This is a genomic window from Methanobrevibacter arboriphilus, assembly GCF_019669925.1.
Taxonomy (GTDB): domain Archaea; phylum Methanobacteriota; class Methanobacteria; order Methanobacteriales; family Methanobacteriaceae; genus Methanobinarius; species Methanobinarius arboriphilus_A.
Genome location: NZ_AP019779.1, coordinates 57,672 through 519,044, shown reverse-complemented (window position 1 = coordinate 519,044; position 461,373 = coordinate 57,672). Strand labels below are relative to the sequence as shown.

The 461,373-nt window shown below is 24.8% G+C and carries 376 protein-coding genes, 2 tRNA genes and 6 pseudogenes (1 of these 384 cut by a window edge); 245 read left to right on the top strand and 139 right to left on the bottom strand.

Annotated elements, in window-relative coordinates:
- On the top strand, nucleotides 1-587 hold the 3' portion of the coding sequence (locus tag MarbSA_RS02150) for a ZIP family metal transporter (protein ID WP_221061751.1). 379 nt of this gene lie to the left of the window's left edge; 587 of the gene's 966 nt are visible here — the last part of the coding sequence; its start codon lies off the left edge, out of view; its stop codon occupies nucleotides 585-587.
- Nucleotides 588-775: 188 nt separating this feature from the next.
- Here MarbSA_RS02150 and MarbSA_RS02145 read toward each other — a convergent pair whose 3' ends face one another.
- Nucleotides 776-1,759, bottom strand: a complete 984-nt coding sequence (locus MarbSA_RS02145) for a beta-ribofuranosylaminobenzene 5'-phosphate synthase (protein WP_054835755.1) — start codon at nucleotides 1,757-1,759, stop codon at nucleotides 776-778.
- A gap of 651 nt (nucleotides 1,760-2,410) precedes the next feature.
- On the opposite strand from MarbSA_RS02145, the gene gdhA reads away from it, so the two are divergent.
- On the top strand, nucleotides 2,411-3,757 hold the full coding sequence (gene gdhA / locus MarbSA_RS02140) for an NADP-specific glutamate dehydrogenase (RefSeq protein WP_042704721.1): 1,347 nt from the start codon (nucleotides 2,411-2,413) through the stop codon (nucleotides 3,755-3,757).
- Between the two features lie 335 nt (nucleotides 3,758-4,092).
- Here the strand turns inward: gdhA and MarbSA_RS02135 are convergent, their stop codons facing one another.
- Nucleotides 4,093-4,770, bottom strand: coding sequence for a TIGR02253 family HAD-type hydrolase (locus MarbSA_RS02135; protein ID WP_221061750.1), 678 nt, complete (start codon nucleotides 4,768-4,770; stop codon nucleotides 4,093-4,095).
- 36 nt (nucleotides 4,771-4,806) lie between these two features.
- The gene (locus MarbSA_RS02130; RefSeq protein WP_221061749.1) at nucleotides 4,807-5,490 is read right to left on the bottom strand and encodes a DNA polymerase domain-containing protein; all 684 of its coding nucleotides are present in this window, start codon (nucleotides 5,488-5,490) and stop codon (nucleotides 4,807-4,809) included.
- 731 nt (nucleotides 5,491-6,221) lie between these two features.
- Between MarbSA_RS02130 and MarbSA_RS02125 the strand changes: the two genes are divergently transcribed.
- From MarbSA_RS02125 to MarbSA_RS02115, 3 genes are all read left to right on the top strand, one after another.
- Entirely contained in the window at nucleotides 6,222-6,605 is a 384-nt protein-coding gene (locus tag MarbSA_RS02125; RefSeq protein WP_042704240.1) for a 30S ribosomal protein S8e, read from the top strand.
- A 335-nt stretch (nucleotides 6,606-6,940) separates the two neighbouring features.
- The gene (mch, locus tag MarbSA_RS02120; RefSeq protein WP_054835922.1) at nucleotides 6,941-7,903 is read left to right on the top strand and encodes a methenyltetrahydromethanopterin cyclohydrolase; all 963 of its coding nucleotides are present in this window, start codon (nucleotides 6,941-6,943) and stop codon (nucleotides 7,901-7,903) included.
- Between the two features lie 156 nt (nucleotides 7,904-8,059).
- Nucleotides 8,060-8,470, top strand: a complete 411-nt coding sequence (locus MarbSA_RS02115; protein ID WP_054835775.1) for a secondary thiamine-phosphate synthase enzyme YjbQ — start codon at nucleotides 8,060-8,062, stop codon at nucleotides 8,468-8,470.
- Nucleotides 8,471-8,553: 83 nt separating this feature from the next.
- Here the strand turns inward: MarbSA_RS02115 and pheT are convergent, their stop codons facing one another.
- Together pheT and MarbSA_RS02105 are read right to left on the bottom strand one after the other, a co-directional pair.
- Nucleotides 8,554-10,206 carry a phenylalanine--tRNA ligase subunit beta gene (gene pheT / locus MarbSA_RS02110; RefSeq protein WP_054835774.1) on the bottom strand — a complete coding sequence of 551 codons (1,653 nt, stop codon included), beginning with the start codon at nucleotides 10,204-10,206 and terminating at the stop codon, nucleotides 8,554-8,556.
- A 330-nt stretch (nucleotides 10,207-10,536) separates the two neighbouring features.
- Nucleotides 10,537-10,893 (bottom strand): hypothetical protein, encoded by a 357-nt coding sequence (locus tag MarbSA_RS02105; RefSeq protein WP_042704233.1) that lies wholly within the window; start codon nucleotides 10,891-10,893, stop codon nucleotides 10,537-10,539.
- A gap of 553 nt (nucleotides 10,894-11,446) precedes the next feature.
- Between MarbSA_RS02105 and MarbSA_RS02100 the strand changes: the two genes are divergently transcribed.
- From MarbSA_RS02100 to MarbSA_RS02075, 6 genes are all read left to right on the top strand, one after another.
- Nucleotides 11,447-14,170, top strand: coding sequence for a valine--tRNA ligase (locus tag MarbSA_RS02100; protein WP_221061748.1), 2,724 nt, complete (start codon nucleotides 11,447-11,449; stop codon nucleotides 14,168-14,170).
- Between the two features lie 102 nt (nucleotides 14,171-14,272).
- On the top strand, nucleotides 14,273-15,655 hold the full coding sequence (gene aroA, locus MarbSA_RS02095) for a 3-phosphoshikimate 1-carboxyvinyltransferase (RefSeq protein ID WP_221061747.1): 1,383 nt from the start codon (nucleotides 14,273-14,275) through the stop codon (nucleotides 15,653-15,655).
- Nucleotides 15,656-15,741: 86 nt separating this feature from the next.
- Nucleotides 15,742-16,344, top strand: coding sequence for an endonuclease III domain-containing protein (locus MarbSA_RS02090; protein ID WP_221062042.1), 603 nt, complete (start codon nucleotides 15,742-15,744; stop codon nucleotides 16,342-16,344).
- Between the two features lie 790 nt (nucleotides 16,345-17,134).
- Nucleotides 17,135-17,431 (top strand): STAS domain-containing protein, encoded by a 297-nt coding sequence (locus tag MarbSA_RS02085; RefSeq protein WP_054834919.1) that lies wholly within the window; start codon nucleotides 17,135-17,137, stop codon nucleotides 17,429-17,431.
- A gap of 384 nt (nucleotides 17,432-17,815) precedes the next feature.
- Nucleotides 17,816-18,232: an ATP-binding protein gene (locus MarbSA_RS02080; protein WP_221061746.1), complete on the top strand. Its 417-nt coding sequence runs from the start codon at nucleotides 17,816-17,818 to the stop codon at nucleotides 18,230-18,232.
- Between the two features lie 149 nt (nucleotides 18,233-18,381).
- Nucleotides 18,382-20,310 carry a SpoIIE family protein phosphatase gene (locus MarbSA_RS02075; protein WP_221061745.1) on the top strand — a complete coding sequence of 643 codons (1,929 nt, stop codon included), beginning with the start codon at nucleotides 18,382-18,384 and terminating at the stop codon, nucleotides 20,308-20,310.
- A 194-nt stretch (nucleotides 20,311-20,504) separates the two neighbouring features.
- On the opposite strand, the gene MarbSA_RS02070 is transcribed toward MarbSA_RS02075, so the two are convergent.
- Complete coding sequence (locus tag MarbSA_RS02070; RefSeq protein ID WP_221061744.1) at nucleotides 20,505-22,763, bottom strand: DHH family phosphoesterase; 2,259 nt, start codon at nucleotides 22,761-22,763, stop codon at nucleotides 20,505-20,507.
- A 325-nt stretch (nucleotides 22,764-23,088) separates the two neighbouring features.
- Complete coding sequence (locus tag MarbSA_RS02065) at nucleotides 23,089-23,595, bottom strand: hypothetical protein (RefSeq protein ID WP_221061743.1); 507 nt, start codon at nucleotides 23,593-23,595, stop codon at nucleotides 23,089-23,091.
- A 230-nt stretch (nucleotides 23,596-23,825) separates the two neighbouring features.
- Here MarbSA_RS02065 and MarbSA_RS02060 point away from each other — a divergent pair, with 230 nt between their 5' ends.
- From MarbSA_RS02060 to mtaA, 12 genes are all read left to right on the top strand, one after another.
- Nucleotides 23,826-24,200 carry a hypothetical protein gene (locus MarbSA_RS02060; protein ID WP_042704226.1) on the top strand — a complete coding sequence of 125 codons (375 nt, stop codon included), beginning with the start codon at nucleotides 23,826-23,828 and terminating at the stop codon, nucleotides 24,198-24,200.
- Nucleotides 24,201-24,519: 319 nt separating this feature from the next.
- Entirely contained in the window at nucleotides 24,520-24,684 is a 165-nt protein-coding gene (locus MarbSA_RS02055) for a hypothetical protein (RefSeq protein ID WP_155930726.1), read from the top strand.
- Nucleotides 24,685-25,215: 531 nt separating this feature from the next.
- Nucleotides 25,216-25,788 (top strand): rubrerythrin, encoded by a 573-nt coding sequence (gene rbr, locus MarbSA_RS02050; protein WP_054835868.1) that lies wholly within the window; start codon nucleotides 25,216-25,218, stop codon nucleotides 25,786-25,788.
- Between the two features lie 286 nt (nucleotides 25,789-26,074).
- On the top strand, nucleotides 26,075-26,455 hold the full coding sequence (locus tag MarbSA_RS02045) for a desulfoferrodoxin (protein WP_042704718.1): 381 nt from the start codon (nucleotides 26,075-26,077) through the stop codon (nucleotides 26,453-26,455).
- A gap of 521 nt (nucleotides 26,456-26,976) precedes the next feature.
- Complete coding sequence (locus MarbSA_RS02040) at nucleotides 26,977-27,897, top strand: MJ0548 connectase family domain-containing protein (RefSeq protein ID WP_042704220.1); 921 nt, start codon at nucleotides 26,977-26,979, stop codon at nucleotides 27,895-27,897.
- Between the two features lie 523 nt (nucleotides 27,898-28,420).
- Complete coding sequence (locus MarbSA_RS02035) at nucleotides 28,421-29,269, top strand: MBL fold metallo-hydrolase (RefSeq protein WP_221061742.1); 849 nt, start codon at nucleotides 28,421-28,423, stop codon at nucleotides 29,267-29,269.
- Nucleotides 29,270-29,626: 357 nt separating this feature from the next.
- Entirely contained in the window at nucleotides 29,627-30,067 is a 441-nt protein-coding gene (locus MarbSA_RS02030; RefSeq protein WP_054834835.1) for a MarR family winged helix-turn-helix transcriptional regulator, read from the top strand.
- A 287-nt stretch (nucleotides 30,068-30,354) separates the two neighbouring features.
- Nucleotides 30,355-32,013, top strand: a complete 1,659-nt coding sequence (locus tag MarbSA_RS02025) for an MFS transporter (protein WP_081720160.1) — start codon at nucleotides 30,355-30,357, stop codon at nucleotides 32,011-32,013.
- A 372-nt stretch (nucleotides 32,014-32,385) separates the two neighbouring features.
- Nucleotides 32,386-33,771, top strand: coding sequence for a methanol--corrinoid protein co-methyltransferase MtaB (gene mtaB / locus MarbSA_RS02020; protein ID WP_221061741.1), 1,386 nt, complete (start codon nucleotides 32,386-32,388; stop codon nucleotides 33,769-33,771).
- A gap of 21 nt (nucleotides 33,772-33,792) precedes the next feature.
- Entirely contained in the window at nucleotides 33,793-34,617 is an 825-nt protein-coding gene (gene mtaC, locus MarbSA_RS02015; RefSeq protein ID WP_042704212.1) for a methanol--corrinoid protein MtaC, read from the top strand.
- 333 nt (nucleotides 34,618-34,950) lie between these two features.
- The gene (locus tag MarbSA_RS02010) at nucleotides 34,951-36,573 is read left to right on the top strand and encodes a methylamine methyltransferase corrinoid protein reductive activase (RefSeq protein ID WP_221061740.1); all 1,623 of its coding nucleotides are present in this window, start codon (nucleotides 34,951-34,953) and stop codon (nucleotides 36,571-36,573) included.
- 347 nt (nucleotides 36,574-36,920) lie between these two features.
- Nucleotides 36,921-37,979 (top strand): methylcobamide:CoM methyltransferase MtaA, encoded by a 1,059-nt coding sequence (gene mtaA, locus MarbSA_RS02005; RefSeq protein WP_054834836.1) that lies wholly within the window; start codon nucleotides 36,921-36,923, stop codon nucleotides 37,977-37,979.
- 185 nt (nucleotides 37,980-38,164) lie between these two features.
- On the opposite strand, the gene MarbSA_RS02000 is transcribed toward mtaA, so the two are convergent.
- Nucleotides 38,165-38,722 (bottom strand): hypothetical protein, encoded by a 558-nt coding sequence (locus MarbSA_RS02000; RefSeq protein WP_054834837.1) that lies wholly within the window; start codon nucleotides 38,720-38,722, stop codon nucleotides 38,165-38,167.
- A gap of 235 nt (nucleotides 38,723-38,957) precedes the next feature.
- Nucleotides 38,958-40,103 (bottom strand): chorismate synthase, encoded by a 1,146-nt coding sequence (gene aroC, locus MarbSA_RS01995; protein WP_221061739.1) that lies wholly within the window; start codon nucleotides 40,101-40,103, stop codon nucleotides 38,958-38,960.
- Nucleotides 40,104-40,425: 322 nt separating this feature from the next.
- Here aroC and MarbSA_RS01990 point away from each other — a divergent pair, with 322 nt between their 5' ends.
- The gene (locus MarbSA_RS01990; protein WP_221061738.1) at nucleotides 40,426-41,958 is read left to right on the top strand and encodes an MBL fold metallo-hydrolase; all 1,533 of its coding nucleotides are present in this window, start codon (nucleotides 40,426-40,428) and stop codon (nucleotides 41,956-41,958) included.
- Between the two features lie 217 nt (nucleotides 41,959-42,175).
- Here the strand turns inward: MarbSA_RS01990 and MarbSA_RS01985 are convergent, their stop codons facing one another.
- Nucleotides 42,176-42,979: an MBL fold metallo-hydrolase gene (locus MarbSA_RS01985; RefSeq protein ID WP_054835644.1), complete on the bottom strand. Its 804-nt coding sequence runs from the start codon at nucleotides 42,977-42,979 to the stop codon at nucleotides 42,176-42,178.
- 645 nt (nucleotides 42,980-43,624) lie between these two features.
- Between MarbSA_RS01985 and MarbSA_RS01980 the strand changes: the two genes are divergently transcribed.
- The 7 genes from MarbSA_RS01980 (at nucleotide 43,625) to pheS (ending at nucleotide 50,535) form a co-directional block, all read left to right on the top strand.
- Nucleotides 43,625-43,864: an AbrB/MazE/SpoVT family DNA-binding domain-containing protein gene (locus tag MarbSA_RS01980; protein ID WP_221061737.1), complete on the top strand. Its 240-nt coding sequence runs from the start codon at nucleotides 43,625-43,627 to the stop codon at nucleotides 43,862-43,864.
- 47 nt (nucleotides 43,865-43,911) lie between these two features.
- The gene (locus MarbSA_RS01975) at nucleotides 43,912-44,262 is read left to right on the top strand and encodes a type II toxin-antitoxin system VapC family toxin (protein WP_221061736.1); all 351 of its coding nucleotides are present in this window, start codon (nucleotides 43,912-43,914) and stop codon (nucleotides 44,260-44,262) included.
- 277 nt (nucleotides 44,263-44,539) lie between these two features.
- On the top strand, nucleotides 44,540-45,280 hold the full coding sequence (locus MarbSA_RS01970) for an endonuclease III domain-containing protein (RefSeq protein WP_054835952.1): 741 nt from the start codon (nucleotides 44,540-44,542) through the stop codon (nucleotides 45,278-45,280).
- Nucleotides 45,281-45,505: 225 nt separating this feature from the next.
- Nucleotides 45,506-46,540, top strand: a complete 1,035-nt coding sequence (gene hemB / locus MarbSA_RS01965; RefSeq protein WP_221061735.1) for a porphobilinogen synthase — start codon at nucleotides 45,506-45,508, stop codon at nucleotides 46,538-46,540.
- A 131-nt stretch (nucleotides 46,541-46,671) separates the two neighbouring features.
- Nucleotides 46,672-47,580 (top strand): triphosphoribosyl-dephospho-CoA synthase, encoded by a 909-nt coding sequence (locus MarbSA_RS01960; protein WP_221062041.1) that lies wholly within the window; start codon nucleotides 46,672-46,674, stop codon nucleotides 47,578-47,580.
- A 126-nt stretch (nucleotides 47,581-47,706) separates the two neighbouring features.
- Entirely contained in the window at nucleotides 47,707-48,708 is a 1,002-nt protein-coding gene (locus MarbSA_RS01955; RefSeq protein ID WP_054835583.1) for an alpha/beta fold hydrolase, read from the top strand.
- Between the two features lie 273 nt (nucleotides 48,709-48,981).
- Entirely contained in the window at nucleotides 48,982-50,535 is a 1,554-nt protein-coding gene (gene pheS, locus MarbSA_RS01950) for a phenylalanine--tRNA ligase subunit alpha (protein ID WP_221061734.1), read from the top strand.
- 198 nt (nucleotides 50,536-50,733) lie between these two features.
- On the opposite strand, the gene MarbSA_RS01945 is transcribed toward pheS, so the two are convergent.
- Together MarbSA_RS01945 and MarbSA_RS01940 are read right to left on the bottom strand one after the other, a co-directional pair.
- Nucleotides 50,734-51,198, bottom strand: coding sequence for a hypothetical protein (locus tag MarbSA_RS01945; protein WP_042704183.1), 465 nt, complete (start codon nucleotides 51,196-51,198; stop codon nucleotides 50,734-50,736).
- 48 nt (nucleotides 51,199-51,246) lie between these two features.
- Nucleotides 51,247-51,657, bottom strand: coding sequence for a CBS domain-containing protein (locus MarbSA_RS01940; RefSeq protein ID WP_042704181.1), 411 nt, complete (start codon nucleotides 51,655-51,657; stop codon nucleotides 51,247-51,249).
- A 954-nt stretch (nucleotides 51,658-52,611) separates the two neighbouring features.
- On the opposite strand from MarbSA_RS01940, the gene nikR reads away from it, so the two are divergent.
- From nikR to MarbSA_RS01895, 9 genes are all read left to right on the top strand, one after another.
- Complete coding sequence (nikR, locus tag MarbSA_RS01935; RefSeq protein ID WP_394296191.1) at nucleotides 52,612-53,049, top strand: nickel-responsive transcriptional regulator NikR; 438 nt, start codon at nucleotides 52,612-52,614, stop codon at nucleotides 53,047-53,049.
- Nucleotides 53,050-53,304: 255 nt separating this feature from the next.
- Nucleotides 53,305-54,432, top strand: coding sequence for a 50S ribosomal protein L11 methyltransferase (locus tag MarbSA_RS01930; protein ID WP_221061733.1), 1,128 nt, complete (start codon nucleotides 53,305-53,307; stop codon nucleotides 54,430-54,432).
- Nucleotides 54,433-54,667: 235 nt separating this feature from the next.
- Complete coding sequence (hycI, locus tag MarbSA_RS01925; RefSeq protein ID WP_348531746.1) at nucleotides 54,668-55,204, top strand: hydrogenase maturation peptidase HycI; 537 nt, start codon at nucleotides 54,668-54,670, stop codon at nucleotides 55,202-55,204.
- A gap of 76 nt (nucleotides 55,205-55,280) precedes the next feature.
- On the top strand, nucleotides 55,281-56,540 hold the full coding sequence (ddl, locus tag MarbSA_RS01920; RefSeq protein ID WP_221061732.1) for a putative pseudomurein biosynthesis ATP-grasp protein: 1,260 nt from the start codon (nucleotides 55,281-55,283) through the stop codon (nucleotides 56,538-56,540).
- Between the two features lie 232 nt (nucleotides 56,541-56,772).
- Complete coding sequence (mraY, locus tag MarbSA_RS01915; RefSeq protein ID WP_221061731.1) at nucleotides 56,773-57,879, top strand: pseudomurein biosynthesis MraY family phospho-N-acetylmuramoyl-pentapeptide-transferase; 1,107 nt, start codon at nucleotides 56,773-56,775, stop codon at nucleotides 57,877-57,879.
- A gap of 284 nt (nucleotides 57,880-58,163) precedes the next feature.
- Nucleotides 58,164-60,029, top strand: coding sequence for a Mur ligase family protein (locus tag MarbSA_RS01910; protein ID WP_221061730.1), 1,866 nt, complete (start codon nucleotides 58,164-58,166; stop codon nucleotides 60,027-60,029).
- Nucleotides 60,030-60,692: 663 nt separating this feature from the next.
- Nucleotides 60,693-61,142, top strand: a complete 450-nt coding sequence (locus MarbSA_RS01905; protein ID WP_042704173.1) for an Mfer763 family protein — start codon at nucleotides 60,693-60,695, stop codon at nucleotides 61,140-61,142.
- 572 nt (nucleotides 61,143-61,714) lie between these two features.
- Nucleotides 61,715-62,899, top strand: a complete 1,185-nt coding sequence (locus MarbSA_RS01900) for an Mfer764 family protein (protein ID WP_197016930.1) — start codon at nucleotides 61,715-61,717, stop codon at nucleotides 62,897-62,899.
- Nucleotides 62,900-63,247: 348 nt separating this feature from the next.
- Nucleotides 63,248-63,655: a DUF356 domain-containing protein gene (locus MarbSA_RS01895; RefSeq protein WP_042704169.1), complete on the top strand. Its 408-nt coding sequence runs from the start codon at nucleotides 63,248-63,250 to the stop codon at nucleotides 63,653-63,655.
- Between the two features lie 341 nt (nucleotides 63,656-63,996).
- On the opposite strand, the gene MarbSA_RS01890 is transcribed toward MarbSA_RS01895, so the two are convergent.
- Nucleotides 63,997-64,506 carry a multiprotein bridging factor aMBF1 gene (locus tag MarbSA_RS01890; RefSeq protein WP_054835954.1) on the bottom strand — a complete coding sequence of 170 codons (510 nt, stop codon included), beginning with the start codon at nucleotides 64,504-64,506 and terminating at the stop codon, nucleotides 63,997-63,999.
- Between the two features lie 879 nt (nucleotides 64,507-65,385).
- Between MarbSA_RS01890 and MarbSA_RS01885 the strand changes: the two genes are divergently transcribed.
- Nucleotides 65,386-66,615, top strand: a complete 1,230-nt coding sequence (locus MarbSA_RS01885; protein WP_042704167.1) for a proteasome-activating nucleotidase — start codon at nucleotides 65,386-65,388, stop codon at nucleotides 66,613-66,615.
- A 396-nt stretch (nucleotides 66,616-67,011) separates the two neighbouring features.
- Here MarbSA_RS01885 and MarbSA_RS01880 read toward each other — a convergent pair whose 3' ends face one another.
- On the bottom strand, nucleotides 67,012-67,800 hold the full coding sequence (locus MarbSA_RS01880) for a UPF0280 family protein (protein WP_244987884.1): 789 nt from the start codon (nucleotides 67,798-67,800) through the stop codon (nucleotides 67,012-67,014).
- Nucleotides 67,801-67,952: 152 nt separating this feature from the next.
- On the opposite strand from MarbSA_RS01880, the gene MarbSA_RS01875 reads away from it, so the two are divergent.
- The 3 genes from MarbSA_RS01875 to afpA all read left to right on the top strand — a co-directional run bounded on the left by MarbSA_RS01875 (nucleotide 67,953) and on the right by afpA (nucleotide 71,790).
- Nucleotides 67,953-69,890 (top strand): PH domain-containing protein, encoded by a 1,938-nt coding sequence (locus MarbSA_RS01875; protein ID WP_156314642.1) that lies wholly within the window; start codon nucleotides 67,953-67,955, stop codon nucleotides 69,888-69,890.
- Nucleotides 69,891-69,901: 11 nt separating this feature from the next.
- Nucleotides 69,902-71,098, top strand: a complete 1,197-nt coding sequence (locus MarbSA_RS01870; protein ID WP_054835165.1) for a geranylgeranyl reductase family protein — start codon at nucleotides 69,902-69,904, stop codon at nucleotides 71,096-71,098.
- 134 nt (nucleotides 71,099-71,232) lie between these two features.
- The gene (gene afpA / locus MarbSA_RS01865) at nucleotides 71,233-71,790 is read left to right on the top strand and encodes an archaeoflavoprotein AfpA (RefSeq protein ID WP_221061729.1); all 558 of its coding nucleotides are present in this window, start codon (nucleotides 71,233-71,235) and stop codon (nucleotides 71,788-71,790) included.
- Between the two features lie 115 nt (nucleotides 71,791-71,905).
- On the opposite strand, the gene MarbSA_RS01860 is transcribed toward afpA, so the two are convergent.
- A complete protein-coding gene (locus MarbSA_RS01860) occupies nucleotides 71,906-72,259 on the bottom strand; it encodes a hypothetical protein (protein WP_042704159.1) in 354 nt (117 codons plus the stop codon).
- Between the two features lie 454 nt (nucleotides 72,260-72,713).
- On the opposite strand from MarbSA_RS01860, the gene MarbSA_RS01855 reads away from it, so the two are divergent.
- The 15 genes from MarbSA_RS01855 to MarbSA_RS01780 all read left to right on the top strand — a co-directional run bounded on the left by MarbSA_RS01855 (nucleotide 72,714) and on the right by MarbSA_RS01780 (nucleotide 92,305).
- A complete protein-coding gene (locus tag MarbSA_RS01855) occupies nucleotides 72,714-73,268 on the top strand; it encodes a helix-turn-helix domain-containing protein (protein ID WP_042704157.1) in 555 nt (184 codons plus the stop codon).
- Nucleotides 73,269-73,748: 480 nt separating this feature from the next.
- Nucleotides 73,749-75,440 carry an AMP-binding protein gene (locus MarbSA_RS01850; RefSeq protein ID WP_221061728.1) on the top strand — a complete coding sequence of 564 codons (1,692 nt, stop codon included), beginning with the start codon at nucleotides 73,749-73,751 and terminating at the stop codon, nucleotides 75,438-75,440.
- Nucleotides 75,441-75,641: 201 nt separating this feature from the next.
- Nucleotides 75,642-76,202 carry a helix-turn-helix domain-containing protein gene (locus tag MarbSA_RS01845; RefSeq protein WP_197016912.1) on the top strand — a complete coding sequence of 187 codons (561 nt, stop codon included), beginning with the start codon at nucleotides 75,642-75,644 and terminating at the stop codon, nucleotides 76,200-76,202.
- Between the two features lie 205 nt (nucleotides 76,203-76,407).
- Complete coding sequence (locus MarbSA_RS01840; RefSeq protein ID WP_221061727.1) at nucleotides 76,408-78,096, top strand: AMP-binding protein; 1,689 nt, start codon at nucleotides 76,408-76,410, stop codon at nucleotides 78,094-78,096.
- 198 nt (nucleotides 78,097-78,294) lie between these two features.
- Nucleotides 78,295-78,552: a 4Fe-4S dicluster domain-containing protein gene (locus MarbSA_RS01835; RefSeq protein WP_054835162.1), complete on the top strand. Its 258-nt coding sequence runs from the start codon at nucleotides 78,295-78,297 to the stop codon at nucleotides 78,550-78,552.
- 6 nt (nucleotides 78,553-78,558) lie between these two features.
- On the top strand, nucleotides 78,559-79,776 hold the full coding sequence (locus MarbSA_RS01830; protein WP_221061726.1) for a 3-methyl-2-oxobutanoate dehydrogenase subunit VorB: 1,218 nt from the start codon (nucleotides 78,559-78,561) through the stop codon (nucleotides 79,774-79,776).
- Between the two features lie 18 nt (nucleotides 79,777-79,794).
- Entirely contained in the window at nucleotides 79,795-81,438 is a 1,644-nt protein-coding gene (locus MarbSA_RS01825) for a 2-oxoacid:acceptor oxidoreductase family protein (RefSeq protein ID WP_221061725.1), read from the top strand.
- A gap of 92 nt (nucleotides 81,439-81,530) precedes the next feature.
- Nucleotides 81,531-82,844, top strand: coding sequence for a Glu-tRNA(Gln) amidotransferase subunit GatD (gene gatD / locus MarbSA_RS01820; RefSeq protein ID WP_221061724.1), 1,314 nt, complete (start codon nucleotides 81,531-81,533; stop codon nucleotides 82,842-82,844).
- A 225-nt stretch (nucleotides 82,845-83,069) separates the two neighbouring features.
- A complete protein-coding gene (gatE, locus tag MarbSA_RS01815) occupies nucleotides 83,070-84,971 on the top strand; it encodes a Glu-tRNA(Gln) amidotransferase subunit GatE (protein WP_221061723.1) in 1,902 nt (633 codons plus the stop codon).
- Between the two features lie 313 nt (nucleotides 84,972-85,284).
- A complete protein-coding gene (gene trxB / locus MarbSA_RS01810; protein ID WP_221061722.1) occupies nucleotides 85,285-86,214 on the top strand; it encodes a thioredoxin-disulfide reductase in 930 nt (309 codons plus the stop codon).
- 751 nt (nucleotides 86,215-86,965) lie between these two features.
- Nucleotides 86,966-87,538, top strand: a complete 573-nt coding sequence (locus MarbSA_RS01800; RefSeq protein WP_042704141.1) for a GMP synthase subunit A — start codon at nucleotides 86,966-86,968, stop codon at nucleotides 87,536-87,538.
- Between the two features lie 362 nt (nucleotides 87,539-87,900).
- Complete coding sequence (locus MarbSA_RS01795; protein ID WP_221061721.1) at nucleotides 87,901-88,161, top strand: hypothetical protein; 261 nt, start codon at nucleotides 87,901-87,903, stop codon at nucleotides 88,159-88,161.
- A gap of 880 nt (nucleotides 88,162-89,041) precedes the next feature.
- Nucleotides 89,042-89,968 (top strand): glutamine-hydrolyzing GMP synthase, encoded by a 927-nt coding sequence (guaA, locus tag MarbSA_RS01790; RefSeq protein ID WP_221061720.1) that lies wholly within the window; start codon nucleotides 89,042-89,044, stop codon nucleotides 89,966-89,968.
- 397 nt (nucleotides 89,969-90,365) lie between these two features.
- The gene (locus tag MarbSA_RS01785) at nucleotides 90,366-91,136 is read left to right on the top strand and encodes a zinc ribbon domain-containing protein (RefSeq protein WP_054835801.1); all 771 of its coding nucleotides are present in this window, start codon (nucleotides 90,366-90,368) and stop codon (nucleotides 91,134-91,136) included.
- Between the two features lie 71 nt (nucleotides 91,137-91,207).
- Nucleotides 91,208-92,305, top strand: a complete 1,098-nt coding sequence (locus MarbSA_RS01780; RefSeq protein WP_221061719.1) for a TIGR01177 family methyltransferase — start codon at nucleotides 91,208-91,210, stop codon at nucleotides 92,303-92,305.
- 14 nt (nucleotides 92,306-92,319) lie between these two features.
- Here MarbSA_RS01780 and MarbSA_RS01775 read toward each other — a convergent pair whose 3' ends face one another.
- Nucleotides 92,320-92,589 (bottom strand): hypothetical protein, encoded by a 270-nt coding sequence (locus MarbSA_RS01775; protein ID WP_221061718.1) that lies wholly within the window; start codon nucleotides 92,587-92,589, stop codon nucleotides 92,320-92,322.
- A 221-nt stretch (nucleotides 92,590-92,810) separates the two neighbouring features.
- On the opposite strand from MarbSA_RS01775, the gene MarbSA_RS01770 reads away from it, so the two are divergent.
- The 4 genes and pseudogenes from MarbSA_RS01770 to MarbSA_RS01755 all read left to right on the top strand — a co-directional run bounded on the left by MarbSA_RS01770 (nucleotide 92,811) and on the right by MarbSA_RS01755 (nucleotide 96,344).
- The gene (locus MarbSA_RS01770; protein ID WP_221061717.1) at nucleotides 92,811-94,328 is read left to right on the top strand and encodes a (R)-citramalate synthase; all 1,518 of its coding nucleotides are present in this window, start codon (nucleotides 92,811-92,813) and stop codon (nucleotides 94,326-94,328) included.
- Between the two features lie 36 nt (nucleotides 94,329-94,364).
- Nucleotides 94,365-94,937, top strand: a complete 573-nt coding sequence (cgi121, locus tag MarbSA_RS01765) for a KEOPS complex subunit Cgi121 (RefSeq protein WP_244987883.1) — start codon at nucleotides 94,365-94,367, stop codon at nucleotides 94,935-94,937.
- A 189-nt stretch (nucleotides 94,938-95,126) separates the two neighbouring features.
- Nucleotides 95,127-95,282, top strand: a pseudogene (locus MarbSA_RS10470) (ABC transporter); the annotation flags it as partial.
- Nucleotides 95,283-95,333: 51 nt separating this feature from the next.
- Nucleotides 95,334-96,344 carry an ATP-binding cassette domain-containing protein gene (locus tag MarbSA_RS01755; protein WP_348531745.1) on the top strand — a complete coding sequence of 337 codons (1,011 nt, stop codon included), beginning with the start codon at nucleotides 95,334-95,336 and terminating at the stop codon, nucleotides 96,342-96,344.
- On the opposite strand, the gene MarbSA_RS01750 is transcribed toward MarbSA_RS01755, so the two are convergent.
- The 3 genes from MarbSA_RS01750 to MarbSA_RS01740 all read right to left on the bottom strand — a co-directional run bounded on the left by MarbSA_RS01750 (nucleotide 96,341) and on the right by MarbSA_RS01740 (nucleotide 99,485).
- Nucleotides 96,341-96,898 carry a class I SAM-dependent methyltransferase gene (locus MarbSA_RS01750; RefSeq protein WP_221061716.1) on the bottom strand — a complete coding sequence of 186 codons (558 nt, stop codon included), beginning with the start codon at nucleotides 96,896-96,898 and terminating at the stop codon, nucleotides 96,341-96,343. The genes MarbSA_RS01755 and MarbSA_RS01750 overlap by 4 nt on opposite strands.
- 95 nt (nucleotides 96,899-96,993) lie before the next feature.
- Nucleotides 96,994-97,983: a DegT/DnrJ/EryC1/StrS family aminotransferase gene (locus MarbSA_RS01745; protein WP_221061715.1), complete on the bottom strand. Its 990-nt coding sequence runs from the start codon at nucleotides 97,981-97,983 to the stop codon at nucleotides 96,994-96,996.
- A gap of 314 nt (nucleotides 97,984-98,297) precedes the next feature.
- Nucleotides 98,298-99,485: an Nre family DNA repair protein gene (locus tag MarbSA_RS01740; RefSeq protein WP_054835152.1), complete on the bottom strand. Its 1,188-nt coding sequence runs from the start codon at nucleotides 99,483-99,485 to the stop codon at nucleotides 98,298-98,300.
- A 204-nt stretch (nucleotides 99,486-99,689) separates the two neighbouring features.
- On the opposite strand from MarbSA_RS01740, the gene MarbSA_RS01735 reads away from it, so the two are divergent.
- Complete coding sequence (locus MarbSA_RS01735) at nucleotides 99,690-100,313, top strand: TetR/AcrR family transcriptional regulator (RefSeq protein ID WP_221061714.1); 624 nt, start codon at nucleotides 99,690-99,692, stop codon at nucleotides 100,311-100,313.
- 530 nt (nucleotides 100,314-100,843) lie between these two features.
- Complete coding sequence (locus tag MarbSA_RS01730) at nucleotides 100,844-103,297, top strand: thioredoxin domain-containing protein (protein WP_221061713.1); 2,454 nt, start codon at nucleotides 100,844-100,846, stop codon at nucleotides 103,295-103,297.
- A gap of 185 nt (nucleotides 103,298-103,482) precedes the next feature.
- Here the strand turns inward: MarbSA_RS01730 and MarbSA_RS01725 are convergent, their stop codons facing one another.
- The 4 genes from MarbSA_RS01725 to MarbSA_RS01710 form a co-directional block, all read right to left on the bottom strand.
- The gene (locus tag MarbSA_RS01725) at nucleotides 103,483-104,331 is read right to left on the bottom strand and encodes an ABC transporter ATP-binding protein (RefSeq protein WP_221061712.1); all 849 of its coding nucleotides are present in this window, start codon (nucleotides 104,329-104,331) and stop codon (nucleotides 103,483-103,485) included.
- Nucleotides 104,332-104,350: 19 nt separating this feature from the next.
- Nucleotides 104,351-105,481 (bottom strand): ABC transporter permease, encoded by a 1,131-nt coding sequence (locus tag MarbSA_RS01720; RefSeq protein WP_054835282.1) that lies wholly within the window; start codon nucleotides 105,479-105,481, stop codon nucleotides 104,351-104,353.
- Between the two features lie 593 nt (nucleotides 105,482-106,074).
- Entirely contained in the window at nucleotides 106,075-107,502 is a 1,428-nt protein-coding gene (locus tag MarbSA_RS01715) for a flippase (RefSeq protein ID WP_054835281.1), read from the bottom strand.
- A 227-nt stretch (nucleotides 107,503-107,729) separates the two neighbouring features.
- On the bottom strand, nucleotides 107,730-108,674 hold the full coding sequence (locus tag MarbSA_RS01710; RefSeq protein ID WP_042704123.1) for an NAD-dependent epimerase/dehydratase family protein: 945 nt from the start codon (nucleotides 108,672-108,674) through the stop codon (nucleotides 107,730-107,732).
- A 715-nt stretch (nucleotides 108,675-109,389) separates the two neighbouring features.
- Between MarbSA_RS01710 and MarbSA_RS01705 the strand changes: the two genes are divergently transcribed.
- The 53 genes and pseudogenes from MarbSA_RS01705 (at nucleotide 109,390) to MarbSA_RS01450 (ending at nucleotide 160,241) form a co-directional block, all read left to right on the top strand.
- A complete protein-coding gene (locus tag MarbSA_RS01705; RefSeq protein WP_042704121.1) occupies nucleotides 109,390-109,758 on the top strand; it encodes an energy-converting hydrogenase A subunit A EhaA in 369 nt (122 codons plus the stop codon).
- A complete protein-coding gene (ehaB, locus tag MarbSA_RS01700) occupies nucleotides 109,758-110,258 on the top strand; it encodes a [NiFe]-hydrogenase-3-type subunit EhaB (protein WP_054835896.1) in 501 nt (166 codons plus the stop codon). Before MarbSA_RS01705 ends, ehaB begins: the two co-directional genes overlap by 1 nt.
- A 365-nt stretch (nucleotides 110,259-110,623) precedes the next feature.
- The gene (locus tag MarbSA_RS01695) at nucleotides 110,624-110,875 is read left to right on the top strand and encodes an EhaC family protein (RefSeq protein ID WP_081720147.1); all 252 of its coding nucleotides are present in this window, start codon (nucleotides 110,624-110,626) and stop codon (nucleotides 110,873-110,875) included.
- Nucleotides 110,876-110,927: 52 nt separating this feature from the next.
- The gene (locus MarbSA_RS01690; protein WP_155930723.1) at nucleotides 110,928-111,230 is read left to right on the top strand and encodes an EhaD family protein; all 303 of its coding nucleotides are present in this window, start codon (nucleotides 110,928-110,930) and stop codon (nucleotides 111,228-111,230) included.
- The gene (locus tag MarbSA_RS01685; protein WP_042704116.1) at nucleotides 111,223-111,483 is read left to right on the top strand and encodes an EhaE family protein; all 261 of its coding nucleotides are present in this window, start codon (nucleotides 111,223-111,225) and stop codon (nucleotides 111,481-111,483) included. Before MarbSA_RS01690 ends, MarbSA_RS01685 begins: the two co-directional genes overlap by 8 nt.
- Entirely contained in the window at nucleotides 111,480-112,013 is a 534-nt protein-coding gene (locus MarbSA_RS01680; RefSeq protein WP_042704114.1) for an EhaF family protein, read from the top strand. Before MarbSA_RS01685 ends, MarbSA_RS01680 begins: the two co-directional genes overlap by 4 nt.
- A gap of 6 nt (nucleotides 112,014-112,019) precedes the next feature.
- Nucleotides 112,020-112,724, top strand: coding sequence for an EhaG family protein (locus MarbSA_RS01675; protein WP_054835611.1), 705 nt, complete (start codon nucleotides 112,020-112,022; stop codon nucleotides 112,722-112,724).
- Nucleotides 112,725-112,924: 200 nt separating this feature from the next.
- A complete protein-coding gene (locus MarbSA_RS01670; RefSeq protein ID WP_042704110.1) occupies nucleotides 112,925-113,596 on the top strand; it encodes a membrane protein in 672 nt (223 codons plus the stop codon).
- A 198-nt stretch (nucleotides 113,597-113,794) separates the two neighbouring features.
- Nucleotides 113,795-114,010: a hypothetical protein gene (locus MarbSA_RS01665; RefSeq protein WP_042704108.1), complete on the top strand. Its 216-nt coding sequence runs from the start codon at nucleotides 113,795-113,797 to the stop codon at nucleotides 114,008-114,010.
- A gap of 51 nt (nucleotides 114,011-114,061) precedes the next feature.
- Nucleotides 114,062-114,925: a respiratory chain complex I subunit 1 family protein gene (locus tag MarbSA_RS01660; protein ID WP_042704106.1), complete on the top strand. Its 864-nt coding sequence runs from the start codon at nucleotides 114,062-114,064 to the stop codon at nucleotides 114,923-114,925.
- Nucleotides 114,926-115,136: 211 nt separating this feature from the next.
- Nucleotides 115,137-115,394: a hypothetical protein gene (locus MarbSA_RS01655; RefSeq protein ID WP_042704105.1), complete on the top strand. Its 258-nt coding sequence runs from the start codon at nucleotides 115,137-115,139 to the stop codon at nucleotides 115,392-115,394.
- A 39-nt stretch (nucleotides 115,395-115,433) separates the two neighbouring features.
- Nucleotides 115,434-115,769 carry an energy-converting hydrogenase subunit EhaL family protein gene (locus MarbSA_RS01650; protein ID WP_054835124.1) on the top strand — a complete coding sequence of 112 codons (336 nt, stop codon included), beginning with the start codon at nucleotides 115,434-115,436 and terminating at the stop codon, nucleotides 115,767-115,769.
- Nucleotides 115,770-115,898: 129 nt separating this feature from the next.
- Nucleotides 115,899-116,282, top strand: a complete 384-nt coding sequence (locus tag MarbSA_RS01645) for an EhaM family protein (protein ID WP_042704102.1) — start codon at nucleotides 115,899-115,901, stop codon at nucleotides 116,280-116,282.
- A 235-nt stretch (nucleotides 116,283-116,517) separates the two neighbouring features.
- Nucleotides 116,518-117,006, top strand: a complete 489-nt coding sequence (locus tag MarbSA_RS01640) for an NADH-quinone oxidoreductase subunit B family protein (protein ID WP_042704100.1) — start codon at nucleotides 116,518-116,520, stop codon at nucleotides 117,004-117,006.
- Entirely contained in the window at nucleotides 117,006-118,130 is a 1,125-nt protein-coding gene (locus MarbSA_RS01635; protein ID WP_042704099.1) for a hydrogenase large subunit, read from the top strand. Before MarbSA_RS01640 ends, MarbSA_RS01635 begins: the two co-directional genes overlap by 1 nt.
- A 69-nt stretch (nucleotides 118,131-118,199) precedes the next feature.
- Complete coding sequence (locus MarbSA_RS01630; RefSeq protein ID WP_042704098.1) at nucleotides 118,200-119,228, top strand: 4Fe-4S binding protein; 1,029 nt, start codon at nucleotides 118,200-118,202, stop codon at nucleotides 119,226-119,228.
- A 13-nt stretch (nucleotides 119,229-119,241) separates the two neighbouring features.
- Nucleotides 119,242-120,597 carry a 4Fe-4S binding protein gene (locus MarbSA_RS01625; RefSeq protein WP_221061711.1) on the top strand — a complete coding sequence of 452 codons (1,356 nt, stop codon included), beginning with the start codon at nucleotides 119,242-119,244 and terminating at the stop codon, nucleotides 120,595-120,597.
- Nucleotides 120,598-120,889: 292 nt separating this feature from the next.
- Nucleotides 120,890-121,963: a hypothetical protein gene (locus MarbSA_RS01620; RefSeq protein ID WP_054835122.1), complete on the top strand. Its 1,074-nt coding sequence runs from the start codon at nucleotides 120,890-120,892 to the stop codon at nucleotides 121,961-121,963.
- A gap of 276 nt (nucleotides 121,964-122,239) precedes the next feature.
- On the top strand, nucleotides 122,240-123,139 hold the full coding sequence (locus tag MarbSA_RS01615) for a formylmethanofuran--tetrahydromethanopterin N-formyltransferase (protein ID WP_432420127.1): 900 nt from the start codon (nucleotides 122,240-122,242) through the stop codon (nucleotides 123,137-123,139).
- Nucleotides 123,140-123,291: 152 nt separating this feature from the next.
- Entirely contained in the window at nucleotides 123,292-124,302 is a 1,011-nt protein-coding gene (locus tag MarbSA_RS01610) for a carbohydrate kinase family protein (RefSeq protein WP_221061709.1), read from the top strand.
- 532 nt (nucleotides 124,303-124,834) lie between these two features.
- Nucleotides 124,835-125,779: a 4Fe-4S binding protein gene (locus MarbSA_RS01605; RefSeq protein WP_082398010.1), complete on the top strand. Its 945-nt coding sequence runs from the start codon at nucleotides 124,835-124,837 to the stop codon at nucleotides 125,777-125,779.
- A 46-nt stretch (nucleotides 125,780-125,825) separates the two neighbouring features.
- Nucleotides 125,826-126,461, top strand: a complete 636-nt coding sequence (locus MarbSA_RS01600; protein WP_042704090.1) for a CBS domain-containing protein — start codon at nucleotides 125,826-125,828, stop codon at nucleotides 126,459-126,461.
- Between the two features lie 177 nt (nucleotides 126,462-126,638).
- Nucleotides 126,639-127,649 carry an NAD-dependent epimerase/dehydratase family protein gene (locus MarbSA_RS01595; protein ID WP_042704088.1) on the top strand — a complete coding sequence of 337 codons (1,011 nt, stop codon included), beginning with the start codon at nucleotides 126,639-126,641 and terminating at the stop codon, nucleotides 127,647-127,649.
- Nucleotides 127,650-127,760: 111 nt separating this feature from the next.
- Nucleotides 127,761-128,183 carry a pyridoxamine 5'-phosphate oxidase family protein gene (locus tag MarbSA_RS01590; protein WP_221061708.1) on the top strand — a complete coding sequence of 141 codons (423 nt, stop codon included), beginning with the start codon at nucleotides 127,761-127,763 and terminating at the stop codon, nucleotides 128,181-128,183.
- 178 nt (nucleotides 128,184-128,361) lie between these two features.
- The gene (locus tag MarbSA_RS01585) at nucleotides 128,362-129,564 is read left to right on the top strand and encodes a glycosyltransferase (RefSeq protein WP_221061707.1); all 1,203 of its coding nucleotides are present in this window, start codon (nucleotides 128,362-128,364) and stop codon (nucleotides 129,562-129,564) included.
- Between the two features lie 428 nt (nucleotides 129,565-129,992).
- A complete protein-coding gene (locus tag MarbSA_RS01580; RefSeq protein WP_221061706.1) occupies nucleotides 129,993-131,276 on the top strand; it encodes a right-handed parallel beta-helix repeat-containing protein in 1,284 nt (427 codons plus the stop codon).
- Nucleotides 131,277-131,440: 164 nt separating this feature from the next.
- Complete coding sequence (locus MarbSA_RS01575) at nucleotides 131,441-134,050, top strand: Ig-like domain-containing protein (RefSeq protein ID WP_221061705.1); 2,610 nt, start codon at nucleotides 131,441-131,443, stop codon at nucleotides 134,048-134,050.
- A gap of 191 nt (nucleotides 134,051-134,241) precedes the next feature.
- Nucleotides 134,242-134,562, top strand: a complete 321-nt coding sequence (locus MarbSA_RS01570; RefSeq protein ID WP_042704084.1) for a carboxymuconolactone decarboxylase family protein — start codon at nucleotides 134,242-134,244, stop codon at nucleotides 134,560-134,562.
- 734 nt (nucleotides 134,563-135,296) lie between these two features.
- Nucleotides 135,297-138,665 (top strand): Ig-like domain-containing protein, encoded by a 3,369-nt coding sequence (locus MarbSA_RS01565; protein WP_221061704.1) that lies wholly within the window; start codon nucleotides 135,297-135,299, stop codon nucleotides 138,663-138,665.
- A 406-nt stretch (nucleotides 138,666-139,071) separates the two neighbouring features.
- Nucleotides 139,072-139,617, top strand: coding sequence for a 50S ribosomal protein L15e (locus tag MarbSA_RS01560; RefSeq protein WP_054835362.1), 546 nt, complete (start codon nucleotides 139,072-139,074; stop codon nucleotides 139,615-139,617).
- Nucleotides 139,618-140,138: 521 nt separating this feature from the next.
- Nucleotides 140,139-140,567 (top strand): RNA-binding protein, encoded by a 429-nt coding sequence (locus MarbSA_RS01555; RefSeq protein WP_221061703.1) that lies wholly within the window; start codon nucleotides 140,139-140,141, stop codon nucleotides 140,565-140,567.
- 72 nt (nucleotides 140,568-140,639) lie between these two features.
- Nucleotides 140,640-141,404 (top strand): ribonuclease P protein component 3, encoded by a 765-nt coding sequence (rnp3, locus tag MarbSA_RS01550; protein ID WP_054835771.1) that lies wholly within the window; start codon nucleotides 140,640-140,642, stop codon nucleotides 141,402-141,404.
- Between the two features lie 154 nt (nucleotides 141,405-141,558).
- A pseudogene (locus MarbSA_RS10465) lies at nucleotides 141,559-141,744 on the top strand (Rpp14/Pop5 family protein); the annotation flags it as partial.
- Complete coding sequence (locus MarbSA_RS01545; protein WP_348531744.1) at nucleotides 141,727-142,059, top strand: Rpp14/Pop5 family protein; 333 nt, start codon at nucleotides 141,727-141,729, stop codon at nucleotides 142,057-142,059. The pseudogene MarbSA_RS10465 and the gene MarbSA_RS01545, both read left to right, overlap by 18 nt.
- Nucleotides 142,060-142,848: 789 nt before the next feature.
- Nucleotides 142,849-143,622 carry an archaeal proteasome endopeptidase complex subunit alpha gene (gene psmA, locus MarbSA_RS01540; RefSeq protein ID WP_221061701.1) on the top strand — a complete coding sequence of 258 codons (774 nt, stop codon included), beginning with the start codon at nucleotides 142,849-142,851 and terminating at the stop codon, nucleotides 143,620-143,622.
- Nucleotides 143,623-144,295: 673 nt separating this feature from the next.
- Entirely contained in the window at nucleotides 144,296-144,994 is a 699-nt protein-coding gene (locus MarbSA_RS01535; protein WP_221061700.1) for a ribosome assembly factor SBDS, read from the top strand.
- 261 nt (nucleotides 144,995-145,255) lie between these two features.
- Nucleotides 145,256-145,978: pseudogene (gene rrp4 / locus MarbSA_RS10305) on the top strand (exosome complex RNA-binding protein Rrp4); the annotation flags it as partial.
- Nucleotides 145,979-146,553: 575 nt separating this feature from the next.
- Complete coding sequence (rrp41, locus tag MarbSA_RS01525; protein ID WP_082398005.1) at nucleotides 146,554-147,264, top strand: exosome complex exonuclease Rrp41; 711 nt, start codon at nucleotides 146,554-146,556, stop codon at nucleotides 147,262-147,264.
- A 20-nt stretch (nucleotides 147,265-147,284) separates the two neighbouring features.
- Nucleotides 147,285-148,079 carry an exosome complex protein Rrp42 gene (rrp42, locus tag MarbSA_RS01520; RefSeq protein WP_042704067.1) on the top strand — a complete coding sequence of 265 codons (795 nt, stop codon included), beginning with the start codon at nucleotides 147,285-147,287 and terminating at the stop codon, nucleotides 148,077-148,079.
- A gap of 407 nt (nucleotides 148,080-148,486) precedes the next feature.
- On the top strand, nucleotides 148,487-148,756 hold the full coding sequence (rpl37A, locus tag MarbSA_RS01515; protein ID WP_042704065.1) for a 50S ribosomal protein L37Ae: 270 nt from the start codon (nucleotides 148,487-148,489) through the stop codon (nucleotides 148,754-148,756).
- Nucleotides 148,757-148,888, top strand: coding sequence for an Rpo12/RPC10 RNA polymerase subunit family protein (locus MarbSA_RS01510; RefSeq protein WP_042704063.1), 132 nt, complete (start codon nucleotides 148,757-148,759; stop codon nucleotides 148,886-148,888). It abuts the gene before it with no gap.
- A 358-nt stretch (nucleotides 148,889-149,246) separates the two neighbouring features.
- Entirely contained in the window at nucleotides 149,247-149,762 is a 516-nt protein-coding gene (locus MarbSA_RS01505; protein WP_054835070.1) for a Brix domain-containing protein, read from the top strand.
- A 134-nt stretch (nucleotides 149,763-149,896) separates the two neighbouring features.
- Entirely contained in the window at nucleotides 149,897-150,190 is a 294-nt protein-coding gene (locus tag MarbSA_RS01500; RefSeq protein WP_231493755.1) for a KEOPS complex subunit Pcc1, read from the top strand.
- 575 nt (nucleotides 150,191-150,765) lie between these two features.
- Nucleotides 150,766-151,116 (top strand): prefoldin subunit beta, encoded by a 351-nt coding sequence (locus tag MarbSA_RS01495; protein ID WP_042704062.1) that lies wholly within the window; start codon nucleotides 150,766-150,768, stop codon nucleotides 151,114-151,116.
- 242 nt (nucleotides 151,117-151,358) lie between these two features.
- On the top strand, nucleotides 151,359-151,643 hold the full coding sequence (locus MarbSA_RS01490; protein WP_054835880.1) for a DUF3194 domain-containing protein: 285 nt from the start codon (nucleotides 151,359-151,361) through the stop codon (nucleotides 151,641-151,643).
- A gap of 61 nt (nucleotides 151,644-151,704) precedes the next feature.
- A complete protein-coding gene (locus MarbSA_RS01485; protein ID WP_054835879.1) occupies nucleotides 151,705-152,157 on the top strand; it encodes a GNAT family N-acetyltransferase in 453 nt (150 codons plus the stop codon).
- A gap of 675 nt (nucleotides 152,158-152,832) precedes the next feature.
- Entirely contained in the window at nucleotides 152,833-153,555 is a 723-nt protein-coding gene (locus MarbSA_RS01480; RefSeq protein ID WP_042704056.1) for a hypothetical protein, read from the top strand.
- 629 nt (nucleotides 153,556-154,184) lie between these two features.
- Nucleotides 154,185-154,445 carry a FeoA family protein gene (locus MarbSA_RS01475; RefSeq protein WP_042704054.1) on the top strand — a complete coding sequence of 87 codons (261 nt, stop codon included), beginning with the start codon at nucleotides 154,185-154,187 and terminating at the stop codon, nucleotides 154,443-154,445.
- A 207-nt stretch (nucleotides 154,446-154,652) separates the two neighbouring features.
- Nucleotides 154,653-156,668 carry a ferrous iron transport protein B gene (gene feoB / locus MarbSA_RS01470; protein WP_221061698.1) on the top strand — a complete coding sequence of 672 codons (2,016 nt, stop codon included), beginning with the start codon at nucleotides 154,653-154,655 and terminating at the stop codon, nucleotides 156,666-156,668.
- Between the two features lie 267 nt (nucleotides 156,669-156,935).
- On the top strand, nucleotides 156,936-157,130 hold the full coding sequence (locus MarbSA_RS01465) for a hypothetical protein (RefSeq protein WP_054835676.1): 195 nt from the start codon (nucleotides 156,936-156,938) through the stop codon (nucleotides 157,128-157,130).
- A gap of 346 nt (nucleotides 157,131-157,476) precedes the next feature.
- Nucleotides 157,477-158,439, top strand: a complete 963-nt coding sequence (locus tag MarbSA_RS01460) for an arsenic resistance protein (RefSeq protein WP_054835382.1) — start codon at nucleotides 157,477-157,479, stop codon at nucleotides 158,437-158,439.
- 253 nt (nucleotides 158,440-158,692) lie between these two features.
- Nucleotides 158,693-159,511: a potassium channel family protein gene (locus tag MarbSA_RS01455; RefSeq protein ID WP_054835383.1), complete on the top strand. Its 819-nt coding sequence runs from the start codon at nucleotides 158,693-158,695 to the stop codon at nucleotides 159,509-159,511.
- Between the two features lie 46 nt (nucleotides 159,512-159,557).
- Entirely contained in the window at nucleotides 159,558-160,241 is a 684-nt protein-coding gene (locus MarbSA_RS01450) for a HisA/HisF family protein (RefSeq protein ID WP_054835384.1), read from the top strand.
- Nucleotides 160,242-160,273: 32 nt separating this feature from the next.
- On the opposite strand, the gene MarbSA_RS01445 is transcribed toward MarbSA_RS01450, so the two are convergent.
- A complete protein-coding gene (locus tag MarbSA_RS01445) occupies nucleotides 160,274-160,450 on the bottom strand; it encodes a hypothetical protein (RefSeq protein WP_197016911.1) in 177 nt (58 codons plus the stop codon).
- A 408-nt stretch (nucleotides 160,451-160,858) separates the two neighbouring features.
- Here MarbSA_RS01445 and pdxS point away from each other — a divergent pair, with 408 nt between their 5' ends.
- The gene (gene pdxS / locus MarbSA_RS01440; protein WP_080459877.1) at nucleotides 160,859-161,740 is read left to right on the top strand and encodes a pyridoxal 5'-phosphate synthase lyase subunit PdxS; all 882 of its coding nucleotides are present in this window, start codon (nucleotides 160,859-160,861) and stop codon (nucleotides 161,738-161,740) included.
- Between the two features lie 852 nt (nucleotides 161,741-162,592).
- On the top strand, nucleotides 162,593-163,336 hold the full coding sequence (locus tag MarbSA_RS01435) for a hypothetical protein (RefSeq protein WP_054834626.1): 744 nt from the start codon (nucleotides 162,593-162,595) through the stop codon (nucleotides 163,334-163,336).
- A 71-nt stretch (nucleotides 163,337-163,407) separates the two neighbouring features.
- Here MarbSA_RS01435 and MarbSA_RS01430 read toward each other — a convergent pair whose 3' ends face one another.
- A complete protein-coding gene (locus tag MarbSA_RS01430; RefSeq protein ID WP_054834627.1) occupies nucleotides 163,408-163,977 on the bottom strand; it encodes a DUF1523 family protein in 570 nt (189 codons plus the stop codon).
- 696 nt (nucleotides 163,978-164,673) lie between these two features.
- Between MarbSA_RS01430 and MarbSA_RS01425 the strand changes: the two genes are divergently transcribed.
- A complete protein-coding gene (locus MarbSA_RS01425) occupies nucleotides 164,674-166,074 on the top strand; it encodes an Ig-like domain-containing protein (RefSeq protein ID WP_221061697.1) in 1,401 nt (466 codons plus the stop codon).
- Nucleotides 166,075-166,497: 423 nt separating this feature from the next.
- Entirely contained in the window at nucleotides 166,498-166,725 is a 228-nt protein-coding gene (locus tag MarbSA_RS01420; protein WP_221061696.1) for a hypothetical protein, read from the top strand.
- Nucleotides 166,726-167,078: 353 nt separating this feature from the next.
- Here the strand turns inward: MarbSA_RS01420 and MarbSA_RS01415 are convergent, their stop codons facing one another.
- Nucleotides 167,079-169,100 (bottom strand): hypothetical protein, encoded by a 2,022-nt coding sequence (locus MarbSA_RS01415; protein ID WP_221061695.1) that lies wholly within the window; start codon nucleotides 169,098-169,100, stop codon nucleotides 167,079-167,081.
- Between the two features lie 528 nt (nucleotides 169,101-169,628).
- Between MarbSA_RS01415 and MarbSA_RS01410 the strand changes: the two genes are divergently transcribed.
- Nucleotides 169,629-169,964, top strand: coding sequence for a peptidoglycan-binding domain-containing protein (locus MarbSA_RS01410; protein WP_054834633.1), 336 nt, complete (start codon nucleotides 169,629-169,631; stop codon nucleotides 169,962-169,964).
- 358 nt (nucleotides 169,965-170,322) lie between these two features.
- Here MarbSA_RS01410 and MarbSA_RS01405 read toward each other — a convergent pair whose 3' ends face one another.
- The gene (locus tag MarbSA_RS01405) at nucleotides 170,323-170,841 is read right to left on the bottom strand and encodes a type 1 glutamine amidotransferase domain-containing protein (protein ID WP_042704027.1); all 519 of its coding nucleotides are present in this window, start codon (nucleotides 170,839-170,841) and stop codon (nucleotides 170,323-170,325) included.
- 522 nt (nucleotides 170,842-171,363) lie between these two features.
- Here MarbSA_RS01405 and MarbSA_RS01400 point away from each other — a divergent pair.
- Nucleotides 171,364-172,083 carry a DUF4012 domain-containing protein gene (locus MarbSA_RS01400; RefSeq protein WP_042704025.1) on the top strand — a complete coding sequence of 240 codons (720 nt, stop codon included), beginning with the start codon at nucleotides 171,364-171,366 and terminating at the stop codon, nucleotides 172,081-172,083.
- Nucleotides 172,084-172,547: 464 nt separating this feature from the next.
- Here MarbSA_RS01400 and MarbSA_RS01395 read toward each other — a convergent pair whose 3' ends face one another.
- The 6 genes from MarbSA_RS01395 to MarbSA_RS01375 form a co-directional block, all read right to left on the bottom strand.
- Nucleotides 172,548-173,261: a hypothetical protein gene (locus tag MarbSA_RS01395; RefSeq protein ID WP_054834635.1), complete on the bottom strand. Its 714-nt coding sequence runs from the start codon at nucleotides 173,259-173,261 to the stop codon at nucleotides 172,548-172,550.
- A gap of 236 nt (nucleotides 173,262-173,497) precedes the next feature.
- Complete coding sequence (locus MarbSA_RS01390) at nucleotides 173,498-175,159, bottom strand: right-handed parallel beta-helix repeat-containing protein (protein WP_221061694.1); 1,662 nt, start codon at nucleotides 175,157-175,159, stop codon at nucleotides 173,498-173,500.
- Between the two features lie 379 nt (nucleotides 175,160-175,538).
- Nucleotides 175,539-178,247, bottom strand: coding sequence for a DUF5814 domain-containing protein (locus tag MarbSA_RS01385; protein ID WP_221061693.1), 2,709 nt, complete (start codon nucleotides 178,245-178,247; stop codon nucleotides 175,539-175,541).
- 377 nt (nucleotides 178,248-178,624) lie between these two features.
- Nucleotides 178,625-178,759, bottom strand: coding sequence for a hypothetical protein (locus MarbSA_RS10380; RefSeq protein ID WP_280636269.1), 135 nt, complete (start codon nucleotides 178,757-178,759; stop codon nucleotides 178,625-178,627).
- A gap of 120 nt (nucleotides 178,760-178,879) precedes the next feature.
- Nucleotides 178,880-179,218 carry a P-II family nitrogen regulator gene (locus MarbSA_RS01380; protein ID WP_042704021.1) on the bottom strand — a complete coding sequence of 113 codons (339 nt, stop codon included), beginning with the start codon at nucleotides 179,216-179,218 and terminating at the stop codon, nucleotides 178,880-178,882.
- 129 nt (nucleotides 179,219-179,347) lie between these two features.
- Nucleotides 179,348-180,559: an ammonium transporter gene (locus MarbSA_RS01375; RefSeq protein ID WP_221061692.1), complete on the bottom strand. Its 1,212-nt coding sequence runs from the start codon at nucleotides 180,557-180,559 to the stop codon at nucleotides 179,348-179,350.
- Between the two features lie 1,161 nt (nucleotides 180,560-181,720).
- Between MarbSA_RS01375 and MarbSA_RS01370 the strand changes: the two genes are divergently transcribed.
- From MarbSA_RS01370 to MarbSA_RS01350, 5 genes are all read left to right on the top strand, one after another.
- Nucleotides 181,721-182,032 (top strand): hypothetical protein, encoded by a 312-nt coding sequence (locus MarbSA_RS01370; RefSeq protein WP_054835969.1) that lies wholly within the window; start codon nucleotides 181,721-181,723, stop codon nucleotides 182,030-182,032.
- A gap of 298 nt (nucleotides 182,033-182,330) precedes the next feature.
- Nucleotides 182,331-182,906: a helix-turn-helix domain-containing protein gene (locus MarbSA_RS01365; protein WP_054835416.1), complete on the top strand. Its 576-nt coding sequence runs from the start codon at nucleotides 182,331-182,333 to the stop codon at nucleotides 182,904-182,906.
- Between the two features lie 228 nt (nucleotides 182,907-183,134).
- Nucleotides 183,135-183,554: an acyl-CoA thioesterase gene (locus MarbSA_RS01360; RefSeq protein WP_042704016.1), complete on the top strand. Its 420-nt coding sequence runs from the start codon at nucleotides 183,135-183,137 to the stop codon at nucleotides 183,552-183,554.
- A gap of 87 nt (nucleotides 183,555-183,641) precedes the next feature.
- Nucleotides 183,642-185,297 (top strand): AMP-binding protein, encoded by a 1,656-nt coding sequence (locus MarbSA_RS01355; protein ID WP_221061691.1) that lies wholly within the window; start codon nucleotides 183,642-183,644, stop codon nucleotides 185,295-185,297.
- Nucleotides 185,298-185,515: 218 nt separating this feature from the next.
- Complete coding sequence (locus MarbSA_RS01350; protein ID WP_054835415.1) at nucleotides 185,516-185,875, top strand: hypothetical protein; 360 nt, start codon at nucleotides 185,516-185,518, stop codon at nucleotides 185,873-185,875.
- A 157-nt stretch (nucleotides 185,876-186,032) separates the two neighbouring features.
- On the opposite strand, the gene MarbSA_RS01345 is transcribed toward MarbSA_RS01350, so the two are convergent.
- Entirely contained in the window at nucleotides 186,033-186,635 is a 603-nt protein-coding gene (locus MarbSA_RS01345) for a YigZ family protein (RefSeq protein WP_054835414.1), read from the bottom strand.
- 443 nt (nucleotides 186,636-187,078) lie between these two features.
- Between MarbSA_RS01345 and MarbSA_RS01340 the strand changes: the two genes are divergently transcribed.
- Nucleotides 187,079-187,453, top strand: a complete 375-nt coding sequence (locus tag MarbSA_RS01340; RefSeq protein ID WP_052332221.1) for a hypothetical protein — start codon at nucleotides 187,079-187,081, stop codon at nucleotides 187,451-187,453.
- 136 nt (nucleotides 187,454-187,589) lie between these two features.
- Here the strand turns inward: MarbSA_RS01340 and arfB are convergent, their stop codons facing one another.
- Together arfB and MarbSA_RS01330 are read right to left on the bottom strand one after the other, a co-directional pair.
- On the bottom strand, nucleotides 187,590-188,285 hold the full coding sequence (gene arfB, locus MarbSA_RS01335) for a 2-amino-5-formylamino-6-ribosylaminopyrimidin-4(3H)-one 5'-monophosphate deformylase (protein ID WP_042704009.1): 696 nt from the start codon (nucleotides 188,283-188,285) through the stop codon (nucleotides 187,590-187,592).
- A gap of 201 nt (nucleotides 188,286-188,486) precedes the next feature.
- Nucleotides 188,487-188,963 carry a DUF1947 domain-containing protein gene (locus tag MarbSA_RS01330; protein WP_054835531.1) on the bottom strand — a complete coding sequence of 159 codons (477 nt, stop codon included), beginning with the start codon at nucleotides 188,961-188,963 and terminating at the stop codon, nucleotides 188,487-188,489.
- A 484-nt stretch (nucleotides 188,964-189,447) separates the two neighbouring features.
- Here MarbSA_RS01330 and MarbSA_RS01325 point away from each other — a divergent pair, with 484 nt between their 5' ends.
- From MarbSA_RS01325 to cfbC, 33 genes are all read left to right on the top strand, one after another.
- Nucleotides 189,448-190,833 (top strand): cation diffusion facilitator family transporter, encoded by a 1,386-nt coding sequence (locus MarbSA_RS01325; RefSeq protein ID WP_042704007.1) that lies wholly within the window; start codon nucleotides 189,448-189,450, stop codon nucleotides 190,831-190,833.
- A gap of 260 nt (nucleotides 190,834-191,093) precedes the next feature.
- On the top strand, nucleotides 191,094-191,729 hold the full coding sequence (locus MarbSA_RS01320; protein WP_042704006.1) for a TMEM175 family protein: 636 nt from the start codon (nucleotides 191,094-191,096) through the stop codon (nucleotides 191,727-191,729).
- A 285-nt stretch (nucleotides 191,730-192,014) separates the two neighbouring features.
- Nucleotides 192,015-192,251, top strand: a complete 237-nt coding sequence (locus tag MarbSA_RS01315) for an LSm family protein (protein WP_042704005.1) — start codon at nucleotides 192,015-192,017, stop codon at nucleotides 192,249-192,251.
- Between the two features lie 369 nt (nucleotides 192,252-192,620).
- Nucleotides 192,621-192,809, top strand: a complete 189-nt coding sequence (locus MarbSA_RS01310; protein ID WP_225370704.1) for a 50S ribosomal protein L37e — start codon at nucleotides 192,621-192,623, stop codon at nucleotides 192,807-192,809.
- Between the two features lie 361 nt (nucleotides 192,810-193,170).
- Nucleotides 193,171-194,586 (top strand): hypothetical protein, encoded by a 1,416-nt coding sequence (locus MarbSA_RS01305; protein ID WP_221061690.1) that lies wholly within the window; start codon nucleotides 193,171-193,173, stop codon nucleotides 194,584-194,586.
- Nucleotides 194,587-195,164: 578 nt separating this feature from the next.
- A complete protein-coding gene (purF, locus tag MarbSA_RS01300) occupies nucleotides 195,165-196,622 on the top strand; it encodes an amidophosphoribosyltransferase (protein WP_432420126.1) in 1,458 nt (485 codons plus the stop codon).
- Nucleotides 196,623-197,167: 545 nt separating this feature from the next.
- Entirely contained in the window at nucleotides 197,168-198,076 is a 909-nt protein-coding gene (locus MarbSA_RS01295) for a CBS domain-containing protein (protein WP_042704002.1), read from the top strand.
- A gap of 190 nt (nucleotides 198,077-198,266) precedes the next feature.
- Nucleotides 198,267-198,506 (top strand): hypothetical protein, encoded by a 240-nt coding sequence (locus MarbSA_RS01290; protein WP_054835858.1) that lies wholly within the window; start codon nucleotides 198,267-198,269, stop codon nucleotides 198,504-198,506.
- Nucleotides 198,507-198,934: 428 nt separating this feature from the next.
- Complete coding sequence (locus MarbSA_RS01285; protein ID WP_054834916.1) at nucleotides 198,935-199,426, top strand: YfcE family phosphodiesterase; 492 nt, start codon at nucleotides 198,935-198,937, stop codon at nucleotides 199,424-199,426.
- A 667-nt stretch (nucleotides 199,427-200,093) separates the two neighbouring features.
- A complete protein-coding gene (locus tag MarbSA_RS01280; RefSeq protein WP_221061688.1) occupies nucleotides 200,094-200,870 on the top strand; it encodes a 4'-phosphopantetheinyl transferase family protein in 777 nt (258 codons plus the stop codon).
- Nucleotides 200,871-200,874: 4 nt separating this feature from the next.
- Complete coding sequence (locus MarbSA_RS01275; RefSeq protein ID WP_221061687.1) at nucleotides 200,875-209,142, top strand: non-ribosomal peptide synthetase; 8,268 nt, start codon at nucleotides 200,875-200,877, stop codon at nucleotides 209,140-209,142.
- Between the two features lie 84 nt (nucleotides 209,143-209,226).
- Nucleotides 209,227-210,969: an MATE family efflux transporter gene (locus MarbSA_RS01270; protein ID WP_054834908.1), complete on the top strand. Its 1,743-nt coding sequence runs from the start codon at nucleotides 209,227-209,229 to the stop codon at nucleotides 210,967-210,969.
- 252 nt (nucleotides 210,970-211,221) lie between these two features.
- Nucleotides 211,222-211,521, top strand: coding sequence for an STAS domain-containing protein (locus MarbSA_RS01265; RefSeq protein WP_054835604.1), 300 nt, complete (start codon nucleotides 211,222-211,224; stop codon nucleotides 211,519-211,521).
- Nucleotides 211,522-211,799: 278 nt separating this feature from the next.
- Nucleotides 211,800-212,216, top strand: a complete 417-nt coding sequence (locus tag MarbSA_RS01260) for an ATP-binding protein (protein ID WP_054835605.1) — start codon at nucleotides 211,800-211,802, stop codon at nucleotides 212,214-212,216.
- An 82-nt stretch (nucleotides 212,217-212,298) separates the two neighbouring features.
- Nucleotides 212,299-214,188, top strand: coding sequence for a SpoIIE family protein phosphatase (locus tag MarbSA_RS01255; RefSeq protein WP_221061686.1), 1,890 nt, complete (start codon nucleotides 212,299-212,301; stop codon nucleotides 214,186-214,188).
- An 882-nt stretch (nucleotides 214,189-215,070) separates the two neighbouring features.
- Nucleotides 215,071-216,042, top strand: a complete 972-nt coding sequence (locus MarbSA_RS01250) for a deoxyhypusine synthase (protein WP_221061685.1) — start codon at nucleotides 215,071-215,073, stop codon at nucleotides 216,040-216,042.
- A gap of 216 nt (nucleotides 216,043-216,258) precedes the next feature.
- Nucleotides 216,259-216,858, top strand: a complete 600-nt coding sequence (locus tag MarbSA_RS01245) for a hypothetical protein (RefSeq protein WP_221061684.1) — start codon at nucleotides 216,259-216,261, stop codon at nucleotides 216,856-216,858.
- A gap of 337 nt (nucleotides 216,859-217,195) precedes the next feature.
- A complete protein-coding gene (locus MarbSA_RS01240) occupies nucleotides 217,196-223,192 on the top strand; it encodes a right-handed parallel beta-helix repeat-containing protein (RefSeq protein ID WP_221061683.1) in 5,997 nt (1,998 codons plus the stop codon).
- A 444-nt stretch (nucleotides 223,193-223,636) separates the two neighbouring features.
- Nucleotides 223,637-224,383: a phosphoglycerol geranylgeranyltransferase gene (locus tag MarbSA_RS01235; RefSeq protein WP_221061682.1), complete on the top strand. Its 747-nt coding sequence runs from the start codon at nucleotides 223,637-223,639 to the stop codon at nucleotides 224,381-224,383.
- A gap of 64 nt (nucleotides 224,384-224,447) precedes the next feature.
- Nucleotides 224,448-225,737, top strand: coding sequence for a DNA double-strand break repair nuclease NurA (locus tag MarbSA_RS01230; protein WP_221061681.1), 1,290 nt, complete (start codon nucleotides 224,448-224,450; stop codon nucleotides 225,735-225,737).
- A gap of 60 nt (nucleotides 225,738-225,797) precedes the next feature.
- Nucleotides 225,798-226,358, top strand: coding sequence for a GNAT family N-acetyltransferase (locus MarbSA_RS01225; RefSeq protein ID WP_054835262.1), 561 nt, complete (start codon nucleotides 225,798-225,800; stop codon nucleotides 226,356-226,358).
- Between the two features lie 202 nt (nucleotides 226,359-226,560).
- Nucleotides 226,561-228,099: a helicase HerA-like domain-containing protein gene (locus MarbSA_RS01220; protein WP_221061680.1), complete on the top strand. Its 1,539-nt coding sequence runs from the start codon at nucleotides 226,561-226,563 to the stop codon at nucleotides 228,097-228,099.
- A gap of 184 nt (nucleotides 228,100-228,283) precedes the next feature.
- Nucleotides 228,284-228,916: a 2TM domain-containing protein gene (locus MarbSA_RS01215; protein WP_221061679.1), complete on the top strand. Its 633-nt coding sequence runs from the start codon at nucleotides 228,284-228,286 to the stop codon at nucleotides 228,914-228,916.
- 206 nt (nucleotides 228,917-229,122) lie between these two features.
- Entirely contained in the window at nucleotides 229,123-230,481 is a 1,359-nt protein-coding gene (locus tag MarbSA_RS01210; protein WP_221061678.1) for a DNA repair exonuclease, read from the top strand.
- Nucleotides 230,482-230,506: 25 nt separating this feature from the next.
- The gene (locus tag MarbSA_RS01205) at nucleotides 230,507-233,341 is read left to right on the top strand and encodes an AAA family ATPase (RefSeq protein WP_221061677.1); all 2,835 of its coding nucleotides are present in this window, start codon (nucleotides 230,507-230,509) and stop codon (nucleotides 233,339-233,341) included.
- Nucleotides 233,342-233,479: 138 nt separating this feature from the next.
- Entirely contained in the window at nucleotides 233,480-234,403 is a 924-nt protein-coding gene (locus MarbSA_RS01200) for a cation diffusion facilitator family transporter (protein ID WP_054834937.1), read from the top strand.
- Between the two features lie 201 nt (nucleotides 234,404-234,604).
- Complete coding sequence (locus MarbSA_RS01195; protein ID WP_221061676.1) at nucleotides 234,605-235,918, top strand: U32 family peptidase; 1,314 nt, start codon at nucleotides 234,605-234,607, stop codon at nucleotides 235,916-235,918.
- Nucleotides 235,919-236,136: 218 nt separating this feature from the next.
- Nucleotides 236,137-236,316, top strand: a complete 180-nt coding sequence (locus tag MarbSA_RS01190) for a hypothetical protein (protein ID WP_054834936.1) — start codon at nucleotides 236,137-236,139, stop codon at nucleotides 236,314-236,316.
- On the top strand, nucleotides 236,313-236,738 hold the full coding sequence (locus tag MarbSA_RS01185; RefSeq protein WP_042703967.1) for an HVO_A0114 family putative DNA-binding protein: 426 nt from the start codon (nucleotides 236,313-236,315) through the stop codon (nucleotides 236,736-236,738). The genes MarbSA_RS01190 and MarbSA_RS01185 overlap by 4 nt, the downstream gene beginning before the upstream one ends.
- A gap of 249 nt (nucleotides 236,739-236,987) precedes the next feature.
- Nucleotides 236,988-237,665 carry a TetR/AcrR family transcriptional regulator gene (locus tag MarbSA_RS01180; RefSeq protein ID WP_221061675.1) on the top strand — a complete coding sequence of 226 codons (678 nt, stop codon included), beginning with the start codon at nucleotides 236,988-236,990 and terminating at the stop codon, nucleotides 237,663-237,665.
- Nucleotides 237,666-237,668: 3 nt separating this feature from the next.
- Nucleotides 237,669-239,339 carry a DUF116 domain-containing protein gene (locus MarbSA_RS01175; protein WP_221061674.1) on the top strand — a complete coding sequence of 557 codons (1,671 nt, stop codon included), beginning with the start codon at nucleotides 237,669-237,671 and terminating at the stop codon, nucleotides 239,337-239,339.
- A 202-nt stretch (nucleotides 239,340-239,541) separates the two neighbouring features.
- A complete protein-coding gene (locus tag MarbSA_RS01170; RefSeq protein ID WP_221061673.1) occupies nucleotides 239,542-240,021 on the top strand; it encodes a CBS domain-containing protein in 480 nt (159 codons plus the stop codon).
- Between the two features lie 267 nt (nucleotides 240,022-240,288).
- Nucleotides 240,289-241,095: a Ni-sirohydrochlorin a,c-diamide reductive cyclase ATP-dependent reductase subunit gene (gene cfbC, locus MarbSA_RS01165; RefSeq protein ID WP_221061672.1), complete on the top strand. Its 807-nt coding sequence runs from the start codon at nucleotides 240,289-240,291 to the stop codon at nucleotides 241,093-241,095.
- A gap of 62 nt (nucleotides 241,096-241,157) precedes the next feature.
- Here the strand turns inward: cfbC and MarbSA_RS01160 are convergent, their stop codons facing one another.
- Nucleotides 241,158-241,601, bottom strand: coding sequence for a GIY-YIG nuclease family protein (locus tag MarbSA_RS01160; RefSeq protein WP_054835379.1), 444 nt, complete (start codon nucleotides 241,599-241,601; stop codon nucleotides 241,158-241,160).
- Between the two features lie 412 nt (nucleotides 241,602-242,013).
- Here MarbSA_RS01160 and MarbSA_RS01155 point away from each other — a divergent pair, with 412 nt between their 5' ends.
- The 3 genes from MarbSA_RS01155 to MarbSA_RS01145 all read left to right on the top strand — a co-directional run bounded on the left by MarbSA_RS01155 (nucleotide 242,014) and on the right by MarbSA_RS01145 (nucleotide 243,960).
- Nucleotides 242,014-242,862 (top strand): Rpn family recombination-promoting nuclease/putative transposase, encoded by an 849-nt coding sequence (locus MarbSA_RS01155; RefSeq protein WP_280636267.1) that lies wholly within the window; start codon nucleotides 242,014-242,016, stop codon nucleotides 242,860-242,862.
- Nucleotides 242,863-242,914: 52 nt separating this feature from the next.
- Nucleotides 242,915-243,175, top strand: a complete 261-nt coding sequence (locus MarbSA_RS01150; protein WP_221061670.1) for a hypothetical protein — start codon at nucleotides 242,915-242,917, stop codon at nucleotides 243,173-243,175.
- A 374-nt stretch (nucleotides 243,176-243,549) separates the two neighbouring features.
- Nucleotides 243,550-243,960 (top strand): DUF371 domain-containing protein, encoded by a 411-nt coding sequence (locus MarbSA_RS01145; RefSeq protein ID WP_221061669.1) that lies wholly within the window; start codon nucleotides 243,550-243,552, stop codon nucleotides 243,958-243,960.
- Nucleotides 243,961-244,000: 40 nt separating this feature from the next.
- On the opposite strand, the gene MarbSA_RS01140 is transcribed toward MarbSA_RS01145, so the two are convergent.
- Entirely contained in the window at nucleotides 244,001-244,414 is a 414-nt protein-coding gene (locus tag MarbSA_RS01140; RefSeq protein ID WP_221061668.1) for a nuclease, read from the bottom strand.
- Between the two features lie 459 nt (nucleotides 244,415-244,873).
- Between MarbSA_RS01140 and pmurD2 the strand changes: the two genes are divergently transcribed.
- From pmurD2 to pmurB, 12 genes are all read left to right on the top strand, one after another.
- On the top strand, nucleotides 244,874-246,172 hold the full coding sequence (gene pmurD2, locus MarbSA_RS01135) for a pseudomurein biosynthesis peptide ligase pMurD2 (RefSeq protein ID WP_221061667.1): 1,299 nt from the start codon (nucleotides 244,874-244,876) through the stop codon (nucleotides 246,170-246,172).
- 372 nt (nucleotides 246,173-246,544) lie between these two features.
- Entirely contained in the window at nucleotides 246,545-254,185 is a 7,641-nt protein-coding gene (locus tag MarbSA_RS01130; protein ID WP_221061666.1) for a transglutaminase-like domain-containing protein, read from the top strand.
- A gap of 16 nt (nucleotides 254,186-254,201) precedes the next feature.
- Nucleotides 254,202-254,537 (top strand): hypothetical protein, encoded by a 336-nt coding sequence (locus MarbSA_RS01125; protein WP_221061665.1) that lies wholly within the window; start codon nucleotides 254,202-254,204, stop codon nucleotides 254,535-254,537.
- A gap of 274 nt (nucleotides 254,538-254,811) precedes the next feature.
- Nucleotides 254,812-257,511: a right-handed parallel beta-helix repeat-containing protein gene (locus tag MarbSA_RS01120; protein ID WP_221061664.1), complete on the top strand. Its 2,700-nt coding sequence runs from the start codon at nucleotides 254,812-254,814 to the stop codon at nucleotides 257,509-257,511.
- A gap of 5 nt (nucleotides 257,512-257,516) precedes the next feature.
- Nucleotides 257,517-257,750 carry a hypothetical protein gene (locus MarbSA_RS01115; protein WP_221061663.1) on the top strand — a complete coding sequence of 78 codons (234 nt, stop codon included), beginning with the start codon at nucleotides 257,517-257,519 and terminating at the stop codon, nucleotides 257,748-257,750.
- 149 nt (nucleotides 257,751-257,899) lie between these two features.
- The gene (locus MarbSA_RS01110) at nucleotides 257,900-258,124 is read left to right on the top strand and encodes a hypothetical protein (protein WP_054834854.1); all 225 of its coding nucleotides are present in this window, start codon (nucleotides 257,900-257,902) and stop codon (nucleotides 258,122-258,124) included.
- 17 nt (nucleotides 258,125-258,141) lie between these two features.
- Nucleotides 258,142-258,903 carry a hypothetical protein gene (locus tag MarbSA_RS01105; protein ID WP_156314589.1) on the top strand — a complete coding sequence of 254 codons (762 nt, stop codon included), beginning with the start codon at nucleotides 258,142-258,144 and terminating at the stop codon, nucleotides 258,901-258,903.
- 22 nt (nucleotides 258,904-258,925) lie between these two features.
- The gene (locus tag MarbSA_RS01100; protein ID WP_221061662.1) at nucleotides 258,926-259,762 is read left to right on the top strand and encodes a hypothetical protein; all 837 of its coding nucleotides are present in this window, start codon (nucleotides 258,926-258,928) and stop codon (nucleotides 259,760-259,762) included.
- Between the two features lie 104 nt (nucleotides 259,763-259,866).
- Complete coding sequence (locus MarbSA_RS01095) at nucleotides 259,867-260,211, top strand: hypothetical protein (protein WP_054834858.1); 345 nt, start codon at nucleotides 259,867-259,869, stop codon at nucleotides 260,209-260,211.
- 488 nt (nucleotides 260,212-260,699) lie between these two features.
- Nucleotides 260,700-264,164 (top strand): Mur ligase family protein, encoded by a 3,465-nt coding sequence (locus MarbSA_RS01090; RefSeq protein WP_221061661.1) that lies wholly within the window; start codon nucleotides 260,700-260,702, stop codon nucleotides 264,162-264,164.
- A gap of 73 nt (nucleotides 264,165-264,237) precedes the next feature.
- Nucleotides 264,238-265,455 (top strand): Mfer335 family protein PmurA, encoded by a 1,218-nt coding sequence (pmurA, locus tag MarbSA_RS01085; protein WP_054834861.1) that lies wholly within the window; start codon nucleotides 264,238-264,240, stop codon nucleotides 265,453-265,455.
- A gap of 192 nt (nucleotides 265,456-265,647) precedes the next feature.
- Complete coding sequence (gene pmurB / locus MarbSA_RS01080) at nucleotides 265,648-266,319, top strand: pseudomurein biosynthesis protein PmurB (RefSeq protein WP_042703945.1); 672 nt, start codon at nucleotides 265,648-265,650, stop codon at nucleotides 266,317-266,319.
- A 191-nt stretch (nucleotides 266,320-266,510) separates the two neighbouring features.
- Here the strand turns inward: pmurB and MarbSA_RS01075 are convergent, their stop codons facing one another.
- The 3 genes and pseudogenes from MarbSA_RS01075 to MarbSA_RS01065 form a co-directional block, all read right to left on the bottom strand.
- Nucleotides 266,511-267,572 (bottom strand): ribonuclease H-like domain-containing protein, encoded by a 1,062-nt coding sequence (locus tag MarbSA_RS01075; protein WP_221061660.1) that lies wholly within the window; start codon nucleotides 267,570-267,572, stop codon nucleotides 266,511-266,513.
- 15 nt (nucleotides 267,573-267,587) lie between these two features.
- Nucleotides 267,588-267,839 carry a hypothetical protein gene (locus tag MarbSA_RS01070; RefSeq protein ID WP_221061659.1) on the bottom strand — a complete coding sequence of 84 codons (252 nt, stop codon included), beginning with the start codon at nucleotides 267,837-267,839 and terminating at the stop codon, nucleotides 267,588-267,590.
- 1,136 nt (nucleotides 267,840-268,975) lie between these two features.
- A pseudogene (locus tag MarbSA_RS01065) lies at nucleotides 268,976-271,459 on the bottom strand (DEAD/DEAH box helicase); the annotation flags it as partial.
- A gap of 784 nt (nucleotides 271,460-272,243) precedes the next feature.
- Here MarbSA_RS01065 and MarbSA_RS01055 point away from each other — a divergent pair.
- From MarbSA_RS01055 to MarbSA_RS01035, 4 genes are all read left to right on the top strand, one after another.
- Complete coding sequence (locus MarbSA_RS01055) at nucleotides 272,244-273,491, top strand: transglutaminase-like domain-containing protein (RefSeq protein ID WP_054835433.1); 1,248 nt, start codon at nucleotides 272,244-272,246, stop codon at nucleotides 273,489-273,491.
- 358 nt (nucleotides 273,492-273,849) lie between these two features.
- Nucleotides 273,850-276,534 (top strand): UvrD-helicase domain-containing protein, encoded by a 2,685-nt coding sequence (locus MarbSA_RS10300; protein WP_244987904.1) that lies wholly within the window; start codon nucleotides 273,850-273,852, stop codon nucleotides 276,532-276,534.
- Nucleotides 276,535-276,963: 429 nt separating this feature from the next.
- Nucleotides 276,964-278,145, top strand: a complete 1,182-nt coding sequence (locus MarbSA_RS01040) for a PD-(D/E)XK nuclease family protein (RefSeq protein ID WP_042703934.1) — start codon at nucleotides 276,964-276,966, stop codon at nucleotides 278,143-278,145.
- 357 nt (nucleotides 278,146-278,502) lie between these two features.
- Nucleotides 278,503-279,267, top strand: coding sequence for an exodeoxyribonuclease III (locus MarbSA_RS01035; protein ID WP_054835792.1), 765 nt, complete (start codon nucleotides 278,503-278,505; stop codon nucleotides 279,265-279,267).
- Nucleotides 279,268-279,716: 449 nt separating this feature from the next.
- Here MarbSA_RS01035 and csa3 read toward each other — a convergent pair whose 3' ends face one another.
- The gene (gene csa3, locus MarbSA_RS01030) at nucleotides 279,717-280,310 is read right to left on the bottom strand and encodes a CRISPR-associated CARF protein Csa3 (RefSeq protein WP_042703930.1); all 594 of its coding nucleotides are present in this window, start codon (nucleotides 280,308-280,310) and stop codon (nucleotides 279,717-279,719) included.
- Between the two features lie 1,061 nt (nucleotides 280,311-281,371).
- Here csa3 and MarbSA_RS01025 point away from each other — a divergent pair.
- A complete protein-coding gene (locus MarbSA_RS01025; RefSeq protein WP_221061658.1) occupies nucleotides 281,372-282,064 on the top strand; it encodes a DUF169 domain-containing protein in 693 nt (230 codons plus the stop codon).
- A gap of 177 nt (nucleotides 282,065-282,241) precedes the next feature.
- Here MarbSA_RS01025 and uvrC read toward each other — a convergent pair whose 3' ends face one another.
- On the bottom strand, nucleotides 282,242-284,035 hold the full coding sequence (uvrC, locus tag MarbSA_RS01020; RefSeq protein ID WP_221061657.1) for an excinuclease ABC subunit UvrC: 1,794 nt from the start codon (nucleotides 284,033-284,035) through the stop codon (nucleotides 282,242-282,244).
- 609 nt (nucleotides 284,036-284,644) lie between these two features.
- Between uvrC and uvrB the strand changes: the two genes are divergently transcribed.
- The 3 genes from uvrB to MarbSA_RS01005 all read left to right on the top strand — a co-directional run bounded on the left by uvrB (nucleotide 284,645) and on the right by MarbSA_RS01005 (nucleotide 291,513).
- A complete protein-coding gene (gene uvrB / locus MarbSA_RS01015) occupies nucleotides 284,645-286,606 on the top strand; it encodes an excinuclease ABC subunit UvrB (RefSeq protein WP_042703925.1) in 1,962 nt (653 codons plus the stop codon).
- A gap of 687 nt (nucleotides 286,607-287,293) precedes the next feature.
- Nucleotides 287,294-290,212, top strand: a complete 2,919-nt coding sequence (uvrA, locus tag MarbSA_RS01010; protein WP_221061656.1) for an excinuclease ABC subunit UvrA — start codon at nucleotides 287,294-287,296, stop codon at nucleotides 290,210-290,212.
- 482 nt (nucleotides 290,213-290,694) lie between these two features.
- Nucleotides 290,695-291,513: a DUF368 domain-containing protein gene (locus tag MarbSA_RS01005; protein WP_221062036.1), complete on the top strand. Its 819-nt coding sequence runs from the start codon at nucleotides 290,695-290,697 to the stop codon at nucleotides 291,511-291,513.
- A gap of 606 nt (nucleotides 291,514-292,119) precedes the next feature.
- Here MarbSA_RS01005 and MarbSA_RS01000 read toward each other — a convergent pair.
- The gene (locus tag MarbSA_RS01000) at nucleotides 292,120-292,605 is read right to left on the bottom strand and encodes a hypothetical protein (protein WP_054835967.1); all 486 of its coding nucleotides are present in this window, start codon (nucleotides 292,603-292,605) and stop codon (nucleotides 292,120-292,122) included.
- A gap of 1,251 nt (nucleotides 292,606-293,856) precedes the next feature.
- Between MarbSA_RS01000 and MarbSA_RS00995 the strand changes: the two genes are divergently transcribed.
- Entirely contained in the window at nucleotides 293,857-294,465 is a 609-nt protein-coding gene (locus MarbSA_RS00995; protein ID WP_042703919.1) for a TetR/AcrR family transcriptional regulator, read from the top strand.
- Nucleotides 294,466-294,492: 27 nt separating this feature from the next.
- Here MarbSA_RS00995 and MarbSA_RS00990 read toward each other — a convergent pair whose 3' ends face one another.
- Nucleotides 294,493-301,116, bottom strand: a complete 6,624-nt coding sequence (locus tag MarbSA_RS00990) for a DUF3320 domain-containing protein (RefSeq protein ID WP_221061655.1) — start codon at nucleotides 301,114-301,116, stop codon at nucleotides 294,493-294,495.
- Between the two features lie 781 nt (nucleotides 301,117-301,897).
- Between MarbSA_RS00990 and MarbSA_RS00985 the strand changes: the two genes are divergently transcribed.
- Nucleotides 301,898-302,977, top strand: coding sequence for a Coenzyme F420 hydrogenase/dehydrogenase, beta subunit C-terminal domain (locus MarbSA_RS00985; protein ID WP_221061654.1), 1,080 nt, complete (start codon nucleotides 301,898-301,900; stop codon nucleotides 302,975-302,977).
- Nucleotides 302,978-303,356: 379 nt separating this feature from the next.
- Here MarbSA_RS00985 and MarbSA_RS00980 read toward each other — a convergent pair whose 3' ends face one another.
- Nucleotides 303,357-304,382, bottom strand: coding sequence for a M42 family metallopeptidase (locus MarbSA_RS00980; protein WP_221061653.1), 1,026 nt, complete (start codon nucleotides 304,380-304,382; stop codon nucleotides 303,357-303,359).
- Nucleotides 304,383-304,657: 275 nt separating this feature from the next.
- Here MarbSA_RS00980 and MarbSA_RS00975 point away from each other — a divergent pair, with 275 nt between their 5' ends.
- Nucleotides 304,658-305,404: a 4-phosphopantoate--beta-alanine ligase gene (locus MarbSA_RS00975; RefSeq protein WP_221062035.1), complete on the top strand. Its 747-nt coding sequence runs from the start codon at nucleotides 304,658-304,660 to the stop codon at nucleotides 305,402-305,404.
- Between the two features lie 153 nt (nucleotides 305,405-305,557).
- Nucleotides 305,558-306,100 (top strand): AAA family ATPase, encoded by a 543-nt coding sequence (locus MarbSA_RS00970; protein ID WP_042703913.1) that lies wholly within the window; start codon nucleotides 305,558-305,560, stop codon nucleotides 306,098-306,100.
- A gap of 233 nt (nucleotides 306,101-306,333) precedes the next feature.
- Here the strand turns inward: MarbSA_RS00970 and MarbSA_RS00965 are convergent, their stop codons facing one another.
- From MarbSA_RS00965 to MarbSA_RS00900, 14 genes are all read right to left on the bottom strand, one after another.
- A complete protein-coding gene (locus MarbSA_RS00965; RefSeq protein ID WP_054835609.1) occupies nucleotides 306,334-307,752 on the bottom strand; it encodes a radical SAM protein in 1,419 nt (472 codons plus the stop codon).
- Between the two features lie 137 nt (nucleotides 307,753-307,889).
- A complete protein-coding gene (fdhD, locus tag MarbSA_RS00960; RefSeq protein WP_054835608.1) occupies nucleotides 307,890-308,648 on the bottom strand; it encodes a formate dehydrogenase accessory sulfurtransferase FdhD in 759 nt (252 codons plus the stop codon).
- A 263-nt stretch (nucleotides 308,649-308,911) separates the two neighbouring features.
- Nucleotides 308,912-309,187, bottom strand: coding sequence for a hypothetical protein (locus MarbSA_RS00955; protein ID WP_042703912.1), 276 nt, complete (start codon nucleotides 309,185-309,187; stop codon nucleotides 308,912-308,914).
- A 632-nt stretch (nucleotides 309,188-309,819) separates the two neighbouring features.
- Complete coding sequence (locus tag MarbSA_RS00950; protein WP_221061652.1) at nucleotides 309,820-310,026, bottom strand: DMT family transporter; 207 nt, start codon at nucleotides 310,024-310,026, stop codon at nucleotides 309,820-309,822.
- An 86-nt stretch (nucleotides 310,027-310,112) separates the two neighbouring features.
- Nucleotides 310,113-310,943 (bottom strand): hypothetical protein, encoded by an 831-nt coding sequence (locus tag MarbSA_RS00945; RefSeq protein WP_221061651.1) that lies wholly within the window; start codon nucleotides 310,941-310,943, stop codon nucleotides 310,113-310,115.
- 86 nt (nucleotides 310,944-311,029) lie between these two features.
- A complete protein-coding gene (locus MarbSA_RS00940) occupies nucleotides 311,030-311,338 on the bottom strand; it encodes a hypothetical protein (protein WP_221061650.1) in 309 nt (102 codons plus the stop codon).
- Between the two features lie 128 nt (nucleotides 311,339-311,466).
- Entirely contained in the window at nucleotides 311,467-312,291 is an 825-nt protein-coding gene (locus MarbSA_RS00935; RefSeq protein ID WP_221061649.1) for an ABC transporter permease, read from the bottom strand.
- Nucleotides 312,292-312,550: 259 nt separating this feature from the next.
- Nucleotides 312,551-313,612 carry an ABC transporter substrate-binding protein gene (locus tag MarbSA_RS00930; RefSeq protein ID WP_221061648.1) on the bottom strand — a complete coding sequence of 354 codons (1,062 nt, stop codon included), beginning with the start codon at nucleotides 313,610-313,612 and terminating at the stop codon, nucleotides 312,551-312,553.
- A 489-nt stretch (nucleotides 313,613-314,101) separates the two neighbouring features.
- Entirely contained in the window at nucleotides 314,102-314,893 is a 792-nt protein-coding gene (locus tag MarbSA_RS00925; RefSeq protein WP_054835201.1) for an ABC transporter permease, read from the bottom strand.
- Nucleotides 314,894-315,757, bottom strand: a complete 864-nt coding sequence (locus MarbSA_RS00920; RefSeq protein ID WP_244987882.1) for an ABC transporter ATP-binding protein — start codon at nucleotides 315,755-315,757, stop codon at nucleotides 314,894-314,896. It lies immediately after the preceding gene.
- A 335-nt stretch (nucleotides 315,758-316,092) separates the two neighbouring features.
- Nucleotides 316,093-317,436, bottom strand: a complete 1,344-nt coding sequence (locus MarbSA_RS00915; RefSeq protein ID WP_244987881.1) for a nitrogenase component 1 — start codon at nucleotides 317,434-317,436, stop codon at nucleotides 316,093-316,095.
- Between the two features lie 58 nt (nucleotides 317,437-317,494).
- Nucleotides 317,495-319,033 (bottom strand): nitrogenase component 1, encoded by a 1,539-nt coding sequence (locus MarbSA_RS00910; RefSeq protein WP_221061646.1) that lies wholly within the window; start codon nucleotides 319,031-319,033, stop codon nucleotides 317,495-317,497.
- Nucleotides 319,034-319,187: 154 nt separating this feature from the next.
- Complete coding sequence (nifH, locus tag MarbSA_RS00905; protein WP_042703897.1) at nucleotides 319,188-320,057, bottom strand: nitrogenase iron protein; 870 nt, start codon at nucleotides 320,055-320,057, stop codon at nucleotides 319,188-319,190.
- 415 nt (nucleotides 320,058-320,472) lie between these two features.
- Complete coding sequence (locus MarbSA_RS00900; RefSeq protein WP_155930717.1) at nucleotides 320,473-320,631, bottom strand: hypothetical protein; 159 nt, start codon at nucleotides 320,629-320,631, stop codon at nucleotides 320,473-320,475.
- 638 nt (nucleotides 320,632-321,269) lie between these two features.
- On the opposite strand from MarbSA_RS00900, the gene thiI reads away from it, so the two are divergent.
- The 5 genes from thiI (at nucleotide 321,270) to MarbSA_RS00875 (ending at nucleotide 327,277) form a co-directional block, all read left to right on the top strand.
- The gene (gene thiI / locus MarbSA_RS00895) at nucleotides 321,270-322,415 is read left to right on the top strand and encodes a tRNA uracil 4-sulfurtransferase ThiI (RefSeq protein ID WP_221062033.1); all 1,146 of its coding nucleotides are present in this window, start codon (nucleotides 321,270-321,272) and stop codon (nucleotides 322,413-322,415) included.
- A 383-nt stretch (nucleotides 322,416-322,798) separates the two neighbouring features.
- Nucleotides 322,799-324,073, top strand: a complete 1,275-nt coding sequence (locus tag MarbSA_RS00890) for a GMC family oxidoreductase N-terminal domain-containing protein (protein WP_221061645.1) — start codon at nucleotides 322,799-322,801, stop codon at nucleotides 324,071-324,073.
- Between the two features lie 435 nt (nucleotides 324,074-324,508).
- Complete coding sequence (locus MarbSA_RS00885) at nucleotides 324,509-325,450, top strand: ABC transporter substrate-binding protein (RefSeq protein ID WP_054835909.1); 942 nt, start codon at nucleotides 324,509-324,511, stop codon at nucleotides 325,448-325,450.
- 289 nt (nucleotides 325,451-325,739) lie between these two features.
- Nucleotides 325,740-326,477: an ABC transporter permease gene (locus MarbSA_RS00880; RefSeq protein ID WP_221061644.1), complete on the top strand. Its 738-nt coding sequence runs from the start codon at nucleotides 325,740-325,742 to the stop codon at nucleotides 326,475-326,477.
- A 59-nt stretch (nucleotides 326,478-326,536) separates the two neighbouring features.
- Nucleotides 326,537-327,277, top strand: coding sequence for an ABC transporter ATP-binding protein (locus MarbSA_RS00875; RefSeq protein WP_054835853.1), 741 nt, complete (start codon nucleotides 326,537-326,539; stop codon nucleotides 327,275-327,277).
- Between the two features lie 195 nt (nucleotides 327,278-327,472).
- On the opposite strand, the gene MarbSA_RS00870 is transcribed toward MarbSA_RS00875, so the two are convergent.
- A complete protein-coding gene (locus MarbSA_RS00870; RefSeq protein WP_042703893.1) occupies nucleotides 327,473-327,673 on the bottom strand; it encodes a MoaD/ThiS family protein in 201 nt (66 codons plus the stop codon).
- 129 nt (nucleotides 327,674-327,802) lie between these two features.
- Nucleotides 327,803-328,555, bottom strand: a complete 753-nt coding sequence (locus tag MarbSA_RS00865; protein WP_054835914.1) for a HesA/MoeB/ThiF family protein — start codon at nucleotides 328,553-328,555, stop codon at nucleotides 327,803-327,805.
- 542 nt (nucleotides 328,556-329,097) lie between these two features.
- Here MarbSA_RS00865 and hdrC point away from each other — a divergent pair.
- The 5 genes from hdrC (at nucleotide 329,098) to MarbSA_RS00840 (ending at nucleotide 334,446) form a co-directional block, all read left to right on the top strand.
- Nucleotides 329,098-329,688 carry a ferredoxin:CoB-CoM heterodisulfide reductase subunit HdrC gene (gene hdrC / locus MarbSA_RS00860; protein WP_080460699.1) on the top strand — a complete coding sequence of 197 codons (591 nt, stop codon included), beginning with the start codon at nucleotides 329,098-329,100 and terminating at the stop codon, nucleotides 329,686-329,688.
- Between the two features lie 165 nt (nucleotides 329,689-329,853).
- Nucleotides 329,854-330,837, top strand: a complete 984-nt coding sequence (hdrB, locus tag MarbSA_RS00855) for a ferredoxin:CoB-CoM heterodisulfide reductase subunit HdrB (protein WP_221062032.1) — start codon at nucleotides 329,854-329,856, stop codon at nucleotides 330,835-330,837.
- A 386-nt stretch (nucleotides 330,838-331,223) separates the two neighbouring features.
- Complete coding sequence (locus MarbSA_RS00850) at nucleotides 331,224-332,477, top strand: methanogenesis marker 16 metalloprotein (protein ID WP_054835857.1); 1,254 nt, start codon at nucleotides 331,224-331,226, stop codon at nucleotides 332,475-332,477.
- Between the two features lie 465 nt (nucleotides 332,478-332,942).
- Nucleotides 332,943-333,740, top strand: coding sequence for a hypothetical protein (locus tag MarbSA_RS00845; protein WP_221061643.1), 798 nt, complete (start codon nucleotides 332,943-332,945; stop codon nucleotides 333,738-333,740).
- A gap of 25 nt (nucleotides 333,741-333,765) precedes the next feature.
- Entirely contained in the window at nucleotides 333,766-334,446 is a 681-nt protein-coding gene (locus MarbSA_RS00840; protein ID WP_054835528.1) for a diphthine--ammonia ligase, read from the top strand.
- Between the two features lie 14 nt (nucleotides 334,447-334,460).
- On the opposite strand, the gene MarbSA_RS00835 is transcribed toward MarbSA_RS00840, so the two are convergent.
- From MarbSA_RS00835 to MarbSA_RS10480, 8 genes and pseudogenes are all read right to left on the bottom strand, one after another.
- Nucleotides 334,461-335,039 carry a hypothetical protein gene (locus tag MarbSA_RS00835; protein WP_054835527.1) on the bottom strand — a complete coding sequence of 193 codons (579 nt, stop codon included), beginning with the start codon at nucleotides 335,037-335,039 and terminating at the stop codon, nucleotides 334,461-334,463.
- A gap of 160 nt (nucleotides 335,040-335,199) precedes the next feature.
- Nucleotides 335,200-336,441: an A24 family peptidase gene (locus tag MarbSA_RS10500; RefSeq protein WP_221061642.1), complete on the bottom strand. Its 1,242-nt coding sequence runs from the start codon at nucleotides 336,439-336,441 to the stop codon at nucleotides 335,200-335,202.
- 469 nt (nucleotides 336,442-336,910) lie between these two features.
- Nucleotides 336,911-338,524, bottom strand: a complete 1,614-nt coding sequence (gene pyrG / locus MarbSA_RS00825; protein ID WP_280636266.1) for a glutamine hydrolyzing CTP synthase — start codon at nucleotides 338,522-338,524, stop codon at nucleotides 336,911-336,913.
- Between the two features lie 251 nt (nucleotides 338,525-338,775).
- On the bottom strand, nucleotides 338,776-339,990 hold the full coding sequence (locus MarbSA_RS00820) for a cofactor-independent phosphoglycerate mutase (RefSeq protein WP_221061641.1): 1,215 nt from the start codon (nucleotides 339,988-339,990) through the stop codon (nucleotides 338,776-338,778).
- A gap of 127 nt (nucleotides 339,991-340,117) precedes the next feature.
- Nucleotides 340,118-341,137 carry a homoserine dehydrogenase gene (locus tag MarbSA_RS00815; RefSeq protein WP_221061640.1) on the bottom strand — a complete coding sequence of 340 codons (1,020 nt, stop codon included), beginning with the start codon at nucleotides 341,135-341,137 and terminating at the stop codon, nucleotides 340,118-340,120.
- Nucleotides 341,138-341,270: 133 nt separating this feature from the next.
- On the bottom strand, nucleotides 341,271-341,756 hold the full coding sequence (locus MarbSA_RS00810; protein WP_042703873.1) for an amino acid-binding protein: 486 nt from the start codon (nucleotides 341,754-341,756) through the stop codon (nucleotides 341,271-341,273).
- Between the two features lie 589 nt (nucleotides 341,757-342,345).
- The gene (gatC, locus tag MarbSA_RS00805) at nucleotides 342,346-342,561 is read right to left on the bottom strand and encodes an Asp-tRNA(Asn) amidotransferase subunit GatC (RefSeq protein WP_042703870.1); all 216 of its coding nucleotides are present in this window, start codon (nucleotides 342,559-342,561) and stop codon (nucleotides 342,346-342,348) included.
- Between the two features lie 435 nt (nucleotides 342,562-342,996).
- Nucleotides 342,997-343,053: pseudogene (locus MarbSA_RS10480) on the bottom strand (hypothetical protein); the annotation flags it as partial.
- A 185-nt stretch (nucleotides 343,054-343,238) separates the two neighbouring features.
- Between MarbSA_RS10480 and MarbSA_RS00795 the strand changes: the two are divergent.
- Both MarbSA_RS00795 and MarbSA_RS00790 read left to right on the top strand, forming a co-directional pair.
- Nucleotides 343,239-343,487 carry an AbrB/MazE/SpoVT family DNA-binding domain-containing protein gene (locus tag MarbSA_RS00795; RefSeq protein WP_054835578.1) on the top strand — a complete coding sequence of 83 codons (249 nt, stop codon included), beginning with the start codon at nucleotides 343,239-343,241 and terminating at the stop codon, nucleotides 343,485-343,487.
- Entirely contained in the window at nucleotides 343,474-343,863 is a 390-nt protein-coding gene (locus MarbSA_RS00790) for a type II toxin-antitoxin system VapC family toxin (RefSeq protein WP_054835579.1), read from the top strand. The genes MarbSA_RS00795 and MarbSA_RS00790 overlap by 14 nt, the downstream gene beginning before the upstream one ends.
- 306 nt (nucleotides 343,864-344,169) lie before the next feature.
- On the opposite strand, the gene MarbSA_RS00785 is transcribed toward MarbSA_RS00790, so the two are convergent.
- The 8 genes and pseudogenes from MarbSA_RS00785 to MarbSA_RS00750 all read right to left on the bottom strand — a co-directional run bounded on the left by MarbSA_RS00785 (nucleotide 344,170) and on the right by MarbSA_RS00750 (nucleotide 356,853).
- Nucleotides 344,170-344,550 carry a hypothetical protein gene (locus tag MarbSA_RS00785; protein ID WP_221061639.1) on the bottom strand — a complete coding sequence of 127 codons (381 nt, stop codon included), beginning with the start codon at nucleotides 344,548-344,550 and terminating at the stop codon, nucleotides 344,170-344,172.
- Between the two features lie 71 nt (nucleotides 344,551-344,621).
- Nucleotides 344,622-346,442: a DUF7411 family protein gene (locus MarbSA_RS00780; RefSeq protein ID WP_221061638.1), complete on the bottom strand. Its 1,821-nt coding sequence runs from the start codon at nucleotides 346,440-346,442 to the stop codon at nucleotides 344,622-344,624.
- A 348-nt stretch (nucleotides 346,443-346,790) separates the two neighbouring features.
- A pseudogene (locus tag MarbSA_RS00775) lies at nucleotides 346,791-347,153 on the bottom strand (transcriptional regulator); the annotation flags it as partial.
- A 189-nt stretch (nucleotides 347,154-347,342) separates the two neighbouring features.
- Nucleotides 347,343-347,981, bottom strand: coding sequence for a serine O-acetyltransferase (gene cysE, locus MarbSA_RS00770; RefSeq protein ID WP_052332201.1), 639 nt, complete (start codon nucleotides 347,979-347,981; stop codon nucleotides 347,343-347,345).
- Between the two features lie 340 nt (nucleotides 347,982-348,321).
- Nucleotides 348,322-349,791, bottom strand: a complete 1,470-nt coding sequence (metX, locus tag MarbSA_RS00765; protein WP_042704652.1) for a homoserine O-acetyltransferase MetX — start codon at nucleotides 349,789-349,791, stop codon at nucleotides 348,322-348,324.
- A 699-nt stretch (nucleotides 349,792-350,490) separates the two neighbouring features.
- A complete protein-coding gene (locus MarbSA_RS00760; protein ID WP_221061637.1) occupies nucleotides 350,491-351,786 on the bottom strand; it encodes an O-acetylhomoserine aminocarboxypropyltransferase/cysteine synthase family protein in 1,296 nt (431 codons plus the stop codon).
- Between the two features lie 679 nt (nucleotides 351,787-352,465).
- A complete protein-coding gene (locus MarbSA_RS00755; protein WP_221061636.1) occupies nucleotides 352,466-355,813 on the bottom strand; it encodes a beta strand repeat-containing protein in 3,348 nt (1,115 codons plus the stop codon).
- Nucleotides 355,814-356,493: 680 nt separating this feature from the next.
- A complete protein-coding gene (locus MarbSA_RS00750) occupies nucleotides 356,494-356,853 on the bottom strand; it encodes an iron chaperone (protein WP_054835968.1) in 360 nt (119 codons plus the stop codon).
- A gap of 644 nt (nucleotides 356,854-357,497) precedes the next feature.
- Between MarbSA_RS00750 and cysS the strand changes: the two genes are divergently transcribed.
- The 4 genes from cysS to nifU all read left to right on the top strand — a co-directional run bounded on the left by cysS (nucleotide 357,498) and on the right by nifU (nucleotide 362,566).
- Nucleotides 357,498-359,015, top strand: coding sequence for a cysteine--tRNA ligase (cysS, locus tag MarbSA_RS00745; protein ID WP_221061635.1), 1,518 nt, complete (start codon nucleotides 357,498-357,500; stop codon nucleotides 359,013-359,015).
- Nucleotides 359,016-359,148: 133 nt separating this feature from the next.
- Nucleotides 359,149-360,117 (top strand): cysteine synthase A, encoded by a 969-nt coding sequence (gene cysK, locus MarbSA_RS00740; protein WP_221061634.1) that lies wholly within the window; start codon nucleotides 359,149-359,151, stop codon nucleotides 360,115-360,117.
- A gap of 732 nt (nucleotides 360,118-360,849) precedes the next feature.
- Entirely contained in the window at nucleotides 360,850-362,049 is a 1,200-nt protein-coding gene (gene nifS, locus MarbSA_RS00735) for a cysteine desulfurase NifS (protein WP_054835798.1), read from the top strand.
- Between the two features lie 148 nt (nucleotides 362,050-362,197).
- Nucleotides 362,198-362,566, top strand: a complete 369-nt coding sequence (nifU, locus tag MarbSA_RS00730; protein ID WP_042703863.1) for a Fe-S cluster assembly scaffold protein NifU — start codon at nucleotides 362,198-362,200, stop codon at nucleotides 362,564-362,566.
- Between the two features lie 275 nt (nucleotides 362,567-362,841).
- On the opposite strand, the gene rnc is transcribed toward nifU, so the two are convergent.
- A complete protein-coding gene (gene rnc, locus MarbSA_RS00725) occupies nucleotides 362,842-363,504 on the bottom strand; it encodes a ribonuclease III (RefSeq protein WP_221061633.1) in 663 nt (220 codons plus the stop codon).
- A gap of 824 nt (nucleotides 363,505-364,328) precedes the next feature.
- Between rnc and MarbSA_RS00720 the strand changes: the two genes are divergently transcribed.
- Nucleotides 364,329-364,676 carry a hypothetical protein gene (locus MarbSA_RS00720; RefSeq protein WP_042703861.1) on the top strand — a complete coding sequence of 116 codons (348 nt, stop codon included), beginning with the start codon at nucleotides 364,329-364,331 and terminating at the stop codon, nucleotides 364,674-364,676.
- A 75-nt stretch (nucleotides 364,677-364,751) separates the two neighbouring features.
- Here the strand turns inward: MarbSA_RS00720 and MarbSA_RS00715 are convergent, their stop codons facing one another.
- From MarbSA_RS00715 to MarbSA_RS00680, 8 genes are all read right to left on the bottom strand, one after another.
- On the bottom strand, nucleotides 364,752-365,663 hold the full coding sequence (locus tag MarbSA_RS00715; RefSeq protein ID WP_054835691.1) for a glycosyltransferase family 2 protein: 912 nt from the start codon (nucleotides 365,661-365,663) through the stop codon (nucleotides 364,752-364,754).
- A gap of 21 nt (nucleotides 365,664-365,684) precedes the next feature.
- Complete coding sequence (locus tag MarbSA_RS00710) at nucleotides 365,685-366,626, bottom strand: NAD-dependent epimerase/dehydratase family protein (protein WP_221061632.1); 942 nt, start codon at nucleotides 366,624-366,626, stop codon at nucleotides 365,685-365,687.
- A gap of 323 nt (nucleotides 366,627-366,949) precedes the next feature.
- Nucleotides 366,950-367,384: a hypothetical protein gene (locus tag MarbSA_RS00705; RefSeq protein WP_054835966.1), complete on the bottom strand. Its 435-nt coding sequence runs from the start codon at nucleotides 367,382-367,384 to the stop codon at nucleotides 366,950-366,952.
- Nucleotides 367,385-367,742: 358 nt separating this feature from the next.
- Nucleotides 367,743-368,597, bottom strand: coding sequence for a UTP--glucose-1-phosphate uridylyltransferase GalU (gene galU / locus MarbSA_RS00700; RefSeq protein WP_042704649.1), 855 nt, complete (start codon nucleotides 368,595-368,597; stop codon nucleotides 367,743-367,745).
- Nucleotides 368,598-369,061: 464 nt separating this feature from the next.
- Nucleotides 369,062-369,148 (bottom strand) — tRNA-Leu (locus MarbSA_RS00695).
- Between the two features lie 319 nt (nucleotides 369,149-369,467).
- Entirely contained in the window at nucleotides 369,468-370,871 is a 1,404-nt protein-coding gene (locus tag MarbSA_RS00690; RefSeq protein WP_244987879.1) for a TrkH family potassium uptake protein, read from the bottom strand.
- 581 nt (nucleotides 370,872-371,452) lie between these two features.
- Nucleotides 371,453-371,599 (bottom strand): 50S ribosomal protein L40e, encoded by a 147-nt coding sequence (locus MarbSA_RS00685; RefSeq protein WP_042703853.1) that lies wholly within the window; start codon nucleotides 371,597-371,599, stop codon nucleotides 371,453-371,455.
- A gap of 239 nt (nucleotides 371,600-371,838) precedes the next feature.
- On the bottom strand, nucleotides 371,839-372,192 hold the full coding sequence (locus MarbSA_RS00680) for a hypothetical protein (RefSeq protein WP_042703850.1): 354 nt from the start codon (nucleotides 372,190-372,192) through the stop codon (nucleotides 371,839-371,841).
- A 365-nt stretch (nucleotides 372,193-372,557) separates the two neighbouring features.
- Here MarbSA_RS00680 and MarbSA_RS00675 point away from each other — a divergent pair, with 365 nt between their 5' ends.
- Nucleotides 372,558-372,731, top strand: coding sequence for a hypothetical protein (locus MarbSA_RS00675; RefSeq protein ID WP_155930714.1), 174 nt, complete (start codon nucleotides 372,558-372,560; stop codon nucleotides 372,729-372,731).
- A 64-nt stretch (nucleotides 372,732-372,795) separates the two neighbouring features.
- On the opposite strand, the gene MarbSA_RS00670 is transcribed toward MarbSA_RS00675, so the two are convergent.
- The 3 genes from MarbSA_RS00670 to MarbSA_RS00660 all read right to left on the bottom strand — a co-directional run bounded on the left by MarbSA_RS00670 (nucleotide 372,796) and on the right by MarbSA_RS00660 (nucleotide 375,928).
- Nucleotides 372,796-373,323: a DUF367 family protein gene (locus MarbSA_RS00670; RefSeq protein ID WP_042703848.1), complete on the bottom strand. Its 528-nt coding sequence runs from the start codon at nucleotides 373,321-373,323 to the stop codon at nucleotides 372,796-372,798.
- A 205-nt stretch (nucleotides 373,324-373,528) separates the two neighbouring features.
- Nucleotides 373,529-375,127 carry a type I restriction-modification system subunit M gene (locus MarbSA_RS00665; RefSeq protein ID WP_221061631.1) on the bottom strand — a complete coding sequence of 533 codons (1,599 nt, stop codon included), beginning with the start codon at nucleotides 375,125-375,127 and terminating at the stop codon, nucleotides 373,529-373,531.
- Nucleotides 375,128-375,178: 51 nt separating this feature from the next.
- Complete coding sequence (locus MarbSA_RS00660) at nucleotides 375,179-375,928, bottom strand: restriction endonuclease subunit S domain-containing protein (protein WP_221061630.1); 750 nt, start codon at nucleotides 375,926-375,928, stop codon at nucleotides 375,179-375,181.
- A 615-nt stretch (nucleotides 375,929-376,543) separates the two neighbouring features.
- Between MarbSA_RS00660 and MarbSA_RS00655 the strand changes: the two genes are divergently transcribed.
- The gene (locus tag MarbSA_RS00655; RefSeq protein ID WP_221061629.1) at nucleotides 376,544-377,239 is read left to right on the top strand and encodes a hypothetical protein; all 696 of its coding nucleotides are present in this window, start codon (nucleotides 376,544-376,546) and stop codon (nucleotides 377,237-377,239) included.
- Between the two features lie 157 nt (nucleotides 377,240-377,396).
- On the opposite strand, the gene MarbSA_RS00650 is transcribed toward MarbSA_RS00655, so the two are convergent.
- The 4 genes from MarbSA_RS00650 to MarbSA_RS00635 form a co-directional block, all read right to left on the bottom strand.
- On the bottom strand, nucleotides 377,397-379,700 hold the full coding sequence (locus tag MarbSA_RS00650; RefSeq protein ID WP_221061628.1) for a VWA domain-containing protein: 2,304 nt from the start codon (nucleotides 379,698-379,700) through the stop codon (nucleotides 377,397-377,399).
- Between the two features lie 81 nt (nucleotides 379,701-379,781).
- Nucleotides 379,782-380,798, bottom strand: coding sequence for a vWA domain-containing protein (locus tag MarbSA_RS00645; protein ID WP_221061627.1), 1,017 nt, complete (start codon nucleotides 380,796-380,798; stop codon nucleotides 379,782-379,784).
- An 11-nt stretch (nucleotides 380,799-380,809) separates the two neighbouring features.
- Nucleotides 380,810-382,159: a magnesium chelatase ATPase subunit I gene (locus tag MarbSA_RS00640; RefSeq protein WP_221061626.1), complete on the bottom strand. Its 1,350-nt coding sequence runs from the start codon at nucleotides 382,157-382,159 to the stop codon at nucleotides 380,810-380,812.
- Between the two features lie 516 nt (nucleotides 382,160-382,675).
- Entirely contained in the window at nucleotides 382,676-383,932 is a 1,257-nt protein-coding gene (locus MarbSA_RS00635; protein WP_054835847.1) for a cation:proton antiporter domain-containing protein, read from the bottom strand.
- Between the two features lie 709 nt (nucleotides 383,933-384,641).
- On the opposite strand from MarbSA_RS00635, the gene MarbSA_RS00630 reads away from it, so the two are divergent.
- The 3 genes from MarbSA_RS00630 to MarbSA_RS00620 all read left to right on the top strand — a co-directional run bounded on the left by MarbSA_RS00630 (nucleotide 384,642) and on the right by MarbSA_RS00620 (nucleotide 386,347).
- Nucleotides 384,642-384,797: a hypothetical protein gene (locus MarbSA_RS00630; protein WP_169835758.1), complete on the top strand. Its 156-nt coding sequence runs from the start codon at nucleotides 384,642-384,644 to the stop codon at nucleotides 384,795-384,797.
- Nucleotides 384,798-384,858: 61 nt separating this feature from the next.
- Nucleotides 384,859-385,320, top strand: coding sequence for a hypothetical protein (locus tag MarbSA_RS00625; protein WP_231624335.1), 462 nt, complete (start codon nucleotides 384,859-384,861; stop codon nucleotides 385,318-385,320).
- A 304-nt stretch (nucleotides 385,321-385,624) separates the two neighbouring features.
- Nucleotides 385,625-386,347, top strand: a complete 723-nt coding sequence (locus tag MarbSA_RS00620) for a DUF116 domain-containing protein (RefSeq protein ID WP_155930712.1) — start codon at nucleotides 385,625-385,627, stop codon at nucleotides 386,345-386,347.
- Between the two features lie 307 nt (nucleotides 386,348-386,654).
- Here the strand turns inward: MarbSA_RS00620 and MarbSA_RS00615 are convergent, their stop codons facing one another.
- Both MarbSA_RS00615 and MarbSA_RS00610 read right to left on the bottom strand, forming a co-directional pair.
- Entirely contained in the window at nucleotides 386,655-387,014 is a 360-nt protein-coding gene (locus MarbSA_RS00615) for a peroxiredoxin family protein (protein WP_042703835.1), read from the bottom strand.
- A gap of 439 nt (nucleotides 387,015-387,453) precedes the next feature.
- Entirely contained in the window at nucleotides 387,454-387,660 is a 207-nt protein-coding gene (locus MarbSA_RS00610) for a hypothetical protein (protein ID WP_042703834.1), read from the bottom strand.
- 200 nt (nucleotides 387,661-387,860) lie between these two features.
- On the opposite strand from MarbSA_RS00610, the gene MarbSA_RS00605 reads away from it, so the two are divergent.
- Entirely contained in the window at nucleotides 387,861-388,151 is a 291-nt protein-coding gene (locus tag MarbSA_RS00605) for a 2TM domain-containing protein (protein WP_221061625.1), read from the top strand.
- Nucleotides 388,152-388,181: 30 nt separating this feature from the next.
- Here MarbSA_RS00605 and MarbSA_RS00600 read toward each other — a convergent pair whose 3' ends face one another.
- The 5 genes from MarbSA_RS00600 to MarbSA_RS00580 all read right to left on the bottom strand — a co-directional run bounded on the left by MarbSA_RS00600 (nucleotide 388,182) and on the right by MarbSA_RS00580 (nucleotide 392,344).
- On the bottom strand, nucleotides 388,182-388,967 hold the full coding sequence (locus MarbSA_RS00600; RefSeq protein WP_221061624.1) for an EFR1 family ferrodoxin: 786 nt from the start codon (nucleotides 388,965-388,967) through the stop codon (nucleotides 388,182-388,184).
- A 407-nt stretch (nucleotides 388,968-389,374) separates the two neighbouring features.
- Nucleotides 389,375-389,809: a DUF488 domain-containing protein gene (locus MarbSA_RS00595; protein ID WP_221061623.1), complete on the bottom strand. Its 435-nt coding sequence runs from the start codon at nucleotides 389,807-389,809 to the stop codon at nucleotides 389,375-389,377.
- Between the two features lie 83 nt (nucleotides 389,810-389,892).
- A complete protein-coding gene (locus MarbSA_RS00590; RefSeq protein WP_244987878.1) occupies nucleotides 389,893-391,227 on the bottom strand; it encodes an MATE family efflux transporter in 1,335 nt (444 codons plus the stop codon).
- 54 nt (nucleotides 391,228-391,281) lie between these two features.
- Nucleotides 391,282-391,716 (bottom strand): MarR family winged helix-turn-helix transcriptional regulator, encoded by a 435-nt coding sequence (locus MarbSA_RS00585; protein ID WP_221061622.1) that lies wholly within the window; start codon nucleotides 391,714-391,716, stop codon nucleotides 391,282-391,284.
- A 208-nt stretch (nucleotides 391,717-391,924) separates the two neighbouring features.
- Complete coding sequence (locus MarbSA_RS00580; RefSeq protein ID WP_054835481.1) at nucleotides 391,925-392,344, bottom strand: hypothetical protein; 420 nt, start codon at nucleotides 392,342-392,344, stop codon at nucleotides 391,925-391,927.
- Nucleotides 392,345-392,708: 364 nt separating this feature from the next.
- Here MarbSA_RS00580 and MarbSA_RS00575 point away from each other — a divergent pair, with 364 nt between their 5' ends.
- Nucleotides 392,709-393,377 carry a DUF2115 family protein gene (locus tag MarbSA_RS00575; protein ID WP_054835480.1) on the top strand — a complete coding sequence of 223 codons (669 nt, stop codon included), beginning with the start codon at nucleotides 392,709-392,711 and terminating at the stop codon, nucleotides 393,375-393,377.
- Between the two features lie 110 nt (nucleotides 393,378-393,487).
- Here MarbSA_RS00575 and MarbSA_RS00570 read toward each other — a convergent pair whose 3' ends face one another.
- Nucleotides 393,488-394,723, bottom strand: a complete 1,236-nt coding sequence (locus MarbSA_RS00570) for a hypothetical protein (RefSeq protein WP_221061621.1) — start codon at nucleotides 394,721-394,723, stop codon at nucleotides 393,488-393,490.
- Nucleotides 394,724-395,141: 418 nt separating this feature from the next.
- On the opposite strand from MarbSA_RS00570, the gene MarbSA_RS00565 reads away from it, so the two are divergent.
- On the top strand, nucleotides 395,142-395,996 hold the full coding sequence (locus MarbSA_RS00565) for a TatD family hydrolase (protein WP_042703825.1): 855 nt from the start codon (nucleotides 395,142-395,144) through the stop codon (nucleotides 395,994-395,996).
- Between the two features lie 42 nt (nucleotides 395,997-396,038).
- Here MarbSA_RS00565 and MarbSA_RS00560 read toward each other — a convergent pair whose 3' ends face one another.
- A complete protein-coding gene (locus tag MarbSA_RS00560; protein ID WP_221061620.1) occupies nucleotides 396,039-396,530 on the bottom strand; it encodes a S24/S26 family peptidase in 492 nt (163 codons plus the stop codon).
- A gap of 1 nt (nucleotide 396,531) precedes the next feature.
- Between MarbSA_RS00560 and MarbSA_RS00555 the strand changes: the two genes are divergently transcribed.
- Complete coding sequence (locus MarbSA_RS00555) at nucleotides 396,532-396,738, top strand: hypothetical protein (protein WP_054835321.1); 207 nt, start codon at nucleotides 396,532-396,534, stop codon at nucleotides 396,736-396,738.
- A 502-nt stretch (nucleotides 396,739-397,240) separates the two neighbouring features.
- On the opposite strand, the gene aroD is transcribed toward MarbSA_RS00555, so the two are convergent.
- On the bottom strand, nucleotides 397,241-397,951 hold the full coding sequence (gene aroD, locus MarbSA_RS00550; RefSeq protein ID WP_221061619.1) for a type I 3-dehydroquinate dehydratase: 711 nt from the start codon (nucleotides 397,949-397,951) through the stop codon (nucleotides 397,241-397,243).
- A gap of 469 nt (nucleotides 397,952-398,420) precedes the next feature.
- On the opposite strand from aroD, the gene MarbSA_RS00545 reads away from it, so the two are divergent.
- The 4 genes from MarbSA_RS00545 (at nucleotide 398,421) to MarbSA_RS00530 (ending at nucleotide 401,693) form a co-directional block, all read left to right on the top strand.
- Nucleotides 398,421-399,143: a hypothetical protein gene (locus MarbSA_RS00545; protein WP_054835210.1), complete on the top strand. Its 723-nt coding sequence runs from the start codon at nucleotides 398,421-398,423 to the stop codon at nucleotides 399,141-399,143.
- A 124-nt stretch (nucleotides 399,144-399,267) separates the two neighbouring features.
- Entirely contained in the window at nucleotides 399,268-400,125 is an 858-nt protein-coding gene (gene sucD / locus MarbSA_RS00540; protein ID WP_082398020.1) for a succinate--CoA ligase subunit alpha, read from the top strand.
- 19 nt (nucleotides 400,126-400,144) lie between these two features.
- The gene (gene hmgA / locus MarbSA_RS00535) at nucleotides 400,145-401,353 is read left to right on the top strand and encodes a hydroxymethylglutaryl-CoA reductase (NADPH) (protein ID WP_054835208.1); all 1,209 of its coding nucleotides are present in this window, start codon (nucleotides 400,145-400,147) and stop codon (nucleotides 401,351-401,353) included.
- 22 nt (nucleotides 401,354-401,375) lie between these two features.
- On the top strand, nucleotides 401,376-401,693 hold the full coding sequence (locus MarbSA_RS00530; RefSeq protein WP_244987877.1) for a hypothetical protein: 318 nt from the start codon (nucleotides 401,376-401,378) through the stop codon (nucleotides 401,691-401,693).
- A gap of 87 nt (nucleotides 401,694-401,780) precedes the next feature.
- Here the strand turns inward: MarbSA_RS00530 and MarbSA_RS00525 are convergent, their stop codons facing one another.
- Together MarbSA_RS00525 and MarbSA_RS00520 are read right to left on the bottom strand one after the other, a co-directional pair.
- Nucleotides 401,781-403,370: a replication factor C large subunit gene (locus tag MarbSA_RS00525; protein ID WP_221061618.1), complete on the bottom strand. Its 1,590-nt coding sequence runs from the start codon at nucleotides 403,368-403,370 to the stop codon at nucleotides 401,781-401,783.
- Nucleotides 403,371-403,521: 151 nt separating this feature from the next.
- Nucleotides 403,522-404,469, bottom strand: a complete 948-nt coding sequence (locus MarbSA_RS00520) for a replication factor C small subunit (protein ID WP_054835206.1) — start codon at nucleotides 404,467-404,469, stop codon at nucleotides 403,522-403,524.
- Nucleotides 404,470-405,092: 623 nt separating this feature from the next.
- Here MarbSA_RS00520 and MarbSA_RS00515 point away from each other — a divergent pair.
- The 3 genes from MarbSA_RS00515 (at nucleotide 405,093) to MarbSA_RS00505 (ending at nucleotide 408,048) form a co-directional block, all read left to right on the top strand.
- A complete protein-coding gene (locus MarbSA_RS00515) occupies nucleotides 405,093-405,509 on the top strand; it encodes a pentapeptide repeat-containing protein (protein ID WP_052332193.1) in 417 nt (138 codons plus the stop codon).
- A 177-nt stretch (nucleotides 405,510-405,686) separates the two neighbouring features.
- Nucleotides 405,687-406,616 (top strand): hypothetical protein, encoded by a 930-nt coding sequence (locus MarbSA_RS00510; RefSeq protein ID WP_221061617.1) that lies wholly within the window; start codon nucleotides 405,687-405,689, stop codon nucleotides 406,614-406,616.
- A 472-nt stretch (nucleotides 406,617-407,088) separates the two neighbouring features.
- Nucleotides 407,089-408,048 carry a zinc metalloprotease HtpX gene (locus MarbSA_RS00505; protein ID WP_155930753.1) on the top strand — a complete coding sequence of 320 codons (960 nt, stop codon included), beginning with the start codon at nucleotides 407,089-407,091 and terminating at the stop codon, nucleotides 408,046-408,048.
- A gap of 200 nt (nucleotides 408,049-408,248) precedes the next feature.
- Here the strand turns inward: MarbSA_RS00505 and MarbSA_RS00500 are convergent, their stop codons facing one another.
- The 9 genes from MarbSA_RS00500 to MarbSA_RS00460 all read right to left on the bottom strand — a co-directional run bounded on the left by MarbSA_RS00500 (nucleotide 408,249) and on the right by MarbSA_RS00460 (nucleotide 417,404).
- Complete coding sequence (locus MarbSA_RS00500; protein ID WP_082398065.1) at nucleotides 408,249-408,626, bottom strand: zinc-ribbon domain-containing protein; 378 nt, start codon at nucleotides 408,624-408,626, stop codon at nucleotides 408,249-408,251.
- A gap of 168 nt (nucleotides 408,627-408,794) precedes the next feature.
- Nucleotides 408,795-409,226, bottom strand: a complete 432-nt coding sequence (locus MarbSA_RS00495) for an ACT domain-containing protein (protein WP_221061616.1) — start codon at nucleotides 409,224-409,226, stop codon at nucleotides 408,795-408,797.
- Nucleotides 409,227-409,335: 109 nt separating this feature from the next.
- Nucleotides 409,336-410,637, bottom strand: coding sequence for a phenylacetate--CoA ligase family protein (locus MarbSA_RS00490; RefSeq protein WP_221061615.1), 1,302 nt, complete (start codon nucleotides 410,635-410,637; stop codon nucleotides 409,336-409,338).
- A gap of 390 nt (nucleotides 410,638-411,027) precedes the next feature.
- Nucleotides 411,028-411,771 (bottom strand): sugar phosphate isomerase/epimerase family protein, encoded by a 744-nt coding sequence (locus tag MarbSA_RS00485; RefSeq protein ID WP_054835950.1) that lies wholly within the window; start codon nucleotides 411,769-411,771, stop codon nucleotides 411,028-411,030.
- Between the two features lie 408 nt (nucleotides 411,772-412,179).
- Nucleotides 412,180-412,740, bottom strand: coding sequence for an FmdE family protein (locus tag MarbSA_RS00480; RefSeq protein ID WP_054835953.1), 561 nt, complete (start codon nucleotides 412,738-412,740; stop codon nucleotides 412,180-412,182).
- 206 nt (nucleotides 412,741-412,946) lie between these two features.
- Nucleotides 412,947-413,282, bottom strand: coding sequence for a DUF2149 domain-containing protein (locus MarbSA_RS00475; RefSeq protein WP_054835736.1), 336 nt, complete (start codon nucleotides 413,280-413,282; stop codon nucleotides 412,947-412,949).
- 53 nt (nucleotides 413,283-413,335) lie between these two features.
- Nucleotides 413,336-413,992: a MotA/TolQ/ExbB proton channel family protein gene (locus MarbSA_RS00470; RefSeq protein ID WP_042703804.1), complete on the bottom strand. Its 657-nt coding sequence runs from the start codon at nucleotides 413,990-413,992 to the stop codon at nucleotides 413,336-413,338.
- A 235-nt stretch (nucleotides 413,993-414,227) separates the two neighbouring features.
- Nucleotides 414,228-414,938 carry a DUF2162 domain-containing protein gene (locus MarbSA_RS00465; protein WP_221061614.1) on the bottom strand — a complete coding sequence of 237 codons (711 nt, stop codon included), beginning with the start codon at nucleotides 414,936-414,938 and terminating at the stop codon, nucleotides 414,228-414,230.
- 711 nt (nucleotides 414,939-415,649) lie between these two features.
- Nucleotides 415,650-417,404, bottom strand: a complete 1,755-nt coding sequence (locus MarbSA_RS00460; protein WP_197272574.1) for a right-handed parallel beta-helix repeat-containing protein — start codon at nucleotides 417,402-417,404, stop codon at nucleotides 415,650-415,652.
- Between the two features lie 913 nt (nucleotides 417,405-418,317).
- On the opposite strand from MarbSA_RS00460, the gene MarbSA_RS00455 reads away from it, so the two are divergent.
- Nucleotides 418,318-419,922: a right-handed parallel beta-helix repeat-containing protein gene (locus tag MarbSA_RS00455; RefSeq protein WP_221061613.1), complete on the top strand. Its 1,605-nt coding sequence runs from the start codon at nucleotides 418,318-418,320 to the stop codon at nucleotides 419,920-419,922.
- A 186-nt stretch (nucleotides 419,923-420,108) separates the two neighbouring features.
- Here the strand turns inward: MarbSA_RS00455 and MarbSA_RS00450 are convergent, their stop codons facing one another.
- The 3 genes from MarbSA_RS00450 to hisS all read right to left on the bottom strand — a co-directional run bounded on the left by MarbSA_RS00450 (nucleotide 420,109) and on the right by hisS (nucleotide 424,023).
- The gene (locus tag MarbSA_RS00450; RefSeq protein ID WP_221062028.1) at nucleotides 420,109-421,989 is read right to left on the bottom strand and encodes a PINc/VapC family ATPase; all 1,881 of its coding nucleotides are present in this window, start codon (nucleotides 421,987-421,989) and stop codon (nucleotides 420,109-420,111) included.
- Between the two features lie 112 nt (nucleotides 421,990-422,101).
- Nucleotides 422,102-422,530: a phosphoribosyl-AMP cyclohydrolase gene (gene hisI, locus MarbSA_RS00445; protein ID WP_221062027.1), complete on the bottom strand. Its 429-nt coding sequence runs from the start codon at nucleotides 422,528-422,530 to the stop codon at nucleotides 422,102-422,104.
- Between the two features lie 140 nt (nucleotides 422,531-422,670).
- Entirely contained in the window at nucleotides 422,671-424,023 is a 1,353-nt protein-coding gene (gene hisS / locus MarbSA_RS00440; protein ID WP_221061612.1) for a histidine--tRNA ligase, read from the bottom strand.
- A gap of 738 nt (nucleotides 424,024-424,761) precedes the next feature.
- On the opposite strand from hisS, the gene aroE reads away from it, so the two are divergent.
- The 3 genes from aroE to MarbSA_RS00425 all read left to right on the top strand — a co-directional run bounded on the left by aroE (nucleotide 424,762) and on the right by MarbSA_RS00425 (nucleotide 427,371).
- On the top strand, nucleotides 424,762-425,667 hold the full coding sequence (gene aroE, locus MarbSA_RS00435; protein WP_054835904.1) for a shikimate dehydrogenase: 906 nt from the start codon (nucleotides 424,762-424,764) through the stop codon (nucleotides 425,665-425,667).
- Nucleotides 425,668-425,887: 220 nt separating this feature from the next.
- Nucleotides 425,888-426,220, top strand: coding sequence for a NifB/NifX family molybdenum-iron cluster-binding protein (locus tag MarbSA_RS00430; protein WP_221061611.1), 333 nt, complete (start codon nucleotides 425,888-425,890; stop codon nucleotides 426,218-426,220).
- Nucleotides 426,221-426,276: 56 nt separating this feature from the next.
- Nucleotides 426,277-427,371, top strand: coding sequence for a hypothetical protein (locus MarbSA_RS00425; RefSeq protein WP_221061610.1), 1,095 nt, complete (start codon nucleotides 426,277-426,279; stop codon nucleotides 427,369-427,371).
- A 137-nt stretch (nucleotides 427,372-427,508) separates the two neighbouring features.
- Here the strand turns inward: MarbSA_RS00425 and MarbSA_RS00420 are convergent, their stop codons facing one another.
- From MarbSA_RS00420 to MarbSA_RS00400, 5 genes are all read right to left on the bottom strand, one after another.
- On the bottom strand, nucleotides 427,509-428,018 hold the full coding sequence (locus MarbSA_RS00420; protein WP_042703790.1) for a ferritin: 510 nt from the start codon (nucleotides 428,016-428,018) through the stop codon (nucleotides 427,509-427,511).
- 96 nt (nucleotides 428,019-428,114) lie between these two features.
- Nucleotides 428,115-428,276: a rubredoxin gene (rd, locus tag MarbSA_RS00415; protein WP_080461061.1), complete on the bottom strand. Its 162-nt coding sequence runs from the start codon at nucleotides 428,274-428,276 to the stop codon at nucleotides 428,115-428,117.
- A gap of 204 nt (nucleotides 428,277-428,480) precedes the next feature.
- Nucleotides 428,481-428,642: a rubredoxin gene (locus MarbSA_RS00410; RefSeq protein WP_197016906.1), complete on the bottom strand. Its 162-nt coding sequence runs from the start codon at nucleotides 428,640-428,642 to the stop codon at nucleotides 428,481-428,483.
- A gap of 303 nt (nucleotides 428,643-428,945) precedes the next feature.
- Nucleotides 428,946-429,341 (bottom strand): universal stress protein, encoded by a 396-nt coding sequence (locus tag MarbSA_RS00405; protein ID WP_054835595.1) that lies wholly within the window; start codon nucleotides 429,339-429,341, stop codon nucleotides 428,946-428,948.
- Nucleotides 429,342-429,447: 106 nt separating this feature from the next.
- Entirely contained in the window at nucleotides 429,448-431,241 is a 1,794-nt protein-coding gene (locus MarbSA_RS00400) for an ATP-binding cassette domain-containing protein (RefSeq protein ID WP_221061609.1), read from the bottom strand.
- 339 nt (nucleotides 431,242-431,580) lie between these two features.
- Between MarbSA_RS00400 and MarbSA_RS00395 the strand changes: the two genes are divergently transcribed.
- Nucleotides 431,581-432,120 (top strand): nicotinamide-nucleotide adenylyltransferase, encoded by a 540-nt coding sequence (locus MarbSA_RS00395; RefSeq protein ID WP_221061608.1) that lies wholly within the window; start codon nucleotides 431,581-431,583, stop codon nucleotides 432,118-432,120.
- Between the two features lie 329 nt (nucleotides 432,121-432,449).
- The gene (locus MarbSA_RS00390) at nucleotides 432,450-432,902 is read left to right on the top strand and encodes a molybdenum cofactor biosynthesis protein MoaE (protein WP_042703782.1); all 453 of its coding nucleotides are present in this window, start codon (nucleotides 432,450-432,452) and stop codon (nucleotides 432,900-432,902) included.
- A gap of 158 nt (nucleotides 432,903-433,060) precedes the next feature.
- Here the strand turns inward: MarbSA_RS00390 and MarbSA_RS00385 are convergent, their stop codons facing one another.
- A complete protein-coding gene (locus MarbSA_RS00385) occupies nucleotides 433,061-433,270 on the bottom strand; it encodes a TOBE domain-containing protein (protein WP_042703780.1) in 210 nt (69 codons plus the stop codon).
- 357 nt (nucleotides 433,271-433,627) lie between these two features.
- Here MarbSA_RS00385 and tsaA point away from each other — a divergent pair, with 357 nt between their 5' ends.
- Together tsaA and MarbSA_RS00375 are read left to right on the top strand one after the other, a co-directional pair.
- The gene (tsaA, locus tag MarbSA_RS00380; RefSeq protein WP_042703779.1) at nucleotides 433,628-434,119 is read left to right on the top strand and encodes a tRNA (N6-threonylcarbamoyladenosine(37)-N6)-methyltransferase TrmO; all 492 of its coding nucleotides are present in this window, start codon (nucleotides 433,628-433,630) and stop codon (nucleotides 434,117-434,119) included.
- 224 nt (nucleotides 434,120-434,343) lie between these two features.
- Nucleotides 434,344-435,228 (top strand): molybdenum cofactor guanylyltransferase, encoded by an 885-nt coding sequence (locus MarbSA_RS00375; RefSeq protein WP_221061607.1) that lies wholly within the window; start codon nucleotides 434,344-434,346, stop codon nucleotides 435,226-435,228.
- Between the two features lie 299 nt (nucleotides 435,229-435,527).
- Here MarbSA_RS00375 and MarbSA_RS00370 read toward each other — a convergent pair whose 3' ends face one another.
- The gene (locus tag MarbSA_RS00370; RefSeq protein WP_042703778.1) at nucleotides 435,528-435,728 is read right to left on the bottom strand and encodes a pseudomurein-binding repeat-containing protein; all 201 of its coding nucleotides are present in this window, start codon (nucleotides 435,726-435,728) and stop codon (nucleotides 435,528-435,530) included.
- Nucleotides 435,729-436,218: 490 nt separating this feature from the next.
- Nucleotides 436,219-439,266 carry a beta strand repeat-containing protein gene (locus tag MarbSA_RS00365; protein WP_221061606.1) on the bottom strand — a complete coding sequence of 1,016 codons (3,048 nt, stop codon included), beginning with the start codon at nucleotides 439,264-439,266 and terminating at the stop codon, nucleotides 436,219-436,221.
- Between the two features lie 985 nt (nucleotides 439,267-440,251).
- Here MarbSA_RS00365 and MarbSA_RS00360 point away from each other — a divergent pair.
- The 7 genes from MarbSA_RS00360 to MarbSA_RS00330 all read left to right on the top strand — a co-directional run bounded on the left by MarbSA_RS00360 (nucleotide 440,252) and on the right by MarbSA_RS00330 (nucleotide 446,972).
- Nucleotides 440,252-440,707 (top strand): hypothetical protein, encoded by a 456-nt coding sequence (locus MarbSA_RS00360; protein WP_221061605.1) that lies wholly within the window; start codon nucleotides 440,252-440,254, stop codon nucleotides 440,705-440,707.
- 192 nt (nucleotides 440,708-440,899) lie between these two features.
- Nucleotides 440,900-441,091 carry a hypothetical protein gene (locus MarbSA_RS00355; RefSeq protein WP_221061604.1) on the top strand — a complete coding sequence of 64 codons (192 nt, stop codon included), beginning with the start codon at nucleotides 440,900-440,902 and terminating at the stop codon, nucleotides 441,089-441,091.
- Nucleotides 441,092-441,258: 167 nt separating this feature from the next.
- Nucleotides 441,259-442,725: a tyrosine-type recombinase/integrase gene (locus MarbSA_RS00350; RefSeq protein ID WP_221061603.1), complete on the top strand. Its 1,467-nt coding sequence runs from the start codon at nucleotides 441,259-441,261 to the stop codon at nucleotides 442,723-442,725.
- Nucleotides 442,726-443,341: 616 nt separating this feature from the next.
- Nucleotides 443,342-443,572 (top strand): hypothetical protein, encoded by a 231-nt coding sequence (locus MarbSA_RS00345; protein WP_221061602.1) that lies wholly within the window; start codon nucleotides 443,342-443,344, stop codon nucleotides 443,570-443,572.
- 90 nt (nucleotides 443,573-443,662) lie between these two features.
- Nucleotides 443,663-445,951, top strand: a complete 2,289-nt coding sequence (locus MarbSA_RS00340; RefSeq protein WP_221061601.1) for an MTBMA_p00010-related P-loop-containing protein — start codon at nucleotides 443,663-443,665, stop codon at nucleotides 445,949-445,951.
- Nucleotides 445,952-446,092: 141 nt separating this feature from the next.
- A complete protein-coding gene (locus MarbSA_RS00335; protein WP_054835075.1) occupies nucleotides 446,093-446,416 on the top strand; it encodes a DUF8136 domain-containing protein in 324 nt (107 codons plus the stop codon).
- A gap of 13 nt (nucleotides 446,417-446,429) precedes the next feature.
- Nucleotides 446,430-446,972: a hypothetical protein gene (locus MarbSA_RS00330; RefSeq protein WP_156314631.1), complete on the top strand. Its 543-nt coding sequence runs from the start codon at nucleotides 446,430-446,432 to the stop codon at nucleotides 446,970-446,972.
- A 43-nt stretch (nucleotides 446,973-447,015) separates the two neighbouring features.
- Here MarbSA_RS00330 and MarbSA_RS00325 read toward each other — a convergent pair whose 3' ends face one another.
- The 3 genes from MarbSA_RS00325 to MarbSA_RS00315 are packed head-to-tail and all read right to left on the bottom strand — an operon-like array spanning nucleotide 447,016 to nucleotide 448,130.
- Nucleotides 447,016-447,426: a hypothetical protein gene (locus MarbSA_RS00325; protein ID WP_221061600.1), complete on the bottom strand. Its 411-nt coding sequence runs from the start codon at nucleotides 447,424-447,426 to the stop codon at nucleotides 447,016-447,018.
- 1 nt (nucleotide 447,427) lies between these two features.
- On the bottom strand, nucleotides 447,428-447,670 hold the full coding sequence (locus tag MarbSA_RS00320) for a hypothetical protein (protein ID WP_221061599.1): 243 nt from the start codon (nucleotides 447,668-447,670) through the stop codon (nucleotides 447,428-447,430).
- A gap of 10 nt (nucleotides 447,671-447,680) precedes the next feature.
- Nucleotides 447,681-448,130, bottom strand: a complete 450-nt coding sequence (locus MarbSA_RS00315) for a hypothetical protein (protein WP_221061598.1) — start codon at nucleotides 448,128-448,130, stop codon at nucleotides 447,681-447,683.
- 144 nt (nucleotides 448,131-448,274) lie between these two features.
- On the opposite strand from MarbSA_RS00315, the gene MarbSA_RS00310 reads away from it, so the two are divergent.
- The 4 genes from MarbSA_RS00310 (at nucleotide 448,275) to MarbSA_RS00295 (ending at nucleotide 450,900) form a co-directional block, all read left to right on the top strand.
- The gene (locus MarbSA_RS00310; RefSeq protein ID WP_280636265.1) at nucleotides 448,275-448,532 is read left to right on the top strand and encodes a winged helix-turn-helix domain-containing protein; all 258 of its coding nucleotides are present in this window, start codon (nucleotides 448,275-448,277) and stop codon (nucleotides 448,530-448,532) included.
- Nucleotides 448,533-448,748: 216 nt separating this feature from the next.
- The gene (locus MarbSA_RS00305; protein ID WP_221061597.1) at nucleotides 448,749-450,092 is read left to right on the top strand and encodes a hypothetical protein; all 1,344 of its coding nucleotides are present in this window, start codon (nucleotides 448,749-448,751) and stop codon (nucleotides 450,090-450,092) included.
- 62 nt (nucleotides 450,093-450,154) lie between these two features.
- Nucleotides 450,155-450,409 (top strand): hypothetical protein, encoded by a 255-nt coding sequence (locus MarbSA_RS00300; RefSeq protein ID WP_221061596.1) that lies wholly within the window; start codon nucleotides 450,155-450,157, stop codon nucleotides 450,407-450,409.
- 128 nt (nucleotides 450,410-450,537) lie between these two features.
- Nucleotides 450,538-450,900: a hypothetical protein gene (locus tag MarbSA_RS00295; protein WP_156314601.1), complete on the top strand. Its 363-nt coding sequence runs from the start codon at nucleotides 450,538-450,540 to the stop codon at nucleotides 450,898-450,900.
- A gap of 147 nt (nucleotides 450,901-451,047) precedes the next feature.
- On the opposite strand, the gene MarbSA_RS00290 is transcribed toward MarbSA_RS00295, so the two are convergent.
- Nucleotides 451,048-451,121: transfer RNA gene (locus MarbSA_RS00290), tRNA-Arg, on the bottom strand.
- Nucleotides 451,122-451,403: 282 nt separating this feature from the next.
- Between MarbSA_RS00290 and MarbSA_RS00285 the strand changes: the two genes are divergently transcribed.
- Nucleotides 451,404-452,207, top strand: coding sequence for a sulfite exporter TauE/SafE family protein (locus MarbSA_RS00285; protein ID WP_221061595.1), 804 nt, complete (start codon nucleotides 451,404-451,406; stop codon nucleotides 452,205-452,207).
- 12 nt (nucleotides 452,208-452,219) lie between these two features.
- Here MarbSA_RS00285 and MarbSA_RS00280 read toward each other — a convergent pair whose 3' ends face one another.
- The 7 genes from MarbSA_RS00280 to MarbSA_RS00250 form a co-directional block, all read right to left on the bottom strand.
- Complete coding sequence (locus tag MarbSA_RS00280) at nucleotides 452,220-452,885, bottom strand: DUF166 domain-containing protein (protein ID WP_221061594.1); 666 nt, start codon at nucleotides 452,883-452,885, stop codon at nucleotides 452,220-452,222.
- 30 nt (nucleotides 452,886-452,915) lie between these two features.
- Complete coding sequence (locus MarbSA_RS00275) at nucleotides 452,916-453,287, bottom strand: putative zinc-binding protein (protein ID WP_221061593.1); 372 nt, start codon at nucleotides 453,285-453,287, stop codon at nucleotides 452,916-452,918.
- A complete protein-coding gene (locus MarbSA_RS00270) occupies nucleotides 453,284-454,108 on the bottom strand; it encodes a 4Fe-4S dicluster domain-containing protein (RefSeq protein ID WP_221061592.1) in 825 nt (274 codons plus the stop codon). Before MarbSA_RS00270 ends, MarbSA_RS00275 begins: the two co-directional genes overlap by 4 nt.
- A 4-nt stretch (nucleotides 454,109-454,112) precedes the next feature.
- Nucleotides 454,113-454,469: an ArsR/SmtB family transcription factor gene (locus MarbSA_RS00265; RefSeq protein WP_054834896.1), complete on the bottom strand. Its 357-nt coding sequence runs from the start codon at nucleotides 454,467-454,469 to the stop codon at nucleotides 454,113-454,115.
- Between the two features lie 353 nt (nucleotides 454,470-454,822).
- Entirely contained in the window at nucleotides 454,823-455,419 is a 597-nt protein-coding gene (locus MarbSA_RS00260) for a hypothetical protein (protein ID WP_221061591.1), read from the bottom strand.
- 399 nt (nucleotides 455,420-455,818) lie between these two features.
- Nucleotides 455,819-457,489: a toll/interleukin-1 receptor domain-containing protein gene (locus tag MarbSA_RS00255; RefSeq protein ID WP_221061590.1), complete on the bottom strand. Its 1,671-nt coding sequence runs from the start codon at nucleotides 457,487-457,489 to the stop codon at nucleotides 455,819-455,821.
- A gap of 235 nt (nucleotides 457,490-457,724) precedes the next feature.
- A complete protein-coding gene (locus MarbSA_RS00250; protein WP_054834900.1) occupies nucleotides 457,725-457,934 on the bottom strand; it encodes a hypothetical protein in 210 nt (69 codons plus the stop codon).
- A gap of 462 nt (nucleotides 457,935-458,396) precedes the next feature.
- Here MarbSA_RS00250 and MarbSA_RS00245 point away from each other — a divergent pair, with 462 nt between their 5' ends.
- Nucleotides 458,397-458,585 carry a hypothetical protein gene (locus MarbSA_RS00245; protein ID WP_054834901.1) on the top strand — a complete coding sequence of 63 codons (189 nt, stop codon included), beginning with the start codon at nucleotides 458,397-458,399 and terminating at the stop codon, nucleotides 458,583-458,585.
- The gene (locus MarbSA_RS00240; protein WP_221061589.1) at nucleotides 458,525-460,030 is read left to right on the top strand and encodes a hypothetical protein; all 1,506 of its coding nucleotides are present in this window, start codon (nucleotides 458,525-458,527) and stop codon (nucleotides 460,028-460,030) included. Before MarbSA_RS00245 ends, MarbSA_RS00240 begins: the two co-directional genes overlap by 61 nt.
- A 514-nt stretch (nucleotides 460,031-460,544) precedes the next feature.
- Here the strand turns inward: MarbSA_RS00240 and MarbSA_RS00235 are convergent.
- A complete protein-coding gene (locus tag MarbSA_RS00235) occupies nucleotides 460,545-460,856 on the bottom strand; it encodes a DUF8036 family membrane protein (RefSeq protein ID WP_054834905.1) in 312 nt (103 codons plus the stop codon).
- 71 nt (nucleotides 460,857-460,927) lie between these two features.
- Nucleotides 460,928-461,206 (bottom strand): winged helix-turn-helix domain-containing protein, encoded by a 279-nt coding sequence (locus MarbSA_RS00230; protein ID WP_054834906.1) that lies wholly within the window; start codon nucleotides 461,204-461,206, stop codon nucleotides 460,928-460,930.
- Nucleotides 461,207-461,373 lie beyond the last annotated feature (167 nt).

Here is a 461,373-nt window from a genome sequence, read left to right as displayed (position 1 = left end):
ATAAAAGTAATATTCTCAATAATTTTTATATTAAAAATGGAGATAACTCAAATAGATTTTTTTTAGGTAAAGGTGTTTTATTTTCTTTAAAAAATGCATTATTTGAAGTCTATGCTCATAAATCTAAAAAAGAGTATAATAAATATCAAGTTGAAAGTTTCATTATCATGATAGGGGTTATATTAGATGGTATTCCTGAGGCAATAGCTATTGGACTTTTGGTAATTATTGGAGGGCCTATTAGTTTAGCTTTAGTGTTTTCTATCTTGATTGTTAATTTATTTGAAAGTCTTTCTGGATCAACTGATATGAAATTAGGTGGATGGAATAAAAAATCAATACTTTTAATATGGTCATCTGTAACAATATTAGCTACTATATCTGCAACATTAAGTTTCATTATTTTTTCTAACACTGATCATTTTGTTTTATCTATTGCTTTAGGAATAGCTGCTGGAGCTTTAATTTCACTTATAGCTGATGTTATGCTTCCAGAAGCTTTTAAAGAAACTCATGAATTAACTGGACTTTTAATGGGTTTAGGATTTTTAACTTCTTTTATTTTGTCTCACTTAAAATTTCATTGATAAGTATCTATAATCATTGATAATAAGTTGTAATTTTTCATGATTTTGACTTTTACTATAGTTTATTTATATTTCTTTCATATTTTTCATACTTTATTTTTATATTTTTCATATTTTAGTATAGTTTATTTATATTTCTTTTATATTTTGATGTTTTATGTATAGTTTATTTCTTATTCATGGATATTTCATCTTTTTAGCTCAAAACCATGATTTTGAGCTTTTGTTTTGAAAACAATGCCATCTTCTCCAATAAATTCTTTTGTTGCTTTAAATGCATCCCTATTTTTTTTATCCAATATTCCATATATGGATGGTCCAAATGAACTCATACCCACACCATAAGCTCCAAATTCTCTCATTTTTTCCATTGCTGTCTTAATTTTTTCTTTTTGAAGGTCTAATTCCACCTTTTTAAACCCTATTTTCTGAATTTCATTAATAACATTACCAAAAGACTTAATATTTTTTTCTAAGAGAAATGGAATTAAATTCATAAAGATAAGATGGGATAGTTTTTCAACATCTCTTTTTGGAACAGGACAATATTCTTGAAAGATATTTACTTCATTTTTTCCCATTATCGTCCTAGATTCAGGAATGGCTATCAGTATATCCCATTCTTTTGGAAAATCATATCTTCCAATTAAGTTTGGAGGGTTAGCTTTTGAAGCTGAAGATGGTAAAAATTCTGTTTTTTCATTTATATCATGACCTCCATCTATTATAAGTCCTCCTTGATCAAAAGAGTATATTCCGACACCAGATGTTCCTCCTCTACCAAGAATTTTCCCTAATTCTACTCCATTTATTGATATTCCATTGTATTCGCATATTAATTTTGCAGTAGCTAAAGATATTTGAGTTCCAGAACCTAATCCTGAATGTGTTAGAAAGGCTTCATTAACATTAAAATGGAATCCATTATCTATATTAAAGTGTGAAATTATTTTTTCTGCAGAGTCCTTTATTTTCAAAAGGCATTGGTTTTTTATATCATTGTCTTTTATATTCTTGTCAAAATCAATACTTATTCCTTTTTCCAGTATTTCAGCTTCTAGAACAAAGTTTGGTTTAGATATTGTTAATCCAATACCTCCATCACGTCTCCCATAAGATCCATTCAAATCTATTAATGCCATATGTATTCTTGATGGAGTTTTTATAATCATAAATTTGCTCCTTACAGTTAAGGGTTTTTATTTATTAAAACTTTATTTTTGATTAGTTTATCTTTAATTAGCTTTATTTTTAATTATTTTTATTTCTTTTTTATTCTTATTTTCTTTTATATTTTCTATATATTCTATATTTCCTATATTTTTTATATTTTCTATAATATTCTATATTTTTTTATATTTTTTTATATTATCTGTATTTTTTTATGTTTTGTTAAATATTCTTTTATTTTTATTATTTTATTTTCTAACTTCAATTTAATTTTAAAACTATCGTATGGTATTATCCTTAATTTATTATAATAATTTTAATAAATTATCTATTAATCTAAAAATCTAACTAGATTTTTATGATTATTTTATATGTTTGTACAATTAATATAATTTCGATGATTTATATTAAAATTATTAATTATACTATATATATTAGCTGAACAAAATCACAAAGTATAATAATGGAAATAATAATATTTAATTGTGTACAATAAAAATTGTGTAAAGCTCTCACAGCTAATGATTATATTTTACCTTTGAGATAGTATGCTATTTTTATTCTTTTTTTATATATGTTTTGAATCTGTTAAAATAAATACTGTTGCTAATTTTAGTAACAAAATTATAGATTCCAATATGAGGAGTGATCATATGTCATATGTAAGTGATGTTTTAGAAGATTTAAAGAAAAAAAGCGAAAATCAACCTGAATTTATTCAAGCTGCAACAGAGATTCTCGAATCAATAGAACCTGTATTTGAAAAACACCCCGAATATCAAAAAGCAGGACTTTTAGAAAGATACGTTGAACCAGAAAGAATTGTAATATTTAGAGTACCTTGGATTGATGATGAAGGTAAAGTACGTGTAAATAAAGGTTATCGTATACAATTCAATAGTGCTATTGGTCCTTATAAAGGAGGATTACGTTTCCATGAATCTGTGAATTTATCCATTATTAAATTTTTAGGTTTTGAACAAATCCTTAAAAATTCTTTAACTGGAATGAATATTGGTGGTGGAAAAGGAGGTAGTGATTTTAATCCTAAAGGAAAATCTGATAATGAAATTATGAGATTTTGCCAAAGCTTCATGACTGAATTGTATAATTATATTGGTCCAGATACTGATGTTCCTGCTGGAGATATTGGTGTTGGTTCTAGAGAAGTTGGATTTTTATTTGGACAATATAATAGGATTTCAAATGAACACCATTGTGTGTTAACTGGTAGTGGTTTAGAATATGGAGGTTCTCTTGTTAGAACTGAAGCTACAGGTTATGGTCTTGTTTATATTACAGAAGAAGCATTAAAACAGAGAAACGATTCTTTTCAAGGTAAAACTGTTGTTGTTTCTGGTTCTGGAAATGTTGCTATTTATGCTGCTGAAAAAGCTATTATGTTAGGTGCAAAGGTTATAGCTATGTCTGACTCTTCTGGATATATTTATGATGAGAATGGTATTCAAATACCTTTTATAAAAGAAATTAAAGAAATTAATTATGGTAGAATATCTGAATACTTAGATTATTTTGATGATGAAAATTTGACTGCAAAATTTGTTGAAGGTAGTAATAATATTTGGGATCTTAAATGTGATATAGCATTTCCCTGTGCAACTCAAAATGAGTTAGATGGAGATTCTGCTAGAAAACTTGTTTCTAATAATGTTAAATATTTATCTGAAGGAGCTAATATGCCCTGCACTCTTGAAGCAACAGAAATTTTACAAAAAGCAGGCGTTGTTTATCTTCCTGGAAAAGCAGCTAATGCTGGTGGAGTAGCTACAAGTGCATTAGAAATGGCTCAAAGAAGTTCAAAGTTATGTTGGTCTTTTGAAGAAGTTGATTCAAGATTAAAAGCTATTATGGTAAATATATACCATTGTATTGATCAGGCTGCTAAAGAATATGGCTTTGAAGAAAATTATGTTATTGGATCTAACATAGCAGGTTTTATAAAAGTAGCTAATGCTATGATGGCTCAAGGTGTTGTTTAAACCCTTGAATATCATATTTTTTTATAATAATTTATTTTTATTAATTTTTATTACTTAATTTTTATTACTTTTATTATTAACTTTTATTATTACTTTTTAGAATTATTACTATTTTTTAGAATATTAATACAATTTTTTTATTATTAGTTTTTTATTATTTTTTAATATTATTATTATTTTTATTATTAGTTTTTAACATTAGCACTGTTTTTTAGTATTAATTTATAATTTCCAATGTTTTTTGTATATTTTTAATTTTTCTTTTCAGTATAATATAAAATTATATTTAAAATATCTTTCTTCTTCCTTTTGTTAAAATTTAAATAAATCAATCTTTATAGTATTTGATATATTTCTCCTATATTATCGATAATCTCAATATTAGAATTATCCAATGTTTTTTTGGTAATCATATGACTATCATCAGAATTTACTAGTATTGCAGACATACCTGCATTTACAGCTCCAATAATATCAATTTCAGATTTATTACCTACCATAATACTATTTTCTGCCTTACAATTCATTCTATTCAATGCTTCTTCAAATATTTTTTTTTCAGGTTTTTCAGATCCTACTTCTTCTGATGTAATAACTTCTTCAAAAAAATAATGAATATCCAATCTAACTAACTTTTCCCATTGTTTTATTGTTATACCATTAGAAATTACTCCTAATTTATATCCTTTATTTTTTAGATAGATAAGAATGTTCATTGTTTCTGGAAATGGTCTAAGTAGGGCAAACTTAACATTGTGATATGTAACCATTCCTAAAGCAACTAGTAAGTTATTTTCTTCACCACATATTTCTTTTGTAAGAACATTAAAGTGTTTATTATAATTTGAACCTTTTTTTGAGATAATCTCTTTTAGTAAATTATATGTTTCTTCTTTATTTGAAGGTAAGCCGTTTTCAATCATCACATCAATAGCTGCTTTTCTAGCTACTTCTGCAAAGCTTGAAGTATCTAATAATGTTCCATCTATATCGAAAAAAATTGCTTTGTCCATTCTAACACCAAAATCCTTGCTTAAAACATTAAATATTTAAAAAAATGAATCTAATGTTTTTTGTTTTTCTTTTTCTCCAAGTTCTTTTAATTTTTCTTTAGTATATCCAAATGATTCCATTATCCTAGAAACAGCAGGAATTATTTGATTATCAATATAATAATCAGAATCATAGATATATTTTTCTGAATCTTCGAATGGAATTGCTCTTTGACTTATTGGACCTTTACCTTTAACTACCACATATTGGATTATAGTTCCTCTACCAATTTTCATTCCTTTATCTTCTAATCTTTGCGCAGCTACAACATGAGGTCCGATTTGTTTATAATCAGATAGTTTTTTGGTTATTTGTGTGTGAATAATCAGATCTTTCATATCCACATCACCAGATTTTACTTTTTTTAAGATTTTTCTTATGATTTGCACTGCTTTTTCAACATCACCATCTTTTAATATAGCCATCAGTATTCCTTGTTGGGTATCTTTAGCTACTGGGGCCCAATCTCTTCTAACAAGTTCTAATCCTTTAGCTATAATTACTCCATCTTCTATTACTGCATATCTTTTTTTTGTTACAAAGAAACCTCTTCTATAGAATCCTTCATATTCAAGTTCCATGCTTTCAGGTAGTGTTGCATTAAAATCTACAAGAAATTTATGTGCTTGAGATTTTATTTCCTCCTCAAGAGCTATTTGTTTATCAGTTTCAGCCACCATTTTAAAACACTTGATTTTAATAGTTCTATTTATTAAATTTATTATAATAAAAATTTATTATATAAAAATTTATTCATGATATTTACATATTAGTTTAAACTTATTAATAGATTTAGTCATACTTATTAATAGACTTAGTTATATTAATACTAATTTAGTTATATTATTTTTAATCATATTATTAATTGATTTAGTATAATAGATTTAGTATTATAGATTTAGTATCAATAGATTCAGTCATATAAACATAAATAGATTTAATAATAATTATAAAAATAGCTATTTATCTAAAAAACTATTTATAATTAATAAATTAATAGTATTTAGTATATTAAATACTATTATAAACAATAGAAATTCTAAAAATAATAACTTTTTAAAATTGCTCTTATTTTAGAACTTGTTAATAATAGTTAATATATAAATTAATATATAAGTTAATATTAAAGTTTATATATGATAAAAACCAATATTTGGTTATCATATCTAAAAGACTATTTTTTCTTTTAAATTAAATCAAATGTAAGAAAAATATCAATAAAAATATCATAATATTTTAATTATAATTATATTTATTATCAATATTTATGGTTGTTTTAGGTTTTTTTAAGAGTGATTAAGGATTTAAATGGGTCTTTTATATTGAATATTATTAATTTACAAGATTTAATAAAGATTTAATAAATAAAATTATTTATAATAAATAAAATTAACTTTAATTAGGTGAAATAATGGCGATATCACAAGGAAAATCCACAAGAAAATCAACTGGTGGAAGATACATAGCAAATCGTGGGAAAAGAAAATCAGAGCTTGGAAGAGAACCAGCTTATACTAGATTAGACGAAAAAAAATTGAGAAAAATTAGGACTCGTGGTGGAAACGAGAAATTGAGATTAGCTTCTGAAAATAAAATAAATGTTGTTGATCCAGAGTCTAATAAATCTGAAACTGTTGAAATCATTACTGTACTTGAGAATTCTGCTGATCCCAACTATGTAAGAAGGAATATTATTACAAAAGGAGCTATCGTGGAAACTAGTGCAGGTAAAGCAAAGGTAACCTCAAGACCTGGTCAAGATGGTGTCCTTAATGGTGTTTTAGTCACTGAATAAGGATTATTCTTCTGATTCTAATATAATAATAATATTAAAAGATGATTTAGAAGATAATTATATTATTTTTATAATTTATTAATATTTTTATAATCTTTTAATATTTCTATAACTTTTTTTAATATATATTGTATTAAATTTACTTTTTATATATATTAAATCTACTTTTTTTTGATTATTTTATAATATACTAAATTATCTCTGCTTTTATCAATAATTTATTCTATTTTTATAAAAATTATTTATAAAATTTTAAATAGTACAAAAATAATCATTAATATATCATAAATATATTATAAAAATTTTAATTCAATTTTAACTTTGAGGTAAAAATTATGCTTAGTGTTAATTTAGAAGCTAAAAAAACAGTAGATGTAATGATTGAAAAAGCTGATGAGCTTAATATAGCTGTTTCCAAATTAAATAATGGTGCAACTATTATTGATTGTGGTGTAAATGTAGCTGGAAGCTTAAAAGCTGGTGAATATTATACTAAAGTATGTCTTGGAGGATTAGCTGAAGTTGGAATTTCTATTCCTGGAGATTTGTCTGAAAAATTTGCTCTTCCTTCTGTTAAGATTAAAACTGATTTCCCTGCTATTTCCACTCTCGGTGCTCAAAAAGCTGGCTGGTCTGTAAGTGTTGGTGACTTTTTTGCTTTAGGTTCTGGTCCTGCAAGAGCATTAGCTAAAAAACCAGCAGAAACTTATGAAGAGATTGGATATGAGGATGATGGGAATATTGCAATTCTTACTCTTGAATCCGATAATTTACCTGGTGAAGATGTTGCAGAAGCTATAGCTAATGATTGTGGTGTTGATGTTAAAGATGTAACTTTACTTGTAGCTCCTACTTCTTCTCTTGTTGGATCTATTCAAATTGCTGGAAGAGTTGTAGAAAATGGTACTTATAAAATGTTAGAAGCTCTTCATTTTGATGTTACTAAGGTTAAATATGCTGCAGGAATTGCTCCAATAGCTCCAATTGACCCGGATGGTTTAAAAGCTATGGGTAAAACAAATGATGCTGTTCTCTTTGGAGGAAGAACTTATTATTACATCGAATCTGAAGAAGGTGATGACATTAAAGAATTAGCTGAAAAATTACCTTCATCTGCAGCTGATGGTTATGGAAAACCATTCTTTGATGTATTTAAAGAAGCAGAATTTGATTTCTATAAAATAGACAAGGGAATGTTTGCACCTGCTGAAGTTGTTATTAATGATTTAAGAACTGGTGAGTTATTTAAAGCAGGATATGTAAATGTTGACCTTTTAAAGAAATCATTTGGTTTATAGTTTATTTATATAATTAAAACATAGATTGTATAATAACTTCTACTAGATGAGTTATTCATATCTATTTTATTTTTTTTATTTTTTTTTTAATTATCTATATTTTTAATTATCAATATTCTTAATAATTATATATATTATATAATATTTGGGGTTTATATGACAATTTTTATATATGAAATAAGCTTGGACACATCCAAAAGAACTGAAATTATAGATATAACTTTAGATATTCAAGAAATTCTAACTAAAAGTAAATTAAACTTTGGAATTATTAATATATTTTCAAAACATTCAACTTCTTCAATAGTAATCAATGAAAATGAAGAAGGTTTATTATATGATTTCGAGTCTATTTTAAATAAAATTATTCCTAACAATAATAGTTATAATCATGATATTATTGATAATAATGCAGATTCTCATATTAAATCTTTATTTTTAGGTTCAAGTGAAACTATTCCTTTTTCAAATAACGATTTATCTGTTGGTACATGGCAATCAGTTTTTTTTGTAGAATTTGATGGTCCAAGAACAAGGAAAGTTGAATTAACTGTTATTGGAGAATAACTATAAAAAATAAATATTTTTAATATAAGAATTTAATATGATATAAGAATTTATTTTTAATTTAATAATTTTAATGAAATTATCTATAAAAATCCTATTTCAAATGCTATCACTGGATATTCTAGCTCGAAATTACTAATTACTTCAGGAGATATTTCTCCAAAGAAACCAGAAATAGTACTGTTTTTACTAGTTCCTTTAATACTAGCTACTCTTCCTTTAATGAAAGTAGGATTATTTGATGATGAAACTTCCATTTCATATCCTAAATTAGATAAAAGACTTGCTATTGTTGATTTAATTTCAGTAAAATTAGCTGTAGAATGGCAAATAGCTCCTGCTAGTTTTTTCACAGTTTTGACATTTGTTTCTTTTGATTCATCAATATATAATGTGTCTCCTATTTCAAATATTTTTTGTGGGAGATCTTCATGTTTATTATCCTCTAAAAACTCCATGAGACTATTTATTAAACTTTTTCTAATCATTGTTCTATCAATTGTAATTGGCTTAGATACTTGTACATGGTTATCTTCTATTTGTTTCATTTTTTCATAATGATTTTCTTCGCTTGTTAACATTAAACTCATTATTTCTTGGAAACCAAGGCCAATCATAATTTCACGAATGGTTTTTTCACTTTTAAACCAGTTATCTTCATAAGCTATTGTTGAAATATTTGGAAGCTCTGCATTAATTTTATTTATGCAGTATTGGATAGCTACATTTTCAACTATGTCAACTTCATGAAGGATGTCTATTCTGTATGAAGGAATTTCTACTTGAACTTCATTATTATTTGTAATTTTTGTATCCATCCTTGCTTTAAGCAACAAATTAGCTACATCTTCTGCATTAAGATTTACTCCTCCAATAAGTTCATTACACAAATCGACTCTCACTTTTCTAGTTTTTGGGCTTAAATCAGGAGTTGTAATTGTTTTGTCTTGGTAAACAATATCTAAACTTTCTATTTCTCCTCCAACTTCTCCAAATGAACTACAAATAATATTTAATGTCTGTTGAACTGCTTTTTCATCAGTTCCAGTCACATCTACAAGTATATTTTTTGTATCTTCTGTAAGTTTTGTTAATTCTCCATTTATAATTGGTGGCATGGATAATACTTTATCATTTTTATCAAGAATAATAGGATACTTATCGAATCCTGATATTAACTTTGCATATTTCGAACCTTTTTCATGTTCACCTAATATTTCCTTTGGAGTTAATTCATTTAAATGATCTAATGGAACAAAACTATTTTCATTTGGAGAACTTGCAATATATTTATAATCTCCATTAATAACATCTAAATTATGAATACCAATAGCTACTTTTTTTCTGTCTCTTCCAATAACCCAGTGTAAATTTTCTTGAAAGTCCATTATTTGTTTTAGCTTCTCTCCATTAAATTTAATATCTTTAATTAATGCGAAAGCTATATATGGTCGAATATTTTCTATTTCTTTATCTACAAATACTTTTTCTCCAGAAGGTGAGACTTTATATTTAGGAAGGCCTATTTCTTGTGATATGAAACCTTTTAAGCTACGAGAAACTCCTTCTACTGATAACTGATCTGGACGATTTGGAAAAAATTCAACTTTAATTGTCTCATCATCGAAGTCTTCTATATCGCTTCCAAGCATAGGTAAAATATCAATTAGCTTATTATTTTCAATGTTAATTCCAAGCTCTTTTAAATCTTGATATTCAAATGTAATTACTGGCATTAATTATCTCCTGAAATATTTTCTGAAATATTTTAATATATATTTAGTTTAATTATTATAATTGTATTTTAATTTTAATTATTTATTATAAAGTATTTTAAATAAAGTATGCTAATTTTTAATATATGTTGTTTTTTTCATTTTTTGTATTTTTTACTATTTTCTATTATTTTTAGTATTTTTAGCATTTTTTATTTTTTCAGTATTTTTTATTTTTTTGAAAAATGATGTTTAAAACATTCTATAATGAATATTTAATTTTATTATAAAAACGTTTATTATAAAAAATATTTATTATAAATTTATTATAAAAATTATATTGAATTGAATTTAAAATCCAAAGATACATATAAAGAATAGAGACTCAAAAACAAAGTGTAATGATCGATGTTCGAGATGAGTCATATGTTTTATAGTTAAAGAATGAATAACATCAATAACAAAGTGGATTAATCCACCTAAAAAACCGATTTCAACTGAGAAAAAGACTATTGATAATACAAAAAAATGAAATACAGCTTCTAATCCTTCATGAACTAACCATGCTTGGAAATTAGAATAAACCATTTCCTGAACAAGGCCTCCGAATATTATGTAAAAATCGTGAAGGAAATTCCACATGATTATACTGTGCAATTCATCGCTTATAGCTAATACAATAGCTATATAGAACCATAATAATTCCATTCTTTCACCATCAGTTATCTATAATAATATTTGATTATTTATAATTATATTTAATTTACTTAATTTGATTTATACAATTTGAATAAGCTTAATGAAATTATTTATAATTCCATATTATTTTTATATATATTTTTATATTATTAGGAATTAAAATAAAACTATATTAGACTCCTTATCTATATTATTCATAATAATTATAGTTATTCATTTATTAATTAAAATATTTTTCCATAATTATACTATTTATATTATTATGATATTATTTAATATGGTAATTAGTTATAAAGTATAAAATATATTAAATCAAATATTAAAATATAATATTAATATTTTAAAAATATTTAAAAATTACTTAAAAGTTAGTTAAAGTTAGTTAAAAAATAGTTAATATTACTATTCATCGAATTGTAAATTTTATTAAATTATTCTTAAATACTTATCAAATAATACAGTTATAGAAATAATATAATTATAGAAATTAATATAATTATAGAAATTGATACAATTGTAGAAATTGATACATTTATAGAAATACATAATATGGAGAAGATACATGACAATAGACAACATTCCTAAAGATTATGATCATAAAAAAGAAAAAGAATGGCAAAAAAAATGGGATGATGATCAAATTTATAAATTCATTGGTGATGGAACAAAACCAAGGTATATAATTGATACTCCTCCTCCTTACCCAACTGGTTCTATTCATATGGGTCATGTATTAAATTGGGTTTATATTGATATAAATGCAAGATATAAACGTTTAAAAGGTTTTGATGTTTTATTCCCTCAAGGTTGGGATTGTCATGGTCTTCCAACTGAAGTTAAAGTTGAAGAAAACAATAATATTAAGAAAAATGATGTTTCAAGAGCAGAATTTCGTAATATGTGTGTAGATCTTACAAAAGAAAATATAACTCTTATGAAAAATCAGATGAAGTCTATAGGATTTTCTCAAGATTGGTCAAGAGAATATATTACTATGACTCATGAGTATATGAGAAAAACTCAAACTTCTTTTCTTCAAATGTATGAAAAAGGTTTAATATATCAAGGTATTCATCCTGTTAATTGGTGTCCTCGCTGTGAAACAGCTATAGCTTTTGCTGAAGTTGAATATAGTAGTAATGATACTTTTTTAAATTATGTTAATTTTCCTTCTACTAATGAAAAATCTGATTCAAAAAATGATGGAGTTTTAATAGCTACAACTCGCCCTGAACTTATGTCTGCTTGTGTAGCTGTTGTTGTTAGCCCTGATGATGATAGATATGCAGATATTATTGGAAAAGAGGTTGAAGTTCCTATTTCAAGACAAAAAGTTAAAGTTATAGCTGATGATGAAGTTGATCCTGAATTTGGTACTGGTGCTGTTATGGTTTGTACTTTTGGGGATAAAACTGATGTTTCATGGGTAAATAAACATAATCTTGATATTATTGAAGCAATTGATGAAAAAGGGATTATGACTAAATCTGCTGGAAGATATGAAGGAATGACTTTAAAAGAATGTAAGTTAGCTACTGTTGATGATCTTAAAGCAGAAGAGTGTATTATTAAACAAGAACCTGTTGATCAAAATGTTGGTCAATGTTGGAGATGTAAAACTCCTATTGAAATTTTGGTTAAAAAACAATGGTTTGTAGCTGTAAATAAACTAATCGATGATATTAAATCTGCTACTAATTCTATGAATTGGGTTCCAGAGCATATGAAAAGTAGGCTTCTTAATTGGGCTGATTCTATGGAATGGGATTGGTGTGTTTCAAGACAAAGGATATTTGCTACTCCTATCCCTGTTTGGTTCTGTAAAAAATGTGGTAAGGTTCATCTTCCAAATATTGAAGATTTACCTGTAGACCCAACCCAAACACAACCTTCAGTTGAATGTGAGTGTGGGTCTCGTGAATTTAGAGGAGAGGATGATGTGCTTGATACTTGGATGGATAGTTCTATATCTCCATTAAATATTGCTGGATGGCCAGATCCAAGTTTTAAAAATAATTTTCCTGCTGATTTACGTCCTCAAGGGCATGATATTATTCGTACATGGGCTTTTTATACTACTCTTAGAACATTAGCTTTAGTTGATGAAAAACCATTTGATGAGATTGTAATTAATGGTATGGTCTTTGGAGAAGATGGTTATAAAATGAGTAAATCTCGTGGAAATGTTATAGGTCCTGAAGAAGTTATTGAAGAGTATGGTGCAGATGCTCTTAGAACTTGGGCAGCTAATAGTGTTCCAGGGTCTGATGTTCCTTTTGATTGGAAAGATATTAAATATGGTTATAAATTCCTTAGGAAATTTTGGAATGCTTTTAGATTTATTAGTATGCATATTTTTGATGAAAATATGACTAATAAAAATATAGATATTATCAATAATGAATCTAGTAATGCTATTAAAAATAAATTAATGCCTTTAGATAAGTGGATACTTTCAAAGTTAAATAATCTTAATAAAGAGGTTACTGAAGCTTTTGAAACTTATAATTTTGCAACAGCTATTAATTCAATTGAAAAATTTGTTTGGCACGATTTTTGTGATGAATATATTGAATCTGTTAAATATAGGCTTTATAATGATGATGTAACTGAAGATTCTAGGATTGCTGCTAAATATACTTTAAAAAACGTTGTTGAAACTTCTTTAAAACTTCTTTCACCTATTACTCCTCATTTTGCTGATGAAGTATATCAATATTTTGAAAATACTAATAGTATAAATATTATTAAATGGCCAGAATTAGATGAAGATCTTATTGATGATGTTTTTGAAGATAATGGAGAATTAATTATTGAAACTATTGGAGAAATTAGAAGGTTTAAATCTTCTTCTAAGATTCCTCTAAATGTTCCTCTGTCTGAAGTTAATATCTACACTAATGAAGATTTAAAGGCAGTTTATGAGGATTATATTGAAGATATTAAAGGAACTTTAAAGATTCATAAACTTGACTTGTTAGTTGGAAAACCTGATATTCATGAAAAGGTTGTTGAAGTTATTCCTGCTATGGATAAGATTGGCCCTCAATTTAAAGGAGATGCTCCAAAAATTATTAAATATTTAACATCTAATGATCCAGAAGAAATAGCTAAATTATTAGAAGAAACTGAAGAAAAAGAAAATAATGGCAAAATAACAATTGGAGACAATGTTATAACTAATGAACATGTTAATATGGTAAAAGAAGTTGTTGGTAAAAGTGGTAAGAAGGTTGATGTTGTCCAATCAGATAATTTAGATGTTTTATTTGAAATAATTAAATAATTTTATTATATTTTCATTATATTTTCATTATATCTTTATTATATTTTTATATATAATCATAATACATTATAATAGATTGAATCAAAATTTCAGATGATTTAAATGATTTTAAAAGTAAAAAAAGTTTCAGATGTTGGAGGAATTGTTAAAGCACCTCCTTCTAAAAGTTATACTCATAGGGCTATTATTATAGCTTCTTTTGCTGAAGGAACTTCTTGTTTATATGATCCTCTTTCTTCTGAGGATACTCTTGCTTCAGTTAATGCTTGTAGAAATTTTGGTGCAGATATAAATACTTCTAACTTTAATTCTCTTGTTAATAATCCTAATTCAGATAGTTATTGGGAAATTAAAGGAATTGATAATGGAAATATTGAAAATCTTTCAGATAATCCAATTGATTTGAAAAATTCTGGAACTACTCTTAGGATAATGACTTCTTTAGCTGGTTTATCTAAAAATAAAACAATATTTACTGGTGATGAATCTCTTAAAACACGTCCTATGGATATGCTTCTTGAAGCTTTAAAACCATTAGGAGTTGATGCAAAATCCATTTTTAAAAATGGAAAACCTCCTATTGAAGTAAACCCAGGTTTTGTTGGTGGAAAAACATCTATTGATGGTAATGTTAGCTCTCAATTTATTTCTTCTCTTTTAATAGCGGGAACTATCTCTGAAAAAGGTATTGATCTTGAAGTTAAGGGAGATTTTATATCAAAATCATATGTAGCTATGACTTTGGATGTTATGGAGGAGTTTGGGGTTGAAATTGAAACAGACCTTTTTACTAAGCATGAAAATTGTGATTTTATTGATAAAAAATGTTCATCAACCTTCTTTTCTATTAAGCCTCAAAAATTCACTGCTATTGATTATGTTGTTGAAGGAGATTATTCTTCTGCATCATACCTTTTAGGTGCTGTAGCTATTTTAGGTGGGAAGATAACAGTTAAAAACTTATTTAAGAATTCTAAACAGGGAGATAAATTAATTTTAGAAATTTTAGAAAAGATGGGTTCTAAGATTACTATTGATAATGATTCTGTTACATTGATTTCTGATGGAAATCTTAATGGTATTGAAATTGATTTACATAATGCTCCTGATCTTCTTCCAACTGTTTCTGCATTGAGTGCTTTAGCTAATGGTAATACATTAATTACTGGTGTTAAACATGCTCGTTATAAAGAAACAGACAGAATAGCTAAGTGTGCAGAGGAACTCTCTAAATTAGGTTGTAATATTAAAGAAAATGAAGATGGTATGGAAATTATTAGTGGGGTCAATTTAGAAAAATCAATTTCAAATAAGGTTACATCGCATAATGATCATAGATTAGCTATGGCTTTTAGCTTAATAGGACTTAAACATGAAGTATTCATTGAAAAAGGAGAGGTATTTAATGTTTCTTTCCCTAATTACATAGAATCAATGGCTGAAATTGGAATAGAAATAGGTTTATTCGAAAATGGATGTATTTAATTTTAAAATAGTTAAGTAAATAGTTGGGTGATTATATTTCTAAATCTAAAAATAATAATAATTTGTCTTTTAAAGTAGAAAAAATAATGAAAGAGCTTAATAATTTATATACTCTTCGCGTTTTTGAAGATAGGGATCCATATAGGGTTTTAATCAGAACAATCCTTTCTCAAAGAACAAAAGATGCAAATACTGATAAAGCTACAAATCAACTTTTTTCTAAATATAAAGATATTCATGAAGTTGCTGATGCTCCAATAGAAGATATTGAAAAGCTTGTTAAGAGTGCAGGTTTTTTTAGAGTTAAAGCTAATAGAATAAAAGAAGTTTCACATATTATATTAGATTATTATGGTGGAATAGTTCCAAATAATATGAAAGAACTTCTTGAACTTCCAGGAGTTGGTAGAAAAACAGCTAATTGTGTACTTGTTTTTGCATTTCAAGAACCAGCTATTCCTGTAGATACTCATGTTCATAGAATACCTAATAGATGGGGAATTGTTAATACTAAAACTCCTGAAAAGACAGAAGAAGAATTAATGAAAATTGTTCCAAAAAACCTTTGGATTGACATGAATGATTTAATTGTTCAATTTGGTCAGACAATTTGTAGGCCTCTTAATCCATTGTGTGAAGAATGTCCTATTGCTGATTTATGTGATTATTATAATACTAATTTTCTGTAAAAAAGCCATATTGGGTGAATGTTTATAGTATAATATTTTATAATTCTATATAATTCTATAACTTTGTTAACCTATTTTAGCAAATATTCATATAAAATATGATTTATGGATATGAAAAAATTTTAAAGATTTGTTTGAATTTTATATTAACTTTAATAAGCTTAAAACCCTGATTCATGAGCTTGAAAATAGTTTAAAAAAGCTAATTTTAAAAAAGTTATTCAACTACAATTTATTTAATGTTTATATAAAAGATATTCACTTAGAAAAATTTGTTCAATTTAAATATAAACTGACTTATTTACTTATTCTTTTTTTCTAAATCTAACATAAAAATTATGGAAAACTTAAAAAATATGTTAAATAAAACTTTTATTCTAGATATTAAACTTTTAATAAAGGAAATTTTTAAATTATCCTATGAATTAGTGGACAAAAGTTCATTCATAAAAAAGTTATATTCAAGTATATTGCCAAATAATTGGTATTAAACTATAATCTCATAGAAATCTTTATATATTATTATTATCAATAATATTTATTAGTTTATTTACAAAGTGAATGTTCACTGATAAAATTATTCGATATATAATAATATATCATAATCTTATTAATTTCTTATATTTTGTAGGTTTTATATTTTAGATCTTAAATTAAAAACATTTGAGGCTAATATTTAATAAACTATTATACTGTTATAATATTAAAATAAGCTAAACAAAACAAGCTGAATAAAATAAGCTAAACAAAATAAGCTAGAACATTAATAAATTAGATAATTGGTGAAATTATGAACATTGAAAAAAAAATTAAAGATGATAAATTACTGGTTAAAATTGAGGGTAGATTAGATATAAACTCTTCTGCTGAATTAGAAGAAGAGTTAAAGAAAGATATTCCAGGAACTAAAGAATTAATTTTTAATTTTAAAGATTTAATCTATATATCAAGTTCAGGACTTCGTGTTATTCTTTCAACGCAAAAAATCATGGATAAACAAGGTTCTATGGTTATTGAAAATGTTAATGATTTAGTAATGGAAATTTTTGAAGCTACAGGGTTTTCCAAGATTTTAACAATCAAATGACCATAATTGAATTTGATTAAATAGAGATTAAAAGTAATTGGGGTGAAAAAATGGATGTTTCAAAATTAACTCCCACAGGACAAAAAAACTTAAATGATATTTCTGAAGGAAAACCTATTAATAAAAACCTTTTAAAAATGACTAAAAATACAAATAGGAGATAAAAACAATAGCTCTGAAATGCTATGAGTATAACTATGGTAAGAAAAATCGTTAAAAATATGGAATACCTGAATACAACTGGATTAAATAATTTGACTATAACACTATAATTATTAACACTATAATTATAGTTTATTTTTATTTACAAATAATAGTATAGATATTGTATAGTTGGTAATTAATGTAAAAGGTGATAATAAGTGTCAAAAGAGGGTAGTCATTATGGATAAACTTATTGTTCATGCAGAAACCGAGGAATTAGATAAAGTATTGAATTTTATTAGTAATCAGTTGAAAACATATAATTTTTCAAAAAAGTTTGAAATACAATTAGAACTTGCTACAGAGGAAATATTTGTTAATATATCTAATTATGCCTATAAAAAAGACTCTAAAAATAATGAAGTTGCTATATATTCGTTTTTTAATGAAGATAACTCAACATTAACTGTTAAATTTGTTGATAATGGAATTCCTTTCAATCCTCTTGAAGAAAAAATTCCAAATACAACTTTAGATTCTGAAACGCGAGAAATTGGTGGGCTGGGGATATTTCTTGCAAGAAGAAATGTTGATGAGATTAATTATCAATATAAAAAGGGAAATAACGTTTTAACATTTAAAAAACTATTAAAATGAATTAAGAACTAACCTTTTAATTATTATATAAAATTTAGAAAGTAAAGAATCGAATTTCATTTATTAATATGTTATTATTAAAATAAATAAAATATGTTACTATTAATCTACTAATTATTTAATTTAAGGTTTAAAGGGATTGAACTTAAATGAATATAGAATCTAGGCTAAATTATGATAGTTATAGTTCGAAACTAATTATATTGATAGTTTGTTCAATTATTTTCATTATAGTAGCCATTCCTTTTCGTTATTTTTTCCCAGTTTTAAATATATCTCAATTAAGACCTTCAAGTGCTCTACCTCCTGCTTTTGGAATGATGTTTGGATTCTGGGGTGCATTAGGAGCAGCTCTTGGAGATTTAGTTTCTGATATAATTATTGGATATCCTTTAGTTATAGTGATCTTTGGTTTTATTGCTAATTTTTTGTTTGGATATATTTCTTATAAATTATGGTATAGTTTTAATATAGGAGATAAACTTACTAAACCTAGGTTAGATACATTAAATAATCTTTTAAAATTTATTATTGTGATTACAATAACATCTTTAATAATGACTGCATTATTATCTTTTTTATTAGAATCTGTAGGAATTTTAAGTTTTGTTTCTTTACAAACTTTAATATTTTTATTAGCTAACTTTGATTTTTCCATGATTTTGGGGATTCTGATTATTTCAATTGCTAATATCTATGGAATTAAAATGTATTCTCCAAAACAAAAAAAAGCATTTATTAATCCTAAAGTATTCGATTTTTCATTAGGACTAGCTACTTTAATAGGATTATCTTATTTTTTATATTCAATATTTAATGGATCTGGTGTATATGGCATATATATAGGGATTATATTTTATGTTCTTATTTTCATTTACATTTTTAAACCATTTAATAAAAAAATTATCACTGAAAACAAGGAAATAACTTTAACAGAAAAGTTCATATTAGTATTTATACTAACTGGCACGATAATTTCTATTTTAACAGGAATTGAAGGGTTTTATTCTATTCAAATTACTCAAAATCAATTAATAAACTTTTGGAATCATTTTTATATGAATATGAGTTTCATTATTATCATATTTTATATTTCTTTCATTGGATTTTTATACTATATTGAAAAAAACATTACTAATCCTATTGAATCTATTTCTAGTTCTGTTAATGAATATACAAATAGTAAAAATAAGATTGAAGATTCTAATAATATAGTAAAAAAATTAAACAGTCTGCAAAATAAACAAATTGAAATTGAAATTTTGGCAGAATCATTTGAACAAATGATTAAAGATTTAAAATTATATATTTTGGATTTAAAAAATATTACTGCAGAAAAAGAAAGAATTAATACAGAATTGAATATTGCAACTAATATTCAAAAATCCATACTTCCAAAAGAATTTTTAACATCTCAAGGAAATGGAAAATTTGATATTTCTGCAACTTCATATCCTGCAAAAGAAGTTGGAGGAGATTTCTATGATTTTTTCTTCATTGATGATGATCATGTAGCTATTGTTATAGGGGATGTTTCAGGTAAAGGTATTCCTGCAGCACTATTTATGATGTTAGCTAAGACTCTTATAAAGAAAGAAGCATTATATGAATCAAATCCTAAGAATATATTTAAAAATGTTAATAATCAACTTGCAAGAGATAACTCTGAAAACATGTTTGTAACTGCTTGGATGGGTATTTTAGAGATAAAAACTGCTATGCTCACTTATGTAAATGCAGGACATAATCCTCCTTTACTGAAAACTTCTTCAAGATATAAACCACTTAAATCCAAACCAAACTTTGTTTTAGGGCCAATAGATGATATTGATTATATTCAAAATGAAATAAAGCTGGAAAAAGGAGCTAGAATATTTTTATATACTGATGGTATAACAGAAGCTATTAATAGTAAAAAAGAATTTTTTGGAGAAAAAAATTTAATAAATATATTGAATAACTCAGATTTACCTATACGTGATTTATTAGTGAAGATAAAAGAAGAATGTGATGAATTTTCTAAAAATCTTGAGCAATTTGATGATATAACTATGCTGATTTTAGAATATAAAATTTGAATTTAAAATATTATTTAATAAATCAATGTTTTCTTTTTTTGAATTTCTTATCCTTAATTAAAAAATTGATTAAACCAAAGAAATTATCTATTATTGATTCAATTTTTCTAAATGTTTGCTTATTAACATAGAATTTAATATTATATATAAAAACAATAAGAAATAGTTAAAAATAGTTTGTTATGAAAAAATAGTTATATTTCATCCATATTTGCAATTTCTTCTGCAAAACTACCCAATACTTCTTTTAATAAACCTTCTACAAATTTTATAGAACCTGCGACTTCATGTCCACCACCATCTATTCCAGCCTCTGGTATTCTTTCTTGAAGCTTCCATATGATTTCATTTAAGTTAAAACCAAATTTTTTATGTATAACTTCTGTTGCTCTAACCACTCCAAAATCAGGTCCATAACAGAGTGTTATTATTGGTGTTTCCTCTCCAAGATCTTTCACATATTTATCATGAACAAATCCACAAGTTTTTCCTGGAGCAGGAAATGTAAATTTATGAGCATACTTTTCAACATCAAGAACATTGAAATATATTCCATTAGGAAGTTTTTCTTCTTTTACATTTGGAAGTGTAGCTTTTAATTGTGTAGCTATTCTTTTATTATACTCTTTATACAATGCATTAACAAGTTTTTCATGTTTATCAATATTATCAACTGCAAGTATTGTATCCATGATTCCTCTACCATTCATGAATCTTAAAAAATATGCTTCAAAATCAACACAAGCAGCTATCTTATCAAGGTCTTCTCTACTAAAACCTTTTTCTTTAGCTAATTCTATATATTGCTCTGCTTCATCTGATTCTGCATGGTCACCAAGTGCAGCTACTCCTGGAAGGTGACTTATAAGCTCTTTTATTTCAGGATTAATTATATTAGCTACTTCAACAGCTAATGCTCCTGCAGTAATCTGTGAATCTCCTCCAACAAGATATGGGTTAACATGAGTATCTACAAACTCATCTACTTCTACTTTCCCATCCTTTACTTCACCGGGGAAGTGATGATCGATTACAACAATCTCAATATCATATATTTTAGCTTTCATAAGTGCGAGAACATCTTCTTCTGTTGAACCATTATCTAAAAGCACAATAAGGGGTAATTTTTGCCCATGTCTTTCCAAATCTTCAAGAGCAAAAGAAAGGTCTTTTATAACATCTTCAAGCTCATAAAATGGGGCTTTACTTGGTGATCTTCTGAAATAATGCCATTCTGCATCAGTACTTGGGCTTATTTCTCTAAGTAAGGGAATAACTGCTTTTTCCATAGCTACTCCTGCAGATATTCCATCTGCATCTGCATGATGTCTGAGTAAAACAGTTCTACCATCCATTATAGCCTTTCGTATTGTTTTTGCAGCTTCTCTCATTTTTGGTTGTAATTTATCTAATATTGGACTTTTAATTAGTGTTGGTACATTTTCAGGCTCTGCTTTTTCATCGAGTGCTTTTTCAATTATTTGACGGATTTTATCTTCTTTTTCACCTTCTAATTTTTCTATTATTTCAGATTCGATTTGAATTTTACCACTATGTTGATTCACTTCCCCCATTACTTCAACAATGTCTCCAGTTTCAATGTGTGGATAAACTCTAACACCTGCTTCATCAAATGCTGCTGCCCATGTAATAGCTGTTTCATCAGTAATTGTGAAAATTGTTGGTCCTGAAGTTTGTTGTATTTGTATAATTTCTCCTTCTATTCTAACAACTTTTCCTATATCTTTGTTAGTAAGAGATCCTATTTGGCTTCTGGAGATATTCTTTTTAACTTTCTCTATTTCTATATCTCCAATTATATTAGCTGGTCCCATATCTACTTCTCTTTTGTGAGACTTAATTTCAGTTATTTTTACAAATATTTCATCTCCAACTGAATAATTTGGGTTTCCAGTTCTCATCAAACCCCAAACTTGATTGTTTAAGCTAACAAATACTCCATACTTTTCTACTCTTGTAATCTTTCCTTTATAGATTAAGCCTATTTCTAAATCTTCCATCTCACAAAGAGGATCTAATACAAATACTTTTGTTGGCTTTTTTCTAAGTTCTTCTTCTAGCTTCATTTTCTCTAATTCCTCTTTTTCCTTTATTTGTCTCTCTTTTTCTAATTTGATTTTACATTCTGTGCAATAATCAGTGTTTTCTGGAACTATTTTATTACAAGATTTACAAACATTGATTTCTCCTATTCCTTCGCAAGTCTGACATTTTTCATTAATATCAATTACTCCTTTTCCTTTGCAAACTTCACAGGGCACATCTTCTTCTATTTCTAAATCAAATTTGGCTTTAGCATTATTATTTACACCTTTAAAATGGTTTTTAGTTTCAAAACTATCTTGAAAACCTGTTCCATCACAGGAATCACATACTTTTTGATCAACTTTTGAAGATCCTGTTCCTTTACAGTTAGGGCATTTTTTTCTCATTCTTTACCTCTATAATGATAAAATTGTTGATAATTTTTAGCATATCTTTTAATAGATCTATTATTATTTAATATATCCATTATAATTGATTTCTTCATTGAATTATATTATTTTTTATATTATTTTTGTTATTTAATTACTTCTTTTTATTGAATTATATTGTTATTTAATTTTTTAAATTTAAAAGTAAAACTAATTATTCTATTTATCATATTTAAAAAATTAATAAATTATAAAAATAATATAATCAATCAACATTAATAACATAAATTAATTAATATTCAATATTTAATACTTAATAAAATAAGTTTATGATTAAATTTATCTATTGATTAACTTCTTTAAATTTATCAGGGTTATTTTTAACAAGGTTATTTCTTTGATTTTGTATACTTATCCCTTGATTCATAAGTTTATTAGCTGTACTTACATAATTATTTGCAACTACTTTATTTCCTTTTTTAAAATTTTGTATAGCTAATTGGAGATTGGAGGTTGCATTTTCTTTTAAGTTTAATTCTTCTTCAATTAAATTAAGGTATTGTAAATATAGAGTATCATTAATATTTTCATCATATTTATTAATTTCTAACATCTTATTTTTCGCTTCAAGAAAGTTGTTACTTGATGTTTGTACTTTTTCTTCAGCTAAGTCATAATTATGTGAATTAAGGTAGGTTACAGCTTCATTATAATTCGCGTCTCCAATTTCAATATTCTGACTTAAACTTGGGATTATATTATTTATATTATCCATAGGGGTTTTAATACATCCACTAACAGATACAGTAGCTAACAATACTATAATTACAATAATAATCTTTTTATTCATCAATGTCTTTTATGTATATTATAAAATATAAATCTTATTAAATTGAGATAAAATTGATTATAATTTTTATGACCTTTATAATTTTTAATTATTTTTATTTAAAAATTTTTATCTTAATAATATCAATCTTAATATATATCAATATAATTATAAAATTGGATAGAAAAATTAGTATAACTATAGAATTGAATAGAAAATATTATTTAGTATAACTCAACAATATTCTAATCATGACAATTAATGATACAAATTATGATAAAATAAAAGATTATGCAGTTAAATATCGTCAAGCTGTAAATGAACTTTTAGAAAATGATGTTGCAAAGCTTAAAGATAAATCAATTAGTCCAGAATTAAATAAGTTTTGGGATGAATTTGAAGATAAGTTTAACAAGGTAAAATCAGGTAAAAAAGATAATCAAATTTTTAATCTTTATGTAGCATTAAATGATGGTCGATCTGTAGTAATAACTGAAATGGATACTATAGAGCCGTGGTTTGTTAAGATAATTGGTGTTAACTGTGAAAATGGCGAAAATACTTTAGAAATAATTAATTCTAGAAGCAAAGAACCTGAAATAGTTTTAGAATTAATAGATTTATAAGTTGATGAAAATTTTTAAAAAATTTTTTAATTTTATTATATTGATTTAATTTTTTATTTTTTTTCAATCTTTTCATTTACAACTAATGTTTTTATTTTTTAATTTTTTACTTTTTATTTTTTAACTTTTTATTTTTTATTTTTTTAAATTTTTCATATTATTGGAATAAATATTTAATAGAAAAATTTATAAATAAAGTACGAATATAATATAAATTACTATCGATATATAATATTATATTTTCTTTAAAGAATAGGAAAGTAATCGAATAATCTTGTATTAATTGAATAATCTTAATATTAATCAAAAAGGTGGAAAAATGATAGTAGTTGAAGAAAAATTAGGAAAGAATCATGAACGTTATGTTGAAAAAAATGAAAAAACTGTTGCAAAACATTTAGAATTTAGACAAAAAAATTCTCTCAAAAAAATAAACATTAGAGCTAGTAAAAATATGCAAGCTTTAAAAAAAGAAAATATGTAATATTGAATAATAGATTAAAATATAATAAATTTCTTTGAATACTAATGAGTTTTTTTTTTAAATATAATGAGTTTTTTTAAATATTTTTATCAATTATCAAATTAATTTTTATCATTTTTTATTAGATTTTTTTAAATATTTTACATATTTGTTACATCTTTTTCTTTAATTGTGGTTTTTTTGGCTTTTTATAACGATCCACCCTATCGATTATAATATAGTTTCATATTGAATCTTAGTTTAAACTTGTATGAACTAATTTTTATATATTTAATTATTTATTTTTTATTTTTTATTTTTTAAAGAAATTGTAGCTTTGAACATAAAAACGTTTTAATAAATAATATATTAATATATTTTATCGATATCGAACTAAAAGTAATATTTAATAAGGTGTTTTAACATATTATTATTTACATAATAAAATTGAATATTTAAAGAATAATCAATCTGAGTATTATAATTAATTATTAATAATACTCATTGTTTATGTCTTTATTGAGTAAATTACATGAAATCAAAGGTGATATGATGTCAAAAACTCTCGAAAATTTAACAAAAGCATTTATTGGAGAAAGTCAAGCTAGAAATAGATATACTTTTTATGCTAAACAAGCTGTAAAAGATGGTTATGAACAAATATCTGATATATTTCTTCAAACAGCAGAGAATGAAAGAGAACATGCTAAATGGCTTTTTAGATTAATCAATGAAATAAAAAAAGATGATGAAGATATTGTTGTTGAAGCTGAAGCTCCTACAGTTTTGGGTGATACTGTAGCTAATCTTAAAGCAGCTATTGCTGGTGAACATTATGAAAATAGTGAGATGTATCCAGAATTTGCAAAAGTAGCTAAAGAAGAAGGTTATGATGATATTTCTAAAAGATTAACTGCAATTGGAGAAGCAGAAATACATCATGAAACAAGATATAGAATGTTACTTAAGATTGTTGAAGATGGAACTACCCATAAAAAAGACAAACCAGTTACATGGATGTGTCGTAAATGTGGACGTATACATATTGCTGAAGAACCTCCTGAAAAATGTCCTGCATGTGATCATCCAGCTAAATACTTTGAAATAATCTGTGATGAATATTAATCATGGCTATATAAAATTTGATGCTGATGGTTTAATATTATTCATTAGAATAAATTCATTAATATAATTAATATTTAATTATTGGATATTATTCATTGTTAAAGGCTTAAATATTATTTTATATTTTTTATAATATTTTATATATTAATTGTATTAATAATATTTAGTATTGTATTAATAATATTTAATCCATATTTAATGATTTCAAATATTTGATGATTTTGTGTATTTAATGGTCTTAGATATTAATGATTTTAATGTAATATTAATAAAATCAGGTGATAAAATGACAAAACTTAATGAAATATACAGATGTAATGTCTGTGAAAACATAGTTGAAATAGTTAATGAGGGTATTGGTCAGTTAGTCTGCTGTGGAGAAGATATGGAATTATTAGAGGAAAGACAACTTGATGTTGGTCCTGAAAAACATATTCCTATAATCGAGAAAGATGGCGATAACATTATTGTAAAAATAGGTGAAGTTCCTCATCCAATGATTGAAGAGCATCATATATGCTTTGTTGAGTTGTTTGTTGGAGATAAAGTTTATCGTAAATTTTTAAATGCAGGAGATAAACCAGAAGCTATTTTTGAAGTTTGTGCAGACATTGATGATTTAAGAGCACGTGAATATTGTAATGTTCATGGATTATGGCATTCTTAATTTATTAGTTTTTAATTAATTTTTATCAATTTTTTAATTTTTTAATTTTAATAATGGCTTATAATTATTTTTAAATTTAACATAATTTTAATAGTATTTTTAACTATATTGTTTATTATTTTTTATTTTTACTATATTGTTGTTTATAATTTTTTTATTTATTTTAAAATTTATTATTTTAAAGTTTAATAATATAATAATTAAATAAATTAATATAATAATTATCATTATAATTATCATTATATAGCTTTATGAAATATCATTATAATAATTAGATAATTATTACTCATATAATTATTACCCATATAATTATTAGTCTTATAATTATTATTCCTATAAAAAGTAATAATGATAATAAAAAGAAAAAAGTTATAAGCAATATATTAAAGATATTATATAAATTAAAGATATTAATATAAAAACAATGAAATGCTAGTTTTTATTACTAAATATTTTCTAATTAAAGATTTTTACAATCAATTATCAATGTTTAAATGTATTAATGTTTAAAGGTGTATTTAATGAGTCTAATTATTGCTTATGTTGGGAAAAAAGGATGTGTGATGGCGAGTGATAAAAGAAGAATTGCATATTTTGGAGATAAGGAAAATCGTGAAAAACTAGAGGAAGAAATTTATTCTGGAGCTATTAAAAACGATGAAGATTTAAAAAAAAGATCTGATGAGTTAGATATTACTTTAAAAATTTCTGATGATGCAAATAAGATACGTTATATAGAAAATGTTATTGTAGGTGAGGTAAGCTCTAGAACAACTTTTGAAACTAGGCGTAAACGTATTTATGGAACTACTTATGGGTATCAAATCATTGAAATGTTAGGTTCAGATATAACTCACTCTGAAAAAGGGGAAAACGCAATAATATTGTTTGGAAATAAAATATCTAAGGCTATGGCTAATGATTTAATCAGTAAAAAGTGGAAATCAAGTTTTAGTCTGAAGTATATGGGTGAAATTTTTGAGAGTGTTTTAGAGGAGGTAGCTTCTAAAACTCCTTCTTTAGGTAAAAAATGTGATGTTATGATTGTTCACCCTGAACTTGATAAAAAAAGTTCTCAAAAATATCTAGATGAAACAATTAAAAGGGATGTTCAGTTATTAGGCAAATGGAGAGAAAAATTAAAAAATGATCTTCTTGAGCAAAATGAAACAGTTCAATTAGCTGCTAAAATTATAAATGAGGGAGATATTGGGCTTGTTTCAAATACTGATGGTCCTATTTTACAAGTAACTTTGAATAAAGATGTTAAAGCTTATGATACTAATTGGAAACAGCTTGCAAAACCTGGTGAAGTTGTTGTAATGATTTCTAATCAGGGAGATGTTGAAATAGGTGATGAAGTCGTTATTGAGAATGAAATTCTTTGTATTAAAAGAAATAAATCTAGTTTAAAGTGTGATATAATTCTCTGTGATATCTGATATTCTTTTATTTTTTTATACTGCATTCTTTTATTTTTTGTATTTTAGTTTTTCATATTATTCTATATTTTTTGTTTCTTTTATGTTGTTTTTATTTTTATTTTGTATTGATTTTATATGTCTTGAATAAATCTTAACAGTTTCTGATTAAGTATTTTCGCATTATATAATTTTTATTCTTTATTTATTTTTTATTATTGTCTTGATATTATTCTAAAATAATCATAGTAATATTTATACTTATGAAAGATAAATATTATAATGGATTATGATTTTGTTTTTTAATTAAATATAATCTATTCAATTAATAAGATATAATCTATAGTGATGTAATATAATAAAGATATAATCTATAGCTATATATCTAATAAATAATCTAATAAGGATATAATTAATAGAGATATAGTTTAATAAAGATATAATCTAAAATACGAGTATAAATATAATTTAATAGATTTTCATGGATTTGGTTTATGTAATTAATTATATAAGAAAGTCCTTTAATATAAATATTAGGTGGAATATGAAAATAACATTTTTAGGAACTGGTGGAGGTCGTTTTGCAACTATTACTCAGAAAAGAATGACTGGAGGTTTCAGAATCGATGATATTAATGGTAAAAATATCCATGTTGATCCTGGTCCTGGAGCATTAGTTAGGTCATTCCAATTTGGACTATCCCCGGCTACTTTAGATGGAATTTTTATATCACATGCACATACTGACCATTATACTGATGCTGAAGTCCTTATTGAAGCAATGACTAGGGGTATGACCAAACAAAAGGGAATTATAATGGGAAGTCGTAGTGTTTTTGAAGGATATAAACAGTGGGGTCCTTCAATATCCAAATATCATACTGGAAAGTCAGAAAAATTAGTTTTGGGTCCCAATAAATCGAAAAACTTTTGGAATTTAAAGGTAAAAGGAACTAAAACAATTCATGGAGACCCAACATGTGTGGGATTTCAGATTAAGTCAGAGAATTTCAATATATCTTATACATCAGATACTAAATATTTTGAAAAACTTCATCAATATCATAAAGATGCAGATATTTTAATAGCTAGTGTTATCAGGCCAGGTAATCAATCTATTAAAGGACATATGTGTACAAGAAATTTTAAAGATTTAATAAATGAGGTTAATCCAAAATTAGCTATAATGACTCATTTTGGCTTTAAAATGTTAAATGAAAACCCTGAAAAAGAAGCTGAATTTTTAACAAGTGAAACTGGTGTTAAAACTTTAGCTGCATTTGATGGTTTAGTCTTAAATTTTGAAAAAAATAATTTAAAAAACTTTAAAATAGAACAAGCTAATGATAATTGTAAGATAGATAATGCTGATATGTCTTTAGACTTCTTTTAATTTGAACATTATTCATTTTTATCATTTTCATAGTTTTATAATTTTCATCATTTTCATTTTCTTTTGAAATTATCATCAATGTGAGTTTCCTTTTTTTGTAATGATAATTTTTTGCATGAATAATTCAATATATTAATGAATTATTATCTGTATTATTGATTTATAAAGCCTAAATTAAAATATTTTTCAGAAAGTTTTATATAATAAAAACAATATACTTGATATATCAATTATTTATATATCAACTATCTATAATGATATTATTTATTATATCTTTTCTATCGTCTATTAAATAATAAAAGTTTTATTTTTAGATATATAAAATAAAAATTTTATAAATAATAAATAGTGGTTTAAATGACCGATAAAAATCAATCTATTAATTATGAATCATCTGTAGTGTGGTTAATTCTTAAAGTAAATCATATTATTCGAAGAGAAGTGCAGATTAAGCTTAGTGAACATGATTTATTATGGGAACAATATATAACTTTAAGTAGAATTTATAGGTTTGAGGGACTAAATCAAAAAAAATTAGCTGATGAGTCTCTTAGAAATGGAGCTGCTATTACTAGAACATTAAATGTTCTTGAAAAGAAAGATTTGGTTAAACGAGAAAAATCTTCAAAAGATAAGAGAGAATTTTTAATTTATTTAACTGACAATGGTCGTAAATTATACAAAGAAACTGAAAAAATATATCTAGACAATACTAAAAAATTTGATAGTATTTTTTCTCAGGAAGAACTTGATCAATTAAGAAATTTGCTTAATAGATTTATATTGGAATTTTTTTAGTATTTAATTTTTATTTTATATTTTATCTTAACTTTTAAATAGTAGCTTAGCTTCTAAATTTTATTTTAGCTTTTAGATAGTAGCTTAGCTTTTAAATAGTATATTAACAATAGCTTAGCTTTTCAATATTTTGATTTTGATATTTAAATTTTATTTTTAGCATTTACAAATTAAAATTTCAATAGGAGGTTAAAAAAATTTCATCCAATTCTAATATTAGTTTTAAAGATAATTTTAAACAACCAAAAGTTGTTTGGGCTGTATTTTTTGCAGCTATAACTTCTTTCATGGGTTTAGGACTTGTAGATCCAATTTTACCAGTAATTTCACAACAATTAGGGGCTTCACAAACTGAAGTTGCTATGCTTTTTACAACTTATAGTGCTATAATGGCAGTTGCCATGTTAGTAACTGATGTTGTTTCTTCTAAATTAGGTATTAAAAGAACATTGATTATAGGTGTTCTGTTAATAGCTATATTTTCAGTTTTATCAGGACTTTCTAATAATGTATGGACTATAATATTTTTAAGAATGGGATGGGGACTTGGTAATGCTCTTTTTGTAGCTGTAGCATTAACAGCAATAATAAAGTTTTCAGGTAATGATACTCATAGCTCTATTATATTATATGAAACAGCTATTGGGCTAGGTTTTTCAACTGGACCTCTCCTTGGTGGACTTTTAGGAGGTATATCTTGGAGATATCCATTTTTTGGTGTAGGTTTATTAATGTTAGCTGGTTTTATTTTATTATTAGTACTACTTCCAAAATCGGATAAAATAGAAAATAGTTATGAAAAAGAAAAATTCAAATTAAATGATAATTTCAAAGAAAATGAAAATGATAAAAATTTAAAAGAGAAGTTTCCTAATAAAAATAAATCTCTTCTCGATCCTTTTCGTTTAATGAGGAAAAGAAATATTAGTGTTCTTGGTATTTTTGGATTTTTGTATAATTTCGGATTTTTTACTTTGTTTGCTTATTCCCCATTCGTTCTTGGATTAAGTGCACAAGGTATTGGTTTTGTCTTTTTAGGATGGGGTATATTAGTGGCTACTTCATCAATATTCATGGCACCTAAACTTAGAGATCGATATGGGACTTATAATTCTATTTATTATGTTTTATCATTATTAGTGGCTGTTCTTTTGATAATGGGAATTTTTACTTCAAATCAAATCGTTCTTATAGTTTCTATAATATTTTCAGGTATTTTAATTGGAAATAATAATACATTACTTACAACTGCTATGATGGATATTGGAAGTAAAGATCGATCAACAACATCTGCAGCATATAATTTTATAAGATTTATAGGTTCAGCCATAGCTCCACTTCTTGCCACTGCTTTAGGTGAGAATATCGCTCCTAATTTACCATTCGTCCTAGGGGGGATATTTGTGTTAGTAGCTATTATATTTTTATTCTTAAATAGAAAATATTTACCTGATGTTGATGGTGTTGAAGATAGAGGTGGAAATTCATTAATAGTGAAAGATTTTATGATTCAAAATGTTATTAAAATAGGTCCTGAAACTAAAATTATTGATATATTGAAATTATTAGGTGCAAATAATGTTAGTGGACTTCCGGTTGTTGATAATAATGATAAAATTATTGATATTATAACAAGTGGAGATATTATAAGATATTTGGTTCCAAAAGAAGAGGCTCATGATCTTTTTTACAGTATTTATGTGGAAGAGGAAACACAGAAAGATGTTTTAAACAAGAGAGTCAATGATACTGTTATGGATGTATTAAAACCTAAGAAACTGTATACTTTATCAAAGGAGGATACTTTTGAAAAAGCTATGTTTATATTATCAAAACATCATTTTAAAGTTATTCCTGTAATAGATAATAAAAATAAAGTTGTAGGCATTGTAAGTCGAAGTGATATTAATAATAACTTAATCAAAATGAGTCTTGGGGATAGTTAAATATTTCTTTTTTATTCTTTTTATTTCTTATTTTTTTATTTTTATTCTTTTATTTTTATTCTTTTATTTTTTATTATTATATTATTTCATTTATTTATTCATTTAATCCTTTAATCTTTTCATTAATTTATTCTTTTATCTTTTAATCTTTTTATTTCTTTATTCTTTTATCTTTTATTCTTTTATCTTCTTTTTTTATTTTTTTGAATTCTCTTATTTTCTATTTTTTATTTTTTTATTTTTTGAGTTATAATTTAAGCTATATCATAGCTTTAATATAATTTAAATCTTGAAATACTTAAAAAATTAAATTTTAAATAATAGTAAAAACAAATATATAGGTATCTGTTCATAAGATTAGGAGGAATTTATATGAAAAGATTTACTCAGATGGAATATAAAGATCCTGATGAAATGTTGTTTGGACATGCGAAATTTCCAGTAAAAATTCGAGAAAATATGGAAATAGGTAATGGCTATGTGATTCCTGAGATAAATGTGGCTCCTGGTGAGGGTACTGAAGAATCTAAAGAAAAAATGGTTTCTGAATCTAGGAACATTGCTCATAGTGCTTCTGAAAGAGCAGTTAATATTGGTTTACCTGCATTTATTTTAGAACAAGAACACATATCTCAGCAAACTAATAATCCTGATTGGACTGCCGAGTGTACAAAAGTTCAAATAGAAATGCTTGAAAAATACTATGATGAATATGGTATTAAGACAGCTCTAAGAGCAACACCTGCAGATATTAGGGATGAAGAGAAAGACTCTGGTTTTTGGGATTCTGAACTTTTTAATAAGGTTATTGAATCTATTGAAGCTTGTGCTTCTAATGGTGCTTCAATTGTTTCTATAGAAACAACTGGTGGTAAATCAGTATCTGATTATGGTATTGCAAGAGGTGATCCTAAGGCTATTCTATTTGGAATTGGTGTTCTTGGTAGTATGGATATGGAATATATGTGGAATAAAATTGTTCCAATATGTAAAAAATATGATTGTATTCCTGGTGGAGATACAGATTGTTCTCAAGCTAATACTGCAATGTTTCTTGCAGGAGGATTGTTAGATAAAGATTGTTCTCATACACTAGCAGCTCTTGCAAGAGCTATGGGGGCTGCAAGAAGTTTAGTAGCTGTTGAATGTGGGGCAATGGGGCCATTGAAAGATTGTGGTTATGAAAACCCTATTGTTAAAGCTATTACTGGTGTTCCAATTTCTGCTGAAGGTAAAAATGCAGTTTGTGCTCATTCTGATTTAATGGGTAATTTAATGGCTGCTGTTACTGATGTATGGAGTAATGAATCAGTTTATCATCGGGAAGAAATGGGTGGTACAACTCCTGAAGTTTGGTTACAAGCAACAGGTTATGAAGCAGCATTAATGAATACTGCTATTGAAACTGATAATGGAAAAATTTTAAGAGATCTTTATACTCTTACAGATAAATATAGGGATCCTCAGGCATTAGTTCTTGCTTATGATAATGCTTATCGTATTGGTCAAGCTATAGTTGAGTATGGGAATGATCCTTATCTTAGATCTAGAGCTGCTGCTCTTGAAGCTGGTGCAATTATCAATGAAGCAGTCGATGCTAAAAAAATGTATTTAACTAGATTTGAGAGAGATTCTTTAGATAGTGCTCTTAAAACACTTGAAAAATTACCTACTGAATCAGATAAATTTATCAAAGATTGTATTAGAAGGTATTCAAGAAAGGTAGCTGATTTTGATCCTAAAAATTATGAGTTATAATGGAGCTAAGGAGGTTATAATATGAGCTATGAAGATTTAGAAAATAGAATTAATCAAAGGAATGTTTTTCTAAGATACAATGTGGAGTTAGAAGGACCTGCAATAAAGCCTGAAGAAGATGAGGATGTTGTAGATATTCTTCCAAATGATGAACCTTTCAAATCAATTGCTTTAACTATTCTTCATGAAAATAGGGATGATGCAATTAATATCGTTAAAAGATCATTGGATGAAGGAGTATCTCCTATTGATATCATTAATGAGGGCTTGATGAAAGGTATGGATGCTGTTAGCGTTCTTTATACAAAAGGAATCTATTTCTTGCCAGACCTTATGTTAGCTGGTGATGCAATGATGGAAAGTGTAAAAGAATGTGAGGCTGTTTTAGGACATAAAAGTGAAACTAAAGCTACTGTTGTTTCTTTTGTAGCTGAAGGGGATCCTCATGACATTGGTAAAAATCTTATATTGATGTTTTTAAGAGCTGGAGGCTATGAAGCTATTGATTTAGGTAGAGATGTTCCTTCGGCTGATATTGTAGAAGCTGTAAAAGAATATAATCCAATCTTCATCACTGGAACTGCTCTTATGACTACTACTATGACAGCATTTCCTAAAGTTGTTGAAGCTCTTCAAAAAGCTGGATTAGAAGTTCCAGCTATTGGATGTGGTGGTGGAGCAGTTAGAAAGGATTTTGTTGAGTCTTTCCCTATGAGTGTTTATGGTGTTGAAGCATATCACACTCCTAAACTAGCTGATGCTATTTTAAAGGATAAAAAAGATTGGAAAGATCTTAGAAAAGAATATGTGGATATTGTTGATGAATTTGTTCCTGAGTACTCTTAAATAGAGTACTATTATTATTTTTAAATTTTTTAATTATTAATTTATATTATTTTAGCTGTTAAATTGGTATTTATTAGTTACTGATCTAACTATTGATTATTTATTAAGTTAGATATTAGTTTAATATTACTTTAGCTAATACTTTAGATATTAGTTTAAATATTAATTTACTTATTTAATTATTAATTTAATTAGTATTTTAGTTATTAATTTAAATATTACTTTAATTAGTACTTTAGATATCAATTTAACTACTAAATTTGACTTTTAATTTTTTATAAATATACCTAGCTATTTTCTAAGCTTGGTTTTAAAGTAGGACAGTGTTTTAAAATGAATGATAGATATGCAATTGCTATAGACATTGGTACAAGTGGTATTAGAGCTCAAGTATTAGACATAGCCTCTTTAAAAGTAATTTCCACTGCAATTACTCTTAGACATCCTTTACCTGGTGCCAATGTTGTTGATCACCTTCATTTTGCTTTAAAGGTAGGAATAGAAACTGCCAATAATCTTCTTATTGAAGCTATAAATAAGGTAATAGCTGGTTTAAATATTGATACTCAGAATATTGAAAGAGTAGCTGTTTGTGGTAATCCAATACAACTCTCTTTATTTCATAATATTGAAATTAGGGATTTAGCTTATTGGGGAGAAAATGCTCTTGAAAGGCTGGATGTTAAGATTCCTTCAAGAAATGCCACTATAACCTCTCCAAAAGAAATTGGGCTAATTGTATCTGATGATGCATCTATATTCATACCTCCTGCCATAAGGCATGAAATTGGTGCTGATGCTCTTGCAATGCTTTATAAAACAGAAGTTTTAGATAAAGAAGGAATTTATTTAGTTTCTGATTTTGGAACTAATGCTGAAATAGCTTTGGTGATTGATGGTGAAGTTTTTGCTTGTTCTGCTGCTGCAGGACCTGCTATTGAGGGACAAATGATAAATAAAGGTCGACTTGCATCTCCAGGAGCTATTTGTGATTTGGAAGATATTGATTATAATTGGAAAAGTATTATTTTAGACAATGATCTTTTGATTAGTGATGGTGATGTTATTGATCCTTCTGATGGAAAAATTTCATCAAAATCTACTAATGATATTAAAGCTACAGGTATTACAGGAACTGGTGTTATAGCTGCTTTTAGTTTAGGTATTTCTAATGATTTAATTGTAGATTCTAAAATAAAAACTAAAGATCATAAGATTCATTTACAAGACGATATTTATTTAAATGAAGATGATATTATTAATATTGGTAAAGCATTAGGTGCATTTAGAGCAGCTCATTTGACTTTAGCTGAGAAAGCAGATATACTTTTAGAGGATATTGATGCTGTTTATATGGCTGGAGCTTCTGGATTTTATGTAGACCCATTAAAATCCTTAAATATAGGTCAGATACCTCCATCTTCCAGAGAAATTTTTCAAGTTGGAAACACTTCTCTTGATTTAGCTAAAGATATTGCTTTAAATCCTTCTCTTCTCGATGATTTACAAGAAATTGCAGATAAAATGCGTAGTAATCATATAATGCTTGCAACATCTAAAACTTTTGAGAAAATTTATTCTTTAGAACTTTCATTTTATGAAGAAGGTATGCCTTTTTGGATGTATAATCAATGGCTTGAAAAATATGGATTTCAAAGTATTCCTTCAAAAGAGCCTAATCCTATTGTTCATAAGATTTTTGAAAGAGATATTCCAGAATTAGGGGTTAATGGTCTGAATGTTATTAAAATTGGTTTAACTTTAGAAGCTCAGTTTGATGGATGTACAAGTTGCTTAACTTGTATTAAGAATTGTCCTGAAGATGCAATATCTTTAACTGGTGATGGTAAAATTTTATTGAGAACAGATAAATGTGCAGGTTTAGGATGTCAAAAATGTGTTTTAGGATGTCCTGAAAAAGTTTTTGATTATGGTAAATTTTTAAATATTTCTTGATTTTTAAATATTTATTAAAAATCTTTTTGCATTATTTTATTGATAGTATAAAGTGTTTTTACTTGTAGTATAATTATTTGTAGTATAGATTATAATATTGATTTTAATAATAACTTGTAATAATAACTTGTAATATTTAATTGTAATATCGTAATATTTGATTGTATTATCAGCATAATTAGCATTATGATTGTATAAATTATTAATATAATTAACAATAAAATATTATAATAATTATAATTTATTTAAAAATAATTTATTTAAAAACAATTCATTATAATGACCATAATTCATTATAATAATTATATTAAAAATTAGAACATTATAAAGGATTCAAGGTGAACTTCATGAATTTAAAAGAAAATCTTTTATCAGTACTTTCAGGAGAAAATGTTGATGTTGCACCAGTTATTAGTGTTACACAATTGGGAATTGTAGAAGCTATGGAAAAAACAGGAGCTATGTGGCCTGAAGCCCATAAAGACTCTGAAAAAATGGCTAAACTAGGAAGTTCTCTTTATGAACTTGCTGGACTTGAATGTGCAAGAATACCTTTTTGTCTTACTGTTGAAGCTGAGGCTATGGGTGCACAAGTAGATTTAGGTGGAAAAGATAAACCTCCTCAAGTTTTAAATACACCATTTTCTAATGCTGATGATATAGATATTCCAGATAATTTTTTAGAAAGTGGAAGAATTCCAACTGTATTAAAAGCAGTTGAAATTTTAAAAGAAAAATATGATGATCTTCCAATTGTTGTTGGAATTACTGGACCTTTTACATTAACAGGACATTTATTAGGCGTTGAAAATCTTGTTAGATATTTAAAAACTGATATTGACGAGGTTGAAGATGCAATTGAAAATTCCCTTGATGCTTGTATGGACTATGCAGAGGCTCTTTCTGATGTAGAAGTGGATGTTGTATGTGTAGCTGAACCAACTGCTTCTCCAGAGCTTATTGACCCTTTACAATTTAAATCTATTGTTAAACCAAGATTAGAAGATCTTGCAGGTTTTATAGATGAGAAAAAGGTTTTACATATTTGTGGATCTACTCAAGAAATAATTCATGATATGGCTTCTATTGGTTATGATGGAATTAGTGTTGAAGAGAAAGTTGATATTGTTAAAGCAAAAGAAGATATTGAATGTGGTATATCTTCTTTAAAATCTGGTGGAAAATGTTTACCTAATACTATTAATACTCCTTCAAAGATTATTGGAAACGTTTCTACAAGTCAAACATTGTTTACAGGTTCAATTGAGGATGTTAAAACAGAAACTAAAAAAGCTTTAGATGATGGAATAGCTATTTTAGCACCTAGCTGTGGATTAGCTCCTTTATCTCCAATAGCTAATATTAAGGCAATGGTTGAAGCAAGAAATGAATATTATGGTTTATAACCTATTAATATTTTTGTTTTAATTCAAATTCAACTATATTTTTATTTTTTTCAATTCTTATCAATTCTTTACTTAATATAATTCTTACTTATTATTATAATTCTTTAGTTATTTTATTAATTCTCTACTTTTTTGATTTTTGTTAGGTTTTGTAGTTAATTTTATTAAAATTATTTTTAAGAAAATTATTTTTTTAAAGAAAAGCTAACAATTATTGATGCAATTTTAGGATCTTCAGGTAAATTATACTTCTTTTTAAGATAAAAATCACTTTGTGCAGATGGACTTGAGGATATAACATTATCAATCATTTCAATGTTGTCTAATTCAGAAAATTCTACTGGAGGTAAAATGAAATATTGTTTTTTTGGATTAAAATCTTTACTTTCAAGATTTTCTTTATATATTACAAAATCATCACTTAAAAAATAAGCATCTTTATTATTTTTAAGTTCTTCCTTTTCTTTCTTTGAAAATATATCATGACCTAATATTCTACCATCTTCGGTTGTAAGAATTAATGTTGGATTTGTTGGGTTTCTAAAATGGCTATTTTTAAAAAGAACTAGAGAAAAATCTCTTCTAAAACACTCTTTTACTCCTTCATTAATAACAGGTATTAGTTCATTATCATGATTAGATTCAATATCTATTATTTCTTTTATATCTTCGTTCGATAATCTTTCTATTTTTAAAACTCCATCCATCAGTTCCATATTTTTTTTTATTTTTTCAATTACCATTCTTATTCCTTTGATTTTTTAAATCTATTTAACTTATTTTAAGTTTATTTAACTTATCTTAAGCTTAATTCATATTAAGCTTATTTAATTTATCTTAAGCTTATCTAATTTATTTTAATCTTATTTAATTTATTCTAATATAATGATTTCTTTTAATATATATCGTTTTCTTATTATTTTTTATTTTTATTTTTAGTATTATTTTTTATATCTTTTATCTTTTTTATTTTTACTATCATTTTTTCTGTTTATCTATATTTTGACTTAAATTAGAAGGATTTATAAAACCAGACCTTATCATTTGATCAGCTAAAACAATAGCTACAGCTGATTCACTAACAACTGTTACTCTTGGACATATACAAGGATCATGTCTTCCTTTGATCTCAATTTTTGTTTCTTCACAACTTTTTAAATCAACTGTATTTTGTAACATGGATATTGAGGGAGTTGGTTTAACAGCTACCCTTGTAATAATTGGCATTCCATTACTTATTCCGCCTAATATTCCTCCAGAAGTGTTGGTAGTAGTTCCAATATTGACATTATTAATATTATTATCACTATTATTATTTTCTTTTATATAATATTCATCATTTATTTGTGAAGCTGTAGAATTAGCTACATCGAATCCAAAACCAATTTCAACTCCTTTAACAGACCCAATTTCCATAAGTGCTTTAGCTAATTCTCCATCTAATTTTCCAAAGATAGGCTCTCCAAGACCTGCTGGAACATCAATAGCTATTGTTTCAACAATTCCTCCAATTGAATCTCCTTTATTTTTATATTCTAATATTAATTCTTCCATCTCTTTAGCTGCATTTGGATCGGCACAATGAACAGGGTTTTCATTTGCCTTTTCTTCAATTAAATTCATATTAACTGTTTTAGCTTTTATATCTCCAACTTGAATAACATGAGATATGACTTTAATTCCAAATTGTCTTAATAGTTTTTTAGCTATAGCCCCTCCTATTACATGTCCAATTGTGACTCTGCCACTTCCACGGCCTCCACCATTATAATCATAGTTTCCATATTTTTCAATCCAAGTGTAATCCCCATGACCTGGCCTAGGAGTATTTTTAATATAATTATAATCTCTTGAACGTTTATCTTCATTAAATACAACCCCTGTTATTGGTGTTCCATCAGTTTTTCCTTCAAATATTCCTGATAATATTTGAACTCTATCTTTTTCTTTTCTTGGACTTGTAATAGAACTTGTTCCAGGTCTTCTTCTATCAAGTTCTTTTTGTATGTCTTTTTCATTTAGTTCTAGATTAGCTGGACATCCATCAATAACTGCTCCAATTGCTTTTCCATGACTAGATCCAAAGCTTGTTATAGAAAATATCTTTCCAGTAGTGTTTGTCATAAAATTCCTCTATTTTGATATTTATATATTATAATATATTTAATAATATAACTACAATAGTTAATTCTAATATTAAATTTAGATAATATTAATCTTAGATAATGTTAATCGAATTATATATAATTTATTATAGATTTATTTTTATAGCTAATTAATTTAATTGTTGTAATTGTCTTTTTATTTGTCATGGCTATATTATTATATTATTTATACTATAACTAACTAATATTTAATTAATATTTAGCTTAATAATGTTTTTATAACTATATTTTATTATATAAAACTTAATATATATTTTTAATAATTAATATGTGGTGTTTATATGTCATTAAATTTTTATGGTGGAGTAAATGAAATTGGAGGGAATAAAATCCTTGTTGATAATAAAGATTCTTCCAATTCAGATGATAAAAATATTTCTTCGCTATTTTTAGACTTTGGTATGAGTTTTTCAAAAGCTGGAGATTATTTTTCAGAATTTTTACAACCAAGAAAACTTAATGGAATTATGGATTTTGTTGAATTGGGCCTGCTTCCTAAAATTAAGGGAATTTATAGAGAAGACTATTTAAAACATTGTGGCTTAGAATGTTCTAAAGAACCCTCTGTGGATGGTGTTTTATTATCTCATGCACACATGGATCATTGTGCTTATATCCATCATCTCCGTGAGGATATTCCGATTTTTATGAGAAAAGAATCTGAAATTATTCTATCAGTTTTAGAAGAAACTGGTAAATCTTCATTTGGAGAAATTATGAGTCTTAAAAAGAGTTTTCATTATGTTCCTAAAAAGAGAGGTGAAGGCTATAAAAAACTGACTGGTAAGGAAGCAAAGGTTGAAAGAAATATAGTAAGTATTGATCCTTACTCTCCTTTTGATATTAATGGTTTTAAGGTAACTTCTATTCCTGTTGATCATTCTCTTCCTGGTTCTTCTGCTTATTTTTTAGAGAGTGATGATGAAGCTATTGTTTATAGTGGAGATATTCGTTTTCATGGTAGAAATAAAAGTTTTAGTGATAAATTTGTTTCTAAATCTTATAAATTCAATCCGACTATAATGATTTGTGAAGGAACAAGAATTAACGAGAATAGTAAAGGTAATGAGGAAGATATTGAAACAAAAGCTGTTAATTTAATTAAAGATTATAATGGGTTAGTATTTGTTAATTATCCTATTAGAGATTTAGATAGACTTATCACTTTTTATAATGTTGCAAAAGATACTGATAGGATTTTAGCTATTAATTCTAAACAAGCTTATATGCTGAAGCTATTGGAAGATGAAAAGGGTATTGAAAACGATAAATATCCTAAATTAAGTGATTCTAACATTGTTGTTTATTTTCCTCGTAAAAAGCAAGGCTTAATCTCTGGTGAACATTATGTTTGTTATGATGGTGATTGGAAAACTTTAGATTCTTGTGATTTGGAGCTTAAAAGTGATTATGATATTTGGGAAAGAGAGTTTTTAGAAGGAGATAATGTAATTAATTATACAGATTTACAAGAAGAGCCTCAAAAATATATTTTTAGATGTGATTTCTTTGAACTTAATCAATTAATTGATATTAATCCAGAAAATGGTTTGTATATTCATTCAGCTACTGAACCTTTTAATGAAGAGATGGAAATTGATTTTAAGCGAGTTGAAAATTGGTTAAATCATTTTAATCTTCTTCCTATTCATCACATGCATGTTTCTGGTCATGGAAGCGGGAATGAGATATTAGCTATGATTCGTGAAATAAATCCTGAAAAACTATATCCTATTCATACTGAGAATATAGAATCTTTTGATATCTTAAAAGATGAGGGTATAGAGGTTATACATCCTAATCTTAGTTTTTAGGTTATTTTAGCTATTAGCTAATTTAACCAACTTAACCAACTTAACTAACTTAACTAACTTAAGTAACTTAAGTAAATTAAGTAGCTTAACTAGCTTACATAGATTAATCTAACTTACCTAATTTTACTAACTAATTTTAATAACTTAAATAATTTAACTAAGCTTAACAAATTTACTAATATCTATTTTACTAATATCTATATTATTCAAATAATTATTAAACATTGATAAAATCAGTAGGATCATCCTTTTGGGTGAAAGCTATAATATTGAGAGAATTTGAAAAAAAACTACAATTTTCAGATAAAATCTTCTTAACAGATTTAAGTGCAATTGATTTATTGTTGTGATCATTACTAAGATGGCATAATATAATACTATGTGTATTTTCATCTATACAATTAGATAAAACACTCCCACAGTCTTCATTAGATAAATGACCAACTTTACTAAGGATTCTTTGTTTATTAAATTCTGGTCGATTTCCATTTAAAAGTAAATCTACATTGTGATTACTTTCAATTAAATAAACATCTGCACATTTAATTATTGATAAAGTTTTAGAATCTACATGACCAATATCTGTTAAACATACCAATTTTTTATCTTCATGTTCAATCATGTAAAATTGAGAGTTAATAGAGTCATGACTGGTAGAAAATGCAGTAATCTTTAAATCACCTAAAATAATACTTTCATCAGATTCTATAAAATTCAATGAATCTGGATTTATAATGCCTGTTGTTTTTTTAAATTTATCACAGTTTAAAGTATCCTTATTTCCATAGATTAACGTGTCATAACAACGATTAATGACTCCAATACCTCTAATATGATCTACATGCTCATGAGAAATAAAAATAGATTTAATATCTCTTAAATCCTTACCAATTCTATTTAAAAGAATTTCAGTTCGTTTTTTACTTAAACCTGCATCTATTAATATTGAAGTTTCATCACTTTCAATGTAAATGATATTTCCACTAGACCCACTTGCCAAAACAGATAATTTTAAGCTCAAATTGACTCATCCTTTGATTAAATGCATATTTTAGAAATAAATATTTTAGAAAAAATACTATAAAATAGAATATTTTAAAGTTTAAATTAAGTAATAGCTATTTGTTAAATAACTATTATTTTTATTATTAATTCTTATTTTTTGTTATATGTATAAATATTTATGGATTTTTAATTAAATACAATATTAATATTTTCTGTATTTTTATAAGTTTAAAATGAAGTTTTTATTACTTAATAAGATATAGTTAATAATATATAATAATATCTTAATAATAAGTAATAATATTTTTGTTAGAAATTTTCTAAGGGTTTGTTTTATGGATATGAAAGAAAAGGTTAGTGTTCAGGATACAGAGGTAGTTTTGATGTCTAAAGGTGTGTGAAGAGTTTTTTTTCACTAACTGGTATTGCTAAATAAAGGAATGAGAGGAATCCATTTGAGATAATTAGTCTTTGGCTTAGGACTTATAGTACAATAGAATATTTGGGGTTATGGGAAAAATTAAATAATCTAAATAATAATTATCTAATCATATTAATTATTTTGTCTTATATTATTTATTGTCAGACAAATAATTTTTTATGGTAAAATCTATATCTAAGATTAAACAATATTATATTGTAAAAATATATTGGTGATAATATGATTACAACTAAATTATATAATAGATATCAAACTGTAATCCCATCTGAAATTAGAAAAAAAATTTCTGTTGATCCAGATTCAATTGTTGAATGGACCATTAATGAAAAAGGAAAAGTAGAATTAGAATTTCGAAAAAGATTAACAGAAAAAGACATTATTGGATTAATAAAACAAGAATTACCTTATAATTCTGTTGAAATAAAAAAAAGGTCTGGTAGAGGTTTAGATTGGGAATAGGAAGTTATATTATGATTTTTGTAGATTCTTGTTTAATAATTGCCCTGGTGGTGGAAAAAGACCAATGGCATAATCAATCATTACTATTAGTGGAGGATCTTGAAAAGGAAGAAAAGGTTATCACAGAAGCAATGATTTTAGAATCATTAAATATGATTGGGAAATGTAAAGGTGGAAAAGTTGGAAGAACCATTTTCCAATATATAGAAGACAATTACCGTATTTATAAAACTCCAGATTTTCTAAATAGAGCAATGAAAGAATTTATTAAATATGATGGAATTTTATCATTAGCAGACTGCACAGCAATAATTGCAATGAAAGATTTAGGAATATGTGAAATATACAGCTTTGATGACCATTTTGACAAAGTAGATGGAATATTAAGGGTAAATTAATTTTTCATCTTTCTGTTAATGCATGATTTTATGGAAGAAAACATGAAAAGAGAAAATAATTGATAGTATTTTAAATTTTTATCTCATAAAATTTGAAAAAATTAATGTATGTATTTTTGTTACTGAAATAAATCGTGAAAATTTTAAAAATGAGCAAATTGAAGTGTATTCTTACTATTTAATAACTTATATTTATCATTATAATAATATTATTATTATAATAATATAATTAATAAGATGAATACTACTAATAATATTAATAATAGAAATAGGTACAATGATTAACAGTAAATATAAAAATAATTTGAATTTAATATTTGATAAACTGCTCAAAACTTATTCTTATCAAGGTTGGTGGCCATTTATTGGCTATGATGGAGTAAATCCTACTAAAACAGGAGCTATATCTGGTTATCATCCTAAAGATTATGATTTTCCGAAAGATACTAATCAAAAGTTTGAGATAGTTATTGGCTCAATTCTTACTCAAAATACTACATGGCCTTCAGTAGAACAGGCATTAAATAATTTAAACAAACTAGTTGATTTTGATCCTCTTTCTATTTTAGAATTTGCAAATAATAATGAAGAACCATTTAAAAATGCAATAAGATGTGCTGGATTTGTTAATCAAAAGACAGAATATCTTAAAAATATAGCTAATTTTTATATTGATTTAAAAGAGGATTTAGATAAGGAAGATGAAATTCCTTCAAGAAAAGATCTTTTAAATGTTAAAGGTATTGGAAATGAAACTGCCGATTCAATACTCCTTTTTGCTCATAAACAGAAAGAATTTAAAGTTGATGCTTATACAAAAAGAATTTTTACTTATTTAGGATATATTAAAGAAAATGATAGTTATATGTCAATCAAGAACTTTTTTGAAACTAATTTTTCAGGGGATGTTAATATGTTTCAAGAATATCATGCTTTGATTGTTGAACATGCTAAAAGATATTATTCAAAAAAGCCTTATGGTGTAAATGATAAAATACTTAATGAATTTAAAATATAATGTTTATTGTTAACGATATAAATAAATTTACTAATATTAAATAAATTTACTTAATTTTATTAACATTTATTAACATAATATTATTTATTAATATTATTCATTAATATATTTATTAAAATAATATAATTTTATTAATATTCTAATATTATATTATAATATTATAATACTAATATTAAATGCGAACACAATAATTTAATGTTTATTTTTATTTAAAGGTGAAATAAAATGAATTTTCCAATTACAAGAATGAGAAGGCTTCGAAAATCTCCTGAGATTCGAGATATTTTTAGAGAAACAAAGCTTAATAAAGAAGATTTGATCTATCCTATTTTTGTTAAAGAAGGGCTTGAAAATGGCAAAAAAGAACCTATCTCTACAATGCCTGATGAATTTAGATACTCTATTGATGATGCAGTTGAATTTGGAAAATCATTGGAAAAAAAAGGATTAAAATCAATAATAATATTTGGAATGCCTTTAGAAGAAACAAAAGATGAAATTGGATCTCCTGCATTTTCAGATGATGGAATTGTTCAAAAAGCTATTAGAAAATTTAAAGAGGAAACTAATCTTATTGTTATTAGTGATGTTTGTTTATGTCAGTATACTTCTCATGGACATTGTGGTATTTTAAGTGAATTTGTTGATGAAGGTTTTGATGGAGTTAGTAATGATATTGCTGACAATACTTCTGATTCTTTTGAAATTTTAAATGATGAAACTTTAGATTATTTAGCTGAAGTAGCTTTATCACATGCTGAAGCTGGAGCAGACATTGTGGCTCCTTCTGATATGATGGATGGTCGTGTAATGGCTATAAGGGATATTCTTGATAAAAATGGTCATGAAAATACTCTTATCATGTCATATTCTGCTAAATATGCTTCTTCATTTTATGCTCCTTTTAGAGAAGCAGTGTGTTCTAGTCCAAGTTGTGGAGATAGGAAATCTTATCAAATGGATCCAGCTAATTCTAGAGAAGCTATTCGTGAAAGTGAACTTGATTTAATTGAAGGTGCTGATGTTTTAATGGTTAAACCTGCCTTAGCATATTTAGATATTATAAAATCTTTAAAAGAAGAGTTTGATCTTCCATTAGCTGCTTATAATGTAAGTGGTGAGTATTCTATGATTAAAGCAGGTATTGAAGCAGGTTATTTAACTGAAGGTGCTATTTTTGAAAGTTTACTTTCTATAAAGCGAGCTGGGGCTGATTTGATTTTAACTCATTTTGCTCCTTATGTTTTAGATAAATTATAATCTTTTTTTTTATGTGGATTTTTAATGATATAAGTGCTTTATAATATATAAAGTTTAATAACATAAGAGTTTAAAAATAGGGGTTCAATAAAATATTGGAGTTTAATAATATGGATAATAGTATTAATAATATTAATCCTGAGTTAATAGCTAAAATAGCTCAAATATCATCTGTTCTTGAAGTTAGTGGTTATCCAAAACCTGGTAATGTCCATAGAAATCGTGATTTTCATGATATGGTTTTTGAAGATTTTATTATCAGTGGAATTGTAATTGGAGATACTATTCGTGAAGCTGCATCTTTTGGAAGTGAGATTAATAATTCTATATCTTTTAAAGAGGCGAATATTGGAAAATATATTCTTAATGCTGTTAAAGAAACAGATAAATGGATAGCTAACAATACTAATTTAGGTATTATAATGTTACTTACTCCAATTGCTATTTCTGCATCTATTAGTAATACTATTGATGAATTAAGAGAAAATATTCATAATATCATTATTAATTCTAGTGTTATTGATACTATTGCTCTTTATGAAGCTATTGGGATAGCTGATGCTGGTGGAATGGGTGATACTGATGAGTTTAGTGTTACAAGTGATGATGCTACAAAAGAGCTTATTGAAAATAATTTAAATATTTTCGATGTTTTAAATATTTCTTCATCTTGGGATAGCTTAGCAAAAGAATTAACAAATAAAATGCCAGTTACTTTTGATATTGGTTATCCAATATTTTCAAAATTAAATAAAGAGTATTCAACTAATTTAGCTACTATAACTACGTTTTTAACAATTTTATCTGAAGTTCCGGATACTTTAATCTCAAGAAAGTATGGGGATGAAAAAGCATTAGAAGTATCTAATTTAGCTAGAGAAGTTTTAGATTCAATGGATATCGATGGGGACTTAAATACATTTAATAAAAAAATTAAAGATTTTGATGATTTTTTATTTGAAAATAAATTAAATCCAGGAACTACTGCTGATTTAACTGCTTCATCTATTATGGTTAGTCTTTTATCTGATTATTATTAGCTTTTTATTAGAAATTTTATTATCAAAATATATTATCAAAAGCTATTATTAAGATATTATATTATCAAAAAGTACTTTATTATCAAATATATTATTAAATGGTATTTTATTATCAGAAGGTTTTTTATGGCTGAAATTAATGAAAATTTACTTAAATTTGAAAAAAGTTTAGATGTTAAATATTCAACTTTAAAAAGTTTTGAATTTTCTTCTGGAGAAATTTTAGATAATCTTACTGTTGAGTATTTAACTATTGGAAATAAGATTATTAATGATAATGATGAGATCATTAATGCTATTGTATATTTTCATGGTTTAGGTGAAAATTGTCTTTCAATTAAACATATTCATGAAGTTATTGGTGAAGGAAAAGTTTTAGATACTAATAAATATTTCATAATATCTATTACAGCTTTAGGTTCTCCAAATTCATTTTCTCCTTCTATTTCTGGATTAGGAAGTAAATTTCCAAGATACAACATAAATGATATGATTAACTTTCAAAAAGAATTTTTAAACTCTGAATTTAATGTTAAACATGTTAAAGGGCTAATTGGAAATTCAATGGGAGGTTCTGAAGCTCTTATGTGGGGTACTTTGTATCCATCTTATATGGATTTTATTATATCTTTAGTTAATAGCTATAAAATTTCAGGAAACAATTATATTTTATTCTCTTTAATTAATCAGATAGTTAAAAGTGATTCTAATTATAATAATGGTGATTATAAAGAACCTCTAAAATCTGTTGGTATAGCTAATCAATTATTTTATCCTTTTGGGTTCTCAGCTGAATATTATAGGAATAATGATATTAATATGATAAATAAAGAGCTAAATAGTCTTAAAGATAATTTTAAAGGATATGATGGAAATGATATTATTTTAAGAGGTGATGCTACTTCTAATTATAATATTGAAAAAGACTTATCTAAGATAATAGCTAAAACATTGATTGTAGCTATTAATCAAGATCAACTATTTCCTCCGACTCTTGATGCAATTCCTATGTCTAAAATGATTAAAAACTCAAAATTAGTCATATATGATTCTATTTTTGGTCATCTTGGAGTTAATGAAATAATTAAGATAGAAAATGAGCTGAAAGATTTTTTAAATAAATTTTAATATTTTTAAATAAATCTTAATTTTTTGTGATATTTTTTTGTGATATCATTTATAATACTATTTTTATATTTTCATCAAATATTTTTTCATCAAATATTTTTATTACAATTAATATTTATACTAATAGAAACATAATTATTTATGTTATTTTATTAATACTCATTATATCAATAAATTAATATTACTATTATTATCATGATAATAATAATTATAATCACTACTATAATTATAATTAATTTTATTATTCCTTTTATATTTTTTTTAGGTGTTTAGATGTGTGAAGACATTACTAAGATTATTGATGAACTACATATATACGAAAAAAAGCTATTGAAATCTCTTAAAGAAAATGAGAATTATACTCCTGAAGAAATAGCTAAAATCAATTCTATGGATATTAAATCAGTTATGAGTGCAGCTGGTTCACTTGCTTCAAAAGATATTATTGAAGTGGAAAAATCTGTAACTGAATCTATTAAATTGACTGATGTTGGCAAAAAATACGCTGAAATTGGTCTCCCAGAAAGAAGGGTTTTAAATGTTTTAATAGATGAAAAAGAGTTATCTATGAAGGATTTAGCTACATCCACTAGTATTGAAAATTATGAGATAAAAATTGTTATTGGATGGCTAGTTCGTAAAAAATGGGCTAAAATTGATAAAGGTACAGTGAAATTAACTGATTTTGGTGCTGAATTTAAGGATAAAAAAGGCAATGATGAACTTTTATTGAAATACTTATTGAAGTCTATTGATTCAGTAGTCTCTATCTCTGATTTTGATGAAGATTTACTTGAAGGATTAAAACAACTAAATGATAGAAAAAATCTAATTGAAGTGGAAAAACAAACAGAACACATTTTTAAAATTCTTGAAAAAGGTTTAAAAATATTAAATAGAGGAATAACTATTCAAGAGGAAGCTACTCAATTAACATCAGAGCAAATTAAAACTGGGGAATGGAAAAACTTAAAATATCGTCCTTATGATATTAATGCTGAATATCCTGAAGTTTTCCCTGGTAAAGGTCATCCTCTTAGAATGATTATTGAAGAGATCCGTGAAATATTTTTAAATCTTGGTTTTTCTGAATCTAATGGATGTATTTTGGAATCTGCTTTTTGGAATTTTGATTCTTTATTCCAACCTCAAGATCATGCTGCTCGTGAGATGCAGGATACTTTCTATGTTAAAAACCCTATTAGCTGTAATCTTCCTGATGAGGTTTTAGTTGAATCTGTAGCTAAAACTCATGAAAATGGTGGAAATACTGGTTCTGAGGGATGGAATTATAATTGGAGTAAAGAAATTGCAGAACAGTCAGTTTTAAGGACTCACACTACTGGAATATCAACAAGGTTTTTAGAAGAAAATAAACCTCCATTAAAAATGTTTTCTGTTGGAAGGGTATTTAGGAGAGAAACAATTACTTATAAACATTTACCTGAGTTTCATCAAGTTGAAGGTATTGTTGCTGCAGATGGAATTAGCTATCAAAATCTTCTTGGAACTTTAAAAGAATTTTATAAAAAATTAGGTTTTGAAGTTAGATTTAGACCTGCTTATTTCCCTTACACATATTTGTCAACTGAATGTGAAGTTTATCTTGAAGAAAAAGAAAGTTGGATAGAACTTGGAGGTTCTGGAATGTTTAGACCAGAAGTTTTAGAACCCTTAGGTATTGATGTTCCTGTACTTGCATTTGGACTTGGAATTGAGAGATTAGCTATGATTCGATATGATATAAGTGATATTAGAATGCTTTATAAGAGTGATATCAAATGGTTAAGAGAAATTCCAGTTGATAATGGGATAAAATTAGATTAGGGAATAGAAGTAGATTAGGGATAGAATTAGATGAGGATGAAAATAGGTTAAATATAAAGATATGTTAAATAATTTTAAATAATATTTTAGAAATTATTTAATATTATTTAAAATTTTTATTTTATTAAAATTCTTATTTTCTTTAATAATATACTTATTTTATCTCTTATTTTGTCTGATTATTATAGAAAGTATTATTCATATTAATAAATAATATTCTCCATCTGATTTGTTTATTGGTTTTATTATGCCTTTGTTTTCAAGAGATAATATTATATGATACATTCTGAAGTTACTTAACTTTAGATCACCATATAACAAATTACCTTCTAAAATATATTTAGAGATTGTTCTATCTTGATCAGCTAACTTTTCTATGATTTCAAGAGATTTTTGTTCTTTAACATCTAAATCTGCTTTAATCACTTCTTGTCTAGAGTCTACTGCATTTATACTCTTATCAAAATCTGCTAGCTTTATTTTCTTTTCTTTATATTCTATAAGATTCTTATTATTTAATTCTTTTAAAATCTCTCTTAATTCATGTTCATATATTCCAAGTTCCATTTTTATTAGATTTTCAGGTATTCCATCATCATATTCTAAATGGAATATTTTTATTTGATTAAATACAATTTCCTCTTTTTTTGTTATTGTTATCATATATATTTTCCTTATTTATTTTCCTTGTATTTAAGTTCAAATTTCTTTTTAATCATCATTTTTTGGAATAAGTAAATTTGCAGCTACTAACCTACATATATCTGTTTTTGTAATAACTCCCACTGGTTTTTTAGCTTTTATTACAAGAAGTCCAGATACATCCGCTCTTAACATTAAGTTAGCTGCATTTTTTATATCTTCTTCAGAATTTACAGTCATAATATTAGTTGTCATTATGTTTTTAATTTTTTCTTGATTATTTTCTTTATTTAAGTCACTTAATTTGTTTAAAACTCCTATTAAGTCACTATAAGAAACAACCCCTTTTGGAGTTCCATTATCATCTATAACGAAAAGTCTTCTAACTCCATTTCTATACATTTTTTCAAAAGCTTCAATGGGGCTTGTTTGTTCGTTTACTGATATTACTTCTTGGTTCATTACATCTTTAATTTTCATGCTCTACCTTTTTTTATTCTGTTAGTTATAATTATATTATTTATGCTATATCTAATTTTTTATAATATATTTAATTTTTTATTAATTATACTAAATTTTGTATAATAAATTTATACTATTTCACTGATTATTAATACTATTTTATTAGATTTTTTATATTATTAATAATATTTATCTTTATTTACTTATAGCATTTTCAGATTGTTATTTTAATTTTGTTTGTATTTATTATTAGAATTGGAAAATATTTTATTATTTACTTTTAATTTGTTAATGAATATATATTATTGTTTCTATTGTTAATTATTCTATGTTGATTTATTTTTTAATTTTAGAAAAATTTATGTTAGATTAGAAAGATATTTATAGTGGATAATAATTTTAATAATATTTATATATTATAAAGTACTACTATAATATAGGGTACTAATAGAAATAAATCTAAAAATAATAAATTTCTACTAAATTCTCTATAAAAAATAGTATATATAAATTGATTTAATTTTGATATATTACAATAAGTTTATTCAAAATTACTTTAAATAGTATTATTGAGTACTTTGACTAAAATATTTTTTCGTGAAATATTTGATATTTAGTATCCTTTTTAAGATGTTTTAAATATATTTTAAATATAATTATTTTATTTAGATATAATTAATTTATTTAGAATATCTTATTTAAGAGTGTTTCATTTAAAGTTTTTAAATATAATAAATGAGAGTATTTCAATATATTATCCTATATAGAACTATTCGTTGTTTTTATTTTTTAGGTTCTTATGGTAAAATATAAACTAGGTTATATTAAAAATAATAAATGTTTACTATTATAAAATTATATTTATTTATCTATAATTTTATTTAGGGTGCTTATAAATATATGAAAGTATATATAGTATATATTATGTTTATATATAGGTTTTATAATATACTTATATGTAAATGATGAAATATGAGGAAGGTTTTAAAAATGATGAGAATAAGTATGTCTTTACCAAAAAAATTACTCGCCGATTTTGATGAAGTCTTAAAAGACAGAGGTTACCAATCTCGTTCAAAAGGTATTCGAGATGCTTTAAAAGATTATATAGTAAGATATCAATGGATGAATGAAATGGAAGGAAACAGAATTGGTGTTATTACTGTTATATATGATCATTATTATACTGGAGTTATGGAAAGCTTAGCTGAAATCCAGCATGATTATAGGGATGAAATTAACACTAGTATGCATATACACATGACTTCTAAGTATTGTATGGAAGTTATTGTTGTTAATGGAGATGTTAATAGTATTAGGGAGTTAACAGAAAAAATGATGAGACTTAAAGGAGTCGATCATGTAAAACTCACTAGTACAGCTAATGGTGAATCTTTCGATCCAGACTGATTAATTATATTTGTTTTATTTAATTTTTATTTTTTATTTAGTTTTATTATTAATATTTATTTTTAATCATACTATTTTTTAATTATCTATTTTTAATTATACTATTTTTTAATTATTTTTTTAGTTTTACTATTTTTTTAGTTTTATTATTTATATTGTTTAATTCTAATTAGTTAATTTTAATTAGTTAACTTTAATTATCCAATTCTAAATTTATTATTAAATTATATTAATTAGTAATTATACATTAATTACATGAAATTTTATACAACTCCTTATCATTCTAATCTAATTAAGGATATTGATAGATTGTCAGTTTTTTATGAAGGGATTAATGATTATTATAAATCCATTCTTAGTAATGGAAATAATAAAATTCAAGACAATGATAAAAAAATTTCTACTGTATTTGATTTGGGTTGTGGTTCTGGTGTTCTTTCTTATTTTGCTTCAAAATATTCTAAAAGTGTTTTAGCTATAGATAATGATGATAAATCTATTCAATGTGCTAAAAAAACTTTTAAAGAAAATAATATTGATAATGTTAATTTTATAAGTGCTGATGCATCTTTATTTGAATTTACAGAGTCTGCAGATTTAATAATTTGTGAAATGTTAGATACTGCTTTAATTGATGAAGAAGAAGTTCCAGTTTTAAACAATGTTCGTAAATATCTTAAAAATAATGGAAAAATTATTCCTCAGGGAATTATTAATATTGCTGAACCTGTTTATATGGAGAAAAGTTACACACATTATGAGGACGAGGATTTTCATGGCAAAAAGCCTGATTATAAAGTTTTAGGAGACTATGTTATATTTTCTTGCATTGATTTTTTAGATGAGATTATACCTGAATTTGAGACAATTATTAATTTTAAATTTGATAAAATTAATGATACAACTGATATATCGATTAATGAGTTTGATAATAATCTTAGTGACTCTAATAACTTTAATAACTTTAATAATTTTAATAATTTTAAATTTAATGGTATTAAGATAACGACTTTTACTATAATAAATGAGAATATTATTTGTGGTCCTACTCCTATGCTAAATCCTCCTATTTTAATTCCTTTATCATCTAGTTATAATATATCTAAGAATAATATCAATAATAATTTTAATAATAGTATTAATAGTGATATTAATAATAAGAATAATAATAAGAACAATAATATTAATAGTATCATTAATAGTAATACTAATAATAATATTAATAATACTAATAGTAATACTAATACTAATACTAATAGTAGTGAGGTTAATAATTATAATAATATTTTTAGTAATGATAATTTAAATGAATTAACATTATCGGTTAAATTGAAATATGTTATGGGTGGGGGAGTTGAAACAATTGAAGCTGATATAATTTAATTAGTTTATATTTCATTATAATGACTATTTAGTCTTAATCTTGTTTAAGATTATATTTATTAGATTTATATCATATTTCATAAAAGAAAATTATTAATATATTAAAAGTAATAATTCTAAAATATATTAAAATAATAAAATATATTAAAATGTATCAAAGTAATTAAAGTATTTTAAAATAATTAAAATAACTAAAGTATAATTAAATGTATCAAAATGTATCATATTTGGTGATATTATCTCATTAAAAGAAAAGTTAGAATCCTTTTTAGTAAATTGTGAAAAGTTAGTTGTTTTAGGTATTGGAAATGAATTAAGGGGTGATGATTCAATAGGTCCTTATATTATAAAAGAACTTGAAAATATGTCTATGGGTTCTAATTCTTCTGATAATTCAAATACAAAAACTTCTGATAAAAAATTTAATAGAAATATAATATTTATTGATGGGGGTTCTGCTCCTGAAAATTTTACAGGATTAATAAAAAAGGAGAATCCTAGTCATTTATTGATAATTGATGCTGCTTTAATGGGAACTAATCCTAGTAATGTAAAGACTATTGTAAAAGATGAATTACCTAATATTAATGCTTCAACTCATTCAATGTCTTTATCTTATTTGATTAAATATTTGGAAGTTGATATTTATTTTGATTTCCTTTTAATAGGTATTGAACCAGTAAGTATGAATTTAGGAGAAGAAATATCTCATAATGTTTTAAAAAGTGCTGATGAGGTAATAGATATACTTTCATCATTATTGTTTGATTAATTTATTTATTATATTGTTTTTATAGTGAATTTTTTATTTATTATATTATTATGAAGATTTTATTTATTGTGATATTATGAAGATTTTATTTATTGGAGCAAGATTATTTGATGATGTTGATTTCTATTTAAAAGAAAAAAATATTGAAAGTATTTTAACTGAATCAAATTCTAATGCTTCTAACTTAGATCGTGCTAATAAATATTTTATCGTTCCAAGAGGTATGGATGGACCTATTAGGATAGCTAAAGAAGAGAACGTTGATGGAATTGTTTCTCTTATTGGGATTGATGATCCTTTAATGGACGTTGCTTTAGCTAAGGAAAAAGTAGAAAATGAGTTAAAAATCCCTTTTATAGCTTCTAATGCTCACACTATTGCAATTAGTTCTGATAAGATAGAAACAAAAAAATTTTTTATTAAAAATAATATTAACACTTCTAAATTTCAAATATTAAATTCTTATAATTTTGAGGAATTTATTAGTTCCTTTGAATTTTCAATAATATCTTCTAAAAATTATTTAAATAATTCAGAAAATAATATTTCAGAAAATAATAAATTAGATAATAATAAATTAGATAATGATAATTTAGATTTTCCACTTGTTTTTAAGCAAAGAAGTGGTCAAGGTGGACGAGATATATCTATAATTCAAAATATTGATGAAGCAAAAGATTATTTTTCTGAGTTTAATGAAACACTTTGTGAAGAATTTATTGAAGGTAGTGAAATATCTATTGAGGTTTTATGTTTTAATAATAGTCATATACCTCTTGTTCCTGTTTATAAAGGAGAAACATCTCTTAATGGTTTACATCCTTTAAATAAAGTTAGGTGTGCTCCTGCAGATGTTCAGGGTTTAGATAATGAATATGTAAAAAAAGTTGCATATATAATAGCTAAAGAGCTTAAAGCTGAAGGAACTATTGATATTGATTTTATTTTTTCTAAACATGATAAAAAGCTGTATGCTTTAGAAATTAATACTCGTCCAAGTGGTACTAGATATTTAACTGCAGCTGCAACTAGTATTCATCCTTTAACTAAATTGATTGATATGGTTTCTGGAGATTTTAATATTGATTCTCTTAATGAAGAAATGAAAGATTATTTTGCTTTGGAAATTCCTATTGGTAATTTTAATGATAAACAGTTTAATGGTAAAAAATCAAATAATCCTCTTAAAAAATTTAATAAAAATTCATGGGTTCTTCATGGTCCTTCTAATTATGAGCGTTTAACTATTAGTGCAGAATCAAAAGCAGAAGCTAAAAAATTAGCTAAAAAACTCATTGGAAAAAGGTTTTATGAGTTTTGTTTAGATGAATTATAGTTATATTATTTAAATAAACATACTTCTATTTTTTATTACTTATTATTAATATTTATATCCTAGAAATTTGATTATAATCATTAATTTGAATAAACATCTTGAATCTATAACTAAGTTTAAATATATCTTTGATTAAACTATTAATATTTATGATTTTATAGAGGATAATAGTAAATTATTTAGTAAATTGTACTGAATTTTTTATATCATGATTTTTAATTAGTGTGGTAAAATGAACTATTTCGATGTATTGATATTATTTATAATAAGTTTTGCTTCTTCTGTTGCATTCACATATTATATACGGAAGATTTTAATTGGTGCCAATGTTTCAGACAACCCTATTGTTTCAGAACACAGGCATAAAGCTGGTACTCCTACTATGGGGGGTATAGCTTTTCTTTTTTCTGTATTGTTTGTAGCATCAATTTATTTTAAAAATCAATATATTTTAGTTACCTCTCTTATAATGCTTACAGCAGGAGTTGCTGGCCTTTTAGATGATTTGATTGGTTTTAAAGTAAAAGAGTATCAAAAATTAATAAAAAATATCACTAATTCTCCGTTAACTATTGGACAATTAACTTTAAATCCTGGTGAAGAAGCTAGAGCTGCAACTCCAAAAGCAAAGGAGGTTGTTGATGATTTATTGGCTGAAAATAAGTTAGAACTTTTGGCTGAACTTCCTATAAAAAATGAGATGGGTGAAATTGAAAAAATTATTGGTCAGCTAGTTATAGGTATATTTCTTGTCATTACTGGTACAGTTGTTACTCTTGGTGGATTTTCATTAGGTCCTTTTGTGTTGATTGGTGGAACTACAATAGGATTATTAGCTATTCCAGTTATTTTAATCGCGGTTATTGGTGCTATTAATGCTATTAATTTAATTGATGGTATGGATGGTTTAGCTAGTGGTATTATAGCTATTGCTTCTATTGGTTGTGCTTTGTTTGGTTTTATAAATGGTAATCCTGGAGCAATATTTGTTTTTACTCTTTTAGCTGCAGTTAGTCTTGGATTTTTAGTATTCAATCGTTATCCTGCTTCTATTTTTATGGGAGATACTGGTTCTTTTGCTTTAGGTGCTGGATTTGCAACAGCAGTGCTTGTAACAAATATTCCCTATTTTGGAGTCTTATCTTTGGCAGTTCCTATTGTTTCAGTTATTATCAGCTTAATTCATAGGGCAAAAATCATTCGCCTTCCTGTTGAACCTTTACATCATACTTTAAATTATAATGGAATGTCTGAAAAGAAGATAGTACTTAGTTATTGGCTTTTAACAGCGGTTGTCTGTATAATTGGGTTATTAGTTGATTATTATATTTTCATATAATTTTTTATATTTAGATTAAGATATATCTTAGTAAGGATGTTATATCAGTAATGATATTATAAAAATATCATATTTTCATTGGTTATTTCACATCGAATATTTATATATAATAAATTTATAATAATCCTCTTAGTTTACTGAATAAATTATCATCAATTTATTATAATTATTATTAATATTATTAACTTTAGTATTAGTATTACTATTAATATTGCTATTAGTATTACTATTATTATTTCATTTGTATATTGTTTGTTATTTAAGTATATTGGAGTATATTTTAGATGATTGATACAAGGATTACTATTGATTCATTAGCTAGAGCTATTTCTGGAAATATTGTTGGAGCTTCAGATTTTAGGTCTCCTGGAGGCTTTACTGGAATTTTTAATATATTAAAAGATTCTAGTGAAGGGGATATAGTAATAAGACATTGGATTGATGAAAAGGGAATAAAAATTGCTTCTAGTAAAAATGTTGCTTGCATAATTACAGAAGATCCTAGGGGAAATTCTATAGATATAGCTACTGATTTAAAGATTCCTTTAATAGTTGTAAAAAAGATTGAAGAAGCAAATGCTATTGCTTTAAATTGGTCTATAAAAAATTTTGTTCCTAACTCTAAAAGAATAATTATTAGTGGTACTAATGGTAAATCAACAACATCTCATATGATTTATCATATATTAAAATCTACAGGAGCTAATACACTAACAAATACTGATTCAAAATCTGAATTTAATACATTAATTGACCCTATGGTCCCTAAAATTATTTCTGAATATGCTTTATCCAATGATGGTCAATTAGATTATCTTGTTATTGAAGCTTCTGAGGTTCAAGGATGGTTAGGTAAATTAATGCATAATCATGCACTTTTAATGACTAAAGCAGTTAATCCTGATGTTGGTGTAGTGACTAATGTGGCTATTGACCATATTGGTCTTGTTAATTCAATCAAAGAGGTTTTTGAAGAAACTTCAGGAATTGCTAAAGGTATGAGCAAAGGAACTTTGGTTTTAAATCATGATGATGAATATGTATTTAATATGGCAGATTTTGCTGAAAGTAATGTTGAAACTTTTTATTTCTCAATGAACTCTGTTATTAAAGATATTAATATTAATACTAATATCAATAATAATACCAATACTAATACCAATACTAATACTAATACCAATAATAATACTAAAGTTAATGATATTAATAATATTGGTATTAATAATATTAATATTAAAAATGTAGATATTAATAATACTAAAAATATTTCTAGCAATGAAAATGGTATTGAAATTAATAAATCTTTAATTTATGATACTGAAAGTAAATCTATAATATACAAATCTAAACCAATATTGACTATTGAGGAGCTTCCATTTAATAGCAATCATTTTATTCAAAATACTCTTGCAGCTATTTCAGCATGTTTATCACTTAACATTAAAATTAAAGATATATTGAATGGTGTAAAGTCTTATAAATCTCTTAAAAGAAGATTTAGGAAGATTAATTGTAATCCTATAATAATCGATGATTTTGCTCATAATCCTGAAGGTATAAAAGCAACTATTAATGCAGTAGCTAATTTTCCTCATCAAAATCTTAAAATCATCTGTGCAATTCGAGGGTCAAGAGGTAAAGAAATTAATGAAATTAATGCTAAAGCTATTGTTGAAGCTTTAAAAGATATAAATAGTAATTACAATACTAATTATAATCATAAAAACAATAATAATCATAAAAATAGTAAGCATAAAAATAATAATAAGTATAATAATAATTATAACAATGAACATGGAAAAAATAATTCTGAAACATTACCTAAAATTAAGAATAATGAAAAATTAAAAGATAAAAAATTAAAAGATAAAAAATCTAAAGATAAAAATATTAATAAAGTGGAAATAATTTTATCTAGTAGTTCTGATGTTGTTGATGAATCAAACTTTGTTGAAGATTTTGAAGAAGAAACATTCTTTAATGTGCTAAATAAAGAGAATATTAGTTATACTCATTACAAAATGCTTAAAGATGCATTATATAATGTTTATAATTCTTCTAAAGTCGATGACCTTATTTTATTAATAGGTGCTCAGGGAATGGATCCTGCTGAGGAATTATTAAATGAAATATTTAATGAGGATAACTAATTCTTTAAGATAACTAATTATTTGAATATTTGAAAAGTTGCTAAATTATTCAAAAATTAATTTAAAATTCTTATTATCTTAAAATAAATTTTAGAAGGATATTTATAAATAGTTATATTATTAGTAATAATTATTTTAAAGAAAATATATATAAGAGATAAGTATTAATATTAGTTTGGTCTAAAATACAGATATATAATGTAAGTTTTATATGATGTATTCTATTAATAATAATTGATAATAATCTAATGTTAATAGTACATACTTAATATTATTTCTTAATACTATATTGTAACTATATTGTATTTTTAATGCTTTCATTGCTTTATACATTGTTTGTATTTACCCATACACTGTGTATTGGTTATATATTGTTTTAAAATGTTTTAATATACGTATTGATAATATTATTGATGTTTTATTAGCTTATTATTAAAATTTATATGATATAATTATATCTGATATTATATTTGAATATTTTACATTTATATTGTTCAAATATTTATTATATTTAGATATGGTTTGGATATTATAGCTTGGATATTATATTTTTATTATTCTATTAATACTATATTGATAATTTGTTGTACATTTTATAGTATATTTTATATATAGACTTTATATTTTATACATATAAAAATAATTTATATAAGAGTGAAGATCATGTTCATTAAAATAAGGAGAGATACACTAATAATTTTATTATTAGCTTTTATATTGATCCTTTCTGGTAGATTAATAACTTATATTGCCTTTGCATCTTCTCCAGAAATAGATGATGGTGTTCCTATTTCTGGTATTATTATTAAAGGTAATGATATTGTTCCTATTGATAGTATAAGGGCAAATGTTGCTAATTCAGGGCTACGTTCAGGGAGTTATATTGACGGTGATATGTTGGTAACTTCTAAGCGAGAGATACCCCTAAATGAGGCGATTAAAAATGCTCAAGAATTTGCGACTTTGACCACTATACCAGGAACTAAAGTTCAGCCTATTGCTGCTGCTGATGTTAAAGTTGACAAGAATACCGGTATTGTAACGATAACCGTCATTGAAGATTTTTCAACAGTAGATTTAACTAATGCAACATCGAAAGCTCCAACGGCATAATAATGGTTTTTAGTCTTGAATTACTTTAAAATTGAATACAATCTCTATAATTTTATAATATATCTTTATTTTAGATATAAGAGTTTGATTTCAAATTAAATCGGATTATTGCTATAAATCATTTAATATAAACCATATTACTATGAGAATAGTAAATATATTATTAATAAAAATTATTAAATGTCTAAAAAATTAATATAGTTAAAATAGAATATTGTTATTAAAAATAACTCTAATATAATGAAAAATATGAATTGATAGTTATTTGGCTTAGTAGGTAATTATTGAATCACCTAATTATTAAAATATTTAACTATTGAAATCACTTAATTATTGAATTTAATTAACTGTTGAAATTACCTAATTGAGATTTTTTCAGCTAATTTATATTATTTAAATCAGATTGATATTATTGAATCAAAAAATAATATTGAATAAATTACCTAATAAAATTAAATAATAATCAATTAAATAATATTATAAACTAAATGGATGATAACTTGAGAAAAATTCTAATCCTATTAAGTATACTCTTGATTCTTTTTGGTTTTATAGCTACTATTTCAGCTACAATGAATGTAATAGTCATTACAGATCCAACTGGTCAGGATATAAATGGTGCTGCTGGAGGAAGTATGTCTTTTGCAGATAATATGTTCCAGTCTACATTTTTAATGTCTAAAGAAAAACAATTTGTTGTTTTATCTGGAGGAGAAGGTGACTCTAATAATAGGCTAAGAGCTATTGTTGAATCTATTAGTAGATTAGAAAATGGAGCTACAGCTGCAGAAGGTGCTGCAGCTGCTAGTGGTTATTCTGGGATTAGATTGATGGTTGGTGGGCCTTCAATTGGTGCCGCTGTAGGCGGATCTTTTGATGCTTATCTTATCACTGTTGAAGATGATAATAGTATTCAAATTACTCCTTATTCTGGAGGACTTGCAGTTTTACCTCCTGGAGAAAAAGGAGCTATTATTCATTTAAGAAATACTCATGGTAATCCTCAATATGGGACTGCAACTCAAGTTAGAAGAGAAACTGCTCTAAACATAGGTAGGATGATTCGTGATGGTTATTCTGCAACAACTATTGTAGGGCAAGTATTTAAAGAAGTTTCTAATGACGCTGGAGAAAAATATGGTGGAGGAGCTGTTAATTTAGTGGCAGGAATATCTACTGGAGATATGTTTACTCCTGAGGAAATTAATACTACTGGTTATCCAATGAATGAACCTTATGTTAAAGTTTGTCCAAATGATGGATGGTCTTCGGGATATCCTGCAGCAGAAAATTATGATACTTGTCCTATTGATGGAGCTCCATTAAAAGTTATTTATGCATATGAAGCTTTAACCGATGCTATAACTGTAACACAAGATTCTGTTAGTGTTTCTGTTTATGGAAGTGAGACTCCAGGATTGTCTGAAACCACCAGTGAGGTTGTAAAAGCATCAGTGTCTAAATATGGTTATGATGCTAATGCTATTGCTGGATCATTAAATAAAGGTATTAGAAATGGTCTTATAGTTAGTGTAAACTATGTTGAACCAAAAGATATAAATGTAAAAGCAGGATCAAAAGCAGTTGGTGTTTATTATACTCCTTTACCTGATGGAAGAACATCTCCTCCTTGGAATTTACCTGTAAGTTCATTTGTATTAGATATACTTGGAAGTATTCAGACTGCTATAGGTATAATATTGGTACTTTTAGTTATATTCAGAAGTAGGTTATTGAAATCTTTCCAGAAAAAATAGTCTAAATTAAATAAAAATTAAATATAGAAATATAGATTAAATATAAATCAAATCTAAATAATCATTTTTTAATAATTAAGCTTTTTAATAAAAATATTTAATATATAATATTTAATATATAATTTAGTATTTATATCAAAATATAATTCAAATAATAATTTAATATATTTATATAATATAATAAACTATATTTGGAATATTACTTAATGTTCTATTAAGATAATTTATTAATATGGTTTAATTTATTATTAATAATATGTTTATGTTTAATTAAAATTTATATTCAAATCCTATTTTTTAATAGGTTTTATATTATTCTTTTAAAATTTAAAGTTATATGTGATAATTATGGCATTAATATTAATTCGTGGAGATAATAATTCAAAATTACTCAATGCAATTGCAGATATTGAGAGGCATGCTCAATTGCACTTAATCAAGGATCCTCAAAAGATTGATGGTGAATTTGCAGATTCTATAGTTGAAAGTATCTTAAATGCTCCTTTAAGAAATAAATCTAAAGTAGCAACTGCTTTTTTTGTTAGAGAAGATATCACTTTAGCTATAATGCAAATTAAGAAGATACATCCTCCTGCTCATGTTGTAGTGGTAAGTGATGAATATAAAGAATATAGTTCACTAAATAAAAAGTTAGATGATGCTCCTATTTTTAGAGGTTATTATTCAAACAAAGCTCAAAAGGGAACAGAACTTAAAGATTATAAATCTAATATTTCTAATCCAAGACATAAATGAATCTATTAATATTATCATTAGATTATTATTAATCAATAATAAGTAAACATTATAATTCTTTATTGAAATCTTGGAATAAATAAATTAAAGTTAATATAATTAATTATAAAAAAATAAAAAAAGTATATATTAAATAATAATAATTAAATAAGAATTAAATATTAAATAAGAATTAGTTTAAAATATATCTTATAAAAAATTAACTTTTAATAATATTAATTTAACCTAGTTAATATTATATAGAATAATATAAATTAAAATCAAAGGAATTTAATAGAAAAATTATTTTAATAGAAAATAATCTTATTACTAGTTTTTAAGATAATTTTAACTATTATTTATTATTTTTTCTTAATTTTAACAATATCTCCAAGAGTTGGTCCACCTGAAGATATATTTTTAAAATCTTCTAACTCCATATCAGATATTTTTTCAATTAAAGTTATATTTAATATTCTTTCTAATTTTTTAGCTAATTTTATATCTGGAACCATTTTTCCTGATTCGATTCTATTTATAACAGAAACTTTTTCATAAATTTTTTCACCAAGCTCTTCTCTTGAAAAACCTTTCTTTTCACGACCTTCTCGGACTATTGATTGAAAATCTTCAACTAACTCTTCAGTAGGTTCATCAAGTGAATACATTGGTCTAGGAGTTCTAGTTTTTTTCTCAGTTCTATTAATTCCACTCCCTTTGCTCTTATTTAGAATATTTTTTGGTTTTGGAGGTTCTTTTTGAATTATACCAAATTTAGAGCAATCTGAGCAAACTTCCATAATAGAACCATCAATTTTTGTTTTTTTTGACTTACCTTCTTCTATGGGTTGTCCACAAATTTCACATCTCATGTTTAATAATATATTTTAATTATTTTTATATTTTACCTATCATCAAATTATTATAATTATTATTTTCATAAATATTTTCATAATTTTTATAGTTATTTTTATAATTTTTATAATTTTTTCAGATATTATTTTAATAGTTTTTTCAGAATCATTTTCAGAATCATTTTTAAAATTATTTTTAAAATATTTTATATTTATAATATTAAAAATCCCAAAATTTAAATATTATTAAAGACAATTTCTATATATACAAATTAAATTTAAAATTTATATAATGTCAAATATCTTAATATATTTTTTAATATATTTGATTTAAAAATTGAATATATAAATAAATATAAATAAAATAAATATAATTAGTAAAAATAATTAAAATAAACATAAGTTAAATAAAATAGATTTGTTTTTTATTCTAAATGGAAATTATATGATTTTTAACCTGTTGTATAGGTTTTAATCTTTTAACATTATTTAATATGTATTATTGTTTTTGTTTACAATACATTTCTTATTTATAGTTGTTTTTATTTGCAATGCATTTTTAGTATTATTATTGAATTTAATGATTATTACTAGTGATTTGCTTATAATAATAGTGATTTGCTTATAAGATTATTATTAATTATATTGTTTTATAAATAATTATAAATATTGTTTTATACATATTATATATTATAAAAAATTTTTATAAATTATATATTTTAAATATTATAAATATAAAATTTCTAATTAAGAAAATTCTAATTAAAAAATTTCTAATTAAGAAATTTTTAAAATTTTTAATCAAGTTTATATTTATATAATACTGTTATTATTATATTTGAATATTATGTTTATATCCTAAATTACTAAATGAATTTATAGGAGTGTTCTAAGAAAATGGAAAATTCCCAATCTCTTTTAAATAAGATCGAAGATCTTAAAAAAGAAGTAAGAATATTAAAAGAAGAAAATACGAAAACTAAAAGGAATCTAATGTGGAAAGTTAGAAAACTTGAAAAAGATAAAGTTCTAACTGAAAATGAAAAGATTCGGCTTGAAAGAGAAACAAAATCTCTTAGGGGAGAAGTTGAAAGATTCAGGTCTCCTCCATTAGTCTTGGCTACTATTATGGAAATTCTTGATGATACTCGAATGACTGTGAAAAGTAGTACTGGTCCTCACTTTGTTATTAATTATTCAAAATTTTTAGATGAAAAGTTACTTGTCCCAGGTTCAAGAGTTGCTTTAAATCAGCAAACTTTTAGTGTTGTTGATGTACTTCCTGCTGAAAAGGATCCTAATGTTTCTGGAATGGAAATTGAAGAAAAACCTTCTGTTTCTTATGATTCTATTGGTGGACTTGAAGATCAAGTCATTGAAGTTAAAGAAACTGTTGAGCTTCCTCTTAAAAAACCGGAATTATTTGAAAAAATAGGTATTGAGCCACCAAAAGGAGTTCTTCTTTATGGTCCTCCTGGAACTGGTAAAACTTTACTTGCTAAAGCTGTAGCTAATGAAACTAATGCAACTTTCATTAAAATTGTTGCTTCAGAATTTGTTAAGAAATATATTGGTGAAGGAGCTAGAATGGTTCGTGAAGTATTTGAATTAGCTAAAGAAAAAGCTCCGAGTATTATTTTCATTGATGAAATTGATGCTGTTGCTGCTAAACGTCTTAAAAGCTCTACCAGTGGAGATAGAGAGGTTCAGCGTACTTTAATGCAATTACTTGCAGAACTTGATGGTTTTGAGTCTCGTGGTGATATTGGTATTATTGGTGCTACAAATAGGCCAGATATCTTAGATCCAGCACTTTTAAGACCTGGAAGATTTGATAGGTTTATAGAAGTACCTCTTCCTAATGAAGATGGTAGAAAAGAAATATTGAAAATACATACTTCTAAAATGTCTTTATCTGAAGAAGCTGATATTGACCTTCTTGCAACTCTTACTGAAGGTGTTTCTGGTGCAGATTTAAAAGCTATTTGTACTGAAGCAGGAATGTTTGCAATAAGAGAAGAAAGAGATGAAGTACTTGTAGCTGATTTCATGGACGCTGTTGATAAAATCATGGGCGTTGAACATGATGAAGAGTATAAAAAAGAAGCTGGAGTAATGTTTGGTTAATATTTTTAATATTTCCCACATTTTTCAATTTTTTTATGTTTTTTAATATTATTTTTAAAATTTTTAGATAATATTTTTAAGTAATATATATAAATAATATCTATAATAATATTTTTAAATAATATTCTAATATTTTTAATATTATTAATTATCAATATTTCTAATATTTTTAAATAATTTTTAATATTTTTAATTAATATTTCTAATTAATATTTTTTAAAAAATTATATTTTTTTTAAATTAAAGTCAGTATTATTAGCCAATGATGAACCCTATGAGCTCTGATATGTGATGAATGATGGGCGAACTGAGGCTAATTTATATTAACTTTCAACCTCTAAAATAAGATTATTCTTTTTATCATATTGTTTTTATAAGCCTATTCAAATTATAAGATTATTCTTCTTTAAAACTGTTCAAAATTTTTTCATTGTTAGTTTCTACAATTTTTGGAAGTTTACCTATGGTTCCGATTGATTCTCCAACTATAATTAAAGCTCCAGTAAAATGTTCTTTGAATTTTTCAGCAGCTATTAGTCCATTTTCTACTGCATCTTGATCTAATACTCCATTAACCTTGTTACCTATTGAAGTAGCTAATCCATCAGCTATACTGGCATTTTCACTTATTACAGTAACACTATCAGATCTTCCATAACTAATAGAATATCCTACTGACCCTGATGATGTACATATTCCCATCTTTTGATTTTTTGATTTATTTTTAAATTCAAATCCTATTTCTCCACTTAGAGGTGAATTTCCTGCATAAATTCCAAATATTACTTTTTTATTAGAATAATTATTTAAAAAAGCTATATCTCCTCCATTATCTAATATGGAATAATTTGAATTATTTTTTATTAAATAGTCCAATGAAAGTTCTGCTATTGTTCCTGCTAAAGTAGCTGTTGGACCTACATTAGCTATATTTGATCCTTCAATCATTTTTTTTATAATTTTTGGATTAGAATCATTTTTTTTATTTTTTAATTTATAAGGTTTCAGTGTTTTTAAAAATAGGGGATTATCAATAATATACTTTTTTAATATATTTCTCTGATTTATGATAAAATCATCCAATCCAATTTTTTCAAAGTCAATATCTGAAACAACATTCATTTTTGTTTCTTCTATTGATATTTTATTTTTAAATATAGATTTATTTTTCATTTTATTTTCCATTGTTTTACTTTAATATTTCTTAAATAATATAATTATCGTTATTTTATTTTATTAATTTACCTATATTACTTATTTTATATTCTTTTAAACCTCCTTTTATATTTTAAATTTTTTTAAATTCTCATATGTTTTACAAAAAACTTATTTAAGAGTTGAAACATAAATATAAACCAATGTTTAATAGAGATAATGAAAAAATCGTTAATGAAAATATAATTTTAAAGGGAAGACCTAATTTTTTTCTTAGCTGTAAAAAGGTTTTTGTTTTATTAATAATTTTAGGAGCTGTTTCCTATATATCTCCTATTGTAATTGATTATATAACTCAAATGCAAGTTCAATTACTTAGATTTGTTGATCTTCCATTGATACAGGCAGCTACAATATTTACATTCATAATTATATTTTTGATTATTATTTGGATTATTTGGACATTAATATCTTGGACAGTAAAGGAATATGTTATAACTGATCAAAGAGTTACATATAAATCAGGAGTATTATTTCAAAAAACGATGCATATGCCTTATTCTAAAATTCAGGATGTTATCATATCTCAAGGATTGTTAGGAAGAATTGTTTCTGTTGGAACAGTTACAGCATATAGTGGATATGATGAGTCTAAATTAGAACTTAGTAATGTTAGTAATCCTAAATTGGTTGAAGAAACCATTTTTTCTGAAATAAATAAACTACATTCTTATCCTGATCATTCTATAGGACAAAATGATTTTATTAGAGGTCCTAATTTTAATGATAATAGTTTTCAAAGAGATAATAATTATCAAAATAATCATATTTATGATAATAATGTAAACTCTGGTTATAATAATTATAACTCTAATTATAATCCTAATTTACCTAATAATAATTATAATTATAATAATAGTTCTGATAATTATGATGAGAGTATTGATAATTTAAACAATCCTTCTCAACAAAATTATAGGGATAATGATAATTATAATAATAATGAAGAATATTATCAATATAAAGATGGTGTTGATGGAAATTACAATCAAAAGATTAAGTCAAGATATATATCTTCTGACGAAAACCAACAACCTAAAAGAATTTATAGTCCAATTAATAATAATGATTTTCCATTTCTTAAGAAAGATAATCAATATTCTAAAGAATATTCTAAAGAATATCCTAATAATGAGAATCTTAATAAAGGTTTAAACAAGCCTATTTATAATAATCATAATAATCATAATGTAGATAAATTTATAGAAAACCCTGAAGAATATAAAAACTCTCCGAATTTTAATAAGAATAGTGAAAAAGATAATGATAGTGAACCTATCAATAATGAGTCTATCCCTAATGAACATTCTGGAGATAATACCTATAATAAAGATAATATTGATTCATATAATGATAATGAATATTTTGACCAAACTATGAATCGTGCTATTAATAATCTTAATGATGGGTTGAAGTTTAGACATAATAACGGAGATTTTCATAATAATGACCATGATAAAGAAGATATTCAAGAATACAGTCAAAAACACAATGCAGAAAATAATCCAGAATATGACCATAATCAAGAGCATGACCATAATCATTCTTTTGAATATAATCAAAAAAACCTACAAAACTATTCTAATCAGATGGATGATAAAGATTCGAATAATAAATTGTATAATGATATTAATAATGTGAACCAATTTAATGAATATAATAAAAAAGAAACTCCAACTTCTCATAATATTCAATCTGATCCTCGAAATAACCAATATTATCAACCTAACTCTAATTTTAATAACCAATATCCAGATTATAATCGAAATTTAAATAATAATTTTAATAATAACCATAATCAAAATTCAAATCAATATAATCCCAATAACCAAAATAATAAATATAATTATCAAGATAATTACAATAATCAGAATAATCATAACCAAATTAACCAAAATCGAAATAATCAAGGTAGTTGGGATAATCAAAATAAACATGTGAATGATAGAAATATTCCTGAAAATAATAATTATAATCATGATATCCAAAATCAGCAGATGAATAATGAGAATAAAGAGATTTCTGTTATAGAAAGACACTTTAGAAAGTTCAAAAAATAGTGTGTGTATTGATGAGTTTTGACTATGATGTGGCTATTGTAGGTGGAGGACCTATTGGTTCAACTTTAGCTTATAAAATAGCTAAAGAAGGGTATAAAGTAGCTATTTTAGATAAAAAGAAGGAAATTGGAATTCCTTTACAATGTGCTGGTATTGTTAGTAAAAAATTGATGGATGTAAATGAAATTCCAGATAATTTAATATTAAATAGTGTTAAAGGTGCATACTTACATTCTTCTAATAATACTTTAAAAGTGGAAAAAAATCATACTGAGGCATTCATAATTGATCGAATAGCTTATGACAAGTTTTTGGCTGAAAGAGCTGTTAATAATGGTGTTAAATTTTTTAATCAATATAAGGTTACATATATTGATTCTGACAATGGTATAATCAGATGTCAAAATAATATGGAGGTTTCTGCAAAAATTATAGTTGGTGCAGATGGTTCTAAATCATTTGTTTCTAGCTTAATTAATGAAAAATTTAATTATTTTAATGCCTCTCAATATTTAGTGGAAATTAATACTTCTTCTAGAGATAATATGATTAATACTAATGCTGTTGAATTTGTTGATCTTTTTGCTATTTCTAAAATTTTACCAGGATTTTTATGGTGTATCCCAACATCAGATTCAAGTTTTAGAGTTGGTTTGTTTTCAAACAATTCATACAAGGATCAAAAAGAAATATTAAATTCTTTTTTAGATAATGATGAGAGATTTAAAGAATCTTCTATAATTGAAAAATATCATGGTAAGATACCTATTTTTGATAAAAATAAGAAAATTATAAAGGACAGAATATTACTCATTGGAGATGCTGCATCTCAATTAAAGCCTACTACTGGTGGAGGACTTATTATTGGTTTTGATACAACTAATTTAGCTAAAGATGCAATTATAAAATCTTTGGATAATGATAATATTAATTTTTTAAAAGATTATGAACAAAATTTTAAAAAGAAGTATGCTAAAGAGCTTAATTATCAGATAAGAGTCCAAAAAACTCTTGAAAATCTTTCTGATAATGATTTAGATTTTATGTTCACTAAGTTGAAAGAGAAAAATGCTGAGGAAATTATATCTAAATATGGTGATATGGATAAACAATCGATTCTTGTAAAAGAATTTATAAAAAGAGGTTTAATTTTTTCAATTATTCCGAAAGTTTTCTTTAGGAAGCTTATATCAATTTGGAGTTTATAATTTTTTTAATTATTTAAATTCAGATATTTCAAAATCTATTTAAAAATTTATTCAAAAATTCGTCTATATTTACATTTGATTAAGATATATAATAAGTTAAAATATTCCAATATGTATTTAGAGGAGTTATTATTATGAAAAATAAAAAAAAGATTGCTTGGGCAGTAACTGGTGCTGGAGAAAAGATTGAGAAAACGTATGAAACAATGGTTGATATTCAGGAAAAGTATGGTGATAAAGTTGAAATTAGAGTTTTTGTTTCTAATGCAGGTAAACAAGTTTTAAAGTTTTATAGACTTTTTAAAAAGATTAAAGAAAATTTTGAGTATGTTTCATTTGAGGTTAATTCTAATTCTCCTTTTTTAGCTGGTGATGTTCAGTTACATAAATATGAATTCTTACTTGTTGCTCCTTGTACTTCTAACACAGTAGCTAAACTAGCAAGTAGGATTGGTGATACAATGATTACAAATGCTGTAATTATGGGTCAAAAATCACAAGTTCCAGTTTATATAATGCCAGTTGATTTTAAAGAAGGAGTAACTGTAACTAAAATTCCTAATGGTAATGATCTTATTCTTGAATTAACAAAAGAGGATATTGATTGTGTTAGAAAAATTTCAAATATGAATAATACTTTTGTATTTGAAGATACTGATGAGATTTACAATATCTTTAAAGAGAAATTTTAAGTAGTAATATTTGTTTATACTACTTTTTTAATTTTTTAATTTAATTTTTTAACTTATTTTTAATTATTTATTTTTTATTTATTTTTATTTTTCAATTTATTTTTATAATTTCTTTTTAACAACTACAACCATTTGGGATATCATCATCGTAATCTTTTTTTAGCTCTTGTAATGTGACTGACAGAAATGAGTATTCAAATCCTGCTTCGTCAATTTGTTTTAAAAGTGGAGCAACACCTTTAAAATAACAATCAACATCTCCAGTTTCACCAATATTATATTTTAATGCTTCTGATCCTTTCATACCTTCAAAAAAATGTTTTATTTGGTCCATATCTTCATTCGGAGTTCTAAAATTGACAGTTAATATTCCTCCTTGTCTTGCTTTAAGACCTACATATTTTTGAAGAACATTTATTTTTTCACCAGAATCTTTCTTAAAAATGACATTATCAGCAATTTCCGACATAATTTCACCTTACTTTATTTTCATGTATTTTAATATAATTTTGATTACAGTTTTGTAAGTTATTATTAATTAAATTTTCTTATTTTCTAACTATACAAATTTTTATAATTTTATTAGAAATATTCAACTGTTAATATTTATCTATTAATCTATTACAAATAGTGATAATATTTATATTCTTTAAAAAATATAATGTTTATTGTTAAAAGCTTATTATCATAGACTAAAGTAAACTTTTAAAATATTTTTTATTTTAAAAATTATTTATAAGTTAAAAATTATTCATGAAATTAATAGATAATAAAATACTAATAATTTGTAGATTATTAATAATCAACAAGGTATTAATAATTAGCAAGATATTAATAATTAGTTAAATATCAATAATCAACAAAATATAAAATATCATAGATTAATAATTATTTGTTCATTAAATTAGAGGAATGGTGTTAATTTGAATGAAACTATTAAAGATATTGGTGCTAGAGTAAAAGAACTTAGGAATTTATCTGATTTTACTACTAAAGAGATGGCTGATGTATGCAATATAAGTGAAGATGAATATATTAGCTATGAAAATGGTGAAAAAGATATTCCTGCAAGTGTTTTATATGAAATAGCTCATAAATTTAAAGTTGATATGGGTCTACTTTTGACTGGTGAAGAAACAAGGATGCATATCTTCAATGTTACTAGAAAAAATGAAGGAGTTTCTGTAGAGCGTAGGAAACAATATAAGTATGAAAATCTCGCTGAAAAATTTATTCATAAAAAAGGTGAAACTTTTATTGTAACTGTTGAACCAAAAGATATTGTTGATGAACCTTCTAAAAATACTCATCCTGGTCAAGAGTTTAATTATATCTTAGAAGGCGCTTTAAAATTATATATTCATGATAATGAAATTATTTTAAATGAAGGAGATTCTATCTTTTTTGATTCAAATTATGAACATGCAATGAAAGCATTAAATGGTAAATCTGCTAAATTTTTGGCTGTAATATTATAGTATGTTATTATTAATTATTTTTAGTTGATATTTTATTATATTATTTAATACTATGGGCAATATTGTTTAATATTATATAATTACTATTTAATACTATGCTAATATGATACTACTATTATACTAATATCATACTACTATTATATGAATATTATTTAATATTATGTAAATATTATATGAATATCAAATAAGCATTATTTAAATATTTTTAATATATAATAAAATTATTTGATATTATGTTTAATTCAATATTTATTAGTCTTTAATATTTAAGATTTAATTATTTAACTTTTTATATAGGATGTTTTTATTATATGATTAGTTTTCATATATAATTAGTTTGTTTAAATGATTAATTTTCATCTGATTTATTATTAAAATAAAAATTTAAAATAAAATTATTAAATAATAAAGATTGTTAAAATAAATATTATTTATAGGTAACTTTGTAAATATTATTAAAAATAATCCCGAGGCAATTATATGTCATCTTTACTTAAAGAATTTGTTAACAGAGTCGAATTTGACTCTTATGAAGATTTTAAAAATAATTTTGAGTTTAATGTTCCAGAAAACTTTAACTTTGCTTATGATGTTGTTGATAGATATGCTGATGAGGATCCAGAAAAAATTGCATTGTTATGGTGTAATGATTTTGGTGAAGAAAAAAAATTCACATTTAAGGATATAAAGAATTATTCTAATAAAGCAGCTAATTTAATAAGAAGGTATGGCATTAAAAAAGGCGATAAGGTAATGTTAACTTTAAAAAACCGTTTTGAATTTTGGTTTTCTATCATTGCACTTCATAAAATTGGAGCCATTCCTGTTCCAGCTACACATATGCTTAAGAAAAAAGATATTATTTATAGAATAGATAAAGCTAGTATTGACATGGTTATATCTGTTGATGATTCTGAACTTCTTTCAGAATTCGATAAAGCAGAATTAGAACTTGGAGTTAAACTAAAAAAATTAGTGGTTAATTCTAATGAAGATTCTTTTAATATTGAAAATTCATTTGTTGGATGGGATAATTTTAGAGAAGCTATTGAAAAAGAAGATGATTCTTTTATTCGTCCTACTGGTAGTGATTCTAACAAAAATGAAGATATAATGATAATTTATTTTTCTTCTGGGACATCTGGTCAGCCTAAAATGGTAGGGCATGATTTTAGATATCCATTAGCTCATATAATAACTTCTAAGTATTGGCACAATGCTATTGAAAATGGAATACATCACACTTCTGCTGATACCGGTTGGATGAAGGCAGTTTGGGGTGGTTTATATGGTCAGTGGATTGTAGGAACTTCTGTATTTATCTATGATTATGATAGGTTTAATGCTTTAAACTTGATTGAAAAAATTGAAAAATATCAAATTAATACTTTTTGCGCTCCTCCAACAATATATAGATTCTTAATAAAAGAAGATCTTTCAAAATATGATTTTAGTAGTTTGAAATATTGTACAACAGCGGGTGAGCCATTAAACCCTGAAGTTTATAACAAAGTTCATGAAATTTTTGGTTTAAAGCTAAAAGAAGGGTTTGGTCAAACTGAAACCGTTATTAGTGTGGCTAATTTTATTTGGATGGACCCAAAGCCAGGATCAATGGGTAAACCTGCACCATGTTTTAATGTAACTTTATTAAATAGTAATGATAATGAAGTCGATGTTGGTGACGAGGGTGAGATATCTATTGAAACTTCCAACCTTCCTCCTGGGCTTTTTAAAGGATATTACAGAAATGAAGAAAAGACTAATGAGGTTTGGTATGATAATTATTATCATAGTGGAGATACTGCTTGGAAAGATGAAGATGGATTTTTGTGGTTTGTAGGAAGAAATGATGACATTATAAAGAGTTCTGGATATAGGATTGGTCCTTTTGAGGTTGAAAGTGCTTTAATATCTCATCCGAGTGTTTTAGAATGTGCAATTACTGGTACTCCAGATGCTGTGAGAGGTCAAATTGTTAAAGCAACTGTTGTTCTTGCTAAAGAATATGAACCTTCCGATGAACTTAAAAAAGAACTTCAAAACCATGTTAAAAATGTAACTGCTCCTTATAAATATCCTAGAGTTGTTGAATTTGTAGATGAACTTCCAAAAACTATTAGTGGTAAAATTAGGAGAGTTCAGATAAGGAATGAAGATAAGAATAAATAGTTTATAATATATACATATAATTTATAAAACTGATAATATATAAAATAAATTTCTTTAAAAAATAAATTTTATTAAAAGTTTTATAAAAATATTAATTGAATTATTATTAAAATTATTATTAAAAGTATTATCAATTATATTATAAAGTATTATTGAGTGTATTAATGAAAATTATTATAAAAAACTAAATAATATTAATAGGTGTTTATATTGAATGATATAGTTAAAGATATTGGATTTAGGGTAAAAGAGCTTAGAAATCTTTCTGATATATCTATAAATCAAATTGCTGCTTATTTAGGTATTGATGAAAATGAATATCTAAACTATGAGTCTGGTGAAAAAGATATTCCTGTTGGTGTTTTATATGAGATATCTCAAATATTAAAGGTTGATATGGGGCTTTTAGTTTCTGGTGAAGAAACAAGAATGCATATTTTTAATATTACACGTGCTGGAAAAGGAATTCCAGTTGAAAGACGTGAAGGTTATAAATGCGAAAATTTAGCCGATAGATTTATTCATAAAAAACTTGAAACTTTGACAGTAACTGTTGAACCAAGTGATGAAAAGCCTACTATGAACCATCATCCAGGTCAAGAGTTTAATTATGTTTTAGAAGGCTCTTTAATGTTATATATTCATAATCGTGAGATTATTTTAAATGAAGGGGACTCAATATTTTTTGATTCAAATTATGAACATGCTATGAAAGCTTTGAATAATGAAAATGCTAAATTTTTAGCGGTTATTGCACAATAATTAGAATATATTAAGTATTTTATATTAATTAGATTATTAAATAAATTATGTTATTAAACATTTTTACTAATTATTAAATATTTTGGATTGATTAAATTATATTAATTTAGATTATATTTAGATTATATTTAGATTATATTTAAATTATATTTAAATTAGAATTTATTAAAGATATTAAAATTTTAACTATTTATAGAGGTACTTTATGTCATCACTTACTAAAAATTTTGTTAATAGGGTTGATTTTGAATCTTATGATGATTTCAAGGAAAATTTTGAATTTAAGATTCCAGAAAATTTTAACTTTGCATTTGATGTTGTAGATAGATATGCTGAGGAGGATCCAAATAAGATAGCTCTTATCTGGTGTAATGATCATGGAGATGAAGAAATTTTTACTTTTTCTGATATGAAGAAATATAGTAACAAAACAGCTAACTTCTTTAAAAGTTTAGGTATTAAAAAAGGAGATGCTGTAATGCTAACTTTAAAAAACCGTTTTGAATTTTGGTTTTCAATGATGGCTCTTCATAAAATAGGGGCAATACCTATACCTGCTACACATATGTTGAAAGTTAAGGATATGATTTATAGAATAGAAAGTGCTGATGTTGATATGATTTTATCCTTAGATGAAGGTGACTTAATCAAAGATTTTGTTGATGCAGAAAAATTAATCGATTCATCCAAACCAATTAAAAAGATTTTTGTTGGAGATAAAACGGGTAATAAAACTATTGATGGTTGGTTAAATTTTACTAATGGTATTAATGATGCGTCTGATATTTTTGATAGGCCTACAGGTGATGAATCTACTAAAAATAATGATAAATTTTTAATTTATTTTTCTTCTGGGACTTGTGGTCAACCTAAAATGGTTTTACATGATTTCACTTATCCTATTGGTCATATAATCACTGCAAAATATTGGCATAATGTTGTTGAGGATGGAATTCATCATACTTCTGCAGATACTGGTTGGGCTAAAACTAGTTGGGGATCTTTGTATGGTCAATGGATAGCTGGTACTGGACTATTTATTTATGATTATGATAGGTTTGATGCTTTAAATCTTCTTGAAAAGGTAAAAGAATATAAAGTAAATACTTTTTGTGCACCTCCTACTATCTATAGATTTCTTATAAAAGAGGATTTATCAGATTATGATTTTAGTAATTGGACTTATGCTACAACAGCAGGTGAACCACTAAATCCTGAAGTATTTAACAAGTTTTATGAAATTTCTGGACTTAAAATAAGAGAAGGTTTTGGTCAAAGTGAGACTGTAGTGATTATAGCTAATTTCGTATGGTTAGAACCACGTCCAGGGTCTATGGGTAAAATAGCTCCAACTTTTAATGTTGAAATTCTTGATAATGATGAAAATATTGTTGATATTGGTGATGAAGGTGAAATAACTATAAATGTCGCTAATGGTAATCCTACTGGATTATTTAATGAATATTACAAAAATCCTGAAAAAAATGCGGAATCATGGTATAATGGGCATTATCATAGTGGGGATACTGCTTGGATTGATGAAGATGATTATTTATGGTTTATTGGAAGGACTGATGATATTATAAAGAGTTCTGGATATAGAATTGGTCCTTTTGAAGTAGAAAGTGCTTTAGTTTCTCATCCAAGTGTTTTAGAGTGTGCAATCACTGGTTTTCCAGATCCTGTAAGGGGTCAGGTTGTTAAATCCACAATAGTCCTTGCAAAAGGTTATGAGCCATCAGAAGAGCTGAAAAAAGAGATACAAAATCATGTAAAACAAGTTACAGCTCCTTATAAATATCCAAGAATTATTGAATTTGTAGATGAGCTTCCAAAAACTATCAGTGGTAAAATTAAAAGAAAAGAAATTAGAATTGATGATGAAAATAAATAAATGAGTAATTAGTTTATTATTTGATGAATAATTAGAATTAATAATTAAAATTAATAAATAAAACTAATAATTAGAATTATAATTAGTAATAAAATTAGTAATAAAGTCATTAATATAATTAATAAAATTATAAAATTAATATTAGAATTGATAATTAGAGTTAATAATTAATTAATCTATAATAATTAGGTGTTAGAATTGACAAAATCTAAAGAGAGACCACAACCATTCCCTATTATTCATAAAGAAGAGTGTAAATCTTGTAATAGGTGTGTTATTTCGTGTAAAAATAATGCTCTTGAGTTAAGTAAGGATCTTAATGAAAGTGGTTATAATTATGTTGTGTATAAAGGGAAAGGATGTAATGGTTGTGGTGATTGTTATTATACCTGTCCAGAACCATTAGCTGTTGAAATTCATATACCTAAAAGGAAAAAATCTAAAAAAGAGGAGTGAAATTAAATGGCTAGTCAAATGATTAAAGGAAATACTGCAATTATTATTGGAGCCATGTATGCTGGTTGTGATTGCTTTTTTGGTTATCCAATAACTCCTGCTAGTGAAATATTGCATGAAGCTTCTAAATATTTTCCAATGGTTGGAAGAAAGTTTGTTCAAGCTGAAAGTGAAGAAGCAGCCATAAATATGGTTTATGGTGGTGCATCAGCTGGTCATCGTGTAATGACAGCTTCTTCTGGACCGGGAATTAGTTTAAAACAAGAAGGAATTACTTTCCTTGCAGGTGCAGAACTTCCATCAGTTATTGTTGATATTATGAGAGCAGGTCCTGGTCTTGGTAATATTGGACCTGAACAGGGAGACTACAATCAAATTGTTAAGGGTGGGGGTCATGGAAATTATAAAAATATTGTTCTTGCTCCAAATAGTGTTCAAGAAATGTGTGATCTTACAATGAAAGCATTTATGCTTGCTGATAAGTATAGGAATCCTGTAATCGTTTTAGCCGATGCTGTTTTAGGTCAAATGGCAGAACCTCTTCGTTTTCCTCAGGTATCAATAGATCATAAGCCTGATGATGATTGGGCAGTTCGTGGAAATAAAGAAACAATGGAAAATCTTGTAACTTCAATTTTCCTTGATTTTGATCAGCTTGAAAAATTTAATAATGATATCCAAGTTAAATTTGATGAAATTGAAAATAATGAAGTTGATTTTGAAGAATATATGATTTCAGGTAATGATATTGAAGATGCTGAAATAATTCTTGTAGCTTATGGTATTAGTAGTAGATTAGCTCGCTCTGCAGTTGATATTGCAAGGGAAAAATCTGGAATTAAGGTAGGTTTACTTAGACCAATATCTCTTTTCCCATTTCCAAGTAAAAGAATTGATAAATTAGCTAAAAAGGGTTGTGAATTTATATCTGTTGAAATGAGTAATGGTCAAATGAGAGAAGATATAAAATTGGCAGCTAATTGTGCAATATCTGATTGTAAAGATGTTCATTTAGTTAATAGAATGGGTGGGAATTTAATTGAGGTTAAAGACATCCTTGAAAAAATATATGACTTGGCTGAGTGTGAGAAGTGTAAAGTGAATTTAGCTAAGGAATATCCTGATGATGATGAAGATATAGACAAGTTTGATGAACCTTATATTGATTCTAATTATAAAGATGGAATTGATGAGGATGATATTAAATATCAAATTATTGATTAATTAATTGGGGTTTTAAGTATGGATTCTAATAACAATATTAATACTAATACTACTAGTAATACTAATAGTAATACAAATAATAAGTCTAATAATAATGTAAATAGCAATACTAATAACAATACTCTTAGAAATACAGACAGTAATACTAATAGTAATAATAGTAATAATAGTAATAATAATTATTTTGATAATGATTTTTATGAAACAAAAGTTATCAAAAAACCAGATTCTTTATATGATGAATTTTCTCGTAAAGGTGAATCTTTTACTAAGGTTACACATTATTGTGCAGGTTGTGGTCATGGTATTCTTCATAAACTTATTGGGGAAGCTATGGATGAACTTGAGATACAGGAAAGGGCTGTAATGATCTCTCCTGTTGGCTGTGCTGTGTTTGGTTATTATTATTTTAATTGTGGTAATGTACAAACTGCTCATGGAAGAGCTCCTGCTGTTGGTACTGGTATTTCTAGAGCTGAAGATAATGCTATTGTAATGTCTTATCAGGGTGATGGCGACTTAGCTTCTATTGGTTTAAATGAAACTATTCAAGCAGCTAATCGTGGTGAAAAATTAGCAGTATTCTTTGTTAATAATACTGTTTATGGAATGACGGGAGGTCAAATGGCTCCAACTACTCTTATTGGAGAAATAACTGTTACATCTCAATCTGGAAGGGATCCTAATTTCACTGGTTTTCCTATGCATATGTGTGAACTTCTTGATAATTTAAAAGCTCCTGTTTTTATTGAAAGAGTTTCTCTTGCTGATGTAAAATCTATTAGAAAAGCTAAAATTGCTGTTAAAAAAGCTTTGAGAATCCAAAAAGAAGGTAAAGGTTATTGTTTTATTGAAATTCTTTCTCCTTGTCCTACTAATTTAAGACAAGATGCTGAAGGTGCTGAAAAATTTATTAAGGAACAAATGGAGAAAGAATTCCCAGTTAAACGTTTTAGAGATTTATCTAAAGAAAGAGAAAAAGTTGAAAGAGGATCTTCAGATTTTTCTATTGAGAGTTTGGATAGTATATTTAACATTGATAGAGAAAATCCTATTGAAACTAAAATCGATCCTGAATTTAAACCTGTAAATATAAAAATTGCAGGTTTTGGTGGTCAAGGAGTACTTAGTGCAGGTCTTACTCTTGCTCAAGCCGCTTGTAATGATGGAAAGAATGTTTCATGGTATCCTAGCTATGGTCCAGAACAAAGAGGAGGGACTTCCAATTGTTCTGTGGTTATATCTGGTGATGTAATTGGATCTCCTGTTGTAGATAAATGTGATGTTCTTATTGCTCTTAACAGACTAGCACTTGAAAAATTTACTCCTTATATTAAAGATAAGGGTATTATTCTTTATGATTCTCGTGTAGATGATTTTGAAATTGATAAATTAGATAATTTTGAAGTTATAAAGGATAAAAAAATAAAATTAATTCCAGTTCCTGCATTAGATATAGCTAATTCTCTTGGAAATTCGAAAGCTTTTAATACTGCTATTTTAGGTACACTTATGGAAATAGGAACTATAATTTCAGAAGATGCTTATAAAGAGGGAATAAGAGAGATATTTTCTTCTAAACCTAAATTAATTCAGTTAAATATTGATGTTTTAGAGGCTGGAGCTAAATGGATGAGAGAACATTTAGATGATTATTTGTAGTTTGATTGATTATTAATAATTTGATGATTGTTAATAGTTTTTGATTAATTGTTTATATTATTATATTTGAAAGTATTATTTAGAGTGATTAAATGTCTTATAAAAAGTTAGCTAAAAGTTTTTTAGATTCTGCTAATGTTTCTATTGGGGATACCGTTAAAGTTGAGAAAAATAAAGTTTTCTACGAAGGTATGTTGCTTGATAGATCTGAAGATTCTGATGATGGATATATTGTTTTAAAGCTTGATAGTGGATATAATTTAGGAGTTAATATTTCAGATGCTAAAATTGAATTAATAAAAAAAGGTAAAGAACCTAAAATTCAATTTGACTCATTAAAGATTGAAGAAGATACTAATAAGATGGATATATCCATAATATCTACTGGAGGCACTGTTTCTTCTGTGATAGATTATAAAACAGGAGCAGTTCATCCAGCTTTTACTGCTGATGATTTGCTTCGAGCTAATCCTGAACTTTTGGATATTGCTAATTATAAAGTAAAAGCTCTTTATAATATTTTAAGTGAGAATATGAAGCCTGAGTATTGGGTAGAAGCAGCGAATTCTATAGCTAATGAAATTTCTGATGGTGTTGATGGTGTAGTTGTAGCTCATGGAACTGATACTATGCACTATACTTCAGCTGCTCTTAGTTTTATTTTGGAAACACCAGTTCCTGTTGTTGTTACAGGTGCTCAAAGAAGCTCTGATAGACCTTCTACCGATGCTTATCTAAATTTATTTAATTCTATCGGTGCTGCTAAATCTGAAATTGCTGATATTACTGTTTGCATGCATGAAGGATTGGATGATGGTTATTGTTGCTTACATAAAGGAACAAAAGTCCGTAAGATGCATACAAGTAGAAGAGACACTTTTAGAAGTATTAATTCTGAGCCTATAGCTAGGTTAAAGGATTCTAAAATAATTAATATAAATCCAAATGTTGATTATAATAAAAGGGACTCTAGAGATTTAATCTTAAGAGATAAACTAGAGTCTAAAATAGCAATTATAAAAAGTTTCCCAGGAATTAAAAATGAACTAATTGATTATCATATTGATAAAGGTTTTAAAGGATTGGTTATTGAAGGGACTGGACTTGGTCATGTTCCAGATTATATGCTTGATTCAATTAAAAGAGCAAATGATGAAAATATCCCTATTATTATGACTTCTCAGTGTTTATATGGTAAAGTAAATATGAATGTATATAGTACTGGAAGAAAGTTGATTAATGCTAATGTTATATCTGGTGGAGATATGACTCCTGAAGTTGCTTATGTTAAACTTTGTTGGGCCTTAGGTCAAAATGATAAATTTGATGAAGTTAAAAATATTATGGAAACTAATATTGCTGGAGAATTATCTGAAAAATCTTCTTTAAAATACTTTTTAAATTGATTGTAAACATATTAGTTATATTAATATTAATTTAATATTATTCTAATATTACTTTAATTATAAGATATTATCAGTTTATAAGATATTTATTAGTTTATAAGATACTTGTTAATTTATTTAAAATATTTTTTAATTTAACTATGTATATATTTAAATCTTTATTTAAAAATATTATAGCTATACTTTAGCTAGTGATTGTTTAATTATTTATGGTTATGTGATTTTATGGATTGGAGTGAATTAGGTCTTAAAATGGGATTAGAGATTCATCAACAGTTGAATACTAAGAGCAAGTTGTTTTGTCCTTGTGAAACTGAACTTGTAGATGAAATGTTTGATGAGGAAATAAAAAGAAATTTAAGGCCTACTCAAAGTGAATTAGGTCAAATCGATAGGGCTGCTCTTCAAGAATCTTTTAGGAAGATGAAATTTAATTATGAGGCTTATTATTATCATACATGTCTTGTTGAAACAGATGATGAGCCTCCTCATAGTTTAAATCAGGAGGCTTTAGAGCTTTCTATGGTCATAGCTACTCTTTTAAATATGCAAATTGTGGATGAATTTCACACGATGAGGAAACAGGTTATTGATGGAAGTAATACTGGTGGATTTCAACGTACTGGACTTGTAGCTACTAACGGATACCTTGATACTCCTCATGGTAGAGTAAATATTGAAAATCTTTGTTTAGAAGAAGATGCTTCTAAAAGAATTGCTATTGATATTAAAAATAATCAAAGTACTTCTGCTGAGTATTATACTCATTTTAGACTTGATAGGTTAGGAATTCCTCTTGTTGAAATTACTACTGATCCTTCAATACATCATCCTGAACAGGTGAAAGAAGTAGCTTATGCTTTAGGTCAAGTTTTAAGAAGTACTAATGTTAAAAGAGGGCTTGGAACTATAAGACAGGATTTAAATATCTCAATAGCTAAAGGGGCTCGTTGTGAAATAAAGGGTGTTCAAAACCTTGATTTAATGCCTAAAATTGTTGAAAATGAAGTTCAAAGACAATTAAAACTTATTGAAATTAGAGAGGAACTTGAAAAGCGAAATGCAAAGGTTCTTGATGAAATTCATGATTTAAATATTATTTTTAAAAATAGTTCTTCAAAGATTATTTCTGGAGCAGAATCTGTAAAATGCGTTGTTTTAAAGGGTTTTGCTGGTTTAGTTGGTGAAGAGGTTCAAGAAGGGCGAAGATTTGGAACTGAAATTGCCAGTTATGCTAAAAAAAGAGGAGTTTCTGGTATTTTTCACACTGATGAGCTTCCTGCTTATGGTATCACTGCAGAAGAAGTTGAATCCATGAAAAGTCATTTAAATGTGGATGATGGTGATGCAATAATTATAGTTGCTCATAATGAGGAAATTGCTATTTCTGCATTAGAAGAAGTTATAAGACGAGCAAATATGGCATTTGAAGGTGTTATTGAAGAAACTAGAAAATCTCTTGATGATGGAAATACTGAATATATGAGACCTCTTCCTACTTCTAGTAGAATGTATTTAGAAACTGATATTCCCTTGTTTAAAATTGAAGAGGATTCTATAGAAAATATTAAGAATAATTTACCAGAGCTTCCTGATGTGAAAAAAGAAAGAATTATAAAAGAATATAGTTTAAGTGATGATCTGGCTAATCAGTTAGTTAGAAGGTTAAGAGCTGATGATTTTGAATATATTGTTTCAAAAATTGAAGGTTCTAATATTGATTCTACAACTATAGCCTCTGTTTTAGCTTATGATCTGAGAGAAATAAAAAGAGAAGGATACAATATTTCAAATGTTAATAATGAATCATTAATATCTATTTTTAATCTTCTTGCTGATTCAAAAATATCTAAAGATGCTGTAAACAAGATTATTATTGCAATATCTGAAAACCCTACTTTAGATCCAGAAGAAATAGCTAAAAATAATAACCTTTTAGTTCTTGATGAAAATGAGGTTCTGAGTATTATTGAGGATATAGTTGCTAAAAATAGTTCTATGGTTGAAGAAAGAAAAATGGGTGCTATGGGCCCATTGATGGGAATGGCTATGGGAAAACTTAAAGGAAAAGCTGATGGAAAACTTGTAAATAAACTTCTTAAGAATGAGATAGAAAAATTAATTTAATTTAAATTATATAATTAAAATATTATATAATTAAGAGAATTAAGAAATTACACTATAATAAAATATTATTATAAAGTTTATAATATTATTATAATATTTATACTATTATTATCAATATCTATATTATTAATAATATTTATAATATTAATATCTATAATATTTATATTATTATTTGTAATATTTATATTATTATATATATTATTTGTATTATTATTTGTAATATTTGTATATTGTTGTTTATTAATTACTATTAATTATATTTATTAAACTTATTAGGCTTTATAAAAATATTAAATATGGGGTTTAGGATAAAATGGAAAAATATGATATTATAATCATTGGTGCAGGTCCTGGAGGATTAACAGCAGGATTATATGCTGGAAGACAAGGAACAAAAACTTTATTATTAGATAAAGGTCTTGCAGGTGGTGCAGGATTAATGGTTCCTTCAATGGAAAATTATCCTGGTTTTGAGCTAATAGCGGGTATGAGTTTAATAGCTAAAATGAAAAAACAGACTGAAAAAAATGTAAATATTAATGAAATGGAGAATGTTGAGTCTATAAAAAAAATTAATAATGGATTTATAATTAAAACTTCTGAAACTGAATACCATGCTAAATCACTTATTTTAGCAACTGGAGCTACTCATAGAAAATTAGGTGTTCCTGGTGAAGATGAATTTAAAGGCCTTGGTGTTTCTTATTGTGCTACTTGTGATGGATTACTCTATAAAGATAAAGATATTTTGATGATTGGTGGGGGAAATAGTGCTCTTCAGGAAGCTATATTCTTACATAATGTTGGATGTAATGTTACAATTGTTCACAGACGTGATAAATTTAGAGCTGAAAAATATCTTCAAGATAAGATTGATGAAAAACAGATACCTGTTATTTGGGATTCTGTTGTTGAAGAAATAAAAGGTAATCAAATGGTTGAGTCTGTAGTTTTATCAAATAAAAAAGATGGTTCTAAAGAAGAATTAAAAGTCCAAGGAATTTTTATAGCTATCGGAGATACTCCTTCAAGCGAATTAGCTAAAGAATTAGCTGTTAATGTTGATAAATATAATCATATAATTGTTGATAAAACCCAAAAGACAAATGTTGATAATGTTTATGCTATTGGTGATGTGACTGGTGGTGTAAAGCAATGGGTTGTTGCTTGTGGTGAAGGTGCAATAGCTGCCACTTATGCTTATCAAGGTCTTGAACACACTAATAATAGAGATATAAATTAAAAATAAAATATTATGGATTAATAGAATTAGATATGATTAAGTAAAAGATTGTATATAATCATATAATAATTGTTATTAACCTATTTCATTTTATATTAATCATGCTACTAATTTATTTTAAAAATTATTTAAAAATTAAAAAATTAAAAGAATTATTAAATAAGTTAAAAGAGTTATTAAGTATTTTAATCCTAATACTTTTTGTATTGGTTAGATTTAAAATAGCTGTATATTAAGAAAGCTATTATTAAAACTATTATAATTGGCAAAAGTATTGGTATTATCCATAAAAATATATAAACAATTAAAGCCCCAATTAAAACGGCTACTATCATATATATTAAATCTTGAAGTTCCATGCATATTTTATTTATAGAAAGTAGTATATAAATAATTTGAATTTAAGAGAGTATAAGAAGTTTATTATAATAATCATTAAGAATTAAACGTAATATTCTTAATAATATAAACTATTAATTCTATACTAAAGCATTGTATAATTAGTATTATATAATTAATTATAATATATAATGTAATTAATCACTGTATAATTACTGTATATTAATATTATATAATGAATTAATTTTAGTGTAATGCATTAACTATATAATAACCAAGATCATAATATTAATATTATGATAAAATTAATTCATAATTATTAATCTTGGATTGATATTTATTCTTTGATTAATATTTATATTTAATAAAACATTATCAAATACTTTTAAAATAATATTTAAAGAGTAAAAACATGAAAATTTTAATTATTAACAACAAAGGCCAATATAATCATAGAATTGGCAGAAGTTTAAGATATTTAAATATTCCTTATGAACTAATTCCAAATAACCTTTCAATAGATGAAATTAAGGAAAAAGAACCTATGGGTCTGATCTTTGGAGGAGGTCCATCTATTGAGGAATCAGAAAATAGTTTAGAATATATTAATAACATTGATGATATTAATGTTCCTGTTTTAGGAATATGTTTAGGTCATCAGCTAATAGCTAAATCATTTGGAGGAAAGGTTTCAAGTTCTTCAACAGAAAGCTATGCTCAAATTGATATAGAGATATTGGATGAAAATAAGCTTTTTAAAGGAGTTTCCTCACCTATGAAAGTTTGGACTTCTCATAAAGATGAAGTTAAAACCTTACCAAGAAATTTTAAAACATTAGCTAAATCGTCTATATGTGATATTGAAGCTATGAAACATGAGAAAAAAGATATTTATGGTATTCAATTTCATCCTGAGGTTCATCATACTCCTGAAGGGGAACTTATCTTTAAAAATTTCCTTGAAATATGCGAAAATAATTTGTAATAAATTTTCAAGAATTTAATATTATTAGTATTATTATTTTTAATAATGCATTTTATAATCTAATGTTATTATAAACATAAAATATTAGGTTATTCGATAAAATATATAATTAAATAAAATGATAATCAAAATATTATATATTAATATTATATAATATTAAATAGTAATATCATATATTAATTTACTAAACAATAATATTATATATTAATTTATTTATATTAATTTATAGTATTAAATTTTGTATTATTAGTAATAATTATTATTGTCTATTATTTAATATTATTATTTAATACTATTATTCAATACAATTTAATAATATTTAATCTATTATCCTTAATTAGATATATAACCGAGGTATAACAATGATCGATAATGTTGAAGAATTAAAAAATAAAGCAGTAGATTATAAACAAGAAATCAAAAGAGAAGGTTTATCAATTGTAATAGGAGATTCTGAAGAAAATTTTAGAATTTCTGGAATTGGTGAAAAGGCAGTTAAAATAGAAAAATTTATTAAATATGAAGATATGATTGAAGCTTTAGAACTTGGAAGAGATGATAGTATTGAAATAGCTATAAAAAAAGTTATTGAAGATTTTGAACCTTCTGAAGATAAAGAATAATTTTAAAATAAATTATATGTAAGATTAACTACTTTATGTATTCATAGATTTTATATAATAATATATTTTTATTATATAATTTTATGTATATCTAGTTATTTTACTAATTTATTAATAATTCATTATTAATTCATTATTAATTTATATGTCTAATTGTCTATTTTTTATATTATTACAGTTTAAAATAATAAAATCAAGATTTAATCCATGTTTATTTTATTAATTTGAAATCAAAATAATTTTAAATCATAATTTTAAAATAAAAATACATATATTAAATATGCTAATAAAATAACAATTATTACTGGAGCTAACCACCTTAATATTTTATATGTAACATATGCTAAAAAAAGACAAACTAAAATAACTAATATGTTTTCTATTGTAATCATATATAAAAGTAGGTTATTAAATAATATAAATCTTTTTAATGATTATTTTATTGATTTCTAATATCTTATTTATAATATATTTCATTTAGGAGATATTCATTTAGGAGATATTTCATCTATAAAGTATTTCAGTTATGAATTATTTTAATTATGAATTACTTTATTTAGAAAATATTTTATTTATGAGATAATTTATTTAGGAAATATATAATCTAAATAATTTTTTATTTAGTATTAAATTATTTTTGCTAGTACTTTTTATTTACTATCTTTTTTTGTTTTATAAAAAATTATTTTTTATTTAGTAATATATTTTTATATTATGTTTTCATAATATACATTTAGAATATATTTAGAATACATTTTAAATATATTTTAAATATTTTTATAAAAATTTATCTTTATATAAAAATTTATATTTGTATATAAATTTATCTTTATATATTATTTTAAAAATTTTGAATATTATATACTCATAGGTGTCATTAATGATTAGTCCATCTGAATTTATAAAGGAATCTATTGAAAATATTAAAAATGAAATTAACAATGAAAAAACTATTATAGCATTATCTGGTGGTGTAGATAGTTCAGTATGCTCTGTATTAGTTAAAGAAGCTATTGGTGATAATTTAGTAGCTGTTTTTGTTGATCATGGTCTTCTTCGTGAAGGTGAAGTTGAAGAAGTTTGTAAAACTTTTGAAAATAGGCTTAATTTTGTTTATGTTGATGCAAAAGATGAATTTTTAAATGCTCTTTATGGAGTAGATGATCCAGAAGAAAAAAGAAAAATTATTGGGAAAGTCTTTATCGATGTTTTTGAAAGAGAAGCTGAAAAAATTGAGGCTAAATTCCTTGTTCAAGGAACAATAGCTCCAGATTGGATTGAAAGTGAAGGTAAGATTAAATCTCACCATAATCTTGCTTTGCCTGGGGGAATGGTTTTAAAAGTTGTTGAACCTGTTCGTGATTTATATAAAGATGAAGTTAGAGAAATTGGGCTTGAACTAGATCTTCCAGATGAACTTGTTTTTAGACAGCCTTTCCCAGGACCCGGACTTGCAGTTAGGGTTGTTGGTGAGCTTTCAGAGGAAAAATTAGAGATTTGTAGAAAAGCTGATGCAATTGTTAGGGAAGAAATAATAAAAAATGGGCTTGATAAAGAATTATGGCAATATTTTGCAGTTCTTACTGATACTAAAGTTACTGGTGTAAAAGGCGATCAAAGAGACTTTGGATATTTAGTGGTTTTAAGAATGGTTGCATCAGTAGATGCTATGACAGCTTATGTCCCAGAATTACCATGGAATGTTATTAGATCTATATCTAAAAGAATAACTTCTGAAGTTTCTGAAGTTACTCATGTTTCTTTATCTATAAGTGATAAGCCACCAAGTACAATTGAGTTTGCATAGGATATATATTTATATATCTATCAAAATCTTTATCAAGATATTTATTATATCATTTATTATAATATTTATTAAAATATCTATTAAAATTATTAAAAGATTTATTAATGTACTATTAATAATTAATATACTATAATATATTACTAATATTATAAGATATTATATAATTAAAATGAGTATGAATATTATTAGTATATTGTATTATTATTAGTATTATTCCTATTTATTATAATGTATTATTATACTGCATTATTTTATGTATTACTTATAATGTATTATTATTTTTACTACATTATATAAATAAAACAATTAAATTATATTCAAAACACATATATTAATAAAAATATTATATAAAGGAATATTTGAAAGAATTATATTAAACTGATTAAAGGAAGATAATATGGAGTCTGAAAAACACAAGTATTGTATTTATTGTGGAGAAAAGATCTCTGCTGATGCTGAAAAATGTGAACATTGTGGAAATTGGTTTGAAAGAATTTCAGTATCTAGAAATCATATTCAAAACAATTATGTTTCAAAAGATAATTTAAAGGAAGATAATGATTTAAAAAATGGAAATACTAATGATATTCATATTAATGATATTGGGGATAAATCCGAGTCTTTTTCAGAATCTAATTCTGTTAATAATTATAATAAAAAGAATTTTCCTGAATATTCAAATATTCTTCCAATAAGAAGACTTTTACTTTTAATGGCTTTTACATTAGGCTTATATTCATTTTACTGGGTTTATAAGACTAATTGTTATTTAAGAGATGATCTTGGTAAGGATGTTAGTCCAGGTATAAGAACATTTTTAATGATAATTCCTATAGCTAATATAGTAGTTTTTTATCAAACCTTAGAAGATATGAGCCAGTTTATTAAACAAGAAAAAATTGAATCTTCTTATTCTTCAGGTTTAAATGTGTTAACTTTAATATTTTCTAATTTTCTTCCATTTATAGGAGTAGTACTATCTTTCTGGGTATATACAAATGTTCAAGAGAGTATTAATGAATTTTGGAGGATTAAACAATCTAACCTTCCTGTCAGAAGGGAATTTAGTAATTCTGAAATATTGGTGATGATTTTAGGAGCTATATTTTGGTTAGTGTTTTTTATATTCTATATTGGATTTCTAGCTTATGCTGGATCAATGGTTTAAATCTAATCAATGGTTTAAATTTTTAAATAACTATTTTATTTTCTATTTTTTTATTATAGTTGGTTATATAAATGGATTTATTACTTATTCAATCTCAAGAACATGAAACTCTTCCTTTAGCTGAGTTAAAAGCTGTTTTGACTTGTGAAAATATTGATTGTGATGTTGAGGTTATAACTCAAGGATTAATTTTACTAAAATCATTAAATGAATTGGATTTTTATAAAAATTACAAGACATTGGTTAGAAGATTAGCTTATACTCATGAAATTCATGAGCTTATATTAAGAACAGATTTAAATAATCTTGAAAGTGGTTTTAACTCTGTTAATTGGAATGATTATATTGAAGAGGATTTTGTAGTTAGAATTAAAAGGTTTGAAAAAGTCAATATTGATACAACAGATGTTGAACGAAGACTAGGTCATTTAATTTTATCTTCAAATAATACTGCTTCTGGTACTTCTGGAAAAACTGATGTGGCTGAATTAAAAGTTAATTTAAATAACCCAAAATCATTTATTAGGGTTGTAGCTACTCAAAAAGAAGTTTTTATTTGTATTGAAAAATTTAAACTTAATAAAAAACATTTTCAAAATTTAAAACCTCATAAACGTCCTTTTTTTTATCCAGGTTCTATGAGTCCTAAGCTTGCTCGTTGTATGGTTAATTTATCACATATAAAAGAAGATCAGCTTCTTCTGGATCCTTTTTGTGGTACTGGGGGTATTCTTATTGAAGGTGCTATGATAGGTACTAAGCTTATTGGTTCTGATATTAATTGGAAAATGAAAAATGGAACACTGATAAATCTTGATTATTGTAGTAATCTTGATTATTGTGATATTTGTGAAAATGATTATGAGGCTCATCATATTGATGTTCGTGAGTTGAAACTGTATAAAAAGGTGGATGCTGTTGTTACTGATCCTCCTTATGGTATTTCAACTTCTACTGGTGGTGAAAAAAGTGGTAAGATATTTCACCAGTTCCTTGAATCAATAGATTATAACATGAAAGAAAATGCATATTTATGTATAGCTCATCCTCACTATCTTGATATAGATCCTTTCTTAAATGAGCTTGGCTTCAAATTATTAGAGAGGCATAAGATTAAAATGCATAAAAGTTTGACTCGTATTATTTCTGTTATTAAAAAAACCAATTAAATAATTTATTTCTTTTAAATATTTTTAATTTTTAATTTTAATATTTTTATTATTTTTAATATTTTCACTTTTAATATTTTTATTTTTAGTAATTTTATTATTTTTAATTTTAGTGTTTTTAATTTTATTATTTTTATTTTTAGTATTTTTATTATTTTTAATTTTAGTGTTTTTAATTTTATTATTTTTATTTTTAGTATTTTTATTATTTTTAATTTTAGTGTTTTTAATTTTATTATTTTTATTTTTAGTATTTTTATTATTTTTATTTTTAGTGTTTTCACTTTTATTATTCTTATTTATATTATTTTTAATAAATTATATTATAATGTAATTATAAAATAGAATTATTAGAAATATGAAATAGAGTTAATAGAAATAAAATTTAAATGTAATATATATGAAATATAGAATATATGAGATATAGATAAAATATATGAAATTTAAAATGTAATATTAAAATAAAATATATACAATATAAATAAATACACCTTTAGGGGATTAGATGAAAATAAAAGTATTAGACACTACTCTTCGTGATGGGGAGCAAACTCCTGGAATATCGCTCACAGCCAGTGAAAAGTTAAGAATAGCTACAAAACTCGATGAAATTGGGGTTAATATTATTGAAGCAGGTTCGGCTATTACTTCTCAGGGTGAAAGAAAATCTATTAAAGAGATAACAAGTGAAGGTCTTAATGCTGAAATAGCTAGTTTTGCTCGTGCTGTTAAAGTAGATGTCGATGCTGCTTTGGAATGTGATGTTGATAGTGTGCATCTTGTTGTTCCAACTTCTAACCTTCATATAGAACATAAACTTAAAAAATCTAAGGAAGAAGTTTTATCACAAGCAATTGATGCTAGTGAATATGCTCTTGATCATGGATTGATAGTAGAATTATCTGCTGAAGATGCAACTAGAAGTGAAATGAAGTTTTTAAAGGAAATTTTTAATCAAGGTGTTGATGTAGGAGTACAAAGAATTTGTGCTTGTGATACTGTTGGAATGCTTACTCCTGAAAAGTCTTTTGAATTTTATAAGGAGTTAAGCACTATTAATGCACCTTTGAGTGTTCATTGTCATAATGACTTTGGCTTAGCTGTAGCTAATACTCTTGGAGCGATTCGTGCTGGAGCTACTGAATTTCATTGTACTGTAAATGGAATTGGTGAAAGGGCAGGAAATGCTTCTCTTGAAGAGATTATTGTTTCATTAAAAACACTGTATGGTAAAGGTCAAAATTATACAATTGAAGATAATGATTCTTCAATTTATAAAACAGATATTAATATTCAAGAACTTTATTCAACATCAAAACTGGTATCTAGACTTACTGGTGTTTATCTTCAGCCTAATAAAGCTATTGTTGGTGAAAATGCTTTTGCTCATGAGTCTGGAATTCATGCTGATGGTGTAATTAAAAATGCTGCTACTTATGAACCAATAGTTCCAGAACTTGTTGGTCATAAACGAAAATTTATAATGGGAAAACACATTGGAACTAAGGGATTGAAAAACAATCTTGATGAGCTTGGAATAAAAGCTAATGATGAACAATTTAAAGAGATCTTTGAAAAGGTTAAATCTTTAGGTGATATGGGTAAATGTGTTACTGATGTTGATTTACAAGCTATAGCTTATAATGTTTTAGAGTTAAAAAGAGAACAAAAAGTTAAACTTGAAGAAGTTACTATTGTTTCTGGAAATAAAGTTATCCCAACTGCATCAATAAAGCTTAAAATTGATGATAAAGATATTTTAGAGGCTGGTGTTGGTATTGGTCCTGTTGATGCTGCTATTGTAGCTGTTAAAAAGGGAATATCTGAATTTGCAGATGTTGAACTTGAAGAATACCATGTTGATGCGATTACTGGCGGTACCGACGCTTTAATTGATGTTATTGTTAAGTTAAGGCTAGGTGATAAGATAATTTCTGCAAGAAGTACACAACCTGACATTATCAATGCTAGTGTTGAAGCTTATTTAAGTGGTGTAAACAGACTTTTAGAAGATGTTGAATGAGTAGAAATCTTCAATTTTTTGTTAAATGGTGTTATTTTGAGAAATAATAGTGAATTGAAATATAATGGAGAAAATATAAATGAATTAAAGCTTTTTGAAACTCTTGGAATTGAAGATAATATTGAAATAGTTGGATTTAAAGGTAATATAAAGAACATTCCTAAAATTTTAGAAAAAGTTGATTTGATAAAGGATAATTGTTGTGATGGTTGTATAATTCAATTAATGGATGCAACTGCAATAGCTGGAAAAAAACATCTGTTTCATGGAGTAATTCATGCTATTTTAGCTTTTAAAAGAGGTACAAATTTAGCTAATGATTTAGGGATTGAAATTGTTTTAAGAACATCAGCTCAAAGACAAATATCAAAAGCTTTGGATGTTTTAGGTTTAAAAGAAAAACAGATGGATATGGCTATTGTTTTAGTTAATTGTCCTGATTATTTTATTGAAGAGTTATCTGAAATATTTATTAGAGATGATATTGTTTTAAAACCAAACTTATCTATACTTAAAGAAATATATAATATTCCAGAGGAAGAATTAGCTATTATGGCTGTTGATGATATTTTAATTGATAGAACTTCAGCTTTAATAGTTGAGCTATGATTCTTTCTAGTTTTTTAATTTTTTAGTTTTTATTTTTTAATTAAATAATGAATTTAGAAGGAATATCTAAATATTCTATGTTAAACTTTCATTTTGAAGTTTTATTAGTTTAATATACTGATTTTTACGTAATTTTTTAATGTTGATACTACTAGTGAACTAGCTTTTGGATGTGAAAACTTAGGATTACCAGTAGAAGAAATAGAAAGAAGAATTAATAAGGTAGTTTCTGATTTTCAAATAGAAACTCTTTTAAATAAAAGTATTTTCAAATTATCTGGTGGTGAAAAACAAAAAATAGCATGTGCCTCAATTTCAGCTTGCTTTCCAGAAATTTTGCTTCTTGATGAACCTTCATCTAACCTTGATTCTAAATCAACATGGGACTTAAGAAAAATGATTCTTTCTTGGAAAAAAATGGGTAAAACGGTTATCATAGCAGAGCATAGGCTATATTTTTTAAAAGATATCATTGATCGTATGATATATATGAAAGATGGAGAAATTCAAAGAATAATATCCAATGAAGAGTTTAACTTAATGGATAATAAATCTTTTTTAAATTTAGGAATTAGAGCATTATCTTTAAATAATCTAACAAAAAATAAAAAGAATATTTTTGATGAAATAAATGAACATAATATTAAAAATTCTAGTAAAGAACATAATATAAAAGATTCACAATCAAAACATTATTTCACATTAAAAAATTTTAAATTTTCATATGGCAAAATGTTAGCTATAGATATAAATTCAATTAAAATTCCTAAAAATGAAATAATAGCTATTATTGGAGATAACGGTGCTGGTAAATCCACATTTGCAAGATGTTTATGTGGTTTAGAGCGTAAATGTAAAGGAACAATAAATATTAATGGAAAAAATCTTAAATCAAAAAATAGGCTTAGAATTTCATACATGGTAATGCAAGATGTTAATCATCAGCTATTTGCAGAGAGCGTATTAGATGAAATTTTTTTAAGCTTGGATTATAATGATCATATTAATAAACAGAACTTAATGAATAAAGAAAAAAGAGAGATAGCTGAAAATATTTTAAAAAAGCTTGATTTATTACAATTAAAGGATGCACATCCAATGGCTTTATCTGGTGGGCAAAAACAAAGAATAGCTATAGGTAGTGCAATAGCTTCTAATAAAGAAATAATAATTTTTGATGAACCAACAAGTGGTTTAGATTTAAAACATATGAAAGAAGTAGCTAATAATATAAAAAATCTTCAAAAAAGAGGAATTAGCTCTTTTATTGTTTCTCATGATCTTGAACTTATTTTAGAATGTTGTAATTATGTTATACATTTTGAAGAAGGAAAGATAATTGATAAATATTATATTGATGATGAAGGAGAAAGAAAATTAAAAGAATTTTTTATTCCAAGTTTCTAATCTGCAATTTTTTCTAAAGCAATACTATAACTATAGAATATTTTTGCTCCTTTAGAAGTTTTAAATCCTTCTTCTTTGATTAATCTAACAGATTTTTCAAAATTTTCTTTAGAAACATGACCTTTAGGTTCTATGATTAGAATTTTACCTTCATTTTTCAATAAATTTTTTAATTCTCCTAAAAACTTTCTTTTATTTGATACTTCATGTAACATATAAAAGATTAAAATGAAATCAAATTTTTCTGAAAGACCAATACTATCTTTTTGAGTTTTATGAAGTTTTATAATCTCTTTTAAATGATTATTTTTTATTTTATTTTCTACTTTAACTAGCATTTCTTCTTGTAAATCTGCTGCAACTACTTTTCCAGATTCACCAACTAAATTTGCCATTTCTAATGTGAAAAACCCAGGTCCACAACCTAAATCAAGAACATTCATTCCTTTATCAATATAAGGACTTAATATTTTATTTGGATTTTGAAACAATTTACGAATTTTAGAATCGAAAAAACCAGCTCTCTTATAAGAACAAACATCTTCATTGACCATAATATATCACCATAACAACAAATATAATTACAATAACTCTACTACTAAAATTCAAATGATTAATTTATACATGTATATAAAACTTTATTCTTTTTTCATTGATATTTCTGAACAATTCTGATGATTTCATCTAAATTTTCTTTTTTAAGGGATTTAGTATCTAAATTTTTAATTTCAATGGCTATTCCCTTTTCTTTCACCCGGTTATAGTTTGGACATTTAGTTATAAACGTTCGCCCACCTAGATCAAATTCTCCTTTTAGATTTTTATATAATTCATGATGATTATCACTAGCTAATATAACGTTAGTTCCCCTTTTTTTTTGATGTATAATATTATCAAGATTATTTTTAATATAACTTGTAGCTTGAATTGTCTTTTTTAGATTGTTTTCTGCAAAATCTATCTCAGTATAAATAGCTTTTTTTGTAATATTATTAGATTTAAATACTTTTAATAGAAGTTTTGATTTTTTAAAAATCTCCTTATTGTTGGTGGTTATAAAACCACCATCATTAACATTAATCACCTTTGGTGATGAAGTTGAAACTATTATAATATCTGAATACTTTCCATTAGCTAATTTCTTCTCAAAGTCACATATTCCTCCTGATGCATCTTCAACAAGAGTAATATCATTTTTTCGAGACCAATTACTTATTTTTTTCATTGGTTGTTCTGCTGTATATCCTGCAAAACTAGTTAAGAATATAGCTGAAGTTCCATTATTATTAATATAATGGTTTTTTTCTAGAAACTCATCTAATTTTTCCTGAGTTATTATCCCCAAATCTGTTTTAATTGTTAGTATTTCTTTATTTAGGAATTTAGCTATTTGTTTAAAACCATGCCAAGCTCCTTGATCCGGTATTATTATTGGGCCTTTAATTGCATTCATAGCTACCATTATAGCTGCATTTCCACTATTTACAATTTCACAATAGCTATGATCTGTTTTTGAACATATTTTAGCCTTAATATCATTATCATTATTATTTTTATTTTCAAAATTTAGTGAATCTTTTATTGTTGCTTCCATTGCTTCTTTTGTTTTTTTTGAAGATTCTTTGTATAATAGATTCATTTTTTGGCCTTTTTATAAATTTTTTAATTTTCCCTAAACTAAATAATTAATTAAACTACATGTTGTAGTCTATATTTTATACATATCATATTTTCTATAATCACATTTTCTGTAATCACATTTTTATTTAATTATAAAATTTTTATTTTTTAATTTTAAAAAAGAAGTTTTTATTTAATTTTAAAAATTTTTTTATTTTTTGTAAAATTAAGAAAGCTTTGATTTTTTAATTATTAGAAAATATTATTAAACGAAGATAGATTCTTATTTTATTAGTTTATACTTTCTTAAATTTATTTTATAATTCAAAATTCTTACATTTGATGTTTAACATCTTTTTTAAAGAATGCATCTAATGTTGTTTGTCTTGATTGTAATAATTCTTTTAAGAGTTCACTTGTTTTAACATACTTATTCACTGGGATTTTAAGCTTTGTTCCTATGTATTCGAGCGATTGTTTTAAACTTTCAAATTCTTTATAGGGTTGTTCCATTGCATATTTAACATTTTCTCTGACATTGAAAACTCCAAGAGGAACATAACCAGAGTAAGCTTCTCTAAGAACAATAGCTCCTGCTTGCTTTTTTTGTTTAGCTAATGAGTCTAATACTGCCATTTTACAAGTATAATAACATCCTCCAACACTGGAATACTCTTTTTTATCTGTATTGGTTTCATAATCTGAAAAGATCATTTCTTCTTTTCCAAGTATTTTTATAAATGCCTCCATCCATTCATATTGCCATTCCAGTGGAGTAAGAATTATAGCATAATAATTTTTAAGACTACTAAATTCATATACTCTTGTAGTATCAATAATTGGGTAATGTCTAACTTCTTTAAGAAGTGTATTAGCTATTGAGCTATCACATGCTGTAATTGACCATCTTGTTGGAACAAGTTTTCTTCTATTTTTAGTTCCTATTGCTCCAACTGAAAAAGCTTTTTGCATCGCTGAGAAGGGCACATCTTTATCATGTAAATTTATAACTGCTTCTGTAGCTTTTAAATCAGTATCATAGTAAGTTTTTTCAAGTTGTTTATCCCATCTTACGCTATCTATATCAAATTTTTCAATAACAGCACTTGGTCCATGAGGAGTGCTATCTTCATTAAATGATGACCCAACTGGTCTTTTACCAAATTTTGCTTCAGTATCTGTTGATTTTGATGATAATGATATGTCTTGTAATTTTTCAACAAATGGATTTTCGATATCATCAATCTTTATTAATTGTTTACCTCTAACAAGATTTAAACGATAATTTATTATATCTTCTTGTGTTTTATTTTCACCAATCCATGATTCTGGTGAATCCATTATAGAAGTATCTCCTGTTTCAGATACCATCATTGGACCAGCATATACTTTTGGATAGCTCCATCTACCAATAAATACTGATGGTGGTGTACTTCCATCTAAATCTTTACCTACTTTTACAGATTTCATTTGAATTTTTTCTGTTAATTTTTTTAAATAGGCATTTTTTGATCTAAACATACATTAATTTATATTCTAAACTAGTATTTTAAAATAGTGTTTTACTTATTTTTATAATATTTATTATATTTAGTATTGAGAATTTAGTATCAATAATATTTAGAATTGAGAATATTTATATAAGTATATAATATAATATATTACTATACTTTAATTGGATATATTAATGATATATTAGATTAATAAATAAAAAAGGTTTTTTGCATGAATAATAAAGATAAAATAGCTGAAGCTACATTTTTGCTAGCTCTTAAGTATGGGTTTGATAATGTATCTTTAAAACAAATTCAAGAAGCAGCAGATGTAACTACTGGAGCAGTATATTACCATTTTGATAATAAAAATGACATATTAAAATATATGGTTGAATTATATCTTTTAAATGAAATTGATAACTTTAAAAAAATAGTTAAAAATTATAAAGGTACTATAATTGAAAAATTAAAATTTGTTTTTTATTATCATACTTGTCTTGATATTGAGAGCAATTGCAATATTTTTGAGCTTTCTGATAAAGATGGGGTTGATTATAAAGAGTATTATTTATTACTTATGGGTATTTATCATCAACATCCTGAGCTAAGAGAAACTTACCATGAATTAAATCTTAAAATATTTAATTTTTATAAAGATTTAATAGAAGAGTCAAAAAAGAATAAAGAAATTCCTGAGGATATCAATTCTGAAGATGCAGCTCTTTACATTTTCACAATATTTATGGGCTTCATTGAACTTTCCATAATATTCCCTCATTTTGGATTAGAAAAACTCATAGATTTAAATTTAAATATGATATGTAAAAATTTAGGATTAGATAATAGTAAATAATTGTTGTTAATTAATTTTTACTTTACTATTATTATTTAATTTTTAAATATTATTACCTATATTTTATTATTTTTTTATTATTATATTTTTAATATTTTTATTATATACTTATTTTCAATAATATCCTTATTTTTAATATTTTTATTATCTTTAATTCTTATTTTAATATTATTCTCTTTTTAATATTTTTATTTTCAATAATACCCTTATTTTTAATAATATCTTTATTTTTAATAATTTTATTATTTTTAATAATTTTCATTCTAACTTTATGTATAATTAAAAAGTAAATTTTATTATACTGTTCTAACATAATATTATTAGATTCATTAAATTCCCTATATATTTACATATATAATATTTATATATTATCCATATTTTTTATTTATATTTTTTAATTATATCTTTCATCATATGCTTTTTGATTTATTTTTGATATTTTATCGTTTTATGGGAAAAACATTATTAATATTTAAAAAATGAAATTTTTTAGTTAAATTTATCATATTCCTTAGATTTTGGTGTTTTAAATGAGTTTTAATCGTAAAAATACTAGTAATAAAAATATTAGTAATACTAATAATAAAAGTGTTAGAAATATTAATAATAGTGTTAGTGATATTGATAATAAGAGTAGTGGTATTAAAAATATTGATAAAAAAACTATTAATAAAAATAATAGTAATAATAAAATAAATGAAAACAGAAAACCAAATGATTTGATTAATGAAACATCTCCCTATCTCTTGCAACATGCATATAATCCAGTAAATTGGCATCCTTGGAATGAAAAATCTTTTTCATTAGCTAAGAAAGAAAATAAACCTATATTTTTAAGTATTGGGTATTCAACATGTCATTGGTGTCATGTCATGGAAAAAGAATCTTTTGAAGATGAAGAAGTAGCTAAGATTCTAAATGAAAACTTTATCAGTATAAAAGTTGACAGAGAAGAAATGCCTTCTGTTGATAGTATGTATATGGAATCAGCTATTATTTTCACAGGAAATGGTGGTTGGCCATTAACAGTTTTAATAGATAATGATAAAAAACCTTTTTTTGCAGGGACATACTATCCTAAAATATCTCTTATTAGAATATTAAATGATATATCCAATACTTGGAAGAATGATCCAAATAAAGTTAAAAATATTGCTAATGATATAATTAATGATTTAAAAAATTTAAATAGATCAGATAGATTTGATAATAAGAGTATTGTCAATAATAGAGATAAGGATGAGTCAGTTTTAGATTATTCTATAATTGAAAGAACATTTGAAGATCTTAAATCAAGGTTTGATAATCGGTTTGGAGGATTTGGATATGCTCCTAAATTTCCATCAGTTCAAAACATTCTTTTTTTAAATAGATACTATTTTCAAACAGAAAGCTTGGAAGCAAAGGATATGGTTGAAAAGACATTAGATAGTATGTTTAATGGAGGTATTTTTGATCATATTGCTGGTGGGTTTTCGAGATATTCAGTTGATTATAAATGGTTAGTTCCTCATTTTGAAAAAATGATGTATGATAATGGTATTTTAGCTATAGCTTATCTTGAAGCTGGTTTATTATTTAATAAAAAGTATCTTAAAATAGCTAAAAAAATTTTAGACTATTGTTTTAGAGAAATGTTAGGAGAACATGGGTTTTATACAGCTCAAGATGCAGATAGTGAAGGTGAAGAAGGAAAATATTATTTGTTCACAATAAATGATATTAGAAAAGTTTTAGGCTCTTCAGACTCTGAAAAATTTTGTAAATTATTTGATATAACTAGAGATGGAAATTTTAAAAAAAAGAATATTCCTAACTTAATTAAAACCTTTTATAATAATAAAAAAGAATATTATACTATTTTTGGAAGTGGAAATTATAATATACATGATCAGAATATACATGATCATGATATAAATAATCATGATATAAATGATCAGAATATAAATGGTTATAATAAGGTTAATCCAAATATAAATGAGAATACTATTCAAAATCATGATGCTGATGAAAATTTTGAATTTAATTCATTTATTGAAGATTCTACAAAAAAATTATATAATTTTAGGCTAAAAAGAACTCCTCCATTTAAAGATAAAAAGAATTTAGCTTTTGTTAATGGATTAATGATAGCTACTTTGTCTATGGGTGCAAATATTTTAAATAAAAGAGAGTATATCGAAAAAGCTGAAGAAATTGGAGAATTTATAATAAATAAGTTAATAAAAGATGGAAGATTATATACTAGTTATAAAGATGGGAAAATCAGAAACAAAGGAGTTTTAGATGATTATGCTTATGTTATATGGGGATTTATTGAGTTATTCCAAGTAACATTAAATAAAAAATGGTTAAATAATGCTCAAAATTTAATGGATAGTATGATTGATCTATTTTTTGATGATGGAGTTCTTTACTTATCTGGATCTGATGTAAATGATCTACCAATTAGAACTAAAAATGTTTATGATGGTGCTATTCCTTCAGGTAACAATATAAGTGTATTTAATCTTATGAGGTTGTATTCGATTACAAATAATGATTATTATAAAGATGTTTTTGAAGAGATTATTTATAGTTTAAAGACAGATATTGAAAAAAATCCATTAGCATTTATAACATTAATTTCAGGATTAATTTATGATAAGTCTGGTGGTCTTCATATTAATTTAGCCCTTGATTTAGATAATAAAAATATTAATAAAAATAATAATAAGGATGTTAACAATATTATTAATAAGGATATTAATATTAATAAAAATATTAATAAAATTAGTATTAATATTGCTAAAGAAAAATTAAGCTTTTGGAATCCTTTTTTAACTATTTCTCTTCTTGATAAAGATTCTGAAAATTTTAACGAAAATATGATTTCTGTTTGTGAAAATATGACCTGTAAACCTTATAAAAAAATAGATGACTTTTTATATGATGATATTGATTCTAAAATTATTAAATTAACTAATAAAAATGTAGAAAATTAATAAAAAAGTAAGAAATAATAAATTTTATAAAATTAATAAAAAATAGAGAATAATGAAAGATAATAGGATATAATATAAGGCAATAAGAAACAATAAGGGATGATAAGATATATATAATGTAATAAGAAATAATAATGGATAATAGGATATAATTGGGATAATAAAAAATAGGGGATAATATAATTTTATCCTTCTATTGTTATATTATCATTTAATAGGGAATTGTCTGTTGATTTAAGTATTTTTCCATCTAAAACTTCTATTACTCTATCAGCTAATTTAGCTACATTCATATCATGTGTTACCATAATTAATGTAACATTTTTTTCTTTATGCATTTTATTTAGTTGATCCAAGATTTTTTTACTAGTTCTTGAATCAAGGGATCCTGTAGGTTCATCAGCTAATATTATTGAAGGATCATTTGCTAAAGCTCTTGCAATAGCTACTCTTTGTCTTTCTCCTCCTGATAATTTAGTTGGTTTAATTTTTGCTTTATCTTTTAACCCTACACTATCTAAGAGTTTTAAAGCTAATGTTCTTCTATCTTTACTAGATAGTTTTCCTTCAAACATAGGTATTTCTACATTTTCAACTACTGAAATATTGGGGATTAAATTGTGCAGTTGAAATATGAAACCTATCTTTTTTGATCTAAACTCATCTAAATTCTTGTTTTTACTTAAATCATAACCTGCAACATTAATTGTTCCACTATCTGCTATATCTAATGCTCCAAGCATGTTAAGTAGTGTTGATTTACCAGATCCAGATGGTCCAATAATAGATACAAATTCTCCTTCTTTTATATCTAAATCAATTCCATTTAAAGCTTTTATATTGCCCTTTTCATAGCTTTTTTCTAAGCCTTTAATTTCAACAATATTCTCTTTGATGATATTATTTTCATTAATATCTTTATTAATATTAATATCCTTATTAACACTATTATTAATATCATTATTATTATTATTTTTATTATTTTCATCTATATTTTCAATTTCATTTGTTTTAGTTAAATCATTTTTTACCATTAAAATCACCTCCATTTATTTATTCATATCTTAATGCTTCAGTTGGTGGGAGTCTACTAGCTCTCCATGCAGGATAAAGTCCTCCAACAAGTCCTACAACAATTGCTACTGCAAATGCTTGTAAGAATATGTATGGTGTGTACATTGGAGTCATGCTTCCTAAAACACCTAAAGCTACTAAGATTTCAAGTCCCACTACTCCGATTATTGAACCTATAACTCCAGAGGTTACTGTAAGTACAATTGATTCTCCCAGTATCATTCCAAGTATTCTTCTTCCTTTCCATCCAACAGCTTTTAAAACACCAATTTCTCTTGTTCTTTCATATACAGACATAATCATAGTGTTTATTATTCCAATTCCTCCAATGATTATAGCTAAAAGGGAAATTGCAAATGAGGCACTATTTACCATATCTAATGCATTAGCTATTGTTTCAATATCTGAAATAGATGTTACTGTAGTAATATTGTCACCATATCTATCTTCGATTGTTTTTGTAACACTATCCACATCAACACCACTATCAACTTTAACATAAATCATACTGATATTTCCAGTATCATCCATTAGATCTTGAACACTCTTAAGTGAACTGTATGCTCCTTCATCTTGATTAGGATCTCCTGTTTCAAATATTCCAGTTATCTTGTATTCTTCTCCATTTATTTCTAAGTTATCATTGACATTTTTGTTTAATTTATCTGCAGATATTTTTCCAAGTATGATCTCATCTGCATCATTTTTAAACATTGTTCCTTTAGTTAGTTTTAAATCTGCAAAATCTGTATCTTTTGAATCAATACCAATCAGTGTGAAAAATTGAGAGTCTGGAACTGAAACCATTCCAATATAAACTCCTGCAGCATTTTTAACACCACTCACATTATCAATCGTTGATGTCCAATTTTCACTAAAAGTGCTTGTGCCTAGTGGATTAGTTGTAGTACCTGAATTATCTGTTTTTCCACTTATTGAAAAGTCAGATCCTCCTGCATGTAATGTTTCGTCCATGGTTGAAGTTAGTCCAGCTGTTATAGCTCCAAGTGCAACAATTGTAGCTATTCCTATCCCAATTCCAATAATAGCAAGAATCGCTCTACTTTTATTTCTAAAGGGATTTTTAAAAATTAATGATATAAATGACATAAACAATAATTAAGTTTGATAATATATTTAAAATTAATGTCCTTTTTAATTATCTTTAATATTTTTTTAGCTTTATTGAGTAGTTAGTTATATTTATATATAAAAAAATAAATATTACTAGCAGTGAATATTCTCTATTATTTTCATATTACTATCTCATAGTAAATAATTCATCTTTATGTTGGAGATTTTACATGTGAATCAAAAATATCAGGTCATTTAAAGTAGCATTTTGATTAGCTTATAACTATATAAAATTGGTTTTAATCCTATTAAGATTTTTTTTGTTTATTTTGATATTATAAGAAAGAGTAGTTTTAATTTAAAATATATGGGAAAATTAGAATTGGATATTAACACTATTAATTATTTAGGACTCTATGCATCTTTAGTTGATTCTAATCAACAACATAAAATTATTAAAAATTTTTTAATCAGTTAAACAATGATGTTATTAACTTTGAGGGTATTAAATGTATTAATGATTCAAGATGTCTTGGTGTATTCATATAAAGATTTTATTATTGTGAATATGATCTTATGATTTTAGTGATAATATTGTAAATAAAAATGATAATATTAATAATAATATTTTATTTTCCAATGATTTCTTTTATAACAGCCTTATCTGTAGAATCTAATGATTTTGTTAAATATATTCCAATTAAATAAATGATGATTGCTACAGGGAGAGCTATCCACATTGATAAATTGAGTATCAACAGAATAATAGCTAATATAAGTCCAGACACACAAATTTTTACTATTCCATAAATTAAGGATTTATCTGGCTTATATTTATTTTTTAAAATAATATAAGTCATTAATATAAATATTATTACTCCTGTAATTATTGTAGCTATACTTGCTCCAATGTAACTTAGGTAATATATTAAAAATAGATTTAAAACTACATTTACTAAACAAGCTAATCCATTTATTTTTGTAACAGCTACTTCACTATTAGATGAGTTTAAAAGTGATGTTGATGCTCCATTAATCATAATGAATAGCACATTCCATATTAATATTTTTAAAACATCTCCAGCAAAAATATAGCTTTTTCCATAAATTAATGTTATAATATCTTCTGAATATATTGTTATTCCAATAGCAAATGGCAACATAATCATTATTAAATACTTTATGGATTTTTCATAAGAAATTTTTAAAAGATCTTCTGAATCTTTATATAATTTTGACATTAATGGAAAAACAACATAAGTATAAACTGTATAAATTGTTGTAAAAACAGTGATAATTTTATAAGCTGAACTATATATTCCAACAGCAGTATTACCTACCATAAATGATATCATAACTGTATCGATCATAAAGTATATAGTGGTAAATATTCCGGTTATTCCAAAGGGAATAGCCTGTTTTATAGATTTTTTCCAAAAATCTAAATCAATTTGAATTTTAGGAATTACTATTTTATTTTTAATATTATTATATAAATAAATTAGAGTAATTATACTTCCAACCATATATGATAAAGCAACAGCAATCAATCCCAAGTTAAAATATGTTAAAAGAAGAGTTCCTGATAATATTAATGAGCTGTTTATAATTATTCCTATAGCTTGGTATTTCATTTTACTAAATGCTTGGAATACTCCATTGAATAACCATCCCATACTTAAGAATATAGTTTGTATTGCAAATAGCAGTACCACTTGTATTGATAGTAAATTGTAATCCATTATCAATAAAATAACCAATGTGGCTATAAATGATAATATTGATAAGAATATTTTTAATGGAATTGCATTTCCTATGTATTTTTGTGATAATTCTGGTGATCTTGATAAATCTCTTGTAATATATGTATTAATTCCTAAATCAATAAATATGCTCATAATACTTGTAAAAGATATAGCAAAATTCATTATTCCAAAATCTGAAACTCCTAAATATCTAGCTAATAAAACAATCCATACAAATCCAAAAATGCTTGTTATTATCTGTGAAATAAGTAACCAGCTAGTATTTTTAAAAATTTCATTTATTTTGCTCATATTTTCACTAATGTTTAAGTTTTTATATTTCAATTTCTATGATCTAAGTTGGGTGTTAGAATAAAATTAGTTTGATAAAATTGCTTATTTGTTTCTGGTTAAATTGTTATAAAAATGTTTTTAGAGAATTATAATTACTATGAGTTGTTTTTAAATTATTTTTAAAATTATTTTTAAATTATTTTTAGAGGATTATAATTCTTATAACTTTGTTTTTAAGCTATTTCTTAAATTTCACTATTTTTAAACCATTTTATTGTTGTTTCTAATTGTTTAGTGAATAAAGAAGGATCAACCTTAAATCTAATATGTTTCATATTTTGAACATTAGCTAAAGAATGTTTTATATCTCCTGGACGCTTTTCTTTATAAATAGGATCTAATTCAGAGCCTAATGTATTTTTTATAATATTATAAAGTTGATTAATGCTCATAGATATTCCAGAAGCTACATTCATAATTCCATTATATTTTGATTCTGCAGCTGCAATATTTGCTTTTACAATATCTTTAACATAAATGAAGTCTCTTGTTTGTTCTCCATCTCCATATATAATTGCTTGATCATTGTTAACTAAAGAGTGTATAAAATTTGGTATCACTGCTGCATATTGAGAATTTACATCTTGCCGAGGTCCAAAAACATTAAAATACCTTAAAGAGACAGCTGATAACCCATAACTTTCAAAAAAAGACTGGCAATATAATTCACAAGATGCTTTTGATGCAGCATATGGGGATGTAGGCATTAATAGTTCACTTTCAGAGAGAGGCATATTTGGATTTTCACCATAAACAGCGGAAGAAGATGAGAAAACAAATTTTGAAATTTCAGAATCTTTAGATGCATTTAGTAATTTTACAGTTGCATCAACATTATTTTCATTAGATTTTATAGGGTTTTTAACACTCATTGGAACGCTTGCAAGAGCAGCTAAATGAAATACATAGTCTACATCTTTTAAAATTAGAGTTAAATCATCTAAATTAATGGTAGTCAAATCTTCAGTTATTATTTTAAGGTTTTCGTGGTTAGGATTAGCTAAGTTCTCAATTTTTCCAGATGATTTATTATCAATTATTGTGATTTGGTTTGCATTGATTAATTCTTCAACGATGTGTGATCCAATGAAACCTAAGCCTCCAGTAACTATGATATTTTTGTTTTTCATTTGAATTACCTATTATTATATTTTAGGGATTTTTAATACTGTATTTTTGATATAAGATTATTTATAGATTTTTTAATATAAATACTATATTTTTAATAATATCTCCTACTTTAATAGCATCTTTTATATTCTTAATTAATTATAATATAATAATATAAAAGTATAACAATATAAATATATAATTAATATAAAATTATAATTAAATACTATAATATTATATTTTTAAATTATTACCTGTATATATTGTTAATTATTGTTACTTTTAGGTATAATTACTATTTTTAGATTATTTATTTTTAAGATTATTAAAATTTATTCTTTAAATTACTATTTTCCAGATTATTATTCTTCAGATTATTATTCTTTTTTATATTATTCTTTTTATTCTTTTTTATATTTTATATATTATTATCATATTTTATATTATTATCACTCTTTTTTATATACTAAAATGTTTTTTCAATATTTTTAATAATAGTTATTAAATTATTAATAAAAATAGTAGAAATATAATTTATATGTAAATAAAATATGTTTAACCTTGAATATTATGTTATTTTTTATTTTTATTTTTATTTTTCATGAATTTACTTAAAACATTTTTAATTTATTTAAGATTCACGATTTAAAATATAAAATAATTTTTAAATATATATAGGTTTCTCCAACCAGCAAGTAATAAGTTTTATATATAATAATCAGTAAACATTTTATCATGATTATTCATGTTGATGAGATGTACTTATTACTAAATTTGTTAATTACAGTAATTGTATCTATAGTCATTGCATTGGGATTGGGATTACCTTTACTTCCAAAAAAACCTATTAGATTCTCATTTGATAAAAGCGCAATATTTCCCACTCCTATTTTTGCTATTGGATTTTTAGCAATTTGTTTTTCTGTTAATTTCTATTGGATTTACAATGGAATGTTATTAGCTGTGTTTTGGGGTGTTGTTTCTGGATTATTTGTTAAATATGCCTTTGATTATGTATTTCCAAAACCTGATGATGATGAAAACGGAGATAATTTGAATAATGAATCTTCTAGTGAAATTTCAAAAACAAAGGAGGCTAACTAATGAACGAAATTTTAGGAATTATTATTGCAGCTATTATAGCTTGGTTAAATTTTGTTCTTATTGATACTTATCTTGGTTTACCTGAGGCTCCTGGTGTTAAAGGTGCAAATATTGTAGGTCATGAGATTAAAAAAAGAGGTGGCGATATATCAGGTGGATTCTTCCAAGGGAATATATTATGTTCTCCAGATGCTTCTGCAGGAACTCTTTTAGCTTCAATTGGTTATATGTTGATTGGGATTGAAGGTGGATTGATAGCTACTTTCTTTGTTTATATAGGAAATAGATTATGTGCAGATCCTGGATATGCAGGTACTGTTGGTTCATTAACTACAATAGTTATAATATACTTAACATCTTTCATTGGTTTAACACCAGAAATGTTTGTTGTTGGTATGGTAATAGCTATAACTACTATTCAAGGATTACATCATCCAAGTTCATCTAAATTACTTGGACGTATCGCTAAATCTTTTAACAGATATACTAAATTAGAATAATCATTATTAGAAGATTATAACATTAAATTTATAATATAATATTATATGGTATTTTTATTATATCTAAATTATGTTTTTTAGTCTAATTATGTATTTATTAGTATTTTAGTCTATATAATTTAATCTTATAGTTAGTTTAAAATGTAATTAAATGAATTAATAATTGTTATATGTATTATAATAATTATATAAAGTATAATAATTAATAATGATTTAAAATCATGTTTAATTATTTATATAAATAATAGTAATTTATATAAATTATAATAATTGCTTAAAAAAGTAATAATTACTTAAAAATAGATTTAATTTAAGATAAATTTTGTGTTTATAGATAAAAATTATATTATATTGGAATGTTAACTATGATAGAAGAAATCATTGGAATAATTATTATTATAATGGCTATAAGAACTCTTTTAGCTAAAAATAAAGCTGAAAGAATGCTTTATGTTAATGTTATTGATTTTGCTGTTTCAGCACTTATTGCATTAACTGTAGATAGTCCTTTTGGTCTTATAATTGCTATTACATTTTTCATAACTTCTACTATTGGTTCTAATGCAATAGCTTATACTTTAAATAGGCTAGAAAATGAAATTATCCTTGATGAGTGAATATGTTATGATGAGCATATATCTTATAATATTAGTATAATCGGTGAATTTAATGATTTTTTTAGATTTTCTTAATGTAACATCCATATCAATAATCTTGATGTTTATTGGTGCTTTTGGTATTATATTGCTTGTTAAACCTCTTGATAAGCTTATAATGTTTGCAGTTATGGAGGCAGGATTATTATTAGCTGTTGTTTCATTTAAATATTTAGATGTAGCTTTAGTAATTGCTCTTTTTGGACCAATATCTACTGTTATATTCCTTTTATCTATTATTAAAATTAATGATATTAGAAAAAGAGATATTGAAGAGGGAAATAAAAACAATCCTGAAGGTGAGATATTTGATTGAAATTCAAATGTTATTTTATGCGGGTTGTATATTAGCTATAATTGGAAGTATAGCTACTGTAACAGGCCCTGGAGTTAATGATCCTATTGTCAGAACGTTCAATACAGAAATTGCTGCAGTTGGAATATCATTAATATTTCTCGTTTACAATCATACCTTAGCACTAATGACTTTTGTGGCTGCTACTGCAGCTATTACTTTGATTTTACTTAGGGCTATAACTAGACTAGAAGAAATGGGGGCTGACGTATGAGTCGGATTGGTCGTTTTTGGAACTCTCTTGCTAACCCAGATAAAATTCCTAAAGTATATTCTGTAATATTAGCAGCAGTTATTCTAGTTGGATTTATTGTTCCTTTAAGTTTAGATGTTGACCAAATTTATCCAAGACCTGCTCCTCAAGTTCAAATTGAGCAAGGAACTCCTACTGCTCCTTATGATAGGGGAGGTATTCCTTTAGAAGTTCCAGGTATAACTAAAGCTCAATATCCAGAAAATTCAAAGTCTTTAGGTATGGTAACTTCTTATATGAGTCCTCAAGCACTTCTTGTAGCGTCGCTTTCTCCATATTTTGGAACTAGTATTTATTCTTCGCCAGGAGGACTTATTGATGAGATTCTCTATTATACTAGAGGTTTTGATACAATATTAGAATCTTCAATATTGATGATGTCTTTTATTATAGCTTCTTGGCTAGCACTTAACTTTACTATAAATAGGAAAAAAGAAAATGATGAGAAAACCCATTCTAAAGATGGTTCTTCTAAATTAAAAAAGGAGTAGAATGATATGGTAACTTTAGTTCCAGAGGTTGTTCCAGCTATTACAGCATCTTTATACCTTCCTGCATTGTATGTAGCGATTATAGTAGGTTTTGTTGGTTTAACTGGAATTGCTATTCAGAAAAGAGACATTCATATTTTAATCCTAACTGATCTTGTTGGATTAGCTATGTTAATTGTAGTTGCAGCTGTTGGAACAGATTTAGCTGAAGCATTGATACTTCCTGGTTTAGTTGTAGAATTAGCTGAGATTATGGCTATTTCAGAAATTTTAATATCTCGTGAAATGAGAAAAGCTGAAAATTCAGTTCCTAAAGATAGGACTATAACAGAAAAACCTTCTGTATTCCCACTTCCTTTAAGCTTAGATATGGAAATTATGAAGACAGCTCCAAATTTTATAGCTCTTGTTATGATATTATTTGGTGCATTTTTAACTGGTTTTACTGGTGGTGCAGTTGCTGGTGGAGGTATATTATTCTATATGATGTGTAAAAAGGCAAGAGGATTGCCTGTATTCGTGATTGAGGGTGTTGGAGCAATATCTGGTATTTCATGGTGTTTATGGATAGTTGGATTTGTATTATTCTTCTTGGCTCCTCAATACTGGCTTCTTTCATTGTTCATGGCTGCTTGTGGTTTAGTCTTAAAAGTAGCTTCAAAATTAGGATTGATTGGATCTATTCTTACTGAAGAGTATAGGAGAGAATAAGTAAGTAATGAGATATATTTATTTAGAATATGGTACTATTCTAAATTAAAAAAGATTTAATATGTTGATAAATCGATAATATGTCGAAAATTTATAATTATTGAAAAAATTAAGAATAAAAATGATTATAATAAAAATGATTATATTTAATAAATAATTATATTTAATAAATAATTTATTATAAAATAAAGAGGATTATTATGGATATTACGTCATTAGGTGGTAGTTTACTTGGAACAATACCTTTAGGTGATATTGTACTATATTTAACTCCATTCCATCTATTTATGTTTGCAGTTGTCTTAATATTCACTTTTCTTATAGCTATTAGTAGAACTGAAACTCAAGTTGAAGCAGAATTTGGAACTTTAAAGGAAAATAAAGTTTCAATTGGTCTAGCTGAGTTTAAAGTGAGAAGATTTTTAGCTATTATTTGTGGGTTGGCTACTGCTGGAGCAATGATTACTGGAGATTTATTTAACTTAACCTTGTTTATTGCTTTAATTGGTATTGTTAATGTAGGTATAGTTTCTGCAGTAAAACAAGTTGATGTTCTTGATGCAGCTTATCAGTATGGAATTATGGCTATGATTTCTTCTCTTCCTTTGTTTGGTGGAGCATCTATAATTCTTGCAGCTACTGGAACTTTAAGTTTATTTGTGATTTCTGGTTTAGTTGCAACTCCTATGATGATTTTTGGAGCAATTCTCCTTTTAATAGGAGTAGCTGGTGAAACTGGTATAGCTCCATTTTTTGCTACAAAAGCTGAGATGTTTAGGACACCAGGTTCTCCATTCTTATTAATAATCCATTTAAGTTCTTTAATGGTAATTATAAGAGTAATTGAGGTATTGTTGATAATTGTAACATAATACAACTGTAATATATTAATTGTTTTATTATATATTACTTTATTAAAAATCATATCATTAAAATTATGTATTATAAATATATTTTGTATTATAAATATATTTTAAAAATTATATCATTATAAATTATATTATTATAATAAAAAATTATAAAAGATTTATATAGATTTAGATAAAATTATTGAATTAATAGGTGTGAAAATGAATAAACTAATGCTAACTAGCTGTTCATTATTGATAATATCTTTATTGCTAATATTATATGCTTTAATATTTAGTCCTTCTGATTGGATTGTTTATGGAATAGCTATTGTATTCATACCACTATTCATACTTTCATTAGGTTTAATAACTATGGCAAAAGCTAAAAGAGAAGAAATGGAGGAAAGAACTGAAGAACCATTCATTGGATATTAATTTATTATGTAATTAATTCTTATGTTTAGTTTTTCTTCTTGAGTTGATACTATGAATTTAATGGCTAATATCATTATTAATGTTGTAATAGCTTTCTTATTAGGTAGTTTATTATTAGGTTTTCATAGGAAAGTTATGGCAAGGATACAGCTTAGACCTGGTCCTCCAATTATCCAACATTTTCTTCATTCTTTGAAATTCTTTTTTAAAGAAGCATCGTTTCCAAAAACTGCATCTATGCCATTTTATATAGCCATTGCTTGTATGTATTGTGCTATATGGATTGTTGCTGTTATTGTTGGTCCTGTTACTTATGGGTCCTTATTACTGATATTTGGTGTTTATGCTGTTTATAAAATTGTTGAACACAATGCAGGTTCTTCATCAGGTTCTCCTTATGGTAAAATGAGTTGTGTTAGAGCAGTTTTTTCAGCAGCTGCTGAAATTCCATTATTTGCAGTTTTAGCTATTGTATTTCTTCAGACTGGAACTATGAATTTAGGTGAGATTATTGCTTATCAATCTGTTAATGGTCCATTGATATATTCAATTCCATTAGCTGCATTAATGTTCTTTATTCTTATACTTTCTAAATCACCATACTCTCCTTTTTCAATAACTAAGGGAAAAGATATCATCTCTGGTTTTGAAACTGAGCATTTCGGTGTTTTAAGAGGTTATATGATGCTTTCAGAATCAATTGCATGGTATATTTTATTATGGGTCTTTTTAACAGTGTTCTTTGGACCGCTTTCAATAATTGAATATTTAATTGGAATGATTTTGATTACAGCTATTACTGCAGTTATAAATGCTACGACTCCAATTTTAAATCCTAATCATACTGTTATGAGTCAAATATCCTTAGCTATTATTGGAATTGGAGGATCACTTTTATTAATGTTTTTAGCTTAAAATTAGTATGATAAATGATCATTTTGATAAATCTGATTAATAGATCTGATATTTGATTGATCTATTAATATTTTTTTATCTATTTGAAATCTGTTAATAAAATAATTATATTAAAAAATAGATCTGTTAAAAATTACATTATTTAATTAAATTATAATAATTAATATAAAATTATAAAAATTGAAAATTTATACCTTGAATTAGGGATATTATGAATAAAGAGAAAGATTTTGTTGTATTAACCTCATGTATGGCTGTTGGAGTTATATTAGCTAGTGGTTTTGCTGCAGTATTACAAAGATGGTTAGTTCTTCCTGTAACTATATTTGGAATTATAATGTTTTCTTTAATTTTACTTCAAAATAAAGAGAAATTTGCCCATATAACTGAAAATTTAGAAAATATAGTCTTTATGATAACATTAATTATTATAATAATATCCTTTATAATACTTTTTAAGCCTATGTAATAAATATTAACCAATTATGATCTTTTTAGAGTGATATGAATGAGTGAATTATCTTATTTAATATATATACTGGTCTTTATTATAGGGTCTGTTTTAGGTCTTTTGATAAGCTATAAAAAACATGGAGAGCCTTTTGTATTTAATGGTGTTGAAATATTCTCTTTACTTATTGCTATTATTGGATGGATATTATTATTTAATTATAGCTTCATTTATAATATAATTGGTTTTATTTCACCAGAAATATTAATATCAATAGGATTATTCTTAATAGCTTTAGTAATTGGAATGAGGCCAGGATATGGAAGAAAAGAAACTCTAATAGGAATAATTATATCAGCTATAATTTGGATTATTACTTATATGCTTATTTAAATTAAAAGAATAATAATTAAAGAATTATAATTAAAAGAATAATAATCTGAAGAATAATAATTATCAGAATAATTACAAAAATAATAATTAATTTAATAATAATTAAAAATTAATATCTATGGTGATATTGTGGATGAAGATGATAAGCTGCTGGAAACAATGAAACTTAGAATCCTTCAAAGTTTCAGATGGAGAGAAGATGTTGTTAATCCGTTAGCTAAAGAGCTAGAAATTTCCAATGAAATGTTTGAAAAAATCTTAATGAACCATCTAGATATGTCTAGTTTAGAAGCCCTTCATGCCACTCTTGAATCAGCTAAGCCTCAATGCCTTTCTGAAAAGCTTCATGCAGATTTGAGATTCTGTTGGTTATGTGATGTTATGGAATTATTAACGATTGAAGAAGCTAATAGAATTAAATTATCTTTGGTAAAAGAAATAATCGATGGAAAAGATTATGATATGGCTTTAAAAGATGGTAAAAAACAAGTTCTAGACTTGTTATTAATGTAAATATTAATTCAATATATTATTTGATAATATTAATAATAATGTAGTAATCAAATAGCACTAATCAGTAATAAATATAAATAAATATAATATAAATAAATATTATTTAATTAAAACATTATTAATTAAAATATTATTTAATTAAATATTGATTATTAAAATTAAATTGATGAATAAAAAAACTAAATCTGAAATCATGTTTGATTTAAAAAGTAAATTTGATTTAAGAGGTCAATAAATGATAAATACTCTTAAAGATATTGTTAGAAAAAGTTCTATCCATGTTTGTTTAGTAAATTGTGGAGGATGTAATGGTTGTGATGTTGAAATTGTCGCACTTTTATCTCCTAGATATGATCTTGAACAATATGGAATTTATGTTCATAATAATCCCCGTGAAGCTGATGTTATATTGATAACTGGAGCTGTTACTGAACAATGGATTAAAAAAATAAGAAGAATATATACAAAGGCTCCTGAACCTAAGGTAGTTGCTTGTATTGGAAATTGTCCATTATCTGGAGATGTATTTAACCAAGAAGGTGGAAAAGTACATGCTCCTGTTTCTGATTTCATTCCAGTAGATGCTGAAATTTCTGGATGTCCTCCAAGACCTAGTGAGATTTTAGAGGCAATTTTAGCTGTTGCTCCTGGAGCTATTGCAGCTAGGGGAAGAGAATCTACTGGAAAAGAAGTTGTAAAAGAGTCTAATGAGGGGGCTAAATAATGATATTACCTATTGGTCCAATTCACCCAGGTTTAAAAGAACCACTTCGGCTTAAATTACATACTCAAGGAGAAAAAGTTTTAAAAGCTGAAATTGATTATGGTTATGTTCATAGGGGAATTGAAAAGATTATGGAAGGTAAAACTTGGCAAAAATGTATTTACCTTGCCGAGAGAGTATGTGGAATTTGTTCTTATGAGCATACTCAGACTTTTGCTGAGACAATTGAGAAAATTTCTGATGTTCGAGCTCCTGTTCGAGCTCAGCTTTTGAGAGTTATTACTAATGAGTTAGATAGGATTCAAAGTCATTTTTTAGCTAATTCTACTTATTTTAAGACAATAGAACATGAAACATTGTTTATGTATGTTTTATCTTTAAGAGAACATGCCATGGATGCTATTGAGTTATTAACTGGTAATAGGGTTAATATGGGCTGGAATGTTGTTGGTGGTGTTCGTATGGATGCAAATCAATCTCATTTAGACAGTATCTTAGAGAAAATTAGTCTTATTGAAAAAGATTTAGATAGATATACTGAAATTTTTAGTGAAGGTCCTCTTGTATCGCTCCGTTCTAAAGATGTTGGTGTAATGACTAGAGAAGAAGCTTTAAAAGGAAGGGCTGTTGGTCCTATTGGAAGAGCTTCTGGTTTAAAACATGATTTAAGAGAACAACATCATACTTATAGAGATTATCTTGATTTTGATCCTATTTGGAGAAAGGAAGGAGACAATTATGCAAGAACTATGAATAGATTTAATGAAATTGCTCAGTCAATTGATTTAATTAGACAAGCTATTGATGTTTTGCCTGATGGTGATATTAGAACTAAAGTTGATATTGGTTCTGGTTATGCCGAATGGAGAAATGAAGCTCCAAGAGGTGAAGTTGCTTACATGATTGAAACTAATGGTAATCTGATTAAGCATATCTCTATTAGAACTCCAAGTATTATGAATATTGATTCATGTGCTAAATTTATGCTTAAGGATGTTGCAACTGTTTCTGATGCTGTAGCTACTTATGCTAGTGCTGATCCATGTATTGCTTGTGCTGAACGAGTAGCTATTATAGATGTTGATAAAGGTGAGACTTCAAAAGATATTTATAATTTAAAATAATGTAATAGTAACTTTTAATATTTTTGAAGTTGTGTTAATAATATGGTTATTTAAATATAAGGGAAAAATATGTCTTCTGTAATTTGGTATTTGTATGAATTTGCTAGGAAATCTTTTTTTGAAGGGGTCACTGATGCGAAATCTAAACATGATATTGTTGAAAAACCTGATAGATTTAGGGATTTTCCAGAAGTGCTTAAAGAGTATTGCATAGCCTGTGGAGCTTGCACTCAATCTTGTCCTTCTCCTCATGCTATTAAACTTGTTAGGGACGGAGACAATGATGATGGTGAAGGTCAGACTTATCCGGTAATTAATACTAAAGCTTGTATTAGGTGTGGTTTTTGTGCAGAGGTTTGTCCAACTGAACCAAAAACTTTACTTTGTGGTGAAAATCATTTAATTAGGGAAGAATTTAACATTATTCCTTCTAAAAGACAATATACTGTTGATGATTTTTTATGTATTAAATGTAAAAAGTGTATTAAATCTTGCCCTGTAGATGGAGCTATAATTGAAAAAGATAATAAAATTGCAGTAGATCAATCTAAATGTATTTCATGCGGTAATTGCTTAGAAGCTTGTCCTGTTAAGGGGGCTATGAAAGGAGTATTTATAGATAATCTCGAAGATCAAAAAGGTATTATTCGTCTTGTTGTAAATACTCTTGAAGAGTTTATTGAAAGCAAAGAAGACGAATTACAAAGTTTACCCTCTGAAAAACTCCTTAAATTACAGCTACCTTTATCTAAAATTTGGGATAAGGCATTACAGATATTACCTGATGAAGAAGTTGCTTTAGAAGTTATTGAAAATGCGACTGATAGATTAAAAATTAGGATTATTACTTGGGATGAGTCTAAGTGTGAAAAATGTCGTTTATGTGTTGATGAATGTCCAACAGGGGCTATTACCTATGATCCTGATGAAAATAAGGTTGAAAGAGATTCTGATAAATGTTTAAGATGTAGTAATTGTTACCAGACCTGTCCTTTCTCTGTTGTTAAATATTTCATAGCTAAATTTTTACTTGATGAAGTTGATGGAGAAAAAGTTATTTTAATTACTTTGAAAGAATCTCAATTAGCTAATAGGTGAATTTATTGAGGAGATGATTATTATCGAAGTTTCTACTAAAAAATGCACTAAACCATTAAGAGAGGTTGAAGTCGATTATGAAATCGATAATAGTAAGTGCGAAATATGTGAGGATAAACCTTGTCTTAAAGCTTGTCCAGTTGAAGCAGTTTATATTGATTCAGAGGATAATAATACTAAAATTAATGAAAAGTGTTTTGGTTGTGTTTTATGTAGGGAAGCTTGTCCTTATGATGCTATAAAAATGGAAACGAAGTTAGCAGACCCTATTAGAGAGAATATTCCTAATATAAATCCTAAACTTTGTAGAGCTTGTGGGGCTTGTGTTTCTTCCTGTAAAACTGGAGCAATTCATTTAACTTCTTCTGGTAGTGAAGAAGTTCATAGTGAAATTGATGAAGATAAATGTGTTAGGTGTGGGTATTGTTTTAGATCTTGTCCAACTGATGCAATTAAATATGGTGAAATTCTTCCTAGAACTGTTTCTGGTGGAAGGGCAATAGTTGTAAATCAAAAGAATTGTATTGGTTGTATGACTTGTACAAGAATATGTCCTTCTAGGGGAGCTATTAATGTTGGAAAAACAAGTAAATTACCTTATATTGACCCATCTTACTGTGCAAGATGTGAGGAATGTATGGAGGTTTGTCCATCATCAGCTATTAAATATTCTTCTCGTAAAAAAGCTTATGAATCTTTTAATAAAATTAGATCTTTAGAAATAGCTTCTAATATTATAGATAATGATATTAAAAAATTATCTAACGATATTTCTAAGGTTGATTCAATTTTAACTGATTTAGCTCATGATTATTCTTCTAAAGAGGGTAAAGATTTTCAAATCAATGTTACTAAGTCTATTATTGATAAAATTCAGGATAATATTGTTTCAGACATTTCTGTAGTTGAATTAAATGATTTAGTTGAATATTTCCCACCAATCCGTAAAATCAAGATTTTTGAAGATACTTGTATTGGTTGTGGTGAATGTATTCCTATTTGTCCTGTAAATGCTATTTGGCTTGAAATGCCTTCTCCGATTCATATTGAGGATAATTGTGTTTTTTGTGGTAAATGTGTCTCTACTTGTCCTGTAACAGCTATTGAATTAACTGAGGAGTTTTTTGAAACTCGTGGTAATGATATTTATTTCATTAGAAGAACTATTGATTCTGTTCGGGATGGAGAATTTAGGATTCAGAAAAGTTTATGTCAAGCTTGTGGAGTTTGTGTAAATCAATGCCCTGTTGATGCATTAAGTTTAAAAGACGATGAAATATTTGTAAACCAAGATTTATGTATATCTTGTAGAGAATGTGAGGCTTTATGCCCAGTTAACGCTATTAAAATTTGTTTGAACAATGAATGATTGAATAATTTAATATTTGTATTATTAATTATTTACATTGAATATTTTTATTAAATATTTGTATTGTAATAAATACAATACTTTACTAAATACTAATAAATATTAATATTTTATTAAATACTTGTCTTACTAAATATTTGTATTATTAAATACTCGTATTTTATTAAATATTGTATTTTATCTTTATTTTTAGTACTATTTTTATTTATAAGTACTAATCCTTTTATTTTTAATCGTTTTAGAATTTTTATTAATTCTGTTAAGTAGGTTTTCATTTTATGGAGGAATTTTAATGAAAAGATTATTTGTAACTGATTGTGAAGGGCCATTATCCTTAAATGATAATGCTTATGAGCTTGCAAAAGAATTTATTCCAGAAGGAGATGAATTTTTTAGGATTATTAGCTTATTTGATGATTATTTGGTGGATATTATTAAAAAAGAGAATTATAACTCTGGAAGTACTCTTAAACTTATTGTTCCTTTTTTTAAAGCTTTTAATTTGACTAATCAAGATATTGTTAATTTTTCTAGGAATAATATTTTTTTAGTTGATAATGCACAAAATACTCTTAATTTAGCTAGAAACACTATGGATTCATATATAGTAAGTACTAGCTATGGTCAGTATATTGAAGCTATCTCGGATTATCTTGATTTTCCTTTTGAAAATACTTACTATACACATTTAGATAATTTAGATAATTATGAGTTGTCTGTTGATGAAAAAGAAAAGCTGATTGAATTTAAAGATATTATCGTTGATATAGCTAAAAAAGAGTATGATAGTGGAGTTTTAAGTACTGATTCTTTAAATATTTTAAATGAGATTTTTTTTAAAGAAATTCCTAAAATGAATGTTTATTCTCTTATTAATGATATTGAGTGTGTTGGTGGAATTGGAAAGCAACTTGCTCTTGAAGATATTTTATCAAAACTTAATGTTGATGAAGCTAATATTATGTATGTAGGAGATAGTCATACTGATGTTGAACCTTTAAAATTTGCAAAGGAAAATGGTGGCATTGCTGTTTCTTTCAATGGTAATGAGGTAGCTATACGTGAAGCTGATATAGCCATAATCTCTGATAATACTATTGTAACTTCTCTTTTAATAGATCTTCATAGTAAGTTCAATAAAAATTATGTTTTAGAATTTGCTAAATCTTTTAATATGGATATTAAACGTGCATTTGAGAGTTTTAGAATTAGTTTTACTCTTATTGAAGAATTTAATGAATTATTTAAAAATAATGATTTACCAATTATTGAGTTGGTTAATGAGGAAAATATTGATGAGCTTATATCTGAGAGTATTAAAATGAGAAAAAAAATTCGAGGGAAAAGTATTGGTTCTTTAGGATAATTTAATAATTTATAATTACAATTACAATTACAATTTATTTATTCATTTTAGTAATCTATAAAATTAATAAAGTTTATATTAATTATAAGTTTATATTAATAATATAATTAATTTAATAATATGATTAAATACTTTAGATATTAATAATATATTCTATACTTAGTTTAATTGTTATTAATTCTAACTATTATTTATTAATTTAATAAAATAATTAATAATAATCTAATAATTTAAATGGTTTACTAACTCCCTATACAATAATGAAGGTGTTTTATGATAGATAAAAGCTTAATTGATGATACTTTTGCAGAATGCTTTTCTGGAAAATATATTAGAGCATTAATTACTGCAGAAGATGAAGAAACTTTAAAACAAGCTGCATATGATTCAACTTCAACTCCTGGAGCTGTTATTGGAAGAATTGAAGGTGGAGTTGAAAGCTTTATTGATGGAAATAAGACTCCTGATGGTCGGATAGGTGCTATTGTTCAGTATTGGTTTGGCCTTGATAATATGGAGAAATATGAAGTTGAATTATCTTATAGGATTCGTCAAGATGTTTTAGTTAAACCATTTACTCGAATGTTTAATTATACTGATGCGTCTAATAAAATTGGTTCTATTAATATGATGAAACAAGTAGGTCATTGTGGGGATGGCTATGAATGGATTGAAAGTGATTATAATCGTGAAATGATAAATGTTCCAATAGCTGTTCCTGATTTTCAAATAGAAAATGAACTTTATTATGGTGAAGGTGTGATGGGAGCTAATTTTTGGTATATGTGTAAAAGTAAAGAAGCAGTTCTCGAAGCTGGTAAATTAGCTATTGATGCTATTATGGAAGTTGAAGGTGCTATAGCTCCTTTTGGAATTTGTTCTGCAGCTTCTAAAGTTGAAACAAATTATCCTTGGATTGGACCTACTACTAATCATCCATATTGCCCCTCATTAAAGAAAGATATTGGAAATATTTCTAAAGTTCCAGACAGTGTTAATTATATTCCTGAAATTGTTATTAATGGAACTGACATGAACGTTGCAAAATTAGCTATGAAAAAATCTATTGAAGCTGTTTTAGCTAGTGATTATTCTGATGATATTGTTAAAATTTCTGCTGGTAATTTTAATGGTAGTCTTGGTGAATATAATTTAAATTTATTGGATATTTTTTAAATATAAATATTTTGATCTATGCTATAATTAATTATTAATAAGTAATTATTTAATAAATGATTTTATTATTAAATATTATTAAATGATTTTTTGCTAAATTATTTTATTATTAAATATTATTAAATGGTTATATATTAGATAAGGAGTAAATTATGAGTATTTTAGATAATAATATTCCTGTTGATGTAATTGGTTTTGGTGCTTTAAATCTTGATAAGATGTATTATGTAAATGATATTGCTTGTCATGATGAAGAAAGCTATATTAAGGATTTTGATTCAAATCCTGGAGGTTCTGCAGCTAATACTATAGTAGGACTTTCTCGATTAGGAGTTTCTACATCTTATATTGGTAAAATAGCTGATGATGAAGAAGGAGAAATAATTGAATTGAATCTAATATCTGAGGGTGTTTTTGTTAATAATATTATTGAATCTGAAAAAGGTAACTCTGGAAAAGTTATGGGTTTCATTGATGAAAATGGTCAAAGAGCATTGTATGTTGACTCTGGAGTTAATGATGAAATAACTATAGATGAGATTAATATTGAAAATATTAAAAACACTAAAATAATACATTATTCTTCTTTTTTTGGAAACTCATTTAATACTCAATTGGAACTTTTAGATTATATTCCAGATTCTGTTGTTTTAAGTTTAGATCCTGGAATGTTTTATGCTAAAAAAAATATTAAAAAGCTTAAAAAGTTGTTAAATAGAACTGACATTCTTCTTATAAATGAAAATGAGCTTAAATTATTATTTAAAGATTATTATTTGGAGATTAATGAATTAAAAGGTTCTGATAATGAATCAACAGATGTTAATAATTCTTTATCATTTAAAGATATTGCTCGTATTGTTATTAATGATGGAATTGAAACTATTGTTGTTAAAAGGGGAGAAAAAAGTGTCTTTGCTATTAATCAAAATGAAGAAGTTGAAGTTCCAGCTTTTAAAACTGATGTAGTTGATACTACGGCTGCTGGAGATTCTTTTAATGCAGGATTTTTATATTCTTTTTTAAAGGGCTATTCTCTTCATAAATCTTGTTTGATTGGAAATTGGGTGGCTTCTAAGTGTGTTGAGAATATTTGTACTGTTGGCCTTCCAGATAAATCCCAACTTGAAGATTTTGAGAAAAGTATTGGCATTGATATTTAGTAATTGTTATTAGATTATTATTAATTATGATATTGATTATTACTATTAGTTATAGTTATTAAATTATTGTTAACTATTTAATTATTATTTAATGATCATTTATTATTAGATATTTTTATTAATTACTAAACTATTATTAAAAATTATTTTTAATTGTTTAATTATTTTTTATATAATTTTATCTTTAATAATTAGTCTATTATTTTTAATTTTTCAATTATTTTTTATATAATTTTATCTTTAATAATTAGTCTATTATTTTTAATTTTTTAATTATTTTTTATATTAAATCCTGAAATATAAAGCATAAAATATAAAGCATAAAGTATAAGCATAAAAGATGGTGTATATAACATTAAGTAAAATCTTAGCTATGGGAACTAAGAAGATAATAATATATATTAGAATTAATAAAAATATTTTTATCTTTTATAAAATGATCTTTGATATTTATTAAAATATCAAAATAATATTTTTTTATAGAATGGTCTTTTTGATATTTATATATCTTTATGATTTTAGAGGAAGATTTATGGAAATAAAACTTAAAAAACAAATGGAGGATCTTCAAAGAGAAGTTGTTCTTAAATCAGTAGATTTGGACGATGATATCGATGATTTTGAAGTTGATATTGGTGCTTATGATGGCTATGATAAGCTTATAACTATTTCTCCACGTTGTGTTAGATGTGACCTTTGTGTTGAAGAGTGTCCTGTTGATGCTATTTCTCATTCTAGTGCTGTTAAAAAATCTAGAGTTGAAGATAACTGTGTTAAATGTGAGATTTGTGCACAAACTTGTCCTGTTTCTTGTATTTATGTAATGGAAACTAAATCAGCTATTAATAAAGAAAGTGATGATAGTGATGTGGAATATTCATTGAAAGAAGTTAAGGTTCCACATCGTGTTCTTAGAATGAAGGACATTAATATTGATAGAACTAAATGTGATGATTGTGGTGATTGTGTTAAGTTCTGTCCTACAAAAGCTATTACTATTAAAGATAAATCAATAATTGAAGCAGCTGATGATACATCCTATCCTTATTTAGAGGATAAAGAGTATCCATACATTGATAAAAAACTTTGTGTTGGATGTGGTTCTTGTGTTAATTTGTGTAGTACTGATGCTATAACTCTTGATAGGGCTTTAGGACCTGTTATTGTTACTAAATCTCTTTACATTGATCAAAATGCTTGTGTTCAATGTTATCTGTGTGAAGAATCATGTCCTGTTGATGCTATTAGGTTAGATGGGGATGAAGTTGTATTAGATGATGATAAATGTATTAGATGTAATGTTTGTTCTAGTAAATGTCCAGTTAATGCTTTATCTTTGAAAGATTTAGAAGAATCAGAAGATTTAGAAGAGCCAGAAGACTTAAAAAGTTCAGAAGAATTAAAAGATTTAAAAGAGTCAAAAAGTTTAGAAAAGTCAGAAGACTTAGAAAATAGTACTGATTCAGAAACAAAATAATCATTAAATAAATAAACTTATTAAACTTATATTTTGAAGGGATTTTATGAAAGCAAAAGAAATGATGGATAAAGATTTTATCTATGTATCACCTGAGGATAGTGTAGAAAATGTTTCTATAAAAATGGAAGAGTCAAGAAGGTTTACTAGTCCTGTTGTTAGTCCTGATATGAAGCTAATTGGTTGGATAACTTCATTAGATGTTACTCGTGGTTTAAGAGAAGGTAAAAAAACTGCTTCTGATATTATGCATCCTAAAGAAGAGATTATTTATATTTATGAAAATGATCCTTCTAGATTAGCTGTTATTGAAACTTCTAATCATAAACTAATTAGTATGCCAGTTCTTAACAAGGATGAAATTGTTACTGGAGTAATCAGGTCTTTTGATATTATCGATACTTTATCCTCTCTTTATGATGTTAAGGTCTATAAACTTTATGAAGCTATGCAGCAAGAGCTTAAAGGTGTTACTTGGGAAGAATTAATGGAAGCTTCAGCTATTATTAGTCGTAGAACTACTGGAAAACGCATTAAAGCTGAGGATTATGAGAAAAATATTCGTAATGCTACCTTTGGAGAGGCAATATGGGCGACTGGTGGTCTTGAAAAATTCTTTGTTGGTTTAATAGCTGTTGGTGAACTTGTAATTGCAAGAAAAGTAGGTAAAGCAAGAAAATAATAAGTTTTAATGGATATATTTAATAGATATACTTTTATAAATATTTTAATAAATATTTTTGATAAGACATTATTGATATATTTTTAATATTGATAAATATGTTTTCAATATTAATCTTATATTTTTGATAAAGAATTTTTAATAAATATTAAGTTTAATTAATCATCGATGATTTAAATGAGTGAAAAAAATAATTTTAATGAATATCAAGAGAAAACAGTTCTTGTAACTGGTGGAGCTGGATGTGTTGGTAGTAACTTATCTAAAAAATTAGCTAATTTAGGTGTAAAGAAAGTTATTATTCTTGATAATTTATCTTCTGCTTATGAATGGAATATACCTAAAGATGAGAATATTGAATTTATTAAAGGAGATATTCTTGATGAGGCTGTCTTAAAAAGAGTTTTTAAACAAAAACCTTCTCATGTTTTTCATTTAGCTGCTCATTTTGCTAATCAGAATAGTGTTGATAATCCTGAGCATGATTTAATGGTTAATGGAATTGGTATTCTTAAAGTACTTCAACATGCACAATTAACTGGTGTTGAACGCTTTGTTTACTCTTCTTCTGGTTGTGGTGTTTATGGACTTGATTCTAAAATGCCTTTTGAGGAACATGATATTTCTATTTCTTTACACACTCCTTATCAAGTTACTAAACTTCTTGGAGAGCTTTACACTAATTATTTCAACAACTTGTATGAAATGCCTATTGTAAATGCAAGGTTTTTTAATGTTTTTGGTCCTGGTGAAGTTCCAGGTAAATATAGAAATGTGATTCCTAACTTTTTTTATTGGTCTATGACAAATCAAGCTCTTCCTATTACTGGTGATGGTAGTGAAACAAGAGATTGGACTTTTGTTGGGGATATTGTTAATGGTCTTTTAGCTATGGGTATTGAAGAAGAAGCTATTGGTGAAGCTATTAATTTAGGTTCTGGTAAAGATCATCAGGTTATTGATATGGCAAATAAAGTAAATGCTTTAACTGGAAATAAAGAAGGTATAGCTTACAGAGCAAGAAGAGATTGGGATGCTAAAAATAAATTATTATCTTCAATTGATAAAGCTAAGGATATTTTAGATTATAAACCTTCTATTTCTTTTGATGAAGGATTAAAATATACATATAAATGGTTTGATGATAATTGGGATAATATTGAAGAAAGTGCAGAATTTGATTATTAATTAGCTAAATTTTATGTTTAGCTTTTAATTAACTTATTTCATTTTTAACTTTTTTCTTTATAGTTTTTAATTTTATATTTTTTAGTTTTTTTCTTTTATGGAGGTTTAAGTATGGACTTTAAAGATTGTATTGATTTTGCAAATGAAAACCCTGTGGCTTGGTTAGCTACTTCAAAAAATGACCAACCTCATGTTAGGGCTATGGGTATGTGGTATGCTGATGAAACTGGTTTTTACTTTCAATCAGCTATTATTAAAGATTTAGTTGGGGAAATTAAAGAGAATCCTAAAATTGAATTGGCATTTTTTAAACCAGATGAGGGAACTGGAACAATGCTTCGTGTTGAAGGCGAAGCAGAATTTATAGATGATATTGAAATGAAAAAGCTTTGTTTAGAAGATAGACCTTTTTTAAAAGAGTTTGGTTTAACAGCTGAAGGTGATGAGTTAATACTATTTAGGATTTCTACTGGTAAAGCTCATTTTTGGACTATGGCTACTAATTTAGATCCTAAGGAAATTATCAAGTTTTAAAAACTGGTTATAGTTTGATAATTTCAATTTTATAATTTTATAGTTTATAATTTTATATTTTATAGTTTTATAATCGGTATTTTTATAGTTTTATAATTTTTTAGATTTATAATTATGATTTTATAGTATATAATTTATTATTTTTCTATTTTAATTGATTTTAGATTTTTTTGATATTATGAAGATTTTAGTTATTCAAGAATCAGACTGGTTAGAGAGAAACCCTCACCAACAACATCATCTTATGGATAGGATGGCTGTAAGAGGTCACGAAATTCGTGTAATTGATTATCCTATTGATTGGTCAAAAGATAATGACAAAGGACTTGTTTATCCTAAAAAAACGTTTTATAATGTATCTAAGGTAGATGAAAATGCAAATATTCAAGTTATTCGCCCTAGCTTTATTAAACTCCCAGTTTTTAGCTATTTGTCTTTAGCTAATTCTCATAGAAATGAGATTAAAAAGCAAATAAAAGAATTTAAACCAGATGTTATTGTTGCTCTTGGACTTATGAATGCTTATATAGCTTCAAAGATAGCTAAAAGTGAAAATATTCCTTTTATTTATTATTTAATTGATGTTTTATACACTTTAATTCCAGAAAAGGCTTTTCAATCATTTGGTCGTATGATTAATAAGAAAGCTATAACCAATTCAGATATTGTAATTACAATAAATGAACAACTTAAGAGTTTAGCTATTGATTTAGGTGCAAAAAAAGATCAAACTATCGTAATTGATGCAGGTATTGATTTTGAATCTTATAATCCTGATTTAGATGATTCAACTATAAGAGAAGAACTAGGTATTAAAAAAGACGATATTGTTCTTTTTTTTATGGGATGGATTTATGATTTTGCTGGTATGAAGGAGTTAGCTATTGAGTTAGGTAAGAAAAAAGAGAATTATCCTAATTTTAAAATTGTTATTGTTGGTGATGGTGATGCTTATGATGATATGGTTAAAATTAAAGATGATTATGATCTTTCAAATCAATTAATTTTAACTGGTAAGCAACCATATACTCGTATTCCTGAGTTTTTATCTTTAGCTGATTTTTGTCTTCTTCCTGCTTATATTGATGAGGAAATTATGCAGGATATTGTTCCGATTAAATTATATGAATACTTAGCTATGAGAAAGGTGGTTATAGCTACAAAACTTCCTGGTATTTTTAAGGAGTTTGGAGAGTTTCATGGTATTGAATATGTTAATTCAGCTAGTGAAGTTCTTGTTTGTGCTAAGTCTATTATTGACAGTGGAAATTATGATAATATAGCTAATTTGGGTCGTGATTTTGTTAAAAATAATGATTGGAATCTTATTACTGATGATTTTGAAAAGGTTTTAAATGATTTGATTGAAGATTTTAGTTAATACCTTTTTTATTATTTTATTAGTAATTTTATTTTTTATTAGTTTTTATTAGTTTTTTGTTTTTACTTTATTATTTTTATATTTTTCATTATATTATAACAAGTTTTAATTTGATCAAATTAGTAATATTTATATTATACTTTATAGAACCTATATCTAGGATAAATAATTTGGTTACATATAAACATAATTTTAAAAACTATATTGATATTTTATTTCAATATAACTATTTTGTATATTCTAAATTACTAATAATATATTTGGGTAAATATATTTGAGTATGTTAAAAATATTTTTTAGTTTGATTGTTAGTTAATAGTTTGATTGCTATTTAATCTAAGTTTAGTTAATCTTTTTTTACTTTAATGTAACCATTTTTATGAATTATTATTCATTTATCCATTATAAATATCGGGGGAATTTATAACGTGATTAATAAAAATTTTAAGTGTTTTAATCTATTTTTAATGGTTTTTTTATTAGCATTTTTAGTTTTTGTTTCTTTTAGTTCAGTCACTGGAGCAAATCCTATAAATATTGATAATTCAACTTCTGATGGTGGAATTAAAAATGCAGTTGATAATTTAGATAATAATGGTACTTTATTTTTAGATAATGGAATATATAGTGGAGTTAATAATACTAATATTTTAATAAATAAAAATGTTACAATTGTTGGTAAAGATAAACAAAGTACGATTATTGATGGTAGTGGAATTTCAAGAATTTTCAATATAACTAGTGGGAATTCGTTAACATTAATTAATCTTACAATTAGAAATTGTAAATCTGATATTGGTGGTTCTATTTATAGTCAAGGTAGTTTAACCTTGGAAAATTGTATTTTTACAAATAATAGTGCTGTTTATAATATAGATAATCCTATTAGTGGTTATGGTGGTGCTATAGCAATTTTTGGCAATGTTGATAATGTAAATATTATTAATTCGACCTTTGATTCTAACAATGCTACTGGTCTTGGTGGTGTTTTCTATTTTGATGGAAAAGTTAATGGTATCAATATAGCTAATTCTAATTTTTATAATAATTATGGTGCTCTTGGAGGAGGATTATACATTAACAATACTTTTAATGGTAATCTACGTATTACAAATTCTACTTTTAGAGGAAACAATGCTAGTGGTCCTGGTGGTGCTATTTGCTTTAATAATGAGGTTAATGGTAGTGTAATTATTATTAATTCTTCATTTAATAATCATAGTAGTTTTGGTATTGGGGGTGCTATTTGTTTTATGAATAGTATTAATGGTTCTGTATCTATTGTTGATTCTGATTTTATCAGTAATAATGTTTCTGGTCCTGGTGGTGCTATCTACTTTGGTAATATGATTGAAGGTCCAGTAAATATTGTAAATTCTACTTTTATGAATAATACTTGTTTTGGTAATGGTGGTGCTATCTACTTTGGTAATATTAATAATTCTGTAAGTATTGTTGATTCTAGTTTTGTTGAAAATAGTGTTTCTGGTCCTGGTGGTGCTATCTACTTTGGTGGAGATATTTTTGGTAATTTAAAAATTATTAATTCTAGCTTTGATAGTAATAGTGCTATTGGTCCTGGTGGTGCTATTAGTTTTGGTAATATTGGTGGAGATGTTATTTTAGCTAACTCTACTTTTAATCGTAATAGTGCTATTGGTCCTGGTGGTGCTATTTACTTTGGCTTTGGTATGATAATAATGGTTCTGTAAGTATTGTTGATTCTAGTTTTGTTGAAAATAGTGTTTCTGGTCCTGGTGGTGCTATCTACTTTGGTAATATTAATGGTTCTGTATCTATCTTTAATTCAACTTTTAATAATAATACTGCTAGTGGTGTTGGTGGTGCTATTAGTTTTAGTTTTATTAATGGTTCTGTGAGTATTGTTGATTCTAGTTTTAATAATAATAATGTTTCTGGTCCTGGTGGTGCTATTTACTTTGGCAGTATGATTAATGGTTCTGTATCTATTGTTGATTCTAGTTTTAATGATAATTCTGCTGGTGGTGTTGGTGGTGCTATTAGTTTTAGTTTTATTAATGGTTCTGTGAGTATTGTTGATTCTAGTTTTAATAATAATAATGTTTCTGGTCCTGGTGGTGCTATTTATTTTGGCAGTATGATTAATGGTTCTGTATCTATTGTTGATTCTAGTTTTAATGATAATTCTGCTGGTGGTGTTGGTGGTGCTATTAGTTTTAGTGTAATTAATGGTTCTGTGAGTATATTGGGATCTAATTTTGATAATAATAATGTTTCTGGTCCTGGTGGTGCTATTTACTTTAGTGATATTAATGGTTCTGTATCTATTGTTGATTCTAGTTTTAATAATAATAATGCTAGTGGTGTTGGTGGTGCTATTAGCTTTAATGTAATTAATGGTACTCTTTATATTGCTAATTCTAGCTTTGATAATAATAATGTTTCTGGTCCTGGTGGTGCTATCTACTTTAGTAATATCAATGGCTCTGTAACTATATTTAATTCAACTTTTAATAATAATTCTGCTGGTGGTGTTGGTGGTGCAATTAATTTTGGTTTTATTAATGGTTCTATAAGTATTGTTGATTCTAGTTTTGTTGAAAATAGTGTTTCTGGTCCTGGTGGTGCTATCTATGTTGGAGGAGATATTTTTGGTAATTTAAAAATTATTAATTCTAGCTTTGATAGTAATAGTGCTATTGGTCCTGGTGGTGCTATTAGTTTTGGTAATATTGGTGGAGATGTTATTTTAGCTAACTCTACTTTTAATAGTAATAGTGCTATTGGTCCTGGTGGTGCTATTAGTTTTGGTAATATTGGTGGAGATGTTATTTTAGCTAACTCTACTTTTAATCGTAATAGTGCTATTGGTCCTGGTGGTGCTATTTACTTTGGCAGTATGATTAATGGTTCTGTATCTATTGTTGATTCTAAATTTAATAATAATTCTGCTGGTGGTGTTGGTGGTGCAATTAATTTTGGTTTTATTAATGGTTCTGTGAGTATTGTTGATTCTAGTTTTGTTGAAAATAGTGTTTCTGGTCCTGGTGGTGCTATCTACTTTGGTAATATTAATGGTTCTGTAACTATCTCTAATTCTAGTTTTGATAATAATAAAGCTTTATTCAATGGTTCTGGTGGCGCTATTAGTTTTGGTAATATTCAGGGTAATGTGAGTATAATTGGTTCTGGTTTTGATGATAATGGTGTTTCTGGTCCTGGTGGTGCTATTTCATTTAATGGGAATTTTAATAATATAATTATTACTAATTCTAATTTTAGTGATAATGTTGCTAGTGGTATGGGTAGTGCTATTTATGTTGAAAGAGCTTCTAATCTTGATATATCCAGATGTAACTTTACAAACAATTCTCTAACTAATGGAGGAGTTATTTATCTCATTGAATGTGAAAATGTTTCAATAGTATCTTCTAATATTATAAATAATGTTCAGGGAATATATGTTGTTAATTGTACTAATGTTTCTATAATTTATAATAGACTATTTAATAATAGTTTATTTGATTTGAATGTTACTAATGGTGGAGTTGTAGCTGATTATAATTGGTGGGGAAATAACACTCCTTCAGCTTATTATGGTGTTATATTAAATAATTACTTTATTACAAATGTTATCAACACTACTTCTGTAGCTTATGAAGGTATAGCTAAGTTTAGATATATTATTAAATTGACTGATGATGGTAGTTTTGATCCTTTTAAATTGCCTTATTTTGAATGCTTTGTTTATTTAAATAATTCTTGTATTAATTCATTTGATGCTAGATTTAATAATAATTTCACTGTTTATAGTGGGGTCTTCAATGGTTTTACTAATTATGAATTTTTAATTGATAATCAGAATATTTCTATAAGTCTTTTTTCAACTAAAAAAAATACTAAAATTAGTATATCTTCACCTACTATAAATCAAGGTAAAAAAACTTCTATTAGAGTCACTTTAACAGATTCTCAAGGTAATCCTTTAGCTTATAAATCTGTTAAACTTATAATTAACAAGAAAACATATATTAAAAACACTAATGATTATGGAGTTGCAGTATTTAACATTGGTGGATTAAAAGGAGGTAAATATAAAGTTACTGGAATTTATGATGGAGATAATACTTATGCATCATCTATGAGTTCTAAATACCAGATTGTTAATCCTAAAGTTGATTTAGCTATTTTAAAAGTTAAAAAAATAAAAAATAGATATAATAAACAAGTAAGTAAATATATTGTAACAATCCAAAACAAAGGTAGTTTAAAATCTAAAAAAACTCAATTAAAGTTATGGCATGTTAGAAAAGGAATTAAAATACACTCTAAATATATAAATATAAAGCCTATTAAAGGTAATGGGAAAATAAACATTATTGTTACTTATTATCCAGATAAAGCTCATCATAAATATTGTAAAAAACAATATTTTGTTTTAAATCCTAAAAAAACGATGAATGAAATAACTTATAAAAACAATAAAAAGGTTATAAAGGTTTAAAATTTTTAGTTTATTTTATTTTTTTATTTTATTTTTTCATTTTTTATTTATAATTATTTACAAATATTTATAGCAAGAAACTTAGGCTTATTTTATAAAAATGTAGGCTTATAATTATAAAATTGAATTTATTCAATTAAATTCTTAATTTATATATAATATTAAAACATAATATAATATAGGTGATTTTTATGAAAGAAAATGTTTTTTATGGAAAAGGAATGGGACCAGTAAAAAGAGATTTTCCTGATATATATGAAGCTATAGTTGAATTAAATGATGCAGTCTATACAGGTAAAGTTATTGACTATAAAACTCAAAAATTCATCGCTTTAGCTATCGCAGCATCAAATTCAGATGATAGGGCTGTTAAAAAACAAATTCAAAGTGCAATTAATGAATTTAATGCTACTAAAGATGAAATCATGGATGTTTTAAGAATGGTTCTACTTACTTCAGGTATGCCTCCATTTGTAAAGGCAGTTAAAATATTATATGATGTAATGGAATAATTTTAATTCAATAATCTCTAGAATTTTTATTTTTACTTTTTATATAATTTTTCTTATATTTTTTTATATAATACTTTTTATATTTATTATAGAATATATTTTAATTTTGAATATATTTTAATTTTATATAATTTTCTACTTTTTATATAATTTTTTACCTTTTGTATAATATATTTCATATTTTTTATATAATATTCTTTTATATTTTATCAAATTAGGGAAAAGTTTTTATATGATGAAATATTAATATAATATCATTAAATAGAGAGTGTTCACATTTTATAGTCTTTATATAATATTTTTTTATATTTTATCTAATGAGAGAAAAGTTTTTATATGATGAAATATTAATATAATATCATTAAATAGCGAGTGTTCACATAATTCTAACTATTCTTTAAATAAAATATCTTTGACTGAAACTGTTTAAAAAAGTTCAATGTTTTTATATCTTTAAATCTTTTTTAGATATAATAATATTAAGGGCTATATTTAGTATTAATAAGAAAAGAAGCTTATTTTTATATGATTCATATTTTTTTTAATTTTATTCCTATATTTTTAGGCTTCTTTTCTTATTAATAATATAGTGATTGTTCACTAAAATTTTAGTGATTGTTCACTCAATTAGAAATTATTGTCTATTCAATTAGTGATTGCTTATTCAATCAAATTTCTTTTTTGTTATTAATAAAATAATATTTAATATAAAACGAAAATAAAGGGGGGTGAAAATGATAAAAATTTATAATCTTAAATTCATAAGGTTTTTTTTACTGTTTATTGTTGCAGTTTTTATACTTGTTTCAATATCTTCTATTAATGCAGCTGACATAAATTTAAATAGCACTAATTCTAGTGGTATTGGTGGTGCAATAGATGATATTGGTAGTGGATCTGACATAGATAATACTTTAACTTTAAATCCTGGTACTTATAATAAAACTAGTGATATTAATGTTAGTATTAATTTTAGTGGTAAAAATGTTTTGATTCGTGGAAATGGTTCTCCTGATCAAGTTATCATTGATGCAAGAGGATTAGGAAGAATGTTCAATATTTCTGGTAATTCTAACATTACTTTTGAAAATATAACATTTATAAATGGTTATATAAATAATGGAAATGGTGGATCTCTTTACATAACCGCAGGTAAAACAACTATAACTAACTGTGTCTTTAAAAACAATAATGCATCTACTGTTAATACATCCGCATCATCACCAGCTTATACTTATGGTGGTGCTATTTATAACACTGCTAACAACCTTGAGATAAATAATTCAAAATTTACAAATAACACTGCTTACACTAGAACTTATCACTATAATTGGGGACAGGATTCTTTTGCATATGGTGGTGCTATTTATAATACTGGTCTTAATCTCAGTGTAAATAACTCTGAATTTAACAATAACACTATTTATTCAGAATCTTGGTCAGGCTATGTATCTGCTGATGCTCATGGATATGGTGGTGCTATTTACAATACTGGTGATAACTTTAAATTAATCAATTCTATCTTTAATAATAACAAAATCACCTCTGATGCAGGATCTAATGATTATAATTATCCTCATTCTGATGCTCAAGGAGCAGGTGTTTTCAACTCAGGTAAAGGATTGTCAGTGACAAATTCTACGTTCATTAATAATAACATCACTTCATATGCAGGATCTCGATATGATTTTGGTTCGAATAATGCTTGGGGTGCTGGTATTTACACTAATAATGAATTTTCTATAAATGGTTCAAACTTCTTCAATAATACTATTGTTGCTACAAGTTGGGCTGATGAATATTATAGTGGCTATGTTGAATATGTGGATAATGGTACTGGTATTGATATTTATGTTAATTCTGCTAATGTAGGTATCAATTATAATCGATTTGTTGGAAACTATTCCAATAAAGTTTTCTTTGCTAATTTTGCTAATGTTAGCGCAGATTATAATTGGTGGGGTAAGAATAGTATTGCTGGTTATACTAATTTGAATACTAATAATCATTATATTCTTAATATAGCTAATACTACAAGCTTGAATGGTATTGTTATTGGTGATCAAATAATATTTAATCTTCTGGTATTAAATACTACTCGTAATAATGATGGTGTGGAATATTTACCTTATTTTGCCATCAATGGTACTTTTAATGGCTTTGTTTTTAATAGTACTTGGAATGATAGATTTAAATATAACTACACAATCAATAGAACCAACTGGCAATATGTTCTTGCTCATTTAGATATGCAAGATACTAGTTTCCAATTCTATGTAATGATGACTACTAATTCAACAATTGTAATAGATCCAATTAATCCCAAGATAGATAATAATGTTACTATCACAGGACATTTAGCTAATTATACTAATATTACACAGGTTAATGTTTCTGTTGATGGTAATCTTTATCTTGTTGATGTGAATAGCAATGGTGATTGGACTTTAACTTATTTAACTAACCGTACTGGTAGTATCTCAGTTTTAGTTAGTTTAACTGGTAATTCATACTATACTGACTTCAGTAACTCTACTATGTTTAATGTATTAAAAACCACTAATTCTACTATCGTTGTTAGTCCATCTAGTGTTAATATTGGTGAAAATGTTAATGTAACTGGTCAATTGGCTAATTATACTGGAATAAGTAGTATTAATGTTACTATTGGTGGTAATACTTATCCTGTTACTGTTGATAGTACTGGTTTTTGGAGTCTTAATTATACTACTAAAAAGACAGGTAATATCACAGTGGCTGTTAACTTTAATGGTAATGACAATTATACTGGTTTTAGTAATACTACTAGTTTTGAAGTGTTTAAGAATAGTACTAATTCTAGTATTGTTGTTTCTAATGTTCATGTTGGAAATGATGCTATTATTAGTGGTCAGTTAGCTGGTTATCTTGGTGATGGTTCTGATTCTTTAACTGTTACTGTTGATGGTAATGATTATAATGTTACCATTGGTGCTGATGGTGATTGGAGTCTTAATTATACAACTGAAAAGACAGGTAATATCACAGTAGCTATTAGTTTTGATGGTAATGATAATTACACAGCATTTACTAATACTACTAGTTTTGAAGTGTTTAAGAATAGTACTAATTCTAGCATTGTTATCAATCCTAACAATCCAAATATTGGGGATAATATTACTATTAGTGGCCAATTAGCTAATTATACTAATATTACACAGGTTAATGTTACTATAGAGGGTAATAATTATCTTGTTGATGTTAATAGTACTGGTGGTTGGATTTTAAACTATACTGTTTCTAATGTAGGTAATATTAGTGTTTCTGTTAGTTTATCTGGTGATTATTACTATATGGATTTCATAAATAAAACTAACTTTTTAGTTAATAAGTTAAATTCAACTATTTCTGCTGAAATTCCTAATGGAACTGTTGGTGAAACAGTTAATGTTGCTGTTAAACTTGATGAAACCATTAATATTATAGCTAATGTTACTATTGGCAATCATACCTATTATGATATTGTTTTTGTAGATGGTGTAGCTATTATTCCATATTCAATAACAGTACCATATCTTGGAAATCTCAATGTAACTTTCTTAGGTAATGATCAATATAATAGTGGCAGTGTCCTTGTAAATGTCAACTTTAAGGCACCAACTAATGTCATTGTTGATAAAAAGACTACTGGAAAAGGTAAAGATGTGATCTTATCTGCTAAACTATTAGATCACAATGGTAACCCATTATCTGATAAAACTCTCAAGTTCTATATCAATGGTAATTATATTGGTGAAGCTATAACTGATGAAAATGGAATTGCAATACTAAAATACACTGCAAATACTGTAGGTAACTTAACAGTAAATGTTGAATTTGTGGGGGATGACCTATATCTTTCTTCTAATAGTAGTAATATATTGAAAGTAATAACTAATCATCAAAACAAAACAAACAATACAAACAATACAAACAAAACAAATACTACAAATAATACAAAAACAAACCATACTAATACAGATAAAGCTAGTGCTTTTATGAAAAAAACAGGAATACCTTTAATCCCAGCTATATTAGCAATATTCATTGTTTTAGGAATATTACTAAGAAGAAAACAAAATTAATGTTTAAATTTTTAAGGGATAAATTCTTCTTTATCTCTGTTTTTATTTTTTAGTTTATTTTATTTTTTATATATTTTATTTTTTTTATTTTTTTATAAATAAAGGAAAGGTTTTTATACCTCTTATATTAAATATTTTATTATCATCTAAAGTTAAGAATTAATTTAAAGATGGTGTGTTAATTATAGGTATTTTAATTATGGATATATTAATTAAGTAATTAATACAATCTAGTAATTAATCGTGATTACTATAATGTATTAAATTGTAATTAATATGTTATTTAATTAATATTATAATAATTGATGGAATATTAATTACTATAATAATCTATTAATTAATAAATAAACTCTTTTTGGGATATAATCCCTGGATGTGGCTTAATTGCTGAACAAGAGGTGTAATAATGTACAAGTATATTAGAGATGCATGGAAAAATCCTGATAAGTCTTATGTAAGAGAACTTATGTGGGAAAGAGCTCCAATTTGGAGACGTGAAAAAGTAATTCAGAGAATAGACAGACCTACAAGAATCGATCGTGCTAGATCCCTTGGATATAAAGCTAAGAAAGGTTATATTGTTGTTAGAACTAGAGTACGTCGTGGTGGAAGGAGAAAAACTCGTTTTACTGCAGGTCGTAGACCAAAACGTATGGGTGTAAATAAGATAACTCCTTCAAAATCTATCCAAAGAATAGCTGAAGAACGTGTAAGTAAAAAATACCCTAATATGGAAGTTTTAAACTCTTACTGGGTATGGTCTGATGGTAAATTCAAATTCTTTGAAGTTATTTTAGTAGATCCACAAAGTCCTTCTATTATCAATGATCCTAAAATTAATTGGATTTGCGAAAGTCAACACAAAAATAGAGCTCTTAGAGGTTTAACTAGTGCTGGTAAGAAAGGTAGAGGACGAAAAACAAGAGGAAAAGGTTCTGAAAAGAGACATTAATAAAACAAGTTATTTCTTGTTTTAATTTTTCTTTTTTATTCTTTTTTGCTTATTTTTTTTCATTGTTCTTTTATTCTTTTATAATTATTTTTATTCTTTTTTTAAGATTATTTCATTGTTCTTTTTTATTTTAAAAATATTATTCAAATATTTATTTTTTTATATTATTTCTATTCATATTTAATTATTTTTACCAAATATTTTATATTCTATCTAAATATTTTATCATTATTTTTCCTAATTTTTTAGTATTTTCTTATTTTTTTATTTTTATAACCTAATTTGAGTATTTTTTAGAAATCTTAATATGTTAATTTTGATATAATATAATATTAAGAATAATATTTAATATATGAGATATTAAGTAAACTATAAATTAATATATTCATTAAAAATTCAGTTATTTATTAAAACATTTAATAGAAATTTATTAAAATATTAATTATAATACTAATTAATATTGATTATAGAATAAAATTTATCATGTATACATAATTCAAATTGTTTTTGTGTTGATTAAAATGATTCATAATATTAGATATAGATTGTTTGTTTATGCAGATGAAAATGAAGAAGAGCTATTGCAAGGATTAAAAAATCTTCTTCCAACAGCTAAACCAGACCGTGAATTAGCTGAAGGCATACTTGAAGATGATATTGTTATTTTATCTGGAAAGATTGAGAGAAAAAGAGAAACAAAAGATTTTTTTAAAAATCTTTTAGATATGGATAAAAAATCATTGTGTAAGTTAAGTGATGATTTAGAAAGAAAAGTTGATAAAAATGGAAATCTATTCCTCCGATTTTCTAAATCTTCAGCTTGTGAAGAAAACTGGGAGATTTGTGATACTGGTGATTCAATTCATCTTAAAATAAAAGTTGCAGCTTACCCTGCTAAAAAAAATGTAGCTATATCTCTTTTGAATGATGTATTAGATGATTATATTTAATTATTATAAGATTAAATTTAATTATTAGTAGTAGTGTTATCTATAAATGAATTATCTAAAATGAGGTGTTTAATGAAGTTCCATGATTTAAATTTAAAAGGAAAGAATTATAAACTTGATAAAGATTTGATCTTGGATGCTTATAATTTAGGATGGGATTATGTTAATCTAAATTATTCTACTGAGAATTTTAAAAAAGCTATTAATTATAAAAATGAATTAAATCAAGAAATAGATGAAATAATAGCTAATTATCAAAATGAAAATAAAATCAACAGTGAAAATAAATTTGAATTTGAATTTGGGCTTGAAATTAATCCTAAAAGTCAGAATGAATTATATAAACTCTCTAAAAAATATAGGAATGAATCTAAATATATTTCTGTTTTAGGAGGAGATTTAACTATAAATCGGGCTGCTTGTGAAAATAGGCAAATTGATGTTCTTTCAAGACCTTATTTTAGAAATCGTAATTCTTGTGGAATTAATCATGTTTTAGCTAAAGAAGCTGTTAGAAATAATGTTGCTATTGAACTTTGTTTTAATGATATTTTGTCTAGTTATTTAAGTTTTAGGGCAAAAATAATGGCTCATTTTAGAGAAATTATTAAATTATATAACAAATTTAGATTTCCTTTAATAATAACTTCTGGTGCATCATCAATTTGGGAAACAAGATCTCCTAAAGATATTTTTTCTGTTTTTAAAAATTTTGGTCTTTCTCAAGATGATTTAGATTTATGTTTAGATGATTATCCTAATCAATTGATTGAATTTAACAATGAAAGAGAAAATATGATTGTTCTTGGTGTTAAAAAGATTAATAATGATTATTAGATTAGTTATAGGTGGTTCCTCTAATTATTTAGTCTAAATAACATTATTTATAAATAAATAACTAAGTTTATATGGATTTATAATAATTTATAATAATTTATAATAATTTATAAGGATTTATAAGGATCTTTGAAGATTTATAGGATTTATGAATATGAAATTAAAAATATTACCTCCTACATTACGTATTAATAATAGATATTTAGTATTGGATATAAAGTCAGAATTAAAAATTTCAAAAGATGAATTGGTTTCAGCTATTTGGTATGCCTGTTTAAGATTATATGGTGAAATAGGAACTAGTGATTTTAATCTTTGGTTAATGAAGTTTTATGATATTAGTAATTATTCTTCAAATCATTATAAAATAGATAATAATATCAATAATAGTGATATTGATACTGATATCAACAATAATAGTAATAACAATAATAATAAAGTTAATACTAATAGTATTAATAATTTTATTAATTATGAAGAAGAAGAGCCTTCGTATTACCATTTTAAAGTTGTTCTTCGTTGTAAAAGAGGTTGTGAAGAGAAAGTTCGTGGAAGTTTAGCATTATTATCTAATTACAATAATAAAAAAATAGCTATAACAACTATAGGTATATCTGGAACTATATCTTCATCAATAGAAAAGTTTATTAAGTAAGTTGCACATATCTATAAAAGGATAAAACATAAGAAAATATCTATCACTAAATCATGGAGGTTTAGTTTAGTTTTCAATTTGGATTTTTAATTTAAACCATATGTGCTATATTTTGATAAATGCTTTATAATTAATGCATTTAATAGTATATATTACTAAATATTATGTTTATCATTATGTAATATATTATTATATATTATTCAATTATTTAAGTATGATTTTGAGTTGTTTGCTATTATTAAAAGATATAAAAAACTTTTTTAAAAGAAATTTTTTTATAAAAATTAAAACATAAAGTAAACTAAAATAAAATTAAAGTCAATATAATTAAAGATAATATATTTAATTAAAATTCACATGTTTTAATTAAAGATTAATATAATTTAATTATTATTAAAAACTTAATAGATTAAAACAAATCTAGATTTTATTCAATATAATATTTATTTTATTATATAGATTATTAAATATAAATTATTAATATAGCTTATAATAATTTAAATTATCATACTTTATTATAATAAATGATATATTATGAAAATAATTTAAGATAATTATAAAAATAATTTAATAAAATTTAATAAAAATATTTTATATAAAAAAAATATTTTATTATTAAATGATCTATTATTAATATGATTTGTTATTATATAATTCATCAATAATCCAATTGGTTGGTAATATAATTGATTGATAATTAATATTTTACTGATTATTGTTAGTTTATTAATTAGAATTATAAATAATAATTAAAAAATAACTTTGCTAAAAAACGAGAGGTATTAAAATATGCAACCTTTACAAAATGCTGGATATGATAGGGCTATCACTGTCTTTAGCCCAGATGGAAGACTATTCCAAGTAGAATATGCAAGAGAGGCAGTAAAAAGAGGTACTACTTCTTTAGGTGTAAAATCAAAAGAAGGTATTGTACTTTTAGTAGATAAAAGAACTACAAGTAAACTTGTAGAATCCAAATCTATTGAAAAGATCTTTCAAATTGATGACCACATAGGTGCAGCTACATCTGGATTAGTAGCTGATGCAAGAGCATTAATTGAAAGAGCAAGAATGGAATCTCAAATTAATAAAATTACTTATAATGAACCAATAAGAGTTGAATCTTTAGCTAAAAAGATTTGTGATATGAAACAAATGTATACTCAAAATGGTGGTGTACGCCCATTTGGTTCTGCACTTATCATTGGTGGAGTAAATAAAAACGGATGTAAACTCTTTGAAACTGATCCTAGTGGGGCATTAATTGAATATAAAGCAACTGCTATAGGATCTGGAAGATCTGCTGCTATGGATGTTTTTGAAGAAAATTACAGAGAAGATATGACTATTAATGAAGCAATTGATTTAGCTCTTGATGCTGTCTATGAAGCTACTGAAGGTAAAACTACAGTTGAAAGTGTTGAAATAGCTGTTATTGACAAAGAAACTAGAAAATATAGAAAAATTTCTGACGAAGAAGTAGCAGTTCATGTTGAATCACTTATTGCAAGAAAAGATACTGATGATAATATTGAAGAAGAAGAAATTGAGGATGAAGAATAATTGAATAGTAATTCAATTTTTTAATCCTTTTATTATTCTTTGTTTAAATTCTTTATTTAATAAACTTCTTGATCTTAAGATTGTTCATTAATTAAAGTATTATTCTTTAGTAATCATTTAGTGATATAATTTAGTAATATCATTCATTAATATTCTTTAGTCTAATATTTAATTAGATTTATAAGGTTTTATTTGTTAATTAGGCTATTACTCATCTAATTAATCTATTATTTAGTTTAATTAAGTTTTCATTTAGTTTAATTGTTTACTTAGTTTAATTGAGTTAACTAATTTAATTGAGTTAATTAGTTTAATTAATTATTGATTTATTAGATTTTAATTAATTTATAAAATATAATAATCTTATAGATTCTTAATTGAATTTTAACTTATTTTTTATTCTGATATGAAGATATTCTGATGTGAATTGCTTTTATATTAAATGTTCTTATATGAATATGCTTTCATGAAGATATTTTTATTAATGAAATGGTTGTTTTAGATATTAATTATTATTTGAATTAAAAATCATTTAAATTAAAATTATTTAAGTTAAAAGTTATTTAAGTTAAAAGTCATTTAAATTAGAGATTATTTAAATTTAAGATTTTTAGTTGGAGATTGTTTAAAATAGAGTTCATTTAAAATAGAATCATTTATTAGAGGAAAAATAATGGTAAATATTGATGAAGCTATTATAGCTAGATTAGAATCTCATGGTGAGAAATTTGAAATTTTAGTTGATCCTGATTTAGCTGCAGATTTTAAAAATCCTGAAAGAGATGATGTGATTATTGAAGACGTTTTAGCTGTTGAAGATATATTTAAAGATGCTAAAAAAGGAGATACATCTCCTGATGATGCAATGATTAAAGTGTTTGATAATACTGATGTTTTAGAAGTTGCAAAAGAGATAATCAATAAAGGACATATTCAACTTACTGCTCAGCAAAAAAGAGATATGCAGGAAGAAAAAAGGTTAATGGTTATTAATAAGATTGTTAGAGAATCTATTAATCCTCAAACTGGCCTTCCGCATCCAGTAAAGAGAATAGAAAATGCTATGGAAGAAACTAAAGTTAAAATTGATCCTTTTAAATCAGTTGATGAACAGGTACAGACTGTTTTAAAAGCTATTAAAATTAAAATACCTATCAGATTTGAGCATGTTAAAGTTGCAGTAAGATTACCTGGTTCAGTTGCTGGAAACGCTTTTTCTATAATATCTAAATTTGGTAAAATATTAAATGAAGAATGGCAACAAGATGGATCTTGGATAGCTGTTGTTGAAATTCCTGGTGGAGTTCAAGAAGACTTTAATCTTAAAATGAACGAGATTTCTGGTGGGGATGCTGAAACTAAAGTTATTTAATAATTATCCTATTAAATTTTTACTAGTTATTAAAACTAACTATCAAAACTAACTATTAAAACTAACTATTAAAGTGAATTATTAAATTATAATAATTATTAAATAATTTTAAAAAGTTCATTATTAAATAGCTTAAAAAAATTATTATTAAATAATTTTGCAAAATTCATTAGTAAATCATTATTAAATAAGAAAAATTCATTATTATATAAGATTTATTTATATTCATAAATTTTATTACCCTATGGGGGCATATTGTACATGATACACGTAGAAGATAAAGAATTAGTTGTTCCAGGACAAATATTAGCTGAAGAGGGCTATTATTCTGGAAGAGGAACTTTTAAAGATGGAAATTGTGTTTGCTCATCTTTAATGGGTTTGGTTTCCCTTAGGAACAAAAAAATTAGTGTAATTCCTCTTAAAAGTAAATATGTTCCAAAAAAAGGTGATGTAGTAATTGGAGAAATTGACGACGTTCGTTTTTCAATGTGGGGAGTAGATATTAACTCACCTTACTCTGGAATATTACCTGCATCTGAAGTTTTTGGAAGAGAAAAAAAAGAATTAAGTAAAGTATTTGATATTGGTGATGTTTTATTTTTAAGAGTTGTTGATGTAGATGAAGTTAAAAAAGTCAAGCTAGGTTTGAAAGGTCGAGGAATGGGTAAATTTAAAGGAGGAATTTTAGTTGATATTACTCCTACTAAAGTCCCACGTTTAATCGGTAAAAAAGGTTCTATGATCAACATGATTAAAGATAAGACTAAATGTAAAATTGTTGTTGGTCAAAATGGACTTGTTTGGGTTAAAGGTGATAAAGGGATGGAACAGATTACCAAGACCATCATAAATTTAATTGAAGCTGAAGCTCATACTTCTGGTCTTACAGATAGGGTTAGGGATAAACTTTATCTTTTAGTTGATGGAAAGCTACCTGAAGAACAAGAAGAGTTTGAAATTACTGCTGATGATTTAGAATCAATAGATCACTCTAATTCTAATAATGGGAAAGCTAATTCTCATAAAAATAATAATAAGAATTATAATAATAAAAACAGTAATAATACTAATAATGGCAATAACAATAATAGAAATAAATTTGATGAAGAAGAAACAGATGTATTAGAAAAGCCAAAACTTGAAAATATTAAAGAAGAAGTTGAAATTGATTTAGAAGTTGATTCTAAAGAAGATGATTCTAAAAACAAAAAAGGTAATTATCTAGATACTTTTAATCAGGTTAAAGCTCAAAATTCATCTAATAATCCTAGTTTAGGTGAAGTTGATAAAAGTGAAGTTAGCTCTCCTACTTTAAAAATTCAAAATTCTTCTAAAAGTGAATCTAAAAATAACCGGATAAAACCAGTTACTAGTTGGAGAAAAAGAAGTTAGCTATGTCTTTAAAGATACTGTATTTAAAAAGTTAATTATCTATCTATTTATTGAATAAAATAATAGTTTATTATAAAATAATAGATTATAAAATAATAATCTAATTATAAAATAATAATTTATTTATTAAATATAATAATAATTTTAATTAAGGGGTGATTCTTATCACTAATAATAGTAAAAGGGATGATGGGCGAGCATATGATGAAATCCGTCCTTTAAAAATTGAAGCAGGAGTACTTGAAAGAGCAGATGGATCTGCTTATTTGGAAGTTGGTGGAAATAAGGTATTGGTGGCTGTTTATGGTCCACGTGAATCTTATATCCGAAGATTATTGAAACCTAACACAGGTGTTATTAGGTGCAGATATAATATGGCACCTTTTTCAGTTGATGATAGGAAAAGACCAGGACCTGATAGAAGGTCAACAGAAATATCAAAAATAACTGCTGAAGCACTCAGACCAGCTTTAATGCTAGAAGGATTTCCAAGATCTATGGTTGATATTTTCATAGAAATTATTGAGGCTGAAGGTGGAACTAGGTGTGCAGGTATTACTGCTGCTTCTGTTGCTTTAGCTGATGCTGGAATTCCTATGAAAGATTTAGTAGTTGGTTGTGCTGCAGGTAAAGTCAATGATGAAATTGTATTGGATTTATCTGAAAAAGAAGATAAAGAAGGTCAAGCTGATGTTCCTATAGCTATGATGCCAAGAACTGAGGAAATTACATTACTGCAGAGTGATGGTGACTTATCTGAGGAAGAATTTGGAAAGGCACTTGATTTAGCTATGGAAGGATGTAGACAAGTGAATAAAGTTCAAATTGAAGCTCTTAAAACAAGGTATGCTCAAGATGCTGGATCTGATAGTTAATTTTAATGTGAGGGATTACTATGAATATTATACCTGAAATTACAAGAGAATGTATTACTGATCTAATTAATAATAACAAAAGAGAAGATGGGAGAGATCTTGAGGAATACAGAGATATTCTTATCGAAACAGGAGTTATATCTAAAGCAGAAGGCTCTGCAAGGGTTAAAATTGGTAATAGTCAAGTCATTGTTGGTATAAAGCCTCAAATAGGTGAACCATTTCCAGATACTCCTAATGTAGGAGTTTTAATGACAAATGGTGAAATGTTACCTATGGCTGATCCGACTTTTGAACCAGGTCCTCCAAGTGAAACATCAGTTGAACTTGCTCGTGTTGTAGACAGAGGAATTCGTGAAAGTGAAATGGTAGATCTTGAAAAATTGTGTATTGTGCCTGGTAAAAAAGTATGGATGCTTTTCATTGATTTACATATAATTGATTTTGATGGAAATCTCTTTGATACTGCTACATTAGCTGTAATGAGTGCTCTTTTGAATACTAAATTACCTGTAGCTAAAATTGTTGATGATGAAGTTGTAATTGATAAAGAATCTACAACTAATTTGCCTTTAAGGGATAAAGAAGCTATGTGTACTTTCGTTAAAATAGGAGAAAAAATGGTTTTAGATCCTTCTTTAGATGAAGAAGCAATTTTAGATGCTAGACTATCAATTGGTATAACTGAATCTGGTAGTATTTGTGCTATGCAAAAAGGTGGAGATCATCCATTAACTAAAGAAGATATTTTAGGGGCTGTTAAAACAGCTTATTCTAAGGTACCTGATTTATTAGAAAAAGTTAATAATGCTTAATAGCTTTTTTAGCTATTTCATCTTTATTTTTTTCATCAAATATTATTATTTATTTTAAAATTTAATTTTTATTAAGATTTAATCTTATTGAGATTTAATTTTTATTAAGGTTTAATTTTTAGCATTGTTTAATTATTATTTAAGCTATTAAAATCTTTATTTATTGATTTCTATTGAAATTTTTATTGTTTTTTTAAATAAAATCTTAGTAGTCTTATTAATACTCATTTGATGAAAAAAATTACTGAAAAACATTAACTTTATATACTATTTAAGACCAATTTATTATATCATATGAATTTTACTAATTAAGGAAAAATCAAAGATTTTTCATATTTATAATTTATACATATTCATAATGGTTATTTTAAAAAAATAATTAATTTTAAGTTTATAAAAGTGATATTATGGCAAGAACAAAAAAAGTGGGAATTACAGGAAGATTTGGAGCAAGATATGGAAGAAAAGCTAAAAGAACTGTAAAATCCATTGAAGAAAACATGAAAAAGAAGCATGTTTGTCCTAAATGTGATAGACCAGCTGTTAAAAGACAAGCTGTAGGAATTTGGAAATGTAGTAAATGTGATACAGTATTTACTGGTGGAGCTTATGTTCCTCAAACTCCAATGCTTAAAACAGCTAACAGAAATATTAAGAGGGTAGTTGGAGGGGACTAATTGTATAAATGTTCTGAATGTGGAACAGAAATTGATCCAAAAAGCTACATGGAAAATAAATGTCCTAAATGTAGATATAGGATTCTTTTCAAAAAAGTTCCAGCTGTTAAAAGAACTATTAAATCAAGATAGCTCTTTTTACTTTTTTATCTTTTTACTGCTAATTTAATTAGCTATTAAATAAGATATAAATAGTTTTATTAATATTCTATTAATTATAACAAAATTTATTAATTATTAGAATAATTTATTAATTTCTATTTTTACCTATATATAGTGTTTTTGTAATTTTATTTTAGAATAGCTTTATTTTAGAATTTTTTAAAAATTCTCTAAACTTTCTTATTTAGATTTAGATTTAGATTTAGATTTAGATTTAGATTTAGATTTAGATTTAGATTTATTGTTAAGAAGTTTATTTTTATTAAAGAATATTTATTAAGGAATATTTATTAAAGAATATTAAGAATATTTATTAAGGATTTTTTTCATGTTAATTTCAACTTCAAGAAAACCATCATCAAAGACTCGTGCTTTTTGTAAAAATCTTTCACATGCTCTAGATACCGATTATGTTAATCGTGGAAAGATGAGTATGAGAGAATTACAGTTAAAGTCTAATAGTCTTGGCTTAGACAACATAGTCCTTGTTTATGAAATGAAAGGAAACCCAAGTAAAATTACTTTTTTTTCTAATGATGGTGAAGAATTATTAGTTATTCTTGGTTCTGTTAATACAACTAATCAACGTTTACATATAAAGACTTCTGAGTTATCTTTTAAGTCTGAAATTCCAGAATTGGATCTTCTTAGTGATATATTTCCCATAAATGATTCTAATGATAACTATAATGAAAATCATATATATGTTGAAAAATTAGAAGATTATGATGATGAATATGATGATATTGAAGATTTCAATAAAAGAATAGGCATTATTCATTTTTATAATAGGGACGGGAATGATACTGGTCTTAAAATTAATATTAGGAAAATCATTGATTAATATTTATATTGATTAATATTGTTGTGTTGGTTAATGGTGTTCTATTGATTAATCATTATTAGATATCTAGTATTAGATATTTATATTAATTTTAAACGGTATAATATATTTTTTCTTAATAGATATTTTTAATAGTGTTTAGTGGAGGTTTTTATATTTCTGAAATTTCTTTTAATGCTTTAAAATCAGTTGAAAGTAATATCGTAATAGATTTAGAAGATGAAAAATTAGCTAAAATTGTCTTTGATTCTATTTTATTGGAATTTGAATCTTCTCCAGATTATAGGTCTAACATGTATATTAATCTAGATAATTCTAAACTTATTATAAGTATCGATTCTGAAGATGCTACTTCATTTCGTGCTTCTATCAACTCTGCTATTAAATGGATTATGGTATCATTAGATGTTAATGATTTAATTAAATGAATATTATTATAATGAGATTATTTATCACTATAATGTAGATAATAATAAATACTATAATAGATATAATTTATTATTATATCTTTTTGTTATATTTTTTATTAAGTCTTTTATCATCTGTAAAAGTTGATTAAAATTAAATATAACATTCAATATTATAATTAAATATTAAATATAAAAATTAAAGGCATATATTAATATTAAACAATATTAACTATTTGATTATTATTAAATATTTAATTAATAATTATTAATATTAATAATACTATCAATAATAATATTAAATAAAAATATTAAATAATAATATTAAATATAAAGTTTATTTGTTAATAGTATTATTATTAAATACAGTTAGTATTATTAAATAAAAAATAATATTGTTGATTAAACCAATATTAGACTAAAAATACAATTTAAAACTATAATATATATTGTATAAAAAACTAATATTATATATAGAACTTTTATTAAAGATAAATATGATTAGATAAAGTAATAATAGATTGAATTCTTTAAACTAATTTTATTTTATTATTCTAGATTAATTTCATTGTTTAATTAAACTAAAAGGTGAAAATATGGAAGTACCTCAAAATATACAACATCAATTAAATCAATTTCAACAATTACAACAGCAAGCTCAAGCTGTAACTGTACAGAAACAAAATGTAGATATTCAGATCCAAGAAACTGAAAGTGCTCTTGAAGAATTAAAAAAGAGTGATGAAAATGCAGAGGTTTTTAAAACAGCTGGAAACTTGCTAATTAAAGTAAATCGTACTGAAATTAATGAAGAACTTGAAGAAAAACTAGAAACTCTTAAATTAAGAGAAAAAACTATGGCTCGTCAAGAAGAAAGAGTTATGAAAAAGCTTCAAGAGATGCAATCTTCAATCCAAGAAGCTATGCAAAATCAAGCTCCTCAATAAATAGTTCAAACTTTTAAACTTTAATAAAATTGTTATTTTTATATTTAAAATATTTATATTTAAATACTTAGAATATTTTTATATTTAAAAACAAATTTCTAATAAGTTTTCATTATTTATTATCATTTTCATTATTTATGGGATGTTTTTAATTTTTATTACTTATTTTTTATTTATATAATTTTATTTACATATTTTTTATTTCTTAAATCTTTAATTAATATTTATTAGGGTGTTTCAATTTGAATAAACTTAAAAAATTATCCCAAGAGGATTTAGACATTATTTCACAGTATTTTTCAGATAAAGCTAATGAGATTATATTATCTAAAGTTCCATCAAAAGAAGTTTTAGATTTTGATCTTCAAATAGATGCTAGTTATGATGATGAAGAGTTAGATATTAATATTGATGTTGATATTGCTCTTGATGAACTTTCTAAAATCAAAAATGATGATATTGAGTTAGCTATTGAGGAAGCTTATAATCAGTTAGATGTTTTTATTGATGAAAATTATAGAGAATAAGCTTGTATAGAATTAGATGATAGCTATTCTTATTATGCAATAACGATATTATGGCTTTTATATGGTTTTAAAAATTGTTTTTACCGATGAAAATAATGAAAATTTTATTAGAATTGATCAAGAACAATCTGATTATTATAATGATCTTCTAGGAGCTATTGCAATTGACTATAGGAATATTTGTCTAGATTATAAAGATCATTTTGTTGTTTTAGTTTTTGATGATGATTTGCCAATTGCATGTGGATCTTTTGTAGAGTACTGTAAAGATACTGTTGAACTTAAGAATCTTTATGTAAAAGAAGATTATAGAAATCAAGGATTAGGAAATACTATTGTTAAAAAGTTAGAAGAAGAGAGTAAAATAGAGGGATATGATTTTATTATTTTAGAAACAAATATTCACATGCCAATAGCTATTTCTTTTTATTCTAAATTAAATTATAATTTAATTGAAAATTATCCTCCCTTTGTTGGCAATGAACTTTGTGTTTGCATGAAGAAAAAATTGTGATATATTTTATAATATGGTTGTAATTTAATCCATTTTATATAGCTTGATTTTTAACTTAATTAAATTATTTAAATTAATCATTAACTTATTTAGCTTAATTATTAAATTAACTAACTTAATTTTATTTTAATTTTATCAATTTCATTTTATAAAATTTCAAGTAAACTTTAAATACTATAAAGTTTATATTATATTTATGGGTCCAACTCCTTAGTTTATCATACATGAACTGTTATATTAGATTTGGGTTTTTCCCTTATCTATTATTAATGGAGTTTTTTATTTTTTTTTTATTTATATTTTGTATTATTTGTATTAATTTTATTTTAATTTTCATCTATTATTTTTATTTGTGTTTTTTATTTAATTGTATTTTTATTTAATTCTATTTTTGTTTATTTGTATTTTTTGTTTATTTATAGTCATTTTTAAGCTATTTTTAAATTTTTATTATGATTATTTATTAAATTTATTGTTATTTATTAATTAACTGTAATTTATCCAATAAATCATAATTCATTCAATAAATATAAATAATTTATTTATTATAGAAATTATTATAATCTATATTATAAAAATCTAAAATTTTTTATAGTAGAACTTACAAAACTTTTATAACAGCATATCTATATTTTATAATACTAATTTTTGACGATAACTATTTTTTGTGATAAAATGAAAAGATCAACTTTGATTACAATTATTATGGCTCTTATATTAATTTTTGGAGCATATTTATGGGGGATGACTCAACTTAGTCTTGTTGAGCCAGTTGGACGTCTTACAGTAACAAAATTAGGAAATCCAGATATGTTCCCAAACCATGGTAATGCTGAAGTACTTGGTGAGTATGCAGCTAAAACTGGTTCAAAATGTGTTTTGGTTGTTCACTATGGGGGAGATTCTAATTATCGTCAGTTTGTTCAGGAAAGTCCTTTATCTTCCTCTGGAGAAGTAAAAGTTTTAGAATTAGCATTTGTTGATCCTTCGACTTATAAAACTTATGTTGATTGGGGAGAAGTTCTTTACACATTTTTATTCGGAATTCCAGAGGACAGATATACTTATAGGGCTGATGGAATATCATTCCAAACTCTTGATGAAGCTTTAGCTTATGTTGATCAAGAAGCTAAAAATTATGGTCAAGAAGGACCTATTCCTATGTTTTATCATGGAACTGTTCGAGCTGAAGGTCCTTATCTTAATCCTGGCTGTGGATTTCCACTTTATACTCAGATTTCTTGGAAACAATATGGTCGTTTCGGTGCATATTATTATGTTGCAAAAGGATTGATTTGGCCTTATTTATCTAATAGGTATTACCCTTATGAAATTAGTCATTTATCTGACTTACAAAGATTATATAATGAGGGTAATCTTGATTATACGGTTACTTAATACTTTCATGATCAATCTACTTTTTTAATTGATTTTTAATACTTGTTAATACTTTTTAATAATTTTTTATAATTTTTTATAATTTTGTTATTATTTTTATAAATTTTAATATTTTTATTATTTTTAATATTTTTAATTTTTTAGTTTTTTTTATTTCTATATTTTTTATATTTTTAGTATAACCTAAACATTTATATATGATGAAATAATAATATAGTACTAGTTTAGGCTTACCTAAATTTAATAGATTTTATAATACAATTTTTGTTCACCTAACTTTACCTAAAAATTTATATACTAAATACTAGAAATATAAAATTGTCTTTAGGTATTCCTAAATAAGAACTTTCATTTAGGCATTCCTAAATATAAATAAATTTAGGTATTATCAAATATATTTATTCTAAGTATGAAAATTAATTGAAATAATAAAAATATAATGTTTAAAAATATCGATTTCTAGAAATATCGATTATCATTTAGGCATTCCTAAATTTTTATTATATTAAGTAAATTTATTTTATACTTAGACTTATTTATAATATTTTTAGATTATTTATAAATTTTTAGATAAATTAAATCTTTAAATTATTTTTAATTAATTTAAATCAAAGTGAAAAGGTGAAAAAATGGAGGAAAAAAATATTAATTCAATAAAAACATTAAATCAACTTAAAAATGGTGAAAGAGGAACTATTGTTTCTTTTTCTGATAGAGGAGATGTTGAATTAAAAAGGCATCTTTTAGGTATGGGGTTTGTTAAAGGTTCTGAAATTACTTTAGAAAAAGTAGCTCCTTTAGGAGATCCTATTAAATTTAGATTAAAAGGATATTCAATTTGTCTTCGTAAAAATGAGGCAGAAAATATCAAAGTTCAAGTGGTGAACTGATTTTTAATTTTTAAAAATAAAAATATATTAATTTTTTAAATAATTTAAAATAATATTTATTTAAAAAATATTTATTTAAAATAATATTTAATAAAAATATTTAAAAAGAAATAATATTTAAGAATATTTAAAGTAATTATTTAAAATAATTTTTAGTTCATACTTGATTTTTCCATAAATTTATCATTTTTAATAAGGTGGAAATTAATGAATAGTATAAAAATAGGATTAGCTGGAAATCCTAATGTGGGTAAAACAACTTTATTCAATCAATTGACTGGTCTTAGACAGCATGTTGGAAATTGGCCTGGTAAAACAGTAGAAAAAGCAGAAGGTCATCTAAATTTCAACGATTCGAGAATTGATGTAATTGATCTTCCAGGAAATTATGCTCTTAGTGCTCATTCTATTGAAGAGATAGTTTCTAGAGATTTTATTGTTGATGAAAATTCAGATGTTATAGTTAATATTATTGATGCAACTAATATTGAGAGAAATTTATATTTAACTACTCAAATGATGGAACTTGGTGCAAATTTAGTCATTGCTCTTAATATGAATAAATTTGCTAAAAAGAAAGAATATGATATCGATACAAATATGTTATCTGAACTTTTAGGAGTTCCTGTTGTAGAGATTGAGGCTATTGATAATACTGGAAAAGAAGAATTATTGGAAGCCGTTCAAAATGCTGCTAAAAACCCTATTGATAGTAGTAAAAAATTAGTTTATGGTACAGAGTTAACTGAACATCTTGATGATCTTAAAAATCTTATTGAAAAGAATAAAGAATTATCTGATGTTCCATCATCATGGACAGCTATAAAACTGTTAGAAGATGATGATATAATAGTTGAAAAAGTTAAAACTGCTTCAAACTTTATTGAAATATTCAATGAAGTTGAAAAATTAAAAAAACATTTTAAAAATGTTTTTGGCGAGTCTTCTGAAGAAGTTGTTGCTAATTATAGATATTCTTATATTGATGGTTTGGTTAAAGAAGCTATTACTAAACCAGAAGTAGAAAAACAGACAATCACTGAAAAAATTGATAGAGTAGTTACTAATAGAATATTAGGACTTCCAATATTTTTAGTTATAATGTGGATTATATTTCAAATTACTTTTACTGTTGGAGCACCATTCCAAGATCTTCTTGATACTGGATTTGTCATGCTTGGAGATGGTATATTAGCAGTGCTTGGTGAATCTTGGTTTTCTTCACTACTTGTTGATGGTATTATAGGTGGTGTTGGTGGAGTACTTGTATTTTTACCTCAAATATTTTTGATGTTTTTGATGATTAGTATTCTTGAAGATTCAGGATACCTTGCAAGAGCTGCTTTTGTTATGGATAGGATCATGCATAAATTTGTAGGTCTTCATGGAAAAGCATTTATTCCAATGATTTTAGGATTTGGATGTGGTGTTCCAGGAATTATGGCTACTAGGACAATGGAGCATGAAAGAGATAGGATATTAACAATGATGATAATTCCTTTCATGTCTTGTACTGCTAGATTACCTGTTTATGTATTATTTGTCGCTGCTTTCTTTACTGCTTTCCAAGGTGAAGTTATATTCTCGTTATATCTTCTTGGAATAGCTGTAGCTATTATAATTGCTGCAATTCTTAAAAACACTGCATTTAAGGGAATTACAACTCCTTTTGTTATGGAATTACCTTCTTATAAGCTGCCTTCTATAAAAGGTGTACTTATTCATACTTGGGAAAAAGGTTATGGTTTCATTAGAAAAGCAGGTACAATTATCCTTGCAGCTTCTATTGTAGTGTGGGTTTTAAGTAGTGTACCAGTTGGAGTTGATTATGGATCTCAAGAATCTGTAATTGGACAGATTGGTACTGTTGTAGCTCCAATTTTTGGACCATTAGGATTTGGTGAATGGCAACCTTCTGTAGCTTTAATATTTGGTGTAGTAGCTAAGGAGGTGGTTGTAGGAACTTTCAGTTCCCTCTTCGGAGTTGCTGAAGAAGGAGCGGGCATTGAATCGGCAATGCATGAGATTTTCACACCGCTTTCTGCATATGCGTTCTTAGTATTTGTATTACTATATGTTCCATGTTTTGCAGCTTTGGGTACTATAAAACAAGAAACAAACTCTTGGAGATGGCCATTAGCCATGGTAGGTGTTACTACAGTAACTGCATATATTGTGTCGTTCATTGTATATCAAGGTGGAACCCTTTTAGGTTTTGGTTGATATAACTGATTGATATATCTTGTAAAAGTTTTATAAAGGATTTTTATCCTTTATTTTTATTTTAATATAGACTTTTACTTTAATACAATTTTATTTTTATTTTAATTAAAATTTTATTTTAACAAAATTTCATTTTTATTGAAATTTTTATTTAATTTTATAATTATATTCAAATCAATTTGTGTATATTTTTTCTTTATTTTTATTATATTTAAAAAATTTAATTATTATAAGTAACTTATATATTATTTAAGTGGTGGTGAGAATATGCAATGTAGAATGTGTGGCTATGAATTTGATGAGAAAATTATTGGTAGAAGCTGTCAGGGCTGTGGAAAAAGAGAATGTCAGACAGTACATTGTCCTAATTGTGGATATGGTAATTCACCAGAATATGAGACAGAGTTTAAATTTATTGATTCTTTAAAAGATAAACTTAGTTTTAAAAAGAAGAAAGAATAATTTATAAATAATTTTAATATCTGCCGTAATATTAACATTATAAGTAGTAGTAATATTATATCATATTAATAATATATAATTATTATAATAATATAAACATTATAATATATATTAAAATATTATAATATTTATTTTAATAATTACAAAATTTATTAATATTTAATTTAATATTTATTAATACTCATATCAAGTTATTAATATTTATATAATTTTTATTACTATTTGTATAGTTTTTATTACTATTCATATAATCTTATATTAATAAGACTTATTTGTAAAGTTCTAAAATTCAATGATTCTTTAAAATATTATAATTTATTCTAACAGATTTATTCCAACCGATAATATGAATGCTTTAGAAAAATTTCAATCCATTATAATACTTGTTGCTATAATATTTGGGCTAGTTTTTGGACAACTATCAATAATTAATAATAGTGCTGGCTATTTTATAATACCTTTTTTATTTTTGATGCTATTTGGTATATTTGGATCTATATCTCTTAAAGATTTTAAGAAGAGTTTCTCTAATTTTAAATTTGCAAAAGTTACTCTTTTAATGAATTTTATTTGGACTCCTTTATTTGCTTATATTCTTGGAGCTATCTTTCTAAATCAACATATAGATATTTGGGTTGGGTTTATAATGTTGATGGTGACTCCTTGTACTGATTGGTATCTGATTTTTACAGATATTGCTAAAGGAAATCTTCCTCTTTCTACTTCAATTCTTCCTTTAAATTTAATATTACAAATAATACTTCTTCCAATATATTTATTATTATTTTTTGGTGTTTTTGGTTCATTTGATTATGGAATTTTACTTGAAAGCATATTACTTATGGTTTTTTTACCATTTATTTTAGCTCAAATAGCTAGATATCTTTTTACAAATATGAAATCATTAAATCGTTTTAAAGATAATTTTTTTAGTTTTTTTGAGTCTTCTCAAATTATTTTTTTGAGTTTAGCTATTTTTTGTATGTTTGCTTCAAATGGTTATTTATTGGTTAATAATTTGTGGGTTATTTTACTTTTACTTATTCCAATGTTTTTATTTTTCATTTTAAACTTTTTTATAGGTAGATTGTTAACTAACAAATTAAATTTTTGTTATGCAGATTCAGTTAGCTTATCTATGACTACCCTTGCAAGAAATTCTCCAATTGCTTTAGCTATAGCTGTAATAGCTTTTCCAAATCAACCTTTAGTTGCTTTAGCATTAGTTATAGGGCCTTTAATAGAACTACCAGTTTTAGCTATTATATCTCAAATTTTGCTATTTAGCAAAAGAAAAAATTTTTTATAATATCTCAATTTTTAATTTTCTAATATTTTCCAATTATTCTTATTATATTTTATTTTTAGAAATATTCATATATTAATAGCTCTAATAAAAATATATAACTGGTTTGATTAAAAATAAAATTTTAATGTAATCTTTAAATCTAAATTTAAATTCAATTTTTAAATCTGAATTTTATGTAATTTTTAAATTTAATTTAAATTTAATATTTTTATTCGATTGTAAATATTTTAAGAAGTTTAGTAACATTTGGTGGGTGTTTATAATTAATTATCAGCTTAAAAATACTATAGGAAACATTTTTCAGGCATTATTGACAATATTTTTGTTTTTGATTATTGCAGACATAGTTATTTTAGTTTTAGGGTCAATATTCCCTTTTCAACATTATAATCAATATATTGTTGCTAACTTTGATTTAATTGTTTCAATACTTTTAATATTCTTTTTAGCTATCAATTTTTTCTTTTTTGAAAATATTAAAAAGTATTTTCCTAACTTATTAATAATTATTCTTGCAGTTATCCCATTTGAATTTATTTTTCTCTCTATTTGGGGGTATGATATGGGTGCAGGAGTTTATACAGTATTGTATGTTTTTAGAATTTTACATTTATTTGCTTTACTTTATACTTTGAAACTTTTAGGATCTAATTTTATTTCATTCTCAAAACAAAATGGGCTTGGCTATGGTATAATTGCTATTACTGCTATATTCATTATAGGGTCTGTTTTATTTTATATTTTTGAGTTTAATCTTAATCCAAATATAGTTGTATTTGAAGATGCAATTTGGTTTTCATTAGTTTCAGTAACCACTACTGGATATGGTGATATTGTGCCTTTTACTTTAGCTGGAAGAGTTACAGCTGCTTTTTTAATTGTTAGTGGAGTTTCTTTTGCTACATTTGCTACTGCATCTTTAGCAAGTTCTATATTTCAAAAATTCCGTGAAGAGAAAGTTACTCGAGATAAAGAACTTGATGAGCAAAATAAATTGTTAATAGAAAAGTTTGAAAAAACTCGGGATGAATTAAATGAAATTAAAGGTATGATTAAAAAATTAGAAAAATAGCTTTTAAGTATGTAATTTTTAGAATATTTATATTTGGAGGTTTTTAATGTTAGAAGTAATACCTGTATTGGATTTGATGAACTCTATGGCTGTTTCTGGAAAGTCAGGAAATAGGGATACTTACACTCCTCTTAATTCTATTTTTGCTTCAAATAGTGATCCTATTTCACTTGCCAATAATCTTAAATTTAATGGTGCAAAACAGATTTATATTGCCGATTTGGATTTAATTGAAAAAAGAGGACATAATCTTGATAAAATTAAAATGATAAACACAGTTCTCCCTGTTATGTTGGATAGTGGAATAAGGAATTTAGAATCATTTGATTTTTTCTTAAAATTTGCAAATAAGTTAATTGTTGCTAGTGAAACTCTTGAATCTATTGAAGAGCTGTATAAAATTTTTGATAAGTATCCAAAGGAAAGGATTATTGTTAGTGTAGATATTAAAAATGGAGAGTTACTTTCTAATTTTGAAGTTAGTTTAGATGATTTTAAAAAAGATTTGATTGAAATTGATCCTGATGAGATTATATTGTTAGATATATCTAATGTTGGAACAAAAAAAGGATTTAATACTGAATTATTAAATGAATTTTCTGAGTTTAAAGATAAATTAATTCTTGGTGGTGGTATAAATAAGGAAGAGATTCCTAATATAGAAAAATTTGGTATTAATAAAGCATTAGTTGGGTCTGCATTACATAATGGAGAAATAAGAATTATTTAATTTTATATTTTTGTAAATATTTTTATATTTTATTAAATAACAAAGTGTAGTACTATAAATGGACTTATAGCTGCTATTATAAATAATAAAGCTCCTATAATTGTTATTTTTTTCTCATTATCCATTATTCCAGATATTAAAAGTAATACTCCGAAAAATCCTAAAACTGCGGGAATTATATGTGAGAATATAAGTGTTCCTGTTGCCATTTTATCACACTATTGATTATTATCATGAAAATTTGTAATAATTATCTAATTTATTGATTATTTAATATTTATTGATTATTTAGTAATTAATTTTAACTTTTATTTTATTCTAAAAGTTTATTTCTTATCATTATTAAACCTTTTTCTAACTATTATTTTTTCATCTCTTTTTTAGAAAGTTTTATTATTAATAAGGAAAAAACTCTATATTGGTTAAAGATATTTAATATTTTTAATATTTTTAATATTTTTAATTAATTTATAACTTTCATGAAAGTTAATAATAAAAAATTAATAATATTAATAATAATATTAGTAACAATATTAATAACGATATTTTTAATAATATTTTTAATAATAATATTTTTATTATGATGATATGATATTGGTAATTTAAGGAGAATATGTATGAAAAAAGGAACTGATGTTTTAAAAGAAGGATTCGCAAAAATGACTAAAGGTGGAGTCATTATGGATGTTGTTAATGCTACAGAAGCAGGTATTGCTGAAGATGCTGGTGCAGTTGCAGTAATGGCTTTAGAAAAGGTACCTGCAGATATTCGTGCTAGTGGAGGAGTAGCTAGAATGGCTGATCCAAATAAGGTTAAGGAAATTGTTGAAGCAGTTTCAATACCTGTTATGGCTAAAGCACGAATTGGTCATATAGCTGAAGCTCAGATTTTAGAAACTTTAGGTGTAGATATGATTGATGAAAGTGAAGTACTTACGCCTGCTGATGAGGAATATCATATTAATAAGAAAGAATTCACTATTCCATTTGTATGTGGAGCAAGAAACTTAGGGGAAGCTTTACGTAGAATTGATGAAGGTGCAGCTATGATCAGAACTAAAGGTGAACCTGGTACTGGAAACATTGTTGAAGCGGTTCGTCATATGAGAATGGTTACTTCTGAAATCCGTGAAATTCAAGGTAAAAACGAAGAAGAATTAAGAAATTTCGCTAGAATTATTGAAGCTCCTTTCCCACTTGTAAAAGAGGTTGCAGAAATTGGTAAGTTGCCTGTTGTTAATTTTGCTGCTGGTGGTGTAGCTACTCCTGCTGATGCTTCTCTTATGATGCAATTAGGTTCTGATGGTATTTTTGTTGGTTCTGGTATTTTCAAATCTGAAAACCCTGAAGAATTTGCAAAAGCTATTGTTGAAGCTACAGCAAATTATGATAAACCTGAAGTTTTAGCTGATGTTTCAAAAGGTTTAGGTGAAGCTATGAAAGGGGTTGAAATCTCTGAGATAGCTGAAAATGAGCGTATGCAAGAAAGAGGATGGTAATTACTCATTAATTAACTTTTCTTTCTTATTTTTAAATCTTATTGTTCATTGTTGTTTTTCAACTTTTTTTAAGTATATTCATTATTTTTTTATTCTTGCTTTTTTATTATTATTTTTTTATTAAAATATTGATTTATTTTTTATATTATTTAATTTATAGTTTATCTAATGTATAGGTTATCAATCTATTTGTTATCTAATTATATTTATCTTATAGCTGAAAAAATACTAAATGAATCTTAATTATGGCGAAATATATTATTATTTAAATATTAGATAACTATATATGTTAATTTGATTATAATATTTAATGCATATTTATGCAATTAATATCTTATAGTTCAATGCTTATAGATGTCAAGAAAAAAGTAAAGTAACAATCCAGTAACAATTAGGATTAAAGCATTTGAACATATAATTTGATATTTAACAAAATTGAAAGGTTTGATGAGGATATAATTTAAGAATTGATTTATGAACTTTTTGTTCATTTTCAATAATTTTTATCCTCTGAAAACTGAGATAAATTATTAAAATAAGATATTTATTTATTTTTTAGTGAAGAAAATTTTTTATAAATTTTTCTTATAAATATTTTTCATAATTTGTTATTATTTTTAAATTTTATTAATTAGATTTTAAGGTTTATAAAGATTTTTATATTATTTTTTTATTTATTTTCTTTATTTTTTATAAATTTATGAATACTAAATTTATGAATACATTTATATGATTATATATTAATATTTAATGATAAGTATTTACTTTATTTATTTATAAAAATTTTTCATTTTTATAAGTTTTAAAATGAATTTTTTATTACTATGGAAATTTAAGTTATGGGAGGTTTGAATGAAGTTTAGTAGGGTTTTCTTGATCTTTAGTATGGTTGCTCTTGTGGCTGTTTTTGCAATGAATGCAAGTTTTGCAGCTAGTGATAGTAGTGAGAAATTAACTCAATACAAAGGTTCTTTTTCTTCTAATATCGATAAGAAGATTTCCAATGTTGAACAAGTTTCTGCATTTAAAAATAATAAATCTAAAGAATATTATAAGATTAATATTAAAAAAAATTATCAAAATAAATATAAAATTAGATCAATAAATGTAAGATATTCTGTCACTGATAATAAAACATATAAATTTAGGAATTTTCTTTATAAAAATTATACTGGGAAAAATAGGAACTATTTGAAAATAGATATCTTAAATAAAGATAATATTTTTGTTGATAAAGTTACTATTAATTATTTTACTAAAGGAAAGATTAAAAATGAAAGTTTCTATTCTTACTATTATAATAATAATTTTACATTAGTCAATTATTTGTTTAGTGGAAAAGCTAATGCTAAAGCAGTGCAAAAAGGTGATTATAAGATTACACAATTTGGTAATATACCAATAATTAAATATCAAAATGTTAAAATTATAACTAAAAATAAAAAATACAAAATTAAGGCAGTTAAATTACTTTTAACTAATATTAAAGGCACTAAGATTTCTTATAAAACTTTTAAAGGATATGGAAAAAACAGTTTAAAAATTCGATTGTATGAAAACATATTTATTCAAGATATCAAAGTTTATTATTATTAATTTTCTATAATCTTTTCTATGTTTTTATAAGTGCTTTTAATATATTCGTAGTTAGCAAAAGATGAAATTTTTTATTCTTTTGCTAGCTTAACTCCGAAATAATCACCATATTTATTATTTGTTGTTCCATTTTCATTAATTACTTTTTCTACTGATAATATATTAGGAAAACCACTATTAAATCCATTTCTCCACCCATAATATTTAATTTTATAGGTTCCATTAATTTTTAAGTCATTGAAAATGTCTCTTGTATTAAATTTTTGGAATAAGAAGTTTTCTTCATTTAAAAACCCTTCTCCTTCTGTTGTAATTAGCATTAATTGATCAGCATTGTCTATTGTCATAACACCTTCAGTATTGTATTTAATACCTGCTTTAGGTTGCCATTCTTGAACTGTGATTATTTTTTCTTGAACAGATGGCACTTCATAAGCATAATGCCAAAATACACTACCTACTGGCATCATAATAAGAAGTATTATAATAAAAGATATTCCTATACTAATAAGACCTAATCCTTTACTATCTTTTTTTCTTTTAATTATTAATCCTATGATTATTGCTATAATTAAGGGTATTACTATAAACATTACAAATTGTATTAACCATCCTTCAAACCAATTAGGTGCTACAAACATATTATCTAATTCTCCTAATAATTTTATTTTTTCATTTTGTTATATGAATTGTTTGTTTATTTATTTTATTATAACTTGTTTTCCTATTTTGATAATATTCTCTAAGGATTTATATAAATATCTAAACTATTTTCAAAAGCTTCAGTTTAAAATATGATACGAGAAATATTTATAATTTTGGATAAAAAACTAAAATGTAAAAATTTTTCAGCTAATCTAAAAAACCAAAATAACTATAAAAAAATAATACACTTGAAATAATTACTTTTGCAGCCCAATACTAATAATTTCAAATGAAAAAGGCTAATATAAATTATTTAAAAAATTTATAAACACTCTTCTAAACTTTTTTGCTTAGTGGCAGTGATAGGAGAACTATGTAAAGAATTTCTGTCTTTTAAAAACTTAGAATAAATAGCTCCTCTTTCACTACAATCTTCAACATATTTAAATAATTGTCTTTTAATTAAAGTACCTTTATGATTAAATAATATTTTATATAATTCTTCAACAGGTGTAGGGTCGGCGTTAGTACTAATATTTTTAATATATTAGTTTTCTATCATGTTAATTGGAGCTCCTTAAAGTTTCTGTGTTGAATAATTAAATTGAAAAATTTATTAAGAACAAAAAAGAAAGAGAAAAGTAATAAAAAATAATAATAAGGAATTATTAATATTATAAAGAGGGATAATTATGAAAAAATTATTAATATTTTTAAGCATTCTCATATTGATTGGGATTTTTGCGTTATCACCAGTAAATGCAACTAATAATATAACTTTAAGTTTAAACAAAAACAATATAACCTATGGTGAAAATTCAGATGTTACAATTACTTTAAAAGAAAATGGCACACCATTACATAATAAAGAAGTTAAATTGGATATATACAGTTCTAGTGTGAATTTTTTTGGGGAAACAAAAAAAACTAATGAAAAAGGTAAAGCTACGTTTAATCTTAGTAGTCTTCCCACTGGTTATTATAATGCCAGGATGTTCTATTATGATAATTATTTCTATAATCAAAGTGATTTGAAAGTTAACTATGGTAAAGCAAAAGCAAGTATTAACTTAGAGAATTTAGCTAATTATAGAACAAAAATAACAATAAAATTAACAGATAATCATGAAAATCCTCTTAAAGGATATTCATTAGATTCTTATCTAAATCCTCCTTATAAAGGTAAATCACTAGTTGTATATAAAGATGGGTCTTGGATAGAAGATGGAATAGATCTCATTTCAGGCAACGATTTAAAAACAGATAATAATGGTATTATCACAACAATTATAGATGGCATTATCTGTAAAGGTGAAATTTCATTTTATTTATGGGATGGAAATTATAAAATAACCAATACTGTGCTTATAAATAATAAAATACCAAGTAAAATTAAAATAACCGAAACTCATTTAAACAGCTATTATTATTTTATTTATTATTCCTTATTAAATCATAAAGAAACAGAAATTAATAAACAATTAAAAGCAATCGTTGATGGAAAAACATATTATGGGAAAAATAATCTTTTACTAATTCCAGTTGGAGAATTTAAAAAATATACTGTTAAATTATTATTTGATGGTGATTCAACATACGCAAAATCAGAATATACTCACACATACACATTAACTGGGAAAGAAATTGTGAAAGATCAAATAACTGGCAAACTTGTTAAAAAATTTAAAAAATTTGGTCACACTTATGCGAAATACAAAATATATAATATTATAGCTTACCTCAACGGAAAAATTAAAAAATCATTTTCTCATTATGAAACTTCCTTGTATAGTGCTGAAAAATATAAATTATTTAAAACAGCAAATGAAAAAATAAAAATAAATGGATTTATCCCTTCAATTTATCTTAAAAATAAGCTTAGAATTAAAGCTTATTATGATGGAAATAATGATATTAAACTTAACTACTATTTCCAGTATAAAAAAGGAGGAATAAGTAAACTTGCAGGTTATATAAAAATACACAAATATAAAACTTATTATAGCTGGTATAATAAACAATTCTTGCTTAGTTTTTCATCTAATCTTAATAAAAAGTTAGCTATCAAATATGCAAGAATAATAGGATGGTAATTATTTACCTGCCTTAAAATTTTTTATAATACATATCCTAGGAATGATTTTTCATTTCTTTTAAATTCCATTATTTCATTACCTATAACATCAAATGCTACTTTTGAAACTGTATTAATTCTGAATACTCTTTTAGAGATAATATTAACATATTATTAGTTAATGCTCTTGTTAAATACCCTAAACCTCCTTTTTTAATTTAGGACTATCATTTTTATAGGTTTTTCTTCCCATTTTAACGGACAATTTTCACATTAGATAAAACAACTGTAATAGATTCTATATTCTATAATAATTTTGCAGAATTTGGAGGTTTAATTTACATTGTTCAAAAACTTGAAGTTATTCCATTAAACATAATATTTAATAATAATCTTATAGTTAATAACTCTTCAGCACATGGAAAGGGTGTTTATATGGAAAATGCAGCTTTATGTAGAGTATTCAGCTTTAAATGTTATTAACTTTGAGAATAATGTTTGGGGAACTGAGGATCCAGATTGGGAAAAACGCTTTTTCACAAATAATTTTACTAATTTTCCAAAAAATTGGATTAAAATAGTGAAAGATATTTTAAATCCAAGTAACAATAATACTCCACATCAAGAAAAAAGACAAATCAAACAAATAATCCTATTTTTAAATCATTAAATGATATTTTTAATTTTATTACTCAAAATTATTCAAGTGAAAATAATAATATCGTATATAATAATTCAAATTCAAAATCGGTTGGTTTTGATTCTTTAAAAGCTCAAAATCAAAATAGTTATGAATAAATATAAATAAAAAAGCTAAAAAAATTTATAATAAAGCATTAAAATTAACCTCAAATAATAAAAAACTACAAAAAATAAAGAAAATTTCTAAAAAGAATAAAATAAGTTAATTAATGATTTAATGAAATTTTCATTTTTTAACTTTTTTTGAAAATGTTTTTAGGGGAATTGATAAAAATAAAAAGGAAAGGATAATAAAAATTAAATTATCCTTTGAAAGTTTTTTCATTGTTTTTTTCTAATAATTAGTCCTAAACTACTTAATAACACTAATATTAATATTATTGGTATCCCTGTTTCCTTCATAGCTGCGTGTGTAACTGTATCATTACTTGTATTGTTAATATTATTTATTAATCCATTGTTTGAATTATTTTTATCAGAAATTATTGGATTTGTTGGGTCTTTTGGATTTGTTGGATTTGTTGGGTCTTTTGGGTCTTCTGGATTTATTGGTTCTGTTTTGTTTAAATTTATATTTTGTTCATAAATTTCATCATCAATAATGAATAATAGCTTATTTTCATCAACTGAAAATTTTACATTTATTAAATCATCTGTAGAGTATTCTCCAATAAAAATATCATTATTGTAAAATTTAGCAAGCATTTTAGGTAACTTTTCAAAACCAGCAGAATCATTAGTACCATTTAAAACAATACTAAACTTAAAAGTATGGTTTTCAGTGGTTGCTAGGATTTTATTTTTAACTTCTTCAAAAAATACAGTGTAATAACTGTTTACAGTTGTTCCATTAATTTTTGAATTTGGATTAGAGTTGGAACCCCACCAGTTATAGTCAACATTGATGTTAGGATTAGATGTATCTAAATTGTAACCTGTACTATTAGTATTATTGAATATTCTATTGTAAATAATTTGAATGTTCTCTGCTCCAGAATTTATAGATATTCCTTGATAGTTTTCGAATATATTTGATGAGATTATAATTGTATTTTTTTCTGTATAGACTGCCAAATCATTTTTTGTTAAATTAGAATTACTAATACTTATGTTTCCAGTATTGTAGATAGCAGACTTATTATTATTAATAAAAGTAGAATTATTAATAAAAATACTACTATTATATATCATACTAAATTCTGGGAACCATTCATCAATAATAACATAATCCGTATTATAGATAGCACTACCATTAACTTCAGCAGTATTATTAAGGAATATTGAATTAGATATAGTTGTATTAAGACTACCATTATTATAGATTGCCCCACCATTTTCAGCTGAATTATCAATAAATATAGAATTAATAATACTCATATTTTCAGAAAATATATTATAAATAGCTCCACCATTTTTTTTAGCTATATTACTAATGAAATTTGAACCAAAAATAAATATATTGCCACTATTATAGATGGCTCCACCATTGCCTATATCACTTTCTGGCCTTGCTGTATTATTAGTGAAATTAGAGTTATTTATTGTTATATTACCTCCACCGTTATAGATGGCTCCTCCACCTTCATAACTATTTGTATTATTAATAAATCTAGAGTTAACTATATTCATATTTCTACAAAGATTATTATTAATAGCTCCACCACCAGCAGTTAAGCTTGTATTATTTGTAAATGTAGAATTAATAATTAGTACATTATTTAATAAATTACAATTGATAGCTCCACCACCACCATAACTGGCTGAATTATTATTAAAATTAGAGTTGATAATATTAATATTATTACTATATTTAGAATAAAATCCACCACCATAATTGGCTGAATTATCAATAAATATAGAATTATAAATATTCACATCTCCATAGAAACTAGCAATAGCTCCTCCTCCTGTAGCACTACTATTTTTAAATATACAATTGTTTATCTCTAATGTTCCATAATTAAAAATAAGTCCTCCATGGTTATTAGTCATATCACCACCAGAGTTAGCATTACCATTTATCAATGTGACATTTATTAATGTTAATGTATTTCCTTCTCTTATTAGAAAAATCTTCCCTAATTTTTGAGCATCTATAATTGTATTTTCAGGATCTTTTCCTTGAATAGTTAGATTTTTGTCTATTACTATGTTAATTACATTATTCTTGTAGGTTCCATTATCTAAGTTTATTGTGGATCCATTAGGTGCATTTGTTATTGTTTGTTTTAAATCAGTAGAATTATCGATTTCTATTGCACTTACTGAAGATATTGTTATTAAACTTAATACAAAAATTAATGTCATTGTTAACAATTTTATAGATAAATTATTTTTTTTCATATATTTTTCACCCCCATTTTTTAAAGTCATTATAGTATTATGAATGACATATGAATTTTTATTAATTGTTATATTTAAAAGTAATAGTTTTTTAGTTTTAATTATTACAAATAGTCATTATTAACTATTAATTATTGATATGGTGTAAAAGCATATTTACAAAAACATATTTATAATATAACAATTAATAATTAAAATATAACAATTAATAAAAATTCTATTGAAAATTGTAAAAATTTAAAATATTATTTTTACCTTTTAATTTTATATGAAAAATAGTTATTTAGAAATTTTATTTAAAACATTTTGATAAATAAAATGTAATTTATAATGAAATATGTTCTCAATATTTTAAATATAAATAATATTCGTTTCTACATTAATAATTCATATTTGACTTAATATTTGAAATAAGTAATATTTTAGTCTTAAAATTGAAAAATCATAAGATTTTTATATTATTTTAACCAATATTAATCTGTTTAGAATGTTTTTTGTGTTTATTTTTTCACATTTTTCCCGTTCTGAATGGGTGCGTTAATATTAGGGAAAAAATATTTTATTTGTATTTATCTTTTTATACTTTATTCTTTAGTCTCTGTAAGTGCAATTGATGTTGTAAAAGAGACTAAAGAAAATAATTTAATAGCTAGTTTAGGACATTTAGAAAAAGGTAGCTATGGTCAAGAAGTTATTGATCTTCAAAATTGGCTTAAGGCAAATAAATCCTATAATGGAAAAATAGATGGATATTTTGGAGTAGATACAGAAACTGCTCTTAAAATGTTTGAAAAAGATAATAATAAACTTAGTGGAGGAAAGATTAGTATTCTAACTAAATTGTCTATGGTTGAAAAAATATAAGAACTAATGGAAGCCATGTAACTGAATCTAATAATATAAAAGATTCTATAAATGGATATCCTCGTAAAAATAGTTTAACTATAAAGATTTAAAATCTTTATATATTTTTTATATTCCCATTTGGCTTGTTTTATATACTTTATCCTAGTATTTATTTTTATTGATCACTGTTTTTTCTTGTTTTTTGTTTATTTTAGTAAAGCTATTCTTTTGATTTTTGCTTTTCTAACATATTTTCTTTTTAAATTTAAGAATTTTGCTGATTGTGAGTAATCTGATTGTGAGTAATTTTTCCATTAGATTATTGATTAGCTATTTTTTAGTATAGAAATAAAAAATAAAAAAATAAAAAATAAAATTATTCATTACTATTTAGCTGTTTAAGTGTTGCTTTAATAAAAGCAGGAATATCAGCTGGACTTCTACTTGAAATTATGTTGTCATCTTTAACAACTTCTGCATCAACAAAAGTAGCTCCTGCATTTTTAATATCTTGTATAATAGATTTCCATCCTGTGATTTTACGACCGTTTATAGCTTGGGCAGTGATTAAAAGTTGTGGGGCATGACATATTGCAAAAACTGGTTTACCACTTTCAACAAATTTTTTTGTAAAAAGTACAACATCCTCATCTACTCTTAATTCATCTGGAGAATATCCTCCAGGTATAAAAAGAGCATCAAAATCATTTATTAATACATCTTTAACAGATCTTTCAACTATCGCTGACGAATTCCCTCGCTTACCTTTAACTTTTTCTCCTTTTTCAATCCCTATGATTGTTAATTCATGTCCATTTTCTTTAAAAGCTTCTGCAGGTTCTGTGTATTCTACATCTTCATACATATTTCCTAACATAACTGCAATTTTGCTCATTTAATTCCCCTCTATTTTTATTTATAAATTGACTTGTGGACAAAAATTTATATACTTAACCTTTGACCATATTAATCAATTAATATATTTATATTTAAAAATATTTAATTTTTTTTATAATAGTTATTTATAATAATTCTAAAAATTTTAGATATATTTCTATTTGTCCTGTTTATCATATTTTAATAGTTAAAATTGAAATGTTAAAGTATTTTAAGGTTAATATTGTATAAAAAAATTTATATTTAATAAAGACTTATTAAATATTGTAAGTAATATTCAAATATAAATTAAATCATATTTTAAATTACTTACTTATTCAATAATTACTTTTTAAATAGTTTATTTTTAAAAATATTAGGGTAATTATGTTATTTATCCTATGAAGCAATTTTCTTTTATTGTAATTAATATAATAAGAGAAATCATTCTGAAAAAGCAAATTAAAAATAAAAAAATAAAAAATAAATAAACAAAAGAAAGCGATTTTTAAATTTACTATTTTTAGGTAGGTAAGGTAACATGGAAAGGAAAAATAAACTTATTATAGCAATTGCGATTGTAAGTGCTATTGGAATATTAGCTGTAGCATGGGGTACCTTCTTAAGTGGCCCTGATTTGTCTTTAGGCAATAAAAATATATTGGTATTAGCTAGTGACAAAAATGAACAGCCAGGTGGAGGTGTGGACATGGCATTTATGGTCAAATTGGAAAATGGAAGTATAAAAAATTATACTCCTATATATCCTGGAGGAAAGGAACATCCTACACAACCAGCCCCAGGTAATCTTCAAGGAAAAATGCGTCTTCATGATTCTCTGTGGAATGGCCCAGAAGAAGGTATGCAGTATGCAAAAGAAATTGTAGAATCAAATACTGGAATGCATGTTGATGCTGTAGTAGTCGTCTATGATGAAGGATTAGATGCAGTTATAGATTCTATTAGGCCACTTAAAATTGATGGGGTAGAAACTAATCTTAGTGCAACAGATATTGTAAGAGAAAATGACAACTATGCAGGTTATAAGGGTAGAAGTAGTGAAATTACTGGAACTATGTCAAGAGGAGATTCAGTGATGGTATTAGCTAAAGCACTTTCACAAGCTGCTGCAGATCCTGATAAAAGAAATAAAATGGTTCAAACAGCTTTAAGTGAATATTCTAAAGGAAATATTTTGATGACTCCTAAAGGATCTTTCATTGGTTTAATGGGTACAAAAGGCCTTGAAAATGTTGTATGAGCTAAAAAACTAAATTTTTACAAATGAGTTAGTTCTAAATTGGCTAACTTCATTTGTATATAAATTTTAACAAAAAGTTTTGTATTCTTTTAAATTATACTACAATCCTTAAAATATTTCTTTTAAAATGAAAAATACTGGCTTTTATAGAAAATAAATTTCTTAAAAATTAAAACAACAACCAATCGTTAAATTTTTACTAGTAAGCTTATAATTATGGCTTTATTTTATGAAAAAGTTTTAAATTATTTAATTTAAGAATAAAAATTATAATAAAGTGGATTTGGAGGGATTTGAAACTTCTATCTTTAGATTAATTTTTTATTTTATTATTTATTGGTGGAATATTTAGTTTTTCTTGGATTAAATATAAACAACCAAGTTTAATGATAAACAACTTTAAAACTTGTATTTAATAGTATGATAAAATATAGAAATAAATTGTTTAAGTGCTAAAATGCAGATTACCATAACTCTGCATAATATTCTTCTTCACTTAGTGTACCGCCATCTTTAACATAATTATCATATGGAGTGTCACCTCCACCATTATTTTTTGAAGTTTTTTCATTACTATTGTTTGTTTCGTTATCATTATTCTGAAGGCTGAAACTAGAATTAGAACTTGTATTTGTTGAAGAATCAGTATTTGAATCAGTATTATTTACCTTGACAATAGTTAATCCTTCTGTAGTATATGATTTAAATTCAAATGTCTTAGCTAATTCTTCAATATCCTCTAAATCACCGTTACAACCTATTAAAACATATCCATTATAACCAGGATTTCTTATGAGAGCATTATAACGACCTGTTTTTTCATTTTTATAAATAGTATAATTTTCAGTAATCTTAACAGAAACATATGATTCATTATCTAAATTTTTTTCTAGAGCACCCAAACCTAAATCTTTCACAGACATTCCCAATATAGTTGAGTTAGGAACCATTATCATTTTTATAACTATATTTTTTTCACTTGTATCATTGTAAATTATATTGTTAAAATTATTCCCAGAGTCTTCAACTTTAATACTAAATTCAGTACCTGTTGGAACGTTTATTTTAATTCTATCATCTTCATAAACGTTAGCTGATATATAAGTCATATAGGCTAATGTACTTACTATTATGATTGCTATTATTGTAATCATTATAATTAAAATTTTCTTATTCATACTAAAATACCCTTATTATTCAATACTATGAGTTTTTATATTTTTACATGTTAATAAAGTTTTACTATTCATATTCCTAGCACTGGTACTGGAGAAATGTATTTCAAAAAATTATTGAGTTAAATAAGAAATTTATCAATTAATAAATAAAGGAAAATAAGTTTTAAAATATGTTATTAAAGATGTTATAAAAAATAAAAATAGGATAATAAAATATATCCTATAATTTTTGAAAACTAATATTTTTTTCTAATTAAAAGTCCTAAACTACTTAACAAAACTAATAATATTAGGTTTATTGACATTCCTGTAGGTTTCATAATTGCATTTGCTGTCGTATTTTTACTTGTTTTATCATTATCCTTATTATCAGGTATTGGACTTGGTGGTTTTGGTGGTGTAGGTGGTTTAGGTCCTGGTGGGATTGTGATTTTACCAGCTAATGATTGCACTTCATTATCTGTTGTGAAAGTGTATAATACTTCTTCACTAGTATTTAAAATAACATCAAAAGTTCTATCATATCTAGCATCAAATGCATATACAGAACCTATTGTGATGTTGGTGTAAACGTTTGTTATAAAGTAAGGTAATAATTTATGATCAGCATTTTCACCAGTATTTAATTTAAATGTATAATTAAATGTGACACTTCCATTTGAATTCAATGATGTGATATTTTTAACATTCATTATAAAATAATTACCTAAAGTGATTCCATTGACTAGTGGTTCGTTTGATCCCCACCAATTATAATTTGCATTAGTTTTTGAATTAAAATTATATAAATCATAACCTGTGTTGTTTGTATTATTAAATATTCTATTATAGTTTACTATAGTATTATTTGAGTTGATGATTAAAATTCCTTCTGCATTATTGAAGATATCACAACCTTGAACTTTTGTATTGTTTCCTAATATATAAATTACTGAACTATTTTTGTTATTATAAAAAGTAGAATTAATTATACTGAAATCATGCCCCTCATTATATATAGCACTACCTGCAGTTTCTGCTGTGTTGTTAATGAAGATAGAATTTATTATAGTGAAATTATGCCCATACCAGTTTGTAATCGCTCCTCCAATATTATAAATAGCTAAAGGATTAACTTTATTATTTTTAAAAGTACAATTTACTACAGTGAAATTATCTCCATTAGGAAGACCTAAAGCATTTGAATGAGAGTTCATTATAGCTCCTCCTCCATAAGAACCTTTAGATGTGTTATTGATAAAATCAGAGTTTGTAATATTGAAATTGTTTCCACCATTATTGTGGATTGCACCACCACCATTACCTTGGGCTTGATTATTAATGAACTTTGAATTATTAATAGTAATGTTTGCATGATTATTATAGAGTGCTCCACCATCTCTTTGACCGATGTTATTTGTAAATTTACAATTATCTATTATTACTTTATTAACACCAGAATATGTATGAACTGCACCACCATAATTAGCAGAATTATCATTAAAATTTGTATTGGTCATGATTAAATTACCCTGCCACATAAAAATGGCACCACCCCAACTATCAGCACTGTTGTTGTTGAATGTACAATTGATTAATATTAGATTTCCTTGGTTTACTAATATTGCTCCTCCATCATTATTTTTTCCATTAATAAATTTTATGTTGATTAATTTTATAGTATTATCTCTACCATTAATGGTGAATACTTTTCCTAATTTTTCTGCATCAAGTATTGTATTTTTTGCATTTTCACCTTTTATTGTGAGATTTTTGTTTATTGTTATATTGGTAACATTATTAGTGTAAATTCCTTCTTTTAAGTTTATTGTGTCTCCGTTTGATGAGTTTATTATTTTTTGACCTAAATTATCATTTTTTGTAATATTATGGTCTGCTGCATTCACTGAGGAAATCATTATAAATGATAATATTACTAAACAAAGAATTAGTAAGTGTCTTTTATTAAATATCTTATTTATTTTTTCACCTCCTTTTTTATTTTAATTATAAAAAAGATTAGTTTATAATTGAATTATTATTAAGGAGTTAAACATATTAAAATCAATTTTTTATACTAATCTTTTTGTTCAAAGCCATATTTTTTAGATTTAATTTTTATAAAAATTAAATCTTAATTTATTGGAACGAATTTTCGTTCCAATCATGACTGTTATATTATCTTGTTTATTCATATATAAATGTTTGTATTGTGTATTTTAAGTGAAAAATAAGATCTGTTGGTTTATTTAGTGTTATAATAAAAAGAACGATAGATTAAAATTATTTACTATATTATTATCCTTTTTCAATCCTTTTTATCAATTTTTCAGCTGTTTTAATAGATTTTTTTTGTGAGTATGCATTAGCTATCCTTTTAATAGCTTCTAAATTTCTCACAAAATTATCTAACCATGAGAATATATCTCCCGGGTATGTTTGGATTTGATAAGTTCTTAATAATTTCCTTGAAATATCAGTAGGATCTTTTTGTTTTAGTCTTTCATTAATAATAAAATTAGAAATTTCTTTTTGTAAACAATCGCAAAAAGGCTTATCTTTACATTCACATCTTAAAAAATCTACTTGAATTTTCAAGAGTGCTTCTTGAAACTTTTTATCTAATTTATCTATGGTTTCTCCAGAGGATATTATATCTAAAGTTGAATCTGAAAATAATCTTGTTGAAAAATTTGTTTTTATTGTATTTACAATCTGTTTATGAACAACTTGTGAAAGATAAGCATTTTCAAAGTATTCTAATTCAATAGCTATATTAATTATTTCTTTATTAATATCTATTTTTTTGCTTTGTTTATTTTTAGATATTCCATTTTTATATCTTTCATTTTCAGATATTTCACTTGAATATCTTTCATTTTTAGCTTTTTTAATTTCAGATTTTTTGTTCTTAGATTTTTTACTATTCTTTGCACTACTAATTTTAATTATATTCTTATTTTCTTTTTTCAAGGTTTGATTTAGTTTTTGTAATGATTTTTTTATAATACTCCCTTCTTGCACTGATAAAAAGGACACTGAAACAGCTTTTCCATATTTAGTAGGTATCACTTCTTCTTTATTATTTTTATTTATTATTCTAATTAGTTTTTTATCATATAACTCATTAATAGTCATTTCTAAATCAATTGGTATTTTTATATTTTTATAGAAGCTGTGAATACTTTCTGTGTCTTTTAAAGAATGAGAACATATGTCTGCTAATACTTGTTCTAATAACTCTTCTTCACTATATTCTATATGTACATTTTCAACATCACTTTCTAAAAGTGAAATAGCTATTGATTCTTCACTTTCATTATCAAATTTATTAGCTATTTCTGGTAGTAAATATACTACTCCTCTATCATGATAAGTAGGTCTACCTGCTCTTCCAATCATTTGTGAAAATTCATTTGGCGAAATCCATTTGTTTCCCATTATTAGTGTTTCAAATATTACTTGGGAAGCAGGAAAATCAACTCCTGCTGCAAGTGCTGCTGTTGTTACAACTGTTGATATTTTTCCATTTGCAAAATCTTTTTCAATTCTTTCTTTTTTAAAGTAGGATAGTCCTCCATGATATGCTGCTGACTTAATCCTTTTTTTTGTTAAATAATCAGAAATTTGATGAGTTTTCCTTCTGGAGTTTGTAAATACTATTGTTTGACCTGAAAATCCTTTGGAAGATTTATTATTATATTCTCTTAAAATTAGCTTTCTAATCAGGTTTCTCTTTTCTATATCACTTCTTACATAAACAAGATGTCTTTTAAGTGGAACAGGACGCTGGTCATATTCTACTAAGTCCATATTAAATTCATTGGCTAGTTGTTTTGGGTTTTTAATAGTAGCAGATAAACCAATAATTTGGGATTTGGGATAAATATTTTCTATTCTTTTTATCATCCCATTTAGCCTTATTCCTCTTTCTTCATCATCTAAAGTGTGAATTTCATCGATCAATACAGTTCCTAATTCTTTCAATGTTGATGATTTTCCAGAGCGAAGTAAAAAGTCTATTCCTTCATATGTTCCAACAATAATATCTGCATCATTTATTTTTGATTCTGGAAGTTTAATTTCTTCTTTTGCTTTCACTCGATTCATTCCAACTTTTATTGAAATTTTAAGTCCAAGTGGTTCATATTTTTTTTTAAAATCTCGATATTTTTGATTAGCTAGTGCAACAAGAGGTGTTAAGAATATAAATTTTTTACCATTCATTGCTTTTGGAATTCCAGCTAATTCTCCTACAAGTGTCTTTCCACTTGCTGTAGCTGAAACAACAAGCAAGTTTTTATCCTTCATCAACCCATTTTTTATAGCTAAATATTGTATTGGCAATAAATGATTGTTATTATCCTCATCCAATATTTTTTTAAACTTTTTTGGAATCTTAAGTCTAGATATGGGTATTTTTGGAATTTTTGTTTTTTTAACCTTAATTTCATCAAATAAAGTTAAGTTTGGATTTGATAAAGGATCAAATTTATGGTCTATTATTTTTAAAACTTCATTTAAGCTTCCAGTTTTATTTAAAATCTTTTTAAAGTTTTTATAAGATTTTTTATCATATCCTTGTAATTTTAGCTCTCTTTTTATAGTATCTTCTGCACAAACTTTACAAATCAACTGATTATGATAATCATAACTAAATTTACTGTTTATTATTGTTATATTTCCTTCATATGTGCAGTGTGAACATATTTTTGTAAAACGAGTTTTTATACCATGGGATTTAAGGAAATTCTCTATTTTTTCATCTTTTGATGCTAAAAATACTACTTGTGTTTTAAGTAATTTCATAGCTTCTCCTGGAGGAAGTAATTTATCTTCATCATTAGGATATTTAGCTATAAACTTGTTTATTGATAATCCTTTGGAAGTTTCTTTAAATTTAAGTGTTCCTATAAATTCAGGAGTTCTTTTTGTATTTAATGCTCCTTTAGGACTTCCAATTGGGTACATTTCCCATGATTTTTTTGCTCTTTTGAGAATTATCATTAAGTGTATCTTTTATTTTGAGATTATATATAATTAATCAAACTATTTTATAATTGATAATATTATTTTATATTTGATGATATTATTTTATTATTGATAATATTATTTTTAAATTTTTAAAATAATGTTTTAATAAAATAATGTTTTAATTTATAGTTTTAATTTGATAATTTTTAGAAAGAATATTAATAATTCTTACTAAAATGAATTATTTTTATAATAAAATGAGTATTTCTTAAAATTTAATTTTTAATAGGTAAAAATAAAAATAGGGGAAAAATTCTTTTTATTAATAATATTAATAAAATATTAACCTTAAACTAATAATAAGTTTTAAGTAAATAAATTTTAACTAATTTTATTAGTTTTATTAATTATTAATTTTCATTATTATCAATAGAATTTTTCTCATGCGTATTAATAATATTAATAATAATTGCTGTAATTACAGAAACTATTAATAATATTATAATGTTTGTGTAGATAGGTTCCACAACTTTATTCAGCTCCATTTAGCCCTTATATTTGTCAATATATTGATTTATCTATTATTTTGATTTCTTTTTACTTTGATTTGATTTTACTTTAAATTGTTTTTTTCTCATTTCAAATTTTTCTTATTTATTTTCCACTTAAACAGCTTCTCTACCATTTTCTCCAGTTCTTATTCTCACGACTTCTTCTACAGGTGAAACAAATATTTTACCATCACCTATTTCGCCAGTTCGGGCTGATTCTTGAATTGTTTTTAAAACTTCTTCTAGGTCTTCTTTTTTTATTACAAGTTCAATTCGTGTTTTTGGTATTAAATCTATGCAATAATTTGAACCCCTATAACTTTCTTTGATTCCAAGCTGTTTTCCACGACCTTTAACTTCATTTACAGTCATACCTTCACAGCCAGCAGAAACAAGAGCACTTTTAACATCTTCTAGCTTTTCTTGTCTAATTATAGCTACAACTCTTTTCATATTTTATCCTCTTAATATCATTTAATTATCAATTTACTTAATAATTGTAACTTAATTATCACTCATATCCTTTTATTCATCTATTAAGTTTCTTAAGTTACTTAATTAAGTTATTTAATTTACCATTAGTTATAACATATATCCAGATTCTTCATGAAGGTTTGTATCTAATCCTTCAACTTCATCTTTTTCTTTTACTCTTAGACCCATGGTTAGATCAATAATTTTTGCAATTATGATAGTTACTACAAAGGCATAAATTATGGTTGCTATGACTGCAATTATCTGGATAGTTATTTGTCCGGGGTTACCATATAACAATCCTGCTGCTTCATTAATAAATGGTGCAGCGAATATTCCAGTAGCTATTGCCCCCCAAATACCAGACATTCCGTGAATTCCAAATACATCTAATGCATCGTCGTATCCTAAACGTGGTTTGAGATATGTGATTGCGAAATATGAAACAATTGAAGCTCCAATACCAATAACTATTGCTCCACTTACATCTACAAATCCTGCTGCTGGAGTAATAGCAACAAGACCTGCTATTGCACCAGATATTGCACCGAGTACAGTTGGTTTTCCTTCTTTAATTGTATCAATACATACCCATGTAACAAGTGCAACCGCAGCTGCGATATTACTTACGAGTAATGCTGATGCTGCAAGTCCTCCTGCAGTTAAAGCAGATCCTCCATTGAATCCCATCCAACCGAACCAAAGGAATGCTGCACCAAGAACTGAGTATCCTAAGTTATGAGGTAATAATGTTTTGTTTTTTCTACTTTTAAGTATTAATACTAGAGCTAATGCAGAGATACCTGATGATATATGAACTACGGTTCCACCTGCAAAGTCAAGTGCTCCCATCTGCATTAACCATCCTCCACCCCATACCCAGTGGGCAATTGGGATGTATACAGCACTAATCCATACAACAATGAATGCTATCCATGCAGAGAATTTCATTCTTCCAATTACAGCTCCTGAAATAAGTGCAGCTGTAAGTCCTGCAAATGTTAATTGGAATGCAACAAACAGTATTGAAGGAATTGATCCACTTACATCATTTATACCAATTCCACTCATAAGTAAGTTTGCTGGATATCCTATCAATCCATTAATATCTGCACCAAATGCAAATTGGTATCCATAGATTACCCATATTATACTTACAATTGCAAATGCAATCAGAGTTAAAAACATTGTATTTAAAACATTTTTCTTTTTTGCTAATCCACCATAAAAAAAGGCAATACCTGGAATACTCATTAAAAGTACTAAAACTGTGGAAATAAGTATCCAAGCAGTATCTCCTGTGTTCAATATATCTACCATATTATCTATTTCTCTTTATCTATTGTTATTTTTAGGTATTAAATATCTTGTTAAGTAAATACCTTATTACATTTATTTTTTAAATTTATTTTTTTATAGTGAAAGTTAACCATGAAAATACATTGTTTAAATTAGATATAATTAAAAATAATTAATTATAATTAAATGTGACTAAACTTAATTTAATATAATTTAATATAATTCGATTTATTTATAATTTTATTAATTATATTCAATTCAACTTTTATATTTCATTTAATTCATTATTTTATTTAATTTATTTTTTTATAAGCTATGAAAAAAGAGATAATTTGATTTTATTAAATTTAATGTGAGATTTTATTAGGGTCTTAAAATATAATTTATTGATTTTTCTCTATTTTTATCTAGAAAACAATGAGGAATGATTTTATTAGTTTCTTTATTAAAAATACTTAATTTAGTTTTTTAATATTCACTTAATCTCAATATTCATTTTAATTCTAAATATTCATTTAATTCTCAATATTCAATTTGATTCTCAATATTTATCATAATTTAATAAAATTTTATCTCTTTTTCATATACTTTCACTATAGGAAATAGGAAACCCTTTTCCTATATAATTAAATTGAATCTTTTTATATATAAATTTTTTGGTGTTTTGTCTATAAATTATTTAAAAATAAGTATAATTATTATAATAATTTTATGATAAATTTTTAATAATAATGAAAATTTTTAATAATTATATAAAAATAATAGGGTTTTACTAAATATTTTAATAACTTCTGTTAAATTTTGAGATAATTATACTAAATTTAAGAAAATTTATTAAAATTTATTTTAAAATTACTATTTTTTTTATTTTATCTAAGATTATTCTGAATTTTTGTGAAAATAAATATATTAAATTTATTAATAATATTATATAGATTAATTAATTTTATTAATAATATTATATTAGATTAATCAAATTAATTATTAATATTATAATCTTATAGTATTTCAGATTTAATTCAGATTTAAGGTTTAATGTAATAAATATAAATATTAATAAGAATAAAATTAATGATAATAGTTAAATATTATAACTAACATTAGTATATTTTAATATTTAAAATTAGCATATTTTAATATTATTAAATTAGTATTATACATGGTTAATGTAATGGTGATAAATTGACTCCAATTAAAAAAGGAAATTTTATGGTTATATTTTTAATAGCTCTTTTAGCATTTGGTTTAAGTACTGTTGCAGCATCATTTACTAATGGTGATTTGATTTTAGGAATGTTAAATATTACTAAAAATAATGAGAGTAATGAGTTAATAGCAGTAGCTGATGGAGATTTCACAGCATTAACAGCAAATCAACTAATTATTCAAGTTAATAATAGTACTAATAGTACTAATATTACTAATAAAACTAATAATACAAATAAAACAAATATTACTAATATAAAAAATGTAACTAATTTTTCTTTAGATTAGTAGTAATATTATTATTTATTTGGTTTAAGGAGATTGTATATTACATCTTAATATAGCTTATTCATTATGTTATTATATAATATGATTTTTATATAATATTATATTCTGTAGAATATATATCAAATATTATATTTATACTAATTTATATTAATTTATACTAATTTATATTGTATTTATGTATATAGTATTTTAACTGTGTATATTAATTATGTCATATATTAATTATAATCAATCTATTGTATTGATATACTTTGATTTATTTATTAATTGAACTAATCTATTTTGATGAGATGATAAAATGGTTGATAAGAATGAAATCGGGGCTAAAATAAAGAATTTAAGAGAGTCTCGAGAAATTACAAAGGAAGAATTATCTAAAGAAACTAATGTAAGCCTAGAACTTATAAACAGCATAGAAAGTGGAGATGTTGTACCTTCTTTAACTCCAATTACTAAGATTGCTAAAGCATTAGGAGTTCGTTTAGGAACATTCCTCGATGATGCTCCTCAAAACGGTCCATTAATTGTTAAAAATGGTGAAACTAATAGTGTTGTTTATTTTTCTGGTGAAGAAAATCAGACCGATGTAAGTGCTTTAGAATTTCATTCTTTAGGTGCAGGTAAAAATGATAGAAATATGGAGCCATTTATTATAGATGTTCATACAGAAAATGGAGAATTTAATTTATCTTCTCATGAAGGTGAAGAGTTTATCTATGTTCTTGAAGGAGAAATTGAAGTTAAATATGGTCAAGATTCTTTTATTGTATCTAAAGGTGATAGTATTTACTATGATTCAATAATTCCTCATCATTTACATTCTTATAATGGCGAGATCTCTAAGATTTTAGCTGTTGTTTATACTCCTTTTTAATTATAATTAATTATAATTAAATATACTAATTAATGTACAAGTATAATACTAAGTAATTAAACATAATAATTAATCTTATTTAAATATAATTTTAACATAATTAGGATATTTAAATGATTTATGATATTTTTAATGAATTTGTTACCATAATATTAGATATAGTAGCTGATGTATGGTAACTGATAAATATGGTAATAGTAAAATAACTTACAATAACTAGTGATAATAATGTTTAAAGATTGTGTAACACCTAGATTTGGCAATATAGATGGATTAAAGCATGTTAATAATACTGTTGTAGCTGACTGGTTTGAAATTGGAAGAAATGGAATTTTTAGGTATTTTACTCCTGATTTAGATCTTAGTTATGAGAAATGGAAATTAATAATGGTTCGTACTGAATTTGATTTTGTTTCTCAAATGTATTTTGGAGAAGATGTTGAAATTAGAACTTATGTTTTAAAAATTGGAAACTCTTCATTTACTACAGGACATGAGGCTTGGCAAAATGGTGAACTTAAATCTAAAGGTAAAGCAGTTATTGTTCATTATAATTTTATTGAGAAGAAATCTGTACCTATTCCTAATGAAATTAAAGAAAAATTAAGAAAACATTTAATTGATGAAGCAGAAATTGGAAAACTTTGATATAACAATACTTTGAATAATACTTTGAGAATAATTAAATTAATTTACTAATAAAAAATAAACTAAACAAAGAAACTGTGTGATTTTATGGTATTTTCTGAAGACACTATAGGAGGATTCTTTGAGAAACAGGTTGAAGCTCAAGGAGATCGTGAATTTTTAGTTTATCCTGATAGGGATTTAAGATTCACATACAAAGAATTTAATGAAAGAGTTAATATGTTAGCTAAAGGCCTACTTTCAATTGGTATTGAAAAAGGGGATCATGTTGGTATTTGGGCTAAAAATGTTCCTGATTGGTTAACTTTTCTATTTGCAACAGCAAAAATTGGAGCAGTTCTTGTAACTGTTAATACTGCTTATAAAAGCCATGAATTAGATTATATATTGAAACAATCTGATATGAAAGCTTTAGCTATTATCGATGGTTTTCGTGATATTAATTACATTAAAACTATTTATGATTTAGTTCCTGAGCTAAAAAAACACCCTAGAGGTAGACTAAATTCTTCTGAATACCCTCATTTGAAGTCTGTTATATATGTTGGCCAAGAAAAGCATAGAGGAATGTATAACACTAATGAGTTAATGCTTCTTGGTAAACATCAAAGTGATGATGAGTTAAACAAAGTTAAGGCTACTCTTGATAATAATGAAGTTATTAATATGCAATATACATCTGGAACAACTGGCTTTCCTAAAGGTGTAATGTTAACTCATAGGAATATTTTAAATAATGGGCATGGTATTGGCCATAGAATGAAATTCACTGAAGAAGATCGCTTATGCATACCTGTTCCACTTTTCCATTGTTTTGGTATTGTTTTAGGTGTTTTAGCTATTTTGACTCATGGAGGAACTATGGTTATGGTTGAGCTTTTTGATCCTCTTTTAGTTTTATCTGCTATTCAAAAAGAAAAATGTACTGCTGTTCATGGTGTTCCAACAATGTTTATTGCAGAGTTAACTCATCCAATGTTTGATATGTTTGATATGTCTAGTCTTAGGACTGGTATTATGGCAGGTTCAACTTGTCCAATTGAAACTATGAAAGAAGTTATGGATAAAATGAATATGACTGAAATAACTAGCGTTTATGGTTTAACTGAATCTTCTCCTGGAATGACACAATCAAGTGCTGATGATTCTATAGAAAGAAAGGCAAATACTGTTGGTGTAGCTTTTGATGACGTTGAAGTCAGAATAATTGATCCTGATACAAATATCGAATTAAAACCTGGTGAAACTGGTGAAATTTGTTGTAAGGGTTATAATGTAATGAAAGGCTATTATAAAATGCCTGATAAAACAAAAGAAGTTATTGATGATGATGGCTGGTTACATAGTGGAGATTTAGCTACTGTTGATGAAGAAGGATATTATACTATTGTAGGTCGTAAAAAAGACATGATTATTAGAGGAGGAGAAAATATATATCCTCGTGAGATTGAAGAGTTTTTATATACGATAGATGGTGTTCAAGATGCTCAAGTTGCTGGGATAGCTGATGAAAAGTATGGGGAAATTGTTGGTGCATTTGTTATTAAAGAAGAGGGATCTTGTCTCGAAGAAGAGGATATTCGTGATTATGCTTTAGAAAAGATAGCTAGATATAAGGTTCCTAAACATGTTTTCTTTGTTGGTGATTTTCCTTTAACTGCTAGTGGTAAGGTTCAAAAGTTTAAACTTAGTGAACTTGGACTAAAACTTGTTAAAGAGAAAGAAAAAGAAATGAGATTGTAATGATATAAATAATTTTAGAATTTATTTATTTTAGATAGATGTTTGTTAAGATAAGTATTTTATTAAGATAGTTATTTATCTTAGAAATCTATTTATTTTAAAATTTCTATTTATTTTAGGATATCTATTTATACTATTATCAATACATATAGTTGTATTTACATATATTTATGTTATGAATTACAAATTTTATTTTAATAATTTTTATAGGTGATTTTATGGATGAAAATAAACTTACCTTGGTTATAGTTGTTGCTATTGCAGTAATTGTAATTGCAGGTATAGGTGTGATTATGTTCATAAGTGGTAGTTTTAATACAGCAAATAATTTAAATCAAACTAATAATACTACAGCTTTGGATACTAATAATTCTACTAATAATACTACTTCTCAAGTTTCAACACAGAGTTATAGTTCTAATGATTATAGTGGTAGTAGTAGTGGAAGCTCACAATCAGATTCACAAAATGAACAAACTCCTAATGAAGAACCTTTACCTCCTGATTCAGGTTCTGACTCAGATTCAGGTTCTGGATCTGATAATGGTGGAAGTTCTGGACAAGAATCCACTGGATAAATTCTATTATTAGTGGTTTTTTTTAATTATTCTTTATTTTTATTCTTATTTTTTATTCTTATTTTTTATCTTTTTTAAATTTTTATTATTTTTATAATTCCTAAAAATAATTTTATTATAAAAATAATTTTATTTTTCATTGATTAATTTATTAAGATTAATCTAATTTATTAAGATATTCAGTTTTTAGATAATTTATTTTTCCATTTTGTTTAATTTTTTCTTGAAAATGTTTAATATTATCATTTGTTTTAAGAGCTATTCTAAAATTTACTTTTTCTTTGAACTCTTTATTTAATATATTTATATTTCTAGACCTAATTTCATTTTCAATCGATTTTATATTAGAATATTCAAATAATACTTCGTATATATTATATTTTTCCATTTCAATGATTTTTGAACTTTTTATAGCTTCTAAAACAGATTTTCCATAGGCCCTTACTAATCCTCCTGCTCCAAGTTTCACACCTCCAAAATATCTTGTTACAATAGCTACAATATTAGCTAATCCATTTTTTTTCAATATGTTTAGCATGGGTTTTCCAGCTGTTCCTCCTGGTTCTCCATCATCGTCATAGCCTTCATCATCAGTAACTATATATGCAGAGCAATTGTGTGTTGCGTCTTTATATTTTTCAGATATACAGCTTATAATTTTTTTTGCTTCTTTTGAATCTTTTGCAGGAAAAATTCTACATACAAATTGTGATCTTTTTATTTCTAATGTTGTTTTATAACTTTTATCAATTGTTCTCATTTTTATCAATTATTCTAGTTTTTATCAAATTTTATTTTCATTGTTTCAACCAAAAAATAATCTAAATATTTGTTAATTTGTTTATAAATCAAAATATTTATAAAATTTATAGATTAAATTATTATTATAAATATCTTATTAATAACTAGACTATTATAATAAAACTATATTATATAAATTATTATTTCTAAGTTTATTATTATTTTTAAGTTGCTTTAAGGGATAATTATAAATAAAATAATATTGAATATAGTTATATAGAAATCTATATATAGTAATCTAATTTATATTAAGTATTATTATATATTAAGTAATTTTAATTTAATATTTTAATTATCTAATTAACATATATTTTATTATATTTAACATATATTTATTATATTTATATTTACTATATTCAATCTAATATTTTAAAATCAAGTTATTTTTATTCAAGTGATATTATGAGTCAAAGTAGGCTAGCTAATGTGGTTGTTATATTTATAGTAGCATTCGTTGCCTTTGGAGTTAGCTCTGTTGTAGGTTTTTCTACTGGAGAATTTTTTGGAATAGATTTTTCTAGTTTGGATAATAATTCAGGAGATACAAATTCTTCTAATCCTTTTAGTTTTGATATTGCAGATAATTCAAACCAGGATTCAGGTTCATCTAATAATTATCAAACTAGCAATGAAGAAAAAAATTCTGATTCTAGTTCTAATAATGACAATAGCTCTAATAATAATCAAAACAATAACAATGATCAAAATAACAATCAAAACAATAATGATGATAATAATGAAAATGGGGAATCTAACACAGACCAACAAAGTACATGATAAATCCCAACTTTTTTAATATTAATGGATTAATATTAATAATTTAATTTATAATAGTAATACTTTTTCTTATTACGATTTTTATCTAATATTTTTATCAGATTCTTTCAATTAATACTTTTTTAACTTTTATTTTTTAGTAGTCTAATAATTTTTCTACATCAAGTAAAACTGAGTTCACTGCTAAGTTTAGTATCTGTTTTCCATAAGATACGTCAAGATAAACTCCATTATCTTCTATTTCTTTGGCACCTTCTTCAATTCCAGGATCTTTTTTTCTAGCCTCTTTAAATTCGCTTAATCCAACTTCACCAAATACTTTAATATTGGATTGATTATTTAGTTCATCTTCATTAAGAATTCCGAGAACTTTTCCCATGGATATTTCTCCAGAACCTCCATGAGGACCTTCATTTTCAATTACAGTATTGTTAATAATTACAATATCTAATGGAATTTCTGATTCAATTTTATCTAAACATTGAAATAATGGGATATTTCCTCCATGTGCATTAACAATAATTACTTTTTCAATATTTAAGTATTTTTTAGCGGATTTTAAGGTTTTTATTATATTTTCAGCTAATTCATTAAGACTATAATGTATCCCATGATTTATTTCTTCGATTTCATGTGCAGGATAAATTATTCCTAAAAATTTAGCTCCACTTTCTAAAGAAGCTTGAAAAGCTATATATGCAGCTATTTTAGCGTCAGTGTCAATAGGTAATGCAGGTCCATGATTTTCTAAATGTGAGCCTAGTGCAATTATTCCGATTTTATGAACATCTTTATTAAAAATATTCCCAGCACCATATCTTAATTCTACCATTTTATCACTTTCAAAAACATATTTTAAGAACTATATTTTAAGATTTAAAAATCATATTTAAAAATTATATTTAAAACATCTATATTTAAAATTTAAAAAAATCATATCTCTATATTTAAAATCTAAAAAATCATATCTTAAGATTCCAAAATAATTATATTTTAAGGTTTAAAAATTACTATATTTCAAGGTTTCAAAAGATTATATTTCAAGATTCCAAATATCATCACCAATATAATGAATATTTTGAATAGCTTTTCCAGAATCGTTATTGACCATTTCTTCACCAGTAATTTCTGCAATACCTATAGCTAATGGTTTTTTATGTGTTTCTTCAACAATTATGACAACATCATTTTGTTTGATATTTTCATCTGTTTCTACTATTCCTGGACTCATTATATCAGCACCATTTGTCACAAATCTGATTGCTCCCATATCAACGACGACTTTTTTTCCTCCAATTTCATTTTCTAAAGCAGCTTTCAGGGTTGGAAATGGTTTTTCATCAATAATTATTATGTATGGTTGCCCATCAATAAGAATAAAAGGATTTGGATCTACTTCTAAATATTCTACATTAGAGTTATTTGGAATTATTGTAGAGTATTCTCCTAAATCTCTTTTCAATTCTTTCAATTTCTTTTTTTTCAGATGATGTCTTTGCTTTACTTTCAAAATAAACACCTTATTCTGTATTAAATTAGTATAATAATTGATTTTCAATACTTTATTTTGTATATAATCAATATTCAATTATTTAATAAATATTTAAGTAATTTTTAACACTGTTTAATCAATAAATAATTATTTAATCAATTTAATTGATTTTTAATAAAATTACTATATATGATGTATTTACTGATAAATTAATTAATAATCTTTTTTTCATGCTTATTATTATATATATAATTAGTTTTTTATAGTATAGATATTTTTTGAATTTTTATTATATTTTTAAAGTTTTTATTAAATAGATAAGCTTATTATATAAATTATTTATAAGTTTTTATGTTATATTATAAGTTATTTTTTTATTGTATTTAGCTGTGATATTTATATATGATTGAAATACATAGAAAACTTTATATAATCTTTTACAACTATATATATTAAGTTGATAAAGTATTAATTTAGAATTTATAATAATGCGGGGGTTATTATGAAAATTAATGGCAAAACTTTAGTAGGTTTTGATAAATTCATTCTAATGGCTTTATATGTTGAAGGCCCATTAAGTTCAACTCAAGTTGATGATAAAACAATTATTTTTATTTCATCGATATGGTATCAACAATGGAATGAAAAAGATAAATCTTTTTTAAATTCGATAATTGATAGTGTAGAGAGAACAAGATATTTTTTTAAAAGAGATTCTGTAGATAGTAAAACTATAATAGAAGTTGAAGCTGGAGAAATGGGTTCTTTGAACAATTTTAATCGCTTGATTAATTTTGGTTTGGTTGAGAAGATAGATGATGAAACTTATAAATTAACTGAATTTGGTCAAAAAAAGGGTAAATATCTTGTTAATGCAATGAAAAAAAGAAGTAAAGAGATTGATAAATATTTACTTAATACTAATGCTGTTGCTCGAAATAATATTTTCATTGATTTCTTTTTAGCTGTTTTAAAATTATCCACAGGTTTTATTAGTGGAAGTGTTGGTCTAATATCAGATGGTCTGGATGCAATAACTGATACTATTTCTGCATTTTTTGTTTGGCTTGGGATTAAGTTTCATCATGAGTTTCTAAGTACGATACTAGTTATATTTATGTTATTTATAGCTGGTTTTAGTGCTGTTTATGAATCTATAACTAGGATAATTGAAATTTTAAATAATACTGTTAGCCCAATTAATCAGGTGCCTTTGGTTGTTGCAGTTGAAGGTATTGCAATATTATTTGCTATTGGCTTATTTGTGTACCAACGTCATGTAGGAAGATCTTTTAATAATTTAACTATTATTTCTCAATCTGTTGATTCTAAAAATCATATTTTTATAGGTTCTGCTGTTATAATTGGAGCTGTTTTATCTTTATTTAATATTTTTTGGGTTGATGCAATTGTAGGTATCTTTATTGGTTTTGGAATTTTAAGAGATGCTTTTGGTCTTTTAAGAGATGCTAAATCTTCTTATGATGGTGAAGAAACTGATTTTTCTAAATATAAAACTGTTTTCGGAGATTATGTTAATATTAATCATTTAGAAACATTTAGGCTGTGGATTTTATTTTCAGTTCATAATAAAGATCTTAATACTCAGGAAGAATTAGTTAAATCATTTAATGAGACATTTAAAGATAATTATATTCCTGTTATATCAGAACTTGATTTATTACCAAACGAAGATTTAGATTTTAATAGTAATTTTGATGAGATTATTATCCATTTGATAGATAATAATTGGTTAGAAAAGGATGGAGGTATTTATAAAATAACTGAATCTGGATTAAATCATCTAGATATTATTTTAAATGATTTTAATAATTTTGATGTTAAATTTTCAGATTCTTTACTTCTTAAATTATCCAATGAAAACTAAATTTGTGATTATATAATATTTTTAAATTTTTAATTATTATATTTATTAAATTTTTAAATTATTATCTTTATTAAAATATTTTATTTATAAAATTTTTTATTTATTATTATATTTATCACTAATTTATTTATCATTAATTTATTATATATTTATTATATATTTATCATTATATTTACATTAATTATATTTATTTAAAAGAGGATTTTATTATTGTAACTTATCTTTATTTTAATTTATAAAAAAATTATATGAGTGAAATTATGAAAACTATTTTTGAGAAAACTGATGAAGGAGATTTTGTATCTACAGCTAGTGCTGAAGCTATTACAGATGGAATTTTTGCTGTTGCTATGACAATTTTAGTTTTAGCTATTCATGTTCCACTTAAAAATGAATTGATTTCAATGCTTCAATTGAATTCATATTTACAGGGATTTACGATTGATTTATTTTTATTTATTCTTTGTTTTTTAATTTTAGGATCTATTTGGATTGAGATAAGATTTTTACTTCATAATTTAGAGAAGATGGATAAAATATTCATGTGGTTGACATTATTAATTTTAATGTTTGTTGTTTTAGTTCCTGTTACATATCCTTTGATCAGTGACTTTGGATCAGAATTTGCAATTTTTAGATATTTATTTCATATAAATTTATTATTTATTGGTATCTTATTATTATCTCAGTATATTTATGCAGATAAAAAAGGATTTTTAAGTGATTTTGAAGATTATAATTATAAAAAGAGAACTGCACTTCTTTTCCCATTAATCGCATTTATGGCTTTGATTCTATCCTATTTTTTCTCATCTGGTAGTAGTATTATTTACTTTTTGCTATTTATCGATAATTTTATAGTTAAAATTCCAGAGTATATTAAATCTGATAAATAATAGGATATTAACTAATTAATTATTCTAAAAAGACTATATTTATATAATCAAAATCTTTATATATAACTTAACAACAAATAACAATTATATTAAATAATTAAGAATAAAAGAATTATCTATAAAGCTTTTTTGGAGATTGATATTTAATAGAATTAAAAATATTCAATTATATTCTATAAATATGGATACTATCAAAATTAGATGATTTTATAGCTATTTAATAGTTAAATTTAAATATAAATTAAATTATAATTAATATGGTATAATATTTAATAGGTGATTAACGTGAGCGGACAACAAGGTTATGTTCAAAGACCACTTGATGCATTAGGAAAAGCAACCAACTCTCCAGTTTTAATAAAACTAAAAGGAGATAGAGAATTCAGAGGAATACTAAAAAGTTTCGACTTACATATGAACTTAGTTCTTAATGATGCTGAAGAGCTAGAAAAAGGAGAAGTTACAAGAAGACTTGGAACTGTTCTTATTAGAGGGGATAATATAGTTTATATTTCACCTTAGTTTTTCTATTGCTATATAGGTATTATTAGTAACATATAATTATATAAGATCGTCTTTATATTATCGCATTATTATACATGAACATTTATATACAACTTTAATCAAATTTTATAATGATAAAAAGTTTATATAATTTTCAATTGTTTATATAAGTATTTTATATTTTAGAATTATATTAGCTTGAGCTATGCTATATCTTACATTAGTAAGCTACTTTAATTATTTTAAATAAATTTATTTAGTTTTAGCTTTAAGTTAATGAATTTATAGTTTTTCTATAAATATCTAATTCTATCTTATTTTGATTATCAAGTATATCATTAAGCATATAATATAATCAGTGTAATTAATTTAAATAAGGAGGAGATAATAATGAAAGGAACACCTTCAATGGGTAAAAAGAATAAAAAGACCCATATACGTTGTAGAAGATGTGGAAGAAATGCTTACCATGTCCGTAAAAAAGTTTGTGCTTCTTGTGGATTTGGAAAATCTAAAAGAATCAGAAGTTACAGCTGGCAAAATAAAAAATCAATAACTGGTCAAAGATTAAGATAATCTAGTTATTTTTAATTTATTTTTATTTATATTCTTTAATATTTATTTTTTATAATATTATCATTTTAGATATTATCATTTTTTTTATAATGTTTTTATTGTTTAATTTTTATTGTTTAGTTTTTTTATTTATTGGTATTTTTATTCTTTAATTATTTTAAAAATCTTAATATTTTAATTTTTAATAAAAAACCTATTTATATTATAAAAAATAATATTTAAATAGGTATACTAATGATTTAAATACTTATATTAATTATCTAAGTAGTATATTCATATAATTAAAAATATTATAATTAGGAATATTATAATTAAGAATATCATAATTAAGAACAATATAATTAAAAGTATGGTGGATTAAATGGATTTTAATAATGAAGATAATATTAATCATATAATCCAAACTATTAATAATGAAGATATTGAATCTAAAGACTATGATTCATTAATTATTAACTCTAAAAATTCTAATTTTAAGGTTAATAATAAATTTTCTGATTTTAGTATAAACGATAAAAATTCCAATGATACTAGGAATATTTCCCAAATTAACAATCAGAAAATTGATGAAAATGATAATCAAAAACCAGTTGATGTTAGAATTATTGTAGATGGACCTGAGGATTCAGAATTCCTATCAAAGGCTATAAAAAATATAAATTTATTCAATGATTTTAATATTATCATTTCTTCTATTATCACCACACAAAATGTTGAAATAGCTAAAAATGCTGTTTTAGGTGCAGATATTATTCTTATAGCTACTCATTCTGATGAAAATGGAAAAAATTCATTTTCAAATTTTTATCATGCTTTAAAAAATGATTTTAACTATGTTGAATATTTAAGTTTTCCAAAAGCTAGAGATATTGAGATAACTGATATAAAAAATGTTGAAAATGAGATTAAAAATTCAATTATTAGAGCAGGACTTGCTTCTATTTTTGATATAACTAATATTAATCAGGTTAGATCAGAACTTCTTAAGTTAGGCATTGAATTTGATAAATCAAAAGATGAAAATGATAAGGTATCTCTTGAAAATGATATGCTTGTTAAAGAGATTAATCAGCTTAAAAATGAAAATTTTGAATTGAATAATGAGATTAAAGATCTAAATGACCATATTGATGAAATTAAACTTGATTTCACTGATTTTAAATCTAGATATTCTAATATTCATACTAAAGATTTGTTAGAAGTTTTCCCAATTACAGAATTGTGGGTTGATGTTTTTAATGTTACTTTAACTGATGATGAAGTTGAAAAAGTGGTTATAGCTACTAATAAATTTAATCCTGAAAATATAATTGTTGGTCAGGGATATATTGGAGCTATTTCTAAGGAAGATGCAATTGATTGGCTTAAAATTGTTAAAACTGCATTAATATTTGTTGAAAATGATAATGATGAACTTCAAAGAGAAATTATAAAGTATTATAAAAAGAATAATGAGGGTACTGGTTATCATCAGAATAATCTTAATTCAAACAACTTTAAAAATAAGTATGATGATAATAAGTATAATGATGATAGCTATGATGATAATAAGTATAATGATGATAGCTATGAAGAGGACAAATACGAGGATAATATAAATAATGAAAATAAATATGATGAAGTTCTTGATGAAAATAGATATAAAGAAAGTAGTTATGATGATAGATATAAAAATAGTAATATGAAAGATAAAAATAATAATCAATATGATAATGCTGATGAGAATGATGATACTGATTATAATATAACTGACCAGTTTCAGAATTTTTGGGATTAATATTTTTATTTTTTATTTTCTCTTTATTTTCAATTTTAACAGCTTTTATAACTTTTAACCTATTTTTTAAGTTTCTATTTGCTTTTTAGGTTTGTGTCTATTGTTTGTCATATTAAAATTATTATATGTAAATGTTGAATATTCTATATAAATGATAACTAAATTAAATAACTTTAATTGAATAATATTAAAAATATTTATATTAGAAAAATGAAAATATTATATTATAATAATTTTTATAATATTACTTATATTATAAAATATTACTTTTATTATAATATTACTTTTATTATAATAATCTTTATTATGATATTTTTTATATTATAGTATTTTTAATTATAATAATTTTGATATGTTTTATAATAATATATTTTATAATAATTTTTATAATTATTTTTATAATTATTTTTATAATTATATTTATAATGTTTTTATTAATTGATATTTTTTATTAATTAATAATTTTCATTAATTTATTAGATAATAACTAAATAATTATTAATAAAATAATAATTAAATAATTAATAGTTAAATAATAATTGAATAATCAGACAATTAAATAATCATATAATTATTAAATAATCTACGGAGATTGTGATTTGAAAGATAAATGTGGTATTGTGGGTATCCACTCTAAAAATTCTTCTATAGATGTTTCATCTTCTATTTATTATGGTTTGCATGCACTACAGCATAGAGGTCAAGAATCTGCTGGAATGGCGACTTTTAATAGTGATAATATTAATGAAGGCACTTATGGTGATAAAAATGGTTTAAGCCATCACTGTGGTATGGGTCTTTTGATTGATGCTTTTAAAGGTGACATTATTAATGAATTAAATGGTGAAGTTGGTATTGGTCATGTAAGATATTCTACTACTGGTCAATCAAAATTTGAAAATTCTCAACCATTTGTGACTACTTTTAATGATTTTAGTATTGCTATAGCTCATAATGGAGATATAATCAATTCTGGTAGGCTAAGAAGAGAATTAATGGCTGAAGGTGTTGAGTTTACTTCGGATACTGATTCTGAAATTTTATGTCATCTTATTAAGAGGGAGTTTTTAAAAACTTCTGATATGATTGAAACCTTAGAAAATGTATCTAATATAATTATGGGTTCTTATTCTCTTGTTATTTTAGTTAATGGTGATCTTTATGCTATTCGTGATCCTGCTGCTATGAAACCATTAGCTATTGCTGAAAAAGATGATACTTTCATTGTAGCTTCTGAAACTGTTGCTTTTGATGTTATTGGGGCTAAATTTATACGTGATTTTAAGCCTGGAGAAATTATTTATTTTAAAGATAATAAGATTAATTCTCATATAATTTCTAAAGCTGATAAAACTAAAAATTCTCATTGTATGTTTGAGTATGTTTATTTTGCAAGACCTGATAGTACTATCGATGGAAAGAATGTTTATCAAGTTAGACTCAATATTGGTCGTGCATTGTTTGATAAATTTCCAATTGATGCTGATGTTGTAATGCCTGTTCCTGATTCTTCTATTCCTGCAGCTATTGGATATTCTAGAGCTTCTGGAATTCCTTATGGTGAGGGTCTTATTAAAAATAGATATGTTGGTAGAACTTTCATTATGCCTACTCAGGAAGAAAGAGAGTTAGCTGTTAAATTAAAGATGAATCCATTGGTTTCTGAACTTAAAGGTAAAAAAATTGTTCTTGTTGATGATAGTATTGTTCGTGGAACTACTTCTGAATCTTTAATAGAGATTATAAGAGAAGCTGGTGCAAAAGAAATTCATTTAATGATTGGTTGCCCGCCTGTTATAGCTCCTTGTTATTATGGTGTAGCAATGGCATCTAAAGATGAATTGATTGCAGCTAATAATTCTGTTGAGGAGATTAAGGAAAAACTGGGTGTTGATTCTTTGGGTTATATTTCTATTGAGGACCTTGTTGATTCAATTGGAATTCCGGCAGAAGAACTTTGCTTAGGCTGTATAAATGAGGAGTATCCTACTGAAATCCCTAGTGATTTAGAAGTAGAGAGTTATTATAAATTTTAGACTTTATATTTATTTAATTTTATTATTCTATTTTTATTAATTTTATTCAATTTTATTAATTTATTTATATTTTTATCTTTATTTTATTCTATTCTATTTTTATTAATTTTATTTAATTTTATTAATTTATTCATATTTTTATCTTTTATTTCTATTTTATTAGATTTTTATTCATATTTTCATTTTTATTTATTTGAATTTTATTTTCATAAGCTTCATTTTTATAATTTTTCATAATTTATTTTATTTTTATTAGATTTTTAAAGTTATTACTTTATTTTTGTAGTTATTATTTTATTTACTATTTATTATTGTAATTATATTCCTATTTAATACAATTTTTTCTTTATAAAAACAATAGCTATTTATATAACTAAGTTATATATTTTATAATTAATATTAATGATAAACTCATTTATATACTCAAATATTTATTATTTAAAAATATTTTGTTAGGTAGGGTATTTTTATATTAGAATATTTGTTATATTTGTATATTAAACAGAAAATCCTTTTAGAAATAAAATGGAATAGTTGGTGGCAAAATGCTTACATCTGTACAAAAAGAGATCCTTCAAACACTAATCAACTTGTATCAAACTTCCGATGGAAAATCTATAAAAGGTGAAGATATAGCTGAGGTTATGAATAGAAATCCTGGGACTATACGTAATCAAATGCAATCTTTAAGGAGTTTGAGCCTGGTTAAGGGAGTTCCTGGTCCTCGTGGAGGATATAAACCTACTATTGAAGCTTATCATACTTTAAATATTTCGGTGACTGATAATGAATCTAATGTTCCAATGTTTAAGGAAGGAAATCCTATTGAAGGAGTTTCAGTAGCTAAAATTGAATTTACTAGTATTCCAAATCCTGGGGAATGTGAAGCAGCTATAAAAGTTTTAGGCAGTATTAAAGATTTAAATCTAGGAGATACTGTTCGTATTGGTCCAACTCCTGTTAATAATTTGGGGATTATTGGGGAAATCGTTGGTAGAGATGATATGGATAATATACTTCTTTTAGATACAACTACTATTAGAAGCATTCCTAAAAAAGTTGTTAAAGAGATTGCATCATTAGATTTAGTCTTTTTAAATCCTGATGATACTATTAAAGAGGCATCTATACTTCTATCTGAAAAAGTTATTGATGGAGCTCCTGTAATTGAAAATAATAATATTATTGGAATTTTAACATTAAGCGATATTGTGTGGGCATTAGCTCAATCTAAAGAGTCTTTAACTGTTAAAGATATTATGCAAAAAGATGTTGTTACTATTAATCAAAATTTAAAGGTAGCTAATGCTGTTGAAACTATGTATAATAAAAATATTGGTAGGTTAATTTTAATAGATGATGATGGGATTCCAGTTGGTATTGTTACAAAAACTGATGTTGTAAATTCAATTACTAACTTAGAAGATTTTCCATTGATTAAGTTAAACAAGTAATTAAATTTTAATACTAAATCATTTTCAAATTAATACTGAATCATTTTTAAAATTATATTATTGAAAAGGGGCATGTCTATTTTTTTATAGGTAAACTTATTGATTTTTATAATGTTTATCTACCCTAAAAATTGATTTTTTTATAAGATATTTAATATTATTGTTATAATTATTATTTTTGGTGGTTAAAATGGATATTAATAATGAAGTAATTAAAATTCTTCAAAATAATAATATAAAGCCTATTTTATCAGGAGATCCAAGATTTCTTGCTACAATTAGAATTTATGAAGACGAAAACATTGAAAAAGTTTTAAGTGAATTAAAAACTCTTTTTGAAAATTTTGAAAACTATTCAATATGTTCTTCTTATATTGATCCTTGTTGTGCTCCCTCATTTGAAGAAATAAGATTTAAAATTACTTTATAATCAGATTCTATTCATAGAATATTTATAATTACATATTTATAGAATATTATTAACTAATAAATTAACTATTTAATTTAATATTTTAACTATTTAATCTAATATTGTACTTATTTATTTTTATTATATTTTTAATTATTTAATCTAGTATTGTACTTATTTGTTTTATTATATTTTTAATTATTTAATCTAGTATTGTACTTGTTTATTTTTATTATATTTTTAATTATTTAATTAAAAATTAATCTATTATTACTCTTTTCCTCTGACTATTTGAATTAATATTATAAAATTTATTATTAATATTAGTATCTATGAGATTATTATTTATAGTATTAACAACTTAAATAAAATCATGAAAATAGAAGTGAGTTTTCTCTACTTAATATTGTAATAAAATGAATATTATAATAAAAAGGATTGATTAGTTTATGATAATTGGGTTGATTTCAGATACATTTATTCCAGATAAAATAAGTAAATTGCCGTTAGAAGTATTAAATATTTTTGAAGGTGTGGATCTTATTATACATGCTGGGAATTTAGCTTCTATAGATGTTAAAAAAGATTTAGAAAAGATTGCTCCAGTTTTAGCTGTTCAAGGAGATAGAGACAGAGAATATGGTTTAAATCTTCCAAAAACTATTATAAGAAGTGTTGATGGGTTTAAAATTGGTGTGAATCATGGTGAAATTCACCCAAAAGGAGATACACAGCAATTATATTATTTAGCAGAAGAACTTGGTGTAGATGTTTTAATAAGTGGACATACTCATCAACCATTAATTGAGAGAATTGATAATATTCTTCTTTTAAACCCTGGAAGTCCTACTGCGCCAATTTTCAGTACTCCTACTGTAATGATATTAAAATTAGAAAACAATGAATTAGATGTTGAAGTAAAAAAAATCACATCTGAATAAGAAGTTATAGAAAGTTTTATCTATTATAAATTAATAAACATTTTCATTAGCTGTTAAAAATATTGAATGGTCTTTATTTTTTCATTTTTTCCTGATTTATATGGATATAATTCAATAAATAAATATATATCAAAAATATATATCAAAAATACATATTAAAAATATATATTAAAAATAGGTTAAAATTTAAAGTACAAACTATATTTTATAAGCTAAAAATCACATTATACTGTTTTTGCCTATTTTTTATTATTATATAAAAAAATTTATGTGATAAAATCTAATTTTATTGATGCTAATCATATAAAAAGCAAGTTTTAATTATTAAATTATCTTTAGAAAATATTATAATGTTTTTAGGTGATATATATTAACATGAAAATTATTTTATAATTATTAATTTAATAATTATTTATATTCATTTAATAATTGTTTATTTAATAATTATTTAATTTTATAATTTTTATATATTAATTATTAAAATTTTTATATTAATCATTAAATAAATTTAGCTATTATTAAATCTAATCATTTTAATTGAATACTTATGGAATATAATTATTAGCTATTTACATTATATTAATTTAGATTATTTAATTTACATTGTATTGATTTATTATATTATAATATACAAATTTTAAAAGGATAAATGATGTTTTTATATTATATGAATGTTTCAGATCTAAATTTTGAAGATTTAAAAAATTTTGTATCTGAAGATAGGCTGAAATATTCAAAAAAGTATTTTAATCAAAAAGACAGAATTTTGTCTATTAGTGGAGAAGTGTTATTAAGGTATATTTTAAGAAAAATAGAAATTTATAATCCTATTATTGTTAATGATTATTATGGTAAACCTTTTTTAAAAAATTTCCCTAATATTCATTTTAATATTTCTCATTGTGAAAAGTATGTCTTTTGCGGAGTATCAAATTATCCTATAGGTGTTGATATTGAATGTATCCATGATATAGATTTAAATATCGCTAAAACTCAATTTCATCCAAAAGAATATGAATATATAAATAATAGTAATGATAAAATAGAATCTTTTTTTGATATATGGGTTTTAAAAGAAAGTTATCTTAAGATGAAAGGAATAGGACTTAACTTAGGTTTAAAATCATTTTATATTAACATTGATGAAGATAAAGATAATATTATGTTATCGAAGTTTTACAATGATTATTTAAATAATCTAGAAGGAAATAATAAGTCTTCAAATAAAACTAAGGGTTTTTCTAAGAAAACTAATAATAAAATAAAAATTTTCAATGAATTACAAAATAGTGATAAAATAGAATCTAGAGATGAGATAATATTTAAATCATGGAATATTTTAGATTCTAAAGAGAATATTTATAAATTAGGAGTATGTTCATTAGAAAAAATAGATGAATTAAATTCAATTGACTTTAAGGAAATTTATAAACATTTGGGGTAGTATAATGCAGTTTTTTAATCTATCAAATGCTCAAAAAAGAACTATAGTAACTGAAATTGGAGAATCAGGAAATGATTCTTATGTTCTCTCATTTAAATACAAATTTCCTGTTGAAGATGAAAAATATGTGAAAATAGCCTTATCAGACATAATAAGAAAAAAATTCAACTTAAGAATTAAAAAAGATAATCAAATGGAATTTTCTCAATATTTCTCACAATTAGATCCAAAGATTGATAATCAATTATTTTATTATTATGATATGTCCATTGAAAAAGAAGATGAGATTAAGGAGTTTATATACCAATTTACAAAAACTGGGTTTGATGAAATCTTTGATTCTCCTCTCTATAGATTTGTTGTATTGAAAACTAGAAAAAATATCATTGTTTTAGGAAACGTACATCATATTTTAATGGATGGTACATCTATAAACATTCTTATAAAAAATCTTAAAAGCTATGTTAATAATTTAAAAAACAACCAATCTTATGAATTAACTTCTCCTTCTTATGAAAAGTATGTTAAGAAAGAAGAAAAATATCTATCTACTAAAAAATCTAAAGAAGATGAAAAGTATTGGGTTGATAGTCTAAAAAACTATTCTAGTAATTATTTTACATTAGATAATCTTAATGTTTCAAAACACGAGATATTATTAGAAGAAAACACTATAAAAAAATTAAAAGAAATATCCATAATAGAAAATGATAATATTTCTCCTTTTTTATTAGCATTATCTATATTATCTTTATATTTTTTTAAAAGTTCAAAATCAAAAGATTTAGTTTGGAATACTCCTTATCATGGTAGGGATTTTGGAGAAGATACACATAATATGTTAGGTATGTTTGTAAATATGATGCCTTTAAGATTAAAATATAAAGGTGAACTAACATTTAAAGATTATTTACTTTATGTAAAATCTGTTTTAAAAAAAGGTTTGTCTCATGGAAAATTGTCTTTTAACCTTTATACTCAAAAACTGCAAAAAATAGGAATTAATCCTGCTATGTTATCAATGTATTCCATTGTTTCAAATTCTTCTGATTCAGGAGTAGAATATATTTGGGAAAATGAAGAAAGCGAATTTCCATTACATATTCGAGTTAATTCATCTCTTAATGATAAAAATGGTTTACAATCTTTGTTTTTAGAATTTAATAAAGGATGTTATTCTCATAAAGCAATTATAGATATTTTAAATGGTATTAAAGAATTAATAAATGAAATTGCAGATAATCCTAATGAAAAATGTGGTAACTTTAAAGTTTTACAAAGCAGATTTTTCAGAGCAGAGAAATATTTTAAAAATATTGTTAAGAAATCTGATGGTGAAACATTTATTTCGCCTGATATCCAGATTAGAAAAGAAAATAAAGATATTAAAGAAAAAGAAATATCAATAAATAAAAATCTTATAAAAAACTTTTCTAAAAAGATAAAAATTTCTCCAAACGCCTTATTTTTAACTTCTACATTACTTACATTAAATAGATTTGTTTTTAATAAAAATATTTTAATTTCTAGAACTACAGAATCTAATGGGAAAATAATAGATTATCCTTTTGGTTTATTTATGGAAAGTGATAAAACTGTTAAAGAAATGTTAATTGAAGTTGAAGATGAACTGATTAAAAGTGAAGAATATAAATTCTTTCCATATGATAAAATATCAGGAGATAATATAGTTTTCCCAGATTTCAAGTATTATTTTGAAAATAAAGAGTATAGCTCTAAACATGATTACTTAGAGAATAGTAATGAAGTTAATAGTACTGAAGTTAATTTTAATGAAGTTAATAGTGATGAAGTTAATTTTAATGAAATTAATGATAAAATTAATAACTCTTCTAATAAAGCATATTTAATTATTAAATCAATAGATAATGATGAATACAAAGTCTCATTATATTATAACGCTGTGATTTACACAGAAAAACTAATGGAAACATTTATAAAAAGTATTGAGATTGTTTTAAAGAAATTTATCAATGATCAAAATGAAAAAATAGGTAATATATCTATTTTATCAGATAAAGACATAGAAAAAGAGAATAAAAGGCAGGAAGATTTTGAAGAAAATATTGTTGATGAACCATTATTGAATAAAGCTTTTGAAAATACTGTTAAGAATAATAATGATAAAATTGCACTCATTGCTTCTGATGGTGAATTTACATATGATGAATTAAATAAAAAAGCTAATCGCATAGCTAATGCATTGATAAAAAGGGGAGTTGGAATAGAAGATAAAATAATGTTCATGATGAATAGAGATAGTGATTTAATAGCTACTGTAATAGGTATTGTAAAGTCAGGAGCTACTTTTATTCCTATAGATCCAGAATATCCTAAAGATAGAATAGAAAATATTTTAGATGATAGTACTTCTAAATACATTGTAACTAATCAAAATACTAGTAAAGAAAATAAAAAAGAAAATAATAAACAAAATAATAAACAAAATAATAATAAATATTTAAAAAATCAAATTAGTATAAATGAACTTTTAAAAGAAACTGATGAGAGAAATCCAAACCCTAATATTAATGAAAACAATTTAGCTTATATCATATATACTTCAGGATCAACAGGGATTCCTAAGGGGGTAATGTTAACACATAAAGGTATTACAAATTATATATCAAACGATCCTCAAAATATTCCTATAAATTCTCTTTCTAATAAATCAACAAAATTTTTATCCTTAACTACTGTATCATTCATTGTATTTTTAAGAGAAATATTTGCAACAATGATCAATGGAGTTTCTGTGGTTTTTGCAAATGAAGAAGAATCTATTAATCCATTAAAACTTATTGAATTGATTAACAATACAAATCCTGATGCTTTTGGATCTACACCTTCTAGAATGTTACAATATCTCGAGCTTGAAAAAATAAGAAATGTAATGAAAAATTTCAAAGTGATTATAGTTGGTGGGGAGATGTTCCCATCAAAACTGTATAATACTCTTAAAAATTGTGCTGGTGCTGAAATATACAACTCATATGGGCCAACTGAGATTACAATTGCATCACATGGAAAATTGATGGAGAACGAGAATGTTTCTGAAGGAAAAACTCTTTTAAATGTCATTGATAGTATTAGAGATATTGATGGTAATCCTTTACCTCCAGGAGTTGTTGGAGAAGTTTATATTGGAGGTTCTGGAGTTGCAAGGGGATATTTAAATAATAAAAAGTTAACTGAAGAAAAATTCTTAGAAATTTCTGAAACTTCATACTATAAAACTGGAGATTTGGGTAAAAAAGATGAATTTGGAGAGTTATATGTTTCAGGAAGGGTAGATAGTCAAGTTAAAGTTAGAGGACTTAGAATTGAGGTTGGAGAGATAGAGTCAGTTATATCTAAAAATTCTAATATAAATTCTTTAGTAGTATGTGTTAAAGATGTAGATTCTGAAGAACATCTATGTGCATATTATACAAGTAAAAAAGAAATAGATATAAATGAATTAAGAGATATTACTGTAGATAAATTGCCAAAATATATGGTGCCATCCTATTTTATTCAATTAGAAAACTTTCCAATGACTCCAAATGGTAAAATAGATATTAGAAATTTACCCTTACCAGAAGAATCTGATTATGGTGTTGAAAATTTTGTAAATCCAGAAAATGAATTGGAAGAATCTATTTTTAATATTTGTTCAAATATAATGGGAAAAGCTAATTTTGGTGTTACAAATGATTTGTTTCAGATTGGTTTTACTTCTCTTTCTATTATTAAATTAATATCTAAAATTTCTGATGATTATGGAGTTGAACTTAATTTAGTAAGTATAATGAGAGAAGGAACAATTAGAAAAATATCTCAAGAAATTTTAAAAGCATCTCCTAGTGAAGAACTAATTTTTAAAGATGATAAAATATATTCTTTAACTCAAAATCAGCTAGGTGTCTATTTTGATTGCATTAAAAATCAGGATACTCTAATTTATAATATGCCAAAATGTATTCGTTTAAATAAAAATAAGGATCTATTTGATTTATCTAATATTAATACTTCTAATATTAATACTAATGATTCATATATAAATGCTTCAAAACTAAAAAATGTGATTTTAAAAGCTATTGAGAAACACTCCTTTATGAAAACTCACCTTTATCTTAATAATGGAAAAATATACCAAAGAAAGAATGATAATTTAAAAGTTGATATTGAGATTCATAAAGGAACTGTAGATAAAAAGATTAAAAAGAATTTTATAAAACCATTTGATTTATTTAAAGGTCCTTTATTTAGATTTGAAATATATGAGGATGAGAATGAAGTTTTTTTACTTTGGGATTGTCATCATATAATTTCTGATGGATTTTCAACAATAATTTTCCTTAAAGATTTAGCTAAATTATATGAAGGAAAGAACGTTGAAATAGAAAAATATACTGGATTTGATTTGGCTTTAGAAGAATCTGAAATTGAAAAATCAGATTTATATAATGAAGCAGAAAATTATTTTGATAATAGAATGTGTGATTTTGAGGGTGAAACAGGACTTACACCAGATATTAATGGAAAAGAAAATGATGGTTTATTGAAAGAAAAATCTTTTAGTTTAAATAAAGATAGGGTTGAAACATTTTGTAAAAATAATTCAATTACCCCTAACATCTTTTTCATGGGAGTTATATTATTTAGTTTAAGTAAACATTCTTATAACAAAGATATTTTGATTTCTACTATTTCGAATGGTAGAAGTAAGATAAAATATCAAAAAACATTTGCTATGATGGTTAGAACATTAGCAATAGTATCTAATATTGATAGTGAAAAAACTGTAATTGAATTCATGAAAATTCTCGAAGATGAGTTTTTAAATACTATAAATTATGAATCATATCCATTTACAAAGATTTCGGATAAATATGGAATATATCCAGATATATTTTATGCATATCAAGCAGGACTAGTTGAAAATATAAACATTAATGGCTATGGAATGGGTTTAGAGATATTAGACATAGAAAAACCTAAATTTAAATTATCAATTATAATTGAAGATAAATTTAATGAAGATAATCTCAATGAAGATCAATTTAGGATAGTTTCAAAATACAATAATGCATTGTATAGTGAAGATCTTATAAATGGATTTAATAAGGGTTTATCTATTATTATAAAAAAATTTATTGAAAATCCTAATAGTTATCTTAAAAATATATCTATTTTATCTGAAAAAGAACAGATATACATAGAAAATGAAGAGAAGAGTTTTAAATTAAAACCTGTAAAAGAACAGCTATTAAATATAATTTTCCAAAATATAGTTGAGGAAAATAAGGATAAGATAGCCTTAATTGCTGAAGATGGAGAATTAAGCTATGATGAATTAAATAAGAAATCTAATAGAATAGCCAATGCTTTAATAAAATTAGGTGTTAAAGCTGAAGATAAAATAATGTTTATGCTAAAAAGAGATAGTAATTTAATAGCTACTATACTAGGAATAATTAAATCGGGTGCAGGATTTATACCTATAGACCCAGAATATCCTGAGGATAGGATAAAACATGTTTTAAATGATAGTGAATCAAAATATATTATAACCAAAGAAGATTTACCAAATAAGTTAAATATCGATGATCTTTTAAAAGAAACTAATGAAAGAAATCCAAATCCTATTTTAACTCCAAAAAACTTAGCTTATAGTATTTATACTTCTGGTTCTACAGGAAAACCAAAAGGAGTAATTTTAACCCATGAAAACATAGCTAATTATATATTTCCTAATAAAGAAAATTGTTTTGTCTATTCCTTAAATAAAATGTCCAATCGAATGCTTTCTATAACTACTGTTGCTTTCGATGTATTTTTACATGAAGTTTTTGTAACTTTAATGAATGGATTGACCTTAGTTTTTGCTAATGATGAAGAGTCTAAAAATCCTTTAGAACTTGCTAAACTATTTGAAAAAACTGGAGCTGATTCTTTTAGTGCAACACCTTCTAGGATGCTACAATATTTAGAGTTTGATAGGATTAAAAAGTCAATTTCCCAGTGTAAAATTATAAGTCTTGCTGGTGAAAATTATCCTTTAAATTTACATAAAATAATCAAAAAGTATAGTGATGCAGAAATATACAATGTTTATGGGCCAACTGAAACAACTATTTCTTGTAATACAAAATGTGTTGATAATGAGGATATTACTGTTGGAAAACCACTATTTAATGTTATAGAATCTGTTATGGATATAGATGGAAATCCATTACCTCCAGGAATTGTTGGAGAGTTATATGTAGGTGGTGCTGGAGTAGCTAGAGGTTATTGGAATAGAAAAGAATTAACCGATGAGAAGTTTATATATAGAAATAATATTCGATATTATAGAACAGGAGACTTTGCAAAGAAAAAGGATAATGGAGAATATTATATTTTAGGACGAATGGATAATCAAATAAAACTTAGAGGACTTAGGATTGAAATTGGTGAGATAGAAAATGTTATATCAGATTATGAAGGAGTAAAACGAGTCATTGTTTTAGTTAAAAAAATCCAATCTCAAGAACATTTATGTGCATACTTTACTAGTGATAAACCTATTGATGTTAAAAGCTTAAAATCTCATTTGAAAAATAAATTAACACCTTATATGATTCCAAATATATATATGGAGCTAGATGAATTTCCACAAACTCCTAATGGAAAAATAGACACAAAATCTCTTCCAGAACCATTATTAAAAGAAAAAAAATATGTTGCTGCAAAAAATAAAGATGAAAAATTCTTTGCTGATGTTTTTGCAAATGTATTAGAGATAAATAAAGTAGGAGCAACAGATAGTTTCTTTGATTTAGGTGGAACTTCTCTTTTAGCAACAAAAGTCATGGTTGAATCAGTAAATGCAGGTTATAACATATCTTATGGGGATATATTCACATACCAAACACCAGAGAATATTGCTAGAGTATTATTAGAAAAAGAAAAAACTTTAAATCAACCAAAGAATTTACTACAGGTGGAAACAGAAGATCCGTTAGTAAACAAGCAAAAAAGATCCCAATCATTTAATAAACAAAGGATTGATCTAAATATTGAAAGTATTGATAACCTTGATTCAGATTTTAACAAATATTCAACTAAAAGATTCAATGATATCTTAAAAAAACAAAACCTAGAACAGTTTAAAACACAATCTAAACAAGATTTAGGAAATGTATTACTAACTGGAACAACTGGATTTTTGGGTATGCATTTATTACATGAATTTATAAAAAATGAAAATGGAAAGATATATTGTATGCTTAGAAAAGGAAGACATACAGATGTTGAAAAAAGATTAAAGTCATTATTATTTTATTATTTTGATACTAGTTATGATGAATTGTTTAATTCAAAGATTCATGTTATTGAAGGAGATGTTACAAATATTGATGATTTTAAAAAAGCATCTTCATTTTCAATCGATACTGTTTTAAATAGTGCTGCTAATGTTAAACATTATGCTTCTGGAACACAAATTGAAGATGTTAATGTAGGAGGAGTAAAAAACGCTGTTAAATTTTCAAAAGAGAATAATTGTAATTTAGTACATATATCAACAGCAAGTGTTGCTGGAGAAAGTGTAAATAATATTCCTCCTAATGATATATATTTTGAAGAGGATATGTTATATATTGGGCAAAATTTAGAACATAAATATATTAATAGTAAATTTAAAGCAGAAACTATTATTTTAGATACTGTATTAACTGGTGAGATAAATGCTAAAATTATGCGTCTTGGTAATCTTATGGCTAGAGAACAAGATCAAGAATTCCAAATTAATTTTGATACAAATGCATTTATCAATCGTTTGAAATCTTATAGTATAATTAAAAGAATTCCTTATAATATGATGAATTTAAGAGTAGATATTACTGCAATTGATAGTACTGCAAAAGCTATCATGCTTCTTTCAAAAACTCCTAAAGAATATTTAGTTTTCCACCCATTTAATAATCATTATATCTATATTTCTGACATTATATCAATCATGAATAAACTTGGACTTAATATTAAAGGATCTAATCAAAAAGAGTTTAATGAAGCTCTTCAAGAAACAATGAAGGATGAATCTAATGCAATTAAAATTTCTGGTTTTATAGCATCTATGAATAAAGGAGAAAATAGAAGTTTTATATCCTCTAAAAATGATTATACAATGGAAATACTTTATCATTTAGGGTTTAAATGGCCATTAATTACTAATGAATATCTATCAACATTTATAAAATACTTAATTGACTTAGATTTTTTTTGATTAATAATAATAAATTAATATAAAGGTTTATAACTGAAAAAATGTAATCTATTTATAAAATTAATATTATAATAAGGTGGATTAATGTTTGAAAGAAACTACAATATAATATCAGCAAAATATAAGAAATTTTTATTACCCACCGTAATTTTATCAATGGCTATGTATATGAGTGTTATCATAGATGGAATAATCGTTGGTAACTTAATTGGACCTAATGCTCTTGCAGCTATTGCATTACTCATACCAATAACTGGTCTTTTTAGTACTATATACTGGACTTTTGGTATTGGAGGCTCAGTACTATCAGCAATAGCAAAAGCTGAGAGAAATGAGATGAAATCTAGAATATATTTCTCATTATCTATTATTTCTTTATTGGTTATTGGTCTAGTAATAGCTATTCTTGGTTTTTTTTATATTGGTGAAATATCTAAGGTTTTTTCAAATAGTGAAGTTCTTCTTCCATTTGTAATAGATTATGGACGCATATTATTTATGGGCGCTCCTTTATTATTCATTGCTTTAGGAATTAGTTATTTTATGCGAGCAGAGGATAAGCCTCATCTTGCTACTGCTGTTTTAATATCTTCTAATTTTGTAAATATAATTATGGATATTGTATATATTAAATTTTTTAATTTAGGGATTGGTGGTGCTGCTCTAGCTACAGTAACTGGATATTTAGTTGGAATGATATTTATTGTTAAATATTTAATATCAAATGATAGAGAAACTAGATTTACAAACATATTTAAATCTAAAATAAAAAATCTAAAAGAAATAATTTTTTCAGGATTTCCTCCAGCATCAGGGCAACTATTTATTTTATTAAAAACATTTTTCATCAATATAATTATATTATCTACAATTGGGGAAGCTGGAACTGTTGCATTTGCTATATGCTTTGATTGTTTAATTATAGCATCTATACCTATTATTGGTGTTTGCCAAACAATGTCTCCTATTGTTTCTGTTTTTTATAGTGAAAAAGACTTTAGTGGTGTGAAATTTGTAATGAGGAAATCATTTAAAATAGCTATATTTTCATGTATTTTATTGACAATATTTCTTATATTATTCCCTAACATCATTCTAGACATATTTGGAGTTACTGGAATAAATAATATTATTGTTGGAGAAGAAGCAATCAGGATATTTTCATTGAGTTTTATTGGAACAAGTATAACCTTCTTAATGTTATTTTATACCCAAGCTATTCAGAAAAAACTCATCTCTTTCATAATTTCAATATCCCAGGGTTTATTAATTTTAGTTCCTTCAGCATACATTCTTTCACATTTAATTGGAGGATCAGGAATATGGATTTCTTTTTTAATAGCTGAAATAGGAACTATAATTATAATTTATTTAATTACGATTATAATATCAAAAAAATCAAAAGGAAAATATTCTGGAATTTTGATGCTTCCAAAAAGCAAGGAAGGGTCTGTATTGGATGTAACCATTAAATCTTCTGTTGATGATGCAGTTGGGCTTTCAGAAAAATTAATTAAATTTGCAGAAGAAAATGGTGTTGATAAAAAAACATCTATATATGTTGGAATTGCAATTGAAGAGATGGTAGTTAATACAATAAAGTATAATTCGGATAGTATTGATTATATTGATGTTTTATCAGAGATAGATGAAAATGAAATAAGGATCTCTTTTAAAGATTCTGGAATTGAATATGACCCAACAAAAGATGTTGTAACTGAAGAAAGTGATTTTGAAAATATTCATGTTCTTAAAAAAATAGCTGATAAAATCAGTTATGCTAGACTTATTGGATTAAATAGTACAATAATAACTATAAAACGATAAAATTTAAATCATGAAAATAAATTATGAAATTAAAATTATGAAAATGATATAAAATTATGAAAATGAGAATTATATAATATAAAAAATATAATAATACTAATAAATAATATATTACTAATAAAGAATATAGTAGTAATAAAGGATGTATATTACTAATAAATAATACATTATAGTAATAAATGATCTATATTACTAATAAATGATGCATTGTAGTAATAAATGATAAGCAATAAAAAATTAAGAGATGGTCTAATGATTATAGATAAAAAATTTGATGGAAATTGTTTGAGGATAATGTTAAAAGGTAGGTTAGATACGAATAGTGCTCCAATCTTAGAGGAAAGTCTAACTGACAATTTTCAGAATATTAATAGCTTAATCCTTGATTTTGAAGAATTGATGTATATTTCAAGTGCAGGACTTCGTGTTATCATATTAATACATAAAAAGATACCTAATGATTGTGAAATGTCAATAGAAAATGTTAATGATATAATAATGGAAGTATTCGATACAACAGGGTTTAGCAATGTTTTAAGCATTAATCAATAATATAAATTAGTATAGATGAACTTAATCAATAATATAGGGTATATATGAAAAAATAATGTATTATTTTTATTAACTAGATAATATTAACTAGATAATATTAACTAGATAATATTAACTAGATAATATTAACTAGATAATATTAACTGGATAATATTAAATTTATTAGTTGATAATATTAGTTTTACTAAATTGATAGTCTATTATTTTATTATTGAGGATCTATTGTTTTTATTGAGGATAAAAACATTAAATAATACAATTAAATAAAGGGTTAAAAAATGAAACAAATTATAGTTTGCAATAATAAACAGCAATTATATGATGTTTTGGATTTTGTTAAAAAAGATTTAGATCCCTATAAAGTTTCAAAAAAATTTCAATTTCAATTAGAGCTTTCTATTGAAGAAATATTCGTAAATATAGTTAATCATGCTTATGAAATACATGATAATGAAAAAAAGATCTTAATTAATTCTTACATTGAAACAGATCCTTTAAAAATTGTTTTAGAATTTTTAGATGAAGGTAATCCTTATAATCCATTAAAAAATAATGATCCTGATATATCACTTCCTTTAGAAGAAAGGACTATTGGTGGTCTAGGAATATACCTTGCAAAAAGAAATGTTGATAGTATTGAGTATAAATACAAAGATAAAAAGAATATCCTCACAATTAAGAAAAATCTTGAATAGTACTTGATTAAGGAAAAACGGAGGAGTAACTATAGAATTAGAAACCAAAAACTTAGATAGTGTAAAATCAAAATTAATAGTTTTGATTTTTTGCTCTTTAATTTATATATTAATCGCAGTTCCTTTCCGTTACTTTTTTCCAATATTGTATGTATCAGAACTTAGACCAGCTAGTGCACTACCTCCAGTATTTGGTATGCTGTTTGGTCCTTGGGGAGCTTTAGGTGCAGCTATAGGTAATATGGTTGCAGATATAATTGCAGGTTATCCTCCAGAAATATATATTTTAGGATTCATTGCACAGTTTTTTTATGGTTATATTTCTTATAAACTATGGTATGGTTTAAAAATTACAGATAAAATTACTCCACCAAGAATAAATAATGTTAAAAGCTTAATAAAATTCATTATAGTAATTCTCATAGCAAGTACTGTTATGTCAATATTACTAGGATTATTATTAGAATCTCTAAATATTGCAAATATTGCTTCTCCAAGTACTTTAATGTTTGAATTTAATAATTTTGATTTTTCAATGATATTGGGAGTTTTAATAATTAACTTAGCTAATTTTTATAATATTAAAATGTATAAACCAAAAAAATCTAAGAAAAGCTATTTTTCTCCAAAATTATCTGATATTTCACTGATTTTAGCTACTATAATAGGAATTAGTTATGCTATATATTCTTTATTTATGCCTCCTATTTCAAACAATTATATTATTACTCTAATTGTTTATATCTTAGTTTTCATATATTTACTAAGGCCGATTACTGAAAAAATAGAAGATAAGATTTCTTTTATTAAAATTTCATTAACAGAAAAGATAATATCCTTTTTTTTAATAATAGGGGCTATTATGGCTATTCTTACGGGAATTGTAGCTTTTTATACAGATCCTACATCGATTTCAAATACTTCTGAATTTTGGGGAATAATTTATATTAATATATCAGTTGTATTAATTATATTCTACATAATGTCAGTTCTATTTTTATGGTATATAGAGAAAAATATCACAACCCCTATAGAATCTATATCAGAAATTACTGATGATTATACGAATGATGATGATAATATTGAGAATAGTGAAAAAATAATCTCTGAGATTAAAAACTTTACTGAAGACAAAGGTGAAATAGGAATATTAGCTAACTCTCTTGAAAAAATGATTATAAATTTAGAAAATTATATGGAAAAGTTAAGAAAAGTCACATCAGAAAAGGAAAGAATCAACACAGAATTAGACATAGCTAAAAAGATTCAAGAGTCTATATTACCAAATAAATTTCCTGCATTTCCTAATAAAGTAGAATTTGATGTGTATGCTATGTCTAAATCTGCTGAAAAAGTAGGGGGAGATTTTTATGATTTTTTCTTAATTGATGAAAACCATCTAGCAATTGTAATAGCTGATGTTTCTGATAAAGGAATTCCTGCTGCATTATTTATGATGATTGCTAAAACATTAATTAAAAGTAATCTTTTAAACGAAAATACTCCAGATGAGGCATTTTTCAATGCTAACAATCAATTATGTGAAGATAATGATCAAAATATGTTTGTAACAGCATGGATGGGTGTTTTAGAAATAGATACTGGTAAATTTACTTTTGTGAATGCAGGACACAATCCTCCAATATTAAAAGATAATGAAAAATCTGTTTGGCTTAAATCTAGTCCCGGATTTGTTTTAGGTGGTATAAAAGACATAAAATATCTCCAAAATAAGATTACTTTAAAACCAGGGGATCGGCTATTATTATATACTGATGGTGTTACTGAAGCTATTAATAACAAAGAAGAATTTTTTGGAGAAAAACGTTTAATTGAAACTTTTGATAAAAAGGGAGATTCTCAAATTAAAGAAGTTCTTGATTCAATTAAGGATGATATAGACTTGTTTGCTGGAGATATAGACCAGTTTGATGATATTACTATGTTGATACTAGAGTATAAAAAGGAGTAATTATTTAAGTAAGCTATAGAATATAAATTAAAATTAGTTTTTTTTTTAAATGGAGTGAGATTCAATAAATAAAAATGAATCTCAAAGCCCAACACATATTATTTATATTTAGTATTATATTATTTAAATTTTTTCATTTTTATTACTAATCTATATTATAGTAATATTTATATATTTTATATTGTTTATTTTTTATTGTGGAGTTAAGAGAATAGTATTAAAATGATTTATTATTTTATGGAATATAATTAAAATTAGTATTAGTTATTTTAAAAAAATGGAGTGAGATTCATTTTTATTTAATGAATCTCAAAGCCCAACACCTATTAATTATATTTAATATTATATTATTTAAATTTTTTTATTTTTATTACTAATTTATATTATAGTAATATTTATATATTTTTTATTACATATTTATATTTTGGTATTACTAAGCTCCTAAGTTGTTGATTTTTGGAGAAGTCCGACACCTAATGGCTTCTCTTCTATATAAAAATAAGGGAGGTGGTAGTATGTCTGATAATTTTAAAGCATTTTTACTTGATGTTTTAATTATATTAATTATTTCCATCACCAACCTTCTTATTAAACTATTTAGTTAGATGGAGGTCTTGGAGCTTAGTATACCCTACTTTTCATTCAATTTTTTATTAAATATTAGGTTATTATTGAAATAGTTAACCTATTTTTTATTAAACTATTATTTTTATTAATTATTATTTTTTTACTAATTATTATTTTTAATATTTTTTGTTCTAATTTCTATTATCTATTTTTACTTCTTTATTTTTAACTATAGTTTATAAAAGTAATTTTTATTAATAAGTTCTAACAAAATCTTACTTGTATTATTTTCAAAAAAGAAAAAATAGGCTTATTATGAATGTTAATCAAATGAATATTAATGAAGATATGAAAATTATCGATATTATTGATGAATTTTCTGCATCTGGTGTATTAGGTGCTGGTAGAGTTGGAAGGTCTTGTGAACTTTTAGCTGATATGATTTATCATGATGATATGAAGGTATTTTTAAGTGTAGCTGGACCTCTTGTTCCTGGAGGTCTTCGTAATGTTATCTCTAGTATGATTAAAAGAGGTCATATTGATGTTTTAATAACAAGTGGAGCTAATATAACTCATGATCTTTTAGAGTCTTTTGGTGGGTCCCATTATCGTGAATATGGTTTTGATGATGAAAAATTAAATGAAGCTGGGATGGGTAGAATTGGAGATGTTTACACTAAATCTGATGATTTTGAAGTTTTTGAAAAAGAAATAAGTGTTCTTTTTGATAAAATTACTAAATCCATTGCTCAAAAAAATTTCAACGACCCAAAATCTTGTGATGAACACAATATAATATCTATTAAGGATTTATTGTATGAAATTGGACTTTTGATTGAAGATGAAAATTCTATTCTCAAAATAGCTGCTGAAAATAATGTTCCTATCTTTGCACCTGGATTAATTGATAGTATGTTTGGTTTACAGTTATGGATGTTTACTCAGGAGAATAATCTTATTGTTGATGCTGTTAGAGATATGCATGATCTTTCAGATATTGTTTTTGAATCAGAGCGTGTTGGAGCTATTCTTCTTGGTGGTGGGCTTCCTAAACATTATTGCCTTGCATCTAATCTTTTAAAAGGTGGTGTTGATGCAGCTATCCAAATTACAATGGATCGTAGTGAAACAGGGAGTTTAAGTGGTGCACCACTTGAAGAAGCTAAATCTTGGTCAAAAGCTAAATGTGGTTCAAATCTAACTTCTGTAATTGGAGATGTTACAGTTATATTTCCATTAATCTATGCTGGAGCATTAGATAAGATTAAGAATAAAAAGTACTAAAAATAAAAAATAATAGAACTATATTTTAAGAACTATATTTTATAAAAATTAGGATAATTATAATAATTTGTAAAAATTAGAACAAAAATTATTAAAAATTAAGAACATTAAGAAATTAAAAATAAATATATTTTCTAAAAATTACAAAAAAAATATTAAAATTGATATTAAAAATTAATTATTTATTTAAGAAATTAATTATTTAGGAGTTATTCATTGAATTATATTGTATTAGCTATCTTATATTCTGTTTCAGGATTTTTAATGAAGTTGTCTGATGATGAGTATGATGAAAAATCAAATAAATTGATCGCTGTTATCATTGGTATTGTTTGTGGTATAACCATTGCTTTTTTAGCTAGTAATAATATAGATGCTTCTTATATTTTCATTGGAATACTAATTGGAACTGCTTTATCTTTTAAAATTGACGGTATTCATCATATTGCAACTCTTCTAGTATTCTTATTATTGTATCTTATTTGGGGTATTTTCAATACTAATGGTAGTATTTTAGCTGATTTAAGTTTGATCACACTCTTAATTTGTATTATTTCAGCATTTATTGATGAAATTGGTAATGATAATAAATGGATTTATAGTAAAAGTAAATTTTTAAAGTTTTTCTTTGATTATAGGTTTACAATGAAATTAGCTATATTATTTTTAGCTATTTTAGGTTATTATCAAACTATAACTGGATTTTCATTACCATTTATTGATTTTTTAAGTTTTTCAACTTTTATATTCTTCATACTCTTTGAATTGTCTTATGAATTAGCTAATATAGTTTTTAATAAGTATTTTATTGATTGATATATTTTAAATTCATTTTTATCTATTAATTTTTTATGTTTTTACTTTGCTATAGCTTACTTTTTTCTATATATTTTTCTTGTTTTATACTTCTTTGACTTTTTTATCTTTTAATTTTTTTTAATTTTTATATTTATTCTTTTATTTTTTTAATACTATTAATCATTCTTTTATTTTTAATTTAGAGGCGGGGTAGCTATTGTTTTTTGTTTTTTGGTAGTTATATTTATATAGGAGTAATTTTATATTATTATAATAAACATAGGGAGCATTCACTTATTGTGTTTTTTATAATTGATATTATTATTTAATTAAAAAGTATTGAGGTAAAATGATTATGTTTAAGAATAAATTTTTTGTTTCGTTTGTGTTGGTACTAGTTTTTTTATTCTTGTTTAGTTTATCTAGTGTTAGTGCAGCTAGTTATGATTTTAATAATGGTAATACTACTGAACAGTTTCAAAATGTTATTAGTACTGATACTGATGATTTGGTGATTAGTTTTGATGATGGTGATTATACTGGTTGGAGTCAGCTTAATATTAGTCGTAATGCTACTATAGTTGGTAAAAACCGTGGTGGTGCTAAATTCACAACATCTAGTGGTGGTAATTTGTTTAATGTTACTGCTATTAATGTAACGATTGTTAATTTAACTATTAGTGGTTATGCTACAGCTATTATGTCTAATTGTAGTGATTTGACTATTAGTAATAATAATATTAATACTTCTGGTGTTAGTATTAATTTAAGTAGTAGTGGTAGTGCTAATCCTATAACTGGTGTTGTTATTAAGGATAATATTATTAAATCCAGTCTATCTACTAATTATGGTGCTGTTTCTTTATTCGGTAAATCTGCTGATAAGAATATTTTTGATGTTTTATTTAGTGATAATAATATAACTGGTAGTTATTATGGTGTATACTTAGATGGTAGTTCTAGTAATGGTGTTGTTTCGTCTGCTAATTTGGTTTTTGAAAACAACAACATCACAGGAACACCCTATGGTGTTCATCTGTATGCATCCAGCAGCAACAACACCAATATAACCTGCACTGGCAACAACATCACAGGAACATCACGAGGTGTTTCTCTGTATGCATCCAGCAACAATTCACAATTTACCTTCACTGACAACAACGTCACAGGAACATCAGGCTTTGGTGTTTATCTGTCTGCATCTAGCAGTAACAATTCATATTTTACCTTCACTGGTAACAACATCACAGGAACATCTGGTGTTTCTCTGCCTGTATCCAGCAGTAACAATTCATATTTTACTTTCACTGGTAACAACATCATCGCACTAACAGCAATCTTTGGTGTTACTTTGACTGCATCTAGCAGTAACAATTCATATTTTACCTTCACTGGTAACAACATCACAGGAACATTAAATTATAGTGTTTCTCTGAATGTAGACAGTAGCAACAATATTAATATAACTTTCGACCACAACAACATCACAGGAGGGACCCATGGTGTTTCTCTGTCTTATCTGTTTGCATCCACCAGCAACAACACCAATATAACTTTCGACCACAACAATATCACAGGAGGAACCTATGGTGTTCATATGGAGGCATACAACAGCAAAAACTCACAATTTATCTTCGACCACAACAACATCACAGGAACATCAGGCGATGGTGTTTATATGCGTGCATCCAGCAACAACACCAATATAACTTTCGACCACAACAATATCACAGGAGGGACCCGTGGTGTTTATCTGGAGGCATCTAGCAGCAACAATAATATTATAACTTTCGACCACAACAATATCACAGGAGTAAACTATGGTGTTCGTCTGGAGGCAGATAGCAGTAACAATTCATATTTTACCTTCACTGACAACAACGTCACAGGAACATCAAGCGGTGGTGTTTATCTGCGTAGCCCCAGCAACAATAATATTATAACTTTCGACCACAACAACATCACATCAACATCCTTTTATGGTGTTCATCTGGGTGTATCTAGCAGCAACAACATATCCTTCACTGACAACAACATCAAAGGAGGGTCACGAAGTGTTCATCTGGATGTATCTAGCAGCAACAACATATCCTTCACTGACAACAACATTATTCGTGGTGGTGATCATGGTGTTCGTGTGGATGCATCTAGCAACAACAACAGCATATCCTTAACTGGCAATAATATCGCAGTAGAATCAAGCAGTGCTGTTTATCTGAATGCAAAAAACAATACTAATATAACTTTTGACCACAACAACATCACAGGAAAAACTGGTGTTTCTCTGAGTGTATCTAGCATCAACAATACTAATATAATTTTTGACCACAACAACATCACAGGAACATTATACACTGCTTTTACTATGAATGGATTCACCAGCAACAACATTAATATAACCTTCAATGACAACAACATGACTAGTGTTACTTATGGGTGTTATCTGGCTGTATACAGTAGCAACAACACACAATTTACCTTCACTGACAACAACGTCACAGGAACATCAAACGTTGGTGTTTATCTGAATGCATACGGCAGCAACAGCTCACAATTTACCTTAGACCACAACAACATCACATCAACATCAAACAATGGTGTTTATCTGTCTACATTCATATACAGCAGCAACAACTCACAATTTACCTTCACTGACAACAACATTACTGGTGTTAGTTATGGTGTGAATGTTTATTCTAATAATGGTAATATTAGTAGTGTTATGTTTTTGAATAATACTATAAATGCTACTAATGGTAGTGGTTTTTATTTTAATAATAGTGGTGCTAATGCTATTAATGTGACTGATTTTGTTATTCGTGGTAATAATATTTTTGCTAGTGTTGTTGGTTTGAATTTCAGTGGTCTTAAGACTGGTTCTCTTGTTAATGTTACTGTTGAGTATAATAGGATTATTGCTCCTGTTGGAGTGAATCTCAATGGTTATGATAATGGTAGTAGTTTTGATTATAATTGGTGGGGTGTTAATGATATAACTGGTAAAACTTTAAGTATTGATACGGTTAATCATTTTATTTTGAGAATTACTAATCTTACTAGTTTGGATAATCTTCAATCAGGTGATAATGTTTCATTCGCATTTTTAGTGCTTAATACTACTTTAACAAATGAAGGTGTTGAGAATTTACCTTATTTTGCTTTGAATGGTACTTTTAATGGTAATAGTTATGATACTAGTCGTGATGATTCATTTGAAGATAATTTTACTGTGTCTTCTGGTACTCAAGTAGTTGCTGCAACTTTAGATAATCAATATGCAATTCTAGCATTTAATACAAATTCTAGTGTCATTGTTTCTGATGTTAGTATTGGTGATACAGCTGTTATTAGTGGTCAATTAAGTAATTATACTGGTGATGGTTATGATTTGTTGAATGTTACTGTTGATGGAAACATTCAATCAGTTACTATTAATAGTACTGGTGGTTGGAGTCTTAATTACACTACTAACAAGACAGGAAACATTACTGTAACTGTTAATTATACTGAGTCTGATACTGGTAATTACACAAGTTTTACTAACACTACAATCTTTGAAGTGTTTAAAAACAGTACTAACAGTACTATCAATGTAGGTAATGTTCAAATTGGAACTAATGCTACTATTACTGGTCAACTTGAGGGTTATACTGGTGATGGTTCTGATTTGTTGAATGTTACTGTGGATGGAAACACTCAATCAGTTACTATTAATAGTACTGGTGGTTGGAGTCTTAATTACACTACTAACAAGACAGGAAACATTACTGTAACTGTTAATTATACTGAGTCTGATACTGGTAATTACACAAGTTTTACTAACACTACAATCTTTGAAGTGTTTAAAAACAGTATTAACAGTACTATCAATGTAGGTAATGTTCAAATTGGTACTAATGCTACTATTACTGGTCAGTTAGATAATTTCACTGGTATTGATCTTGTTAATGTTACTGTTGATGGAAACACTCAAAGTATCACTGTTAATGTTACTGGTGGTTGGAGTATTACTTATGTGGCTAATCGTACAGGAAACATCACTGTAACTGTTAATTTTAATGGTAATGAGAATTATACTGGTTTTAGTAATAGTACAAGTTTTGAAGTGTTTAAAAATAGTACTAACTCTACTATTATTGTTTCTGATGTTCAAGTTGGTAATACTGCTGTTATTACTGGTCAACTAGCTAACTTTACTGGTATTGGTTTTGTTAATGTTACTGTTGATGGTAGATTGTATAATGTTGTTGTGGATTCTATTGGTGGTAATTGGACTGTGAGTCATGTTACTAATCATACTGGAACTCATAATGTGACAGTTTCTTATACTGAATTGGATGGGGGTAATTATACAAGTTTCACTAATACTAGTAGCTTTGCTGTGTTGAAAAATAGTACTAATAGCACTATTCTTGTGGGTAATGTTCAGGTTGGTACTGATGTTAGTATTACTGGTCAGCTTGTGGGGTATGTTGGTGATGGTTCTGATTTGTTGAATGTTACTGTGGATGGTAATTTTTATAGTGATGTTAATATTAATAGTAATGGTGCATGGAATTTAACTTATTTGACTAATCGTACAGGAAACATTACTGTGACTGTTAATTATTCTGGTAATGATAATTACACAAGTTTTAATAATAGTACAACCTTTGAAGTGTTTAAAAACAGTACTAATAGTACTATTATTGTGGGTAATGTTCAGGTTGGTTCTGATGCTTTTATTAGTGGTCAACTTGTGGGTTATGTTGGTGATGGTTCTGATTCTTTAACTGTTACTGTTGATGGAAACATTTATAGTTATGTTACTATTAATAGTACAGGTGGTTGGAATTTAACCTATTTAACTAATCGTACCGGAAACATCACAGTATCTGTTAGTTATATTGGTAATGATAATTACACAGGTTTTACTAATACTAATAGTTTCAATGTTAATAAATTAGCTACTAATTCTACTATTAATATTCCTGGAACTGTTAAATTTAATCAAGCAGTTTCAATTTCTGGTGTTTTAACTGATCAGAATGATAATCCTATAGCTGATGCTGATTTGGAACTCATTATTGGTGGTGAGTCTTTTAATGTGGCTACTGATTCTAGTGGTGTTTGGAGTCTTAATTACACTACTAACAAGACAGGAAACATTACTGTGACTGTTAATTATTCTGGTAATGATAATTACACAAGTTTTAATAATAGTACAACCTTTGAAGTGTTTAAAAACAGTACTAATAGTACTATTATTGTGGGTAATGTTCAGGTTGGTTCTGATGCTTTTATTAGTGGTCAACTTGTGGGTTATGTTGGTGATGGTTCTGATTCTTTAACTGTTACTGTTGATGGAAACATTTATAGTTATGTTACTATTAATAGTACAGGTGGTTGGAATTTAACCTATTTAACTAATCGTACCGGAAACATCACAGTATCTGTTAGTTATATTGGTAATGATAATTACACAGGTTTTACTAATACTAATAGTTTCAATGTTAATAAATTAGCTACTAATTCTACTATTAATATTCCTGGAACTGTTAAATTTAATCAAGCAGTTTCAATTTCTGGTGTTTTAACTGATCAGAATGATAATCCTATAGCTGATGCTGATTTGGAACTCATTATTGGTGGTGAGTCTTTTAATGTGGCTACTGATTCTAGTGGTGTTTGGAGTTTAAATTACACTCCAAAACGTGCTGGAGTTTTTGATTTATCTCTTGTTTATTTGGGTGATGATCTTTATGAAGGATTTGTTGAAAATAAGATTTTTAATGTTAGTAAGTTAGCTACTAATTCCTCTATTAATATTCCAAATAATGTTAAAGTAGGAAAAGCAATTACTGTTTCTGGTGTTTTAACTAGTGGTGGTAAACCATTGGCTAATGCTAATGTTCTTGTTACTATTGCTGGTAAAACTTATAAGGTTACTACTAATAGTGATGGTGTTTGGAAACTGTCTTACACTCCTAAAAGTTGGAAATTCACCATGAAGGTTTCCTTTGCTGGTGATAATGATTATCTTGGTTTTAATATTAGTAAATCTTTTAAAGTAGTTGGGAAAGCTAAGGTAAAGATTGTTAAGATTTCTAAGCTTGTTAAAGTAGGTAAGTATAGAGTTTTTAATCTTTATAGTAAAATTTACACCATTAAAAACTTGGGATCTGCTTTAGGTTCTAAGGATTATGTTAAGTACTTTAAAAATTGGTATTTGGAGAAATTGTCTAAAACTAGTAAAGCCATTAAATATCAGTTTAAAACTAAGTCTAGGGTTTTAAAGGTTCAAATTAAGAATTTGGGTGTTGGAAAACAAGTTAAATTTAAAATAATAGTAACACACAGAAAAAGATTATAAAAAATTGTAATTCTTTTTTTCTCCCTTTTTTTTAATGGTTTAAATCAGTATATATTTTAGAAAATGAGGATATTATTCTTATTTTTATAAAAACATTAAAATATAATCATTTTCAAATATTTTAATATAATATTTGATATTTAATAATGTATCTGCTTATTTTTATTAACTATAACTTTATTAAGGATATAAAGTATACTTTTATTAATAATATTATATAATTTAAGGATATTAAGTATAATTTTATTAAGTATTAATCATTAATATAATAATATTTAATATAACTAATTATTTTCATTTAATAATAATTTTCAATTAATTATCATTATTATTTTGAATTAATGATTATATTTATTAATAAAAATCTTAGATTAATAAATATTTTCATTTAATAAAAATCTTGATTAATAAGAGCTTTGATTAATAAAATTTACAGGGTTAAATATGATAGTAGAGAATCAGATTAAAGATATATTAAAAAGTCGTAAAGTTCATTTAACTTTAATAGATCCTGATGAACAAACTCCTGAAGGGGCTGTTGAGATAGCTAAAGCAGCTATACGTGGTGGAACTGATGGTATTATGCTTGGGGGTTCTACTGTGGATGGTGTTGATGTAGATAATACTGCAAAAGCTTTATCAGAAAATATTGATCTTCCAATTATTATTTTTCCAGGAAATACAAGTAATGTAAGTAAATATGCTGATGCAATCTTTTTTATGAGTTTTTTAAACTCTAATAATCCCTACTGGATTATTGAAGCTCAAGCTCTTGGAGCACCACAGGTAAAAAAATCTGGAATTGAAGCTATACCTATGGGATATATGGTTATATCTCCAGGAGGTACTGTTGGTTGGATTGGTGATGCAAAACTTGTACCTCGAAATAAACCAAAGATTCCTGCTGCTTATGCTATGGCAGCTGAAGCACTTGGAATGAGATTTTTTTACCTTGAAGCAGGTTCTGGTGCAGAAGAATACGTAAGTCCTGAAATGGTTGCATATAGTAAGAAAGCTACTGATGATATGGTGATAATTGTTGGTGGAGGAATCCGTGATGGGGAGTCTGCTTATATTGTAGCTAAAGCTGGTGCTGATATTGTTGTTACTGGAACAATCGTTGAAGAAACATTAGATGTTGAAGCTAAAATTAATGAAATCGTATCTGGGATTAGAAAAGCTGATGAATAAATTAGTGGATAAATCTAATGAATAATTTATTTATTCTTTTTGATTAAAGTGTTAGAAGATTAAAATGTTAGAATCATTATATACTGAAGCTATAAAGAAAAAAGGAACTATTCATGATAAGATTAAAGAATATGACAATCCCAATTTTAAAGTTTCAGATTTTTGGAATGATGAAAAAATCCCTTTATGTGATGATGATTTGGTTATAGCTGCTGGAGACGGTAGTAAGAATGAAAAAAAACTTTTAAGTTTTTATTTTTACGCTATTTCTGCTGAATCTTTGATTTATAATAAAAAACTATCTAAAATAGAAAGTTCTGATATAAATACAATGTCTCATGGTAAATTTGCAAAAGATAGGATTAGAAATTATATGGGTCTTTTTGAAGTTAAAAATGCTTTAAAAACTATTAAAACTTTTGATGTAGATTATTATCTCTATGATGGTTCACTTTTAGGTGATTTAATACGACCCTCTCCTATTGAAAATGAGATTCCTCAAAGTATTCGATATGATATACTGGATTTAGCTGAAGATAAATTAAATAAAGAGATCAAAAGTATTGAAAATCATGATGTTAAAATCTATTCTAATGAATTGGTTCATGATTTAAAAGATGATTTTAAATCTATTCAAAAAAATAATATAAATAAAAATAATATTACTAAAAACAATATTAAAAATACTATTAAAAATAATATTAATATTAATAAAAAGAATGATATCAAAATGAATAGTATTAATCAAAATAATAGTATTGCTAATAATATTAGTGTTAATAATAATAGTATCACTGAAAAGGATAGTATTAATAATAAAGATACTATTGATGAAAGTTTTACCCTTGAAAATGTGGAAAATTATTTAGAAAATATAGAGAAACTTTTAGCATTAGCTAATTTGTTAAAATACAAGGATAAAGTTATAGCTATTTCTAAAACATCTATAGCTAATGATTATTTTAAATCGAATATTCCCGATATGGCTATTTTTGATAAATATATTGATAATCAAGTTACTGGCTATTCATATCCTCCAAAATATTCTCCTGATAAGGATAATCAATTAAAAAGGGAATTTCCTGTTGAAAATGAGTTTTTTAAAAGCTTAATTTTTACAATATTTTATGTAAGATTGGAAAAAAATAAAAATATTTTAAAAATTGAGTTACCTTATAAAGCCAATGAAGAAAGGATTAAAGAGATTATTGGAATTATTTCTAAGGATTGTACTGATGGTTATCCTTATCTTCTTAAAAAAGCTCATCATGATGTTGTTATTAAAAAAAATGATATTGAACAGCTATCTAAGATTATTGGTATTTATGAAAAGTCAGGTAGGGAAATGCTTTAAACATGGTTAAATATTTTAGAAATTAAAATATTTTAGGAATACTTTTGAGGAGTATTTTATTTGAAAAATATTTTAGGAATACTTTTGAGGAGTATTTTATTTGAAAAATATTTTATTGAAGAGTCTTGTGATGTGGTTTTGATGATTATTGAAAAAGCTAATTCAAATGATTTAGATGAAATTTTAGATTTGCAGAAGTTATCTTATATTACTGAGGCAGAGCTTTATAATGATAATTCAATAGAACCTTTAAATCAGACGATTGATGAAATTATAGAAGAATTTCAAAAAGGAGTTATTTTAAAAGCTTTTGATTATGAATATGGAATTATAGGTTCTATAAGAGCTGTTAAATCTAATAATAATATATTAATTAGAAAACTTATTGTTCATCCTGATTTTCAAAATATGGGTATTGGAAAAAAACTACTGAGTGCTATTGAGAATTATTATATAAGTTTATATTCGAATATTGAATTTTATCTATTTACAGGTTATAAAAGTTCTAAAAATTTATATCTATATAGAAAGTGTGGATATAAAGAATTTAAAACTGAAAAAATATCAGAAACTTTTGGATTTGTTCACTTTAAGAAGAAAAGTAACGATATTTATATTTAATTTTAGATGTTTAATAGTATATTGGTATTAATAATTAGGACTTAATATGATATGCTTTAATTATAATTTGAACTTGATATAATTTGGTTAATTATAATTTGGAATTAGTATAGATGTATATGATTTTGTTTATTATAATTTGAAATTAGTATACATGATTTAGTTAATTATAATTTGGATTTAACATGATTTAGGTGTTAATATGATAATTGGACGATGTGTTGGTGAAAATTCTCTTATTGATGTTAATTTTATTTCTAAAGAGATGCCTAAAGTAGGGGAATATGTATCTTTAAAATATGATGGAAAAATCATTTTAGGCATGATTGAATCTCTTATTAGAGGTAGTGTTTCTCTCAATGGTGATATCTATGATCCAAATACTATTGAAAAGATAAGGGAAATCGAAGGTAAAGATTATTATATAAAAGGTAATATTCGAATTCTTGGGGATGTTAATGATAATCTTAGAATTCCAAGAACACCTGCACCTCCAGGAACTGAAATACAAGTTGCTAATGAAGAAATTTTAAGAAAGATCTTTAAGCTTGATAATGGATTGAAAATTGGAAATCTCATTAGTCAGGAAGATGTTGGAGTAAAGCTCAATATAAATAATATGGTTTCAAGACATTTAGCTATACTTGCAATGACTGGAGCTGGAAAATCTAACACAGTTTCTGTTCTTATTGATGGTTTACTTGAGTATAATGGTTGTATTCTTATATTTGATATGCATGGGGAATATATTGATGCTGAATTTAAAAATGGTACTGTTAATCCAATTGACCCAATTATAAATCCTGTATATATGTCTTTTAGTGAGATAAAAGGTTTAGCTAACATTCCAAGTTCTGCTTATATCCAAGAAAGATACTTTAGAGAAGCTTATAAAGAAGCAAATGCAGTTGTTAGATCGGGTGAATCTGATACTAGAGATTTTCTTGAGATTATGAGACGAGTTCTTGAAAAATGGTATAATACAGAAATTTTCCGTGGAAAAGAAATAAATTCATCTGAAAAATCAAAGATTATGGATGTAATAAATAAGATGGATGATTTAAAGACAAAATATGATAATCTATTAAATATTAATGGATCTAACATTTTATCAGAGTTAAAATTAGGTGTAGCTAATGTGATTGATTTAGGACAAACTGATGAATCTGCAGCTGAGGTTATTGTTAGTCATATATTGCGAAATGCTTTAAAGAGTAGAAAAGCAGCTATACATAAAAAGGAAGAAAATTTCTATGAAAAACATCTTAATTTTCCAGTTTTTTTCATCATGGAAGAAGCACATATTCTAGCTCCTAAAAACCGCAATCCTTCATCTAAATATTGGATAAGTAGAGTTGCAAGAGAAGGAAGAAAGTTTGGTCTTGGTTTGTGTCTTGTTAGTCAAAGTCCAAAGTCTATTGATCCTGATGCTCTTTCTCAAGCTAACAATATGATAATTCTCAGACTTGTTGAACCTCAAGATCAAAGACATGTTCAGTCAGCTAGTGAAAGCCTAAGTGAAGATCTTGTAAAACAATTGCCTTCTCTAAATGTAGGTGAAGCTATTGTTTTAGGTTTGATGGTAAAAGTTCCAACTCTTGTTAAAATCGATGAATTTAAAGGTAGAACTGTTGGTGATGATATTAATATTATCGATCAATGGCAATCAATTAAAGATAAGGAATTAAATGATATAAAAGATCAAAAAGATGAATTTAAACAATTAGGTGGAAATTATTAAAGTTTAATATATTAATATATTTAAGATTTATATTGTTTAATATATTAAGATTAATATATCTTTTAATATATTGATTAATATATCAGTTTATATTAAGATTAAGATATTAATATATAAAATTTTAATTTATTAGGTTAATTTACTAAGTTTAATTTATATTAACTTTTAATAATTAAGGTAAATCATGTCTACTAACACTAAATATCAAAAAGCTAAAATTATTGTCGAGGAAACTAGAAGACTTTATCTGCAGATTATTCTACTTGTTGGAATATTTTTGTTCATTATAGTGAGAACAATTATAAGTAGAAATTTTCTATTGATGCCATCATTTACATTTGTAGGTGAAAATGTTTCTTATTCTCCTGAGTTATCAATTATACAATCTCCCTTTTTTATTTTCGCTTATGTTGCTGTTATCTTTTCAATATTTATAGTTTTTAGATATATTAAACTATATAATCTTAAGAGAAAATTTAGAAGTGGTGAAAAGGGGATTAAAAAGCTTAAAAAGTATATGAAAACTGATAAAATTCCCAATAAAGAAGAAGTTGACAATAAGTTCGATGAAGATAAAAATAAAGCAAAGAGAAAGTTTTATATTTTAGTTATTAGAGTTGCTGTGTTGAATTTTGTGTTATATTATGTTTTCACTAATTATATTTCTAACTCATTTTTATTCTTTAATATAATTTTACCATTTTCTATATTAACTTTAATATATCGATATTTATTATTGTTTCATGCTGATAAAAAATTTTTAGGTGAAAAGTGGGAAAATGAAAAAATAGAATATTATATTTCAGAATTTAATTAAAAATAGTAAAATTTTTAACTTTATTTAATATTAAAAATAGCTATCCTTGGATATTTTACACTAAATTATATAAATTTTAAACTGTATATTATTAAATAACTCTATATTTAACAATTATATTTAATAATTATATTTAATATTTATATTAACTTAATCATGTTATATTAATAAATAACTGTTCAAATTAATAACCCAAAGGTAAAAATATGAAATTTGCTCATTTATCTGATACTCATTTAGGATATCGCCAATATGGATTAATTGAAAGAGAAGATGATTTCTATAATGTATTTAATGAAATTGTTGATAAAATAATTGATGAGAGAGTTGACTTTGTAATCCATAGTGGTGATCTCTTTGAAATAGCAAAACCATCTCCAAACGCACTTCTTATTTTTCAAGAAGGTTTGATGAAAATTAAAGAGTCAGGAATTCCATTTTTTGCTATTGCTGGGAATCATGACACTATATTACGTCAAAATGCTCTTCCACCACAAATCCTTTTTAAAAAGCTTGGCCTTACTCTTATTAGTCCAAATAATCCTATTATTAATAGTTCTTTTTTAAGGGAAAATGATATTTTTATTGGAGGTACTCACTATATTTCAAAATCTCAAACACCTCTTTTAAAATCTCTGCTCAGTGATTTATCTAAAAAAAGTGAAGGATTTTCAAAAAGAATATTAGTTGCTCATCAAGGAATTGATAAATATATTCCTTTTGATTATGAGCTTGAAATTTCAGATATTCCTACTTCTTTCAATTATTATGCTATGGGTCATGTTCATAATAGGATTATTGATGATTTTGGTCAAGGAAGATTAGTTTATCCAGGTTCAACAGAAATTTGGAGGTCTAATGAAGTTACTGATTATAAAAAAAATGGAAAAGGTTTTTATATAGTTGATACTAGTGAAAATGGTGCTGAAAATAGATTCGATGTTGATCCAATTAATATTGAACTTCCAAGAGAGTTTATATCTAAAAATATTGAATATGGAAAGTTAAATTCAGAACTTAATTCTTTAGAAAGCTATATTTCTTCTTTAAACAATAAACCTATTTTAAATATTACTATAGAAAAGGGTAATTTTAATACATCTGATGTTTATAAAAAATTAAATAATATTCTATCAAAGATTACTTTAATGTTTAGGCCTACTTTTAGGAATGAAGAACTAATAATAGAAGAGAGATATATTAAGGATAATACTTCTCTTGAACCAAAAGATTTATTGGTTGAATCTCTTAAATCTTTTGATAATGAAGACATTTCTAATTTAGCTGTTGATCTTTTAGATTCACTGTCTAAAGACAAGTTTGAAGATTCTCAAAAAATTGCTGATTTGTTTTATGAAGAGTATTTTGGTCAATATGAAACTGAATTTAAAAAAATAATGAAACAAGAGTCTAAAAATAAGAAAGATAATAAAAGTAGATTAAATAGTAAAACTAAATCCAATAAAAATAATTCTAATCATGAAAATATTAGTAATAATAATAGTAATAAAAATATAAAAGATTCTGATGAGAAATTTAAACAGACAACTATTGATTTCAACTAATTTTAGATATTAATAAAGTGATATAATGATTTTTACAAAATTAACTCTTAAAAACTTTAAATCTCATAAAGATTCTGTCATTGATTTTAAACCAGGTATTAGTATTATAGTTGGAGAAAATGGAGCTGGTAAGTCAAGTATTCTTGATGGTATAAGTTTTGCACTCTTTAAACAATTCAATGGTAAAATTAATGATTTAGTTAGGATTACTAAGAATAAAAATTCTCATGAATTAATGTCAGTAAGTTTAGAATTTATCTCCAATGGAAAGGAGTATATTGTAAATAGAACTCGTGGAAGTACTTCAAAGGCAGAACTTATAGTTAAGGATTCTGATGGAGGTAGCACTAGAATTTCTTCTGGGGATTCTTCAGTTAATAATGAAATTCAGACAATTCTAGAAATGGATGGTGAATTATTTTTAAATGCAATATATATCCAACAAGGAGAGATAGCTAACTTAATAAGTAAAACTCCATCTGAAAAAAAGAAATTGATTGGAAGACTTCTTGGTGTTGAAAGTCTTGAAAAAGCTTGGAAAAATAGCCTACCTTTAATTAATATTTATGAAAACCAAAAGTCAGAATTGGATGGTCGTACTGCATCTTCATTAGACTTAAACAATGATTTAAAAAACAAAAAAATAATTTTAGAAGAAATTAAAATTAAAGGTAATAGTATTGAAAAGGAAATTAAAGAATTAGAACAATTAAAATCTTTAAAGGCAAACGAAAAATTAGAAATGGAAAAATCTAAATCTACTTTTGATAAATTAAACACTCAACTCATTAATGAAAATGAAAATACAAGAAGAGTAATTGATGAGAGGAAAAAGCTACAGGAACAGCTTGAAAATCTTAAAAATAAGGAAAAAGAAATGCTAAGTTTGGAGAAATTTTCAAATAAACTTCCTATCTATCTTGAATTTCTAGAGTCTGTTAATAATCTTGAGCATCTTACAAAAGATCGGAATAATTATGAAGAAAAGTTAGCTAATATAAGAAAACAAAAAGATATTATTAAAAATGAAGAAGAAGGTTATAACCATTATTTACAAGTTCAAAAGAAGTTAAAAGTTTATAATGATAGAAAATCAAAACTTGAAAGTGAGTTAGGAATAATTAAAGAACTTGAAAAAAATAGATCTGATATTAAAAAGGAATTCTATGAGAATATTGCCTTAATCGAAGATTTTTTCAATGAGACTACTAAATCATTAAATATTGATTTTTCTACCTTTGAAAATTCGAAGATTGATTTTTCTGATTATGATAAAGAAGAAATTGATTTTTCTAATCAGAAGAATTTCAACGAAATTTCTAATAATTTTAAAGATCTTAAAAGAATAATCATTGATTTTAAAATTGGAGCTGAAAGTAAAATTAAAGAAATTGATAGTAAATCTAATAATATTTCAAATAAGGTTTCTGGATTAGAAGAAGGTATTAATTCTGCTAAAGAGCCACTTTCAGAGATTAAAAAAGTTGATAATCAGTGTCCTATCTGTAAATCTGATATTACTGAAGAAAAGAAAAATGATTTGATAGATTCTTATAATAATAAAATTAAATTTAATCAAGAATCTATCAATAAGTTTAATAATGAATTAAAGAAGATTTCTAATGAAAAATCTATTTTTAAAACTAAACTTGATGAAATAAACTCTGTTGAAAAAGATATTCAAATAAAGTACAAATATTATGAAATAGCTAAAAAAGAGCTTGAAAAAATAAGTGATATTGATATTAAATTAAAAACTTATGAAGATACAAGGGATAAGTTAGATAATGTATTATTATCAATTAAAGACCAAAATAAATTACAAGAAATGTCAAAAGAAAGCTATGATAAGTATGTTCATGCTTCAGGATCTCTTGATGTATTAGGTAAAGAATATGATACAAAAGACAAGTTAAGAGAGCTAGAAAGAAATATTGATATTGAAGTTGAAAAATTAAAAGTAGCTATGAGTAAAGATTCTTATTTATCTCCAGATATTAGAAAGGAAGATCTGAAAAATCGGATTGATGATTTAAGAGATAAAGATAAGGTTTATAATCAACTAAAAGGAGAAATTGTTCAATTACCAATTTTAGAATCTCAAATAAAAAATAAAAGTGATGAATTCGATACAATTCGTTCTAAAGTTGATAATATTGAAAATAATATTAAGGCTTGTAACTATAGTAAAAATAAATATGAAAATGTTGTTTTTACTTATGAAAGATCTGAAGAAAAGTTAAAAATGTTGAATAAAGAAATAAATGAGATTAAAGGTAAAGCTACTCAGATTATTTCTGATATTGAAAATTTAACTGTAAAATTGACTCAAAATGATATTCTTAAAGAAAAGTTAGAAAATGTTACTGATTATCTTAAACTTTTAAAAGATATAAGGGAACTTTTCAGTAAAGATGGGATTCAAAAAGATTTAAGGAATCGTTCAAAGCCGCTTATTCAAAAAAATACTAAAGAATTCTTTGAACAATTTAATTTTAATTATTCTGATTTAAAAATTGATGAAGATTATAATATTTCAGTATTTGGTCCAGAAGGAGAGAGTAAATTAGACATGGTTAGTGGTGGAGAAAAAATTGCTATTGCTCTTGCACTTAGGCTAGGTATTACAAAAGCTATGTCTAAAGGTAACATTGAAACAATACTTCTTGATGAACCAACGATTCATTTAGATAGTTTTAGAAGGCATGAGTTAATTTATCTTTTAAGACAGATGTCTTCTCTTCCTCAAATGATTATTGTAACTCATGATAGTGAGCTTGAAAATGCAGCAGATAATATTATAAAAGTTGAAAAAAATGATGGAATATCTGAAATCAATGAAATATCTAATGTTATTTAGAATAATTATTATATAATTAAATAAGATATTATAAAAGATAGGATATTAAGCAGCATATTATAAAAAATAGGATATTATGGAAGATAGATATTAAATAGTATATTATAAAAAATAGGATATTATGAAAGGGGAGGTATTATGAAAGAAGATAAAAACGATAATTTTAAGTTATCTGATGAAAAAGAAGTCTTAAAATTAGATGATAGTCATATTCATGATTTTGAGTATCATAAAGCAGCTAAGAATATTTCATTTGCATTTTTCTTAAACATTGTATTCATGTTTGTAGTTGCTGTTGGAGCTATTTATACAAATAGTATGGCTATATTAGCTGATCTTCTACATGGTTTAAGTGATACTATTGCTCTTGGTTTTTCTTGGATTTTTCAAAGATTCTCTGAAAAAGAAGAGGATGAAAAATTTACTTATGGTTATAGGCGTTTTTCTCTTCTTGGAGCTATTATTACCTCTTCTATCGTTATCATTGGTTCTGTTTTAATTCTTCTTGAATCATTTTCGAGGATTTTTGCTCCTGTTGAGCCTCATGCTTCTGGAATGGTCCTTGTAGCTATTTTTGCAATATTTTTAAAAGCATTGAGTGTTTGGAAGCTAAGAGATTCTAGAACTTTAAATGAAAGGGCTGTTTCAATTCATCTTATTGGAGATTTAATGGGTTGGATCGCTCTTTTAGGTGTTGGTGTAATTTTAATATTCTTTAATATTCCTATATTAGATGTTTTATTATCTATAGCTATTACTATATGGATGATTTATAATTTAGCTAAAACACTATTTTATAGTTTTAAAATACTTCTTTTAGAAGCTCCAGGAAATGTTAATCAAGATATTTTAAAGAGAGATATTTTATCTATTGAAGGTATTGATGATATTGTTAAGTTTTATCTATGGAGTTTGGATAATCAAAAGAACGTTTTAACTGTTAAAATAAATCTTAAGGATGATTTGAAAGTTTCTGATACTGAAAAGATTAAGAAGTCTTTGAATAACTTGTGTTCATTACATGGAATTGAGGATATTAATATAGAATTTATTAAGAAGTAATTATCAGGACTTATTAATATTTATTTATCAGAGTTTATTAACAAGTATTTATTAGAACTTATTAAGAATTAATTATCATAGTTTATTAAATTAGAGATTATTAAGAATTAATTATCATAATTTATTGAAAAATAATTATCTAAATGTTATTTATTCAATTGATCTGATTGTATTTGGTTAAGGGTATTATTTGGTGGTTTTATGGTAGAATTATTATCTCCTGCAGGTAGTTTCATATCTTTAAGAGCAGCTCTTGAAAATGGAGCTGATTCGGTTTATATTGGATTAGCTGATAATAATATGAGAGCTAATGTTTCTAATTTTTCTCTTAAAAATGTTGAAGAAGCTATGGATATGGTTAAAGAATATTCTTCAAAATTATACCTTTGTACAAATACTATAATGAAAGATGAGGATATTAAAAAACTTGAATTTGATTTAGAGTTAATTAAAGAATATGAAGTTGATGCTTTAATTGTTTCTGATATTGGACTTGCTCAATTAGCTCATGATGTTGGTATTGATCCTCATATGAGTGTTCAGGAGAATGTTTCTAATACTTATGCTCTTAAAACCTTGAAAAAGTTAGGTGTTACTCGTGCTATTCTTTCTCGTGAGTTAAATATTTGGGAAATTCAAGATATAGCTAAAAACTCTCCTATTGAAACAGAGATTTTTATTCATGGAGCTATGTGTATGGCTGTTTCTGGAAGATGTTTTTTAAGTTATGGTTTGTATGGTAAAAGTGCAAACTGTGGGGAATGTTTACAGCCTTGTAGAAAGGATTGGAAATTATCTATTGCTCAAGATGAGGATTCTGATTTTTTCTATGAGGATGATGAAGATTCTTCTTTTATTTTAAAAACTTCTAAAAGTAATCCTTTAGATTATCCTTTGGATAATGGTAATGATATTTACAATAAAAATACTATTTCTTCTATTAATTCTATTACTCCTAAAACTAGCTTTATTTCACCTAATGATATGGCTATGATAGACTATATTCCTCAATTAATAGCTACGGGTGTAGATGCTTTTAAGATTGAAGGAAGAGCTCGTGGTCCTGATTATGTAGCTACAACTACAAGAGTTTATAGAGAGGCTATTGACTCTATTGAAAATGGAAGTTTTATTTTTAAGGATAGTTGGATGGAAGATTTAAAAAAAGTTTTTAATCGTGGTTTTGACACTGGTTTTTATTTTGATATTCCTTATGAGATAAGTACTCAAAACAAATCAGAATATACTAAAAAGGATATAGCTAAGGTTGTAAATTATTATTCTAAAATTGGTGTGGCTGAACTTCAATTATGGGATGATTTAGCTATCGGTGATGAGATTCTAATTCAAGGTAAAACTACTGGTTCTATAACTCAGAAGATTGAATCTATGGAAATTAATGGAAAATTTGTTGAATATTGTAAAAAAGGTAATAATGTGGCTGTAGCTATTGATGAGAAGGTTAGGCCAAATGATTTTGTTTATAAACTCATTAAAAGAGATTTTACGGAGTAATAATATTTATTTTACAAATTATATGCTTTATTTCTTTTTTTTTAAATTATTATTCCATATTGATTCTAATAAGAAGGTTTTGCATTTTTCACAAAACCTTTTTATATTAAAAAATATATACTATTAATACAATGAAACATACAACACGAAAACAATTCCAAAAGCATGGAAAAGACATTTATTATCACGAATCACAAAGAGGGTGGGCAATAGTCATAATGCCTGATAAAATAAGAGTAGATACATATGATAAAGAACCACATCTCCATTTTGGATTGAAAGGAATACATATCCCTATAAAATTTAACGAACTAGAAATTGTTGGATTAATAATAATACTTCATCTCAATAAATATGGCAAAATAAACAAAAAAAGATTAAAGGAGATATTAATATGATTAAAATAAAATTAATAAGAGAAATAAAGGGAAAACAGTTAATAAAAGAATATGAGGAACTATATGATACACCAGAAAACCTTAAAAAAATAGTTGAAGAAACTGAGGATATGAAACTAGATTTAGATTATGACGAATGGATATACTTTAAAGACCATCCAGAAGAAATACTAAAAGAAACACATATTCTCTATGATTACAAAGGTTTAAGTACAATAGACTTAGAATTACTCGATACTATTAAAAATGATAAACCAAAATCATTAACAGAGATAGCTAAATTAATGAATAAAGACATTAGCACTGTACAAAGAAATGTTAATAAATTAAATGAAAATGGGCTAATAGAACTCAAAGAAGGAAATATAAACAATGCAAAAATACCTGTATTTAACTATGATAAAATAGAAATAGCTATTTAATAATATTTTGTTTGATTTTATTTAATTTAAAAGTTTTTCATTTTCTTTATTATTCTTTTAATTTTATTTTATAAAATAATTTTATTTTATATTTAAATTATTATTTTTATTCTTTCATTTTTATTATTTAGCTTCGTATTATTTTTTGATTATTTTTGTATATATTTACAAATTTTTACCTATCAACTGTTAGGTTTATATAATAGTAAACTCATATTATATCTATCAAGTGTTAGATAGGTAAAAAATATGGAAAAAATTACAACCAAAGAAAAAATATTTAATGTAGCTATAGACTTATTTTCTAAAAAAGGTTACAATCAAGTATCTATGAGGGAAATAGCTACTGAAGTTGGAATAAAGGAAGCTTCTATTTATTATCATTACTCAAAAAAAGAAGATATTTTAGATTCAATTTTTAAATACTTCATTAATAGAATGAGTGTAACTGAATCATCAGAAGAACAGATGGATCAATTATTAAATATTAGTCCAAATAAATTATATCATTTTGGCTCTGAATCTGTTAAAAATCAATTCAGTTCTTTAAAAATGATAAAAATTTTAAGATTAATATTTATTGAAGTATATCATAATGATAAGATTAGAAAATTCTTTATTGATGAGCTTTTAAATGATCCTATTGAATTTTGGACTTTACTTTTTAAAAATTTTATGGATAAAAAAATTATAAAGCAGAGTAATCCTAAAGAATTAGCTGAAAATTATTATACTTTTGGAATGTTTAAAATGTTTGAAGCAGTTGTATTAAATTTTCCAGATGATAGTAAAAAAATTGATTTAGACCCAATTTTTGATAAGATTGAGGATCATTTTAATTTTATTATGAATTCTGTTATTATAGAAAATAATAATATTATAAATGATGATGAAAGTTATTATGAAAATTCTAACAGAGGAGGTTAGTCAATGTTTAGTATATTTAATGATAAAAATTTTTCTAAATTAGAATTAGCTAAATTTGATGATAACTATTCTGGTGATAAATGTTTTGATGATAGTTATTCTAATGATAAATACTTTTATGATAGTTATTCTAATGATAAATGTTTTGATGATAGCTCTTCTGATGATAACCGTTTTAATAATAGCTATTTCTCTAATAATTTGGATTATAATTTAGATTATAATTTAAATAACATAACCTATAATCTCAATGTAGAAAATCATTTAGATTATTATCAAAAAATTGAAGAATTCACAGAGATTGTATTATCCAAATCAAGAATGTTTATTGAAGATATTATTTTAGATTATAAAGAATTTTTAACTAAAAATCCAGTTGAAAATGTTTATATTGACTCTTTTTTTGAAGAATATATATTAGAATTATTGTATTTTGGTGTTCTATGGAAGTTATATATTAAAAATGCTTTAAATTTAGATCCATTTTATCAAAAAATTTTAGCTAAATTGTCTAATTTGAGAAATAAAAAAGAGCTAATTGGTTCTTCATATAAAATTCAAATTGATGAGATAAGAGGGATTTTAGCTACTAAATTTTTATTTAATAATAATGATAATGGCAATAAGAATAATAAGAATCATAATAAGAATAATGATAAGCACAATAATATGAATAATAGTAATTATAAAGATAATAATACAAATATTACTGATAACAATAAAGATGATAATACGAATAATAATACAAATATTACTGATAATAAATATAATAATACGAATAATAATGGTAACAATAATGATATTAATGAAGTTGATATCTCAAAATCAATTGAAAATAATGAAATTAATCTAATTAACTTAAAAATAGATCTATTATTGAAGTATTTAGAAGCTACAGGAGATTATAAAGAATCTTTGAAACATCTTAATATTTGGAAAGAATTTTTCTTAAATAAGGATGAAAATACTTTAAAGTCTTATTTTAAATCCATTATGTCTTTTGTTTCTTTCTTTGAAGATTATGCAAAAAAAGAATTACATATCTATACAAGTAATGTTGAAACTTTTAAAGAGTCTTACCTTGAATATCATTTAAATAATGAAGATATTATTTTTTGTGGAAGATCTGAGCTTGAATATCACATTAATCTTTTTGGAGCAGAGGTTATGAATAAAATCTTTCAAAAAAGCTTTAAAGCTAGAAAAAAGAGAGTTTTACTTCTTCCAACTTGTATGAGGATTCCAAAAACTCATAAGTGTAATGCTGTAAAGGATAAATTAGGTTTAAGATGTACTTCTTGTAATAATAATTGTAACATCGGTGAAATTACTAAAAATTTAAATGGTAATTATAATTATAAAGATAATAATCATGAAGATAATAATTATGAAGATTATAATCATGAAGATAATGATTGTAATGATGAAATTCCTGTTTATATTGTTTCTCATTCTTCATCTATATTATCAAATCTTACTAATGATGATAAAACCAATGTTTCTATTATTGGTGTAGCTTGTATTAATAATCTGATTGAAGGTGGGTGGAAAATTTCTTCTCATGGTATTCCCCCTCAGTGTGTAATTTTGGATTATGTAGGTTGTAAAAAACATTGGACACCAAAAAATATTCAAACAACTATTAATTTTAATAAATTACAGAATACCGTTTAATTTTAAAAATTATAATTTTCAATATAAATCTTTTCAATATAACTAATAAATAATTATAATTAATAAATATAAACATTAAATAAAAACAATCCCTAAATTTAAATAAAACAATAAATTTAAATATTAATAAAACCATATTAATTATGAATAAACCTGTTAATATTAGAAATATTTCACTGTTAAATTTTTATAGGTGTTTATTATGATTAAAATTGAAGAAGCTATGGAACCTAATGTATTGGTCTTAAATAAAGGAGATACAATTGTAGATGCAGCTAAATTTTTCGCTAAAAATGAAATTAGTGGAGCTCCAGTCATGGATGGGGATGAAATTGTAGGAATTCTTAGTGAAGGAGATATTATGAAACTTCTGGATGTACATAGTCCTAATTTAAACTTGGTTCTTCCTTCACCTCTTGATGTAATTGAAATGCCTATTAGAATGAAGCATGAGTATGATGAAACTACTAAAGGTATTAAAAGAGCTTCTTTAACTCTTGTTGAAGAAATAATGATTTCTCCAGTAGTGAAAATTGGTCCTAATGATAATATTTCTGATGCAGCTATTCTAATGGATAAAGAAGATATTAAAAGAATTCCTGTTGTTGATGATGAAGATAATCTTATAGGGATTGTAACAAGAGGAGACATTGTTAAAGCTTTAGTTAATTATAAGGGATGAATTAATATAATTGATAAAATTTAAAGCTATATAGCTATTATTTTTATAAATTTCATATTTTTATTAAAATTCTTATTTTAATTTTCTGATTTAGTATATTATTTTATATTATTTTATTATCATTTTCATAATAATTATTACTATCATGATTATTATTCTTATAATTATAAATTTATTATAATTGTTAAATATTAACTATTAATTATTATTATCCTTATTATCCTTATTATCGTTATGATTTATAAATGTAGAATTATCGGTGTATAAATGTCAAAAACTAAAAAGATCGCTATTTATGGAAAGGGGGGAATTGGTAAATCTACTACTGTAGCTAACTTAGCTGCTTCTTTTGCAAACAAAGGTAAAAACGTTATGGTTATTGGTTGTGATCCTAAGGCAGATACTACAAGAACTCTTTGTGGGAAAAGACTGCCTACCATTCTTAAAACTATTAAGGAAAATAAAAATCCTGATATTTCTGATATAATCTTTGAAGGTTATGGTGGTGTGCTTTCAACAGAAAGTGGAGGTCCAGAACCTGGTGTTGGTTGTGCTGGGAGAGGAGTTATCGTCGCTATGAAACTACTCGAAAAATTAGGTGTTTTTTCTGAAAATGATTTTGATGTTATTATATATGATGTTTTAGGGGATGTTGTTTGTGGTGGATTTGCTGTTCCCTTAAAAGAAGATTATGCAGATGAAGTTTATATTGTGAGCTCCGGAGAATATATGTCACTTTATGCAGCTAACAATATTTCAAAAGGTATTAAAAAATTAAAAGGTAATCTTTCAGGTATTGTTTGTAATTGTAAGGGAATTAAAAATGAGAATGAAATTGTTGATTCATTTGCTCAAAAAATTGGTACTAAAGTAATTGGAGTTATAAGTAGAAGTGAGCTTATTCAATCTTCAGAACTTGAAGCAAAAACAGTGGTGGAAAAATATCCTGATTCAACAGAATCAAAAAATTATTCTATTTTAGCAGATTCTATTTGGAATAATAACTTTGTTTCCTCTTTAAATCCACTTGATGATGATGAATTTGAAGATTTTTTCAAGAAATTCATTAGTTAATAATTATCTAAGTTAATACTTATCTATATATTGAGATTTAAGAAAGCTAATACTTTAAATACTTATTTTTCTAATGATTTAAAGTATTCTAAATTATAGAAGTTAATCTCTTGATTTTCATAGGCTTTTTTAACTGTATCAATACAAAAATCCTTATTACTAAAGTATATTAAGTGTGATTTACATTTGCAATCAGAACAACCAAAATTTTCTTTTTCTTCACCATTTTTAGATATGAAATTAGCTAAGCTACATTCTACTTTTTTTTCACTTATAGTGAATATTATATCTCCAATTTTTGTTGTATTGTCTTTTAATAGATAATCTATATGCCATCGAATCTTTTTTTCATTTGATAAGTGTCTTTTTATTCTAGGAATTAAAGAATTCATGGCTGACCCAATATAAACATAAAAACCTTCTTTATATATAGCTGAACCTATTGCACCAACTTCTATTTTACTAGATTTTTCTTTATGTATGATTAAACAGTAGCTACCCTTCATTATTTAATATAATATTGATTGATATATATAAATTATACTGTCTTTCTCCTTTATATTGTATTTTTAATATAATTGATTTCAATACTTTTTTATAATTATTAAAAAATCATAGATTTCTTAATTTTATAAAAATAAAAAATTTTTATAATTATTAAATAATCAAAGATTTTTTTATTATTGAATATGTATAAATTTTTAATTTTTTGTTTTTTTAATTTTTTTTAATATGAATTTTTCTTTTTGGTTTTATTTTTTTATTTTTGCTTCAATTTTCTTCTTTTAGGTTAATTTTCTTTTTGTTTTTGAATAAAGGTTTTATACTTCTTTTTTTAATATTTTTACTTGTTAATAATAATTAATTTTTTTTTAGGAGGTAGCTATTATTAATGATATTTTAAGAGATTATGATCCTTTGTATGATTTTCTTTTTAGTAACTATATGGCAAGTAAAGGATGTGGAAAACAATTGACTGGTTTGATTAATGCCATTTTAGTTGAAAATAATGAGGGTAATGTTTTTAATTTAAAAATAATTGATAATAAGTTTTTATCAGGTAAAGTAGCTAATAATAGAAATTGTATTTTGGATTTGAGGTCTAAGTCTTTTGATGGTCGTGTTGTTAATATTGAGGTTCAAAAACAGGGTGAAAAATACTTTAGACGGAGAAGTCATCTTTATATATCTCGTGAACTTTCTAATTCTGCTGAAAAAGGAGGCTTAGAAAGATTAAAATCCCATATATTGATTAATATTATTGATTTTAGATTTTGTAAAAATAATGTAATTAGTCGAAAATTTAATATGATAGATAAAACAGAGTTAAATTGTGAATACAGTGATTGTATAAAGATTATCAATGTTAATGTCTCTGCTTTTAGAAAACTAAAAGAAATTGATTTTGATAATCCTTTGCATCGTTGGTTGGTATTTTTAGATAAAAAAAGTACAAGGGAGATGATAGAAATGGCTATGAGTAAAGATGAAAATATAAAGATAGCTCATGAAAAAATTGAAGAATTATTAAAAGACGAAGCTTTTCTACATGAATTAAATAAAAGAGAACAAGCTGATTTAAAGTATGAAGGTGAAATGGCTTATAGAGAAGAAAAAGGTAAGAAAGAAGGTATTGAAGAGGGTATAGAAAAAGGTATAAAACAAACTGAATTGAATGTAGCTAAAAGAATGAAAAATTCAAATTTTTCTTTTGATGATATAGCTAAAATCACTGGTCTTTCTTTGGAAGAAATTGAAAAGCTATAATTTTTTAATATTATTTTTTAATAGTGAATGATAGCTATTGAGGTGTTGTAAAATGGCTATGACTAAAGATGAAAAAATTAAATTATATGAAGAGTTAATGGAAGATAAAGATTTTTTGCATGAAATGAATAAAAAAGAACAAGCTGATTTAAAATATGGGGGTGAAATGGCTTATGCTAAAGATAAAGGTATGAAAGAGGGTTTTGAACAAGGTAAATTGAATATAGCTAAAAATTTAAAAAGTCTTGATATATCTATTGATGATATAGCTAAAATCACTTGTCTGTCTATTGATGAAATCAAAAAATTATAATTTTTCAATAATTTTTTTAATTCTTATTTTTAGCTTTTTATTTTTTTAATTCTTTTTAATATTCTTTTAAATTTTAATTTTTTCTTTTATTTTTAATATTTAAATATACTTATTTGTAAAAATTAACCTAAATTCACTAATTATATAAAATTAAAAGGATGAATATGAGAATTATTTTCAATGATTTTTCTAAAAATTTGACTTTTGGCAATTACTCATATAAAAATAAAAAATTTTAAAAATTATAAAGAATTTATAAATAAAAATTTATAAATAAAAGTTAGATTTATAACTAAAAATATGGGCATAAATAAAATTAGAGTTATAAGTATTGAATCAGATGAATATTAAAAAGATTATACAATGGTGATAAATTGAATTTTATAATACAAGCTAAAGGACATGAGAATGTTACTTCAAAACATAAATCTACATTTGAAATTACTAAGGATAAAAACCTTTCAATAGCTGGAGATTGTATAATTGGTGTGGATATGGATAAGACTATGGATGATTTTCCAGAAGAACTTAAAGAAAAAATAGCAAATGAAAATACTAAAATTAAAGTTAAATTATCTACTTATAATTCAACTGATGAAATTAATGGTTTTGGACATCCAAGACTTACATTAAATCATCCAACAGATATTGTATCTAGGAAGAGTAATTATGTATGTTCTAGAACCCTCATGATAAAATCTGATAAAGCTTCATCTGATTTAAATAAAAACTTAATTAATGATTTAAAAGAGGGGAAATCTCTTAAATTTGAGATCATTATTTAAATTGTGTTTTTAATATAAAATTAGTAGATTATAATTTAAATTAAATATCACAGCTTTCTGAATTTAAACTTAATGCTCCTTTTATACTATCTACAATACAATTTGCATTCCAACCAACTAATGAAATAGCTACAGATTCTAGATTTTCTGGAACTTCTTCAACACCATAGGGTCTAACTAATACAATTGGTGTTTCATATTTTTTACTAGCATCAACAAGAGCATCTATTTTTTCCTTATTATTTTCATACAGTCCTGATAAGATAATGACAACATCAATTTTACTAAAAAATTTTTCAGTCAGGTGAGAATAAGATCCAGGAACCGATTCTTTCCATAAAAATTCAACTTTAGAATATAATTTCTCTACAAATTTAGGATATTCTTGATTTTCATCAATTCCATTACTTATAAGGAGATTATAAATTTTATCATCTATATCATCTTCAAACATTTTAAAACCTCTGTTATATTAGTTTTATTATAATTTATTATATTTTATTTATTTTTTTCTTTTAACCAATTATTATTTATAATATAAACTTTAGATATATAAGTATTATAATTTTATTAACTATTTAATTTATTATTAAGAAATTTATTACTAATATTTTTATTATTCATAGTATTTATATTGAAATACTTTATTAGATTAGTTATTTTAATTAATTATTAAATTAAAATATTATAAAATTAAAATATTAGATATTTAAACTAAAATATTAAATTAAATATTAAATTAAATATTAAATCAAATATTAAATTAAATATTTTTTAGATATTAAGTTAGATTGTTTATTGGATTTATTATTAATAAATTATTTTAGATAATTTATTGATTATTTTAAGATTTAATACTTTATTATAAATATTATTAATAATAAAAAGTGTTAATAATCGTAATTTTGATAAAATGAGAGCTGCAGTTGTTGGATTAGGGGTTGAAGGTAAAAAAGCTACTAAATCTTTATTGGATAATAATTGGCATGTATATGCTACTGATTTAAAAACTGATATAGATTTAGGTGATTTAGAAGATTTAAAATTACTCTCTGATAATACTTTTTTTATAAGTGAGAAAGCAATTACTCTTTCTAGTGAAAATCTAATTATTGATCTTGGGTATAATGATATGGATACTATTGCTAGTTGTGATGCTGTGATGCTAAGTCCAAGCTTGTGGAAAACAGAATTAGCTAAAAATGTAGTATCTTCTGGAAATCATATCAGTGACTTTTTAACAAGACATAAATCTATTAAAACAATTGGAGTAACTGGAACAAATGGTAAAACCACTACTGTATATATGCTTAAAGAGATTCTTGAAAATTCTGGTAAAAAGGTCCTTGTTGGTGGAAATGCAGGTGGAGGTTTTAATGGCTATTGCGATGTTATTTTAGAAGCTGAAAATGGAGATTATGATATAATTTTAATTGAAGTTTGTGATATGACTTTAAATTATTGTAATTATTGTTTTGATTTTGATTTAGTAGGTTTAACTAATATTGGTAATGACCATATGGATATTCATAGATCGATTGAAAATTATAAAAATAAGATTCTAGACTTCTCTAAAAACAAAACAATATTTTTAGACAAAAATTTAAAGTATTTTTCTGAATTTGAAGAGGAATTTCCTGATTTATCTAATATATTATCTTATGATGAATATTTAGGTGATTTAAAAGTTTTTGGAAAATTTAATCGCCTTAATGCTGGTTTAGCTGCTTCAATTGCAACTTATCTTGGAGTTAATGATGAGGTTATTTTTAATACTTTGAATAATTTTAAAGCTATTGAAGGTAGATTAAAAATTTTCAAATTGAATGATTCAGAAATATTTATTGGAAAAACTGATAATTCTGATGCTGTTAAATCCTTATTAGATGAGAAGTATTTCTATGCTGCTTTTGTTGGAACTCCTAGAATCAATGAAGAGCATCGTTTTGATATATTAAATACTGTAGCTTATTCAAGCCCAGAAGTAATTGTACTGTTCCCTGGTTTAGATGATACTGTTGATCATGGTTTATATAGATTAAATTCTATTGGTTTTGATGGGAGAGTTGAAGTAGCTAATAGTCTTGATGAGATTATTGGATTTATAGCTGAATATTCTCATGAAGATGCAATTTTTATTGGTGGAAATGGCCAAGAAAAAATAATTGAAATTCAAGAAAGATTAAAAGCATTATCTGATATTTGTGATTAAGATAAAGTTTCTAAAATATTAATTAAATTTTTATCTTTTTTTATTTATTCTTTTTTTATTAGAGTTGTACATTTTTTTGGAGTTTTTTTATTTTTTCATGGTTTATTTATAAGTTATTTATAAATAAATTTAAATTTTACATAAAAACTCAATAATTTTTAATAGTTTTTGTAAATGTTTATATAGGATGAGAGTATAATATTTATATAACATAAAGAATGTTCGCTATTTATATATTTTTAATTTTTTTATTATTGGGATGTTTAGATTTGTTAGATTTTTATTATCTTTATTTTTTTTTATTTTGGTGATAAAAATTGTTATTTTGATTGTTATGGTGATTAGATAGTTATTTTATAGTAGCTGATGGAGATGAATTTAGAAAATTTGAGAATAACACGGAAAATGGGAAGTGTTGATATGTTGTTTCGTATTTTTATTCTATTTTCTTTTATAATTTTACTTTTTTTATCTTTAACATCGGTTAATAGTGCTGATTTTGATGATATTCGTCAAACTATTGATTTAACTGATTCAGGTAAGACAATAACACTTCAAAACACTACTTATAATGGTAATGGTTCTCAAATACAAATTAGTAAAAATATTACTATTCAGGGGCCTAGTGGTCAGTATGCTACACTTGATGCTAAAGGTGAAAGTCGTATTATAAAGACTGGTAATAATACTGTTGTTACTTTTAGGAGGATTATTTTTAAAAATGGTTTTCTTGAAGGCACTGGTGCTGGTTCAGCTATTCGTGCAGGTGGACAGGTAATTATTGAAAATTGCACCTTCCTTAACAATCAAGGAGAATCAGGAACAGCTGTATTTTTATCTCCAGATGCAGATAACTCTAGGATAAACAACTGTATATTTAAAGGAAATAAAGGTATATATGCTGGTGAGGATGATTGGGTTGAAGGTGCTGCTATTGATGTTCATGCAGGACATGTTAACATTACAAATTCTATTTTTGAAAACAATCAGGCACTTGATACTGGAGGAGCAATTAATTTCGCTATTCAAAGTATAGGTTCTCAATTGATTAACTGTAATTTCACAAATAACACTGCGCCTACTGGTGGAGCAATAAAAATCCTCAATACTGATATTCTTATTCGTAATTGTAAATTCATAAATAATAAAGTAAATGGATCTGGTGGAGCTGTATATATTAGAAATTCTAAAGTCAAATTAGAAAACTCAATATTCACTTCTAACTCTGCAAACACTAATGGTGGAGCAATCTATAATGATTTATACAATACTTCAACTACTGGTTATTTGAATATTTCTTCTTCGAACTTTAAAGATAATAATGCTTTTAATGGCGGAGCAATATATTCCAAAAACATCCTAAATATTAAAAACTCTAACTTCACAAATAACCAAGCAACAAATAATGGAGGAGTAATCTATTCATCCAACATTACAATACTTATAAACACGTCATCACTTGTTAACAACTCTGCAACAAATGGAGGAGGAATATACTCAAGCTCTTCAAACATAACAGCCAATTATAATTATATAGCTAATAATAATGGTAATAAGTATGTTTATATTACTGGATCAAGCACTCTTATTGATTTATCTTATAATTGGTGGGGTGATAACAATAATCCATTAATTAACCATGTTACTAACACTAGTAACGTTGTTTTAAGTGATTATTATACTGTTAATGTTAAACTTGTTAGTTTAAATGGTGATTTAGCTACTTTTAATTATTTTTTAACTCTAAAAAATAGTGAAATCTCACTTGGCTCAGATTATTTACCAGCTTTTTATGGTGATTACTATAATGGAACCAACCATACTCGATTTCAAGCTAATACACAAAAAACAATAACCACAAATTTAAATAGTGACAAGCTATTTAAAGTTAGTGTTGATGACTTTGTAGGATATCTTGTTGTTTTTGTTAATGATATTTATGGTGATGACTTTTATAGTGGTGATTCCTGGGAATCTAGTCTTAAAAGCTTGAAAAAAGCAGTAAATCTTGTAATTGATGGAGGGTATGTTTATATAGCTTCATCAGTTTACAATGGAGTGAATAATACTAATATTCTGATTGATAAGGATTTAAATATTATTGGTGTTAATGATAATGAAGGTTGTGTTGTTTTTGATGGTGAAAATAAATTTAGTATTTTTAAAATCCTAAATGCAGATGTGAAAATTAATAATATTACATTTATTAATGGTAATAGTGATAATGGTGGAGTTATTTATTCTGATAATTCTAATTTAACAATAAAAGACTCAAATTTCTTAAATAATACGGCTACTAATTATGGTGGGGTAATAGCCATCAATGGTGGAGGTTATTTTAACCTATCTAATATTAAATTTTCTAATAATCATGCTACTTATGGAGCTGGAATTTACTTAAAAAATACTAATAACTTTAACTTATACTCATCAGTCTTTGAAAATAATACTGGAGGTATTGGTCAATCAATATACCTTGATAAAGATAATAATGGTTTTAATGTTTCATACTCCTTGTTTTTAGATAATGGTAATAACATTGTTTTTTCCAATGGTTCTAATAATGGTTACTTTGATTATAATTGGTGGGGAGATAATAATTACACTAATCACACTAATTTAAAAGTAAATAGCTGTTATACTGCAATTTTCACCAATAATAATACTTTTAATACTGTTGTTGGTGATAATTGCACAATATTTTATTCTTTTCACTTAAATAATACAATAAATAAAGGAAATATAAACCTTCTACCTGATTTTAATGTTTCACTCTACTACAATGATATATTCCTTGATTCATTAAATGTAAAAGAAGATAAAACATTTAAATTCCTATTAAAGCATGTTTATAATAATCTTTCTATTTTTACAAATAATAGGGTGTTCTTTTTAGAGTATTTGGTTGGTAAAGGTAAATTGGAAATTGAAAACCTCACTATATTGGTTGATAAAATTAATTATGCTGATAATATAACTTTAAAGATAGATTTAAAAGATAATTTCACAGGAAAACTAAACATAACACTCAAAACAGCTAATAAAACTGATAGTGATGCTTTAACAAGAGAAATAAGCTTTATCAATGGTATTGGTTATTTTAATTATGTTATAACTTTATTAACTAATGTTTCATTTGATATTCAGGGAACCAACAATATAGATTACAATAATACTAATAATATTAGTACTTGGAGTTTTGTTAAGTATGAATTAAATATAAGTAATATTATTATTCAAAATTTTAACTATGGGGATGATTTGAATATTAATATTGACTTATATCTTTCTTCTCTTAACCCTAATATTACTCAAGTATTTAATGTTACTGTTAATGGTGAAACAAGGGAAATAAGCTTTATTAATAATTATGGTATTTGGGTTCATAGAGTAACACAGGCAGGAACAGTAAAATTTAATGTTAATTTAGAAGAGGATGATTATTACTATTCTGCAAATAAAAACACTAGTAAATTCTTCAATTGTACTTTTTATATAGATTCTGTCAATGGTGATAACAGTAACATTGGAACCAGTCCAGATAAATCTTTCAAAGATTTTAAACATGCATTAAATCTACTTATTAGTGGTGGGACAATATATGTACTAAAAGGAAAATATACTGGAGAAAATAATACTAATATAACCATTAAAAAAGATGTAAACCTCTATGGACTAGATAATATCATATTCACCACAAAAAATAATAATATAAGGGTTTTTACTGTAGAAAACGGTTTATTATACATAGCTAATATTATATTTTCTAATATTTCTTTTAATGGTGAGGGAGGAGCAATATATACAACCAATAAAGGCCGCATTGAAATTATTGATTCCAAATTCATAAATAACAATATTAATGGTAATGGATTAATCTATCTTAACTCAACTGAAAACATTATAAACAGAACAGAATTCATTAATAATACAGCTATTAATGGAGGAGCTATTTTTATAGAAGGTGACAATAATATTATAGTTTCTTCATCTTTTGTTGATAACACAGCAGATTATAATGGAGGAGCTATAAGTATTGATGGTGATGGCAATATTGTTGGTTATACTAGATTCTTTAATAATGGGGATAATACTTTAAAACAAGTTTATAATTCTGGTTATGGTTCTAATTTATCTTTTAATTGGTGGGGAGATAATTTTAATCCTTTAAGTGCTCATATTAATAATACTGGTAATATTATTTCTTTTAATTATTACAAAGTAGTTTTTAAAGATCTAGGAAATGGATTATTCTCTTATCAATTAGCTACTGATTATGGAAATTCTGAGGGAGTTTCTAACTTTTTATCATTTAATGGTTCTTTTAAAGATAAAATGTCTCCTATTTCAGATTTGTTTAAAGCCAACACTGATTTAAAAGAAATACTTGTTAATGGTAGTCTTGGTTTTGTAATGTTTAATGTTGATAATTGGAACAATATGATGATTTTTGTCAATGGAACAGGAGGATCTGACACAAATAATGGAACCGACTGGAATGTTGCAGTAAAAACAATAAAAAGAGCATTAGAATTAGTTGTTGATGAAGGAACAATATATATTGCAGGAAACATTACTTATAAATCACTTGCTAATTTGAATCAGACTATAGCTAAAAATATTACCATCATTGGAGCTTCTAGTTATAGTGGAGGAGCTATAATCTTAGATGGTGAGAAAAATCCAGATATTAATGTTTTCACAATTATTGATTCAATAGTTACCCTCAAAGAATTGGTTTTCAGAAATATTAACGGAACAGCTATTAATAGTATTAATTCTAAATTAGAATTATTAAAATGTGAATTTACAAACAGTACAGGAGTTAATGGATTAATAGATTTAAATAATTCTTTCATTTATTTGAATGATACAAAATTTAGTTTAACTAATGGTAAATTGATTAATTCTCTTAACAGTAATTTAAAATTTAATAATACTTTATTTAATAGTGTTAAGTCTGATAATAATGTTATTTATGCTTTGAAAACTCATTTAATCTTTGATAACATAGAATTTACTAATATTGATGGTAAAAATTCTATTGTCTTTGTTGATAGTGGGAATATTCATGTTTTTAATTCAAATTTCATAAATAATAATATTAGTGCTTTTTATACTAATAATAGTGATTTAGCTATTCAAAATAGTTTATTTGAAAATATTAGCCTTAATAATAGTGATATTGGTCTTATTCATGTTGTTAATGGGAATTTAACTGTCAATAATACTGTTTTTAAAACTATTAGAAATGGATTGGTTTTATATTTAAATAATTCTAAACTTATTTTAACAAGTTCCAATTTTATAAATAATGACTTAAAGGATAATAATCTTATCTATTCAACTACTGGTGAATTGAAATTTAATAGGGTTAATTTTATTAGTGATACTACTAATAATAATCTTATTTTCACTAATAATAGTTATTTATATATAAATTCTAGTGTGTTTGAGAATATCTTCGTTGATGGTTCTGTTATTTTTAATACTCATAGTAGTTCAAATTTTAATAATGTTTCATTCTCTAATATTACTTTAATCGATGGTAATATTGTTAATGATCTTAATGGAGGATTATATTTTAATGATATTATTTTTCAGGATATAGCTAATGGAACATTATTATATACTAATAATTCAAGTTTTAATATTGAAAATAGTAGATTTAAAAAACTTAAAGGAAACTTACGTGTTTTTGAAAGTGTTAATAGTGATTTGAATATTATTAATTTGATTTTTGAAGAGATTAATTCAACAGCTAACTTGTTTTATGTTATTGGTGGTGATTTAAGTTTTAAAAATCCAGTATTTGAGGGTATTGTTTTTGAAAATGATTTTTTCTTGTTTTATACTAATAATTCTAATGTGAATATTGATAATTTTGTTTTTAACTCAACTATCAAAGGAAAACTCATTAATATTCATGGTGGAATTGTAAATATTAATAATTCTGTATTTAAAAATTTTAATAACTCTAATATTATTAATAATAATGGAAAACTCAACATATTTAATTCTAATTTCACAAATATTCATAGTAATGGTGTTATTTATAATAATGGTGTTTTAAACATCGTTGATTCATTATTTAATGATATTAATTCTAATGATGAAAGTGTGATTTTTAATAATGGTTTTTTAGTTGTTTCTGGTTCTGTTTTTGAAAATATTAGTTCTAATGGCGATGGTGGAGTGATATACTCTACAAACACTCTTAATATTGTATCTTCTAATTTTACTAATAATAAGGCAGTTAATGGTGGGGTTATTTATTCTATTGGTTTTGTGACTATTGATTCTTCATTATTTGTAGGTAATTATGCTGAAAATGAAGGGGGTACTGTTTATCTTGGTCAAAGTTGGATTAATATTAGTTATTCTCAATTTAAAAATAATAGTGCTACAAAAGGTGGAGTAATATATTCTGAAAGTATTTTGAATATTTTGGCTTCTAAATTTGAAAATAACTCAGCAACAAACGGAGGAGCAATATATTCAACTAATTCTTTAAATATTAAAGGTGGAGGTATTACTAATAACAATGCAGATTATGGAAGTGGAATCTATAATTCAGGTATTTTGAATTTATCAAGTATTTATGTTAGTGGGAATGAAGCTGAAATCTCTGGTATTGAAGTCTTTTCTGATGATTCATCATATTCAGGTAGTAGCTTAATAGTAGAGGCAAGTTTGTATTCTGGTGATAATTTACTTAATTTTGTTTTTAGTGAAAGTCCTGATGTATACATTGATCGCAACAAACAAACACTTTCAGATTTATCTATAAATACTGTTATAACATTAAAATTTGAGGATAATGTTTATAGTGCGAAAACTGGTAATGATGGTGTAGCTAATTTCATTATTTCTATGCCTTTAGTGTTAAAATCAACATTTGTTACTATTTCAGTTATTTTTCTTCATAGAGGAATTGAATTTTCTGATTCAAATGAAATAGAAATTATTGGTTCTGATGAAGAAGGAGAATTTGATGATTTTGATGATTTTATATTTGATGATGAATTTTTAGTTGAAAGCAAGTCAAATAAGGGTTCTATTAGTAGTCCTAACTCTCAATCTAGTTCTATAAGTAGTTCTAAATCTTCTACTGCTAAATTAACTTCAGCTGAAATTAAGAAATATACAAAAGGATTTACTAAAACAAAATCTTATAAAGAAGGTTATGTTGCTAGTGGAAGTGGAATGAAATGGACTAAAGTTGATTGGAACAAATCTATTCATAATTATCCTGCAGGTTTGAGAAAAGTTAGTTTTTCTGTTTATCATAAAAAAGTAAAATATTCTTATTCTAAATATAAAAAGACTACTAAGGATAAAAAAGGAAATACTGTATATTATAAGTCTTATCTTACAGGAAAAAAGAAAAAAAGTCAAAAATATCTAATTGTGAAAGAAACATGGAAGAAAAAGACTAAGAAAGTAAACAAATATGATAATCCTTATTTGAAAAAATCAACAAACTGTGAAGTCAAAAATAAAACAATAAAAGATAAAGCAAAAGAAATAACAAAAAAATATAAGACTAGATATTATAAAGCAAATGCAATTTGGAATTGGGTTAGAAAAAATATTAAATACAATGAAAATCATCATTATTCTGCATTTAAAACATTGACTAAAAAATCAGGAAGTTGTCAGGGTCATTCAAATTTAATAGTTGCTATGTGCAGGGCATTAGGAATTCCAGCAAAATATGAATCTAAATTCAGATATAATACAAAAACAAATAAACATGAAGCACATGTATGGGCTTTAGTATATGTTAATAATAAGTGGTATGTTGCTGATGGAACTATAAAGAAGTACTTTGAATATCCTCTTGGAACTTTAAATACTGCTTGGACAGATTCTAAGAATCCTGATTATAAATATATGCAGTATTATGGGCATGATTTCCAATATGACTATAAATATACCTCATGGAGTTCCATCTGTAATAGATTAACTGGTAAAAGTCATAGGGATACTAATATTACACATGTTAAATGATAATTTGGTGATAAACATGAATAAAAAAATAATTGTTTTTGCAATAGTTATAATAGTAATAATTACTCTTGGATTAGTGGGTATGGTTTTGAATAATAATTCAAAAAAAACAGTCAATGTTAATAATTCATCTTTGAATGATACTAATAATCAAAAAGTAATTAGTGAAACTAATGATAATAATCAAAGTTCTAAAGATAATAAACTAAATGATAAGAATACTAAAAATAATAAGAATAATAAGAATAATACTAATAATACTAATAAACAAGTAGTTCAAGTTCCAGATGAGTATGTTGGTTCTTCTAAGGGTGATCCTGATGAGGATGGAAATGTTTTTATTACTACATAATTATTTATCAAATAATATTTTTAGTGATAATCATGAATAAAAAAATAGTTATTTTCGCATTGATTATAGTATTATTGACAATTAATGTTATTGGAGTTGTATATAATGCTTTTAATGTATTCGGAGAAAATAGTTGATACAAATAAATCAGTGTTAATCCTGAAGAAAATGGAATTGTTATAATCTAACTTTGTATTGTATATTTGAATAAGAATTATAAAATAATTTTAACAATTTAGTTTCAATAATTACCATGTTTTAAGAAGTGATAAATATGAACATTATATTTAAAAGTCTGATTGTAATTTCTTGTGTTTTGTTCCTGTTTTTGCCTAGTGCTAGTGCTGTAAATTATAGTGTTAACTCTTCTTGGTCTAATGGGATGATTCAGGAGTTGATAGATAATACGGATAATATCACTGGGTTGTATTTTTCTTCAAGTAGTGGAAACATTTTTATTAATATTAATTTGATTATAAATAAGCCTATTAGTATATTTTGTGATGATGGTGTGTTATTTAATGGTTCTAACACAGCTATTCCTTTGAAGTATGCATTTAAGATTTTATCTGATAATGTGAATATTGAAGGTTTTATTTTAGATGGTTATGTAACTGGATTTATTGGGGAATCTGTTGATAATATCAGTATTACTAGTAATTTTTTTAATAATACTGATACTGGCATTGATATAATTAATGCTAATGGATTAGTTATCTTTAACAATTCTGTTATTAATGGTCGTTATACTGGTATTTCAATTGAGAATTCAAACAATACTAATATCTCAAATAATAGTGTTTCTGGATTTAATAAAGGTATTGATGTAATTGAAACTAATAACACTAATATTTCAAATAATAATATTATTGATAATAATAATATTGGTTTTAAGCTTGATTCATCTGAAAATACACAGATTAAGGATAATAATATTGATTATAATGGCTATGGAGCTTTTATAAGCAATTCAAATAATGTTAGTGTAGAGAATAATAATGTCACGAATAATAGTAATCATGGAATTGTAATTTCTTCTTCTAAAAATTCAAAAGTTGAAAATAATGTTGTTAGTGGTAATAATCGTTCTGGTGTCTTTTTAGATGAAGTAAAGTCATCAAATATTTCTAAAAATAAGGTTGAAAATAATAAAGAGGATGGAATTAATATTGGTTTGGTTGAAGATTCAGCTATCTCTAAAAACAAAGTTTCTGGTAATGGTAAAAGAGGTATTTTTGCAAGTCAGATAAATAAAACAGTATTGAAAGACAACATAATTGAAAATAATAATGATCATGGTATTAGGGCTATTAATATTTCATATTCTGAGTTAAAGAACAATAATTTAAGCTATAATATGAAGTCTGGTGTATATGTTACTAATTGTCATGAAGCAGATTTATCTAATAATTATATTTACATGTCTTTTGAGAATGGACTAACTATTAATGATTTATTTAATTCTTCTTTGTTTAATAATACTATTGATAGGAATATAGATTTTGGAATATATATTAATTCCTCTAGTTTTTCCCATATAAAATTTAATACCATTAAAAATAATTGGGATGATGGTATTCTTGCTAATGGGATTTTTAGTACTGATATAATAGCTAATATTTTAAAGGATAATGGAGGTAATGCCTTACATTTATTAGATAATGCTGATTGTAATATATATAATAATTCCATATTGAATAATGAAGGTAAAGGAATTTATATTCATTCTAAGGAATTTGGTTCAGGTTTTTCTTATATTAAGAATAATTTGATTGTGAATAATGGAGGTGAAGGTATTTTTTTAAGATATTGTCCTTTTATTATTAGCTATAATATTATAAGTAATTGTTCTAAGGGAATTATTTTGGATAATGTTCCTTCTGTTTATCCTCCTTATTGGAACTTTAGTATTGTTAGGTATAATAATTTATCAGATCTTCAAACTGGTATGCAAGTGACTAACTCAGATAATAGTCCTTCAATTGAGAATAATATTCTTAAAAATATTGCTGAGGATGGATTTTATTTGAACAATATTAGTGGATCAATTTATTTTAATAATACTTTTATGAATGTTAAAGGTGTTTGTATTTATGCAATTTCTTTAGGTGGCACTATTACTAGTTGTAAGTTTGTAAATTCTAATACTGGTGTTTATCTTGATTCTGACAATGTTAGTATCAATAAAAATACTTTTGTAAATGTTATTCAGGGTATTCGTGTTTTTGGGAAGAATAATAATATTGAGAGTAATATTATTAATAAGAGTAGTGAAGGAATCTCTGTTAATGGTATTCTTAATTATATTGGTTATAATAAGATTTCATCTACTAAAAAGAAGGCTATTTTAATTTTTGCTCATAGTAATAAAGTTGAATACAATGTTTTTAGGAATAATTATGATGATATTTTCATAAACTCTGAAAACAATACAATTTATAAAAATAAGATGATAAATTCCAAACATATTAGTATAAACATTGGAATGTATGGTTATAATAAGATAAGAAAAAATAATATACAAAACAAGAATATGGCTATTAAAATTAGCTCAAATTATAATACAATAATTGATAATATTATTTCTAAGGTTAAAAGAGGCATTTTTATTAAAGGAGGTAAAAATAAAATTAAAAATAATAAAATCAAATCTAAAACCTATGGAATTTCAATTATGGGGCATAAAAATACATTATATAAGAACACTGCCTATAAAAGTAAAATTGGAATTATTATTATGGGAACTAAAAATAAAATCATGAGTAATGCTGTTAGTAAAAGTAAATATTATGGTATTAAGTTAAATGGGGATAAAAACCAATTGTCTAAAAATATAGCTCGGTTGTGTAAAAAATATTCTATTAAAATTACTGGTGATCGTAATACTATTAAGAATAATAAATTAGGTAAGAAAATAAGTAAAAGACTTTCTATTAAAGGATATAAGAATAAGGTTAAAAAGAATAAGGCATGATAAAAATGAGCCTTGTTCTAGCTAATTATTATTGGAAATTTAAAATGGATAATATATATAAGAAATATTTTATTAGTAGCTTATTATTTTTGTTATTTTTAGTTTTTTCTTTATCTTGTGTTAGTGCTTCTACTTATGTTGAAGTTCTAATGGTTTTCTTCAAGGTTCTGTTAAGTATGATAATATTTATCTGGGTTTTGATAAAATGGTTAAGTTTGGAGGAGTTAACTTCATTATAACCATTGTTCTTTTTGTTTTCGTTTTCTGTTAAGTCTGTTTTTAAGGTTAGTAGTACTTATTCTAGTGTTAAATTAGATTTGAATGCAATTAAAATGCTGTTAATAAAATTTCAACGGTACCTTCTATTGTTAAAGCTGCAAGTAGTGTTGTGAAGGCAGAAGCTAAGAAAGTGATTGTGAAAGTAGCTCAAAAGGCGGCTAATGTTTATAATGCTGTTAAGTATGTTTCTACAAAGGTGGTTAGTGGTGTAAAAACTGTAGTTAATGCTGGTAAAAGTATTGTAGGTAAAGCTGTTTCTATAGTTAAGACTGTTGTTAATAAGGTTTCTAATGGTATTAAATGGGGTCTTGGAAAACTTGGAATTAAATTATAATTTATTGAGGATTTATGATGAGTGTTGAAAATAAAAGAATTAAGATAAAAACGCAGGCTGAAGAAGTTTTGCAGGATTATCCAGATATTAAAGGTTTAGAAGATGTTTTTGAATCTATTTGGAGTCTTGAAGATAATGCAAATTTTAAATTTTTGATTACAAGCTTTAAAAAGATAATGGAACATTTTTATGGTTCTGATTATCATATTTTAAATGCTTCTGAGAGTTTTATTAGAGAAATTCCTCAGATTAGTTATTCTAAGGAGATTTTATTTTTAAATAGGTTTAAGTATCTTATTCCTGTTAGATTTAGGGATGTAGTTGGTATATATGAATATGATGCTTTAATAGAGATTATTTTTGTATTTTTTGATTTTAATAATGAGAAGATTACTCCTTCTAATGTTTTTGGTTTGTCTAATAAGGTTATAAAGCTTTTAAATGAGTTTGATATGGATATTTATTTTGAAAATCCTGATAAAGAATATTTTATGAAACTTAAAGCGTTAAAATGGGATAAAAAAGCCAAAAAACTCTTCAACAAAATCGATAAATATCATGATAAATTTAGGCAAACTTGTATTGAGGAGGTTTTTGATGAGAATCCTGATGATGGCTATCCAATTATGTGGGGCTTTGGCGCTGATGTTTGGAGGTGTTGGATTTTTTTGAGTGGTTGTAGTGCTGTTAATAATGATCGTGAGGTTATGGTTGTTGATGATGTTGTTTGTGCTTGTAAGACTTATTTTAAGTTATTAGGTCTTTTAAATAAAAATTAAAAAATTATGGGAGATGTTTTTGATGAGGATTGGTAAGCCTACTGCGATTTTTTTAAGTGTTATATTTTTTATAGAACTGTTATTATTATTTTTCCTTCTTTTATTTTTTTGGGAAGGCTTAGGAGATTTTTTGATTGAGTATAGATTTATTTTTCAAATTGTTCTTTGGGTTGGTGGTGCGTATCTTTCTAAAAAGTTTTATAATTACATATATAATGATGTAAAAATTAAAGAAGGTCGTCACGCTGTTGCTGTTTATTCTAGTACTTCAGATAAAGGTAGAAAAGTAGTTGTTGGTCTTGTGACTTTAGTCTTCATTGTTTTTATAGTGTATGCTTCTATTATGATATTTTCATCAAATAATATTGATACTGATAATGAGGTGAGTATTAATCATTTTAATAATCAAAATATTTCTTTTAATTATTCTAATAATTGGAGTATAGAAAGTAATAATAGTACAGATATTGTTTTAGTAGATAGTTATGGGCGTTATATATACATTTCAATTGATAAAACTGATGGTTATACATTAGATATGCTTTATAATTTATATAGATCTTCATGGGAAGAAGATGAGAACATTTCTATTATCAATTCTAGTAATATCAAAATTAATAATATTCCAGCTATCGTATCTTATCTTAATATAAGCTATAATGAAACAGTTAACATGAGTGAAGAAATGTTAAATATTGTATCTTTCTTAAATATAAAACCAAATGAAACAAAACATACTAATTCTTATAAAATTATCATGACTAAAGAAGACAAATATTATTTAATTTCATATTACTATACTGGTGATGCTATAAATGAAAAAGAATTCAAAATATTCATAAATAGCTTTAAAGTCTAAAAAAATAATATGAGTTTCATATTAGAAACGATAAGGCATATTATATTAAATTATAGGGAATTTTAAAAAAATAATTAATTTGAATATTAAAGGAAGTTTTTTCAATGAAAATGGAACATTACAAATTATTAATATTATTAGGTATTTTAATCATCTTTTTTGGGCTTTTAAGTTCTGTTTCAGCTTGTCCAATAATAAACATGACTAAAAGGGAATCAGATAGTCAAAACATTAAATTAAATCAATATAAATATAAAGTTTCATGGGAAAATAATAATATTGATGTTAATCGGGTAATCTGTCTTAATTCAACTGGAAATATTATAAACCCGACAAAATTCATCAATAATACAGTTATCAATAGTAGTAATTCTAAATTAGAATTATTAAAATTTGATTTTACAAATAGTACAAGTGATAATGCTTTAATAAGATTAAACAATTCTTAAATTGAATGATATTAAGTTTAGTCTTATTGATGGAAAAGTGATTAATTCTTTTAAGAGTGATTTAAAGTTTAATAATAGTTTATTTATTGATATTAAAACAAGTAATGGTATTATTTATGGTTTTAACACTGATTTAAATTTTTAATAATGCAGAATTTACCAATATTGATAATAAAATGTATCATTCCATGATTTTAATAGATATATAATATGAAATTTAAAATGAAATCCATTTAATACTTTTAGAAACTCAATACAAACATATCTCAAATAATCATTATATTTCCTTCATTTTTTCATAAAAATCTACCACTATAAATTATTTAAATATTTTATATTTTAAATAATACTAATTTTATTGCAATATTGGTTTAATAGTAATAATTATATACTTTAATTTACAAATATAAAGCTTAACTATATGATTATATTAAAATTTATCTTATAATTTTTTTATTTATTTATATTAAATCTAAACGGGGAATGTTGTGTTTTTTGGAAAAAATATTCTTGTTGTTGGTGCAGGGAATGCAGGAAGACCAGTAGCTAATCTTTTTAATTATTTAGAAAAGAATGTTATTGTTACTGACTCCAATTCATTTGATAACCTTCCTAAAAAAGCACAAAAAAAGATAGAATTACTTGAAAATAGAGGTATTACTTTTGAATTAGGAGATCATAATGATGATCTTTTAGATTTTCCTGATGCTGTTTATATATCTCCCAATATTCCAAAAACTGCTGATTTTGTAAAAAAGATTTATGAACTTTCTTCTAAAGGAAAGTTTGATATTATTGAAAATAAAGATGTTGGAAATATTTTAAATTCACTGATAGCTATACCTATGGTTGGGATAGCTGGAACTGATGGTAAGACTACTACAACCAATATGATTAATTTTGCTTTGAAAGATAAGTTTAATACTCTTATTTTTTCATCTCTTCAGGATTCTTTAGTTATTGAAGGGTTAGTTGAAATGGTAGTTAATTCTGAATGTGAAAATAAGGATTTAGCTATTTTTGAACTTCCTCATGGAACTATTAGGATGGCTGATGGTCTTGAACTTGATTTTTGTGTTATTACTAATTTAACACCTGATCATATGGATGAATTTGAAAATTATGAGGATTATATTACTAGGAATATAGCTATTGAGAAACTTCTTAAAAAGAATGGCTTGGTTCTTGCTAATGGTGATGATCCAATTATTAGTAGTAGATTAGATACATTTAATCATGATTATATTGTGTATGGTCTTCAAAATCCTCAAACTGTAGAGTTTGAGGGTAATACTTACTATAATGATAATGTTGATTATGATATAGTAGCTACTAATATTAAGCTTAATGGTTTAGATGGGTCAAGTTATAAGATTAAGTCTGGAGATATTTTAACTTTAGTTTGTAATAATTGTGGTAAAATTAATTATGATTTGAATAATTTTAATTTAGATAATCTTGATTCAGATAGTTTTGATTTAAATGATTCTGATTCAGATAATCTTGATTCAGATGATTTTGATTTAGGGATTTGTAAGTGTGATAATTATTCTAGAAAAGTAATACCTTCTTTTGAAAGAGAGGTTAATATTAAGGTTCCTGGTTTGATTAATGTCGAAAACTCTCTTGCTACAATTTTAAGTTCTTTAATCATGGGCATTGATTTAGATGATGCTATAAACCGTATGTCTTCATTTAAAGGTGTTAAAGGAAGATTTGAGAAAATTGATAAGTTAAATGGTGTAAATATTTTTATGGATGCTGCTCATAATCCAGAAAGTATGGAAAAATTATTTTCTGGCTTTGATATCTCTGGAAAACTCATATTAAGCTTGGATAATCCTGATACTTTAACTTCAAGAGATAAGTATAAAATTGGGGAAGTACTTGGAAAAGTAGTTGATGTTTTGATTGTTTCTTCTAAAAATGAAACCACTGAGTTTGTTGATAATAATGCTGCTTTTGAAGTTTTAGATGGAGCTTTTAATGTTTGTAGTGATATTGAAACTTATGTAACTGAAAATGTTAGTGAATCTATTTTTAATGCATTGTCAATAGCTGATACTGGTGATACAATTATTCATATTGGCCCTGGTGTTGTTAATGCTTATGATAATGTTAAAAATGATATTAAAGATGCGATAAATTTTTATGAAGCTATTTCTGGGAAAGTCGTTGTTATTGGTGGTTGTGGAACTGTTGGTAGCTTAATCGGAAGAGTTTTAGCTGCAAATGGTATTGATGTAACAATTTCTGATTCTGCAAATGAAACTCCTTTAAAATCAATTTTTGAAACTGAAGGTATTGATTTAGAGTTAGGTAGTGAAATTAGTAATGAACTTTTATATAATGCATCTTCTATTTTTTTAGCTCCTAGTTTAATGGATAATGAAAAATTTATTAATAATTTAAGGAATGATTTAAATAATATGAGTTTTGAAGATATTCCTGTTTTTGGTATTGATGAAATATTTAAGTTTTTTAGATCTGATAAATTAGTTTTTGGTGTTACTGGTACTAATGGTAAAACTACTACAACAGAAATTCTTAAAAACATTTTTAAAACTGCTGGATTAAATGTTCCAGAGCACAATCTTAATATTCAAGGAAATACTGAATTTATTCCTTCTTTACAATCTAAACTTGAGGGTGATGTAGCTGTTATTGAAATAGGCACTTTTGGTAATGCTGGTGAGATAGAAACAATATCTAAAAATGCAGAAGTTGATACTGGAATTATCACGAATATTACTCAGGATCATTTATCTAATGGAAGTTTTAATGATTACGTTAATTGTAAAAAAGAGATGGTTGATTTAGCTGATAATTTAATATTATGTGCTGATGATCCAATCGTTGCTTATCTTGGAAACTTAAAAGATAATGAAGATTTATTATTTTTTGGAATTAATTATTATGGAGACATTTTTAAAGATATTGATGTTTTTAAAGAATCTAGAATATGTCCAGTTTGTGGTAAAGACTTAATTTATGATATTCATTATTTGGGCCATCTAGGTAATTATCACTGTGATTGTGGTTTTAAAAATCCAAAGATAGATATTGAGGCTAGAGATATAATTTTTGATAAAGAAGATTCATCTATAAAATTTACATTAAAGATTTATGAACAAACTGCTGATATAACTTTGAAAAATGGTTCTATAGCTAATGTTTATAATTCATTAGCGGCTGCTACTGGAGCTTGGCTTTCAGGAGTTGATATTAATGATATTGCTGATGGAATTAATTCATTTAGTGGGGTTAATGGTAGGTTAGAAATTATTAATGATAATCCTAAGATAATTCTTGATTATGCTCATAATCCGGCAGGTGTTAAGTCTGTTATTCAGACAGTTTCTAATATTATTCAAAATGATAAAAAATTAGCTAATGGAAGATTTATTATAGTTAATACTATTTCTTCAGAAAGTGGTGACGAAGGGGACTTAGAAATAGCAAAACTTTTATCTAAAGCAGATATCATCATTCCAGCTTCTTATTCAGCATTTAAGTCTTCAAAATTTATAAATGATTTTGCAAATGAAAAATGTGAAATAATTTATACTGAGTCTAGCAAAAACTCTACAAAAGTTGGAACGTTAGGAGCAAGCTTTGAACAAGTGAAAGAAGGACTTATAATTGCTTTAAATATTATTAATAACTCAAAACAGAATATTAACAATATTATCAAAAATAAACACAGTACCAATGATAAAAACATTATCAAAGATAAAAACAATAGTAATGATAAAAATATTATCAAAGATAAAAATATTAATAATGATAAAAGTAGTGTTAATGATAAAAATATTAATAATGATAAAAGTAATGTTAATGAAAAAGATATTAGTAATGATATTATTCTTATTATAGGGGAAGGTGGGCTTAAATATTCCCAAACAATTTTAAGTGAGGTAAATGGTAATAAGGGAGGAGATTTAGGGATATAAGAAGTTTTTTTATAAATTATATAATTTTTATAGGTTTTATAATTTTTGGGGATATGATAAATTGAAGGGCAAAATGCGCTGGTCAGTTAAAGTTATCGTTGGATTACTAGTTGTAATATTTTTACTATTACCTTTTTCTTTTATGGGAGAACATGAGTTTTCAGGCAATGTAACCGAAGTATCAAAATATCCTTTGGGTAAAACAGTTTTTGCAGGAGAATCTGTTGTAGATGAGTCAAAAATTGACAAATATCCTATCGTTACAAACATTGATTATTTATTCAATAGATTGAAAGTTTTTGATTTTAGTAGTGTATTTATATCTATTTCAACAGGGGTTGTTCCTTTACCAGTTTATGAATTTTCAAGTTCGGGAATTTCAGATTCTGGAGTTGCAACAGGTTTTTCTGGTCCAGGTATTTTAACTGAGGAAAACAATAAATTAATTGTTAAACCTCCTGATAATTTTGTTTGGGGATATAAAACTCCTTATACTGTTGCAGTTAAAACTGAAGATGGCATAAATATTGTTGAAGAAAACAAAACAGTGAAATTTGTTGGAAAAGATGATATTAATAATAATACAATTCCTCATAAATATGTATCCGGTGAAGTTGTTGAAAGTTGGTTTAATCAATCTAATGTTGGTGATAATTTGACTTTAGATTATGGATTATCAGATTTTTCTGATAATAGGACTTTTATTAAACCTGATGAAATAAAAGAATTTTTTGGAGAAAGTGTGTTAAATTATACTTATTATTATCCTTCTTCCTCACCAGTCATGGTTTATGAGGCAAACTATACTGAATTTAATGTGACTGATGCTTATACTTACCTAGGATCATATCCTCAATATAATGATGCTAACCGTGCATATAATGCTAAACAATTTGCTAAAGCATGGAATGGAACAATTATTCCTCCTAATTCAACATCGTCAGGAATTGATATTGTTGATTTTGCTGTGTCTTCTGATCCCAAAGCTCCTGGAGGGGGTGCATCTCATGGAGTATGTCCTCCTGCTAGAACTTTAAGATCTATTGCATTAGCTATAGGACTTTCTTTACCTAAAGGAATGAATGGTGATCATGATGCAGTAAACTTTGGTGTCAATCCAGGTTCAGGTATTAAGGTAACAAATTCTTTAGATTATCCTATTAAAATTATCATGTGGACTGAAGGTGAGGGTACTGGTATGATTATTCATGCAAAAATGATTGAAATGGTTCCAACAGATGTTAATATAAACAATACCAATTCTTCATTAATCAATGATTCTAATACGTAGTATAAATTCTAATATAAATTATAATTACTATTTATAAAATTTATATTATTTACAAAGTTTATATTATTTATAAAATTTATTATTTATATAAAATATATTATCTATTTATGTGAAATTTATTATTTATAATGAAATAAGATTAAATCAATAAAATGTTTATATGATTGTGGTTTGTATGATTGTGTGAGATAAATGTTAATTTCTAGTGTTATAACTGCAGCAGGACGAAATTCTCGTATGGAAAATAGTCAAATTAAAGAAGGAAGTCCTATTAAAAATAAATTATTACTTCCATTTCCAAGTGAAAATAGTATTAATACAGTTATTGAAACAACTATCAATAATGTATTATCCTCTGATGTTGATGAGTGTATTGTTGTATTAGGTCATTTTGCAGCTAATATAAAAAAAGCTTTAGCTAATATTACTGATGATAGAGTTAAAATTATCGAAAATGAAAATATTAATGTAGACCTTTCTACTTCATTATTAAATGGGTTGAAACATTGTAAAAATAAATATGTTTTGTGTTCAGCTGGAGATCAACCAACAGTTAGTTCCAAAACTTATAAAAACATCATCAATTCTCTTTTTAATTTGAAAAACCCTGAAAAGTCTATTTCTATTCTTAGGAGAAAAAATTCAGGTTTATTAAAAAGTCCAGAAGGTTTAGGAATGCCATTTGTAGCTAATAAAGATATTTTAATTAAATATCTTGATAATGAGGATAGTAATTTAAACCCAATTCTTAGAAAGATTTTTAAAGATCAGTTTCCATTTTATGGGGTAGAAGAAGATGATTCTATGGAATTGATTAATATTAATAATTATGAAGATTATAAGTTTGTTTTAAATAATTTTTAATAATATTTATATTAATTTTTTACTTTTTAATAGTAATTTATTTTATAATAATAATAATAATAATTTGATTTATATTAGTAATTTACTTTTTATATTATTTTAATTTATAATAATACTAATTTATTTTATAATAATAATTTATTTTGTATTAATAATTTAATTAAAGTTTAGATTAACTTTAATTATTTTTATTAAAATTTTTCACACATTCTATTTAAAAATTTAGCTAATGATACTATATCAAAACGATTATGTTCAATAATAGGAACTAAAGGCCCAATATTATCTTCTTTTAGATATGCATCATAAAATTCAGGTATATGTGATCCTGGAACATCATCAACACGATTAATATCAAATATGTGTTTCTCAATAGTAGTTAGTTTACAATTTGGTAGTTTATCTTTCCAAAGATTTCTTGCATAGTAAATTAAATCATAATGGAATGGTTGACTTTCATTGTTTAATTGGTAGTAATTACATCTATTTCTAATAAATGGAACATCAAAACTAGCACCATTATAAGTAATAAGGGTTGAATCTTCTTCAATATGAGATAAATAACCTTCTAAAACTGCTGCTTCTTCTACTTTTCTTCTGAGGAGATATTGTGTTGAAGTGATAGATTTTCCTTTTTTATCCATTTCAGCTATACCAATAAGTATAATTGGAACATTAGAAAGACCTAATGTTTCAATATCCATAAATTTGAAACTATCATATTCAAGATCTCCAGCACATTTAAGCATTTTTCCTTTATTATTACAATTTTTTCTAATTAGATTAAACTTATCTATATGTGATCCATTTTCTAGTTTTTCAATAATTTCTTCTGCATGCTCTTTATATTTTTCATGCTCTAAAAGAGAGCTTATATCTTTATAACCTTCTTCCTTAAGCTTTTTTTCTGTAGCAGGACCTATTTTAGGAATTAATTTTAAGTCACAAAATAATTCATTTTCAAATTCTTTTTTATCAATTGAAAAATCGATTTTTTCTTTTTTTGTGATTTTTAATGTTTCTCCAGAACTGTTTTCTATGATTTCGCTACCTTCAATATCATCTAACCTTTGATCTTGATATTGTTCTAATAAGGTATATTTTAATTTTATTAGAGGATCATCAGAGTTAATTCCAGAGTTTTCATGGGCTTTAGCAATAGTCTCTTTAGAAGGTGCTGCAGAAGTTAAAGATTTCGATAATATTGACTTTAACATATCTTTTTCATGATTTTCATATCTTTCTGATTTCATTTATATCTTTACAACCTATTCTTTTTTGTCTGTGAGATTAATATTAATTTTAAAACTGATATTTTTATATGGAGGTTTACAACAGGAGGTAATATCTTCTGTTCTAATTGAAAATGATCCATATTTATTAAAAATTTCATTCATATCTGAGATAATTTTTTCTAATTTATTTTCATCAAAAACTTTTATATTTCCTAAATAGGAGATTTTATCAGATGAATTTACTGTGGTTAGATTATCAATCTTTTGGATTTGATTATTCTCCAACACATCATTTATTTTAATTATAATTTCATTTTTAATTTTTAATTTTTGATCATTGGACATATTATCTTTTTACAATTATTTTAATTTACATAAAACTTATATTATTATATATAAGACTTTTAAAAAAATTATATATAAGACTTTTAAAAAAATTATATATAAGACTTTTAAAAAAATTATTTTTTTAAAAACTATTTTTAAGAAACTATTATTTAAAAAAACTATTTTTTTAAAGCTATTATTTAAAAAACTATTATTTAAAAAGCTATTTTTTAAAAAACTATTATTAAAAAATTTATTATTATTGATATATAATTCATATTCTTATTAAAATTTTTTAAATATTATATTATAATATCTAAAATATCTTATAATATTTATAATAAAGTATCTCATAGTATTTATATTAAAATATCTAATAATGTTTCTATTATTATATTTTATAATATTATTACTATATTTTATAATGTTATTATTATGTTTTATAATATTATTACTTTATTATTTATATTTTTTGAATTTCAATTTTATATTTATAAATAGTAATCTAGTCTTTCACATATTAATTTTTAATTTTTTTAATATTAATAATTTTGTTATTTTTAGATTTTTTTATTATGAGTAGTTTATGAATATTCTTTTTTGAATTAATTATTCTATTTTCTAATAGATTGATTTTTAATAATATCTATTAATTCATGTGCCTTTTCATTAGCTGGGTCTATAATAATGGATTTTTTTAAGAATTTCAATGCTCCATTTTCATCTCCTTGTTCATTTAGTATAGCTCCTAATAAATACCATGAATCAGAATTATTTTTATCATAATTTAATATATCTATTAATAAATCTTTTGCAAATGTGTAATTTTTATCTTTATAGAATTTCAATGCTTCTTTAAGTTTAGTTTGAATATTATATTCTGTATTATTGGTTTTTTCTTCATTTTCTATATTGTTTTTATTATTTATTTTATTATTATTACTTATTTCATTATTGCCCATTATATTATTAAAATTATTATTAGTATTATTAGTATTATTATTAATACTATTATTAACTTTATTATTACTTATTCTATTATTAAAATTATTATTAATACTATTATTAATACTATTATTAATTTTATTATTAATCTTATTGTTAATCTTATTATTAATTTTATTGTAATTATCTTCTAAGTGAATTTTATCTAAAATATTCTCTTGTTCAGCTGTATCAATCTCATTTTGAATAAAATTAAGTATATTTCTTGTAGCATCTTTATGAAGTGGTTTATTTTCATTTCCACATTTTGGAGAATATATACATGAAGGACACCCCGAATCACATTGGCAATTATCAATTAAATCTTTTGTTGATTGAACCAATTGATTAAAAACTTCTATAGCTTTTTCACAAATCCCAATTCCTCCTTCATAGGCATCATATATAAAAATGGTTGCTTCTTGGGTATCTTCATGATAATTTGTTGATAAACCTCCAATATCAAATCTATCACACATTACATGTAGGGGGAATAATCCAATTAATCCATGCTCTACCCCATGTAAACCTCCAGCAAATACATTATCTTCATCAAACTTATCTTCAAGATGTTCCTTTATTTTATTAGATATAGTAAACCATATTCCTTTAGTTTTAAATCTTAGTGGTGGAAGGTCAAGTGTAAAAGTTCCAAGAGATTTTGAAAAGTGCATTTTTTTGTATTTGTGGTAATCTTCAGATACTTCTAATTCACCAAAATACACTGTGAAATTTCCAATTTTTTCTTTTTTTATTTTTGACTTGATCTTAATATCGACGTCTTTTAAAACAATTGTATGATATTCAACAGCTTGTTTATAAACATTAACATACTTTGATTTTAAGTTCACACTATCAACAATGTATGTTTCTCCTTTATTTATTAAAACAGCCCCTTCATGAGCTTCTCTGTAGACTTGTCCTATTTCCATATTTTCAAGTAGTTTTCCATTAGACATTACTTTAAATGAATCATTTGATAGCTGATCTAAGGAATGTTTAAATGATGCTTCATCATCATGAGGATAAATATATTGTTCTCTTTTATTTTTTATTAAATCATAGCTTTCAATTGCTTTATCTAATAGTGTTTCATCACATTTGAATATTTCATTTACCTCAGCAGCAGTAATTGGTATCTCATTAGCTGCACATAAAAGATGAGATTTAATAATCATTTTATTATTTAAGTCTATTATTGCATTTTCATGAGGTTTATCAAAGAAAAATTCTGGATTTTTCATGAAATATTGATCTAATTGATTTTCAAAAGCAAGTAGTATTATTATTGATTTTTGATTTCCTCTTCCAGCTCTTCCAGCTTGTTGCCATGTTGAAATCATTGTTCCAGGATATCCTGATATTATAACTGCATCAAGAGAGCCTATGTTAATTCCGAGTTCAAGAGCATTTGTACATGTAACTCCGAGGTATTTTCTACTTTTTAGACCATTTTCGATTTCTCTTCGCTCATTAGCTAAATATCCTGCTCTATAGGCTGTTATTTTTTCTGCAAGTGGCTTTTTATAATTTTTCATGTCTTTTTTTGCCCACATAGCTATGAGTTCTGCAATTTTACGAGACACTGTAAAACAAAGTGTTTGAATATCTTTTAAAAGAAGATATAAAAATATCATTTCTGTTTCTTGATGTATTGATAGACCATCTGTTATTTTTGTCCAATTATTTTCATTGTTATTAGCTATTGTATCTTCAATGAATTTATCTTCAAGGTCTTTAATGTTTCCAATGCTTTCAGTTCTATTTTGTGAATTTAATTGTGAATTATTATTTCCTTTATTTTTTTTTAAATTTTTATAAAATGGATTGTAAAGTATAAAGTCTTTTTCACCACTTGGAGATGTATCTTTATCTATAAGGTAAAAATTTTCTCCTACCAATTTATTTGCTAACTCTAATGGGTTTGCAAGGGTTGCAGATGATAGTATAAATTGTGGAGATGATCCATAGAATTTAGCTATTCTTCTTAGTCTTCTTATTAAGTATGCAACATTTGATCCAAATATTCCTTTGTAATAATGTGCTTCATCAATTACAATATATTTTAAGTTGCTATAAAATCCTTTCCATTGATGATGCCATGATAATATGTGGTGTATTTGATATGGGTTTGTTAAGATTATCCGTGAGTTCTGCCTAATCCCATATTTTTTATTTTTTGGTGTATCTCCATCATAAGTCGCTGGTTTTATTTCTATTTCTAATTCCTTTTCGAGTTCCTTTAAAATATTCAGTTGGTCATTGGATAGTGCTTTAGCTGGATAAATATACATTGCAGTTGCTTTTTTATCTTTTAACATTGTTTCAAGTATTGGTAAATTAAATGCTAGTGTTTTTCCTGAAGCTGTTGGTGTTGTAATGATTATATTTTTTTTATTTTTAATCTTTTTAAAAGCAGTTGCTTGATGTTTATATAATTTGATATTATTTTTTTCAAGATATTTAGCTATTTTTGGATTTACTTCATCCAAATTCATATAAATAGCCTTTTTACCAGGTATTTTTTCAATATGAGCTATTTTATGACGGAATCTAATATCATTTTTAAATTTATCTATAGCTAATTTATCCATAGGAATCATTTTGTTTTTAGTTATTACTAATTTATTTATTAGTTATGATTTTCTTTTTTTATTTAAGTTTCATTTTTTTAATTATATTATTTTTTCATCTGTTCATTTATATATTATTGAATTTTAAAGTTCTTTTTTAATTTTTATTAGACTATATTAATAAATATTACTTTTAATAAGAATATTTCTTTTAATAATTTTAGATTCTTTTAATATTTTAAAAAGTTTTTATAATTTTATAAAATATTTAGAATAGCATGAAAATATTATATTTAGAATTTCATGAAAATATTATTATATAAAATTAAAAAATTAATAATATATTTAGGTATACCTAAATATTTATATACTAGTAATGACAACATAATAATGGTAATGTCAAAACAAATTTAAACACAATGTCATACCACCCCTCAATTGATTATCTTCCTTAATCCATATTATTAGCAGTCTCGACCATATTATTTTGTATTTTTATTTAATCAATTGAGGGTCTTTTCTTCTGTTAATTTATTTAAAATTATTAGGTATTTTCTATTTTTATTAATATTAGCTACTATAACTCTTAAGATTAGATAATTATTTATATTAGTTTTTAACATATTTTTATTAAATAAAGAATACTCTCTATTAAATATTAATACTAATAGAGATATACGTAATAATAGAATTATTATTAATAATAATTTAAAATGCTCTTTATATAAAAACATCATTAAATATGAATAATATCATGAAAAATATAATATATAATGAGAAACTGAATATATATAAATGTGATTAGATGAGGATTAATGAAACAAAAAACATTTTTTATGATTATATTATATGTTTTATAAACTTCAATAAAAATACTCATAATATCAACAGGACTGTTCATAGAAATATTTATAAAAGTATTCATAATCGTATTTTTGAAAACATTCATAAAAATATTTTTAAAACAATTTTGAAAATAGTTATAATCTTTTTGTTGATATTTACACTATTTAATATTGTTGAAAGTGTTAATGGAGAGATTATGAGTGGAAACGAAGATGTAAATGAAACAAATATCACTAATAATACAATTGTTAATAATTCAGTTTCTCAAGATAATGTAGTTAAAAGCTCTAAAACTCTTTATAATTATATAGATACTTATAAGATCATCCCTAAAAATGTAATGGTAAATGATAAAAATCTCTCTTCAAAGAATTTTTTATATTTAATGTCTAAAACTGTTATTTATAAGTATAAGAATGATAATTCTGACATTAAAATTAAATATGGGATAAAAAGTAATAAAAAAATTAAAGGAGATACTATCAAATGGAAATATGAGACAAGTTCTTATTATAAAATAGCTAAGTACATTGTAAATTACGTTGATAATCATAATAAAGTTCCAAGCTATTATAAACTATTATCCAAGAAAAAGATTAAATATGAAACTCTTATTTTTATGTTTAGTAAAATTTTATCAAAAACTAAAAGAAATAATCTTCCTAAAACTGTCTATATTAATGTTGATAAGTTAGATGCTATTAATAACAATGGAAAAACTTTAAAGTTGTATAATAAGTATAGAAAGACTAGTTTATCTAAATATTTAATATCTACTTCATGGACTCCGAGTAAAAGTTCTTATATTAATAGTATTGCAAAAAAAATTACAAAAGGTATTAAATCTAAGTATAAAAAGGCAGAAGCTATTTTTAATTGGACTGTAAACAATATAAAATATTCTTATTATTATAATACTAAGTATGGTGGTAAAAAAACTATCAAATTGAAAAAAGGAAATTGTGTTGATATGTCTCATGCTTATGCATCACTTTCTAGATCAATTGGTTTGCCTACAAGATATATTCACAGTAGATGTGATTTTAGAAAAAGTGGATGGTTAGGACATATTTGGCTTCAGGTTCTTGTTGGGAAAAAATGGATACCTGTAGATGTTAGTGGTGAAAATAATCGTTTTGGTGGAGTTGTCAACTGGAATCAAAATACTTATCATCGTATAGCTATTTATAGTGAAACACCATGGTGAAATGTATAGGTAAATGTATAGGTAAATATATATTTATTTAATATTTTCTTTATTTTTATATTAAATTAGGATATTAATTTTATATATATTTTTATAATAATTAATTTTATAATATATTTTTTTATAATTTATTTTTTATAATTTATTTTTGCATTATTTTGCAATTTTATAATTTATTAATTAAATTCTTAATTAAAAATTTTTTAATTAAATAATAATTATCTCAAGCTATTGGATAGAATTAATAAGATTTAATTAATATTATTATAATATTATTATTAAATAAGAATGATAAATTATTAAATAAGAATGATAAAACTAATATTAATATCATTAATAAATTGATCAATTGATTTCCATGATAACTTACTCTCAATTTGAAAATATTGTTGTAAATAAACTAAAAAGAGATATTTCAACTAATAAAGATCAAAATAAAGCCATTAGCTCCAAAATTGATCAATCTCTTTTTATTGTTGCAGGGCCTGGTTCTGGAAAAACAACAGTTATGGTTTTAAAAATATTAAAATTTATTTTTGTGGATGATATAAACCCAAATGAGATAATAGCTACTACATTTACAAGAAAAGCCGCTAATGAGCTAAATTCTAGAATACTTGGTTGGGGAGATGAAATCAAAAAATATCTTTATAAAAGAATAACTGATGAGAAAAAGCTTAAAAGATTAGATATTATTGATTTTAATCAAATTATCACAGGTACAATTGATAGTATAGCAGAAGAGATACTTAGAATACATAGAGATCCTGGAACAAATTTGCCGGTTGTTATAGAAGACTTTGTAGCTAATTCTGCAATGATATCCTCAGGTTTATTTGAAAAGGATAGATATTTAAATAAAGATTTAAAAGAGTATTTAGGTAAATTAAATGGTGTTGAAGAGGTTAAAAATCCTTCTATCATGAGTAATATTTTACTTGATATTAAAAACAGGCTTTATTATGATCAAGTTGATTTTAAAGAGCTTCTTAATAATGAAACTTCTCCTGGAGCTAAAATAGCTCTAAATGCTATTTTAGATTATCTTTCTGAATTGAAAAGTAGAAACATTCTTGATTTTTCCATGTTAGAATCAAAATTTTTAAAAAGGCTTGTTTCTGGAAAGTTAGATAATTTTCTTAAAAGTATTCATGTGATTCTTGTAGATGAATATCAAGATACTAACTTGTTGCAAGAAAAAATATATTTTAAATTAGCTAAATCAGCTATATCTAATGGTGGAAACATTACTGTTGTTGGGGACGATGATCAATCTTTATATAGATTCAGAGGAGCAACAGTTGATTTATTCACAAATTTCATTGAAAGAGCTTATGAAAACTTAGGTATTGATGTTGAAGAGATTAATTTATCAGCTAATTATAGATCAACTGAGGATATTGTCAATTTATGTAATTATTTTGTTGAATTAGATGGTGATTTTCAACCTGCTCGTGTTAAAGAAAAACCTAAGATTGAATTTTCAAGGATTAATAACATTATTGATAAAAACAATATAAATAATACAAATAATATTGTAAATGGTAATAATATTGTAAATAATAATGTAAATGATAATCTAAATGGTAATAATAATGTAAATGATAATGTAAATGATAATCTAAATGGTAATAATAATGTAAATGATAATGTAAATGATAATCTAAATGGTAATAATAATGTAAATGATAATGTAAATAGTAATAATGATGAAAAAGATAAAAATAGTACTGAATTATATTTTAAAAATAAAAATTCTAATGAAAATCAATCTATGCCCGTTCTTGGATTATTCAGACAAAATCCTGAAATATTAGCTAAGGATTTATCTATTTTAATAAGAGATTTAGTTAATGGTAAAACTGTTAAAAAAAAAGTAAAAAAGATATTATCTTCAAATAATTACCTAACTAGCAGTTATGATAAAACTTCAAATAATCTATCAGAAGGAGATTTTATAAGTTTAAAACTATCTGAATTTGGTGGTTCTCCTTCAGATATAGCTATTTTAACTTACTCTCCAAAAGAAATTTCTTATGGAAATCAATTGTTTCCATATTATCTAAGAAAAAATTTGTTAAATTTTAAAAATCCTATTGAAGTTTTCAATCCTCGTGGTCAAGATCTCCAAACAATAGAAGAGGTAGCTATATTTTGTGGATTAATGCTTGAATGCATTGATCCTGATGCAAAATTTCAAAACTCTATTAAAAAGATTCCTGGCCTTGCTAAAAGAAATATGAATAAATGGAGAAGAATAGCTAATGAATACATCAAAACTAATCCAGAACCTGTTCAACCAATATCTCTTGAAGATTTTGTTAATTGTTGGAGAACAAGAACTCCTTATGCTCATAATCCTAATATTTGGCCTGAAAGTGCAAGTTTAATTGAACTTGCCTATAAAATTATCACATGGATTGAAGAGTTTCAGGATGATGTTGAGGGATTAGTATATTTAGAAGCTATAACAAAAACAATAACTCAAACTGGCTTTTTTAATGAGTATTCTGCTCAAATATTCTTTGATGATAAGCATATTGAAGAAGAAAAGTCTGTTGTTGAGGCTATTTGGAATATTTTTATACCACTTGCCTCTGGAGGAATTTCCATCGATGAAAAATTATTAGAAACATTACCTGATAATAGAGTTAATATAATGTCTATTCATCAATCTAAAGGTCTAGAGTTTCCATTAATTATAGTTGATGTAGGATCTAGATTTAAAAAAAATCAGATCAAAACATCATCTTTAAGATTTCCTAAAATGGGGGATAAATCTTCAAATTTAGAAGATAAGATCAGACCATTTAGTCCATTAGGGATTGGTGATAGAAATCCAAAAGATAGGGCTTTTGATGATTTAACAAGGTTGTATTTTGTAGCTTTTTCAAGAGCTAAAGATGTTTTATTATTGGTTGGATTAAATTCATCGATAGATGGATATATAGCAAATGAAAAACAGATAAATATTCCTAATGTTGCATTAGGATGGAAAAGAAATGAACAATTTGTTGGTTTTGATCAAATATATTTAATTTAATTAATGATACTTTGTTTATTACATTTGTGTTTATTATCTATTTATCATTATTTTAAAGGTATACTATCCTTTATAATTATAATAATTTATAATATTATTAAAAATTATTTAAAACAAACTTATAATCTTTATAATTATTAATATTAATCAATAATTTATAATCATTATATTTCTATAATAATACCATAAATATGAATATTCATAGCTATTAACACTAATAAATAATATTAATATTCATATTTAGTAATACTAATAAATAATATTAATACTTATATATAACAATATTAATAATTAGTATAATAAATATAAAAAATTATAATTCTATAAAAATATTAAAATTATTTCATAAGCTTTTTATAATTTTTTAATGTTAAAATATTATAATTTTATGATATAATTTTGTATAATAATTGATACTATGTGATTAAAATGGAATTATCGCCACGTTCTAAACCCTATATTATACCAGAATATAGTTTAACAGGAGATTTAATATCATTTTTAACTTGTAACCTTCAATATCGTTATCAAAATAGAGGAACCCTTCCTCCTTCCATGCCTATACAATTATGGTTTGGGGAATTTATTCATGGAGTTATGGAAGAATCATTTCTTGAATGGAATACAAAAAAAATTAGTTTTCCATGGGATTGGAAAAATCAAATAAGACCTATTGAAGAGATGATTGATAAAAGATTAAGAGCAAGAGGACTTTACCCTCCTTTAGATTTTTTTTGTAAATTTGAATCAAAAAAGAATAGTGTTTTAGGTACATGTCCTGATAAAAACCATCCACACAAATTACTTTATAGTGCAAGAGCCGAAAAAGCTATTAATGTTTGGGGTCCTGATTTATTCCCATTAATTGATTCAGCTGAAGTTTTAATTAAAGGTAAAAGACCAATGCCTAATTTTGATAAGGAGAATAGTAGATCTAATTATTATGGTATTAATGGTGTAATTGATGTTATAAGTTCTTTAAAAATTAATGAAATTAATAATAATAAAATTGTTAAATATCTAAAAAATAATAAAGAGATTTCAAAGAAATTAAAAGCTTTTGAAGATGATGAATATGAAGTTATTATTGATTATAAAGGAATGAAAAGGCCTCCTTTAAAATCAAATAATTGGTTTTATCATCAATGGCAAATATTAACTTATTCATGGCTTAGATCAAAACAAGAGGATTCAAAGCCTATTGTTGCAGGTATTATTTTTTACTTAAATGAACTTGTTCCTTCAACTGAAGATTTAATAGCTTTAAAACAAGATATTTTAAATGGATGTAATGATGTTAAAATTTCTGATATTGAAGAATCATTGATACTTGGCTGGAATGAAGATAAAGATAATTATATTAACCTATCAGATAAATTAAAAGAAAAAAGGTCTATAAGGATTATAAATATTGAAAATGATTCTATATCCAATGCTTTAATAGAATTTGATGATGTTGTAGCTAATATTGAAGATTCGATAATAAAAGAGATGAAAGGTATTCCAATTAAAAACGCTTGGAATGCTAAAGGTGATAAAAGAACCTGTGATGCTTGTGATTTTAAGAATTTTTGTAATAAACCTCTTTCAGAAAATATGAAAGTTCCTTAAGATTACTAAAAACCTATATTAAATTTATTATCATTGTATTCCTATTAGATTTATTATCCTTATGTTTCCATTAGATTATTATGTTATCATATTTCTATTAAATTTATTATCATTATAAATTAAATGATGTGAATTTATTAATCTTCATTTTATCAATTTTTAATGGTATTTTTATGTTTTATTTAATCTTTAATATTTTATTTAATTATTAATAAGTGAATAAATAGTAAGAGTTAATAATGAGAATATTTATAAATAATAGTATCAAATAAATAATGATAGTATTAATAATTATTTTAGGATTTAAGTAATAATAATCCAATTTAATATATTTAAAAGATTTTTGGAAGTTAAAAAATGGGTAAAATTAAAATTATATCTTGGAATATTAATGGAATTAGAACTCGTGCAAAAAATAAAGAAATTGATCCTGTATATGATGAAAATCCAGATATTATCCTATTTCAAGAAACTAAAGCTAAGTATGAACAATTAGATTCTAATTTAAAAGACGTTGAAGGATATAATACCTATTTTTCTCCAGGTGAAACCACACGAACTGGAGGTATAGCTACTTTTTCAAAGTTAAAACCAAAATTAATAAAAAGATTTTTTGATGTTCCAGATACTTCATTAAAAATGAGGATTTTAAACTTTGAATTTGATAAATTTACTTTAATCCATATTTATGCTCCTTATGGATTTAATAGTAAAGCAGATAAAGAGATTAAACTTTCATTTTATAATAAATTATTAGAGTTTGCTGAAAAATCTGCTGATGATAATGTTATTATAGCTGGAGATTTTAATATTGCTCATTCTGAAAAAGATGTTAGTGATCCTGAAAAAGCTTCAAAAAATAGTTCATTTTCTGATGAAGAAAGGGATATCATTAACAAAATTGAAAAACTTGGCTACTTTGACTCTTTTAGACATTTAAATCCAGATAAAATTGAATTTTCTTCATGGAAATCTCAAAAAGCTAAAGAATCAGGTGAAGGATCTCGTTTAGATTATTTCTTTATTTCTAAAAGCTTGAAAGATTCTTTAATTGAGTCAAAAATATTATCCAATATTAATGGTTCTAAACATGACCCTATTGAGTTAGTTATAGATATTTAATCTATAATTAAATATATAGAGTAGGTATTAAGTGATATTATTTTTAATTTAATAATTTTCTAATATATATAATTCTTTTTTAATTTTTTTTAAATATTTATGTAATACTTTAATTAAAATATATTATTAATAATATTTAATACTTATTTTAATCAAATTATTACTTATTTTTGTTAAAGTATTAGTTATATTAGTCATGTATTACTTATTTTAATTAAAATAATACTTATATTATTTAAAGTATTACTTATCTTAATTAAAAATAGATAAAAATATTATAAAAATAGTATAGATTATAAAAAATAGGGTATAGTATAAAAATTTCTTGTATTAAATTAAAAATGATATTAATTTTTAATTTTAAAAATAAAAATATAACTAGTGATTTATTAGTTTTTAAATAATAAAACTCTGTAAATCCTAGCTTTTAAAAAAAGATTTGTGAAATATTAAATAATAGCTAATCTTCCAGCAGTAGTAATTTCTAATATTTCTTTATCTATAAGACCCATATCTCTCAATTCACGTATATGATTATAAGTCATTCCCCTACTGATTTCAATTTTATCAGAAAGTTCTTTGACAGAATTAGAACCATTTATTAAACATTTTAATATTTCTTTTTTAGTTGAAGAGATTCCATATTTAAGTATTGGAAGATCCATTACTTCTTTTGTAGAATTGTCTACATAAACAATCCTATCAACAAATTGATGTTTTGAATATGCTCCAAAAAGTGTTCCTAAAGCTTGTGGTCTTTCTCCACCACTTATATTAACAACAATTTTGTTTCCAGACTTTTTTTCTTTTTCAATTGCATCAGCAACACCAGATGCAATTTTTACTGAATCATTAGAGTCAGTTTCTTGTGATTTAATATCTATAAATCGTCCAAATGCCTTTTCTAAAGTTTCTTTACTTTCTCTCATTACATCTGAACCATTATCTTCAGTCAGTAATAAAACTTTCTTTGGAGAAAATTTAGTTATACATATCATTACTGGTTCTACGTCGTAAATAGTTGATATTAGAGTTGTTTCCATTTAATAACCGCCTTTTAATTAAGTAACAACTGTTTATTCAGAAGTACTATTTTTTCTCTTTGTATTTAACCTAATTTATCATTTAACAAAACATAAAATTCCTTATTATTAAAAATAATATGTTTGTTTTGATTCTATATATTAATTATTCAACTTAAAATTTAATTATAAAATTGATTTAGTAATATTATATCTAAATAATTCATAAATACTATTTTTAAGTTCAATAAATTACATTAATTATATTCTTTTTTATTCTATATATACCTACTTATTAGTAATTAATTGTTATAATTGATTAAGTTTTATATTTTATATAAAATTTACTAGATAAGAATTGATTTAAATCTTTCTAAAATTGTATAAAATACTTTTTTACAATATTTCTAATTAAAAAACAGATTATTTCTTCCTATATTTATGATATATTATTTTATAGTAACTACTTTTAATTTGAAATATTAGCATTGTTATTTTATTTATTAAACTTAATAAAAACTTGTTTAAATCATATTAGACTAATTTTAAATCTTTTTTTATTTATTTCAATAGGGAAAATATCTTTTATTTAAGAAAATATTCCATATATTTATTTAATATATAGTAATATTTGGAATGAATATATTAATGAATTATCAAATAATTTAATACTGTTAAAAGTTTGTTCTAAATAAAACAAAATTATATTTTTATTAATTTTATATAACATAAGTAAACATATATTAAAAATTTTGATAATAACAATAGTTAATATGTTTAATATTATATATAAAAGTTTTTAATTTATATTATTTATTTACTATTAGTTCTTTTTATAATTTTTTTTAAATCAATTAGAATATTCTTATTTTAAAATATTTTTTAATAAATTATTTTATTATTCATAATAGCTCAAACATTTCATTATTTTTATATTTGTATTTTTATATTTATAATCTTTAATTATCGTTTTTATAACAGTGTTATTTTTTCTCTTATTATAACATTTCAATAGTTAAATAGAAAATATTATGTATATTAAAAATTAATATAATATTTAAATAAATTCTAATGGTGATATTATGAAAGATTATCCACAATCAGATGAATTAGAAAATAATCAGTATTTTTCTTCAAGAATAAAAAAGGATTTAGATTTAAATTCTCATCCTGTAGCTATAAAATTTATTTTACACAAGGAAGACATTCCTGAAGGTATTAATAAAATACAAGATAAAATTAGACATTGTGAAATGGTACAGAAAGCATCAAGAGGAGATTCATTTTATAGCACTTCTGAAGAGCAATTATGTAAAGGAGGATCTTCTGCAATTGGGCTTGAAGATATACCTGAAAAAATTGCAAGTGGAGAGTTTTACTATGGATTAAAAAGATTTAAATCATTAGGTTCTGCTAAAAGAACACTGGATTCAATTCCAAAGATTGATTTAAGAAGTTATGCAATTATCTATACTCCATTAGAAAAAGCAGAATTTACTCCAGATATTGTTGTTATTATAGCTAATCCAATGCAAGCTATGAAAGTTTCTCAAGCTATTGTATATTCATTAGGTGGAAGAGTAGAATCTGATTTTTCAGGTATTCAATCTATTTGTGCTGATGCAGTTGCAGGCCCATTTATGCGAAAAAGACCTAATATAACTTTAGGTTGTAGTGGTTCAAGACAATATGCTGATATAAAAGAAAATGAACTTATCATTGGTTTAAATGGTGAGAATTTAGGTTGTGTTGTTAATTCTTTAGACAACATATAAATTTTTATCTCTTTAAATAGTATATTATATTACTTTTTATACTATCTTATTATTTTAATTCTTATTATTTTAATTTTTTATTCTAATTTTTTATTTATAAATCCATTTATAATTTAATTTATTATTCTAGTTTATTATTCTAATTTATTATTCTAATTTATTATTTTATTTATAATTTTAATTGAATTTATTATAAACAGCTTCAGCTACTTTTTTATTTAATCCTTTTACACTTGTTATTTCTTCAACACTTGCTTTTTTTATTTTTTCTATATCTCCAAAATGTTTTAATAAGTTAATTTTTCTAGTTTTACCAATACCAACTATATTATCCAATTCTGAAGTTTCGATATTTTTTGATCTTAACTTTCTGTGATAAGTAACTGCGAATCTATGAGCTTCATCTCTTACTCTCTGTAAAAGATGTAAACCTTCATTATTTTTTGGAATTATAATTGGATAAGAACTTTGAGGTATAAAAACTTCTTCAAATTCTTTAGCAAGTCCTATTATAGGGATATGTTCTAAGTTATATTCTTTCAATACTTCTGTAGCTATTCCTAATTGTCCTTTTCCACCATCAATAAGTATAAGGTCTGGATATTCTTCATCAAACCTATTATCTTTATTTTTATTATCATTTTTTTCTGATAATTTTTTAAATCTTCTAGATAATAATTCTCTCATCATTTCATAATCATTTGGTCCTGGAGTTTCAAGTTTAAATCTTTTATATTGTTTTTTATTTGGTTTTGAATCTAAAAATGATACTTTAGAACCAACAGCTAATTTTCCTGAAATATTAGATACATCATAGCCTTCTATAATACGAGGAAGTTTTGGAAGCTTTAAATATTTTTTAATCTCAATCATTGCATTTTTCATTTTTTTCTTTTGTTTTTTAATTATTTCAGCATTCTTAGATGCCATTCTTATTAATCTTAATTTAGTTCCTTCATCAGGAACAGTAATTTCAACATTATCTCCTCTTAAATCAGCTAACCATTCTTTAATTAATTTTAATTCATCATTATTAGATATTTTCTCTTCCAATATTATTTCTTTAGGTATATGCCGATTAATGCTGTAATACTGTTCTATAAATGCTGAAATGACTTCACTTGGTTTATTGTTTTTAGCTCCACTCATTAAAAAGTCGTCTTTTCCATTTATTTTACCGTTCCTTATTGAAAAGACTACTACAATTGCAGAATTACCATCAAAGGACATAGCTATTATATCTTGATCCAATTCATCAGTAAAATCAACAAATTGTTTTTCCATAACTTCTGCAATAGATGCTATTTGATCTCGAATTACGGCTGCTTTTTCGAAATTATATTCTTTTGAAGATTCTTCCATCTCTTTTTGAAGATTTTCAATTATCTCAGTATATTTTCCTTGAAAAAAAAGATCGATTTTATTAATCAGTTTTTTATACTCATTTTTACTTATGTTCCCACTACAAGGACCATAACATAAATCAATTTGACAATTTAAACAAGGCCCATCCATTTTTCGGCATGTTCTAATTTTAAAAAGAGATTTTAAAAATTTCACGGTTTGACGAACTGAGCCAACATCTGTAAATGGTCCAAAATAAGTTCCAGTTTTCCCAATGTTTCTTGTGATTATCAAGCGAGGAAAATCTTCCTTAGTTATTTTAACATAAGGATACCTTTTATCGTCCTTAAGTCGGATATTATATTTAGGTCTATGTTTTTTAATCAGATTAGCTTCTAATATAAGTGCTTCTTTTTCACTATCGGTTATTATATATTCTAAACTATTAAAATGACTCATTAATATTTTAGTTTTTGGCGTATCATATTTATCTTTAAAATAAGACTTAACTCTATTTCTAAGTGATTTTGATTTACCTATATATATAATATTATCACCAGAATCCTTCATAATGTATATCCCAGGTTTTTTTGGAAGTTTTTCTGGTGATTTTACTTTAGTTGACATAATTCATCATTTTTTAAAATTTATTTTTGGTTTAGCTTATGAAAATTTTTTATAGGTATTTGATAGATATTTTTATTATATAATTCATTGAAATATTTATATATTATTAAAAATATAAAAAAGTGATTATATTTTCTAAGCTAATAAATTTGTTTGTTTTTAATATTTTTTCATATATAGAAATATTTATATATTGTTAGTAATATAATTAACTATATTATTATATACGAACTAATGATATAATGTATTTTCCTTATTTTATTATTAAATGGTTAATTTTATTATTATATAGTTAATATTATTATATATTTAAAATACTACTTTTATTTTATATATTAACGATTTCTAAACATACTTATAAAATAATTTTTTAAAATAATTTTTAAAATAACTTATAAAATAACTTTTAAAAATTGTTAAGATAATTTTTTAATTATAATTTTATTTAAGTAACTTAATATATATATTATATAATATTAAAATGAATTTTCTAATGAAAAATTTACTTATAAAATTAATAATATTATAGATTATAATCAAATGATATTATATTAACTTATGATTATATGAAAATTATAGAAGGATAAACAATTTTTAAAAAGAGATATTATGAAAAAATTTAAAATATCATCAGATTATAAGCCATTAGGAGATCAACCAAAAGCTATTAATTCAATTTCTAGTGGAATTAAAAAGGGTCTTCATGAGCAAACTTTGCTTGGAGTAACTGGATCTGGAAAAACATTTACTATGGCAAATGTTATTCAAGAGGTTCAAAAACCAACTCTTGTTATATCTCATAACAAAACATTAGCTGCACAGCTTTATGAAGAGTTTAAAGAATTTTTCCCAGATAATGCAGTTGAATATTTTGTAAGTTATTATGATTATTATCAACCAGAAGCATATGTCCCAAGAACAGATACATTTATTGATAAAGAAGCTTCAATAAATGATGAAATAGATAGAATGCGTCATTCTGCCACACAATCATTACTTTCTAGAGATGATGTTATTGTAGTTTCAAGTGTTTCATGTATATATGGTATAGGATCTCCAGAAGATTATGGGGAATTTGCACTTTCAATTTCAAGAGGAGATATATATGATAGGGGAGAAATCCTTAGTCGTTTAATTCATATGCAATATGAAAGAAATGATATTGAATTTGACACTGGTCAATTTAGAGTCAGAGGAGATGTGATTGAAGTCAATCCTGTTCATGGAACACCTCCAATTCGTATTGAACTATTTGGTGATGAAATTGATTCTATTTCTATTGTAGATAAGGTTACTGGTAAAAGAATTGAGAACCTTGAAAGATATACTCTTTTCCCAGCAAAGCATTTTGTTGTTGCTGATGAAAAAATGGAAAAAGCTCTTAAAGATATTACAGAAGAGCTTGATTCTAGGTTAAATGAGCTTAAAATTCAAAATAAATTAGTTGAAGCTCAGCGTCTTGAGCAGAGAACACGTTTTGATCTTGAAATGTTAAGTGAAATGGGTTATTGTCCAGGAGTTGAAAATTACTCTCTACATCTCTCTGGAAGAGAATGGGGTGAAATGCCATATACTTTGTTAAAATATTTTCCAGATGACTTTTTAACAATAATTGATGAGTCTCATGTCACTGTTCCTCAAATTAGAGGTATGTATAATGGGGATAGAGCTAGAAAAGAAACACTTGTTGAACATGGTTTTAGACTTCCTTCAGCTATGGAAAACCGCCCATTCAGATTTGATGAGTTTGAAAAGTCTGTTAATAAAGTTCTTTATGTTTCAGCTACTCCAGGTAATTATGAGATGAATAGAAGCTTAAATATTGTTGAACAGATTATTCGTCCAACTGGTCTTGTTGATCCTGAAGTTATAATTAGACCAGCTAAGAATCAAGTTGAAGACTTACTTGGTGAAGTTAGAAAAAGAATTGAAAAAAATCAAAGAATTTTAATTACAACACTTACTAAAAGAATGGCTGAAGATTTAACTGATTATTATGCTAAAATTGGTATTAAAGTTAGATATTTACATTCAGAAATTGATACTTTAGAAAGAATTGAGATTATTGATGATTTAAGAAGAGGAGAATTTGATTGTCTTGTTGGTGTAAATTTACTTAGAGAAGGTTTAGATTTACCTGAAGTTTCTCTTGTTGGTATTCTTGATGCTGATAAAGAAGGATTCCTTAGATCTGAAACATCTCTTATTCAAACTATTGGAAGAGCTGCAAGAAATGTAGACGGCCAAGTATTTATGTATGCTGATGAAATTACAGATTCAATTAAAAATTCAGTTGATATTACAAACAAAAGACGAAAACTTCAACTGGCTTATAATGAAAAACATAATATTAAACCTAAATCTACTTATAGGTCACTTAAAGCTAAAAAAGAGGAAATTAAGAAGTATGATAAAACAGCTACTGATATTAAGAAAATGCCAAATGACGAGCTTAGAATGCTTATAAATGATTTAGAAGAAGATATGAAAACTGCTGCTTCTGAATTAGATTTCGAACGAGCAGCTAAATTAAGAGATCAATTGATACTAATAAAAGGAATAAAGAAATAATTTATGAATAAGCTTTTAATAGGTTTTATAATTTATTAATAGCTTTTTAATCATATAAAAATTATTTAATTATTTTTAATTAAATTTTTTATTTAAAATATTACTGTTCATATGCTACCTCAATATTAATAGATTATAAAAACAAATAAAATTAATGTAAATTAATATAAATTAACATAAATTAATTAGATTGAAATAAATAAACATAAAGTATTATAAAAATCAGAGAGTCTATATTTTATATATTATAAACTATTAATAGAAAACTTTATATTGTTTGTAACATATAATATTAATTCCACTTATGTATATTATTTATATAATCTATATACATTTAAGTGAATATAGTTTATTTTTTTTAAAAGACTTTTTAATTAAATTATCAATGTAATAGTCAATATAAGGTATTATACTTGATATTAGATTGGATTAAAAATATATTTTCACTAATATCTACTATTATGATTTTTAAAATTTAATAAAGTTCATGATTTTATAGATAAAATATTTAAAATTATTTAGTATTTAATATTTAGAATTAATTAATATTGAGGAATATTATTGAATTATATAATATTAGAATATTATAGATCATATATTTAGAAATATCACTGAATTATTTATTATTATATTTAAGATTATTAAGATTCAATAGGAGAATGTTAATAGGAATTAAGGAGAACTATTATGAATAAAGATCCAAATAAACGAGAGATTATTTTAAAAGGTGCAAGAGAGCACAATCTTCAAAATTTAGATATAACTATTCCTCGTGATAAATTTGTAGTTATCACTGGTTTAAGTGGTTCTGGAAAGTCATCTCTTGCTTTTGATACTATTTATGCTGAAGGACAGCGTAGATATGTTGAATCATTGTCTGCATATGCAAGACAATTTTTAGGGCAAATGAAAAAGCCTGAAATTGATTATATTGAAGGTTTATCTCCTGCTATATCAATAGACCAAAAAACTACAAAGATGAATCCTCGTTCTACAGTTGGGACAATCACTGAGATATATGATTATTTACGTCTTTTATATGCAAGAATAGGGACTCCGCACTGTTATAAATGTGGAAAAGAAATTTCTCCACAAACTGTAGGACAAATTGTCGAAAATATTACTGAAGAGGGATATGACAGCCCAAAAGTTAAAATTCAAGTTCTAGGACCTATTATTAAAGGTAGAAAAGGAGAACATAAAAAAGTTTTTGAAAACCTTAGAAATAAAGGATTTGTAAGAGTCAGAGTCGATGGAAATATAAAAAATCTTGAAGATGATATTAAATTAAACAAAAATACCAAGCATACAATTGAAGTAGTAGTTGATAGACTTGTAATTAGGGAAGATATTGAATTTCAAAGGAGATTAGCTGATTCTATAGAAACTGCTATTGAATTTGGTGAAGGTATTGTAAATATACTTTTTGATAAAGAAGTAAATTCTGAAAATAAGGAATATGAAAAAGTATATTCTGAACACTTTGCGTGTGTTGATTGTGGAATAAACTTTGAGGAGATAACTCCAAGAATGTTCTCTTTTAATAGTCCTCAAGGAGCATGTCCAGAATGTAAGGGTATTGGAAGTAAAATGGAAATGGATCCTGATTTAATAGTTTCAAATCCAAAACTTTCTTTAAATGAAGGAGCTGTTGTTCCATGGAGTAGATCAAAAGGTAATAAGGATAATTATTATCATCAAATGCTATCTGCAGTAGCTGAACATTTAGGATTTTCAATGGATACTCCTTTTAAAGATTTGAAAAAAGAAGAACAAAATGCCATTCTTTATGGAACCAATGAAAAGATTGGTTTCAATTTTAAACGTAGAAACAAGTCATATAGGGTGAATAGGAAATTTGAGGGTGTAATTAATAGAATGGAAAGACATTATTTAGAAACTAAATCTAATTATTCTCGTTCTTATATTTCTAAATTTATGAGTGATCATAATTGTCATGTTTGTGATGGAAAAAGGCTTCGTCCTGAAGCTTTATCAGTAACAGTTGCTGATAAGTCAATTCATGATGTTGTATCAATGCCTATTAAAGATTGTTATGATTTTTTCAATAGTATTGAACTTACAGAAAGAGAATTATTTATTGCTAAAGAAGTTTTAAAAGAGATTAAAGAACGATTAAAATTTTTAGTTGATGTTGGGCTTGATTATATAACTATGGAAAGATCTTCTGGAACTTTATCTGGTGGTGAAGCTCAAAGAATTAGATTAGCAACCCAAATTGGATCTGGTTTAGTTGGAGTATTGTATATTTTAGATGAACCAAGTATTGGCCTTCATCAAAGAGATAATGTTAAGCTAATTGAAACATTAAAAAGGCTTAAAAGTATTGGTAATACTTTAGTTGTAGTCGAGCACGATGAAGAAACAATTCTCTCTGCAGATCATGTTGTAGATATAGGTCCTGGTGCTGGAGAACATGGTGGTAAAATCGTTGCTCAAGGTACTCCAAGTGAGATAATGGATTCTCCAGATTCTATCACTGGTAAATATTTATCTAGAAAAGAGATAATTCCAATTAATAGTACTAGAAGAATAGGAAATGGTAAATTTATTTCAATAAAAGGTGCTAAAGAAAATAATCTTAAAAATTTAGATGTTGATATTCCTTTAGGATTATTTACTTGTGTTACTGGTGTTTCTGGTTCTGGTAAAAGTTCTATGATAAATCAAGTTCTTTATAAAGGGTTAAATGGTATTGTTAATCGGAAACAGACTTTCGCTGGAAAATATGATAGTATTGATGGTGCTGAGAACATTGATAAAATAATTATCATTGATCAAACACCTATTGGAAGAACTCCTAGATCTAATCCTGCAACTTATACTGGACTTTTTACTTATATAAGAGAACTATTTGCAGAAACTCCTGAGGCTAAAGCTAGAGGATATAAACCTGGAAGGTTTAGTTTTAATGTTAAAGGTGGTCGTTGTGAAGCTTGTTCTGGTGATGGAATTATTCAAATTGAAATGCATTTTTTAGCAGATGTATATGTTCCTTGTGAAGTTTGTAAAGGAAAGAGATATAATGATGAAACTCTTGATATACGATATAAAGGTAAGAATATCTATGAAGTCCTTGAAATGACAGTAGAAGAAGCTCTTGAATTCTTTGAAAACATTCCTAAAATAAAAAAGAAACTTCAAACTTTATATGATGTTGGTTTGGGATATATAAAAATTGGACAAGCAGCTACAACTTTATCTGGTGGTGAAGCTCAAAGAATTAAACTTGCAAAAGAACTATCTAAACAAAGTACTGGAAAAACGTTGTATATTCTTGATGAACCAACTACTGGTCTTCATTTTGCAGATATTAAAAAATTACTTGATGTTCTTGGAAGATTAACTGATTCTGGCAATTCAGTTGTTGTTATTGAGCATAACCTTGATGTAATTAAAACTGCTGACCATATTATTGATTTAGGTCCAGAAGGAGGGGATGGTGGCGGTGAAATTGTAGCAACTGGAACTCCTGAAGAAATAGCTAAATCGGGGACTTATACTGGAGATTTCTTAAAAGAAATTTTAAAAGATAATATAACTCCTTTAGCTAAAGAATTAGTTAAAGAAAATTGTGGAAAATAGCATATATTCAATATTTTTCATATTTAACATTTTTTATTTTCATATTTTTATATATTTATTTTTTATATATTTATTTTTCATATTTTTTATATATTATATTCCATATTTTTATATTCTATATTTTCTTATTCTTTTCTTTTTTTTCTTATTTTTTCGTATAGTTCTTGAATCAGTATTAAGATTGAAATAAATAATTATAAATACTAAAAATATATATAAATTCTTATTAGAATAATAAAATAGATTTTAATTAGAATGTTATAATATTTTTCATTAATATGATTATTATCAAGATATTTAATATATATTAACTATATATTAATTTTTGGTTTATATTAAATTATTAAATAATTTAGTAAGGAATGTATAAAAATTATATTAATTTTTAATTATTATTTTTAATTTTATTTATAATTAAGGATGTTATTATGGTATCAAGCAAAATTTTAGAACCTTTACTTATATTTCTCCGTGGATTATTCATGGGATCAGCTGATATTATTCCTGGGGTTTCTGGTGGAACTATAGCATTAATTACAGGAATATATGAAAGACTTGTTCATGCAATTGGAAAATTGAGGTTTTCTTTTATAAAACCTCTTTTAAAATTAGATTTTTCAGAGTTCATACGACTCTTCAAAGAAGAAGTTGATTATAAGTTATTTATACCTCTTTTACTTGGTATAGCTATTGCTATGTTAACATTGTCAAAGGTAATTGGATTTTTATTAGATTATTATCCTGCATTTACATTTGCATTCTTTTTAGGCTTAATTCTTGCTTCTTCTTATGTTTTGTACACACAAGTGGTACATTTTTCACCTAAAATAATCATTATTTCTGTAATAGGATTCCTGCTATCATTTATATTTGTTGGATTAAATCCAATAGCAGCTAATCATTCTTTACCTATATTATTTTTTTCAGGTATGATAGCTATATGTGCTATGATACTTCCAGGTATTTCAGGAGCTTTCATCCTTTTACTTTTAGATCAATATCACTATATGTTAAACGCTTTAAATACATTTAATATTGTTGAGATTATTACATTTTGTGCTGGTGCATTGATAGGAATCTTAGGGTTTTCAAAGATATTAGATTATTTATTACAGCACCATGAAGAGATAACTCTCGCACTTTTAATTGGAGTTATGGTTGGAACACTTAGAATTCCATTTAATCAAATAACAGCTAATATTGGAGGTTCTCTTTTTGAACTATTAATCTGTGCTGTTTTAATAATTTTAGGATTTGTTTTAATTGTTTTACTTGAAATTAAGTTTAAATATATTGAATAATCTTTAAACCCTGATTAAATAGTTTAAATTTATTTTAATGAATTATATTTATTTTTTAATTATTTTTATTACTTTTACAACATCGTTTATCGATTTAAAACAAATTTAGACAAATTTAAACTTTAAAAGATTTATTTAATAATTTTTATCTATGTTTTATTATAAAATTATTATTTAGTTTATTTTTTTATTATTTATTTTATTATAAAGATTTATATATAAATTAATACTTTTTAGATAAAACTTAATACTTTTTTTTTTTAAATAAAAAATTTTAGTTTTATTTATTACTATTTTTAATATTTTTAATACTTTTTTTCAATAACAGTATTTTATTGATTTTTTAATTATTACTAATAATATAAATAGTATTATTTAATAAGTATTACTTTTTGGTTTAATTTTATTAAAAATTTTGAAAAAAAATATTAAAAATTAAGAACATTAAGTTAGTTATTACTATTAAGGTAAATTTTATTATTTGATATTATTTTTTTATTATTACTATATATTATATTTTTATTACATAACATGCTTCTTATTTTTATTACTTTTCTATTATTTTTTATTATCTTATAAAAAATTATTAAAAATTATTACAGATAATTATAATTTAATTTTTAACTTTTCCCATAAGTTTTTGTTAATTTTAGGAGTATTAGAGATTAATTGATAGATATTTAAGAAATTAATAGAGGAATTTTTATTTAAAGGAATTAAATTACCATTAGAATAATCAAAAATCATTATATCTTGTGTTATTTTAATTTTACCATTTTTTTTGATTTTAATATCATTGAATAGGTTTAATAATAGATTATATTGGTTCAATATATCATGTTTTTCTTGACTTTCAAGTAACCGATAATTAACATTTTCATCTAGTTTACTAATATTAGAACTAACAGTATCTATACAATATTTTATTGCAGTTTTATTGTATGGATAAAAGAAATTTTCATTAGGTATTCTCTTAAATATAGCTATTTTTTGATTACTTGCTTCCACGGTGTTTTGGATTTCATAATCAATTTTAACATCAAGATCTTCTTGTATTTTTTTTGTTTTTCCTAACAGCTTATTTATATCCATAAATATTCCCTCTTTAGACCATATAATATTTTTATTTATTATACAGCTATTATATTTATAAAAATATTAATAAAATATATTTTAATTAGAATTATATATGTTTTTTATTATATATTTTATTTTCTTTTTTATTACATTTTATTGTATAAAATTAAATAATTATAAAAATTAAAATGTTATAAAAGTTGAAAATTTATAAAGCTTGTAAATTTATAAAAATTAGAAATTATAACTTTATAAAAATTTTTCTTATTATTAATATTTTTTATTATTAATATTTCTTATTATTAATATTTAAAAAATTATTAAATCTTATTTTTTTTCTTTTGTTTTGTTTCATAGAATTTTAAAATTCATAAAATATTCAGTTCGTTAAACTGTAGTTTAACGAAATAAAAAGATAATGTTTTTGTAATAGTTCAAAATACCTATAAATTTATATGTCAATGTATATGTAAACATCTAAATTCATTATGTTTTACAATTTTATAAAAATTTTTAAAATTTAGATTTTTTACACTTGAAATGCATCAATAATACTTTTAATGAATATATTATTATAATGAACATTTTTTAATGAAATAGAAAACAAAAATAGAATATTTTAATAAGTATTACTTTTATAATTTTTATTAATATAAAACTCAATTTTTTATTTAAATATTTTTTATTATGTTTTACTACATCCTATTTATATTTATATACATATTATTTATATTTATATTTTTTATATAAATATTATTATATATTTTATTTAATTTATGATAGAATTTATTTATTTTATTATGTGTTATATTATTTTAATATATATTTTATTTATTTTATTATAAATTATATTTATGATTTTATACAATTTACTAATTTTTTAATTTTTCTTAGTTATATAGTAATAAAAATTCTTATTAGTACATATTTTTAATTATATAATTAAGTTATACATTTTAGATAATACATTTTAACCTATACATTTCAGATTATATTATATTTTCTTATTTTTTTATTTTTAGGTTATATTTTTTATTATTTCAAATTATATAATTTAAATTACTGATTAAAATATTGAATTATATAAAATTTTCATGCTTTAAAAAATCTATAAAATTCTATTGTTAAGTTAATGATAATAATATATTAATTAATAGCTTCACATAATTATTAGCCTAAAAAACATCAAAAAATATTAATAGGATAATATACTATTTATATTATAGATAGTATTCACTTAACATACTTCTCTAATGGGGGTTTAATATGAAAAATAAGGATAAAATAGCACAAGCGGCTTTTTTATTATCATTAAAATATGGTTTTGACAATGTATCAATAAAACAAATACAAGAAGAAGCAGATGTAACCACTGGAGCAATTTATTATCATTTTAAGGATAAAAATGACATTTTAGATTATATTCTTAAAAAATATGTGTTTAATGAGGTTGAAAACTTTAAAAATGATTTATATTCGGAGGAAAGATCATTTTATGAAAAATTAGAGTTTATATTTTATTATTTTACAAAATATAGCATTAAAAATAATCAAAATGCAATTGAAATACTTTATGAAAATGATATTGATATTGAAGAGTATTATTTAATGCAATTAGGTATTTATCATCAACATCCTGAATTTAGAAAATTATATGATGATAGTAGCAAAGATATAATTAATTTATTTAATGAATTGATTAAAGAAGCTATAGAAAATAAAGAAATTAAAAAAGATACTGATATAGAAGAGTTATCTATCTATATTTTCACTATATTTCGGGGAATTATAAGAGTTTGGAGTATACTTATTGAATGTTCATTAGATAAGCTTATTGAAACTAACATCAATATGATTAAAAAAACATTAGAATAAAATTTCTTTTAAGAATGAACTTTCTTTTTATTTATTTTTAATTATAGATTCAATTTCTCCATTATTGTTATTTATTATTTGTTTAGAAAACATATAATCTATAACTCCACTTATTTTATTAGATGTCTTTTTAGAAGTTGATTTAAATCCAAAATTCCTAGAAACTCTTTTTATTAATTCTTTTTGATTAATAGGACTTATGAAATCTAATACAATCTTTATATTTTCTTCAATTTCATCCTTTGATATCAGATCAATATTTGGATTTACTCTTTTTCTAACTATCGTTTTTGTCCAGTCACTTGGGAATAAGAAATCATCTATAATCAAAATTGCATTTTCTTTTTCAGCTAATGATATTGATTTATCAATATGTTTTTTAAATTTAGGGCCTGCCCTTTTAAGATTACAACTCTCTTTTATTCTAGTAGTAAATTCACTTATATGGATAGGTCCTTCAACAATAACAACACTATTAACAATATCTAACAATTTTTTATTTGTTGAATTATAGAATTCTTCAGCTTTATTGACAGGTATGTCTTTAGCTGTCTTGTATTTAGCTATTAAATCATTAATATCTTCTTTTTTAATAGTTTTTGTTGTATCTTTTTCCTTAAGCTGATTAATTTTTTGGGCTCTTTCTTTTTCAATTTTTATATAATCTTCATTTAAATCTTGAATAATGTTTTCTAAATTATCTTTTGAGTTTGAATAATTTGAATAATTTTCAGAGTTTACATTATCATCATTAGACTTTAATCTTTCGTTTAAATTTAAGCCGTTTATATCATATTTAGTATGATTTTCATAATTATCCTCATTAGCATTACTTTTATAATCCTCTTGATTATAATTATGATTAACATCATAATCATCCACTGGAAGAGTCCTATCTATTACAAAAACTTTTTTTGGAGCTGTAGGATTTTCAATTTCTTTTAATGATTTATTTATATATTTAACTTCATTTTTTATTTCATTTATTGATTGAGAAACAGATCTCATCCTATCTCTAATATTCTGGGATTCAAAGTTTTTTTCTTTGTTTCTATTATAATTGAAGCTATTCCTTCTAAGAGGATTATCCATGTTAGATGCTCCTTCATAAGTCATTATTCCATCAAAATCAAGGTCTTGAAATTCTTCATCTTTAGACTCAGACTCTCGATTAGTATCACTAGGAGGGGTAGTTGAAGTGCTTTCTTCAATATCTTTATTATTATAATAAGTTTCATTATGAATATTTTTATCATCTTTTTCAGATTCAGTGTTATTTTTAATACTATTTTCTTCGAAATCATCTTCAAAACTATTTTTAATACTATTATTAAAATTATTTTCAGTATAGTTCTTAATATCGTTATCTTCAATATTTTTAATATTTTTTTCATTATCGTTTTCAGTATTATAATTAATAGAATCCTTAGGATTAATATTATTTTTAAGGTCTGTATTTTCACTAATGATAATATTCTCAGACGTAAGCTGTTCTGTACTATTATATTCATTCTTATTTTTTGATTCATCAGAATATTCAGATATTTGACTTAAAGCTTTTTTTATCTCTTTTTCAAGTTCATCTTCAATATAATTATTGTCATTGTTTTTTTTATCATTGTGTTCTTTATTAATATCTTTTATATTAATATTTTTTTTATTATTATATTCAATATTAGTATTTTCTCTATTAGTATTTTCTTCATCAGTATTCTCTTTATTAGTCTTTTTTCCATTGTTATATTTTATATTAGTTTCTTGTTTATTATTATAATCAATAATGCCTATGTCATCATCTGTTTTATTCATTAAATGTGATCTAAATTTAATTTTTGGTTTTATTAATTTTTCCTCCTCTTCAATTTTTTCTAAGGAATTAGTATTTATTTTATCATAATCAAGCTCTTTAGAATTAGCTTTATCCAGATTAATTTTTTTATTTATTATATTCTCATTAATAGATTCATTTTTGTTATTATTAATATTATTTCTATCTGTATCTATTATATTATCATTTATATTATTATTATTATTATTATTATTATCTGTTTCATTAGTACTTATTTTATCATTTTCTATTTTATTATCACTTATTTCATTAGTATCTGTTTCATTACCAATTATTTCATTAGTATTTATTTTATTTTTATTTATCTTATTTTTATTATTATTAATATTCTTGTTATTATTTGTTTTATTACTCTCATTATCTAAATTATCGATATCAAAATCTTTATTTTTATTAGAATCAAAATTAGATTCATAATCAGTGTTTTCTATAATAATGCCTCTATCTTCATCATTTAAATTAGAAGTTTTATTTATATCAATTTTATCTGTTTCACTGTTGTCAATAGAATGGATAATATTTTCATTATCGATAGAATTTTCAATATCTTCTTCATCATTATCATAATTTAAAATATTTTCATGAGAAATCTCTTCAATATCATCATCCTCAATTGGATTTACAATTGTTAGATTGTCTTCTTCAGAAGGAATTTTTTTAATTTCCATTGATTCTAATTCATTAATAATAGATTTAGCTTTAATTTTTTCAATTGCTGATATTAATTTTTCACGAGCTAAATCTCTATTTCTATACCAGTCAGTTGACCAGAGATGATATAAATTCCATCCTAATCCTGTTAATACTTGTTCTCTAAGACGATCACGGTCTCTTGCAACTTTTGATGATGAGTAAATTTTACCATCACATTCAATTCCAACAATATATTTTCCAGGATTATGTTCATCAATAATAGCTAAATCAACCCTAAAACCAGCACATCCAATTTTTTTATCAACTTTATACCCATTTTTCGTTAAAAATGTATAAACTGCCTCTTCAAAAGGTTCATCACTTTTAGATGTAGTAATAATATTTCCATGAGATATATTTTCAGCATATTCTAGAAATTCTTTTAAAGCTTTTACACCGAAAGGAGGATTAACAGTTAAATGCATATCATGAGCTTTAAAATTAGAGAAAACTACACATTTCTCTCTAGCACGAGTTATAAGGACATTGAGTCTTCTTTCTCCACCATCTTGATTTAATGGTCCAAAATTAAGAGACATTTTTCTGTTCTGATCAAAGCCATAACCTACACTAATTAAAATAACATCTCTTTCATCTCCTTGAATTGTTTCAAGATTTTTAACAAAGAAACGTTCTTTCATTTTATCTGAGAATAATGGTTCTAATTCTGGATGTAATTTTCTTTCAATTTCTAGTTCTTCTAATATAGCATTCATCTGTGCTACAGAAAATGTTCCAATACCTAAACTTTTCCTATCACCATATTTATTAAAATGTTTAAAAATTTCTTTAACAACCGCTCTTGCTTCAAGAGGATTTGCAGAAGATTTACCTCTTTCATAAACAGTACTAGAGTCATGTTTAAACTTTAGTCCTAATTCTTTAGTATTATGGGATGGTGATGGATATACTAATAATTCATCATCATAAAATTCCTTGTTTGAAACTGCAATTAAAGACTCATGACGACTTCGATAATGCCATTTTAGCATTTTAACAGGAAAAGAAAGTTTACATAGGTGGAGTATACTTTCCATATCAAGAGCAGTAGCTACTTCTTCAATATCATCTATTCCAGTCATTTGGTCAAAAAAAGATGTAGGAGGTAATTGTTGAGTATCACCCATAACAACCGCTGTTTTAGCTCTCATAAAAGCACCAAGAGCATCTTCAGGCTTTACCTGGCTTGCCTCATCAAAGATAACCACATCAAATTGTAATTTAGGATTTGTAGGATCTAAATATTGAGCAATTGATAATGGGCTCATCATAAAACATGGTTTTATTTGTTTTATAATTCCTCCAGATTTTTCAAGAAGAGTTCTTACAGGAAGATGACCTCTTTTTCTTGTAAATTCACCAGCTAATGTTTTAGCTTCAGGATTTTCTGCAGCTCCAAAAACTTTTGGAACTTTTTTATTTAGCTTTTGGAATATTCTTCGCCTATTAATCTCAATTATTTTAGAATCTAATTCTTTAAACTCAGAAATTTTATTTTGATGTAGTTCACCTATGAAAGTAGCTAATGATTGATTTTCTGCAAATACAATGTTTAATAAACTATCTGCAAAATTTCCAAGAACAAGAGGTTTTACATCATCTTTTTTAATGTTTCTTTTTTCAACAGTATTTACAAATAGTTTAGCTGGTGTAGATAAACAAGAATTTTTTGTATTTAGATATTGTGACCATAGATGTAAACTTGAAATTTGCCCTCTCCATGAATTTAATTGTTTTTCCCATTTAATAAATGGTACATCTTTTGTTTCTTTTTTAAATATTAATTTACTTCTTGGATTTAATTTATTCTCTAAATCAGAAAGATTTTTAATAAATTTATCTCCTAAATCAAGATAATTTTTTATTTCACTTTTTGAATCAACATCAAACATAGAATTTGAAAGTAAATTTATAGTATTTTCATTATAAATTCCTTCTTTTAATAAATGAATGAATTTTCTCATGAAAATTGTAGCATCTTTTAAATCAACTATAGAAGCATCTAAATGCCATAACTCTCCAAAATATTCGATTCCAATATCAACCATATCATTTATTTCTTTTTTAAATTTTATATGTTCTTTAAGCGTTTTTAGATCATTTAGGGCTGTTTTATCATTAGGAACTTCTCTTTTATATAGATATTTTAGTTCTTCCTTATGATTCTTTCCTCCGAAAAGTTTAAATCTTTTATTTGTTTCTTTTTCAAGATTTATTATTGTTTTATCTAAATTTTCACTAAATACATTATCATTAAACTTCTTCATAACTTTTGAAGTCATTTGATAATTTTCTAATTTTTCTATTAATTCGTTTGCTTTGTTTGGATTGTCTATCCAACATTTATTTGTAAGTATCTTACTATCAATTAAATTAATACTTTTATTATCTAATAATTTTATTGATTCTAAAGATCTTTCATATTCTCTTAGTGTTTTAGCTGTTTTAATTCCAAAATTTTCATATAAATTTTCAGATTCAAAAGAAAAATTAGTTAATGAATCTAGAGTATCATTAATAAGCATTTCAATTTCTCTTAAATCAGAAGGAAGTAAACTTTTTGGACTACACTTACTCCAAGGATTATTTTTAGATATAGTACCATGAAGTTCAGCTAGATTTTCAAGATCTATAATCATATCATCTAAATCTTTAAGAGTATAATTTTCTGGGGATTTGAACCTTACTAATGGTAAAATTGTACTTATTTTTGATTCATTTACATCTGATCCTTTACCTTTTTTAGAGAAATGATCTTCAGCATACTCTTTCATTCCATATAAATCAAATGGAGACATTTGAACATTGTATACTGGTTGATGAATGATTTCTGCATATTCATCTAATTGATGACGTAATTTTTCTAATTTCCTAAGTGTTTGGTTTATGTTAATATCATCAATAGCTCTAACATTCAATGCCTTTTGAAGTTCTTTTAATAGCTTTTTTCTCTTAGTTTTATGGCTATGTAACTCAAGAACAAATTTACCAAGACCAACATTATCAAGTCGATTTTTAACAACTTCTAATGCAGCCATTTTTTCACTTACAAATAGGACACTTTTTCCTGATGCTAAAAGCTCAGCTATAACATTAACAATAGTTTGTGATTTACCAGTTCCAGGTGGTCCTTCAACAACAAGATTTCTCCCAGATTTAACATCTTCTATTACAGCTATTTGAGATGAATCAGCATCAAGCACTTGATACATATCTTTATAAAGTAATTCTTTATCAACATCTTCTTCATTAAATGATTGATCATGATTATTTTTTTTTGGATTAAATATAGACTCGATAAGCTCATGTTTTGTCAGATCTACATTTTCTTCCCAGCTTTCAGGGTTTAAATCATTGTACATTACAAATTTTGTAAAAGAAAAAAATCCTAGAGATATATGCTTTGTAACTTTCCAATTTTTCATTTTAGTTACAGCATTTTTAATATCTCTTAAATAGTGTTCAACACCTTCAATATAAGAAGTTATTTTAAATTCTGGAAGTTCAATTCCTTCTTCAGCTAATTTAGCTTGCAGTGAAATGTTTGATTGTATATCTTCTTCATTCCAATATATAGAAAATGATTTACCTACTTTTTTTCTTTCAATTGATACAGGTATTAATATTAATGGAGCTGCATGTACCTCATTAGGCTTTATAGTATCTCTCCATTCTAAAAAACCAATAGCTAAATACAATATATTGTATCCTTGTTCTTGAAACATTGTATTAGCTTGCTGATTAATATAAAAAAGTCTTTTTTGAAGTTCCTTGGGAGTGAGATCAGCTTTTAAAGATTTATCTCCTTCAGAAAAAATACTTAAATCAATAGGTGGATGTTCCCAAAGTGCAGAAAATCTTGATTTTTTTGTGTTATTTTCACCATCTTTTGAACTTGATTTTCTTTCCTTTTTGTTTGGAACAAACTGCATTTTCTTTTTTTGTAAAATAAGTGTCTGATAAACAGACATAGGGGATTGATTAACTACTTCAATGGTTTTAGACCTAGGTTTATAGTTTAACAATTGATTTCTTAAAGTTAAATCAAGTAAATTATTCCTAAGGTTTTCAAACTCCTTTTTTATATTATTAGAAGGTTTTTTTCCCATTTATATCACTAATATTAAAAATTAGGTTTTTAGCAGTTAATTATAAATACAATATATATTTATTCTTATAATTGTTAATAAAGTTTTCCAATATCTCTAAATTTAGCTCTAAAATTAGTTTAATTTATAAAATGGATTAAATTATTGATTATGATTGAAATATTAAATATAAAATATTAAATAATATAAATTAATGAATAATTAGATTTAATTAATATTTATCAATTAATGCTTATTAATTAATAGTTATTTAGTTAATAAATTATATTTAATTAATAGATTTTGCTGTTTTATAGCATTTTGAAAAATGTTCAAATTTGAATATTATAAAAGGAAATATTTAAATTATATTAGAACTAATATAATGAATGTATAATATTGTTCATTTAATTCAATGAAATATATTTTTAATAATACTATACTTTAATAATATTATACTATAATATTTATTAATATATTCAATATTAATATATTTTAATAGTTATATTTTAAAATAGTATATTTTAATAGTAATGTTATTATAATACTATATTTTTTATTTAATTATCTTTTTATTAATAAATTATGTTATTATGTAATTTACTTTAATTAAATAAGGGCGTAACTTAAATATTATTAATTATAGTATTTAATATAGTGTTTATATAAATTTAGTATAAATTATATACTCAATAGAATAATTTTAATTATTATAAATTATCATATATTTAAATATTTAAAATTAGCATATATTTGCTTAAGATATTATTAGGGTTCTTTTTTTTATGGAGGAGAAGGTGATATGATGAATAATAATGTAAAAACTGCTATGGTTGGAACTCCTTGTCAAATATTAGCTGCTACTAAAATTAATGAATATTCAGATGAAACTGGAGGATCATCTATTGATGTCAAAATAGGATTATTTTGTATGGAAAACTTTTCATATACTTATTTAAAAGAATTTTTAATAGATAAAAAAATTGATATCAACAATGTTAAAGGTTTTAGGATTGAAGAAAATAAGTTTAAAGTAATTTTAAACAACAATGATATATTTATGGTTCCTTTATCTGAAACTGATTCTTTTAAAAGAAAAAATTGTGACATTTGTCTTGATTATACTTCTGATATATCCGATATTTCCATAGGGTCTCTTGGATCTCCTAAAGGGTGGTCTACTGTAATTATTAGGACTGAAAAAGGAAAAAAAATCCTTGAAAATGCAGAAAAAGAGAATTATTTTGAAACTAAAGAAATATCAGAAAAAGGAAAACAATTACTTGAAAGAATTGCTAATCAAAAAATACAGAAAAATCTTGAAAATATTAATTTGAGAGAAGAAGTTTCAAGACCCGTTATTTATAGAAGAAAGATTAGTGATGATGAAATTGATGAAATATCTTCAGAATGTCAATTTGAGAATTTAGAGTCTGATGTTATATCTGAAGGTGCATGTGTACTCTGTGGTGCTTGCGAATATGTTTGTCCAATAGATATAGTTAAAATTGATGATCGAAAACCTCAAAAATTTGGTGAATGTAAAGAAGATTGTCATGCTTGTTATTATGCTTGTCCTAGAACCTTCCTTAGTGAAAATATTTTAGGGTATGATTTCGAGGAAAAACCATTAGGAGATTATTTGGATATTGTTTCTGTAAGATCTAGTAAGATTAAAGGTCAAGATGGAGGAGCTGTAACTTCAATATTAATGTATCTACTTGAAAAAGGCTTAGTTGACAATGTATCTATTGTAGGTGAAGATGAAAATATTTCATGGAAACCAGTTTCAAGATTAACTAGTGATGTTGAAGAAGTTAAAAAAGCAGCCGGAACTAAGTATAGTACCGTTCCTATAGGATTTAAAGCTTTAGAAAAATAAGAATAATAAAAGTTTAAAAATAATTGTTTTTCTTTTATTTATTATTTTTTAAAATAAATTCAATTTATAATATTATATATGGTGTTGAATTTAAATAAGATATATCACTTATTATATTCTTGAAATTATAACCTCATAGGTCGTAAAAAGGAATACTACTAAAATATCCATTTTTAGAGTAATAATTAATATTATTAAAAAATGAATTCTGCTTTTAATTATTATATTTATTTAAATTTTTGTGCTTTATTTTACTATTTATAATAAAGTATAACAAAAATTAATATATTAATTTAATGAAAATCTAATAAAAATTTAATAAAATAATATAAAAAATTTAATAAAAAAGTTCATATAATGAATTTAAAGTATAAAATCATTATAAACTATCAATTGCTTTAACAAGCAAATTGATCGTATTTTCAACATCTTCCATACTTGCAATGCTTACAGTTGTATGTATATATCTTGTTGGGACTGAAACTACTCCTGTTGGGATTCCATCTCTAGTTAAATGAATAGCAGATGCATCAGTAGTTCCACCTTCACTTACCTCAAGTTGATATTTAATATCAGCTTCTTTGGATGAAGATATTAACAAGTTTTTAATTTTTTCAGGAGTTATAATACCTCTTCCACTTGCATCAGCTAATATTATTGCAGGACCCTCCCCAATCTTTGCTGGAGAATTATCTTCTTTAATTCCTGGATGATCTCCTGCTATAGTAACATCTAAAGCAAAAGCCATATCAGGGTCTATTTTAAATGATGATGTTTTAGCACCTTTTAGACCAACTTCCTCTTGAACAGTTCCAACACCGAATACTGTTGCTTTAGTATTAACTCTTTTGATTGTTTCAATCATTATATAGCAACCAATACGATTATCAAGAGCTTTGCCCATGATTAAATTATTGGGAAATTCTTCAAATTCAGATTTAAAACTTATAGGATCTCCAACACTCACTAATTCTTCAGCTTCTTCTTTTGAAAATGCACCAATATCTATAAACATTGAATCATATTCAATAATTTTTTTCCTCTCAGCAGCTTTCATTACATGAGGTGGCTTTGATCCAATAACACCAGTGATATCTCCATTTTTACCATGAATTGTTACAGTCTGATTTAATAACATCTGATCATTAATTCCCCCAATTTTTGTAAAACGAAGAAATCCTTTTTTATCAATATGGCGAACCATTAACCCTATTTCATCCATATGTGAAGCTAACATTACTTTTAGTCCTTTCTTTTCACCTTTTTTAATAGCTATAACATTACCCATTAAGTCTTCTTCAAGTTCATCGACATGATTTTCAAGCTCTTCTTTAATAATTTCAACGATTTTTCCTTCAAAACCAGAAATTCCTGGTGTTGTTGATAATTTTTCCATTAAATTCATTTTTTCACCTTAAAAATAATAAATATTAATAATAAATCTTAATAATTCTCAAATAAATTAAATTTGATTATATAAACTTATATTAATTATTACATAAATAATTTATTAAAAAAATAAATAAAATATATAAATTAAAATAAAAATTAAAATATAAATTAAAATATAAATTAAAATATAAATTAATATCAAAAGTTTTAATACTTTGTGTAAAAATAATGTTTAAAATATTTATATACAATAAGTTTATAAACTTTGTAATATTATCTAAATTATATATGATACCTAAAAGTCATCCTAGATATGAATCACTTATTCAAAGAGAAAAAATAAAAGATGCTTATAAAGAAGGATATCTAGCTGATTCTGGAATGATTGCTCATGGTAGAGGTGAAGCATTTGATTATCTTATTGGAGAAAAAACAAGTCTATCATCTGAAAAAGCAATTAAAACAAGTGTAGCAACCCTTCTTTTAGCAAAAAATCCAGTTATATCAGTAAATGGTAACAGCACTGCATTAGCTGCAAAAGAAATAGTGGATTTAGCTAATGAAACAAATTCTAAAATTGAGATTAATTTATTTTATAGAACTGAAAAGCGTGTTCATATAATTTCAAATATATACCGAAATTTAGGGTATGAAAATATATTAGGTGATGATAGTGAAAACCTAAAATATATTGATAATATTGATTCTCCTAGAGCTACGGCTTCTGAAGAAGGAATTTACTCTGCAGATGTTGTTTTAGTTTCTCTGGAAGATGGTGATAGAGCTGAAGTTCTTGTTGATAATGGTAAAAAAGTTATAGCTATTGATTTAAATCCCTTATCAAGAACTGCTAAAGCAGTTGATATTACTATTGTTGATAATATTGTAAGAGTTATTCCTTTAATGATTAAATATGCAAAACAATTAAAATCTAAAGATAAAAATTATTTAAAAAAGATAGTAAATGAGTTTTCTAATACAGAAAACTTAAAAAAATCTTTAAATCTTATTGAAGTAGCTAAATTTGAAGGATAATAGCTAAAATTAATAATAAAACTAAAAAATAAATAGTAATTAAAAAAGATAATATTAAATAAAAAGATAATATTAAATATTTAATAATAAATAATTTAATATAAACATATGTATAAATATAATAATTCTAAAATAATATTTTAAGTGGATTCTATGAAAGTTGTGGGTATTTCAGGATTACCAGGTTCTGGGAAAAGTTTAATCTCTAAAATTGCAAAAGAAAAGAATATTATTGTAATTAATATGGGAGATTTAGTTAGAAAAGAAGCTAAAAAGAGAAATGCTGATGTTGGAGAAACTTCAATAAAGTTAAGAGAAGAATTTGGAGAATATGTTTTAGCTAAACTAACTATTGAGAAAATTAAAAAAGAGTCAGAAACTGTCAATTCAAAAAATATCTTTATTATAGAAGGTATTCGAAGCCAACATGAAGTCAGTATGTTTAGAAAAAGTTTTAAGGATTTCTTCCTTTTATCAGTATTTTCTTCACCAAAAACAAGATTTAATAGACTTAAAAGTAGGAATCGTAATGATGATTCTGTTGAATATGAAGGTTTCTTAAAAAGAGATCAGAGAGAGCTAGATTTTGGTATAGGTAATGTTGTAGCTACATCTGATTGTATTATTATAAATGAAGCTGATTTAGAAACTTATAAAAATCAAATTAATAGATTTTTCAATGAAATTTTAAATTAGTTTTTAAATTAGTCTTTGAACTAGTCTTAAATTAGCCTTTAAACTAATATTATACTAATCTAAAATTAATCTTAAATTAATTGCATTTTTTAAATTTTGTTTATATTAATTTTTTAAAAATTATATTTTTAAATTAATATTCTTTAAATTTAATTTTTAATTTAATTTTTAATTTAGTACTTAATATAGTTCTTAATTCAATTTATAATTTAACTCATAACTTAAATATTAATTTAAGTCTTAATTATATTGTTTAACCCTAAACTTTTTGCATAATCGATTACTCTTTCAACATCTTTAGATTTTAATGTTTTTGATAGATCTTGATATTGATTGGCTTTATAAAAAGGTTTATATTTATCTACTATATCTAATACCACATCAACACCTAAATTTTCAACGATCCAATCTATTAATGGTATTGAACAGCATTCTATATGGTTAGGTAAAACTAAGTGTCTAATAATTATATTTCCAGAACTTAAAGCTATTTTATGATTATTCCCAACAGTTTCCATATAATCAGAAACACCAGAAAGTCTTGAAGCACATTTATTGTTACCAAATTTAAAATCAGTAAGATAAAGATCAACAAACCCGTTTAATAAGCTCATTGTTTCTGTAGATAGATACATATTACTATTATAAATAATAGGGATATTTTCTTTAGTTAATTTTATAGTTTCTAAAATAAAATTAAGATTAGGTGTTGGTTCTCCTCCAACAAAGTTTACATTACTTGAACCTGCTAATCTATTATTATTTATTTTAAAAGCTAAATCTTTTTTATTTATGGATATTCCATTTTTTGGATTTATACTAATTTCATAATTTTGACAAAAAGCACATCTTAATGTACAACCTGAAAAGAATATTTTATGACTAGGGATTAAAGGACTCTCTTCATTTAATCCTGCTATACATAATGATGACTTTTTACAATTATTATTATTATTTTCAAGAATATTTGAATTATTATTATCCTTATTATTAAGATCTTTTTTAGAATCAACATTACAACTATTGTTAAAATTATCATTAAAATTATTATTGTAATTATTGTTAAAACTATTATTAGAATTATTATTATAATCAGTAATTGAATCAGAATTAGAAATAATATTAAAATCAGTATTAGGATTAGTATTACAAATAATATTGGAATCAATAGTAGAATTACTATTAGAATTATTATTAGTATTAAAATTATTATTAATATTAGAATTATTAATATTAGAATTGTTATTAATATTAGAGTTAATATTATAATTAATATTATAATCGGTTTTAAACATTATTGGTAATGTTTCATTTTGATTGAACAATTCAGAAGCTATTATTGGATTTCTCACACCACAAAAACCTGTTTCATTGTTTCTATCAACTTTACATTTTCTTGGACAGAAAATACATTCTTTAAATATTTTATTTGCAATCTTAATTTTTAAATCAAGATAAGAAAAATCAGGTATACTATCATTTAGACATTTATATTTTCCATTGTCTAAATCACTTTGTATTTTTTGATGTTCTTTCCAAAGAAGATTTATTTCATTATAATTTTTTGATGGTATTAACTTTGCTCTATTTGATAACGATAGTTTCTTATTTAAATTTACCATAAAATAATCATTAAGAAGTTTTTCAATCAATTTCACACCTTTATGCTAATAATTAAAATATTATAATTAAAATTTTATCATCAAAATCTTATTATTAAAATATATTATCATAATATATTATTAAAAGATATTATTAAAATTTTATTTTATTAGATATTGTTTTATTGTTAAACTATTATACGTTCTGGGTGTGTATAAACATTAAACTTGTCTCCTCTTATAAATCCTACCATAGTTATGTTAGCTTCATCAGCTACAGTATATCCTGATAATGTTGGAGCTGCATTTGAAGCAATTATTGGAATTCCTACACGAGCTATCTTTATCAATACATCAGCTGGCATCCTACCACTATAAATAATATAAGAGTTTTTAAAATCAAGTTTTTTCAAAGCAGCAGCACCAATAACCTTATCAACAGCTACATGCCTACTAATGTCTTCTTTACTGATAAATTCATTTTTTTCTTTATTTATAAAACTAGCTATATGCGTACCACCAGTATTTTTCCAAGTTATTGCTTTTTCTCTAATTTTTTCAGTATTTTCTAATAAATCATTAGGATCAATTACATAATCAGATTCAACTTTATCTATAAAATCTATTTTGCTTCTCCAACCTCCAAAACAATCAGAACCAACAATCAATTCTTTCTTTATATCAAAATCTTCTAAATCAATAGTAGCACTTATATTATTCCCTTCTATATCTATAGTTTCAACATTTTCAATACTACTTATTAATCCTTCTCCTAACATATATCCAACACTAAATTCTTTTAAAGAATCAGGACTGATTGAAAAACTTCTAGTCAAAGAGTTATTTATAGCTAAAGTTATTGTTTCATCAGAAACAATCTCATCTTCTTTTTCTATGAAATTATCATTTTTATAAACGAATGTATTGATTTTACTTGTCATTGACATTTTTCAATCTCCTAGACTATATCTCATTGTATCTTATAATATATCATTATATCTAACAAATATCTCATAGTATATATGTAATAATAATTATATTATAATATCTATTTATTAAATACAGTATATTTAAATATAGTATATAATTAGACCTAATAATAATTAGTTATAATATTTAAATAATTTAATATAAATAAATAATATAAATAATTTTTAAAATAAAATTTTTTTAAATAAAGTTTAAATTGCTAAAAAGTTAGCTTCTTAGATTATTCAATGTGTAAATAATTTTTTTCCATTATCATTTCTTTTTTGATTTCTTCTATTTTTTTTATAGTTCTCTCTTCTGCTATTTCAAGAACTTCTTTAAAAGAGATATCTTTATTAAATCCGACTTTAACTCTTAAATAGTAAAATCCTCCTACAGAATTCTTTTCTAACTGTTTTAAAACATCTTTTGTATAATTTAAAAGCCCAATGAATTTATGTTTATCTTTATAAGTTTTATTATCAATTTTAACCTCATAAACAGCAATCATTTCCATATTAATCACCACTTTGCTCTTTCACATATAATATAATTTAACTACAGAATTTAATATTAAGAATATATTATGATTTTAATTATTAACTAGATATTAATGAAAATACTGATAATGTAAATTAATATTATTATTACAATTATTATTAATAATATTAATAATAGTAATAATAACACTAACATCAATAGTAGTAATAGCAATAATACTAAGATTAATAATACTAAGTATAATATTAACATTAATAATATTAATTATAATACTAAAATTAATAATGGTAATAATAAATTAACATTAATGATAGTTATAATAAAAATAATAAGAATGGTAATAATAAAATAATTCAAATTATTTTTGAAACTATAATATCATTCACTAAAGTTAAATATTATATAAAAAACATAATATCTATAACGATTGTTATATTAAGTTTTAATATATTGATAATATTATTTAAACATTACTATATACAATAAATATTTACAATAAATATTCTTATTTATAAAAAGTTTTAAATTATAAATATATTATGTTGTTATGAATTTAAGACCAATAACTCCAAATAACTATTAAAAGAAAAATCATTCTAATGATTGATTTAAATTCTCCTAAAATCATAATTCCAAGTAAAATAATGCTTAAATATCCAATAGCACCCAAATTGCATAAACAGTACCTAATGGTATTTTTTTTAAAGTTTTAGTTAAAAAATACAGACTCACAATCATTAGAATAATATTAATGCCTGCATAAAGGGGCTTTGTATACATTTCTGAGAGTTTAAGTGTGTAAGCCCAACCAATTTCAATCAAACCAAACAAAACAATAAAGATCCATGGATTCAATTATCTTTGATATTTCTTTGTAGATTTAAACAAATTTAAAGTTGATAAATTAAATTTAAAACATTCGATCTAAAACTATTTCACTATTAATTAGATTCTAATTCAACTAAGATAGGATTCAATTTATTAGCTATTAAATTATAAAATATTGTTGATATACTCATAATTATAAATATTCCTATAAATCCCCCTATAATCACCCAAATAAAATTAATATAAGAAACAGGGAAAAATAAAAAAGAAATTATTAGATTAATTATTGTATAAGGAATAATCAAGGAAATAGCTAAGTTCAAACCTACGCTTGATGGTTTAAAATAATTGATTTTATTTAGACCGTTATTATTATTTTCTAATTTTATTTCAACTCCACCAGTTTTTTTAGATACTAAATCATATATAAATTCTCCTAAAACAGTTAAAATAAAAGTTAAAACAATGAATATTAAAATTATAATAGGATTTGTAATAATATCTATAGTTTGACCTATCAATGAAATCATTGGGGTGAAACTTATAAATGAGTATAAATCTATTAAAATAACCTCTAAAACTAATTTTAATCCAGGATAAAACAAAATAACAAATATAATATTTATCAAGGTTATAATGATTGAAATAGGTAAAATTGAGATTCTTTTAATATTTCCATTTGATATTTCAAATGAAGCATTAAATATCTTCTTTGAAAAAATATTATAAATAAAAGTTCCAATGAAATAATAAACAATTCCCCCAACTAAAGATATAAAAGCTATTGTAAATGGAATAAGTAATGATAATGTATCAAAATTTCCATTAATAGCAAAATAAATAAATAGCAATAATCCTACTATTATTCCCCAAATAAAGAATATTAAAGATCCAACAATCGTAATCGAACTTAAATCAATGTATTTTAAATTAAGATAAGACATAATATTTACTCCAAATTATTTGATTTATAATTTTATTAAAAATATTAAAATATACTAAAAATTAAAAAAGATAGTAAAAATTAAATTTAATTGTTATGCATTTTCACATCTGAACTATTTTCAGCTAAAGAATTATTCATACTTATATTAGAAGCATTATTTTCAGAATTATTATTTTCTTTCATTGGCATTGGACAATTACATTTACTATTTTCTTCCATACTACACATATCACAACAATAATTATCTCCTATAGCATGATCATGACAATTCAACATCTTACATTGAGAACATACATCTTTTTCATCTCCTTGAAAAATAAAAAGAGATGATACAAAAGCAATGCCTACAATGATGATGATAACTATTACTATTACTAAATATTTTTTTTTCATTATATACCCCTATTTATAAGTATTTTCTCGTTATTATACTCCATTCATGATTATTTTCCCGTTATCATGCTCTATTCATAATTATTCCCAATCATAACTTTGTCTTAAATAATTAGAATTTTAAATAATTAAAATAACAAATTTTCTATTCTGTAAAACTCCTTTTCTATTAAAGTAATAGAATAGTTAACTAAAACAGCTAAAATTGTCATAACAGCAACTCCTGCCCACATATCTGGAACATAACCAGTTTCTTGTGAATGCATGATGAAATAACCTAAACCATTTCCTGTTGTCATTCCCATCATCTCCACACCCATAGCTATTAAAAAAGCAAATATTACACCTAATCTTAATCCTGTGAAAATATAAGGAAGTGCAGAAGGTAGCTGTATTTTCCAAAAAATATCAGATTTACTAAAATTTAGTGATTTTCCTATTTTAATAAACTCTGAAGGTACATTTTTTGCACCAGTAACTGTGTTATTCAATAAAGGCCACTGAACTGCCCAATATATTACTAGTACAATAGCAAGTTCATTTATTAATGTAAATAAAATTATTAAATGAAAGAGAGTTAGTGGATTAATCTGTTCTAACAATCTCAACAATGGATTTAATGAATTTTCAATCTTTTTAAAAAATCCTCCAAGCAAAAATCCCAATGGAATAGCTACAATCAAAGCTAAACTAACTCCTATTAAAACTCTTATTAGAGTATAAGCTGTTTCAAATGGGATTATCCCATTTAAACTCAATTCAATTATTTTTATAATTATAGTCGATGGAGAAGAAATGAAATTAGGATTAAATACCCCTATAATTGATAAAAACTCCCATATAATAAAAAATATAATAACTGCAGAAAATTTATGAATGATTTTATGAATAACCGATATAAATTTGTTAAAAATTATTTTATTAAGATTATTAATTAAGATTATTAAATTCATTTTTTCACTTATAAATTAATTATATTAAAAATAAAAGATAAAAATAAGAAAATCTTATAATTAAAATAAATAAACCATATAATTAGTCTTTAGAATTTAATTATCTATAATTTAATTATCTGGTAAATTTGTTTTCCATGTGTCTTTGAATTGGTATTTTACTTTAATTTGACAATTATAACACATCATAGTTATTTATTTTATATAAAATCTACACAAAGCCTATATATCCTCCCTATTAATAATATTCTAAATATTATTATTGATTTGGTAAGCTAGTATCCCAAGTATCATTAAATTCAGAAGTATATAAATCCTCAGGCACAAATTCTCCATGTTCTATTAATCCATCAGCTTCCATTGCATCAATCCAATCTTGTATATATCCTTTAACTTCTTCATCAATAGCTCCAGATGGACTATACCAATGAACATTAGCTGTATATGGTAAATCAATATTTTTAGCAGTTATTTCACCTGCTTCTTCCCTATTATCATTAGACCATCTATCAGCATCTTTAAATGCTTTGATGAAATTTCGAACAGTGTCAGGATGCTCTTTTATAAAATCTTCATTAACAATTGCAAATGATAATCCTGCTGCGGGACCAAATGCTTCAGTACTAGTAGTTAAAATTCTTAGTTTTTTGCTGGAATCATTAGTTTCATTACTATCTTTTTCTGCTTTTGCAAAAAATGGTGGATGTAATGTTGCAATATCAATATCACCTTGTAATAATGCTTGTTCTTGTTGATTATCTGGAAGAGTAACATATTCAACAGTATCGTTAGGTGTAATATTATTTTTTCTTAACCATGCATTTGTTTCTAAATCAGCACAAACACCAGTCGCAAGTACTCCAACTTTAACTTTCCTTCCATTATCTTTTACAAATTTTTCAAAATCTTCTGGACTTTTTAAAGAACTATTTTCTTTAACAAGCCAGTGCATATGTTCTTCATCTAAAGATCCATTAATAGGTTCTGCTCCAGTTACTACTACAGCTTTGACTGGAACACCACTTTTAATGAGATTTATTAATGCATTTGGGTGTCCATCATATACATTTAATTCTCCTGATGAAAGTGCTGCAGGTTGTTGAGCATAAGGAATATCACCTTTATCAACTACATTTACATTATGTTTATCAAAAAATCCCTTTTCATATCCTACAAACCAAGGAGTTCCTGAACAATCTTTTGTTACAGCCCCATTAATAGAATTAGCATTTGCCGATGATGGTAAAAATACTAATCCTGCTATTATTGCTACTATCGCTATAATTACAATAACTATAGCTATTAATTTTTTATTTACCATTTTTATTCTCCTTTTTTATTCTCATTATTCTTATTTTCTTTATTTTTATACTTTTTATGTTAAATTATATTCTTATATCAAATCTTATATTCTTATATCAAGTTTTTATAAAATTTCACAGTTATTTTCTATTTAATATTAATTTTAATGATTGATATTTGTTTAAATATGATTTTTCAAATTATTATTTAATTAAATTAGTTTTTATTTGATTTCAATAAGTAATATGTTAAAATTATAAATGAAGCTTATAAAACTTAAATATTAGATTGAACATATTAAATATTGTATATTCAAATTTAGTAGAATTGTTGAATATACATCATAATGAATAGATAGGGATCTTCCCTATCTATTTACTATCAAATCGGTTATTTTTTTCTATTCTTTCTTTTTAGCAAGTCATTATAGCACCTCCTACTAATGATAATTTTATGAACTTAAATTTTTATGATAAACTATATACTCAAATATACAGAATATACACTATTAAATTTCAACATCTTGTTTCCATGTTGAAACTTTCTTTTCTAAATAAAGTAAGCCATAATTTACAATATAACCAAGTAAAGCAACAGTTACGATTCCTGCCCACATTTTAGGTATTTGCATTACCATTTGAGCTTGCATAATCATATGACCTAAACCAGCAGTTGATCCTAACATCTCAGCACCAATTAGCATGAAAAATGCGAAAACAGCACCCATACGGATACCAGTGAAAACTGTTGGTAGTGAAGCTGGAATCAGTACTTTAGTAAAAATTTCTACTTTACCTAATCCAGCAGATTTAGCCATTTTCACTAGAACAGGATCAACATTAGATATACCAGTAATAGTATTCAGTAATATTGGCCATTGAGTAACCCAATAAATAATTGTTATTTTAGAAAGTTCCCCTATTCCTAAAAATACGATGAAAATAGGAAACAAAGTAAATGGGTTTGCCTGAGATAAAAGTTGAAGGAGTGGATTTACTGCTTTTTCAAAATTTTTAAAAAATCCACCTAATAAAAATCCAAGAGGTAATGCAACTATAAGTGCAAGAAGAAAACCTGAAAATACTCTCCATAGACTTACTAAGGTATTATACTGTAAAGTTCCATCTAAACATAATCTATACATTTCACTGAGGATTGTGGTTGGAGTTGGAATAAATATTTGATTTACAAGCCCTAAAGTTGGAAGAATCTGCCAAGCTATTAAAAATACTATAATTGCAATATATTTATGTAAGGTTGATTTAAATAGAGATGTTGGTGAAAAATTTACAGAACTCATCTAAATTCCTCCACCTTTTTCAATTGAAGTCTCAAATTCAAGATTATTCTCTTTAATCTCTTGAGATTTAATAACTTCTTCTTTTAAAAGCTCCCAAATTTTGTGTCTTAATCTAGCAAAATCACTACTACTCTTAAAATCTGTTTTAAACCTATGTTGTCTTGATATTGGAATATTTACAATTTCTTTAATAGTTCCTGGTCGAGCTGTCATAATTGCAACTTTATCAGCTAAAAATATAGCTTCATCTATACTATGAGTAATAAATATAACTGTTTTTTTATTGTTTTCTGTTATTTTAAGTAAATCTTCCTGTAAGATAGATCTTGTTTGAGCATCAACAGCTGCAAAAGGTTCATCCATAAGTAAAATTTCTGGATCAATAGCTAACGCACGAGCAATAGCTACTCTCTGCTTCATACCACCACTTAATTCATTAGGATACCTATCTTCAAATCCAGATAACCCTACAAGTGAGAGATATTTTTTACTAATTTTTTCAGATTCTCTTTTATCTAAATGAGATTCTAATGGAAAGGTTACATTGTGTAAAGCATTTCTCCATGGTAGAAGGGCATATTGTTGAAAAACAATTCCCCTATCTAATCCAGGACCCTCAATTATTTTATCATTAATTTTTATTTCACCTTTTGATGGAGTAGAAAGACCACCAATAATGTCCAATAATGTTGATTTTCCACAACCACTTGGACCTAAAATAACCAAAAATTCTCCATTATATATATCTAAATTAACATTATCTATTGCAAGAAATTCTTCTTTAGATTTTTTTCCTTTTCTTTCAAATGTCTTTTTAATATTTCTTATAATGATTTTAGGAGTATCATTATTATCTTTATTCAAATAACTTATCTTTTGATTTCCTTTCGTTTCATTATCATTCTTTATTTCGCCTATTTTAACACCTCCGATATTGTTTATAAAAATAATTTAATTTAATCTTTAAAATTTTAATTTTAACCTCAATAATTTTAAGCTTAATAATTTCAACTTCAATAATTTTAACTTCAATAATTTTAACTTCAATAATTTTTATTTTAATAATTTTATTTTTAATATTAATATTAAAATTTATATAACATTGTTATGTTATCAATTTTTATATTTTCATATAAAAAAAAATAAAATATGAAAAATAAAAATTAGAAAATTAATCAATTAACAATTATTATAATATTCTACAAAGGACCTGCTTTATCATAAAACAAATCTTGAATTAAATTAAGACCACCATCATATCCAACATAATTATCTCCTAAAACCAGCCTATTATATGAAGGAAAAGAAACCGTAACATGAGTAGTTTCTAATTCACCTTTAATAACAGATTCAAGAGAACTTGCATAAAGATTTAAAAATGGTCTATCCTTTAAAAGTTGACTTATTTTAAAAGAATCTATTTCAAATATAATATCTGGAGTAAATTGAATCTCTTCACTACTTGTTATTGCATTAATAATTCCTTCCCTATATTCTTCAGGAGGATTATCAGTAATAATAACAATATCTGGAAGTTGACCAACTTCATCAGTTAAATATCTTGTAATACTTAGAGCAGTATTTGAATCAGCTACAACTCCAAAATAAACATTAGGAACATCAAACTGAAGAATATCTCCAGCATATTCAATTGTACGATAAGCTCTACGTTCTCCTTCTTTTATTAAGTCCTCAAGCTTCTTTTTATTGATAGGAAGAATTTCAGCTAGCTTTCTTAAAAATTTTGTAGTTTGAATAGGGCCTGTAGGTATTCCAGGAAAACTTATATAAGGTGTATCAAATTCTTTTTCAAGTTTACGAGCAGCTCTATGACCAATCCATGGAGATAAGACAATATTATATGCTGCAGAAGGTATCTTTTGGATTTTTTCAACTGTATCAAATTCTCCAAATATAACGTTAGCTTCTATATCAAGTTTCTCAAGTAATTCTTTAATAGCTCTAAGCTCCCCTTTCCAAAATATATGTTGAAATGGTACAATACCTAATATATTAATTAATTTCTTTTCTTTTTTATTTGAAGACTTTAAATATTGATCTACAAGAGCTTCAAAGAATAATTCATATCCTTCAAATGAGTTTCCTTTAAAACCTGGAGCATTTACATGGATTATAGGTGCTTTATCTCTAAATTCATTAACAATAGCATCAACATCATCCCCAATTAAAGATGGAACACATCCTGATATTACAGTGAAAAATTCACCTGTTGAAATTTTTATTGTTGAATCAATAAGTTTTCTTAACTTATCTTCTCCTCCAAAAATCACATGCTCTTCAACAAGACAAGAACATGGAGTAGATGAGCCTCCATAATCACCAGGAGCATTTTGAGCCCCTCCATAATTTGCACCAAACAATTGACTCATACCACAACCTGAACCAGAATGAAGAATAGGAACCCCCTCATTTAATCCAACAGCTGCTTCATAAGCTCCAGATAATGTACAACCATATCTTGGAGCTTCTACTATCCTAGGTGAACTTGATTCATCTATATAGTTTTCTGATTTTTCACTCAATTTTTCATCTCCCTTAATAAACATAAAATATATAAAAATATTATAAAATTTTAAAAGATTATTTTCCTTTTTCAGCAAAGTACAATGGATCTGGTTGATCTAAGTACCATTTTTTAACACTAACACCAGTATTTTCTTTAGAAAGTCTTTGTAATGATTCATTTTTAAGTGCTTGTAGTAAAAAGTTTCCATATGCAACTGCACCAGCATATCCTGCCTGAGTACTCCATTTTCTTGGATCTCCCCTAAGTGAATGTAATCTTGAAACAGAACCTTCACGTTTCCAAGCACCACCTTGGAAAGGGCAAGTTAAAGCCATATCTGGTTTTGTTTGTTCAGTGATATGGAGTTGTTCAGCTGCTTGGAAAGTATTTACCATAACATTAAAATCACCGACTTTATCAATAACATCTTCTAATTCATCGATTAATATATTATCAAAGTCCTGTGCCATTGCTGAAGTTGATTTAACGCCTAATTCATCAAAGTAAGGTAATTGAGTAACAAGCCGTCCTTGTCCAAGAGAACCAAGAACATCAATTTTTGAACCTCTTTTATCTGCAATAGCTTTAAACTTATCATTAATCTCTTTTAATTTAGGAACATATTTTTCATGTTCTTCTTTTATAAGCTCTTCAACTTCTTTTTCTTTTCCAGTATACTTAGCTATCTCTCTAAGCCATTCATCAGTATTATTAATACCAATAGGAGAGGGATACATGAAAAATGGAACTCCAAAATGTTGGTGGAGTCCTCTCGATAGGTAATCTGTATAAGTTGGACAAATTGGTGCTGTTACTGCTGCCTCTGACAGTTGTTCAAAGTCTTCAACACTTGCAAATTCTGGAATAAAATTTACTCTTAAGCCTAACTTACCAAGTAATCTTTCAATTTCAATTCTATCCTGCCATGCATAAGATAACATACTAGCTATATTAACTAAGTCTTTTTGTTTCTTTTTAGGTTTTTTAACAAGATATTTTAATACTCCATGCCAAAAAGCATCATAGCCTGTTTGCATGATTTTAGATCTTACACCTTCACAGTGAATTGGAACAATACTTGCTTTTATATCAGGTTGGATCTCATTTACTGCAGATTCAATATCTTCACCAATTATCCCTGTAACACAAGTAGTTAAAATGAAAATAGCTTTTGGAGAATACCTATCTTCAGCTTCTTTAATAGCTTCAATAAGCTTATCTTTAGCACCAAAAACAACATCATCTTCTCCAAGATTAGTAGTTAACCAGTTAAGATTATAATTTGTTGGTTTTCCTAATGCTTCTGGAATAGCTCCATATAGTTCTTTATAGCCTAATGCTGCATGTGAACATCCAACAGGACCATTAAAAATTATTGCTGCATCTCTTATTGTAGAAACCCTCACTGAGAGGTAAAAATTTAGGATACATCCTCCAGATTGTTGAAAACCTCTTTCAGTACATTTTAAATTACCTTTTTTTGCATCATCTAAAAGTTCACTAGCTTTTCCAAAGTACACATTTGTTCCATTTGCACGTTGTTCACGGGTAGGGCATGTGACTTTATCAAGTTCTACAATGTAATCCTCTGAATCAAGTTCATTTTTAGCCATATTTTAACCTCTATATTCTAATTTTGATTCTTTTATTTCCTTTAATTTATATTATTTAATTCAAATTTTTATTTAATTCAAACTATAATTTATTTAAACCACAATTCATTTAATTAATATTTTATTAGTTTTATCTATCTTAAATTTAAGATTTTTATATCTTAAAATCACCTTCTTCTTGTTTTTTAAGTTCTAGTAATTTATCAGACCAAGATTCTGCCCAATCCTTTAGTTCATCGCTTTCTAAAGGAGATGGTACATATTCATCTTTGTTGTTATAAATATCCTTTGCAAGTTTTCTATAGACATCTGCTTGTGTTGAGTCTGGATCTGCTTCAATAGTTGTTTTTCCTGATAATTCTGCTTGTGTTACTGTAAGAGATCTTGGAACAAAGCCTGCTATTGTACTATCTGTTTGATCAACGAAATCTTTTAGAATATCTTTTTGAGCAGAAAATGTAATTGAATTTGCAATTATTCCACTGAAGAGAGCTCCCCCTCCTGTAGAATATTTTTTTATACCTTTAAAAAGATTATTAGCTGCATAAATAGCCATGAAATCTGCAGAAGAAACTGTGTATACTTGATCTGCTACTCCTTCTCTTATTGGCATTGCAAATCCTCCACAAACAACATCTCCAAGAACATCATATAAAACAACATCAGGAGCATATTCTTCATATACATTTTGTTGTTTTAAAAATTCTACTGCTGTAATTATACCTCTTCCAGCACATCCAACACCAGGTTCAGGACCTCCAGCTTCAACACAGTGAATTCCATTAAATCCTTCAAAAATTACATCTTCAACTTTTAAAGCTCCCCTCCCTTTTCTCAGTGATTCAAGTACCGTTGGTATTGATTTTCCACCAGTTAATGTATGTGTAGAATCACTTTTTGGGTCACAACCTACTTGCATTACATTATATCCAGCATCTGATAATGCTGCACTAATATTTGAGGTGGTAGTAGATTTTCCTATTCCACCTTTTCCATATATAGCAATCTCTTTTATTTTCTTCAATTTTTCTACCTCATTAATAGTTAAGCTAAGAATTATATAACAATTGTTATATTATTGATTTATTTTATTCTTGATTTTTAATATAATTTTTAATAAAAGATTCAATTAAGATTAAAATCTTAAATAGAATATTAAAAACAAAAATAAGTTAATTTGTAACTCTTTTTCTAAAAACAAAATTTTTTAGTTATAAATTAATAATTTATAATTAAATTAACCTTTAATTAATAATTCTATAAAATAATTCTTATTAATATAATAATTTCTTATAATATAATAACTTTAATTATAATTAATTATTTTAATATATTTATTTTAATATATTTAATTAAATTTTAATTAATGATTTTATAAAAATTATATAATTAAATTAAATTAATTTTGCTGTTTAGGAAATGAGAGTTAAGTATTTTAATCAACACATAAAATCAATAATGGAATAAGACTTATGTCTTAAGAAATCTTTGTAAGAAATAAAGTCGTTGTATATATATGCAAACCTAATTTCAACTAATTTATTAGATACATTAGAAATGTATTCAATAGATTCTTTTATTCTTAATTCAGAAATCATTTTTGGCCTCCATATATTTTAATTTTTCATATAATGTCATTAAATTATATAATATCATTAATTTTAATATAATTATATTTAATATACTTATATTTTATAGTATTATATTAAATAAAACAACATAATACAACTTTATATAAATCTACAATATTTCAACGATAATACCCGATTATTTTTTTCATCTTTTTTATTATTATAGAAAATATAACAATCGTTATTTATCAATTATTTATAATAATATATAAACTTTACTATATATTTACTATATTTTTACTATTAATTACTATTAATTTAGATTTTTATAATATTTTACATAATAATTTATTATAATTTTTTTTATTTAAGAAATTATTAAAAAATTATTAAATAAGTTTAAATATAATTAATAAAATAATATTTATAACAATTGTTATTTAAAATTATTGGCAATTGTTATTTAAAATTATTGGTTAAAAAAATTATTAATTAAATTATTAATTAAATTATTGATTATATAAACCTATTAATGATTAGTTAAATTTATTGGTATTAATTTTATTGATATAATAGAATTGATATTTATTGATATCATTTATAATTTGATATTATTTATAATTAAAAATTGATTGATTTGGAGAGATTGAATGAAAGATAACTTATTGAATCATAGTTTAATAATAGCTAGATATGGAGAAATAGGATTGAAAAGTCCTCGAGTAAGAGGAAGATTTGAAAGGCAATTAAAATCTAACATAAAAACTGCATTTGAATGTAAAATAAAAATAAGCCAAGGAAGAATATATATTCATCCAAAAAATTTTGATGAAGCTTTAATCAAATTAAAAAGAATCTTTGGAATTGTATCATTTTCACCTGCTATTCATACAAAAACTAGCTATGAAGATATTGAAAATGATTTAGGTAAATATACAGAAAAACTCATTGGTGAAAATTTGATTAGTTCTAAAACAAAATTTGCAGTAAGGTGTAGAAGAGTTGGTGATCATAATTTTTCATCTCAGGAAATGGCTGGATTTGCTGGATCAATAGTTAGAAAAAAGATTGATGCACCAGTTGACTTATCTAATCCTAATATAAAAATTTTTCTTGAAGTTAGAGAAGATGAAACATATATATTCCATGAAAAAATTAAAGGTCCTGGAGGATTACCTCTTGGTTCTCAAGGAAGATTAGTAGCTTTAATATCAAGTGGTATTGACTCACCAGTTGCAGCTTACTTAATGATGAAAAGAGGTTGTGTTATAACAGCTATTCATTTTGATAATGATCCTTTTGCAGGTCCGAAGGTTACAGAAAATTTCAAAGAGTTAATAAATAAACTTAATGAATACTCATATGGATTTCCAATAAGAACTAAAATAGTAAAATATGGAGATTACCTAGAAAAATGTAAAGATAATGCTCCTGAAAAGCTTACCTGTGTATTGTGTAAATCGGGTATGTATAAATTAGCTAGTGAAGTAGCTAAAAAAGAAAATGCATTGGGAATAGTTGATGGTAGTAGTGTAGGACAAGTTGCATCTCAAACACTACATAATATATTAGCTACACGAGCTAATGCAGAATTTCCTATCTTAAGCCCACTTATTGGTTTAGATAAAATAGAGATAGAAAAAATATCTAGAAAAATTGGAACTTTCCCGATTTCTGAAATTAATGATGGAGGATGTTCTGCTGTTCCACGTTACCCTGAAACTAAAGCTGAACTTAGTAGAGTTAATGATGCATTAGAATTAATAAATCAAGAGGTAGAAATAAGAAAAGCTGTTGAAAAGTTATATTAGTTTTTAAAATATTTTTACAAATATATGTAAACTTAATTATTTTTACAAATATTTTAATGTAAAAAATATTTTAATATAATTATATTTTAATATAATTATATTTTATTATGTAAATTATATTTTGAATATAACTTGTAATGTTAAATCGTAATGTTTATATATTATTTTCATTCAAATAACAATTGTTATAAGTTATGGAAAAGTTTCTATATTTAAACGTAATAATGACAAAAATATAAAAAAATATAGTGAAAAATAAACATTATAGCAAAAAATAGAAGAAAAAGATAAAAATTATAGTGAAAAAATAAAGATAAATAAAATTTAGAATATGAAATATTTAATATTAAATTTAAAAATATGGCTAAAAATATGGTGAGATTATGGTACTAATTGTTGGGTCTGGTGTAGGAGGAGCAATATTAGCAATGGAGTTATCAAAAGCTAATATTCCAGTAACTATTGTTGAAAAAGGACCATTTTGTGATGTTGCTGATTCATATAAATATTATGATGAAATTGATGATTATTTAGATCTTTCAAAAACAACTTGTGTTGGAGGATCCAGTGTTGTAGCAGCTGGAAACGGCGTTAGGCTACTTGAAGATGAATTAAAAGAATATAATGTTGATATCTCAAAAGAACTTGATGAAGTAGAAGAATTATTAGATATTCACCAAATGGATGATTCTCACTTTGGTGAAGGTACAAAAAAATTTATTGAAGCTGCAAATTCTATTGGTCTTCCAGTTATAAAAATGCCCAAATTCATAAGAGAAGAAGATTGTATTCAATGTGGAAAGTGTGCATGGGGTTGTCCAAGCAATGCAAAATGGTCTTCACAAGATTTCATTAAGATAGCTATTGAAAATGGAGCAGAATTAATAGATGAAACTGAAGTTACTGAAATAGTTACTGAGGAAGATTCTGTAAAAGGAGTTAAAGTTAAAAAATCAAACGGTAATGAAGAAATTATTGAATCTGATACTGTTATTTTGGCTGCTGGAGCTATTGACTCTGCAATTATTCTTCAAAAGTTAGGTTTAAAAGCTGGAGAAAAATTATTTGTTGATCCTTTTGTTACTGTTGGAGGAGTTATTAAAGACATTAACTATTATAAAGAAGTAACTATGAATGCATTGGTTATTGGAGGAAACTTTGTTCTTGCTCCTCATTATTCTATTATTTTAAATAAAAATATTAATAATGAAAATATTAGTGATAATAATAGGGATAATATTGATGATAATGCTGGTGATAATAATATTAATAATGATAATATTAAAAAAGGAGATATATTAAGTATTATGGTTAAGATTCCTGATGATAATCATGGCAAAATTGTAGACGGAGAAGTTATAAAAGAAAATACAATTAAAGATGTTAGATTTATTGCTGAAGGAGCAGCTACTGCCGGTGCAATTTTAGTAAAAGCTGGTGTAGATCCAAATACTATAGTTTCGACACATTTAAGAGGAGCTCATCCTGGTGGAACAGCTGCTATTGGAGATATTGTTGACACTAATCTCGAAACAGAGTATAATGGTTTATTCGTTTCTGATGCCAGTGTTATTCCTGAAGCTCCTGGAGCTCCTCCAATAATAGCTATTTTAGCATTGTCTAAAAGATTATCTAAATATTTGATAAACAAACAGTAAAAATCTAATAAAATTTATTAATTTAATAAATTAATTATAAAAATTTAATAAATTACAATAACTCTCTATATAATTAAATAAATAAATTATAATAATTTAATAAATTATAATAGTTTTTTATTAAATAATTTTTTATTAGTATAATTGATTGCTTGTTTTATATTGATATTGCTATTGATTATATCAACTATTATTATATTAAATTTATTTTACTATTATTTTTATTAATATTACTTATTAACATTACTTTATTAATAATATTTTTTATAATATCAATTTATAAACAATATTTTTATTAGTATTAAATTTATTAATATTAATCTCATTCATTTTACTTTATATTTAATTATATAGAATAATATTTTTGATACTAAAACAAATAAAAAACAATATTAATGATAATAACTTAATAACAAATAAAAAGGAGAAAAAATTATGGATAATAAATATATAGTATTAATAATTGCAATAGTTATAGTACTAGTTGGAGCAGGAGCATATCTTTATGCTAATTCATCTGATCCTGATACTGTTAACATTGGATATTTGCCATCAGATCATCATGCTGCATTGTTAATAGCTGAAGCTGAGAAAAAATATGAATCCAAGGGAGTCAAAGTTAACCTTGTTAAATTTGATAATGGTGGTAATTTAATGACTGCTATGGCAAATGGTGAAGTTGATGTAGGTTATGTAGGTATAACTCCAGCATTATCCTCAATATCAAAAGGAGTTCCTGTTAAAATTGTCTCATCTGTTCAAGAGGAAGGAAGTGGAATTGTTGTTCCTGATGATTCAGGTATATCTAATGTATCTGATTTAAAAGATAAAAAAGTAGCTACTCCAGATCCAAGTTCAATACAATATATGCTTCTTTTATATGCTCTTAAAGAAGCAAACTTAGATAAAAATGATTTAACTATTTCATCTCTAAAGTCTCCACAATTAGTAGATGCTATAAAAACTAAAAAACTTGATGGAATTGTAGCTTTTGAGCCATTTGTAACTCAAGCTGTTTTAAATGCTAATGGAACTGAAATTGCTTCCTCTAATGATATTTTACCAGAACACCCTTGTTGTGTAATAGTTGCAAGAGAAGATTTTATTACAAACCATGAGGATAAACTTAAAACAATATTAGATATTCATAATGAAACAACCGAATATATTTTAAAAAATCCTGAAGAGGCAGCTACTAAATTACCAGCAGACCAATTTGATGTTAATGTTGAAAAGGTAGCTATGAAAAATATAAAATTCACTTCTGGTTTAAGTGACGATTATAAAAACAAAGTTAAAGACTTTATGAATATAGAAATTGATTTAGGTTTAATAGAAAAAGCTTTAGACATTAATAAAATATTTCAAACTATATAAAGTTAAATATTAAGCTAAAGTATAAAAACAACACATAAAAAAGTAAATTAAAAATCATAATTTGATTTTTGATTACTTTTCCTTATTTTCAAATATAATAGTTAATATAATAATAGTTAAACTCAACTAATAAAATTAATACTAATAGAATTGATATTAATACTAATAGAATAGATATTAATAAAATTAAAATAATAAAATTTTAATATAAAGTTTTAATAGTCTAAAGAGTAATAAAAATTAATATTAAATATAATAATTTTTATTTTAAATAATGGTTAAGGGTATCTTGAATAAAAAAGTTCTTTCATTAATAATTCCAGTAACTTTAATAATCATATGGTTTTTAATCACAATGGTTTTTAAAGTATTTCCAGATTATATAATACCTACTCCATTAGATGTATTAAATGCTGGATACAACCTGATAATCACAGGTCAGTTACTAGATGACACAATAAATACATTATTTAAGGTTTTATTAGGGATAATATTAGCTACAATAGTAGCTGTTCCATTAGGTCTAATTTTAGGATGGTCTGAAAGATTAGAAGCTATGTCAGAATTAATAGTTAGTATTCTAAGACCTATTCCTCCAGTAGCATGGATACCATTTTCACTTTTATGGTTTGGTATTGGAATAGCTCCAGCAGTGTTTATTATATTTATGGGTTGTATATTTCCTATCCTTGTTTACACAATTGATGGCGTAAAAAGAACTGATAAAGTTTTAATAGAAGCAGGACAAACATTAGGAGCTAATGACTTTCAGATTCTTAGTAAAGTTATTTTTCCTTCATCCTTTCCAACCATAGTTACAGGATTAAAAGTTGCATTTGGAATTGATTTAATGTGTACAGTTTCTGCTGAGATGGTTGGATCAACATCTGGTTTAGGTCAAATGATTATGACTGCATCTACCTTATCTAATACTGGAGATATCGTTATTGGTATGTTAGCTATTGGTATTATTGGATTAGTATTTGATAGGCTTTTTATTCATGCTCAAAGGAAAATATTTTGGTAAGAACATAATAGATTATAAAAGCATAATAACTTAGAATTATTTATGAAATTTGGAATATTATGTCAATTAAAATAAAAAACATCAACAAGAAATTCAAAACAAATGAAAAAGAGATTATAGCACTAAACAATATAAATCTCGAAATTGAAGATAATGAGTTAATTTGTATTCTTGGTCCATCTGGCTGTGGAAAAACTACTTTACTTCGTTTAATTGGAGGACTTGAAAAGTCTGAAAGTGGGGAGATAATAGAAAATGGAGAGTTAGTTGAAAAACCATCAAGAGAACGAGGATTTGTTTTTCAACAATATTCATTATTTCCTTGGTTAAATGTATTAGATAATGTAATGTTTGGTTTAGAGATAGCTGGACATCCAAAAGAAGAAAATATTAGGAGAGCTAAGAAATACTTAGAAGCTGTAGGATTAGAAGGTGCAGAAGAGTTATATCCTCACGAACTTTCTGGTGGAATGAAACAAAGAGTAGCAATTATAAGATCTCTTGTTAATAAAACAAAGACATTATTAATGGATGAACCTTTTTCAGCTTTAGATATGCAAAATAGACATAAATTACAGGAAGAACTTATTAGAATATGGAATAAAACAAATAATACAATTGTTTTTGTTACTCATGATGTTGATGAAGCTGTTTTTCTTTCAGATAGGATTGTGATTATGAGTAAAGATCCTGGAGAAATAAAAGAAATTTTTGAAAATAATTTACCAAGACCAAGAAAAAGAGAAATAGAAGAATTTATTGAAATTCAAAATTTAGTCATAGAGATACTTGACAATTAATTTTTTTATATATTTAATAAATTTTCTATCGTTAAATAAATAATATTTATATTAATAAACTATATTAATAATATCTTTAATTATTATAGGTTGTATGTGTAAGAAAATGTTAATAATTTTAATAAAAAAAGTATAGATTTAATAAAAAGTATATATTAATAATATTATCTTATAATGTTATCTTATCTTATAATGTTATCCACCATAAACGATTTGTATAATTTGGACTTCATCTCCCTCTTTAATTATAGCTTCTTCTTCTACTATTTCTCCATTTTTTTTAACAACAGTACTTTCAATAGAAACATCAAGATCATTTAAAACATCTTGAACACAAATTTCTTCAGTAAGTTCCTTGTCTTCTTTTTTATTTTCAAATATTAATGTAAAACTCATAATAACACCTATTTTTTGTTAGATTTGAAATTATAGATAAACCGATATAGATCTATAAATAATATTTTATAATATCATTTAGATATAATATGATTTAGATTTATAAATATTTTAAATTTATAAATAATTTTATAATTCTATTACATCAAATGATGATAAATCTAAAATATTAAAACTTAAAAGTTTTGGTGAGTAAGTGACTTCACCAACCCCAGTTATTAATTTAAATGCTTCAAAAGCTTCTAAACAACCCACAATATTTGGTGTTGGACCAATAACTGGAGGAACTCCCCTATTCAATGAATTAATATCTTTTATTGTATTTTCATCTAATTCTTTATCGATTGAAGGTAATTGAAACATTTCTTCATAAGTTTTTGTTTCAGGAGTAAAAACAGAAACTTGACCCATTGTCCCATGAATTGCTCCATGAACATAAGGGATTTTGAGTTTTTTAGCAGCTCTACTTACAATTACACGAGTAACTAAATTATCTAATGCATCTAAGACTACATCAGACTCACCTATGACTTTTTCTACATTTTCTTCATTTAATTCTTCATTAAATGCATTAACTTCAACATAAGGATTTACATTTCTGACTCTTTCTTTTGCAGAATAACTTTTTTCTTTACCTAATGTTTCTAATCCACTGATTAGCTGCCTATTTAGGTTTGAAAGGTCAAAAATATCTTTATCAATTAAATTAATTTTTCCTACACCCATACGAGCTAGTTGTTCAATTAAGGACCCTCCGATTCCTCCACATCCAATTACAGTTACTTCTGCTTCTTTGAATCTAGTTTGTTGGCTTTTTGTTACTATGCTCATTTGACGACTAATAATTTCCCAATATCCCATTCCTATATATCTTGTTGGCATTAAATCACTTTCTTACTTTATACGATTTATAATTAAAATATTTATTTGAGTAGTCTTTATTGTTTATATATAAACTATAAGATTTATATATTCATATATAACTTTTATAAATGAATATAATACTATTCAATAATTAATATATTTTTAAATTTATATTGTTTTTATTTTAAATTTATATTCTTTTTAATATTATTATTCTAAATAATTAACTTAAATAATTATTTAATATTTATTCTTAATAACTAAATATCTATTCTTGATAATTATATTATTAATTTTAGTATCTAATTAATTTTAAATTTAATATTCCATTAATTTCTATGATACTATTTTTATTTTTAAGTCATTAATACAATTCTTAGCATTTTTATAACAATAGTTATATTTTTATATTATGACTAACTTATATATAAACATTTTCATGAGAATATTTTATTCTAATATTTGTTCTAATGTTTATTCTAATATTTATTATAATATTTATTATGATAATTATTATAATATAAAAATAAAGTAAGGATAAAACAAGGAGTTTAAAAAAGATGAATTATGAAAATGACAAGAATGATGATAAATATTCAATAAATCTTTCAAAGGAGATATTAAACTCTATCGAAGCTCCTAAAGATTTAGGACTACTTAAATGTATTCAATGTGGTATGTGTACATCATTATGTCCTGCTGCTGCACACACAGATTATAATCCTCGTGATCTAATAGCTAAAATCCTTAATAATGATGAAAGTATAATTGAAGATGATAAAATATGGAATTGTTTTTATTGTTATACTTGCCAAAGTGTATGTCCAGTTAAAAATAGTGCTTGTTTAGCTAATCAAGTTATTAGACAAATTGCTATTGATAGAGGAATAGCTAAAGAAAAAATAAAACCATTTGTAACATATGGGGAGACTTTTTTAGATATTGGAATTGGTGGAATGCCTAAAAGCTTTTTCATGGACTTAAACAAGGATATTGATGGTTGGTTAGATTTAAAAACTGATCTTGATAAAATAAGAGAAGAACTTTCTTTAGGTCCTGTGAAAATGCCTAAAAAATCAATTGAAGAGGTCAATTTATTACTTAAAAAAGCAAAATTTCATAAGAGAATGGAAAAGATGAAAAGTGAGTAATGTGAATGGCTAAATGAAAGTAATTTTTTAAATAAATGTAAAATGACTAAATGAGAGTAATTTCTTAAATAAAAGTAAATTTAAACAAAAAAAAAAAAAAATGAATAAAAATTGAATAAATAAAAATTGAACGAATAAAATTAATTAATAATAAATGAGTTGATAATTATGGATAAAATACCTGATAAAAATATTCTACTATTTAAAAGTTGTTTAGTTAGTACTGAATATCCGGGGATTGAATCTTCAACTAAATATATTTTTGATAAGTTAAACATTGATTATACTGTTGATCATGAACAATCTTGCTGTACAGGTCTTGGTCATTATAGTGATGTTTTTGATCAATTTTCTACAACATTAATAGCTGCTCGTAATTTCAATTTAGCTAAAAATATTGATAAAAAAAATATTGTGACTATGTGTGCAACTTGTTATGCTATAAATAAAAAATCCTCAGAAATATTAAATGAAAATGATGATTTAAGAGAAGAAATTAATTATATTTTTAATGGTTGTGCTTTTAATGAATATGAAAAAGGTTCTGTTGATACAGAAAAAAATATTCTCCATGTAGTTGATATTTTATATGATAAAAGAGATGAAATTAGTAAAAATATCGTGCGAGACTTATCAAATATTAAAATAGCTACCCATCATGCATGCCATTATTGTAAAGTGTCTTATGATAATATATTAGATGGATCTAGAAATCCAGTGTTACTTGATGAAATAGTAAAATCTTGTGGTATTGATACAATTGGATGGTATAGTGAAAAAAGAACTACTTGTGGTGCTGGTTTTCGCCAAAGATTTGTTAACAAAGATTTATCATTAGATGTAACTGAAAAGAAACTTTTAGCTTTAAAAGATGAAGATGTGGATATATTAATACACATGTGTCCAAATTGCCATATGCAGTTTGATAGATATCAACCATATATTCAAAAAAAATTAGATTTAGATTTTAAAGTGGTTCATCTAAACATTGCTCAATTTATTGCTTTAATTTTAGGTGCAGATCCATATAAAGTTGTTGGGATTCAAACTCATACTATCCCAATTGAACCATTCATTGAAAAGCTAAATAAAAATGATTCTAAAATTAAGGATAAAGTTGAAGATAGTGAAAATGAAATATCTACATAATCAATTTAAAAATTATTAAATTGTATTATTATTAATATTATAAAAATATATTACTATTATTAAAATATATTTATCAATATTATTAAAAAGTATTACTATTAATACTAAAATGTATTATTAATATTATTTAAAAGTATTACTATTACTAAAACATATTATTATCAGTATCAGTAATATTATTAATTTTTTAATTTTATTTTAATTTAACTTTAAATTTATATAAACCTTAATTATACTGATAATATTTTTTAAATATGAAAAAATATAACAATTGTTAACATTTATATATTATAAAAATTAATAAGATATAATATAGTTATTTAAATATTAAAAAATTATGAAAGAAAATCAATAAAATTTAAAACAATTCACTAGAAGGTGAGCTATTGTCAAAAAGAAGCTTAGATGATATTAATGAAAAAATAAAAAAGGGTGAAGCAAATGTATTCACTGCTCAGGAATTAAAAGAAGCTATTAAAAACGAAGAAGATATAAAGTTTGATGATGTTGATGTTGTAACAACTGGTACCTGTGGTATAATGTCTGGTACTGCTGCAATATTTCATATTGGAGTTACAGAACCTGGAGTTTTTCAAAAAGCTAAAAGTGTATATCTTAATGGTGTTCCTGCTTTTCCCGGACCATGTCCTAATGAGCTTTTAGGTTCAATAGATGTTATAGCATATGGAACAGAACATAGTGTAAGAGATCATGAATATGGTGGAGGATTTTTATTTAAAGATATTTTAAGTGGAAAAGATATTGATGTAGAAGTAGAATCAATAGATGGTCAAAAATTCGAAACTACTGTGAACATTGAAGATATCCCTAGAGCACAAATAATAGGAGTTAGAATGGCTTTTAGAAATTATACTGCTTTTGTAAATCCTAAAAATGATATTGTCAACTCAATTTTTAATGGAATACCAATGGAAGGGAGCTTAGATCAGCTTTCATTCTCAGGATGTGGTGATTTAAATCCTTTACAAAATGATGTAAGTGGAAATATAATAAAAGAAGGTACTAAAATATTGTTTAATGGAGGTCCTGGAGTAGTCTTAGGTTCTGGAACTAGGAGTTCTGATGCTAAACCAAATCTCATGTTAACTGCAGATATGCTTCAAATGTCTTCAGAATATATTGGAGGATTTAAAACTGGAGCTGGACCTGAAATATATGACTCAGTAGCTATACCAATACCTATACTAAATGAAGAAATTTTCAATGATGTTAAAATATTAAACAGTGATATCCCTCTTGTAATAGCTGATATCCATGGAAGGCATTTACCTTTAACAGAAACTAGTTATGATAAAGTATGGGAAGGATATGATGAGCGACCTACTTTTAATTCAAGTAATTTTAATAAAGATGATAATGCTGAAATTCAAAAATCTTGTCCAACAAATGCAATCAATGATAATGGAACAATTGATCTTGATAAGTGTTTTGGTTGTGGATTATGTGTATATCTTAATAAAAATGACACATACACAATGAATTTAGGTTCAGTTGATGTTGAAATTGAAAATAAAAATCATAATATACCTATTACCTGCAGACAATCAGATATTCAAAGAGGTAAAAAGATCTCATCTAAATTGAAACAATTAATAATTGATAAAGAGTTTGATTTATAAACAAATATTAATCCCATATTATTTTCTCATAAAATTTAAATCAAATAACTTTATTCAATTTATTTAAATTTATCAACTTTATTTATTTTTATAATATTATTTTATTAAATAGATAAATTTTTAAATTAACTTTTTTAAAATGACTTTTAATATAATCTAAATTTTTTAATTTAATTTATACTATTCCTTACTTTTTTATATTCAAAATGATGTAAATTATAATATAATCAGAAAATAAATAGTTCATTTAATCAAAACATTTATACTATATATTAGCTAAATTAATTATAATTAAATATTTAAATTAATTATTTAATTAATTATTCTAAAATAATTATTCTAATTGAGTATTCCAAAATAATTATTCTAAATTAAGTATTCTAAATTAAGTATTATTTAACTGAACATTCTAATTATATAAATAAATATTGAATTAATAATTAATTTTATTTTTGAGATGATTTAATGGATATTATAGGTGCAATTATTTACATTTTCTTATTTATCTTGCTGATGGTGTTTGTTTTCTCAATGGGGCTTTTGACACCGATAATTGGGAAAAAAGATATTATTTCAGTTTTAGCTATTGGATTCATAGTTGGTTTAGTTGGAGGAACTTTTTTTATATCTCCAATATATCAAGAAATGCCATATGTTGTAGGATCAGTATATGAAACTATTGGTGATAACAACGAAACGATCACCGCAGAATTATCTCCTTCAATAGATGAAAACAGTTTAATCACTGAATTAAAACAAAAAGAAGGAGTTATATCAGTATCTAACAAAGGAATTGTTCTTAAAACAGACCCCTTTCCCGAGGATAGAAAAAAAATAATTGAAGAAAAAATACCTATTGTTGATGAAAATTTTAAAAATTTCTCAGTACAGACTGGAGGGTTAATTTCAATAAATTTCACTGGTAATTATGATCCTAGTACAGCTATCGATACTTTATCAGAATGGTTAATGTATTCAAGTGGAATTAATGTTAAATATTCTTCAGTTATTATACAAATTAATGCTAAATCTAATAGTGTTAATGAAATTACCGACTATTTAGAGTCCAAAAATATCGTTGTTAATTCAATAGATGGTCCTGTACAGAATGCTATTAATAGTACTAAAGAATCTATGATAGATACTAATTACATGATACTAATTTCAGGAATTATAGGGGTTATTGTAGCTATTATTAGTATATTCTTTGATAATATTACAGAAGGAATAAGAAGGATTATTATCAAAATCAGAAATAGATGAAATAAATTTAAAAAAGGTTATATATATGAATTCAGCAGTTTTATTTTCTGGAGGAAAGGATAGTACAATGGCTTGTTATGAAGCTATAAAAAACGGTGATAGTATTTCATATTTATTATCAATGGAATCTGAAAATGATGAATCATACATGTTTCATATACCTAATATCCATTTAACTGAATTAATTGCTGAAGCTATGGATATACCCATTATTAAAGCTAATACAAAAGGTTTAAAAGAAGAGGAACTTGTAGATCTTAAAGAAAACTTAGAAATTCTTAAAAATAAAGGTGTAGAAGCAATTTACACCGGTGCTCTTTTTTCAGTCTATCAGAAATCAAGAATTGATAAAATATGTGAAGATTTAGGATTAAATTCAATTTCACCTCTATGGAATGTTGATGAAGAAGAATATATGAAAAGGATAGTTGATTTAGGGTTTGAAGTGATAATAACCGGAGTTTTTGCTTATGGGCTTGATGAGTCATGGCTTGGCAGAAAAATTGATTATAATGCAATTGATGAATTAAATGAGATTAAAGACAAGTATAAAATAAATATTGCATTTGAAGGTGGAGAAGCAGAAACATTAGTTGTTGATGGACCAATTTTTAAAAAAAGAATAGAAATAGAAGATGCTGAAAAGATATGGAATAATGATAATGGAATCTTTCATGTTAAAAAAGCATATTTAATAGACAAATAGTGAATAATTATACTCTAATAAACTTCTACATTTTTTAATATAATATTTTCTGTTTCTATTGGCCATTCAATAGTAACTTTATAATTAATATTTTTTTTAAAATTTAATCTAGAATTAATATTATCTGCATTAAACATAATTTTAATTTGTTTTGAATAGTTAAATGCATCTAAATTTCCAGTGACTATTCCTTTTTTTAGCATAGAATCATTAGAAAAGATTAAATATGTTTCTTTAGGCATTTCAACATAAAGTATTCTTTTTGATCCAACTCCATCTGAGTAAACATCATCGATAGAGTTAGTAATTTTTGAAATTTCTGATTTTGTTTCTAATAATTTTACAGTACTAAGTGTTGAATCAACAGCTATTTCTGTTAAAGGTAAAGAAATTGAAACAAGAATTAAAATTGATATTAATGATATGAGTAAAAATTCAATAGAAAGCTGTCCTCTTTTATCATTATGCAAATTGAACATTTTGAATATTCTCAATATGCTTCTAACAATGTTTGTGTGCTTAAATAAAATAAGGAAAATTAATAATTTTATATATCTCTCTTCAATTTGTTTTTTAATATTTTTTAAAATCATTTTTATCTCCTTTTTTATTTTCTTACTCTCCAATCTTTATTTTGTCATACAATTTTCTTTTTGCATTCTTTTATTGTTTTTTTAATTTCTTTATTTTTTATTTTCGCCCTTTTTATCCCATTAATGGTGTTATATTAATTTAAAGGTCTATGAACTTGTATTAAGCAAATAAATTTATTATTTTAAATAAAATCGATGATAAATCGCCAATAAAAATACTAAAAATAAGTCCTATAAATATTGATGGTGCAAAAGGAAGGCCTAATTTAATGTAAACTGTATTAAAAATCATATCATTATTAAATAATTTTTTAATCAATAGTAAATCTTGTTTTGATAGTCCTGCAGCAGTTTTTGAAGTTAATATATACTTATTTTTATTCTTTTTAAAACTAATATTATAAAAATTTTTTTCATTTTTAAGATTAAATTTAATCAAAAAATATTCTAAATTAACATCAGAGGACATATTGTTTAAATTAAAAGAATTTATTACTAATTTATCAATAATCATCCCTTCTTTGAGATATTCAATTTTAATTTGTTTTTTTGACCCATATTTGACAATCTTTTTAAATTTAAGTAATATTTCACTTGTAAATTTTGAAATTAAGCTGAAAAATACTCCAAAAAATACAACATAAAAAAGATTTTCATTTTTAATAATTCCAAATCTAAATAATGAAAAAACTAAAAATACATAAATAAAAATGAATATTATCATTCTTAATATTTTATTATATGATTTTAATTGTTTACCCCTGATATTATCCAAAGTCCTTTTTTTAAAATTTATAATATTTTTAGAATAAAATTTACATAAACTTTCCATATTTACATTAAATTCATATTTATAGTATTTAAAATAATTATTAAAATCATGCCTAAAATCATTATGCAAATAATTTTTAAAGTGATTATTATTAAAATAATTAATTAATATAAATAATACTAAAAAAGGAAAAGAAATTAATATACTATTAAATATTATTGTTAATGGAAATGGATAAATAGCTATTACAGGAAAATTAACCCCATATATACTAAATAAAATTTGATGGTTAATTAAAAATGGTTGAATAGGTAAAACAGAGCTAATTGCTGTAATTAATTTAACATCCCCTCCACCCCATAATCTAATTTTCCACAATATATAGCATAAAACAAAAGTAATTATAGATAATACTATAGAGTTTATAATCATAATACTATTTTTAAAGATAATTGAAAAAATGAAATTAATTGTGATACCAAATAAAAATAAAGTAAAAGTCAGTTTGTTTGGAATTTTATAATATTTTAAATCAGAAAATGTAGCTATCATAGCAAATATTAAGACTATTGAAATTGAAGATAATATTAAAATGTTTTCATAGCTAATATTTAAATTATTTAATATCATATTCCATCAATCCATACTTTACAACAATATTTTGCATTATAAAAAATTTTATAAAGAACTCTAATTATTTGATAAATTATTCATTTGATTAATTTTTTATTTAATTAATTATCTGATCAATGAATATATTGATAAAACAAGTATTTAAATTATTACTTTTTTTAAAAATAATATTACTATATATTTCTAAAATTTTAAATTTATATAAAATTGTCTTAAAAATAAAAAAATATTATAAAAAATATATAAGAATATTATAAAAAATATAAGAATATTAAAGAATATTGCAAAAAATAGGTAAAATTAGGTAAAAATATTGATAAATTAAATGTTATTATATTACAGCCTAAAAATAAGCTAAAAAATAAAAACAATTTAAAAAATTAAACTAAAAAATAAATTAAATAAAAAAATTAAATAAAAGATTAAATAAAAGATTAAATAAAAAGTTCTAAAAATAAAGGTTTAATTATTTATTTTTAGAATAATTAGATGCAGCTTCCATAAATGACACAAATAACGGATGAGCTTTGTTAGGACGTGATTTAAATTCAGGATGGAACTGACAACCTAAAAACCAAGGATGATCTGGAAGTTCTACAATTTCTACAAGAAAATCATCAGGAGAAGTACCAGAAATAACAAGGCCTGCTTCTTGAAGTTCGTCTCTAAATTCATTATTAAACTCATACCTATGTCTATGACGTTCTTTTATGAGGTCTTCCTTATATGAAAGATATGCCTTAGTATCTTTAATAAGTTTACAATCATAAGAACCTAAACGCATAGTTCCTCCCATTTGCTTAATCTCCTTTTGTTTTTCCATGAGATCTATAACAGGATAATGGATATCTTTATCAAATTCAGTACTATTTGCATTTTTCATTTTATTTCTTCTAGCAAATTGTATTACCATAGAGTGCATTCCAAGACAAATTCCAAAAATAGGAACATCATTAACTATTGCATATTCAACAGCATCAAGCTTACCTTCTACACCCCTTTCACCAAAACCTCCAGGAATGAGAATCCCATCAAGTTCCTTCAATTCTTCTTGATCAAGATCATCGACATCAGAACTAATATATTTAAGATTTAATTTAATACCAATTTGAGCTGCTGCATGTAATAAAGATTCCCTAATACTAATATAAGAATCTTCGAGCTCTATATATTTTCCAATTATAGCAATAGTAACAATAGGATCTTTTTTCTGGAGAGATTTAACAGTAGCTTTCCATTCATCTAAATCTGCAGATTTAGTATCTACATCCAATTGTATCCTATTAGCTATGAAATTACCAACATTTTCTTTATCAAGAGTTAATGGAACTTCATAAATAGATGAGGCATCAGGAGCATTAACAACAGCATTAGGATCTACATCACAAAAATGAGCAATTTTTCGTTTTAAATCTTCATCAATAGGATCTTGACTTCTACAAACAATCATATCAGGATTTATACCTGTACTACGAAGTTCTTTTGTACTATGTTGTGTTGGTTTTGTTTTAAATTCACCTGCAGCATTGAGGTAAGGAATAAATGTCACATGTACAAACATGACATTATCATGACCTTCTTCATTTCTAAGTTGTCTGAGAGCTTCTAAAAATGGCTGACTTTCAATATCTCCAACAGTTCCACCAAGTTCAATCAAAATAATATCATAATCATTAATCCCTGCAGTTTTTCTTATCATTGATTTAATTTCATCAGTAATATGAGGAATTATCTGAACACAAGCTCCTAAAAATTCTCCTTCTCTTTCTTTTTCAATAACTGACTGATAAACTTTACCAGTAGTGATATTGGAAACTCCTGGAAGTTCAACATCTAAAAAACGTTCATAATGACCTAAATCAAGATCACATTCCATTCCATCATAAGTCACAAAGACTTCACCATGTTGATAAGGGTTTAATGTACCAGAATCCCAGTTTAAATAAGGATCAATTTTAATAGCTCCCACTTTCAAACCATAGGATCGTAAAATTCTTCCAATAGATGCAGAAGTAATTCCTTTTCCAATTGAACTAACAACCCCACCAGTAATTATAATATATTTTGTCAGAACATCCACTCCATTATTTATTTAAAACACTTTTAAGATTAAAGAATTAAAATAATTTTTAATATGTTAATAATTTTTAATTAATTTATAATTAATTTATAATTAACTTATTCTAATTTTATCCTAATATTACTTTTATCCTATTAATATATAAATTAATATAAGTTATATTAGGTTTAGTACATGTAATATAAGGCTTACTATATGCAATATAAAGTTTAATATATGTAATAAGGTTTAATATATTTACTATTAGGTTTTTAAATTATCATCCTACTAACTAAATTATATGCTTTATCAATTCCCAAAGACCCATCAATCACAGATTTTTCAGTGTAAACTTTCACATTATCTGAAAAATCCTCTTCAAAACTAGAATAAATAGCTAACGGAACAGGGTCTCTAGTATGAGTTCTAATATCAATAGGAGTAGCATGATCAGGGAGAATAGCTATTTTATAGTTTTCATAATCAGTAATATTATTCATTATTTGACCTAAAACATGTTTATCTATTCTTTCAATAGCTTTAATTTTTTCTTCAATGCTTCCAGCATGACCTGCTTCATCAGGTGCTTCAACATGAACAAATAAAAAATCATTATTTTCTAAAGCATCAGAAGCATATCTACCTTTAGCCTTATAATCAGTGTCAAAATAGCCAGTAGCTCCAGGAACATCAATATTATTTAACCCTGCGAAAACTCCAATACCCTTTAATAAATCCACACCAGTAATGACAGAACCATTTAATCCAAAAATATCTCGAAATTTCGGCATTGAAGGTTTTAATCCTTGACCCCATAACCAAACCATATTAGCAGGCTTTTTATTATTAGCAATTCTTTCTTGATTAATAGGATGGTTCTCTAAAACTTCTTTTGAATATAACATTATATTTTTTATATTTAAAAATTCATCAGAATTCCAGTTTGTAAAATCATCAATATTTTGACCAACAATATCATGAGGAGGAGTAGTTTTTAAATCAGAAAGCTTTGAACCATTTTTAACAAACAAATGCCTATAACTTATTCCAGAATAGAATTTTCCATCTCCAAATTTATCAATGACTGGATTTTTTAAAAATTCCTTGTTTAAATCATCTATAAGGATAGCGGCTTCTTTAGAAGTTATATGACCAGCATTAAAATCATCAATTTTACCATTTTTTTCAGTTATTAAATTACAACGAAAAATAACTTCTTCTCCACTAGTTTCAATACCCATACTACCTGCTTCAAGAGGACCTCTACCAGTATAATATTTTTGAGGATTATAACCAAAAATACTCATATTCGCTACATCAGAACCAGGTTCAAAGTTTTTTGGAACTGTATTTAATTGACCAGCCCTTCCTTTACTAGTCAATTCATCAATATTAGGCTTATTAGCTACTTCTAGAGGAGTTTTATCTTTTAACTCAGATATAGGATAATCAGACATCCCATCCCCTATTAAAATTACATATTTCATATTAATTCCTGTGAATAATAAATAATTATTAAATTTTTTGTATAATTTTTTAGTTATATGACTTATATTTAATATAACTTATAGCTATATAACTTACATTTTAGATTTTAGTTATATAATTTTTTAACTAATATTTCTTTTTAATTATATTAATAATATCTGTAAGCATAGCAGAAGCTGTTTCAATAGATCCTGCACCTTTTCCTACGACAGTAACTTCATCTGCAAGGTCAGTTCTTATTGTAGCCATATTTAAAGTACCTTCAATAGCATAAGGACTGTTATTTTTGACAAGCCTAGGGGATACACTGAGACTATCTTTAGATACTTCAGCTATTAGCTTAATAAGATAACCTTCTTTTTTAGCTAATTCAATAGCTTCAGAAGTAATCTTTGAAATTCCTTCTACTTTAACATCAGAATAAGTAGCTGGAACTTTAAAAATAGAATTAGCTAAAATTACTGTTTTACATGCTGCATCGATACCTTCAACATCTTGAGTTGGATCAGTTTCAGCTATTCCTAATTGTTGAGACTCTTCAAGAGTATTTTTATAGGATGATCCTTCAGTAGTCATTCTTGAAAGAATATAATTAGTTGTTCCATTTAAAATTCCAATAATCGAAGAAATATTTGAACTAGGTAAAGTTTCTTCAGCAAAATTTATAATAGGCATAGCTCCTCCAACAGAAGCTTCATACTTAAATTCAACATTATTTTTATCTGCAATATCTATCATTTCAGAAAAGAACAAAGCTAAATGACCTTTATTTGATGTTACAACGTCTTTTCCTGACTCAAAAGCTTTAATAGTTAATGATTTTGCAGGTTCACCATCATCAATATTAGTGGGAGTAGCTTCAACTAATAAATCATAATCAACCTGATTTAAAACATCTAAACCATTAACATCACAACCAAAGTCAGGATATTTAGATAGTGTTCCTTCTTTTTCCTTTGTTTCAATTAAGATTTTTTCATCTAATCCATCACCTGAAATAGCTGAAGAAGATGAATCAGCAACAGCTACTAACTTAAGGTTAACGTCAAATTTATCCTTAATATTATCTTTTTTAATGGATATTGCTTCAGCCACTCCTTTACCAACAGCACCAAATCCCATTAAAATTATTTTTAAATCTTTCATTTTTCTTCCTCTAAAAGTTTAAAAAACATTTTTAAAAAAATATTAATTTCTAAAACATATGATTTCATAAAGTATCTTATTTTAATATATTAATTAAGTATCTTATTATTAAGTATTATAACATATGGTATGCTTATACTTCATTTACAACTAAAAGACCTTTATCATCAGCAATATCTTGAATTTTATTGAGAACAATAGCTTTTTTACCAGCATCAGATTCAACAATAATCATAGCAGAAGATTCTAATTCTTCTTCAAGTTTAACATCAAGACCAACAACTGATACTCCTTCAAGAGCATTAATCTTATCCATTGTGTCTTTAATATCAGTATCAATAACATGACCAATTAAGATAGTACTGAGTTTTTCTTTTACAACTACTCCATCTAATTCAAGAATAGTTATATTCATTTCTTTTAATTTCTCTATAACTTGTTTAAGATTTCCTCTTTCACCTTCAATTGTTATCTGAACAGGAATCATTCCTCTTTCATTTTTAAAATCCCTTTGGTGAATAACAGTTACTAAATTTGTGCCAAGAGTACTAATTGGCTCAAGTACTGATAAAAGTTGCCCTGGAACATCTTGAAGTTCTAGAACTAAGTTCATTTTCATTTTATCACCTTTAAAAACAATGTTTCTATAATTTATACAATTAATATTTAATAAATAATAATATTTAACAAATAAATATAATAATATTTAATAAATATAATATAATAATACTTAATAAATGAATATAATTTATATGAATAATTTTATAAAGTAATGAATATCTAAATTTATAAAGTATTATACTATATTTATAAATTCTAAGTATTATACTCTATTTATATATAATCTGTTTATAGATATTTAAAAAATTTAATTAAAAATATTGATAATTTAAAAATATAAAATAACAATTTAATAAAAATAGATTATTGATAAAGATTTTATTCAAATGATTGAAATATATTGGATTATATATAAAATCTTAAGTTTTAAACCAATTAAACCTATCAAAATAGTTAATATTTAATTATATTTTTGATAATAATATATTATTATATTATAATAATATTTACTATTTTACTATTATATTCTATTAATTAATAATAGCCTTTTAATTAATATTAGTCTATAATTAAATTATTAAATTTATAATTAATAGTAGCATAGAATTAATTATAATTAACCATTATCATAATAATTAATGTTATATCTAATTAATCCATTCAGCTTTTTTAACTAGTAAATGACCATCTTTATCGGTTTTAGCATTTTTCATGATTTTTTCTGGATTTTTTTCATTAGATACATCTTTGCGTGTGAGATTAACATTATCAACTATGTAATGAGTTTCTTCAAGGTCCGGAATATTTTCAAGCGTCTTAGAAAAATCTTTAAGAATTTTTTCTGCATCTTTTTCAATTTTCATTATATAATATTTATTAATAAATTATATATAAAAGTTTTGTATTTTCATGATTATATGGACTAAAATATAAATAGAAGTTAAAAACAAATTCGCATTGATTTATCTATAAGTAAATAATTAATTATTTTTAATATAATACCTCAAAGCTTCTGTTTTAGGTTTATAATAACATATAAGAGCATAATAATCATTTTAAGTAGGTTTAGGACCATAAGATTCGAAATAACCTATAAACTTAAAGATCCATCTACTCCCATAAATACCATATGAATTATAATTATTATAAGTTGTTGAATATCCTATCATAGCCATATTAGATTCTAATTCACTACTTAAATAAGCAACATCTCCAAAATCACTGCACCAAGCAGTAATTTATTATTATTCAAAATATTAAAATTATTACCTAATTTGATTTGGATATTTAAATTTTTCTTAATGTAAATCTGCATATTTCTTGTTTAACAACAATTTATTAACATCTTTCCCCTTTAAATATACTTTTGCTAAGCAACGACCATATTGATCATGATTCTTTTATCATCAATATCTAATGTTACTTTTTTACCTAATAATAATATGATGTTTTTCATTTTAAGTGTAAAAACCATGATGAAAAAAATTAGGTAAATTATAAATAGTTTGGAATATAATATATCGTTAGGTGTGTGAGAATTATGGTAACCACAACAAAAATTTATGATAAATATCAAACTGTTATTCCTAAAGAGATAAGACAAAAATTAGATATCACTAAAGAGGATATTGTAGAATGGAGATTATTAGAAAATAATGACATTAGAATTAACATTAGAAAAAAATCAGATTTTAAAGATATCATTGGAATGATTAATACAAAAAAACCTACTGATGCTGTTGAATTAAAGAAAAAAGCACAAAAAGGTGAAAAAATTGATATTCATTGATGCTTCATTCATAATAGGTTTAATGAATAAAAAAGATCAATGGCATGATAAAGCTTTAGATTTGGTAGATTTTTGCGAAAAAAAAGAAAAATTCACTTCTAATTTAGTTATAACTGAAATTTTAAATAGTGTAGGAACATATATTGGAGGAAAAGGTGGAAAACTCCTTTATGATAACTTAAAAGATAATTATACTATATATGATGAAAATAGAGAAATATATGATTTAGCTATTTATACATTCAGACACTTCAATGGAAATATAGGATTTGCTGATTGTGTTAGTATAGAAATTATGAAAAAGCATAATATAAATCAGATAGTATCATTTGATTCTGATTTTGATAAGATAAAAGGAATTAAAAGAATTTTTTAAAGAAAATATTAGAATCAGATTAGTTTTTATAAGAAACTAACAACTTATAAAGACTAAAAACATTATAAAGAAATCTATTTTTTAATATGCTTGAATCTAAAATACATAAAGATTATAAAATATCAAATCTCAAAATATAATATTCTTAATTCTAGAATTGCTTCCCATTAAAACTAAAAACACAGAAATATTTATTAAATGTCACAGAAGAAGAATTATTAACTGTTGATGAGTAGGTCTTCGTTTTGCTATAAAATAAATGATTAAAATAATGCCTGATGGAGAAATTGTTAGTAATAGCAGATCTTAATATATTTTTTCTCTTAATAATCCATTTATCATTTCAGCATATCCTTCATTATCAAAAAAAAGTTCTATATCATAATATCCTTCTTCACAAAACAGATATACACTTTTTTCATTTTTTTCTACATCAATAATATTTTCAAAGTAAACCCCTATATCTTTCCCATCTATATTTTTTAATATTATACATTCATCATCTAATATTATTTCATTCATATTTTTATAATCATAGTCTAAAAATCCTGAGGGGAATATATAAATATTATTATAATTTTTTATTATTACTTCACAATAAACTCCATTCATTAAATCACGGAATAATTGGATTTTCCTATTTTCTTCATCCAATTCTTTATTTTTATTTATTGCTGTATTTATCATATTTTTTTTATCCTAATTTTAGTTTTAGACTTGTTATTTTGTATTTCATACCATAATCATAAAACAATTCATTATTTTAAATAGTTATTCCTAATTTCATCGATCTTTTTATTTAAATCAATATCTTTTAAAACTTTTTTAATTAATATTTTATGAATTCCTGAACCATATTGAGCTGCTTTTTTAGGACGTTCTGCTATTTCCTTATCGATACCTATATCAATAGCTATATCTCTTAAAATTCTTTTTCTAAGTAAATCTTCATCAGAATTAATTTTATATTTAATTGGGATTTTAAGAGCAAAGTTAACTAATTTTTCATCTAGATAAGGAACTCTAAGATCAACACCATTAAAAGTAGCTATCTTATCATCTCTTTCAAAGTTAACATCATAACCATACTCAATATCATGAATCATGCTTTTTTGAGTGAATTCAGGACCTTTTTCTTTAAAAGTAGTTAAATATTTGTAATATCCACCAAATAATTCATCTGCGCCTTGACCTGCTAAAGTAATTGATATTCCATCATTAGAAGCCATTTTTGTAGCTAGATATAAAGTCATTCCAACTCCAATTTTCATAAGGTTAGGTTCTTCAATAGCATCTAAAACAGGGTTTAAACTTTCTCTAACAAGAGTTTCATCAATAATGGTTGTTTTAATAGGAAAATCTAAACTTTTAGCAACTTTTTTAGCATATTTCAAATCTTCAGAGCTTTCAACTCCAACAGTGTATAGGTTAACAGAAATATCATCTGAAATATTTTTAAGTAAAGTAGCTAATATTGTGCTATCAACTCCTCCAGAAAATATTAATCCAACTTTATCTGTGTTTAAGACCCTTTTATAAGTTGAGTAAGTGAGTAGATTTATTAAAGAATATTTTATCTCATCATAACTCATTTTATTAATATCAAGATACTTTAATTCATTATTTTGATTTTTTGATATATTAAATTTTGATATATTGCCATTATAAAGATTATAATAATCATTATCCCATGGATTATTTTTTGGAGCGATTAAATCCCAATTATATAGAATATAACCTGGTTTTAATGATTTAATTTCTGAATCTTTAATACCAATTTTCCATAATGCTTTTTTTTCAGAGCTAAAAGAATTAAATGAATTATTGTTGATATGGTAATATAATGGTTTAATACCTATACTATCTCGAGCAATACCTAAATTTTCACCATCAAATACAGCGAAACTATATTCACCATCAATAATTTTAATAGATTTAATAATTGCTTCTTTTAAATTTGAGTGTTCTTGAAGGAATTTATACATTATTTTAGATAATAAAAGCCCATGATTTAAATTTTTATCTTCATTTTCATTTAGACAGTCTTTTGTAAACGAAGAATTAGTATAATTATTATCAATGTTATTATTTTTATTAAAGTTATTATCAATATCACTATTATTAATACTATTATTATTAGTGTTATTAATATTATTAATATGATTATTATTAGTGTTATTTTTATTATTAATATGGCTTTTATTATTAATATGGTTATTATTAGTGTTATTAATATTGTTAATATAGTTATTATTAATATTACTATCCAATAAATTATTCAATTCATTTATATTATAAATTATTCCATCAAAAGCTAAAACAATGCTTTTATAACGAATAGGTTGCGATTCATTAATTTTAAACTTATCAGAATAGTTAGAACCAATTCCTAAATTATAATCATCTTTAGAAGAAATATTACAGAATTTATCATTATAAATATAGCTATTATCTGATAAAAGAAATATTCCAGAAATATAATCTTTTTTAAAAGATTTAAAGTTAGATTTTAATGATTTTAGCATGAGATGCAAAATATTTCCATTAAATAATCCTTGTAATCCAACTATCCTAGTCATCGTATCAATATTTCCTAATATTTCCCATATATAAAATAATTATTATATTAGCTAATTATTATATTAAATATTATATTCAATAATTACATTAAAATAATATACAATATCAAGTATAAAATAGTAGTAATTAATATAAAATAACATTAAAGTAATATAAATTATATTAAAATAATCATATTAAATTTAAATATACTAAATTTAAATATTAAATTTAAATATATTGAATTTAAAAATGTTTAATTAGATATCATAAAAAGGAATATAATCAGCAGGATCATCAGAACAAGCTTTACAGATTTCAGTAGAAATTCTTCCTTTTTTATCGATTATCTCATTACTATCAGCATTACTACCTAAACAAGCTTTACAGCCTTCAGGTACTACATCTTTCTCTTTATGTAACATACACAATATGTCTTCAGCTTTTGTTCTTCTACAAATTTCACACATTCTTGGGATTAGCTCTCTTTTATCAACTTTTTCGTTTTTTAAATCATAAGCTAAATCTTTTATCATTTCTAAAATTTCATCACAAAAACCCACCTCATTTCCTCTCTTATCACTAAGATATTGAGAAACAGCAGGCTGTGTAATATCTAAAACTGCAGAAATTTCTTTTTGTTTCATTCCTAAACTAAAAAGTTCTTTAGCTAAAACAGATCTTATTCCAGGTATTAAATACCATACAACAATTTCACATGGAGGTTTCATTTTTTAACAACTCTTTTCCAATGATTTTTTAATTATTATCCAATTTATTATAATTATCTAATTTAATCTTTTAATTATTACTTAATAATTATCATCTAATTTATTATAATTATCCAATTTATTATAATATTTCTTTTTAATTATTATAAAAATATATATATATAAAAAGTACTTGTTTATAAAACATTCTTATTTATTTTTTTTAAGGGATTCAATTTCTTTTTCTAAATATTCTTGTTTTTCAACAAGCTTTTCTAATTTTTCTTCAACTGGATCAGGAAGTTTTTGATGTTCTTGATCCATTGCACACTTTCTTTTTTCATGAACAACTCTTCCTGGAACACCTACAACAGTTGAGCCCATAGGAACATCTTTTAAAACAACAGAACCTGCTCCAATCTTTGAACCATTACCGAGATATATATTACCAATTACAAGTGCACCTGATCCAATAACAACACCATTACCAACAGTAGGATGTCTTTTTTCTTTAACTGTACTTGTTCCACCAAGCACAACACCTTGATACATTAAAACATCGTCCCCTATTTCTGCAGTTTCACCAATAACCACACCCATTCCATGATCAATAAAAACCCTGCGGCCAACTTTAGCAGCTGGATGAATCTCAATACCTGTAAAAAATCTATTTATAGATGCAATAAGTCTTGCTGAGAAATAATGACCATGATTCCATAAATAATGAGAAATTAAGTGATACCAAATAGCATGTATTCCAGAATAGCAGAAGAAAATTTCAAATGAGCTTCTTGCTGCAGGATCTCTAATATGCACCATTAATAAATCTTCTTTAATTCTTTTAAACATAATAATCAATTTACAATAATTTATAAATATTATATATAAACCATACAGACTAGTAAAAATATATTACTAGTAAATGAATTATTAATATTAAATAATTAACATTAAAATAATAAATATTAGAAATATCTATATTAGAACTATCTCATTATAATATATAATCCCCTATAATGTTCCATATATAATATAATTTTATTAATAGTGTTTATTAAAAGTAATATCATTAAAATATAATTATATGATTAAATCATAGCCATATAATCTAAATATATATTAATATATAATATATTGATATAAGCTATTAATATATAACTTATTACTATAGGTCATAAATTAAATATAATTAATCACTTAATAAATGGCTAATCTGATCAGTTGTAATAATCCCTTCTACTTTAAAATCATCATCAACTACAGGCAAACAAGAAATATCATTCTCTCTCATTTTTCTTGAAATTGAGTCTATAGTTTCATCAGATTTACAAGTAATTACATTCTTTGTCATTATTTCATCTAGACTACTACAATTAAGAGCTATAGATTTAGACAAATCCCATGCTGTAACAATACCAAGTAACCTATTATCTTCATCAACAACAGGAAGATGAGTTACATAATCAGCCATCATAAGCATTGCAACATCTTTAAGCTCCATATCCTTTTTAATGGCTGAAACATTCTCATCCATAAGATCTTCCGCTAAGGTATTAGTTAAAAAGTTAGCCACAACATAGTTAAGTTGCCCTCCTTCTAAAAGAAATGCATCATGACCATAAGTAGATTTCAATTCAGCATAGCTAACATCAACATTATTAGCATTCAAAGCCATTAAAACATCTTTTAATTGATCTGGAGGATAAAGCCAATCAGAATCAATGGCTATTATTTGAACCTTAGATTTAATATTCCTAAAACCTTCAATTAAGGAGCCATTACTTGAAAGATCAAAATAATCTATAGCTTTAGTTATATAAAGATAAGAATTAGCATCAAAACGCTTAACAAATGCATCTCCCTGATAGTGAAGGTAGCTCTCTACCTGGAAATCCATAGAAAAATCATAACTAACTTCTTTTTTATCTTTAAGATCTCTTCCAAACTTTTCATACATTGATTCATCACTAAGATAAGTAATATGGGCTATCATCCTAGCTAAAGCTAGTCCATTTCTTGGACCAATTTCTTTGTCATAATAATCCCCATCATTCCAATGAGGATCTGTAATTATTGCTTGACGCCCTACTTCATTGAAAGCTATTTGTTGAGGTGAAGAGTGAGCTGTGGTTGCTATAGGGATAGCTTTTTTAACCATATCAGGATAAGAAACAATCCATTGCAAAACTTGCATTCCACCCATAGATCCACCGACAACAGCTAATAGTTTATCGATGTTTAAGTTTTCTACAAGTTTTTTTTGCGCTTTGACCATATCTTTAATAGTGATAACTGGAAAATCTAGATTATATGTTTTACCTGTAGCAGGATTTATAGAAGATGGTCCAGTTGACCCACTACAACCTCCAAGAATATTAGAGGAAATAATAAAGTATTTTTCACTATCAAGTGCTTTTCCAGGACCTATTAATATCTCCCACCAGCCAGGTTTTCTATCTTCATCATGCCAACCTGCAGCATGTGCATCACCAGACAATGCATGGCAAACTAAAATAGCATTATTTTTTTCCTTATTTAATTTACCATAGGTTTCATAAGCTATAGTAACATCTTTGAGAACCTTTCCTGATTCTAATTTTAAATCTTTATCCATGTTGAAAAATTTAGTTTCAACAGAACCAACAGACTCTTTTTTCATAGTAACAACATATATTATATTTTTCATTAATATTAATTTTTCTAATAGATTTTATTTTATTATAGTTTATTTTATACACTTTGTTTTAATATATTAGTTTAACATATTATAATTTAATATATTACAATTTAATATATTACAATTTGTTTTAATATATTAGTTTACATATTATTATTTATTTTAATATATTTATTTTAATTATATTTTATTTTAATTATATATAATTTAATATTATTTTTAATATAACCTATAATTTATTTTAACTGTTAATTAAATACATTTAATATTATATAATATTACAATAGTTATAATTTAAGTTAGAATCTTGATATTAAGAATAAAATTAATCTTAATAAATAAGAATAAATATTAAATTTAAATATTAGATGTAAATATTAGATGTAGCTATTAGATTTAAACATTCAATTTAAATATTAAACTTAAATAAGAAATTTAAGAAACAAGTATTACATTTTAATATAAAAATCATAATAAAAATATAACTATAGTAATATTTATTATATTAGTAAATTTTGATTAATAAATATTTTGATAAAAAGTAAGAATTAAAAATAAAAAATTAGAAAAAAAGTTAAAAAACAAATTAAATTAATATAAAAGTTATTAGCTAATATTTTTTAGCTAATAAAAGTTTATTTAAAGTAAATTTATTTAATAATTTAACATTTAACTATTGAATTAATTAATAGCTTTATTTAATGCTTGATCAATATCAGCTATAATATCTTCAACATCTTCCACTCCAACAGATAATCTAATAGAATCAGGAGTAACACCAGTAGTTAATTGTTCTTCTGGGCTTAATTGAGAATGAGTAGTTGAAGCTGGATGTATGACTAAAGATTTAGAATCTCCAATGTTAGCTAAGTGAGATAATAATTCAACACCATTTATGAACTTTTTACCTTCTTCAATTCCACCTTTAATACCAAAACCAACTAAAGCACCGAATCCTCCTTTTAAATATTTTTTAGCATTTTTATGAGATGGATCGTCCTCAAGTCCAGGATAAGTTACCCAAGAAACAGCATCATGACCCTTTAAGAATTTAGCTACTTCAAGAGCATTTTCACTATGTTGTTTAATTCTTAAAGATAAAGTTTCAGTTCCTTGTAATAACAAGAATGCATTAAATGGACTTAATGTTGGTCCAACATCTCTGAGGAAGTTTCCTCTAGCTTTTATTATATAAGCTAATTCACCGAAAGCTTCAGTATATACTAAACCATTATATGCAGGGTCTGGAGTTGTAAATTCTGGGAATTTTCCATTAGCCCAATCAAATTCACCACCAGTAATAATTAACCCTCCAAGAGTAGTACCATGACCACCAAGGAATTTAGTAGCAGAGTCAACAACAATATCTGCACCATGTTCTATTGGTTTTACAAGTCCAACAGCAGAAGTATTGTCAACAATTAAAGGAATATCATTTTCATGAGCTATTTTAGCTAATCCTTCAAAGTCAGGAACATCTAATTTAGGGTTTCCTAGTGATTCAGCAAATAATGCCTTAGTATTTGAATCTATAGCATTTGCATAAGCATCTAAATCTTGAGAATCAACAAATTTAACTTCACGCCCAAAATTAGGGAAAGTATTATTGAATAAAGAGTAAGTACCACCATAAAGGTTGTCACCAGATACAATATTTTCCCCTACACTAGATAAGTTTAATATTGAAGTTGTTATTGCAGCAGCTCCTGATGAAAAGGATAAACCTGCAATTCCTCCTTCAATAGCTGCAACTCTCTGTTCAAGAACATCATTAGTTGGATTTGTTAATCTTGAATAAATCTGTCCAAATTCTTGAAGTGCAAAAAGATTTGCTGCATGATCTGTATCATTAAAAACATACGAAGTTGTTTGATATATAGGCACAGCTCTTGCACCAGTTACTGGATCTGGTTCTTCTTGTCCAGCATGTAATTCATTAGTCCTGTTTCCATATTTTTTGTTATTATCTTCAGTCATTTTAAAAACACCTTTAATTTTGAGAATTTTAATGTTATTAAATTTAAATCTATTTTAACATTAATCTATCTTTAATATTAATCTATATTAATATAAGTTTAAATATATATTATGTACTATATACTAGTTTTAATAGGATACTAGTTTTAATATTTTTACTATAACTGTTATTTAACTAGATAAAACTTGACATAATAGGATTATCAATATAATACTTATTAGCTATTAATTAAGATTTATATCTAATTAATCTACTATTTTGTATATTTTATACTTTTATATCCTATTTAGAGATATTAAATATATTGTTTCTAATTAATGAAAATTAAAATTTAATATAGAATTCAATTATTATCAGTATTAAGAAAATTATTATACATTATAATCAATATTACTATTCTAAATCAGTATTATTTATCATTTATCCTAAATCAATATTATTTCATATTATATTTAATTTAATAGATTGTTTAATAGTTTAATAAATATTTGATAATATTATACATAGATTTTCTACTTATGCATATAATGTTTTTTTCTTAATATAACAGTGTAATATAACTATTGTTATATTTTACTTATAAATGTTTTGGTTAGTTAACAATGATAAAAAAATAAGGAAGAATGAAAATATAATCATCCCTCAAATAAAATTTTAAAATTAGATAGATAATTTATATTATTGTCTTTTTTTGTATGTTACTAGTATTTTTATTTTAACTTGTTTTCCAACACCTAAATTCTTAACTTGAACCTTTAAAACCCTAGATTTAGTACTAAACTGATACTTAACAATTTTACTAGTCTTAGACAATTTCTCCAAATACCAATTCTTAAAATACTTAACATAATCCTTAGAACCTAAAGCAGATCCCACATTTTTAATAGTGTAAACTTTACTATAAAGATTAAAACCTCTATACTTCCCTACTTTAACAAGCTTAGAAATCTTAACAATCCTAATCTTAACTTTCCCAATAACATCAAAAGTTTTACTAACATTAAAACCAAGATAATCATTATTACCAGCAAAAGAAACCTTCATAGTAGATTTTCCAGCCTTTTTCGGAGTATAGGAAAGTTTCCAAACACCAATATTATTAGTAGTAACTTTATAAGTTTTACCATCAACAATAACAAGAACACTAGTATTAGCCAATGGTTTACCACCACTAGTCAAAACACCAGAAACAGTAATCGATTTTCCTACTTTAACATTACTTGGAATATTAACACTAGAATTAGTAGCTAACTTACTAACATTAAAAGCCTTATTTTCAACAAAACCATCATACCGACTATCACCCTGATAAAAGAGAGATAAATTAAAGACACCAGAATGTTCAGGAGTATAATTTAAACCCCAACCACCATCAGAATCAGTAGTTACATTAAAAGACTCACCACCAACAATAACACTAATAATAGCATCAGATATTGGATTATTATTCTCATCAGATAAAAAACCAGAAATTAAAACTGTTTCATTGACCTTAATATCTACAGGAATAACAATACTAGAATTACTAGCTAACTTAGTAACTTCAAAACTTGTACTATTAATAAAACCAGTAAAATTAGCAGCATCAGATCCAGTATAATTAACAATAACATTATAATTTCCTGTATGATTAGTTAAATGACTCACAGTCCAATTACCACCAGTAGAATCCACAGCAACATTATTGTAAATTTTGCCATCTACAGTAACATTAACACTACCGATACCAGTGAAATTAGCTAACTGACCAGTAATAACCCCAGTATCACCAATATGAACATCATCTGGAACCAATATAGTACTGTTAGTACTATTCTTCAACACAGAAAAACTACTAGTATTAGTAAATGATGTGTAATTATCATTACCAGAATAATTAACAGTTACTGTGATGTTTCCTGTACGATTAGTCAAATAAGTTAAATTCCAACCACCAGTACTATTAATAACAACATTTTCATAAAGGTTACCATCAACAGTAACATTCAACAAATCAGAACCATTACCAGCATAATTATCCAACTGACCACTAATAACAGCAATAGTACCAACATGAACATCATCTACACTAATAGTAGAATTAGTATCAGCCTTTACATTAAATGTAAAACCCACATTCTGACTATCCAAAGTCGCAGCAAAAACATTCGCATTATCTCCAACTTTAGACACAGTCCAATTATCAGTAAAATTACTAAGATTATTAACAGTGAAATTCACCCCATTATAAGTACCATTCACCACAAAATAAGGCAAATACTCAACACCACTATTATTCATACTAGTGTTCAGTACTAAAAACGCAAAACTAACATCATCACCAAATTTAACACTATCCAAACTAGTAAGATTAGTAACATTCAAAATAAAATGATTAACAGTATCAACACCTAAAGTTTTGCCAGTTATGTCATTAACACCCCACCAATTATAATTAAAACTACTATTGTCATTAAAGCTAGTAATATTCACTCCAACAGGAGACAATATACGATTATACTCAACAGTAACATTAACCAATGAACCATTTTTAAGACCATTGAAATTCAAACCAGTATTATTAGCAAAGATATTATTACCCCTGATAATAAAATCAGTCACATTAATAGCAGCACCATTATTAAAAAAAATAAAACCATTACCACTAGTAGCATTTATAGTATTATTCAAAAACAAAACACCACCAACATTAATATTATCAGAATAAACAGACACACCATAACGCACTCCAGTGATGTTGTTGTTGGCGAAGGTTATATTGGTGTTGTTGTTGCTGGATGCATACAGATAAACACCATGCGTTGTTCCTGTGATATTGTTATTGGCAAAGGACATATTGGTATTTACTGCTGAATAGTCATACAGACAAACACCATAGCCTGATGTTCCTGTGATATTGTTATTGGCAAAGGACATATTGGTATTGTTACTGCTGTATGCAATCAGATAAACACCATTGCCTGATGTTCCTGTGATATTGTTATTGGCGAAGGTTATATTGGTGTTGTTGCTGCTGCCTACAGACAGAGCAACACCAGAGGCTCCTGTCATATTGTTATTGGCAAATGATATATTGGTATTGTTACTGCTGAATGCATACAGCTCAACATCTCGTGATGTTCCTGTGATGTTGTTGTTGGCGAAGGTTATATTGGTGTTGTTGCTGATGATTACATACAGATAAACACCATTGCCTGATGTTCCTGTGATATTGTTATTGGCGAAGATTATGTTGGTATTGTTACTGCTGGTTGCACCCAGATAAACACCATACGTTGTTCCTGTGATGTTGTTGTTGGCGAAGGTTATATTGGTGTTGTTGCTGCTGGATGCAGACAGCAAAACACCTCGTGATGTTCCTGTGATGTTGTTTCCATCAAAAGTCAAATTACGTAAACCCTTAGAATTAATACGAACACCATTAGAATTACTATAACCATTACCACGTATACTATTATTAATAAAAGAAACAAAAGAAATAGCCATACCATTACCATTAACAAAAACAGCACCATAATCACTATTACTAACAGAAGAAACAATAACATTATCCTCAATCAATATATTCGATAAATTACCACCAGAACTACTAATATTAATACTAACACCACTAGTAGTAATATTATTACCAGTAACCGTTAAATCACTACTATTACCAACAATAGCACTAGTATAACCAGTGATAGTTAAATTAATAAGTTTAACATTGGATGCAGTGATATTAAACAAAGTACCAGACCCATTGATCTTAACATTACCACTACTATTACCTACTATAGTAGCATTACGAGTAATATTAATCTGACCCATAGAATACTCACCATCATCAAGATTAATAATCACCTCATCAGGAGTACTATTATCAATAACACCCTGCAAACTACTATTTGTAATATTACCACTACTAAAATAATACTCATCTGCACTAACACTAGACACACTAAACAAAAATAAAAAAACTAGTACCAAAACAAACGAAACAAAAAACTTATTAAACAAAACACTTTTCATAATTTTATTTTTCATTATTTTTTTACCTCCTGATCCATATCAATCAAATATAAAAAAAACATAACACAATGAAAAATGAACACTCACTATGTCAGAATATATAATATAAAAATACTCCTATATAAATATTACTACCTAAAAACAAAAAACAATAGCTACCCCGTCTCTAAACTAAAAATAAAAGAAAAATAAAAAGTAAAATAACTATCACAAAAAAATAAACCAATATAGTATTAGACAAAACTTTTGAAAATAATAATGCAAATAGGATATTAATAAAATTCAGCTAAATCTAATTTAAGAGATTTTAAACAATTTAATAATTATTATCATTTTCAAATCAATTGTCGAGTACTATATCTACTAAAAAAATAATATAAAAAAAATAAAATATAAAAAATTATAAATCTGAAATGACGATGACTCACAATTACAAGTTCAATGAACAAAAATCTAAATTTAAAAGTATTTTTGAACAAAATAGTATATTATAATTTTTTAGAAATTGTTCATCTTAATATATATAGTAATTGAACAAAGATTATTTTAAGTCATCCCAAAAATAAAAAAATAAAAATGGAAAAATACTCTCTTTAAAAATAAAAATTTAAATATATTTAATTCTGTTTTTGTGTTTTTATAAAAAATAATAATGTAATATAAAATATTTTATAATTATAAATATTATTTTATTTTTATTTCTTTTGTTTGTTTTCTTGAACTCTAAATTCAACAATTTTTCTTATTAAATCATATGGTATAGGTTCATCATACTGGAATTGGACAGTGCCTTTAGATGTTTTGTATTTTGAAAGATCATCTTTAAAGTTTTCAATTCCACTTGGGTTTGGATAAAATCCAATATGTTTTTTATAGGCTGCAAAATGAACTAAATTTTTGTTTAAGTAAAAAGTAGGTATTCCCCAACTTATTTTTTCAGTAGCCTCAGGTGCAACTTCTTTTATTGTTTTTCTAATTTTTTCTAAGATTTTCTGAATATTTTCGGGATAATTTGATATATATTCATCAATAGTATCAACACTATTTTCTCCCATAATTTCACCATTTAACACTTTATAGAAAATATTATTAGTATATGTTATGTTTTTTATAACTATTATTTTTTGCACTATATTTTTATTCTTTCTTATTATCATTGTTTTGATTATTATTGATTATTATTAGTTATTATTAGTTATTGCTGGTTATTACTGGTTATTACTGGTTATTATTATCAATATTATTATTATTATTATTATTATTATTAATGAAAGTAGTATAATTATTAGTTTTACTTATTAGTATTGTTATTAATATTATTATTAGTATTATTATTAAGATTAGTATTGATATTACTATTAATATTAGTATTAATACTACTATTAAATTATTTTAACAAAACTCAAAAATAATTACATTTATATATAATGATAACAAATATAACAATTGTTATATTATATGTTTTTGTTATATTATGTATTTTATGTTATTATATTATACCTCTTGTATAATCTACATCTAAATACTATAACTATCAACATTTATATACTATAATTATTAATATAACAATTGTAATATAAACTATTAATTATATTTTCATTTTATTTAAGCATTTTGTGTGGTTTATGGAATATTAAAAATATTTTTAATAGCAAATATTAACTAATAGAAATAATATATAAAATCAAAGAGGTAAAAAATGTTAATATATAATACAATGAAGCGGGAAAAAGAGTTCTTTGGAAAAAAAAAATATAACAAAAACATTAATCTCTTTGTTTGTGGCCCCACAGTTTATGATGATGCTCATATAGGGCATGGTCGAACATATATAGCCTTTGATATGATAAAATCCTATTTAGAATTTATTGGATACTCAGTATTTTATATAGAAAATATTACTGACATTGATGATAAAATTATCATGCGAGCTAAAGAGAATAATACTGACCCTGCAGATTTAGCTATATATTACGAAAAAAGGTTTAAAGAAGATATGAAAAAGCTTAATGCTGATTCTGTAAATCTTTATCCTAGAGCTACATATCATATGAATGAGATTTTCAATCAAATTCAAGTATTAATTGATAAAGGATTTGCTTATGAAACTGAAACTGGAGTTTATTTCGAAACTTCAAAATTTAAAGATTTTGGGAAACTTTCTAACAGAGATTTAGAAAAGCTTGATTCTCATAGAATAAATGTTGATTCAACAAAAAAAGATCCTAAAGACTTTGCTTTATGGAAAAAAACCAATGAAAATCCATACTATGAATCCAAATGGGGAAATGGTAGGCCTGGTTGGCATATTGAAGATACTGCAATAACTGAAAAATACTTTGGTCCTCAATATGATATTCATGGTGGAGGTCTTGATTTAATATTCCCACATCATGATGCAGAAATAGCACAGATGGAAGCAATTTCTGGAAAAGAACCACTAGTAAAATATTGGATGCATACAGGATTCTTAAATGTTGATGGTGTTAAGATGTCAAAATCCCTTGGAAACTTTATAACAATTAGAGATTTACTTGAAAAATGGGATCCTATGGCATATAGACTTTTCGTACTATCAACCCACTATAGAAGTCCTATTGATTTTTCTTCAAAATCATTAGAACAAGCCTCAAAAAATCTTGATAGATTAAATAAAACAATAGAGAGCTTAAAAGACACTTCAATAAAATTAGAAGAATTTTCTTCCATTGAAATTATCAATGAAACAAATGAAATAGAGTCTAAAAATTCTAAGAATACTTTAGATAATAACTTAGATAAAAATAGATTAGATAAAGATAATTTAAATAAAAATAAATTAGATAAAAATAATTTAAATAAAGTTAATTTAGCTAAAGAAGAATTTTTAAAAAATATGGATGATGATTTTAACACTCCAAAAGCATTAGCTACAATTTTAAGCTTTACAAAAACTATCAATAGCAATATTAAAATAATAAATGAGAAAGAAGCTAACGAACTTGGTATAGATGATTATAAATTTATTCAAGAATCTTTATCTCTTTTGAAAGATTTTAATTCTGTATTTAGGCTTGATTTATTTGATAAAAAAGAGGAAGTTGAAGAAGATAAATCTTCTGAGTTATTAGAAATTATAATAAACACTAGAGAAAAATTAAGAGAATCTAAAAATTATCAATTATCTGATGAAATCAGAGATAAATTAAATGAAATAGGAATTAATATCGAAGATTGAGAAAAATCAATACCAGAAATTGAGAAAAATCAATATCCGAGACCAGATAACTATTTCAAAAGATTAAGAATAATTTATTTCAAAATTATTAAGATAATCATAGATTAAAAAAGAAATATATTGAGATGAAAAAATGACTAGTAAAAAAATTGCAAACAATGTATCTGAATTAGTAGGAAATACACCATTATTAAAAATAAATAATCAAGACCCTGATTTAAAAGCAGAGCTAGTAGGTAAATTAGAGTCTTTTAATCCACTTAGCAGTGTAAAAGATAGAATTTCTGTTGGAATGATTGACAAAGCTGAAGAAGAAGGTTTAATAGATAAAGACACAGTACTTATCGAACCAACCAGTGGAAATACTGGTATTGGACTTGCTTTTGTTGCAGCTAGTAGAGGTTATAGACTTATTTTAACTATGCCCGATACAATGTCAATTGAAAGAAGAAAGTTGTTAGCTATCTTTGGAGCAGAAATTGTATTGACCCCTGGAGCAAATGGAATGAATGGTGCAATAGCAAAAACTGATGAATTGTTAGAAGAGATTGATAATAGTTTCTCAGTTCGTCAATTTTCAAATCCAGTGAATGTTGAAACACACTATAATACTACAGCTGAAGAAATCTGGAATGATACTGATGGAAATGTTGATATTGTTGTAGGTGGTGTAGGTACTGGAGGTACAGTAACTGGAGTAGGTAAAAAATTAAAAGAAAGTGATAAAAATCCTGATGTTAAAATCGTTGCAGTTGAACCTGCATCTTCACCAGTACTATCTGGAGAAAATCCAGGACCTCATAAAATACAAGGAATAGGAGCAGGATTTGTACCTGACATATATCAAAGTGAGTTAATTGATGAAATTATTCAAGTAAAAGATGAAGATGCTTCAAAAACCATGTTAAGCTTAGCTGCAAAAGAAGGAATTCTTGTAGGAATCTCATCAGGAGCTGCAGCATATGCAGGGATTCAATTAGCTAAAAAAGAGGAGAATAAAGGAAAAAGAATAGTAGTAATATTACCTGATACTGGTGAAAGATATCTTTCAATGGATTGGGTATTTGAAGATATTTATAAAGAATATTCTGATGTATTATAAATAAAAATCAGATTTTATAAGTCTATCTATTTATATGTCTGTATATAGGTCTGTATACAGGTCTGTATATTTTATTTTCTAATATCAATAATATTTCTAATATTGAATATATTAAAAAGACCTATATATTATATAATTATTAAATATTCTTTTTATCTTCATATATTTTAAATTCTTAAATTATCTTAAATTATACTATACGAAAATTGTATACGAAAATTGTTTTTATAAAGTTATAACTATATTAATCAGTTAAACTATATTAATCAAGTTAATTAATAATGATTATAAGTTAAAAAATCATATTAAAACTATAAATATCTCTAATAAAAATATTTTTAATAAAGATATCTTTAATAATAATATATCTAATAAAAATACATTCAATACTAATATATCTAATATTAATATATCTAATAAAAAAATAGAATAATAAAAATAAAGTTTTTTTAGAATAATGAGAATAATAAGAATAATAAAAATATATTTAAAAGTATAATTTAAAATTCTATTAAAATTATATTTAAAAAATAAATATATTATTAAATTTTCAATAGTTTTAATATAAAAGAAAAAGATAATAACTATTGATATATTACTGATTAATTTTTATATATAATGATAAAAAATAACCTAAAATTTAATATTTAAATAAATAATAAAAATATTATATAATAAAATTATATAATAAAAAATATTATATAGTAAACTAATCAAAGGAGCGATATTATGATATATATGGATCATTCAGCCACAGCACCTGTGAGAAAAGAAGTATTTGAAGTTATGGAACCCTATTTTACAAAATCTTTTGGAAATGCATCTACGTTCTATTCTCTTGGAAGAGAAGCAAAAGCAGGAATGGAAGAAGCTAGAGAAAATGTAGCTAAATTAATTGGTGCAAATAATGATGAAATAATATTTACAAGTGGTGGAACTGAATCTGACAATATTGCTATCCAAGGAATTGCTTATAAACTAAATAATGCTGGGAAAGGAAACCATATTATAACCTCAGCTATCGAACATCCTGCAGTAATGGAAACCTGTTCTGCACTTGAAAAAAAAGGATTTGAAGTTACTTATCTTCCAGTTTATGAAGAAGGAATTGTTAAAGTAGAAGATTTAAAATCAGCAATAAAGGAAGAAACTATACTAATAACAATCATGCATGCTAACAATGAAATTGGAACAATTCAACCTATAGCAGAAATTGGAAAAATAGCTAAAGAAAACAATATTAAATTCCACAGTGATGCAGTTCAAAGTGTTGGAAAAATCCCAGTTGATGTAAATGAATTAAACGTTGATTTATTATCTATATCATCACACAAAATATATGGACCAAAAGGAGTTGGAGCATTATATATAAGGAAAAGAACTAGATTAGAACCTATCTTATATGGAGGAGGTCAAGAAAAAGATTTATCTCCAGGTACTGAAAATGTTGCAGGAATCGTTGGTTTAGGTGAAGCTTGTAGACTAGCAAAAGAAGAATTAGATGAAAATATTCCTTATATAACAAATCTTAGAAATAAGCTAATTGATGGAATATTAAATTCTGTTGAAAAGTCTTATATAAACGGAAATATTGAAAAAAGGCTTCCAGGAAATATAAATTTCAGATTCACAGGAATTGAAGGCGAATCATTAGTACTTATGCTTGATGCGAAAGGAATTGATGGTTCAACTGGGTCCGCATGTTCATCTAAGAAACTTACTGCTTCCCATGTTTTAAAAGCTATAGGTTTAGAAGATGTTGATTCACACGGGTCTTTAAGATTAACAATTGGTCCTGAAAATACAGAAGAAGAAGTTGATACTGTTATTAAAGAAATACCTCCAATTGTTGAAAAACTTAGAAGTATGTCTTCAATCTGGGAGAAAGAAGAGTCTTTATTGAAAGATAATACAAAAAGATGTGATATCTGATTAATATACTATATAATATACTTATATAATTAGATGTTAATTATCTCTTAAAAGTAAAATCTTATAAACATTAAAAAATAAATATAAACAATTAATACTATCAAATAAGATATTATATTATCAAATAGAAAATTTTTAAGGTGAAAATATGTACTCAGAAAAGGTTATGGATCATTTTACTAATCCTAGGAATGTAGGGGAAATTGAAAATCCTGATGGAGAAGGAACTGTAGGAAACCCTACTTGTGGAGATATGATGACTATTTATATTAAAGTAAAAGATGATAAAATTGATGATATAAAATTTAAAACATTTGGTTGTGGTGCAGCTATAGCTACAAGTAGTATGATAACTGAATTAGCTAAAGGAAAAACAGTTGATGAAGCATATGCTATTAGTAGAGATGATGTAGCTGATTCTCTTGATGGTCTTCCAAAAGTTAAAATGCATTGTTCTAATCTAGCTGCAGATGCTCTCCAAAAAGCTATTGAAGACTATAGATCCAAAAACAATTAATTTTATATTTTAATATTTTAAATCAGACAAATTTATCCATCAATAAACTTAATTTATTTCTATTTTTAATTATAATATTTTTAGTTATATTTTTAGTTATATTCTTAACTATAATACTTTAACATTATACTACTTTTAACAATAATATTTATCTACATTTTTAATATAATACTTATTAATAACCATATAGTATTATATCTTTATAATATTTTTAATTAAAATATTCTAATTATAATATTCTAATTATAATATTGTTAATTCATATTACAACACTATTAAATTCCTAATTTTTCAATAGCTTTTTGTGCAGCAATTTGCTCAGCTTCTTTCTTACTTTTACCAGTTCCTATTCCGATTTCCTCATCATCAACCAATATTCCTATAACAAAAGTTTTATCATGAGGCGCACCATATTCTTCGATTAGTTTATATTCCACATTAAGCTCGTTAGCATCGCCATACTCTTTAATTTTAGATTTAAAATCACTGAAAAATATTATTTCTTCATCAATAGCAGGGAAAACAGTTTGTGAAAGAAATTCTCTAGTTTTTTCTATACCCTGATCTAAGTAAATTGCACCAAGAAGAGATTCAAAAACATCTGCACTAATTGAAAAAATTTCATTTATACTAACTTTATTATCATCAAGTTCTAATTTTATCATATTTGTTAGGCCTAATTCATGAGAATAGTTAGCTAATGCAGTTTCACAAACATAATTAGACCTTAATTTAGTTAAATTTCCCTCTCCAATGTTTTTATATTTTTTATATAAGTACTCTGAAACAATCATACTAAGTACAGCATCCCCTAAAAACTCTAATCTTTCATAGTCATAGCTAATATTATGTTTTACACCATAAGATTTATGCATAAAAGCCATATTAAAAAGTTTAGGATTGTTTGGAATTATATTAAATTTATCAAGTATCTTCATTAAATCACGAATATTTATAATTTATTAAAATTGAAATAAAATCATTGTAATTATTATAAATAATATTCAATATAAAATGATAGCAATATTATCTAAATAAAATTATCTAATAACGTAAAAATAAATTTATCTAAATAAAATTACTCAATTGAAATATTATATTATGTTATAAAAAATTATCTAATTATTTAACATTAATGTAATTATCATATAATATTATTAATTATCATATCATTATATATTTTTGCTATAATAGATATATTTAATATACTATAATATTATCTTTGTTAATATATAGTATAAATATTATTATAATAAATAATCATAGTATTAAAAATAGCTATTATTGTTAATATTTTAAATAAAAATTAATTAAAGAAAATTAATTTAAATAAAATTAATTTAAAAAATATTAATTCAAAGAATACTTATCATATGCTCTAGGATTATTCATTTATATTTTATTTTATATACTATATTTTTCAATAAGTTACGATCCTTATTGAAAAAATTGGTAATTCCTTATATTTCTGTAAATAGCTATAAATCATAAGATAAAGATATTTTCCACAAATTAAAATAATATTTTAATAATATTTTAATAATATTTCTTTAATTATATCTTTATTAAGGATAAATAGTTACGAAATGGATAAACATGAATAATTATGTAATAAAATAGTATACTCTATTTTATGTTCATAATTTTTTTATTATAATAATTATAATAAATAGTTATAATTCTATTAAACTTTAGAAATTTAATAATTTAAAATTCTAAAGTTTGAGAATTTAAAATTTAAAAAAGTTTAAGAGGGTTTTATATGATATTAAACTGGCAAAAAGAGATAACAAACATTGATCCTGGAATGAAATTTAGAAGTGAAGGTGGTTGGCTTAAAACCATTGAAAAATTAGATAAAAGTGTTTCTAATGGATATTCCTTAGTTGGAGATTTTGTAAAGTCTGGTGATTTTGAAGAAAATTATTCAGAAGGATTATATTTAGATTGTAATAAAGAACAAGGGAAAAAGAAAAAACAACAAACTGATTATCGATTATTTAGATTAGCTAATGGTCAATTAAGACTTTTAGATATGATTATTGATGGAGAAGCCAGCTGGGCATGTGAATTTTGGGATACAATAGAAGAAGAATTGGAAGAATTTTAAATTTAATACTAATATAGTTTTATTAAACTAAATATAGTTATATAGTTAATATTAATCTATATTAATCTTAATGCATTATAATTTCCTATTAATTAATTTTCTAATAGAATCTAAAAGAATCCCATTTAACATTAAAAATAATCCTACTATTATTAACATTATAGCTATAACAGTAGGGCCAAAATTAATACTTGTGCCATTTAAATAGTCATTTAAAAACCATATCTCACTAATAATTCCTATTAAGAAAATTATAAACCCTGGTAATGTAAAGTAAATAAGAGGTCTTCTAAGTTCCATACCCTTAATTATTTTTAAAAGAACGCCAACTCCATGAGTAATAGGATTTTCAGTAGACCCATTTAAATCATATCGGACAGTTATTGGAACTTCAACAACTTTGATTCCAGCTTCAGCAGCATCAGAAAGCATTTCACTTTCAATTCCAAAACCAGAATCATTAAGCTTAAAAAAAGGAATAGTTTTTTTTGAAAATGCTCTGAAACCACTTTGAGAATCAGTAATATTTAATCCTGAAGATATATTAGTAGCTTTATCTAAAACTTTTTGACCTACACGCCTATATCCAGGAGTATCATCTTCTTTTGAACCTTCTATATATCTACTACCATTAACAAAATCAGCTTCACCTGAAATTATAGGTGCAACAAGTTGTGGAATCTCATCAGGGTTATTTTGACCATCACCATCAATTGTAACTATTATACTAAAAAATTCATCATAATTATTATTCTCGTTGGATGCTTGAACAAAGTCAAATCCTGATTTTAATCCCTGACCTTTCCCTAAATTACTAGAATGAGAAATAACTTCAGCACCAGCTAATTTAGCCACATCTTCAGTTTTATCAGAACTTCCATCATTAACAACAATAACCTTATCCACATATTGTAAAGTTCTTAAGATAACACTTCCTAAAGCAACTTCTTCATTAAATGCAGGGATAATAGCTACAATTTTACTCATTTTATTACCTTATTTTAAAAACTAATCGATATTATAAAATTCTTTCATCCATTCAACAGTTTTTTCAATTCCTTTTTCAGGAGAAACCTTAGGATTATGTTTTAAATCACGAATAGCTTTTGAAAAATCAATAGTTTTTACTTTTGTAGTGAAAGGCTCAGCCTCATGATAAGTTACAAGAGAGTCATCTATACCTACTGCATTAAGAACAATATCAGAATATTCTCTAATATCTTTTTCCCATTCTTGCTTACTTCCAACATTATATACTTCACCAGGAATGAAATTATCTACAATATTAGCAAAGGTATTTGCAGTATCTCCAACATAATCAATAATACGTTTATGTCCTTCATAAACATCATAACCTTGATTATGAAGAGCTTTATAAATAAAAATCGGGATAAATCCTTTATATGGAGAATATTCTTCATAAGGACCATAACAATTTACAGGACGAACTCTAACAGTTTCAGTTTCAAACATTGTAGCTGAATTCATACACATTAATTCTCCAGCCCATTTAGTAATTGCATAATCATTCATTTGATAAGTATCCTTTATAGGATTGTTGATCATTACATCTTCACTCATAACTCCATCATAATCACCATAAACTTCAGCAGAAGAAAAGAATATCATTTTAAAACCAAGTTTTTCTTGTAAGCGAATCATGTGTTTAGTTCCTATAACATTAGTTTCCCATAAGTTTTCATAGTAACCTTCACCATTCCATCTACCATACTCGGCAGCTAAATGATAAACAAAATCAAAGCCATCATTTTCCTCAAAGACACGTTCAATCTGACGATACTTACCAACATCAGCACGAATATAATTATCCCTCGGTTTATGTAAAAGGTCGCAAGCTAAAACTTCGTGACCCCTGTTTCTTAATTCATTACATAAGTTAGTTCCAATAAAACCTGCCCCACCAGTAACTAATATTCTTTGTGTCTCCATATAAACTCCTCATTACTTTTATACTTATGATTTTATGTTTATTTACCTCTTATAATCATTATAAGATTACTATATCTAATATATTGCGTATATAATAATTTAATATGATATTATGTAAATATTTTGTAATATAGTATTTCTTAATATAATATTTCTTATATAATATTTCCTAATATAATATTTCTTAATATAATTCTTAATATAATATTTTTTATATATTGTATAATAATATTATGTAAATATTTTGTAATATAATAATTATGTAATATATTGTATATTGTAATTTATTATAGTTATCATAGTTTAATTATATACTCTTTTAATTATTTTTTATATTTAATATGATCCTTATTTTTATATTTGGCATATTTTTCATATTTTATAAAATACTCATCAATATTATTAGGATAATTACTTCTAATAAAATCAAATGAACTTAGATTTTTAAAATCATTGATAATTTCTTTTAAAAGAAGTATTTCTTCTCTTGAATCATCTAAAAGCTCTTTTGTAATTTCTAATCTATGTTTTTGCTTTAAAAATTCATCAGATAATTTTTGAAAATCATTTAATTTTTTTTCAATATCAATAGTTTCATACTTGATGATTTCTTTTTTAAGATTGTCTTTCTCATTTCTAATATCTAATAAACGATTTTGACAATATTCTAATTTATTTTCAACTAATTCTAATTCAGTTTTTGTTTTAGATAATTCTTTTTTAATTCTTTCAAATTCTTCTTTTAAATTAGAATCCATTTAAATCACTGAAATTTTAAACTATTGAGTAAAAATAAGAATAAACGAACAATATTAAATAATTATAGCTATTAAAATTATAATAATAAACTTAATATTAATAATAAACTTAATAACAATATACAAAATAAAAATATACTAAATAATGTATATTAATATTAAAATATAATATTATTAAAAACAAATATTAAGAACATAATATTGAAGAATAATCAATAACAGCATTAAGAGTAGTTATTAACAATATTAAGAGTTTTAAACAATAATAATATAAGAGTAATTAATTGTATAAAATAATAAAATTAATTATATTATATCAAAAAATTAATCATTTAAATCTCTTAACCATTTAAATCTTTTAATCATTTAAAGCTATAACATCCTTTAAATATTTTATTAATTCATTTTTAGCTTCTTTATCATCCATAGCAAATTCTATAGAAGTTTTTAGCCATTCAATTCTATTACCAATATCATAGGTTTTTCCTTCAAAAACTTGACCATAAATATTATCTAATTTTGCTAAAGCATCAGTTAATTGAATTTCTCCACCAAAACCAGGTTCAGTATTCTCAATATGTTCAAAAATATCTGGAGTTAAAACATATCTACCCATAATAGCTAAATTAGAAGGTGCTTCTTCAACTTTTGGCTTTTCAACAAGTTTTTCAATATTATATAATAAATTATTAACTTCAGTTCCTTTTATTATACCATATCTTTCAACTTTTTCGCAGGGAACTCTTTCAACAGCTATTGCAGAAGCATTGAACTTATTATAAACATCAATTAATTGTTTTGTACAAGGAATGGTACCTTTTGTTATGGTATCACCCAGCATTACAGCAAAGGGTTCATCCCCAACATGTTTTTCAGCACAATAAATAGCATCCCCAAGCCCTTTCTGAGTTTTCTGTCTTACATAATAAATATCAGCAAGATCAGAGATTTCTTTAACTTGTTCCAGGTAATCTTTCTTATTATGTTCTTTTAAATGATATTCAAGTTCAAAAGATCTATCAAAATGGTCTTCAATAGGTCTTTTACCTTTACCAGTAACTATTAAAATATCTTCAATTCCAGAAGCTACTGCTTCTTCAATAACATATTGGATTGTTGGTTTATCAAATACTGGTAACATCTCTTTTGGTTGAGCTTTAGTAGCAGGTAAAAATCTTGTTCCTAAACCTGCTGCTGGAATAACTGCCTTCATAATAACACTCACATTATAATTGTAATTCAATAGTTTATAATAATAATTTAGTTTATAATAATAGTTTATAATAATAGTTTATAATAATAGTTTATAATAATAGTTTATAATAATAGTTTATAATAATAGTTTATAATAATAGTTTATAATAATAGTTTATAATATAGTTATATTCATCATAATTGTATTTAAACATATCTAAATATATAATTAATCTTATTTAATCTAATATTATTATTTTTATAATAATAATTAAAGAGATTAAAGAATTAATTATATAAATGAAACTTTAATGATTAATGAAACAATAAACAACAAAACAAGATGAATAATGAAAGAAAATAAATAATAAAATAAAATTAATAATAAAATAAACAATAAATAGAAGTAAAACTACAAACAATTCAAAAATAATATTATTAATTATATTATTACAAATAAATCAGCTTATAATATTATAAAAATGGTGCAGGGAACGGGATTCGAACCCGCGAAGGGACTAACCCAATAGGCCCTCAACCTATCGCCTTTGACCGCTCGACCATCCCTGCAAAAGAATAGACATTAAACCAAATGGAATTTATGTCTAATAAATTAATATTAAATAATACTAAGTAATTAAAACAAGTATTTATTGTTATTTCTCTTTAAGTATTTAAACTTTTCTCTTATTTTATATAAAAAATTATAATCTTAATTATATAATTAATATCATGGTTTTATAATTATTATAATTTTATATTATATGACTAAATCATAAATTTATAATAATATTATAATGATTATAAAGATTATAATATTATTATAATCACTATAATTTTCACAGTTATTATAATTAATTTTATAACTAATTATTTTACTAATAAATATTTAATGATTAAATCGTAGTTTATCTTTAATTGTTGCTAAACCCATGAATAAAACCAATAATACAGGCCAAATCTCAAGCCTTCCTAACCAAAAGTCAATCATGAACACAATTTTAATAAAATCAGGAGAGTTTGGAGTTAAAATTCCACTAGTAAGACCAACATTTCCCATAGCTGAAGCTATTTCAAACAACACTTGAGAAAGATTGTTATAATAAGATAAAACAATTAAAACACTAATCACATAAACAAATATGTATAAAAAGATAAAAAGACCGGTAATTCTAAGCAAATCATTGTTAACTTTCAAACCTTGAAAGTGGTTAATTTTTTTAGGAATAACAGCTCCAGGTAATAAAAATGATTTAATCTGCCAAAATATTGCTTTAAAAAGTAAACCAATTCTTAACCATTTAATACCTCCTGAAGTAGAACCAGAACCACCACCAATTATCATTGAAATTATAATAATAAAGAAAGTTATTGCTGGCCATGAATTAAGAATTTCTGGATAAAAAACTGTTTGAAGACCAGTAGTTGATATAGCTGAAACAATTTGGAAAGCACCAAACCTTATATTCTCAGAAATATTTCCATAAACATTAAATTCTATTAAAGCAACAGACACAATAATAATAAATAATGGAATTATGATAATAGCAACTTTAGTTTCAATATCATTGAAAAATTCCCTGAATTTCCGTTTAAATAGTAAATAAACTAATGCAAAGTTAATTGAACCTAAAATCATCACTACCATAGCTGCAAGTTCAACCCAACCATTATTATAATATAAAATACTATTTGAATTAAGAGCAAAACCTCCAGTTGAAAGAGAAACAAAAGTATAAAAAATAGAATCAAATAGAGGTAATCCAGAAATTATAAAAAGAAATACTCCAACGACAGTTAAAAAAAGATAAATATAAAGGATAATTTTACTTGTATTTCTTATACTAGGTAAAATTCTTTCACTTCTTCCTTCAGCATTATACAATCTCATTATAGATGTTCCACTTGATCTTAAAATAATAATCATAGTAAATATTATCCCAAGCCCACCAATCCATTGAGTCATGCCTCTCCAAAAATTAATTGCAAATCCAGCACTTTCAATTGAGTTATACATAGAAAATCCAGTGGTTGTAAAACCAGAAATAGCTTCAAAAAAAGAATTTATAAAAGTTAATTCCCCTGATATAAAAAACGGTAATGATCCAAGTAAACTAGCTACTAGCCATATAAAAGTAGAAAAAATCATTGCAACTTTTAAAGACATTTTATATTTTTTAAAAACTTTTATAAAAACTATTCCAACAATTATAGAAACGATTCCAGAAAAGAAAAATGAAAAAATAAACTTTGGTTCACTGTAAATAATAGCTACTATAATAGGAGTTAACATGAAGAATCCTAAAATTAAGCAAATGTATCCTATATAATGAAGCATTGTGCTTATATCATTAAGTTTAATCTTATTAATAGCACTAATATTATCCCCTCACTATATCATTTTTAAATCTTATAAAAACTAATATAGAGATATCTAATTTATAATAATGTGAATATAAAATGTATATAAAATATCTAAATATAAACTTATTTTTATTAATATAACTATTTTTCTAAAGTATGAATTAAAACATTTTTATTATGATGATTTATTATGATTATCTCACTATAAACTATTTGTAAAAATAAATAAGAGTAATAAAAATAAAAAGAATGAACAATATTAGCTATGATAGAATAAATCTAAATAAAACTAATAAAAACAATGCTAAAAAGCAATTTAAATAAATAAAATAACTAGCTGAAATAACTAGCTAAAATAAATAAATTTAAAATAAATAAAATTAAGATAAATAAACTTAAAATAAATAATTAATATAAAAATTAAATAAAAATTAATTTATAGCTAATCTTAATATAGAAATTCTAAAATATAGATCTTAATATAAAATAGCTATAATATAATGAATAAGATCATCCTCTTGGTTCTTTTGCTTTATATCTTAAACCCTTGTAACCACATTTTCTACAAGTTTTAGCTGCAGCGGGATTACGAGCATTACATTTTAAACAAATTTTAACCTTAAAGATTCTATTTTCAGCTTCTTCAAATCGGGCCATTAATAATCCTCCATATAATCGTTAATCAGTAGTAATAAAATTTAAATACGAGATATGTAAAATTTAGTAATTGATTTATTCAATCTCATAAATATATTTAATCTCATAAATATTATATTATGGAATAAAATAAGAATTTCTCTAATATCCACAATTAATTAAGAACATTAAACATTATTGATTTAATAGTATTTAAAGCTTTAGTTATTTAAAAAAAATAATGTTTAAAAAACTAAGTCTTAATTATAAAGCCAAACACCAGCTGTATGATTACTACTTGAATTTTCAGCCATAATTTCATTATTTTTTAATACTTTAATTTTTAAATCTTTTTTACTTCCATAATGAGTACTATTAACATAAACGAATAATTTATCTCCATTTTGACGTTTTATAGTAAAATCAAGTGGTCCTCCACCCATAATAGTCTCATGAGTGGTTGTTCCATTTAAAGTTAATTCATAGTAACCAATCCATTCTCCTTCAGAAACAACAGATAACTCTTCTTCATAAGAACCATTATCAACATAAAGAATAACTGCCAAACCAATAACTGTTATTACCCCAAGAATTATTAAAAGCTTTTTATTCATTATTTCACCATAAATATATATTAAAATAATATAATTTAAATATTTAATAAAACATATGAATATTATTATTTTTAATATAATTTAATTCTTGTTATATAATTTTTATTTAATTTAATAATTTTTACAATAATAAAAATTAGCTAAGGTTAATAAAATAACATTAGATAATAACATTAAATAGTTATGAAATGTTATACTATGCAATAATATTATAATATATATAAACAAAATATGTACTGTTATACAATAAGACATATTAACAATAATAAAAATATTTTATAAAAACCACACCAAAGTATTTATAAAAACACAGTAAATTAATTAAAGTATGTAAAACATTATTAAGTTCTCTTAGATGTGATATAATGGATAAAAAAGAAATAATGACAATTGTTGGAATATTTATAATACTTATAATCTTAGTTGTGATAATTAACAATTTATTTTCAAATGACATCACTAGATTTTCTATAACAATTCTAGTTGCGATTATTATAGGATTAATTCTTAGAAAAACAATAAATAAGTCTAATAAATAAATCTAATAGTTATTCAGTCTATAACTATTTCAACCTAATAACTATTTTAACTTAAATAATTATTTTAATCTTCATATTGCTTTAAAAATTCGTTTTGAATAGCTACTACTTCAGAACTATTACTCGCACCGCTATAAGCTTCAAGAAGTTCTAAATTCAATTCAATGAAAGTATGCCCCCATTTAAAACCATTCATAATATCCTTTGCAGTATCTTTAAAACCGACTATATAGAAAGTAGCAGCTATTGCTTCAGCTGTTGAAAGCTTACAAGGTTTACCATAATTAACAGGACTAGCAGCTATTAAGAAAGGAAGGCTTCTATGATATTTAGTGAGTGAAAAAAATTTAGCTGAAGAAGAAACCTTATTCCAAGAACAGTCAAGCCCTACAACACCTTTTTTTAAAACTAAATCTTTATCTTCAGGAGAAGCCGATTTATCTGAAAAAGGATTTAAAATAATAGCTCCACGAGGTATTTGATTAAGATTATAAACAATACGTGCTTTATTCTGTTTTTCTAATTTAAATGCAGTGCATTTCTTTTTATCACATTCATCTGCATGAAAAATAGTTATCTTAAACTTTTTCATAGACTAATTTATGATTTTATATATAATAAATTTAATGAAAAATCTAATATAATAAAATAATATTAAATTTAATAGAATAAAGCTTAATAATGAAATAAGAATTTAATATAATAAAATAATATTAAATTTAATAGAATAAAGCTTAATAATGAAATAAGAATTTAATATAATGAAACAATATTAAATTAAATTGTATCATTGATTATTATTTAATAATAGGTGTTTCAATCCCTAATTCATCACAATATTTCTTTATTTCCTCATCAATAGCTTCAATTTTATTATCAATTTCTTTTAGTTCATTTATAATTTTATTTGAATCAATTAATTCTTCTTCAAAAGTATCAACATATCTTGGAATATTTAAATTAAAATCATTTTCTCTAATTTCATCTATTGTAGCTATATGTGAGAATTTCTCAATTTCAACTCTTTTACTATAAACTTCTATAATTTTATCAATATCACTATCTCTAAGCATATTTTGATTTTTAACCTTTTTAAAATTTTTAGATGCATCAATAAATAGTATATTATCTTTATTTTCCCTATGTTTTTTAAATACTAAGATAACTGTTGGAATGATTGTTTTATAGAATATATTAGCTGGAAGTCCAATTACTGTATCTAAATAGTTTTTATCATTTACTAAATATTTTCTAATTTTTCCTTCAGATGCACCTCTAAAGAGAATTCCATGAGGCAAGATTATTCCCATTGTTCCATTTTCATCTAAATGATATATCATGTGTTGTATAAATGCAAAATCTGTTTTTGATTTTGGTGCTAGTTTTCCATAATCTGAAAACCGTGGATCATTAAGAAATTTTTTATCTGAGCTCCATTTAGCCTGAAATGGTGGTTTTGCAACAATAGCTTCAAATTTCATACTTTTATGCATTGGTTTTTCAAGTGAGTCTCCTTGTTGAATATCAAAATCGCTATATTGTATATTATGTAAAATCATATTCATTCTAGCTAAATTATATGCTGTTGATTTTAATTCTTGCCCATAAAAGTTTTCTACTTCTATTTCTTTAGCTACTTGAAGTAAAAGTGATCCTGAATTACATGTTGGATCATATACACTTTTAAGCTTCTGATTTTTAAGTTTATCCCCTTTAAATTTCTTTTCTTCAAATTTTTCTTCTTCAAACTTGTTTTTCTCTAAAGTAATTATTTTAGCTAGTATCTTTGATATTTGTTGTGGTGTGTAAAACTCTTCTGTTTTATCTAAGGATAATGCAAATTGTGAGATTAAATATTCATAAGTATCACCAATCACATTTTTATCTTGATTTTCTAGTTTAAAGTCGATTTTAGATAGTTGTATTAATATTTTACTTATTAATTCGTTTTTATCTTCTAATTTATTTCCAAGTTTTGATGATTTAAGATCAACATCTTCAAATATTCCTATTAAAGCTTCTTCACTTTCCCGACCTAATGATGAGTTTGATATTTCATTCAATGCTTTTTCTAAATCATCTAATATTAGCTCATTTTTATTAGCTTTTTTAACAATATTTGAAAACAAGAATCTTGGTTCTAAAAAGTAGCCTAAATTTTCAAGAGTTAATTCTTTTAAATCATCTTTTATATCTTCAATTTCATTTGCTTTGTCAAATTTTAAATTATTTTGAATGAATTGTTTATTCAAATATAACTCTACCTTACTAGACATATATTTATAAAAAATAAGCCCTAAAATATAATTTTTCAAATCATATAAATCTATATATTCCTTAAATTCATCAATCATAGCCAATAAATCAGATTCTAAATTGTTTCTATAATCATTCAAATAATAACACCCTTAATTATTCATATTTTTAAATATTTTCACATTTAATTATTATAATTTAGATAAAATATTGTCCTTAAGCTTATCTTCAAGTTCAATTTTCCTTAAAAGTAGCTCTTTTCTAATATCCAATAAATAAAAAAGCTTTGCATATTCAATCTGTTTATAACTACTTCTTTTTTTTATTTTAATATCTTTTAAATTATTAATTTTAATAATTGGAATATTAGTTCCTTCAACTAGTCTTCTCAATTGTTTTTTTACGTTAGGACCATTTAGAACATATGCTAAAAATACAGATATAAATTCATCTTTAACCCTAATTATAGCAAAATTAGATGGAACAATAACATCATTTCTTTTAAAATCAACTACTGCTGCATTATAAGGAGGGGTTAACTTTATTATAATGTCTTTATAATGAGCTAAATATTTATTCTCAACTTTTTTATTAGTAACAATTGTTTCAAAAGTATTTGAATCGATATTATTATCAAAAACAGACTTTTGAGGAATATAATAATATTTGAATGAGTTTTGGTTCCTATCTGAAAATTCTGATGAATTGAGATCATCAAAAGAAGATTCATTAAAATTATTAGAAATAATAGATTCATTAAATTTATTAGATTTAATAGATTTAGATAAATCAAATCTGTTTAAAACTAAACCAGATGAAATATTAGCTATATCTCTAAGATTTACTTTATTTCTAATTCTCTCATTATTAAATTTTTTATTATTGATTCTTTTATTAATTTTATTATTGGTTCTCTCACTATTGGCTCTTTTTTCATTCATTATTTGCTCCGTTTATTAGTAATAATAAAAAGTATTAATTGAATACCCTATCAGATATGATATTATATAATTATATATAATGAATATATAATAATTATATAATAAATTTTTTGTTATATATAATTTATGACAAAGAAAATATAATAGTCATATTTATATTATGACATTCATAGCATATAAGTTTTTGTCATATAATCAATATGACATATAACAATATATAAATATTATATGATAGAAAATTTAAATATAAGTATAAAACCTAATCAGAAGAATATAACTAGTTAAAATAGCTATCGAAATTCTATAGTTTCAAATAAATTAAATAAATAACTTTTTAAATTTTTTAGGGGATTGATTTTATATATTTATTCTTTGAACATAAATTAATAAATTTTAAAAAAGTTTATAAATATTTAATTATCAGTTTTTTTATAAATAGTAATACTTATAAAAAATATTTATTAAAATAAAAACAGAAATAACAAAAAAACAGAAATAACAAAAAATAGAAATAAGAAAAAATAGAAATAAGAAAAAACAGAACTACAATATAATTATAATTAAAATATAATAACATTTAAATCTATTATTGAAAATGATCTAGGATATGATTATATGGACAAATTATTTATTTTATTTATAATTTTAATAATATTAGGAATTTTAGTAGGTGTTTCTAATCAAAATATAGTTGATAATAGTCTTAACAATATAAAAACAATACTTGAAGGAGAAGTTAACCAAGAACCAATAGCTAATCTTAGTACAAATTATAATAATATTACAAATAGCTATAATAATTCTACAAACAAAATTAATTCTAATAATAATAATATTAATAATAATAATAGCAATAATAATAGCAATAATATTGATAATAATAGTAATTTTAATGAGAATGGTTTAATTAATTCAAATACGCCTGTAAAAACATATAACAATAATGGAATATCTTTTTCTTATCCTAGTTATTGGAGTTTTGATCAATTAAACAAGTTTTTAAGTTTATATCAAAAAGAGTATTTAAGTCGTTGGGATGATGGATTAATATTTTATATTTCAGATAACTCACTAAAAGAAGAATTAGAACTTCAAAAAAGTGAAAGATTTAAACAACCAACTAATATTACAGTTGATGGTAAAAAAGCCTATTCTTTAACTAGTACAAAAGCAGATTATTGGCATCAGCTAATCATAGTCCAAAAAAACAAAACTCATTCTTATGTTTTTATATTTTATTGCGATAGAGAACTTAAAAAACAAGATAAAATATTATTTAATGAAATATTAAAAACAATGAAATTAGAATGACACATAATGAAATTAGAATGATACATCATATGACATAAGATTAATTAATATGAGATTATCAATTTACATAATATAATCAATTAAAATATATCAATGAATATATTCCAAATCGAATATGTTATCAATAGAATATATTATAAATTTACAAGATATAAATTTACAGTATATTTCTTTCATAAGTCAAAATCTTATCTATTGCAATGTCAGGATTATAGATTTCTTCTAAATCATAATATCTACCATTAGATAAAAATGCTAACTCCATATTAATATTCCTTCCATGTTTATGTTTTTTTTCAAAATCAATGATAATAGTATATATTTTATTTTCAGCTAACTCTTCACCCATAGCTAAAACATCATTTATAGGACTTCCTCTAACCTTTTTATTATAACTATCAGTTAGACCAACATTAGGCATTCCATCTGAAAGCAATATTAACATCGGAATAAATTCTCCTTTTTTATTCTCATTTTTAAGTATTTCAATAGCTTTTTCAAGACCTGAAGCCATTGGAGTTGTTCCTCCAACTGTGATCTTATCAAGCTTGTCTAAAAAAGAACTAGGACGTTTAGTACTTGGAATTATTACTTCAGAATCCCTACCTTTAAAACCTATGACTGTTAATTTATCTCTATTTCTATTAACATTCTTAATTATTCTTTCTAAAATCCCTCTAATCTTATTAATTTTCTTTTCAGCAAGCATTGACCCACTCATATCAACTACCAAAGCTACACTAGCTCTTGCTTTGTGTTTTCTAACTTTTTCACGAATATCTTCATTTTTTATATCTACTTTTAAGGCATTTTTCTTATTTAATTCTGTATTTTTAGATGTTTTAGATTTTAGAGCTGCACGTATAGTAGCATCAATAGCTATATCTGAATTTGAAACATTAGGAGAATATTTACTTTTTACATACTTCCCCTTTTCACTTTTTGAATTAACTCTTGATCCATAAAACTTTTCTTTTTCACGCCCTTCCATCACAAGCATTTTACGAATATCTTTTTCAAGAGACTCTAAATCAAATTCATTTATTTCTTTTTCAGACTTATTTTCATTATAATCCATCTGATATTCATCATCTATCCTATCTGAATCATTTACTTCCCCTTGAATTTGATTTTCATTATTATAATCATCATTAGAAGGATTATCTAAATCATTATTTTTTTCATCATTCTCTTCATCAGATTCATCTTCATCATTTTCATCTAAATTGTCCTCATTATCAAGATTATCAAGATCATTATCTACATTATTATTAAAATTATCAAAGCTATTATCAAAGCCATTATCATCCTTTAAATCATTATCTTGAGCATATTTATTATAAGTATCATCCTGAATATCTTCATTAGAATCACCCTCTTCATTGCTGGAATCTTGATTTTGGCTAGAATTTTCATCATTATCTAAATCTTCACTATTTTTTTCCTGATTCATTTCATTTTGAGCCTGTTGAATCTGATTTTGAATTTGATTATTATCACATTCATTAATTTCTCCTAAAACAAGCAATATACTTTCTTCAAGATCATCCATAGTAACTTTCCAATGATTGTTAAATGCAGCTATTGCTTTAGCTGTTTTAAGAATTGTTATATCATTCCTATGACCTTCAACACCAAGATTTCTTGTTAATCTAGCTATTATTTCAAAATATTCATCACTAATACTAACTGATGGAAGAAGTTTTCTTGCCATGATTATTCTTTTTTGAAGGTTATCTTCAGCATCTGCATATTTAGCTATGAAACTTTTTGGATCTTTTTCAAAATCATCTATCTGTTTCATAATTTCTATTCTATCTTCAATATTATTAATTCCAGAAACAGAAATTTTTAAACCTATTCGATCTGATAGTTGTCCTCGTAGTTCTCCTTCTTCGGGGTTCATTGTTCCAATTAGAATGAACTTTGATGGGTGTGAGATTGAAATTCCCTCTCTCTCAATGGTGTTTACACCAAATGCAGCAGCATCTAATAAAACATCAACAAGATTATCATCCAAAAGATTAATCTCATCAATATAAAGAATATTACGATTAGCTTGAGCAAGAAGACCAGGCTCTAAAGCTTTAATACCCTCATGAAGAGCCTTTTCAATATCAAGAGAACCAACCACACGATCCTCAGTAGCACCCAAAGGAAGCTCAATAACACGCATAGGCTTTTTAACTAAAAGAACATCATCATCCTTATTTTTATCAATAGCTTTATAAAGCTCAAACTCTTTATAAGATTCTTCATCAGAATTAAAAATATCCCCATCAACAACCTCAATCTCAGGAAGAAGATCAGCCAAAGCCCTAACAGCAGTAGTCTTACCAGTACCACGATCACCTTTAATAAGAACACCACCAATCGAAGGATTAACAGCATTCAAAACAAGAGCCTGCTTAATCTTCTCCTGACCAACAATAGCCGTAAACGGAAAAACACTCTTTCTCATATTCTCACCAATGATAATATATCCAATAATAATATATCCAATTATAAAATCTAGTATCCATTATTTAATATGATATCTAAATTAAATCTTATCTCTCTCATAGTCTATTATTTTTTCTAAAACCATATCAGATAAATCACTTTTAAATGAACCAAATGACATTGAATTTGTATCAACACCTTCTACTTCAAAAATGTCTTTGGATAACTTATCACCAAGAATTTCAAGATCATAAAAATTCCCACCAGTTATAAAAACTAATTCTTTGTTTATACTTCTTCCCTTATTTTTTTCCTTTTCAAAATTAACAATAACTGTATGAATATTATATTTAGCTATTTCTTCACCAACAGTCAAAGCATCCTTAATAGGATTACTTATAATCATTTTATTAGATTTATATTCCTTTGATTTTCCAGAAGAATTATTATATTTTAAAGACTTAGATATTTTATTAACATTAGAATTAATATTAGATCTTTCTAAACTTACATTAGTTACTCCATCAGATAATATCATAAGCATTGGAATATATTCTTCCTTATTGAGATCCTTTTTTAAAACCTCTAAACCTTTTTTAAGTCCAGCAGCCATCGGAGTAGTTCCTCCAACAGTTATACTATCAAGCTTATTTAAAAAAGAATTAGGTCTTTTAGTATTTGGAATAATAACTTCTGAATCCTTACCTTTAAATCCAATAACAGCTAATTTATCCTTATTAACATGAACATTTAATATTATTTTTTGTAAGATCGCTTTTATTCTATTAAGCTTTTCATCACTAATCATAGAACCACTCATATCCACAATTAATGCAATGGATAATTTAGCTCCATGTTTTCTTACTTTTTCTCTTAAATCCTCTTTTTTTATATTAACTTTTAAATTTGTATCATTATTAATTTTTAAATTAGTATCTTTATTAAATTTGGAATTATTATTTATATTAGAACTTTTTATATTAGAATTTAATACAGCTGCACGAATAGTGGCATCAATAGCTACATCCTCTGAATTATTAGAAATCTTACTTTTAACATACTTTCCTTTTTTACTTTGTGAGTTTACCCGTTTACCATAAAGTTTTTCTCTTTTCACACCCTCAACCATTAATATTTTTTTATATCAAACTTCCCATCAATATTAAATTCATTAAAATTTTCTAATTTTTCACCCTGATTAAGTTTTGAATCAGACTCATCTTTATCTTCAAAATCAGAAGTATTAATGAAATCCTTTTCTTTAGATTCACCCTCTCCTAATTCAATATTATCCAAATCTTTATTATCAGAATCATTAAAAGCCTTATCTAATTCTTGATTTTCATGATTTTGATTTGCTTTCTTTAATTTCTCATTTAATGAATCTTCTAATTGTTCTTTGATTTTTTCTTGAAGATTATCATTGCTGAAAGAAAGACTATCTTTATCTAAATCATTTTCCCTTTCTTTTTCTCTTTTTTCAATATCATTCCTAATTTTCTGAATCCTTTGATTGAGTAGAGGATCTTCCCCAAGGACAAGAGAAATAGCTTCTTTTAAATCATCAAAATCAACAGTTAAATTACCATTAAAAGATGCAATTGTTTTAGCTGTTTTTAAAATACTTATATCACTTCTATGTCCTTCCGATGAAAGTTCTAAAGTGATTCTAGCTATTACCTCTAATAAAACATGATCAATAACTACATCATTTAATATTTCCTTAGCTTTTATTATCTTATTTTGAAGTTCCTCTTGATCCTCATCAAATTTAGCTCTAAAAGATAAAGGATCTCTTTCAAATGATTCTCTTCTTTTCATGATTTTTATTCTATCTTCAATGTTTGAAATACCCTCAACTTCAATTTCGAGACCAATTCGATCTGATAGTTGTCCTCGTAGTTCTCCTTCTTCGGGGTTCATTGTTCCAATTAGAATGAACTTTGATGGGTGTGAGATTGAAATTCCCTCTCTTTCAATGGTGTTTACACCAAATGCAGCAGCATCTAATAAAACATCAACAAGATTATCATCCAAAAGATTAATCTCATCAATATAAAGAATATTACGATTAGCTTGAGCAAGAAGACCAGGCTCTAAAGCTTTAATACCCTCATGAAGAGCCTTTTCAATATCAAGAGAACCAACCACACGATCCTCAGTAGCACCCAAAGGAAGCTCAATAACACGCATAGATTTTTTAACTAAAAGAACATCATCATCCTTATTTTTATCAATAGCTTTATAAAGCTCAAACTCTTTATAAGATTCTTCATCAGAATTAAAAATATCCCCATCAACAACCTCAATCTCAGGAAGAAGATCAGCCAAAGCCCTAACAGCAGTAGTCTTACCAGTACCACGATCACCTTTAATAAGAACACCACCAATCGAAGGATTAACAGCATTCAAAACAAGAGCCTGCTTAATCTTCTCCTGACCAACAATAGCCGTAAACGGAAAAACACTCTTTCTCATATTCTCACCAATAGTAATATCCAATTATACACGATAGTTAATAGTATATTTTAATAGATTATATATTTTAATAAGCTAGTTTAATAATATACTTTAATTAATGTAATTTAACACAATCTAACGCAATTTAATGTAATTTAATGTAACCTATATAATCTAATATAATTTAATGTAATTTAATAAGTTATTTTTAAGAATTATATTACAATGATAAATTTCTATAAAATTATTATAAATTTATCCATAAGCTTATTTTAATATACTTTGAGAATATATATTATTTTTATTCTATATTTATTTTATCATATACAAATTAATTATAAAAATAATAAAAAAATAAAAAATTATAACAAAAAATATAAGACTTATAAAATCTTTAAAAGTAGTATTTTAAAAATAAGAAAAAGTATAAAATGTAAGGTATTAAGAAATATTGAAATTAAAAATATTAAAAATATCAAAAACATTAGAAATGTAAAATTAAAGTTATGAAAATCTTAATTTATCATAATAATCTTAATTTGTAGGGACTTCTATAGATTTTGAATTATCAAGATCTTCATCTTTAGTTAACAATTTATCATTAAAAAAATCTATTAAAAGAGCTCCTAAAGGTGCTGTAAATATTATAGATATAGCTGAAATAGCTAATATTAATTCTCCCGAAGCTACTCCTGCAGCTAAAGGAACTGCTCCAATGGTAGCTTGTACATTTGCTTTTGGAATATAAGAAGTCATACAAAATATTTTTTCTTTATTGTTTAATCCAGATCCAGCTAAAGCCATAAATACTCCTCCAAACCTAGCTATTAATCCCATACATATAACCAATATTCCAACTATTATAACTGGTGCAAATAAGCCTTCAGGAGTTTCAATTAACAAAGGAAGTTCTAATTGAGCTCCAAGAAGTACAAAAATAACAATTTCTGCAACTATCCATAAATTTGAATATCTATTTGATAAACCTAATGCAACTTTAGGCATACGATCTAATAATAAGAAACCAATGACCATTACTCCAACAAGACCAGCTAATGGTATTCTTCCTTGTAAAGCCTCACCAAGAGAATTAAGAAGTATTCCAGTTGCAAGTGTAACAAACAATTTTTCAATATCTGAAAAGTCCCATCTTCTAAATGCATATAAAAGAATCAGTCCAGTTACAAATCCTGTTAAAACACCCAATATCAATGATATAGGTATACTAGCTATACTCCATACAATATTAATATTTCCTCCAGTGTACATCCCTAAAAATACTGAAAATATTGTAATAGCTACAACATCATCAGCTGATGAACCTGTTAAAAGAATTTCTGGAATACCTTTTTTAGTACCTAATCCTTTATCAATTAAGTTAAGCATTCTTGGAACAAGTATTGCTGGTGAAACAGCAGCTAGGATAAATCCTAACATTCCTGATTCAATAAATGATATTCCAAGGAAATAATGACCTACAATCATAACTAGTAATCCTTCAAAGACCGATGGAATACAACTCATCTCAACTGCAACCCTTCCAACTTTACGAAGAGAATCTCGGCTAAGTCCCAAGCCTGCTCTAATCAATAGAATTACCATTGCCATTGTGGCAATTTCTTGAGTTAATCCCATAAATTCAATGTTTAATATGTTTGTTGCATATGGGCCAAGTAAAATACCGATTAGTAAGAATCCTAAAAAGGCAGGTACACCTAATTTACTGAAACATTTTATACATAAAACTCCAAGCAGCATTACAATTGCTAAACTTAATATTATTTGTTCCACTTAAACATACCTCATAATCATTATTTTTGAAACATCCATTATAATTATAAAATTTCTGATAGATATATATTGTTTTATTTACGATATTTTTGTTTTATTTATGATATTTTATTAAATTTTATAGTTATTATTAAACATTGAATAGTTTAATGAAATGTTCTAGATTTTCTTTAAAATATTTTATATTTTAATATAAATATAATAGTTTTAATATAACATGATTAATTATTTGTTAAATAATCTATTAATTTTCAAGTCTACATTATTTATGAACCTTCACAACCATATACTCTATGTAAGGAAATAGGAAACCTATTTCCTAATTTTAATTCTAAATATTATAATAAATATTATGATATATAAACATTTTGGTATTACAAATAATAACTTTATTAAAATCAATTTTACTAAAATCAATTTATATACAAAAATAAAAAGATATACGAAACTAAAAAGACAAAAAATAAGATATAAAAATATAAAAATAAAACTATAAAAATAAATCTATAAAAATAAAACAAAAAAACACTTAAAAAATAAATGAAATAGAACTATATAAAATTAGAAGAAATAAAAGATGAAAATATAAGAAATGAGATTATATAAAAGTAGAAAAAATAAAATATATAGATAATTTAATAGAAGAAAAAGAATAAATATTAAAAAAAACATAATAAATATTGTTATATACAAAAAAAAGGTGATTTTTATGTGTACTGTTGGAGGACCAATGGCAGATATTAAAATGAAAAAACTAAAAACTAAAAGATATAAATGCTTAGATTGTGGAAATGATTTTAAAGGCTTAGGTAAAAGAGTTATCTGCCCATCATGTCAAAGTGACAATGTAGAATGTTTAGATTAATTTTTTAATTTTTAATTTTTACTAATATTTATACTTGTTTTAAATTTAAGGAATAAATAAATTGCAAAAAATAGATTTACAGCCAACTGAGGTACTATTTTTAATTGGAGATACAGGAACAGTTGGAGTTGTGAAAGTAGCTAATGAACAAATGCTATTTATAGGAACTCCTGAAAAAGAAGAAATTGTCCTATATCTAGAAGAAGATGATTTAATAGCTATATCATCTTTTGGAACAGGACAAAAATATGAAAAAGCTATAAAATCAATGGCATATATCACACGAGAAATGGAATCTCCAATAATTGTCCTACCAAAAGATCATCCAAGCTCAAAAAGATTACAAATGGTTTTATCTGTAGGCGAAAGTGTTCGACTAGATTGTAATATAACACCTGGAACACATCCAGAACAAGATATATTATGTTCATGTGATAGTTTATCTGGATTAAAAATTTATAAAACAAAAAATGGTGTTAATATTACTGGAAACACAGTGAACTATAAAATAGAAAAATTATGATTATTTCATAATTTTAAATATAATATAATTTTAAATATAATAATAAATATTTTTAAAAATTAATTTTAAAAATATATAAATGATTATACAAATTATTTTTACAATATATACATGTTATCTTTATAAATAATATTTACACTTATAAATACGATTTAATAAATATAACACATTCTAATAAAATATAAATAAATAGTTTAATAATATATAAATAATTTAATAATATAATAAATAATATATATAATATATATAATATAAATAGTTATATAACAAAACATAATTTAATAAAAAATAAAATTAGCATGTAATCATGACAATCGATACTTTATTTCAAATATTTGGACAAACATTAGTCTTAATAGCTGTAGGATTATTTATCTTACTCATTTTAGCCCTAATTTTAGGTAGAATACTACTTAAAAAAGACATACTTATTTTCCCAAGGTTAATTATTTTTGCATTGGATGTTTTTTACTCACCATTAAAAAGATTAGCTAAAAGTTTAGGGTTTGATGAGTCAATGGTAGATCATATTGGAGTTGAAGTTAGAAATAAAGTTAACGAAAAAAGATTTAGCAAGGCAGACCCTAGAAAAAAGATAATTGTATTTCCACATTGTCTTAGAAACCCAAAATGTGAAGCTATATTAGATGAAACAGGACTAGTTTGTGATTGTTGTGGTAAATGTGCAATTGGAATAATAAAACCAAAAGCAGAAAAAATGGGTTATAAAGTTTTTGTAATTCCAGGATCAACTTTTGTAAAAAAGATTGTTAAAAACAATGAATTTGAATCTGTGCTTGGAGTAGCGTGTTATGAAGATTTAAACTTAACCATGATGAAATTAGCTGATTTTTCACCACAAGGAGTTTTACTTTCAAGAACAGGTTGTTTTAAAACAAAAGTAGATGTTAAAACAGTTCTAGATAAAATTGGCTACAAAGAAAATAACGAAGAAGAAAATGAATCATTTAGTTATTATAAAGACTTTGATGTAGGTTGTACAGATAAAAAACACAAAATGAATTAATAAAATATTTTCTAAAATTTAATATTTAATTTTTGATATATACCATTTGATTTTTAATATTTAATCTTCTAATTTTTAGTCACTAATATTTAATTTTTTAATATTTAGTATAAAAACCATTATTTTAATTTTAAAATAATCAGTAATCCTTTCTTTAAATCTATAACTATTAATTTTATAAATTTTTAATTCTATAACTTGAATTCTATAAATTAAATAAATTTAAGTAATATAAAAATAATTGTAGCTATATAAATAACTACAGTTTTAAAAACAAAGTATATAATTATTAACTCTTTTTAAAAAATTATAAAAGATCATAGTTTTCTCTAGGTTTAATTAGTAACATATCAGGATGGATGACAGCATAATTGTCTAAACATAACTTTTCATCTTCATCAACCCAAATATCAAAAGGAAGGCGATAAGATCTAATGATTTTTTTCAAATAAACTGGAGCTTGAGGAATATAAATTTTAAAACCTTCCTTATGGACAGCTTCTAAAAAATCCTTAAACTTACCTCTACCAATATTAGTAGCTTCAATATAATCAATATATAACTTTTTCCCATCTTGAATATAAACTCTTGAAGTGTTTTTAAAATGTTTTGGAACAAAACCTACTCTTTTAGATAATGCATGTTCTTGACTTAACCTAACTTTCAAATAAACAACCCCTTGGGCTTTTAAAAAATCTTATTAATATGGATAAATATACTTTAAACAGTGTATTTTAATATATAAATCATTAATAAAACATAAATTATTAAATAATTCTTTTGAGATGATTATATTTTCTTTTTCCTGATTTAAATAATTTTCTAGTTTCTTTAAAAATAATTTTTATTTATAAATACTTATATATACTTATATAATAATAATTTTTGTTTTTAATTAAAATATCAATTGTAAAATAAAAAACATAGAAAAAGATATATTAAAAATAAAAACCTGAATAATAAAAACATAAATATTGTTGTGAAAAACAATTCTAAATGAAGATTTCCAAAAAATCAACTAATAACTAATAAAAATCAGATAATAACCATTAAAAATCAAATGGTAACTATTACATTTATTATTTAACTATCTAATTTTTTATATCCTATTTTTTGCTTCTAGCTTTCTTATTACAATCAAAACAAAAATCTTTTTCCACATTTGATTTAAAAGTTTTACCGCAACTTTTACACCTTAGCTCGATTAAAGTGGACTTTTTATCTACAATATCCAATGAACATGAACATTTCCACCCCATTTTGCCATTTAAAGCTGCTTCAAAAGCTTTATCTTCATCTGTTTCTTTTGGCATATTATTAGATATATTTACAATGCTTATATATTTTTCTAGAAATCTGATTCTTTTTTTATATAATAATATTAAAGAGAAAAAAATATTATTAAATATAAAAATCTGCTTTTATTAGATTTATCCATAAAACAAAATATATGTAATATTAATAATAAAAATAATAATAGAACAATAATAATAGATTTAAAAATTGTGATATAATGGAAAATTATGATGATAAAGCTTACAAAAGAGCTAAAAAGAGAGTGGATGATGTAAAAGGATTTTATATTCATTTAGTTACATATATTATAATAAACTTTTTTTTGTTTATAATAAATTTAATATTCACTCCAGGTACATGGTGGTTTTTATTCCCACTTATCTTCTGGGGAATAGGTTTGATCTTTCACTTCTTAGGAATTTTTGTATTTGAAAATAAACTATTAGGAAAAGAATGGGAAGAAAAAAAGATAAAAAAATACATAGAAGAAGAAAAAAATAAAAAATAGGTAAAAAATAGCTAAAAATACTTAAAATATTTAAATAAATATTTCTGGATCTCTCCTTTGTGAAAAGTTATCTTCTAACATTTTAGCAAGCCCTATGATTTTTTCATTATCATTGAATTTTGCATCTTCAGGGCATATCTTTATACATTCACAACAAAGAATACATTTTTTTGGATCTGCTTCCCTTGGATTATCCATACTTATAGCACCAGTTGGACATTCTTCTGCACAATCCATACATTCGGTACAATCATCATTAGTAGAGGGTGTAACATGGGGGAGCACTCCCCTTTCTTTGTAAGGATAATTACCTTTAATATCAATACTATCAACTTGATTATCACCAATATTTTCAAGTTTCATTACTATTGAATCTCCAAATGCCCTTGCTTCTTCTAAGTCTTTTTCATCAGGTCGGCCTGTAGCTACTTTATCTGTAAATGAATGTTCTCCAATAAATGCCCCACCTGCGATTACTTCAAACCCATTTTCATTTAATATGTTTCTCATTTCAAGTAATGCATCATCATAATCCCTGTTTCCATAAACAGCTACTACAATAGCCTTTGTTCCATCAGCATTTAAATTATGAACATATTCTTCTATTATTTCAGGAATTCTCCCAGAATAAACAGGCAAACCTAAAATAAGAATATCTTCTTTTGAAAATTCAGGAATCCTCCCTATATCATGATTTTTAGTAATATTTATATCTTTTAAAGATGTTTTCAATTTCATTGCTACTTTTCGTGCTATTGTCATAGTTATTTTTTCACTAGTCCTTGTTGGACTAAAATATACAGCCTTTACTTCCATTTTATCATCCATTTTATAGCTTATATCTCATTTAAATTAATATATAATTAATATAATATATATCTAATTATTATAAAAATTCTAATTCTCATAAAAATCTATTTAATATATATTATAACTTTAAACTATATTATAACTTTAAACTCTAAAATATTGAAACTAAAATATAAAAACAATAGAATAAAAGTCTGATAAAAATAAAAATAAAAATTATATAGAAAGCAAAATAAAAAAAAATAACAATAAAAAGATGTTTAAAAAAAATTATAAAAAATTATAAAAAATATAAAAAAATATAAAAATATAATTATAAAAAATATAATTATATGATTATAAAGAATATACTTATATAATTATAAAGAATATAATTGTATATTTATAAAAACATAATGATAAAATTACCTAATCTACAAATGTGTTACATCTTCTGGTTTTTCAGCTAATTTATCTGCTAACAATATTCTATGGCAGGTATCAGGTTCTTTTTCACTACATAAAATCAAAACATTATCGTGATTACCATGTTCTTTTTTAAACAAAGAAACCATATCTCTTTTTTTCATTAATTCTAAATAATGTTTTTTATACTCTTTCCAACCTATTGTTTTTTTCCTGTATTCCTTTAAGACATCCTCTGTTGTACAAAACATTTCATCATGTACATATTCACAAGAAGATAATTTATCTAAGAAATATTCCAAATCAGTCCCCTTAGTAAAACCTAATAACTGAGAATGATTATGTAAACGAACATCCAATAAAAGTTCAACTTTATTTTTATCGATATTATTAAAGAATTCTTCTGCTGTTTTCCCTGAAGATCCCATAGTAAATATTTTCATAAAAACACCTATTATATATTTATAAATTTCAATTATTATAATTTTTTCTTTTTTATAAAATTATTAGTTTTATTAAAAATTAATCAACAAAATTTTTCATCTTCATTAGAAAGTTTACTTATATAAATTTTAGACCATATATATGCTATTATTGCTCCAATTGCATTTCCAAGTACAATTCCATACCAAACACCAGTTTGTCCTAAATTTAAAACAATTGCAAAAACATATGAAAATACTATTTGAAGAATTAATGCTCTTATAAATGCAATTATCAAAGAATTCAATCCTTTTCCTAATCCTTGGAAAACTGAAGATGATACAACTCCTAATGGGAAAAATAAATAAAATAAACAGGTGATCCTTAAGAAATCTGTCATTTGCCCTAATAAATTTTCAGAACCTGGGGTATATGCAAATAAATAACTAATATATGGAGCCAAAATGAAGATAGCTATTGATAAGATTACAATAATTAAAGTTCCAAACTTTATTGCATAGCTATGAGTTATATCTATATTCTCATATCTTTTTGCTCCGAGATTTGCACCAGTTATTGCTATTACAGATGTTCCAATAGCTATAGGAATCACCATTACTATTGCAACAAAACGCCAACCTCCAGTATACACAGCAACACCATCTACACCAGATACAATCATCAAAATAGCATTTAATGTTATTGCAAGAACACTTATAAGGAAAAATTCAACACCAGCAGGTAATCCTACACTTAAAATCTCTTTTATAAGTTTACTCTTATATATAAAATCTTTTAGAGAAAATTTGATATATGTATCTCCTTTAAACCAATACAACAATAATAATGAAACTAATCCCATAGATATTACTGTTGCAATAGCTGCTCCAGCTACACCTAAATCAAGATAATAAATGAAAATTGGATCTAGAAACATATTTAATATTGCTCCAAATAACATAGCATAAGTTGTTTTTATAACATTTCCCTCAGCTCTTAATATTCCATAAGCTGTAGCTGAAAAAACTATGAAAATAGTTCCTAAAAATAGAATATTACCATATTCCATTCCTAAATTTATAGTAGGTCCTGCACCCATTGTTAATAATATTGGTTTGAGAAAAATTAGAATCAATGCTGTAAATATGATTGTAATAATAATAGTTAGTAAAATTACATGTAAAGCTGCATTATCTGCTTCTTTTTTATTTTTTGAGCCTATATACCTAGAGATTACGGCTGTAGCACCTGCACCAATTCCATTTGAAACTCCAAAAACTATTAGATATAATGGATTTACAAAGCCTATTGCAGCTAATGATGCATCTCCTAGTCCAGCTACCCATACTCCATCAATAAATGCATAGAGAGAATTTATGATCATAGCAATAATCATAGGAATAGATAACTTTAGAACAGCTTTTTTTGGATCTCCCAATAAAATCGAAACCCCATTAGTATTTTTAGTGCTATTTTTATTATTAGTTGTAATCTAATCATCTCCTATTTTTTTACAGATTTCTCTAAGTATTCTTTTTTCATTTTCAGTCAACTCTTTTAAACATTGATCATGTATCTCATCTCTAATTCTACATATAGGATTTATTATAGATTTTCCTTTATTTGTAAGTACTAATTGAAAAGATCGCCTATCTTCTTGATTTTTTTGTCTTATTATATATCCTTCATCTTCAAGATGATCAATAAGATATACCATAGTAGTTCTATCAATCTTTAAAATTTCTCCTAATTTTTTTTGATTGATTTTTTCATTGTTAAAAATTGATACAAGCACACGATAATGATTTGTTACTATAGAATAATCTTTTAAAGCTTCATCAAACTTTTCTCCAAATTTATGAAGAATAGTTGCAAGTACATACCCATAACTATTATTCACATCTAAATAATCGTTATTTAAACACAAAATTTTCTCTCCAAAAATTAATCATATTTTATGATAATCAGTATTACTGATTATATTTATATCAAACAATATATAAATATTTCTAATAAAAATGTTAATAAAAAAATAAAAAATTGATAAAGGATTAATAAAAAATTAAAAAATTATTTATAAAGTCTATTATTTTACCTATCTTTTATTTTACATTTAAATCTGTGATCTTAATATTCTAATATCCCTTATATTCAGGTTCACATCCACAAGGATGGGCTTTTGTTAATTTATTGTTTTCTAACATAAAAACATCAGTAATTTTAAAGTTTTTTATTAGTACTTCTAATATTAAATATGCAAGAAAACTAGTGTCTACTATCACATCTATGAATTGTTTTTTATCCAAAATATCTTCAATAATTTGATTTATATCATTATAAACCTCATCCATATCTTTATTTATGTCTATTTCAAACTTATTTACTTTTATATTATCAAAAATCCCATTTTGTTCTGATATTTTTTCATTAAGATAAAATATCTCTGTTATTTCCTCATTTATTAATTCATCTTTATTTTTTAGCTTAGTAAAACTTTCTTTTATAATATTTTCGTTTAATATATTTTCACTAATATTTGTAAGTAAAATAGCCATATTATCCCTTCATATAGTATGATACTTTTATAAATAAATTGTTTTTATTAACATTTTTATTTTTTATATTTTGAATTAATGTAATATTATTTAAAATAGTATTAGATATAAAGTTTTCAGTATAAATTTACATAAAAATATTAAAAATTAATATTAATAATAACAAATGAATAAATGATAATAAAAATAAATATTGATGATAAAAGTTGATATTAATGATAATAAAAACGAATATCGACTATGAAAGCTGATATTAATTATAATAAAAATAATATTAATGAAATTAGATGTTAATCGATGAGTTTATTAAGATATAATTGATAAGAAAATATTTAATGAAATATTTAATAAAAAGTGTGAAAAAATGCTATTTGAAGATTTAAAATCATTAGAAACTAATGATGAAATATCTAAAAATGATATATTAAAAATTTTAAAAAAATGGGCTGAAAACGTTTCTGTTTTTGATATTATGAATTCAACATCTAAATTTAGAGAATCATGTAAATATGTTCAAGAGGAGTATAAAGGTCATTTTGATGATATATATGTAAAAAACTTTTATATGCGAATAAAAGATATAAAAAAGGACAATAAAGATTATAAAGATAATATTAATAAAAAAACCTTTTTAAAAGCTATTGATTACTTTAAAAAACAAGATGATCAAAGAAAAGTAGAAAATAAAATAAAAAGTAAAATAAAAAATAAAGTAGAAAATAAAGTAGAAAATAAGTTAGAGAATAATGAAGAAATTAAATTAGAGAATGAAGTAGAAAAAAATGAAAAAGATAAAATAAAAACTAAACTAGAAAGTAAAGAAAATGGAACAAAAGTTCAAAGACTAATATACTATCTAATCTGTATTTACACAACTTTTATTTTAGATGAACCAATTCATCATGTAGGAAGTATATTCCCAGGACATACTAAAGTTAGATATGAAAATGGAACTTATTATTGTCCTGTGAAAAATAACAATGTAGGGAACTTAAAAGCAGTTTGTAGATTTTGTATAGCTAAACAAGGATAAATAAAGAATATTGATAATTTAAAATTACTATATATCTTTTTAAATTATATATTTTTAAATATAATTTTAAATATATGTTTTTAAATATATGTTTTTAAAATTATTATATGTTACAATTTTAAATCAAAAATCCATTTTAAATTCTTTTTTTCTTTCCAATATTCAGGATCTTCTTGAAAACGTTCAAAAATATGTTTCCAATAATTTCCTTTATTTATATCCCAATAAACCCCATAGTCTTCAGAATTAGTAACTTTCTCATAAATCTCATCTAATATACTTTCATCAAACTCAAATCCAAATAAATTTGGATCTTGTTTCTCAGCAAGAACCCCTAACATAGATTTACAGCATTTAACACACTTACTACAATTTTTTCCTGAAATGCTTTCCCAACAAACTTTTATATAAACATTCTTATCATTTTCATTTACATAGTCTAGTATTTTTCCAATTTTTTCTTGTCTTGTAAAATCAAATCCATCATGGATAACTTTACAATTAGAAAATTTAAAATAATTATCAATTATTGGTGAAGATCCACAAGGAATAACTTCTACACCTCTCTCTTCTAAATCCCTTGTAGAATGTGATGAAGCTATTAATATATTTCCTATTTGATTTTTATAAGCATAAATAACACCATGACTTATTATACTTATTCCATGCTGAAGACCATGCCACCAATTGTCATTAATAGCTATAATTTCCCCATTAAGTTTTTTAATATTCAACAATTCCTTAAAATCAGATTTAATAAAAACCTTTTCTAAATCAAATTCCTTGGAAAATTGATTAATTATGTCTGATAAATTTTTCCAACCTTCAGTTTCATCAATAGGCATATCAGAACCCCAAATACTAGTTAAAACTGGTTTTTTATCAATATTATTAATAACAGTGAATGTTGAATCAACTCCTCCACTGAAAAATGACATATATTTATCTTCCATGAAAATTCTATCATAATCAACAATTTTTTTAACAATTAACCTACCTTTAAATTCAATTTTAGGAAACATTAAAGAAAAATTTTCTTTAATTGTTTTAATTGATTCAAAAAAAGTTTTGTCTAACTCATCTATGACTATTGTAGCATCCATAATCCAACTAACAGGTAAAACATTGGATAAAATAGGTATTATTGATATTCCTTCAGGAACTGAAGATAAATCATCTTTCACATTTATATGATCAATAAAGCTATCTTTTTTAAGAAAATATTTATCTAAATCATGAGTTGTGGAAATATTATAAAAAAAGCCATTATTTTTAAAGATGGGCTTATCAATTGCAATGATTTTTCTGTTAAATGCTTTATCAAAATAATATCTAAAAAAATTCATAAAATCTCCCCCTGATAAAAAAATATGAATCCCGTCTAAAAAGATAGTTTTTTAGATTAAATCAAATATGATTCACAAATAATTTTATATAGTTTTAAATAACTAAAACTTAACAAAAATATATTTAATAACTATATTATAAGTTTTACTATTAATAATACTACGAAGTAGTAATTTTAAATGTTATTATGTTGTTATAAATTAGTATAAATTATTAAATATAACTATATTTATTAATATAATTACTATTAAAAATAATCTAAAATTAAAATTTTTGAAATTTAAGATATCATAATCCTTGAAAACATTAATAGAACGATAATAGATAAACAATAAATAATATGCAGATAATATATAAATGATAAGTAAATAATAGGTAGATAATATATAAATAATAAATAAGTAATAGGTAGATAATATGAAAGCTAATCCATTAGAAATTCCAATAACCGACAATCATATCCATGTAGATCCTATTAATGGCATTGGTCCTGTAAAAGTAGCTAAACAATTTTATAATGTGGGTGGAAGAGTTATGATAATACCTAACAAACCTTCATGGACTTTTGGAGAGCCATTTAAGTTTAAAAAATCTATGGATTTAGTTATTAGCTATGCAAAAGACATTAGTGAAAATACAGAAGTTAAAGCATTCCCCATCGTTGGTGTTCATCCTGCTGAAATTTCAAGGCTTGTTGAAAGTGGAAAATCTTTAGAAGATAGTTTTGAAATGGTTAAGAAAGCATTAGAATATGGAAAAAAATTAATTTTAGAAAAAAAAGCTGTTGGAATTGGTGAGATAGGCAGACCTCATTATGAAGTATCAGAAGAAGAAATGGAATATCAAAATAAAGTTCTTAAATATGGATTAGAATTAGCTAAAGATATTGATTGTCCTGTACAATTACATACAGAATCAGCTAGTGAAAAAGAATTTAAAGAGTTTGCATCATTTGCAGATGAAATCAATTTCAATAAGAAAAAATTAATAAAACATTTTTCAGGACCTTATATAAAAAAAGATGAAAATTTTGGTCTTACACCTTCGGTTATGTCAGGAAAAGATAATATTAAAATAGCTATATCCAAAGGAAACAATTTTTTAATGGAAACTGATTATCTTGATGATCTAACTCGTCCTGGAGCAGTACTAGGTCCAAAAACCGTTCCAAAAAGAACTCTTGATTTTATAAATAAAGAAATATTCACAGAAAAAGATGCTTTTAAAATACATAAAGATAATATAGAAAGTATTTATTCTATTGAAGTTTAATAAGTATTAAAACTTAAAATAAGATAAAAAGCAATATTAAAACTAAACATTGAATATTCTAGCTACTCCCACAACATTAGAAGCATTAGTCCATTTTTCAAGAGCTATCATTTCCACATAAGACCCATTTACAATGGCAGTGACAGTATCATTATTATCACTTGATAAAAAGATTCTATCCCCACTAATATTTCCTAAACGTTTTATAAGAAGAGTTTCTTCAGGATCTTTAACAACAATAATATCTCCAACTTTAGGATTTTTTGTTTTTTGAATTATAACATTCTCTCCATCCTGCAATGTAGGAACCATTGAAACTCCATCAACAGTAACTTGCATAGGCATTTGATTTTCACCAAACTGAGAATTAATATTAATTTCTATATCTTTAAACCCATAGTTTTCAGCTATTTCTGTTATTCCTGCTCTTAGTGTACTTGCATTACTATCAATATTATTCATCTGATAGTATGTATAATTTTCCAAATCAGCATTCATACTACCTAAATCTTTTCCAAATGGAGAAGAAATCACATTGACAGTTGCATTTTGCCCATCTAAATTAACATCAATAATTGCTGTATCAGCAAAAACTGAAGAGGTTATACCAATTCCTGCACAAATAATTAAGATTAAAGCTATAGTAATCAGTATTATTTTATTTTTCTTTATAAAAATACCTCCGATAATTATTATCGTTGAATTTTTTCATTATGACTATTTCAAATATTATCATTATTAATATTATTTAATATGATTAATAACTAATATTAATAATATCACCAATATTACTAACATTATCAATATTACTAATATCACCAATATTACTAACATTATCAATATTACTGTATATAACGAGATAATAGTATATTAATTATTCATAATGATATAATTTTTTATAGTAATAATAAGATGAATAAATCATTTAAGAATAAAAAATTTAATAAAAATATAAATAAAATTTCAGAAAATATTACACAAAATATTATAATCAAAATAATCTTTTTAAAAAAGATTAAAAAGATTTAAAAATTAGCTAAAATAGTTAAAAATAGTTAAAAAATAAGTAAAAATAGATAAAAAAATTAAAAATAGCTAAAAATAAATAATAAATTAAAAATAGGTAAAAAATAGCTAAAAATAGATAAGAAATTAAAAATAGCTAAGAATAGATAAGAAATTAAAAATAGCTAAGAATAGATAAGAAATTAAAAAAATTTAAAAAATTTAAAGAGTTAAAAAAGCTAAATATCATCTAAAAGATCATCATGATCCATTAGATCCATGTTTATTAGTAGTTTCATAGTTTCAATATCAATCTGACCAGGAGCTGTCACATCTCCACCAGTAGCAAATGTAAAAGGTGCATTGAATTTAGAGGCCATAACTCGAGTATAACTTCCTATTTCACCCATAGATATAGCTATTGTATTATCACAATGAGACATTATAGCTAAAACATTTATAGTATCCTCTAAATTTCTTGGCATAACAGCAATTTTAGCTACATCACCTAATTCTTTTTCTTCATTTACAATTTTAAGTAAATAATCAACTGAAGGTGTTTTTTCAAAATCATGAAAAGATATGATAGTTTTAACATTAGCTTCTCTACATTTATCAATAAGAAAATTTCGAAGACAAGGATCAGTTTGAAGTTCTATATCAATATACTCAACATTTTCTAAATCACAACAATTTTTAAGAATATTTATCCTTTCTTTTTCACTACCTAAAAAGAATCCTCCTTCCTTTTTAGAACGATTAGTTGCTATAACTGGAAAATTAATAGACTCAATAATATTTTTAACCATATCAGAATTAACATTAGCTATACCATCAATCCTAAGTTCAAGAAGATCAGCCCCTTTTTTAACAAAATCTTGAGCAGTATTAATTATATCTTCTTCTTTTTCTTGTAGAATAGGAATAGCTATTTTAGTCTGTGAAATCAATATTCTTCCTCTTTGATTAAATTATCTATGAAATCATTCTTAATTTTAATATAAATTAATTATAATAGTAAACAATAGTAGTATGAATTAATTAGTAGTATGAATTATGTTTCTAATATAGATTAATTGTAATATTAATTAATAATCGTATGAATTATTTATAATATAAATTAATGTAATATAAAATTATATTTTATAAAATTATATTTTTTAAAGTAATGTTTTGTAAAGATATGTTTTGTATTTACTCTTAATTAACTTTACTGTTTTTTTACTGTTTTTTAAAAATAATTAATATAACAAATAAAATTCAAAAAGAATAGATAAAACCTACAATAATATAAATAAGAATTAATAAATAATAATTATCATAAACATTAATAATTAAATTATTAAGTATATAATTAAACATATAAAGAATTAATAAATTAAAAATTATAGAATAAATTAAAAATTACTAGGTGTTAAATTGAAAATAACAGCTATTGGAGCAGATATCTCTAAAAATGATGTTTCTTGTAGTTATTCATTGATTAATGATATAGAAAATGATATCCATAAGTTGATTGAAGCAGGAGCACATAGTGCTGCTTTAACAAACATCACAGGTGATGATATAGTAATATCTGCTTTTGTAGAAGATAATCTACTAGAAAAAATAAATCAAGGGATCGTAAATATTCTAAGAAAGAATGCTGAAGATATTGGTGATGTGGCTGGAATATCTGATAATCCAGAAACTGCAGGAGAAGGAATTTCTTATGGAGAAGCAAATATTAGGCAGGATAGATATCCTGATGCAATTATAGTTGCATTTGATACTTATGGAGGAGAATCATTCGTAGAAGATGTAGCTAACTCTTGTATTGATGCAGCTACTGGTATGTCTGGTCTTACTGACATATGTGATAAAATAGGTGGTCAAAAGAAAATTCCGGGAGTAGGTTATGTATCAAGTGAAACTGATGATCCTATTGTTGTAGCTAGTGTTGAAAATATTGAATCTGTTGGAGTAATTGCAGGAGCTATGATTGGTGCAGCTTGTGGAAATAAAAATACTTATCTTGTTGAAAGAGGAACTCCTTGTAATGTTATTCCAGGAAGTGTGATTTTTTCAGTTTCTGCTTTTATGAATGGTAATGTTATTGATTTATCAATTCCTTTTCAAGAAAGGTCTAGAATTTTAAAATAATCAAAAACAACACTTGATTATTAAATATTATTATTATTAAATTTATTAAATATTATTATTAAATATAACTGAGATATTAAATAAATCATTATAAAATATATTATAAAATAAAATGAGGGTAAAAATGATCTTATTAAATGAAGATACAAGATGTTTAGTTCAAGGAATTACAGGAAAACAAGGATCGTTCCATACAGAGCAAATGCTTCAATATAATACAAATATTGTAGCCGGCGTAACTCCTGGAAAAGGAGGGCAACAATTTCAAAATGTACCTATATTTGATTCTATCGAAGCAGCTAAAGAAGAAACAAATGTCAATGCTTCAATAATATTTGTTCCAGCTCCTTTTGCAAAAGATGCAGCTTTTGAATCAATAAAGCATTTAGATCTTGTAGTTATTATCACAGAACATATACCAGTCCATGATTCAATGGAAATAATGGCTTATGGGAAAAATAAAGATGTTACTGTTATTGGACCTAATACACCAGGAATAATATCTCCAAAAGTTGGAAAGATGGGGATTATGCCAACTCATATATTTTCAGAAGGAAATGTAGGAGTTATATCTAGAAGTGGAACTTTAACCTATGAAGTAGCTAGTCAACTTACCAGAGAAGGAATTGGTCAAAGTACATGTATTGGAATTGGAGGAGATCCTGTAATTGGAACAAACTACTCTACAATACTGCAAAAATTTGAAGATGATCCAGAAACAGAAAAAATTGTGATGATTGGAGAAATTGGAGGAAATGCTGAGGAAAAAGCTGCAGAATATATTGACAAAAACATCTCAAAACCAGTTGTCTCATATATTGCAGGTATAACTGCACCTCCAGGTAAAAGAATGGGACATGCCGGAGCTATAATTGAAGGAAATAGTGGAACTGCAGAAAGTAAAATGAGAGCTCTTAAAAAAGCAGGTGTAAGTGTAGCTAAAAAGCCTTCAGACATCGTTGAATTAATTAAAACAATCTGACGAAACAGGAGCTTTCTTTATGGATAAAAAAGATATAATCCAAAAACTTAAAAATGGTGAAATGAAATTATATGAAGTTGATAAATATTCATCTTCTACTGAACAAGCTATTGATATAAGAAGAGAGTTTATTGAAGAAACCACCAATACAAAACTCAATACAATATCTAATTACACTCTTGATATGGAATCAGCTTCTAAAAAAAATATTGAAAACCCCATTGGAACAATACAAATCCCAATTGGAGTTGCAGGACCATTAAGAATCAATGGAGAATACACAGAAAATAAAGATTTTTATGTTCCACTTGCAACATCTGAAGGAGCTCTTGTAGCATCAGTTAACAGAGGATGTTCTACAATAACAGAAGCAGGAGGAGTGAATGCTAGAGTTATTGATGATAAAATGACAAGAGCACCTGTGATTAAAGCAAAATCTGGAGTTCAAGCCATTGAAATTAAAAAATGGTTTGAAGACAACTTCCAAAAACTAAAAAAAATAGCGGAAAGTACCACAAACCATGGAAAACTTTTAAAAATTGACCCAATACTTGTTGTGGGAAATTACATTTACCCTCGTTTTGTTTACTCTACTGGAGATAGTATGGGAATGAACATGGTTACAATAGCTACAGAAAAAGTTTTAGAACTTTTATTAAATGAAACAGATGCTCAATTAATCGCACTAAGTGGTAATGCATGTGTTGATAAAAAACCATCTTCCATCAATTTAGTTGAAGGTAGAGGTAAAACTGTGATTGCAGATATAATTATCCCAGAAGAGATAGTTAAAAATAAACTCAAAACTACAGCAGAAGCAATAGTAGAAGTTAACACAGCTAAAAATCTAATTGGATCAGCTATTAGTGGAAGTATGGGATTTAATGCACACTTTGCAAATATGATTGGAGCGATATTTTTAGCTACAGGTCAAGATATAGCTCATGTAGTTGAAGGATCATTAGGAATAACCACAGCAGAAGATAGAGATGGAGATTTATACTTTTCTGTAACCATGCCTGATTTACCAATAGCTACAATTGGTGGTGGAACAAGCCTTAAAACAGCAAATGAATCATTGGAAATTTTAGGTGTAGCTGGATCTGGAAATGTTAAAAAGTTTGCAGAAATAGTGATAGCTACCGTTTTAGCTGGAGAATTATCTTTAATGGGTGCATTAGCTGCAGGACATCTAGCTAGAGCTCACAAAGAATTAGGAAGAGCTTAATAAATTTTAGAAGGTTTTAACTATGGATTTAAAAGAAGTAGATAATCCAAATAAACTAGATAATAAATTAAATGATAAATTATACAATAAGTTAGATAATATAAAAAAAATTGATGACATGACTAATTTTGATGATTTAGAACAAGAACTGCTTGGTCTAGAATATCCAGAAATAGAACTTGAAACTGATGATATTAAACTAATATTAACACTAAAAAAAGACTATTCCAAAATTAAAGATCTTGAAAATAGAAAAAAAGAATTTATTAAAGATATAAATGACTTTATTGATGAATTTATAGCTACTCCTGAATTTGAAGAATTAATGGAATATTACTAGTTATATCAAAAAATAAAAAATATAAGAATATAAGAATATATAAATAAAAAGATTAATTCTAAAAATAAACAAAAAAAATAATATATATTAAAAATTAAATAAAGATTTTTGAGCAGAATCTTTTTTGATTTCTTTATCTTTTTTAATATTATTCTCTTTATCATCATCTGTTTTAGTAGTTTCTTCTTCTTTTTTGGATTTATTTTTATTTATCCTGTCTTTTTTTGAAGAATTTAACTCTTCTTTATTTTCTTTTGTTTTTTCAGTTTCTAATTTTAAATTAGATTCTTTATTTTTTATATTAGGCTCTAAATTAGATGTAAATAATGATTCTTCCTGATTTAATGAGTTATTGTTCAATTTAATATTTTTTTCTTTAGCTAAATCATCCTGATTTTGTTTTTCTTTTCTTTTATCTAATTCTTCTTGTCTTTCTTTTTCTTTTCTTTTAATAACAGACTTTGGAATTTTTCTTTTCCTGAATCTTTTTATTTCATCTTCATCAAAATCAAAGAATGTGGAAATATCATAAGCTACATCATCATTTTCAAACATTATTTCAAGATAAGGAAACATTGAAATAGCCACACTATTAGAAACATGAATTTTTTCAGCCATTTTCTCTGCAATTCCATCTCTAAGAGCTCTTTTACCTTTAGTCCTTCCCATTAGAGAGAATGCCATTGCACCAGTAAGCCTTGTGAATTTTTTATAAGTATCATCTTTAGATAATGCAACACCAACCCCCATAAATTCACTAGCATATCTCCAATAAGTATAATTTCTAGTTTGCCTAGCTCTTCCAAAGTATAAATCAGCTTCACTAACCATTTCATAAGCTTTTTTAATTTCTTTAGGTTTTTCATATTCTCTAGGAATATTTTCAGCAATATACTCTAATACTAAAGTTGGATCCTCATCTAATCTAAGAGAATTCTTTACTTTATCAATACTTTTACTTTTTAAAACTCTTCTAACACTATCAAAAATATTATTAGTATTGTCTTTTTGAGAAACAAGCTCTAAGTCAGACATCTCAAGTTTTTTAGTTTCTTCAGCTATAACTTGAAGAGTGTTTAAAGCTGATCTCATATCACCATTAGAACCTTTAGCTAAAGCACGTACAGCTTCAGGGTCTGCTTCAATTCCTTCTTTTACACATATTCTTTTGAGTAATGCATTTATAGAATTAGTATGGACTTTTCCTATCTTAATGACTTTACATTTTGGTTTTATACTAGTCAATCTTTTACTATAAAAGTCATTAGCTGTCATAACAATAGGATGGATACTTTCTTTAATTATTTTACCAATAGCTCTAGTTCCACCTCTATCATCAGTTCCATGAATACCATCGACTTCATCTAATATAATAAGTTTATACTCATTATCATTAGTAAAAAATGATTTGGTAGTTGCTGATTGACCTACAGTATTCATGATTATGTCATAGGAACGTTTATCACTCGCATTAAGCTCAATAAAGTCTGAAAATTCACGAGCTATTACATGAGCAATGGTTGTTTTCCCAGTTCCAGCTGGTCCAACAAGTAATAAGCATGGCTGAGGATTACCTTCTTTCCACTCTTTAACCCATGCTTCAATTTCTTTTTTCTGTTTACCGTTTCCAATAATTTCATCAAAATTTTTTGGTCGGTATTTTTCTGTCCAACGCATATTACTTACCTATATATAATAAATAGCTAATCTAATGTTAAATAGTTAATATAATGCTAAATAGCTATGATTACAACTAAATACAATTCTAAATAGCTATAATACTAAAATATAATAATTTAATACATTAAATATTTTATAATAAATGTAATTATAAAAATTTAGTTAAAAGTGCTTCTAATTGAATCCTCGGGTTTGCACCTTCCCTAATTCTAAAGTCAGAATCAGCAATAGCTTCAATCAAAGGAATATACACTTCTCCATCCATTTTCCCTTCCATTGCTCTTTTAGTAACATCTTGGTAAATCTGATTTACCATATCTTCTCCACTAGTTCCTTGTAAAACCATTGTTTCACGAAGTAAGTCTCTCGCGCCCATGAAATCACCAGTAAGAGCTTTAGTAACCATATCACTAATATCTTTTGGCCTTGCCTTTGAAACAACCTCATATATTCTATCTTCTGTTATTGTACCTTCACCAGATGCTGCAGCTTGAAGGAGATTAATTGCTTTACGTAGGTCTCCTTCAGCAAAGTAAACTATAGTTTCAATAGAATTTGATTCATAGTCTAGATTTTCTTGATTAGCTATGTATTCTAATCTATCTGCAACATCTTGACCTTTAATTGGAGCAAATCTAAATATAGCACATCTTGATTGAATAGGGTCAATAATCTTAGAAGAGTAATTACATGAGAGTATAAATGAAGCAGTTTTAGTATACATCTCCATCTCACGACGCAATGCATGTTGAGCATCTTTAGTCATGTTATCAACTTCATCTAAGAAAATTATCCTAAATGGAGCTCCAACAGGCTTCAAACGGCAAAAATTCTTAATATTAGTACGAACAGTTTCAATACCTCTTGCATCTGAAGCATTTAATTCTAAAAAGTTTTGACGCCAATATTCACCTAAAATAGATTTAACTAGAGCAAGGGCAGTTGTTGTTTTTCCAACTCCTGCAGGACCTGTAAACATTAAGTTTGGCATTCCTTCTTCATTTACATAATTTTTTAATCGCTCAATAATGTGTTTTTGCCCTACAACATCTTCTAAAGTTTGTGGTCTGTATTTTTCTACCCAAGGTCCTTTCATTATATCACCAATTAACTAATAAATATAATTAAGTTAAAATTTCATTTAATTATAAACATTCATTAAAAATAAATCATTAGTTCTGATATTATTATCATCCACTGCTAATAATACTAATAATATAATAAATAACTATCTTTTATAATTATACTATATACTATAAGATTTATAAACAATATTTTAACTATTTCTATATTTCATAATATTATTTTATCTACTACTATTATTTTATCATAACTTTATATAATAACACTTATATTATTATTTTTTATAATATTATTTCTTTATATTATTATTTCTTTATATTATTATTTTATAAAATATTATTTTTGTTAGTAGATGAAAAATATTCTAAATAATAAAAATAATAATGATTTAAATGAATTTAATAGTCATATAAATATCTTTATTTTTGTTATATTTATTTATTATCATTATGAATTTTTTATTTAAAATATAAAAAAATTTTCATTGAAATATAAATAATTTTTATAAAAACTTTTTATAAAAGAATTTTTATTCTATTATTGACATATATTATTAATATATAATAACAACTAATTTAATTAAATATATGTTAATTACACTCTTTATGGAATTTTAAATCTATTAGGAGGAAAATTATGAAGGATTATAGAAAAGCTAATCTAGTAGGGTCTGATTTAAGAAAAATGGATTTTAATAATGTTGATTTCAGACGTGCTAATTTAAGCAATGCTAACTTATCAAAAATTAATATAAAAAATTGTGATTTTACATGTGCTAATCTTAAAGGTGCAAATTTGCAGGGGTCTGATCTAAAAGGTGTTAATTTTCGTGGCGCAGATATGAGTTACTGCAACCTTAAAAATGTGAATCTTGATGGGGCAGATTTATCTGGAGCTAAACTGTATAATGCTAAATTAGATGGTTCAAGCTTAAACAAAACATATATTAGAGGAACAGATATTAGAGGAGTAAACTTCGATGATGTCGATACAAAAAATGCCATTATAAAACTTGTATATGATGGAAGTTATAAAAGAACAAGAAGTTTATAGTATATTAAATAGTTAATGATTAATTTTTAGAAATTTTATTTAATTAATAATCGATAATTAACTAAAAACTAATATTTAATTAATAATCAACCTTTACTAATAACTAATATATAAACTATCAAATAATAGTTAAAATATTTAAAATAATCAAAAATATTCATAAAATGGATTGATAATATGTTTGGGAGATTTAAAAAGAAAGAAAAAATATCTGATGAAAATTTGATTGAATTAGATATTGAAGAACCTGTTGATTGTCTTTGTGATTTTACATACAATTTTTATTGGAATCATAAAGGAGAAAAAATGGGTTTAACCGATAAAATCCCCAACAATGATTATACTTTCCAAGACCTTGTTGAACATTTGAAAAAAGGAAATTCCATAAAAATAAATGGAGATGTAGGTCATAGACTTTGTTCAAGTATGGGTGTTGATTTAGCATACTTTGGTGGAACTGGATCTGCAATTCCAGTTGGAGATGTATTTATAAATGGTAATGTAGCTAGTAGAATGGGAATAAGTATTAGAAAAGGAAACATTTATGTTAATGGAAATATTAAAGATCCAATTGGAAATTTAGTTGAAGTTAAGTCTGATATTAAAGGATATAGAAAATTCATTTCAGTTACAGAACTATTAATGGATGAACCTAAAAATATTAAATTAATAGGTGCAGATATCTCTGGTAAAAAGCTTGAGATTAGTGATGGGTTAATAAGAGATACTTTAGGTGCTAGATTAGATAAAGATTTTGAAATTATCTTAGATGGAGATGCTGATCTTTCAACAGGAATTTTAATGAAAAATGGAGTTGTTAGGATTAATGGGAATGCTGGGAACAATACAGCTGCTCTTTTAAATGGAGGGACTGTTATAATAAATGGAAATTGTGATGATTTTACAGCAGTTGAAATGAAAAAGGGCATTGTTATTGTTAATGGAGATGCTGGAAAATTTTTAGGCCCTAAAAAAGTTTCTGGAAAAATATATAGTAAAGAAGGAAGTCCAATACATCCCATAAAAAAACAAAAATTAGACAGTACAGATAAGAAGATTCTACAAGAATATAAATTTAATCCAAACGGGTTTTTTAAATTTGATTAAATAAAGTGAAATTATCATGAATTTAATCTTAAAAGATAATTTTTTTTAAGTATATCTTAATATCTCTATATAAAATTAAAATAACAATTTGTAATAATAACAAAATTTATATAGATAAAAATACATATTAATATCGATATTTTAATATTTTTATATTTAATGTAATGAATATTTCAATAATATGAAATATTTTAATAGTATGTACTATCTTAATAGTATTCTAATACTATAAAATATTTTAATTAGTACAGTATCATTAATTAATAAAATTATCATTAATCAATAAAATAATTAATAAAAATAATTAATATTAATAATTAATATTAATAACTAATATAATATTACTAATTAATATAATATTGCTAATTAATATAATATTAATAATTAATAAATGCTAATTTTAGTAAAAGCATTTATAATTAATAAATATTAAGAGTCAATAATTTAATTTGATAAAAAAGGTATTTAAATGATTGTAAGGACATGGAAACTAAAATTAAGATTGAGTCTTGCTGTAATGTTATTATTCGGATTAATATTTGCTATTGTGATATTAGCAGCTACTTTATTAGGATATGGTGGAAATTACACACTATTCGTAATATTAGGATTAGGAATAATATTTATACAATACCTAATAGGACCTTCAATGGTTGAAAAAGCAATGGGAGTAAAATATGTTACAGAACAACAAGCTCCAGAATTACACCAAATGGTTAGTGAATTAGCTATGAATGCAGGAATTTCAAAACCTAAAATCGGAGTTTCTGAAACAAATATTCCAAATGCATTTGCTTTTGGAAGAACTAAAAAAGATGGAAGAGTTTGTGTTACAAGAGGAATTCTTAATACATTAAACAAGGATGAGCTAAAAGCTGTTCTTGGACATGAATTATCTCATATTAAACATAATGATATGGCTGTTACAACATTAGTAAGTGCAGTTCCACTTATATGTTATTATATTGCCCTATCATTTCTATTTAGTGGAGACAGTAGAAATGGTGGAGGTATTTTAATCGGAGTTTTAGCTATTGCTGCTTATTTCCTAGGACAATTAATTGTTTTATTCATATCAAGAACTAGAGAATATTACGCAGACTTAGGAAGTATTGAAATTGGTGGGAAACCAGATAAATTAGCTTCAGCTTTATATAAACTTGTTTATGGTGCTGCAAAATCTCCTAAAGAAGAAGTTAAAGATATTCAAGGAGTAAAAGCATTCTTTTTAAATGATATATCAAATGCTAGAGATGATATAGAACAATTATCTCAATTAGATTTAAATAGAGATGGTGAAATATCTGAAATTGAGTTAGCTCAATTAAAAAGTAAAAATGTCAATATAAAAACTAGTGATAAAGTTATGGAATTGTTTTCAACCCATCCAAATATGCTAAAAAGAATAGAAAGATTAGCTGAGTATAGCTAATCAATATTTAATTTTTTAATTCTTTAGTTATTTAATTTTTTATTTATTCAATTTTCTAATATTTTCCAATTATTCTTATTATCTTTTATTTTTGTTTTTAATTTTATTTTTTTAAGTACTTATTACTATTAATATATTTATTATTAATATACTTATTATTAATAATTTTTTCTTTAATCTACTTATAATTAAACAGATTACTAGTAAATACCTGCATTAATATCTTTAGCTGTATTATAAGCATCATAGATAGCATATACCCATAAGATTACCGCTATGATAGGTGGAATTATAAGGAAGAATAAAGCTATACATATATATGATACTACTAATAGTATTAATCCTTTAGCAATTTCTCCATTATATATTTGACCTAAACCAATAATCAAGAATGATAAAACAGCTGCTAAGCCAGGACTTTTCTCATCTTTAATTATCACTTTTGTTTGTTCATAAGTACTTTCATTGTTTTTTTCAAAATCATTTACACTTTCAGAATTAACTTTAGTTCCACAATCAGAACAGAAGTCGCTTCCTTCTTCTAATTTTTTCCCACATTCTGGACAATAACTATCCATTTTTTTTCACCTTTTTTATATTTTTATAAAATATAAAGTTAAGATATTATAAAATTAAAAAATAATAATAACTAATATCATTAGATACTAATAACAGTAGCTAATGAGAATAATTGATAATAATTAATAATAATTAACAAATTAATAATAATTAACAATGAGAATTTTTTACAAGTTATAAACTTCTTTAGATGGAACTATATTAACATTATTATTTTCTAAAACATTTATAAGGATATCTAAATCTTTAGATTGAAGTAGTAATATAGCTTTTTCTGTTTTTTCATGAGTAAAAGCGTAAATATATTCCAAATTGATATTATTTTCATTTAATAATTTTAAAACATTAGCAAGTCCTCCAGGAGTATCATCTAACTCAACTCCAACAACATCGATAATTTTTACAATAAAATCATTTTTTTCAAGTATTTTTTTTGCTTTTTCTGGATCATGAACAATAATCCTTAAAATTCCAAAATCAGAAGTATCTGCTAATGATAATGCTCTTATATTTACCCCACCATTAGCTAGAGCATCTAATGCATTCCATAATCTTCCTTCTTTATTTTCTAAAAATATTGATAATTGACTAATCTTCATTATATCCCTCATATTGTTAACTAATTTTCAAACATATCTCCATATAAACTAATTTTCAATTATATCCTCATACCATTATCAAGATAAATTTATTTAATAAAAATATTATTTAATGCAAATCTCTTTTATCTATTACTCTAACAGCTTTTCCTTCACTTCTCGGAATACTTTTAGGTTCAACAAGCGAAACTTTAACTCTTAGACCAATTTCATTTTCAATATAATCCTCAATCTTCTTTTTTATATTAATCATTTCTTTTACTTCATCAAAGAATATATCTGGAGATGCTTCAACCTTAACTTCAATTTCATCCATTAAATGAGGTCTAGTCACAATAATCTGATAATGAGGTTCTATACTGTCAATTTTAAGTAATGCCTTTTCAATTTGAGATGGGAAGATAGCTACACCCTTAACTTTAATCATATCATCAGATCTACCAGTTATTCTATCCATTTTTACAAAAGTCCTAGTACATTCACATTTGTCATAATGAAGAGATGTAATATCTTTTGTTCTAAAACGAATAATAGGCATTCCTTCTCTTTCTAAATTTGTTAAAACTAATTCTCCTTTTTTTCCTTCTTCTAATTGTTTTCCAGTGTTAGGATCTATAATTTCTGGTAAAAAGTAATCTTCAGAAATATGTAATCCATTTTGAGAACTACATTCAACAGCTATTCCTGGTCCCATTAACTCAGTTAGTCCATAAATATTAAATGCTGGAGCATTGAAATCATTTTCAATTTTTTTTCTCATTTCTTCAGTCCACATTTCAGCTCCAAATCCAATAGCTTTTAATCCAACAGATTTTGGATCAATTCCCTCTTCTTTTGCTACTTCAGCAAGATATAAACCATAAGAAGGCGTGAATATCAAGGTAGTAGTTCCAAAATCTTTCATAATTTCAATTTGTCTTCTTGTTTGACCAGTTGAAATTGGAACAACTATTGATCCGATTTTTTGTGCACCATAATGAACTCCAAAACCTCCAGTAAAAAGACCATAACCATGAGTATTTTGAATAATATCCTCCTCATGAATACCCATCATATTAAGACCTCTTGCCATAATTTCACTCCAATCATCAAGGTCTTTTCTTGTATAACCTGAAACAACAGGTTTTCCAGTGGTTCCAGAGGAGCTATGAACTTCCACTATTTCTTTTGGAGGTACTGCAAACATACCAAATGGATAACCCTCTCTAAGATCATCTTTAGTGGTAAAAGGAAGTTTATTAATGTCTTCAAGAGTTTCGATATCTTCAGGAAATACCCCTAATTCGGTATATTTTTTATTATAATATGGTACATTTTCATAAGCTCTTTTAACAATCTTTTGTAGCTTCTTTAGTTGAATTTCTCTTAATTCCTCTCTAGACATACATTCTGCTTCTTTATTCCATATCATATTATTTACCTTTCCGTATTTACCTTACCTTCAAAGATTTTAATAAAATAAATTAATATTAATTAATTAATAATAAGTTTTAATAATATTATAAATATTATAGATATTAAAAATATTACAAGTATTAAAACAATTAAAGCTATTAAAAATATTAAAAATATTAAATAATAAGTATTAATAATTATAATAAAATAATAACTATAATAATTGTAATAACTATGATAAATGTAATAACTATAAAAATATTAATCAATAAACATGATCTTTATAAATAAATATTAGTTTTTATTGTTATTATATGAATAATCTCTATTATATAATTCTTTATTATATGATTCCTATTTTTATATTATATATTGTTAAAAATTAAAAATATCCTATAGATTTAATTTATAATTTTTCTAGATATTCTAAACTCTTTAGAACAGGTTCTTTATCATTTACCTCAATTATATATATACCATCATAATTATTTTTCTCAAAGTTTTCAATCACTGTCTTAAAATCGATTGATCCTTCACCTAAAGCATAGTGCATATCATGATCATGATTATTATCAGATAAATGTACATGTTTAATTGAATCAAAATACATATCATTTTCTAAAAAACCATTAACACCAGCATGACCAACATCAAGAGTCATTCCCATATCCAAATTAATTAACAATTCATTAAGCTCATTAATATCTTTATAAAGGAAACCATCAATATTCGGCATATTTTCAACAGCTATATTAACTCCCAAATCTTTAGCATAATTTTCACAAGTTATAAGTGACTCACGACACTTAACTAAAACTTTATCAATATAATCACGTGCTAAAAAAGGAACAGAACCAGGATGAACAACAATAATATCACTATCAAGACTATTAGCTAAATCTATAGATTTTCCAATTTCATTTATAGAAGCCATTTGAATAGATTTGTTCAAAGAGGCAATATTTAAATCAATAATAGGAGAATGAATCGTATAATGAAAATTAAATGAATTTAATAAATCAACATCAATATTAGAATTTGGATACTCTTGTAATATTTCAACATAATCAATATTCAACTCTTCTAAAAATTTTAAGTTTTCATATAATTCATTATTATTAATAGCTAATGTTGATACTCCTATTTTCATTTTATCACATAAATTATTCTAATTCTACTTGCTATTTATCAGATTTTATATATAATTTTATTTAAAATATATCATAATATAATTTAAATATACTCTAATTATAATAATGTTTAAAAGATTAATATAATTTATTATTTGTAATTTGACTTTAAAGATATCTTATTTTAATAATGTTAATATATAGAAATATCAGAATAATTGTTAATAAAAAAGAATAAAATAATAAATATCAATAAATAGTAACTAAATAAAAATAGACATTATAATAGCTAATAATAGCTAATAATAGCTAATAATAGCTAATAATAGCTAATAATAGCTAATAATAACTAATAATAGTAGCTAAAAAGAATAGCTACTAAAAAATAGGAAAAAACACGATAATTAATGTTTAATAATAATTAATGTTTAGATTATTTCATAATAAGAGCCTTTAAAACAAGACTTACAGATCGGTTTACCATTAACTAATGAATTTTTATTATCTAAAACAACTTCATCACAAATAGAACATCTTTTTTTAATTGTTGGCATACCAGGCAAATTATTTTCATCAAAAAAGACTTTAACATCTTCAATTTTAAATAATTCATTAGTAGGTGTGTTTTTATACCTTTCAATTCTTTCATCTATAGTTTCACCAGTATTAACACTTGAACTTGCATCAACATCAGTTAATCTAATAGCTTCGTCAGTTTCCTTATTATAAAAAGTAACTGCAAATTTTCCATAGTCTATTAGTTTAACAGATTTAGTTCCAGTTGAACCTTGTGTAATAGCTTGAACCGCATCATAAACACAACGATCAATTTCAACAATAGCTATTAATTCAGGATTTTTTTCATTAAATTTGAGATTAAGCTTTTCAATTGCATAAATTGCCATTTTAGTTCCTGTTAAAACTCCACCACATATTTCTCCATGAAAATTTTTAGCTTTTTCTAATTGTTCATCAAAAGTATTATTCATTATATTGCCTCCATATTTGTTTAAAAGAAATATCAAAAATATAATATTAGAAATATAGTATTAGAAATATGATATTAAAAGATAAATATTAAAAATATAATAATAGAAATATATTATTAGAAATATAAAATTAAAACTATAAGTATCAAAAAGATTATATAAAAAATTATATAAAAATCTTAAAATACTTAAAAAATAGTTTCATATTACTCGACCATTATTAATTTTCCCGTGTTTGGATCTTTGTAAACTTTACCCATTTCCACATATCCTTCACCAGAGCTATTAGATGAGTTTATATCATCATCTATTTCTTTCCCTTGTTTTACTTCAGAAACACTTTTTATTTTCTCCATAGTTGATTCTTTTTCTTCAGGAGTCATATCAGCATTAAAAACAACAGATTGCATATTCCATGACATTACAAGAAAAACTAATAAACCTACAGATATCACAAGCATTGCATCAACAAGATTAGTTGTACCTGCCATTGGATCCTCTTCAGTTCTTGAAGACCTCCTATTTCTTTTGGATCTAACCATAAAAATCACGAATAACTTTTATATAATAAATAACTCATAATCTATTGAAAATATTAATTTTGATAATTTTTTTTCATAAAATCAAGTACTGCATCTGAAAGTGCATCTAAATTAGATAAGTAATCATCATACCATCTTTTTCTTATTTTAGATACAAGATAACCTACTGCACCTGCACCAATACCAACAACAGTTGTGTCAAAAGCAACAATAATTGCATTAGCAAGGCCAGTAACATCACCACTACCTAAGGCTGCAAGTCCTGGACCCATAGGAATTAAAGTTCCCATCAAACCTAAAGTTGGACCAATACGAGCCATAATATCAGTTTTTTCAAGAATTTTATCGATTAAATTCTCTTCATTCTCAATTAATTTCCTAGCTAAAGCTTCACGAGATTCTTTAGATAAATCTTCAGAAGATATTAAATCCAATAAATCTTCTTTTTGCTTCTCAGGAATTTCTGAAGAACTAATAGCACTTTTGGCAATTTCAGCATTTTCAGCTAAAGAAATATCATGAATTAAATTTTTCATAACTGAAACTGGAACCTTCTTTCTAGAACTATATTCAGAAATAAGACTACCAATGGTAATAACTGCATAAACAACAAATATTAACAATAGAATAATAACAGGAATCAGCAAACTTTGAGAAATCACATTTAAAGTTGAAGTTAAAATCCCACTTCCAGGAATACTTAAAACCATTTAACCACCTAATAATTTAAAAACACCAAAAACATATTTTTAGTTTTAAATTTATATTTAAATTTATATTTAGAGAATAATCAACTACAGACAACTAATAAAATATAATCAATAGAACGTAAACAACAAGATATAACCAACAAGACATTATTAACAAGATATAACCAACAAGACATTATTAACAAGATATAATCAATAATATATACTTATTTTAAATCATAAATTATTTAGAATATCAATTATTCAAGAAACTATTTTTTTTAGAGAAAAACACTCCAATAATCATTAATATTATTATTACAGGAATTAAGTATACTATAAGGTTTGCATCAACTAAACTAATAGGCTTCATGATTTTTTTGAATCCATCGATTAAGTTTGGAAGCAATAATGCAGCAAGCAAAAAATAAATTCCTAAAAAAAGCATGAAATTTCCAAGAATAATTGGATAAGGTTTTTTAATCAATTTAACAATTATATTTGCAAAGAAATATGATAATATAATTACCAATGCTAAAATTACAGCTATTATAGGACTTAATTCACCAATAGACAATCCCATTATAGGGGCAACAAATATAGCAGTTATAGTGATAGATAAGAAACAACAAGGAGATGGTGCAATTACAGCAAGGGCAGATGTTGTTGAAGTATTACATCTATGAACTTTCCATTCCCTTATAGTTGTTAAACCAGCTAAAATCATTATTATAGACATGACTATAAATATAGGAGTATTATATGATATAACAAAGTTTGTAAATTGACTTGAATAAATCGATGCAATTTGAGTAGTGATATAGATACCAACACCATAAATAGATATAAGCAACAATATCGCTTTCTTTGAAAGGTTAGCCATAGACGAACCTAAACCAATTTTAACACCAAAGACTATGATTGCTGCTATTACACCTGCTTGCCATAAAATATCCATTGGATTCATATTTTTACCTATAATTAAGTTCTTAATTAGATATATTTTAGTCATATATGTTCTAATCAGATATAATTTAATCTAATAATTTCAATAATAATCAAAATTCTTATAAGATTCTTATTCTTAAAATCTTAATTCTCATAAAAATTAATTCATATACAGATTAATTTCTACAATATTCTTATTTATACAATCCATAAATATAAATGTTATCATGACGACATTATTTTTTAAAAAATTAACTTGATTTAAATTATTAATTTATAATTAAAAAAATTTATTTGGATTAAAAAACTTTAAAAATTCTTATAATATTTCAATTTTAGTTATATTATAATAAATTGAATAAATATAAATTTAAAAGAAATAATAATCGATAATAAACAGTATTACCATTAAAAATGAAAATAAAAATATGATATAAAATATATAGAATTATATAGAATTATATAAAATTATATAAAATTATATAAAATTATATAAAATATGATTTAATATTCATCAAATAGTATATAATAATAATCATAATATAATAATTATAAAATAATAATAAATGTAATATCAATAACAAGCAGAAAATAGTAATAAATAGAATATGTAATAAATAAAAGATAGTAAAAAATCATTTAAATATAATTTAATACATATCTCCTATTTATCTTCAAATTTATTTTTCAATATATTCCATACATATATAATATTAGTATTCTAATATTATTATTTGACAACTTTTACAGATTTGGTTTGTGATTTGCCGTTTGTTGTTACTTTTACTTTTTGTGTTCCGGTTTTTGTTGCTTTGACTTTCATTTTTAGGGTTATTGTTTTTTTAACAGGAACTTTTTTGACTGTCCATGTTTGGCTTTTTTTGTTGTATGATGCATAGCTACTTTTACTTACTGCTGCTACTTTTAATCCTTTGGTGGTTGCTATTTTACTATTGAATGTACTGGAGTTATCTAATCCAGTGTTTTTAATTGTGGTTGTTATATAGAAATATTTATTTCTCTTTACTTTACTTGCACTAAATGCATTACTACTAGATACTTTAATATCCTTATCTACAGTTAATGTAGTTTTAGTTCCATTAAGATCAACCCAATTGTTACCTTTATTCAAGTTATCATTATAGGTTGCACTAATTGTATTAGCAAAAGTTCCAGATTTTGAAGGTTTTGCATAGAAAACTAAAATAGCATCATTATCATTAGATAATGAATCAATAGTCCATACACCATTAGAAAAGTTACCTTTAGTTACAATTACAGAATTCGCACTTACTCCACTAGGTAAAATATTGGAGATGGTTATATTACTTCCAGAAGCATTTCCTGTATTAGATACTTTAACAGTGTATTTTACAGTCTGTCCATTTGTTATAGAAGTTTTTTCATAAGAAGAATTTATAGAAATTTTTGCAGGAGTTTGAGAACTATCAGAATAAGTTCCATCAACATTAGAATTAGAAGTTGCAGTATTTGCAGTTACTAAATTATATCCAAAGTTAGGAGAGGTTGATTTTGAAGTGTAAGTGAAATTATTATCAGTTAAAGTTATATTACGGTAGCTACTAGCTAATAAAATACCAATGATTCCATTTTTCATAGTATTATTTTGAATTAAAATATCATATGCTCCATAAACAGTAATAGCACTTAAAGTAGTATTAATTATTGTGTTATTTGCAAATATATGTCCACCAGAATGCATAGTGTAGATACCTTCACTTGCATTGGTTATTGTATTATTAGAAACTATTGTATTTGAACTACTTCCATGCCTTACATCTATTCCATGCCTTCCAACATTAGATATTGTATTATTATTAATTATAGCTGAACCAGAACCAAAATTGATTATACCTGTATCTGCCATATTAGTAACAACATTATTATAAACAGACATTGTAGTTGCACCAGTACTCATTGCTAAAAATACACCCCATGCAGAGTTATTAAGAGTATTATCATGAATACTTATATTATCAGTATTACGTAATGCATAAATTAATGCATTTTTTGAAGTTGCAGAAGAATTATTTAAATAGTCAAATCCAGGCATACTAGTAATGTTTAAACCGTGAATATCACTATTATTAGACCCATTTACAAAATAAAATGCTGCTGCTCTATCAATAGCATATTTAGAAATATCATCTGTGTCCAATGTTGAAGTATCAACTATGGCCTTTATAAGAGCGTTTGAACTAGCAGTTATGTTTATAGTCTTATTAATAATTAAGCCTATATTTTCAAATACTCCATCGTTAAAAAACAAAGTATCTCCATCTGACATTCCATTTATAATATTTTGTATCTCATTATTTGAATTAGTAGAATTTACATCATAAATAGTTGCAGCAGAAGAAGTATTAATGCTTAAAGCTATTCCACCAATAACTAATAAGACAAAAAATATAAAAGCTATGCTTTTATTAGACTCATCTTTACCCTTTAATTTAATATTATCCACATCCTTAATATTATAATAAATATAAATTGTATTTTTATAACTACAAAACAATAATGCATACAATGACATATAATTAATGAATATGAATATAAAATAAACTATTTAATTAAATAGACTTAAATAAACTATTTGATATTAGATAAATTCAATATTATATAAATTTCATATAAGATAAATCTGATATATTTGATATATGATATATTTGATATAAGATAAATCTGATATAAATAGAATATATAACTATAGTTATGTTGAGTATTATAAATACTAAAAATTTTCAAACAATATAAAATAATAAATATATAATAAAATATGAACTGTATTCCATATCATATTTATATATAATTTATTTATATAATTTATAGCCATATATACTAGATTTATCTACATTAATAGTTTTAATAATTAATTCTGAATAAATTTCATCAATTATAATATTAATATAAACAAATTATACAAATATCGTTATGTAATTATATAATAATCGATTTGGCATACATTATATTTAAATATTACTATTACAATATATTTTAAATAAAAGTAATCTTTTAATTATATAATATAAATAATTACAATTAAAGCTAAAAAATAAATGATTATATAAATTACAATCTAATAATATTTAAAAGATACAAAAGAATTAAAATAATAATTTAAAGTAGTAAAAAAAGAATAAAACAGCTTAAAATATTAAAATAAGAGATATTAAATGATATATGTTAATATAAATTAAACGATATGTAGAAATATATTAAAAAATAATTATTCTTTTTGATAAAATAAAAATCAATATATTAGATTAAATTGAATTTTTATGTTTATAAGAAATTAGTATAATGAAAATTAAATAAATATTTCATTATTTTAATTTAAAATAGTTAAAATTTAAAATAATAGAAATTGGACTGTTTAAATGGATAAATTTAAAAAAATAAAAAAAAATAGAATTAAATATCTATGCTTATCGATTTTATTTATAATTTCTATTTTTGTTTTTATCTCTCCTAATTACTCTGCAACTATAAAAATCGAGCATAATGCAACAAATCAAGAAATACAAAGCTTGATTGATTCAGCAAAATCTGGAGATATAATTCAATTTAAAAATTCAACTTACAATGAAATATCATTAATAATAAACAAAAAATTAACTTTGAAAGGAAATGGAACTACAATCATCACAAATAATTCAAAAGGAAATAATGGAAATGCAAACATTGGAGATAATACTTTTGGGTTTTATTTTACAAAAAGTGCTTTAGGTAGCCAATTAATAGGATTTAATATAATTAGTAACTCTGATTATGCTGTAATAGTTAATTCCTCATCACTGACTATGAACTCAAATATCATTAGTGGAGGTCAGAAAGGAGGAGTACTATTCAATAATAGTAAAGATTCTAAAATAAACAATAATAATATATCTAATTCAAAAAGTTATGGAATAAATATTATAAATTCCAAAAATATCAACATTACATCAAGTAATATAAAAAATAATAATGATTCAGGAATATTAATATATAAATCTTTATATGTTTCAATTTTTAATAGCTCAATATTCAATAATCTAAAGCACGGAATTGAATTAATACTTTCAAACAATACAAAAATAATTAAGAATAAAATTGAAAATAATTATGATGGAATATTTCTATCAAACACAAAATTAGCTAATATAACTGATAATTTAATCAATAATAATAAAAGAAACGGAATAAATCTTAATGATAGAACTGAAAAAAGTTATATTGTAAATAATACTATTTCAAAAAATGCTAATGGAATTCAGTTAAATGGTAAATCAGTTAATGATATAATAAAATTTAACCTTATTAAAGAGCAAAAACAAACAGCTGATACAGACGTAGATATGTTTGAAACAGGAAATGGAATTGTAATAGGAGATAATTATGATCCTTCTTCAAGTTTTACTATAGAATATAATTCTATTTTAAATAATGAAAATTTTGGTATTAAAAATAAGCCACAATTTGATGAAGTAAGTGTTGGAGCTAATTATTTTGGAGATAGTGGAAACCATATATGCCCAAGAATACTTGCTTCTATTTTAACAGCAAAACTATCTGCCTCTGGTGAAGTACATCTGTTTGATGGTAAAAAACAAACAGGCTATGTTATTGGTGCTGATCAAAGAATATATTCTGCTAAAAAAACAGGAACACCATCAAAACCTCCATCAAAGCCTCAGAATACAGGTTCTAATAATATTAATACTGGTTCTGGTTCAAATGGTAACTTAAATAATGCCTCCATTCAAAATGGAACTAACAATGCTAAAACACAAAACAATACTAATAACCCTAAAAAAACAAATACAACCACTAACCAGTATTCAGTTGGAGATAGTGGAAAACCATTATTAAGTAAAGCATACGAAGTAATATCTAATCAAATTGCAAAAGCTATGGGAGAAAATTCTATACTTCCTTATTTAATTCTTATTATAATAGCAGGGATATTTGGTTTAGGTTATTTAAAAAAGAGAAAAATATAATGAATAATTAATATAAAATATAATGAATTATTTTATAATCAAAGTTTAGAATAATATAAAAACAATTATCCAAACAAATAATTATCCAATAAATGATTAATAAAAAATTTAAAAAGTTAATAAAAAACTAATAAAAAATTACAATATATAATTATCTAAAGATACTTATCTATTATCTAAAAATAATTATCTAAAAGTTGCTATAATAGGAACATCCATATCAATAGCATCTAAAAGTATTTCAGTAATTTCAAGACCCTGTTTCAATCTAACAAGACCTTTTTTACCAACAGTAGCTGTGAAAAGATATTCTCCATTAATAGAAACATCAAACTCCTCACCAATATTCTCATAACCCATATCAAGATTTAAATGTTTTCTAGATACTTCATAAGGAATTTCAAATTCTTCACCAGACTTTTTAGATTTAGTTTTAGTATCGCTTTTATCATCATAATCTTTTAAAGATTCAATAGGTTCAACACCAATGCTAATTCCTACTTTTCTTTCAAGATCATCGATTCTTTTTCCTTTTTTACCAATTATTTTTGGAATAAACTTCTCATTTACAAAAACTTTTATTCTATCATTAGAAACAAGTTCAGCTTGAACAGTAGCTTTTGGAACTATCTTTTTAACAGCACGAATAACTTCTTTTTCAACAATCTTATCTACAGCTGATTTAGAATCACTACTCTTTGAATCTTCTTGAACTAGATCAACATCCATAACAATAGTCTGCTCACCATAGGTATAAATCTCATTTTTTAAATCCCCATTTTCAAAATCACGAACTTCAATAACAGGTCTTGCAAGATCAGCTTCTTGCATACCAGAAGGAACTTTTACAGTAAGATTAGTTTCATAAACAGCTTTAATCTCACCATCTTCAATATAAATAGTAGTATCAACAACAGAAGGAATAATTCCCAGCTCTACTCTTGCTGCAATCCTTTGAATAGCATCAATTGGACGAGTAGCATGAACAACACCAATCATTCCAACACCAGCTAATCTCATATCAGCAAAAATATTAAAATCATGATTCTTTCTAAGTTCATCATAAATAGTAAAATCAGGCCTTACAAGAAGAAGAATATCGGCTGTTTTTTCCATATCTCCATCTAAAGGAGCATATTGAGTTATTTCATCACCAACTTGAAGATCACGAGGAGATTCCATAGTCTTAACAATCTTATTCATATCTTCAGAGAAGAATTTAGCTACAGCCTGGGCAAATGTACTTTTACCTGCACCAGGAGAACCAGAAATAAGAATACCATTAGCAGTACTTTTAAGTCTATCAATCAATTTTTCAGAAAGCTTATAATTCTCAAGAGAAACTTCAGCTACAGGACGAACTGCTGTGATCTCCATTCCTTCAGAAAAAGGAGGTTTAGCTATTGAAATTCTATATTCTCTTGATTGAACAACTGTAGCCCCATCTTCATCAAGTTCAAGATAAGTTTTAAAATCATGTCTAGCTTTTTCAATTATCTCTTCAGCAAGTTTATTTAAGTATTCATAAGTAATGGGCTTTGAATCAAGTTTGACAAGATTTATATCTCCTGGCTTTCCCTTTTTAGCCATAGGAGGGACATTTTCTTTAAGATGAACTGACATTGTATCATCATCAAAATATTTAGAAAGGGTTAGTTCTTCATTTGATTTATCAACTTGTTCAACGTAAATAACATTTATTCCTTGAGCTTTAGCTACCTCACTTTGAATTCTATCTGATGTGATTAAAGTAGCTAATTCAGACTTTGCAACATCCCTTATAATTGCATCTATTTCACCAGTTTTAGAAAGAGAAATTTCATAATTATTAGGTCTTTTACCAGTGAAACTAATAGCTATTTCACCATTATCAGCAAGATTTTGAAGCTTTTTTAGCTCACCCAATCCTTTTTTACCAATAAACTGACCCTTATTAGTTTGATATTCAAGTTCAGCTACAACAGCCTCAGGAACAATAATTTCAGGATAATTTAAATTATTTTTATCAATAATTTTACTAATTGCTCCTTCAATAACAGCACTAGTATCGGGAACAATCTTTTCAATATTCCCTTCATCTTCTATTTCCAATTTTTCAAAATATTCCAATTAATAATCCCCTGTGTTTTTAATTTTAAGTTAAAAATGTATAGAATATTAAAATACATAAATAAAATCTTTATTTATCCCCATATACATCTTCAGGATTAAATAATCTTTCAGCAATGATTTTTAAATCATTTTCATTTAAATCTTCTAAATCAGTTTTATTCTCATTTATTTTTTCAACATCAAACTCTCTAAAGAAGCATGAATAATATCCTTCATGACAAGCTGCACCAGTTTGCTCAACCTTTAACACAACAGCATCCATATCACAATCAGTGAAAATTTCTTTAACTTTTTGAGTATTTCCAGAACTTTCACCTTTTAACCATAGCTTATTTCTTGAAGTACTCCAATAATGAGCAACACCAGTTTCTAAAGTTTTTGTAAGTGCTTCCTTATTCATATAAGCTACCATTAAAACTTGAGAAGTTTCATAATCTTGAACAACAGCTATCACCAATTTTTGTCCATTAACATCATGCTTAAAATTAATTTTAATAATTACAACCCCTATAATCAATACTAAATCAATGTTTAATCAATATTTAATCAAATTTATCAATATTATCAATATTATCAATATTAAATTCCTTATTGTTATTAAAAATATTATTATTTAAAATATTATTTAAAATATTATTAATCAAATATTTTATTATTATTTAAAAATTCTTTAATATTATCAATAGCTACTAATTCCTGATTTCTAGAACCCATGTCCTTTATAGTAACACTATCTTTTTCTAAATCATTTTTTCCAACTAAAATAACATATTTAGCATTCAATTTATTAGCTGCATTAAGTAATTTTTTGAATTTTTTTCTAGAAAGGTCTATCTCAGTAGAAATACCAGAATTCCTAAGTTTTTGGCCAATTTCAAAAGATTTTTCTCTTTGTTCATTAGATATAGGAACTACAAAAACATCAACAATAGATTTCTCTTCAAACCCATCTTTATTACTGTTTTTAATATCATTTTTATTCTTATCTTTAGAATTATGTTCAATGGCATTCATTAATCTATCAAAACCAAAAGCAAATCCAGTAGATTCAACTTGCTCTCCACCGAATAACTCTACAAGATTATAGCTACCTCCACCAGCTACTTGTTTTTGAGCTCCTAGTTCTGGAATGTAAATTTCAAAAACAATACCATTATAATAATCTAAACCTCTAGCGATCCCAAGATTGAGAGTATAATTTGAAACATTGAAACTTTTTAATAAGTTAATCAATTCTTTAAATTCATTGATAGAATCTTTTGTTTCTTCATAATCATTTAAAAGATCTTCAACATCATTTAAAACATCTTCGTTTCCAACAAAATCAATAAGTTTAATTAATATATCTTTTAACATAACATTCAACTTAGAATCTTCAACTAAATCTTTTTCTAATAGTTCTTTTTCAAATAACTCTTTATCTCCTTTATCTATTAAGATCATGACCTGTTCTTGAATTTCATTATCAATTTTGAAATGTTCAAATAATCCCCTTATTATTCCAAGATGATTAATATGAATTTCAGCTGTATTAATCCCTAAATCTTCAAGAGATTGTTCAGCCATTGCAATAGCTTCAGCTTCCCCTTCAGGAGACTTAGCACCTATTAATTCACATCCAAACTGCCAAAATTGGCGAAACCTACCTTTTTGAGGTCTTTCATACCTAAAACAACTTCCAAAATAATAAAGTTTTATTGGTTTAGCTGTTTTTTGAAGTTCATTAATGTATAATCTAGCTACTGGAGCTGTAATTTCAGGTCTAAGAGTTATTTCACGGTCAGATTTATCAGTGAAATTATAAAGTTGATCAACTATTTGTTCTCCAGATTTTGTGGTGAAGAGTTTTAAATCTTCAAATAAAGGAGTTTTTATTTCTTGATAAGCATAAGTTTCAAAGACTTTTCTTAGTGTATTTTCACACTTTTTTCTTTCTCTCATTTCATCAAAAAGAAAGTCTCTTGTTCCACGAGGTCTTGTAAATTCCAATAATATTCCTCCAATAATAATGAAAAAGTAATTCTTAAGTTTAAATTTTTAAAATTGAGTAAATGTTAATATTTAATACTAATAGTATAACTATTTTAATAATATAACTAATTCTAATAAAGTTAATTTTAATATTGTACCTAATTATAAATATTGTACTTAATTATAATATTTATAATATTGTAGCTAATTTTAATATTATATCAAATTAATCAAGTATATTATTTATCTGATTAATTATTATTTAATTAATTATTATTTTATTTATTATTATTTTTTAGTAATTAATTATTTATCTAAATATTAAATTATTTATTTATCAAAGTTTATATAATTATATGCTAAAAATCAAAGTTTATATTTAATGATTTACAAATATTTAACAGATTCCCTAAATATACAAAAAATAATTAAAAATTTTCAAACAATATTAAATATAATGATTTTTACATATTTTAAGACAAAATCAATGCTAATAGAAATAAATACTAAAACAACATAAAAAACAAACAAAAACAATAAAATACAACACAAAAAATAACAATAAAACAACACACAACACAAATAACAACAATAAAATACAACACAAAAAATAACAATAAAACAACACACATTACAATAACAATAATAAACTAAAGTACAGCATATAACACTAAAACAAAACAATATAGGATTTTAATAATATTAAAAAATACAATGATGATAATAAGATAAAATAAAGTTGGAGAGAGTGTTTAATTGATAAATGGAACCACAAAAGTTATTGGAATAATTGGAAATCCTGTTGGACATAGTTTTTCCCCAGCGATGTTTAATGCTGCATTTAAATCTATGAATATGAACTATGTTTATGTTCCATTTAAAGTAGAAAAAGAAAATCTTAAATACGCTATTCGAGGAGCTAAAGCCTTTGGTATTAAAGGACTTAATGTTACCATTCCTCATAAGCAAAAAGTAATAAATGAACTTGATAAATTCAGTATAATGGCAAACCTAATTGGTGCAGTTAATACAATTGACTTTAAAAATGGAAAGTCAAAAGGTTATAATACTGATTGTGTTGGAGCTATTCGTGCTATTAAAGAAGTTTGTGACTTAAGAAATAAAAGTGTAGTGATAGTTGGAGCTGGAGGAGCTGCAAGAGCAATATCTTTCCAATTAGCTATCGAAGGAGTTAATAATATAAATATGATTAACAGAAGTCCTAAAAAAGCTAAATCACTTGTTTATGATATTAAAACTTTATTATCTGCTGATTTTACAGATAATTCAAAATTAGATGAAGTAACTATTGATTTTTCACATATTGATTTGAATTTTGAATATGGAAGTCTTGATGAACTTCCCAATAGTATAGCTAATGCAGATATTCTAATCGATACAACTCCAATAGGCATGCATCCAAATATAAATGATGAACCAATAGCTAAACACGGAGAAATGCACTCCGATCTTATTGTAAATGATATTGTTTATAATCCTCTTGAAACCAGTCTTTTAAAAGAAGCTAAAAAAGCAAATGCAACAATAATCTATGGAACTAAAATGCTTTTATACCAAGGTGCTGAAAACTTCAGAATATGGACTGGAAAAGAAGCTCCATTAGATGTTATGGAAAAAACTATATTAGAATCTATAAAATAATCCTGTATAAATTTTACAATGAAAATACTAATAAAAATTATTTATTTTGTAAAATAATTAAACAATTCTATTAAAAAATTATTAAATAATGTATAATAATTAATAAATATATAATAAATTTTAAATAAATTATAATTAATATATAAATATATTAAAAAATAATTAAAATATTAAAATAAATAATTAAAATATTAAAATAAATTTTTTAAGGAAAAATAAAATGTCTTATAGAATTGCAGTAACAAGTGATGATGGAAAATATGTTAATCAACATTTTGGTCAAACTACACACTTTTTACTTTTTGAAGTTGAAGATGATGGAAAATATGAATATCTAGGTTCAGTTAAAAATAACCCTACTTGTAGTAGTGATGAAAAAAATAAGTCAGAACAAGCTATTAGCCTTATAGATGATGTTAGTATTTTAATCACGCAAAATCTAGGTAAAAAACCCCTTGAAATATGTATAAAAAAAGGAATTAAGCCAGTAATATCCTACAAAGCTATTGATGATGCTTTAGATGAAGTAATAAATAATTATACACTAGAATAATTATTTCAATAATATAATCTATTTTAAATATATTATTAGTCATATTTGATGATTTTATGAATAAAGATAATATTAATAAAAAAGAAGTTTTAAAGCTACTTGGAATAATTGGTATAGACACTAGATATATTAGTTATACACCAAATATTATTTATATAAACGATCAAAGATTTGCTAAATTTTCTAAAAAAAGACAAGAAACCTTTAAAAAATATTATCCTGAAATAGAAATTGTTAGTTCAGGTATTCTTAGAAAAATATGCATAAAATTCTCAGAAATTATAGCTAATGAAATATCACCTAAAAATAATGTTTTAATTTTAAAACCTAAAAATAAGGTAGATTATCTTTTAAAAATAGTTTTAGAACCTTATACACGAAAATATGGAATAAATATTATTGAATATGATATTGATGATATTGAGTCTTTTATTTCTAATTTAAACTCTGAAAAACCCTTTTTTCTAAATATTAATGAGTTAGAAAATATTCATGATTTAAAATTCATGAATAGAAAAAGAAAAGAAGAAAAAAAAGAGAAAGAATGTAAAGAAAGGGAAGAAAAGGAAGAAACAAAAGAAGAAGAGAAAAAAAAGAAAAGTATAGACTCTGATAATATAGTTATAATCGATTCTATTCTTACATCATTAACTTTAGATGAAAAAGTTGAATCCATTTTATCAAGTATTTTTAAAGGAAAAGGAATTCCAATCTCTAGTAGTAAAAATAACATTAACAATAAAATTAATACTAAAAATTATAGTAATACTAATGGTATTGATATCAATAATAATACTGATAATAATATTAATAATAATGCTAATAATAATATTTATAATAATACTTATAAACGTAATAAATCTAATAATGATAAAAAAGATAATAAACAAACCAAAGTTGTTTATCCATTTATAAATGTTCCAAATAGTTGGGTTGATACATTTTTAGACAGTTTAGATAATGAGTTAAATTCAAAACCTGAGATTTTAAATAAAAGTAAAGATGTATCCTACCCCGATAATGACAGCTCCGTTGAAATTACCAAATCTTTCATGGAATTTATTGAAGAAATAATACCTCAATACAAATGGAACATCTTAAAATCATCTAATTTCATAGAAGAAAAGTTAAATGATATCAAGAACGATTAAAAAAAAAAAAAAAAAGATAAAAATAAGATGAAAATAATATAAAAAAATTAAATTGTATTATAATAACTACTAAAAAGTTAAATTATTATAATATCTTAAATTAAATAATATCTTAAACTAAAAAGACAAATAATATATTATTCGCTTGTATTTGGAGTATAAACTCTATTTCCAAATTCAGAATCAAGTAAAAACAAGCCATTAGATGCTTCACTAGCTAATTTAACTTTACTTAAAGCATCACTAGCAGATTCTTCTTCTTCAACTTGTTCAGCTACAAACCATTGTAAAAAATTATTTGTTGAATGGTCTCTTTCTTCGATTGCTAAATCAACTAAATCATTAATCATGCCTGAAACTACTTTTTCATGAGATAAAACATGTTCAAACACATCAACAGGAGATTCCCAAGAAAATTGAGGTTTTTTTATCTCAGAAAGTGTGACTCTTGTTCCTCTTTGAACTAAGTAATCATAGAATTTCATTCCATGAGAAAGTTCTTCTTGAGCTTGAACTCTCATCCAGTTTGCAAAGCCACTTAAATCTGTTTCTTCAAAATATGCAGCCATTGACAAATATAAATATCCAGAATACACTTCAGCGTTAAGTTGTTTATTTAATGCTTCTTCCATTTTTGTACTTACCATAAAAACACCTCCTAAAATTATGGATTATAATTAAAAAAATTATAATAATATAGTATTAATTATAAAGTATGAAAATTCATTAATAAAATTCATTAATTATTCTTGTTTAACAAATTCATCTTTTCCTACACCACACAATGGACAAACCCAATCATCAGGCAAATCTTCAAATGCAGTTCCTGGTTCTATTCCATTATCTGGGTCACCTTTAGCAGGGTCATAAACATATCCACACATATCACACACATACTTATCCATATTATCACCTTAAAAGTTTATTTTTCAGAATTTTTCAGAATTTATATTATAAATTTAGCTAAATTTAGCTAATTATTAAATCAAACATATTTCAATCAATATTTTATCAATATATAATAACTATATTTCAATCTACTAAATATAGTTCAATATACTAAATATATTAATATATCAATTACTAAACCAAATATGTTATTAAATTAATTATAATGGTTTAAACATTCTTTTTGGAGCACCACAAGAAGGACATTTGAAGTTATCCGGTACATCTTCCCATTCAGTTCCTGGTTCTACATTAGCTCTTGGTTCTCCTTTTTCTGGATCATAAATATATCCACAGACTTTACATTTCATTCTTCCACTCATAAGATACATCCCCTTAACTAAACATTGACTTAGATAATGTTTCAATTATATATCTCAATAATATAAAATTATATCAATATAACTATGCCAATTATATATTGTATATTCTAATATTTATTATTATTGAAAAAAATTTTATTATAACTTATATAATACAATTTAATAATTCTTTATTAATAATTATTTAATAACAATAATTCAATAATAATAACAATAATATATTATGATAATTATTAATAATAATATATTATAATAGATTGTAATACTTTATAATACTTTATATAGCTTAATAATAGCTTAATGCTATTTAACTAAAACGATTGGAATATCAAAGGTTTCAATGACCCTACTAACTATACTTCCCATCATTAAATCCCCAGACTTATTTTTTCCAGAAGAATTAATGACAATAGAATCAACCTGAGTTTTTTCAGATATTATTTTCATATCTCGAAGAGGATCAGCAGTAATTAAATGTTCTATAACCATAACTCCCTCTTTTTTACCTTTTTCACTAATACTCTTTAAAATTTCATTTCCTTCATCTTCTAAAGCATCATAAGAAAAGCTAGTATTTTCATCAAGAACATAAACAGCTGTAACTTTTGAATTAAACTTTTTAGCTATTTCAATAGCTACATCAACTGCTTTATCTGAATACTCAGAACCATCTGAAGGAACCATTATATTTCCAAACATCAAAACCACCAAAAATACATTACAATATCAAAGATACAATAAAAAATACAATATAATACCAATAGCATTATAAATACGATATAATATCAAAAATATAATATAACCATTAATTCAAATAATCTGCCTTACAAAAATCAACAAAATCATCAACTAACTTAATAGGGTCACCATCATCAATGATTTTTCCATTCTCCATGAAAATAGCTCTTTTACTAAACTCTTTTATAAAATCAATATTATGTGAAACCATTATTATAGTTGTTTTAAACTCTTTATTAATTTTTTTAATAGAATTTGCAACAATTCTAAGTGTTATTGGATCTAAATCACCAAATGGTTCATCAAGTAGCAAAGTTTCAGGTTTTGAAGATAAAGCTAAAGCTAACATAGCACGAACCTTTTGACCACCGGAAAGTTCATATGACTTTCTATTTAGTATTTCAAGAGGAAGATCTAATGCATCAAATATTGGCTTAATTTCCTCTTTAACAGCTTTTTCAGGGAATTTAGGAAACAAATCGTCTAAAATATCAGGAAGAAGGCCAATCTGCTCAAGACGTGATTTAGCTTCATTTTCAGGTAAATCAGTAAGTTGATACAATGCATCTAAAAGTTCATCACCCAATTCTAACTCTTTAGCTTTCTTTCTTGCCTTATCCACTACAAACTCATTTTTAAAACCTAATTTTGTAGCTAACTGATCTTTAATAGTTGAATGGTGCTGAAGTGCAAATTCTTGATACATAAAACCGATTTTTCTCCTAACTTTCATTCTATTGATTCCAGGATCATCAAGATCTACCCAAACTCCTTCATCAATATATTCCTCTTTTTTATCTAGGGGCCTTTTATCAATATTATTTCTATCTTTAGAATCATTATCTTTAGAGTTATCATCCAAATCTTCACTATCTAACCTATAAAGAACTTCTCCTTTTTCAGGAAAATCTAAGCCAGCAAGCATTCTAAGAAGGATAGTTTTACCAGCACCACTAGGACCAATAATAGTTAAAATATCACGCTTTTTAATTTCTAGATTAATATCCTCAATATCAAGAACACTTCCGCCTTTTAAAAGGAAAAATCTCTTTTCAAGATTATTAGCTTTAATAATTGTTTCATCATCAACTGTTGGATCAATAGCTATTTCTGTATCAAGTTCATCTAAAAAGTCATTAGTAACATCTTTAGGATCCCCCTCTTCTTTTATTTCACCATCTTCAAGTAAAATAACTCTGTTTGCTAAATATCTATGAACTTCAGGCAAGTGTGATACTAAAACCACAGTTACTCCTAAATCTTTATTAATTCTTTTAATTGAATCAAGTATAGCTTGTTTTGTTCCTGGACAAGCCATAGTAGCAGGTTCATCAAGAAGTAAAACTTTTGGTTTTTTAGCTAGTTGTCTTGCCATAACAAGACGTTGTTTTTCACCACCACTTAATACTGGTGCAAAATGATCTGCCTTTTCTTCAAGGCCAACAACCTTTAAAATTTCTCTAGCTTCATCACCAAACTGATCATAAGCAAATTCAAAATCAGTAGATCCCTCATCACCATACTTAGCACCATATAATTTTCTTATAACATTATTAATAGTTGTTTCTGGCCATAAACCAAAAGATCTTTGAAGATGAATTGCTGTGTCCTTTCTAAGTTTATTATAATAATATTGGCTTGAATCAAAAGAAACCTCTATGTCATCAAGTGTTATCTTCCCACTATCAAACTTTTCAACACCCCTAAGTATTCTAAGAAGACTAGTTTTTCCAGAACCACTCATTCCAATTATACCTAATATCTCACCATCTTCAACCTCAAGATTGATATTTTTTAGTGCAGATATTTCTTCACCATTGTCTAATTTGTAAGATTTACTAATATTTTCCAATCTAATCATGAATATCACTAATTTCCTTTAATAATACCAATAATTTTTTTTCTAATATGATGATTTATAACTCTTTAAAGAATAATTAACATGAAATTAAATAAAATAATTCTAAAAATTTTATTATAAACTTATTATAAATTTTAATACAATATATTACAAATTCTATTATACTTATATCATAAATTCCATTATAAACATTATTATAAATTTTAATACAATGTTTATTATAATATTAATTGTATTAAAACTTAATCTTATAAATTTTGTTCTTTAGTTTTTTGTTTTTAAATATAGATTAAAAAATTATAGCTAAATTTAATAATATGAAAATTATATAATATAACAATGAAAGAAAAAAGAGGATTATTAATTGGTAGGATGCAACCAGTCCACAATGGACATATTCAAGTGATTAAAAAAACACTTGAGGAAGTTGATGAAATCATTATTGGAATTGGAAGTGCTCAGCTAAGTCATACAATAACTGATCCATTTACAGCAGGGGAAAGGGTAATGATGCTTACAAAAGCATTAGCTGAAAACAGTATCAACTCTGCAAGATATTATATCATACCTATCCAAGATATTCAAATGAATGCTGTGTGGGTTTCCCATATAAAAATGTTAACACCACCTTTTGGAAATGTTTTTAGTGGAAATCCATTAGTACAACAATTGTTTGAAGAAGAAGGTTATGATGTAGATAGACCTCCTCTTTTTAAAAGGGAAAAACTTTCTGGAACAGAAGTAAGAAGAAGAATGCTTGAAGATGAAAATTGGAAAAAGCTAGTTCCAACTTCAACAGCTAAAATCATTGAAGAGATAAATGGAATAGAAAGATTAAAACATTTAGCAAAAAAAGAAGTTAGTGAAATAGCTAAATAGGATTAAATTAGTTTATTGATTAATATTATGGAATATTGATTAATATTATTACTTGTTGATTAATATTATGTATATAAATAAAATTATTATATAAAATGATAATAAAAAATTTATATAACTATAGTTATATTTATATATATAATTAAAATAAAACTATAATATAATTATTATAATACTAAAATTAATATTATTATGAATACTACAATTTAATTATTATAATACTATAATTAATATTGTTATGAATACTATAATTAATTATTATAAAAATTTATTTTAATAAAGTATTATTGTATAATAAAATGTTAGTATAACAAAGGAGAGAAAATGAAATGGTTATTAAAATAGTTGAAAAGGATGATGAATATTATCAAATACAAGATTTAGTTGATTCATTAAAGAAAAATAAGAGAATAGATGAATCTGGAGCTATATTTACATTTGAAGGATTTGTTCGTGGAACAGAAAAGAGTATTGAAGGTGAAAAAATAGTTGATAAAATGATATTAACCACACCTGATAAAGAAAAAGCTCAAAATGATCTTGAAAAAATTGTAGAAAGTGTTAAAATCAAATATGGTGTTTATGGAGTAGCTATCGTTCATTTTATAGGAGAATTTTACACAGGAGATCCTTTATTTTTAACAGCTGTTTTAGGACCACATAGAAATGAAACTCTTGATGCTTTAAAAGAAGTTATAGAAAGAACAAAATTTGATGTTGATTTCAAAAAAGAAGAAATATCTAATACTGGAAGAAAAATTATTATGGCAGGAGGCAAATAAAAATTAAATACTTAAAAACTACTTTAAAAATTTTATTCAAAAAATAAACCAACAAACATACAAGAACTAACTAAAAACATTAAAAAATAAACCTAAAACACATATAAAAACTAAATAAAAACAAAAAAGAAAAGAATATTAAAATATTATTCTTTCTCTTATTCTTTTCCAACAATTATTTCTGTAGATTTTATAATAGCTGAAACTTTATCTCCTTTTTTAAGACCTAAGCCTTCAGCAGATTCTTTGGTTATTAATGCTGTTAGAACTCCAGGATCCTCAACTTTAATTTTAATACTTGCCATTACAGCACCTAAATCAACAGCTTCAATTTCTCCATCTAATTTATTTCTTGCACTAATTTTCATAATATTCCTCCTAAAATCATAATTAAAAATACAAATACTATGTGTTTTATAATTTTAAAGTTACGCACTTAATTCTATAATTATATAGTTATTTATACTTATTTATAATTATATTATAATTATATACCTAATTATATTAATGATGTTATATAAATCTTGTTATTTAACTTCTATTTTGTAAAATAAAAGTTTTATTATCGATTACGGAAAATAATTCATATCGAATTTCATATTGGATTTATTATTAATAATAATATTAGAGACAGTATTTAAAAAATATAGAGATGATGCTAAAAAATATAGAAATAATATTTAAAAAAATAAAATATATAAATCAAAAAGTATATAATTTCAGATATGAACAAAATAGAATTTACACCCATTGGAACAGTACACTCACCTTTTGATGAACTTGAAGGAATGCCAATTCAACCAATTGGTGCTCAAGGAATAAAAGGAGAAATTCACTTAAGAGACGACTTAATACCAGGATTAAAAGATTTAGATGGTTTTTCACATTTAACATTAGTTTACTATCTACACAAAGTCAAAGGATATTCCTTAGAAGTAAAGCCATTTTTAGATAATGACCATCATGGGGTTTTTGCAACAAGATCACCAAGAAGATTAAATCCAATTGGAATATCCGTAGTGAAATTAGATTCAGTTAATGAAAATGTTATAGAAATATCTAATGTAGATATTTTAAATGGAACACCTCTTTTAGATATTAAACCTTATGTTCCACAATTGTATGAAGATACCTGTAAAGATTTAAAAATTGGATGGTTTGAAGATAAACATGAAAATGCTGAAAAAACAAGATCAGATGATCGTTTTATTGATTAATACAAATTATTAATAAAAAACATTCTAAAAAATAATTTTAAAGTATAAAATAATAATTTAGAATAAACATATAAAATATATATTATTAAATATAATTCTATTAAAAATAAATATAATTATTAAAAGAATCTATAGTTATTAAAAGGATCTATAATTATTAAAGGAATCTATCAAATGATATTTTAAAATGATATTCTTTATATTAAATGTTTAAGAGATATTATATGAAAAGCCAATCTAGTCAATCTATTATTATATTATGTGGAGGTATGAGTAAACGTATGGGTCAAGATAAAGGATCCATGAAAATACAAGAAGTACCTATGATAATTCATGTACTTGAAGCCATAACTCCCCAAATTAATGAAGTAATAATTGTTTTAAATGATAGAGATAGAATAGCTAAATATAAATCAATCATTGATAGCTATCTTAAAAAACTTAATAAAAAGTTTAAATTTAACTTAATTTTCTTAGAAGATGAAATTAAAAATAAAGGACCGCTTTCAGGTATAATGACTGGTCTTAAGAATATTTCCAGTGAATATGGACTTATTTTACCATGTGATTCTCCATTTATAAGTAATGAATATATTAAAAATATGTTTGAGATTCTAGATGAAATTAAATCCCTTTATAATAATGTTGATGGAATAACCCCCTTCCATTTCAAAAAAAAGCTTGAAAATGAAGATAAAAATGAAAAAAATAATATAAAAACTAATAAAAAAACTAATAAAAAAAATAATAAAAAAGTTAATGGGAAACTTAATAGAAAAACTAAAGAAAATGATAATAAAAAAGATAACAAAAATGAAATTGATATTCCTAAATCAGGATTTTATAAAGAAGGAGTAATGAAAAACTTTATAATAGAAAACACAGAACCACTACATAGTATTTATAAAAAAAACACATATAAAACCATAGAATCATTATTAGAGCAAAATGAAATGAAAGTAAAATCCCTCATAAAATCAATAAACTCTTATTTTATTTTGATTGATGAATATAAAGATAACTCTACTAATAAAAAACTTAATTACAATATATCTAGTTCTAATTTTAAAAATATCAATTATAAAAAAGATATAAATGAAATAAATTGATATAAAATAAAAAATTCCTAAAATAAGTTAGTATAATCTTAAAATAAACTAGTATAATCCTAAAATAAACTAGTATAATAAAAAATAATAATAATTTTGAAAAACACTCTCAAAGTGTAAACAATTTATAGTAATAAATAACTACCTAATAATAATATATAATTATAATACTTAGTATATTTATAGTAAATTAACTACTAAAATAATTCTATATTATTATTAAATAGATTTAATTACCTATTTTTGCATTGTTGGTTTAAATAAAAAAAATTTTGGAAATATATTTATTTTAAATTGAATTAATCAATTTCAATTGAACGAGGACTTCTGCCCATTTCTAAAATAAATTTATTGACACGCTCAATCATATTACAATAATCTTCACGATTAATCCTAATATTACTTACTTGAGCATACTCTGGCATTTCACCAGTAGTATTTTTTATATCCATAATCTCTTCTACCATTCCTCTATATTCTTCTAGTGTCAAATGTGTCATAGATACCCACCATGATATAAAAAATATACCTGGGTTTTTAATATGTTTATAAATACCTTTTTTCTAGTATATAAAGTATTCTATTATTAGCTAGACAAACTTATACAAAAACATCAAAAATCTGATTAAAAGTTACGATGATGGAAAGGAAAAAGAGCAATCCATTCTAAACAATGTAAATATAAAATATTATTTTATAGCCCAATTTAGATTTTAGCTCCTGCAAGTTCTCTTTGATAACAAACCACTTCATTATTAATAATATTAAATGCTAACTTCATTAATGGAGAACTATTTGAATAATCAGCCATATTTAATTTAACAATTCCTGTACAATATAACCCTGAAAAATACTCTAATGTTTCATTTAAATAAATATTAATTCAACAAAAAAATAAGGGGGGAAAAAGGAATAAAGGTTTAGGGATAATAAATACTTTATATTAATTTCATACTCCTCCTTCCCCCATAAAAAAAAAGAATTACAATTTTATAGTCTTTTTCTGTGTGTTACTAGTATTTTTATTTTAACTTGTTTTCCAACACCTAAATTCTTAATTTGAACCTTTAAAACCCTAGACTTAACACTAAACTGATACTTAATAATTTTACTAGTCTTAGACAATTTCTCCAAATACCAATTCTTAAAATACTTAACATAATCCTTAGAACCTAAAGCAGATCCCACATTTTTAATAGTGTAAACTTTACTATAAAGATTAAAACCTCTATACTTACCCACTTTAACAAGCTTAGAAATCTTAACAATACTAATCTTAACTTTACCAGTAACATTAAAAGTCTTACTAACATTAAAACCAAGATAATCATTATTACCAGCAAAAGAAACCTTCATAGTAGATTTCCCAGTCTTTTTCGGAGTATATGAAAGTTTCCAAACACCAAGACTATTAGTAGTAACTTTATAAGTTTTACCATCAACAATAACACTAATAATCGTATTAGCCAATGGTTTACCATCACTAGTCAAAACACCAGAAACAGTAAATGGTTTTCCTACTTTAACATTACTTGGAATATTAATACTAGAAGTAGTAGCTAACTTACTAACATTAAAAGCCTTATTTTCAACAAAACCATCATACCGGCTATCACCCTGATAAAAGAGAGATAAATTAAAGACACCAGAATGTTCAGGAGTATAATTTAAACTCCAAACACCAACAGAATCAGTAGTCACATTAAAGGTTTCACCATCAATAATAACTTCTAAATTAGCACCAGATATTGTATTATTATTCTCATCTGTTAAAACACCAGAAATTAAAACTGTTTCATTAACCTTAATATCAACAGGAATAACAATACTAGAATTACTATCCAACTTACTAACATCAAAACTTGTACTATTAATAAAACCAGTGTAATTATCATTACCAGCCCAGTTAACTAAAATAAAGAACTCACCACCATGAATCAGAGTATAAACAAGACTCCAAACACCACTAATATTAGTTGTCACATTAAAAGACTCATTACCAATAATAATTGTCATTTGAGCATTATCTATAGGATCACTATTAACATCAGCCAAAATACCACTAATAGAAATATTTTCACCAACTTTAAAATCACCAGAAACATCAATAGTAGAATTAGTACTATTTTTAAGCACATCAAAACTTGTACTATTAATAAAACCAGTAAAATTACCTGTTTCTAACTCAGTATACTCAACAATAACCGTGTATGTTCCTGTATGATTAGTTAAATGACTCACAGTCCAATTACCACCAACAGAATCCACAATAACATTTTCATAAAGGTTACCATCAACAGTAACATTAACACTACTAATACCAGTAAAATTAGCTAAAACACCAGTAATAACAGCAATATCACCAACATGAACACCAGAAAGAACAACAATACTACTATTAGTACTATTCTTCAACACTTCAAAGCTTGTACCATTAGTAAATGCTGTGTAATTATCATTACCATTAAAACTAACAGTTAATGTAATGTTTCCTGTCCTGATAGAAGCATAATTAAGACTCCAACCACCACTACTATTAATATTAACTAACTGAGTATCTCCATCAACAGTAACATTAACACTACCAATACCAGTAAAATTAGCTAACTGACCAGAAACAGTAACATTCTCACCAACATGAACAATAGAAGGATTAACAATTATAGTAGAATTACTATCCAACTTACCTGCAGAAAATGTAAAACCCACATCCTGACTATCCAAAGTCACAGCAAAAACATTATCACCACCAGACACATTCCAAACACCAGTAAAATTACTAAAATTATCAACAACAAAAGTTTGATTATTATAAGTACCATTCACCATAAAATAAGGCAAATACTCAACACCATCATTAACAAGAGAAGTATTCAGTACTAAAAAAGCAAAACTAACATTATCACCAAAACGAAGATTATCCAAACTAGTAAGATTACTAACATTCAAAATAAAATGATTAAGAGTATCAATACCTAAAGTTTTACCAGTTATATCATTAACACCCCACCAATTATAATTAAAACTACTATTATCATTAAAGTCAGTGATATTCACTCCAACAGGAGACAATATACGATTATACTCAACAGTAACATTAACCAAAGAATCACTCTTAAGACCACTGAAATTCAAACCAACATTACCAGCAAAGATATTATTACCTCTGATAATAAAATCAGTCACATTAATAGCACCACTACCATCATTAACAAAATAAAAACCACTACCACCAGTAGCATTTATAGTATTATTCAAAAACATAACACCACTAACATTACCACCATAAGAACGAACATACACACCATACTCCCCTCCAGTAATGTTGTTGTTGGCGAAGGTTATATTGGTGTTGTTGCTGCTGTATGCATCCAGATAAACACCTCGTGATGTTCCTGTGATGTTGTTTCCATCAAAAGTCAAATTACGTAAACCCTTAGAATTAATACGAACACTAATAGAATTAATAGTACCATTACCACGTATACTATTATTAATAAAAGAAACAAAAGAAATAGCCATACCATTACCATTAACAAAAACAGCACCATAATTACTATTACTAACAGAAGAAACAATAAAATTATCCTCAATAACTATATTCGATAAATTACCACCACTACTACTAATATTAATACTAATACCACTAGTAGTAATATTATTACCTGTAACAGTTAAATCACTACTATTACTAATAATAGCATTAGTATAACCAGTGATAGTTAAATTAATAAGTTTAACATTAGATGATGTGATATTAAACAAAATACCAGACCCATTGATCTTAACATTACCACTACTATTACCTACTATAGTAGCATTACGAGTAATATTAATCTGACCCAAAGAATACTCACCATCATCAAGATTAATAATCACTTCATCAGGAGTACTATTATCAATAACACCCTGAAAACTCTCATTTGTAATATTACTACTATTAAAATAATACTCATCTGCACTAACACTAGACAAACTAAACAAGAATAAAAAAGCTAGTACTAGCACAAACGAAACAAAAAACTTATTTTTAAACATAAATAATTCTCACTCCTATAAAATTATAAACAAAAAAAAGCACAACAATAAGAAAACACTCACTATTAAATGAACACTCACTATGTACCTTTTATAATAAATATAAAAAAACTACTATAAAAAGCTTACTACTACAAAAAAGTGAAAAAACAATAGCCACCCCCCCCCCCGCAAAAATAGTGAAATAGCTGTTTAAAAAAGAAAAAAAGAAGAAAAACAAGAATAACACAAAAACAAGAACAAAAAACAAAATAAAAAAATAACAACTAAAAAAAATAAATAAAAAGCTCTAAACTAAAATATAACGACCATAAAAGCTTTAAAACAATATAAATCTATAATAATAAAATAAAAACCAAATAAAATAAAAAAAGAGAAGAAGAACTAAAAAACAAGTAATATAAAATAAAAAAATAATAAGAAAAACTAAAAAATAACAGCTAAACAACATAAACATACAGAATATAAAAAACAAAAATAAAAAAAATAAAATCACAATATCACCAAAAACAAAATAGCTGTTATCAAACACCAACATATATAAACAAAAAAAATACTCAAAGAAACTAAAACAAAGATAAACCACTACAAAAGAACAAAAACGATTAATAATAATAAAAAAAGAATAAAAATAAAACAAAACACTAAAACAAAGAAAAATAAAACACCTAAAAAGCAAAAAACAACTAATAAAAAAACAAAAAACAACCAAAACAACTAAAACACCAAACAAAGAACAACAAACCATCCAAACAATAAAAAACAACTAATAAAAAAAGAAAAAAAACCCCAAAAAAATAGCTCAAAAACATCACAGGAACATACGCATCTGGTGTTGCTCTGGATGCATAAAGCGATAACAAGACCAATAAACCAAAGCCTAACAACATCACAGGAACAGACTATGGTGTTGATCTGTCTGCATCCAGCGATAACAATACCAATAAATCAAAGCCAAAAATAACAAACACAGGAACATACTACAATGGTGTTTATCTGGATGCATCCAGCAGCAAAAATACCACATATAACCAAGACAATACAACAACTCACAGGAACATCAGGCAATGGTGTTTCTCTGTATGCATACAGCGATAACAACACATCATATAAACAAGACAATGCAGCATCACAGGAACATCACGAGGTGTTTATCTGTCTGCATACAGCGATAACAACGCCACATATAAACAAGCCAATAACATCACAGGAACAGACTATGGTGTTTATCTGTATGCATACAGCAGCAAAAATACCACATATAACCAAGACAATACAACAACTCACAGGAACATACGATGGTGTTTATCTGGGTGCATACAGCGATAACAATACCACATATAACCAAGATTACACAACAATTCACAGGAAAATCAGGCTATGGTGTTGGTCTGGATGCATCCAGCAGCAACAACACCAATATAACCTTCGCCAACAATAACATCACAGGAACATACGCACCTGGTGTTTATCTGTCTGCATCCAGCGATAACAACGACACATATAAACCAAAACCATACAACATCACAGGAACATATGGTGTTGATCTGTATGCAGACAGCGATAACAATACCACATATAACCAAAATTACACAACAATTCACAGGAACATCAGGCTATGGTGTTGCTCTGGGTGCATACAGCGATAACAACGCCACATATAACCGAAACTACACAACATCATAGGAACATACGCACCTGGTGTTTATCTGTATGCATACAGCAAGCTACAACAAACAAAAAAGAGAAAAAAACACAAAAATCTTTCAAAAAAAACTCCATCTACAAAAACAAAAAAAATAATCAACTAACAACCACACTATAACCTAAAAAAACACTAAAATATTCTAACAATTAACTTCATACTATAAAAAAAATATAATTCAGACAAACTAAAATATAAAACTAAAATTTAAAAAAACTTAACAATCCTAATCTTACTATTATCTTAACCCACTACTTTTTATACTATGGGTGATAATAAATATAATTATGTTATCACAAAATAATTTACTCCATGAAATTGTGAATAATGACCCTAAATTGAAACAACTATTCACACGGAGAAATGTGTCTAAGAGTAGGCAGAAACAATATAAGACTATTTTTAATGAAATATACGAATTAAACAAAAAAACACCTTCTGAATTAGTCAAAGAAGCTAAATCTGAAGAAAAACCTTTCATGAACAAAGACAACCTTCCAGAAATTAAAGATATCGATGATAGAACTATAACTAGATACTATTATGATTATTATAATTATTTAAAAAGCAATGAACTAACTGAATCAACAATTGCATCTAAATTAGGAACATTCAGAGCATTTTACAATGAATATAATGTCGAATTGCCAAAACCAGTAAAACTCAATACAAATTCTAATGTACTTCGTGAAGGAGATATCCCCACAATTAAAGATATTAGAAAAGCTGTTAATAATGCAACAAATATAAGGAATAAAGCTATTATACTTTTAATGGCATCTTCAGGAATAAGAAGTGGAGATATTAGGAACTTTAAAATATCTGATTTTACCAAAGCTACATCATATTATCATAATAGTGATAGTATTGAAGATTTATTAGATAGTAAATATAATAACAATATAATTCCTTGTTGGGAGTTCTATCCAGAAAAAACACTAAAACAAAATAATTTTTGTATGACTTTCAACACTCCTGAAACATCACAAGCTATCATTGATTACTTAAAAAAGAGAAATAGCCTACAAGAAGACGATTATTTATTCATATCACAATATAAAAGACAAATAGGAAAACATGGCATAATAAACATATTTAATTTTATGAATGACAGATTTTTTTATAAGACAAGTGAAGGTAAACGATTTTTCCATGCTCATTCTCTAAGAAAGTTCTTTAAAAGTACTGCAATAGAACATACATCTGATTACAAAAGAGTGAACATAATGACAGGGCATAAGCTAGATAATATAGAAATAGCTTATGAACAAATAAAAGAAAACGACATGCGAAGATTTTACACAAATCTAGTCCCTTATTTAAGTATCAAAGACACAAAAGTCCATGATTTGAAATCAAAAGATTATATAAGAATGAAAAAATTAGAAGAACAAGTAGAAGCTAAAGATATGAAACAAAAAGAACTAGAAGAAAGATTAGCTGTCCAAGAAGAACAAAATAAAGAAATTAAAGACCTCATGAAAAAATATGCTGTAACCGTTGAAAGAGCAAGAGAATTTGAAGAAAGAGAAAAATACACAGATATATTATTCAATGATAAACACTCATCAGAATTATATATGTATGTTATTGGAAAAAGAGATGTTGATGCTACTAATATTGATTTATTAAAAAGATTAGTAGAGTTAACTACTACAAATGATTTAAAAGAAATGAAAAAAATGAGCTGGAAAAAGAAAGCCAATGAGATTATTGAAGAAATTAAACCATATAAAAACAATAGTTATTATTAATAATCTAAATAGTTTTATAAATAAATATTTTTTAATACTATTGAAAATTTTCATTGTTAATTTTTAACATGTTTGTATTTTCTGATTAATCCTTTTATTTTTGATAACTAAGAGTATTTTATCTTATTTTGTTTTATTTATATTGTCAGAAACATTAAAATAAATTTTAATTAAAATTGCCTTATTTTTTAAAATATAAATGAAAATTCGCCTGAATTTTATTTTGCAAATTTTTATTTATAGTATATATACTTTTCTTTAATTTAATTATTTGTTTAATTAAATAGATAATTCTCCATTCCGTAAATTATATATGATAAGTTTTACAAATATTACATTACCTTTAAGAGGTTAATAAAAAAAATGATAAAAAGAGGTTTTTTATGTAAAAATAATAAATGAAAATAGCAAATGAATAAAGCTAATTAGTTCTAATAATTAGCCTTATATCAGTATGCTTATATAGAATATAATTCGTCTAACCACAAAATTAATTCTATATATTATATTCTATTTTTTATTTATATAAATTTTTGGGCATAATGATTTATTTCATAGCTATTTTTCAATATTTTGTTTTTAGATATCACCTCAATAGAAAAGAAGAGGTAATAATATGAGATACAATAAAAATAAATCTAAACAAAATTATTTAAAAGATATGAGATTGAGAATACTCAATTCTCAAGATGAAAAATTAGAAGAATTTAAAAAAATAGCTAAAATGAACTATGATTTATCATTACATAAGACAGACATTGTTAAAATAGCTTTAAGTAATTTTATGCATGATGTTCAAAATGAAGAAGACCTTGAAAAAATTTTAGTTCAAAATGAGTATATCTAAATTTTAGGAAGTGATTTTTGTGAAAGATAATTTTTTAACATTTCTTAAAACTAATTTTAAAGAATATAAAAGATTCTTGGAGGCTATAATATGAAAAATGACCTTCAAAACGAAAATAATTTAGAATATAAAAAATTACCTGATGAGTTAATTAAACAGGGATGGGTTTTAAAACAAAATGAATTGTTAATTCCTTATATTTATAGAAATCCTGAATATTCTGATGAAAATGAATATTATTATAGTGTTGAGAAAGAAGGTAAAAAATATTTGGTTTCATGGAAAATTAAAGAGCCAAAAAATGATATTTATGCTTTATGTGAAGCTTATTCAACAACAAAATTTATCAATGTTGCTGATAAAGATAGAAACAAAATATTGGGATATAATGGAGCGAATGGAAATTTACCCAGGGATAAAAACACTATAAAAGAATTTTGGAGCAATATAATTCCTTTTTTAAATAAGTATAAAGTAAAATCGTTATTAGATGAAAATTTTGAGATTTTACAGCAAGAAATAGAATCTGAATCTGAAGAAGAAAAGTATATCTATAAGACTTTCGAAGATTATCCTGAAGAAGTACAAAAAGAGGCAAATGACATATTGAATAATCTAGATTTTATAGAAGAGGTTTTAAATACAATAAATTGGAAACATGAAGGAGATAAAAAGACAATGATAATTGAACTTTTGTCCTGTGGTAGTTTATTTATTCATGAACCAGTACATCAGTACAAAGATGCAAAAAAAGGAAAAGGAAAAACTAATGGGAGTAATGAGATAAAAGGGATACTACCTGACCAATATGTAGTGGATTTACCTAGTTTTTCATCCAAATCAATATATTATCATTCAACTACTATTCTTCATCCAGAATTTAATTTTATTTTTCTCGATGATATCGTTTTAAATGAAGATAAAGATGAATTGTTAAAACTGATAACTGACAATAATAGGCCTATGAAATCACATAAAACAGTTATTAATGGGAAACCTGTTGAATTTATTTTAATAGGAGAATATTTAGTAATAATGAATAGGGCCGACACTAGTAATATGAATGACCAATTATTTGATAGGTTATATTTGAATGAATTAGAAAATGATGAAAATCATGAAATTAAGGTTAAAAATAAGATTAAACAAAATTCTATATTGGAAACTAATGTTTTTCTTGAAAAAAAGAGAACTATGATAAAATGTGCAATACAAAAGTTAGTAGATAATAATGTTAAAATATTTAATCCATATCTAATTTTTCTTAATATAAAACATCATGCTAATAGAAATATTAATCATTACCTTGGTCTAATTAAAGCTAAAACTTTTTTCTATCAATATCAAAGGTCTAATATAGATGATATTATTATTGGTAGTATTGAAGATATGGAATTTGTACTGTCAAAAGTTTCTGAAAGTTTCGAAACACAGAAAAATAAATTAGACCATGTTGAAAGGAGCATTATTGACTTTTTAAAGAAAAATAAAGGGAATGAATTTAAACTTAAAGAACTTGAAAAACCTATTGGAATGAGTAATGAACATATAAAAAATAAAATATTTGGAAAAGATGGAAAAATGGGTTTAGAAGCTAAAGGATATGTTTCAGTAATACAAAAAGACCCAAATAACATCAGAAGTCCTTATTACGTTCAATATGTTGAAAATGATTCAACTCCTTTTAAATCTGAAAAATCATTTACAACTCTTACAACTAATACTAGTTTTAATGAAAAAAATTCTTTAATTTTAAAATGGAATCTTATTATACCTTATTTAACATTAAAACAAATATTAATAAATAAGAATCTAGTTTATTCCCTCGAACCTATTTTAGAAAAAATAAAATTGGATATTAATAATTATGAAAATGTAGTTTCATTCATTAAAAAATCATTCAATGAAATTAAAGACATGGTTGAGTATATAACAGAAGATAAAACTCCAAGCTCAGAAGATTTAGACTACCATAAAAATTTTACACAAACTAAATATGATGACTTTGTTAAATTTATTGAAGAAATAGAGAATGAAGAAAATATCTCCAAAAATCATGAAAATAATTTTAAGCAAAAAAATCATTCAAATCAAAAACAAGCACTAAATAATAGCACAAACCTTAAAAATAAAGAAATTTTTGAACCGTTTGAAGACAAAAAAGATTATACAAAAGAAATTGAAAATATATTGATAAATCATTTGAATGTTAATAAAAAAGAAAAATTCGATGAACTATTAAATCTTTTAATAGATTTTCATAATGAATGGGAAGAAAAGATAAATCAAATTATAGATTTAATGTGGGAATTAAAGAAAAAATCAATTATAGACATATCTGACTATGATGGTGAAGTAGAATTATCTATTAAAGTGTAATGTTAAATTTCAAAACTTACATAACAATTCAATAAAAGACATTTAAAAAAACTTAAAAAATATAGGTAGTGAGCTTTAGACCATGTAATAACATATATCTAGATGGTTTTGAAAATAAATTTTTTTTTAATTGGTGGAATCATGAGTAAAAATAATGAATATATTAAGGAAATTACTAGAGAAAATATATTGGAAGAGCTGAAAACTTCATATAATACTCTTAAAAATAAATTAATTAATGGAAGAATAAAAGATAATGAAAAAGAAAAAATTAGAATACAGCAATACAAGGTACTTAATCAAATAGCTAAAACCATGAATGATATATTGAAACAAAAAGAACTTGCTGAAATGCAAGAAGAAATTAAAGAAATAAAAGAAGCTATCCAAAAACCATTACCTGATTATCTAATAGAAAGAGAACAGAAAGAACTTGATGAAATGATAGAATATTTTGAAAGTTAGTAAGGCAGATAATATGAAAAAATTTGAACAAACACCCAATAATATAAATAACGAAATTGAAAATGTTATTAAAGAATTAACCCCAAAACAAAGTAGAATTTTATTCAATAACTTATGGGAAAATATATTAAAAACCGTTTTTGAAGAGCAAAATTTCAAAAAGTTTAAAAAACTTGAAAAAAACTTCTCTAACACGCTAAATATAGCGCATGAAAACAAAATAACACTCTATCCACTGGATATTAATGAACTTACATATAGAAAAGCATTAGAAATATTTGAAGATACAGTGAATATGTCATATCTTTTAAATGTATATCCAACATTAATGAGATTTAGACAGAATTGTTTTGACCTATTAAATCCTGAAAAACTTCATAAAAATGAAATAAAAGAAAAAATAGAATTTAACAAAGCAATATATGAAGAATTTGAAAAAACATCTATTTTAGAATTATATGAAAAATACATAGACCCAAAAGATTATAAAAATATTATAGAATATCCTATAAAAATTTATGAAGATAGAATAATGAACTCAAATAAGCTTACATAATTATAAACCTATACAAAATTATAAGTTCATATAATGTTGGAATTTAAACATCTCCTTTAACGGGAGTTGCATTTATTACTGTTGTTTTAGCATAATCTGGTTCTTCATCTACATCAATTGTTACAAATATATTTTGTGGTTCTTTTAATGAAGATATAACTGTATTTTTTGATGCTACTACCTTATTATCTTTGTATAAATCTATTTTTATTTTAACATCTTTATATTCTTTCCCACTTTTTGATTCAAACCATTGAAAAACTGTTGCCCATTTTTCAACTTTAATCCCAGTATCTTGTTCACTCCAATCACAACTAGGATTTCCTTGACCTACAATATCATCTTGAATATTACTTCCATTGCTATTATGAGAACTATTAATTCCTAAAATAGCTACTACTCCAATAATAGCTATAATAGCTATTATAATTCCTAAAATAATTTTTTTATTCATATTAAACATCCCCTATATAGTCAGGTATTTGATTTTCATTAGCATACCTTTCATTATCTTCTTGAAAATCTTGCATTTTTTCTACAAATTCTTGTCTAGTTACATTTGTAGTATCAGAATCATTTAATTCTTCATTTACTTCATCAGAAGTCATGGTATTCATTTCATAATTTAAATAAGAAATACCAATTACTCCAACAACAGCTATAATAGCTATTCCAATTACAATCCATCCACTATTCATATTAAATATCTCATATATCTACTGTTCCATTACTATCATTAGTATTAATTTCATGTGTTTTTTCTTGAAATTGTTGTGTTTGTTTAACTTCTTGCATTATTTGTACTGCAAGTTGTTTATTAACACTATGAGATACTATTCCTGTTGATTTTTCAACAACATAAAAATCACCATTTGAAGGGCTAAAAAGCATATAATAACTAGCTGATTCCATACTATTCTCTGTGTAAATACTATTACTATTCAGCCAATTTTTAATATCAGTTATATTCATATCATTTATGCTAGTAAGTGTGTATATTTTCTCCCCATTTACAAATAGTTCTTCAGCAAAACTATCTTCCATAATATATTTCCCTTGTATTTCATTATTATAATTTACAATAGCTATAGCTACGATAATAACAATTATAATAATTACAATGCCTATTCCCAAAATAATTTTTTTATTTTTTTCCATATTTTTACCTAATTTTTAAATTTTTTAATTTAATTATAATATATGTTTATTTGATATTAATATATGTGTTTTTATGTATTAAATATGTTATTTTTATACTAATTCATTATTTAATAATATATTATTATAGAACAATTTCTAACTATGAACAAGGAACAAATAAAATTATTGTCCTATATAAAAAGGTCAGAATATAGAGCTGATATATTAAAAACAATGGAAAATGAAATGCAATTCCCTTCCCAAATAGCTAAAAAAGTTGATTTAAGGATAAATCAAGTTAGTACTCTCTTAAAAGGATTAAAAGAAAAAGGTCTTGTTGAATGCATCAATGAAGAGGAAAAAATGGGTAGATTTTATAAACTAACTGAAAAAGGAAAAAATATAGTTGAAAACTTGTAATATATTAAAAATTTTGATGATTTCTATTTTTAAGTTAAACAAGGAAGACTATACAAAATAACTGATTTAGGAAAAGAAGTTTTAGAACATATTTAAACAATATTCTTATAATATCAAAACTAAAAATACAACTATTAATAAATATTTTAAGGAATTTATTAATTAACAGAACAAAAGGGAAAGAAATTTTGGATTTATTAATTAATAATGATTCATATGAAAAAAGATAGTGATAAAGAGTCTGATAAAAAATCAAAGACCCTATATATTGAAGATTTGTTACCAAAGAAAATACATATCAAATTAAGTATTGGGGAATTAAAATTTGAAGAACCCTGTGTTGGTGATAAACCGTTATTATTAGATTTAATTGAAAAGGAATTAAAACCAAAAGAATTTGATATTAATTTTTTATATAATAAAATTGAAGAAAATATTGATTTTAAATTATTTGATTCTATTAATGAGGAGGAACTAAATCATCTGATAATTGAATATATTGAAAATGTACGTTGGTTGGATGATTATTATGAAAATACTGGAAATATTTTTGAAGACTTTAAAAATGCATTGATTAAACATAACAAACTAGATGAAAGAAATAATAATGAAAAAATAAAACATGTTAAGACTATAAATGTAAAACTTCCTACTATTTCAGATTCAACTATGAAAATTATTGAAAATGCAACTATATCTTATCAAAGAGCTATGGATAATGTTAGTACTCATAATAATTTATTTATTAATCCACCCACTTTTAAAATACCTGAAAATATTTCCAATATAATTAATCAATATCAAAACGTTCATAATATAGTTAATAACGCAATTTTAAATATTCCTGATGTAATAATACCTCAAATTAAAATCTTAACTAATTGGGTTGATTCAAGCAAATATTTAGCTAATTTGTATACAACACTAAACAAAAAATTTCTAAAAGAATATGAAATTCCTTTATCCAAATTTAGTGAAGATTTAATGGAATATCAATGGTTTATAACTCCTTCAATGACTTGGAGCTTAATTCGCGGTTTTAAAAATATTATTGACAATAGTGGAAATATTAGAAAAGATTTGAATAATCTGTATTATGCTTATTATTCTGCAAATAATTTTGATAATATTGAAGATATGGTGATAAATTGGAATTCTAATAATGTATTAAGGCCAACAAGATTTAAAATAATCAAAAATTGTGTAAAATTACTTAAACAAGATAATGAAATTAGCATTGCTTATTTAATTGTTCCAACTTTATTGGCTCAGATTGATGGTATTGAACAAGAGTTTTTAAAGAAAATAGGGATATCCAGAAAAGAATTTATAGATAATCAGGATTCAGATTATGAATCAGCTAAATTAATATTTCTTGATGTTTTATATGAGTCAGTATACCCTGGAGGAAGTATAACACATCCTATAAACTTTAATAGACATAAAATTATTCATGGAGAATTCCTTAACGGTTATACAAAATATAATATTATAAGATGTTTTTTGGTTTTGGATTTTCTTATTAATAGTTATATTGAATCTATTGGGGATTATAAATAAATTGTTAATTTATTATTTTTCACATCAGAAAATTACATAAGTCATAGTTAAAAGTGGTATCTATGTATGATTTTTTACATACTTATGAAAAAATTGAAAAAAAGTTTTTAAATGATATTAGTCATTATATTGCAATCGATGATGATAATTTAAATGTCTATTCAGACTCTATTTATGATTTGATAGTGCACTGTGGAGTTCAAATAGAAAAAATATCAAAAGAGTTATGTTTTCAATATGAAGAAAGAGAAATAAATAGTTTTAATGATAGATTTGAAATTATTGATAATAAATTTAAAATTTCTAAAAAAAAGTAATATTAGCACCTTCTCGCTTTCAATTAATAAATAAAGAACTTCAACCCTTTAAATTAAACAATGATAGAAAATTTGACTGGAATGGAGTATATAATATTGCAAAACATGAGATGCTAACTAATGAAAATATGAAAAAGTGTAATGTTAAGAATCTTATTCTTATTATTTCTGCTTTATACTTATTAAATTTATTTTATAAATATAAAAATGCCCATATATATGAAAAATGTCACTCTATAGGTGGAATATTTGAAAATCCTAAATTTTTAGAACGAATGTCACTTCATTCTGAGTTATTTTCTTTAAAAATATTTAATGAATATGATAGTCAGAATAACAATAACAAAGAAGAATCTGCATTGTCTATCACCTGTTATCATTTTAATAAACATAGTGGAAAAGGCCAAAAAATGACATTAGAATATTTTGAGCCAGACCCAAGTAATTTATTTGCTTTTGATTGCTTATCTGAACTTTCAATAAATATGTAGGTCTTCTTCTACTCAAAACAAAAAAACTTAATTTAAACCTAATTTTTTAACTTAAAAATTAAAAATTTTATTAAAATTATTTAAAACTACTAAAAATAAGAATTTAAAAAACAAAAAATAACACTCATTTCACGGAAAATATTAACACGGACTTGAGGGGATTTGAACCCCTGACGGCAGGATTAGGAGTCCTGCGCTCTTCCAGGCTAAGCCACAAGCCCTATTGATTTAATTTAATATATCAAAATAATTAAATTATTTTAATGATACTCTAGAAAATATTTTGCATATAATAGTATAAATAGTTTTTAATATAAATATAAAATACAAGAGCATCCTAATTATATAATTTAATGGAAAGAATAGTCCATTAAATAGCTATTTATATTATTTTACTATTAATCCCAATATTTTTAAGTTAGTTGATATAATATATTAATCAAATTATCTTAATATTTATTAAATATTGTTATTTAGGTTTGATTTTTGTAGGTTGAGAGAGTATGGATACTAAGAAGACTTCTATTTTTTCATTTATTATTGGTGTGCCTATTGCTTGTTTAGGTGGTTTAATAGGTTTAGGTGGTGCTGAATTTAGACTGCCTTTTTTGTTGAAGACTTTTAGTAAAACTGCTAAAAAAGCTGTTGCATTGAATATGTTGGTAAGTTTAATTACTGTTGCTTCAGCTATTTATTTTAGAACTAATAATATTGATATTTCGATTATTTTCCCTCAAGTGCTTTTAATGCTTGCAATAATTGTAGGTTCTACTATTGGAGCATACTGGGGTATTGGGATGCTAAATAAAGTATCTGATGTGTTATTTAAAAAAATAATGCTGATATTGCTTTTAATTATGGGTTTACTTCTTATTTGTGAAAGTTTCATACCTTTTGGGTCAATGGGTATATTATTTGGTAGTATATATTTGAAATTAATTATAGCTGTTTTATGTGGTTTGCTTATTGGAACTATCAGTAGTTTATTAGGTGTTGCAGGAGGAGAAGTTATAATTCCTATATTAATTTTAATATTTGGAATTGATATTAAACTAGCAGGTACAATGAGTCTAATTATTAGCTTACCTACCATGCTCGTTGGAATTACAAGACATAAAAGAAATAAAATGTATAGTGATAAAAGCGAAATCACTTCTTTAGTTATTCCTATGGGAATAGCTTCTATAATAGGCGCATCAATTGGAGCTTTATTAGTTATTTATGCTCCTTCAGAATTGTTAAAGCTTATTTTAGGAGCTTTATTGTTATTTACATCTATTAAATTATTCATGGAAAAAGAAGAATAAATTATCTTTAATTTATTTTTCTATAGCTTCTTTGAAGGTGTCTTGGTGGAATCCTGATGCCATTTGTTTTTTACATTCTTCATCTGTGAATAATCTCATTTTCCCTGCACGGCAAGGATAATGCTGAATTTTAAGCCCCGCTTCTCGAGGTAGAATTTCTTCATCTGGAATTTTGCCTTTATATTTTTCAAGAATATAATCTGCTACAAACGAAGTAGAACCACAAGGAGATGACCTAATTACATTTATATCATTGACTTTTCCATTTTCTAAGATTAATTCAACTTTAGGTTTGCCAATTTTTGATAAAAATTCATCATAAATAGGATTTCCATTTTCTTCAATTTCACACATAATATAAGGACAAGAAACATTGTTTTTAGATTCTAATTGATTTTTAAAACCATCTCCTTTCCAAGAAGCTACAATAATCCAATCAACTTTATCTGCAAATCTATATACTATATCTAATGCTAAATCTGGATGAGAGATATAAGAAATAATAATATTGGCATTTTCTATTTTTAAAGCAGCATCTTTAGGAAGTTCTATTTCATCATCTAAAAACATCCCACTAGGAGGTTCTAATTGTATAAAATCTGCAACAAATTCTTCTTTAATAGTATCATATGCCCTATCACCATAAGGACCATCAGTTAAAATAACAACACTTATCATCAAAAATCACATCAACTTTTTATAATTATCTTATTCTTTTATTTTTTTAAAAACATACTTTTTTAGCTCTTGAACTGTTTTTTCCCCTTCTTCACCTAATCTAGCTACTTCTCCAGCTTTTAAATCATGCTCATTAGCAAAATCCATAACATTAATACTATCATTTACATCAATATCTTTCTTTTCTAGTATTTTGTCAACACATGCATTAGAACATCCATTTAATGCAATTATTGGATATTTATTAATTAAATCAGGTGCTTTATCATTTGCAGCTGTAGAAGTTATACAAATAGAAGCTATATCTTCTTCATTTTCTGATAAATCAGAAGCTACTGCTCTACAAATTAATCCAAAATTGCTCATTCCACTACATGCAGCAACTGAAACTTTATCTTTCATAATTTACCTTTTTCCTTTAATTTCGCTTCTAATTTATCATGTTTCTCTTTCACATAGTCATATCCATCTTTGTAAAAAGGACATCCTTCAATACAATAAGTACATCCTTGATTACATCCAATACAACGAGATTCAATAAATTCTGCTTTATTATCATCCATATATTCTTTTTGTAATACATCTTCAGGACATACTTTAATGCATTTACCACATCTTTTACAATAATCATTAATCCATTTATGAGTGTTTTCTTTTGAAAATGATAGGTTTTCAATCGGTGTTAGTATTGCCCCTATTTTTTCACATGGCCCTAAGTCTGGAGTAATTAACAAATGACTTCTTCCTACTACTCCCATCCCTGCTGTTTCTGCAAGCTTTGGAAGGTCTAAAAGATTTTGATGAGGGTGAGCAACTTGAGTTGCAAACCCATTTTGTCTAAGATAATCAGAAATAATGTATGTAGCTTTTCCGAATTTATCATAGAGTAAATTATTTAAATTTTGTGCAAATTCACTTGGAGGTTCATTTATAATTTCATCTCCAATCTTCATAGTAAAAACAATAGCATTTGAATACTGCAATCTTTCATTTTCTTCCATTTGTTCTTTAGGTATTTTTCCAAAACCTATAATCTCTATATCTAAACTTTTAGCCATATCCTTAATCCTTTTAAAGGTTTCTGAATCTATTTCTTTTTTAGAATTTGTAGGATTTTCAACTTTAGAATCTTCAGTTACTTCATAATCACCACAACAAACAGAATTGTCATCATTTTCAGCAACTGCTTCACAACAACAATTTGTAGTACTTTCATCAGCCATGATTTTATTCTCCTATTTTAATTATTTTTTCTATATATTCTATCATTTTTTCATCAGCTAATCTATAATGTGTCCATTTTCCCTCTTTTCTCCATTTTAAAAATCCAGCTTTTTTTAAAATAGCTATATGATGTGAAATAGTTGATTGAGGTTTATCTAAAGCAGAGTCAATATGACATACACATAATTCTCCATTTTTTAATAAATATAATATTTTTAATCTAATAGAGTCAGAAAGTGCTTTAATAATTTCAGAATTTTCATATAAAATCTTTTCAGAAGGAATATCTTCAATTAACTTGTTTAAATCAAGATTTTCATATTTTTCAAGACAGCTTTTATTATTTTCGCATGAAGTCATGTTAGCTTATATTATAAATCTTCATATTTAAATATTTTGATATGTAGATACAATAAATATAAACATATATTAAACAAAATAAAATTATAAAATAAGTATTACTTTATTCGATAAAAGTATATTAAAAATGGTATAAAATTAGTGAGATTAGAAAATATTACTAATCTGTAGATCGAGGGTTCAAATCCCTCCCGGCCCGTTTATTAATTTTAAACGTTATTTTTTAAAATAAAGTATTTATTATAGTATTTTCTTCTATATATCTAATATGCATTTTATTTAGATAGTAAAAGAATTCTAATCTTAAAATTAGAGGTTTAAATCCCTCCAAGTTTGTTTATTAATTTTATTTATTAAATACTTCTTAATTTTTTCACAACAAGTAATTGAAGTTCTTTAATTTTATCCATTGATGGTTCAATCATTTTGAATACATATTCATATTCAGAAGTATCTATATTTCTACTCATTCTATTCTCAATTTCATTATTTATATTATCTAATTTTTCTTTTATACTTCCATCTGTAATTATGACTTTATCTGTTAGTGGAGAGTATACTGTTTCATCCAAGTATATTCCTAATATATGATTTTTTACACTCATTAAATCATTGATAATGCTAAGTAGTTCATTATCAGCATCGATACATCTTTCTCTCCAATTTTCTAAATTTGTTCCATGAGCAAAAAACCCTTTTGTAACAATATAATAAGATTCTAAATCTAACAATAATTGATATAAATAGATTAAAATCTTTTTATTATCACTATACTGAGATAACATCAGCATATTATTATTATTTCTTCTTTTTTCCAACCTTTCTTTTTTTTTAGCTATTTTCAACTCATTATCATATCTTTCTCTTTCCTCTTCAAGATTTTTTTTATTTTGATAATTTGTAAAATAAACCCCCATAAATGCCAAAAAAGCAGTTATTAAAGCACTCATTAAAGTACCTGAAACTATTGCTAATGTATTAGAAGGATTATCTGAAATCGGGTAATTATTTAAAAATAAATATATAATAAAACCAATGAGAATTACAAATATTATAACTATGGCAATAAAACCAACACCCCAAAACGTAACTTTTTCTTCCGTTTTATTTTCTTTTACTTTTTTTCTTCCATTTAAAAAACCTAATTTTTATTAATTTTAATAAAATATGTGTACATCTTAAATCATAAAATATACAAATAATAAAATTATTACTAAGTATGCTCCAAAACTTCTTTTCCTTTTTATCTTGTTAACTTGATAAATTCTTTGTTTAAATTATCTTAATTTATATTATAAAATATTTAATTTCCAGTTTTTCATTGAAAGTAGTATATGGCAAATGTCTTATTAATCATAATATCCCATTTCATATAAATCATGAATTTTTTTAACTTTGAAAAATGTTTCTAAATCAATAGATCTTTTATAGTTCATAGGATCCGAAATATTAAACTGAAAATTTACTTCAATGCCCTCTAAAAGTTTCATATTATTTTTAAGAAAATTAGTAAAATCATTTAGCTCTTGAGAATTATTAAAAACTAGAAAAGGTAGTTCTCTGTACCCTCTATCCATTATAAAATTTTCAGGTTTTGTTTTTTTACATAGTTCTCCAAATAATCCTTGTACTTCTTCTAAATTATAATAATAAAATGCATTCATAGGATAATCAGAATCAAAAACTTTCATTGAAGGATTTGGAAAATGAGACCTATAACCGTCACAAAATATATACAATAATTCTTCTTCGGCAAATAATTGAGTAGAATTATATTCAAATTTTATATTAAACATTGTTGATTCATTATTCAAGAAAAAAGTACAATAAGGCTCTATACTTGACATATCTCCTCTTTCAGAAATTTCTATTTTGAATTCAGGGTGTTTTTTATTGAATGCTTTTTTTGTTTTATCAAAATTAATATCCCAGTCATTAGTTTCAGTTAAATAATGTTTGAATTGTTCTATAATATCCAAATTTTCAGATTCATACATACTATGATAATGCTTCTCAATTTTATTAACATTAATATCTTCAGTTTTAGAACTAGGAGTATTATTATTTTCTATAATTTTTTCAATATTTTCTAAAAATTTATTTCTTTTTCTTTCCCATTTCGTAAAATCATTGTTTTTATTTTTAATACTAAGATCGTTTTCTATTTTCATTTTTAAAGAGTTTATTTTAGCTTTATTATTGATAAGTAATCCTTCGGTTAATGGAATAACACCTTTAATTTTTTCAAATGTCATTGGAGGTATAAGAATAGGAATGTGGAAATTTGATTGAATCCATGTAGCTCCCATTTCACATAAAGAAACAGGGCTCCCATAGAAATTTTCCGAAATTAAAAAAAGTACTAATGTATTTGGTGTGAGTTCATTTTTTATTGTTTCTAAAAAATTCTCTCCAAGAGGTATGCCATAGCCTTCTACAGAGGTACAAAATATATTTTCAGAAGGTACTCCAATATATTCTAAAATTTCAATTAATTCATCTGCAAAATGTTTATCTTTTGAGGAGTGGCTAATAAACACCTTTTTCTGATTATCTTTAGGTTCTATTTGAGTTTCATTATTTTTCTTTGTTGTCTCAAAATCATCACTAGAATTGGTTAAACTATCATTAATATTATTATTCAATTTATCTATTACCTCCTCATTGTTAATTATTTGGTTATTCTTAGGAACATTAGCTTGTAAATTAGTTGTTTGATTATTATTATAAACATTATCCTCTAATTCATCAATACGATCATATATTTTTGTGAATCCATTGTAAATATGTTCTCTCCTATCTTTATATCCTCCAATATCTTGCATATGTGTTCTAAAAAGATAAGGATTTCTTTTTGTGATTATAAAATTAGGTATTGCTCCACTTAACTTTTTACTATTCATTATTTCTTTTCTTAAATTATCAAAATTTTCATCATCCCCTGTATTATTTGTTGCAATATCAATTAACATTTCTTCAAATTCGCCTACTTTTTCTTTTAATTGTTTTAAATCATCCATTTTAGCACCAAAATCTAATATAACCATAAAATAACAAAACTTTTTTTCAATCCCAAAACAATTATTATCTACTTTACCAACATCTATTCTATTTAATAAACCTTAAATCCATTTAAATTATCTATATCGTATTATTCCAATAGTTAATTAATTTTAAATAGTACATTAACTATATTATTTCATTGTTTAATATTATTTACTATTTGAAGTGTGTAATGTGCTAATGAACTATTATCTAAATATGTTCTAAAACTTCTTTTCCTAAATCAGTTATTTTACGATCATTAATATCACGAATACGAGGCAAACCATTAACAATATAAGGCTGTTCTTCTTCTTTAGCTTCACATATAAGTTGAGAAGGTGTTTTATTAGTAATATCATATATCTCACTCAACACATTTATATACTGTTTTTTCCTACTAGCAGAAATATCTTTTCTCAAAAACATCTGCTTAACTTTAGCATCTGATGAAATAATAGTATTATATTCTCTTTCATCATATAAAAACCATCTGGATGTCTTAAAATTCCTGAAAGTGCTTAAACAATCAGCAGATTATGAATTCATATAAAATTAAATATTGAAAAAGTAATAAAAAAATTAATTAACATTTCGTTATAGTCGAGTATAATGAATAAATATCTTAACCAGTAAATTTTCAAAAACAATAAAAGGACATAAATACAAAATAATACATTAGTTTAAAATACAATATGCCTCGATTAACTAATATTATTTTCAAAATTTATATAAAAATATTTAGATTGTTAAATAAGTTTGCAGAAAGAGCAAAAATCATAAAAAATAAAGTTATCAAAATATATCTTATAGAAATAAATAATATATTCCATAATTCAATGCAACAAACATTCAAAGGTAAAATGAATTTATAATGTGATAAAAATGTCAAAAATTCTTCCAAACACTACCATTCTATTTATATTTACAAAATCTAATGAAAATAATGAAGAAATACTTTTTATTTATAAAAAAATATTATTAGACTCTTGGAACAATGAAAATAGTTTATATTGGTATATAAATATGGGAAAAATGGAAAATCTAATTGGATATGGAAAAAAGAAAAACTAAAAGAATGGTTAGTTGCAGGAAAAGAGGAAAATATTAATAAATTATATGATGATATAATTAAAGGCAATTCTATAGAAATTAATACAAAAAAAATATATTTTAAAATGCCTGATTCATTTGAGAAAGATGATGATATTGATTTTCCAGTAGGTGGAAACAATTTTAGATATAATGTTATTAAAACAGCCCCTAAATTTTTTAATAAGAAATTTTTTAAAACTGGCTTTTTAAATGAATTTTTAGGTGAAGATGAAAGAAATGATAAAAATATCGAAAGATTTTATCCTTTGAATTTATTTAGCTCAGAATTTATTAAATATGCTATTAGTAAAAATATTTTTGCTATTAGTGAATTTAGAACACCTTTTTTATATTTAAATAGAAAAACACATAATAAAATAGTAGAACCTGAAGATATAAACTTTATAGGGTGTTTAGAAACTGATGAAGATAGTAATCTTGATTATTATGGTATTTTAGAATCTAATGGAAAACAAATAGACAATTTTCTAATAAATAAAGAAATTGGAATTTTTAAATTTTCTGTTGATAAAAAACACACCAATGTAGTTTTATCAATTAAAAAAGGATCAAAAATAATTAAGAAAAATAAACTTTACACTAATACTAATGTTAATATTGAAATGCATGATGTGAAAGATCGTTTTGAAGATGAATGGGGAAACCTTTTTAGTTGTCCAGTTATGCGCAATAATTCTAAATTTTCTGAATTTTATTGGCCAAACAAAAACATATGGCAGATAGACGATTATCCCGAGATAACTATAGCAAAAAATATTAATTCTTCACTTATTCAAGATTTAAAAATTAAAAATACAGGATTTGAAAAATTATCTTATATTTTTAAATCAATTTTTGATGAATTAGGTACAAACATTTTAATTATTGACCCTTACTTCATCGGTGATTTAAGTAATACTTTAAAGGGGTGTCAAGTAGCTTTTATCAATGCTTTTAATATATATGCTTTTGAAAACAATTGTAATAATGAACAAATTAAAATTGAATTTTTAGGACTCTCAAGTAAGGCTAAAAATTCAAATAATGATCCTTCTCTTAGTAAACATGAAAATGAGAAAGTAGATGATTTTCAAAAAGGATATTTTGAAATTTTTAAGAGAATTTTAAATGAAAATAATTTTTTTGGTAAGGTGAACATGAGATTCTTAAAGATTGAGAATGTTCCAAATATAAAAGACAAATTTCATAATAGGTACTGGTGTGGGCTCGATGAAGATGGGGATATCAATAAATGTATAGAAGTTACAAATAGTGTTGGTAATATTAATGAAGTTAGTTTCTATTTATTAAATAACAAGCAATGTAACACTATTTATAGAAAATATAATGACTTATATAAAGAATCAGATAAATGTATTAGCTGGTTGGAGGTTGAAAATGGTATTGTCCGCCCTCGAAAATAGTTTAAAAAATTAAAAAAATAAATAAAAAACCTTAAAATCATGATAAAAACTCATTGAGAATGCTAATCTTAAGATCGAGTGTTCAAATACCTCCAAGTCTGTTTTTCAATAATTGATGATTTGAATTGTGAAAATATTATAAAATTTACTTAATTTTTATACACCTATATAATATTATTTAAGTAATTTTAGTATAATAACTGCAATAACTCCCTCCTCCAAGAATAAGAATTAATAATTCCCTTATATATTGTCCAATATTTGAATACCAATGGGCTTTTTCGTTGTATTTTGAAAGGTAGATTTGTTTTTTACATAAAACTTGAAAAACTTAGAAATAATAAAAAAGTAATTATTACACAGATAAAAATAATAAAAATTTCTATAAAAATGAGAATATTTTTTAAAACCCCATAATAATTAAGCAAATTAATGAATATAAAAAAAATAATGAAAAATAAATAGAAATAAAAATCTAAAAATAATAATAGAGATATATAAGTAAAATATGAAATTAATAATCTTTGGTGATTTTATAAAGAACTCCAATAGCTATAACTTCAATAGTAGCTGGTAATAAGTCTCTATCTTGAAGTACTAGTGATAAATTAGGATCTCCTGTAGATATCATATATAATGTTACTGATATTTCTATTATGCTTTTTATCATAAGTAATAATGCAAAAACTATTAATCCTATTGTATATCCTATTTTTATCTTTTTGTAACTCTTTCTATAAATACTAAACAATCCTAACAGTAAAATTAGGGTTATTATTTTAAGTGTTAATATAAGCATTTTCGCTATACCTATATCTAAATCCATTTAATCACCATATTATTAAATTATTGTTATATTATTATTTTATTCCTTTATTTTTTCATTCTTTAAGTTTTTTATTCTTTCAATTGTTTCCATATCTTTTCAAAATCATCATAGTGGTTTTCCATTCTATCTGAAAGCATGTATATTTGTCCATATTTTTTTCCAGCTTTTTCAATTACTTTCATTTCTTCTAATACATCTAAATGATGAGTTATAGTTCTATAATTAAGATTTAATTTTTTACTTAGCTGGTGAGCATTAGCTGGAAGATCATGCAATTCTTTGATAATATTAGCACGATTATATCCTCCTTTTGTCCCTAAAAGAACCCATGTAAGAACTTTTCTCATAAAAAAACACTTATAAAATTATTTATAGAATTATTATTTTTAATGTTATTATTTTATCTATTAAATATATTAAATTTTTCTTTATAGATAATATTTAATTTTTACTTTGTTTATCTATAAAAATCTATAAAAATGAGTTTTATTGATTAATTTGATTAGGAACTTCA

Bases quoted from the DNA above. Each gene is read 5' to 3' on its own strand.
- MarbSA_RS02145 (WP_054835755.1), bottom strand. From the start codon at position 1,759: ATGATTATAAAAACTCCATCAAGAATACATATGGCATTAATAGATTTG.
- gdhA (WP_042704721.1), top strand. From the start codon at position 2,411: ATGTCATATGTAAGTGATGTTTTAGAAGATTTAAAGAAAAAAAGCGAA.
- MarbSA_RS02135 (WP_221061750.1), bottom strand. From the start codon at position 4,770: ATGGACAAAGCAATTTTTTTCGATATAGATGGAACATTATTAGATACT.
- MarbSA_RS02130 (WP_221061749.1), bottom strand. From the start codon at position 5,490: ATGGTGGCTGAAACTGATAAACAAATAGCTCTTGAGGAGGAAATAAAA.
- MarbSA_RS02125 (WP_042704240.1), top strand. From the start codon at position 6,222: ATGGCGATATCACAAGGAAAATCCACAAGAAAATCAACTGGTGGAAGA.
- mch (WP_054835922.1), top strand. From the start codon at position 6,941: ATGCTTAGTGTTAATTTAGAAGCTAAAAAAACAGTAGATGTAATGATT.
- MarbSA_RS02115 (WP_054835775.1), top strand. From the start codon at position 8,060: ATGACAATTTTTATATATGAAATAAGCTTGGACACATCCAAAAGAACT.
- pheT (WP_054835774.1), bottom strand. From the start codon at position 10,206: ATGCCAGTAATTACATTTGAATATCAAGATTTAAAAGAGCTTGGAATT.
- MarbSA_RS02105 (WP_042704233.1), bottom strand. From the start codon at position 10,893: ATGGAATTATTATGGTTCTATATAGCTATTGTATTAGCTATAAGCGAT.
- MarbSA_RS02100 (WP_221061748.1), top strand. From the start codon at position 11,447: ATGACAATAGACAACATTCCTAAAGATTATGATCATAAAAAAGAAAAA.
- aroA (WP_221061747.1), top strand. From the start codon at position 14,273: ATGATTTTAAAAGTAAAAAAAGTTTCAGATGTTGGAGGAATTGTTAAA.
- MarbSA_RS02090 (WP_221062042.1), top strand. From the start codon at position 15,742: ATGAAAGAGCTTAATAATTTATATACTCTTCGCGTTTTTGAAGATAGG.
- MarbSA_RS02085 (WP_054834919.1), top strand. From the start codon at position 17,135: ATGAACATTGAAAAAAAAATTAAAGATGATAAATTACTGGTTAAAATT.
- MarbSA_RS02080 (WP_221061746.1), top strand. From the start codon at position 17,816: ATGGATAAACTTATTGTTCATGCAGAAACCGAGGAATTAGATAAAGTA.
- MarbSA_RS02075 (WP_221061745.1), top strand. From the start codon at position 18,382: ATGAATATAGAATCTAGGCTAAATTATGATAGTTATAGTTCGAAACTA.
- MarbSA_RS02070 (WP_221061744.1), bottom strand. From the start codon at position 22,763: ATGAGAAAAAAATGCCCTAACTGTAAAGGAACAGGATCTTCAAAAGTT.
- MarbSA_RS02065 (WP_221061743.1), bottom strand. From the start codon at position 23,595: ATGAATAAAAAGATTATTATTGTAATTATAGTATTGTTAGCTACTGTA.
- MarbSA_RS02060 (WP_042704226.1), top strand. From the start codon at position 23,826: ATGACAATTAATGATACAAATTATGATAAAATAAAAGATTATGCAGTT.
- MarbSA_RS02055 (WP_155930726.1), top strand. From the start codon at position 24,520: ATGATAGTAGTTGAAGAAAAATTAGGAAAGAATCATGAACGTTATGTT.
- rbr (WP_054835868.1), top strand. From the start codon at position 25,216: ATGTCAAAAACTCTCGAAAATTTAACAAAAGCATTTATTGGAGAAAGT.
- MarbSA_RS02045 (WP_042704718.1), top strand. From the start codon at position 26,075: ATGACAAAACTTAATGAAATATACAGATGTAATGTCTGTGAAAACATA.
- MarbSA_RS02040 (WP_042704220.1), top strand. From the start codon at position 26,977: ATGAGTCTAATTATTGCTTATGTTGGGAAAAAAGGATGTGTGATGGCG.
- MarbSA_RS02035 (WP_221061742.1), top strand. From the start codon at position 28,421: ATGAAAATAACATTTTTAGGAACTGGTGGAGGTCGTTTTGCAACTATT.
- MarbSA_RS02030 (WP_054834835.1), top strand. From the start codon at position 29,627: ATGACCGATAAAAATCAATCTATTAATTATGAATCATCTGTAGTGTGG.
- MarbSA_RS02025 (WP_081720160.1), top strand. From the start codon at position 30,355: ATGGGTTTAGGACTTGTAGATCCAATTTTACCAGTAATTTCACAACAA.
- mtaB (WP_221061741.1), top strand. From the start codon at position 32,386: ATGAAAAGATTTACTCAGATGGAATATAAAGATCCTGATGAAATGTTG.
- mtaC (WP_042704212.1), top strand. From the start codon at position 33,793: ATGAGCTATGAAGATTTAGAAAATAGAATTAATCAAAGGAATGTTTTT.
- MarbSA_RS02010 (WP_221061740.1), top strand. From the start codon at position 34,951: ATGAATGATAGATATGCAATTGCTATAGACATTGGTACAAGTGGTATT.
- mtaA (WP_054834836.1), top strand. From the start codon at position 36,921: ATGAATTTAAAAGAAAATCTTTTATCAGTACTTTCAGGAGAAAATGTT.
- MarbSA_RS02000 (WP_054834837.1), bottom strand. From the start codon at position 38,722: ATGGTAATTGAAAAAATAAAAAAAAATATGGAACTGATGGATGGAGTT.
- aroC (WP_221061739.1), bottom strand. From the start codon at position 40,103: ATGACAAACACTACTGGAAAGATATTTTCTATAACAAGCTTTGGATCT.
- MarbSA_RS01990 (WP_221061738.1), top strand. From the start codon at position 40,426: ATGTCATTAAATTTTTATGGTGGAGTAAATGAAATTGGAGGGAATAAA.
- MarbSA_RS01980 (WP_221061737.1), top strand. From the start codon at position 43,625: ATGATTACAACTAAATTATATAATAGATATCAAACTGTAATCCCATCT.
- MarbSA_RS01970 (WP_054835952.1), top strand. From the start codon at position 44,540: ATGATTAACAGTAAATATAAAAATAATTTGAATTTAATATTTGATAAA.
- hemB (WP_221061735.1), top strand. From the start codon at position 45,506: ATGAATTTTCCAATTACAAGAATGAGAAGGCTTCGAAAATCTCCTGAG.
- MarbSA_RS01955 (WP_054835583.1), top strand. From the start codon at position 47,707: ATGGCTGAAATTAATGAAAATTTACTTAAATTTGAAAAAAGTTTAGAT.
- pheS (WP_221061734.1), top strand. From the start codon at position 48,982: ATGTGTGAAGACATTACTAAGATTATTGATGAACTACATATATACGAA.
- MarbSA_RS01945 (WP_042704183.1), bottom strand. From the start codon at position 51,198: ATGATAACAATAACAAAAAAAGAGGAAATTGTATTTAATCAAATAAAA.
- MarbSA_RS01940 (WP_042704181.1), bottom strand. From the start codon at position 51,657: ATGAAAATTAAAGATGTAATGAACCAAGAAGTAATATCAGTAAACGAA.
- nikR (WP_394296191.1), top strand. From the start codon at position 52,612: ATGAGGAAGGTTTTAAAAATGATGAGAATAAGTATGTCTTTACCAAAA.
- MarbSA_RS01930 (WP_221061733.1), top strand. From the start codon at position 53,305: ATGAAATTTTATACAACTCCTTATCATTCTAATCTAATTAAGGATATT.
- ddl (WP_221061732.1), top strand. From the start codon at position 55,281: ATGAAGATTTTATTTATTGGAGCAAGATTATTTGATGATGTTGATTTC.
- mraY (WP_221061731.1), top strand. From the start codon at position 56,773: ATGAACTATTTCGATGTATTGATATTATTTATAATAAGTTTTGCTTCT.
- MarbSA_RS01910 (WP_221061730.1), top strand. From the start codon at position 58,164: ATGATTGATACAAGGATTACTATTGATTCATTAGCTAGAGCTATTTCT.
- MarbSA_RS01905 (WP_042704173.1), top strand. From the start codon at position 60,693: ATGTTCATTAAAATAAGGAGAGATACACTAATAATTTTATTATTAGCT.
- MarbSA_RS01900 (WP_197016930.1), top strand. From the start codon at position 61,715: ATGAATGTAATAGTCATTACAGATCCAACTGGTCAGGATATAAATGGT.
- MarbSA_RS01895 (WP_042704169.1), top strand. From the start codon at position 63,248: ATGGCATTAATATTAATTCGTGGAGATAATAATTCAAAATTACTCAAT.
- MarbSA_RS01890 (WP_054835954.1), bottom strand. From the start codon at position 64,506: ATGAGATGTGAAATTTGTGGACAACCCATAGAAGAAGGTAAGTCAAAA.
- MarbSA_RS01885 (WP_042704167.1), top strand. From the start codon at position 65,386: ATGGAAAATTCCCAATCTCTTTTAAATAAGATCGAAGATCTTAAAAAA.
- MarbSA_RS01880 (WP_244987884.1), bottom strand. From the start codon at position 67,800: ATGGAAAATAAAATGAAAAATAAATCTATATTTAAAAATAAAATATCA.
- MarbSA_RS01870 (WP_054835165.1), top strand. From the start codon at position 69,902: ATGAGTTTTGACTATGATGTGGCTATTGTAGGTGGAGGACCTATTGGT.
- afpA (WP_221061729.1), top strand. From the start codon at position 71,233: ATGAAAAATAAAAAAAAGATTGCTTGGGCAGTAACTGGTGCTGGAGAA.
- MarbSA_RS01860 (WP_042704159.1), bottom strand. From the start codon at position 72,259: ATGTCGGAAATTGCTGATAATGTCATTTTTAAGAAAGATTCTGGTGAA.
- MarbSA_RS01850 (WP_221061728.1), top strand. From the start codon at position 73,749: ATGTCATCTTTACTTAAAGAATTTGTTAACAGAGTCGAATTTGACTCT.
- MarbSA_RS01840 (WP_221061727.1), top strand. From the start codon at position 76,408: ATGTCATCACTTACTAAAAATTTTGTTAATAGGGTTGATTTTGAATCT.
- MarbSA_RS01830 (WP_221061726.1), top strand. From the start codon at position 78,559: ATGGCTAGTCAAATGATTAAAGGAAATACTGCAATTATTATTGGAGCC.
- MarbSA_RS01825 (WP_221061725.1), top strand. From the start codon at position 79,795: ATGGATTCTAATAACAATATTAATACTAATACTACTAGTAATACTAAT.
- gatD (WP_221061724.1), top strand. From the start codon at position 81,531: ATGTCTTATAAAAAGTTAGCTAAAAGTTTTTTAGATTCTGCTAATGTT.
- gatE (WP_221061723.1), top strand. From the start codon at position 83,070: ATGGATTGGAGTGAATTAGGTCTTAAAATGGGATTAGAGATTCATCAA.
- trxB (WP_221061722.1), top strand. From the start codon at position 85,285: ATGGAAAAATATGATATTATAATCATTGGTGCAGGTCCTGGAGGATTA.
- MarbSA_RS01800 (WP_042704141.1), top strand. From the start codon at position 86,966: ATGAAAATTTTAATTATTAACAACAAAGGCCAATATAATCATAGAATT.
- MarbSA_RS01795 (WP_221061721.1), top strand. From the start codon at position 87,901: ATGATCGATAATGTTGAAGAATTAAAAAATAAAGCAGTAGATTATAAA.
- guaA (WP_221061720.1), top strand. From the start codon at position 89,042: ATGATTAGTCCATCTGAATTTATAAAGGAATCTATTGAAAATATTAAA.
- MarbSA_RS01785 (WP_054835801.1), top strand. From the start codon at position 90,366: ATGGAGTCTGAAAAACACAAGTATTGTATTTATTGTGGAGAAAAGATC.
- MarbSA_RS01780 (WP_221061719.1), top strand. From the start codon at position 91,208: ATGGATTTATTACTTATTCAATCTCAAGAACATGAAACTCTTCCTTTA.
- MarbSA_RS01770 (WP_221061717.1), top strand. From the start codon at position 92,811: ATGAAAATAAAAGTATTAGACACTACTCTTCGTGATGGGGAGCAAACT.
- MarbSA_RS01755 (WP_348531745.1), top strand. From the start codon at position 95,334: ATGATTCTTTCTTGGAAAAAAATGGGTAAAACGGTTATCATAGCAGAG.
- MarbSA_RS01750 (WP_221061716.1), bottom strand. From the start codon at position 96,898: ATGGTCAATGAAGATGTTTGTTCTTATAAGAGAGCTGGTTTTTTCGAT.
- MarbSA_RS01745 (WP_221061715.1), bottom strand. From the start codon at position 97,983: ATGAATCTATTATACAAAGAATCTTCAAAAAAAACAAAAGAAGCAATG.
- MarbSA_RS01740 (WP_054835152.1), bottom strand. From the start codon at position 99,485: ATGTTTAGATCAAAAAATGCCTATTTAAAAAAATTAACAGAAAAAATT.
- MarbSA_RS01735 (WP_221061714.1), top strand. From the start codon at position 99,690: ATGAATAATAAAGATAAAATAGCTGAAGCTACATTTTTGCTAGCTCTT.
- MarbSA_RS01730 (WP_221061713.1), top strand. From the start codon at position 100,844: ATGAGTTTTAATCGTAAAAATACTAGTAATAAAAATATTAGTAATACT.
- MarbSA_RS01725 (WP_221061712.1), bottom strand. From the start codon at position 104,331: ATGGTAAAAAATGATTTAACTAAAACAAATGAAATTGAAAATATAGAT.
- MarbSA_RS01720 (WP_054835282.1), bottom strand. From the start codon at position 105,481: ATGTCATTTATATCATTAATTTTTAAAAATCCCTTTAGAAATAAAAGT.
- MarbSA_RS01715 (WP_054835281.1), bottom strand. From the start codon at position 107,502: ATGAGCAAAATAAATGAAATTTTTAAAAATACTAGCTGGTTACTTATT.
- MarbSA_RS01710 (WP_042704123.1), bottom strand. From the start codon at position 108,674: ATGAAAAACAAAAATATCATAGTTACTGGAGGCTTAGGTTTCATTGGA.
- MarbSA_RS01705 (WP_042704121.1), top strand. From the start codon at position 109,390: ATGATTATTCATGTTGATGAGATGTACTTATTACTAAATTTGTTAATT.
- ehaB (WP_054835896.1), top strand. From the start codon at position 109,758: ATGAACGAAATTTTAGGAATTATTATTGCAGCTATTATAGCTTGGTTA.
- MarbSA_RS01695 (WP_081720147.1), top strand. From the start codon at position 110,624: ATGATAGAAGAAATCATTGGAATAATTATTATTATAATGGCTATAAGA.
- MarbSA_RS01690 (WP_155930723.1), top strand. From the start codon at position 110,928: ATGATTTTTTTAGATTTTCTTAATGTAACATCCATATCAATAATCTTG.
- MarbSA_RS01680 (WP_042704114.1), top strand. From the start codon at position 111,480: ATGAGTCGGATTGGTCGTTTTTGGAACTCTCTTGCTAACCCAGATAAA.
- MarbSA_RS01675 (WP_054835611.1), top strand. From the start codon at position 112,020: ATGGTAACTTTAGTTCCAGAGGTTGTTCCAGCTATTACAGCATCTTTA.
- MarbSA_RS01670 (WP_042704110.1), top strand. From the start codon at position 112,925: ATGGATATTACGTCATTAGGTGGTAGTTTACTTGGAACAATACCTTTA.
- MarbSA_RS01665 (WP_042704108.1), top strand. From the start codon at position 113,795: ATGAATAAACTAATGCTAACTAGCTGTTCATTATTGATAATATCTTTA.
- MarbSA_RS01660 (WP_042704106.1), top strand. From the start codon at position 114,062: ATGAATTTAATGGCTAATATCATTATTAATGTTGTAATAGCTTTCTTA.
- MarbSA_RS01655 (WP_042704105.1), top strand. From the start codon at position 115,137: ATGAATAAAGAGAAAGATTTTGTTGTATTAACCTCATGTATGGCTGTT.
- MarbSA_RS01650 (WP_054835124.1), top strand. From the start codon at position 115,434: ATGAGTGAATTATCTTATTTAATATATATACTGGTCTTTATTATAGGG.
- MarbSA_RS01640 (WP_042704100.1), top strand. From the start codon at position 116,518: ATGATAAATACTCTTAAAGATATTGTTAGAAAAAGTTCTATCCATGTT.
- MarbSA_RS01635 (WP_042704099.1), top strand. From the start codon at position 117,006: ATGATATTACCTATTGGTCCAATTCACCCAGGTTTAAAAGAACCACTT.
- MarbSA_RS01630 (WP_042704098.1), top strand. From the start codon at position 118,200: ATGTCTTCTGTAATTTGGTATTTGTATGAATTTGCTAGGAAATCTTTT.
- MarbSA_RS01625 (WP_221061711.1), top strand. From the start codon at position 119,242: ATGATTATTATCGAAGTTTCTACTAAAAAATGCACTAAACCATTAAGA.
- MarbSA_RS01620 (WP_054835122.1), top strand. From the start codon at position 120,890: ATGAAAAGATTATTTGTAACTGATTGTGAAGGGCCATTATCCTTAAAT.
- MarbSA_RS01610 (WP_221061709.1), top strand. From the start codon at position 123,292: ATGAGTATTTTAGATAATAATATTCCTGTTGATGTAATTGGTTTTGGT.
- MarbSA_RS01605 (WP_082398010.1), top strand. From the start codon at position 124,835: ATGGAAATAAAACTTAAAAAACAAATGGAGGATCTTCAAAGAGAAGTT.
- MarbSA_RS01600 (WP_042704090.1), top strand. From the start codon at position 125,826: ATGAAAGCAAAAGAAATGATGGATAAAGATTTTATCTATGTATCACCT.
- MarbSA_RS01595 (WP_042704088.1), top strand. From the start codon at position 126,639: ATGAGTGAAAAAAATAATTTTAATGAATATCAAGAGAAAACAGTTCTT.
- MarbSA_RS01590 (WP_221061708.1), top strand. From the start codon at position 127,761: ATGGACTTTAAAGATTGTATTGATTTTGCAAATGAAAACCCTGTGGCT.
- MarbSA_RS01585 (WP_221061707.1), top strand. From the start codon at position 128,362: ATGAAGATTTTAGTTATTCAAGAATCAGACTGGTTAGAGAGAAACCCT.
- MarbSA_RS01570 (WP_042704084.1), top strand. From the start codon at position 134,242: ATGAAAGAAAATGTTTTTTATGGAAAAGGAATGGGACCAGTAAAAAGA.
- MarbSA_RS01565 (WP_221061704.1), top strand. From the start codon at position 135,297: ATGATAAAAATTTATAATCTTAAATTCATAAGGTTTTTTTTACTGTTT.
- MarbSA_RS01560 (WP_054835362.1), top strand. From the start codon at position 139,072: ATGTACAAGTATATTAGAGATGCATGGAAAAATCCTGATAAGTCTTAT.
- MarbSA_RS01555 (WP_221061703.1), top strand. From the start codon at position 140,139: ATGATTCATAATATTAGATATAGATTGTTTGTTTATGCAGATGAAAAT.
- rnp3 (WP_054835771.1), top strand. From the start codon at position 140,640: ATGAAGTTCCATGATTTAAATTTAAAAGGAAAGAATTATAAACTTGAT.
- MarbSA_RS01545 (WP_348531744.1), top strand. From the start codon at position 141,727: ATGAAGTTTTATGATATTAGTAATTATTCTTCAAATCATTATAAAATA.
- psmA (WP_221061701.1), top strand. From the start codon at position 142,849: ATGCAACCTTTACAAAATGCTGGATATGATAGGGCTATCACTGTCTTT.
- MarbSA_RS01535 (WP_221061700.1), top strand. From the start codon at position 144,296: ATGGTAAATATTGATGAAGCTATTATAGCTAGATTAGAATCTCATGGT.
- rrp42 (WP_042704067.1), top strand. From the start codon at position 147,285: ATGAATATTATACCTGAAATTACAAGAGAATGTATTACTGATCTAATT.
- rpl37A (WP_042704065.1), top strand. From the start codon at position 148,487: ATGGCAAGAACAAAAAAAGTGGGAATTACAGGAAGATTTGGAGCAAGA.
- MarbSA_RS01505 (WP_054835070.1), top strand. From the start codon at position 149,247: ATGTTAATTTCAACTTCAAGAAAACCATCATCAAAGACTCGTGCTTTT.
- MarbSA_RS01495 (WP_042704062.1), top strand. From the start codon at position 150,766: ATGGAAGTACCTCAAAATATACAACATCAATTAAATCAATTTCAACAA.
- MarbSA_RS01485 (WP_054835879.1), top strand. From the start codon at position 151,705: ATGGTTTTAAAAATTGTTTTTACCGATGAAAATAATGAAAATTTTATT.
- MarbSA_RS01480 (WP_042704056.1), top strand. From the start codon at position 152,833: ATGAAAAGATCAACTTTGATTACAATTATTATGGCTCTTATATTAATT.
- MarbSA_RS01475 (WP_042704054.1), top strand. From the start codon at position 154,185: ATGGAGGAAAAAAATATTAATTCAATAAAAACATTAAATCAACTTAAA.
- feoB (WP_221061698.1), top strand. From the start codon at position 154,653: ATGAATAGTATAAAAATAGGATTAGCTGGAAATCCTAATGTGGGTAAA.
- MarbSA_RS01465 (WP_054835676.1), top strand. From the start codon at position 156,936: ATGCAATGTAGAATGTGTGGCTATGAATTTGATGAGAAAATTATTGGT.
- MarbSA_RS01460 (WP_054835382.1), top strand. From the start codon at position 157,477: ATGAATGCTTTAGAAAAATTTCAATCCATTATAATACTTGTTGCTATA.
- MarbSA_RS01450 (WP_054835384.1), top strand. From the start codon at position 159,558: ATGTTAGAAGTAATACCTGTATTGGATTTGATGAACTCTATGGCTGTT.
- MarbSA_RS01445 (WP_197016911.1), bottom strand. From the start codon at position 160,450: ATGGCAACAGGAACACTTATATTCTCACATATAATTCCCGCAGTTTTA.
- pdxS (WP_080459877.1), top strand. From the start codon at position 160,859: ATGAAAAAAGGAACTGATGTTTTAAAAGAAGGATTCGCAAAAATGACT.
- MarbSA_RS01435 (WP_054834626.1), top strand. From the start codon at position 162,593: ATGAAGTTTAGTAGGGTTTTCTTGATCTTTAGTATGGTTGCTCTTGTG.
- MarbSA_RS01430 (WP_054834627.1), bottom strand. From the start codon at position 163,977: ATGTTTGTAGCACCTAATTGGTTTGAAGGATGGTTAATACAATTTGTA.
- MarbSA_RS01425 (WP_221061697.1), top strand. From the start codon at position 164,674: ATGAAAAAATTATTAATATTTTTAAGCATTCTCATATTGATTGGGATT.
- MarbSA_RS01420 (WP_221061696.1), top strand. From the start codon at position 166,498: ATGCAGCTTTATGTAGAGTATTCAGCTTTAAATGTTATTAACTTTGAG.
- MarbSA_RS01415 (WP_221061695.1), bottom strand. From the start codon at position 169,100: ATGAAAAAAAATAATTTATCTATAAAATTGTTAACAATGACATTAATT.
- MarbSA_RS01410 (WP_054834633.1), top strand. From the start codon at position 169,629: ATGGGTGCGTTAATATTAGGGAAAAAATATTTTATTTGTATTTATCTT.
- MarbSA_RS01405 (WP_042704027.1), bottom strand. From the start codon at position 170,841: ATGAGCAAAATTGCAGTTATGTTAGGAAATATGTATGAAGATGTAGAA.
- MarbSA_RS01400 (WP_042704025.1), top strand. From the start codon at position 171,364: ATGGAAAGGAAAAATAAACTTATTATAGCAATTGCGATTGTAAGTGCT.
- MarbSA_RS01395 (WP_054834635.1), bottom strand. From the start codon at position 173,261: ATGAATAAGAAAATTTTAATTATAATGATTACAATAATAGCAATCATA.
- MarbSA_RS01390 (WP_221061694.1), bottom strand. From the start codon at position 175,159: ATGATTTCCTCAGTGAATGCAGCAGACCATAATATTACAAAAAATGAT.
- MarbSA_RS01385 (WP_221061693.1), bottom strand. From the start codon at position 178,247: ATGATAATTCTCAAAAGAGCAAAAAAATCATGGGAAATGTACCCAATT.
- MarbSA_RS10380 (WP_280636269.1), bottom strand. From the start codon at position 178,759: ATGGAGCTGAATAAAGTTGTGGAACCTATCTACACAAACATTATAATA.
- MarbSA_RS01380 (WP_042704021.1), bottom strand. From the start codon at position 179,218: ATGAAAAGAGTTGTAGCTATAATTAGACAAGAAAAGCTAGAAGATGTT.
- MarbSA_RS01375 (WP_221061692.1), bottom strand. From the start codon at position 180,559: ATGGTAGATATATTGAACACAGGAGATACTGCTTGGATACTTATTTCC.
- MarbSA_RS01365 (WP_054835416.1), top strand. From the start codon at position 182,331: ATGGTTGATAAGAATGAAATCGGGGCTAAAATAAAGAATTTAAGAGAG.
- MarbSA_RS01360 (WP_042704016.1), top strand. From the start codon at position 183,135: ATGTTTAAAGATTGTGTAACACCTAGATTTGGCAATATAGATGGATTA.
- MarbSA_RS01355 (WP_221061691.1), top strand. From the start codon at position 183,642: ATGGTATTTTCTGAAGACACTATAGGAGGATTCTTTGAGAAACAGGTT.
- MarbSA_RS01350 (WP_054835415.1), top strand. From the start codon at position 185,516: ATGGATGAAAATAAACTTACCTTGGTTATAGTTGTTGCTATTGCAGTA.
- MarbSA_RS01345 (WP_054835414.1), bottom strand. From the start codon at position 186,635: ATGAGAACAATTGATAAAAGTTATAAAACAACATTAGAAATAAAAAGA.
- MarbSA_RS01340 (WP_052332221.1), top strand. From the start codon at position 187,079: ATGAGTCAAAGTAGGCTAGCTAATGTGGTTGTTATATTTATAGTAGCA.
- arfB (WP_042704009.1), bottom strand. From the start codon at position 188,285: ATGGTAGAATTAAGATATGGTGCTGGGAATATTTTTAATAAAGATGTT.
- MarbSA_RS01325 (WP_042704007.1), top strand. From the start codon at position 189,448: ATGAAAATTAATGGCAAAACTTTAGTAGGTTTTGATAAATTCATTCTA.
- MarbSA_RS01320 (WP_042704006.1), top strand. From the start codon at position 191,094: ATGAAAACTATTTTTGAGAAAACTGATGAAGGAGATTTTGTATCTACA.
- MarbSA_RS01305 (WP_221061690.1), top strand. From the start codon at position 193,171: ATGGATTTTAATAATGAAGATAATATTAATCATATAATCCAAACTATT.
- MarbSA_RS01295 (WP_042704002.1), top strand. From the start codon at position 197,168: ATGCTTACATCTGTACAAAAAGAGATCCTTCAAACACTAATCAACTTG.
- MarbSA_RS01290 (WP_054835858.1), top strand. From the start codon at position 198,267: ATGGATATTAATAATGAAGTAATTAAAATTCTTCAAAATAATAATATA.
- MarbSA_RS01285 (WP_054834916.1), top strand. From the start codon at position 198,935: ATGATAATTGGGTTGATTTCAGATACATTTATTCCAGATAAAATAAGT.
- MarbSA_RS01280 (WP_221061688.1), top strand. From the start codon at position 200,094: ATGAATGTTTCAGATCTAAATTTTGAAGATTTAAAAAATTTTGTATCT.
- MarbSA_RS01275 (WP_221061687.1), top strand. From the start codon at position 200,875: ATGCAGTTTTTTAATCTATCAAATGCTCAAAAAAGAACTATAGTAACT.
- MarbSA_RS01270 (WP_054834908.1), top strand. From the start codon at position 209,227: ATGTTTGAAAGAAACTACAATATAATATCAGCAAAATATAAGAAATTT.
- MarbSA_RS01265 (WP_054835604.1), top strand. From the start codon at position 211,222: ATGATTATAGATAAAAAATTTGATGGAAATTGTTTGAGGATAATGTTA.
- MarbSA_RS01260 (WP_054835605.1), top strand. From the start codon at position 211,800: ATGAAACAAATTATAGTTTGCAATAATAAACAGCAATTATATGATGTT.
- MarbSA_RS01250 (WP_221061685.1), top strand. From the start codon at position 215,071: ATGAATGTTAATCAAATGAATATTAATGAAGATATGAAAATTATCGAT.
- MarbSA_RS01240 (WP_221061683.1), top strand. From the start codon at position 217,196: ATGTTTAAGAATAAATTTTTTGTTTCGTTTGTGTTGGTACTAGTTTTT.
- MarbSA_RS01235 (WP_221061682.1), top strand. From the start codon at position 223,637: ATGATAGTAGAGAATCAGATTAAAGATATATTAAAAAGTCGTAAAGTT.
- MarbSA_RS01230 (WP_221061681.1), top strand. From the start codon at position 224,448: ATGTTAGAATCATTATATACTGAAGCTATAAAGAAAAAAGGAACTATT.
- MarbSA_RS01220 (WP_221061680.1), top strand. From the start codon at position 226,561: ATGATAATTGGACGATGTGTTGGTGAAAATTCTCTTATTGATGTTAAT.
- MarbSA_RS01215 (WP_221061679.1), top strand. From the start codon at position 228,284: ATGTCTACTAACACTAAATATCAAAAAGCTAAAATTATTGTCGAGGAA.
- MarbSA_RS01210 (WP_221061678.1), top strand. From the start codon at position 229,123: ATGAAATTTGCTCATTTATCTGATACTCATTTAGGATATCGCCAATAT.
- MarbSA_RS01205 (WP_221061677.1), top strand. From the start codon at position 230,507: ATGATTTTTACAAAATTAACTCTTAAAAACTTTAAATCTCATAAAGAT.
- MarbSA_RS01200 (WP_054834937.1), top strand. From the start codon at position 233,480: ATGAAAGAAGATAAAAACGATAATTTTAAGTTATCTGATGAAAAAGAA.
- MarbSA_RS01195 (WP_221061676.1), top strand. From the start codon at position 234,605: ATGGTAGAATTATTATCTCCTGCAGGTAGTTTCATATCTTTAAGAGCA.
- MarbSA_RS01190 (WP_054834936.1), top strand. From the start codon at position 236,137: ATGCCTGATAAAATAAGAGTAGATACATATGATAAAGAACCACATCTC.
- MarbSA_RS01185 (WP_042703967.1), top strand. From the start codon at position 236,313: ATGATTAAAATAAAATTAATAAGAGAAATAAAGGGAAAACAGTTAATA.
- MarbSA_RS01180 (WP_221061675.1), top strand. From the start codon at position 236,988: ATGGAAAAAATTACAACCAAAGAAAAAATATTTAATGTAGCTATAGAC.
- MarbSA_RS01175 (WP_221061674.1), top strand. From the start codon at position 237,669: ATGTTTAGTATATTTAATGATAAAAATTTTTCTAAATTAGAATTAGCT.
- MarbSA_RS01170 (WP_221061673.1), top strand. From the start codon at position 239,542: ATGATTAAAATTGAAGAAGCTATGGAACCTAATGTATTGGTCTTAAAT.
- cfbC (WP_221061672.1), top strand. From the start codon at position 240,289: ATGTCAAAAACTAAAAAGATCGCTATTTATGGAAAGGGGGGAATTGGT.
- MarbSA_RS01160 (WP_054835379.1), bottom strand. From the start codon at position 241,601: ATGAAGGGTAGCTACTGTTTAATCATACATAAAGAAAAATCTAGTAAA.
- MarbSA_RS01150 (WP_221061670.1), top strand. From the start codon at position 242,915: ATGGCTATGACTAAAGATGAAAAAATTAAATTATATGAAGAGTTAATG.
- MarbSA_RS01140 (WP_221061668.1), bottom strand. From the start codon at position 244,414: ATGTTTGAAGATGATATAGATGATAAAATTTATAATCTCCTTATAAGT.
- pmurD2 (WP_221061667.1), top strand. From the start codon at position 244,874: ATGAGAGCTGCAGTTGTTGGATTAGGGGTTGAAGGTAAAAAAGCTACT.
- MarbSA_RS01130 (WP_221061666.1), top strand. From the start codon at position 246,545: ATGAATTTAGAAAATTTGAGAATAACACGGAAAATGGGAAGTGTTGAT.
- MarbSA_RS01125 (WP_221061665.1), top strand. From the start codon at position 254,202: ATGAATAAAAAAATAATTGTTTTTGCAATAGTTATAATAGTAATAATT.
- MarbSA_RS01120 (WP_221061664.1), top strand. From the start codon at position 254,812: ATGAACATTATATTTAAAAGTCTGATTGTAATTTCTTGTGTTTTGTTC.
- MarbSA_RS01115 (WP_221061663.1), top strand. From the start codon at position 257,517: ATGAGCCTTGTTCTAGCTAATTATTATTGGAAATTTAAAATGGATAAT.
- MarbSA_RS01105 (WP_156314589.1), top strand. From the start codon at position 258,142: ATGAGTGTTGAAAATAAAAGAATTAAGATAAAAACGCAGGCTGAAGAA.
- MarbSA_RS01100 (WP_221061662.1), top strand. From the start codon at position 258,926: ATGAGGATTGGTAAGCCTACTGCGATTTTTTTAAGTGTTATATTTTTT.
- MarbSA_RS01095 (WP_054834858.1), top strand. From the start codon at position 259,867: ATGAAAATGGAACATTACAAATTATTAATATTATTAGGTATTTTAATC.
- pmurA (WP_054834861.1), top strand. From the start codon at position 264,238: ATGCGCTGGTCAGTTAAAGTTATCGTTGGATTACTAGTTGTAATATTT.
- pmurB (WP_042703945.1), top strand. From the start codon at position 265,648: ATGTTAATTTCTAGTGTTATAACTGCAGCAGGACGAAATTCTCGTATG.
- MarbSA_RS01075 (WP_221061660.1), bottom strand. From the start codon at position 267,572: ATGAAATCAGAAAGATATGAAAATCATGAAAAAGATATGTTAAAGTCA.
- MarbSA_RS01055 (WP_054835433.1), top strand. From the start codon at position 272,244: ATGAGGATTAATGAAACAAAAAACATTTTTTATGATTATATTATATGT.
- MarbSA_RS10300 (WP_244987904.1), top strand. From the start codon at position 273,850: ATGATAACTTACTCTCAATTTGAAAATATTGTTGTAAATAAACTAAAA.
- MarbSA_RS01040 (WP_042703934.1), top strand. From the start codon at position 276,964: ATGGAATTATCGCCACGTTCTAAACCCTATATTATACCAGAATATAGT.
- MarbSA_RS01035 (WP_054835792.1), top strand. From the start codon at position 278,503: ATGGGTAAAATTAAAATTATATCTTGGAATATTAATGGAATTAGAACT.
- csa3 (WP_042703930.1), bottom strand. From the start codon at position 280,310: ATGGAAACAACTCTAATATCAACTATTTACGACGTAGAACCAGTAATG.
- MarbSA_RS01025 (WP_221061658.1), top strand. From the start codon at position 281,372: ATGAAAGATTATCCACAATCAGATGAATTAGAAAATAATCAGTATTTT.
- uvrC (WP_221061657.1), bottom strand. From the start codon at position 284,035: ATGTCAACTAAAGTAAAATCACCAGAAAAACTTCCAAAAAAACCTGGG.
- uvrB (WP_042703925.1), top strand. From the start codon at position 284,645: ATGAAAAAATTTAAAATATCATCAGATTATAAGCCATTAGGAGATCAA.
- uvrA (WP_221061656.1), top strand. From the start codon at position 287,294: ATGAATAAAGATCCAAATAAACGAGAGATTATTTTAAAAGGTGCAAGA.
- MarbSA_RS01005 (WP_221062036.1), top strand. From the start codon at position 290,695: ATGGGATCAGCTGATATTATTCCTGGGGTTTCTGGTGGAACTATAGCA.
- MarbSA_RS01000 (WP_054835967.1), bottom strand. From the start codon at position 292,605: ATGGATATAAATAAGCTGTTAGGAAAAACAAAAAAAATACAAGAAGAT.
- MarbSA_RS00995 (WP_042703919.1), top strand. From the start codon at position 293,857: ATGAAAAATAAGGATAAAATAGCACAAGCGGCTTTTTTATTATCATTA.
- MarbSA_RS00990 (WP_221061655.1), bottom strand. From the start codon at position 301,116: ATGGGAAAAAAACCTTCTAATAATATAAAAAAGGAGTTTGAAAACCTT.
- MarbSA_RS00985 (WP_221061654.1), top strand. From the start codon at position 301,898: ATGATGAATAATAATGTAAAAACTGCTATGGTTGGAACTCCTTGTCAA.
- MarbSA_RS00980 (WP_221061653.1), bottom strand. From the start codon at position 304,382: ATGAATTTAATGGAAAAATTATCAACAACACCAGGAATTTCTGGTTTT.
- MarbSA_RS00975 (WP_221062035.1), top strand. From the start codon at position 304,658: ATGATACCTAAAAGTCATCCTAGATATGAATCACTTATTCAAAGAGAA.
- MarbSA_RS00970 (WP_042703913.1), top strand. From the start codon at position 305,558: ATGAAAGTTGTGGGTATTTCAGGATTACCAGGTTCTGGGAAAAGTTTA.
- fdhD (WP_054835608.1), bottom strand. From the start codon at position 308,648: ATGTCAATGACAAGTAAAATCAATACATTCGTTTATAAAAATGATAAT.
- MarbSA_RS00955 (WP_042703912.1), bottom strand. From the start codon at position 309,187: ATGGAAATGATTGCTGTTTATGAGGTTAAAATTGATAATAAAACTTAT.
- MarbSA_RS00945 (WP_221061651.1), bottom strand. From the start codon at position 310,943: ATGTCTTATCTTAATTTAAAATACATTGATTTAAGTTCGATTACGATT.
- MarbSA_RS00940 (WP_221061650.1), bottom strand. From the start codon at position 311,338: ATGAAAAAAAAATATTTAGTAATAGTAATAGTTATCATCATCATTGTA.
- MarbSA_RS00935 (WP_221061649.1), bottom strand. From the start codon at position 312,291: ATGAATTTAATAATCTTAATTAATAATCTTAATAAAATAATTTTTAAC.
- MarbSA_RS00930 (WP_221061648.1), bottom strand. From the start codon at position 313,612: ATGGTAAATAAAAAATTAATAGCTATAGTTATTGTAATTATAGCGATA.
- MarbSA_RS00925 (WP_054835201.1), bottom strand. From the start codon at position 314,893: ATGAGTTCTGTAAATTTTTCACCAACATCTCTATTTAAATCAACCTTA.
- MarbSA_RS00910 (WP_221061646.1), bottom strand. From the start codon at position 319,033: ATGGCTAAAAATGAACTTGATTCAGAGGATTACATTGTAGAACTTGAT.
- MarbSA_RS00900 (WP_155930717.1), bottom strand. From the start codon at position 320,631: ATGATTTCTGAATTAAGAATAAAAGAATCTATTGAATACATTTCTAAT.
- MarbSA_RS00890 (WP_221061645.1), top strand. From the start codon at position 322,799: ATGGTACTAATTGTTGGGTCTGGTGTAGGAGGAGCAATATTAGCAATG.
- MarbSA_RS00885 (WP_054835909.1), top strand. From the start codon at position 324,509: ATGGATAATAAATATATAGTATTAATAATTGCAATAGTTATAGTACTA.
- MarbSA_RS00875 (WP_054835853.1), top strand. From the start codon at position 326,537: ATGTCAATTAAAATAAAAAACATCAACAAGAAATTCAAAACAAATGAA.
- MarbSA_RS00870 (WP_042703893.1), bottom strand. From the start codon at position 327,673: ATGAGTTTTACATTAATATTTGAAAATAAAAAAGAAGACAAGGAACTT.
- MarbSA_RS00865 (WP_054835914.1), bottom strand. From the start codon at position 328,555: ATGCCAACAAGATATATAGGAATGGGATATTGGGAAATTATTAGTCGT.
- hdrC (WP_080460699.1), top strand. From the start codon at position 329,098: ATGAATTATGAAAATGACAAGAATGATGATAAATATTCAATAAATCTT.
- MarbSA_RS00845 (WP_221061643.1), top strand. From the start codon at position 332,943: ATGGATATTATAGGTGCAATTATTTACATTTTCTTATTTATCTTGCTG.
- MarbSA_RS00840 (WP_054835528.1), top strand. From the start codon at position 333,766: ATGAATTCAGCAGTTTTATTTTCTGGAGGAAAGGATAGTACAATGGCT.
- MarbSA_RS00835 (WP_054835527.1), bottom strand. From the start codon at position 335,039: ATGATTTTAAAAAATATTAAAAAACAAATTGAAGAGAGATATATAAAA.
- MarbSA_RS10500 (WP_221061642.1), bottom strand. From the start codon at position 336,441: ATGATATTAAATAATTTAAATATTAGCTATGAAAACATTTTAATATTA.
- MarbSA_RS00820 (WP_221061641.1), bottom strand. From the start codon at position 339,990: ATGAAATATGTAATTTTAATAGGGGATGGGATGTCTGATTATCCTATA.
- MarbSA_RS00815 (WP_221061640.1), bottom strand. From the start codon at position 341,137: ATGAAAGATTTAAAAATAATTTTAATGGGATTTGGTGCTGTTGGTAAA.
- MarbSA_RS00810 (WP_042703873.1), bottom strand. From the start codon at position 341,756: ATGAAAATGAACTTAGTTCTAGAACTTCAAGATGTTCCAGGGCAACTT.
- gatC (WP_042703870.1), bottom strand. From the start codon at position 342,561: ATGAAAATTGAAAAAGATGCAGAAAAAATTCTTAAAGATTTTTCTAAG.
- MarbSA_RS00795 (WP_054835578.1), top strand. From the start codon at position 343,239: ATGGTAACCACAACAAAAATTTATGATAAATATCAAACTGTTATTCCT.
- MarbSA_RS00785 (WP_221061639.1), bottom strand. From the start codon at position 344,550: ATGATAAATACAGCAATAAATAAAAATAAAGAATTGGATGAAGAAAAT.
- MarbSA_RS00780 (WP_221061638.1), bottom strand. From the start codon at position 346,442: ATGACTAGGATAGTTGGATTACAAGGATTATTTAATGGAAATATTTTG.
- cysE (WP_052332201.1), bottom strand. From the start codon at position 347,981: ATGTTTAAAAGAATTAAAGAAGATTTATTAATGGTGCATATTAGAGAT.
- metX (WP_042704652.1), bottom strand. From the start codon at position 349,791: ATGAAAAAAGAGTCTGTTGGTTCTGTTGAAACTAAATTTTTCAACATG.
- MarbSA_RS00760 (WP_221061637.1), bottom strand. From the start codon at position 351,786: ATGACTGAAGATAATAACAAAAAATATGGAAACAGGACTAATGAATTA.
- MarbSA_RS00755 (WP_221061636.1), bottom strand. From the start codon at position 355,813: ATGAAAAATAAAATTATGAAAAGTGTTTTGTTTAATAAGTTTTTTGTT.
- MarbSA_RS00750 (WP_054835968.1), bottom strand. From the start codon at position 356,853: ATGGGAGAAAATAGTGTTGATACTATTGATGAATATATATCAAATTAT.
- cysS (WP_221061635.1), top strand. From the start codon at position 357,498: ATGTTAATATATAATACAATGAAGCGGGAAAAAGAGTTCTTTGGAAAA.
- cysK (WP_221061634.1), top strand. From the start codon at position 359,149: ATGACTAGTAAAAAAATTGCAAACAATGTATCTGAATTAGTAGGAAAT.
- nifU (WP_042703863.1), top strand. From the start codon at position 362,198: ATGTACTCAGAAAAGGTTATGGATCATTTTACTAATCCTAGGAATGTA.
- rnc (WP_221061633.1), bottom strand. From the start codon at position 363,504: ATGAAGATACTTGATAAATTTAATATAATTCCAAACAATCCTAAACTT.
- MarbSA_RS00720 (WP_042703861.1), top strand. From the start codon at position 364,329: ATGATATTAAACTGGCAAAAAGAGATAACAAACATTGATCCTGGAATG.
- MarbSA_RS00715 (WP_054835691.1), bottom strand. From the start codon at position 365,663: ATGAGTAAAATTGTAGCTATTATCCCTGCATTTAATGAAGAAGTTGCT.
- MarbSA_RS00710 (WP_221061632.1), bottom strand. From the start codon at position 366,626: ATGGAGACACAAAGAATATTAGTTACTGGTGGGGCAGGTTTTATTGGA.
- MarbSA_RS00705 (WP_054835966.1), bottom strand. From the start codon at position 367,384: ATGGATTCTAATTTAAAAGAAGAATTTGAAAGAATTAAAAAAGAATTA.
- galU (WP_042704649.1), bottom strand. From the start codon at position 368,597: ATGAAGGCAGTTATTCCAGCAGCAGGTTTAGGAACAAGATTTTTACCT.
- MarbSA_RS00690 (WP_244987879.1), bottom strand. From the start codon at position 370,871: ATGTTAACTCCTATTATAGTAGCTATTATTTACAGTGAACCAAAGTTT.
- MarbSA_RS00685 (WP_042703853.1), bottom strand. From the start codon at position 371,599: ATGGCCCGATTTGAAGAAGCTGAAAATAGAATCTTTAAGGTTAAAATT.
- MarbSA_RS00680 (WP_042703850.1), bottom strand. From the start codon at position 372,192: ATGAATAAAAAGCTTTTAATAATTCTTGGGGTAATAACAGTTATTGGT.
- MarbSA_RS00675 (WP_155930714.1), top strand. From the start codon at position 372,558: ATGGATAAAAAAGAAATAATGACAATTGTTGGAATATTTATAATACTT.
- MarbSA_RS00670 (WP_042703848.1), bottom strand. From the start codon at position 373,323: ATGAAAAAGTTTAAGATAACTATTTTTCATGCAGATGAATGTGATAAA.
- MarbSA_RS00660 (WP_221061630.1), bottom strand. From the start codon at position 375,928: ATGAATGAAAAAAGAGCCAATAGTGAGAGAACCAATAATAAAATTAAT.
- MarbSA_RS00655 (WP_221061629.1), top strand. From the start codon at position 376,544: ATGGACAAATTATTTATTTTATTTATAATTTTAATAATATTAGGAATT.
- MarbSA_RS00650 (WP_221061628.1), bottom strand. From the start codon at position 379,700: ATGAGAAAGAGTGTTTTTCCGTTTACGGCTATTGTTGGTCAGGAGAAG.
- MarbSA_RS00640 (WP_221061626.1), bottom strand. From the start codon at position 382,159: ATGAGAAAGAGTGTTTTTCCGTTTACGGCTATTGTTGGTCAGGAGAAG.
- MarbSA_RS00630 (WP_169835758.1), top strand. From the start codon at position 384,642: ATGTGTACTGTTGGAGGACCAATGGCAGATATTAAAATGAAAAAACTA.
- MarbSA_RS00610 (WP_042703834.1), bottom strand. From the start codon at position 387,660: ATGCCAAAAGAAACAGATGAAGATAAAGCTTTTGAAGCAGCTTTAAAT.
- MarbSA_RS00605 (WP_221061625.1), top strand. From the start codon at position 387,861: ATGGAAAATTATGATGATAAAGCTTACAAAAGAGCTAAAAAGAGAGTG.
- MarbSA_RS00600 (WP_221061624.1), bottom strand. From the start codon at position 388,967: ATGGAAGTAAAGGCTGTATATTTTAGTCCAACAAGGACTAGTGAAAAA.
- MarbSA_RS00595 (WP_221061623.1), bottom strand. From the start codon at position 389,809: ATGAAAATATTTACTATGGGATCTTCAGGGAAAACAGCAGAAGAATTC.
- MarbSA_RS00580 (WP_054835481.1), bottom strand. From the start codon at position 392,344: ATGGCTATTTTACTTACAAATATTAGTGAAAATATATTAAACGAAAAT.
- MarbSA_RS00575 (WP_054835480.1), top strand. From the start codon at position 392,709: ATGCTATTTGAAGATTTAAAATCATTAGAAACTAATGATGAAATATCT.
- MarbSA_RS00570 (WP_221061621.1), bottom strand. From the start codon at position 394,723: ATGAATTTTTTTAGATATTATTTTGATAAAGCATTTAACAGAAAAATC.
- MarbSA_RS00565 (WP_042703825.1), top strand. From the start codon at position 395,142: ATGAAAGCTAATCCATTAGAAATTCCAATAACCGACAATCATATCCAT.
- sucD (WP_082398020.1), top strand. From the start codon at position 399,268: ATGATCTTATTAAATGAAGATACAAGATGTTTAGTTCAAGGAATTACA.
- hmgA (WP_054835208.1), top strand. From the start codon at position 400,145: ATGGATAAAAAAGATATAATCCAAAAACTTAAAAATGGTGAAATGAAA.
- MarbSA_RS00530 (WP_244987877.1), top strand. From the start codon at position 401,376: ATGGATTTAAAAGAAGTAGATAATCCAAATAAACTAGATAATAAATTA.
- MarbSA_RS00525 (WP_221061618.1), bottom strand. From the start codon at position 403,370: ATGCGTTGGACAGAAAAATACCGACCAAAAAATTTTGATGAAATTATT.
- MarbSA_RS00520 (WP_054835206.1), bottom strand. From the start codon at position 404,469: ATGAAAGGACCTTGGGTAGAAAAATACAGACCACAAACTTTAGAAGAT.
- MarbSA_RS00515 (WP_052332193.1), top strand. From the start codon at position 405,093: ATGAAGGATTATAGAAAAGCTAATCTAGTAGGGTCTGATTTAAGAAAA.
- MarbSA_RS00510 (WP_221061617.1), top strand. From the start codon at position 405,687: ATGTTTGGGAGATTTAAAAAGAAAGAAAAAATATCTGATGAAAATTTG.
- MarbSA_RS00500 (WP_082398065.1), bottom strand. From the start codon at position 408,626: ATGGATAGTTATTGTCCAGAATGTGGGAAAAAATTAGAAGAAGGAAGC.
- MarbSA_RS00495 (WP_221061616.1), bottom strand. From the start codon at position 409,226: ATGAAGATTAGTCAATTATCAATATTTTTAGAAAATAAAGAAGGAAGA.
- MarbSA_RS00490 (WP_221061615.1), bottom strand. From the start codon at position 410,637: ATGATATGGAATAAAGAAGCAGAATGTATGTCTAGAGAGGAATTAAGA.
- MarbSA_RS00485 (WP_054835950.1), bottom strand. From the start codon at position 411,771: ATGAAAATAGGAGTATCAACATTAGCTATTAATAATAATGAATTATAT.
- MarbSA_RS00480 (WP_054835953.1), bottom strand. From the start codon at position 412,740: ATGAATAATACTTTTGATGAACAATTAGAAAAAGCTAAAAATTTTCAT.
- MarbSA_RS00475 (WP_054835736.1), bottom strand. From the start codon at position 413,282: ATGGTTAGATCCAAAAGAAATAGGAGGTCTTCAAGAACTGAAGAGGAT.
- MarbSA_RS00470 (WP_042703804.1), bottom strand. From the start codon at position 413,992: ATGGTTTTAAGTATTCCTGGAAGTGGGATTTTAACTTCAACTTTAAAT.
- MarbSA_RS00465 (WP_221061614.1), bottom strand. From the start codon at position 414,938: ATGAATCCAATGGATATTTTATGGCAAGCAGGTGTAATAGCAGCAATC.
- MarbSA_RS00455 (WP_221061613.1), top strand. From the start codon at position 418,318: ATGGATAAATTTAAAAAAATAAAAAAAAATAGAATTAAATATCTATGC.
- MarbSA_RS00430 (WP_221061611.1), top strand. From the start codon at position 425,888: ATGTCTTATAGAATTGCAGTAACAAGTGATGATGGAAAATATGTTAAT.
- MarbSA_RS00425 (WP_221061610.1), top strand. From the start codon at position 426,277: ATGAATAAAGATAATATTAATAAAAAAGAAGTTTTAAAGCTACTTGGA.
- MarbSA_RS00420 (WP_042703790.1), bottom strand. From the start codon at position 428,018: ATGGTAAGTACAAAAATGGAAGAAGCATTAAATAAACAACTTAACGCT.
- rd (WP_080461061.1), bottom strand. From the start codon at position 428,276: ATGGATAAGTATGTGTGTGATATGTGTGGATATGTTTATGACCCTGCT.
- MarbSA_RS00410 (WP_197016906.1), bottom strand. From the start codon at position 428,642: ATGAGTGGAAGAATGAAATGTAAAGTCTGTGGATATATTTATGATCCA.
- MarbSA_RS00405 (WP_054835595.1), bottom strand. From the start codon at position 429,341: ATGTTTGGAAATATAATGGTTCCTTCAGATGGTTCTGAGTATTCAGAT.
- MarbSA_RS00400 (WP_221061609.1), bottom strand. From the start codon at position 431,241: ATGATTAGATTGGAAAATATTAGTAAATCTTACAAATTAGACAATGGT.
- MarbSA_RS00395 (WP_221061608.1), top strand. From the start codon at position 431,581: ATGAAAGAAAAAAGAGGATTATTAATTGGTAGGATGCAACCAGTCCAC.
- MarbSA_RS00390 (WP_042703782.1), top strand. From the start codon at position 432,450: ATGGTTATTAAAATAGTTGAAAAGGATGATGAATATTATCAAATACAA.
- MarbSA_RS00385 (WP_042703780.1), bottom strand. From the start codon at position 433,270: ATGAAAATTAGTGCAAGAAATAAATTAGATGGAGAAATTGAAGCTGTT.
- tsaA (WP_042703779.1), top strand. From the start codon at position 433,628: ATGAACAAAATAGAATTTACACCCATTGGAACAGTACACTCACCTTTT.
- MarbSA_RS00375 (WP_221061607.1), top strand. From the start codon at position 434,344: ATGAAAAGCCAATCTAGTCAATCTATTATTATATTATGTGGAGGTATG.
- MarbSA_RS00370 (WP_042703778.1), bottom strand. From the start codon at position 435,728: ATGACACATTTGACACTAGAAGAATATAGAGGAATGGTAGAAGAGATT.
- MarbSA_RS00365 (WP_221061606.1), bottom strand. From the start codon at position 439,266: ATGTTTAAAAATAAGTTTTTTGTTTCGTTTGTGCTAGTACTAGCTTTT.
- MarbSA_RS00360 (WP_221061605.1), top strand. From the start codon at position 440,252: ATGGTGTTTATCTGGATGCATCCAGCAGCAAAAATACCACATATAACC.
- MarbSA_RS00350 (WP_221061603.1), top strand. From the start codon at position 441,259: ATGTTATCACAAAATAATTTACTCCATGAAATTGTGAATAATGACCCT.
- MarbSA_RS00345 (WP_221061602.1), top strand. From the start codon at position 443,342: ATGAGATACAATAAAAATAAATCTAAACAAAATTATTTAAAAGATATG.
- MarbSA_RS00340 (WP_221061601.1), top strand. From the start codon at position 443,663: ATGAAAAATGACCTTCAAAACGAAAATAATTTAGAATATAAAAAATTA.
- MarbSA_RS00335 (WP_054835075.1), top strand. From the start codon at position 446,093: ATGAGTAAAAATAATGAATATATTAAGGAAATTACTAGAGAAAATATA.
- MarbSA_RS00330 (WP_156314631.1), top strand. From the start codon at position 446,430: ATGAAAAAATTTGAACAAACACCCAATAATATAAATAACGAAATTGAA.
- MarbSA_RS00325 (WP_221061600.1), bottom strand. From the start codon at position 447,426: ATGAATAAAAAAATTATTTTAGGAATTATAATAGCTATTATAGCTATT.
- MarbSA_RS00320 (WP_221061599.1), bottom strand. From the start codon at position 447,670: ATGAATAGTGGATGGATTGTAATTGGAATAGCTATTATAGCTGTTGTT.
- MarbSA_RS00315 (WP_221061598.1), bottom strand. From the start codon at position 448,130: ATGGAAAAAAATAAAAAAATTATTTTGGGAATAGGCATTGTAATTATT.
- MarbSA_RS00310 (WP_280636265.1), top strand. From the start codon at position 448,275: ATGAACAAGGAACAAATAAAATTATTGTCCTATATAAAAAGGTCAGAA.
- MarbSA_RS00305 (WP_221061597.1), top strand. From the start codon at position 448,749: ATGAAAAAAGATAGTGATAAAGAGTCTGATAAAAAATCAAAGACCCTA.
- MarbSA_RS00300 (WP_221061596.1), top strand. From the start codon at position 450,155: ATGTATGATTTTTTACATACTTATGAAAAAATTGAAAAAAAGTTTTTA.
- MarbSA_RS00295 (WP_156314601.1), top strand. From the start codon at position 450,538: ATGAAAAAGTGTAATGTTAAGAATCTTATTCTTATTATTTCTGCTTTA.
- MarbSA_RS00285 (WP_221061595.1), top strand. From the start codon at position 451,404: ATGGATACTAAGAAGACTTCTATTTTTTCATTTATTATTGGTGTGCCT.
- MarbSA_RS00280 (WP_221061594.1), bottom strand. From the start codon at position 452,885: ATGATAAGTGTTGTTATTTTAACTGATGGTCCTTATGGTGATAGGGCA.
- MarbSA_RS00275 (WP_221061593.1), bottom strand. From the start codon at position 453,287: ATGAAAGATAAAGTTTCAGTTGCTGCATGTAGTGGAATGAGCAATTTT.
- MarbSA_RS00270 (WP_221061592.1), bottom strand. From the start codon at position 454,108: ATGGCTGATGAAAGTACTACAAATTGTTGTTGTGAAGCAGTTGCTGAA.
- MarbSA_RS00265 (WP_054834896.1), bottom strand. From the start codon at position 454,469: ATGACTTCATGCGAAAATAATAAAAGCTGTCTTGAAAAATATGAAAAT.
- MarbSA_RS00260 (WP_221061591.1), bottom strand. From the start codon at position 455,419: ATGAGTGCTTTAATAACTGCTTTTTTGGCATTTATGGGGGTTTATTTT.
- MarbSA_RS00255 (WP_221061590.1), bottom strand. From the start codon at position 457,489: ATGGATGATTTAAAACAATTAAAAGAAAAAGTAGGCGAATTTGAAGAA.
- MarbSA_RS00245 (WP_054834901.1), top strand. From the start codon at position 458,397: ATGTCAAAAATTCTTCCAAACACTACCATTCTATTTATATTTACAAAA.
- MarbSA_RS00235 (WP_054834905.1), bottom strand. From the start codon at position 460,856: ATGGATTTAGATATAGGTATAGCGAAAATGCTTATATTAACACTTAAA.
- MarbSA_RS00230 (WP_054834906.1), bottom strand. From the start codon at position 461,206: ATGAGAAAAGTTCTTACATGGGTTCTTTTAGGGACAAAAGGAGGATAT.